General features: G+C 42.3%; 445 protein-coding genes, 9 tRNA genes, 1 other RNA gene, 5 pseudogenes and 1 riboswitch (1 of these 461 cut by a window edge). Of the genes and pseudogenes, 265 read left to right on the forward strand and 195 right to left on the reverse strand.

Annotation, left to right across the window (positions count from 1 at the left end; all coding sequences use genetic code 11):
- From ACOQOE_RS08260 to ACOQOE_RS08290, 7 genes are all read left to right on the forward strand, one after another.
- Positions 1-475 carry the 3' portion of a DUF58 domain-containing protein gene (locus ACOQOE_RS08260; RefSeq protein WP_420555411.1) on the forward strand. The gene continues 500 nt to the left of window position 1, outside the view, so only the last 475 of its 975 coding nucleotides appear in the window; the start codon falls outside the window, past its left edge; it ends in the stop codon at positions 473-475.
- On the forward strand, positions 472-1,638 hold the full coding sequence (locus ACOQOE_RS08265) for a DUF3488 domain-containing protein (RefSeq protein WP_420555412.1): 1,167 nt from the start codon (positions 472-474) through the stop codon (positions 1,636-1,638). The genes ACOQOE_RS08260 and ACOQOE_RS08265 overlap by 4 nt, the downstream gene beginning before the upstream one ends.
- 7 nt (positions 1,639-1,645) lie before the next feature.
- Complete coding sequence (locus ACOQOE_RS08270; RefSeq protein ID WP_420555468.1) at positions 1,646-2,470, forward strand: transglutaminase-like domain-containing protein; 825 nt, start codon at positions 1,646-1,648, stop codon at positions 2,468-2,470.
- Between the two features lie 54 nt (positions 2,471-2,524).
- Entirely contained in the window at positions 2,525-3,226 is a 702-nt protein-coding gene (locus tag ACOQOE_RS08275) for a M48 family metallopeptidase (RefSeq protein ID WP_420555413.1), read from the forward strand.
- A 170-nt stretch (positions 3,227-3,396) separates the two neighbouring features.
- A complete protein-coding gene (locus ACOQOE_RS08280) occupies positions 3,397-5,187 on the forward strand; it encodes a methyl-accepting chemotaxis protein (RefSeq protein WP_420555414.1) in 1,791 nt (596 codons plus the stop codon).
- A 90-nt stretch (positions 5,188-5,277) separates the two neighbouring features.
- Entirely contained in the window at positions 5,278-5,787 is a 510-nt protein-coding gene (locus tag ACOQOE_RS08285; RefSeq protein WP_420554209.1) for a helix-turn-helix domain-containing protein, read from the forward strand.
- Positions 5,787-6,629 carry an IS3 family transposase gene (locus ACOQOE_RS08290; protein ID WP_420555454.1) on the forward strand — a complete coding sequence of 281 codons (843 nt, stop codon included), beginning with the start codon at positions 5,787-5,789 and terminating at the stop codon, positions 6,627-6,629. The genes ACOQOE_RS08285 and ACOQOE_RS08290 overlap by 1 nt, the downstream gene beginning before the upstream one ends.
- A 70-nt stretch (positions 6,630-6,699) precedes the next feature.
- Here the strand turns inward: ACOQOE_RS08290 and ACOQOE_RS08295 are convergent, their stop codons facing one another.
- Positions 6,700-7,494: a response regulator gene (locus ACOQOE_RS08295; protein WP_067867080.1), complete on the reverse strand. Its 795-nt coding sequence runs from the start codon at positions 7,492-7,494 to the stop codon at positions 6,700-6,702.
- Positions 7,495-8,004: 510 nt separating this feature from the next.
- Here ACOQOE_RS08295 and ACOQOE_RS08300 point away from each other — a divergent pair.
- Entirely contained in the window at positions 8,005-8,640 is a 636-nt protein-coding gene (locus ACOQOE_RS08300) for a TetR/AcrR family transcriptional regulator (RefSeq protein ID WP_420555415.1), read from the forward strand.
- A gap of 99 nt (positions 8,641-8,739) precedes the next feature.
- Here the strand turns inward: ACOQOE_RS08300 and ACOQOE_RS08305 are convergent, their stop codons facing one another.
- Positions 8,740-9,780 carry an IS481 family transposase gene (locus ACOQOE_RS08305; RefSeq protein WP_420555416.1) on the reverse strand — a complete coding sequence of 347 codons (1,041 nt, stop codon included), beginning with the start codon at positions 9,778-9,780 and terminating at the stop codon, positions 8,740-8,742.
- Between the two features lie 153 nt (positions 9,781-9,933).
- Positions 9,934-10,395: a hypothetical protein gene (locus ACOQOE_RS08310; RefSeq protein ID WP_067867650.1), complete on the reverse strand. Its 462-nt coding sequence runs from the start codon at positions 10,393-10,395 to the stop codon at positions 9,934-9,936.
- Positions 10,396-10,575: 180 nt separating this feature from the next.
- Here ACOQOE_RS08310 and ACOQOE_RS08315 point away from each other — a divergent pair, with 180 nt between their 5' ends.
- The 3 genes from ACOQOE_RS08315 (at position 10,576) to ACOQOE_RS08325 (ending at position 18,837) form a co-directional block, all read left to right on the forward strand.
- On the forward strand, positions 10,576-15,462 hold the full coding sequence (locus ACOQOE_RS08315; RefSeq protein ID WP_420555417.1) for an alpha-2-macroglobulin family protein: 4,887 nt from the start codon (positions 10,576-10,578) through the stop codon (positions 15,460-15,462).
- Between the two features lie 6 nt (positions 15,463-15,468).
- Positions 15,469-17,796, forward strand: coding sequence for a penicillin-binding protein 1C (gene pbpC, locus ACOQOE_RS08320; RefSeq protein WP_067867643.1), 2,328 nt, complete (start codon positions 15,469-15,471; stop codon positions 17,794-17,796).
- Between the two features lie 78 nt (positions 17,797-17,874).
- A complete protein-coding gene (locus ACOQOE_RS08325; RefSeq protein WP_067867669.1) occupies positions 17,875-18,837 on the forward strand; it encodes an MBL fold metallo-hydrolase in 963 nt (320 codons plus the stop codon).
- Between the two features lie 120 nt (positions 18,838-18,957).
- On the opposite strand, the gene ACOQOE_RS08330 is transcribed toward ACOQOE_RS08325, so the two are convergent.
- On the reverse strand, positions 18,958-19,533 hold the full coding sequence (locus ACOQOE_RS08330) for a YceI family protein (protein WP_067867641.1): 576 nt from the start codon (positions 19,531-19,533) through the stop codon (positions 18,958-18,960).
- The gene (locus ACOQOE_RS08335) at positions 19,530-20,099 is read right to left on the reverse strand and encodes a cytochrome b (RefSeq protein WP_067867637.1); all 570 of its coding nucleotides are present in this window, start codon (positions 20,097-20,099) and stop codon (positions 19,530-19,532) included. Before ACOQOE_RS08335 ends, ACOQOE_RS08330 begins: the two co-directional genes overlap by 4 nt.
- 100 nt (positions 20,100-20,199) lie before the next feature.
- On the opposite strand from ACOQOE_RS08335, the gene ACOQOE_RS08340 reads away from it, so the two are divergent.
- Complete coding sequence (locus ACOQOE_RS08340) at positions 20,200-21,114, forward strand: LysR family transcriptional regulator (protein ID WP_067867634.1); 915 nt, start codon at positions 20,200-20,202, stop codon at positions 21,112-21,114.
- A 30-nt stretch (positions 21,115-21,144) separates the two neighbouring features.
- On the opposite strand, the gene ACOQOE_RS08345 is transcribed toward ACOQOE_RS08340, so the two are convergent.
- Positions 21,145-22,371, reverse strand: coding sequence for an EAL and HDOD domain-containing protein (locus ACOQOE_RS08345; protein ID WP_420555418.1), 1,227 nt, complete (start codon positions 22,369-22,371; stop codon positions 21,145-21,147).
- A 674-nt stretch (positions 22,372-23,045) separates the two neighbouring features.
- Between ACOQOE_RS08345 and ffs the strand changes: the two genes are divergently transcribed.
- From ffs to ACOQOE_RS08360, 3 genes are all read left to right on the forward strand, one after another.
- Positions 23,046-23,142: signal recognition particle sRNA small type (gene ffs, locus ACOQOE_RS08350), an RNA gene on the forward strand.
- 178 nt (positions 23,143-23,320) lie between these two features.
- The gene (locus ACOQOE_RS08355; protein WP_067867628.1) at positions 23,321-23,650 is read left to right on the forward strand and encodes a hypothetical protein; all 330 of its coding nucleotides are present in this window, start codon (positions 23,321-23,323) and stop codon (positions 23,648-23,650) included.
- Positions 23,651-23,758: 108 nt separating this feature from the next.
- Positions 23,759-24,097: a hypothetical protein gene (locus ACOQOE_RS08360; protein WP_067867625.1), complete on the forward strand. Its 339-nt coding sequence runs from the start codon at positions 23,759-23,761 to the stop codon at positions 24,095-24,097.
- A 105-nt stretch (positions 24,098-24,202) separates the two neighbouring features.
- Here the strand turns inward: ACOQOE_RS08360 and cynS are convergent, their stop codons facing one another.
- On the reverse strand, positions 24,203-24,643 hold the full coding sequence (gene cynS / locus ACOQOE_RS08365; protein ID WP_067867622.1) for a cyanase: 441 nt from the start codon (positions 24,641-24,643) through the stop codon (positions 24,203-24,205).
- A gap of 276 nt (positions 24,644-24,919) precedes the next feature.
- On the opposite strand from cynS, the gene ACOQOE_RS08370 reads away from it, so the two are divergent.
- Positions 24,920-25,546, forward strand: a complete 627-nt coding sequence (locus ACOQOE_RS08370; RefSeq protein ID WP_231867978.1) for a DUF2238 domain-containing protein — start codon at positions 24,920-24,922, stop codon at positions 25,544-25,546.
- A gap of 2 nt (positions 25,547-25,548) precedes the next feature.
- On the opposite strand, the gene ACOQOE_RS08375 is transcribed toward ACOQOE_RS08370, so the two are convergent.
- Entirely contained in the window at positions 25,549-26,421 is an 873-nt protein-coding gene (locus ACOQOE_RS08375) for a LysR substrate-binding domain-containing protein (RefSeq protein ID WP_420555419.1), read from the reverse strand.
- Between the two features lie 140 nt (positions 26,422-26,561).
- Here ACOQOE_RS08375 and ACOQOE_RS08380 point away from each other — a divergent pair, with 140 nt between their 5' ends.
- Together ACOQOE_RS08380 and fghA are read left to right on the forward strand one after the other, a co-directional pair.
- Positions 26,562-27,680, forward strand: a complete 1,119-nt coding sequence (locus ACOQOE_RS08380; protein ID WP_231867979.1) for an S-(hydroxymethyl)glutathione dehydrogenase/class III alcohol dehydrogenase — start codon at positions 26,562-26,564, stop codon at positions 27,678-27,680.
- A gap of 63 nt (positions 27,681-27,743) precedes the next feature.
- Positions 27,744-28,580, forward strand: a complete 837-nt coding sequence (gene fghA, locus ACOQOE_RS08385; RefSeq protein WP_420555420.1) for an S-formylglutathione hydrolase — start codon at positions 27,744-27,746, stop codon at positions 28,578-28,580.
- A gap of 68 nt (positions 28,581-28,648) precedes the next feature.
- Here fghA and ACOQOE_RS08390 read toward each other — a convergent pair whose 3' ends face one another.
- The 3 genes from ACOQOE_RS08390 to ACOQOE_RS08400 form a co-directional block, all read right to left on the reverse strand.
- Positions 28,649-29,263 (reverse strand): LysE family translocator, encoded by a 615-nt coding sequence (locus ACOQOE_RS08390; protein WP_067867609.1) that lies wholly within the window; start codon positions 29,261-29,263, stop codon positions 28,649-28,651.
- Positions 29,264-29,311: 48 nt separating this feature from the next.
- Positions 29,312-30,118, reverse strand: a complete 807-nt coding sequence (locus tag ACOQOE_RS08395) for a flagellin (RefSeq protein WP_067867605.1) — start codon at positions 30,116-30,118, stop codon at positions 29,312-29,314.
- A 276-nt stretch (positions 30,119-30,394) separates the two neighbouring features.
- Positions 30,395-31,783: an SLC13 family permease gene (locus tag ACOQOE_RS08400; RefSeq protein ID WP_231867977.1), complete on the reverse strand. Its 1,389-nt coding sequence runs from the start codon at positions 31,781-31,783 to the stop codon at positions 30,395-30,397.
- 101 nt (positions 31,784-31,884) lie between these two features.
- On the opposite strand from ACOQOE_RS08400, the gene ACOQOE_RS08405 reads away from it, so the two are divergent.
- The gene (locus ACOQOE_RS08405; RefSeq protein ID WP_067867602.1) at positions 31,885-32,694 is read left to right on the forward strand and encodes an AraC family transcriptional regulator; all 810 of its coding nucleotides are present in this window, start codon (positions 31,885-31,887) and stop codon (positions 32,692-32,694) included.
- A gap of 67 nt (positions 32,695-32,761) precedes the next feature.
- Here the strand turns inward: ACOQOE_RS08405 and hisC are convergent, their stop codons facing one another.
- Positions 32,762-33,832 carry a histidinol-phosphate transaminase gene (hisC, locus tag ACOQOE_RS08410; RefSeq protein WP_420555421.1) on the reverse strand — a complete coding sequence of 357 codons (1,071 nt, stop codon included), beginning with the start codon at positions 33,830-33,832 and terminating at the stop codon, positions 32,762-32,764.
- A 192-nt stretch (positions 33,833-34,024) separates the two neighbouring features.
- Between hisC and ACOQOE_RS08415 the strand changes: the two genes are divergently transcribed.
- Positions 34,025-34,420: a DUF2750 domain-containing protein gene (locus ACOQOE_RS08415; RefSeq protein ID WP_420555422.1), complete on the forward strand. Its 396-nt coding sequence runs from the start codon at positions 34,025-34,027 to the stop codon at positions 34,418-34,420.
- 428 nt (positions 34,421-34,848) lie between these two features.
- Here ACOQOE_RS08415 and ACOQOE_RS08420 read toward each other — a convergent pair whose 3' ends face one another.
- Positions 34,849-35,256: a bacteriohemerythrin gene (locus tag ACOQOE_RS08420; RefSeq protein ID WP_067867593.1), complete on the reverse strand. Its 408-nt coding sequence runs from the start codon at positions 35,254-35,256 to the stop codon at positions 34,849-34,851.
- Positions 35,257-35,616: 360 nt separating this feature from the next.
- Complete coding sequence (locus ACOQOE_RS08425) at positions 35,617-36,375, reverse strand: hypothetical protein (protein ID WP_067867590.1); 759 nt, start codon at positions 36,373-36,375, stop codon at positions 35,617-35,619.
- Positions 36,376-36,668: 293 nt separating this feature from the next.
- Here ACOQOE_RS08425 and ACOQOE_RS08430 point away from each other — a divergent pair, with 293 nt between their 5' ends.
- The 3 genes from ACOQOE_RS08430 to ACOQOE_RS08440 all read left to right on the forward strand — a co-directional run bounded on the left by ACOQOE_RS08430 (position 36,669) and on the right by ACOQOE_RS08440 (position 38,820).
- Positions 36,669-37,328 carry an NADPH-dependent FMN reductase gene (locus tag ACOQOE_RS08430; protein WP_420555423.1) on the forward strand — a complete coding sequence of 220 codons (660 nt, stop codon included), beginning with the start codon at positions 36,669-36,671 and terminating at the stop codon, positions 37,326-37,328.
- Between the two features lie 182 nt (positions 37,329-37,510).
- On the forward strand, positions 37,511-37,765 hold the full coding sequence (locus ACOQOE_RS08435; RefSeq protein WP_067867584.1) for a MetJ regulator of methionine regulon: 255 nt from the start codon (positions 37,511-37,513) through the stop codon (positions 37,763-37,765).
- Between the two features lie 260 nt (positions 37,766-38,025).
- Entirely contained in the window at positions 38,026-38,820 is a 795-nt protein-coding gene (locus ACOQOE_RS08440) for a transglutaminase domain-containing protein (RefSeq protein ID WP_067867581.1), read from the forward strand.
- Positions 38,821-38,895: 75 nt separating this feature from the next.
- Here the strand turns inward: ACOQOE_RS08440 and ACOQOE_RS08445 are convergent, their stop codons facing one another.
- The 3 genes from ACOQOE_RS08445 to ACOQOE_RS08455 all read right to left on the reverse strand — a co-directional run bounded on the left by ACOQOE_RS08445 (position 38,896) and on the right by ACOQOE_RS08455 (position 42,909).
- A complete protein-coding gene (locus ACOQOE_RS08445; protein ID WP_420555424.1) occupies positions 38,896-40,662 on the reverse strand; it encodes a DEAD/DEAH box helicase family protein in 1,767 nt (588 codons plus the stop codon).
- A 139-nt stretch (positions 40,663-40,801) separates the two neighbouring features.
- A complete protein-coding gene (locus ACOQOE_RS08450; RefSeq protein ID WP_156473708.1) occupies positions 40,802-41,956 on the reverse strand; it encodes a DUF5610 domain-containing protein in 1,155 nt (384 codons plus the stop codon).
- 395 nt (positions 41,957-42,351) lie between these two features.
- Positions 42,352-42,909, reverse strand: a complete 558-nt coding sequence (locus tag ACOQOE_RS08455; RefSeq protein ID WP_067867571.1) for a DUF2058 domain-containing protein — start codon at positions 42,907-42,909, stop codon at positions 42,352-42,354.
- 180 nt (positions 42,910-43,089) lie between these two features.
- On the opposite strand from ACOQOE_RS08455, the gene ACOQOE_RS08460 reads away from it, so the two are divergent.
- Entirely contained in the window at positions 43,090-44,097 is a 1,008-nt protein-coding gene (locus ACOQOE_RS08460) for a serine/threonine protein kinase (RefSeq protein ID WP_420555425.1), read from the forward strand.
- A 73-nt stretch (positions 44,098-44,170) separates the two neighbouring features.
- Positions 44,171-46,126 (forward strand): DNA topoisomerase III, encoded by a 1,956-nt coding sequence (locus ACOQOE_RS08465; protein ID WP_420555426.1) that lies wholly within the window; start codon positions 44,171-44,173, stop codon positions 46,124-46,126.
- 185 nt (positions 46,127-46,311) lie between these two features.
- Here the strand turns inward: ACOQOE_RS08465 and ACOQOE_RS08470 are convergent, their stop codons facing one another.
- Entirely contained in the window at positions 46,312-47,649 is a 1,338-nt protein-coding gene (locus ACOQOE_RS08470) for an SLC13 family permease (RefSeq protein WP_067867565.1), read from the reverse strand.
- 298 nt (positions 47,650-47,947) lie between these two features.
- Positions 47,948-49,120, reverse strand: coding sequence for a YbfB/YjiJ family MFS transporter (locus tag ACOQOE_RS08475; RefSeq protein ID WP_067867562.1), 1,173 nt, complete (start codon positions 49,118-49,120; stop codon positions 47,948-47,950).
- A gap of 110 nt (positions 49,121-49,230) precedes the next feature.
- On the opposite strand from ACOQOE_RS08475, the gene ACOQOE_RS08480 reads away from it, so the two are divergent.
- From ACOQOE_RS08480 to rimK, 3 genes and pseudogenes are all read left to right on the forward strand, one after another.
- Positions 49,231-50,094, forward strand: a complete 864-nt coding sequence (locus tag ACOQOE_RS08480; RefSeq protein ID WP_067867559.1) for a LysR family transcriptional regulator — start codon at positions 49,231-49,233, stop codon at positions 50,092-50,094.
- A gap of 81 nt (positions 50,095-50,175) precedes the next feature.
- Positions 50,176-50,520, forward strand: a pseudogene (locus ACOQOE_RS08485) (ATP-dependent zinc protease); the annotation flags it as partial.
- Between the two features lie 69 nt (positions 50,521-50,589).
- Positions 50,590-51,576 carry a 30S ribosomal protein S6--L-glutamate ligase gene (gene rimK / locus ACOQOE_RS08490; RefSeq protein WP_197468063.1) on the forward strand — a complete coding sequence of 329 codons (987 nt, stop codon included), beginning with the start codon at positions 50,590-50,592 and terminating at the stop codon, positions 51,574-51,576.
- A 4-nt stretch (positions 51,577-51,580) separates the two neighbouring features.
- Here the strand turns inward: rimK and ACOQOE_RS08495 are convergent, their stop codons facing one another.
- Positions 51,581-52,483, reverse strand: coding sequence for a LysR family transcriptional regulator (locus ACOQOE_RS08495; RefSeq protein WP_067867556.1), 903 nt, complete (start codon positions 52,481-52,483; stop codon positions 51,581-51,583).
- A 62-nt stretch (positions 52,484-52,545) separates the two neighbouring features.
- A complete protein-coding gene (locus tag ACOQOE_RS08500) occupies positions 52,546-52,947 on the reverse strand; it encodes a hypothetical protein (protein ID WP_420555427.1) in 402 nt (133 codons plus the stop codon).
- Positions 52,948-53,298: 351 nt separating this feature from the next.
- Here ACOQOE_RS08500 and ACOQOE_RS08505 point away from each other — a divergent pair, with 351 nt between their 5' ends.
- A complete protein-coding gene (locus ACOQOE_RS08505) occupies positions 53,299-53,565 on the forward strand; it encodes a hypothetical protein (RefSeq protein WP_067867550.1) in 267 nt (88 codons plus the stop codon).
- Positions 53,566-53,640: 75 nt separating this feature from the next.
- Here ACOQOE_RS08505 and ACOQOE_RS08510 read toward each other — a convergent pair whose 3' ends face one another.
- The 8 genes from ACOQOE_RS08510 to arsC all read right to left on the reverse strand — a co-directional run bounded on the left by ACOQOE_RS08510 (position 53,641) and on the right by arsC (position 60,309).
- Positions 53,641-55,230, reverse strand: a complete 1,590-nt coding sequence (locus tag ACOQOE_RS08510) for a GDYXXLXY domain-containing protein (RefSeq protein ID WP_420555428.1) — start codon at positions 55,228-55,230, stop codon at positions 53,641-53,643.
- The gene (locus ACOQOE_RS08515; protein WP_067867541.1) at positions 55,223-56,230 is read right to left on the reverse strand and encodes a DUF2157 domain-containing protein; all 1,008 of its coding nucleotides are present in this window, start codon (positions 56,228-56,230) and stop codon (positions 55,223-55,225) included. The genes ACOQOE_RS08510 and ACOQOE_RS08515 overlap by 8 nt, the downstream gene beginning before the upstream one ends.
- 108 nt (positions 56,231-56,338) lie before the next feature.
- On the reverse strand, positions 56,339-56,590 hold the full coding sequence (locus ACOQOE_RS08520) for a regulator (protein ID WP_067867537.1): 252 nt from the start codon (positions 56,588-56,590) through the stop codon (positions 56,339-56,341).
- 46 nt (positions 56,591-56,636) lie between these two features.
- Positions 56,637-57,107, reverse strand: coding sequence for a nucleoside triphosphate pyrophosphohydrolase family protein (locus tag ACOQOE_RS08525; RefSeq protein ID WP_067867534.1), 471 nt, complete (start codon positions 57,105-57,107; stop codon positions 56,637-56,639).
- A 52-nt stretch (positions 57,108-57,159) separates the two neighbouring features.
- Entirely contained in the window at positions 57,160-58,932 is a 1,773-nt protein-coding gene (locus tag ACOQOE_RS08530) for a SufS family cysteine desulfurase (protein ID WP_420555429.1), read from the reverse strand.
- On the reverse strand, positions 58,895-59,332 hold the full coding sequence (locus ACOQOE_RS08535; RefSeq protein ID WP_067867531.1) for a DUF2069 domain-containing protein: 438 nt from the start codon (positions 59,330-59,332) through the stop codon (positions 58,895-58,897). The genes ACOQOE_RS08530 and ACOQOE_RS08535 overlap by 38 nt, the downstream gene beginning before the upstream one ends.
- Before the next feature lie 25 nt (positions 59,333-59,357).
- Positions 59,358-59,957 (reverse strand): NAD(P)H:quinone oxidoreductase, encoded by a 600-nt coding sequence (gene wrbA / locus ACOQOE_RS08540; protein ID WP_067867525.1) that lies wholly within the window; start codon positions 59,955-59,957, stop codon positions 59,358-59,360.
- A gap of 1 nt (position 59,958) precedes the next feature.
- Complete coding sequence (gene arsC / locus ACOQOE_RS08545; protein ID WP_067867521.1) at positions 59,959-60,309, reverse strand: arsenate reductase (glutaredoxin); 351 nt, start codon at positions 60,307-60,309, stop codon at positions 59,959-59,961.
- Positions 60,310-60,484: 175 nt separating this feature from the next.
- On the opposite strand from arsC, the gene ACOQOE_RS08550 reads away from it, so the two are divergent.
- From ACOQOE_RS08550 to ACOQOE_RS08560, 3 genes are read left to right on the forward strand one after another with little or no spacing between them, the layout of a single operon-like run.
- Positions 60,485-61,699 (forward strand): YihY family inner membrane protein, encoded by a 1,215-nt coding sequence (locus tag ACOQOE_RS08550; RefSeq protein WP_420555430.1) that lies wholly within the window; start codon positions 60,485-60,487, stop codon positions 61,697-61,699.
- A gap of 52 nt (positions 61,700-61,751) precedes the next feature.
- A complete protein-coding gene (locus ACOQOE_RS08555) occupies positions 61,752-62,036 on the forward strand; it encodes an acylphosphatase (RefSeq protein ID WP_420555431.1) in 285 nt (94 codons plus the stop codon).
- 59 nt (positions 62,037-62,095) lie between these two features.
- Positions 62,096-63,166 carry an HDOD domain-containing protein gene (locus ACOQOE_RS08560; RefSeq protein WP_420555432.1) on the forward strand — a complete coding sequence of 357 codons (1,071 nt, stop codon included), beginning with the start codon at positions 62,096-62,098 and terminating at the stop codon, positions 63,164-63,166.
- A gap of 52 nt (positions 63,167-63,218) precedes the next feature.
- On the opposite strand, the gene ACOQOE_RS08565 is transcribed toward ACOQOE_RS08560, so the two are convergent.
- The 4 genes from ACOQOE_RS08565 to ACOQOE_RS08580 form a co-directional block, all read right to left on the reverse strand.
- Positions 63,219-64,943 carry a proline--tRNA ligase gene (locus tag ACOQOE_RS08565; protein ID WP_067867509.1) on the reverse strand — a complete coding sequence of 575 codons (1,725 nt, stop codon included), beginning with the start codon at positions 64,941-64,943 and terminating at the stop codon, positions 63,219-63,221.
- A gap of 83 nt (positions 64,944-65,026) precedes the next feature.
- Positions 65,027-65,866 carry a mechanosensitive ion channel family protein gene (locus ACOQOE_RS08570; RefSeq protein ID WP_067867507.1) on the reverse strand — a complete coding sequence of 280 codons (840 nt, stop codon included), beginning with the start codon at positions 65,864-65,866 and terminating at the stop codon, positions 65,027-65,029.
- A gap of 23 nt (positions 65,867-65,889) precedes the next feature.
- Positions 65,890-66,369 (reverse strand): DUF523 domain-containing protein, encoded by a 480-nt coding sequence (locus ACOQOE_RS08575; protein ID WP_067867504.1) that lies wholly within the window; start codon positions 66,367-66,369, stop codon positions 65,890-65,892.
- 240 nt (positions 66,370-66,609) lie between these two features.
- Entirely contained in the window at positions 66,610-67,041 is a 432-nt protein-coding gene (locus ACOQOE_RS08580) for a MaoC family dehydratase (protein WP_067867499.1), read from the reverse strand.
- A 257-nt stretch (positions 67,042-67,298) separates the two neighbouring features.
- On the opposite strand from ACOQOE_RS08580, the gene fabV reads away from it, so the two are divergent.
- The 21 genes and pseudogenes from fabV (at position 67,299) to ACOQOE_RS08685 (ending at position 91,114) form a co-directional block, all read left to right on the forward strand.
- Complete coding sequence (gene fabV / locus ACOQOE_RS08585; protein WP_420555433.1) at positions 67,299-68,492, forward strand: enoyl-ACP reductase FabV; 1,194 nt, start codon at positions 67,299-67,301, stop codon at positions 68,490-68,492.
- Between the two features lie 107 nt (positions 68,493-68,599).
- Positions 68,600-69,343 carry an META domain-containing protein gene (locus ACOQOE_RS08590; protein ID WP_420555434.1) on the forward strand — a complete coding sequence of 248 codons (744 nt, stop codon included), beginning with the start codon at positions 68,600-68,602 and terminating at the stop codon, positions 69,341-69,343.
- Between the two features lie 94 nt (positions 69,344-69,437).
- A pseudogene (locus tag ACOQOE_RS08595) lies at positions 69,438-71,042 on the forward strand (YgiQ family radical SAM protein); the annotation flags it as partial.
- A gap of 278 nt (positions 71,043-71,320) precedes the next feature.
- Positions 71,321-73,516 carry a YgiQ family radical SAM protein gene (locus ACOQOE_RS08600; RefSeq protein ID WP_420555435.1) on the forward strand — a complete coding sequence of 732 codons (2,196 nt, stop codon included), beginning with the start codon at positions 71,321-71,323 and terminating at the stop codon, positions 73,514-73,516.
- 285 nt (positions 73,517-73,801) lie between these two features.
- Complete coding sequence (locus tag ACOQOE_RS08605; RefSeq protein ID WP_420555436.1) at positions 73,802-74,767, forward strand: IS5 family transposase; 966 nt, start codon at positions 73,802-73,804, stop codon at positions 74,765-74,767.
- A 244-nt stretch (positions 74,768-75,011) separates the two neighbouring features.
- A complete protein-coding gene (locus ACOQOE_RS08610) occupies positions 75,012-75,377 on the forward strand; it encodes a hypothetical protein (protein WP_420555437.1) in 366 nt (121 codons plus the stop codon).
- Complete coding sequence (locus ACOQOE_RS08615; protein ID WP_420555438.1) at positions 75,374-76,789, forward strand: DEAD/DEAH box helicase; 1,416 nt, start codon at positions 75,374-75,376, stop codon at positions 76,787-76,789. The genes ACOQOE_RS08610 and ACOQOE_RS08615 overlap by 4 nt, the downstream gene beginning before the upstream one ends.
- Positions 76,790-77,378: 589 nt before the next feature.
- Complete coding sequence (locus ACOQOE_RS08620) at positions 77,379-77,672, forward strand: hypothetical protein (protein WP_156473732.1); 294 nt, start codon at positions 77,379-77,381, stop codon at positions 77,670-77,672.
- 79 nt (positions 77,673-77,751) lie between these two features.
- On the forward strand, positions 77,752-79,074 hold the full coding sequence (locus ACOQOE_RS08625; RefSeq protein WP_420555439.1) for a TolC family protein: 1,323 nt from the start codon (positions 77,752-77,754) through the stop codon (positions 79,072-79,074).
- Complete coding sequence (locus ACOQOE_RS08630) at positions 79,071-80,876, forward strand: efflux RND transporter periplasmic adaptor subunit (RefSeq protein WP_075107997.1); 1,806 nt, start codon at positions 79,071-79,073, stop codon at positions 80,874-80,876. The genes ACOQOE_RS08625 and ACOQOE_RS08630 overlap by 4 nt, the downstream gene beginning before the upstream one ends.
- A 9-nt stretch (positions 80,877-80,885) precedes the next feature.
- Positions 80,886-84,026, forward strand: coding sequence for an efflux RND transporter permease subunit (locus ACOQOE_RS08635; protein WP_420555440.1), 3,141 nt, complete (start codon positions 80,886-80,888; stop codon positions 84,024-84,026).
- A 12-nt stretch (positions 84,027-84,038) separates the two neighbouring features.
- Entirely contained in the window at positions 84,039-84,386 is a 348-nt protein-coding gene (locus tag ACOQOE_RS08640) for a copper resistance CopC family protein (RefSeq protein ID WP_067869710.1), read from the forward strand.
- A gap of 30 nt (positions 84,387-84,416) precedes the next feature.
- Complete coding sequence (locus tag ACOQOE_RS08645) at positions 84,417-85,319, forward strand: copper resistance D family protein (protein WP_067869713.1); 903 nt, start codon at positions 84,417-84,419, stop codon at positions 85,317-85,319.
- A 364-nt stretch (positions 85,320-85,683) separates the two neighbouring features.
- A complete protein-coding gene (locus tag ACOQOE_RS08650) occupies positions 85,684-87,930 on the forward strand; it encodes a heavy metal translocating P-type ATPase (protein WP_420555441.1) in 2,247 nt (748 codons plus the stop codon).
- A 15-nt stretch (positions 87,931-87,945) separates the two neighbouring features.
- Positions 87,946-88,314: a cupredoxin domain-containing protein gene (locus ACOQOE_RS08655; protein WP_420555442.1), complete on the forward strand. Its 369-nt coding sequence runs from the start codon at positions 87,946-87,948 to the stop codon at positions 88,312-88,314.
- On the forward strand, positions 88,307-88,663 hold the full coding sequence (locus ACOQOE_RS08660; protein WP_075107998.1) for a DUF2933 domain-containing protein: 357 nt from the start codon (positions 88,307-88,309) through the stop codon (positions 88,661-88,663). Before ACOQOE_RS08655 ends, ACOQOE_RS08660 begins: the two co-directional genes overlap by 8 nt.
- On the forward strand, positions 88,653-89,279 hold the full coding sequence (locus ACOQOE_RS08665; RefSeq protein WP_420555443.1) for a methyltransferase family protein: 627 nt from the start codon (positions 88,653-88,655) through the stop codon (positions 89,277-89,279). Before ACOQOE_RS08660 ends, ACOQOE_RS08665 begins: the two co-directional genes overlap by 11 nt.
- 5 nt (positions 89,280-89,284) lie before the next feature.
- Entirely contained in the window at positions 89,285-89,626 is a 342-nt protein-coding gene (locus ACOQOE_RS08670; protein WP_420555444.1) for a cation transporter, read from the forward strand.
- A 15-nt stretch (positions 89,627-89,641) separates the two neighbouring features.
- On the forward strand, positions 89,642-90,196 hold the full coding sequence (locus tag ACOQOE_RS08675; RefSeq protein ID WP_420555445.1) for a carboxymuconolactone decarboxylase family protein: 555 nt from the start codon (positions 89,642-89,644) through the stop codon (positions 90,194-90,196).
- A 155-nt stretch (positions 90,197-90,351) separates the two neighbouring features.
- On the forward strand, positions 90,352-90,495 hold the full coding sequence (locus ACOQOE_RS08680; RefSeq protein WP_420555446.1) for a hypothetical protein: 144 nt from the start codon (positions 90,352-90,354) through the stop codon (positions 90,493-90,495).
- A gap of 160 nt (positions 90,496-90,655) precedes the next feature.
- Positions 90,656-91,114, forward strand: coding sequence for an ATPase (locus tag ACOQOE_RS08685; protein ID WP_420555447.1), 459 nt, complete (start codon positions 90,656-90,658; stop codon positions 91,112-91,114).
- 134 nt (positions 91,115-91,248) lie between these two features.
- Here ACOQOE_RS08685 and ACOQOE_RS08690 read toward each other — a convergent pair whose 3' ends face one another.
- Positions 91,249-91,614 (reverse strand): cation:proton antiporter, encoded by a 366-nt coding sequence (locus ACOQOE_RS08690; RefSeq protein WP_420555448.1) that lies wholly within the window; start codon positions 91,612-91,614, stop codon positions 91,249-91,251.
- A gap of 479 nt (positions 91,615-92,093) precedes the next feature.
- Here ACOQOE_RS08690 and ACOQOE_RS08695 point away from each other — a divergent pair, with 479 nt between their 5' ends.
- Positions 92,094-92,507, forward strand: coding sequence for a hypothetical protein (locus ACOQOE_RS08695; protein ID WP_420555449.1), 414 nt, complete (start codon positions 92,094-92,096; stop codon positions 92,505-92,507).
- 65 nt (positions 92,508-92,572) lie between these two features.
- A complete protein-coding gene (locus ACOQOE_RS08700) occupies positions 92,573-92,920 on the forward strand; it encodes a P-II family nitrogen regulator (RefSeq protein ID WP_420555450.1) in 348 nt (115 codons plus the stop codon).
- 98 nt (positions 92,921-93,018) lie between these two features.
- Here ACOQOE_RS08700 and ACOQOE_RS08705 read toward each other — a convergent pair whose 3' ends face one another.
- A complete protein-coding gene (locus ACOQOE_RS08705; protein WP_420555451.1) occupies positions 93,019-93,873 on the reverse strand; it encodes a DUF3147 family protein in 855 nt (284 codons plus the stop codon).
- Between the two features lie 26 nt (positions 93,874-93,899).
- The gene (cadR, locus tag ACOQOE_RS08710) at positions 93,900-94,304 is read right to left on the reverse strand and encodes a Cd(II)/Pb(II)-responsive transcriptional regulator (RefSeq protein ID WP_420555452.1); all 405 of its coding nucleotides are present in this window, start codon (positions 94,302-94,304) and stop codon (positions 93,900-93,902) included.
- Positions 94,305-94,399: 95 nt separating this feature from the next.
- Between cadR and ACOQOE_RS08715 the strand changes: the two genes are divergently transcribed.
- The 8 genes and pseudogenes from ACOQOE_RS08715 to ACOQOE_RS08750 all read left to right on the forward strand — a co-directional run bounded on the left by ACOQOE_RS08715 (position 94,400) and on the right by ACOQOE_RS08750 (position 100,175).
- On the forward strand, positions 94,400-95,296 hold the full coding sequence (locus tag ACOQOE_RS08715; protein WP_342855117.1) for a cation transporter: 897 nt from the start codon (positions 94,400-94,402) through the stop codon (positions 95,294-95,296).
- Positions 95,297-95,299: 3 nt separating this feature from the next.
- Positions 95,300-95,808 (forward strand): annotated as a pseudogene (gene lspA, locus ACOQOE_RS08720) (signal peptidase II).
- 560 nt (positions 95,809-96,368) lie between these two features.
- Positions 96,369-96,623, forward strand: coding sequence for a hypothetical protein (locus tag ACOQOE_RS08725; protein WP_342855116.1), 255 nt, complete (start codon positions 96,369-96,371; stop codon positions 96,621-96,623).
- Between the two features lie 47 nt (positions 96,624-96,670).
- The gene (locus ACOQOE_RS08730) at positions 96,671-97,612 is read left to right on the forward strand and encodes a cation diffusion facilitator family transporter (RefSeq protein ID WP_342855115.1); all 942 of its coding nucleotides are present in this window, start codon (positions 96,671-96,673) and stop codon (positions 97,610-97,612) included.
- A gap of 69 nt (positions 97,613-97,681) precedes the next feature.
- On the forward strand, positions 97,682-98,122 hold the full coding sequence (locus tag ACOQOE_RS08735) for a disulfide bond formation protein B (RefSeq protein ID WP_342855114.1): 441 nt from the start codon (positions 97,682-97,684) through the stop codon (positions 98,120-98,122).
- Positions 98,119-98,775: a DsbA family protein gene (locus ACOQOE_RS08740; RefSeq protein ID WP_342855113.1), complete on the forward strand. Its 657-nt coding sequence runs from the start codon at positions 98,119-98,121 to the stop codon at positions 98,773-98,775. Before ACOQOE_RS08735 ends, ACOQOE_RS08740 begins: the two co-directional genes overlap by 4 nt.
- Before the next feature lie 256 nt (positions 98,776-99,031).
- Positions 99,032-99,762, forward strand: a pseudogene (locus tag ACOQOE_RS08745) (transposase); the annotation flags it as partial.
- Positions 99,763-99,770: 8 nt separating this feature from the next.
- Entirely contained in the window at positions 99,771-100,175 is a 405-nt protein-coding gene (locus ACOQOE_RS08750) for a hypothetical protein (RefSeq protein ID WP_420553785.1), read from the forward strand.
- A 243-nt stretch (positions 100,176-100,418) separates the two neighbouring features.
- On the opposite strand, the gene ACOQOE_RS08755 is transcribed toward ACOQOE_RS08750, so the two are convergent.
- The 11 genes from ACOQOE_RS08755 to ACOQOE_RS08805 form a co-directional block, all read right to left on the reverse strand.
- Positions 100,419-100,814, reverse strand: a complete 396-nt coding sequence (locus ACOQOE_RS08755; RefSeq protein WP_342855135.1) for a hypothetical protein — start codon at positions 100,812-100,814, stop codon at positions 100,419-100,421.
- A 110-nt stretch (positions 100,815-100,924) separates the two neighbouring features.
- Positions 100,925-102,229 (reverse strand): sensor histidine kinase, encoded by a 1,305-nt coding sequence (locus ACOQOE_RS08760; protein ID WP_342855136.1) that lies wholly within the window; start codon positions 102,227-102,229, stop codon positions 100,925-100,927.
- The gene (locus tag ACOQOE_RS08765; protein WP_342855137.1) at positions 102,226-102,894 is read right to left on the reverse strand and encodes a response regulator transcription factor; all 669 of its coding nucleotides are present in this window, start codon (positions 102,892-102,894) and stop codon (positions 102,226-102,228) included. Before ACOQOE_RS08765 ends, ACOQOE_RS08760 begins: the two co-directional genes overlap by 4 nt.
- Before the next feature lie 61 nt (positions 102,895-102,955).
- Positions 102,956-106,141, reverse strand: coding sequence for a CusA/CzcA family heavy metal efflux RND transporter (locus ACOQOE_RS08770; RefSeq protein ID WP_342855138.1), 3,186 nt, complete (start codon positions 106,139-106,141; stop codon positions 102,956-102,958).
- Between the two features lie 9 nt (positions 106,142-106,150).
- Positions 106,151-107,440, reverse strand: coding sequence for an efflux RND transporter periplasmic adaptor subunit (locus ACOQOE_RS08775; RefSeq protein ID WP_342855139.1), 1,290 nt, complete (start codon positions 107,438-107,440; stop codon positions 106,151-106,153).
- A 29-nt stretch (positions 107,441-107,469) separates the two neighbouring features.
- Complete coding sequence (locus ACOQOE_RS08780; RefSeq protein WP_342855140.1) at positions 107,470-108,687, reverse strand: TolC family protein; 1,218 nt, start codon at positions 108,685-108,687, stop codon at positions 107,470-107,472.
- Positions 108,688-108,705: 18 nt separating this feature from the next.
- Entirely contained in the window at positions 108,706-109,113 is a 408-nt protein-coding gene (locus tag ACOQOE_RS08785; protein ID WP_342855141.1) for a hypothetical protein, read from the reverse strand.
- A 311-nt stretch (positions 109,114-109,424) separates the two neighbouring features.
- Positions 109,425-110,132: a copper resistance protein B gene (locus ACOQOE_RS08790; protein ID WP_067867222.1), complete on the reverse strand. Its 708-nt coding sequence runs from the start codon at positions 110,130-110,132 to the stop codon at positions 109,425-109,427.
- A 13-nt stretch (positions 110,133-110,145) separates the two neighbouring features.
- Positions 110,146-112,059, reverse strand: a complete 1,914-nt coding sequence (locus tag ACOQOE_RS08795) for a copper resistance system multicopper oxidase (protein ID WP_067867220.1) — start codon at positions 112,057-112,059, stop codon at positions 110,146-110,148.
- A 10-nt stretch (positions 112,060-112,069) separates the two neighbouring features.
- On the reverse strand, positions 112,070-112,573 hold the full coding sequence (locus tag ACOQOE_RS08800; RefSeq protein WP_067867218.1) for a cupredoxin domain-containing protein: 504 nt from the start codon (positions 112,571-112,573) through the stop codon (positions 112,070-112,072).
- A 466-nt stretch (positions 112,574-113,039) separates the two neighbouring features.
- Positions 113,040-113,351: a hypothetical protein gene (locus tag ACOQOE_RS08805; protein WP_067867215.1), complete on the reverse strand. Its 312-nt coding sequence runs from the start codon at positions 113,349-113,351 to the stop codon at positions 113,040-113,042.
- A gap of 139 nt (positions 113,352-113,490) precedes the next feature.
- Here ACOQOE_RS08805 and ACOQOE_RS08810 point away from each other — a divergent pair, with 139 nt between their 5' ends.
- The 6 genes from ACOQOE_RS08810 to ACOQOE_RS08835 all read left to right on the forward strand — a co-directional run bounded on the left by ACOQOE_RS08810 (position 113,491) and on the right by ACOQOE_RS08835 (position 116,307).
- Complete coding sequence (locus ACOQOE_RS08810; RefSeq protein ID WP_067867213.1) at positions 113,491-113,823, forward strand: hypothetical protein; 333 nt, start codon at positions 113,491-113,493, stop codon at positions 113,821-113,823.
- An 88-nt stretch (positions 113,824-113,911) separates the two neighbouring features.
- Positions 113,912-114,322 carry a Cu(I)-responsive transcriptional regulator gene (gene cueR / locus ACOQOE_RS08815; RefSeq protein ID WP_067988494.1) on the forward strand — a complete coding sequence of 137 codons (411 nt, stop codon included), beginning with the start codon at positions 113,912-113,914 and terminating at the stop codon, positions 114,320-114,322.
- A complete protein-coding gene (locus ACOQOE_RS08820) occupies positions 114,322-114,813 on the forward strand; it encodes a DUF411 domain-containing protein (protein ID WP_231867971.1) in 492 nt (163 codons plus the stop codon). Before cueR ends, ACOQOE_RS08820 begins: the two co-directional genes overlap by 1 nt.
- Before the next feature lie 15 nt (positions 114,814-114,828).
- A complete protein-coding gene (locus tag ACOQOE_RS08825; protein ID WP_067867211.1) occupies positions 114,829-115,047 on the forward strand; it encodes an SHOCT domain-containing protein in 219 nt (72 codons plus the stop codon).
- Positions 115,044-115,469 (forward strand): c-type cytochrome, encoded by a 426-nt coding sequence (locus tag ACOQOE_RS08830; protein WP_420553786.1) that lies wholly within the window; start codon positions 115,044-115,046, stop codon positions 115,467-115,469. The genes ACOQOE_RS08825 and ACOQOE_RS08830 overlap by 4 nt, the downstream gene beginning before the upstream one ends.
- Positions 115,470-115,815: 346 nt before the next feature.
- Entirely contained in the window at positions 115,816-116,307 is a 492-nt protein-coding gene (locus ACOQOE_RS08835) for a S16 family serine protease (RefSeq protein WP_420553787.1), read from the forward strand.
- A 35-nt stretch (positions 116,308-116,342) separates the two neighbouring features.
- On the opposite strand, the gene ACOQOE_RS08840 is transcribed toward ACOQOE_RS08835, so the two are convergent.
- Positions 116,343-116,645, reverse strand: a complete 303-nt coding sequence (locus ACOQOE_RS08840; protein WP_420553788.1) for a helix-turn-helix domain-containing protein — start codon at positions 116,643-116,645, stop codon at positions 116,343-116,345.
- 58 nt (positions 116,646-116,703) lie between these two features.
- On the opposite strand from ACOQOE_RS08840, the gene ACOQOE_RS08845 reads away from it, so the two are divergent.
- The 4 genes and pseudogenes from ACOQOE_RS08845 to ACOQOE_RS08860 form a co-directional block, all read left to right on the forward strand.
- A complete protein-coding gene (locus tag ACOQOE_RS08845; RefSeq protein ID WP_420553789.1) occupies positions 116,704-117,225 on the forward strand; it encodes a hypothetical protein in 522 nt (173 codons plus the stop codon).
- Positions 117,226-117,229: 4 nt separating this feature from the next.
- Positions 117,230-118,627, forward strand: coding sequence for a DEAD/DEAH box helicase (locus tag ACOQOE_RS08850; RefSeq protein WP_420553790.1), 1,398 nt, complete (start codon positions 117,230-117,232; stop codon positions 118,625-118,627).
- A 271-nt stretch (positions 118,628-118,898) separates the two neighbouring features.
- The gene (locus ACOQOE_RS08855) at positions 118,899-119,414 is read left to right on the forward strand and encodes a tyrosine-type recombinase/integrase (RefSeq protein ID WP_420553791.1); all 516 of its coding nucleotides are present in this window, start codon (positions 118,899-118,901) and stop codon (positions 119,412-119,414) included.
- A gap of 320 nt (positions 119,415-119,734) precedes the next feature.
- Positions 119,735-119,940: pseudogene (locus tag ACOQOE_RS08860) on the forward strand (helix-turn-helix domain-containing protein); the annotation flags it as partial.
- A gap of 45 nt (positions 119,941-119,985) precedes the next feature.
- Here ACOQOE_RS08860 and ACOQOE_RS08865 read toward each other — a convergent pair.
- From ACOQOE_RS08865 to ACOQOE_RS08880, 4 genes are read right to left on the reverse strand one after another with little or no spacing between them, the layout of a single operon-like run.
- Positions 119,986-120,657, reverse strand: coding sequence for a hypothetical protein (locus ACOQOE_RS08865; RefSeq protein WP_420553792.1), 672 nt, complete (start codon positions 120,655-120,657; stop codon positions 119,986-119,988).
- Between the two features lies 1 nt (position 120,658).
- Positions 120,659-122,740 (reverse strand): hypothetical protein, encoded by a 2,082-nt coding sequence (locus ACOQOE_RS08870; RefSeq protein WP_420553793.1) that lies wholly within the window; start codon positions 122,738-122,740, stop codon positions 120,659-120,661.
- A gap of 12 nt (positions 122,741-122,752) precedes the next feature.
- Positions 122,753-125,122 carry a hypothetical protein gene (locus ACOQOE_RS08875; protein WP_420553794.1) on the reverse strand — a complete coding sequence of 790 codons (2,370 nt, stop codon included), beginning with the start codon at positions 125,120-125,122 and terminating at the stop codon, positions 122,753-122,755.
- Between the two features lies 1 nt (position 125,123).
- Positions 125,124-126,278: a tyrosine-type recombinase/integrase gene (locus ACOQOE_RS08880; protein WP_420553795.1), complete on the reverse strand. Its 1,155-nt coding sequence runs from the start codon at positions 126,276-126,278 to the stop codon at positions 125,124-125,126.
- A 176-nt stretch (positions 126,279-126,454) separates the two neighbouring features.
- On the opposite strand from ACOQOE_RS08880, the gene ACOQOE_RS08885 reads away from it, so the two are divergent.
- On the forward strand, positions 126,455-127,024 hold the full coding sequence (locus ACOQOE_RS08885; protein ID WP_420553796.1) for a DUF3362 domain-containing protein: 570 nt from the start codon (positions 126,455-126,457) through the stop codon (positions 127,022-127,024).
- Positions 127,025-127,142: 118 nt separating this feature from the next.
- Complete coding sequence (locus ACOQOE_RS08890; RefSeq protein WP_420553797.1) at positions 127,143-127,328, forward strand: hypothetical protein; 186 nt, start codon at positions 127,143-127,145, stop codon at positions 127,326-127,328.
- A gap of 58 nt (positions 127,329-127,386) precedes the next feature.
- Here ACOQOE_RS08890 and ACOQOE_RS08895 read toward each other — a convergent pair whose 3' ends face one another.
- The 3 genes from ACOQOE_RS08895 to ACOQOE_RS08905 all read right to left on the reverse strand — a co-directional run bounded on the left by ACOQOE_RS08895 (position 127,387) and on the right by ACOQOE_RS08905 (position 130,767).
- A complete protein-coding gene (locus tag ACOQOE_RS08895; RefSeq protein WP_420553798.1) occupies positions 127,387-128,427 on the reverse strand; it encodes an IS481 family transposase in 1,041 nt (346 codons plus the stop codon).
- Positions 128,428-128,601: 174 nt separating this feature from the next.
- Positions 128,602-129,204 (reverse strand): DUF5610 domain-containing protein, encoded by a 603-nt coding sequence (locus tag ACOQOE_RS08900; protein WP_420553799.1) that lies wholly within the window; start codon positions 129,202-129,204, stop codon positions 128,602-128,604.
- 234 nt (positions 129,205-129,438) lie between these two features.
- Complete coding sequence (locus tag ACOQOE_RS08905) at positions 129,439-130,767, reverse strand: diguanylate cyclase domain-containing protein (protein WP_303416955.1); 1,329 nt, start codon at positions 130,765-130,767, stop codon at positions 129,439-129,441.
- Between the two features lie 136 nt (positions 130,768-130,903).
- On the opposite strand from ACOQOE_RS08905, the gene ACOQOE_RS08910 reads away from it, so the two are divergent.
- Both ACOQOE_RS08910 and cysS read left to right on the forward strand, forming a co-directional pair.
- Entirely contained in the window at positions 130,904-131,812 is a 909-nt protein-coding gene (locus ACOQOE_RS08910) for a hypothetical protein (RefSeq protein ID WP_420553800.1), read from the forward strand.
- A gap of 80 nt (positions 131,813-131,892) precedes the next feature.
- On the forward strand, positions 131,893-133,278 hold the full coding sequence (cysS, locus tag ACOQOE_RS08915; protein WP_420553801.1) for a cysteine--tRNA ligase: 1,386 nt from the start codon (positions 131,893-131,895) through the stop codon (positions 133,276-133,278).
- Between the two features lie 65 nt (positions 133,279-133,343).
- Here cysS and ACOQOE_RS08920 read toward each other — a convergent pair whose 3' ends face one another.
- The 3 genes from ACOQOE_RS08920 to folD form a co-directional block, all read right to left on the reverse strand.
- The gene (locus ACOQOE_RS08920) at positions 133,344-134,210 is read right to left on the reverse strand and encodes an IS3 family transposase (RefSeq protein WP_420555455.1); all 867 of its coding nucleotides are present in this window, start codon (positions 134,208-134,210) and stop codon (positions 133,344-133,346) included.
- Entirely contained in the window at positions 134,186-134,695 is a 510-nt protein-coding gene (locus tag ACOQOE_RS08925) for a helix-turn-helix domain-containing protein (protein ID WP_420553802.1), read from the reverse strand. Before ACOQOE_RS08925 ends, ACOQOE_RS08920 begins: the two co-directional genes overlap by 25 nt.
- A 74-nt stretch (positions 134,696-134,769) precedes the next feature.
- On the reverse strand, positions 134,770-135,624 hold the full coding sequence (gene folD, locus ACOQOE_RS08930; protein ID WP_420553803.1) for a bifunctional methylenetetrahydrofolate dehydrogenase/methenyltetrahydrofolate cyclohydrolase FolD: 855 nt from the start codon (positions 135,622-135,624) through the stop codon (positions 134,770-134,772).
- Positions 135,625-135,985: 361 nt separating this feature from the next.
- Between folD and ACOQOE_RS08935 the strand changes: the two genes are divergently transcribed.
- The 10 genes from ACOQOE_RS08935 (at position 135,986) to ACOQOE_RS08980 (ending at position 141,763) form a co-directional block, all read left to right on the forward strand.
- Positions 135,986-136,062 (forward strand) — tRNA-Arg (locus ACOQOE_RS08935).
- A 23-nt stretch (positions 136,063-136,085) separates the two neighbouring features.
- Positions 136,086-136,161: transfer RNA gene (locus ACOQOE_RS08940), tRNA-His, on the forward strand.
- A 15-nt stretch (positions 136,162-136,176) separates the two neighbouring features.
- Positions 136,177-136,261: transfer RNA gene (locus tag ACOQOE_RS08945), tRNA-Leu, on the forward strand.
- A gap of 19 nt (positions 136,262-136,280) precedes the next feature.
- Positions 136,281-136,356: transfer RNA gene (locus ACOQOE_RS08950), tRNA-His, on the forward strand.
- Between the two features lie 45 nt (positions 136,357-136,401).
- Positions 136,402-136,486: transfer RNA gene (locus ACOQOE_RS08955), tRNA-Leu, on the forward strand.
- A gap of 65 nt (positions 136,487-136,551) precedes the next feature.
- Positions 136,552-136,636, forward strand: a tRNA-Leu gene (locus ACOQOE_RS08960).
- 278 nt (positions 136,637-136,914) lie between these two features.
- Positions 136,915-138,249 (forward strand): trigger factor, encoded by a 1,335-nt coding sequence (tig, locus tag ACOQOE_RS08965; protein ID WP_420553804.1) that lies wholly within the window; start codon positions 136,915-136,917, stop codon positions 138,247-138,249.
- 249 nt (positions 138,250-138,498) lie between these two features.
- Positions 138,499-139,125: an ATP-dependent Clp endopeptidase proteolytic subunit ClpP gene (gene clpP, locus ACOQOE_RS08970; RefSeq protein ID WP_067869545.1), complete on the forward strand. Its 627-nt coding sequence runs from the start codon at positions 138,499-138,501 to the stop codon at positions 139,123-139,125.
- Between the two features lie 126 nt (positions 139,126-139,251).
- Positions 139,252-140,541 carry an ATP-dependent protease ATP-binding subunit ClpX gene (gene clpX, locus ACOQOE_RS08975; RefSeq protein WP_420553805.1) on the forward strand — a complete coding sequence of 430 codons (1,290 nt, stop codon included), beginning with the start codon at positions 139,252-139,254 and terminating at the stop codon, positions 140,539-140,541.
- 82 nt (positions 140,542-140,623) lie between these two features.
- Positions 140,624-141,763 (forward strand): Hpt domain-containing protein, encoded by a 1,140-nt coding sequence (locus ACOQOE_RS08980; protein WP_420553806.1) that lies wholly within the window; start codon positions 140,624-140,626, stop codon positions 141,761-141,763.
- A 97-nt stretch (positions 141,764-141,860) separates the two neighbouring features.
- Here ACOQOE_RS08980 and ACOQOE_RS08985 read toward each other — a convergent pair whose 3' ends face one another.
- Positions 141,861-142,928: a 3-deoxy-7-phosphoheptulonate synthase gene (locus ACOQOE_RS08985; RefSeq protein ID WP_420553807.1), complete on the reverse strand. Its 1,068-nt coding sequence runs from the start codon at positions 142,926-142,928 to the stop codon at positions 141,861-141,863.
- Positions 142,929-143,254: 326 nt separating this feature from the next.
- On the opposite strand from ACOQOE_RS08985, the gene dsbD reads away from it, so the two are divergent.
- From dsbD to ACOQOE_RS09010, 5 genes are all read left to right on the forward strand, one after another.
- The gene (dsbD, locus tag ACOQOE_RS08990) at positions 143,255-145,120 is read left to right on the forward strand and encodes a protein-disulfide reductase DsbD (protein ID WP_420553808.1); all 1,866 of its coding nucleotides are present in this window, start codon (positions 143,255-143,257) and stop codon (positions 145,118-145,120) included.
- A 97-nt stretch (positions 145,121-145,217) separates the two neighbouring features.
- Positions 145,218-145,568, forward strand: coding sequence for a hypothetical protein (locus tag ACOQOE_RS08995; protein ID WP_067869558.1), 351 nt, complete (start codon positions 145,218-145,220; stop codon positions 145,566-145,568).
- Positions 145,569-146,191: 623 nt separating this feature from the next.
- Positions 146,192-147,256 carry a hypothetical protein gene (locus ACOQOE_RS09000; protein ID WP_420553809.1) on the forward strand — a complete coding sequence of 355 codons (1,065 nt, stop codon included), beginning with the start codon at positions 146,192-146,194 and terminating at the stop codon, positions 147,254-147,256.
- Positions 147,257-147,314: 58 nt separating this feature from the next.
- Positions 147,315-147,833 (forward strand): paraquat-inducible protein A, encoded by a 519-nt coding sequence (locus ACOQOE_RS09005; protein ID WP_420553810.1) that lies wholly within the window; start codon positions 147,315-147,317, stop codon positions 147,831-147,833.
- A complete protein-coding gene (locus tag ACOQOE_RS09010) occupies positions 147,820-148,437 on the forward strand; it encodes a uracil-DNA glycosylase family protein (protein ID WP_420553811.1) in 618 nt (205 codons plus the stop codon). Before ACOQOE_RS09005 ends, ACOQOE_RS09010 begins: the two co-directional genes overlap by 14 nt.
- Positions 148,438-148,540: 103 nt before the next feature.
- Here the strand turns inward: ACOQOE_RS09010 and ACOQOE_RS09015 are convergent, their stop codons facing one another.
- Entirely contained in the window at positions 148,541-149,191 is a 651-nt protein-coding gene (locus ACOQOE_RS09015) for a pseudouridine synthase (RefSeq protein WP_067869568.1), read from the reverse strand.
- Positions 149,192-149,656: 465 nt separating this feature from the next.
- Positions 149,657-149,869, reverse strand: coding sequence for a cold shock domain-containing protein CspD (gene cspD / locus ACOQOE_RS09020; protein ID WP_067869571.1), 213 nt, complete (start codon positions 149,867-149,869; stop codon positions 149,657-149,659).
- A gap of 265 nt (positions 149,870-150,134) precedes the next feature.
- Between cspD and clpS the strand changes: the two genes are divergently transcribed.
- Both clpS and clpA read left to right on the forward strand, forming a co-directional pair.
- Positions 150,135-150,479, forward strand: coding sequence for an ATP-dependent Clp protease adapter ClpS (gene clpS / locus ACOQOE_RS09025; protein ID WP_231868002.1), 345 nt, complete (start codon positions 150,135-150,137; stop codon positions 150,477-150,479).
- Between the two features lie 12 nt (positions 150,480-150,491).
- Entirely contained in the window at positions 150,492-152,747 is a 2,256-nt protein-coding gene (gene clpA / locus ACOQOE_RS09030) for an ATP-dependent Clp protease ATP-binding subunit ClpA (protein ID WP_067869577.1), read from the forward strand.
- Between the two features lie 117 nt (positions 152,748-152,864).
- Here the strand turns inward: clpA and infA are convergent, their stop codons facing one another.
- From infA to trxB, 4 genes are all read right to left on the reverse strand, one after another.
- Positions 152,865-153,083 carry a translation initiation factor IF-1 gene (gene infA / locus ACOQOE_RS09035; RefSeq protein WP_027853708.1) on the reverse strand — a complete coding sequence of 73 codons (219 nt, stop codon included), beginning with the start codon at positions 153,081-153,083 and terminating at the stop codon, positions 152,865-152,867.
- A gap of 130 nt (positions 153,084-153,213) precedes the next feature.
- The gene (locus ACOQOE_RS09040; protein WP_067869580.1) at positions 153,214-153,930 is read right to left on the reverse strand and encodes an arginyltransferase; all 717 of its coding nucleotides are present in this window, start codon (positions 153,928-153,930) and stop codon (positions 153,214-153,216) included.
- A gap of 3 nt (positions 153,931-153,933) precedes the next feature.
- On the reverse strand, positions 153,934-154,638 hold the full coding sequence (aat, locus tag ACOQOE_RS09045; protein ID WP_067869582.1) for a leucyl/phenylalanyl-tRNA--protein transferase: 705 nt from the start codon (positions 154,636-154,638) through the stop codon (positions 153,934-153,936).
- Between the two features lie 46 nt (positions 154,639-154,684).
- Positions 154,685-155,641: a thioredoxin-disulfide reductase gene (trxB, locus tag ACOQOE_RS09050; protein ID WP_067869585.1), complete on the reverse strand. Its 957-nt coding sequence runs from the start codon at positions 155,639-155,641 to the stop codon at positions 154,685-154,687.
- Positions 155,642-156,130: 489 nt separating this feature from the next.
- On the opposite strand from trxB, the gene ACOQOE_RS09055 reads away from it, so the two are divergent.
- From ACOQOE_RS09055 to serS, 5 genes are read left to right on the forward strand one after another with little or no spacing between them, the layout of a single operon-like run.
- Positions 156,131-158,710: a DNA translocase FtsK gene (locus ACOQOE_RS09055; protein ID WP_420553812.1), complete on the forward strand. Its 2,580-nt coding sequence runs from the start codon at positions 156,131-156,133 to the stop codon at positions 158,708-158,710.
- Positions 158,711-158,740: 30 nt separating this feature from the next.
- Positions 158,741-159,394 carry an outer membrane lipoprotein chaperone LolA gene (gene lolA / locus ACOQOE_RS09060; protein ID WP_420553813.1) on the forward strand — a complete coding sequence of 218 codons (654 nt, stop codon included), beginning with the start codon at positions 158,741-158,743 and terminating at the stop codon, positions 159,392-159,394.
- Position 159,395: 1 nt separating this feature from the next.
- Positions 159,396-160,745, forward strand: coding sequence for a replication-associated recombination protein A (locus ACOQOE_RS09065; protein WP_067869596.1), 1,350 nt, complete (start codon positions 159,396-159,398; stop codon positions 160,743-160,745).
- Positions 160,746-160,756: 11 nt separating this feature from the next.
- A complete protein-coding gene (gene crcB / locus ACOQOE_RS09070) occupies positions 160,757-161,128 on the forward strand; it encodes a fluoride efflux transporter CrcB (protein ID WP_067869599.1) in 372 nt (123 codons plus the stop codon).
- 28 nt (positions 161,129-161,156) lie between these two features.
- Positions 161,157-162,431 (forward strand): serine--tRNA ligase, encoded by a 1,275-nt coding sequence (gene serS, locus ACOQOE_RS09075; protein WP_420553814.1) that lies wholly within the window; start codon positions 161,157-161,159, stop codon positions 162,429-162,431.
- A gap of 61 nt (positions 162,432-162,492) precedes the next feature.
- On the opposite strand, the gene ACOQOE_RS09080 is transcribed toward serS, so the two are convergent.
- Complete coding sequence (locus ACOQOE_RS09080) at positions 162,493-163,635, reverse strand: IS4 family transposase (RefSeq protein WP_420553815.1); 1,143 nt, start codon at positions 163,633-163,635, stop codon at positions 162,493-162,495.
- Between the two features lie 489 nt (positions 163,636-164,124).
- Between ACOQOE_RS09080 and ACOQOE_RS09085 the strand changes: the two genes are divergently transcribed.
- The 11 genes from ACOQOE_RS09085 to ACOQOE_RS09135 all read left to right on the forward strand — a co-directional run bounded on the left by ACOQOE_RS09085 (position 164,125) and on the right by ACOQOE_RS09135 (position 172,098).
- On the forward strand, positions 164,125-164,337 hold the full coding sequence (locus tag ACOQOE_RS09085; RefSeq protein ID WP_420553816.1) for a hypothetical protein: 213 nt from the start codon (positions 164,125-164,127) through the stop codon (positions 164,335-164,337).
- Between the two features lie 14 nt (positions 164,338-164,351).
- A complete protein-coding gene (locus ACOQOE_RS09090; protein WP_420553817.1) occupies positions 164,352-164,975 on the forward strand; it encodes a toll/interleukin-1 receptor domain-containing protein in 624 nt (207 codons plus the stop codon).
- Positions 164,976-165,294: 319 nt separating this feature from the next.
- Complete coding sequence (locus ACOQOE_RS09095; RefSeq protein WP_303518467.1) at positions 165,295-166,506, forward strand: Fic family protein; 1,212 nt, start codon at positions 165,295-165,297, stop codon at positions 166,504-166,506.
- 409 nt (positions 166,507-166,915) lie between these two features.
- Positions 166,916-167,581 carry a hypothetical protein gene (locus ACOQOE_RS09100; protein WP_420553818.1) on the forward strand — a complete coding sequence of 222 codons (666 nt, stop codon included), beginning with the start codon at positions 166,916-166,918 and terminating at the stop codon, positions 167,579-167,581.
- A 90-nt stretch (positions 167,582-167,671) separates the two neighbouring features.
- Positions 167,672-167,887 (forward strand): hypothetical protein, encoded by a 216-nt coding sequence (locus ACOQOE_RS09105; RefSeq protein ID WP_420553819.1) that lies wholly within the window; start codon positions 167,672-167,674, stop codon positions 167,885-167,887.
- A 29-nt stretch (positions 167,888-167,916) separates the two neighbouring features.
- The gene (locus ACOQOE_RS09110; protein ID WP_420553820.1) at positions 167,917-168,297 is read left to right on the forward strand and encodes a hypothetical protein; all 381 of its coding nucleotides are present in this window, start codon (positions 167,917-167,919) and stop codon (positions 168,295-168,297) included.
- Between the two features lie 170 nt (positions 168,298-168,467).
- The gene (locus ACOQOE_RS09115; protein ID WP_156473736.1) at positions 168,468-168,899 is read left to right on the forward strand and encodes a hypothetical protein; all 432 of its coding nucleotides are present in this window, start codon (positions 168,468-168,470) and stop codon (positions 168,897-168,899) included.
- A 212-nt stretch (positions 168,900-169,111) separates the two neighbouring features.
- Complete coding sequence (locus ACOQOE_RS09120; RefSeq protein ID WP_420553821.1) at positions 169,112-169,774, forward strand: hypothetical protein; 663 nt, start codon at positions 169,112-169,114, stop codon at positions 169,772-169,774.
- Positions 169,775-170,086: 312 nt separating this feature from the next.
- Positions 170,087-171,010, forward strand: a complete 924-nt coding sequence (locus ACOQOE_RS09125) for a zinc dependent phospholipase C family protein (RefSeq protein ID WP_067869861.1) — start codon at positions 170,087-170,089, stop codon at positions 171,008-171,010.
- Positions 171,007-171,405, forward strand: a complete 399-nt coding sequence (locus tag ACOQOE_RS09130; RefSeq protein WP_420553822.1) for a hypothetical protein — start codon at positions 171,007-171,009, stop codon at positions 171,403-171,405. Before ACOQOE_RS09125 ends, ACOQOE_RS09130 begins: the two co-directional genes overlap by 4 nt.
- Before the next feature lie 357 nt (positions 171,406-171,762).
- The gene (locus tag ACOQOE_RS09135) at positions 171,763-172,098 is read left to right on the forward strand and encodes a hypothetical protein (protein WP_067869855.1); all 336 of its coding nucleotides are present in this window, start codon (positions 171,763-171,765) and stop codon (positions 172,096-172,098) included.
- A 120-nt stretch (positions 172,099-172,218) separates the two neighbouring features.
- Here ACOQOE_RS09135 and ACOQOE_RS09140 read toward each other — a convergent pair whose 3' ends face one another.
- Complete coding sequence (locus ACOQOE_RS09140) at positions 172,219-172,908, reverse strand: response regulator (protein ID WP_067869852.1); 690 nt, start codon at positions 172,906-172,908, stop codon at positions 172,219-172,221.
- Between the two features lie 17 nt (positions 172,909-172,925).
- Entirely contained in the window at positions 172,926-174,530 is a 1,605-nt protein-coding gene (locus tag ACOQOE_RS09145) for an ATP-binding protein (protein WP_420553823.1), read from the reverse strand.
- Positions 174,531-174,746: 216 nt separating this feature from the next.
- Between ACOQOE_RS09145 and ACOQOE_RS09150 the strand changes: the two genes are divergently transcribed.
- The 5 genes from ACOQOE_RS09150 (at position 174,747) to ACOQOE_RS09170 (ending at position 179,059) form a co-directional block, all read left to right on the forward strand.
- Positions 174,747-175,730: a tripartite tricarboxylate transporter substrate binding protein gene (locus ACOQOE_RS09150; protein ID WP_420555469.1), complete on the forward strand. Its 984-nt coding sequence runs from the start codon at positions 174,747-174,749 to the stop codon at positions 175,728-175,730.
- A gap of 179 nt (positions 175,731-175,909) precedes the next feature.
- Entirely contained in the window at positions 175,910-176,383 is a 474-nt protein-coding gene (locus ACOQOE_RS09155; RefSeq protein ID WP_067869846.1) for a tripartite tricarboxylate transporter TctB family protein, read from the forward strand.
- Positions 176,384-176,387: 4 nt separating this feature from the next.
- Positions 176,388-177,929 carry a tripartite tricarboxylate transporter permease gene (locus tag ACOQOE_RS09160; protein WP_420553824.1) on the forward strand — a complete coding sequence of 514 codons (1,542 nt, stop codon included), beginning with the start codon at positions 176,388-176,390 and terminating at the stop codon, positions 177,927-177,929.
- 266 nt (positions 177,930-178,195) lie between these two features.
- Positions 178,196-178,777 carry a uracil-DNA glycosylase family protein gene (locus ACOQOE_RS09165; protein ID WP_067869840.1) on the forward strand — a complete coding sequence of 194 codons (582 nt, stop codon included), beginning with the start codon at positions 178,196-178,198 and terminating at the stop codon, positions 178,775-178,777.
- Between the two features lie 54 nt (positions 178,778-178,831).
- Entirely contained in the window at positions 178,832-179,059 is a 228-nt protein-coding gene (locus tag ACOQOE_RS09170) for a cysteine-rich CWC family protein (RefSeq protein WP_075108000.1), read from the forward strand.
- 68 nt (positions 179,060-179,127) lie between these two features.
- Here ACOQOE_RS09170 and ACOQOE_RS09175 read toward each other — a convergent pair whose 3' ends face one another.
- Positions 179,128-179,364, reverse strand: a complete 237-nt coding sequence (locus ACOQOE_RS09175) for a diguanylate cyclase (protein ID WP_156473735.1) — start codon at positions 179,362-179,364, stop codon at positions 179,128-179,130.
- A gap of 248 nt (positions 179,365-179,612) precedes the next feature.
- On the opposite strand from ACOQOE_RS09175, the gene ACOQOE_RS09180 reads away from it, so the two are divergent.
- Both ACOQOE_RS09180 and ACOQOE_RS09185 read left to right on the forward strand, forming a co-directional pair.
- Complete coding sequence (locus ACOQOE_RS09180; RefSeq protein WP_420553825.1) at positions 179,613-179,876, forward strand: RNA recognition motif domain-containing protein; 264 nt, start codon at positions 179,613-179,615, stop codon at positions 179,874-179,876.
- A 68-nt stretch (positions 179,877-179,944) separates the two neighbouring features.
- Positions 179,945-181,396, forward strand: a complete 1,452-nt coding sequence (locus ACOQOE_RS09185; protein ID WP_420553826.1) for an FAD-dependent oxidoreductase — start codon at positions 179,945-179,947, stop codon at positions 181,394-181,396.
- 249 nt (positions 181,397-181,645) lie between these two features.
- Here the strand turns inward: ACOQOE_RS09185 and ACOQOE_RS09190 are convergent, their stop codons facing one another.
- On the reverse strand, positions 181,646-182,641 hold the full coding sequence (locus ACOQOE_RS09190) for an IS110 family transposase (protein WP_420553827.1): 996 nt from the start codon (positions 182,639-182,641) through the stop codon (positions 181,646-181,648).
- A gap of 508 nt (positions 182,642-183,149) precedes the next feature.
- A riboswitch (FMN riboswitch) is annotated at positions 183,150-183,298 on the forward strand.
- 110 nt (positions 183,299-183,408) lie between these two features.
- Between ACOQOE_RS09190 and ACOQOE_RS09195 the strand changes: the two genes are divergently transcribed.
- The 14 genes from ACOQOE_RS09195 (at position 183,409) to rho (ending at position 192,993) form a co-directional block, all read left to right on the forward strand.
- On the forward strand, positions 183,409-183,891 hold the full coding sequence (locus ACOQOE_RS09195) for a 6,7-dimethyl-8-ribityllumazine synthase (protein WP_067869829.1): 483 nt from the start codon (positions 183,409-183,411) through the stop codon (positions 183,889-183,891).
- 107 nt (positions 183,892-183,998) lie between these two features.
- A complete protein-coding gene (locus ACOQOE_RS09200) occupies positions 183,999-184,787 on the forward strand; it encodes a zinc-dependent peptidase (RefSeq protein WP_420553828.1) in 789 nt (262 codons plus the stop codon).
- 384 nt (positions 184,788-185,171) lie between these two features.
- Entirely contained in the window at positions 185,172-186,116 is a 945-nt protein-coding gene (locus ACOQOE_RS09205; RefSeq protein ID WP_420553829.1) for an RDD family protein, read from the forward strand.
- 108 nt (positions 186,117-186,224) lie between these two features.
- On the forward strand, positions 186,225-186,389 hold the full coding sequence (locus ACOQOE_RS09210; RefSeq protein ID WP_420553830.1) for a hypothetical protein: 165 nt from the start codon (positions 186,225-186,227) through the stop codon (positions 186,387-186,389).
- 54 nt (positions 186,390-186,443) lie between these two features.
- Positions 186,444-186,641, forward strand: a complete 198-nt coding sequence (locus tag ACOQOE_RS09215; RefSeq protein ID WP_420553831.1) for a hypothetical protein — start codon at positions 186,444-186,446, stop codon at positions 186,639-186,641.
- Positions 186,642-187,063: 422 nt separating this feature from the next.
- Positions 187,064-187,378: a transcriptional regulator gene (locus ACOQOE_RS09220; RefSeq protein WP_067865655.1), complete on the forward strand. Its 315-nt coding sequence runs from the start codon at positions 187,064-187,066 to the stop codon at positions 187,376-187,378.
- Positions 187,371-187,670 (forward strand): helix-turn-helix domain-containing protein, encoded by a 300-nt coding sequence (locus tag ACOQOE_RS09225; RefSeq protein WP_067865650.1) that lies wholly within the window; start codon positions 187,371-187,373, stop codon positions 187,668-187,670. The genes ACOQOE_RS09220 and ACOQOE_RS09225 overlap by 8 nt, the downstream gene beginning before the upstream one ends.
- 388 nt (positions 187,671-188,058) lie before the next feature.
- The gene (locus tag ACOQOE_RS09230; RefSeq protein ID WP_067865658.1) at positions 188,059-188,316 is read left to right on the forward strand and encodes a type II toxin-antitoxin system Phd/YefM family antitoxin; all 258 of its coding nucleotides are present in this window, start codon (positions 188,059-188,061) and stop codon (positions 188,314-188,316) included.
- Positions 188,304-188,615 carry a type II toxin-antitoxin system RelE/ParE family toxin gene (locus ACOQOE_RS09235; protein ID WP_420553832.1) on the forward strand — a complete coding sequence of 104 codons (312 nt, stop codon included), beginning with the start codon at positions 188,304-188,306 and terminating at the stop codon, positions 188,613-188,615. Before ACOQOE_RS09230 ends, ACOQOE_RS09235 begins: the two co-directional genes overlap by 13 nt.
- Before the next feature lie 466 nt (positions 188,616-189,081).
- Positions 189,082-190,026 carry a 2-hydroxyacid dehydrogenase gene (locus ACOQOE_RS09240; protein WP_420553833.1) on the forward strand — a complete coding sequence of 315 codons (945 nt, stop codon included), beginning with the start codon at positions 189,082-189,084 and terminating at the stop codon, positions 190,024-190,026.
- Between the two features lie 140 nt (positions 190,027-190,166).
- The gene (locus tag ACOQOE_RS09245) at positions 190,167-190,823 is read left to right on the forward strand and encodes a Bax inhibitor-1 family protein (protein WP_420553834.1); all 657 of its coding nucleotides are present in this window, start codon (positions 190,167-190,169) and stop codon (positions 190,821-190,823) included.
- A gap of 109 nt (positions 190,824-190,932) precedes the next feature.
- Positions 190,933-191,277, forward strand: a complete 345-nt coding sequence (locus tag ACOQOE_RS09250) for a DUF4144 family protein (protein ID WP_420553835.1) — start codon at positions 190,933-190,935, stop codon at positions 191,275-191,277.
- Positions 191,267-191,956 carry a pseudouridine synthase gene (locus ACOQOE_RS09255; protein WP_420553836.1) on the forward strand — a complete coding sequence of 230 codons (690 nt, stop codon included), beginning with the start codon at positions 191,267-191,269 and terminating at the stop codon, positions 191,954-191,956. The genes ACOQOE_RS09250 and ACOQOE_RS09255 overlap by 11 nt, the downstream gene beginning before the upstream one ends.
- Before the next feature lie 89 nt (positions 191,957-192,045).
- Positions 192,046-192,993: a transcription termination factor Rho gene (gene rho / locus ACOQOE_RS09260; protein ID WP_067865625.1), complete on the forward strand. Its 948-nt coding sequence runs from the start codon at positions 192,046-192,048 to the stop codon at positions 192,991-192,993.
- Positions 192,994-193,071: 78 nt separating this feature from the next.
- Here rho and ACOQOE_RS09265 read toward each other — a convergent pair whose 3' ends face one another.
- Positions 193,072-194,352: a DEAD/DEAH box helicase gene (locus tag ACOQOE_RS09265; RefSeq protein ID WP_420553837.1), complete on the reverse strand. Its 1,281-nt coding sequence runs from the start codon at positions 194,350-194,352 to the stop codon at positions 193,072-193,074.
- A gap of 315 nt (positions 194,353-194,667) precedes the next feature.
- Here ACOQOE_RS09265 and ACOQOE_RS09270 point away from each other — a divergent pair, with 315 nt between their 5' ends.
- Complete coding sequence (locus tag ACOQOE_RS09270; RefSeq protein ID WP_082792384.1) at positions 194,668-195,135, forward strand: DUF3465 domain-containing protein; 468 nt, start codon at positions 194,668-194,670, stop codon at positions 195,133-195,135.
- Between the two features lie 114 nt (positions 195,136-195,249).
- The gene (locus ACOQOE_RS09275; protein WP_067865619.1) at positions 195,250-195,528 is read left to right on the forward strand and encodes a hypothetical protein; all 279 of its coding nucleotides are present in this window, start codon (positions 195,250-195,252) and stop codon (positions 195,526-195,528) included.
- A 140-nt stretch (positions 195,529-195,668) separates the two neighbouring features.
- Here ACOQOE_RS09275 and ACOQOE_RS09280 read toward each other — a convergent pair whose 3' ends face one another.
- Positions 195,669-196,265, reverse strand: coding sequence for a winged helix-turn-helix transcriptional regulator (locus ACOQOE_RS09280; protein WP_231867961.1), 597 nt, complete (start codon positions 196,263-196,265; stop codon positions 195,669-195,671).
- 223 nt (positions 196,266-196,488) lie between these two features.
- Between ACOQOE_RS09280 and ACOQOE_RS09285 the strand changes: the two genes are divergently transcribed.
- From ACOQOE_RS09285 to ACOQOE_RS09295, 3 genes are all read left to right on the forward strand, one after another.
- A complete protein-coding gene (locus tag ACOQOE_RS09285) occupies positions 196,489-196,773 on the forward strand; it encodes a DUF4242 domain-containing protein (RefSeq protein WP_067865613.1) in 285 nt (94 codons plus the stop codon).
- Between the two features lie 314 nt (positions 196,774-197,087).
- Positions 197,088-199,064 carry a methyl-accepting chemotaxis protein gene (locus ACOQOE_RS09290; protein ID WP_420553838.1) on the forward strand — a complete coding sequence of 659 codons (1,977 nt, stop codon included), beginning with the start codon at positions 197,088-197,090 and terminating at the stop codon, positions 199,062-199,064.
- Positions 199,065-199,449: 385 nt separating this feature from the next.
- On the forward strand, positions 199,450-199,875 hold the full coding sequence (locus ACOQOE_RS09295) for a DUF1353 domain-containing protein (protein ID WP_067865694.1): 426 nt from the start codon (positions 199,450-199,452) through the stop codon (positions 199,873-199,875).
- A 105-nt stretch (positions 199,876-199,980) separates the two neighbouring features.
- Here ACOQOE_RS09295 and ACOQOE_RS09300 read toward each other — a convergent pair whose 3' ends face one another.
- Positions 199,981-200,454, reverse strand: coding sequence for an FKBP-type peptidyl-prolyl cis-trans isomerase (locus ACOQOE_RS09300; protein ID WP_067865607.1), 474 nt, complete (start codon positions 200,452-200,454; stop codon positions 199,981-199,983).
- Positions 200,455-200,612: 158 nt separating this feature from the next.
- Between ACOQOE_RS09300 and ACOQOE_RS09305 the strand changes: the two genes are divergently transcribed.
- Complete coding sequence (locus ACOQOE_RS09305) at positions 200,613-201,023, forward strand: acyl-CoA thioesterase (RefSeq protein WP_420553839.1); 411 nt, start codon at positions 200,613-200,615, stop codon at positions 201,021-201,023.
- A 74-nt stretch (positions 201,024-201,097) separates the two neighbouring features.
- Here the strand turns inward: ACOQOE_RS09305 and ACOQOE_RS09310 are convergent, their stop codons facing one another.
- The 3 genes from ACOQOE_RS09310 to ACOQOE_RS09320 form a co-directional block, all read right to left on the reverse strand.
- The gene (locus ACOQOE_RS09310) at positions 201,098-201,754 is read right to left on the reverse strand and encodes a hypothetical protein (protein WP_420553840.1); all 657 of its coding nucleotides are present in this window, start codon (positions 201,752-201,754) and stop codon (positions 201,098-201,100) included.
- Between the two features lie 147 nt (positions 201,755-201,901).
- Positions 201,902-203,155, reverse strand: coding sequence for an MFS transporter (locus ACOQOE_RS09315; RefSeq protein WP_420553841.1), 1,254 nt, complete (start codon positions 203,153-203,155; stop codon positions 201,902-201,904).
- 139 nt (positions 203,156-203,294) lie between these two features.
- Positions 203,295-204,893 (reverse strand): isocitrate lyase, encoded by a 1,599-nt coding sequence (locus ACOQOE_RS09320; protein ID WP_420553842.1) that lies wholly within the window; start codon positions 204,891-204,893, stop codon positions 203,295-203,297.
- An 853-nt stretch (positions 204,894-205,746) separates the two neighbouring features.
- Here ACOQOE_RS09320 and ACOQOE_RS09325 point away from each other — a divergent pair.
- Positions 205,747-205,995 carry a hypothetical protein gene (locus ACOQOE_RS09325; RefSeq protein WP_420553843.1) on the forward strand — a complete coding sequence of 83 codons (249 nt, stop codon included), beginning with the start codon at positions 205,747-205,749 and terminating at the stop codon, positions 205,993-205,995.
- Between the two features lie 154 nt (positions 205,996-206,149).
- Here the strand turns inward: ACOQOE_RS09325 and ACOQOE_RS09330 are convergent, their stop codons facing one another.
- Positions 206,150-206,713, reverse strand: coding sequence for a hypothetical protein (locus ACOQOE_RS09330; RefSeq protein WP_420553844.1), 564 nt, complete (start codon positions 206,711-206,713; stop codon positions 206,150-206,152).
- Positions 206,714-206,915: 202 nt separating this feature from the next.
- Complete coding sequence (locus tag ACOQOE_RS09335) at positions 206,916-208,514, reverse strand: isocitrate lyase (protein ID WP_420553845.1); 1,599 nt, start codon at positions 208,512-208,514, stop codon at positions 206,916-206,918.
- 175 nt (positions 208,515-208,689) lie between these two features.
- Between ACOQOE_RS09335 and ACOQOE_RS09340 the strand changes: the two genes are divergently transcribed.
- Together ACOQOE_RS09340 and ACOQOE_RS09345 are read left to right on the forward strand one after the other, a co-directional pair.
- Positions 208,690-209,634, forward strand: coding sequence for a LysR family transcriptional regulator (locus tag ACOQOE_RS09340; protein WP_067865576.1), 945 nt, complete (start codon positions 208,690-208,692; stop codon positions 209,632-209,634).
- Positions 209,635-209,906: 272 nt separating this feature from the next.
- Positions 209,907-210,779: a hypothetical protein gene (locus ACOQOE_RS09345; RefSeq protein WP_067865573.1), complete on the forward strand. Its 873-nt coding sequence runs from the start codon at positions 209,907-209,909 to the stop codon at positions 210,777-210,779.
- Positions 210,780-210,883: 104 nt separating this feature from the next.
- Here the strand turns inward: ACOQOE_RS09345 and ACOQOE_RS09350 are convergent, their stop codons facing one another.
- The 11 genes from ACOQOE_RS09350 to ACOQOE_RS09400 all read right to left on the reverse strand — a co-directional run bounded on the left by ACOQOE_RS09350 (position 210,884) and on the right by ACOQOE_RS09400 (position 219,937).
- On the reverse strand, positions 210,884-211,225 hold the full coding sequence (locus ACOQOE_RS09350) for a zinc ribbon domain-containing protein (protein ID WP_067865570.1): 342 nt from the start codon (positions 211,223-211,225) through the stop codon (positions 210,884-210,886).
- Positions 211,226-211,653: 428 nt separating this feature from the next.
- Entirely contained in the window at positions 211,654-212,049 is a 396-nt protein-coding gene (locus tag ACOQOE_RS09355) for a DUF2391 family protein (RefSeq protein ID WP_067865567.1), read from the reverse strand.
- 69 nt (positions 212,050-212,118) lie between these two features.
- Positions 212,119-212,532: a nucleoside diphosphate kinase regulator gene (gene rnk, locus ACOQOE_RS09360; RefSeq protein WP_067865564.1), complete on the reverse strand. Its 414-nt coding sequence runs from the start codon at positions 212,530-212,532 to the stop codon at positions 212,119-212,121.
- A 527-nt stretch (positions 212,533-213,059) separates the two neighbouring features.
- The gene (locus ACOQOE_RS09365; protein WP_067865561.1) at positions 213,060-214,211 is read right to left on the reverse strand and encodes a cupin domain-containing protein; all 1,152 of its coding nucleotides are present in this window, start codon (positions 214,209-214,211) and stop codon (positions 213,060-213,062) included.
- Positions 214,211-214,459 carry a hypothetical protein gene (locus tag ACOQOE_RS09370; RefSeq protein WP_067865560.1) on the reverse strand — a complete coding sequence of 83 codons (249 nt, stop codon included), beginning with the start codon at positions 214,457-214,459 and terminating at the stop codon, positions 214,211-214,213. Before ACOQOE_RS09370 ends, ACOQOE_RS09365 begins: the two co-directional genes overlap by 1 nt.
- Before the next feature lie 47 nt (positions 214,460-214,506).
- Positions 214,507-215,232: a tRNA (cytosine(32)/uridine(32)-2'-O)-methyltransferase TrmJ gene (trmJ, locus tag ACOQOE_RS09375; protein WP_067865556.1), complete on the reverse strand. Its 726-nt coding sequence runs from the start codon at positions 215,230-215,232 to the stop codon at positions 214,507-214,509.
- A gap of 11 nt (positions 215,233-215,243) precedes the next feature.
- Positions 215,244-216,080: an alpha/beta fold hydrolase gene (locus ACOQOE_RS09380; protein ID WP_067865553.1), complete on the reverse strand. Its 837-nt coding sequence runs from the start codon at positions 216,078-216,080 to the stop codon at positions 215,244-215,246.
- Between the two features lie 76 nt (positions 216,081-216,156).
- Positions 216,157-217,521, reverse strand: coding sequence for an adenylosuccinate lyase (gene purB, locus ACOQOE_RS09385; protein ID WP_067865550.1), 1,365 nt, complete (start codon positions 217,519-217,521; stop codon positions 216,157-216,159).
- A gap of 128 nt (positions 217,522-217,649) precedes the next feature.
- The gene (locus ACOQOE_RS09390) at positions 217,650-218,345 is read right to left on the reverse strand and encodes a lysogenization protein HflD (protein WP_067865547.1); all 696 of its coding nucleotides are present in this window, start codon (positions 218,343-218,345) and stop codon (positions 217,650-217,652) included.
- Positions 218,346-218,355: 10 nt separating this feature from the next.
- Positions 218,356-219,471, reverse strand: coding sequence for a tRNA 2-thiouridine(34) synthase MnmA (mnmA, locus tag ACOQOE_RS09395; RefSeq protein ID WP_420553846.1), 1,116 nt, complete (start codon positions 219,469-219,471; stop codon positions 218,356-218,358).
- 13 nt (positions 219,472-219,484) lie between these two features.
- Positions 219,485-219,937: an NUDIX hydrolase gene (locus ACOQOE_RS09400; RefSeq protein ID WP_331709317.1), complete on the reverse strand. Its 453-nt coding sequence runs from the start codon at positions 219,935-219,937 to the stop codon at positions 219,485-219,487.
- Between the two features lie 169 nt (positions 219,938-220,106).
- Between ACOQOE_RS09400 and moaE the strand changes: the two genes are divergently transcribed.
- Positions 220,107-220,565: a molybdopterin synthase catalytic subunit MoaE gene (moaE, locus tag ACOQOE_RS09405; RefSeq protein WP_420553847.1), complete on the forward strand. Its 459-nt coding sequence runs from the start codon at positions 220,107-220,109 to the stop codon at positions 220,563-220,565.
- A 45-nt stretch (positions 220,566-220,610) separates the two neighbouring features.
- On the opposite strand, the gene ACOQOE_RS09410 is transcribed toward moaE, so the two are convergent.
- The 3 genes from ACOQOE_RS09410 to ACOQOE_RS09420 form a co-directional block, all read right to left on the reverse strand.
- The gene (locus ACOQOE_RS09410; RefSeq protein ID WP_420553848.1) at positions 220,611-221,306 is read right to left on the reverse strand and encodes a response regulator transcription factor; all 696 of its coding nucleotides are present in this window, start codon (positions 221,304-221,306) and stop codon (positions 220,611-220,613) included.
- On the reverse strand, positions 221,303-223,108 hold the full coding sequence (locus tag ACOQOE_RS09415) for a sensor histidine kinase (protein ID WP_420553849.1): 1,806 nt from the start codon (positions 223,106-223,108) through the stop codon (positions 221,303-221,305). Before ACOQOE_RS09415 ends, ACOQOE_RS09410 begins: the two co-directional genes overlap by 4 nt.
- 82 nt (positions 223,109-223,190) lie before the next feature.
- The gene (locus tag ACOQOE_RS09420) at positions 223,191-224,528 is read right to left on the reverse strand and encodes a VWA domain-containing protein (protein WP_420553850.1); all 1,338 of its coding nucleotides are present in this window, start codon (positions 224,526-224,528) and stop codon (positions 223,191-223,193) included.
- A 260-nt stretch (positions 224,529-224,788) separates the two neighbouring features.
- Between ACOQOE_RS09420 and ACOQOE_RS09425 the strand changes: the two genes are divergently transcribed.
- Positions 224,789-225,154 carry a hemerythrin family protein gene (locus ACOQOE_RS09425; protein ID WP_420553851.1) on the forward strand — a complete coding sequence of 122 codons (366 nt, stop codon included), beginning with the start codon at positions 224,789-224,791 and terminating at the stop codon, positions 225,152-225,154.
- Positions 225,155-225,247: 93 nt separating this feature from the next.
- Positions 225,248-225,634: a hypothetical protein gene (locus ACOQOE_RS09430; RefSeq protein WP_420553852.1), complete on the forward strand. Its 387-nt coding sequence runs from the start codon at positions 225,248-225,250 to the stop codon at positions 225,632-225,634.
- Positions 225,635-225,692: 58 nt separating this feature from the next.
- Here ACOQOE_RS09430 and ACOQOE_RS09435 read toward each other — a convergent pair whose 3' ends face one another.
- From ACOQOE_RS09435 to gloB, 8 genes are all read right to left on the reverse strand, one after another.
- The gene (locus ACOQOE_RS09435; RefSeq protein WP_067865523.1) at positions 225,693-226,997 is read right to left on the reverse strand and encodes an NAD(P)/FAD-dependent oxidoreductase; all 1,305 of its coding nucleotides are present in this window, start codon (positions 226,995-226,997) and stop codon (positions 225,693-225,695) included.
- A 199-nt stretch (positions 226,998-227,196) separates the two neighbouring features.
- On the reverse strand, positions 227,197-228,840 hold the full coding sequence (locus ACOQOE_RS09440) for an ABC transporter ATP-binding protein (RefSeq protein ID WP_420555470.1): 1,644 nt from the start codon (positions 228,838-228,840) through the stop codon (positions 227,197-227,199).
- Entirely contained in the window at positions 228,840-229,862 is a 1,023-nt protein-coding gene (locus ACOQOE_RS09445; protein ID WP_331709318.1) for an ABC transporter permease, read from the reverse strand. The genes ACOQOE_RS09440 and ACOQOE_RS09445 overlap by 1 nt, the downstream gene beginning before the upstream one ends.
- Before the next feature lie 38 nt (positions 229,863-229,900).
- Positions 229,901-230,998, reverse strand: a complete 1,098-nt coding sequence (locus tag ACOQOE_RS09450) for a microcin C ABC transporter permease YejB (RefSeq protein ID WP_067865517.1) — start codon at positions 230,996-230,998, stop codon at positions 229,901-229,903.
- Positions 230,998-232,839 carry an extracellular solute-binding protein gene (locus tag ACOQOE_RS09455; RefSeq protein ID WP_420553853.1) on the reverse strand — a complete coding sequence of 614 codons (1,842 nt, stop codon included), beginning with the start codon at positions 232,837-232,839 and terminating at the stop codon, positions 230,998-231,000. The genes ACOQOE_RS09450 and ACOQOE_RS09455 overlap by 1 nt, the downstream gene beginning before the upstream one ends.
- A 126-nt stretch (positions 232,840-232,965) precedes the next feature.
- On the reverse strand, positions 232,966-233,217 hold the full coding sequence (locus ACOQOE_RS09460; RefSeq protein ID WP_067865513.1) for a hypothetical protein: 252 nt from the start codon (positions 233,215-233,217) through the stop codon (positions 232,966-232,968).
- A gap of 28 nt (positions 233,218-233,245) precedes the next feature.
- On the reverse strand, positions 233,246-234,850 hold the full coding sequence (locus tag ACOQOE_RS09465; RefSeq protein WP_067865510.1) for a lytic transglycosylase: 1,605 nt from the start codon (positions 234,848-234,850) through the stop codon (positions 233,246-233,248).
- A gap of 94 nt (positions 234,851-234,944) precedes the next feature.
- The gene (gloB, locus tag ACOQOE_RS09470) at positions 234,945-235,718 is read right to left on the reverse strand and encodes a hydroxyacylglutathione hydrolase (protein WP_067865506.1); all 774 of its coding nucleotides are present in this window, start codon (positions 235,716-235,718) and stop codon (positions 234,945-234,947) included.
- Positions 235,719-235,813: 95 nt separating this feature from the next.
- Here gloB and ACOQOE_RS09475 point away from each other — a divergent pair, with 95 nt between their 5' ends.
- Genes ACOQOE_RS09475 through dnaQ form a run of 3 tightly spaced genes read left to right on the forward strand, consistent with a single transcriptional unit; the run spans position 235,814 to position 237,733 of the window.
- The gene (locus ACOQOE_RS09475; RefSeq protein WP_067865503.1) at positions 235,814-236,596 is read left to right on the forward strand and encodes a class I SAM-dependent methyltransferase; all 783 of its coding nucleotides are present in this window, start codon (positions 235,814-235,816) and stop codon (positions 236,594-236,596) included.
- Positions 236,583-237,023: a ribonuclease HI gene (rnhA, locus tag ACOQOE_RS09480; RefSeq protein ID WP_067865500.1), complete on the forward strand. Its 441-nt coding sequence runs from the start codon at positions 236,583-236,585 to the stop codon at positions 237,021-237,023. The genes ACOQOE_RS09475 and rnhA overlap by 14 nt, the downstream gene beginning before the upstream one ends.
- Positions 237,020-237,733 carry a DNA polymerase III subunit epsilon gene (gene dnaQ / locus ACOQOE_RS09485; protein WP_067865497.1) on the forward strand — a complete coding sequence of 238 codons (714 nt, stop codon included), beginning with the start codon at positions 237,020-237,022 and terminating at the stop codon, positions 237,731-237,733. The genes rnhA and dnaQ overlap by 4 nt, the downstream gene beginning before the upstream one ends.
- 87 nt (positions 237,734-237,820) lie before the next feature.
- Here dnaQ and nhaB read toward each other — a convergent pair whose 3' ends face one another.
- Positions 237,821-239,326, reverse strand: a complete 1,506-nt coding sequence (nhaB, locus tag ACOQOE_RS09490) for a sodium/proton antiporter NhaB (RefSeq protein WP_067865494.1) — start codon at positions 239,324-239,326, stop codon at positions 237,821-237,823.
- A 230-nt stretch (positions 239,327-239,556) separates the two neighbouring features.
- Between nhaB and nudC the strand changes: the two genes are divergently transcribed.
- Positions 239,557-240,378: an NAD(+) diphosphatase gene (nudC, locus tag ACOQOE_RS09495; protein WP_067865491.1), complete on the forward strand. Its 822-nt coding sequence runs from the start codon at positions 239,557-239,559 to the stop codon at positions 240,376-240,378.
- Here the strand turns inward: nudC and ACOQOE_RS09500 are convergent.
- Positions 240,352-240,687 (reverse strand): SCP2 sterol-binding domain-containing protein, encoded by a 336-nt coding sequence (locus tag ACOQOE_RS09500; RefSeq protein WP_156473678.1) that lies wholly within the window; start codon positions 240,685-240,687, stop codon positions 240,352-240,354. The two genes, nudC and ACOQOE_RS09500, sit on opposite strands and share 27 nt — an antisense overlap.
- A 91-nt stretch (positions 240,688-240,778) precedes the next feature.
- Between ACOQOE_RS09500 and sohB the strand changes: the two genes are divergently transcribed.
- The 5 genes from sohB to ACOQOE_RS09525 all read left to right on the forward strand — a co-directional run bounded on the left by sohB (position 240,779) and on the right by ACOQOE_RS09525 (position 245,273).
- Positions 240,779-241,840 (forward strand): protease SohB, encoded by a 1,062-nt coding sequence (gene sohB / locus ACOQOE_RS09505; protein ID WP_197468031.1) that lies wholly within the window; start codon positions 240,779-240,781, stop codon positions 241,838-241,840.
- Positions 241,841-241,970: 130 nt separating this feature from the next.
- A complete protein-coding gene (locus ACOQOE_RS09510) occupies positions 241,971-242,630 on the forward strand; it encodes a TetR/AcrR family transcriptional regulator (protein ID WP_067865488.1) in 660 nt (219 codons plus the stop codon).
- Positions 242,631-242,634: 4 nt separating this feature from the next.
- Positions 242,635-243,114, forward strand: a complete 480-nt coding sequence (locus ACOQOE_RS09515) for a L,D-transpeptidase family protein (protein WP_420553854.1) — start codon at positions 242,635-242,637, stop codon at positions 243,112-243,114.
- 18 nt (positions 243,115-243,132) lie between these two features.
- On the forward strand, positions 243,133-244,140 hold the full coding sequence (nagZ, locus tag ACOQOE_RS09520; RefSeq protein WP_420553855.1) for a beta-N-acetylhexosaminidase: 1,008 nt from the start codon (positions 243,133-243,135) through the stop codon (positions 244,138-244,140).
- Entirely contained in the window at positions 244,137-245,273 is a 1,137-nt protein-coding gene (locus tag ACOQOE_RS09525; RefSeq protein ID WP_067865482.1) for a mechanosensitive ion channel family protein, read from the forward strand. Before nagZ ends, ACOQOE_RS09525 begins: the two co-directional genes overlap by 4 nt.
- 67 nt (positions 245,274-245,340) lie before the next feature.
- Here the strand turns inward: ACOQOE_RS09525 and ACOQOE_RS09530 are convergent, their stop codons facing one another.
- From ACOQOE_RS09530 to mfd, 3 genes are all read right to left on the reverse strand, one after another.
- Positions 245,341-245,898: a hypoxanthine-guanine phosphoribosyltransferase gene (locus ACOQOE_RS09530; RefSeq protein ID WP_067865479.1), complete on the reverse strand. Its 558-nt coding sequence runs from the start codon at positions 245,896-245,898 to the stop codon at positions 245,341-245,343.
- Positions 245,899-245,972: 74 nt separating this feature from the next.
- Entirely contained in the window at positions 245,973-246,677 is a 705-nt protein-coding gene (locus ACOQOE_RS09535; RefSeq protein ID WP_067865477.1) for a CsiV family protein, read from the reverse strand.
- The gene (mfd, locus tag ACOQOE_RS09540) at positions 246,674-250,120 is read right to left on the reverse strand and encodes a transcription-repair coupling factor (RefSeq protein WP_420553856.1); all 3,447 of its coding nucleotides are present in this window, start codon (positions 250,118-250,120) and stop codon (positions 246,674-246,676) included. The genes ACOQOE_RS09535 and mfd overlap by 4 nt, the downstream gene beginning before the upstream one ends.
- 267 nt (positions 250,121-250,387) lie before the next feature.
- Between mfd and ACOQOE_RS09545 the strand changes: the two genes are divergently transcribed.
- From ACOQOE_RS09545 to sthA, 10 genes are all read left to right on the forward strand, one after another.
- Positions 250,388-251,821: a glyceraldehyde-3-phosphate dehydrogenase gene (locus ACOQOE_RS09545; protein WP_067865467.1), complete on the forward strand. Its 1,434-nt coding sequence runs from the start codon at positions 250,388-250,390 to the stop codon at positions 251,819-251,821.
- 326 nt (positions 251,822-252,147) lie between these two features.
- A complete protein-coding gene (locus tag ACOQOE_RS09550; RefSeq protein WP_420553857.1) occupies positions 252,148-253,482 on the forward strand; it encodes a Na(+)-translocating NADH-quinone reductase subunit A in 1,335 nt (444 codons plus the stop codon).
- Positions 253,483-253,484: 2 nt separating this feature from the next.
- Entirely contained in the window at positions 253,485-254,693 is a 1,209-nt protein-coding gene (locus ACOQOE_RS09555; RefSeq protein ID WP_067865461.1) for an NADH:ubiquinone reductase (Na(+)-transporting) subunit B, read from the forward strand.
- Complete coding sequence (locus ACOQOE_RS09560; protein ID WP_067865458.1) at positions 254,683-255,465, forward strand: Na(+)-translocating NADH-quinone reductase subunit C; 783 nt, start codon at positions 254,683-254,685, stop codon at positions 255,463-255,465. The genes ACOQOE_RS09555 and ACOQOE_RS09560 overlap by 11 nt, the downstream gene beginning before the upstream one ends.
- A gap of 3 nt (positions 255,466-255,468) precedes the next feature.
- Positions 255,469-256,128: an NADH:ubiquinone reductase (Na(+)-transporting) subunit D gene (locus ACOQOE_RS09565; RefSeq protein WP_420553858.1), complete on the forward strand. Its 660-nt coding sequence runs from the start codon at positions 255,469-255,471 to the stop codon at positions 256,126-256,128.
- A complete protein-coding gene (nqrE, locus tag ACOQOE_RS09570) occupies positions 256,128-256,736 on the forward strand; it encodes an NADH:ubiquinone reductase (Na(+)-transporting) subunit E (protein WP_067865451.1) in 609 nt (202 codons plus the stop codon). The genes ACOQOE_RS09565 and nqrE overlap by 1 nt, the downstream gene beginning before the upstream one ends.
- Before the next feature lie 33 nt (positions 256,737-256,769).
- Positions 256,770-257,996, forward strand: coding sequence for an NADH:ubiquinone reductase (Na(+)-transporting) subunit F (nqrF, locus tag ACOQOE_RS09575; RefSeq protein ID WP_067865449.1), 1,227 nt, complete (start codon positions 256,770-256,772; stop codon positions 257,994-257,996).
- Positions 257,980-259,050, forward strand: coding sequence for an FAD:protein FMN transferase (locus ACOQOE_RS09580; RefSeq protein ID WP_420553859.1), 1,071 nt, complete (start codon positions 257,980-257,982; stop codon positions 259,048-259,050). Before nqrF ends, ACOQOE_RS09580 begins: the two co-directional genes overlap by 17 nt.
- A 10-nt stretch (positions 259,051-259,060) precedes the next feature.
- Positions 259,061-259,300, forward strand: a complete 240-nt coding sequence (gene nqrM, locus ACOQOE_RS09585) for a (Na+)-NQR maturation NqrM (protein ID WP_067865442.1) — start codon at positions 259,061-259,063, stop codon at positions 259,298-259,300.
- An 89-nt stretch (positions 259,301-259,389) separates the two neighbouring features.
- Positions 259,390-260,790, forward strand: coding sequence for a Si-specific NAD(P)(+) transhydrogenase (gene sthA / locus ACOQOE_RS09590; protein WP_067865440.1), 1,401 nt, complete (start codon positions 259,390-259,392; stop codon positions 260,788-260,790).
- A gap of 110 nt (positions 260,791-260,900) precedes the next feature.
- On the opposite strand, the gene ACOQOE_RS09595 is transcribed toward sthA, so the two are convergent.
- Positions 260,901-263,129 carry an NADP-dependent isocitrate dehydrogenase gene (locus tag ACOQOE_RS09595; RefSeq protein WP_067865438.1) on the reverse strand — a complete coding sequence of 743 codons (2,229 nt, stop codon included), beginning with the start codon at positions 263,127-263,129 and terminating at the stop codon, positions 260,901-260,903.
- Between the two features lie 404 nt (positions 263,130-263,533).
- Here ACOQOE_RS09595 and ACOQOE_RS09600 point away from each other — a divergent pair, with 404 nt between their 5' ends.
- Positions 263,534-263,704, forward strand: a complete 171-nt coding sequence (locus ACOQOE_RS09600; RefSeq protein WP_075107927.1) for an oxidoreductase-like domain-containing protein — start codon at positions 263,534-263,536, stop codon at positions 263,702-263,704.
- Positions 263,705-263,710: 6 nt separating this feature from the next.
- Entirely contained in the window at positions 263,711-263,869 is a 159-nt protein-coding gene (locus ACOQOE_RS09605; RefSeq protein ID WP_197468029.1) for a hypothetical protein, read from the forward strand.
- A 55-nt stretch (positions 263,870-263,924) separates the two neighbouring features.
- Here the strand turns inward: ACOQOE_RS09605 and ACOQOE_RS09610 are convergent, their stop codons facing one another.
- Positions 263,925-264,320 carry a Fur family transcriptional regulator gene (locus ACOQOE_RS09610; protein WP_197468028.1) on the reverse strand — a complete coding sequence of 132 codons (396 nt, stop codon included), beginning with the start codon at positions 264,318-264,320 and terminating at the stop codon, positions 263,925-263,927.
- Positions 264,321-264,516: 196 nt separating this feature from the next.
- Here ACOQOE_RS09610 and zigA point away from each other — a divergent pair, with 196 nt between their 5' ends.
- From zigA to ACOQOE_RS09630, 4 genes are all read left to right on the forward strand, one after another.
- Positions 264,517-265,692, forward strand: a complete 1,176-nt coding sequence (zigA, locus tag ACOQOE_RS09615) for a zinc metallochaperone GTPase ZigA (RefSeq protein WP_420553860.1) — start codon at positions 264,517-264,519, stop codon at positions 265,690-265,692.
- A gap of 172 nt (positions 265,693-265,864) precedes the next feature.
- The gene (locus ACOQOE_RS09620; RefSeq protein WP_067865432.1) at positions 265,865-266,425 is read left to right on the forward strand and encodes a carbonate dehydratase; all 561 of its coding nucleotides are present in this window, start codon (positions 265,865-265,867) and stop codon (positions 266,423-266,425) included.
- 31 nt (positions 266,426-266,456) lie between these two features.
- Positions 266,457-268,421 carry a threonine--tRNA ligase gene (thrS, locus tag ACOQOE_RS09625; RefSeq protein WP_420555471.1) on the forward strand — a complete coding sequence of 655 codons (1,965 nt, stop codon included), beginning with the start codon at positions 266,457-266,459 and terminating at the stop codon, positions 268,419-268,421.
- Positions 268,418-269,788 (forward strand): dihydroorotase, encoded by a 1,371-nt coding sequence (locus tag ACOQOE_RS09630; RefSeq protein ID WP_420553861.1) that lies wholly within the window; start codon positions 268,418-268,420, stop codon positions 269,786-269,788. Before thrS ends, ACOQOE_RS09630 begins: the two co-directional genes overlap by 4 nt.
- Before the next feature lie 82 nt (positions 269,789-269,870).
- Here ACOQOE_RS09630 and rne read toward each other — a convergent pair whose 3' ends face one another.
- Positions 269,871-272,726: a ribonuclease E gene (rne, locus tag ACOQOE_RS09635; protein ID WP_420553862.1), complete on the reverse strand. Its 2,856-nt coding sequence runs from the start codon at positions 272,724-272,726 to the stop codon at positions 269,871-269,873.
- Positions 272,727-273,242: 516 nt separating this feature from the next.
- Between rne and rluC the strand changes: the two genes are divergently transcribed.
- The 3 genes from rluC (at position 273,243) to cysB (ending at position 276,411) form a co-directional block, all read left to right on the forward strand.
- On the forward strand, positions 273,243-274,208 hold the full coding sequence (gene rluC / locus ACOQOE_RS09640; RefSeq protein WP_067865422.1) for a 23S rRNA pseudouridine(955/2504/2580) synthase RluC: 966 nt from the start codon (positions 273,243-273,245) through the stop codon (positions 274,206-274,208).
- Positions 274,209-274,224: 16 nt separating this feature from the next.
- A complete protein-coding gene (locus tag ACOQOE_RS09645) occupies positions 274,225-275,325 on the forward strand; it encodes a DNA-binding protein (RefSeq protein WP_420553863.1) in 1,101 nt (366 codons plus the stop codon).
- Between the two features lie 111 nt (positions 275,326-275,436).
- Positions 275,437-276,411, forward strand: a complete 975-nt coding sequence (gene cysB, locus ACOQOE_RS09650) for an HTH-type transcriptional regulator CysB (protein WP_067865416.1) — start codon at positions 275,437-275,439, stop codon at positions 276,409-276,411.
- A gap of 181 nt (positions 276,412-276,592) precedes the next feature.
- Here cysB and acnA read toward each other — a convergent pair whose 3' ends face one another.
- Positions 276,593-279,310 carry an aconitate hydratase AcnA gene (acnA, locus tag ACOQOE_RS09655; protein ID WP_420553864.1) on the reverse strand — a complete coding sequence of 906 codons (2,718 nt, stop codon included), beginning with the start codon at positions 279,308-279,310 and terminating at the stop codon, positions 276,593-276,595.
- Positions 279,311-280,233: 923 nt separating this feature from the next.
- On the opposite strand from acnA, the gene ACOQOE_RS09660 reads away from it, so the two are divergent.
- The 7 genes from ACOQOE_RS09660 (at position 280,234) to ACOQOE_RS09690 (ending at position 288,192) form a co-directional block, all read left to right on the forward strand.
- A complete protein-coding gene (locus ACOQOE_RS09660; protein ID WP_420553865.1) occupies positions 280,234-283,026 on the forward strand; it encodes a bifunctional aconitate hydratase 2/2-methylisocitrate dehydratase in 2,793 nt (930 codons plus the stop codon).
- A gap of 683 nt (positions 283,027-283,709) precedes the next feature.
- On the forward strand, positions 283,710-284,174 hold the full coding sequence (locus tag ACOQOE_RS09665) for a hypothetical protein (protein ID WP_067865407.1): 465 nt from the start codon (positions 283,710-283,712) through the stop codon (positions 284,172-284,174).
- A 22-nt stretch (positions 284,175-284,196) separates the two neighbouring features.
- Entirely contained in the window at positions 284,197-285,831 is a 1,635-nt protein-coding gene (locus ACOQOE_RS09670) for a hypothetical protein (protein WP_067865405.1), read from the forward strand.
- Between the two features lie 34 nt (positions 285,832-285,865).
- Positions 285,866-286,498, forward strand: a complete 633-nt coding sequence (locus ACOQOE_RS09675) for a hypothetical protein (RefSeq protein WP_067865403.1) — start codon at positions 285,866-285,868, stop codon at positions 286,496-286,498.
- 64 nt (positions 286,499-286,562) lie between these two features.
- Entirely contained in the window at positions 286,563-286,925 is a 363-nt protein-coding gene (locus ACOQOE_RS09680) for a roadblock/LC7 domain-containing protein (protein ID WP_067865400.1), read from the forward strand.
- A 34-nt stretch (positions 286,926-286,959) separates the two neighbouring features.
- Positions 286,960-287,430 (forward strand): PAS domain-containing protein, encoded by a 471-nt coding sequence (locus ACOQOE_RS09685; protein WP_067865397.1) that lies wholly within the window; start codon positions 286,960-286,962, stop codon positions 287,428-287,430.
- 12 nt (positions 287,431-287,442) lie between these two features.
- Positions 287,443-288,192, forward strand: coding sequence for a phosphate/phosphite/phosphonate ABC transporter substrate-binding protein (locus ACOQOE_RS09690; RefSeq protein ID WP_420553866.1), 750 nt, complete (start codon positions 287,443-287,445; stop codon positions 288,190-288,192).
- A gap of 65 nt (positions 288,193-288,257) precedes the next feature.
- Here ACOQOE_RS09690 and ACOQOE_RS09695 read toward each other — a convergent pair whose 3' ends face one another.
- From ACOQOE_RS09695 to trxC, 3 genes are all read right to left on the reverse strand, one after another.
- Positions 288,258-288,560: an antibiotic biosynthesis monooxygenase family protein gene (locus ACOQOE_RS09695; protein WP_067865393.1), complete on the reverse strand. Its 303-nt coding sequence runs from the start codon at positions 288,558-288,560 to the stop codon at positions 288,258-288,260.
- Between the two features lie 80 nt (positions 288,561-288,640).
- The gene (locus tag ACOQOE_RS09700; protein WP_420553867.1) at positions 288,641-290,782 is read right to left on the reverse strand and encodes a Tex family protein; all 2,142 of its coding nucleotides are present in this window, start codon (positions 290,780-290,782) and stop codon (positions 288,641-288,643) included.
- A gap of 7 nt (positions 290,783-290,789) precedes the next feature.
- Positions 290,790-291,308 carry a thioredoxin TrxC gene (trxC, locus tag ACOQOE_RS09705; protein ID WP_231867958.1) on the reverse strand — a complete coding sequence of 173 codons (519 nt, stop codon included), beginning with the start codon at positions 291,306-291,308 and terminating at the stop codon, positions 290,790-290,792.
- Between the two features lie 77 nt (positions 291,309-291,385).
- On the opposite strand from trxC, the gene ACOQOE_RS09710 reads away from it, so the two are divergent.
- The 5 genes from ACOQOE_RS09710 to ACOQOE_RS09730 all read left to right on the forward strand — a co-directional run bounded on the left by ACOQOE_RS09710 (position 291,386) and on the right by ACOQOE_RS09730 (position 298,436).
- Entirely contained in the window at positions 291,386-291,811 is a 426-nt protein-coding gene (locus tag ACOQOE_RS09710) for an acyl-CoA thioesterase (RefSeq protein ID WP_067865664.1), read from the forward strand.
- Positions 291,812-291,814: 3 nt separating this feature from the next.
- A complete protein-coding gene (locus ACOQOE_RS09715) occupies positions 291,815-292,258 on the forward strand; it encodes a hypothetical protein (RefSeq protein ID WP_420553868.1) in 444 nt (147 codons plus the stop codon).
- A 41-nt stretch (positions 292,259-292,299) separates the two neighbouring features.
- Positions 292,300-293,811 (forward strand): exonuclease subunit SbcD, encoded by a 1,512-nt coding sequence (sbcD, locus tag ACOQOE_RS09720; RefSeq protein ID WP_420553869.1) that lies wholly within the window; start codon positions 292,300-292,302, stop codon positions 293,809-293,811.
- On the forward strand, positions 293,808-297,500 hold the full coding sequence (locus ACOQOE_RS09725) for an SbcC/MukB-like Walker B domain-containing protein (RefSeq protein ID WP_420553870.1): 3,693 nt from the start codon (positions 293,808-293,810) through the stop codon (positions 297,498-297,500). The genes sbcD and ACOQOE_RS09725 overlap by 4 nt, the downstream gene beginning before the upstream one ends.
- Positions 297,501-297,893: 393 nt before the next feature.
- A complete protein-coding gene (locus tag ACOQOE_RS09730) occupies positions 297,894-298,436 on the forward strand; it encodes a GNAT family N-acetyltransferase (RefSeq protein WP_420553871.1) in 543 nt (180 codons plus the stop codon).
- Between the two features lie 46 nt (positions 298,437-298,482).
- Here ACOQOE_RS09730 and ACOQOE_RS09735 read toward each other — a convergent pair whose 3' ends face one another.
- The 3 genes from ACOQOE_RS09735 to ACOQOE_RS09745 all read right to left on the reverse strand — a co-directional run bounded on the left by ACOQOE_RS09735 (position 298,483) and on the right by ACOQOE_RS09745 (position 301,050).
- Entirely contained in the window at positions 298,483-299,190 is a 708-nt protein-coding gene (locus ACOQOE_RS09735) for a reverse transcriptase domain-containing protein (protein ID WP_420553872.1), read from the reverse strand.
- Between the two features lie 212 nt (positions 299,191-299,402).
- Positions 299,403-299,897: a hypothetical protein gene (locus ACOQOE_RS09740; protein WP_420553873.1), complete on the reverse strand. Its 495-nt coding sequence runs from the start codon at positions 299,895-299,897 to the stop codon at positions 299,403-299,405.
- A gap of 184 nt (positions 299,898-300,081) precedes the next feature.
- On the reverse strand, positions 300,082-301,050 hold the full coding sequence (locus ACOQOE_RS09745) for a transposase (protein ID WP_420553874.1): 969 nt from the start codon (positions 301,048-301,050) through the stop codon (positions 300,082-300,084).
- Between the two features lie 30 nt (positions 301,051-301,080).
- Between ACOQOE_RS09745 and ACOQOE_RS09750 the strand changes: the two genes are divergently transcribed.
- From ACOQOE_RS09750 to ACOQOE_RS09760, 3 genes are all read left to right on the forward strand, one after another.
- Positions 301,081-301,383: a hypothetical protein gene (locus ACOQOE_RS09750; protein ID WP_420553875.1), complete on the forward strand. Its 303-nt coding sequence runs from the start codon at positions 301,081-301,083 to the stop codon at positions 301,381-301,383.
- Positions 301,384-301,617: 234 nt separating this feature from the next.
- On the forward strand, positions 301,618-301,971 hold the full coding sequence (locus tag ACOQOE_RS09755; RefSeq protein WP_067864975.1) for a DOPA 4,5-dioxygenase family protein: 354 nt from the start codon (positions 301,618-301,620) through the stop codon (positions 301,969-301,971).
- 306 nt (positions 301,972-302,277) lie between these two features.
- Positions 302,278-302,670 carry a VOC family protein gene (locus ACOQOE_RS09760; protein ID WP_067864973.1) on the forward strand — a complete coding sequence of 131 codons (393 nt, stop codon included), beginning with the start codon at positions 302,278-302,280 and terminating at the stop codon, positions 302,668-302,670.
- Positions 302,671-302,815: 145 nt separating this feature from the next.
- Here ACOQOE_RS09760 and ACOQOE_RS09765 read toward each other — a convergent pair whose 3' ends face one another.
- Positions 302,816-304,678, reverse strand: a complete 1,863-nt coding sequence (locus ACOQOE_RS09765) for a methyl-accepting chemotaxis protein (protein ID WP_067864971.1) — start codon at positions 304,676-304,678, stop codon at positions 302,816-302,818.
- Between the two features lie 403 nt (positions 304,679-305,081).
- Between ACOQOE_RS09765 and ACOQOE_RS09770 the strand changes: the two genes are divergently transcribed.
- Positions 305,082-306,101, forward strand: a complete 1,020-nt coding sequence (locus ACOQOE_RS09770) for a methyltransferase (RefSeq protein WP_067864967.1) — start codon at positions 305,082-305,084, stop codon at positions 306,099-306,101.
- A 128-nt stretch (positions 306,102-306,229) separates the two neighbouring features.
- On the opposite strand, the gene ACOQOE_RS09775 is transcribed toward ACOQOE_RS09770, so the two are convergent.
- Entirely contained in the window at positions 306,230-307,171 is a 942-nt protein-coding gene (locus ACOQOE_RS09775; protein ID WP_420553876.1) for a LysR family transcriptional regulator, read from the reverse strand.
- 122 nt (positions 307,172-307,293) lie between these two features.
- On the opposite strand from ACOQOE_RS09775, the gene ACOQOE_RS09780 reads away from it, so the two are divergent.
- The 6 genes from ACOQOE_RS09780 to ACOQOE_RS09805 all read left to right on the forward strand — a co-directional run bounded on the left by ACOQOE_RS09780 (position 307,294) and on the right by ACOQOE_RS09805 (position 315,708).
- Positions 307,294-308,475 (forward strand): efflux RND transporter periplasmic adaptor subunit, encoded by a 1,182-nt coding sequence (locus ACOQOE_RS09780; protein ID WP_420553877.1) that lies wholly within the window; start codon positions 307,294-307,296, stop codon positions 308,473-308,475.
- A 13-nt stretch (positions 308,476-308,488) separates the two neighbouring features.
- Positions 308,489-311,653: an efflux RND transporter permease subunit gene (locus ACOQOE_RS09785; RefSeq protein ID WP_420553878.1), complete on the forward strand. Its 3,165-nt coding sequence runs from the start codon at positions 308,489-308,491 to the stop codon at positions 311,651-311,653.
- Positions 311,646-313,049, forward strand: a complete 1,404-nt coding sequence (locus tag ACOQOE_RS09790) for a TolC family protein (protein WP_067864950.1) — start codon at positions 311,646-311,648, stop codon at positions 313,047-313,049. The genes ACOQOE_RS09785 and ACOQOE_RS09790 overlap by 8 nt, the downstream gene beginning before the upstream one ends.
- A 38-nt stretch (positions 313,050-313,087) precedes the next feature.
- Complete coding sequence (locus ACOQOE_RS09795; RefSeq protein WP_197468018.1) at positions 313,088-314,095, forward strand: zinc-binding dehydrogenase; 1,008 nt, start codon at positions 313,088-313,090, stop codon at positions 314,093-314,095.
- 280 nt (positions 314,096-314,375) lie between these two features.
- Positions 314,376-314,663, forward strand: coding sequence for a putative quinol monooxygenase (locus ACOQOE_RS09800; protein WP_067864944.1), 288 nt, complete (start codon positions 314,376-314,378; stop codon positions 314,661-314,663).
- 133 nt (positions 314,664-314,796) lie between these two features.
- On the forward strand, positions 314,797-315,708 hold the full coding sequence (locus ACOQOE_RS09805; protein ID WP_067864941.1) for a sensor domain-containing diguanylate cyclase: 912 nt from the start codon (positions 314,797-314,799) through the stop codon (positions 315,706-315,708).
- Between the two features lie 109 nt (positions 315,709-315,817).
- Here the strand turns inward: ACOQOE_RS09805 and ACOQOE_RS09810 are convergent, their stop codons facing one another.
- The 3 genes from ACOQOE_RS09810 to ACOQOE_RS09820 are packed head-to-tail and all read right to left on the reverse strand — an operon-like array spanning position 315,818 to position 319,215.
- Positions 315,818-317,053, reverse strand: coding sequence for a class I SAM-dependent methyltransferase (locus ACOQOE_RS09810; protein ID WP_420553879.1), 1,236 nt, complete (start codon positions 317,051-317,053; stop codon positions 315,818-315,820).
- Positions 317,040-317,810, reverse strand: a complete 771-nt coding sequence (locus ACOQOE_RS09815) for a DUF1365 domain-containing protein (RefSeq protein WP_231867955.1) — start codon at positions 317,808-317,810, stop codon at positions 317,040-317,042. Before ACOQOE_RS09815 ends, ACOQOE_RS09810 begins: the two co-directional genes overlap by 14 nt.
- A 31-nt stretch (positions 317,811-317,841) precedes the next feature.
- The gene (locus ACOQOE_RS09820) at positions 317,842-319,215 is read right to left on the reverse strand and encodes an NAD(P)/FAD-dependent oxidoreductase (protein WP_420553880.1); all 1,374 of its coding nucleotides are present in this window, start codon (positions 319,213-319,215) and stop codon (positions 317,842-317,844) included.
- 135 nt (positions 319,216-319,350) lie between these two features.
- Here ACOQOE_RS09820 and ACOQOE_RS09825 point away from each other — a divergent pair, with 135 nt between their 5' ends.
- From ACOQOE_RS09825 to ACOQOE_RS09865, 9 genes are all read left to right on the forward strand, one after another.
- The gene (locus ACOQOE_RS09825; protein ID WP_420553881.1) at positions 319,351-319,962 is read left to right on the forward strand and encodes a sigma-70 family RNA polymerase sigma factor; all 612 of its coding nucleotides are present in this window, start codon (positions 319,351-319,353) and stop codon (positions 319,960-319,962) included.
- Positions 319,959-320,639 (forward strand): ChrR family anti-sigma-E factor, encoded by a 681-nt coding sequence (locus tag ACOQOE_RS09830; RefSeq protein WP_067864925.1) that lies wholly within the window; start codon positions 319,959-319,961, stop codon positions 320,637-320,639. Before ACOQOE_RS09825 ends, ACOQOE_RS09830 begins: the two co-directional genes overlap by 4 nt.
- A gap of 43 nt (positions 320,640-320,682) precedes the next feature.
- The gene (locus tag ACOQOE_RS09835) at positions 320,683-321,648 is read left to right on the forward strand and encodes a YbgA family protein (RefSeq protein WP_420553882.1); all 966 of its coding nucleotides are present in this window, start codon (positions 320,683-320,685) and stop codon (positions 321,646-321,648) included.
- A 61-nt stretch (positions 321,649-321,709) separates the two neighbouring features.
- Positions 321,710-323,146, forward strand: a complete 1,437-nt coding sequence (locus ACOQOE_RS09840) for a cryptochrome/photolyase family protein (protein WP_420553883.1) — start codon at positions 321,710-321,712, stop codon at positions 323,144-323,146.
- Between the two features lie 92 nt (positions 323,147-323,238).
- Entirely contained in the window at positions 323,239-323,457 is a 219-nt protein-coding gene (locus tag ACOQOE_RS09845) for a TIGR02450 family Trp-rich protein (RefSeq protein ID WP_067864923.1), read from the forward strand.
- Positions 323,458-323,653: 196 nt separating this feature from the next.
- Entirely contained in the window at positions 323,654-323,992 is a 339-nt protein-coding gene (gene maoP / locus ACOQOE_RS09850) for a DUF413 domain-containing protein (protein ID WP_420553884.1), read from the forward strand.
- 238 nt (positions 323,993-324,230) lie between these two features.
- Positions 324,231-324,641 carry a phenolic acid decarboxylase gene (locus ACOQOE_RS09855; protein WP_420553885.1) on the forward strand — a complete coding sequence of 137 codons (411 nt, stop codon included), beginning with the start codon at positions 324,231-324,233 and terminating at the stop codon, positions 324,639-324,641.
- Between the two features lie 276 nt (positions 324,642-324,917).
- Positions 324,918-326,354 carry a rhomboid family intramembrane serine protease gene (locus ACOQOE_RS09860; protein ID WP_420553886.1) on the forward strand — a complete coding sequence of 479 codons (1,437 nt, stop codon included), beginning with the start codon at positions 324,918-324,920 and terminating at the stop codon, positions 326,352-326,354.
- Positions 326,355-326,452: 98 nt separating this feature from the next.
- Positions 326,453-327,808 carry a B-box zinc finger protein gene (locus ACOQOE_RS09865; protein ID WP_067864910.1) on the forward strand — a complete coding sequence of 452 codons (1,356 nt, stop codon included), beginning with the start codon at positions 326,453-326,455 and terminating at the stop codon, positions 327,806-327,808.
- Here ACOQOE_RS09865 and ppsR read toward each other — a convergent pair.
- Positions 327,805-328,623, reverse strand: a complete 819-nt coding sequence (ppsR, locus tag ACOQOE_RS09870) for a pyruvate, water dikinase regulatory protein (protein ID WP_067864992.1) — start codon at positions 328,621-328,623, stop codon at positions 327,805-327,807. The two genes, ACOQOE_RS09865 and ppsR, sit on opposite strands and share 4 nt — an antisense overlap.
- Positions 328,624-328,963: 340 nt before the next feature.
- On the opposite strand from ppsR, the gene ppsA reads away from it, so the two are divergent.
- Positions 328,964-331,327: a phosphoenolpyruvate synthase gene (gene ppsA, locus ACOQOE_RS09875; protein ID WP_067864909.1), complete on the forward strand. Its 2,364-nt coding sequence runs from the start codon at positions 328,964-328,966 to the stop codon at positions 331,325-331,327.
- Between the two features lie 148 nt (positions 331,328-331,475).
- Here ppsA and rrtA read toward each other — a convergent pair whose 3' ends face one another.
- The 5 genes from rrtA to ACOQOE_RS09900 all read right to left on the reverse strand — a co-directional run bounded on the left by rrtA (position 331,476) and on the right by ACOQOE_RS09900 (position 337,322).
- On the reverse strand, positions 331,476-332,105 hold the full coding sequence (rrtA, locus tag ACOQOE_RS09880) for a rhombosortase (protein WP_420553887.1): 630 nt from the start codon (positions 332,103-332,105) through the stop codon (positions 331,476-331,478).
- An 18-nt stretch (positions 332,106-332,123) separates the two neighbouring features.
- A complete protein-coding gene (locus ACOQOE_RS09885) occupies positions 332,124-334,325 on the reverse strand; it encodes a VIT and vWA domain-containing protein (protein WP_420553888.1) in 2,202 nt (733 codons plus the stop codon).
- A 139-nt stretch (positions 334,326-334,464) separates the two neighbouring features.
- A complete protein-coding gene (locus ACOQOE_RS09890) occupies positions 334,465-335,193 on the reverse strand; it encodes an EAL domain-containing protein (protein ID WP_420553889.1) in 729 nt (242 codons plus the stop codon).
- Positions 335,082-336,323 carry a diguanylate cyclase domain-containing protein gene (locus tag ACOQOE_RS09895; protein ID WP_420553890.1) on the reverse strand — a complete coding sequence of 414 codons (1,242 nt, stop codon included), beginning with the start codon at positions 336,321-336,323 and terminating at the stop codon, positions 335,082-335,084. Before ACOQOE_RS09895 ends, ACOQOE_RS09890 begins: the two co-directional genes overlap by 112 nt.
- A 267-nt stretch (positions 336,324-336,590) precedes the next feature.
- On the reverse strand, positions 336,591-337,322 hold the full coding sequence (locus ACOQOE_RS09900; protein WP_420553891.1) for a helix-turn-helix domain-containing protein: 732 nt from the start codon (positions 337,320-337,322) through the stop codon (positions 336,591-336,593).
- Positions 337,323-337,490: 168 nt separating this feature from the next.
- On the opposite strand from ACOQOE_RS09900, the gene ACOQOE_RS09905 reads away from it, so the two are divergent.
- A complete protein-coding gene (locus tag ACOQOE_RS09905; RefSeq protein ID WP_067864888.1) occupies positions 337,491-338,345 on the forward strand; it encodes a PA4780 family RIO1-like protein kinase in 855 nt (284 codons plus the stop codon).
- 10 nt (positions 338,346-338,355) lie between these two features.
- Here ACOQOE_RS09905 and ACOQOE_RS09910 read toward each other — a convergent pair whose 3' ends face one another.
- On the reverse strand, positions 338,356-339,297 hold the full coding sequence (locus ACOQOE_RS09910) for a LysR family transcriptional regulator (protein WP_067864885.1): 942 nt from the start codon (positions 339,295-339,297) through the stop codon (positions 338,356-338,358).
- Positions 339,298-339,447: 150 nt separating this feature from the next.
- On the opposite strand from ACOQOE_RS09910, the gene ACOQOE_RS09915 reads away from it, so the two are divergent.
- Positions 339,448-342,519: an FAD-binding and (Fe-S)-binding domain-containing protein gene (locus ACOQOE_RS09915; RefSeq protein WP_420553892.1), complete on the forward strand. Its 3,072-nt coding sequence runs from the start codon at positions 339,448-339,450 to the stop codon at positions 342,517-342,519.
- Positions 342,520-342,589: 70 nt separating this feature from the next.
- Here the strand turns inward: ACOQOE_RS09915 and ACOQOE_RS09920 are convergent, their stop codons facing one another.
- On the reverse strand, positions 342,590-343,201 hold the full coding sequence (locus ACOQOE_RS09920; protein ID WP_420553893.1) for a hypothetical protein: 612 nt from the start codon (positions 343,199-343,201) through the stop codon (positions 342,590-342,592).
- A 132-nt stretch (positions 343,202-343,333) separates the two neighbouring features.
- On the opposite strand from ACOQOE_RS09920, the gene rraA reads away from it, so the two are divergent.
- Positions 343,334-343,825, forward strand: coding sequence for a ribonuclease E activity regulator RraA (gene rraA, locus ACOQOE_RS09925; RefSeq protein WP_420553894.1), 492 nt, complete (start codon positions 343,334-343,336; stop codon positions 343,823-343,825).
- A 123-nt stretch (positions 343,826-343,948) separates the two neighbouring features.
- Here rraA and ACOQOE_RS09930 read toward each other — a convergent pair whose 3' ends face one another.
- Positions 343,949-344,380 carry an RrF2 family transcriptional regulator gene (locus ACOQOE_RS09930; protein ID WP_067864866.1) on the reverse strand — a complete coding sequence of 144 codons (432 nt, stop codon included), beginning with the start codon at positions 344,378-344,380 and terminating at the stop codon, positions 343,949-343,951.
- Positions 344,381-344,536: 156 nt separating this feature from the next.
- Between ACOQOE_RS09930 and ACOQOE_RS09935 the strand changes: the two genes are divergently transcribed.
- Positions 344,537-345,196: an HAD-IA family hydrolase gene (locus ACOQOE_RS09935; RefSeq protein WP_075107918.1), complete on the forward strand. Its 660-nt coding sequence runs from the start codon at positions 344,537-344,539 to the stop codon at positions 345,194-345,196.
- 12 nt (positions 345,197-345,208) lie between these two features.
- Positions 345,209-346,288 (forward strand): signal peptide peptidase SppA, encoded by a 1,080-nt coding sequence (gene sppA, locus ACOQOE_RS09940; protein ID WP_407937491.1) that lies wholly within the window; start codon positions 345,209-345,211, stop codon positions 346,286-346,288.
- An 80-nt stretch (positions 346,289-346,368) separates the two neighbouring features.
- Here the strand turns inward: sppA and ACOQOE_RS09945 are convergent, their stop codons facing one another.
- Complete coding sequence (locus ACOQOE_RS09945) at positions 346,369-346,947, reverse strand: Maf family protein (protein WP_067864860.1); 579 nt, start codon at positions 346,945-346,947, stop codon at positions 346,369-346,371.
- A gap of 111 nt (positions 346,948-347,058) precedes the next feature.
- Between ACOQOE_RS09945 and ACOQOE_RS09950 the strand changes: the two genes are divergently transcribed.
- From ACOQOE_RS09950 to ACOQOE_RS10025, 16 genes are all read left to right on the forward strand, one after another.
- A complete protein-coding gene (locus ACOQOE_RS09950; protein WP_420553895.1) occupies positions 347,059-347,577 on the forward strand; it encodes a YceD family protein in 519 nt (172 codons plus the stop codon).
- 23 nt (positions 347,578-347,600) lie between these two features.
- A complete protein-coding gene (gene rpmF, locus ACOQOE_RS09955; RefSeq protein ID WP_067864854.1) occupies positions 347,601-347,780 on the forward strand; it encodes a 50S ribosomal protein L32 in 180 nt (59 codons plus the stop codon).
- A gap of 2 nt (positions 347,781-347,782) precedes the next feature.
- Positions 347,783-348,799, forward strand: coding sequence for a phosphate acyltransferase PlsX (gene plsX / locus ACOQOE_RS09960; RefSeq protein ID WP_420553896.1), 1,017 nt, complete (start codon positions 347,783-347,785; stop codon positions 348,797-348,799).
- 116 nt (positions 348,800-348,915) lie between these two features.
- Positions 348,916-349,848, forward strand: coding sequence for an ACP S-malonyltransferase (gene fabD, locus ACOQOE_RS09965; RefSeq protein WP_067864853.1), 933 nt, complete (start codon positions 348,916-348,918; stop codon positions 349,846-349,848).
- Between the two features lie 24 nt (positions 349,849-349,872).
- Positions 349,873-350,616 (forward strand): 3-oxoacyl-ACP reductase FabG, encoded by a 744-nt coding sequence (gene fabG, locus ACOQOE_RS09970; RefSeq protein ID WP_420553897.1) that lies wholly within the window; start codon positions 349,873-349,875, stop codon positions 350,614-350,616.
- A gap of 180 nt (positions 350,617-350,796) precedes the next feature.
- The gene (acpP, locus tag ACOQOE_RS09975) at positions 350,797-351,030 is read left to right on the forward strand and encodes an acyl carrier protein (RefSeq protein ID WP_067864849.1); all 234 of its coding nucleotides are present in this window, start codon (positions 350,797-350,799) and stop codon (positions 351,028-351,030) included.
- A gap of 109 nt (positions 351,031-351,139) precedes the next feature.
- Entirely contained in the window at positions 351,140-352,378 is a 1,239-nt protein-coding gene (gene fabF, locus ACOQOE_RS09980; protein ID WP_420553898.1) for a beta-ketoacyl-ACP synthase II, read from the forward strand.
- A 17-nt stretch (positions 352,379-352,395) separates the two neighbouring features.
- The gene (gene pabC, locus ACOQOE_RS09985) at positions 352,396-353,214 is read left to right on the forward strand and encodes an aminodeoxychorismate lyase (protein ID WP_420553899.1); all 819 of its coding nucleotides are present in this window, start codon (positions 352,396-352,398) and stop codon (positions 353,212-353,214) included.
- 42 nt (positions 353,215-353,256) lie between these two features.
- The gene (mltG, locus tag ACOQOE_RS09990) at positions 353,257-354,285 is read left to right on the forward strand and encodes an endolytic transglycosylase MltG (protein ID WP_420553900.1); all 1,029 of its coding nucleotides are present in this window, start codon (positions 353,257-353,259) and stop codon (positions 354,283-354,285) included.
- 17 nt (positions 354,286-354,302) lie between these two features.
- Entirely contained in the window at positions 354,303-354,938 is a 636-nt protein-coding gene (gene tmk / locus ACOQOE_RS09995; RefSeq protein ID WP_067864837.1) for a dTMP kinase, read from the forward strand.
- 4 nt (positions 354,939-354,942) lie between these two features.
- Entirely contained in the window at positions 354,943-355,938 is a 996-nt protein-coding gene (locus ACOQOE_RS10000; protein ID WP_067864834.1) for a DNA polymerase III subunit delta', read from the forward strand.
- Positions 355,939-355,952: 14 nt separating this feature from the next.
- Positions 355,953-356,303, forward strand: a complete 351-nt coding sequence (locus ACOQOE_RS10005; protein WP_067864829.1) for a PilZ domain-containing protein — start codon at positions 355,953-355,955, stop codon at positions 356,301-356,303.
- A gap of 12 nt (positions 356,304-356,315) precedes the next feature.
- Positions 356,316-357,095, forward strand: a complete 780-nt coding sequence (locus ACOQOE_RS10010) for a TatD family hydrolase (RefSeq protein WP_420553901.1) — start codon at positions 356,316-356,318, stop codon at positions 357,093-357,095.
- A gap of 1 nt (position 357,096) precedes the next feature.
- Positions 357,097-357,996, forward strand: a complete 900-nt coding sequence (locus ACOQOE_RS10015) for a radical SAM protein (protein WP_067864823.1) — start codon at positions 357,097-357,099, stop codon at positions 357,994-357,996.
- Between the two features lie 199 nt (positions 357,997-358,195).
- Positions 358,196-359,296 (forward strand): malate dehydrogenase, encoded by a 1,101-nt coding sequence (locus ACOQOE_RS10020; protein WP_420553902.1) that lies wholly within the window; start codon positions 358,196-358,198, stop codon positions 359,294-359,296.
- A gap of 70 nt (positions 359,297-359,366) precedes the next feature.
- Positions 359,367-359,774 carry a secondary thiamine-phosphate synthase enzyme YjbQ gene (locus tag ACOQOE_RS10025; protein ID WP_067864817.1) on the forward strand — a complete coding sequence of 136 codons (408 nt, stop codon included), beginning with the start codon at positions 359,367-359,369 and terminating at the stop codon, positions 359,772-359,774.
- A gap of 43 nt (positions 359,775-359,817) precedes the next feature.
- Here the strand turns inward: ACOQOE_RS10025 and ACOQOE_RS10030 are convergent, their stop codons facing one another.
- The 6 genes from ACOQOE_RS10030 to ACOQOE_RS10055 all read right to left on the reverse strand — a co-directional run bounded on the left by ACOQOE_RS10030 (position 359,818) and on the right by ACOQOE_RS10055 (position 362,770).
- The gene (locus ACOQOE_RS10030) at positions 359,818-360,381 is read right to left on the reverse strand and encodes a chemotaxis protein CheW (RefSeq protein ID WP_082792370.1); all 564 of its coding nucleotides are present in this window, start codon (positions 360,379-360,381) and stop codon (positions 359,818-359,820) included.
- A gap of 218 nt (positions 360,382-360,599) precedes the next feature.
- Positions 360,600-360,911, reverse strand: coding sequence for a TusE/DsrC/DsvC family sulfur relay protein (locus ACOQOE_RS10035; RefSeq protein ID WP_067864814.1), 312 nt, complete (start codon positions 360,909-360,911; stop codon positions 360,600-360,602).
- Between the two features lie 3 nt (positions 360,912-360,914).
- A complete protein-coding gene (gene tusB / locus ACOQOE_RS10040; protein WP_067864811.1) occupies positions 360,915-361,214 on the reverse strand; it encodes a sulfurtransferase complex subunit TusB in 300 nt (99 codons plus the stop codon).
- 2 nt (positions 361,215-361,216) lie between these two features.
- Positions 361,217-361,582, reverse strand: a complete 366-nt coding sequence (tusC, locus tag ACOQOE_RS10045) for a sulfurtransferase complex subunit TusC (RefSeq protein ID WP_067864808.1) — start codon at positions 361,580-361,582, stop codon at positions 361,217-361,219.
- A gap of 3 nt (positions 361,583-361,585) precedes the next feature.
- The gene (gene tusD / locus ACOQOE_RS10050; RefSeq protein WP_303417945.1) at positions 361,586-361,978 is read right to left on the reverse strand and encodes a sulfurtransferase complex subunit TusD; all 393 of its coding nucleotides are present in this window, start codon (positions 361,976-361,978) and stop codon (positions 361,586-361,588) included.
- Between the two features lie 111 nt (positions 361,979-362,089).
- A complete protein-coding gene (locus ACOQOE_RS10055; RefSeq protein ID WP_067864803.1) occupies positions 362,090-362,770 on the reverse strand; it encodes a Bax inhibitor-1/YccA family protein in 681 nt (226 codons plus the stop codon).
- Positions 362,771-362,899: 129 nt separating this feature from the next.
- On the opposite strand from ACOQOE_RS10055, the gene ACOQOE_RS10060 reads away from it, so the two are divergent.
- From ACOQOE_RS10060 to ACOQOE_RS10075, 4 genes are all read left to right on the forward strand, one after another.
- Positions 362,900-363,640, forward strand: a complete 741-nt coding sequence (locus tag ACOQOE_RS10060) for a pseudouridine synthase (RefSeq protein WP_067864800.1) — start codon at positions 362,900-362,902, stop codon at positions 363,638-363,640.
- Positions 363,641-363,689: 49 nt separating this feature from the next.
- Positions 363,690-364,712 (forward strand): thioredoxin fold domain-containing protein, encoded by a 1,023-nt coding sequence (locus ACOQOE_RS10065; RefSeq protein WP_420553903.1) that lies wholly within the window; start codon positions 363,690-363,692, stop codon positions 364,710-364,712.
- A gap of 98 nt (positions 364,713-364,810) precedes the next feature.
- The gene (gene mtnN, locus ACOQOE_RS10070; RefSeq protein WP_067864793.1) at positions 364,811-365,563 is read left to right on the forward strand and encodes a 5'-methylthioadenosine/S-adenosylhomocysteine nucleosidase; all 753 of its coding nucleotides are present in this window, start codon (positions 364,811-364,813) and stop codon (positions 365,561-365,563) included.
- Between the two features lie 57 nt (positions 365,564-365,620).
- On the forward strand, positions 365,621-366,802 hold the full coding sequence (locus ACOQOE_RS10075; RefSeq protein ID WP_420553904.1) for a pyridoxal-phosphate-dependent aminotransferase family protein: 1,182 nt from the start codon (positions 365,621-365,623) through the stop codon (positions 366,800-366,802).
- A 73-nt stretch (positions 366,803-366,875) separates the two neighbouring features.
- On the opposite strand, the gene ACOQOE_RS10080 is transcribed toward ACOQOE_RS10075, so the two are convergent.
- Positions 366,876-367,379 (reverse strand): TlpA disulfide reductase family protein, encoded by a 504-nt coding sequence (locus tag ACOQOE_RS10080; protein ID WP_067864787.1) that lies wholly within the window; start codon positions 367,377-367,379, stop codon positions 366,876-366,878.
- 251 nt (positions 367,380-367,630) lie between these two features.
- Here ACOQOE_RS10080 and ACOQOE_RS10085 point away from each other — a divergent pair, with 251 nt between their 5' ends.
- Together ACOQOE_RS10085 and ACOQOE_RS10090 are read left to right on the forward strand one after the other, a co-directional pair.
- Positions 367,631-368,500, forward strand: coding sequence for an NAD(P)-dependent oxidoreductase (locus ACOQOE_RS10085; RefSeq protein WP_420553905.1), 870 nt, complete (start codon positions 367,631-367,633; stop codon positions 368,498-368,500).
- 114 nt (positions 368,501-368,614) lie between these two features.
- Entirely contained in the window at positions 368,615-368,746 is a 132-nt protein-coding gene (locus ACOQOE_RS10090; protein WP_269454613.1) for a hypothetical protein, read from the forward strand.
- A gap of 70 nt (positions 368,747-368,816) precedes the next feature.
- On the opposite strand, the gene ACOQOE_RS10095 is transcribed toward ACOQOE_RS10090, so the two are convergent.
- Positions 368,817-369,626 carry a DUF1853 family protein gene (locus ACOQOE_RS10095; protein WP_420553906.1) on the reverse strand — a complete coding sequence of 270 codons (810 nt, stop codon included), beginning with the start codon at positions 369,624-369,626 and terminating at the stop codon, positions 368,817-368,819.
- Between the two features lie 78 nt (positions 369,627-369,704).
- On the opposite strand from ACOQOE_RS10095, the gene ACOQOE_RS10100 reads away from it, so the two are divergent.
- The 9 genes from ACOQOE_RS10100 (at position 369,705) to ACOQOE_RS10140 (ending at position 374,853) form a co-directional block, all read left to right on the forward strand.
- Positions 369,705-370,010, forward strand: a complete 306-nt coding sequence (locus ACOQOE_RS10100) for an excinuclease ABC subunit C (RefSeq protein ID WP_067864776.1) — start codon at positions 369,705-369,707, stop codon at positions 370,008-370,010.
- Positions 370,011-370,012: 2 nt separating this feature from the next.
- On the forward strand, positions 370,013-371,854 hold the full coding sequence (gene uvrC, locus ACOQOE_RS10105) for an excinuclease ABC subunit UvrC (RefSeq protein ID WP_420553907.1): 1,842 nt from the start codon (positions 370,013-370,015) through the stop codon (positions 371,852-371,854).
- A gap of 6 nt (positions 371,855-371,860) precedes the next feature.
- A complete protein-coding gene (pgsA, locus tag ACOQOE_RS10110) occupies positions 371,861-372,409 on the forward strand; it encodes a CDP-diacylglycerol--glycerol-3-phosphate 3-phosphatidyltransferase (RefSeq protein ID WP_067864770.1) in 549 nt (182 codons plus the stop codon).
- A gap of 90 nt (positions 372,410-372,499) precedes the next feature.
- Positions 372,500-372,574, forward strand: a tRNA-Gly gene (locus ACOQOE_RS10115).
- Between the two features lie 21 nt (positions 372,575-372,595).
- Positions 372,596-372,669, forward strand: a tRNA-Cys gene (locus tag ACOQOE_RS10120).
- A gap of 9 nt (positions 372,670-372,678) precedes the next feature.
- A tRNA-Leu gene (locus tag ACOQOE_RS10125) sits at positions 372,679-372,765 on the forward strand.
- 203 nt (positions 372,766-372,968) lie between these two features.
- A complete protein-coding gene (locus ACOQOE_RS10130) occupies positions 372,969-373,388 on the forward strand; it encodes a TA system antitoxin ParD family protein (RefSeq protein ID WP_420553908.1) in 420 nt (139 codons plus the stop codon).
- Complete coding sequence (locus ACOQOE_RS10135) at positions 373,381-373,959, forward strand: AAA family ATPase (protein ID WP_420553909.1); 579 nt, start codon at positions 373,381-373,383, stop codon at positions 373,957-373,959. The genes ACOQOE_RS10130 and ACOQOE_RS10135 overlap by 8 nt, the downstream gene beginning before the upstream one ends.
- Positions 373,960-374,370: 411 nt before the next feature.
- The gene (locus tag ACOQOE_RS10140; protein ID WP_420553910.1) at positions 374,371-374,853 is read left to right on the forward strand and encodes a hypothetical protein; all 483 of its coding nucleotides are present in this window, start codon (positions 374,371-374,373) and stop codon (positions 374,851-374,853) included.
- A 64-nt stretch (positions 374,854-374,917) separates the two neighbouring features.
- Here ACOQOE_RS10140 and gap read toward each other — a convergent pair whose 3' ends face one another.
- Positions 374,918-375,937 carry a type I glyceraldehyde-3-phosphate dehydrogenase gene (gene gap, locus ACOQOE_RS10145; RefSeq protein ID WP_067864757.1) on the reverse strand — a complete coding sequence of 340 codons (1,020 nt, stop codon included), beginning with the start codon at positions 375,935-375,937 and terminating at the stop codon, positions 374,918-374,920.
- A gap of 137 nt (positions 375,938-376,074) precedes the next feature.
- Here gap and ACOQOE_RS10150 point away from each other — a divergent pair, with 137 nt between their 5' ends.
- The 4 genes from ACOQOE_RS10150 to ACOQOE_RS10165 all read left to right on the forward strand — a co-directional run bounded on the left by ACOQOE_RS10150 (position 376,075) and on the right by ACOQOE_RS10165 (position 378,408).
- Complete coding sequence (locus tag ACOQOE_RS10150; protein WP_067864755.1) at positions 376,075-376,776, forward strand: DNA-binding protein; 702 nt, start codon at positions 376,075-376,077, stop codon at positions 376,774-376,776.
- Positions 376,777-376,866: 90 nt separating this feature from the next.
- Positions 376,867-377,316 carry a response regulator gene (locus tag ACOQOE_RS10155; RefSeq protein WP_067864751.1) on the forward strand — a complete coding sequence of 150 codons (450 nt, stop codon included), beginning with the start codon at positions 376,867-376,869 and terminating at the stop codon, positions 377,314-377,316.
- Between the two features lie 105 nt (positions 377,317-377,421).
- Positions 377,422-378,096 carry a response regulator gene (locus tag ACOQOE_RS10160; RefSeq protein ID WP_420553911.1) on the forward strand — a complete coding sequence of 225 codons (675 nt, stop codon included), beginning with the start codon at positions 377,422-377,424 and terminating at the stop codon, positions 378,094-378,096.
- Positions 378,097-378,126: 30 nt separating this feature from the next.
- Positions 378,127-378,408 (forward strand): hypothetical protein, encoded by a 282-nt coding sequence (locus tag ACOQOE_RS10165; protein WP_067864745.1) that lies wholly within the window; start codon positions 378,127-378,129, stop codon positions 378,406-378,408.
- Positions 378,409-379,059: 651 nt separating this feature from the next.
- Here ACOQOE_RS10165 and ACOQOE_RS10170 read toward each other — a convergent pair.
- From ACOQOE_RS10170 to ACOQOE_RS10205, 8 genes are all read right to left on the reverse strand, one after another.
- Complete coding sequence (locus tag ACOQOE_RS10170) at positions 379,060-379,317, reverse strand: winged helix-turn-helix domain-containing protein (RefSeq protein ID WP_420553912.1); 258 nt, start codon at positions 379,315-379,317, stop codon at positions 379,060-379,062.
- 135 nt (positions 379,318-379,452) lie between these two features.
- The gene (locus tag ACOQOE_RS10175; protein WP_420553913.1) at positions 379,453-379,611 is read right to left on the reverse strand and encodes a hypothetical protein; all 159 of its coding nucleotides are present in this window, start codon (positions 379,609-379,611) and stop codon (positions 379,453-379,455) included.
- A 187-nt stretch (positions 379,612-379,798) separates the two neighbouring features.
- Positions 379,799-380,575: a hypothetical protein gene (locus ACOQOE_RS10180; RefSeq protein WP_420553914.1), complete on the reverse strand. Its 777-nt coding sequence runs from the start codon at positions 380,573-380,575 to the stop codon at positions 379,799-379,801.
- Positions 380,576-380,652: 77 nt separating this feature from the next.
- On the reverse strand, positions 380,653-381,864 hold the full coding sequence (dgt, locus tag ACOQOE_RS10185; RefSeq protein WP_420553915.1) for a dGTP triphosphohydrolase: 1,212 nt from the start codon (positions 381,862-381,864) through the stop codon (positions 380,653-380,655).
- Between the two features lie 36 nt (positions 381,865-381,900).
- The gene (locus ACOQOE_RS10190) at positions 381,901-382,689 is read right to left on the reverse strand and encodes an SIR2 family NAD-dependent protein deacylase (protein WP_420555472.1); all 789 of its coding nucleotides are present in this window, start codon (positions 382,687-382,689) and stop codon (positions 381,901-381,903) included.
- Between the two features lie 83 nt (positions 382,690-382,772).
- A complete protein-coding gene (locus tag ACOQOE_RS10195) occupies positions 382,773-383,243 on the reverse strand; it encodes a non-canonical purine NTP pyrophosphatase (RefSeq protein ID WP_420553916.1) in 471 nt (156 codons plus the stop codon).
- 194 nt (positions 383,244-383,437) lie between these two features.
- Entirely contained in the window at positions 383,438-383,671 is a 234-nt protein-coding gene (locus tag ACOQOE_RS10200) for a hypothetical protein (protein WP_420553917.1), read from the reverse strand.
- 25 nt (positions 383,672-383,696) lie between these two features.
- Positions 383,697-386,981, reverse strand: a complete 3,285-nt coding sequence (locus ACOQOE_RS10205; RefSeq protein ID WP_420553918.1) for an SNF2-related protein — start codon at positions 386,979-386,981, stop codon at positions 383,697-383,699.
- A 180-nt stretch (positions 386,982-387,161) separates the two neighbouring features.
- On the opposite strand from ACOQOE_RS10205, the gene ACOQOE_RS10210 reads away from it, so the two are divergent.
- Positions 387,162-388,202: an IS481 family transposase gene (locus tag ACOQOE_RS10210; protein WP_420553919.1), complete on the forward strand. Its 1,041-nt coding sequence runs from the start codon at positions 387,162-387,164 to the stop codon at positions 388,200-388,202.
- A gap of 52 nt (positions 388,203-388,254) precedes the next feature.
- Here ACOQOE_RS10210 and ACOQOE_RS10215 read toward each other — a convergent pair whose 3' ends face one another.
- The 7 genes from ACOQOE_RS10215 to ACOQOE_RS10245 form a co-directional block, all read right to left on the reverse strand.
- On the reverse strand, positions 388,255-389,157 hold the full coding sequence (locus tag ACOQOE_RS10215) for a hypothetical protein (RefSeq protein WP_420553920.1): 903 nt from the start codon (positions 389,155-389,157) through the stop codon (positions 388,255-388,257).
- Between the two features lie 344 nt (positions 389,158-389,501).
- Entirely contained in the window at positions 389,502-390,044 is a 543-nt protein-coding gene (locus ACOQOE_RS10220) for a type I restriction enzyme endonuclease domain-containing protein (protein WP_420553921.1), read from the reverse strand.
- A 212-nt stretch (positions 390,045-390,256) separates the two neighbouring features.
- Entirely contained in the window at positions 390,257-391,321 is a 1,065-nt protein-coding gene (locus tag ACOQOE_RS10225; protein WP_420553922.1) for a serine hydrolase, read from the reverse strand.
- A gap of 362 nt (positions 391,322-391,683) precedes the next feature.
- Complete coding sequence (locus ACOQOE_RS10230; protein WP_420553923.1) at positions 391,684-392,115, reverse strand: TraR/DksA family transcriptional regulator; 432 nt, start codon at positions 392,113-392,115, stop codon at positions 391,684-391,686.
- A complete protein-coding gene (locus tag ACOQOE_RS10235; RefSeq protein ID WP_420553924.1) occupies positions 392,112-392,285 on the reverse strand; it encodes a hypothetical protein in 174 nt (57 codons plus the stop codon). Before ACOQOE_RS10235 ends, ACOQOE_RS10230 begins: the two co-directional genes overlap by 4 nt.
- A 761-nt stretch (positions 392,286-393,046) precedes the next feature.
- Positions 393,047-394,195, reverse strand: a complete 1,149-nt coding sequence (locus ACOQOE_RS10240; protein ID WP_420555473.1) for an MFS transporter — start codon at positions 394,193-394,195, stop codon at positions 393,047-393,049.
- 156 nt (positions 394,196-394,351) lie between these two features.
- Positions 394,352-394,825: a PaaI family thioesterase gene (locus tag ACOQOE_RS10245; RefSeq protein ID WP_420553925.1), complete on the reverse strand. Its 474-nt coding sequence runs from the start codon at positions 394,823-394,825 to the stop codon at positions 394,352-394,354.
- 97 nt (positions 394,826-394,922) lie between these two features.
- Between ACOQOE_RS10245 and ACOQOE_RS10250 the strand changes: the two genes are divergently transcribed.
- The 4 genes from ACOQOE_RS10250 (at position 394,923) to ACOQOE_RS10265 (ending at position 401,484) form a co-directional block, all read left to right on the forward strand.
- On the forward strand, positions 394,923-395,807 hold the full coding sequence (locus tag ACOQOE_RS10250) for a LysR family transcriptional regulator (RefSeq protein WP_420553926.1): 885 nt from the start codon (positions 394,923-394,925) through the stop codon (positions 395,805-395,807).
- Positions 395,808-396,279: 472 nt separating this feature from the next.
- Positions 396,280-398,490 carry an EAL domain-containing protein gene (locus ACOQOE_RS10255; protein WP_420553927.1) on the forward strand — a complete coding sequence of 737 codons (2,211 nt, stop codon included), beginning with the start codon at positions 396,280-396,282 and terminating at the stop codon, positions 398,488-398,490.
- Positions 398,487-400,436: a sensor histidine kinase gene (locus tag ACOQOE_RS10260; RefSeq protein ID WP_420553928.1), complete on the forward strand. Its 1,950-nt coding sequence runs from the start codon at positions 398,487-398,489 to the stop codon at positions 400,434-400,436. The genes ACOQOE_RS10255 and ACOQOE_RS10260 overlap by 4 nt, the downstream gene beginning before the upstream one ends.
- A gap of 337 nt (positions 400,437-400,773) precedes the next feature.
- Positions 400,774-401,484 (forward strand): mobilization protein MobD, encoded by a 711-nt coding sequence (locus ACOQOE_RS10265; RefSeq protein WP_067864694.1) that lies wholly within the window; start codon positions 400,774-400,776, stop codon positions 401,482-401,484.
- A 50-nt stretch (positions 401,485-401,534) separates the two neighbouring features.
- Here the strand turns inward: ACOQOE_RS10265 and ACOQOE_RS10270 are convergent, their stop codons facing one another.
- On the reverse strand, positions 401,535-401,798 hold the full coding sequence (locus ACOQOE_RS10270) for a hypothetical protein (protein ID WP_231867951.1): 264 nt from the start codon (positions 401,796-401,798) through the stop codon (positions 401,535-401,537).
- A 155-nt stretch (positions 401,799-401,953) separates the two neighbouring features.
- On the reverse strand, positions 401,954-402,277 hold the full coding sequence (locus tag ACOQOE_RS10275) for a hypothetical protein (protein ID WP_067864688.1): 324 nt from the start codon (positions 402,275-402,277) through the stop codon (positions 401,954-401,956).
- Between the two features lie 188 nt (positions 402,278-402,465).
- Here ACOQOE_RS10275 and ACOQOE_RS10280 point away from each other — a divergent pair, with 188 nt between their 5' ends.
- The gene (locus ACOQOE_RS10280; protein ID WP_420553929.1) at positions 402,466-403,737 is read left to right on the forward strand and encodes a DEAD/DEAH box helicase; all 1,272 of its coding nucleotides are present in this window, start codon (positions 402,466-402,468) and stop codon (positions 403,735-403,737) included.
- Between the two features lie 129 nt (positions 403,738-403,866).
- On the opposite strand, the gene ACOQOE_RS10285 is transcribed toward ACOQOE_RS10280, so the two are convergent.
- Together ACOQOE_RS10285 and ACOQOE_RS10290 are read right to left on the reverse strand one after the other, a co-directional pair.
- A complete protein-coding gene (locus ACOQOE_RS10285) occupies positions 403,867-404,061 on the reverse strand; it encodes a hypothetical protein (protein WP_067864682.1) in 195 nt (64 codons plus the stop codon).
- 286 nt (positions 404,062-404,347) lie between these two features.
- The gene (locus ACOQOE_RS10290) at positions 404,348-405,256 is read right to left on the reverse strand and encodes a hypothetical protein (RefSeq protein ID WP_420553930.1); all 909 of its coding nucleotides are present in this window, start codon (positions 405,254-405,256) and stop codon (positions 404,348-404,350) included.
- Between the two features lie 274 nt (positions 405,257-405,530).
- Between ACOQOE_RS10290 and rarD the strand changes: the two genes are divergently transcribed.
- Together rarD and ACOQOE_RS10300 are read left to right on the forward strand one after the other, a co-directional pair.
- Positions 405,531-406,442 carry an EamA family transporter RarD gene (gene rarD / locus ACOQOE_RS10295; RefSeq protein WP_420553931.1) on the forward strand — a complete coding sequence of 304 codons (912 nt, stop codon included), beginning with the start codon at positions 405,531-405,533 and terminating at the stop codon, positions 406,440-406,442.
- A 102-nt stretch (positions 406,443-406,544) separates the two neighbouring features.
- Entirely contained in the window at positions 406,545-407,348 is an 804-nt protein-coding gene (locus ACOQOE_RS10300) for an ion transporter (protein WP_067864673.1), read from the forward strand.
- A gap of 89 nt (positions 407,349-407,437) precedes the next feature.
- Here ACOQOE_RS10300 and ACOQOE_RS10305 read toward each other — a convergent pair whose 3' ends face one another.
- Entirely contained in the window at positions 407,438-408,088 is a 651-nt protein-coding gene (locus ACOQOE_RS10305) for a glutathione S-transferase (RefSeq protein ID WP_067864670.1), read from the reverse strand.
- 14 nt (positions 408,089-408,102) lie between these two features.
- Positions 408,103-408,492, reverse strand: a complete 390-nt coding sequence (locus ACOQOE_RS10310; RefSeq protein WP_067864667.1) for a YkgJ family cysteine cluster protein — start codon at positions 408,490-408,492, stop codon at positions 408,103-408,105.
- Positions 408,493-408,611: 119 nt separating this feature from the next.
- Between ACOQOE_RS10310 and ACOQOE_RS10315 the strand changes: the two genes are divergently transcribed.
- Positions 408,612-409,391, forward strand: a complete 780-nt coding sequence (locus ACOQOE_RS10315) for a lipoate--protein ligase family protein (RefSeq protein ID WP_067864664.1) — start codon at positions 408,612-408,614, stop codon at positions 409,389-409,391.
- A 189-nt stretch (positions 409,392-409,580) separates the two neighbouring features.
- Positions 409,581-410,981 carry an FAD-binding oxidoreductase gene (locus tag ACOQOE_RS10320; protein ID WP_067864660.1) on the forward strand — a complete coding sequence of 467 codons (1,401 nt, stop codon included), beginning with the start codon at positions 409,581-409,583 and terminating at the stop codon, positions 410,979-410,981.
- Positions 410,982-411,010: 29 nt separating this feature from the next.
- Here ACOQOE_RS10320 and ACOQOE_RS10325 read toward each other — a convergent pair whose 3' ends face one another.
- From ACOQOE_RS10325 to ACOQOE_RS10335, 3 genes are all read right to left on the reverse strand, one after another.
- Entirely contained in the window at positions 411,011-411,442 is a 432-nt protein-coding gene (locus ACOQOE_RS10325) for a hypothetical protein (protein ID WP_067864657.1), read from the reverse strand.
- A gap of 11 nt (positions 411,443-411,453) precedes the next feature.
- A complete protein-coding gene (locus tag ACOQOE_RS10330) occupies positions 411,454-411,750 on the reverse strand; it encodes a hypothetical protein (protein ID WP_067864655.1) in 297 nt (98 codons plus the stop codon).
- Positions 411,751-411,958: 208 nt separating this feature from the next.
- Positions 411,959-413,479, reverse strand: a complete 1,521-nt coding sequence (locus ACOQOE_RS10335) for an aldehyde dehydrogenase family protein (protein ID WP_067864652.1) — start codon at positions 413,477-413,479, stop codon at positions 411,959-411,961.
- Between the two features lie 377 nt (positions 413,480-413,856).
- Between ACOQOE_RS10335 and ACOQOE_RS10340 the strand changes: the two genes are divergently transcribed.
- Both ACOQOE_RS10340 and ACOQOE_RS10345 read left to right on the forward strand, forming a co-directional pair.
- Positions 413,857-414,657, forward strand: a complete 801-nt coding sequence (locus ACOQOE_RS10340) for an FRG domain-containing protein (RefSeq protein ID WP_067864649.1) — start codon at positions 413,857-413,859, stop codon at positions 414,655-414,657.
- 145 nt (positions 414,658-414,802) lie between these two features.
- Entirely contained in the window at positions 414,803-415,462 is a 660-nt protein-coding gene (locus tag ACOQOE_RS10345; protein ID WP_420553932.1) for a putative 2OG-Fe(II) oxygenase, read from the forward strand.
- A 354-nt stretch (positions 415,463-415,816) separates the two neighbouring features.
- On the opposite strand, the gene ACOQOE_RS10350 is transcribed toward ACOQOE_RS10345, so the two are convergent.
- From ACOQOE_RS10350 to pedF, 5 genes are all read right to left on the reverse strand, one after another.
- The gene (locus ACOQOE_RS10350; protein ID WP_420553933.1) at positions 415,817-417,565 is read right to left on the reverse strand and encodes a PQQ-dependent methanol/ethanol family dehydrogenase; all 1,749 of its coding nucleotides are present in this window, start codon (positions 417,563-417,565) and stop codon (positions 415,817-415,819) included.
- Between the two features lie 298 nt (positions 417,566-417,863).
- Complete coding sequence (locus ACOQOE_RS10355) at positions 417,864-418,787, reverse strand: quinoprotein relay system zinc metallohydrolase 1 (RefSeq protein ID WP_067864640.1); 924 nt, start codon at positions 418,785-418,787, stop codon at positions 417,864-417,866.
- 15 nt (positions 418,788-418,802) lie between these two features.
- The gene (locus tag ACOQOE_RS10360) at positions 418,803-419,552 is read right to left on the reverse strand and encodes a quinoprotein dehydrogenase-associated SoxYZ-like carrier (RefSeq protein ID WP_067864637.1); all 750 of its coding nucleotides are present in this window, start codon (positions 419,550-419,552) and stop codon (positions 418,803-418,805) included.
- 63 nt (positions 419,553-419,615) lie between these two features.
- The gene (locus ACOQOE_RS10365; RefSeq protein WP_420553934.1) at positions 419,616-420,533 is read right to left on the reverse strand and encodes a substrate-binding periplasmic protein; all 918 of its coding nucleotides are present in this window, start codon (positions 420,531-420,533) and stop codon (positions 419,616-419,618) included.
- On the reverse strand, positions 420,526-420,969 hold the full coding sequence (gene pedF, locus ACOQOE_RS10370) for a cytochrome c-550 PedF (RefSeq protein WP_420553935.1): 444 nt from the start codon (positions 420,967-420,969) through the stop codon (positions 420,526-420,528). Before pedF ends, ACOQOE_RS10365 begins: the two co-directional genes overlap by 8 nt.
- Before the next feature lie 758 nt (positions 420,970-421,727).
- Here pedF and ACOQOE_RS10375 point away from each other — a divergent pair.
- Together ACOQOE_RS10375 and ACOQOE_RS10380 are read left to right on the forward strand one after the other, a co-directional pair.
- Positions 421,728-423,554, forward strand: coding sequence for a PQQ-dependent methanol/ethanol family dehydrogenase (locus tag ACOQOE_RS10375; protein ID WP_420553936.1), 1,827 nt, complete (start codon positions 421,728-421,730; stop codon positions 423,552-423,554).
- A 93-nt stretch (positions 423,555-423,647) separates the two neighbouring features.
- A complete protein-coding gene (locus ACOQOE_RS10380) occupies positions 423,648-424,286 on the forward strand; it encodes a pentapeptide repeat-containing protein (protein ID WP_420553937.1) in 639 nt (212 codons plus the stop codon).
- Positions 424,287-424,353: 67 nt separating this feature from the next.
- Here ACOQOE_RS10380 and ACOQOE_RS10385 read toward each other — a convergent pair whose 3' ends face one another.
- From ACOQOE_RS10385 to ACOQOE_RS10400, 4 genes are all read right to left on the reverse strand, one after another.
- Positions 424,354-424,998, reverse strand: a complete 645-nt coding sequence (locus ACOQOE_RS10385) for a response regulator transcription factor (protein ID WP_067864624.1) — start codon at positions 424,996-424,998, stop codon at positions 424,354-424,356.
- Complete coding sequence (locus ACOQOE_RS10390) at positions 424,995-426,284, reverse strand: histidine kinase (protein WP_420553938.1); 1,290 nt, start codon at positions 426,282-426,284, stop codon at positions 424,995-424,997. The genes ACOQOE_RS10385 and ACOQOE_RS10390 overlap by 4 nt, the downstream gene beginning before the upstream one ends.
- Before the next feature lie 139 nt (positions 426,285-426,423).
- A complete protein-coding gene (locus ACOQOE_RS10395; protein ID WP_067864618.1) occupies positions 426,424-427,059 on the reverse strand; it encodes a response regulator transcription factor in 636 nt (211 codons plus the stop codon).
- A gap of 146 nt (positions 427,060-427,205) precedes the next feature.
- Positions 427,206-427,643, reverse strand: a complete 438-nt coding sequence (locus tag ACOQOE_RS10400; RefSeq protein ID WP_067864616.1) for a copper-binding protein — start codon at positions 427,641-427,643, stop codon at positions 427,206-427,208.
- A 247-nt stretch (positions 427,644-427,890) separates the two neighbouring features.
- On the opposite strand from ACOQOE_RS10400, the gene ACOQOE_RS10405 reads away from it, so the two are divergent.
- Genes ACOQOE_RS10405 through ACOQOE_RS10420 form a run of 4 tightly spaced genes read left to right on the forward strand, consistent with a single transcriptional unit; the run spans position 427,891 to position 431,590 of the window.
- Positions 427,891-429,030, forward strand: coding sequence for an ABC transporter substrate-binding protein (locus ACOQOE_RS10405; RefSeq protein ID WP_197468014.1), 1,140 nt, complete (start codon positions 427,891-427,893; stop codon positions 429,028-429,030).
- Positions 429,031-429,046: 16 nt separating this feature from the next.
- The gene (locus tag ACOQOE_RS10410; protein ID WP_067864610.1) at positions 429,047-430,018 is read left to right on the forward strand and encodes a YVTN family beta-propeller repeat protein; all 972 of its coding nucleotides are present in this window, start codon (positions 429,047-429,049) and stop codon (positions 430,016-430,018) included.
- A 49-nt stretch (positions 430,019-430,067) separates the two neighbouring features.
- Positions 430,068-430,808 carry an ABC transporter ATP-binding protein gene (locus ACOQOE_RS10415; RefSeq protein WP_420553939.1) on the forward strand — a complete coding sequence of 247 codons (741 nt, stop codon included), beginning with the start codon at positions 430,068-430,070 and terminating at the stop codon, positions 430,806-430,808.
- Positions 430,805-431,590 carry an ABC transporter permease gene (locus ACOQOE_RS10420; RefSeq protein ID WP_420553940.1) on the forward strand — a complete coding sequence of 262 codons (786 nt, stop codon included), beginning with the start codon at positions 430,805-430,807 and terminating at the stop codon, positions 431,588-431,590. The genes ACOQOE_RS10415 and ACOQOE_RS10420 overlap by 4 nt, the downstream gene beginning before the upstream one ends.
- 18 nt (positions 431,591-431,608) lie before the next feature.
- Here the strand turns inward: ACOQOE_RS10420 and ACOQOE_RS10425 are convergent, their stop codons facing one another.
- Genes ACOQOE_RS10425 through ACOQOE_RS10440 form a run of 4 tightly spaced genes read right to left on the reverse strand, consistent with a single transcriptional unit; the run spans position 431,609 to position 435,225 of the window.
- Entirely contained in the window at positions 431,609-432,787 is a 1,179-nt protein-coding gene (locus tag ACOQOE_RS10425; protein ID WP_067864604.1) for an MFS transporter, read from the reverse strand.
- Between the two features lie 41 nt (positions 432,788-432,828).
- Positions 432,829-433,506, reverse strand: a complete 678-nt coding sequence (locus ACOQOE_RS10430; RefSeq protein WP_067864602.1) for an ABC transporter ATP-binding protein — start codon at positions 433,504-433,506, stop codon at positions 432,829-432,831.
- On the reverse strand, positions 433,499-434,260 hold the full coding sequence (locus ACOQOE_RS10435; RefSeq protein WP_067864599.1) for an ABC transporter permease: 762 nt from the start codon (positions 434,258-434,260) through the stop codon (positions 433,499-433,501). The genes ACOQOE_RS10430 and ACOQOE_RS10435 overlap by 8 nt, the downstream gene beginning before the upstream one ends.
- Positions 434,260-435,225, reverse strand: coding sequence for an ABC transporter substrate-binding protein (locus ACOQOE_RS10440; protein WP_420553941.1), 966 nt, complete (start codon positions 435,223-435,225; stop codon positions 434,260-434,262). Before ACOQOE_RS10440 ends, ACOQOE_RS10435 begins: the two co-directional genes overlap by 1 nt.
- Before the next feature lie 212 nt (positions 435,226-435,437).
- Here ACOQOE_RS10440 and ACOQOE_RS10445 point away from each other — a divergent pair, with 212 nt between their 5' ends.
- Positions 435,438-435,986: a rhodanese-like domain-containing protein gene (locus tag ACOQOE_RS10445; protein ID WP_067864590.1), complete on the forward strand. Its 549-nt coding sequence runs from the start codon at positions 435,438-435,440 to the stop codon at positions 435,984-435,986.
- A gap of 159 nt (positions 435,987-436,145) precedes the next feature.
- The gene (locus ACOQOE_RS10450; RefSeq protein ID WP_067864586.1) at positions 436,146-436,814 is read left to right on the forward strand and encodes a response regulator; all 669 of its coding nucleotides are present in this window, start codon (positions 436,146-436,148) and stop codon (positions 436,812-436,814) included.
- Between the two features lie 77 nt (positions 436,815-436,891).
- Here the strand turns inward: ACOQOE_RS10450 and ACOQOE_RS10455 are convergent, their stop codons facing one another.
- The 4 genes from ACOQOE_RS10455 to ercA form a co-directional block, all read right to left on the reverse strand.
- Positions 436,892-439,468 (reverse strand): NahK/ErcS family hybrid sensor histidine kinase/response regulator, encoded by a 2,577-nt coding sequence (locus tag ACOQOE_RS10455; RefSeq protein ID WP_420553942.1) that lies wholly within the window; start codon positions 439,466-439,468, stop codon positions 436,892-436,894.
- Positions 439,461-440,609 (reverse strand): nitric oxide-sensing protein NosP, encoded by a 1,149-nt coding sequence (gene nosP, locus ACOQOE_RS10460; protein WP_067864580.1) that lies wholly within the window; start codon positions 440,607-440,609, stop codon positions 439,461-439,463. The genes ACOQOE_RS10455 and nosP overlap by 8 nt, the downstream gene beginning before the upstream one ends.
- A 163-nt stretch (positions 440,610-440,772) precedes the next feature.
- On the reverse strand, positions 440,773-442,509 hold the full coding sequence (locus ACOQOE_RS10465; RefSeq protein WP_420553943.1) for a PAS domain-containing hybrid sensor histidine kinase/response regulator: 1,737 nt from the start codon (positions 442,507-442,509) through the stop codon (positions 440,773-440,775).
- The gene (gene ercA, locus ACOQOE_RS10470; RefSeq protein ID WP_231867949.1) at positions 442,493-443,659 is read right to left on the reverse strand and encodes an alcohol dehydrogenase-like regulatory protein ErcA; all 1,167 of its coding nucleotides are present in this window, start codon (positions 443,657-443,659) and stop codon (positions 442,493-442,495) included. The genes ACOQOE_RS10465 and ercA overlap by 17 nt, the downstream gene beginning before the upstream one ends.
- 432 nt (positions 443,660-444,091) lie before the next feature.
- Here ercA and ACOQOE_RS10475 point away from each other — a divergent pair, with 432 nt between their 5' ends.
- Positions 444,092-445,156, forward strand: a complete 1,065-nt coding sequence (locus tag ACOQOE_RS10475) for a porin (protein WP_420553944.1) — start codon at positions 444,092-444,094, stop codon at positions 445,154-445,156.
- Between the two features lie 620 nt (positions 445,157-445,776).
- On the opposite strand, the gene ACOQOE_RS10480 is transcribed toward ACOQOE_RS10475, so the two are convergent.
- From ACOQOE_RS10480 to pqqA, 6 genes are all read right to left on the reverse strand, one after another.
- A complete protein-coding gene (locus ACOQOE_RS10480; RefSeq protein WP_420553945.1) occupies positions 445,777-447,654 on the reverse strand; it encodes a prolyl oligopeptidase family serine peptidase in 1,878 nt (625 codons plus the stop codon).
- Entirely contained in the window at positions 447,654-448,832 is a 1,179-nt protein-coding gene (gene pqqE, locus ACOQOE_RS10485; protein ID WP_067869979.1) for a pyrroloquinoline quinone biosynthesis protein PqqE, read from the reverse strand. Before pqqE ends, ACOQOE_RS10480 begins: the two co-directional genes overlap by 1 nt.
- The gene (pqqD, locus tag ACOQOE_RS10490; RefSeq protein WP_231868004.1) at positions 448,807-449,103 is read right to left on the reverse strand and encodes a pyrroloquinoline quinone biosynthesis peptide chaperone PqqD; all 297 of its coding nucleotides are present in this window, start codon (positions 449,101-449,103) and stop codon (positions 448,807-448,809) included. Before pqqD ends, pqqE begins: the two co-directional genes overlap by 26 nt.
- A complete protein-coding gene (gene pqqC, locus ACOQOE_RS10495) occupies positions 449,096-449,866 on the reverse strand; it encodes a pyrroloquinoline-quinone synthase PqqC (RefSeq protein WP_420553946.1) in 771 nt (256 codons plus the stop codon). The genes pqqD and pqqC overlap by 8 nt, the downstream gene beginning before the upstream one ends.
- Before the next feature lie 33 nt (positions 449,867-449,899).
- Positions 449,900-450,826 (reverse strand): pyrroloquinoline quinone biosynthesis protein PqqB, encoded by a 927-nt coding sequence (gene pqqB / locus ACOQOE_RS10500; RefSeq protein ID WP_067869985.1) that lies wholly within the window; start codon positions 450,824-450,826, stop codon positions 449,900-449,902.
- A gap of 168 nt (positions 450,827-450,994) precedes the next feature.
- Complete coding sequence (gene pqqA, locus ACOQOE_RS10505; RefSeq protein WP_003243383.1) at positions 450,995-451,066, reverse strand: pyrroloquinoline quinone precursor peptide PqqA; 72 nt, start codon at positions 451,064-451,066, stop codon at positions 450,995-450,997.
- A gap of 246 nt (positions 451,067-451,312) precedes the next feature.
- Here pqqA and ACOQOE_RS10510 point away from each other — a divergent pair, with 246 nt between their 5' ends.
- Positions 451,313-452,158 carry an SDR family oxidoreductase gene (locus ACOQOE_RS10510; protein WP_067867453.1) on the forward strand — a complete coding sequence of 282 codons (846 nt, stop codon included), beginning with the start codon at positions 451,313-451,315 and terminating at the stop codon, positions 452,156-452,158.
- A gap of 56 nt (positions 452,159-452,214) precedes the next feature.
- On the opposite strand, the gene ACOQOE_RS10515 is transcribed toward ACOQOE_RS10510, so the two are convergent.
- From ACOQOE_RS10515 to ACOQOE_RS10555, 9 genes are all read right to left on the reverse strand, one after another.
- Positions 452,215-454,107: a propionyl-CoA synthetase gene (locus ACOQOE_RS10515; RefSeq protein ID WP_420553947.1), complete on the reverse strand. Its 1,893-nt coding sequence runs from the start codon at positions 454,105-454,107 to the stop codon at positions 452,215-452,217.
- Between the two features lie 339 nt (positions 454,108-454,446).
- A complete protein-coding gene (gene murB, locus ACOQOE_RS10520; RefSeq protein ID WP_231867975.1) occupies positions 454,447-455,469 on the reverse strand; it encodes a UDP-N-acetylmuramate dehydrogenase in 1,023 nt (340 codons plus the stop codon).
- A gap of 2 nt (positions 455,470-455,471) precedes the next feature.
- A complete protein-coding gene (locus tag ACOQOE_RS10525) occupies positions 455,472-455,939 on the reverse strand; it encodes a low molecular weight protein-tyrosine-phosphatase (RefSeq protein ID WP_067867445.1) in 468 nt (155 codons plus the stop codon).
- A 3-nt stretch (positions 455,940-455,942) separates the two neighbouring features.
- Positions 455,943-456,713: a 3-deoxy-manno-octulosonate cytidylyltransferase gene (gene kdsB, locus ACOQOE_RS10530; protein WP_067867442.1), complete on the reverse strand. Its 771-nt coding sequence runs from the start codon at positions 456,711-456,713 to the stop codon at positions 455,943-455,945.
- Positions 456,714-456,722: 9 nt separating this feature from the next.
- Positions 456,723-456,908, reverse strand: coding sequence for a Trm112 family protein (locus ACOQOE_RS10535; protein ID WP_067867440.1), 186 nt, complete (start codon positions 456,906-456,908; stop codon positions 456,723-456,725).
- Positions 456,901-457,926: a tetraacyldisaccharide 4'-kinase gene (gene lpxK / locus ACOQOE_RS10540; RefSeq protein WP_067867437.1), complete on the reverse strand. Its 1,026-nt coding sequence runs from the start codon at positions 457,924-457,926 to the stop codon at positions 456,901-456,903. Before lpxK ends, ACOQOE_RS10535 begins: the two co-directional genes overlap by 8 nt.
- Complete coding sequence (locus tag ACOQOE_RS10545; RefSeq protein WP_420553948.1) at positions 457,923-458,342, reverse strand: ExbD/TolR family protein; 420 nt, start codon at positions 458,340-458,342, stop codon at positions 457,923-457,925. The genes lpxK and ACOQOE_RS10545 overlap by 4 nt, the downstream gene beginning before the upstream one ends.
- An 11-nt stretch (positions 458,343-458,353) precedes the next feature.
- Complete coding sequence (locus ACOQOE_RS10550; RefSeq protein ID WP_067867431.1) at positions 458,354-458,974, reverse strand: MotA/TolQ/ExbB proton channel family protein; 621 nt, start codon at positions 458,972-458,974, stop codon at positions 458,354-458,356.
- 47 nt (positions 458,975-459,021) lie between these two features.
- Entirely contained in the window at positions 459,022-461,331 is a 2,310-nt protein-coding gene (locus ACOQOE_RS10555) for a DNA internalization-related competence protein ComEC/Rec2 (protein ID WP_420553949.1), read from the reverse strand.
- Between the last annotated feature and the right edge of the window lie 42 nt (positions 461,332-461,373).

The raw sequence follows: 461,373 nt of genomic DNA on the forward strand, positions 1-461,373 counted from the left end.
TTTTCCGTTTGGCTTGTTACGGGCATGGAGTTGGGTTGAGCTGGATCTTACAGCAATAGTTTATCCTAAACCTGAAGAAGGCAGGTTACCGACGTCTTTTGACGATAGTATTGATGGTCGGCAAGGGAAAGAGAATGCAGGGGATGATTTCTCAGGGTTAGATGAATATCGACCTGGTTCATCCTTACGGCACATCGCTTGGAAACAATACGCCCAAGGGCGGGGCTTGTTAACTAAAAATTATGTTGGCCAAGAGTGTAAAGAGATCTGGTTGTCATGGCGGGAATGGCCTGAACTATCAACAGAAGATCGCTTATCTGTTATGACATATTGGGCGCTTGAGTGTGAACATCATTATCGTGAATATGGACTGCACCTTCCTAACTTATCAATTCAACCCGCTACGGGGCCTGAGCATTTAAATAATATATTAGGTGAACTGGCATTATTTAAAGCTGAGGGATCTCTGCAGTGAATGATCAGCAGCTAACGCGCACCGCTTTATTGTGGCAATTACTGAGTGTGGTTATTGTTACATTACCCCATATACCGCATCTGCCTTACTGGATTACTCTTGTTGTGATTTTATGCATTGTTTGGCGCCTGATGGTTTATTTAGGACGCTGGTCACTGCCACCTAAATGGTTGAAAACCTGCTTAGTCTTAGCCGCAGGTGTCGGTGTATTGGCGAGTTATAAAGAAGGGGGAGGGATTAGTGTAACGGTTGCATTGCTTGTTGTTGGTTTTGGTCTGAAGGTCATCGAACTCTATCATCGGAGAGATTCCTTAATAGTGCTCTATGTCGCTTACTTAGTTGCTTCAACCATCTTTCTTTTTAGTCAAAGTGTGGGAACAGCAATCTATGTGATCCTTGCCATCATTATCGTTACAAGTGCTTTGATGAGTACTAATTTATCGCGAGAGACCGGTTTTATATATCCGTTGAAACGCTCTGTTTTAATGCTTATCCCCGCTTTCCCTCTTATGGTTGTGTTATTTATGGGTATGCCTAGGTTAGGCCCTTTGTGGGAAGTCGGTTTAGATAAATCTGCGGCTAAAACTGGGTTAGCTGACACGATGATACCGGGTGATATAACCCGTTTAACACGTTCAGCAGAGGTTGCTTTCCGGGTGCGTTTTGATGGGGAGGCTCCAGATCAAACTAAGTTATACTGGCGCTCAATTGTACTGTCTGATTTTGATGGACGGGGCTGGTTAAAGGATGAAGAGAAGGTGCCTAAACTGCCACGAAATCGCGACATTAAGGATAATAGAGCCTTTCATTACGAAGTGATTTTAGAGTCGAATCAGAGAAACTATATTCCTGTATTGGACTACCTTTCCGCATGGCCAAGTGAGCTGAATGCTTATGCTGACATGACACTTGCTTCCAAAACTAAGATCGTAAATCGAGAGCAATATAAAATATCTTCGCGCTTAGATCGTGGTTTTGGTTTAGATAAAACCGCAGATGATTTTGCAAAGGAACTGCATATCCCTCTTGGGAACAATGAGGCGAAGCGCTTAGCTTCCAGCTGGTGGCAGGAGTCTGCGACGCCCCAAGCGTTTATAGATAAAATGAAGCAGTATTATCACCAAAATTTTAACTACTCGTTAACCCCCCCCTCCGTTAGGTGATGACAGCATTTCAGAGTTTTTATTTGAGACTAAGACCGGGTTTTGCGGTCACTTCGCGAGTGCAAGTGCATTTTTATTAAGATCGGTTGGTATTCCTGCACGTGTGGTCACAGGCTATCAGGGAGGTGAGTGGAATCCTTATGAAAACTACTTCTTAGTACGTCAATATGATGCTCATGCTTGGATTGAGGCCTGGTTCCCTGAGCAAGGCTGGGTACGTATGGATCCTACGGCTTGGGTTGCTCCTGATCGAGTTGAGAAGCCAGCAGATGATGTTTTGTCGAAAGACAATGCATTTTTACAAGATAATTTGTTAAGTGCATGGAGTATTTCAAATAATCAAATACTGATGCAGATACGGCATAGAATTGAGGCATTGAATTATGGCTGGCATCGCTGGGTACTCAATTATCACCACCAACAAAAGGGCTTGCTAGAACATTTATTAGGAGCATTGTCACCTCTGAAGCTTGCTCTGTTCCTGTTGGTTCCCTTTTCGCTTGTTATCTCACTGACCTTGTTGCTCTTGAATTACAAAAAGAAACGATCTGCAAATCCAGCAGATAATATGATTAATGCCCTATCAGCATACTTCGCAAGAGAAGATATGGCTCGGCGGACGGGGGAGACCGTTACCCATTATTGCGATCGCCTCGCACAATATAAGCCAGAGTATGCTGAATCTTTTATTCGAGTTTCAACCTTATATGAAGATATAGAATATGGACAAGTGTGTGATGCTCATAGATTAACGCAACTGAAGCAGGAGATAGGATATTGCCTTAACGTTAACAAGAACCTATTAGTCCGTTTACAGTGGTTTCTAACTTAGCAAACAGACTTTTTACATCGACTTTAATGACTATTTTTTGCAGTGATCTCTGTTATGAATGACCTTATAAACCCTGTTAGTTACCGGATAATACGCAGCAGAAAAAGAAAAACGGCGGCTATCCGAATTAGCGAGAAGGGCGTAGAGGTTAGAGTGCCGCATTGGGTGTCCGATCTATGGGTACGTAATTGGGTACAAAGCAAAGAGGTATGGATTCGCCAAAAAAGTGAAAAACTTAGCAGTGAATTAGCTGAAGGTTGTTTAAAGGTCGCTGACGGAGCAATGTTCCCCTACAAGGGGGAGTACTATGCAATTACTTGGGAAATTGGGCCCAAAAATAGAGCCAGTTTAGATGATCAAAAACTGAATATATTCATAACCAATCGCTCTAAAAAAGCAGTAGAGGAGCGAGTGAAATCCTGCTTGCAAGCCTGGTATAAAACGGAAGCTGAAAACTATTTTTCTGAGCGTATAGTGTATTGGCAAAATGTTATGGGGTTACAGTCTAACTCATTGATTATAAAAAACTATAAAAGACGATGGGGGAGCTGTACAAGTAAGGGGGATATCTCTTTGAATTGGCGATTAATCTTTGCTGAAAAATCGTTGATCGATTATGTCCTGATCCATGAACTCGCGCATTTAGTGCATTTAAATCACCGTCCTGAATTTTGGCAATTAGTTGAAAAATACTGCGAAAACTGGAAGGAATGCAGAGATAAACTACAAAAGTGTACAAGTTGGATACTTTGGTAGTGGGTGACTTTAATTTGATGGATGTTATGCTGAAACTTTAGTTTAATCTTGCAGTTGGCAAATGGATACGTTTATATTGATTCAGTTATAACTGAATGATAGAAAAGTTGTAACTCAATTATAAAAAAGTATAAAAATTATAAAAGCCTATAACAATAAAGAGTGCGTAAATGAGTTTGTATAAGAGTGTAGAGAAAACTTGTTTTAATTCGTTGACGAAGAAAATAACAGGCAATGTGGTATTTCTACTTTTACCTCATATAGCCTTGTTATTTATCGGGTACAACCACTTCAGTCAAATCGATGCCAGCTTAGCTGCTGGTGACGTTTCTGGAGAGGCAATTAGGCAGGAGTTAGATTCATTTTGGTTTTATGGGCTAGCGACGGTTTGTTTTGCCTTAGTGTCGGGTCTGTTAACTATCTTCTTCATGCGTCATCTATTTTTACGACCTATAAAAAAGATGACCGATGTCTTACAAGCAATTAAAGATAAAGATGGGGATATATCAGCGACATTACCTGAATATACCTATGATGAAATTTCAGATATGGCTGAGAGTTACAATACATTCTCGACAAGTTTGAAATCGATGATTGCTGAAAGTCGACGTCGAAGTGTTAGTGTTGCTTTAAGCTCAACTCGATTACAGAAAGTACTTATAGAAGCTCAAAGTTCGGCAACTAAGCAGGAAGAGCAGGCTCAAAAAGTCTTCCAGTCTAGTCAAGAAGCGACTCAAGCAATTGATAATATTGCAGGCAGTACTCTCCAAATATCTGAACGCAATTCGCAAAACTTGGATGAGATTAGAGCATCGAGTGTCGAGTTAGGGCGTGTGCAGCAGCAAGTGGAAGCCATTAGAACTCAAGTAACTGATTTTCAGGATACTGTGCATCAGTTAGAAATGAATTCAAAAAATATCACTGAAATACTAGGTATGGTTAAAGATTTTTCTGACCAAACCAATTTGCTTGCACTTAATGCTTCCATTGAAGCGGCGCGAGCAGGTGAAGCGGGGCGTGGTTTCTCTGTAGTTGCTGATGAGGTACGAAACTTATCTCAAAAAGTCAGTGTTGCTACGAGTGAAATTGATCAGAACATTAGCCAGATGTCCTCTTTAGTTGATAAAACGGGTTCTAGCTCAGTAACTATTCTTGAGTATGTTGGGTCTACTGAAGAATTTATTAAAAGCACTAATAACCAATTTCATGGCTTAGTGAGTGACTTTGAGGATCTGAATGGTCAATTAAGTAGTATCAGCGCAGCGATTGATGAGCTGGCTTATACAAATAAAGAATCCCATGGGCTTGTATCTGAAATTACCTCTTTATCAACCGAGATGCATGGTGAAATAGAGGAGTCGCGTCGTTATTCTGAAGAGCTAGAACACTCTACGGAAGAGACTCAAGAGCTTCTATCTCGCTTTATCATTGGTTATGGTGGTTTTGAAGGCATGATTCAAACGGGGCGTCAGTGGGGGCTGGAGATCCAAGCGGCACTGGAAGAGCTGGCTTCACGGGGTGCTAATCTGTTCGATACTAACTATAAACGTACCAACGATGGTCAACTGCCTGAAAAATATGATACGAGTTACGCTGACCAGTATGATGCGGTTATGCGTCCATTATTTGATGGATTTATTTCCCAGCGGCCAGAATTTATCTACGCTATAGCCGTAGATAAAAATGGATATGCCGCAGCTCACCACACTAAAGTTTCAGAGCGTATGACGGGTAATTTTGAGGTTGATAATCTTAAGAGCCGTAACCGTCGCATATTCGCAAGTAATCGTGCAGAAGTACGACGTGCATCGTCTACAGCACCATTCCTATTGCAGACATATATTCGTGATACGGGTGAAATTCTTAACGATTTATCAATTCCCTTATATGTGAATGGACAGCATTGGGGCGCGTTGATTATGGGCTTTATTCCTGATCATCTCTTGGATGATAAAGGTTAAAGCTGCCAGCTTCTCTGTAGTTGGTAATCAAAAAAACGCGGCTTAGTGAAGTGACCCCCAATAGTTGGACAACCAACTCTGGGGGTTTTTATGGCAAAGTACAGCAGAGCATTTAAAATTGCTGCAGCTAAACAATACCTTAACGGTACATCTTCCCTATCATTGGGAGCTGAACTAAACGTTCCCGCTTCTCTGATTCGTTACTGGACTCAGGTTTACCGGTTTCATGGTGAGACCGCTTTTCAACCTCCCATCTCCCCTTATTGCGCACAAGATAAACTTCGCATGCTTAATAAAATGTGGGCAGAACAATGGTCTTTAGGTTATACAAGCGCATACTACAATCTCGTATCCCCTGGTACTCTCTATGTTTGGCAGCGCCGCTATAGGTCTTCAGGCATAAAGGGATTAGAACCCAGTAAACGCGGAAAAACGTTTATGACACAACAGTCGTCACCCCCTCAGTCCTCAAAAATTAGTGAGATGACGCCCGAGGAAATGCAAAAAGAGCTTGAATACCTTAGAGCGGAGAACGCTGTTCTAAAAAAGTTAGATGCCTTGTACCTGAAAAAACAATCTCAAACCAAGAGAAAGCGTTAATCGTTCAGGAACTCAAGGCGACATTTAAGCTGACGCTTCTTTTGAAAGCGTGTGAGTTATCACGCAGTGTCTTTTACTATCAGTGTCAGGCGCTGCAGAAGCCTGATAATTACGCTCGAGAGAAAGTAGTGATTCGTCAAATTTTTGATGAACACAAGGGACGTTATGGCTACCGACGGATTCTATTGGCATTACGGGCTTTCGATATATGGTTAAATCATAAGACGGTACTGCGTCTGATGACGGCGCTGAAATTAAAGTCGATCGTTCGTCCTAAGCGCTATCAGTCCTATAAAGGCGATATAGGAAAAGGAGCACCACATGTACTGCAGCGTAATTTTGATGCGCAGAAGCCTAATGAGAAATGGGTAACGGATGTCACAGAATTTAATGTTAAAGGCCAAAAGATTTATCTGTCTCCAATCATTGATCTGTTTAATCGGGAAGTAGTGACGTATAGGACAGCAAAGTCTGCACGTTTACCGTTAGTTACAGATATGCTTGAGGAGGCCGTTGAGGGGCTTAAAGAGTGTGAGTGTCCGATATTTCACAGCGATCAGGGTTGGCAGTATCGAAATCCACTGACTCAGAAAATTCTTTCTGAGAGAGGTCTTACACAGAGTATGTCAAGAAAAGGGAACTGTTTGGATAATGCGGCCGCCGAAAGCTTTTTCGCCGTACTCAAAACAGAGATGTATCATCAACAAGAGTTTAAGAATGCAGACGACCTGATAAATCAGATCGACGAGTACATCGAGTATTACAATACAAAACGTATTAAAGTAAAACTAAAAGGCCTGACTCCGGTTGAATACCGCAAGCAGGCCTTATTAACAGCCTAATAAAAAAGTGTCCAACTTTATGGGGTCACTTCATTAGGCCGCGTTTTTATTGAGCTTGAAACTCAAAGAGTTAAAAATCAGTTACTAGCTGTTCAATCAGATGTTTAACTGTATTGTATGAAAGTGGTTTACTGCATAAGGCGGATACACCAGCACTCTGAATGGCTGCTAATCGACTTTCATTCTGCTCACTCGTCATCATAAGGATTGGCACTGTAGGCTGCTCGCTGGCCGTTCTAATATGCTCTGTTAACTCTTTGCCATCAATATTAGGCATGTTGTAATCGGTAATGATAAGGTCAAAGAGTTGGCCTTGATTGAGCAGTTCGAGTGCTTCTAATCCATCTTTAGCTGTTTGTATGGAGTGGATTGAGAGGGAGGTGAGTATTTGCTGAATATATTTACGTGATAAAGAGCTATCATCAACAATTAATACGTTAAGGGCTTCGTAGCTATCGTTGTCACTTTCTGACTCAAAATCAGTTATATAATCCAAGGTGCTTTTAAGTGCGAGCCCCATCTCTTCTTTGCTAAAGGGTTTTGGTAATATAGCGATCGCTCCAGCCTGACGAATGGGTTCGAGATAACGATAATGAGTTTCTGATGAAACCAGTAGAAAGGTTATATCCTGAAGGGCTTTTAAACCACGCATCTGGGTGACTAATTCGGTACCGGTAATATCAGGAAGGTGCATAGAGGAAAGGACAAGATCTGGCGGCGAGGAGAGCATATGGTTAAGTGCCGGTCGTGCTTCTTCAAACTCTTCTACCTGTTCAATGCCAAAACTATTTAAGTGTCCTGTAATTATTTGGCGTTGAACTTTTGAAGGTTCAATAACAGTGACATAAAGGCTGCTTAATTCCATATCTTAGGTCCATAATTGAGTATGCGATGTTATCTAACCATTCGTAATGACAGACATCTAATTCAGATAATGACAGAGAAGAGTTGACTGTAAAAGCACTAGTAATCGCTTATTGTGAGGAAATTTAGTTAATCTTAGTATTTTATTGCCTGTGAATGACGTTCGCTCAACCAATGTCTATTCTCTGTTCAGTTGTTTCCTGTTAAGTCAATATTCATGAGCTTGGTGTTTTAATGGCTATGAATCATTCCTACTCTTCGTGAATGTTTTGTCTTTATCTCTTCCAGCCAGGGTATTTTTTACCCTGGTTTTTTTATTTAAATACCTCAGGAATCCCCTTTTCATCTACTGCCAACCTGCTTTATCTCTCCGTATCATGCAGGTTTGATCTAAATCAGTAAATCTATATCTATCAATGTAACCCTCTTTATGTAAGGCGTAGCATAAGGGTGGAGGGACTAGATAAGTTTGTAAGTCCTGTGTAGTTCATTGTTACAGAAGGTCAGAGCTATGTGTGCTAATAGTAATTCCGATCTAACACGCCGCTCAATATTGCGGGCGGCTGTTGAAATAATCAGCCACAGTGGATTGGATGCCTTAACTGCTGGTCGGTTAATCGAACAGGCTTCCATAAGTAAGGGCGGTTTGTATCATCATTTCAGAACCATGGAAGCGGTAGAAACTGAAGTTTTAGAGTTGTTAACTCAGAGTTTGTTGATGGATATTAAAGCGTATCCATCTCCAGAGTCTAAAGATGACTTTTTTGAATTGATGGAAAGTCAGTTATTGAGATGTTTTGCTGTAGATAATTTATATGTCAGAGCGTTGTTTGGTTTTATCTCAGCGTCAGCTCACAATAAAACAAGACAGTGTACGATTCGTCGATTTATAGATGAGGTTTCATTAATCCGTTTAGAGCAATTGAAAAAGGTTTCGCCAAATGTTTCTCATATAGAGTTGCACGGTATTGTGCAGATGATCTCTTCTTTACAGATCGGCTTAGTTACTCGGCATTTTTTAGCTGAAGATCTTGTGAGTTTAAAAAACTATTGGGCTGATTATCGTAAGATCTTGGTTGAGCTATTGGAAAAGTGTGGAGCTCATTCTTTTGCTCAGACCCGTGAGAAAGTGCGTGAAATGAGCTAGGTAGGGGGTTCAATTCGTTGGTATTGTCCGAGGTTATTTAAGTGTAGTAGCTCAGACTTGATCTGACAGTTACCCGTTTTTTATCTGGTGTCTGTCAGTTTAGATCTGGGCTAAATTCTTCTCGGCCCAGACCCGTTTACCATCAAGCAACGTTTCCATTGGCGTTCTACCGCAACATACCTTGCCCTGATGAGTTCGTTCATTGTTGTAGTATTCCATCCAGCCGTCCAGATCTTTTTGTAGTTCCTCAAGTGATTCGTAGAGCTTTTTACGGAAAGTTACTTGATAGAACTCATTCAAGATCGTTTTATGAAAGCGTTCACATATACCATTTGTTTGTGGGGACATCGCTTTAGTTTTGGTGTGATCAATATCGTTTATAGCAAGATAAAGCTGGTAATCATGCTGATCGACCTGACCACAGTATTCAGTTCCTCGGTCTGTAAGAATACGCAGCATAGGAAGCTCCTGTTCTTCAAAGAACGGTAATACCTTATCGTTGAGTGTATCTGCAGCAGTAATCGGTGTTTTAGTGGTATAGAGCTTACAGAAAGCGATTTTGCTGTAAGTATCCACAAAGGTCTGTTGGTATATACGGCCAACGCCTTTCAGGTTACCTACGTAAAAGGTGTCCTGAGACCCCAGATAACCTGGGTGTATCGTCTCAATTTCACCGCATGCTTCATCATCAGATTTCTTTTTCTCAAGCGCTGCAACCTGAGCATCGCTCAGGATGATGCCGTCGTTAGCAACTTTATCTTCTAAAGCTTTCAGTCTCTTTTTAAAGTTCTCAAGATTATGTCGAACCCAAATTGAACGGACGCCACTACCTGATACAAAGACACCCGACTTACGTAGTTCATTACTGGTACGGTGCTGACCATGAGCGGGTTGTTCAATGGCATAAGCAACGACAGCTTGTTCTGTTGCTTCATCCACTCTGTTCTTGGGATTCGGTGCTCTACGGCTTTTGTTGATCAGGCTATCGATACCACCTTCTTCAACAAGTTCCTGATAACGATAAAACGTATCTCGTGATACGCCCATGACTTTGCATGCTTTGGACACATTCCCAAGCTCTTCTGCCAAATTCAGCAAGCCAGCTTTGTGTTTAATGATTGGATTGTTAGTATGGATCATGAGAGTTACCTTTTGTTTTGATTTAAGATTCGACACCTTTATCAAAACGGGTAACTCTCTCTTTTTCAAGATGATGTGTCAGATCTAGTCTGAGCTAATTCAATTTAAGGAAAGATATCCTCTGACTCAAGATTAACGGTGCTTCCTGTTAAGTTACTCTTGTTGTTCATTAACCGTTTTTATCGCAGTTTTGAGTTGTTGGATAAGCTGCTCAGTGTCTTTCATTCCTTTAAGTTGAACCTTCTTATCATCTTGTTTTAGATATAGGCTGATGATGTGCACAAAGTTTTCTTTGTGAGCCTCTACTTCATCTATCTCTCTAAACGTTATACGGGATTCTGTTTCTAGCTGAGGAAAGGAGATAAAGATCGATTTAGGTGAAAATGTCAAAGTGCATCCTTTCATTTCATCTTTAATGTTATCTAGGTTGTGTTTGTACCAACTAGATAGAATCAATCCCACGACTAAGGGCGCTAATAGATAGATTTTAGAAAGATCCATCATCATCAGCATTAACGCCGCGCCAATGAAACCCATTTGGAAATTACTGAATAGGGTAGATCTCTTCTCGAAAAACGCTTTATCCCAAGTGTAATCAGACTGCTCTGTATCCACGAAAAAACCTCTATACTATTGTCTATTTCTGATATATGCCGGAGCTGAGTCTCGCTTGCTACTCGATATTTTGCAAGCCAGATTTATAACGAAATAGTGGGATAAACCTATAAGGCCATTTTTATCTAAGTCTGTATAGATTAAGCTGTGCAGATATCAATTCGGTCAGGGAGTTTCTGAATGTTGAGTTACAAAGTATTGGGTTTTGGGGTGTTAATGGCGCTATTTTTGGCAGGCTGCTCTGAAGATCCAAATGATAGTAAAGGGGTAGCTGAAAGCGCTTCTGCTCCAGAATCCATTTCTGTCCAAAGTAATACTCAAACATTAACGGTGTTAGATATATCGGAACGAGAGTTTGGTGATGTAAATGCAATATCGCTTCTGTTTAATACACCGATAAAGCCGGATCAGGCCTTCACATCTTTTATCAAAACCGAGCCTGAATTAGGGAAGCCTGTGTTAAGTAAAGATGGAAGAACTCTCCACTTTACCGGTATCTCTCCCGTTACTGAATATGATATCCATGTTGCTTCTGGCTTAGTGGCTGAAAATGGAACCCAAATTAGCAAAGGATTATCAACAACAGTTAAAACCCGAGCACTTTCTAGTTTAGTTTCTTTTGAGACCGATGGGGTTGTTATGATCCCCGGCAAGGTTGATTCACTTGCCCTATTGGCGATCAATGTACCTGAAGCTGACGTCACTATTTATAAGGTTAAACCGGATCAATTGGTCTCTTTCTTTAATGAATATGCTTCACTGTCAACAGGGGACCGTTGGTATAATGATGAAACGCGTTTAGCTAATACTGTGGATCACCTGTATAGCACAAGAGTGAAAATTAGTGAGAAAAAGAATCAACGTAACCGTGCTAGTTTTCCGATTAATTTAGTACCCAATATTGATGATGGTGGTTTATACCTTGCGACGGTAAGAGCGCCAGGTGGTTTTGATTTCCAAGCAACTTGGTTTACGGTTTCATCTATAGGTATTCAAGCACGTGATTACGGTAAGCATACCCGTTTTATTACCCAAGATGCTAAGAGTGGTGCTTTACTCGAAGGTGTTGATTTAGAAATCTTAGATTACAATAATAAAGTTATTAGCTCAGGTACCAGTGATAAAGAGGGTGCTTGGGATCTTAGTAATGCTTGGCAAAAAAAATCCCCTCGCTTGATTATGGCAACCAAAGGTAATCAAGTTTCTGTATTAGCCTATCATACCCCTGACTTTGACCTTTCTAGTTTTGACCTATCTGGCCGAGCTGTAAGGGAGGTTGAGCATTTTGTGTACTCGCCTCGGGATATTTATCGTCCAGGTGAAGAACTGATTTTAAGCACATTGACTCGTGATATGGATGGCCAGTTAATCGGGGGCCCCATTTATATTGAGTTGATTAAGCCTGATGGCCAGAGTGCAGGAAAGTGGCGGGTAGGTGCCTCAACGCCTGGTTATTATGAATTTCGACATGCAATTTCCGATTCTGCACCGCTTGGCGAGTGGCAGGCACATGTATTTAGCTCAGCGCAGCCGAAACCTAAGGTACGTTTTAAGTTTAAAGTAGAAGAGTTTTTACCTGAACGCCTACGTCTTGTTTTTAATCAGCAAAAGCTTCTGAGCTTTAATCAAAATGATCTTATTTCTGTACCGGTTGTGGGTGAGTATCTATATGGCGCGCCAGCGGCAGGAAACCGTTTAGATACTCTAGCCATCATCAGCGGATGGGCATCCCCTTTCGATGAATTAAAAGATTTTAGATTTGGAGAGGTTGAGAGCGTTGCTCGTAATCAATTTAGTTTAGATTCGGTTGAGCTTAATAGTCAGGGCGAAACGATAACCGAGCTGAATAAAAATCAGTTTGATTGGAACCGTATCTCTACACCTACACGTCTACGTTTAAGTTATAGCCTATTTGAAAGTGGTGGTCGGGCAATTAACCGTACTCAATCAGTACTGCTTTGGCCTCGTAGTAGCTTCATTGGCGTCAAACCAAGGTTTAAAAATAATATATCTGAGACAGAGCAGGATGTTGAATTTGATCTTGTTCGAGCGGATGGGCAGGGTAATCTGCAGGCAAAAGGTGAAGCTAAAGCAACCCTCTATCGTATTGAAGAGAAATATTTTTGGAGCCATACCCCCGAGCGAGGTTGGCATTACCAGATAGAGAAGAATGAATACCCTGTCGCTAATGATGTGATCAATTTTGCGGATAATACTCGCCCGTCACTCAAGGTACCTGTTGAGTGGGGACGTTATCGATTAGAACTTGATGACTATGAGGGTAAAAGTAAGACTGTTTATAGATTCCAAGCAGGGGAAGGCTGGTACAACCGTTGGAATAGTGTATCGGAGCAAATTCGCCCAGATAAAGTTACAGTGGCGCTGGATAAGGCTGCTTATAAAGCGGGCGATAAAGTTAAAGTTCGATTGGCTTCACCAACTGAAGGTAGGGCTTTAGTTCTGCTTGAAACAGACCAAGTGCTAAGTACCGTTGAGGTGAAATTAGATAACCGCGAGGCGGAAGTTGAGATTCAACTGCCGCAACTTCTTGCTCGGCATGATGCTTATATTTCTGCTTTTGTTATTGCACCTACAGATCAGAAAGAGAAAGTGAGTAAGCGTAGCTTTGGTATAGCTCACCTTCCTTTAGATCGTTCAGGGCGCGAGCTGGATGTCAAAATTGATGTGGCTGACAAATTGCTGCCTGAAAGCCGTGCAGATATTAAAGTACAGGTTAATGATAAAAACGGTAACCCCGTTACAGGTGATGTTTATATCACGTTAAGTGCAGTCGATAGTGGTGTTTTGAGTGTAACCGGTTATAAACAGCCCGATCCGTTTCAGTTCTTCTACGGTCAACGTCGTTACAATGCATCGATTACCGATATGTATGATGACTTAGCTGAACCGGTCTTGAGTGATCAGGCGGAAGTACGTTGGGGTGGTGATGGCGAGCTAGAACGAGGAGGTGAGGCTCCACCCAGTGATGTGCAGATTGTTAGTTTATTTAGCTCTATCGTGAAAGTGGAGCAGGGTGAGGCTTCTATCCCGCTAGAGCTTCCTGCTTTTGATGGTGAGTTAACCTTAAATGCAGTCGCTATGGGTAGTGATCAGTTTGGCACTAAAATGGAGACAACTAAGGTTGCTTCACCGGTGGTGGCGCAACTCTCTATGCCAAGGTTTTTAGCTATAGGGGATGAAGCGGTTTTAGCGTTGGATCTAGCTAATGTAAGCGGCTTAACTCAAGACGTTGAGGTCTCTATTGATGTTCAAGGTTCGGTTGTGTTTGATGCTAAACAGCATCGTGTTCAGCTGGATGATGGGCAAAAGCAGATCATTCACCTACCTGTTAAAGCAAGTGCTATAGGCGAAGGTGATATCACTGCTGAAATTACACTAACGGATGACAAGGGTAAGGTTATTAAACTTTACCGTGAGTGGTCTATAGGTGTGCGTGCTGCTTATCCTGCAACTTACGGCCAGATCAGTGAGTACTTGAAGAAGGGCGAGAAAATTAGCTTCCCTGCGGATGCCTTGCAAACGCTCGCCGGTGATACGCTAAAAGCTCAGTTAAGAGTGGCAGATACACCCGATTTAGGTTCCGCTAATCACTTTAAAAGTTTGATGCGTTATCCCTATGCTTGCTTAGAGCAAACCACGAGTAAGTCCCAACCTATTGCGGTGCTTTTCGAACATGAGGAGCTACCCGAATTTGCTCAAGAAGTGAGTAATAGAGAGATTGAACAACGGATTAATAACGCGTTGGCTCGTTACACTGAATTACAAAAAGCGAATGGTTCATTTGGTTTGTGGGATAAGTTTTCACCAGAGGAACATTGGTTGACAGCGTATGCAACTGACTTTTTGTTGCAACTTAAACAGTCAGGCGTTTCGGTACCTGAGCCACTGTTAAATAATGCTCGAAATCGTTTAAACACTTATGTGCATAAACGTACCGCTCAGACTGTAAAAGTGTGGACAGACATTCCATCCCATTATGAGATCTCATACAGAGCTTATGCTGCTTACCTTTTAGCTCAAGAGGGGCGCGTCACATTAGGTCCTTTACGAGAGATGGCAGAAAAACAACTAGATGATGCACGGGGCGTGTTGCCAGGGGTTCATTTAGGATTAGCGATGATCGAAACAGGTAGTGTTGAAGAGGGTGAGAAATTAGTCTCTGATGCACTTTCTGTAAAAAGAGCAGAGGGATATTTAGGCGATTATGGTTCGGTTGTCCGTGATCAATCGATGGCGATGTATACTATTATCGCTGCTAAATCTGCATCTGAGGGATTGACTCTGCAGGCACTGCAACAGTTACCCGAGCTCCTTGTGGAGTTGAAACAGCAACGATGGCTGAGTACTCAGGAAAAAGCCGCTTTGTTACGTTTAGCGTCTGAACTATATCAGTTGGATAAAGATGGGAACTGGACCGGTGATCTGGTACAAGGCCAAATTGCTGAACTGGTTTCAGCATCAGGGGCGTTAGGTAAAAATATTGATAAGGAATCTCTACATGAGACACACTTTATCAATAAAGGAGATAAGCCTGTATTTGCTAGTTTTAGCTGGACAGGACTACCTATAGAGATGCCATCTTCATTGGATGAAGGGGTGCGTGTTCGAGTTGATCACTTCAAAGTGGTTAATGAAAAGGCTGTCGAACTTAAGAAAGATCAGGTGCTTAAAATAGGTGAAGTTGTATTAACACGGGTTCGTTTATACAGTGAGAAACCTGTACCTGATGGGCTACTTGTGAACTTAATTCCTGCCGGTGTGGAACTAGAAAATCAGAATCTACAGAATGCATTAAAACTAGATAGTATTCAGCTTTACGGTAAGGCTATTCAGCAGGAAGCAAACATTGTTTATCAGGCTTATAAAGATGATCGCTATGTGGCTGCTGTTAATCTTCCTGCTAAGCGAGAACAAACTTTGTATTTCTTATCAAGAGCGGTAACTCCAGGCTCTTATGCTGTGCCGCCTGCGATGGTTGAATCGATGTATAAACCATCGATACGAGGTATTAGCAATAGTATTAAGTCGATTTCGGTGATGCCATAACTTGTGATGGGTCGGTTTAAATATGCTTTAGGTTTGCTGGTGGTGGTTTGCTTTGTTTTAAGTGGACTACTGCTAGCAGATATTTTTTACCCCTTAAAGCAGCCGCAACATGATCAAAACTTTGCCAGTATCGTATTGGACAGGCAAGGGGAGCCTCTACGTTCATTTGCAGACAGTAAGGGGGTATGGCGCTACGAAGTCAGCTTAGCGGATGTATCCCCTTATTATCTTGAAGCGCTGATAGGTTATGAAGACCGGTATTTCTATTCCCATTGGGGCATAAACCCTTTCAGTTTGGTGCGGGCCGGTTGGCAGTATCTAAAAGAGGGTAAGATTATTTCGGGCGGCTCAACGCTTACAATGCAAGTGGCCCGTATCTTATATCCTCATCCGAGAACCTTTGCTGGGAAATGTCAGCAATTACTGCGGGCATTACAGCTAGAGTGGCACCTTAGTAAACAGGAGATACTGGAGCTTTATCTAAACTACGCCCCTTTTGGTGGAACTTTAGAGGGCGTGCAAGCCGCCAGTTTACAATATTTACATAAGCCTGCTTCTTCATTGAGATATTCTGAGGCCGCCTTGTTAGCGGTATTGCCTCAAGCGCCATCGCGCTTGAGACCTGATAGACATCCACAGCGAGCAGAGCGGGCGCGGAATAAAGTGCTGGAGCGTATGCTCAGTCAACGGCTTTGGAGAGACGCTGTTGTAACGTCGGCTAAACAAGAGCATGTAGCGGTGTGGCCATTAGCAACACCGGTTGATGCGCCTTTGTTAAGTCGTCGATTACATCGACAGTATGCCGCAGAGCGAGTGATTAGTAGTACAGTAGATCTAAGTTTACAGCAGCAGTTTGCAGATAGAGTCAAAAGTTACGTCTCACCCTTACAGGGGGAGCTATCCGCTGCGGCTCTGTTAGTGGATAACCGTTCACATCAAGTATTAGCCTATGTAGGTTCTGCTGATTTCTTTGATAATAAGCGAGCGGGTCATGTTGATATGACAACCGCTGTACGCTCACCAGGCTCAACACTTAAACCTTTTCTATTTGCCTTAGCTTTAGATGAAAACCTAATTCATAGTGAATCTTTGTTGGCGGATGTGCCTAGAGTGGCGAATAATTATCGGCCTGGAAATTTTAGTCAAGGGTTCTCGGGGCCGGTGTCGGCTTCTGAAGCATTGACCCGTTCCTTAAATCTCCCATTCGTACAGCTTATTGAAGCTTATGGAGCACAAAATTTTGTTAATAAATTACATCATGTAGGCACAGAGTTAACGATCCCAGATGATGATGCAAACCCCGCTATTATCTTAGGTGGCACTGGATTTACTTTGGAGAAATTAGTGACGATCTATAGTGCATTGGCTAATAAGGGGAGTGTTTATCCACTTAGGTATACGCCAGCTACGGCTGAGGAAAAGAGTCGTCAATTAATGACCCCCGAGGCGGCTTGGATTACATGGAAGGTTTTGAACGGAGTTAAGTTGCCACGCAATCTACGTTACGGTGTATCACGTCAGAATTTGCCAGCAATCGGTTGGAAAACGGGTACTAGCTGGAATTATCGTGATGTTTGGGCAGTCGGGGTGTCAAAGGAATATACCTTAGGGGTGTGGTTGGGTAGGCCTGATGGCAAACCTATGGAAAAGACTATGGGTAGCGTATTGGCAGGTCCTTTGCTATTTAGTTTGTTCAATCAATTAAATACCAGAGGAGAGGAGATTGAACAGCCCGCATCGGTTTCAGAGCAAAAAGTGTGCTGGCCTGATGGGAGGAAAGAGACGTTTGTTGATCCTGAAAACTGCCATATAAAACGTATGGCTTATGTCATTAATGATTCTACTCCACGGACTTTAGCATTTGGCTATCAGTGGGGAGAGAAGTCCCCTCAGTTTTTTACACCTGAATTGAATTATTTAGTTAATCACGACAGCTTACAGCGTGTTACACGTGAGTGTGATAACGATGCAATCGCGCAAACCGCTTATCTTTGGCCTAATGCGTTAGAGCCTTGGGTGAAACCCTCACAGAGAATGTTTTATCAACTGCCTCGGTTTGATTCTCGCTGCAACGTGATCCCGCAAGAGAGCGCTCCTCTACGTATTACTGGCATAAATCAGGGGCAAGTTTACTATGTTTTAGATCATCAGATGGTCACGCTTAGTGCTGAAGTGGAAGGTGCTGCAGGAGAGCTGTATTGGTATCTCAATGGCAAACTACAGGATTCCCGTAGTACAAAATTAACCCTCCAATTAAAAACACGCCAGCAATATAAGCTTTATGTTCAAGATAAAACGGGGTCGAATGGGCGAGTTGAGTTTGAAATTTTATAATCAACTTGCTGCTAAATAAGCAATAGCTTATATTTGTAAGGGACTATCAACAATACAAATAAAATAAAGATGGCGCTTATGAACTTTACTCATCGATTTAAAGGCTTGAGCCTTTCCTGTTTACTTCTATCTTCTTCTATTTATGCTGCGAGTCCTGCAGATAAATATCCAGAATCAATGCTTTATAGCCATCCTGTCAAAATTGCAGAGCATGTGTGGTCTGCTATTGGAGCCACTCAGTATTACAGTTATGAAAATGGTGGGCATAATAATAATTTATCTTTTGTGATTGGAGAGGAAGCGGTATTAGTTGTTAATGGTGGCGCTTCTTATCAACTTGCTAAAGCCTTACATGATGAGATTAAAAAACAGACAACGCTTCCAGTAAAGTACGTGGTTGATGAAAATGGTCAATCCCATGCAACACTCGGTAATAGTTATTGGAAGGAGCAGGGTGCGACGATAATTGCTCATGAGGATGCCCTAGAAGAGATTGAGGAAAAAGGCTTGGATGGTTTGGAAAGCCTTAAACTTATTCTTAAAGAGCGCTTTGAAAATACATCCTTAGTTGAGATTGATCAGACATTTAAAGAAACAATGTCACTTGATTTAGGTGGATTGCAGGTCGAATTAATCCATTTTGGCCCTGCTCACTCTGCGGGTGATATTTCTGTTTTTATTCCATCCAGTAATGTATTAATTGCGGGGGATATGGCTTTTCATCAACGCTTATTGCCCGTTTTTCCTGACACAGATACTGCCGAATGGTTAGCGACATGGCAGACTAAATTTGCACCTTATGCGGCGGATAAAATTATTATCCCAGGCCATGGTGAGGCGACTGATTTTAAAACAGTAGATCAATGGACGCGGGGTTATCTCGAATATATTCGCGGTAAAGTGGGTGAACTTATAGAAGAGGGGGGCATGCTTGAAGATGCCTATAAAATTGACCAAAGTCCTTATGCCCACTTAGAAACATTTGATGCCTTGGCCGCTAAAAACGCAGGTCGGATTTTTGAAGCAATGGAGTTTGAATAAAAGATATCCAATAGATGGAGCGTAAATTCCATTGAGCTCTTATTAGAGGCTAATATCAAACAGACGAATTAAGATTAATTCATCTGTTTGATTTATTCTGCTAGTTTTAGTCTATACAGCTTATTTACGGATACCTTCGATATTAAGATCCATATAAACGGTTTCTGCGGCTGGGCCTAGCTCATAGTTCATACCAAACTCTTTAGGTGTGAGCTCAAGAGTACCAGAAAAACCAACTCGGTAACCGCCCCAAGGGTCTTCACCTTCGCCAACTTTGTTCACATCAATAGAAACCTCTTTAGTGGTTCCGTAAAGCGTCAGCATGCCTTTCATTACACCACCGCCATCAGCATTCGGAGCAAAGGATGTACTTTTAAATGATGCGGTTGGGTGTTCTTCTACATTTAAATACTCGTCACCACGAATATGTTTATTACGTTCGGCGTGGTTTGAGTCGAATGAGGCAACATCGACCTCCACATTGATTGATGCGTCAGCAGGTGATTTTGCATCATAAGAAAAGTCGCCCTTAAAAGTACTAAAACGACCAGTTAGCCAACTAATGCCTAAATGACTAATGCGAAACCCAATAGATGCATGAGCGCCTTTTGTATCAATGACATAATCTGCTGCATACAAAGGTGTGGTTGATATCAGTGAGGCTAGTGTTAGCCCTTTAATAAGTTTTCCTTTCATTCTGTTTCCTCGCGTAGCGCAAGCATGCGCTTTAAAGTTGAATCTTTATCGATAAAGTGGTGTTTTAACGCTGCAGCGGCATGTAGCCCCGCTAGTAAAATAAGTGATGTTGCTACGATAAAATGAATCTTGCCGGCAATATCTTCTTGGTTTCCTATTCCAATTGGGAGTGCTGGAATACTAAACAGGTTAAAAAACTCAATTGCTCGGCCATCTGCAGTAGAGATTAAATAACCGGAGATAACAGTGAACAGTACTAATAAATACAATAAACCATGAGCCATTTTTGCAACGAATAAGAGAGGTGCCGGTTGCGGCAGCGCAGCAGGTGGTTTATTAAAAATACGCCAAACAATACGTAGAAGCAGAGTCATTGCGACAAGAATACCAATGCTTTTATGCCAGACAGGCACAGTCTTATAGGCTGGGTCGTAATAATCTAAGGTCTCTATATACCACCCGAGGGGGTAGAGCCCAATAATGGCAAATGCCATCAGCCAGTGCATGAAGACAGGTCCCCAGCCATAATTTTTTTCATCGTTAGTGAGTTTATGATTAAAAACCATTATCAACTTATCCCGTTGGCTACGATTAATTGCTTTTTGTAATATAAAGACCGATCATTAATGCGTCCAATGCATATTTTATATCATGGTTATGCCTTAAATGAATTTACGTTCAGTCGATCTTAATTTACTTGTGGTGCTTCAAGTGCTTCTCGATGAGCAGCATGTTTCTAAAGCAGCAAAAAAATTGCAAATGAGCCAGCCAGCAGTAAGCCGAGCTTTACAGCGCTTACGGCAGACACTCGATGATCCTATTTTAGTTAGAACGCTCAATGGTTACGATCTGAGCGCTCGTGCAGTTACTATTCGTCAGCAGCTTAAGCAGGTTTTGTTGGATGTAGAAGGCATTATGCAGCCAGAACATTTTGATCCAAGTAAAGCTGAAGGTGTATTGAAATTAACGGGTTTAGATTTAGAGCTTGTTTTGTTAATGCCTACAGTTGTCAAGATGTTACGTCTTAAGGCGCCTAATTTACGTGTTGAAATTGTGCCACAGCGGAGTGAACACTTTGATCTTTTAGAGCAAGGGGAGGTGCATTTTTTAGCAACAGGTTTACAGCCAAAAACCGTGCAGGATCAATATCGAAGGATGGAGGTAGTTAAGACGAACCATGTTTGTGTGATGGATAAAAATAACCCTTTAGCTAAAGGGATGACACTAGAGCAATATGTTGCCGCTTCCCATGGGCTCGTTTCTATTACTGGCAAAGGGCCGGGAGTCATGGATGAAGTATTAACGGAGATGGGCTATAAGCGAAAAATTATGCTTCGTTTAGCTAATTTTATGTCTGTTTCAGCTTTTTGTAGCGGCTCTGATCTTGTTTTTACATTGCCTGAGATTATGGGTAAACACTTAATGTTCAATGACGACTTAGTTATTCGACCACTGCCAAAAGAGGTTGATCTGCCGAATGTGACGTTTTATTTTTATTGGCATGAGCGTTTTCAACATGATCCTATGTGTTCTTGGGTACGCTCGGAATTAGAGCAATTATTAGAAAATAGCTCAGTCTAAGGTCAGTATTTTTTAAATAAGTTTTTCCTCTTATAGGTGACTTCCCTCCATCATCTGCATAGCTTCATTGCTCCAGCGTAGTGATTCAAAATAAGCTTCTGCATATAGCTTACGCAGTTCCTCAGGGAGAGTGAAACTAGATTGGCCAATTATATAGAGATTAACTGTTTGTAATAGTTTTCCTGCTTTACCTTCATAACCGGAAATAGCTCTCACAATATCTTCTGATACAGATAATTGGCCGAGAAGCGTACTTTGTTCTACTCCAAGTAGTGCGTCTAAGATGGATAGCACCCCTGTGATAAAAGCTAATTCAGGGTCAATTCCATCAGTTGCTTGGGCTATAAATTCACACATACGTGCGGTGATCAGTATCTGCCGTATCAGCTCACTTGGCTTATCATTATTGCTCGATAGTGCTAAAAGAGTGGCCCATTTGTTTATTTCATTTAAACCTAGAGCAATAATCGCCTGGGTTAAATTTTCTATTTGATTTGGTAAATTGTACTGTGCTGAGTTAACTATGCGTAAAAGCTTAAAAGTGAGCTGAGGGTCCCGACAGATAATGTCCGAGAGGGTCGCTGCGGTTACATCCTCATCTTGAAGGACCGCTAGTAGATGAATCACAATCGCTTGGTTAGAGGTTAATTTCTTTCCTTGGATTTTTGTGGGTTGCGATAAAAAGTTACCTTGGAATAGTCGAAACCCCAATTTATAGCAGGTTTCATACTCCTCGTAACTTCCAACATTTTCTGCCAAGGCTGTGACTTTAAAACGTTGAATCTGTTTTAAATGGGCCGATATATCAGACTGACTATGTTTGATGATATCAACCCTAACTACATGGGCAAGCTCAAGTAGGGGATTGTATTTTTCAGAATAGGTAAAGTCATCGATGACTAGACGGTATCCAGCTTCGACATAACCTTTAAGTGAATTAAGGAGCTTTGGTGTGATCTCCTGATCTATTTGGATCTCAATGACTAAATTATGGCGGGATAAGCTTGGTAAACTCTCTGTTTTGATAAAACTCTCAGTAACATTGAGAAAAGCGGGTAGTGATTTTAAAGTGCCTGAATCATAGATGCTGGTGAAGTTATTAATCAGCACATTGCAGGCTTCCTGATCGCCGTTTAAAAATTTTGCGACCTCATTGCCGTTTTCGGAATGATAGAGTAGTTCGTAAGCAACAACGTTAAGATTGCGATCGAAGATTGGCTGACGTGAAAGGCCTAATTGATTAAAGTGTTCATCCATGTTGCTTTACCTTTGATTATCCCAAGACGCATATACTTAAGTTAGTGTATGGGCCTATAAATATTGCCGCAATAATTGATCCATATAAAACAGAAAAAAATTAGATCAATATCAGTAAATTACGATCTTTCTCGTCTCAGTATAGCCCTATCTTTTGGGAATCTTCGTTCATATCCGGTTTTATTATTTAAAGTTAATTCTTTTTAGAAAAGCTATAAGTTTTAGTCATAGGACTTTAGTATATGTGTAAAGAAGATCTATGAGAGTTATCCCATTCAAAACTATCCGTTACCTAATAAGATTACCTAAGATGTGTATGCTTGACCGTCACTATGGTTGTGCATAATACCACGTTGAAAACGTTCCAAGCAGGACGTTAATTACAACGACGGTTTCAGCGGATATTCTTCGGGACCAGGTCTTAATGATGCTCAGTTGTTCTGTACCGATTATGGCAGGGGTTATATGGTGGTATGTCAGAAAGTTACTAAAGCACTACGGGGATGATTAAGCACTTCTGTTGAGCTATTTAGGTGGTTTTGAAACATAGAAAGACTAAAAAACAATAAGTTAAGCATATTGCATTTGCATCTTGTTTTTTCACTGGTATACTGCGCGCCTGTCTTACGGAAACGCCCTTAAGGCAAGGCTTACAGGCCACGCGATGGTGGCCCTGTTGGTCCTTCCGCAATGATAAATCGTGAACCTGGTCAGGCCCGGAAGGGAGCAGCCACAGCGATGGATTCATGTGCCGGAATGTGGCTGGCGGGGTCACCCCCAATCTCTATTTCTAGTACCATCTCTCCATTTTCTAATCCCTTATGTATGAAAAATTCTCATTCAGCTTTTCAATTTAGACGTCTACACTAAATTCACCGTTTCATTTTTTAATCCATAGTCGATACTTCGGTTGCTATGGAGCAGCATGTGCGCAAGGTGGCGATTTGCTATGCTGAAACTTGTTAAAGACTTTCATAATTACCAGTTTGTTTATTATTGGATCGATAACCAACGAAAAAAGGTTAGTCCAAGCCTTCCAACAAAACAGTATGCGACAGAATGGTTAATTCACTATCATTTTGAAACTTACTCAGGGCGAGAACGTCGTCGCCGGATGCTGGATCGACGTTCTGAATCTCAGAAGATAAATTTGCGGGGTGTACAGATTTTCTTCTCTAAACGAAAGGGATTAACGAAGGGGCGACGTCGCTCAGACCTTAACGTAGAAGTCGATTTTGATCTGTCTAAAAAGAAACTGAATAAACTGCGCAGCGCTTAATTTGTTGACTTATTGATCAGAAGCACTATATTTTATGGTAGCATTTAAAACGTTTGTTAGATTACTAGTGTTTAATTCAATATGGCATAAGCAGTATTGTCGTTTCTTATGGATAAGTTGGACGGTTCATTGAGATTGGTTAAAGATCTAAGTTCATCGGGCATTGTTTATTTTTGGATAGATAAAGACGAACAAAAGCTGAGTCCCGATATTCCTAGCCTACCGCTTGCAGAGGAGTGGTGGACAAATTACCTGTTCTCACTGTTTGATGGGCCAGAAAGACGTTACTCTCTGATTGATCGCCGACAAGATAAAAATCAACGTAAAGATATAGACCAGCAGCTGTTTTCTAACCGTTTAAACCCCGCAGGCAGGCGGGAATCGGATAAACCTATTCAGGTGGATTTAGATCGCGTTGCTGATAAGCTCAAAATTTATTACAGCTAACTCTTATCCCTTATCCCTTATCCCTTATCCCTTATCCCTAATTTTGCTTCTGTGGAGTGAGGTGCAGTTTTCTATGTTTAAAAACTGCACATTACTTAGCTATATTTACCAGCTTTTATAAGGTAGGAATTTACCATTTAGCGTGAGTAATACGCGGTCACCTTTAGGGTCTTCAATTTTATCGACCTCCATGGAGAAGTCGATTGCACTCATAATGCCATCCCCAAATTTTTCTTGGATCACTTCTTTCAGTGTTTCTCCATAGACTCCAACTACCTCATATAATCGGTAGATAAGTGGATCTGTTGGCACTTGCTGATCCCAAACTTTTGTTGGATAAGCTTCTAAAGCAGTTGTGACTTCTGGCCCTAGGCCTAAATAATTAGTGATTTTCTTAGCGGCCTCTGGGGAGGCGCTGTTCATGCCAAGGCAGGCAGATGTAAGCCATACAGGAGACATGCCGAGATCAGTCCCTATTTTTTCCCAGCTTAGTTTCTTCTCTATTTTGGCTGTGACTATCGCATCAGTCATTGCTAACTTGTCCATTCAAATCTCCTCACTATCGTAAATAACGGCGTACTGAGAATCTGGTGTATATAAGGGCGAACATCGAAGTGTTAGGTAGTAAATTGCACAATATTGGTGCTTGAGTTCTTCGATATCTAACTACAGCCAGTTATTTACATTGATTTATTTAGTTTCATATAGGTAAAAGCAAAGGAGGTGCCAAGTTATTTAATGGATCTATCTAAGCTTTTTAGGGCGCTTTTGGTTATATTGAGTAATCCTTTTAAGTACATGGCAACATTGAGGTTAGTGTCAGTGGAGACGGTATTAAAATATATCTGGATAGCTGTTTTCGTTACAGTACTGGTCTGGTCAGGTATTCATCCGAAAGAGCAGATGACGTGGTTTTTAGAGGTATTACCTGCGCTGCTTGGCGTTGGCTTATTAATAGTGACCTATAATCGCTTTAGATTAACGCCTCTCTTGTATCTGTTTATCTTAATACATTGCATTATTTTAATGGTGGGAGGTCACTATACCTACGCTGAGGTTCCTCTATTTGATTGGCTCAGAGATGGCTTAGGTGGTGAACGTAATAACTACGATAAAGTAGGGCATTTTGCTCAAGGTTTTGTGCCTGCTCTGTTAACTAGAGAGATATTGCTTAGAAAGGCAGTCGTCAACGGTGCTACGTGGCTGAATTTTTTTATTATCTCGATCTGCCTAGCGGTGAGTGCTTTTTATGAATTGCTGGAATGGTGGGTTGCTTTAGCTATAGGTCAAGATGCAGATGCGTTCTTAGGTACACAAGGTTATATCTGGGATACTCAGTCAGATATGGGCTGTGCACTATTGGGCGCGATCAGTTGTTTACTGCTTTTATCTAAATGGCATGACCAGCAGCTTTCTAAATACCCAAGCCGTTTACTGACAAAGGGATAGGTCTACATTGCCAAGTGGGTAGACATATAATCGATAAGCATCCGGACTTTAGGTGATACATATCTGTTCTGTGGATATAACGCCCAGATACCTTCATCGTCAGGTTGATAGTTCTTGAGCAAGGGGATTAATTGGTGGCTATCAAGGTGTTCCTGTACATAGTAATCAGGTAGTTGAACAAGGCCTAAGCCTTTAAGCGCCGCATCAACGAGGGCGGGGCCACTATTAAAATTTAAGCTCCCATGTATCTTAATATTATGTTCCTGTCCGTTTTCCTGAAATCGCCAAAACTGAAGTGTTCCTTGTAAACAGTTATGTTGTTCCAGCTCTGTAAGTAGGTGTGGCTCTCCATGGTTAGATAGATAGGTGGGAGAGGCACAGACAAACAACCGTCTTGAGGCTAGCCGTTTTGCCATCATACTTGAGTCGTCCAGCTTGCCGAGCCTAATGGCTAGATCAAAGCCGGAATCAACCAGATCTATTTTTTGATTGGTAAATAGGCATTCAATCTCTAATTCAGGGTAGAGGAGGGAGAAGTCATTTAGCATAGGCGCTATCTTACTCTCACCAAAGGATGTGGGAGCGGTTAAGCGCAGCCGTCCTTTTGGTGTGTTTTGTAATTGTGTAAGAACCCGCTCAGCTTCACCAAGCCCATCTAATAATTGGCGACAGTGTTGGTAATAGATACCACCGGCTTCAGTGATAGAGACCTTTCGGGTGGTTCTGTAGAACAGTTTGGTTGATAAGCGCTTTTCGAGTGCACTTATCTGGCGACTCACTTGAGCCGTGGATATGTTTAGCTGGCGTGAGGCCGCAGTAAAACTCTCGGTTTCTGCTACCGCAACAAATTCTGCAATACCCTCCCAACTGTACATTACCGCTCCCGTTTCCACTTTATTGTTACAATATAGTAAAAGACATTTATTAAAATTATGGATTATAACCTTGGAGTAATTAACTACAATAGTTCTATTGTAATTATTCAAGAACGCTAGAGGTGGGTATGAGTGAGAAGATGATCAAATCGAAAGCGGCCATTGCTTGGGGTCCAAATCAACCGCTATCTATTGAAGAAGTGGATGTGATGCCGCCGCAAAAGGGCGAGGTTTTAGTCCGTATTATCGCTTCCGGTGTTTGTCATACCGATGCTTTTACCTTATCGGGTGATGACCCTGAAGGTATATTTCCTGCGATTTTAGGCCATGAAGGGGGCGGTGTTGTTGAAGCTATTGGCGAAGGCGTAACAAGCGTTGCGGTAGGCGATCATGTTATTCCTCTTTACACACCCGAGTGCGGTGAGTGTAAATTTTGTACGTCCGGTAAAACAAACTTATGCCAGAAGATCCGTGAGACTCAAGGTAAAGGTTTAATGCCCGATGGAACTACACGTTTCTATAAAGATGGCCAGCCGATCTATCATTATATGGGTTGTTCAACTTTCTCTGAATTTACCGTTCTTCCTGAAATCTCTTTAGCTAAAGTCAATAAAGATGCGCCATTAGAGGAAGTCTGCTTACTTGGTTGTGGTGTAACTACAGGTATGGGCGCAGTAATGAACACCGCCAAAGTTGAAGAGGGTGCTACGGTTGCCATCTTTGGTATGGGCGGCATTGGTCTATCTGCGGTTATCGGTGCGACTATGGCTAAAGCGAGCCGTATTATCGCGATTGATATTAATGAAAGTAAGTTTGAATTGGCTAAGAAGCTTGGGGCGACGGATTGTATTAACCCTAAAGACTACGATAAGCCAATCCAAGAGGTCATTGTTGAACTAACGGATGGCGGCGTTGATTACTCATTTGAATGTATAGGTAATGTGGATATTATGCGTTCGGCTTTGGAGTGCTGTCATAAAGGTTGGGGCGAGTCGGTTATTATTGGTGTGGCTGGCGCAGGGCAGGAGATCTCCACCAGACCTTTCCAATTAGTAACTGGACGTGTATGGCGTGGTAGTGCGTTTGGCGGTGTAAAAGGCCGCTCAGAGCTGCCTGAGATCGTTGAACGTTATATGTCAGGTGAGTTTAAGCTTGATGACTTTATTACGCATACAATGGGTCTAGAGTCGATTAACGAGGCGTTTGATTTAATGCACGAAGGTAAGAGTATTCGTAGCGTTATTCATTTCGATAAATAAGGCTCCATCATCAAGAGGCTTTATTTCAAAGCCTCTTTTCGGTGTCTTCGTTAAGGAGTTCCTATGAGTATTGAAAACCTGAGTCAAAACAAATGTTTTGATGGTTGGTTAAAGCAATATAATCATCAATCATCTGTCTTAAATTGTACGATGCGATTTAGCATCTTTTTACCACCTCAAGTGAATGATGGGGCTAAAGTGCCTGTTATCTACTGGTTATCTGGTTTGACCTGTACTGATGAAAACTTCACTCAAAAAGCTGGTGCGCAAAGAGTTGCGGCTGAGCTTGGGGTTGCGATTGTTGCACCCGATACTAGCCCTCGGGGTGAAGGCGTTGCTGATGATGATAACTATGATTTAGGCCAAGGTGCGGGTTTCTATCTTAATGCTACAGAAGAACCTTGGAAGCAGCATTATCAGATGTATGATTACATCACTAAAGAGCTACCGGCACTGATCGAAGAGATGTTTCCGGTGACGGATAAACGTTCAATTTCCGGTCATTCAATGGGTGGACACGGTGCCTTAACTATTGCGCTAAAAAATATCGACAAGTATCAGTCAGTATCGGCGTTTAGCCCCATCACTAACCCAATGAAGTGTCCTTGGGGGCAAAAGGCGTTTACTGCTTATTTAGGTCGTAACACTGAAACATGGAAAGCATACGATAGTTGTGAGCTTATTAAACAAGCAACATCGACCCTACCTATGTTAGTTGATCAAGGAACATCGGATGATTTCTTGAAGGAGCAACTGAAGCCAGAAGCGCTTTCCCAAGTGGCTGTTGATATGGGCTTTCTGTTAGAGCTGCGTTATCACAATGGTTATGATCATAGCTATTATTTTATGGCTAGCTTTATTGAGGATCATCTTAGGTTTCATGCCAAGTATTTGAAATGAACCTTAGATAATCAAGAATTAAAAAGGGTATAGATCGCTGATTTATCCCCTTTTTTTATTCTCGAATATCAGTGTCGAGTAATCAGAAATAAGCCTGCTCCGGCCATAATGGAACCCGCACTTTTATTCAGACGGTTAACTGCTTTCTCTGATTTAAACCAGCGACGTGCTTTACTCGCAAAAAGTGCGATCAGCATTAAACCACTCATCAAGCTAACTAATGTTAGAAAAGAGGCGAGTGCTATATCCATATTATCGAGTGCAGTTAGATCCATAAATGTAGGTAAAAAAGCGATATAAAACAGAATCACTTTAGGGTTTGAGGCAGAGATGAGAAAGCCTTGAATAAATCCCATTATGCCTTCGGATTGTTTCTCACCATTAGCCTCCGTTAAATCTAACGGGGCATTCCACATTTTCCAGCCTAAGTAGATAAGGTAGCAAGCCCCTAAGATTCGAATAAAGGTAAATAGCTCACTCCAATGGGTGGCAATAACGGCCAAACCATAACAGGCAGCAACTAGGTATAAAATATCACTCATGGTCATCCCTAACGCTAGCATAAGACAAGCAGGTGCACCTTTAGTTAGAGCGCGGGCTAAAATGGCAAAGATACCTGGGCCGGGAGTAATACTAAAAATAAACACTGCCACAAAAAATGATAATGCGCTTTCTAAGGTCATAAATAACTCGAAAATAGGGACTGTAACTATCGTTGAAGAGGGAGGTATTTAGCTGGCCAATAAGTTAAGGACTAAACCTCGGTTAGCATTAGCTTGTGCTTGCATTGCAACTCCGACCTCTTGTTGAACCAGTGCCGCAGAGCGCTCGGAGAGTGTTTTCGCATAATCGGTGTCTCCAATCCTAGAGACAGCCTCCGCGCTATTTAGACTGGTCTCAGACAGTTGATTGATTGTGCTGTCGAGCCTATTTTGGTTAGCACCAATTTCGCTAGATACGGTTGTTAAAAAGTTTTGTGCGTTATCTAGCTGATCAAGCGCTGCACTCTCAGTAATATCAATTGAAAATAAACCTAATTCTTCTAAAGAGTCGGTTAGATTGTATGTCGTAATGTTTTGAGAGTTTTCAGAACCAGGCCCCGTCTGAAGTTTTAACTCGCCGTCTTGGGAAAGAAGGGATTGGCCATTAAATGAGGATTTAGAAATCGCGTCTTTAATACCTTCAAGTAAAGCGTCGGCTTGTTTCTGTAATGATGCTTTATCATTGCTATTGAGTGTTCCGTTTTGAGCTTGGACGGATAATTCTCTGATCTGTTGCAAGGAATCATTGACTTGGTTGACGCTACCCTCGGCAATTTGCAGGGCTGATATACCATCTAAGCTATTTTTAATGGCGGTATTATTACCTAATTCTTGCCCTTGTAGCTGAAGAAAAACTTGGAGACCAGCAGGATCAATCGCAGATTCATTAATACGTTTGCCAGAGGCAAGTTGTTGATCATATTGATTAACACGGGTTTGAATCTGATTAAATTGATTAAGTGAGCCAGCCGAAGCGCCTGTCACAGTAATAGCCATTAGAATATCTCCCTTACAATCCTCTCAATTATAGCTTATTTCAGTGAAACGATAGTGAGATTTGTTCACGCTATAGAAGGGGGTATTGTAGAAAAAAAAGGCGTACCTAAGTACGCCACAATATCTTGCAAAGGATAAGATTAGAATGCGTGAGCATTCAATGACTCAAGGTAAAAAGAAGAAAAGCTTGAGTGAACAACGATAGTAGTTTTTCTTGCGCTTAACTAACATCATCTCTTAGTTCTATTATAAAAAGTATGGTTATTATGGTAGGGTTTATAACCAGCCAAGTATTTTCCACCAGAGGTAATCTAAGGGAAATAGGACTAAAATTGTAATAGGGGTTAAGACAAAGCAAAGTTTAGCAGCATGTCTAATCGATACCCCAGCCAATTGCATTCCCACCATTAAGGGGGCTGATTGGAAAGGAAAAAGAATAGTAGAGAAGCCCAATACTTGAGTCATCAGAACGGCCTCCAATGTAAAACCACTTTTATCACTCATCTGCTCAGCGAAAGGGGTTAGTATGGCGGGCACACCGGGAAGTGTTGCAACCATACCGGTAGTAAAAGCAGTAAGGGAGAGAGAAAGATAGCTCAGTAACGGGTGTTCGCTTGAAAGTGGTAACCACGTATTAAGCTGCTCGCCAACTACATCACCTATACCGCTATAGTTAATTAAAGCACCAACACCTAGTACACCAACAACAAATACCAGCGAGCTAATATTAAATTTCTTCTGGAAACTTTGCTGGCTTACCACGCCAATCCTAGGCATTAACAGTATACAAACCGCTGCCAAACCTATCCAAGCTGCTGAGATATGATGGAGAGAATCGGTTAACCAGAAACCGAGAGTGACCATCATAATAACCATCAATTTATATTCCTGTTTGGATACAGGTTCTTTAGCTACCGATCGGTTAGAGCGCGTAGGTGTGTCGGGAAATAACCAGACAATGACAGCAATAATAAGTAAAGCTTTGATAAAACCTAAAACCGGGAAATGCAGTAGTAAGTATTCTGCATACATAGGTGTCCAGTTATGCATAGTTTCAGCGGCGCCGATCAGTACCATATTAGGTACGTTTGCGGGTAGCACTGCAAAGGTGGGTACATGACAACCAAAGGCTGCAGCAAGCGCAACACCAATTTGACCATTACTGCCCTCTTTAAAACCGCAACTTGTCCCCATCGCCATTGCAATAGGGATTAAAAGTACAGCCCTACCTATAGAGGAGGGCATAAGAAAACCAAGCAAAATAGAGAGTAAAACAATGCCGCTAATAAGATGGGTGTAGCTTTTATCTAATCGGCCAGTAAAAGTGTTGCCTATACGTTTTGCTAGCCCCGTTTCATTAACCGCGATACCAATAATTAAACCGGAAAAGATAAGCCAGCAAGCTGTTGAACTAAAACCAGAAAATACAACCTCGGCAGGTGCTATGGCTAGCAACATAGCGGCGGTCATAAAAATCAGCATACTGAGGTGTTCAGAGATTGCGCTGGTGGCTAAGAGTACTAGAGCCGATAAAATTAAACAGGCAGATAAAAGTTGTTTGTTATCGAGCGGCAAAGATAGAGGGCTCAAAAAGGCAACAAAAAATATACTAGGAATAAGTATCAGAGCGATTAATTGTGAACGGCTTAATTGAAGATTGATCATTGCAACACCATTATTAATTATCTCATGGGCTTATTGTGACAGGGAATTAAAAGTGATTTAGTCGATAATATGACAATAAATATCGCATAAGTGACAAAGCTATGGAAAATTCTACTTCTAAACGGCAACCTTCATCTATTGGTCAGAGAATCGATTCGCAGCGACCTATTGTTGGTTTACGGGGGCATTTAGCAGCTAACGTAGATATGGATCCACACCAGCATCCACGGGGCCAGCTTGCATATGCTAGCGAAGGGATTATCCGTGTATACACAGATGCAGGCAGTTGGGTTGTTCCTCCAACCCAAGCCGTTTGGATACCGGGAAATATAGTGCATAGAACGAATGCTGAGGTGTGTGCTGAATTGCGTCATCTGTTTGTCGATCCAGCGTATCTACATAGCTTATCTGATCAATGTAGTGTGGTCGAAGTTTCCCCTCTACTGCGGGAACTGATTATGAAAGTAGCGGATTTTGGTACAGAGTACTTGCCAAATAGTCCCGCGAGTCGGATATGTGCGGTTATTTTAGATGAGCTTCAAGCACTGAAACCCTCTTTACTTCATCTGCCAGGCGCAACAGATCGACGTTTGCAAAGGGTGATGAAAACAATGATTAAGTCACCCAATGCTGAAACAAGTCTAAATGAGTTGGCTGCCAAAGTTGGTGCCAGTGAGCGAACGGTTGCTCGGCTATTCAGCAAAGAGACAGGGATGACGTTTCAACAATGGCGCAAGCAGTTAGTGCTGCAAGAAGCGGTGGATAGGATAGGAAAAGGGGATGCGGTGATTGATGTGGCATTAGCTCTAGGTTATCGCAGCCCGAGTGCTTTTGTAGCGATGTTTAGAAAATCCCTAGGTAAACCGCCGGGTCAGTATTTTAGTGATACAGGTACAAGAATTGAGTTCTAATATAAAAAAACAGCCCTAATAAATTAGAGCTGTTGTATTGATTAATCTGTGTTTACTAAAGCTTTAGTTATAGCTTAAAAAGATCAGGGTGTTGTTCTAGTGTATCCACTAAAAGCTGCATCTCTTCTTGCGTACCGATACTAATACGCAGGTAGTTATCTATACCGGGTTTACTAAAATAGCGGACCAATATTTTTTTAGTACGAAGGTAGCCCATCAACTCGGCTGCTTCTAAGATGCGGTGGCGAGTAAAAAGGAAGTTGGTTTTTGAGGGTAGGCTAACAAAGCCTAATTCAGCTAAACGCTCAATTGTCCAAGTCCGAGTAGCAATAATTTTTTGAGTCGTCTCCTCAAAATAAGTTTGGTCTTTTATCGCTGCAGCGGATGCTTCGATTGCTAACATATCCAGTGGGTATGAGTTAAAACTATTTTTTACCCGCTCAAGACCGTCAATAAGGTCTTCATGCCCAATGGCAAAACCGACACGCATTCCTGCAAGAGAGCGTGACTTCGAGAAGGTTTGTATCACTAAAATGTTGTTGTAACTCTGGGTAAGCTCAACAGCCGAACTTGCACCAAAATCCACGTAAGCTTCATCGACAACAATAACGGATTCAGTGTTACGTTTTGCTAATGATTCTATCTCGCCTAGCTCAATCGCGCGGCTTGTGGGAGCATTTGGATTTGCAAAGATAATACCGCCATTAGGCTGATCAAAATCATCTACGTTAAGCACAAATTCGTCACGTAGAGGGATTTGCTTGTAGTCGATATCGTAAAGGTTACAGTACACCGGATAAAAACTATACGTGAACTCCGGCATTAACAGCGGTTTGTCTTGCTGAAAAAATGCTGCGAAGGTATGAGCAAGTACCTCGTCTGAACCGTTACCCACAAATACATGCTTACGTTCAACGGAAAAGTGATCGGCAATTGCATCTTTTAATAGTGTGCAATCTGGATCTGAATAGAGACGTAGACGATTTGTATCGAAATCCTTAATAACCGCTTCAGCAAGAGGTGAAGGTGGGTAAGGATTCTCGTTGGTATTGAGTTTAGTGATCCCTGATTCTTTAGGCTGTTCGCCGGGGACATAAGGGGTTAGACGCTTAATTGCATCACTCCAATATTTGCTCATTATATGATCCGTAGTGGCGCGCACGTTTGGAAATCGCTTATAGATCTGCCCGTGCGGATATAGATTGTTAACTGGCTTGAAGAATAGCAGAAAAGTGGTTTTTTCATAAGCCTGATAATCGAATGCTAATAGTTCAAGAATCTATCATCAAATTGCTTTATCCTATCCTTTTCTAAGTTCGGATACAGGTTTATGTCAGCTCAAGATAACAGCTATGATTTGGCTGCAATCGAAAAATTAAATGATGAGCAGCTCTATGCTCTTTTTGTTAGAGAAGCAGTCTCATCAGATGAAATTTGGATTCTAACCGATCAATATGGCAGCGTAATGCTCAATACAGAAGATGAAGACTGCGTGCCTGTTTGGCCATATAAAAAGTTGGCTGAAGCTTGGGCTACGGGCGAGTGGGAGGCCTGTAAAGCAGAGGCAATCTCTCTGTCTAAATGGCATAGTCGTTGGACACCCGGTTTGGAGGATGACGAGTTTGCTGTTGTTGTTTGTCCGACTGAGGGCCGAGATGGGTTAGTGGTATCGCCTTTGGAGCTAGATAAGGCTCTTAAAAAGCGTAAACAGAAACAGAGTACTTAAATCCGTTATTGTGGTTAATCGCTTTGATTGGGGCTCTTTTTTATTAGAGCTCTTATTCTCTATAGGTTAGCTTTAGATCTGACTAGGTACCGCGAGTATCTAAGCCTTTATATCCTTTTAGCTTTTTCCAACGTTTTAATTGATCTCAAACGTTAATGGATTGGGTGTCTATTTCCTCCTCGTTTTTATCACTCTCATATAGATAAGCATAATCTCTCCTTAAATGGGTTCTGCGCAAACATATTTTAAATATGGTTTTTTTATGCAAGTTTATACCGTTATCTTGGTGATTTTTTTATAGGGCCCTAAGCTAGAACGCACTATAAAAATAAGACTAAAACCAAGTAAACAGGGGGAGGTTTAGGCTTATACCTGAATGCATAAGCCTAGATGAGTCTGAGATCACTTTCTTTTAGAGTGAAGTGTTTTCAGTGGGCATGCTGGTTGATAAACATGGCTGTGACTGTATCCATTGTTTTAATATGGTTGATAAACCAGTTCCACAAAGTGCAGTTAAGGTAGTGCGCAATATACTCTCGGTCGTTTCTCTCTTTCCACTGCTCTATTGCTTCAGCTAATTCAAACAGAACGCGGTCATGCTCCCCTTTATGGCAAGAATAAGGGGGGAAATTAACGCGTCTCATCTGTTCCTCTTCACGGGAAAAGTGGACTTGGTTATGAGCGAAGAACGCTTCGAGCCGTGAGGTAACCTCGTCTACAGTACTGTTCTCTATAGCAGCGAGTATGGTATCTAGTATTTCGACTGCTTCCTCATGGTCATTATTCATAAACTCTACTGTGACCTGAGGAATCAACTTTGTATCAGCATGCGTCATTATCTTGTGCTCCAAAAGAACATGAGTGTCTATCTTATGTGGAGAACAAAAGTTTAAAATTGATATCCGTCAATAACATATATTTATAATACATTTATTTATGGGCTGTACTCGCCTCTTTCAAATAACCCTATATTTTGATTAGAAAAGAATTAGTTCTAGGGTTGTCTAAAATGATGGAAAAGTACCTTAGTCTATTCATGCTGTTTTTCAGCACCTTGCGCAGAGGTAAGCTAGTATCAAGCAGATGCTTTTTAAAAGAGCGCTGTTAAGTAAACATTTGAGAAGTTGCCAGATAGAGCGTTATATAAAGCTAAATCTAAAGGGCGCAATCAAGTGGTTTGGCTGCCTGAGTAATGATTAGCGCCAATGAATCCAATAACTGTATTCAACGCGATTAGAGTTGTTGATTGTAGTTTGAAATAGTTGGCTTGCTGATGATGAGCATTGAACTCCTTTAAATTCAGGTTCTGCCCAGCCAGTCATACCTCCCATATACTCACGTTTATAGCCCCAAGTACCACATGACAGCACTAAGTCGTAATGCTGATCCCGTTCACAAATTGCGCAGGTCTCAAAATCAACCTCTAGATCTTTCCCTTCCACACCATAAGAATCGGAGACGTAAGGCGTGTCATAGATAGATACGGACGCATCGCGGAAGAATCTTCCCTGCCAAGGCTTGTCAGCATCATCTTTAGGGGTTTTGTGCAGCCCGCGACCATGTTCAAGTGGGGCATTATCATAGAAAGGGTTTTCGGCTTCGTTAGGGATATCAATCTGTATACCTCGTTCGCCTTGGTGGAGTTTAGCATTAGTTTTTCGAATCTGTAATAAGCGATAACGATCACAGTCTGCTAAGTTCAGGCCATCCGTTTTACCATTAAAGTTGTTTTTCAGGTGGATCTCTAAACCTATTCCCGTAGCATTATCCCCAGGGATATACTTCGCATTAGAGCGACTGCTATGGTACCAAGGCTTAGAGAAAATAAGCCGTCCAATGGATTCCTTTTGATAAGTAACAGGGCATACCTTCCCCACCTTTAGCTCTCCGGCCCATAGTTTATGAGATAGGACGCTCAGTAAAATCAACGGTAAAACTTTGTAATAATTAACCATCAAATCACCTTAATTGTAATTTGTATATACAAAGTATAGTCTAAAATTTATAAGCCGATAGTTAAGATTTAGTGGGCGATAAGGAGCTAGCTCGGTACTGTTGAGTTTAAGGGAGTGATAAGTTACAACCTAAAGATAAAAGAGAGACCGATCTTTGGCATAGATGAATGAAGCAGTGAACGCTTTGTGCTTTTAGGTATAAGAAATCGCTCAAAAAGAGCAAAGGAGTTCCAGTCGCTCTCTATTTCATTAGTTTCCTCGCAGGCTTTTTCTAACTTATATCGAGTTTTAATATGAAGTTTTTAGTTTTTTTAGGCACTGTTCGTGATAGCACACCACCTAGCCCCGCTCGTCTTGGTTTGCGCGTTTCAAAAGCTTGCATTGAATGTTTATTGAGTCACTATACTGAGCATGAAGTGGAGCTGATTGATCCTTTAGATTACCCTTTGGGACCTGTTTTTAAACCACATTTTGCGTACTCTCAGCGCACGGTTCCCCCAGAACTGAATGAGCTGGCAGACAAGATAGAGTCAGCTGATGGCTATATTATGGTTAGCCCTGAATATAATCACTCGATGAGTCCTGCGTTGGCTGATATGTTAAACCATTTTGGTAGCTCTCTATTCTCTTACAAGCCGAGTGCCATTGTTACCTATTCTGCGGGGCAGTGGGGTGGTATGCGTGCAGCTGTAGGCATGCGGACGTTTCTTTCAGAGCTTGGTTGTTTACCTGTTTCTGCGATGATTCATGTACCTAAAGCACAAGAGGTCTTTGCCGAAGATGGGAGCGTGCAGGCAGGCCAGAATCAGGCGTCTTGGTTTGAATATTTTAGCCGTGCCTTCAATCAACTTATTTGGTGGGCTCAGGCTACCCGTGAGCATAAAGCGGTAGTCGATCCACACAAAATAGTGATGCCCTTAAAAATTGACCCCTCTCAGCGAAATGCGCCTTAATCAGCTTGGCACAGGATAGATTGGATCGGTTTTTGATAGCCATTAGTAAAGAGAGTGGGCGTACGATAAGCAACATGCTGGTGCTACTGACCTGAGGAGTAAGTGAAGTAAATAGATCCAGTTTGTTATCGCTATGATGACTATTGAGGGCAGAGTATGATTTTTTTGATACAGGATTAGCGATGGAAAACTTTCGAGTAATTATATTTATAGTGGGAAGTGCTTTACTGTTATTTAGTTACTTACGTTTTATAACGGATGAGCAAGGCCATGTGAATTTAAATAATTATCGCTTTACGGGCGGGATCGGACTTGTGATTATCGGTATAGTAAAAGGGACGGGTGATATAGTCTCAAGGGATCTCTCCCAAGATGGCGTTTCCGCACTCTCAATCTATATGGGAGCCTTACTTTTCTATATAGGTTTTACACTGTAAGAGCAGAATAAAGAGGGGAGTTTATTCTCGGCTTAAACTAACACTTGCTCATCCCTCTATAGTCAGCTGCTCTATTTGCTTATATATAATCTATTCTAAGCTTAATCATACTTCTAACTCATAGTGCTAGCGGCAGTGGAGGTGACGTGCTAGATTAACTGAGTACGTAAAGAACGAAGGACGATGCCTAATAGGGTTGTGCCGTTGTGAGTAGTTTAGAGTATAGAATTCCTTTGGCTTAAATTAATTAGGATGTTCTTATGTGGCTACATGCTTCTTGTGTTCTTGACTTCAATATCCCTGTAGCTACGCCATTTTTATTAATGCTTCGCCCTCGTAGTGGGCAGCAGCAGTGGGTAGCCCGTGAGCAGTATGAGTTTTCACCTAGCGTTATGGCGGTCGAGTTCACCGATCCATTTGGTAATTTATGTCAACGGGTGGTGGCACCTGCTGGACCTTTTTCAGTTTACACATCGGTTAATATCGAATGTGCAGATGCCTTTGATGTAGCGCCGGGGGCACCGTTTATTGAAGTGCAAAATTTACCTGAAGATACACTTCCATTTCTGTTACCGAGCCGTTTTTGTGAGTCTGATCGTTTCACTCAATTAGCACAATCACTCGTTGTTGGTGTCGCGCCTGGATATGATCAGTGCACAGCAATTATTGATTATATTCGCCAAACACTGCGCTACTCTCCTGGAAGTGGTCAGCAGATCATTAGTGCCTGTGAAGTTAATGAAAAATCAGAGGCGGTTTGCCGGGATATGGCCCATCTAGGTATAGCCTGTTGTCGTTCTCTGTCGATCCCTGCTCGAATGGTTGTTGGTTATCTTGAAGGGCTTGAACCTATGGATCTTCATGCTTGGTTTGAGGCTTATGTCGGAGGGCGCTGGTATGCATTCGATCCGACTCAGAATAGCCGATATGGTGGACGTGTTGCGATCGCCTACGGTCGAGATGCTGCTGATGTGGCGATATATAGCCAATTTGGTGATCCAGTGGATCTACTGCGTATGGATATCAGAGTCGAACGGATGCCTGCGCTGTTGTAATGATATTCAGTTCGATGTAAATGATTAATCTTGGAACGGTTGAAGTAGGAAAAATTTCGGAGGTGGGCCTTCTACTTAAAGTTGATTGGCTTTACGGTATTTACCTTCGTAATCGAAGATCCGTTCTTGAACGCGCCAGTAGTGTTTTTGCTTACGGGCGATGACGAAGTCTGGGGCCGTAAGAAGTGACTTGATGGCGAGTACTTCGGAAATGTTGTTCAGGGTTTTAGGGGCTTGCGCATTAGCGATGCGTTTGCCAAATAGATTGTTAAATACAGTTGTCTGGCTGTGTTTAGAAAAATCAAAAGATTCGCTCAGTTCTTCGCCATCCTCTCCATAGTAGGTGACTTTTAAGCGATCTTGTACGCTGCTGAGTTCCATGCCTGAACAGCGAATAACCATTGCATCTTTTAGTTTTAAGGCGTTTTTTAACTGGTCATCGGGATCGATAATCGCCATTTTGCATTTATGGCAGTTGCGTGCAGCGATGTCGTTTTCGGCGTTACAGTGAGGGCATTCCTTAAATCTAAAACGGTAATCACACTGTTGTGGTTGCTGTTTTAGCTCTTGCTTATCTGTAGGGTCGAAATCTAGTAAACCTTGACAGCGACGACCGTAATGTTCGATCACGTTCCCTTCATCATCCGTTTTCCCCCAGAATATATTGGCAAAGCCACAGCTAGGGCAAAAGACTTGTACTGGATCAGTATCAGGGTTGGGTTTCTTTTCCCCCACTTCAGGGTGATGCAGGTTAAAGTGGTTGCCGGCATAGTCAATGACCAGGCAGTCAGTTTTCCCCTCTGCAAGGCGAAGACCACGGCCAACAATTTGCTGATACAAACTTACCGATTGGGTTGGGCGTAGGATGGCAATAAAGTCTACGTGGGGCGCATCAAAACCTGTCGTAAGTACAGAGACATTAACCAGAAATTTCAGTTTTTTCTGCTTAAAGCTTTGTATGAGTTGATCGCGCTCTTTGTTGTCAGTCGCACCAGTAATTAAGGCGGTTTGATCTACTGGGAGGTAGCCGCAGATCTCTTGTGCATGTTTTACGGTAGCAGCGAATACCATGACACCTTGACGGGTTTGAGACAATGCTTTGACTTGTTCAATAATCGTTTGTGTTACGCGGGGATGTTTGCCTAGTAATTGGTTTACTTCTGCTTCTGCATATTCGCCAAAACGGTTTTGCTTTAATGCGGAGAAGTCATATTGGGTAATGCTGGCATCAATACATTTAGGCTCAGTTAGATAGCCGTTACGAACCATATAACTTAAGGGAAGTTCGTAAATACAGTATTTAAAGGGTTTTGGATCGCTACTACGAGCAAAACCACGGTGATGGTATTGATAGATCCATCCCATGCCTAGCCGGTAAGGTGTAGCGGTTAGCCCGAGTACTTTTAGCTGTGGGTTGAGTGAACGGAGTTGGCTGATAATCTTGCCGTATTGGCTGTCGTCATCATCATTTAGGCGGTGGCATTCATCAATAATCAGCAGTGAGTATTCTGCTGAGAAACGGTCAAGATTAGCTGATACGGACTGGATACTGGCAAAGGTAACTTGAAAATCATTTTGTTTGCGCTTTAAACCTGCGGAGAATATTCCGCCTTTGAGCCCGTAGCTTTCATACTTAGCGTGGTTTTGCTCAACTAGTTCTTTTACATGGGCTAAGACCAATATTTTTCGTTTTGCGAGTTTGGCCAGCTCTGCTATGACTAAGCTCTTTCCTGCGCCAGTGGGCAGCACAATGACGGCTGCATCCTCCGTTTTACGGAAGTGTTGTAGAGTGGCGTCTACAGCATCTTGTTGATAAGGGCGCAGTGTAAAGGGAGAGCTCATGGATACATGATCAAATGATGATGAATTATAGGGCTGATCATATCAGCCCTTGTCTTTATATGGGAGCGATTGAGCGGCATAAAAAAAACCGGCCATTAAAAGGCCGGTTTTACGTATATTGCAGCGATTAAGAAGGGGGTTAATCGTCTGCATTTTCCTGAGAAAACTGAGCCATAATGCTTTGCAATAAACCAACGTTATTATCTAGTTTACTCTGGGATTCTTCATCCGCATCTTTGTAACGTATATCTTCTTGGATCAAATTTTCTAATAAGCTGGCGCCAAATAAAGAGCTATCTTCTAAGAATCCAAGTGCTGGATTATTCATGAAGTTCTCCATGTTTTGCATCATGCCACCTAAGTGACGCCCGTTATCGCCGAGCGGATTATCATACTGCTGAACTTGCTCATAAGCGGCTACTGCAGAGTAACTCGTTGACTGAGTCATAGTTACATTCAAGTTCATTAATTGGGATTTGTCCATTTCTAATTCGGCCGCTTGATTAAAAGCATCCTGAACATCACCGCTGTAGAAATCTTCTGCAATCAGATTAATGTCTTGAATTAAGGAGGTGAGGGCGTCTAACTCTTCTTCATTAAGATCGCCTTCTACACTAAAGCTAAAGTTACTGCTGGCGTTACGGTCAATACCATAAGAGACGGCACTGGTTTCACCATCAGTATATGCACCAAGGGACGCTGTAATGCTGGCTTCACTATCAAAGTAGATTGAGACCTTGTCGCCTTCTTGGGTCATCACTTCCATAGAGAAGGATTCTGCTTTGGAATAACGCTCAGCGGCAGAGATAGATGTTTGGCTGCTTGTTGCTGCCACGTCTTCAGTGCTTGCTGTTGGTGCAATTGCGGCTAGTGCGTCAAAGGTGAGGTCTTTAGTTTGATCTATAGTGGCGGATGTATCTTCGGTGAGCATATTCAGCTTTTCTAGTATCTCCGTGGCTTCTTTAAAGCCTTTCTCAACACCCGATACAGCTGCTTGGTACATGCGATCGAGATCAGCGTCAGAAGCGCCGCGAGAACGAGCTTGCTCTAACCCTTGGGCAACAAAATCGGAAATCCGAGAAGCTACTTTTTCTGGAGAGTAATCATTTGCATCGAGACCTTTCATCTCAGATAAGCTCATTCCAGGAATATTTTCTGCTAGTTTGGCGACTAACTTATCTGCCGCAGATGCAGAACGACCACTGCTGTCTTTACCATCTGCAAACCCACCGGTTACCAATGTTTCTTGGCGAACCTGAGAATAGGCTGCTTGGCTGCTTAATAAAACTTGCACGGGTAATTCCTCCACAGACAAAAAAGGACCCTTATGATCCCGATTTTGTATTTCCATATTATAGCGATAAATGGGTTATCGACAGATATGCACTTTGCTTTAATGTAAACACTAATGTATGAAATTCTTTCATCAGATAAAAGGGTTCTTATTGGCTTTAGTCAATGGGATGGTTATACCCACTTTCAGCTATTGGCCAGATAATAAAACAGTTTTTACCTTATTCATTTAGTTGTTAGGCCGTATAAAATGATTTGATTACGGACAAGGTAAAGAATTTCTTTCATGTTCTGTTAGGGATTAAGCTTTGACCTGAGTTTAATCGCTATTCAGTAGGGCGCTACTTATATCTATAGCCAGCGCCCGTGCGAAAGGTCTTTCAATTCCTAGTTCGACTACCACATAAGATCATCAGGGATCTTATAATCGGCGTAAGGGTCATCTTCATCCGGTTCTTCTTCAGGTTGAACGCGAATAACGTAATCAGGTATACGTTGTTCAATCTTTTCTGCGAACTTATCGGGGATTAAGTAAAACTTTTCATCGAGTGTAGCAATGGCTACTTGGCCACGTATCAACTGTGTCTGTAAGTCGCTGGTAACGTACATTGTTTTAACTTTTTTATCGTAGACAAAGTTGTATGTGAGCTCAGCATTGTCTGGAATATTGATCTGCTGCTGCATGATCATTTGTCGGCATTGCGCTTCAATCTCTCGGTTCTGGCGCTCCTCATCGCGCTGTAGATTGAGTAGGCGGTCACGCTCTTGTTTCTCTTTACGCTGCTGCTCGAGTGCTTGTTGTTTAATCGCTTGTTCGTCGATGACTGCTTGGCCGGATTTCCGCGCTTTATTAGCCTGTTTTTTCTGTTTCTTCTTGTCTGAATCGGCTTTTTTCGCTTTCTTCTGATCAACGAGGCCGATGTTTAGTAATTGATCTTTCAGTGAACCTGCCATAACAATCTCTTAATACAAAATATAGATGTTGCGAAACTATATCAAAAACTGATCATAGCGCCTGCATTTAATCGTTTTTAATGTTGTAAATTGTATTAAAAAATAGCCCTTTAATGGCTTGCAGCGGCTAACGCTTAAACGTAATCTCCAGCCATACTGTAATTTATAGCTAGGAATAGAATGTCTGAAGATAAAATGCCTGAGCATGATAAGACCCATCCCTTTGAACGCTTAACACCCTCATTTTTGATGGATGCTGTTGAGACGCAAGGGTTTTGGTGTGATGGTCGGACCTTTCCATTAAATAGCTATGAAAATCGTGTTTATCAGGTAGGTATTGAAGATAAAGAGCCGCTGATTGCGAAGTTTTATCGGGCCAACCGTTGGAGCCGAGAGCAGATTTTGGAAGAGCACGAATTTTCGTTTGAATTGGCCGAACATGAACTCCCAATTGTTACCCCTTTAAAAAATGAGGAAGGTAATACACTGTTTGATTATCAAGGGTTTATGTTTTCACTTTTTCCTCGAAAGGGTGGACATGCGCCTGAACTTGATAATATGGATAACCTGTTTGTATTAGGTCGATTGCTGGGCCGAATGCACCGTGTTGGTGAGGTTAAACCTTTTACTCACCGCCCCGAAATTACTACGCAAAATTTTGGTTATGAGAGTGTAGCGTTTGTCTCAGAGCACTTTATTCCCTTGGATCTTAAAGCGGCTTATACATCGGTCTCTGCTGACCTGTTACAAGCGATTGATGAGATCACTCAACAGTGTGGCGAGATAAAGAAGATTCGTGTTCACGGCGACTGTCACTCTGGCAATATGTTGTGGCGAGATGATGCCCCTCATTTTGTTGATTTCGATGACGCGCGTATGGCTCCGGCCATGCAGGATATTTGGATGCTGTTATCAGGGGACCGCCATGAGCAAACGGCACAACTCTCCGAAATCGTTGATGGGTATAATGAATTTAATGATTTTAGAACTACAGAGCTTCGTTTAATTGAGGTCTTACGGAGTTTGAGAATTATGCACTATAGCGCTTGGTTAGCTAAGCGCTGGGAAGATCCCGCATTTCCACATAGCTTTAACTGGTTTAATACTAGCCGCTATTGGGGCGAGCATATTTTAGAGTTAAGAGAGCAGATGGCCATTCTTGATCAAGCGCCTTTAAAAATGATTTAGTGTTGGTTTTTTCTGGATTACAGGCTTAAATTCCTATACCGTTAAGTACTGTTTTTATATACAGTTTATTTCCATGATTTTATATATAGCCGAAAAACCCAGTTTAGGGCGAGCGATCGCTGATGCACTGCCAAAACCCCATAAAAAAGAGGAGGGGTGTATTCGGGCAGCCAATGGCGATACTGTCACTTGGTGTATAGGTCATCTGCTTGAGCAGGTTGAACCTGATGCATATGATGAAAAATATAAACGCTGGTCACTAGAAGATCTACCGATTATCCCTCAACAATGGCGACTGAAGCCCCGTAAATCCGCTGCAAAACAACTGTCTGTTATACGCAAGCTGCTGAAAGAGTTTGATTCTATAGTACATGCCGGTGACCCTGATCGTGAGGGGCAGTTATTAGTGGATGAAGTTATTGATTACTGCAAAGTCAGTAAAACTAAAAAAGAACGTATCCAACGATTATTAATCAATGATTTGAATCTACCCGCAGTGAAAACCGCTTTACATCAAATGCGAAGTAACAAAGAGTTTATTCCTCTATCGGTTTCAGCCTTAGCACGTTCAAGAGCTGATTGGTTGTATGGAATGAATATGTCTAGAGGCTATACACTACTTGGACAAAAAGCGGGTTATAAAGGGGTGTTGTCTGTTGGCCGTGTTCAGTCGCCTCTGGTGGGTTTGGTTGTGCGCCGTGATGAAGAAATAGAAAACTTTATCCCTAAAGATTTTTATACACTGGATGCCATTATCCCTTATCAGCAAAATCCTTTGCTGGAAATTTATGCACGTTGGCAGCCGAGTGAGGCTTGTCAGCCTTGGCAAGATGAAGAAGGAAGAGTTATAAACCGAAAGCTTGTGGAGAATGTTGCTTCACGTATTGTGGGTCAACCGGCGCAGGTTGTTACTTCAGAGCAAAAGCAAAGCAAACAAGCGCCGCCATTACCTTACTCTTTATCGGCACTGCAGATCGATGCATCAAAACGTTTTGGTATGAGTGCTCAACAGGTCTTAGATACTTGTCAGTCGCTGTATGAAAAACACAAGCTAATTACCTACCCTCGCTCTGATAGCCGTTATTTACCTAATGATCATTACAAACAGTCCGGCGCTGTTCTGGATGCCATAGCGGCTAATGAACAAACATTGAGTACCGCTATCAATAAGGCTGATCGACACCTTAAATCTAAGGCGTGGAATGACAAAAAAGTAGATGCCCATCATGCGATTATTCCGACACCTAAAAAACAATCGCTAAGTAGTTTATCAAGTTATGAGCGGAATATTTATCAGCAGATAGCACGACAATATATTATGCAGTTTTATCCCGCTGCGCTCTATGCGGATTCTAAGTTGGTATTTGATATAGCCGGTGGATGTTTTATTGCGAAAGGGCGTGTTCTTATTGATGCGGGCTGGAAAGCATTAATAGGTAAGGACAGTAAGGAGGAGGAAGGAAATATAGTTCCTGTGCTGGATAAAAATACGGAGTTAATTTGTCGTGAAGGTCAGATAAAAGATAAAAAAACCGAACCGCCTAAGCATTTTACCGAAGCCAGTTTACTACAAGCTATGACGGGGATCGCTCGATTTGTAGCGGATAAAGAGTTAAAGAAAATTTTAAAAGAAACCGATGGGCTAGGTACTGAAGCGACGCGAGCAGGCATTATGGAAACGCTGTTCAAAAGAAAACTATTGGTAAGAAACGGCAAGTCGATCCTTAGCACCGCTGCAGCACGAGGTTTGATACATGCTTTGCCCCGTGAATCTACATATCCCGATATGACTGCTCAATGGGAGCATCAGTTACAGGCGATGGCTGAAAAAAATCAAGCTTATCAGCCTTTTATGGATGAGTTAGAGCATAGAATTAAAACAATTGTGGCTCAGATAAAAACGGGGGGGGTACCTGAACCTTTACGTCATCTACCTCCCGTTGAAGCAACTAACTTTAAGCGTAAACGTAGAAGTACGGGTAAAAGTAAGCCAAGATCTAGAACGGCTAAAGCTAGGCCTAAGTCATAACTTTCCTTTGTTACCGATGTTTTACGTCAATTGATATTTTTATGCTTAACTTAGGTCGCTCTTTGAGTTTTAAGCCTGTTAAATGTTTAATGATATAAAACAAAAGCCCGCGGCAAGGTTTAAATATAAAACCAAGATGCGGGCTGTAAGATCAGCTGTTGTTGTTCGCTGAATAGTGGGTGTCTTTACCAGAAAATTCTAGCGTATAAAGTGATCACGGCGATACACCCTAGATTGATCCAAATGCCTATACGCATCATATCACTTTGTTTGATAAAACCAGAGCCAAATACAATTGCATTGGGCGGCGTCGCAACCGGCAGCATAAAGGCACAAGAGGCTGAAATAGCGATAACCGTTGATAGGATAATAGGTGACATTCCCAAGCTTTCTGCAATAGCAGCAAAGACGGGTATAAGTAAGGCTGCACTTGCCGTATTACTGGCGAATTCAGTTAATATTACGACAAAAGCAACAACGCTTAATAACGCGATTACTGCACTGGAAGATTGTAAAAAATCACCGATTGTATGCGCAAGAAATACACTTGTTCCTGTGGCTTTAAGTACGGCACTTAAACATAAGCCACCGCCAAACAATAGTAAGACACTCCAATCTGTTGTTTTTTCAATCTGCTTCCATTCGACCACACGACAAAAAGCCAACAAGATAATAGCGGATATAGCGATAAGGCTATCAAAACTAGATAGACCACCTAAAAAAGCATTAAGTGGTCCACTAAAGATCCAGCATAAGACAGTCAATAGGAATATACCCATCGTTATAATGCGGGAAGGTGTGAGTTCTAGAGGTTCATGCTTAACACTAAATTGGTGTTTAAGGTTAGGACGTAAAGCAAAGTACAAAATAACGATCGCTAAAGGCAGTAATATCACAGTCAAGGGAGCGGCGAGCTTCATCCAGCCTATAAAGTTGAGCCCTGTTTGTGCTGCTGCAATCGCATTGGGTGGACTACCGACTAGTGTTGCTATACCACCAATGCTGGCACAATAGGCAACACCGAGTAGCATAAATACATAAGTGTTACGTTCTTTAATGGGGTCTAATTGGCGAAGTATACCCAATACTAAAGGCAACATCATTGCGGTGGTTGCGGTATTACTGATCCACATAGATAACAGAGCGGTGACAATAAAAATAAGTAGAACTGCGACGCTTAAACGGCTGTTAGCAACGTGAAGTACCTTGCTGGCAATTGCTTTATCTAAGCCTTGTGAGTTAAGTGCTGCGGCCAGCGCAAAACCACCTAAAAACAAGAATATAATAGGGTTAGCAAAATTACTCAGGGCGTCTTTGGCGTTAAATATGTCAAGAGCTACCGCCAAAATAGGTACGAGTAAAGCGGTAATACTGACGTGCAGAGCTTCTGTAAGCCAAAGAATTGCAATAAATAACAAAATGCTTAGGCCTTTAACTATGGGCTCCTCAAAGGGAAGGTACGCCATCATTAGCGTAAATAATAAAATATTGCCCAGTACTATAAAGTGCTTATGGTTAATCATTGGGTGAGTATCTTCTTACAGTTATTAAGGATGAGTGTTTTATATAGCGTGTTAGAGCATATGGAGTGGATAATCGCGCCAGTATATAGTGCTAAATTGGGGTTGTTCAAGAAATACCACGTTTAATATGGATTAATAGGGGATCAAATCAATGAGCGGTATCTATGAGGGCAAAAAACGAAGATTTAGCACAAGGGAAGTATTATGGATCTTGGGCTGAGTCGAACCTAAAGGTACGATCCAGCTCCAAGCGATTAAACGTGACGGGTGATATTTCAACACTATCTAGACAACGGGTTTACAGGGCATCTCGCTCAGAGATCATCAAAATTGTTGAGATAACCGCCCCTAATAAAACCATACCGGCTGCTATCCATAAGCCTAAATTGTAGTCACCCAATCGTTCAGCAAGATTGCCTGTAATGGCGGGTGCGATGATTTGGGCGACACCATAGGTTAAGGTCATTTTACCCATGAGTTTGGCTGGTTTAGTCGGATAAAAGCGGCCAGCCATCGTTAATACTAAACTTACAATCCCGATAAATGTGCCGCCAAAAAGTACAGCGCTTATAATAACGGCTACGGCTGAATCGGTAAGGGCGGGAAGAATAATCCCTAATATTTGTATGATATAGGCGATTAAAAGAGCGGTTAACACACCTAACTGTCGAGCGATTAAATCCCAGATAATACAGGCCGGTGCTGCAGCTACCCCAACGATCAGAAAAACAATGGGGCCTAACCCTTGTAGAGCTTCCTGCCTATCAACAATAGCAACAATAAACGTGGCGCTGATAACGTAGCCGTACCCTGCGCAAAAGTAGGCGGATAGCATAAGGAAGAGAAAGCGCTTACTGGGTGGGTTGTCCACCATTTGAGCACCCGATATAGTCGTGCCTGAGGTGTCTGGACGTGGTAGCCAAGCCCATGCAGGGATTGCTAAGAGTACGCCTAGACCTGCGAATAACCACCAAAGCTCTTGCCAGTTGAGTTTTATATCCATCAATGCAACAACAGCTGAGCAGAAAATGATGCCTAATCCCAAGCCTGAAAAATGAATACCCAGTTCACTACGAAAGTTATGCCTAATCAGCCAGTTTAAGATTAACCCTGAACCGATTAATAGACCCGCGGCACTTGTCAGTCCTGCAAAAAAGCGCATAACTCCCCAGATGATGACATTATCAGTAACAGCCATACCTGCGGTTGTTAGAATGGCAACAATGAGTCCCCATCTATAAAGCTTATCTTTTAAGGTCAAGTCGCTGATTGAGGCGGCAACAAATGCCCCTGCCATATATCCCATATAATTAAATGTGGCTAGCCAGCCTCCGATAGCATCGCTCATGCCTGCTTGAGCCTGCATAAGAGGAAGCATCGGTGTGTAAGAAAATCGTGCAACGCCTAGCATGAGCATTAAGCTAAAAATACCGGCAATAAGGACTTTATACTTTTGTAATTGAGTCGTCATAATTTGGGTTCATAAATAACTGGTGTCAGAGAGGTTAACTCGCTTAAACTATCACTACAAATGAATAAATAAGAATCTTTTATTCTATATTAGAGAAGGGTGAAGCTAGAATGGAGTTGGTCTCATTAAATACATTTAAAACTGTCGCAGAACAGGGTGGAGTATTAGCAGCTTCACGTCTACTACATACTGTTCAATCGAATATTACAGCAAGAATCAAACGCCTTGAAGAAGAGCTTGGCTCTGAACTTTTTTATCGTAAAGGGCGAGGGTTAGAACTAACACCTGCAGGCCATACGCTACTTGAATATGCTAATAAATTACTTCACCTTGAGCAGCAAGCCTGCATGGCGGTAAAACAGGTGGGAGAATCGGTGGGTGAGATCCGTATTGGTTCAATGGAGTCTTTCGCTGCGACCAGAATGCCAGGGCTTCTTCAGGCGCTTCGCAAAGCTCATCCTAAGTTAATGCCTAGGGTTAAAACAGAAACCAGTAGCGAGCTTGTTCAAGATATTCTCAATTATCGCTTGGATTGTGCATTTGTGGGTGGTCCTATTGAGCATCAACACCTAACCTGTAAGCAAGTGTTGATTGAAGATTTAGTATTAGTGTCGGCGAAAAATGTAGATGTCTCCGATTCATTGATTCTTTTTCGTGAGGGCTGTGCTTACCGTGAAAAGGCAATAAGTTGGTTAAAAAAGCATGGCCGTCTAGACACTGAAGTTATGAGTATGGGGACGCAAGAGGGTATTTTAGGCTGCGTGGCCGTTGGTTTAGGTTTTACGTTAGTCCCGCGTAAAGTGGCTGAGGAATCTAGGTACGCTAATGATCTAAATATGGAAATTTTAGCACCTGAATATAGCCAAGTGCCGACGTTATTGGTGACACATAAAGATGCAGCGCAAATGGCGGGGATTCAAACATTGTTAGGTTTATTTAAAGATGATCTACCTGAATGGGAGTCAGCTGCCTAATATTGCATTTATTGCTTGCACCTTCAGCTTGTTCAAGCTTCAATGGCGCAAATTTTTTTATGGTACTTTTCGGGTATTGGTATGGGACTTAGTAAACTATTAGTTGGTGCTGAAGAGTGGTGTCGTTTTCCCGACTTGGCGTTGCCGGCAGTTAAGGCGCGTGTGGACTCTGGTGCGAAAACATCTTCATTACATGCATTTAACATTCAGCCGTTTAAACGGAGTGGAGTGCCTTGGGTTCGTTTTAATATCTGCCCGATACAAGATAATCGGAAAACCATGGTGTCCTGTGAGGCTCCCGTTCACGATCGTCGCAAAGTTAAAAGCTCAAGTGGTACATCAGAAACGCGCTATGTAATTAAGACAACTTTAGGTATTGCTGATTCTAGTTGGGAGGTTGAGGTCACTTTAACAAACCGCGATGCTATGGGTTATCGCATGCTGTTGGGGCGTGAAGCGATGTCAGGCCGAATTCTCGTGGATCCTGAAGGCTGTATGCTTTTAGGGGGAATATCGGATGCTGAGTTGAAAACGCTGTATCAAACTAAAAAACCTTCAGTGGGTGGACTCAAAATAGGTTTGCTCGCCAGTAATCCGAATTTGTACAGTAACCGTCGTATTATTGAGGCGGGCGAGCAGCTTGGTCATGAAATGGTGTTTTTAAATATTAAACACTGTTATATGAAGATGGATGCTGAAGAGCCAGAAGTGCACTATCGTGGTGGACGAGTACTTGATGATTTAGATGCAGTCATTCCACGTATCAGGCCGAGTATGACTTTTTATGGCTGTGCATTAACACGTCAATTCGCCTCTATGGGTGTTTACTGCTTGAATACAGCCGCGGCAATTACACAATCACGGGATAAGTTACATTCTTTGCAGCTGTTGTTTGAAAATAATATTGATATTCCTATTACGGGTTTTGCTAACTCGCCATTAGAAACAGATGATCTGATTAGCATGGTTGGTGGTGCTCCACTTATTGTGAAGTTATTAGAAGGTACGCAAGGTAAAGGTGTTGTCCTAGCTGAAACCAATAAAGCGGCTGACAGTGTTATTAATGCTTTTAAAAGCTTAAACGCTGATATATTAGTTCAAGAGTTTATTAAAGAAGCTCAAGGCAAAGATATCCGTTGTTTTGTTGTTGATGGTAAGGTTGTCTCGGCTATCCAGCGCGAGGCAGAACCTGGAGAGTTTAGAGCAAATATTCATCAAGGTGGCACTGCCAGTGTTATTCGTCCTACGACGGATGAAAAACGCATCGCTATTAAGGCTGCTAAGTGTATGAACTTAAGCGTAGCAGGTGTTGATATTATTCGCTCAGCTAAAGGGCCGCTGTTGCTTGAGGTTAATTCTTCCCCAGGATTAGAGGGAATCGAAGGTGCCACAGGTAAAGATATTGCGAAAATGATGGTTCGAGCTATAGAGAAAAAACTACAATGGCAGCAAGTAGACACGAGTGCTGCCGATCAATCGTAAAAAATTAGGGCTTATTTAGCCATGGGTGCTGGTGCTCTTCAAGGCTTTCGATCATGAAATCTATAAAGAGTCTTACTTTAGGGTTTAAATGTCTTCTACTTGGGTAGAGGGCATTTATGCTCACATCGGGGGCTTGGTAATCAGAGAGTACTTCTTTAATAAGCCCTGATTCAATATCATCCATACAGAACTGGATTGGCAGGCGTGCTATGCCTAAGTCCTTTCTTAGCATTTCACGGCAGAAGCTAATACTGTTTGCGCGAACTTTAAAGTTTGCGGGCACCGGTTTTCCATCGTTCCAGTTTTCAAATATCCAGCCAGGGTCAGATAAGGCCCCGCCTAGACACTGGTGATTAATTAGATCATCAGGTGTCTTAGGCTCACCATGTTTTTCTAAATAGTTAACCCCAGCATAAAGCTTGATATTTACATCAGCAATTTTTCTGCCTATAAGGCTGGAATCGGTTAATTCACCCACTCTTAATGCGAGATCAATGCCGTCCTCTACTAAGTCTACTAAACGGGGGCTAAGCTCAATATCAATTTGAATCAGGGGGTACATCTTCATGAAACCTGCAATCACATCGTTCATGATAAAGATGCCCATTTCTGGAGGCATGGTAATGCGTAAACGTCCCTTTGGAACCGCTTGCTTGGATACTACGCGATCTTCAACGGCTTCCATCTCATCGAGTAGAGGCTGGCAGCGTTGAAAAAGGTCTTGCCCTTCAGAGGTTAGGCTAAGTTTACGTGTTGTTCGTTGTAAAAGCCTCACACCTAGCTCATCTTCAAGCTGGGCAATTCGTCTACTGATTGTTGATTTTTGTATCCCTAGTTTATCGGCAGCCGCAGTAAAACTGTTATGCTCAATTACGCGTATAAATAGCCGTACATCATTTAGGTTCATAGTAATTTTTAAAATCAGTCAGAAAAGGGGAGGCAAGTAAAGCAACCAACTTTTTGATGGACCTAAGAGCAGCGACCTTTAGTTGTTAATGTAACTGAAGGTGTTGTTGTTTTAACTGCTTCGAATGTCATATCCGTTTTGTTGATCGTCAGAGTAGTTGTATCCATACCACCCATAATAGGATCTTTAGCTGTTCTACTTAGTTTGAGCATATTGCTATCTTGTTCAACATTAAACCCGCTGACACCATTAATAGTGCCCGATGAGCCATCAATTGTTATAGCGTATTTACAGTGTTCTTCTGGGCAATCACGTGTACCTGGGGTTTTCATAAAAGGGGCCGTGAATACCGCATGGGTATATGTACACTGGTAGTGGGTAGCTTCTGCTTGAACGGCTGTAGCTAATAATGAGAATACAGATAACCCTGCACTTGCGATAATCAAATTTAATCTACGGTTCATATTCCTTTCCCCTTAAATTTCCTTGTTAGAGTTTAGGGCAATTTATTGATTGCTTAAACCTTTTTTATTGTGTTTTGTTTTTATAGAACAGCCAAATTAGCTCTTATTGAAACAACTAAAGAGCTTAACATAATGCGTGGCTTGAAATTTGTTGTATGAAGTTTGTACATTTTATCTCGCATATTCAAGATTGAATGGTTAATATGCTGCCACTGAATAATTATCAGTAAAGCTGTCTGTTGATAGAAAAGTAGTATACCTGAGCTGGATTTACCGGCTGTAGTCAGGCCGTGTCGTTCAACCGTTCTGTTTGCGCTTTTAGCGCTTCTACTTATCAAGGAGTCATTCGTTATGAAAAAGCAATTGATTACAACAACGCTTGCAGCAATATTAGTTCTTTCTCCGGCGTTAGCCGTTCATGCTGGTGAAGCCTCGTCCGATCGTGTTCAGGTTAGAAAGCTTGTTTCAGTCCAAGAGCGTGCAGCCCACCGTACAGAGTTGAAAAATGCTGCGACTGCTGAAGAGCGTGAGACGATTCGTACAGAGTTCCGTACTTTAATTAAGCAGCGCGCCGATGAAAAAGGCATCACGCTACCTGAAAACTTTAAAGTAGAATAAGCGTACTCTGCCGGAGGAACCGTTTCTATTCTGTTCCCCCGGTTTTTCTTTTTCCGTTTTTACATTTACTTCCCATTAGGGTCTATTTGTACCTAATAAAACATATTGCTTGTCACGAAGTCCCACTAGAAGCATTTCCCCGTTACCGCTAACTTTAAATTCACCGTATTTAGCTTTTTCATAGATTTTGGCACTGCCTTCTTGGAAGAAGAACGCGTTAGTGGCAAATTTTAAGACACCATCACGGATCCGATAGTGCAGTTTGTGCTGTTGAGGCGATAGCTCAGCATCAGGATTGAGTGTAATAAACTGAGCGACACTGTGTTGATCGAGCTGCACAATGGCAAACCCATCTACGGATTCTTTGTCACCGATCGCGTACTGAATCGTTTGACTCATTCTATAGCGAAGTCGCATATAATCACCCTGCATCAGTGAACGTGGATCAACAGGCGCTAGTTCGAGTAATACGCTTTGCCCTTCGCGAATTAACGATTCCTTTTGATAAATATTTATATTGATAGCGGCTAATACGATTAAGATGGTGGCTAAGGAGATCCATTTTTTTCCATTCACTGGTGCGCTGTTAGCTGGGTCTAAGGTAGGTTGAGCCTTGCTGAAGTAATGCAGCGCTCCGACAATTGTAAGGCAGACAGCGCCGATGGAGAGTAAATAGATCGATTTAACCAGCAGTGTTTCCGATAGGCTGTAGTAGTACCAAGATATAAAGCTGATTAAGGCAAGGATGCCTAACGCCATTAAGATAAGGCGTTGTCTAAAGAAGCCGACCAACAGAATTAAGAGAGCACTGCTAACACCTGCAATATTAAACGATAGCCCGAGTAGCATGAGGGTTGCGATAACCGCGATAGAACCGGATGGCGAGGCCAGTTTGATGTTCTGTTCTGACAGAATGGCAAAGACAAGGTAGAGACATGTGCCCGCTAGGATCAGGCTACCAATCAAGGGGCTGTATTGTTGTAAAAAGCCCACCTCTGCTCTGAATAGGTAGTGTGAAAATTCATGTTGAAAGAGGAAATGCCCGCTAAATTGCAGAAGTGATATCGCGAGGCCAAAGCTGATAGGCAGTAGATGTGAACGGTATTTATACCAATGTTTCTCTCGGATCCAAATCAAGGTGAAAAGCGCTGCGGCGAGTGCGCTATCTAAGCCAAAAATACCCTGTTGGTTTAAGCCCCAAAAGAGCGCAACCATGGCGAACCAGCTACTGAAAACCCGATGTAAGAAATTCGGCATAATCAAAGCTAAAGCCCCTTGAAATAAGGCTAAGATCAAAAATGCGGAGGAATCTGAAATCGAAAAAACGGTAAAAATTCCCCAAGCCACCATAAACTGGCCGCACAAACTGATAGCTAAACCGAGCTGCTCTAAGAAAGGGGTCTTATCATTACGAAAGATAAAGTACGCGGCAGTACAACAGATAAAGCCGCAGAGGGCCAGTAGCACTTGGTTATCGTAGATAAATAAGCTACCAATAATGGTGCCGACAAAGGCAAGTAAAAACAGCGCGGCTATCCAACCGGCAAAGCCCTGCATTGTTTTTATATACCAAGGGCTTAAATCTAATTCGTTTTCCGGATAGTCAGTGCGGGTCAGGTTATTTCTCTGCAATTCAAGCCATAGCTCATTCCCAGAATTACGCATCCTGATGCTCCTTATCGCTCGTGATTGGCTGATCGGCTGCATGTTCTTTACTAAGTTTTTTTAACCAGATGCCCGCAGATGAAGATAGCCCGATAATAAATATTGCGATAATTAAGAAGGCGTCGCTCTCTAATGCATCATTAAATATATAAATTAATAAGCTACTCGCAATAACAATAGCGCTGGTTACACAGCCAGAAATAATGAAAAGATCGAAGAGGCGGTAGCGGTAGTAGAGATAAGTGCAGAGGATCCAAACTAAGTAACAAGGGAGCCCCCATTGTAGTTCGGCCTCATCAAATATGGCCCAAATCGCCAACCATGTTGCGGCTATGCCGGACGCTAATAAGCAGGTTTGAACGACCAAACGGTTATCTAAGCATCGTGTTTTACCCTGTTGAAGTACTTCAAAGGCGATGGCAAGTAAGGTATTGAATAGCAGGAAAAGGCCTACTAAATTGTCATAGTGCAGCAGGATGCCAAAGACACCGCGGAAATCATAATAGTAGAGGTAACAGGATAAATTGATTAAGAGAACCCACAGGAGCCACAACGTGCTTGCGCGGTTGGTGACGGCGATAGGGGTCATAAATAAGGCCCAAAAGGCAAACAGCTGCCAAGGGTCAGCTCCGGTTTGGTAAATCTGCCCACTTAACGCAAGCAGGGCGCCGATCAGCATTACCATAAGGAAAGCGATGGCGGTGCTTGGTAGGGTGAACGGTTTGAGCTTGGTATAGATCAGGGTACTGACCACCAGAGAGGTTTGCATTAAGGCGAATTTAACGAGGTTGCTCATCTCATCCCAGTTAAATGCAAAGAAGAATAAAGTCCCCGCCGCCAGAGAGATAACACCCAGCCATAGGAAGAGGTTTTTTATAAACTGAAACCATTGTTGATTATCTGGGTTTGCACGGGAGAGTGAGAGGGCGGTATCTACGTCATCTGGGCTGATGTAGCCTTGCTCTGCCCAATGGAGTATATGTTGGCGCTTTGAATTCATAAAACAGGCTTCCTGCCGATAGTCGTAGTGAAAACGCTATAGGCTTAAGTGTAATGAGCTGCCTACAACGATCCTGATTAATTGTAAGCAGATCGGATTGCATCGTTTTTAACTACAACCTCCACTCGGGCAGTCCTTTCCGCTCATGCAGGGCAAATCTTTAGCCTTTATTTTAGGGCTCGTTTTTACCATACCTGTAACCGCTAATAACTTAGTTACTAATGATTTCGCAGGTATACCTTGAGGATCAATATTTGCTAATAGGCAGAGCTCCTCCCAGTTTTTTGGAGTAAGCGCTACAGTATGTGTTACTTCGATGATATCACCGGTTTCTTCAATGCGGTAATCATATGTCGGCATCGGTTAATCCAAATATAGTAGGTTTAATATCTGCAAACGAGTGTTGTTAGTCTAGTACAGGTTCATGCCAGTTAGTGTTTTTTAAGAACTTGTGAGCTGGGTAGAACTTACCATCACTGCCGGTTTGGTCTTTTGTGGATTTTACATAGGCTTCTGGAAGTTCACCGCCGGCATAAACATCTAGGCCTTTTTCATTTCGGTAGAAGGCGAGCGTTTTGTCGATCTCTGCTTGGGTTTTACACAGCTTTGATAAGTTGCTTGCTTGAACCGCTGCCATATCTTTGTCGGCATCAATGCCCATAATATGTGCCATACCGTAAGTCACTACCAGAATATCGGCGACCGCATCACGTATTTCAGACATGTCTTTTTTTTCTATACCTTCAACAAGCTCTGCAAGTTCTTCTTGGATAAGGTGTAGCTGTTTGGCTGACTTTTCCCAATTAGGGTTTTGCATATCCCCTTTCTCGTTTCCGAAAACTGTATTTAGATAGGAAACATCAGTGAAATTGCTCATCTTTACTCCATTACTTGTTAAAAATAGTCAGAATATTTAAATATTAATTATCTTAAGAGCTATCTGTTTGCTTTGCGGCTAATTGATAAATTTTATCGACTACTGCGCGAATACCATTGCCGCGTGAGGGGCTTAAATGGCGTTCTAAGGATAGCTGATTAAAAATGGATTCTATATCAATATCTTGGATCTGTTGTGCTGTTTTATTCTGAAATAGATCTAATATTAAGGCTAATAGACCGCGAATAATACGGGCGTCTGAGTCTGCTCTCAATTGTATACGCTGATCTTGCCCTAGTTCATAAAGCAGCCAAGTGTTACTTTCACAGCCCTTTATTCTATTGGCATCTGTTTTGAGATGTTCAGCTAAGCTCTGCAGTTGTTTGCCTTGTAGCATGATTTCACGATAACGGGCATTCCAATCCTGTAAGCTGAGTAACTTATCGAACAACCCTTTTTTTGCTTCCTCTATCGTATGAGTAGACTGGGTGCCTTTAGAATTAGAGGTAACTAAAACTGACTCATCACGGCTAATCATATCTAATGCTGTGACGAAATTTTCTACCTCATTAAGCGTATTATAGAAAGCAAAAGATACCCGTGTAGTACCTGATAAACCAAGAGCTTGCATGAGGGGCATCGCACAGTGATGACCAGTGCGAACAGCAATGCTTTGTTGATCTAGCAGATAGCCAATATCTTGTTGATGTTGATGAGCTAAAGTGAAAGAGATGAGGCTTACAGACTTTTGGGGTGATGCGATCCGCTGCCATCCTTTAATTTGAGAACAACCATCAAGTGCAGCTTTATATAAGCTAGTTTCATGCTGTTCAAGTAGGTGCCTATCTTGGGCTTGTAGCCATTCAATAGCGGAGGCAAGTCCTATAGCGCCAGAGATGTTAGGTGTGCCTGCTTCAAATTTAAAAGGTAAATCATTAAAGGTGGTTTCGCTGAAACTCACTTGAGAGATCATCTCTCCACCCGCTTGCCATGGAGGCATGGCTTCTAATAATTGTTGTTTCCCATAAAGCACCCCTATGCCTGTTGGCGCGTATAATTTATGTGCTGAAAAAACATAAAAATCTACATCTAGGTCGTTTACATCGACTTGAAAATGAGGGAGCGCTTGTGCTCCATCAATTAAGGTTAAAGCGCCTGCATCGTGAGCTAAAGATATGATCTGCTTAACGGGATTAATCGTACCTATGGCATTAGATACATGAGTAATAGCAACAAGGCGAGTTTTATGGGTAAGTAAGGTTTTATAGGCCTGTATATCAAGATCGCCACTCGCTAACAGTGGAATAACTTTAATAATCGCGCCGCTTCTCTGTGCGAGCAATTGCCAAGGAACAATGTTGGCGTGATGCTCTAGAGGGCTGAGTATAATTTCGTCTTCAGGCTTTAAATAGCTTCCCCAGCTATTGGCAATTAGGTTGATTGCTTCAGTTGTGCCGCGGGTCCAGATGATCTCTTTACTGCTTTTAGCGTTTAAAAAATGGGCGACGGTGTCGCGAGCGGCTTCAAACTTACCGGTTGCCTCGGTGCTTAAAGCATGGCTTGCCCTATGCACATTGGCATTAAATGTGGCGTAGTAATTATTTACGCTCTCAATAACAACACTTGGCTTTTGCGTCGTCGCGGCGTTATCTAGATAGATAAGAGGGCTGCCATTAACCTGCTGTTCTAAAATAGGAAACTGGTTGCGTACCTGTTCTAGGGTTTGTTTCTTTGCTTGATCTGAGGCCGTCATGACTCTCTCTAGCGAATAAGTTGTTGAGCGACGTTTAGCTTTCTGGGTTTTTGCTGTTTGCTTTCTTTTCATTATCCCAATGGGCTAACTGTTTGTTGTAGCGGCTCTGCCAGCGTGCATACATCATTGAGCTGGTGAACAGCGTGCCGACTAACAGCGAGTAACCTAGCCCATAGATAAACGTATTGGGGTTGGTTGCAGCTAAAACTGACTGAATAAATGGCAGTAATAATACGAAGCATAGCCAAGCGTGGCCGCGAGGATTCCCTGTAATAATGACACGAATAAATGCGAGTAGTGGCAACATATGAAGTAAACTGATCACCCATGGATGACCGGTAGGTACTGGAATTAAAAACATATGCCATAAGATAAACCAGCCTAATAAAGCGGTGTAACTGGTAACTGTTACTCGTCTGCTAAAAAGGGCTTTAGCGGCGTAATTATGGTCGTCTGGTATGTATGCTTTCAAAAGAGAGTTCTCAATGTTGTTAGGTTTACAGTTTATGGCGGAGCTTATGTGCGAGTTCGCCAAGGCGTTTGCCTTGTGCGACACAGAGTGACAACTCATTGTCATCAAGTGGGCGGTTATCTTGGCCTGCAACATGGGTTGGGCCGTATGGCGTTCCGCCGGTTGTTGTCTTTAACAAAGTAGATTCGCTGTAAGGTAGGCCTGCGATCACCATACCCTGATGGAGCAGGGGGATCATCATCGAGAGTAGAGTCGTTTCCTGTCCGCCATGGAGGCTAGAGCTTGAACTAAATACGGCGGCGGGTTTATCGATTAGAGCGCCAGACAGCCATAGGGAACTTGTTCCATCAATAAAATACTTTAACGGCGCTGCCATATTGCCAAAGCGGGTTGGGCTACCGAGGGCAAGACCTGAACATTCAGCCAAATCCTGTTCGCTGCAATATAGCGCGCCCTCATCGGGTATATCGGATGCCGTTGCTTCACATATAGTTGAGATGGCAGGCACTGTTCGTAATCGAGCTTCCATGCCCGATTGTTCAATCCCGCGTGCAATATGCTGTGCCATAGATCGTGTTGCTCCATGGCGACTGTAGTAAAGAACTAACACGTAGGGCTGAGACATGTTACAAAATGTCCAAAACGGACTCAGGAGGACGTCCTATTCGTGCTTTATCACCTTTGATGACGATTGGACGCTCAATAAGTTTGGGAACCTCGGTCATTACTTTTATAATCTGCTCATCTGATAAAGCGGTGTCATCTAAACCTTGTTCTTTAAATTCAGGCTCTTTCGTGCGTAAAAGCTCGCGAGCTGAGATTCCTAGTTGTTTTAACACAAGTTTAAGCTCATCCGCAGAGGGGGCATCATCCAAATATTTACGGATATCAGGCTGAATACCGTTCTCTTCAAGCAACGCTAAGGTTTGGCGAGATTTGGAACAGCGAGGATTGTGGTAGATAATTACTTCATTCATTGTGCTATACCGTACTTATTAATTATTAATCAATCGAAGTAAAACGGATGATTGATTTAACATGTTAGGTTATTTTGCATCATTGTATACGGCTATAAGATAGATTTCATGAGTGAATCACCTTTTTAGGTACCTATTACTTAGTGTATTTTTGAACGCTGTTTAAAGGAGTGTTATGAGCAGATTGTTTAACCATCCCTATCTACTGTTTCTGAGGTACCTTTTTGCCCAGTTTCGTCATAACCAAGGGATTTTGAATTCAGCGGCATTAACTTATACCACGCTATTTGCGGTAGTGCCTTTAATGACAGTTTCCTACGCGATGTTGGCCGCGGTGCCATCTTTTCAAGGGGTTGGACAGGAGCTACAAGGTTGGGTATTCCAAAATTTTGTACCAACAACCGGTGCAGTGGTGCAGGATTATTTAACCGATTTTTCATCTCAGGCGCGTAAATTAACGGCGGTTGGTATCGCTGTATTAGCAGTAACGTCGATCATGATGATGAAGAATATTGAAGCGGCGTTTAATCGTATTTGGCGTGTATCAGAACCGCGCAAAGGGTTATCAAGCTTTCTACTCTACTGGGCTATTTTAAGTTTAGGTCCTATTCTAATTGGTTTAGGTCTGTTGCTGACCTCTTATATTGCATCTTTACCTTTTATTTCCTCTGCCACAGAACTTGTAGGTAGAGGTCGTTTGTTAAGTTTGTTACCTACTTTGTTTTCTGCTGCTGCATTTACGCTGATTTATGTTGCCGTTCCGAACTGCCGTGTTCCTTTGAAAAGTGCTTTGATTGGTGGTGTTGTCGTGGCTTTGCTGTTTGAAACCGCAAAACGTGGTTTTGCTGCCTTTGTGACTCAGTTTCCCTCTTATGAGTTGATATATGGTGCGTTTGCCGCAGTTCCTTTGTTTCTTCTTTGGATCTTTATCAGTTGGGTAATTATTCTGATGGGGGCAGAGTTAACCCGCTGTATTACGGTTTATCGGCCAGTAGATAAAGGTAAAACTATACCGCACCTGTATACCGTGGTTGCAGTTTTATACCGGCTTTGGAAAGCGCAAAATGAAGGTGCAGCGGTCACTGACCGGTGTTTGTTGCAGGAAGTGGATACATTAGATCAAGGGCGTTGGGATACATATATAACTCTGTTGATTGAGGAGGGAATTATTAAACGCAGTGATCAAGGGGAATACCTATTAAGTCGTAGTATGTCGAGTTTATCGCTTTATGAGCTTAATGATTTGTTGCCTTGGCCCACACCAGCACCTTTGCAGGCTAGCGCTGCGGCGGCTTGGGAGCGAGAATTGGAGAAACGTTTGCAAGATGTCCATCTTGCGGAGAAGGATATGTTTTCGATTTATATGGAGGAGTTGTTTGTTAGTGCTTAAACAATGCAAAGCGTCTTAGTTTTGGCGTTTAATATATTTTACGGAGATTAGAATGGTGGAAATTTGCCTCCATGCGATTGTGATAGGTCGAGTGCAAGGTGTCTGGTTTCGAAAATCAACTCAAGATCAAGCTGAGTCATTAGGCTTGAGCGGTTGGGTTAGAAATCTGCCTGATTCAAGTGTCGAGTTAATGGTGTCTGGCGATGAGCTGGCGGTAAGGCAGCTTGAGGCTTGGCTTAGCCAAGGTCCAGAGCTTGCGGTAGTGGCTGAAGTTAAAAGTAAGCAGAAAGCGTTGCAGGAACTACCCTATCCTTTTGTGATTGTTGATTTTGAGTAGATTGTAGGCTTTGCTATATATGTAGGGTTAATGAGAACCCGAGTGAGCAGGGTTATGGTATGTTTGAGCAGATAAAAGCTTTTTTTGGTCACAAAGCTCATCAAGAAAATACTCCGGTTGCTAAGTCGGAGCCACTAAATGCAACGACCGAAGCGCAAAAAGTACAACAGACGGATAGTGAATACCCCTCTTTGGAAAGTGAAAATTATGGAATTAAGCCTTTACGTAATGCGAGAGAGCTTAGTTTAACTTTTATCAGTAGCTTGTTAGGGGTTAGGGTATTAGATTCTGAAGCATCGAAAGCGCAAGAACGTTTGCTAAGAGCCTCGTTAGATGAGGAGTTGATCGGCTTAAGTGATGAATCTATACCTAAGCTGTCTAAAACAGCGTTAACGCTTATGGCCGACCTACTGAGTGCCGAAAGGGTGCAAAGTAAGATTATTACGGCGATTCAGGAAGATCCTGCTTTAGCGGGTAAAATAATCTCCATTGCTAATTCCCCGCTATTTGTAGCCTCTGACATGGAGGTTAAAGACCTCAGTCATGCGCTTAGCTTATTGGGAGAAGAGCGGCTTAAAAGTATAGTTATGTCGTCGTTGTTAGCCGATAAATTTGAAGTGAATAGCTATTATTTTGAGACCTTCGGCAAAGCGTTGTGGGAGCATTCTTCTGAGGTTGCGGAAAATGCCCGAAAAATTGCTCTAAAGATCAATGCTGATCCTAGTTTATCTTATTTCGTTGGTTTGATTCACGATATAGGTAAGTTGATGATCTTTAGGAAGTTAGTTGAGTTACACAGCGATGAAAATATAGAGCCTCACCCTCAAGTGTTTAGTCATCTATTAAATGATTATTCTGATGCGTTGACGCGTCAGGCCTGTGAGTTTTGGCGGCTGCCAGTGCGTTGGTATCAGCCTATATTAGACTGCCAGGGGGCGGAGCTAGGGGATTTGAAATTACCTGAATCTATAGCGTTATTTCTGGGCAATCGATTTGCTGAATTGCATAGCCTTCATCAGGGAGGGGAGATTACTGATTTTGAATTGGTGTGGCGGTTGACCGAAGTAGGATCAAGTATTGATGAATACCATGATTTGTATCCTAATAATAAAGGTAAATCCGAGATATAAAAAAACGGGCCTACTAGGCCCGTTTTATTCTACATAGTAGATCGTATCTGAATTACAGGTTGATGCGTTCCGCTAAAACAGACATGAGATCGTCGACTTTCACGTCTTGTTTTTCTGCATCACGACGGCCTTTATATTCCAATGTCCCTGTTTCTAAGCCTCGTGGGGAGATGACAACGCGGTGGGGAATACCCATCAGATCCATGTCCGCAAATTTCACGCCTGGGCTGGTCTTTTTATCGCGGTCATCCAGAATGACGTCATAACCGGCTTGTTGGAGGTCTCTATACATTTTATCGGTCAATGCTTTGACCTCATCAGATTTGTCATACTGAAGAGGAATGAGTGCAATATGGAAAGGCGCAATGCTTTCTGGCCAGATAATGCCGCTCTCGTCATGATTTTGCTCAATGGTTGCAGCAATAACACGTGATACACCTATGCCGTAACAGCCCATATCCATAACGACAGATTTACCGTTTTGGTCGAGGACTTTAGCTTCTAAAGCTTCAGAGTACTTTTGGCCAAGCTGGAAGATGTGACCGACTTCAATACCGCGCTTAATTTCAATGGAGCCTTCACCGCAAGGGCTTGGGTCACCTTCGACGACGTTACGAATATCAGCGACCTGTGGAAGATCTACATCGCGGTTCCAGTTGATACCGAAATAGTGTTTGCCGTCTGCATTAGCACCAGCGCTGAAGTCTGATGTTTTGGCTACTGTACGGTCGGCTATCACAGGAATCTCTAAACCTACTGGGCCAAGAGAGCCAGGGCCTGCACCAATTAAATTGCGAATTTGCTCTTCTTCCGCAAACTCTAGAGGCTCTGCAACTTCAGGTAATTTCTCTGCTTTGATCTCATTGAGTTCGTGATCACCACGAACTAAAAGAGCGACGAAATCGGCCTCACAGGCATCCGAAGCCACAACAAACAGTGTTTTGATTGTTTTTTCGATAGGCACATTAAACTGTGTCACTAGCTCATCAATGGTTTTAGCGTTAGGCGTATCAACTATTGTCATTTCAACGGTCGGAGCTGCGAGCTCGCCTGCAGGAGAGAGCGCTTCGGCTAATTCAATATTGGCCGCATAGTCACTAACGTTTGAAAAGGCGATATCATCTTCGCCTGATTCTGCTAAAACGTGAAACTCGTGGGAGGTTGCACCGCCGATAGAGCCCGTATCTGCTAATACTGGGCGGAAGTCTAAACCTAAACGGTTGAAGATCGCGCTATAGGTTTGATACATCAAATCGTAAGTTTGTTGTAGCGACTCAGTACCTACATGAAAGGAATAGGCATCCTTCATAATAAATTCCCGTGAGCGCATTACGCCGAAACGGGGGCGTATTTCATCGCGGAACTTCGTTTGAACCTGATAAAAGTTAGCTGGTAGTTGTTTATAACTTTTAATTTCGCGGCGGATAAGGTCTGTAATTACCTCTTCATGCGTAGGGCCTACGCAAAATTCGCGATTATGGCGATCTTTAACCCGCAACAGTTCTGGGCCGTACATCTCCCAACGACCGGATTCCTGCCAAAGCTCAGCCGGTTGGATCGCGGGCATTAAAACTTCTAGTGCACCTGATTTATCCATCTCTTCTCGCACGATCCTTTCTACTTTACGAAGGGCTCGTAGACCTAGTGGTAGCCAGCTGTATAAGCCTGAAGCAGCTTTGCGAATCATGCCTGCGCGTAACATTAGCTGATGGCTAACAACTTCTGCGTCAGATGGAGTTTCCTTAACCGTGGAAATGAGATATTGGCTTGTGCGCATATTATTACTCAATCGAAGAATTCATTAACAAAACGGGGCACATTGTAGGTGCCAGTGCTTGAACTGCCAAGTAAAAATGAAAGTTATGAAGCTGCTTGAGTTAAAGTGACTTCTCGTTGCGGGAATGGAATAACTATTTTGCTTTCTTGTAATGCATTGTATACGGCTAAGTTAACTTGGTATTGAACCTCAAAATAGCGTTCAGTAGGCACCCAATAACGATAACCAATATTGATAGATGAGTCGGCAAAAGCCTCGACGCCTACTTGAGGCGCTGGGGTTGTTGGAATCTCAACAAATTGCGAAAGGGCGTGATTAATTACGTTAATTGCTTCTTCAGGTTTGCACTGATAACTGATGCCAACGCTAGACTCGACAATTTTATATTGGAATGAATTAATGATAACTTCACCTACAATATGTTTGTTGGGGATAGTTATCATCTCTCCATCTTCTGTGTCAAGGATGGTGTAAGCTAAGCGTATCTCTTTAACTATGCCGGATATATTATTGATATTTATGGTATTTCCAACAACAAAAGGGCGGGTTATTATGATGGTAAAGCCTGCGCCATAGTTGGAGAAAACCCCTTGTAATGCTAAGCCTAAACTTAATGAAATAGCACCTATAGCGGCCACGAAAGGGGCAACACTAATACCAAATTTTCCTAAGCAAACAATAAGCACCATTGCGATAATAAAGAGCTTAACGCAGCTAGAAATAAAGAGGCTTAAAGTGACATCAACATTTTTCTTTTCACATAGTCTTAAGACAATTTTTGCTATCCAGCGGGCAACGATGAGGCCCAATAGGAAAATAATAATGGCGCCAATTACTTGGAAGCTATAGTTGACGAAAAATTCGATAACCATATTACTAAGCTTGGTAATTGTTTCTAACTCATTTTGAAGTTCTTGCTCCATTACTAGCCTCTGCGGAAAAATGATTAAGCGGTGATTCTTTCTGAATCTTCGATAAAAGCAAAGAGTTCTGCAAGTTGTTTTTCGTTAAAAACAGGAATGCCGTTTCTTAAGAGTTCAGCCGCTGCCACACCTGCACCATCAGTTAAAGTGTTTGTGAAGTTACCATCATAGATTTGATTATTGCCACAGGAGGGGCTTTTGGCCTTCATTAAGGCACAAACTACGCCTTCACGTCTGGCTATCTCGAGGGTTTTTTCCGCACCACTTAAATACTGCGGCGTAACATCTTTCCCCTCTTTTGTAGTGATAAGTATCGGGAATTTACACTGGGTTTCAGCAGGAGGGCGTGGTGTTGCTAATCCACCTGATATTTCGGGGCAGATAGGTACTAAACGTCCCTCTTCTTGCCAGCGCTGTAGATTCGGGTGATTAATTAGGTGATGGCCACCATCGAAGCGAACTTTTTCTCCGAGCATGCAGGCACTAATTAGTATTCGTTTCATATCCGTATTTCTTGTTGTTATTTTTTTTCGCACATTTTACGGAACAGTAAAAACTTATCAATGAACTAAAGTATGAATTACAGGTTTGATTTAGGTCAGTTAGCACTAAGAAATGAAACTGTCTTTAGGGAGTGTTTTTTGATGCGAAGAAAAGGGAAGTGAGGGAGCGCCTGTTTCAGAATAGAAAAAACGATAAGCACCATTTTATAAAGAAAGTGGTGCTTAATCGTATAGGTGAATTTAAGCTTCGCGTTTATCAACCATAAATGTGGCGCTACCGGTCGCAACTATTTTGTCGCCTACATAAACTTCTGTTTTGCATTTTACTCGTTTACGGCGCATATCAATTTCTTCAACGGTGAGGAGAGCATTAGCTGTATCACCAATGAAAACAGGTGCTTTAAATTTGATCTGTTGATCAATGTAAATGGCGCCAGGTCCTGGTAATTTTGTACCCGCTACAGTAGAGATAAGCGCTGCGCTAAACATACCGTGAACAATGCGTTTGCCAAACATGGTTGTTTTTGCGTATTCATCGTTTATATGTACTGGATTTGTATCGCCAGATATTCCTGCAAACAGACAAACATCGGCGTCGGTGATAGTTTTGGCAAATGAAGCGTTCATTCCTACTTCAAGGTCTTCTAAGTAATAACCATGTAAATCAGACATCGGGTAATTCCTTAAATAAGCGTCAATAATAGTGTGATGATAACGAATATTACGGATGAATGGCTAATAGAAAACAGCAGAGGTAACAATTCGATAGAATTGGCGTATCTGCTGACCGACTATGGTTATAAACATTAAATATTACAATCTAGGTGTTTTTGTTGGTTTTTGAGCCCTGATATGACGCTGTAAATTTTGCGCTATTTCATGTATCTTACGAATCAACTTTATTTACTGGATTTGAGACCCGTTTACGCATGATTATCAAACCAAAAATTCGCGGTTTTATTTGTACTACTACACACCCCGAGGGCTGTGCAGCCAATGTTCGTGAACAAATTGCCTATACCAAAAGTAAAGGTAAAATTGTTAACGGACCTAAACGTGTTCTCGTTATTGGTGCATCAAGTGGCTATGGCCTTTCATCACGTATCGCTGCGGCGTTTGGCTCAGATGCGGCGACAATAGGTGTTTTCTTTGAAAAGCCTGGCACAGAACGTAAGACGGGTACAGCGGGTTGGTATAACTCCGCGGCATTTGATGCAGAAGCGAAAGCGGCTGGTTTATATTCAAAAAGTTTGAATGGTGATGCTTTTTCCCATGAAGCAAAAGCCAAAACAATCGAATTGATTAAAGAGGAGATGAAGCAAGTTGACTTAGTTGTTTATTCTCTTGCTTCGCCAGTGCGAAAAATGCCTGATACAGGAGAGGTTGTTCGCTCCTGTTTGAAACCTATTGGTAAGCCTTATCAGTCCACGGCCATTGATACTAATAAAGATGCCATTATCAGTGCTGAAGTTGAACCTGCCACGCAGGAAGAGATCGACGCGACCGTTACTGTTATGGGTGGTGAAGATTGGGAATTGTGGATTAATGCACTTGAAGAAGCCGACGTCTTGGCTGAGGGCTGTAAGTCTGTTGCGTATTCCTATATCGGCTCCGATATTACATGGCCGATCTATTGGGATGGTGCTTTAGGTAAAGCTAAGCAAGATCTTGATCGGGCAGCGTCTGCAATTGATGCTAAGCTCAAAGTTAACGGCGGACAGGGGAATATTGGTGTTCTTAAATCGGTCGTTACTCAAGCGAGTTCAGCCATTCCTGTTATGCCGTTATATTTGGCTATGTGCTTCAAAGTGATGCGCGAGAAAGGTTTGCATGAAGGCTGTATGGAACAGGTTCAGCGTTTGTTTGCTACGGGCCTTTACGGTGAATCGGTTGTGATGGATGAGAGTAACCGTTTCCGCATGGATGATTGGGAGCTTAAGGATGAAGTTCAAAATGCCTGCCGCGAAATCTGGCCACAAGTTACCACAGAAAATCTGTTCGATTTGACTGATTATCAGCTTTATAAAGATGAATTTCTGAAATTATTTGGCTTTGGCATTGAAGGTATCAATTATGATCTTGATGTCTCTCCGCTTGTGGACTTTGATGTAAGCGATATATAGTTAACGGTTTATTTGCCAGATAGTAGCGGTATGCTACTATCTGGTGTATCTAGGGATTTTATATATCCTTTCTAATCCTGTTTTTTTACTTCAAACGGAATTGAAGAATGCGCTTTATACCTGTAACGCTACTGTCTGTAGTTTCCCTTTTTATTCTTTCTGGGTGTCTATCACATCCTTCTATGTATAAAGCTGATGGCGCGTTTCTCATCATCGATGCGCAGCCGTTATCGCACCTGCCAGAGTCTGCGAAAGTTGAGGTTGCATTAATTTACAATGATAACAGCGTTAAGTCTGAGGTAATTGAAGAGAACGGCTATTTACCTTATCACTATGAACTGCCGGTTGATGCGGGAAAACAGCCATCCGTCAAAACAATCAAGGTAGCGGTGAGTATTGGTGCGGAAAGAGTATTAGAGGGAGAAAAAATAGTCTCTAGTATAGATGACGCTCCTGTTGCCTTGCACGCCCTTAGTGAAGATGTTCTGGCGAATACTTATTGGCGAGCGGAGGATATTTCTGGGCGGGGTATTCCTCCATCGATCGACACTACTCTAATTTTTAATGGCAGTAACCGGTTGTCAGGCTATGCGGGCTGTAACTTATATCAAAGCGCCTATACTTCTTTGTCGGTGTTTCTTGAAATTGATAAAGCCCGCTTAACACGGCAGCGCTGCTCTAGCCCCATTATGTATCATGAAAATCGTTATTTAGCCCTACTGACTTCAGCGGAGTACTTCTCTATTGATGAACAAGGTAATCTAGCGATTTACTTGTCTGAGCGTGAAAAGCCACTTAAATTTACCCCATTAACTTATCAAGAAGCCCAACAATCTATGATTCTTCAATAAAGTTTTCATATGTGAGCGGTTTTCACTGGGAGTCGTCCCTTGTTTCTGAGAAAATAGCTTTTCTTAGTCACTTATTCTGGTCTGTGTCTCCTATATGAGCCAAATCCAAGCCCGAGATCTATTTTCGTATCCAAAGTATTGGGCCGAATGTTATGCCCCAGCCCCGTTTTTGCCAACAACTCGAGAGGAGATGGAGCTGCTTGGTTGGGATAGCTGTGATGTTATTATCATTTCAGGAGATGCTTATGTAGATCATCCTAGTTTTGGTATGGCTGTAATGGGGCGACTGTTGGAGGCTCAAGGTTTTAGGGTCGGCATTATTACACAGCCGGATTGGACCAGTGCTGAGGACTTTAAATCATTAGGTCAGCCTAACCTCTATTTTGGTATTACTGCCGGGAATATGGACTCCCTTATCAACCGTTATACGGCGGATAAGCGTATGCGTCATGATGATGCTTATACGGCTGGGGGAATGGGAGGTAAACGTCCTGATCGAGCAGTGATTGTCTATAGTCAGCGTTGTAAAGAGGCTTACCGAGAAACGCCTGTTGTTTTAGGGGGGATTGAAGCCAGTCTTCGCAGGATAGCTCAATACGATTATTGGAGTGATAAGGTTCGTCGCTCTGTATTGATGGATGCGACAGCGGATATTCTGCTTTATGGTAATGCCGAGAGAGCGATTGTGGAATTAACCCATCGTTTAGCTAATGGCGAAGCTATTGAGGCTATTAACGATCTACGTGGTACTACAATTCTTTCCTCAGCTATTCCAGCTGATTATATTGAGGTTGATTCTACACGTATCGATTGGCCTGGATATATTGAAGATCTACCAAACCCTTATGAATATAAAGATGTAGCAACCTGCGATAAAAAGGATGCTGCTGATAATACGGTTCAACCTTTACGTATTGTTCCTGCACCATTAAAAGGTAAAGAGCGATTACCTGACGAAGCTTATATTCGTTTACCTTCCTTTGAAAAGGTATCAAAAGATCCGGCGCTTTATGCCCATACTTCGCGGGTGTTACATCAAGAATCAAATCCCCATAACGCTCGAATCTTAGTGCAAAAGCACGGTAATCGTGAATTGTGGGTCAATCCTCCACCTATACCGTTGACTACCTCCGAAATGGACCAAGTGTTTGGGTTGCCATATCAGCGTATACCTCATCCCCGTTATGGTCAGGAAAAAATTCCTGCCTACGATATGATTAAATTCTCAATTAATATTATGAGGGGCTGTTTTGGTGGTTGTACTTTTTGCTCAATTACCGAACATGAAGGGCGGATTATCCAAAGCCGCTCCCATGAATCAGTAATTACTGAAATTGAGGAGATAAGAGATAAGGTTCCGGGCTTTACGGGTGCTATCTCTGATTTAGGGGGGCCTACCTCTAATATGTATCACCTTAACTGTAATGATCCGGAGATACAGTCTTCTTGTCGTAAGCTTTCTTGTGTATATCCCGTAATTTGTAAAAACTTAGATACTGATCATAGCCCAACGACTCAGCTTTATAGAAAAGCACGTAAAGTGAAGGGCGTACATACCGTATCTATCTCATCGGGTTTGCGATATGACTTAGCGGTAGAGGATCCGGAATATGTACGAGAGCTGGTGACATATCATGTTGGGGGATATCTCAAAATTGCCCCTGAGCATAGCGAAGAGGGCACGCTATCAATGATGATGGGGCTTTAATGTAAATAAAAATTCTTGTTTTTTTGAAAGTAAGCTGTACTTAGTACTTCAGCGCCATTTTATAATAAAACAAGTTTTTTTTCTTGTTTTTATGCGCACCTTTTAGCGGCACAAAGAAAATCAAAAAACTTGCAATAACATTAAATGAAATTATCTCCACCGCTTTAGGCTACCTCATATCCTTTCCACAGTCATGATCAAATGAACCCAGATTTTAAGGTACCCCTCGCTACTATATAATGCATTCAGTTAATCTAATAGGATGGTATATGCAGAAGTTATCTAATCGGATCCTAGTTGAATCCGATACCCCTAGTTCTCCCTTTTTGCCAATGAGCCGCAAAGAGATGGATAAACTTGGCTGGAAACAGTGCGATATTATTATCGTGACAGGAGATGCATATGTTGATCACCCATCATTTGGCATGGCTATTGTTGGCCGCCTTTTAGAGTCACAGGGCTTTCGAGTAGGGATCATTGCACAACCAGAATGGAAAAATGCTGATGCTTTTAAAGAGCTAGGACGTCCTAGACTATTTTTTGGTGTTGCTGCGGGTAATATGGATTCCATGATTAATCGGTATACAGCAGATAGAAAAATTCGTTCTGATGACGCCTATACTCCTGGGGGGAAAGGTGGCAGGAGACCTGATCGGGCTAGTATTGTATACAGTCAACGATGTAGAGAAGCGTATAAAAATGTTCCTATTATTTTAGGAGGGATAGAGGGATCCCTTCGAAGAATAGCTCATTATGATTATTGGCAAGATAAAGTTCGGCGGTCGATTGTCCTTGATTCACGTGCAGATATACTCATTTATGGTAATGCAGAGCGAGCAATAATTGATGTGGCTCATCAGTTAAACGCTGGAGAAGCAATTGAACAGATTACAGATGTACGCGGTACTGCGTTTATAAGGTCTGATACTCCATCTGGTTGGATGGAAATAGATTCTACTAGGATAGATCGGCCTGGAAAGATAGACCGTATTATTAATCCATATGTAAACACTAAAGATCTTAAGAGCTGTCATATTGAAGAAAACAGCACATCAGGTGATGTTGAAGAAGAGATAAAAGTTTTACATATCCAGACAAAAGTGAAGCTTGATCGCTCCAAGACAGTTATAAGATTGCCATCTTACGAAAAAGTTAATACTGATCCTGTGTTATATGCGCATGCAAGTCGAGTTCTTCATTTAGAGACAAATCCTGGTAATGCCCGAGCTCTAGTACAGAAGCATGCCGATCAAGAACTTTGGCTCAATCCTCCTCCGATCCCACTTTCAACTGAAGAAATGGATTTTATTTTTGGGCTAAGCTATGCGCGAGTTCCGCACCCTAAATATAAAGGAAAGGAAATTCCGGCTTATACCATGATTCGTTTCTCTGTAAATATCATGAGGGGGTGTTTTGGAGGATGTACTTTTTGTTCAATAACGGAGCATGAGGGACGTATTATCCAGAACAGATCTAAAGAATCGATTTTAAGTGAAATTGAGGATATTAGAGAAAAAGTGCCTGGCTTTACCGGTGTTATATCTGATCTCGGTGGACCTACTGCAAACATGTATCGTCTTGCATGTAAGTCGGAAGAAATTGAGAAAACATGTAGAAAGTTATCATGTGTATACCCTGATATCTGCTCTAACCTAAATACTGACCATTCTGCATTGACTGAGCTTTATAAAGATGCCCGTAAAGTGAAGGGAGTTAAAAAAATTCTTATTGCTTCTGGCTTGCGCTACGACCTTGCAGTTGAAGATCCTGAATATGTGAGGGAGTTAGTCACTAATCATGTTGGTGGATATCTAAAGATTGCACCAGAGCACACTGAAAGTGGCCCCTTAGAAAAAATGATGAAGCCGGGGATTGGCTCCTATAAAAAATTTGAGGAGATGTTTGAGCGCTTTTCAAAAGAAGCAGGGAAAAAACAATATTTGATTCCATATTTTATTGCCGCTCACCCTGGTACGACTGATGAAGACATGATGAATTTAGCATTGTGGTTAAAGAAAAACGGCTTTAAAGCCGATCAGGTTCAAGCGTTTTATCCTTCACCAATGGCTACTGCAACCGCAATGTATCATACGGGTAGAAACCCACTTAAAAGGCTTTCCTACAAGCGACGATCTGAACATGTGGAAACTATAAAAGGGGAGCGCCAGAGAAGGTTGCATAAGGCTTTCTTGCGTTGGCATGATCCTGGTAACTGGGATCTTTTACGTGCAGCTTTAACGGAAATGGGTAGGGCTGATTTAATCGGTGATCGAGTCGATCAGCTTATACCAGCGAAGGAAGTTGAATCAAATAGAAAGTCGACATCTAGGAGGAAGAATTCTAATCGCAATGTAACTACGGAAAGGGGAGAAAAGAAATTTCAAACAAAGTTCACCGGCTTTCCGAAGCGTGGTGACAGTGGGAGAAGGAGGAAGAAGAATTCAATTAAGTCTAAATCCCATTAATATTAACTGTAGTAATTCAGGCTGAATCTGACAGGGTAGGCCTGCTGTCACAAAGCAAACATTTAACGCTATTCATCAACGGTAATTTTGGCGATAGAACAAATTATCCGCTGCATGATTTTGTGTACGCCCAGCATGGGCATGAACTAATGGGGTGAAAGTCCCCTGTAGGAAGGTCACCATCCATAGCGATTTATATCGTCATTAGATGATAACTACTAGCAAACATGCGAATAAGTCCCTCAACATGAGATAATTGAGGTTCTGATGTGCTGAGGACTTTTCATGGATCACCAACTCTCTTTTGCTGATAGCGAATATCAAAACAAACGACGTAGAACTCGGAAGGAGATGTTCTTGGAGCGAATGGATACGCTAGTCCCTTGGAGCATGATGACTGACCTGATCGAGCCACATTATCCCAAAGCCGGAAACGGTCGTCGTCCTTATCCGCTAGAGACCATGTTACGCATTCATTGCATGCAACAGTGGTACAGTATGAGCGATCCAGCGATGGAAGATGCGCTGTATGATACGCCGCCGATGCGTTTGTTTGCGGGGTTGTCTTTAGATGGCGCTATACCGGATCACACGACCATCATGAACTTCCGTCACCTATTGGAAAGGCATGATTTGGCCCGACAGATTTTTGAGGGAGTCAGTAGCTGGCTAAGTGAGGCAGGCATCTTGCTTAAAGAAGGAACGCTTCTGGATGCAACGATTATTGAAGCACCCAGCTCGACCAAGAATAAAAGCGGCAAGCGAGATCCTGAAATGCACCAGACTCAAAAGGGCAATCAGTGGTACTTCGGGCTAAAATCTCATATCGGCGTCGATGCCAAGACAGGCCTGATACACAGTCTCACAACCACTGCTGCGCATGAGCACGACCTTAATCAGGCCGAGCAACTCTTACATGGAGAGGAAGAGTTTATTTTTGCCGATAGTGGCTATCGTGGTGCTGAGAAACGCGAAGAGCTGGAAGACGTAAAGGCTGATTGGCATATTGCTGCGATTCCGAGCAAGGTCAAAGCATTAAAGAAGCATCCACGGATCAATAAGGTTCGGTTAAAAGCGGAGTATCTTAAAGCCAGTATCCGAGCCAAGGTGGAACACCCGTTCCGGATCATTAAATGCCAATTTGGTTTTACCAAAGCCTGTTACCGAGGCCTAAGGAAAAATGACAGTAAACTGGCAATGCTATTTGCTTTGGCGAACATCGTTCGAGTAGATCAGATGTTGCGAACGTAGGATAAATCCGTCTGCTTGCTGGGAAATCAGCAGTCAGACGGTGATAAATGATCGAAAACAGGGCCATTACGCTATAAATTCGGTCTGGCCTGTATGAGGGCTATAAAAGCAGGACTTAATCGTAGGTTCCTTAGGCGTTTGTTGCGAACAGAAAAATAAAGACGTTCAGAAATGGATCTATCGTCAACTTGATAGGCTAGTTAAATATGAGTTGTTGAAGCGGCAAAAGGAAAAGAATCCGCGAATGACTGTCTACACGAAGGTCTCTAATTTTGTAGATATTAGTTTCGAATTTTGTGATGGCCCTTTCCTAAAAATGACGCCTGAAGTGGTATCTGGTTTCGAAGTAGCTAGTACGATGGTTAGGTCTGATGGTTCAACGCAATCCTCTATAAGTGAATTGAAGAATCGAGCAAAGCAATGTCATGTTGACCTTTTGTCCTCGGTTGGTGAGTCCGAAGAATATAAAACGCTTTTTAAGGTATACCCGTCTCTTCGTGAAGCCTTACAGCCGCGATACCAAAGAGCGCTTGAGTCCAGCTCAAAGCTATTAGGTCAGTTACGGGCCATTGAAGCTGCGCTTGAGCATTATCAAGCTACGACTTCATGAATCTCCGGAGGTGGCAGGACGAGTGTATAAAGCGGGCGCTCCAAAGCTTTTATGAACAAAATCATTTTCTTTGTCTTGCGACTCCTGGGGCAGGAAAAACGATCATGTCAGCAGTTTTATCTCAACGCCTTTTAGAGCAAGGACGAATAGATTTTGTTTTGTGTTTTTCTCCGTCAGTGGTAACTTCGAAAGGCGTTAAGGCTACCTTCTCTCGAGTTCTTGACCGTTCCTTTGATGGGAAGATAGGAGCTGTAGGTGGTTCGTATACTTATCAGAGTATGTTGTTCTTTCATGAAGACTTCTGGAGTATTTTAGAACGCCATCGTGTTTTGGTTATTTTTGATGAGATCCATCATTGTTCAGGTACTGATGTCGGGAATGCTAATGCATGGGGAGAAGAAATTTTACGACAGGTCCGTGAGAAAGCAGAATTTACTCTAGCTTTGACAGGAACGCCCTGGCGCTCAGATAGTGCTCCTCTGGTTTTATCTCGCTATTTAGAGGGTAATACACAAATTCATTGCGACTTTGTGTATGGGTTGAAAGATGCTGTTGCTGAAGGTGTCTGCCGAATTCCGAAGGTTGTTCTTGTTGACAATGATGGAGTGGCTGTTTCCGGCCAGGACAGCCAAACAACATCTTATAACTCTCTAGGGGACATGCTGGAGAATGAAAAATTATTGTCATACAAGCATATCCTTTCGGATGAAGATGCCATAGATGATGTGCTTTCGCGTGGATGCAAGCGTCTTAATGAGGTACGTAGACATAATCCTAGAGCAGGAGGGCTAGTTGTTGCTTCTTGCACTGAGCATGCAGCCTATATCCATCGACTTCTTGTGAGTAGATTTAAGCAAACTTCGGTTTTGGTGACTTATAAAGAAGTAAATGCTTCGCAAAGAATTGAGCAATACACAGGATCTGACACCGCCTGGATAGTAAGTGTGGGAATGGTCAGTGAAGGTACCGATATTCCGAGACTACAGGTCTGCTGTCACCTTAGTAGAGTGAGAACTGAGCTCTATTTTCGCCAAGTTTTGGGGCGGATATTAAGAGTTGATGGAGAATCAAGCCAAGAATCATGGTTATATACTTTTGCTGAACCTAAGCTAGTTGAATTTGCGAATCGTCTTGATCAGGAGCTGCCAGATCAGCGGGTCGTAGTTAGAGCTATTGCAGATATTCCATCGGAGAGTCGAATTTGCCAGCAGGCGCCGGATAGTAATGATGTTCAATCTTCGCCAGTGAGTATGGAGTGGTCTGTGTCAGACGAGCAAGACGAAAGCTACACACTCTCTCAATATCTTGCTCAGGATGGAATTGAAGAGCTTCAGACCTTCTGTTTTCTAGGGTTATTTCGAGAGAGTATTGTTGATGCATTTGATCATGAACCTCCTACTTCAGTATCTTAACGGTGGAAAGCTCTAATTATGCGTGTAGCTAATGCGCCTCTATAACAATAGAGGCGGCTAAGCATACAGATTTGTATAATGACATACTGCAAGCTTATGCAAATATTTTAGCGCCGATACAACCACAGGTGGCCATTCCAATTCAGGTATGAGTAGTGATTTTCTCAGGTTTGACGGTTTCAATCTTGCAATTTTAGGGGGCTCACAATCACCTTTTTGATACTGATTTCTTTAACTATAGGGATGTTAAAGCAAAATTATATTAGGGGGGAATAGTAAATATCTGAGTATCAGTTTAAACCAGAGATGGCTGGTACTCTGCAATTCTGTTTGTTTTTATCTTTGATGTTGACCTTCCGGTAACTGGAAGGTTTAGACTATAGGAATACTTATGGGGGGGCGGTTTATATCACAATGTGTAGTGATAAAATTAAACTCGGTCACCATGCAGCTGACTAACTCAGTTACGAAAATTTCTATGCGAACTGCTCATTTTTACAGATATCAGAATGCCCGTCGTGCCAGCTATAGGAGAGCTGGTATTGCTATTCTGATTTTATTTGCCATAAGTTGGTTGAGTAGTATCAATATGGTCCAGTTATCTATAACCGCTGTTGGTCAAGGTGAAAACTTAAGACCTGTGGTTATGTCTGCCTCTATGATGTCTGAGCATTGTAATCATGAAGGGAGTTCTGATTCGTGTGATAGTGTTGCTGCAGATATGGATTGTTCTGCAGCGCATTGTAGTATCAGTGGAGTTTTAACGTCTTCAATAGAGCCACAAATTCATCGTTTGGGGTATGAAGGCTTCAAATACTTCAATCGTTATTATTATCTTGCGAGTTCTCCCCCTTATACCCCACCTATAACTCTGCCCGTTTAGCTTCAAGTGTGTGGGGGCATCGTTGCCACGAGATATTGAATTACCCCTATTTGGGTAACTAAACGAGAGTTACTAGAGAATGAAAACCTCTGTTTGTATAGCGTTAGTTATGCTGCCTTTTTCCATGTCTGTAGTTGCAGTAACTAAAGAAAAGACAGATACACATCCTGTTACTTTGCCGCAAGCCATAGAGAGTGCCCTAGCTTTAGATCCTTGGTTGTTAGCAAATAGCTACCGACAAGAATCAGCTTTGGCCCGTAGTGTAGGAATAAAAAGTCTTCCAGATCCTAAGTTTAATGTTGGTATTAAGAATCTTCCCACAGATACCTTGGATTATGATCAGGAAGCAATGACCCAATTCAGTATTGGCGTAAGTCAAATGCTACCTAGAGGAGAAACACTGTCTCTTAAAGGTAAAAAATTAGAACAAAAAGCCGATCAACATCCACTCTTAAGGGAAGAGCGCAGGGCGGCAGTGATAAGAGATATTTCTATTCTTTGGCTGAGGGCTATCAAAGCTCAGAAGAGTATCGAACTTATTAACCAGAACTACCAAATATTTTTGCAATTGAATGATGTTGCTACCAGCAGTTATAGCGCTGCATTTGGACGCACCCGTCAGCAGGATTTAGTAAGAGCTGAATTAGAATTAGTGAACCTTGAAGATCGCCTGACCCAGCTTAAACAGCAACGAGATGTTGCTCTTCAGCAGTTAGAGCCTTGGCTTATTCCTGCGGGTGAAACAAGAACAGCAAGGTTAACAATTAAGGGTCAAATTCCGGAGCTTAAACTTAGGGCCATTATGGCCCCTTTAGATCCAAAGTTAATATCACATTTAAGTAAGCACCCTCGTTTAGCTCTATTCGATATAAGCATTGGAATGGCGAGTACGGATCTTCTATTGGCTGAGCAGAAATACAAACCTGAATGGATTATCAATGCGAGCTATGGAATTCGTGGAAAAACAGCAGTAGGTGATGAGCGCTCTGACCTGTTCTCAATGGGAGTGACGATAGATATTCCTGTTTTCTCTACATCTAGACAAGATTCTGAAGTTAAGGCTGCGATAACTGATCGCGAAGCATTAAAAACGGAACGACTATTGTTGTTACGAGAACTTTATTCCCGTTATGGAGCATTACATTCTGATCTTGAAAAATTAGACAAACGCCAACGGCTGTATGAACAACAGTTATTACCCGGATTTTCAGAATCTGCTGAAGCCGCAATCAATGCTTATACCGTAGATGATGGTTCGTTTGCTGAAGTAGTGCGTGCTCGTATTAGCGAATTAGATGCCAAATTAACTTCGCTGGGCATTCATGTTGAAAGGCTGAAAACAATTACAGTCATGAATTATCTATTAACCCAAGTGGGCGATGTTGAGGTAACAGAACAATGAAAGTCGTAAATAGCGTAGTTATGTTAGCCATGGGTGCGGCTCTGGGGGTTGGAGTTATGTATGGAGTGAATCAGGCCTCCATGACTGAGTTTAACAGTGAGTCAGGGAACGCTACCGGTGAGGCTAAACCGCTATATTGGGTTGCTCCTATGGATCCAAATTATCGGCGTAATGAACCAGGGAAGTCGCCTATGGGAATGGAATTGGTACCGGTATATGCCGAGGGAAATGATGCTAAGGGTGGCGGACCTGGTGCTATCTCTATTTCACCAGAGGTAGTAAATAATCTAGGCGTGAGAACCGCTAAAGTGAAGAGAGAGCAGCTTTCTCCTGATGTGAGAACCGTAGGGTATTTACAGTATAACAAAGAAAGTATTACCCATATTCATCCGCGTGTAGAAGGTTGGATAGAGAAAAGTTTTATTAATACCACAGGTGATCCTGTTGAAAAGGGTCAAGCTCTTTATGATTTGTACTCTCCGGAGCTGGTTAATGCTCAGGAAGAACTGTTGTTCGGGTTGAAAAGAAAAGACGTCAGGCTCGCACAAGCCGCTGAGTACCGTCTTAAATCGCTACAAGTATCGGATAATTTTATTAAGAAATTAAAAAAGAGCCGTCAGGTCTCTCAGACCGTCAGGTTTTTCGCACCTGTTTCAGGTGTGGCTGATAGCGTAAGTATTCAGGACGGATATTTCGTTAAGCCAGGAATGACATTGTTGAGCATTAACAATTTAGATCAGATTTGGGTTGAAGCCGAAGTATTTGAACGGCAGGCCAGTCTCATCAAGGAAGGCTTGCCAGTTGAGGTGAAAATGGATTTTCTTCCCGGAAGGCCTCTATTAGGAACAGTGGATTATGTTTATCCCACTTTAGACTCTAAAACTCGAACACTCAGAGTAAGGGTAAGGCTTGCAAATCTTGATCATAAGCTTAAGCCAAATATGTTTGCTGAACTGAAAATAGTTGCTGTGGATGATCAGCAGCGCTTGTTGATTCCAAATGAAGCACTCATACGTGGATCGGAGCAGGATCGGGTCGTCTTAGCGTTAGGTGAAGGTCGTTATAAATCGATAGAGGTAAAAAAAGGACTACGTGATTCAAAGCATACAGAGATACTCGAAGGTCTTTATGAAGGGGAAGAAGTTGTTACTTCTGCACAATTTTTAATTGATTCTGAGTCTAGTAAAGCCTCTGATTTTAAACGTATGCACCAAGTTGGGGAAACGGAAAATAAGCCAAATCAGGTTTGGGTCGAGGTTGTATTTAACAGTGTAGATGCTGATGAAATGCAAGTGAATGTTGATCATGCTGCTATTGAAGATTGGCAGTGGCCACAAATGACGATGGACTTTCAGCTTAGCCCCTATCTTGAAATGGATGGCATTAAGGCTGGTGTTTTAGCTCATGCTCAAATAACCCATGATAAGCAAAATCAATACATTATCACCGAGATCCATATTTCTGATCAGGAAAATGAGGAGGACGATTCAAACACACCTAAAACGGCTACCAACCGTCAGAAAAATTCAAGTATGGAAAACTCAAAGTCAGAATCTAAACCAACTTCGAGCGTTTGGGTTAAAGCGACTGTGAATAGTGTGGATGCAGAAGCGGTGAAGCTCAATGTGAAACATGATGCCATTCCTGAATGGCAGTGGCCTCAAATGGTGATGGATTTTCAGATTAGTGAATGGGTTGTTCTTGATGAACTGCCTACAGGGAGTCCTCTTCACCTTGAAGTAAGCCGTAATGAACAAGGCGGCTATGAAATCACTGATTTTTACTTACCGGAAAGTGAATAAGGAACTGTCATGATTAAAGCTATTATTCGCTGGTCGATTTGTAATCGTTTTATGGTGTTGTTGGCCGCGGTTATTCTGATTGGTTTGGGTTTGTATTCCCTGAAAAAAACACCGGTAGATGCTATTCCTGATCTGTCAGATGTACAGGTTATTATAAAAACTAGCTACCCTGGTCAAGCTCCGCAAGTGGTTGAAGACCAAGTAACCTACCCTTTAACCACTGCAATGCTATCTGTTCCTGGTGCTGAAACAGTTCGGGGATACTCGTTCTTTGGTGACTCCTATGTATACGTTATCTTTAATGAGGAAACGGATATGTATTGGGCCAGAAGCCGAGTTTTGGAATATCTGAGCCAAGTAGCACCATCACTGCCAGCGAATGCGCGTCCTCAATTAGGGCCGGATGCAACGGGTGTCGGATGGGTATACCTCTATGCATTGATAGACCGGACAGGCCAGAATGACCTTGGGCAATTACGTTCATTGCAGGACTGGTTTTTGAAATATGAGCTACAGACTGTACCAGGTGTTTCTGAAGTAGCTCCTATTGGAGGTATGGTTAAGCAGTATCAAGTCAGAGTTAATCCTGAAAAGCTTCGCGCCTTGAACATGCCTCTTAGCCATGTTCAGAATGCAATTCGTAGGGGGAATCAGGAAGTTGGTGCTTCTGTTGTTGAAATGGCAGAAGCGGAGTACATGGTACGTGCGTCTGGTTATATTCAGGGTATTGAGGATCTTGAGACAATTCCTCTGGGGGTAAATAAAAACGGTACTCCTCTATTACTTAAGGATGTCGCAAATATCGGTACCGGTCCTCAGATGCGCCGAGGTATCGCTGAGCTTAATGGTGAAGGTGAAGTTGTCGGCGGTGTAGTGGTAATGCGTTTTGGAGAAAATGCGCAAAAAACTATTAACGGTGTTAAAGATAAATTAGAAAGCTTGAAAAGCAGTTTGCCGGAAGGAGTCGAGGTAGTAACCGTATATGACCGTTCAGGCCTTATTGATCGGGCGGTAGAAAACCTTTGGTATAAATTAATGGAGGAATTCTTAGTAGTCGCGTTGGTCTGTGTTGCTTTTCTTTTTCATGTTCGATCATCACTTGTTGCCATTATCAGCTTACCTGTTGGGATTCTTACGGCTTTTATTATCATGCATTTGCAAGGTATTAACGCCAATATTATGTCATTAGGTGGTATCGCTATTGCTATTGGGGCGATGATTGATGGTGCCATTGTCATGATAGAAAACATGCATAAGCATATGGAACGAACGGAATTGACACCTGAAAATCGTTGGCAAGTGGTGGCTGACTCGGCCTCTGAAGTGGGACCAGCACTTTTTTTCAGTATGTTGATTATTACGGTGAGTTTTGTCCCCGTTTTTACCCTTGAAGCTCAAGAAGGCCGAATGTTTTCGCCATTAGCTTTTACGAAAACCTATGCAATGGCGGCATCTGCAGCTCTGGCAATTACTTTGGTTCCGGTATTAATGGGATATTTCATCCGAGGAAAAGTGTTATCTGAGGATAAAAACCCTCTTAATCGAGTATTGACTGCCAGTTATATGCCCGCACTGAAAGTGGTTTTATCTTTCCCTAAGGCTACGTTAATGGGAGCTGTGTTAGTACTGGCTGTAGGCTTATGGCCGCTTGATAAGCTAGGCAGTGAATTTATACCTGACCTTGATGAAGGCGATCTTATGTATATGCCTACTACTTATCCGGGTATATCCATTGGTAAAGCGCGCCAGTTGCTTCAGCAAACAGATAAGTTGATAGCTACCTTACCTGAGGTAGAGAGTGTATTTGGCAAGGTAGGGAGAGCTGATTCTGCTACTGATCCAGCACCGTTGACGATGATAGAAACCTTTATTCAGCTAAAACCCAAAAGCGAATGGCGAGAAGGGATGACGACAGAAAAGCTTAAAAAGGAGCTTGATCAACTTGTCAAAATTCCAGGGGTTACAAATGCCTGGGTGATGCCGATCAAAACCCGTATTGACATGCTAGCTACGGGAATTAAAACTCCTGTAGGTATCAAAATAGCGGGACCAGATCTTAATGTAATTCAGGATATTGGAGAGCAACTAGAAAGAATTCTTAAGGATGTTCCCGATACTGCTTCAGTCTACTCTGAACGTGTTGCAGGTGGACGATATATCAAAGTCGATATTCAGCGTGAGAAGGCAGCACGTTATGCCCTTAATATCGCAGATATTCAGCAGGTTATTTCTGCCGCTGTTGGCGGTATGAATGTGTCGAACACAATAGAAGGTTTAGAGCGATATCCTATTAATGTACGTTACCCGCAGGATTATCGAGATTCACCGGAGCAGTTGGCATTACTTCCTATAGTCACAGCAACTGGGCAACGTATTGCTTTAGGTGATGTAGCTAATATATATCTGGAAGATGGTCCGCCAGGACTGAAGAGTGAGAATGCCCGTTTAAATGGCTGGACCTTTGTTGATATTGCTGATGTAGATATAGGTAGTTATGTAAAAAATGCTCAGCAAGTGGTCTCTGAGAAGATAAATTTACCTGCCGGTTATTCTCTTAATTGGTCGGGGCAATATGAATATATGTTGAGGGCTAAAGAGAAGCTGACTTATGTGGTACCTCTGACTATTGTCATAATTATTGTGTTGTTATTTATAAATTTCCGAAATTTTGCAGAAGTTGCCATCATCATGGGGACTTTGCCCTTCGCTATGGTTGGAAGTATATGGCTGATGTATTGGCAAGGGTTTAATTTTTCAGTAGCGGTTGGTGTTGGCTTTATAGCATTGGCAGGGGTTGCTGTTGAAATTGGGGTCATTATGTTGGTTTATCTCAATCAATCTTGGCAGGAAACCATCGAACGCTGTAAGAGTAAGGGACTAGATCTTCGTGAAGAAACATTGCGTCATGCGGTTCTACATGGTGCTGGTTTACGTGTGCGTCCTGTGATGATGACTGCTGCTGCAATAATTCTCGGATTACTTCCAGTTCTATACGGTACGGGTACTGGTTCTGAAATAATGAGCAGGATTGCGGCGCCTATGGTTGGAGGAATGGTCAGTGCAGTAATTCTGACTCTTCTTGTGTTACCTGCTATCTATTTTTTATGGAAACGGCAATCGCTTCCTAAAACTAAATCATCTGAAATATAAAGGTAAATTAATATGAAAAATTTCAAAACGTTGCTAGCCATTGCTGCACTCACAGTATCTTCGTCGTTGTTTGCTCACGGTATGATGAACGGTAGCCATCCACAAGATGGAGCCATGATGATGGAGCCTACCGATAGAGTTGAAGTTAATTTTGCCAAACCAATGAAATTGGTCAGTCTCAAAGTTGTTGATTCTAGTGGCAAGCCAGTATCAATTGATTTTAAACGCTCTAAAGAAGCAGGAACTTCATTTAAAGCGATGATACCGAGTTTGAAACCAGATGCTTATAAAGTGCATTGGAAGGCCATGGGTGGTGACGGACATATGATGAAAGGATCGTTCGTTTTTATGCAGCATTAATCTCCAGTATCTGAAAATTAAGTTGAGGCTATGATGGAATTTACAGCATGGGAATTCTGGATTTTGATAACCCGTTGGATTATGTATCTAGGGATGGCTGCCGCTGTAGGTGGAGCCGCTAGCCTCCACTTGATGAGGATTCATGAGGAGCTTAAAAAACCGCTGGTACGCTATACACTGTTATTCTTATTGGTCGGAATAACAGCGGCTCTGGCTCATTTTTTCGTACGTGTAGGAGCATCTTTGGAGGAGGGTGTTACCGGTATGTTCGAACCGGATATGGTATCTATGATGTGGGAGTCCGCTGTTGGTGATGCCTTAATGACACGAATATTAGGTTTTTCACTGTTCATTGTGACGATTCTTATACATGTTTTCGTCAGACGATACCGGCCTGCTGAGGGCGCTAAGCTAAATGTGTTTGAAGTGTTAATGGCTTGTATCGCTATTGGATTAATTGCTTTTTCCTTTACTGAAGCGGGCCATGCTGTTGAACAACCATTTTTATTTCAGTTGGTGTTATCTGTTCATATTTTACTAACCGCTTGGTGGATGGGGTCATTGTATCCCTTGTGGTTGATCTGTCATCGATTGCAATATAACGATGCACATCAAGTGTTAGAACGATTTGGTCAACTAGCGGTTTTCGTAGTAGCTGTGCTCTTTAGTGGGGGGCTATTTTTAAGTTATGAATTAACTGGATGGAATAATTTATTCACAGATACTTATGGCAACCTACTGCTTACTAAATTAGCGTTTGTGGGTGCTATCTTAATGTTAGCTGCGTTTCACAAGTTATATTTAGTCCCTCAATTACTTCATTCTCGGGATGCGGCAGGGCTGAAAAAATCTATTTTTCTAGAAAAAATCATAGGTGCTGGAATTTTTGGCATAACGACAGTGATGACTACCTTGGTTGGACCTGTTCATTAAGTAGGGGTGATAAAGTCACTAGTGATGGGCTAATCAGATTAATTACCTATCCGATTAGATTGTTCAGTTTCTATCACATTTATAAATATGAGTTCTGGGTTGCTTGCAGGCACTTCTTGGTTTCTGCAATAACTGCCATCTGTAGCTTTTAATATTTCATATAGGGGCATGCGCGTGCCCCGCTGATCAACAACAATAGAGTTTTTTGGTTGGCTGGTCGATTCACCTTTCTTTCCACTATTCCTTGATAAATTTATGAGCCTACTCCTCTTGACCTTACATTAAGAGGAAGGTCTATCCTGATCACAGAAATGCTTTTTTATGCCTCTAACTAGGGGCTTACAGTGTGTTACAGGTGAATAGGATGAGTTCTAACAATCCAAATAAAGAGATAACCCTTTTGATTGAGGGTGCTGGCTGTGCCAGCTGTGTCGGGAAGATAGAAGGCGCGTTATCAGAGGTATCTGGAGTTAAGACGGCTTCAATGAATTTCGCGCAAAGAACTGTGCTTGTTACAGGAAATGCGAATGAAGATGAATTGCTAGGTGCCATTGGGAGTATTGGCTATCAAGCGAGCCTCGTTAAGCAAAATGATACCGAACTGTTAGATGAGAAAGAAAAATCAGAGGCTGCTTACTATAAACGCTTAATGAAAGAGATGACGATTGCACTGGCATTAGGTATTCCCTTAATGCTCTATGGGCTCTTCATTGGCGAAATGACAGTCTCAACCAATCCTGAACGAATCTCTTGGTTAGTCGTCGGTCTTTTGACCTTAGGCATCATGTATTTCTCCGGGCGACATTTTTATATAGGTGCCTGGAAGTCTTTTCTAAATCACAGCGCGAATATGGACACCCTCATCGCGTTGGGTACGGGTACCGCTTGGATTTATTCCATGGTAGTTGTATTTGCGCCTGACGCAGTTCCTCTGATGGCCAGGCATGTTTATTTTGAAGCTACCGCCATGATTATCGGTTTGATAGATCTTGGTTTAGCGCTTGAAATCAAAGCAAGGGGCCGAACTTCAGAGGCAATTAAGCGTTTAATTGGTTTACAACCAAAAAATGCCCGTGTACTTCGTGATGGCGAAGAGCTTGATATCCCAATAGAGGATGTTGTGCTTGAAGACCTTCTTAGAATTCGTCCAGGTGAAAAAATCCCTGTTGATGGTGTTGTGGTTGAAGGTAATACGTCAGTCGATGAATCCATGTTGACGGGTGAGCCCATGCCAGTGAAGAAAATAAGTGGGGATGAGGTTGTCGCAGGATCAATTAATAAATCAGGGTCAGTAATATTCAAAGCGACACGTGTTGGTAAGGATACAGCATTAGCTCAGATCATCGAGATGGTAAAGCGGGCGCAAAACTCGAAACCCTCTATAGGGCGTTTAGCGGATGTAATATCGGGCTACTTTGTCCCTGTTGTGATGATTATCGCAATTCTTAGTGCTTTGGCATGGTTGAACTTCGGTCCTGCACCAGCGCTAGCATTCGCTATCGTTTCTGCAACAACCGTTCTAATCATCGCATGTCCCTGTGCTCTTGGTTTGGCTACGCCAATGTCAGTGATGGTCGGTGTAGGTAAAGCGGCAGAGGCAGGCGTGTTGATACGTAACGGTGAAGCTTTGCAGACTGCTTCTAAGATCAGCGCAATGATTTTGGATAAAACAGGGACGATTACGGAAGGGAGCCCGAAAGTTACTGAGATTCAAGTGACAGGTGACTACAAGGAAGAAGAGATACTTTCTTTAGCTGCAAGCCTTGAATCTGGATCTGAACATCCTTTAGCTCTAGCAATCGTTGAGTCAGCTCAGGAGCGAGGGATTGTATTGTCTAAAGTTGCTAATTTTGAAGCTATTGCCGGACATGGTGTTGAAGGGAGTATTAATAGTAATTCGATTTTGTTTGGTAACGAAAAGCTGATGGATGAAAGATCAGTGTCAATTGAGCATTACATAGCGAGTGCACAGAGGGTTGCATCTGAAGCGAAAACTCCAATGTATTTGGCAATTAATGGAGAGCTTGCTGCAATTATTTCAGTATCTGATCCTATTAAAAATGACTCCGTTGAGGCGATAAAGCGTCTACAAGCCAATGGGATTCGAGTCGTTATGCTGACGGGGGATAATCGGGCCACAGCTCAAGCAGTAGCGGAGAAGGTTGGAATTAGTGAGTTCTTTGCAGAGGTCCTACCTGAAGATAAATCCATTAAAGTTGAAGAGTTACAAGCTCAAGGTGAAATAGTAGGTATGACAGGTGATGGTATTAATGATGCGCCTGCTTTAGCTCAAGCAAATGTCGGCTTTGCGATTGGTACAGGTACTGATGTTGCGATTGAAAGTGCAGATATCACGTTGATGCGTGGTTCCTTGCATGGATTGGCAGATGCCATAGCCATCAGTAAAGCTACGCTACGAAATATAAAACAAAACTTATTTGGTGCGTTTATCTACAACGTAGCAGGAGTCCCATTCGCAGCAGGTGTGTTGTACCCATTCTTTGGATTGCTTCTTAGTCCTGTTATCGCAGGTGCAGCCATGGCGTTCTCGTCATTAACGGTTGTGAGTAACGCAAATCGACTTCGCTTATTTAAAGCATCAGATCATTAATAGGAGGCTTATATCATGCTGGTAATCAATATGTTGGGCTTTGCTCTGATCTCTTTGATCGTTTGGTGGTTTTGGCTCTATAAGCCCAGAAACGGGATGGTCGTAAAAGGCACGGTACCCATTACTGTCAATAACGGAGTCTATACCCCTGCACAAGTTAGGGTCATGGCAGGAGAAAAGGTGACGCTCAGTTTTTTGAGGAAGGATAACTCACCATGCTCTTCAATTGTTCAATTTAATAATCTAGAAATCAGTGAAGAGTTGCCACTCAATAAAACCAAGGATATATCGCTTGAATCACTAGAACCTGGGACATATCCATTTTCATGCCAAATGCAGATGTACCGTGGCGAATTAATCGTAGAGGGTAAAGCTGATGAATAAGAAGTCTTCATTTTGGTGTTCAAAAAGTGGGGTTGCTGCATTATTAATGATTGCGGTGGCAGGTTACTTACTATTGGTGGAACATGGGGAGCATATCTTTCCCTATTTGCCTTTCATTATCTTACTAATGTGTCCACTAATGCATCTGTTTATGCATGGTAACCATAAGCATGGGGGGCACAAACATCATGAGAGTCCAATAGAGGAAATAAGTGTTTCTAAAGGGCTAGATTCTGAAAACTTTGCTGATCAAAGTAAGCAGAATGATGCATACCGTGAAGGTTATATTGAGGGGTTGAAAACAGCGAGAGAGGAAAACGCACAACAGGAGCAAAAGCATGAGCAATGATTATGGGTTATGGCCCCTTGTTATTATCAATTCAGCTGTGTTTATCTTTTTTGCGTTTAGCTTTATTAAACCTAAAAATAAAATGGACTGGCGTAGTTTAGGTGCATTTTCAGCCTTTATTATTGCGCTCTTTACAGAGATGTATGGCTTTCCTTTAAGTATTTATTTCCTTTCGGGATGGCTGAGTGAAATCTACCCTGAGGTAGACTTCTTGGCCCATGAAAATGGTCACTTGCTACATACATTGCTTGGTTTTGAAGGCGATCCTCATTTTGATCCTCTGCATTTGGCTAGCAATGCGCTAGTTGTAATTGGATTTTTTATTTTGGCATCAGCTTGGAATGTATTGTACAGCGCTCAGAAACATCATCGTCTAGCTAAAGATGGGTGGTATGCGCGATGCAGACACCCTCAGTATGTAGCGTTTATTTTGATTATGTTTGGTTTCTTACTGCAATGGCCAACAATTCCGACGTTAGTCATGTTTCCGGTTTTAGTCATCGTTTATGTGCGTTTAGCTCGCTATGAAGAAGGTGTTGCTCAAACGGAGTTTGGTGATGAGTACACGAAATACAAGCAAGTCACTCCAGGATTCATTCCAAATTTTTCGAGGTAATAGTCATGAGTAAAGAGCATCGTTTAGGGGTATCTGAAATTAACCTAGTTGAGAGGCACCTGAAAGTACAAAAGGCAACGGAGGAACAGGTTTGTGCCGCTGTTGAAGAGATTGACTCGCTTTATGGTATTGATGAGGTAAGTTTTGATCCAGAAAATCAGATGTTTCTCTTGGAGTATGATGCGAGTAGATTATGTATCGATAGTTTGGAGAAACTGATCTCTAAACATGATATAGAGATTAGTCAGGATTTTTGGTCAAAATTTAAAGAGGGTTACTACCGGTTTGTAGACCAAAATGTACATGATAATCATACCCATACACCTTGGAGCTGTCATAAAAAATAATTAATGGTGAGAGTGATGCGGATAAAAACTAAAGGTCTTCAAGATTACCCTTTCTATCTTCGACCATTTTTCTGGAATCAGCACCGTAAGTACGGAATGGTACTTAAGCCTGCGCTCCTTTGGGCTAGAGTACCTCGTTTGTTCACGACAGTAGCACTTCTCTTTGGTGCCTTAGACTCAAAAAAATCAGTGGTCACTCCCACCCTTAGATCAATGATAACGGTGAGAGTTTCTCAGATTAACTGGTGCGAATTTTGTGTTGATGTGAACTCATATATGTTTGCTAAGCGGGAAGGCGATATAACCAAGTTGAATGCTCTGTCTGAGTGGAGTGAAAGCACTTTATTTGATGAGCATGAACGAACGGTTCTTGAGTATGTCGATGCCATAACCTACAGCGATAGGCATGTGACAGACGTTTTGATGGATAAACTGCGCTTGTACTTCGATGATGATGGCATTGTTGAACTGACGGCTCTGATCGCGTTTCAAAATATGTCGAGCAAGTTTAATAGTGCGCTCGACGTACCCTCTCAAGGCTTTTGTAGGATGCCATCAAAAGAAAACTGATCTCCCTCTATATACAAGCTAAACCTTAGTTCCTATTGACCTTCCAGTAGCTGGAAGGTCTAAGTTTAAAGCCAAGGGTTACAGGCATAATTCGGATTAACATTAGTCGTGATTGTGAAAATTTGCGTTTAGAAAACGCAATCTAGAAACGTGTGATGAAACATTTAATGGTAGAAATACTGAGTGTTGCTTTAGTGGGGACAGGATTACGAGCTTACGCAAATCAAAAAGAGGCGGGTATGCAGAATGGAGAAACCTGTGACCGACCCCAAATGATGCGCCAGATGATGGAACATTAATCTCAGTAAGATATGCATATGCATCGTTAATGTTTGATATTTGAGTTGAAAATGACCTCATTTCTGTTTTTGAGTCGGCAGGGTTGTGAGATTGAAACGTTGCCCTTCATGACAGATTTAAAAAATCTAATAAAGAATTAAAATTCAAGGAGCTTACGCTATGCAGATAGAACAGATTAAAGATATCCTTGATTGGATCGTAGACTTCCATCAGCAAATGACCCAATGTTACGAGCATTGTGCTGAGCAGGCTGAGTCTCTTAGGCTAAAAATGTTACTGGAGTACCTTTCAGAACATGAAAAGCAGTTAACCCAAACAATATCTAGATACGAAGAAGAGGCTGATCCCAGAGACCTGAATACATGGTGCCTGGAATACATGGATAAGGCACCAGTCCTGACGCATACTCTATGCGAAGCTAATCTCAAAGAACTAGATACCGACCAAATTATTACCCGCACGGTCAATACTCATAATCAACTGATTGAGCTTTATCAATATCTGGCAGGTCGGGCAGTAAATGAGCGTAGCAAAGAGTTGTTTGATAACCTTATATCATTAGAAAAACACGAAACCATGTTAATGGTGCGAGTGTCTGCAAGCTTTGGAGATCTTTAAAGTCCAATATGTCCTGATGAAATGAGAGAAACTGTTATCCACATTTATCGATAGCACTGTGATGTAAACAGTTTAATACTGCTTATTGTTTGTCAACAAAACGATACCAAATAGCCACTACAACACTAGACAACTCAAGTAGATAGGTGATACTTGAACCCGCTACAAAAAAACAGTAGATGGTAACTGAAATAGCTCAAGTGACCGTATGACATAAAATACTGATGGACTGTTTTGGCCAACCACAATAAAACCAACGTAAATATAAAGAGTGCTAGGAAGCTGATAGATATGGATGGTAGCAACTGTTTAACATCAGACTTCTGCTCCAGTCCTACATGTAATGAAGATAGTAAATACAACGCAAGAATATCATCGACAACCGCTGCAGCCAGTATAATCCGGCCAATACGTTTGTTTAACAAGCCATACAGCTCCAGGACCTGAACACCGATCCCTACGTTTGTTGCAGCAAGTGCAACTCCGACATACCTAGCCACACTAGGGAGGTCATTTAAAAAGAAATACTGTGATACCTCTTAGTAGAGTACTCAGAACAATGCCACCGAGGCCAACACCTATTCCGAGCTAAATAGTTTGCCCGAAGGTGCGCCAACGTATTCCTAACCCAGAAGAAAATAATAGTAAAACGATGGACAGTGCTATCAAGCCCAGAACGGTGTCATCCGCTTTGATAAAGTTATTGTTGAACTGACGGCTCTGATCGCTTTTCAGAATATGTTGAGTAAATTTAGAAGTGCGTTGGACGTGCCTTCTCAAGGCTTTTGTCGCATTTATCAAAAGAAAACTGACCCTCCTCAAAAAAAACATTTTTATATGACTCTTAACTAGTCGTTTTTATTGACCTTCCAGTAACTGGAAGGTCTAGGTTTAAAAGCAAAGGTTATAGGCACAATACTGATCAACGTTAGGCAGGGTTGTGGAATAAATTATAGAAATGATAAGTAAGGAGCATGGCATGAAACGTTTAATCGTAGGAATACTTAGTGTTGCTTTAATGGGAGCAGGATTATCCGTTTACGCACACCAGCAAGATATGGGTATGCAGAACGGTACTAATGGTGATCGAACTCAAGTGATGAATATGCATGATCAAATGGGCAAAACAGAGAATCTAATGCAGGATATCCAGAGTGATAAAAAACCTGGAAAGCGTCAGGAAATGATGCATGAGCATATGAAACAGATGCGAATGGGTATGGATATGATGCATGGCGAGAATATGATGGAAGGAAAAAAAGGAGGAGGCGAGTCTGGAATGCATATTGACTCCCGTATGGAAATGATGGAACAGAGAATGGGCATGATGCAACGAATGATGCGCCAGATGATGGAGCATCAATCTCAGAAAGATATGCCGATGCATCGCTAAGGTCTGATATTCAAGCTGAAATGAGGGGCGAGCTCCCTCATTTTCATTTCTGCGGAGGTTAAGTTATGAGTCTGAAAAAAGTCAGTGCTATCTTCAATACCTTGGAGAAGGAAAAATTGCAGTCTGCATTTCTCCAAGCCGGCATCATTGGTTATACTATTCATGATGTACAGGGGCATGGTGTTTATAATCAACTGTATGGGCAGGCTGACCTTCAAGATCATTTGCAGGTTGATATTTATACCTCTGCTAAATGTGCACAGTTAATAGCTGAGCTGATAGTTGAAACGGTTTCAGTTAATGCTGATAGTGAAGGTTTGGTTGCGATTCTTCCTGTTGATGACCTTTATTGGATTCATACAAAGGAGAAAGTTTTGGACAATGAGTTCCAATTTCAGTCTAGAAAAGAATGAATTCAATTGAGATGTTAATAATGTAGCTGATATTTATTGAAGAGTTATTTGGAGTTTATCTAGCAGGGGGCCTGAGTCCCTGCTAGATATGTTGAATCTTAGTTAGATGGGTGCTTTTCTCCTTTCATCATGTGACCTTGAGGGCCATCGCCACTATCCATCATATAGTGTTTCCCTTTAGGCTTTTCATGTTTACCATCCCCGTATTTTTCAACATGCTCGGTAGATGCTCCAGCGGGGTGCTTTTTACCTTCCATCATATGTCCTTGTGGGCCATCACCGGAATGCCCCATGTAATGAACGTTACCAGATGTCGCTTTTTTTGTGATATTTTTAGGGGCAATTGGGTGGCTGTCATCCATGCCTGCTTTATGCTTTTCACCTTCCATCATATGACCTTGAGGGCCATCACCACTGTGAGACATATAATGTTTCTCATCGGCGACTGATACATTACTAAATACGATGGCGGAAGAAATAATTAATACGGAATATAGTTTATTCATGTTGAACACCTTTTTGTTAGTTGATGGAGATAGTTTAGATATTCCCCTAACTGGAAGGTCAATATGTTTTTTGAAATTATTTTTCATATGGAAAAGTATTTGATTGGAATCAGTGATTAGGTAACTTAGAGTCTTCCAAATAGCCAATGTGGCTACATAACTCATGATCATTACCAGAATCCCTATGGAAAGGCTGACATAAAACCCCATGCCTCGATCAAGTAAAATGGGTAACGCTATAAACAAAGTCAGCGAGGGAACAATCAGCCATAAAATATTGATTGTCACTTCTCGAATACGATTAATATCCTGCGTATCAATATAGAGCCAAATTAAGGCAAATACCGAAATTAACGGAACCGATGCGAGAATAGCGGCAAGCATTGAATTTCGCTTTCCAATCTCAGAAATGAGCACAGTCAGAATGCTGCTGATTAGCACTTTCACTGATTCTCTGGTTGGTGCTCCACCTACTACTGTTGTATGCTCCCTTCGTTAATTCTAGCAAGAACTCCACACGCCTTAACTTCTCGGTCATCGTTGCAATTCGCTCTAAGTGAAACTAGTTGTTTCTCCAGCGCATGCAGAGTGGTTATCTGTGACCGGACATGAGCAATGTGATCATCGAGCAAGGCGTTGACGGCGATACAAGATTGATGAGGGTCGTCTTGGTAACTCTGTAGTTCGTGAATCTCAGCTAGTGACAGGCCCAGAGTTCTGCAGCGACGGATGAAGGCTAGCCGCTCACCGTGCATCTTGGTATAGACACGATAACCGTTGTCCTGCCGATGCGTAGGTGGCAACAATCCCTGCTGTTCATAGAAGCGGATCGTTTGTGTTTCGACCCCTATCAATTGCGCCAACTGACCAATACGCATTAGCTTCCTCCCAACCGGATTCTTTGCTCTCTTGACCTTATAGTAGCTTTATGGTTTTAAATGGTAACACAACCTTGTTCAAGTGGAGTCGTATCATGAGCAAATTCTGTGGTGGCACCTGTGGCGGTGATGCAAGGTCATCATCGGATACCGATTTACAGGCCTCCTCCAAAGCATCGGGGCAATGGGTCAGCGTTTACGCCGTGCCGAAGATGGACTGTCCATCAGAAGAAAGAATGATTCGCCTAGCCCTAAACGGCTTTGAGGAAGTTCGGGCGCTATCCTTCGACTTGTCGATCCGACGGCTGAAGGTCGTGCATGACGGCGAAGTCGAGACCATTACTTCAAAACTAAAGACCTTGGGATTAGGCGCCTCGCATCAGGAAACGGTTGCTGCTGACTTGGAGACGCTCAAGGTCGCTGGGGACTCGGTAGCCTCTGCTGCGCAAGAGTCTAGCACCCTGCGTTGGTTATTAGGCATTAATGCACTCCTTTTTGTAGTAGAGATGACCGCGGGTCTAATCGCCCAGTCAGCCGGCCTCATTGCCGAGTCCTTGGACAACTTTGCTGATGCTGCAGTGTACGGGCTTGCCCTTTATGCGGTTGGGCATAGCGTTAAAATGCAAGTACGTGCCGCGCATCTTGCTGGTGTACTCCAGCTTATTTTGGCTGTGGGCGTACTCGTAGAGGTGGTGAGACGCTTTGCATTCGGTAGTGAACCTGAATCGTTGGTGATGATGGCTATCGCATTCGTTGCATTGATTGCCAATACCAGTTGTCTGCTGCTCATATACAAACACAGGGAGGGCGGGGCGCACATGAAGGCAAGCTGGATATTCTCGGCCAACGACGTGGTGGTCAATCTAGGTGTCATCACCGCCGGTGCTCTGGTCGCGTGGACCGGTTCTAATTATCCGGATCTAATTATCGGCACTATCGCGGGGGTCATTGTACTTAACGGTGCAAGGCGCATCTTAGCGTTGAAGGGTTAAATAATGCTCATTATTGGCAAAAAGCTCTCGCCGCATATCCTACTGTCCATATCGTGTTTGCTGGCAGCGTCTGATCAGGCTGTAAAGTGGCTGGTGCAGCAATCAATGGCCTATGGTGAGTCGGTTTCGGTGACCCCATTTTTTAACTGGGTGCACCTATGGAACACAGGTGCCGCATTTAGTATTTTGTCGAATGCTGGAGGCTGGCAGCGCTATTTTTCTATCGGGATCACTGTGGTGATCTCGATTTTTCTGATCAAACTGATCCGTGAAAACCGTCATAAGGAGAAGCCATTGCTTACAGTCTTGTCCTTGGCGGGGCCTTGGGTAACTTGATTGACCGGATCTTTCGCGGCTATGTTGTGGATTCCTTTGATTTCTATTGGAGAGATTGGCATTGGCCGGCCTTCAATCTGGCTGATATTGCAATTGTCATCGGTGCCTTCATTTTGGTTTCCGGTAGTTTGTTTGATAAAGAAAACACTAATTCTGAGCCTAATGGATCTGACTGACTCCGAGATTTATACAGCACTATGGCTGAACTTTCCGACACATCCGTCACCTGCCGTAATATCAAGTGCTGGGCTGCAATATAACCGTCGCTCAAATGAACTTCCAAGTGGACGCTTCCGATCATATCGCTATCGAATGATGTGGCGAGTAGGGTGAGCTAGGAAAGAGCGTTCCCCTCTGGGGGGCAATGCTACGCATTCCGGATTGAATTTTTTGTGATCAGTTTCAAATCATTTTGGCTGTTTAGACTGTAACTGAATATCGGGTAAGAAGAGGGAGTAGTGAAGGAATTATAGTCGGATTTTTATAGTGAATTTGTTCTGCTAAAGCATCGCCTGGAAGACAGTTTTCACTTTTCCTCTAAGTTTCTTGTTGTGATTTTTCCTCGCAGCAAGGGACACTCGCTTTGATGTTGAGGGGTATTGATGATGATCCAAAATTAGTTAATACGCCTTTTAGTTGTCATTGATGGACGTAAGTACACTAAAGCTTAGAGAAACTGCAGTAATAGGCTTAATTCTTTTTATTTTGGGTAGATATAAGGAAGTTTGGAGGGCGTATGGGAGCGATTATAAATCCATCAATCGTAAAAATAGTATATGTGAAAATTATGAAGCATGGGCAACCATCACAAAGCGGACGTTTTTTTAAAGGTGTTTATGCTGCCGGCAACGATTTACAAACAGCTGAGTTAAGTGACCGATTCTCTAAAATATTTATTACACATGGTGATTTTGTGGAAGGAGAGTTTAGTGACTCCACTCAGCGAATAAAGTTTTTAAATAAGCTGCGAAAGCTTTACCGCGATAGTTAAATTGAGAAAGCTCCCAGCAAGATTAAGCGACTAACTTGAGGTGTAATATGTCAGGACATCATCATTTAGATCCTAGCGCAGGAGATGCTCGTGTCGTTTGGGCTGTTGTTGCCAATTTAGGGCTTACTGTTGCCCAAATTATAGGTGGTATATTGTCGGGTAGTCTTGCCTTAATTGCAGACGCAATTCACAACCTGTCAGATGCTCTTGCTCTTGTCATCGCGTTTATGGCGCTAAAGATTGCTAGGCAGCCAGCTAATGAGAAAATGACTTTCGGCTATGGTCGCGCCGAAATAGTAGCTGCTCTGATCAATTACACGACTCTTATCGTGATTGGTCTCTATCTTGTTTATGAAGCAGTGCTTCGGTTTTTTAATCCCGAAGATGTGGATGGGTGGCTCGTCGTTATTATTGCAGTGATCGCTCTAGCTGTTGATTTGGTTACTGCTTTGCTGACTTATTCCTTATCTAAGCAAAGTGTGAATATACGTGCTGCATTTCTTCATAATGTTGCAGATGCCCTAGGCTCTATCGCTGTGATTATAGCGGGGTCACTTATCTTACTCTATGATTGGCGATTAGTTGATCCGCTTGTGACCTTGATGATAGCGGGATATATCCTTTGGCAATCTTTCAGTGAAATAGTTTTTGTTATACATATTTTAATGCTAGGAAGTCCGACCAATTTCAACACTAAAGATGTGTTTGACCGTATGCTTTCTATCAAAGGCGTTGCTGACGTTCATAACCTTCATTTATGGAAAATGCAGGAGCATGAGAACGCTCTCGATGCTCATGTCGTTATAGACACTGGTCAATGGAAAAATGCAGACGAAATCAAGAAAGAAGTAAAATCGATGTTGAGTAGCAGTTTTAAGATCAGGCAAACAACACTTGAAGTTGAATGTTCTTTTCACGCCTGTGAAGAGCCTAAAGCCATCGGTCATAATACAATAGTAAGGGACAACCACTATGATCACAGTCATTAAATGAAATGCTTGGACCTAAATGGTATTTGGAATTCAACAAACAATTAATGGTGTAGGACAGGAGACTATATGACGCTTGATCAGAAGAGCGATAAAGATCATCGTTGGTGGTTGCTTACAGTTGCTTGGGTCATAGCATTTATATCAACACTGAGCGCTTTATTCATTGGTGAAGTATTAGGTCAAACCCCCTGCACACTTTGCTGGTATCAGCGTATATGTATGTTTCCTCTTGCGATCATATTAGGTATTGCGTCTTATCAATCAGATATAAAAGTTGTTTGGTACGCATTACCACTTTCTGTTATTGGATTATGCATTGCTGCTTATCATTCACTAACATATTCGGGATATATAGCTGAACCTATCGTACCCTGCGGTCAAGACTCTTCTTGTACTGGTAGCAATATGACAATCCTAGGAGGAATATCGCTTCCCTATTTATCACTAGCGGCGTTCTTTCTCATTACGTTTTTACTTATTACTTTATTTCGGAAAATAAAAACATGACGCGCCCAAAAATAGTCATATCAATTACTGTGATAACTTTTGTTTTATTCGCAGTTTCTATATTTATTTGGAATCCTCAGCAGATTAGCAGCACAAGTGTCACCTCACATGAAAGCAGCCTTCTTGAGCGGCCATACTCACCAAGCCTCGGCCCGAAAGAAGCAAAAGTCACTATTGTCGAGTTTTTTGATCCTGCTTGTGAAGCTTGTAGAGCATTTTATCCTTTTGTTAAGAAGGTCATGAATGAGAATCCAGAGAATATTCGTCTTGTGCTGCGTTATACCGCATTTCACGAAGGCTCTGACGAAGTAATACGTCTTCTAGAAGCATCTCGCCTCCAAGGTCTTTTCAAACCGGTGCTGGAGACCATTCTGGCAAGACAATCTAGCTGGGCAGATCATGGAAATCCAAATTTGTCGTTTGCTTGGGCCGCTGCAAAGGATGCAGGCCTTGACGTTCAAAAGGCTAAGCAAGACATTCATAAAATAGAAATAACCAATGTACTTAAGCAAGATACTGCTGATGTCAAAGCATTAGGTATAAAGAAGACCCCAACTTTTTTTGTTAATGGCAAGGCTTTGGAAACGTTTGGTGCACAGCAATTGTATGATTTAGTAAACAGCGAGCTAAATAAATTGGGGTATCCAAAATAAGTGGTTGGTGCTCTGTTTAGCACAATACCCTCCTAACTCTAATTATCTGGTTGGAAAGGATGGTGGGTTATTGGCATTGATATACTAGAGTTTTATTGAATAGATGGGAGGAATGTTCATATATAGCATATGAACGGGTGACCATCGAGAGGTCTGCTAACGACACAGGCTGTGTGAAAACTAACAAAACCCTTCCCGGAGCTTACACAGGCTTAAGTGGTAAAATGGTCAGCGAATTCATCAAGGTTTCGCTGATATGTCATCCCACATTCAAGGCTTGGGCCGATCACAGGTCACGTAGTTTCCTGAAGTTCTCGACGACTTCGTTTCAAAAGATAATCCGATCAGAGTCATCAATGCCTTTGTAGATCATCTTGATCTTCACCGTCTTGGCTTTCAGCGAGTAAAAGCTAAATCTACGGGGCGTCCGGGGTATCACCCAGCTACACTCCTGAAGCTCTATATCTACGGCTATTTGAACCGGATTCAGTCATCAAGACGGTTGGAGAAAGAAGCCAACAGTAATGTCGAGTTAATGTGGTTGCTAGAACGGCTAACACCCGACTTTAAGACGATTGTTGGTTTCCGAAAAGATAATGGCAAAGGCATTAAAAATTCCTGCCGCTCCTTCATTGATCTGTGCCGAAAGATGAACATGTTCTCAGAGGCGGTTATCGCTATCGATGGCAGCAAATTCAAAGCGATAAACAGCAAGGAAAACAACTTCACGCCTCAGAAATTGAAGTTCCATATCGACCGGTTTGAAAAGCATATTGAAGCGTATTTAACGAAGCTAGATCAGGCTGACGAAGCCGATCCGAACAGTGAGGGCAAAATAACCATCGCCAAAAAACCACTTGGATGAAACAGCGCCTGGCTGAACTGAAATCAATGGAAGAGAAGGTCCAAAGCCACCCTGATAAACAGGTATCAACGATAGACCCGGACTTCCGTCTACTAAAAACCAAAGGAATGACACGAGCCATCTAAGTAGAGTGAGGACTGAACTTTACTTTCGCCAAGTTTTGGGGCGTATATTAAGAGTTGATGGTGGAGCAAATAAAGAATCATGGCTATATACTTTCGCTGAATCCAAATTAGTTGAATTTGCTAATCGCCTTGACAGGGAACTTCCGGATCAACAGACAGTAGTTAAAGCTATTGTAAATACTTCATCTAAGAAGCGAACTGCGGAGCGTATATTGAATACGAAGGATGTTCGACCTACGTTGGCTACCGTAGAATGGATTGCGCCAGACGAACAAGAGGAATACAGCGTTCTTAGCATGCGTTTCACTCAGGGTGAAATCGAAGAGCTTCAAACATTTCGTTTTCTAGGGGAGTTTCGAGAAAGTATTGTCGACGCATTTGATGTGCCACCCCCTACATCTGTACTTTAAAACCTGCAAATTTGGTATCAATTTGAAGAGGAAGTCGAGGAGAAAGCAGCTCTTCCAATATGCTGCTTTTAGATCATCGTAATGTTGTGCAGTGTGTGAGGATAAAGATTGTACTGGGTCATTTAACCCAGTACAGGAATGATAGAAGATGATTGCTAGTCCAAAGTGCCGAATAACCAACTAATTCTTCGAATAGTAGTGGCTACCGGCAGGAATTTCCTTTTACTACTATCAAGTATTAAATTATTTCTCCTGATGAGAAATTAAAATTGATTTTATGTCAGAAGAAGGTGTTTTTATTGCTAATTCAAATCCTGAAAAGCGAACGTTATCTTCTTTCGTGAAGTCTTCTATGTCATAGCGCTGATTCTCGATCACTTCGTCACTATCATTGATGATTTTCGCCAAGATATAACCGGGTTCGTCATTTATGTACATCCGCTTGTGTGTTAGGCGGCCTTTGATGACCACCATGTTTTCAATACTCTCCGTTGATACATCTCGAATCGTTAAAGCCCGACTGCTCGTACTGGTAATTAAAGACGGGTCTACTGGAGGTACAGAGCCTGCAGCAAAACTGGCTTCACTTAACAAAACGCCGGTTAAAATTAGAGCACTAAAAAGACTTTTAACTTCCATAAATCACCTCATGAAATGGTTTGTATGAAGAGTCAAAGTGATTTGAAGGTGAATTTAGGGCTTAAATATGATTTTTATATCAAACCTTACAATAAGGGACATGATAAATGTTATGAAAAGTCTAATGGGATTCTAATTTGCACTCTGCATCCATGTGGAACAGCATTATTGATTTGTAATTGTCCAATATATTGCTGCACAATATTGCTAACTATATTCAATCCCAATCCATGCCCTGGAGCTTGCTCATCTAAGCGCACTCCACGTTCAAGTATTGAGGGAATATCACTTTCATTGTAGCCGGGACCATCATCAACAACTTGAAGGTAAAACATGCCCGACTGAATGGAAATTTCAATAGTTACCTGATGTGCGCACCACTTGGCAGCGTTGTCCATAAGGTTGCCAAGTAGCTCAAGAAAGTCACTTTTATCACCAGGGAAATAAGCTTTTTCACTGATTTTAAGTATAAAATTAATCTTCTTGTCAGGGTAAATTAACGTCAATGTGGATGAGAGATTATTAACAGTATCAGACAGAGAAAAAGACTGCTTCTGACTACCCCGCCCAGAGATTCTGGCGCGTTTGAGTTCACCATTTATAATGAAATTGAGCTGATTTATCTGATCGGTAAGTCTTAGTCTGTTTTCTGTAGATAAGCCGCTATCATTCTGCTCAATGATTTGGCGGATCACGGCGACAGGTGTCTTCAACGCATGAGAAAGATTACCGATGGCATTTTTGCTTCGCTCATTGCGGCTTTCCAAGTAACCAAGAAGTTGGTTGATTGCTTTTGCAAGTGGGGATATTTCAGCAATATTTGGCACAATCAACTTTGCTTTTTCCCCACGTTGGATCGCCTCAATTTGTTGGTAAACAGGAGTGATTTTAGAAAATGTTTCTCTGATTACTTTACGTTGAAGGTACATTAGTAATGCGAAGCTCAGAATCACAACCAGAAGCATAGAAAGATGAGACTGTTCTAATTCAACCAAGGAGGCCGTTATGTCTTGCATTACAATAAGGTTGAAGCCATCCGTATGACGCTTACTTAAAATAAGAAAATTTTCACCACTATTTTTTTCATACTGATAGATACCTTCAGTATTCAGCCAAGTTTTTATAGGAAGATCTGATATCAGCTTAGGGGCCGAGCTCCAACTGCTCGCACTGCTCTCTATGTAATAAAGATGGCTGCTGTGTTGTGGAAGGTTTAGGCTGACTGTGGAAAGGTTATTAGGTTTTGTTTTCTGTAAGTGTTTTAGCAAAGCTTCGCTTTCATGTTCCAACTGTTGTGTCAGGACATTCAGGTAGATCCTTTCAGCCCACCAGTGATTTAGCACTCCAAGCGATACGGTAATAATAGTCACTACGATGATAAAACGTTTTAGTAGAAGCTTTTCAATTGAAATCATACTAGGCCTTTGAAGCAGTACCCCTGAAACCGTTTGTTCTCAATGACTTGTTTGCCCAATTTTTGGCGCAACTTACGAATATAACTTTCAACAATGTTACTTTCAGGTTCAGCATCAAATTGATATAGGCAATCTAGGAGTTGCTGTTTACTAAATAGACGGCCCGGATACCTAAGAAAATGTTTTAATAATCGAAACTCAGTATGGGTTAATGAAATTCGCTGATTCGTTGTTACTATAATGGCTTCTTGAGATAGTTCATCTAAACGTATTCCGCCTGCTTCCAATATTGGGCACTGGTGTGCTTTAGTTCTTCGCAACAATGCTTCTAAACGAACCAGTAATTCCTCTTGCCTAAATGGTTTGCAAACATAATCATCGGCACCGGCCTGAAACGTCTTAACTTTTTCCTCCCAATCATCACGGGCAGTAAGCACTAGAACAGGAATGTGTTGGTGCTGTTGGCGCCATTCTTGTAATAAGCTACGACCATTTCCATCAGGTAAACCCAAATCCATAATCGCTATGTCATATGTGATTTCGTTTGCCTTATATCGAGCATCACTAACACTATTACTAAGGTCAACGAGATAACCTGAAGACTCTAAGCTGTGCTGTAATTGATTGGCTAACTGTAGATCATCTTCTATAAGCAGTAGGCGCATTTATATACACTCCGAGTTTAAGAAAATACCTGCCAGCGATCTGGCAGGCATTTATACGGAATTACTCTTCTTTCTGATATTTATATTTTGAAAACGACTCATACAATGTAGGAATGATTAACATTGTTAACACTGTCGATGATAGTAGACCACCTACAACTACGGTGGCGAGGGGTTTCTGTATCTCAGAACCAATATCAGTCGACATTAAAATAGGAATCAATCCTAGCGCTGAGGTTAAAGCTGTCATTAAAACAGGTCTTAATCGAGAGCAAGCACCCTCATACACAGCTTCTGCCATACGTTGCCCGTCTTGAATTCGTAAGTTGATGCTTTCGACCATAACAACACCATTCAATACAGCTACACCAAACAGAGTGATAAAACCGATTGAACTTGGTACAGAGAGGTATTGACCTGAGATAAACAGCGCCGCTACTCCCCCAATCAGTGCTAATGGTAGATTAAGCAACACTAATGCGGCTTGCCCAAGGGAGCCGAAAGAGAAATACAATAACAGACCAATTAAAGCTATTGATAAAGGTACAACGAGCATTAGACGTGCTTGTGCTCGTTGCTGGTTCTCAAATTGACCGCCAATATCCACTGTATAGCCCGTAGGTAGTTCCACATCCTTTTCAATGGCAGTATAAATGTCATTGACTACGCTACCCATATCGCGGCCCTGTACGTTTGCCTGAATGACCACACGACGTTGTACATCATCTCTACGAATTTGAGGTGGTCCTTGTTCAATTGCTACCTGAGCAACATCACTTAGACGAACAATAGCACCGTTATTTGCTTTTAATCGTAATTGACGCAAACTAGTTGCTGATTCGCGCTGATCTTTTTGTAAGCGAATATATATGTCATATCGTTCGTTACCATTAATGACCTGTCCCGCACTGATACCGCCAATACCTGTTTCCACCAAACTCATGACATCAGATACTGATAAACCATAACGGAACAGCTGCTCACGGTTAGGGCGAATAACTAATTGGGCTTCGCCTTCGACTTGCTCCATAGCAACATCTGTTGCTCCAGAAACCTCTTTAACAACACTTTCTATTTCACGCGCTTTTTCCGCTAGAGTATTTAAGTCGCTTCCGAAAAGCTTGATCGCTAACTGGGCTTTTACACCAGAAAGTAGTTCATCAACACGTGTCGCGATAGGTTGTGAGAAAGTAAATAATAACCCTGGATGAATGTTTAAACGTTTTTGCATTAATGCCTGTAGCTCTTGCCTGTTTGTGGCGCTGGTCCATTCATTAACAGGTTTGAGACCTATATATATCTCAATATTTGATACAGGTTCTGGGTCACCACCAATTTCAGCACGCCCTATGCGGCTCAATGCATACGTCACTTCAGGAAATGACAGCAACTCCTTTTCTAATTTTGGAGCAACAGATAAAGCCGATTCCATATTAGCGGAAGGTGCGAGTGTCACCCTAAGATTAATAGTTCCTTCTTCTAATTCAGGAACAAATTCTGTTCCTAGTTGTGGAAGAAGGGATAATGTGGCGATTACAGTAATACCAACAATTGAAAGTAGTGATTTACGTCTTTTAAGTACGACACGTAACAATTTGCGATAACCGCGATCAATTGGTTTAAGAATTGGACTTTCTTTTTCTCGAATGCCCGACTTAAATATCAAGCTTGCTAATGCGGGTACCACAATTAGAGCAACAAGAAGTGCTGATAGCATGGCAATTATGATGGTAATAGCCATCGGTTGAAAAAGCTTTCCTTCTACGCCTTCCAAACTGAACAATGGTGCAAATACAACAATAATAATCATTACTGCAAAAAACACAGGACGAGCTACTTCCTTTGCAGCTATTTTGATACGTAATGACATACCATGAGTATCATGCTCAACATCAAATGGGTCGTCCACACCTGGTGCAGTATGGCCTTCGTGACGTTTATCCGGGTGGGTAATATGTTTGAATATATTTTCCATCATTACAACGGCACCATCGACCATCATGCCAATCGCAATAGCTAATCCACCAAGGGACATTAGGTTTGCTGACATGCCGTAATAAGACATAAAAGCTAAGGCTAAACCAACTGAAAGAGGAATGGAGAGTAAAACGAGCGTTGTCGCACGGACATTCAATAAAAATAAAGCAATTACAATAACAATAAATATGAAAGCTTGAGTTAACGCTGTAACTACCGTGTTGATTGCTTTTTTAACTAAATCCGATTGATCGTAGTATGGTTCAAAAATTACACCTTCAGGTAAAGCACGATTTATCAGCTCTATCCTGTTTTCGATTTCTTCGATTGTACTGTTGGTGTTACTCCCCATACGTTTAAGTACAATACCCGTTACAACCTCACCGTAATTTTCAATTTCGCCTTCAGCATTTTTGTGTGACATAGTGACGGCGCCTTGGCGTATTTCACTACCAAATTCAACATTTGCAACATCACCCACACGCACAAGTGTTCCATCAACTTCTTTTAAGGGAATATCTGCAATATCCTGTAAACCTTTACGGTCGCTGCGTAACCAACCAACACCCCTAACAACAAGTTGTTCCCCACCTCGGTCAAGATACCAACCACCTGCATTACGGTTGTTTGCTTCAATAGCATCAACAAGCTGCTCACTTCTGATGTCATAAGAGAGTAAGCTCTGTGAGTCTAGATTGACCTGATACTGACGTACCTCTCCACCAAAAGAGAGTACATCTGTAATACCATCAACAGGCATTAATAGTAGCTTTACAACCCAATCATTAAGGCTACGAAGCTTCATAACATCGTAATCGCTGCCGGGCTCTGCTTTTATAAGGTATTGATAAATTTGACCGAGACCAGATGTGTTTGGACCCATTTCAGGTACACCTACTCCTTCTGGGATCATCTCTTTTGCGACTTGAAGCTGTTCAAATACTTGCTGCCTAGCAAAATAAATATCGGTGCCTTCTTCGAAAACAACGGTTATTCCAGCTAAGCCTGTTTTAGAGATGGAGCGGACCTCTTCAACATCAGGCATTGAATACATTACGGACTCAATTGGAAAGGTAATCAGCTGCTCAACTTCTTCAGCCGCTAAGCCTGGCGCTTCTGCATTAACTGATACCTGAATGTTTGTTACATCAGGAAACGCGTCCAGATTGAGTTTGGGAATTAGAAAGGCACTTCCAATTAACGCGATGAGGACAGAGATGACCACTATAATACGGTTACCAACTGACCATTCTATAAGTCTATTTAGCATTGGTTTTTCCTAGTGGTTATGAATATCAAAGCCAGCTTTTGCTTGCTCGGAAGCTAAAAAGAAAGTTCCGGATGTTACAACCTTGGTTCCACGACCTAACCCGCTGACAATGCGTGAGCCGACCATTTCACCTAAAATTTCAACTTCTTCTAGTTTGTATTCACCCTCATCTACTTGAACAAAGACTCCCCAATCTCCATCTGGGGTTTTAGTGAAAGATGTCTCTGGCAGTACCATCTGTAATGAAAAGGTTTCTGTTGGCATGAAAACACGCGCAAACTGTCCGGGGTGAAGCCTGTGATCACGATTATCTACGCTAATTCTGACCATACGTGTACGGGTAACTTCGCTAAGATTATGAGCAATCTGCAATAGGGTGCCATGATAAGATTCATCCCCGACGGTGAGGGTGATTTCAGTCCCTTTTTCTATATCTAATTGTTGATCTGCAGGGAGTTGTGCTTCTACCCAGATATCCTGTTCATCAACCAATGTAAATAAAGACTCATTGCTAGTGACAGTTTGTCCGATGAGAAAGTTATCTTGTTGAATAATACCGCTGTGTGGAGCTTTCAGAATGAACTGACCTAATGGGTTTTTGTTAGGTTTATTAACTTGGGCTTCAATTTCATCTGTAGACAAACCAAAGGCAATTACCTTAGTTACGCTTTGTCGAAAATTAGCTTCTGCACGGCTATAACGTTGTTTTCCAGATAAACTTTTCCCCATGCTTTTAACCAGCTCCCACTCTTTTGCGTTATTGCGAAGCTCGGTAAAACGATCTGCTAATTCATCAGAGAAAAGGGTAACAAGTGGATCCCCTTTTTTTACGTGATCACCTAATACAGCATGTCGCCTAATAACTTTTACGTCAGACTGAGCTGAAATAATGCTTGTTTTGTAACGGTTATTAACAACTTCACCATAAATGTTTTGCGTGTTTGCAACGTATTCTTGCTTTAGTTCAGTAACTTCTAAATCGATCATAGACTGCTGTTCTGGGGTAAGGTGCAATACACCTTCTTCTTCCTTATGTTCTTCCTCCCCTTCATGTCCTGCATGATCTATATCTTCTATCTCATGCTCCTCATGCTCTTCCTCTCCTTCATGCTCTTGGTGATCATCTTCACCTTCGTGCTCTTCATGATCACCCTCATGGTCTTTATGTTCTGCCATTTCGCTTACAGAGTTCGTTACAGTGTTTATTTTTTCTTCATGATTTTCGCCAGCAAATGCAACGTTAGTCATGGATGAGACCATCATGCTGCTGATAACAAGAGGTAATATTTGTAGTTTCATCTTAAAATCTCAGAATATATTGGGTTGGTTCATTGTTGCTCTAACCAATGTATAAGTTGATTGCTACTGCTTAGCCATTCGATCAGGCTTAGGTTGGATTCTGCACTTAGGTTTACATCTGTCGCTAATGATGTATTGAGTCGCCGCAGGTTTTGCAGGTAATCAGAGGTGTTTAATTCCCCAATTTGCCAGAGCTTTTCTAATTTCTGGCTTAAGTGAGAGATACCTTTCTGCTGAGTCTTTTGCAAAAGGCTCTGTAAGCTTTTTTGCTGCTCAACAACATTCCAATTCTGTCTAAGTAAATTTTCTACTTCGATTAAATGTTGTGTAACTGCATAGTCTGAGGCTTTAGCATTAGATTCCGCTGCGCGTATTTCTGATTGATAATTATTACGTACATTTAAGGGGAAGGTGATTGAAAGAGCGAGAACATCATCATTCCCATCTTGCCCCATACCTAAGCCTAGAGTGGGCTCTGATTTACTCTCAGCTACGGACTGTCTAATTTGTAACTGGGCTAATTGAGCTTGTAAAGTGGATATTTTTACAAGATAGCTCTGTGTGCTTAGTGTGGAAAAATCTGGAGTAGTGGGAAGGTCATGCACTAATTTTTCAGGAAGTTTGAGAGACAAATCGCCTATTAAGCTTTGTTGTTGTGCTCTGCTTAACTGTAGATCTTTCTGTGCATTATTCTTTGCATTTATTGCATCAGACAATGCTACCTTCACAAACTCAAGGTCAAGCTGGTTAGCATCACCGGCCTGAATCTTTTGCTGAGTTAATTTAATTAAACGCTGGCTTATAACTAGTTCTTGTTCAGCCAGCTGTAATAACTCCTCAGCACGTCGTGTTTGTATAAGGCTGGTTAAGGAGTGTTTAGCTAATTCAGTTTTTGTTTGTTTATTTTGTAATGCGCTAATTTGTTCTTGAATAGCGGCAATCTGACTCCGGCTACTCCGCTTATCATATAAGTCTATCTTTTGGCTAAGTGTGACCTGATAGGCTCTATCAGTTTTATCGTCATAACTGATCTCCAATTCTGGATTATATATGGGCTGCATCGCAGCATCTTTTGCAGCTTTCGCCCTATCTAAATTTGCCTCTAACTGCTGCCATTGTGGTGACTGCCCTAGACTCAGCAGTAGGCTTTTAGCCCAGTTATTATCTTGGGTATCTGCCCAAGATGCCGCCGAGTAAGAGACTAGTACCGCTAAACCTAATTTTAATGTATGAGATTTAATTTTCATGATGAAATATCAGTATTGTTAGATTGAGTGATTACTTATTTCAGCTGGATGGAAATTTACTGAAACAGTCCAGTTTTCAGGCAGGGTATCTTTGAATTGATAGTGGAATTTTGAGGCAAAAAAGCGTCGCTTTGATAATTTCTGTGGTGAGTAAGTTAGTGGCATTGTTTTAAGAAGTTCAGAACTCTCATTCCGCACTTCCAAATCTACGTGCCCTTGACGCAGAGAGCGGGAAAGTTTTTTCTTTCTTATCTTGCCTTTTACTAAGCTGCCAATTTCATTGTTTGATAGGGTAACGGATTGAAAATGCGTAAACTTATTTGAGGTTTTAAATTTTAGTTCAGCTACTTCGGAATTTACTACTTGCCCTGCTTGCGCAGATAGCGAGCCTGTAATAAACGATAGTAGGATGATTATAGTGACCATTATAATTACCTATTAGATTGGTAGTCATTAACTGATTATTTTGAAACAGAGTAATTGATGAAAATGATTTCAAAATGAATGAGTTGATTGAATGTGAGTCTTTGTCATTCGTTTACAGGCTTTCGTAAAATATTCAAGCCTGAATGGTTGTTTGTAGTTTCTATTTAAAATCAATAAGTTATAGAATAGTCCACGTAATGTTCTTGGGGCGCTTTTTTAGACAAAAAAAGAAGCCTAAAAAGGCTTCTTTGTTGATCCTAAATATCTTGTGGTAAAGCTGTTCCTTTGAAGTTAAGGGCTACTTTAGATGATTAAAACCAGGCTCTCACCCCAATAACAAATTGAACGTCACTGGTATCCTCTCCTTCTTCACGGGCATAGTCTGCGGTATTGCCGAATTTTTTCTCCCAATGGATTCCTATATAGGGTGCAAATTCCCTTTTGACCTCATAACGAAGTCGAATACCTGCTTCTATGTTCGAGAGTCCAGAACCGACTTCTCGTGCTTCATCATTTTTTCCGTGAAAATTAATCTCAATTTCAGGGGAAAGAACCCATTGCTGAGTGAGCATCATTTCATATTCGGATTCTAATCTCAGCGCTGATTGACCGTCTTCACCTATGAAAAGGCTTGCATCGGTTTCAAAGTAGTAGGGGGCAACGCCTTGTACCGCGACAACAGCCCAGTCTTGCGTGGGTTTGGGATAGAAATCATGCCGTATACCAAATTGAACATCCCAATATGGGTCAATCGCCTTGCTATAGAGAAGTTGCAGTTCTGCTTTCTCAGTTTCCCCGGTTGTGCGTTCACCTTCTGTTTTGAATACGAACTTATCAAGATCATACCCAGCCCAGCCTTGAACTTCCCAAGCAAACGGTTTACCAGAACTTGCATCCCTTTTTTCTAGTTGATCTATGGTTACCATGGTCAGCAAAGGGTCGTCTTTTCCTCCTGCTTCAGCTTGAAAAGGAAGGGCCGACATGGCTAAAATCAACGTCTTTTTTAAAATATTATTCATCGTCTTCTCCCTTTTAGCTAACGTGAACTTCACGGAACATACCAAGCATGTGATAAATCAAGTGACAGTGATATGCCCACTTGCCCTTAGCATCAGCGGTGACTCGATAACTAATTTTTGCTCCCGGCTGTACTACGACCGTGTGTTTACGAGGGATATATTTATCATCCCCTGTTTCTAGATCACTCCACATGCCGTGTAGATGCATAGGGTGGTTCATCATGGTGTCATTAACAAAATTAATTCTGACTCGCTCCCCATATTTCATCTGTATTGGATCAGCATCACTGTATTTAACGCCGTTGATTGACCACATATAGCGGCTCATGTTGCCAGTGAGGTGGAGATCAATTTCACGAGTTGGATCGCGCGGGTCAGGCGTTGGATTGAGGTTTTTTAGGTCTGCATAAGTTAAAACACGCCTTCCATTGTTTCGTAATCCTACCCCAGGATCATCTAGTCGATATTGAGGATCGTCTGCGCGCATATCAACATGCGGGCCATATTCCGTGTCTGCATGCTTAATTCCAGGAGATTGCATAGCATTATTCATGCTACCTACGGCCCCCATAGAATGTTGAGAATGATCCATCTTTCCGGAGCTTTGCATATTATGTTGAGAATGATCCATCTTTCCGGAACTTTTCATATTATGCTGAGAGTGATCCATCTTCCCGGAGCTTTTCATATTATGTTGAGAATGATCCATCTTCGCAGAGCTTTGCATATTGTGTTGGGAATGATCCATTTGAGAGGTACCCCCCATATTATGCATGCTGTGGTCCATGCCCATACCCATATCGGTGTGAGTAAGTAGAGGCACAGGATCAAGCGCAGGTACTTCACCCGTTAAAGAATAATCAGGTGTGAGCGTTCCTCTAGCATATCCTGAACGATCAATAGCTTGAGCGAAAACTGTATAAGCCATGTCGTGTTCTGGCTCTACGATCACATCATAGGTTTCAGCAACACCAATTCTGAATTCATCAATTGATACTGGTTGAACATACTGACCATCAGCAGCGACAACTGTCATTTTTAGGCCAGGGATTCGAACGTCAAAAAAGGTCATTGCGGCACTGTTAATAAAGCGGAGTAATATTTTTTCGCCTTTTTTGAATAATCCTTTCCAGCCTTCTGCAGGTGTGACGCCGTTTATTAGGAAGCTATAGGTGTAGCCGGTTACGTCAGAGATATCTGTTTGGCTCATACGCATGACATTCCACATCTCTCGTTCGCGAAATGTAGCTTCAGCCCCTTTTTCTTTAATATCTTTCCAGGTGTCATTGAGTGTTCTTTCGTTGAAGTTGTAGTAGTGGCTCATCTTCTTCAACTTTGCGTATACATCATTTGGATCTTCGTCAGTCCAATCGGATAACATAACGACATAATCACGATCATAGGTATAGGGTGGTGGTTCTTTAGGCTCGATAACTATTGCGCCATATAGTCCTGTTTGCTCTTGGAAACCTGAATGGCTGTGATACCAGTAGGTGCCTGATTGAGTTACTTTAAATTGATAGTTATATGTTTCACCTGGTTTAATCCCCGCAAAGGATAAGCCAGGGACGCCGTCCATTTCTGGTGGCAATATTAACCCATGCCAATGAATAGAACTGTCTTCAGCTAAAGTATTGGTTACACGTAATGAAACTGTTTCTCCTTCCTTGAAGCGTAAGACAGGAGCTGGTAAAGAGCCATTTACCGTTGTTGCGTACCGAGGGGCTCCTGTGAAATTAACCGCTTGCTTCCCTATTGATAGGTCAAAATCGTTACCTCTCAATTCGGGTGTGCCCATTTGTGGAGCTGCGGCGAATAATGATTGGGACTTAAAACCGAACCCAGCTAATACCCCACCCATTGCCAATCCGGTAACGAAACGGCGTCTGCTTGGATTAATGCTTTTTGGAAATGACTGCTTTTTCATCTGAACCTCCTTACTGACTATTACCGACTTTTATTGTTGTAATCATTCCTGCCTCGTAGTGCCCTGGCAGTGTACATGCGGCCAAAAAATTTCCTACGGAAGTAAACTTCCATATTAGTGTTTTGGTTTCTCCTGATTTTAAAGATAGAGCATTGCTGTCAGAGTGCTTCATATTAGGCATTCCTTGCATTTCTTTGCGGTGCATTTCAATTTTGTCTCGCGTACCTAGTACAAATTCGTGATGTATCTGCCCTGTGTTTGTTACGGTGAAACTTACAATGTCTCCTTTTTTTAGGTCTAAGGTATCTATGCTGAATCTCATTTGATCATTAGCGGTCAAGTTCAATGCTTTAGTTACCTCGGTGCTTTTTCCTGGTATTCCTATGGAATCGTGTTGCCCCTTCATTTCATTGTGATGTTGTATTGAGTCAGCAATAGGGCTTGCTACTCCCGCAAAAGCAGAAGGGGAGATTAGTAACATTGTTAGTAGTGCTGCTGAGAAACTCTTTTTCATTTTGAACCTCACTTAAAAAAAGAACTGGTCGGCCGCTTAAAGCATTTGTGACAGTTGCGGGGGGTGAAACCCGACCAGTTCAGAACTCCAGTATTGGCTTACGCCGGTTTTTTTTGTTGATATGGGGTTAAGGGGGAGCCGAGGTGGTTTCTTGATCCGTTGGGAAAGGGTTAATTTATACTGATCGCCAATAATATTGTTTGGAGGTACGACCTTAAATTTCGGTTCAATATTTCGTGATGAAGATATTACGGTAATAGTAGAAGAGCAATGGTTGAAATTAGAACCGAATTTGCTGCTTTCTGGTGTATCAATGCACTCTGTTTTCACAGGTTGAATCACAAAGGTCGTGTTTGAGGTAGATGATGCAAAAGATAGATTGCTCCAAATAAATAGAGCTATTATCAAGGCATATCGTCGATTTTTTGAGATGTGGTTCTTCATCTTGTTACCATTGATTGCAGAGCTATTTTGGCGATTTGTTACAGCAGTGAGGTTTGTGGTTAAAGTTGTCTCTGATATTCTCATCTGAGTATTGGTACCAACTTCTTTTCCATTTACTTAGTAGGCTGGGCTTAACTTCAAATTGATTGTTAGTTATAGCTTGCTCAATACTTTTCCACTGTATTTTTGTCGCATCGTATGAGACCTCTAACCAATCTTCAGACATAAGTAACCCAATCACTCCATCGAGATTAGATAGCTCAGCTGTTAATCTTTCGCTATCCCCTTGTTGGGAGAAGTATATATTTCGCGTTTCTGTTGAATATTTAGTCATAGCTGCATTGCCCTTACAGTTTCAATCAGCTTAATCCTTCCAGTTAGAGTAAGGTCAAGGATATAAGCAAAAAAAGGTGAATCTTAATTAAAAGCTCTTGTCACAGTAGATATTGTGGGGCTATCATAAGAATATGAACATGAGACAGCTTTTTACCATTTTTGCACTTTTGATAACGTTGTTTGGGACAACGCAAATGAGTGTGGCTGCTGCTTTACCAATGGAACACATGTCCTCTGATATGCATTCTATGGTGGAGATGGATGGTGGTATGGAAAAAAGTGTAAATTGTGCTGACCAACCTGGGTGTGAGTTGCAAAGCTCTTGCGGTGGTCACTTGTGTTCCGTTATTTCTAGCGTTACTTCTATGAAAATAGCGTATATCCCCTTTAATATATCTATATTTAAAGCCTCTTTAACAACGATTTATCTCATTCAGAAAGACAGACCTCCTCAGCCTTTGATGAGCTAATCATCAGGGGCGTAATGCTTCCTGCTTAATAAAAAATACCCCTCCTTCGATGGTGTGGGTTGGTTCCACTTATGCAGGTAATTTCAAAATGAATATTTCACAAGCAGCTAAGTTCACTGGCTTAACCAGTAAAACAATCCGTTTTTATGAAGAGAAAGGGGTCATTCCGAAAGCTAGGCGGGCGGATAATGGCTATCGCTTTTACACAGAAGACCAGTTGGAAACTCTAGGGTTTATTAAGCGTGCTAGGGGATTAGGGTTCTCTCTGGATGAGTGTAAAAAACTTTTGGATCTACAGCATAATCCTGACCGTGCATCAGCGGAAGTTAAAGAAAAAGTACAAGAGAATTTAGCGCGTGTTCAGAGTCAGATTGAACACCTTGAAGATATTAAATCTTCACTGATGAAAATGTCCAAATCATGCCCAGGTAATAAGGGTCATGAGTGTCCCATTTTAGATGAACTATGCCATGGAGGTCATACAGAGGTTTTGCAGTAATGAATATGGTAATTACAAAGATGAAAAAGCTAGTGGTGTTTCTTTTAATGGTTTTATCTCTACCAGCATATTCAGGTGATCCATACTGGTTGGAAAATAGAGATGATTCTCAGTATGAAATCGATGTATATCGCAGCGCAAGCTGCGGTTGTTGTAAAACCTGGATAGCACACCTTAAGGAACATAATTTTGTTGTAAAAGATCATGTTCTTTCTGATGTGGCTCCTTTGAAAGAACAATTAGGTGTGCCTAAAAAGGGCGCTTCGTGCCATACAGCTAAGATCAATGGAAAAGTTATCGAGGGGCATGTACCAGCCCAGGACATCAAAAAAGTGTTAGCTAGAAAAGATATCAAGCTTCTTGCCGTACCCGGAATGGTTTCAGGAAGTCCCGGTATGGATATGGAGGAAGCCCCTAAGCATGCGTTTAAGGTTTACTCTATCGATACTAAAGGTCAGGTAGGAGTGTTTTCAGAATACTCTAACTATTAAATAAGGAGTCAGATTATGTGGCATGCAGGTGATATGTTTACATCAGGGTGGCATGGGTTTGGAATGTTTATTTGGCTGTTGATTATAGTTCTATTCATCCTTTTATTTGTGAAAGCTTTCGCCAAAAAGAGAGAGGCTTCTTCGACAGCTATGGATATTCTTGATGACCGCTATGCAAAAGGTGATATTTCAGAAGAAGAGTATTTAAAAAAGAAAGCGGAATTGGAAAAATGATTACCCGAATAGGTGTAGTTTTGATTCTTTCCCTTGGGTTAGTAGGGTGTTTTGAGACAGAGCCTAAAGTTGAGGGGCGTTGGTACACCCAATCCCAAGTTGATCTTGGGGAAACAGTCTTTTTAAATAATTGTGCAACCTGTCATGGTGCAGGAGCCCAAGGGACAAGGGAATGGAAAAAGCTTTTACCAAATGGAAAATATCCACCTCCCCCCCTTAATGGCTCTGCCCATGCGTGGCATCACCCATTAAAAGGTCTGAAGGCTACAGTTCAGGAGGGCGGTGCGAAATTTGGTGGCACTATGCCTGGATTTGGAAGTTCACTGAGTGATGATGAGCAAGAGGCTGCAATAGCTTTCTTTCAGAGTAAATGGTCTTCTGAGATCTATCAGATGTGGTTGGATAGGGGAGGACTTCGTTAAATATTTATAACAGATTTCTCTGAACTTGGGTGTGCTTTGCATTAGATACAGTAGTGGCGTTTATTGCATCACTATTTTGGGCTAGATGGGGAATTTCATGCTTATGCAATGTGAGTTATTATAGATTTAAATCTAGACACGCTCTTTTTAATTAAGTTAGACATTAATTTTTCACTTCTGTTGCTTTCAGCCCTACTGTGGCAAGGGGTTTGGAGTATTAGTCAGATAGTGACTAAAAAAGTGTTGTAAAATAAGTCGCGGTGCACTTATCCAGGAGGGATCTGGCAAGCCTGGCTTTATCCACACCATTGGCCTCAGCAACAAGGGGATGCCTGGACTTTACCGCTTGGAGCTTCAGGTAACCAAGGGTACTGGCAAGTTGGCCACTTCAGGCTTGTGGAACTCAAGTGCGACTAAGGAGCAGGTTAAGATCGCCTTTGATTTCTTCAAAGCCAACGCCTCGCGTATCAGTGCTTCGGTCAAGGTTATGGATCACGATTTCCACCTGCATGTGGTCGAGCTTCAAAACACGGGACCACTGAATCATCTGGCGCTATCCAGCCTTGTTGCCTTTGCATCTGGACTGTTAGGTAAACCGACGCAGGGGCAAATGGTGGTGCTGGGTGATATGAGTCTGGGGGGCAGTGTGACACCGGTAGAGAGTATTGCTGAGTGCCTTCAGGTCGCTTTCGATGCGGGCGGTAAGCGGGTTGCCCTGCCGATGAGTAGTGCTGCTGATATCCCATCCATTCCAGCAGAGCTGTTCACCAAGTTCCAGACGAGTTTTTATGCGGATCCAGTGGATGCAGTTTATAAGGCCTTAGGTGTCGGCTTGTGAGGTAAATACAAGATTAGCTTTCCCTAGTAAGGGGTCTAGGATTGCGAGTTATCGTTAGGTGTTGAATTAGCCGCTTGTTCTGACTTTAATACTTTAGTGCTAAAAGATTGTTCAAGAACATCAATCGCTTCGTGCGGGTCAGCACCGATGGCATGGCAATAGGCAACCAATTCTATGATATCAATACGGCGACGGTCCTGTTCTAACTTGCCGATGACTGAGTGATGTCGTTGCAAAATCTCTGCAACTGCTCGGATAGATAAACCGCGTTCTTCTCGCTTTGCTTTCAGCCAGAGTCGAAGTTCTTGGTATTGTTTTGAATAAGTTGATGGTTTCATTGTCTCGATAGTAGAGACAAGATAGAATGTCGCGAAATTCGAGACATGCGATAATCCAATGAAACCAATTCGAATAAAACCGGAACTCCTTGAACTACTGAACTCAATTGGTAGAAACAGTTTTACAGTATCTGGACTAGTAAAGGCATATCTCAAAAAGCCCAGCAGTTCTTCACTAAAAAGTAGGGCGGTTGCTCAATATGTTCGTAGAAATATTTCGAGATTAGAAAAGAAAGGGATGATTGCCAGTATTTCTGGAAATGGTGATTCGAAGGGTATTTATCAGCTTACACAAGAATTTAATGAAACAAATTATGTAGTAGGGGAACCGCACTGCCCGGAGAATAATATATCATCAGCAAAACAAGTTGATCTGACAAAGGAACTTAAAACTAAATTAAAACAATACAGAATTGAGCTGCTAACTACGATGGGGGAAGTAGAAGAATATGATTCCCTAAGTAAACAAGCGTTGGTACGACCAGCGCTGATTCAAGATTTATACAATGATGCAAGAGATCGTTGTTCGAAAACTCTTGGAAAAATAAGAGCCCTAGAATTACTACTGGCGAGGATCTGAGCTAATGAAACTTCGTCAGTGGCAGAAAAAATGCATTGATAGAGCCTTGGTTCACTACTCAAACAGCAATGCCCATTTCATGTGTTTGGCTACACCTGGAGCAGGCAAAACTACTATGGCTTCTGTATTGTCAAAAAAACTGTTCGAAAGTGAATTAATTGATTTAGTAATTTGTTTTAGTCCTTCAGCCATTGTTTCCCAAGATTTTCGTATTGAGTTGCAACACCAATGTCAGAAGCGTTTTGATGGTTCTTTAGGTTCTAGTGGTTGTTCGTTAACGTATCAGGGGATGCTGTGCTTGGATGATGAATTCTGGAAGCTTCTTCATGAATTTAGAGTATTCATAATCTTCGATGAAATTCATCATTGTGCAGGAGGGGAAATCTCACAGGCTAATGCTTGGGGAGAAAAAATAGCTAATCAAATACAAGGTAAGGCGGCTTACACGTTAGCATTAACCGGAACCCCATGGCGATCAAATCGTACCCCTATTGTGTTGTCGAACTATTGTGACAATAACAGAGTTCAGTGTAATTACAGTTATGGATTGGCTCAGGCAATAAATGATGGGGTATGTCGGGTTCCTCATATAACAATGGTAGACAACGAACAAATCACGCTAAAACAAGGTCGTGATGAAACTGAATTCAGCTCCTTTGGAGAAATGCTGAATAAGGAAAAGATAAGCTATCAAGATCTTGTAGAAAATGATGAGCTACTTGCCTACCTTCTGAAACAGGCAGATCAACGGCTAAACCATATCCGAAATGCATTTCCCAACGCAGGTGGGTTAATTGTTGCATCATCTGTCACTCATGCTAGGAAAATTCATAGGTTGTTATCTTCAAATTTGAATGAACAAGCTGATATCGCAACATACTTAGAAAAAGACGCAGCAACAGTTATTCAGAGATACAAAAACACTACCAGGAAATGGATCATATCAGTCGGAATGATTAGTGAAGGGACCAACATACCTCGGCTACAGGTATGTTGCCATCTTACACGCGTGAAAACTGAGCTATATTTCCGACAAATTCTAGGAAGAATTTTAAGGGCTAGTGGTAATACCAGAGAAATTGGATACCTCTACATCCCTGCGGAACCTTCATTAATGGAATACGCTTACAGGATTTCAGAGGACGTGCCCTCTGATATTGTTGTAGTACCTCATTCTCTTCCAGAAGTAGGTCATTGCAACAGTAATAAGTCATTTGTTGTATTCAGGGATAACCATCACTCGAGCCATGATTTGGAATTAATTGAAGGGGGCCGTAGCATTCTGTCCCAAAGTTTCATGGGCGGCTCTACCTTGTCAGCGGACTATGAAAACTCTTTCGGCGAATTTGGACGTTTCAAGAAAGAAATTTTTTCATTGCTAGAGCACAACTGCCTTGGCTGATTTTCGGTACAGCTTGCTCTCAATAATGTCATTGACTAATGGGTCTCAGGGTCTCAGGGCCTCAGGGCCTCATGCCTGTTTGTTTTATCACGCCTGTCACCGAAATAAATGCACTAATAATCAATTCTTCCTGGCTGGTGTATTGGAACGTACCTTCTAGATAAGTGAACCAAAAATCATAGTGCAGACGTGATTGTTTTTAATGAAATAGGTTTTTCTATGTTACATTATATGTTACATAAAAGGTATCGAATTCAATAGGGGTACCGTAATGGATATGAGTTTTAGTGATGAAGAAGTAACAGATATCTTACGTCTACTGAAGAAAGTCTCTGGTAGGACAGAGAATTCAATTTATGCAGATGTTTTCCTATTCGCTCTATCTACAGGCATGCGAGCAGGGGAAATATTAGAATTGAAATTTTCTGATGTTAAGTTTGAAGATGAGCAGGCTGTTTTTAATGTTACAAAAGCCAGGCAAGGTCTTTCTATGTATATCCATTTACCTGATCTTGCTTTCGATATAATTCAGAGAAGAAGGTCTCAGAATCCGAATGATACCTATGTATTTGAGTCAAATACCAACCGGAGCAAGGGAAATCCAATCAGTAGAATATCCGTACACCGAAAATTTAAAGAGGTGGGGGGAATGGTCCAAAAAAAAATCACTTTTAATAGCCTAAGGCATCATTACGTCACGTATGCCTTGAAGGAATTTCAAGATCCTGTTGGTCTAAGATTAGATACGACACCAAGTAAAAAAATGACTAAGCTGTATTCTCGTTGAACTTTGAGATAACGCGTTAACAAGCCAGCCTTATAGTTGAAACCGCATTACTTGTACTACAGCTAAAATAGTTTTTTCATTGGTTCTGTAGAAACGCTCCCTTTGTGCCTTGGCGGATTCTGACGAGCAGGCATCATCATGGTGGCTGCTGGCTATTAGCTGTTTGAGCGCAGTAACGGTTTTTAGAACAACTGTAAGATGAACTCTAAAGTAGGCAAGACCTCTTTTTATCAACTATAGGTATGCCCTCAGGTTACAGTGTCGAGATCAAATGTTGGATTGTGTGATTCATAGACATCCTTTCACTATTATGGGGTGCTATGAACAGAGAATTTCAACAACGATTACTGTGGATTCGCCTCTATGAGGAGCCTGGTGATGCGGGCTTTGTATGCCGTCGATGTGGTATCTCCAGACCTACTTTGAGGAAATGGTGGCGTAGATTCAGGCCGATGGTGAAGAGGGCTTACACGGTCTCAGTAAACGTCCTCACACGTCCCCGAACACCAAGATTACTGCTGAGATGTTAATCACACAACTGAAATTAGGTACAGTTTAATGCAAGCTATTCCTAACCTTTAATACTTGTTATTTTTAAAGATTTTTTACTTTTTAATGAGCCTATTTCTCGCTTTAATTCCTGGTGTTCAGTAAGAATATCTATTAACTCCACATCTCTTTGGGCCAATTGGTCTCTAAGATTGAGTACTTCTTCTTGTAACTGGCTATTTTCATTCCGTAAGTCTCTTACTAAGACAGCCGTTTCTCTCTTGTTCTGAATTAACCCGGATCCGTAGAGGTCGGAAACCTGAAGCTCGACCAACCTGTTTTCAAGCTCAGTTACTTTATTTCTCAAGTTCCGTGCCACTGTGAGAATTGACTCTCGATCCAAATTCCCCAGTTTTCTTTTATCGGTGTCTTTTTGCCGATTGGTTTCATTGGCCCTATCTGACAGGGCCTTCAAACGTGTATTTTCAGACTTTATGAGATAATAGAGATCTGGCTGGGTCTCTTTTCGAATCCATGTTTTTCCTTTCCCTCCCTGGAGGGAAATTTGTTCTGTTATGATTTTTCGTTCTTTGGTTTCAAGCGCTTTTCCAGATGCTATGAGTTCTTCTATTTGTTCTATTCTAAGAAGAACAGTTTTATACATTTTCTTTACAGGTTCAGTTCCGTTGGTCACCCAGTCCGGTTCACAATCTTCTGGAAGGTCTTTTTTGGGCGTTAAATCAAAGATACCCATATCAGTTACTTTCCTTATCAGTTATGCCATCAATTTCATTGATGGCAGCTTCCGCACGTTTAAGGCTTGAATAGTATGGAGCGACTATTGATGGGATTTTCAGCTCAGCTTCGAAGAAGTTGATAGTTTCTTGAATACTCATACCGATGCGCAAAATATCTTCTCGCTGACTGCCTAGTGTAAGCCTATGAACGCACCCCCCACATAGGTGCCATCTAGCCTCATCTGTTTCTGCAAGCCCTGTTTTTTTGTTGTAACATTTAGCTTGCACTTGGGTTTCATCGCGCAATACACAGAAACCATATTCGTGAGGCTCTATTTTGCCACTGAATTCTTCTGCAAAGGTCGCCAGTTCGTCGTTTGAAAGGAATTTAAATTCACTTAGCCGCTGTTTAATCCATTGTCCAATAGGTCCAAATAAGTCAATTTCCCCTTCGATGTAGCGTCCCATCAGTTCTACAAGGTATGAACGATTGATCAGGGTGCTTTCTTCTTCTGTAATCTTTCCTGAAAGGTACTCATCGGTCATGTAACTTCCATAATGGTGCCTGAAATGAGAGCGAATAGCTTCTTTTACACCATCCCCATCAAACCTTCTCAAAGCAAACTCTGCCCAAGTATGGCGGAACATATGAGGAGTGAGATGTTCGATCTCAAAGTCTTGCATGAACGCTTCCCCGTACTGGCTGGCAATATAATCAAGGAATAAGGATAAATGACTTAAACTATTTGTTTGAGTGGCAATGTTGATGGGGTTCCCAGTATGTCCATTTTTCTTAAGAGCAGTTACTTGAGAGTCTTTTCTTGAGCATGGGTGACTCATTTTAAATAGTGGAATATTATTAGATATCTTATTTTCTGTACTTAGTTCGATGAGTAATTGAGTGCATTCTGCAACGATACCAGCAAAATAACGTACTGTTGTAACGCCTAGATTGGTCTTATTAATATCAGATCTGAAACAATAATTGCCTTTCTGGTCTTTGAAAATATCGTTACTTCCAATTGGTTCAAGCTCATTGCGCCTGATCCCTGTGAGGCAAAGAAAAATTATTAAAGATGCATCGTAGATCAGGCGAGTATGCTCCTTCAATTCCTTTGGTTGATTGAATGGCCACACATCAATTACTTCCCGGCCTGCATCTTCAAACTCTGTTTTTACCAAAGGGGTAATTTCCCAATAGAGAGGGTGCTGAGGGGGTTTGGAATTGGTTTTTCCTCTTAAACTCCCGCTCACAGTGCTCTTGCACTTCTCTGTACTAGCGACATAAGCCTTTTGGGAATATCCGTAGGTTTTTTTCAGATCAGTAAGAACGTGATTAATATCGTGAGGGAAAGTATGTGAGTTGTTATTAATCCATTTGTAAAAAGCTTTAACGCAAAGTGTTTTATCAGATTGGATAATCTCAATAGCTTCTGAAAGCAATAGCATGGCTTGAGGTACACCAATCTTCGAGAAAGATCCTCCGCGAAGCCACTTTACATAATCCAGTCCGCTTTGGATCACAAATTCACGTGCTTCTTCAAATACTTCATCTAACGAAAGGGTAACGCTAGGGGCGTCGGTTAATTGCCCTTTAAGATATAGATCATGAAGTCTATTGATGGTGTATACATAGTCTTCAGCGGCACTTTTACTGAGGCAGGTATGATTTTTCTTCATAAAAGGTGTTTTTCGTGGAATCAGAATTCTTCTAACTGCTTGAATCCACTGAACTCTTGTTACAGCTTTGAGCTTTATCCATTCATAATGTTCTGCTACTTCAAGAAGCTTGATCACATCATCTATCAAGTGAGTGCAGGCCCCTTGTGTCCAATACATAAGCCCTTCCGAATCCGTTATCGGAGATAAAGCAAATATAGCCTGCTTTATAATTAAATGACTTTTAGTAGAAAGGTCTCCTAATCGGCCAATGTTAAAGTCCAGTTGAAAACTTTCTTGAGTGACCGGATCAAATATCTGCCATTCATCGTCACTCATTCGGTTAACACGTTTACCACCTCCATCACTGAATAACACCGTTCTGTCAGTAACATTACGATCTCGATAGGGATCAAAGGTCCTTTTTTCTACAAATGGCATTTAAAGACTCCTTTATAGGTTTAAACTTGGGAATGGAAATTGATAGTGACCGTATTGCTCATTGGCTTCCCGAATAAGTTTAGGGTCGAAGGCACTGTTTAATAACATTTGTAGAAACATTCGTTGAGCCAAGATTGACCTGCCAAGCGCTTCGTTACTACAAAATAAATCGTCCAAATTGTTATCTATATGTTCTATGTATGCCGTTATTAGTGCAGCCGCTATTGGGCTTTGGATAATGTATGTCTCGGCTTTATCTTGTATTAAACCTGTAACATCCACTAAAAAATCCTGAATTCCAGCTTGTTCTATTAACTCTTCAGCGCTAAGTTCAATGTGGTCAGGGACCATGATTCCACATATCTTTTTTGCTTCATCAAGGGTTATGACTGAAGTATGGTTATATTTATACTCCGCTATTGATGCTGCAGTTTTGAGCATTTCTTCACCAACAAGAGATGCGAAAATATATTCATTCTCAATTTTTACTTTATCGGTTGATCTATCTGAATAGATATTTAATCGAGTTCCAATCGAATGATGCTTTTCTTTGACTTTGAAAGCTCTATCTTTATCAAGTTCTTCTGCAAAATTTACTGACATGTTATCGCTAAGACGTACGTGTTCTTTAACGGATCCTAACTCTGCATAGACCGCGGATTGGGCTACATGCCCAATTGAAATGCTTTTTCGTTGCGCTCCTTTGGGGCGTGTGGCTTTAGTAGAGCCTCCAGATGCGCTAGCGTAAATTGAATTATGGTTATACCAGTAGCGTATGGCGTCAAGAATTGGGTGAGCATAGTTACCTTCAATGTTTTTTAGCATATTTGAAGACAATGAGTTCGTCACACTGAATGGAGCCAACAAAACACCTTTAGGTGCTCCCCTAAAAAATGGAACGTTCATCGTCTGAAAGTTTGGTAAAAGCTTAGAATCTAGGAAAGAATCAGAAGAAGATAGCCAGCCTTCTACATAAGCATTCACTGTATCTTCATAATAATTTTTAATAGTTTGGTATAGGGGGTGTGTTTTTTTATATGTTGCACCTTCCGTTTTTTTTGAGCGGCCCTTAAATGTCTCAACCCGAAGAAGCTTGTCTGTTATTTGAATAGAGCGAAGAGTTGCCTTGGTTAGGTTGCTCAGTTGATGCCTTTCGCTTGCGAGAATCCAGCCAAAAACCAGACGTTCGACAAAGGAAGAGGGGAAAATTAGTATTGAGATGGGAGGGAATGTCCCTAATACAAATGCTCTTTTTTTATATTTGTCCGATCCTGTATAAGGGTAACAAGCGGATGCTTTAACTTCTTTATCTCTACGAAAGTATCTCTCCAGAGTATTTATCATGAATTCTTTCGTACAGAGGGGGGTATAGGCATCTCTGGATTCGTTAAAGCAATCAGCAAAAGGGTTGAATGCATTTTCTGAATGATAATTATGTCCTTTGTTGTTCCTTACTACACTGCAAAAAAATACTAATTCTAGTAATTCATCAGAATCCAGTTTTAATGCCGCCGCCAAGTATATTTTTAAAAACCTCTTATATATCGATCTGTTGGTATCTGAGTTGCGGGCAGCGGAGGAGCCAGAAAAAGATTCTTCAAGTAACTTCCGTTGTTCAGGATCTTTGTATAGACGGAGAAGAAAGTTATATTCATTCGGCATTTTGTGCTTGAAGGAGGTACGTATCTCACGCCAAGTCTTCAGATAATGGATACCAAATCGGCGAATACTTTCTATGTATTGTTTGTTGCTGTAATCAAGATCAAATTCATCAGCGATACTGGGTTTAGGCTTTTTAGGCGGTTCAGTAAGGTAAGGCCAGTTGTGTTGGACTGCAGCCAGATCACGTTGTACGTCGATAGTTAAAGCTAACTCTTGCGGTACCCCTGGGCTGAGAATGTTGCTGAAAAGCGCATGGCCATACATGAACTTTGCGTATATGACTTTTTCAGATCTTTCTCTGCGCTTTAAAAGCGATAAGTAATCAAAGCCGAGCGTAGCAGTGGTGTTACGGTTCTGGGGAAGCAGTTCTTGAAAAAGATCTTTTAGGAATTCGTGTACTCGATGGTAGTACGTGTCGGAAGCTTTTCTGTTTTTGAAACTACTGCTATTTAAGTAATCTATTATCGATCTAATTACTTCGTTATTTTGGTACCTCGTGGGTACTTCTATGGTTAAGGTACGTAAATCACTTTGAGCCGTTGGCCGATTAGGTAGTGGTAAGATTACCCTATCGTAGCTAAAAGTTGCTGATTTAACATTGTCTTTTGTTAAGTCACTAATGGTAGGGCGAGCAGGTACCTTACTATTTGATTCGGTATCCACTTGTCCCTTTGTATTTTTAAGCTCACTCTGACTGTTATTTTTGTCGTCATCGCTCATCTTAGGTATCACTTTCTTTTAATTTGTAAGTGGAGTTATGAAGTTGTTCCGATACTTCAGTTTGGACTTCAACATCGCCGGTTAAAACAGCACTAAAATGTATATAAACCAATGTGGTTTCGTAATGAGAATGTCCCATTCTTTCTTGGAGAAGTCTTCTGGGTAGCTGGTTTGATTTTTCAATTAAGACTGCAAAGTTTGTAGCATATGTGTGGCGTAGGGAGTGGTAGCAGCGTTTTGAAGATTTAGTTGCCCAGTCATCTGCAAGTTCTGGATTAGCCGTTATTAAATTCTTTCTAGCAGAATCGAAGACTCTAGTGGCATAGTTTCGGTGGAGAGGCTTTCCTTGCCGTGAACAAAATAACAGATTCGAATTTACTGTTAGCTTATGCAATCCATTCAAAAACCTCAGTACCTGATCTTTTAAGCTAGGTGGGATATATATCTCGCGTTGTTTTCCTCCGTGCTTTCCTTTGCCTACTATGTTGAACAGGATACCTTTCATTCCCTTTTGTTCTGATTCTTCAATTGCTGATCTAATGCGCTCAATGGTGAAATTTATATTTGATACAGTTTCTGAAGCTCGGGTACCACACCAGTAAGCCATTTTGAGTACAAGATCATCTCTTGCTATTTCAAAGTCTCGACTAGCATCTTTATAGCTAAGAAGAAGGTCAAATTCCTGCTCGCTAATATATTGTTTATAGAGGTCAAATGGATCTGTACTCCCTTTTTTCCCTTTAATCGTAGCTATTGCTGCATCCATGTTTTCATTAACACTCCAAGTGAAATACCTAGGGTTATCAATAAATGAGAATTCGTAAGCCCAGGTATAGAAACTCTTTAGGTGTGTAATGTATTGGTGCAAAGTGCTTGCTTTGACATCAAATAGATTAAGAAAACCAGTCATTTGTGGATTGGTTATTTCTTGCCATGATTTGATGTGTTTATCTCTATGTATCTCATTCATAAGCCTACAAAGAGGATAGGCCCGGTTTTTAACTGAATCAGAACTTGCTCCATTCATCCTCATGTTCAATAGGTGTGAAGATGTCACTAGCTCAACCTCTAATGAGGAGTTATCAACTATAGCCACACAGTTTTTAGGATGGCTCGTGTCATGGTCAGTAACGTCCTTGACTGAATATTTTTTCATAGGAATACCTTCTATATAGGCTTAGACTGACTAAATCAATAAATACCAATAAGTTATACAATTATGGTTAAGGGATAAATCTTGTAAACCAGAATAAGGATTATGCAAGAAATTTAATAGAAATCTATCCCTTAACATTTAAACCAGGGATGGGGACCTATGATGCGTTTAAGAAGATGTTTGAGCGTTTTTCCCGTGAGGCGGGTAAAAAACAATACCTTATCCCGTATTTTATTGCCGCTCATCCTGGGTGTGAAGATGATGATATGGTCAACTTAGCTCAGTGGCTTAAACGTAATGAATTTAAAGTTGATCAGGTGCAAACGTTTTATCCCTCGCCGATGTCTTTAGCAACGGCGATGTATCACTCAGATAAAAACCCGCTGAAAAAAATAACCTATAAAAGTGAGAAGCTTTATACACCTAAGACTGATGATCAACGGAAAATACAAAAAGCATTGCTGCGTTACCATGATCCTGTGAATTGGCCATTACTGCGTCAGAAACTTCCAGAGATGGGGTTTGCTCATCTGGTGGGGGATGGTAAAAATAGCTTAGTGCCTGCTGAGGAGGAAAATACAAAAAAAGTACTTTCTCGGAGCAAAGGAGGGGCTAAACGGACGAAGAGAAACGCTTCGTCAGCAAGTAAGCGTTCAACGGATTTAGCCGTTAATGGTAAAAAAACTAAAAGCCAGAAATTTAATAAGCCAAAACGTAAGCAGCAGCGATCATTGAAGCCAAAATAGATAAGTTCAAGAAAGGTCTGTTCAAATAGGTGACTGTTGTTAGAATGTAAAAGCAGTCGATATTTGTTTTTATTAACGTATAAATATTTTATGTAGGATTAGCATAGGAGGGCTCGACATGGCAGCTACCGACAACGTACATCCTAAATTCACAGAGGCGATGGAGAAACTATCGGCGATGAGCGAAGAGGAAAGGCTTTCAGAAAAAAATAAAGATCTTTTTGAGCAAGCTATGAATTATGCCCCGCTTGATATACAGCCAAAATTGGTCGCTATCCGTAAAAAGTATGATGAATTGCATTAAGTGTAGTAGCTCAGACTTGATCTGACAGTTACCCGTTTTTTATCTGGTGTCTGTCAGTTTAGATCTGGGCTAAATTCTTCTCGGCCCAGACCCGTTTACCATCAAGCAACGTTTCCATTGGCGTTCTACCGCAACATACCTTGCCCTGATGAGTTCGTTCATTGTTGTAGTATTCCATCCAGCCGTCCAGATCTTTTTGTAGTTCCTCAAGTGATTCGTAGAGCTTTTTACGGAAAGTTACTTGATAGAACTCATTCAAGATCGTTTTATGAAAGCGTTCACATATACCATTTGTTTGTGGGGACATCGCTTTAGTTTTGGTGTGATCAATATCGTTTATAGCAAGATAAAGCTGGTAATCATGCTGATCGACCCGACCACAGTATTCAGTTCCTCGGTCTGTAAGAATACGCAGCATAGGAAGCTCCTGTTCTTCAAAGAACGGTAATACCTTATCGTTGAGTGTATCTGCAGCAGTAATCGGTGTTTTAGTGGTATAGAGCTTACAGAAAGCGATTTTGCTGTAAGTATCCACAAAGGTCTGTTGGTATATACGGCCAACGCCTTTCAGGTTACCTACGTAAAAGGTGTCCTGAGACCCCAGATAACCTGGGTGTATCGTCTCAATTTCACCGCATGCTTCATCATCAGATTTCTTTTTCTCAAGCGCTGCAACCTGAGCATCGCTCAGGATGATGCCGTCGTTAGCAACTTTATCTTCTAAAGCTTTCAGTCTCTTTTTAAAGTTCTCAAGATTATGTCGAACCCAAATTGAACGGACGCCACTACCTGATACAAAGACACCCGACTTACGTAGTTCATTACTGGTACGGTGCTGACCATGAGCGGGTTGTTCAATGGCATAAGCAACGACAGCTTGTTCTGTTGCTTCATCCACTCTGTTCTTGGGATTCGGTGCTCTACGGCTTTTGTTGATCAGGCTATCGATACCACCTTCTTCAACAAGTTCCTGATAACGATAAAACGTATCTCGTGATACGCCCATGACTTTGCATGCTTTGGACACATTCCCAAGCTCTTCTGCCAAATTCAGCAAGCCAGCTTTGTGTTTAATGATTGGATTGTTAGTATGGATCATGAGAGTTACCTTTTGTTTTGATTTAAGATTCGACACCTTTATCAAAACGGGTAACTCTCTCTTTTTCAAGATGATGTGTCAGATCTAGTCTGAGCTAATTCACATTAAGCCTTGATTTATATAGTGTCGCGTATATAGCGGCACTATATTTTTGCTAATCTCTTAAGTAGTCGTTTACATTCTTAGTTTATTCAATAGCTCATCATCCCATATATCATCATATTCGCCCATTAACTCTGATTCACTATCTAGATTGCTTTCATCATCGCAATAGTAACCAAAGCTCTGGCAGTATTTATTTAGTTCTTCGTAAAGTTGTTCTTCTATTTCCTCCACTTGCCAAGCAAGTTCCCCTTCGAGGAGCTGTTTGCTATCAAGAAGCTCTCTTGTCTCTATAATTCCATTACGAAAAGCTTCTTTAGTCATATTAATGAAGCAATCGAGAGCGGAAGATTCATTTAACTCCGTATGGTACTCAGTGAAGGGAATAAAAAGGTTTATTGCTGTTGAAAGTATATCTGTTGCAATGACTTCGGGGGTTGTTGCATCTTTCGCTTCATAATTTAAATCGAGCGGGGTATCGGACAGCTCTAGCGCAAAAACTTTATTGAAATGACTGAGTATCGAATGATAGAGCAGGGTTTGTAAATATGATTTCTGGGCCTGTTGCTTAGAGCTCGATCTTCGTTTGATGATACTTTTCTCAGGCCCATCGCCTGTAAAGGAGGGGCGGTGGCGTTTGGGCGTTGTTGTGGGTTGGGTGTTATTTACAGTCATCACTTCCTCCTAAGGCTGAATATTTCTGTTGATTAAGTATTGACCATTTTTTAGAGGGCTGACTGATTTTTATTCAATTGAAGTCATTGCTTCATGGAAATAATTCAGTTTTGACTTACTTGTTATTTCGGATGGCTTGATCTGTTAAGACGATCTGGACAACGTTAGATCTTAAGAGAGTGGGAAGTTCTCTGTTGTGTGTGAGGTATAGTTAAACCGAAAGTGGCTTGGGTTTTATTTGTATAAATAATAACCATTGCCGCCTAATGATTTTGCAGCGTACATTGCCTTATCAGAATTGCTGATTAGTTTGTCCGCATCATCGCCATGCTCTGGGTAAACTGAAATACCAGCGCTAGCACCGAGATTAACTTTAATATTGTCAATTACAAAGGTATGTCTTAGTGAGGTAATGATTTTCTGTGCAACAACGACAACGCTTTCAACGGAGCCAACCTCTTCGAGTAAAACGGCAAACTCGTCGCCGCCTTGGCGCGAGACCGTATCTACTTTTCGGACGGCTTCTTTAATTGTATTAGCTGCGTGGATTAGTACTTTATCTCCAAAAGGGTGACCGTATGTGTCATTTAAAGGTTTAAAGTCATTTAAATCTAAATAGATAACAGCGCATCGCGTGTTATTACGATTGGATTGCTGGATGCTTTGGCTGACACGATCAAGAAATAAAGCACGATTGGCAAGGCCTGTTAAGGCATCGTGGAATGCTAAAAATTCTAGTTTATCTTGGGTCTGTTTTTGTTCTGTATTGTCAGTGAATTGCCCCATATAGTGGGATATCTTTCCATCACTTGAACGAATAACCGATATTTTTATTTTTTCATTGTAGAGTTGGCCATCTTTTTTGCGATTCCAAGTCTCTCCTTCCCAATAGCCGTGGTAGTGGAGTTGGTGTTTAATGCTTTCCATAAATTCGGGGGCGAGCCAATTAGCATTGATGATAGAGGCGGGTGCGCCAATTATCTCATTGGCTGAAAAGCCAGTAATTCTTATAAATGCAGGGTTGACTAGTGTTATTTTGAAGCCCGTATCAGCAATAATGATCGCTTCGTTGCTGTGTTTAATCGCATGTGTTGCCAGCTCGCTATAGGTCGACCCGTTCACTTGTAGGGTTGGAGATAGCTTCATCAGGCCTATGATGCCTGTAACGTGACCACAGTTGTTTTTAAGAGGTGATTTGCTCAGCCAATAGGTATCTGTGGCTGTTGAGTGAAGATATATATTATCTAGCTCTATTGTCGCTTTGTTGTGGAAGACAAGAGCGTCGGAATCGATTAATTGGTCTTGAATGAATTTAGGGAATAATTGACGATCGGTACGTCCTTTGATCGCGTTAACGGGAATGCCAACAAGATCTGCATAAGCTTTATTTGCATAAAGGTATTCTGCACGTCTGTTTTTGATCCAAGCAGGATAGGGAAGTGCTTCCAAAATGGTAAGCTGCTGGGAGGGTATAGTTCTATTGTCAACGAGGGGCGATGGCGCATCTATTTTGGGGTAAAATGTGCTTTCTTCATCCATGTTGTTGTGTATATCGTTTCCCATTCCCTATAGAGCCCTGTTATTTTTACGTTTGCCGGTAGCGAATCCTTGCAGTTTTTAATACAAACGTCTAGTGCTTATGTCAATCGAATAGATGAAAATAAGTGATGATTAGTTATTCTTGATAGAGCGGTGCTGTATGAGCCTTTTCAGGTACGTTAAACCTTGTGTTGTTTTTTTTGTGGTCATCACGGTGGGCTGTGCTCCTTTGAAAACCGCTAATGTTTCTTCGTCAAGTGCAGGCGATATAGTGCGTGCCTCTTGGCCTGTTGAGGTGAGGGAGACTTCAGGAATTGCATTACATAACGAATTAAACTGGACGGTTAATGACAGTGGTGGCGAACCTGTTGTATATGCCCTTAATAATGATCATGACATTGAGAAAAAGGTTTATATCCGCGGAGCAAAAAATGTCGATTGGGAGTCATTAGCTCAAGACGATGAGTTTTTGTATATCGCAGATTGTGGAAATAATCGTGGCAACCGCTCTGTTGTTCAGATCTATAAAGTCCTGTGGCTTTCGCTAATAGAGGGAGTTACGGGTGAAAGTGTGGCAGCAGAGAAAATGAATATTCGTTACGCAGATTTCCCTGAAGAAAAACTGAGCAGGGAACACAACTTCGATTGTGAAGCACTTACTGTCGTTGATGATGAGTTGTGGCTTTTTACTAAAGGCTGGGGTAATGAAAAAACTAAACTCTATAGGTTGGATAAAAGCAAACCTAATCAGGCGGTAGCCGCTGAGCAGGAATATAATGTTGGTGGCTTAATTACAGGCGCTGATTTTGATCCATTGTCTAGACGTTTGGTATTGCTAGGCTACGATAAAAATTTAATTTTTGGGCAGTCGTTTATCTGGCTTGTGCCAGTCGATAGCTTGCCTATATGGGATAAAGCTCAGCGTATAAAATTGCATCCTTATGCGCAGTGGGAAGCCGTTGCATGGAATAAAGAGGAAGGGGAAAACGAGTTGCTTTTAACGAGTGAGAGAAGCCCGTTGCTAGACGAGAGTGTAGGGCGGTTGAAAATAGCTACTGACTCTTTATAAAGAATGACCACCTCGCAGATGAAAGCGATTTCATCTACAATACTGCTCCTTTTCAGCCGTTGAATAATAAGTTACGAATCATGCTGCAGATCTACAATACGTTAAGTAAAGAAAAAGCCCCTTTTATCCCTCTTCAGGAGGGGAAAATAAAAATGTATGTGTGCGGTATTACCGTATATGACTTTTGTCATATTGGTCATGCGCGTGTGATGGTGGCATTTGATGTAATTACTCGTTATCTGCGTTCCCAAGGTTGGGATGTAGATTATGTGCGCAATATTACCGATGTCGATGACAAAATTATCAAACGAGCAGCGGAGAATGGTGAAACACCAGAGCAGCTGACGCAGCGAATGATTGCAGCGATGCATGAGGATGAAGATAAGCTGTCAGTGCTGCGTCCAGATCAAGAGCCTCGCGCTACTGCGCATATTGGTGACATTGTTGACCTTGTCGCGACGCTCATTGAAAAAGGGTTTGCTTATCCGGCTTCTAATGGTGATGTGTATTACCGGGTTGAAAAGTTTGAAAGTTACGGAAAGTTAACTAACAAAAATGTTGATGAGTTACGTTCCGGCGCGCGAGTAGAAGTTGAAACCGCTAAAGAGAGCCCACTTGATTTTGTGTTATGGAAAGCAGCAAAAGAGGGTGAGGTGAGCTGGCCCTCTCCTTGGGGAAATGGTCGCCCAGGTTGGCATATAGAATGTTCAGCGATGTCAAAATGCTGTTTAGGTGATACCTTCGATATTCATGGTGGAGGTCCAGACCTTCCTTTCCCTCACCATGAAAATGAAATAGCGCAATCTGAAGCAGCCAATGGTTGTACTTATGTGAACACATGGATGCATGCAGGGCCTGTGCGGGTTAACTCAGAAAAGATGTCTAAGTCACTAGGCAACTTTTTTACCATTCGCGATGTACTGGAAAAGTACAATGCGGAAGTCGTGCGCTTCTTCCTAGCACGGGTCCATTACCGTACTTATATTGATTACAGCGAAGATAGCTTAAAAGAAGCACGAGTGATGCTTGAACGCTTCTATCAAGCGCTAAGAGGTGTTGAGCCTACAGATGAGGTTATTGAAAATGATTTTGATGCCCGTTTTATTGAGGCGATGGATGATGACTTTAATACACCTAAAGCTATATCTGTGCTTTTTGAATTAGTGAACGAGCTAAACAAAGCCTCCCGTGAGGGTGCTCCCGAAGCCGGTATGTTGGCTGCGCAGTTGAAGCGCCTAGGAGGCATTCTTGGTTTGCTTCAGCAAGATCCAGCTGGATTCTTGAAGGGTGAAGATAAAGAGGGTGAGTTGGGTAGCGATGAGATCGACGAGCTTATTCAGCAGCGGGCAGCAGCTAAGACAGCCAAGGACTTTGCGGAATCCGATCGAATCCGTGATGAGTTGGCTGCTCAAGGCGTGATTCTTAAAGATACTCGGGAAGGAACTACATGGTTTCGTGAAGCTTAGGCTTTCTTATACAACAAAAAAGGCAGCTTAAGTGAAGTGACCCCATAAAGTTGGACACTTTTTTATTAGGCTGTTAATAAGGCCTGCTTGCGGTATTCAACCGGAGTCAGGCCTTTTAGTTTTACTTTAATACGTTTTGTATTGTAATACTCGATGTACTCGTCGATCTGATTTATCAGGTCGTCTGCATTCTTAAACTCTTGTTGATGATACATCTCTGTTTTGAGTACGGCGAAAAAGCTTTCGGCGGCCGCATTATCCAAACAGTTCCCTTTTCTTGACATACTCTGTGTAAGACCTCTCTCAGAAAGAATTTTCTGAGTCAGTGGATTTCGATACTGCCAACCCTGATCGCTGTGAAATATCGGACACTCACACTCTTTAAGCCCCTCAACGGCCTCCTCAAGCATATCTGTAACTAACGGTAAACGTGCAGACTTTGCTGTCCTATACGTCACTACTTCCCGATTAAACAGATCAATGATTGGAGACAGATAAATCTTTTGGCCTTTAACATTAAATTCTGTGACATCCGTTACCCATTTCTCATTAGGCTTCTGCGCATCAAAATTACGCTGCAGTACATGTGGTGCTCCTTTTCCTATATCGCCTTTATAGGACTGATAGCGCTTAGGACGAACGATCGACTTTAATTTCAGCGCCGTCATCAGACGCAGTACCGTCTTATGATTTAACCATATATCGAAAGCCCGTAATGCCAATAGAATCCGTCGGTAGCCATAACGTCCCTTGTGTTCATCAAAAATTTGACGAATCACTACTTTCTCTCGAGCGTAATTATCAGGCTTCTGCAGCGCCTGACACTGATAGTAAAAGACACTGCGTGATAACTCACACGCTTTCAAAAGAAGCGTCAGCTTAAATGTCGCCTTGAGTTCCTGAACGATTAACGCTTTCTCTTGGTTTGAGATTGTTTTTTCAGGTACAAGGCATCTAACTTTTTTAGAACAGCGTTCTCCGCTCTAAGGTATTCAAGCTCTTTTTGCATTTCCTCGGGCGTCATCTCACTAATTTTTGAGGACTGAGGGGGTGACGACTGTTGTGTCATAAACGTTTTTCCGCGTTTACTGGGTTCTAATCTCTTTATGCCTGAAGACCTATAGCGGCGCTGCCAAACATAGAGAGTACCAGGGGATACGAGATTGTAGTATGCGCTTGTATAACCTAAAGACCATTGTTCTGCCCACATTTTATTAAGCATGCGAAGTTTATCTTGTGCGCAATAAGGGGAGATGGGAGGTTGAAAAGCGGTCTCACCATGAAACCGGTAAACCTGAGTCCAGTAACGAATCAGAGAAGCGGGAACGTTTAGTTCAGCTCCCAATGATAGGGAAGATGTACCGTTAAGGTATTGTTTAGCTGCAGCAATTTTAAATGCTCTGCTGTACTTTGCCATAAAAACCCCCAGAGTTGGTTGTCCAACTATTGGGGGTCACTTCATTAAGGCTGCCTTTTTTTGTGTTTATACGCTTAACTATCTTGTTTGTTAGCGGCTTCTAAAGTGTTTTCCATTAGTGTTGCTACGGTCATAGGGCCTACACCGCCTGGTACGGGTGTTATGAAGCCTGCACGTTTTTCCGCTTCTTCAAAGCCAACGTCACCCACTAAACGACCATCTTCTAAGCGATTGATGCCTACATCAATAACAGTCGCACCCTCTTTGATCCATTCGCCTTTTACTAGGTTAGGGATGCCAACGCCGACAATGACTAAGTCTGCACGGCGAACATGGGCTTCAAGGTCGCGTGTGAAACGATGTGTAGTGGTAACAGTGCAGCCTGCTAAAAGCAGTTCAAGCCCCATTGGGCGACCCACAATGTTGGATGCCCCTACGACCACCGCTTCCATACCGTGCAGATCTTGATGAGTGGACTCAAGCAGGGTCATAACACCTTTAGGTGTACATGGGCGTAAAACCGGCATGCGTTGGGCTAAGCGTCCTAAGTTAAAGGCATGGAAACCATCTACATCTTTTTCAGGGCGAATACGTTCAAGGATTTCGTTTGAGTCTAGATGCTCGGGTAAGGGGAGTTGAACCAAGATACCGTTGCATCCGGGATCTTCATTCAGCTCATCGACTAATTCAAGTAGCGCTTGCTGTGTCGTTTCAACAGGAAGGTCGTATGAACGAGATTCAAAACCGACCTCTTTACAGGCGTTTTTTTTATGTCGTACGTAAACTTGTGATGCAGGGTCCATACCTACAAGGATTACGGCTAAACAGGGCGCTTTTTTGCCCTTGTCTAAACGTTGTTGGACGCCGGCTGCTACTCGTTGACGTACTTCGGCGGCAATTTTCTTGCCATCAATAATCTGTGCGCTCATTAAAGGGAGGTTCCTTTAGAAAAAATATAACTGAGATAATTCTCTCATGGTTAGGATTTAGCTCCAAGCGCCTTTTGCTAATTAGATGGAGGAAAGTAAGGCTGTAAAAACCACATTTCTTCCTTATGAAATAAGCAGTTGATGAGTTCTTGTGAGAGGAGGGTGCTTTTTTGTATGGAAAATAACCGTATCTGCACATAAGTTGAGCAATCTAACTCATTTATTTTCTTGGATAAAAAAAGGGTTGACGCTGAAATTAGAGCTGTATATTATTCGCACCTCCTTAAGACGAGGTACTTAAAAACAGCTAACAAATACTGTTTTGAAAGTGCTAAATTATTAAGGACTGACGATGAGTCGGGCGCCTATAGCTCAACTGGATAGAGCAACGCCCTTCTAAGGCGTAGGTTCCAGGTTCGAGTCCTGGTGGGCGTACCATTGTCAGTATAGAGAATATTATGGTGGGCATAGCTCAGTTGGTAGAGCTCCGGATTGTGATTCCGGCGGTCGTGGGTTCGAGCCCCATTGTCCACCCCATTCTCTAAAAGGTAAGCGGACGTGGTGAAATTGGTAGACACGCCAGATTTAGGTTCTGGTGCCGCAAGGTGTGAGAGTTCGAGTCTCTCCGTCCGCACCATTTGTAAGATATTTTTGTGGTGGGCATAGCTCAGTTGGTAGAGCTCCGGATTGTGATTCCGGCGGTCGTGGGTTCGAGCCCCATTGTCCACCCCATTACATAGACAAGATAGAAAAGTTAATAGATAAAGTGCCGTAAATGCGGACGTGGTGGAATTGGTAGACACGCCAGATTTAGGTTCTGGTGCCGCAAGGTGTGAGAGTTCGAGTCTCTCCGTCCGCACCATTTACAATACTTTATGCATATTAGTTTTAGAGGAAATTTGCTGTATAAACAGTGATACACAGTGCGCGGACGTGGTGGAATTGGTAGACACGCCAGATTTAGGTTCTGGTGCCGCAAGGTGTGAGAGTTCGAGTCTCTCCGTCCGCACCATTTTTCTCAACCTTCCTGAAATACCCCTTTATTCTACGATTTACATCTGTTTCTGATTTAGGAATTCATCCTTTGTTTAGGGGGATGAATAAATGATTTCTACTTTCTTTAAATTATTTTGCTATCAAACTTGACTAATTCGCCTCGTTGCCGGAAAATTTCGCGCTTTGATTTCACTCGGAGTCGCCGAGTACTGTGCAGATTAAGCGGCGTTATGAATCATTCGTCGGTCTGTTGAAGATTATTGATACAAGCATTTTTTATTTGTGAGGCATTACATGCAAGTTTCCGTTGAAACGACTTCTGGCCTAGAGCGTCTGATGACGATTTCCGTCCCAGCAGAGCGCATCGATCAGGATGTTACTAAGCGCATCCAACAGACAGCACGTACAGTAAAAATCGATGGTTTCCGTCCAGGCAAAGTACCTGTCAAAGTTGTTAAACAGCGTTATGGTAAAGGTATTCGTGAAGAGGTTTTAGGTCAGGTGGTTCAAGAGAGCTTCTACCAGGCCCTTCAACAGGAAGAGATTAACCCAGCTGGCACTCCATCAATTGATTTCACAAAAGATGTTGAAGGTGAAAACTTAGAGTACACCGCTAAGTTTGAAGTTTATCCATCTATTGAACTAGCAGATTTTTCTTCAGTTGAAATTGAAAAGAAAAGCGCTGAAGTAAAAGATGCTGATCTAGATCAGATGATCGAAACTTTACGCAAACAGCAAGCTGATTGGGTAGAAGTTGAGCGTGAAGCTGCGATGGATGACCGTCTGCGTATCGACTTTGAAGGTTTCATTGATGGTGAAGCTTTTGATGGTGGTCAAGGCGAAGGCATGGATCTAGTACTAGGTTCTAACACAATGATTCCTGGATTCGAAACAGGTTTGGTTGGTGCAAAAGCGGGCGACGAAGTTGAAATTAAGGTTACGTTCCCTGAGTCTTACCAAGCAGAAAACTTGCAAGGTAAAGATGCTGTATTCAAGGTGAAGGTTGCAAGCGTATCTGAACAGGTGCTAGCTGAACTTAACGAAGAGTTCTTCTCAAAGTTTGGTCTTGAAGACAAAACTGAAGAAGCGTTCCGTGCTGAAGTTGGTAAAAACATGGCACGTGAACTTAAACAAGCGCTTAAGATGAAGCTGAAAGATCAAGTTTTCAGCAAATTACTAGAGATCAACGTAATTGACGTACCATCTGCGTTAGTTGATGGTGAAATTGATAATCTGCGTCGTCAGGCAGTTATGCAGTTTGCAGGCCCTGATTCAGATATGGATCCAAATGCTCTGCCTAAAGAGATGTTTACAGATCAAGCGGATCGCCGCGTTAAAATTGGTTTGTTGATGCAGGAAGTCATTAAAGTTAACGAACTTGAAGCGGAAGAAGCGCGTGTTCGTGAAACACTTGAAGAGATGGCTGAAACATATCAGGACCCTCAGCAAGTTATTGACTGGTACATGGGTAATGAAGAGATGCTAGGCCAGATTAAAGGGCTAGTTCTTGAAGAGCAGGTTGTTGATAAACTGCTTGCAACAGCTAAAGTGTCTGAAGTATCTGTAAGCTATGAAGATGCTATCAAGCCGGAACAGCCTGCTGCTCCAGAAGCTGAAGAGACTGAATAATCTCTATTTAAGCTAGATTGATTTTAAAACGACAGTTCGTTTGTGCGGCTGTCGTTTTTTTATTTATGCTGAACTAATTCCTCTAAGTGCTTTGATTTTTCGGTTTTATTTATTCGTTTGAACTTTAATCTGTTACCGCATATAGATAAAAGTAGTTAATTTCATTTATATGATCGGTTTCTTAGGCCGAATTAACGTAGTATTATCGAGTGCTTGGTTTTAAAAATGTTTCCGTTTAAGGAGTGATAGATGACGGATTTTGGAAAGGGTGGTACTGATATCCTAAGCAGTCTTGTTCCTATGGTTGTTGAACAATCTGCACGTGGTGAACGAGCCTATGATATCTATTCCCGTCTCTTAAAAGAGCGTGTGATCTTTTTGGTCGGTCCTGTAGAAGATCATATGGCAAATCTAGTAGTAGCTCAGTTGCTATTTCTAGAAGCGGAAAACCCAGATAAAGATATCCATCTGTATATTAATTCACCGGGCGGTTCCGTTACTGCGGGTATGTCTATTTACGACACTATGCAGTTCATCAAACCGGATGTAAGTACGATGTGTATGGGGCAGGCAGCAAGTATGGGTGCCTTTCTATTGACCGGTGGTGCTAAAGGCAAGCGTTTTGCTTTGCCAAACTCGCGTGTGATGATTCATCAGCCTTTAGGTGGATATCAAGGGCAAGCGACAGATATTGAGATTCATACAAAAGAAATTTTGAGTATTCGTAATAAGTTAAATACCTTGTTGGCTGAGCATTCAGGGCAAGATCTTGAGACAATCGCTCGTGATACTGACCGTGATAACTTTATGGATCCATACGCGGCTAAAGAATATGGTTTGATTGATGACGTGTTAGATCGTCGAAATACGGACTGATAAACAGGTATTAAATTTTTATTGTATTCCAGTCAGTAGTTAGATGCTTTTAAGATCAAAATTGAAAGTGTCTGCTTCTTGACTATAGTGAGTACAGGTCCGAACTAGAATAAACGAGGAAGTCGAATGACCGACGAAATCAAAGGTAAAGACGGTGATGATGAAGGCAAACTGCTGTACTGTTCATTTTGTGGCAAAAGCCAAGATGAAGTACGCAAGCTAATTGCTGGGCCTTCTGTTTTTATCTGTGACGAATGTGTAGATTTATGTAATGACATTATTCGTGAAGAGATTCAGGATGCGGAGCCGCAAGAAGAAAGCGATCATCTACCTACGCCAGCTGAATTAAGTGCTGCGTTGGACGAGTATGTTATTGGTCAAGATCGTGCTAAAAAAGTATTAGCTGTCGCGGTTTATAATCACTATAAGCGCCTGCGTTTCCAAAAGAGCAGCAAATCAGACGTTGAACTGAGTAAAAGTAATATACTTCTTATTGGTCCTACTGGGAGTGGTAAAACACTTCTGGCTCAAACATTAGCACGTCTTTTGAATGTGCCGTTCACTATGGCTGATGCAACAACCTTGACTGAAGCTGGTTATGTAGGTGAGGATGTTGAGAATATTATCCAGAAACTACTGCAGAAATGTGACTATGATGTTGAGAAAGCTCAGTTAGGCATCGTATATATTGATGAGATTGATAAGATTTCACGTAAATCTGATAATCCATCAATTACCCGTGATGTATCAGGTGAAGGTGTTCAGCAAGCGTTACTGAAGCTGATTGAAGGGACTGTTGCTTCTGTTCCTCCTCAAGGTGGACGTAAACACCCACAGCAAGAATTTTTGCAGGTTGATACTTCAAATATTCTATTTATCTGTGGTGGTGCATTCGCGGGCCTTGAAAACATTATCCGTGATCGTTCCGAGAAAGGTTCTATTGGCTTTAATGCTATTGTTAAAGGCAAGGATGAAGAGAAAACGGTTTCCGATAGCTTGCTTGAGCTTGAAGCTGAAGACTTAGTTAAATACGGTTTGATCCCTGAGTTTGTTGGTCGTCTACCGATGATTGCTACCTTGGCTGAGCTTGATGAGTCAGCGTTGATTCAAATTTTGACTGAACCGAAAAACAGTCTGACTAAGCAGTATGCTGCCTTGTTTGATATGGAAGGAGCGGAAGTTGATTTCCGTGAATCTGCACTTGATGCGATTGCTAAGAAAGCTTTAGAGCGTAAAACAGGTGCACGTGGCTTGCGGTCTATTATGGAAGCAACCTTGCTTGATATTATGTATCAGCTGCCTTCTATGGAAAATGTCAGCAAAGTTGTGATCGATGAGGGGGTTATTGATGGCGATAACGATCCTATCTTGATTTATGAAAACACAGATCAAGCTAAGGCGATGCCTGACGATTAATTTTGTTTTTATGTTTCTTTTAAAAGGATAGCTTTGCTATCCTTTTTTTATGCCTTTTTTTCGATAACTAGTTTGGTATCTAATGATTACGACAGATATTGATGGATTTAATAGTCTGGACTTAGAGCTTAAGCGAGAGTTCTACACAAGTTTTAGAGAAGCAATGGAAGAGCTTGAGCGTTGTTTTAATGCTTTGGATTACAAATATGACCAAGAAACGATTAATGAGATGTTTCGTGCCGTTCATTCGGTTAAAGGAAACTCACATATGGTTTTTTTGGATTCTGTTGCAGAGGTCTGTCATAAATTAGAAGATATAGCCGATCAAATTAGGCAGGGTGATTATTTGTATACACCGGCACAAGGTGAATTTATGACCTTTGTGTTTGCGCGTCTCGAACAGTTAATTGCTGAGGCGATCTCGCTAGGTTCTATTCCTGATATTCATGTGGAAATTCTCCTGAAAGGAGTGTCCCATGTTTATGATGCTTCTCTCTCTACACGTGATTCTGTTATTCAGACAACCTTGGAAAGCTTCTCTGGGATTTTAACGAACAGTGAAGACGAAAGTGAGCAGGTACTCAAGCGTTTAGCACAGCAAGGGGGTCGCGCTGTGCAGACGTCGGTTCCTGAGGTTAACCAAAGCTTTGATGGTTTAGCGTTTATGGCATCGGTTGCTCAGCGGGTGAGTAGTCAATCTATACAACAGCCGGGGGATCAAGAGAAGTTATTAAGTTTGTGCCTTTGGCTGAATGATAGATGGGGCTCAGTGGTTGATGAGGATCAGTTAAGAGCAGCCTTTTATTTTCAAACATTAGGTGCGCGTTTTGTCTCTTCTCCAGTATTTGATATAGCTTTACGGTCTGCCAGTTGGGAAAAGAATAAGGCATTGGAACAGTTGGAGTTATCAGCTGGTTTTTTAAAGTTATCGAACCAGTGGGATGAGGCTGCAGAGATCGTTTTACAGAGTTACGAACGTTATGATGGGCTAGGTCCTTTAGGGTTGAAAGGGGATGAAATTAATCAAGGCAGCATGATCATAGCGTTGATACGTTACTATCAGCAGTGTTATTTCAAGCTGAAAAAAGATCACAAAGTAAAAATTGCTGTGTCTAAATCCTTAAGCCGGATTAACAGTGAAGAGAGTTACCGATTCTCAACTGAGATTGTTCTATTATTTAATCAAATGGTGCATAGCGATGTGTTGGGTGTAAGTCTATAGAATTAGCCTCAGATTTTTTTGGGGGGGGCTGGCTAACAGCAAGACATAAAAAATGCGCATCAGTAAACTGTATGCGCATTTTTTTGCAGTGTGCCGCTTATCGGTTAGGTAAAACCTTAGTTAGCTTTTCATGCATACCTAATAAGCATTTTTCAGTGCTTTCCCAATCAATACAGCCATCAGTGACTGAAACACCGTAAACTAGATCATCTAAGTTTTCAGGAATGGATTGATTGCCCCAGCCAATATTACTTTCAATCATCAAGCCAACAATAGATTTGTTACCTTCAAGAATCTGGTTTGCAGCATTTTCAGCGACAAGAGGCTGAAGAGCCGGGTCTTTGCTGGAATTTTCGTGGCTACAGTCGATCATAATATTGTTGGCAAGACCTGCTTTCTCAAGTGCTTGCTCACAAACAGAGACATTGACTGAATCATAGTTAGGTTTGCCACCGCCACCACGCAGTACAACATGACCATATTGATTGCCTTTAGTATGGACAATTGATACTTGGCCTTCAGAGTTAATACCTAAGAAGCGGTGAGGAGCGCTCACTGATTTAAGAGCATTAGTTGCTACGCTTAAGCCACCGTCTGTGCCATTTTTGAAGCCTACCGCACAAGATAGGCCAGACGACATCTCACGGTGTGTCTGAGACTCTGTTGTACGAGCACCAATAGCAGACCAGGCGATAAGGTCTTGTATGTATTGTGGTGAAATAGGATCTAGGGCCTCAGTGGCTAAAGGCAGCCCCATTTCAGAAAGGTCGATAAGCAACTTACGCGCAATATGTAGACCTTCTTCGATCTCGAAAGAATCGTTTAGGTGAGGGTCATTAATTAGGCCTTTCCACCCTACGGTTGTACGAGGTTTCTCAAAATAAACGCGCATAACTAAATACAGAGAGTCTTTAACCTGTTCTTGAAGAGCAACTAATTTTTTGCCGTATTCAAGTGCCGCTTCGGTGTCATGTATTGAGCAAGGGCCCACTACGATAAATAGGCGAGGATCTTTACGATCAAGTATGTCACGAATTACAGAGCGGCCCGTTAAAACAGCAGAAGCCGCTTTCTCTGAAATAGGCATCTCTGCTTTTAAAACGTCCGGAGAGATTAGGACGGTATTTGATTGGATATTTAAATCGTCAACGCGTATATCAGTCATTATCACTTTTCCTGCTATAGAGAGCCTAATATCCATAATAAAGTGTCGGAATGGTTGGCTGTCTAAACTCTTTGTAAATGTGTCGCCTTTTTTACCATAAACACACTACGGTTATAAGTGTGCATAAGGTCAATTATGCATCTAAATGCATAACAATTGATTATTTAGGGGGAAACAGATGAATGTGTCGTTGCGATTAGCCGTGATACACTGCGCTTCTAATTTTTTACGCTATTTATTTATTCTTTAATGTCGTATTTTTAGAACTGAATTAAATAAAAGCGGTCAACACAGCTATAGAATTTTATCGGAATTGTAGGCATTAGATGGTTACCTCAGTATTTCACTTATTTAAACGCAGCGTTTTCAGTCCTCTTCTCTTTGTCTTGTTGTTTTTTTGTACTCAGCAAGCGAACGCTGGATTATTTGATAATAACCCTTTTGCAGAGAAGGGGCCTTTAGAGGTTGAAAAAGCGTTTGTCTTTGGACAGATTCAAGAGGGAAATCAGCTTAGTCTTTATTGGGATATACCTAATGACTATTACCTCTATCGTGATCGAATAGAATTAAAAAGCGGTGCAAACACCAAAATACTTAATCGTTTGAACAGTCCCGCAGAGCAGAAAGATGACCCGCTTTTTGGTCAAGTCTGGGTTTATCACAACAGGGCTGAGGTCACTATTGATTTAGCAAGTGCTAATGATCAAATAGTTGATGATAAACTTATAGTCACTTATCAAGGCTGTTGGGAGGGAGGAATCTGTTACCCACCAGTAACTAAAGAGATCTCCGTTATAAGTGTTAAGCCTGTTTCTGATAAAACGGCAATGGCCGCTGTAGGCGATGCAGAAAACATAGAAACGGATACAGCTACAGCAACGTCGGAAACGGCTGTAATGCTAAGTGAGCAAGATCAATTTGCTCAGATGCTTAATCAGGGAAATCTATTTGTTACTTTAGGTGCCTTTTTTATCGCCGGTTTAGCCTTGTCATTTACCCCTTGTGTGTTTCCTATGATCCCAATTCTATCCAGCATTATTGCCGGTCAGGGGAAGCAAGTTACAGCAGCTAAAGGCTTAACACTGTCTATTGTGTATGTATTGGCCGTATCGGTGACATATACTTTGGCGGGTATTTTTGCCGGTTTATTTGGTGAAAACCTTCAAGCATTATTTCAAAACCCATGGATTATAAGTGTCTTCAGTTTTATTTTTGTTCTGTTGTCTTTATCTATGTTTGGTTTTTATGAATTACAGCTACCTAATGGCATACAGAGTAAGTTGAGCCAAGCAAGTAATAGCCAAGAGGGTGGGACGATTGCAGGTGTCGCCATTATGGGCTTGTTGTCAGCGCTGATTGTTGGTCCTTGTATGGCAGCGCCTTTGGCAGGTGCTTTGATCTATATTGGACAGACGGGTGATCCCGTATTAGGTGGGAGCGCACTGTTTAGTATGAGTCTTGGGATGGGTGTACCTTTGATTCTTGTGGGTACTTCGGCGGGTAAGTTATTGCCCCATGCCGGACTTTGGATGGATAAGGTCAAGGCTGTATTCGGTGTTTTACTCTTATTGCTCGCTATTTGGATGCTGGATCGTATTGTGCCAACCGTTGTGACTATGTGGTTAACGGCTTTGGTTTTAATTGTATCCGCGGTTTATATGGGCGTGTTGTCCCATGCTAAAAAGGAGACCGCTAGGCTGCAACTGGCTAAAGGTTTAGGCATTGTTATTTTGCTTTACGCTATAGCGTTGATGGCTGGCGCATTAGCTGGCGGCAATAGCTTGATCTATCCTCTTAAGGCTTTTGCCGGATCGAATGCACAAACAACTAACAAACTAGCATTTATTAAAGTTTACACCCCTGAGCAGTTAGTTCTTGAGCTAGAGGATGCTAAAAAGAAACAGCAGCCCGTTATGTTAGATTTTTATGCTGATTGGTGTGTCGCTTGTGTTGAATTGGACGTGGTTACTTTTTCAGATCTATCTGTTCAGCAGGCTTTAACATCATTTAAGGTGATTAAGGTTGATGTCACTAAGAATGACCAGCCCGCAAAAGCATTAAACAAAGCCTACAATATTATAGGCCCTCCTGCTTTAGTGTTTTATGATCGATCAGGAGAGATTGTCCAGAATAAGACTTTAATAGGGGTTGTCGAACCTAATGAGTTTATAGATCATATCAGGGAGATCTAATTTAGTTCTCTCTTTCCTCTATGGACGGCGCTTTTGCTAAAGGGGGAGGGTATAGTTTACTCAAAACAATAATTACAAATGTGTAAAGGAGGTTTATATGTCGAACGAGTCGAAAAGAATACTCCCGCTCCCTGCCTTACTTGCAACTGTCGTTCTAGCTCTCTCTCCTAGTCTAGTGAGCGCTGGTGATGCCGCTAATGGTGAAGTGCTTTACCATGAGGTCGAAATCGAGAAAACAATCCATGGTGAGGCTCATACCGATGCTAATTGTGAAACCTGTCATGATTCGTCGCTCTATATGAGTGAGCAACGTAAAGTGACAACATTTGCAAAATTAGAAGCATTTGTTGAAGGCTGCAATACAAACTTAGATGTCGGCTGGTTTCCTGAAGATGTTGCGGACGTCGCGAGCTATCTAAATAAAGAATATTATAAGTTTGAAGAATAATTTCTTTATAGAAAACTTATAGATCTTTTTATCAAGCCGCTTTTAGCGGCTTTGTGTTTTTATCCCTTCTGTTTTTACCTTCACTCTAAATAACCTGAGTAAAGATCAATGATCCCTATCGCCTTTAAAAACGGCCCACTTTTTGCTGTACCTCATATTACTTATTTTTAATGATTCTCGTATCTGCTTTTTGAAATAAACAAAATGAACAGCCTTAGTGCGCTTTAACGTGTTTCTTTCCGGTTGGGCTATTGTTTTATAAAGCGAGCGTTTACGAGGGCTGTAGCCGTATGAGGTGTGCCTATTGTTGTGTTTTTACTGATCGTTTAGGTTGTTGACCTAATAATCACTTATGGAAATTTGCGCTTAGTTATTGGGCTAAGGGCTGTCGTTTTTTGCCGTAAGCCGCTCGGCGGTTCTATCTGCATTAGGCAATTATTTTCCGCTAAGTCAGTATCAAAAAATTAAATTTTTGCTGATGCAAGAATAGGTTTTTTGCGCCTTAAATAAAGGTATTTAGTCACTATCAATGATTAGTGTCTGAGGTTTTTTACGTCAAATAAAAGAGGAATGAACTATAGACAGGTCTTACTGGTTTTCTATTCAAACTTGTGGAGAGAATAATGATTATTCAGACGAGTACAGTGCACATGAGTGCAGAGCATGAGAAGACAGAATCTATTGAGTTAACAAAAACAATGGATTTCGATGCGCTATCTGCGGGCTTTTTCAGAGAATTTGAAAACGCTCAATCGTTGATTGGTGAGGAGAGTGAAACACAAACTAACTCAATACTTGTATTGACTGAACAAGGTATGCAGTTCAGAACAGCGAGTGATAAGAATGAAGTAGAACAGCGGCATGAACTCATACGTTCTAAGTTATTTGATAGCCTGATAAAAGCGATTAATCCAAAATATGGGGATGCAGATATAAGCAATAATATAGAACTGCCTGCGACATCGTCTTATAGCGAAGATGTGGGGAGTACAGATACTGCTATTCCTCAGCAGATGCAGCCTGTACGTTTGCAGATGTCCTTTAAGGTTTCAGAAACTATAGAGGAGTACGAATGCTCGAGTTTCTCCAGTTGTGGGAAAGTAACAACGGCTGATGGGAAAGAGATAGAATTTGATTTAAGCCTAGAGATGGAGCGAAGCTACTCTGTTAGCCGAGAATTTGAGGTGACAAAAAGCGTCGAATTTACTGACCCGCTTATTGTTAATTTTGAGGGCAACTATGCGGACTTATCGGACGAAAAGTTTGAGTTTGATTTAGACGCAGATGGGGATATGGAGTTAATCAGTTATCTATCAGGCAGTGGTGGTATGTTAGCCATCGATAATAACGAAGACGGTATTATTAATGATGGCACTGAGCTATTTGGTGCGTTAAGTGGTAATGGCTTTGCTGATTTAGCGCAATATGATGAAGACGGGAACAACTATATAGATGAAGCCGACTCTATTTATGATGATTTGATGCTTTGGACAAAAACTGAAGAAGTTGATTCCTTAGTATCCATTGCCGATCATGGTATTGGGGCGATTTATTTAGGTTCAACTGAAACGCCGTTTGATATCAAAGGGGAGAATAATCAACAAAATGGACGAGTGACCTCCAGCGGTTTTTATATTAATGAGACAGGAGAGGTCGGCACCATTCAACAGATCGACATGGCTGTCTAGGTAGATAATATAGATCAATCATAAGGGGGATGAGTCCCTTATGATTGATTAAGGTATAATGCCATTTTGTTTAGGCTCTGTGATCACTTTTATGCAACTCACTTCGCAGCGTGAAGTAAACCTATTACGCTTCTTGCTCTTGTTAACAGTCGTACTTCTATTAACGGGGCTTTTATCCCCCATGCTGACCATGAGTCAGTTTTACTTCTTTGAAAGCTCTTTTTCTGTCGTTGGCGGCCTAGTGAGTTTATTTGAAGAGGGGCAGTATTTTATTGCTATCGTTATTTTAATTTTTAGTGTGCTCGTACCTATAGCAAAAGTACTATTCCTTTTTCATATACTTAAGGAGGGCGTAGAGTGTTCGGTTAAGCAGAAACACTATCTTTCATTGATACATGATTATGGACGTTGGGCGATGCTTGATGTTTTTGTCGTGGCTGTTTTGATTATGACGGTCAAACTCGGGGCAATTGTATCGATTGAAATTCATTGGGGGCTGTACGTATTTGCCGGCGCGGTTATTTTGATTATGTACCTCACCCATAAAGTGGTTAAATTATTTCATGTCGATTCCTGAATCCTTTTATTCACATTTAGCGAAAAGAAAGAACAGCCTCAAAGTTTATAACCCTTATCGTGATCGTTATAAACTGGAAAATCTAAAACGGTATTTTGATGCGATGTTTGCATTGGCCGGGCCGCGGGTCATGTTAGTGGGCGAGGCGCCGGGCTATAAAGGGTGTCGCTTAACTGGGATCCCTTTTTCGAGCGGTAAGCTATTCGAGGAAGTAGAGCATCCCTTCTTGCAAAGTTTAGGGCCGCAATTAACCTTAGATCAGGATAGTCTCGTAGCTGAAAATTCAGCATCAGTGGTATGGCGCTATCTGATTGATCAACCTATAGTGCCCCTGTTTTGGAACTCATTTCCATTTCACCCTCACCCCTCACGTATTCAGAAAAAGAATAGGGCACCTTCAGCCGCAGAGATTAAAGAGGGAGCTTTCTACTTGAATGAGCTGGTTGAGGTTTTTCAGCCTGATATAGTGGCTGGATTAGGGAGGGCGGGAACATCTTGTGCTCAGGCGGTCTTATCGGAAAAAGATATCTGTTATATCCGTCATCCATCTTACGGCGGGAAACGAGACTTTATGACAGGGATGGATCAGATATTGAGTATATAATCAGATTTAAGTGTTCGGTTTATATTTAACTTATTAAAATACAATGAAATTTTAACAGGATGTAGTAAGTTCCATCTAGAGGGGTTAGATTATTTAGGCTTCGTTATCGCGAAGCCTTATGCTCAGGTTTCTTCGAGTAGCGTTTAGGGTTAGCTTTTTTATCTGTACGCTTATACCGGTTATGTTTATCTGTTCTGCTTCCAACTTTTATCTGAGTTTCTGTTTCGATAAATTCTCCCGGTTGTAGCTGGGCCAAAGTATGTGAACCAATGGCATAACGTATTAAACGTAATGTGGGAAAGCCTACCGCGGCTGTCATTCTTCTTACTTGACGATTTTTGCCTTCAGTTATCTTGAGTTCGACCCAGCTTGTCGGAATGTTTTTACGCTCTCTAATAGGAGGAACTCTATCCCATAGATGATTAGGTTCTGCAATTTTTTGCGCTATAGCGGGGCGGGTGCATCCATCTTTAAGTGTTACGCCGTTTGATAATTGCTTAATCGCCTCATCAGTAATATCGCCTTCAACTTGTGCCCAGTAGGTTTTTTCTAATTTGAATTTAGGGTTAGCAAGTTGGTGTTGCAGCTGCCCATTGTCGGTAAGTATAAGCAAGCCCTCTGAGTCATAATCCAATCGACCCGCCGCGTAAAAGCCCGGTTTATTGATATAAGCCGCTAAGGTTTCTTTACCGTCATCGCTCGTGAATTGGGTCAGAACTTGAAATGGTTTGTTAAATAAGAGGATCTTGGTCATTCAATAATCTATAAAGTTTAGAAGTTAGTTTGATCTACAGCGCAGTGCTAGTGCAGAAGAACAAGTTCTTCAATCGCTCGTCGGTGCTATTCTACAGAAGCAAAAAGATTGAAGGGTATTTTTTATGGCTTATCGACCTATTTTTTTGTCGGTTGGAGATGAAATCAGTAACGTATTGAATGATACGTTTAATGTTAAGGCTTGCCGGTTGCTCCTTTTTCCTTTTCCTTGGCGGATGGTATAGGCTGCAAGATATTTAGCTTTGATAAAAAAGGGATTGTTCTACAGCTAAAAGCGGTGACTTATCATGTTCGGCATGAGTGCAAGTGTTGCTTTATAGGAGCTGCGTTTGATACTTCTTTGTTTGGTAGGCTGTAAAAAATGAAACCATTTAGTCGGTATTAATAATAAAAACCAGCACAAGGCTGGTTTTTATTGATTAAAAGGTAATATACCTTTTGTTAACTACTGCGTTTCAAGCGGTTTAATTTGAACGGCATGCGTTCCTTTGGGCCCTGGTTGTGTGTCGAACTCAACTTTCTGTCCAGCTTTGAGGCTTTTATATCCATCTACTTCAATAGCAGAATAATGGGCAAAGAGATCCTCATTATGTTCGTCGGATAAAATAAATCCGTACCCCTTCGAATTATTGAACCACTTTACTTTCCCTGTCTGCATAACTAACTCCCGTATCCAATGCTACATTTGGATTGTTAACCTGAACGTACGACTTTATAGCTGCTAAAATACTCATCAAAGCTATAATAGTAGCTAAAGAGTGTTTCCTAATGCTTGCAGGTACAACGAGGATATGACCTAATCCTGCTATAGTGAAGTATAGCACCCCTCAGAGAATGTGTGACAGGTGTACGATCACTGTTCAGTAGTTAATTATAGTGGAAAATTAGAAGATATATAGATGCATACAAAAATTGAACAAAATATGCCACGAATGTCTAACGACGAGTATGGACCCGATCAGGATCATAGGGATGATTCAGGTTTAGCGACGCAAGAAGCTAAGCCTGAAGTTAAAAAACCATCTATGTATCGAGTCGTGCTAATGAATGATGACTATACGCCGATGGATTTTGTCGTAGCTGTTTTAATAATGTTTTTTAATATGGACCAAGAAAAAGCTACACAAGTAATGTTATCGGTGCATACTGAAGGTAAGGGTGTATGTGGTATCTTTACAAAAGATATAGCTGATACAAAAGCAGCTATAGTTAATCAGTATGCAAGAGACAATAGTCACCCACTACTTTGTGAAGTCGAGAAAGTCTGAAGAGGAACCGTTATGTTAAACCGAGAACTCGAAGACACGCTCAGTGCAGCTTTCCAGGCAGCAAAAGAGAAGCGACATGAATTTATTACGGTCGAGCATCTTTTATTAGCGTTGTTGGAAAATTATGAAGCCCACCAAGTACTAGCCGCTTGTGGTGCTAATTTCGATGGTATTCGTAAAAATCTTGCTGATTTTATCGAAGAAACGACGCCTTTATTATCAGATACGTTACCGGATCTGGATACTCAGCCGACATTGGGTTTTCAGCGAGTACTTCAGCGGGCTGTATTTCATGTTCAGTCTTCAGGTAAAAATGAAGTCACTGGTGCAAATGTTCTTGTTGCAATCTTTAGCGAACAGGAGAGCCAAGCGGTCTATATCCTTCAGCAGCATGGGATTGAGCGTATTGACACGGTTAATTACATTGCCCATGGCATATCCAAAATGTCTGAGCATGAGCATGATAATTCTGAAACACCACTCGAAGGGGACTCTACTGATAATAAAGAGGACAGCCCATTAAGAAAATATGCTGTCAATCTCAATGTAGAGGCAGAAAAAGGCTTAATTGATCCTTTAGTTGGCCGAGACTCTGAAGTTGAGCGTGTCGTCCAAATATTGTCACGTCGCCGTAAAAATAATCCATTGCTGGTGGGCGAGGCCGGTGTAGGTAAAACGGCAATAGCAGAAGGCTTAGCTAAGCTCATTGTCGAAAGTAAAGTACCTGATGTTATCAAAGAGTCGGTCGTTTATTCGTTGGATCTTGGTGCGCTATTGGCAGGTACCAAGTATCGCGGTGACTTTGAGAAGCGTTTAAAAGGTCTCTTGAACGAGATCAAAGAGCTGCCTAAAGCCATATTATTTATTGATGAAATCCATACGATTATTGGTGCTGGTGCTGCGTCAGGTGGTTCTATGGATGCATCTAACCTTTTGAAACCATTGTTGAGTTCCGGCCAGATACGCTGTATCGGCTCTACAACTTTCCAAGAGTTTCGAGGGATTTTTGAAAAAGATCGTGCATTAGCTCGACGTTTTCAAAAAGTGGATGTACTTGAACCAAGCATTGATGATACCTACGCAATATTACGTGGCTTAAAACAGCGTTTTGAAGAGCACCATGAGCTTACCTATAGCGATGAGGCTCTAAAGGCGGCTGCAGAACTGGCAGGGCGTTACATTAATGACAAACATATGCCAGACAAAGCGATTGATGTTATTGATGAGGCGGGTGCTTATCAGCGCCTTCTGCCCGAAGAGTTACGTAAAAAAGTTATCGACGTTGAAGATGTTGAAGCTATTGTCGCCAAAATCGCGCGCATCCCACCAAAAAGTGTTTCGGCTTCAGATAAAAGCCAACTGGCTAAACTGGATACGAACCTCAAAATGGTGGTACTGGGGCAGGATGAAGCGATTGATACACTGTCTTCTGCAATTAAACTATCCCGTGCTGGATTAAAAGAGCCGAATAAACCTGTAGGTTGTTTCCTTTTTGCTGGCCCAACAGGGGTTGGTAAAACAGAAGTGACTCAGCAACTTGCACGAGTTATGGGGATTGAGTTAGTTCGTTTCGATATGTCAGAGTATATGGAGCGACATACCGTATCACGCTTGATCGGTGCGCCTCCTGGATACGTGGGTTACGATCAAGGCGGGCTGCTTACTGAAGCGGTTACTAAGTCTCCTCACTGCGTATTGTTGCTTGATGAAATAGAGAAAGCACATCCCGAAGTGTTTAACTTACTGCTTCAAGTGATGGATAACGGCACATTAACTGATAATAATGGCCGTAAAGCCGACTTCCGTAATGTGATTTTAGTGATGACAACCAATGCCGGTGCTCAAGATATGAGTCGTGCTTCTATTGGTTTCACTAAGCAGAATCATGCAACGGATGGTATTGAAGCGATTAAGAAAATGTTTACTCCTGAATTCCGTAACCGTTTGGATGGGATTATTCAGTTTAAACCTCTGGATCCTAGCATTATCAAGGGTGTAGTAGACAAGTTCTTTGCTGAGCTTCAAGTTCAATTGGATGAGAAGCATGTAGTTCTTCATCTAACGGATGCTGCCCGCACATGGTTTGCCGAAAAAGGCTACGATGAGCAGATGGGTGCGCGGCCTATGAAGCGCTTGATTCAGGAAAAACTGAAAAAGCCATTGGCTGAAATGATCCTATTTGGTGAATTAGCTGAAGAGGGTGGAGAGGTTGAGATCGGTGTAGACGCTGAAGGTGAAATTAGCGTTGAAGTGACTAGTTGTGTTTAACTGTTGATATCCAATCCATAGAAATAAAAATGGCAGCCAATTGGCTGCCATTTTTTATGCTTACCTAGGCTAACTTATCCCATATGTTAGATAAGATTCGCCAGGAAGACGCAAAGATTAACGTGCGCGATAAACGATACGGCCTTTGCTTAGGTCGTAAGGTGTTAATTCTACTTTAACTTTATCGCCAGTCAGGATACGGATGTAGTTTTTACGCATTTTTCCTGAGATGTGTGCCGTTACAACGTGACCGTTTTCCAGCTCAACACGGAACATAGTGTTCGGTAGCGTGTCGACCACGGTGCCTTCCATTTCAATGCTATCTTCTTTAGCCATTAATTTTTTACCTTGTTGAGAGAGGCTCCAGATATCTGGACCTAATAATTGCGCGATATTGTGCCTGAAAATCACTTTTATATCAAAGGGAAATCGGAATATATGTTATTTAAACTAGACTTTGACCGCGTTAATCGGGCTGAACTAATACCCATTGGTCCTCTAAAAGGAGCTCAAAGGGTCTAAATGAGATTTTATAGCTCATTTTTCGGCAGTTTTTTACCCAATAGCCTAGGTAGAGGTAATTAAGGTTATTTTGTTGGCAAAATTGTAATTGCCATAAAATACAAAAGGTTCCTAAGCTACGTTTAGGTAAGGATGGATCAAAAAAAGTGTAGATCGCTGAGAGCCCCTTTTCGAGTGTATCAATAACGCTAACGGCAACTAGCGTATCTGTGGCGTCTCTGAACTCAATAAACTGAGTATGTTCCGCACCCTCAACAAGGAAGGAGGTAAACTGCTCTGAACTTGGCGGAAACATATCACCATCTTGATGGCGCTTATTAATATAGCGAGAATATAGGGAGTAATACTCCTCAGTAAAGGAGGGGGCGTGGGTGGTTGCGTATATATCTTTGTTTTTGGCAAGAATACGCTTCTGGCTTTTACTAAAGCTATAGACCGCAAGGGGGATTCTGACGGATATACAAGCCCTGCAATCATCACAGTGGGGGCGATAAACATGTTTACCACTTCGTCTAAAGCCGAGATCTGAAAGTTGGCTGTAGGTTGACTGATCAAGTTCTACTTGTGGATCGACAAAGAGAGTTTTAGCTATTTTATTCTCTAAATAGCTACAATCATGCTCAGGGGTCGCGTAAAAATGTAATGTCCTGAGATTGCTCAAGGTTTACTCCATTTGATCTGCTGGCAGGCCAAACTGCCAATGCGTTTGGCCAATCTCATCAAGATATTGATCAAGGTATAACTGAAATTCACGCCGGTTTATCTCAGTTGCACCTAATGAAAATAGATGATCATTGCTTACTTGGCAATCAACTAAAGCATAGCCCCATTTTTCTAGTTGTTCGACCATTTTAATAAAGGCGATCTTAGATGCGTCCTTTACTTTGCTAAACATGGATTCGCCAAAAAAGAGTTTACCTATAGCCAAGCCGTAAAGCCCACCGACGAGTTCATCGTCAATATAAACTTCAACCGAGTGGGCTAAACCCTTTTTGTGAAGGTTACAGTAAGCGTCTTTCATTTCGTTAGTGATCCATGTGCCATCTTCTCCCCGTCGAGGAGCTGAACAGGCATCGATAACCTGAGCGAAATTACGATTAAATACGACCGTATAATCCTTTTTCTTTAAACGCTTACGCATGCTTCTTGATATATGGATTTGATCGGGGATGAGTACGCAGCGGGGATCAGGGCTCCACCAGAGAATCGGTTCGCCAGGGCTGTACCAAGGAAAAATACCTGCACGATATGCGCTAATAAGTCGCTCGGGGCTTAAATCGCCCCCCGCAGCTAATAAACCATTAGGGTCATCAAGCGCCTGCTCTATGGGAGGAAAACTATCTGAAGGGTTTTGTAGCCATGGGATCATAGTATTCGTTACAAAAGGGCGGAGCTTGCACTCCGCCGTAGTCTACTTACTTGATTAGATCATCAAGATAACGTTCAGCATCTAATGCGGCCATACAGCCAAAACCTGCTGAGGTAATCGCTTGGCGATAGATATGGTCACAGACATCACCGGCTGCAAAAACACCCTCAACACTGGTTTGTGTTGCTTTACCTTCAAGCCCTGACTGTATCTTTAGGTAACCATCTTTCATCTCAAGCTGGCCTTCAAAAATATCAGTATTAGGTTTGTGGCCAATTGCTATAAATACGCCAGCAACATCGAGCTCTGTAGCTTTGTCGTTCTCGGTACTTTTAATACGCAGACCGGTCACGCCTGAATCATCACCGAGGACTTCCTCTAAGGTATGATTCCATATGATGTTGATATTTCCGTTTTCGGCACGTTCAAGCAGCTTATCTTGTAATATCTTCTCTGAGCGTAAGCTATCGCGACGGTGAATTAAGGTAACTTCCTCGGCGATATTCGAAAGATAAAGGGCTTCTTCTACCGCGGTATTACCGCCACCTATAACCGCTACTTTTTGGCCTTTATAGAAAAAGCCATCACAGGTTGCACAAGCGGATACGCCGCGTCCAGCAAAGGCTTCTTCAGAAGGAAGGCCCAAATATTGAGCCGAAGCGCCCGTACAGATTATAAGCGCGTCGCAAGTGTACTCGCCCATATCGCCTTTTAAGCGGAAAGGGCGGTTTTGCAGATCAGTCTCATTGATATGATCAAAAAGGATCTCTGTATCAAAGCGCTCGGCGTGCTGCTGCATACGTTGCATTAGCTCAGGTCCTTGAACGCCATCGACATCGCCGGGCCAGTTATCGACATCGGTCGTTGTAGTCAGCTGACCGCCTGCTTGCATGCCTGTTATGACAATAGGTTTAAGGTTAGCGCGTGCGGCATATACAGCGGCAGTGTAGCCTGCTGGGCCACTACCGAGAATGATTAGGTTGTGGTGTTGTACTTCGCTCATGGTAATAAGAAACAGATCCGTTAGTGAAATAGATTATAAAACAATGGGGGAGGTTGAATAGAAATTCAACCCGCACCCTTAAGTTTACGCCGGCCTGATCAAAAAGCTTAGGCCGAATCAGGTTAAACAAAATAGTAACATGAAATTTTCACCCCATGTGCGTTATGTGTCCGTTTTAAATGTTTTCATTGGCCCAGTGCAAGGAATTGTATTAATCGATCTTAGCAATGAATTACTAAATATTAGCCAATAATATGCCTATGCAGTGTAGGCGACAATATTCGTTGTACGGATACCTAATAGATGATCTTCATTTATGGATAAGGGAGATATGCCATTGTTGGGTGTGAAAGGCTTGTAGAAAAATCAATTGAGTAGGTGATTAGCTTAAAAGGAATCAAAAAAGTTACGCGTATCAAGCGTTAGTCATGCCCCAATTTATGTTATTGTTAGCCCTCGTTTTTCTACAGATATTATGGAGCTTTACCCTTGAGCGCGACCGACAACGGACAACGTTTAAGTTTTACTGCCTTGTTAGCAAGAATTAGCCGTGAATCCAGTCTGATTATTATTATTGCGATCAGCATCTTTTTACTGATCTCTTTGATTGGCTTTGACCCAAGAGATTCGGGGTGGTCACATCTTGGCTACCAGCCAGAAGTAAGAAACTTTACCGGACCTGCTGGGGCGTGGTTAGCCGACCTTTTTCTATCCGGCTTTGGTTTGAGTGCATTTTTTATTCCGGTGTTGATGATCTATTCCGCTGTACGGTTTATGTCACGTAAAGATCAAAACCTTATGGATACCGTACCATTTTTTATACTAAGAGCGACAGGTGCGGTTTTATTAGTCGCTTCGTTTAGTGCTTTATGCGCTACACATCTAGCGAATAATGGACTTGAATACCCATTTAGTTCCGGCGGTGTTTTAGGCGAAGCCTTATCAGATTGGTCCGTCTTCTGGTTAAGTGTTGTTGGTAGTTCTGTCGTTCTATTTACAATATTCCTATTTGGCCTAACGCTTCTATTGGAGATGGGCTGGGGCGCTATGCTTGAGTCGATCGGTCAGAAATTGGTTGATCGAGGGCATAAAGTCTTGCCCGAAAAAATCGCAGAAAGAATGGGCAGGTCCACGGAGGAACAGCCGAAAGACAAGAGTGCTTTCAGTCAGCGCTTTCGCCGTGAATCACCAGAATCGACTGATGCAGCGCCCCTTATCACCGAACGGGTTGAACCGACCTACGCTAGGTTTAATGGCTCAGACCTAGATCAACAGCAAGAATCGGTTGCACCAGCAATAGATGATATCCCGATTGTACGGCCCATTAGCGTGCCGGAGAAAGATGAGAAGATAGACAATTATATAGATAAAGCAGTGAACCCAGCCTTAGATTCGCAAAACAAAACGAGAGAGTTATCGCCGGAGCAGACAAATACTAGGCCTCAAACTTCTGCACCTGAGCCGATCAAGTCACACGTCAAGGTTGTGCCTCTGTCTGAAACCCATAAACCTATGCAAGATGATGAGTTAGGTTTAGAGCATGCGGTAGAATCTAAACGTAAGGCAAAGCGGAAAATACCGCCGCTAGAGCTACTTGATCCCCCTGAATTGAACACTAATACCGGTTATTCCCTAGATGAGATCGAGCAGATGTCTCGTATGCTAGAGAGTAAATTAAAGGATTTTGGGGTTATTGCCGAGGTGGTAGAAGTTAATCCCGGCCCAGTAATTACCCGTTTTGAAATTCAGCCAGCGCCTGGGGTAAAAGCCAGTAAGATTACCAACCTAGCGAAAGACCTAGCACGTTCAATGGCGGTTAGTAGTGTACGTGTAGTGGAAGTGATTCCCGGTAAATCTGTGGTGGGCATAGAGATTCCTAACGAATCCCGTTTAACTGTTCATTTGAGTGAGGTGTTAAGTTCTAAACCTTACTCATCGGCCTCATCAAAAGTTACGATTGGCTTAGGTAATGATATTGCCGGTAATCCTGTGGTGGCTAACCTCGCGAAAATGCCCCATCTATTAGTTGCAGGGACCACCGGCTCAGGTAAATCAGTGGGTGTAAACGCCATGATCCTCTCGTTGCTGTTTAAGGCAACGCCGGAGGAGGTTAGGTTGATTCTGGTCGACCCTAAAATGTTGGAGCTTTCTATTTATGAAGGTATCCCACACCTTTTAACACCGGTTATCACCGATATGAAAGATGCCGCATCAGGTTTACGTTGGTGTGTGGGCGAGATGGAACGCCGTTATCGGGTGATGGCCAAGATGGGCGTGCGTAATTTAGCTGGCTTTAACGATAAAATTGAAGAAGCGCGAAAGCAGGGCAAACCTTTACTGGACCCGCTATGGAATGCTGAAGAAAATGGCGAACCTTTTGGTACCCCTGCACCGGAGTTAGAAACACTTCCTTACATCGTTGTCGTGATCGACGAATTTGCTGACATGATGATGATTGTTGGTAAAAAAGTGGAAGAACTTATTGCACGTATCGCACAAAAAGCACGTGCGGCGGGTATTCACCTAATTTTGGCAACCCAGCGACCCTCAGTTGATGTTATTACCGGTTTAATTAAAGCGAACATCCCTACGCGAATCGCTTTCCAAGTATCCTCGCGTATAGATTCACGCACTATTCTCGATCAGTCGGGCGCAGAACATCTATTAGGCTGGGGTGATATGCTTTATCTTCCCGCCGGTACCAGTTTGCCTAACCGTGTGCATGGTGCTTTTGTGAGTGATGATGAAGTTCACCGCGTTGTAGAAGCATGGAAAAAGCTAGGCCAACCGGATTACATTACAGAAATAACCCAAGGTGATAGTACGTCAGACGGCGGAGGTTCAGGTTCATTATTCGATGATGAACAAGATCCGCTTTATGATGAGGCGGTCGCATTTGTATTAGAAACCCGTAAAGCTTCTATCTCTAGTGTGCAGCGGCGATTGAAAATTGGCTATAACCGCGCCGCACGTATGGTCGAAGCAATGGAAGCAGCAGGTGTTGTGAGTACAGCGGGTAGCAATGGTCAGCGCGAAGTGCTGGCACCATCACCTAATGGTGAGATGTAAAATCACCATTATTACTTATTAAGGTTGGTTATGGGTTTTAAAGCATTAACAAAAAGAATCTTAGTTAGCACAGTATTAAGTACCAGTTTATTGTGCTCATCGGTCGCTTCAGCTATTTCCGGATCAGAAAAGTTAACCAAGTTACTGACAGGCTATGAGAGCTTTTCTGCTCAGTTTCAGCAAGTGACTATCTCTGATAATGGTCGCGAAGCTCAGAAAACAGAGGGGAGTGTTCTGCTGTCTAAACCCAATCGGTTTCGTTGGGAAACGCTTCAGCCTTTTCCGCAAGAGATTGTCTCAGATGGGCAATATATCTGGATCTATGATCCTGATTTAGAACAGGTAACTCAACGCTCCGCAGATATACAGCAAGAAAGTGCCCCAGCCTTGATCCTTAATGGGCAAATTGGGCAGCTACAAAAAACTTATAAGATCCGTATGATGGAAGATACCGGTGCTGAGCAATTATTTGATCTAACGCCTGTTTCTGAGCAATATAGTTTTAGCCGAATTCGCTTAGCCTTTTCTGATAATTTGATTTCAGAAATCATGTTAGAAGATTCCTTAGGTCAGCGCACATCGGTTGTTTTCTCTAAACAGCAGATTAATCCTGAATTTGAAGCTGAAAGCTTCTTCTTTCGTATACCTAAAGACACTGATGTTATCGTAGATATAGAGGAATAGAGTGGATCTTTTTTCCCAAACACCTGCTTATGAACCGCTTGCCGCTAAAATTCGGCCAAAAACCTTAGCTGAATATTATGGCCAGAAACACTTGTTGGGGCAGGGTAAGCCTTTACGAACGGCGTTAGAGCAAGGGTCGGCCCATTCAATGATATTTTGGGGGCCACCGGGTGTAGGGAAAACAACTTTAGCTAAACTAATTGCCCATCATGTTGATGCTCATTTTATCACCCTCTCAGCCGTGCTATCCGGTGTTAAGGATATACGAGTTGCTGTTGAGCAAGCTAAACAGCATTCAGCGCAAACGGGGCGTAAAACAATCCTGTTTGTGGATGAGGTGCACCGTTTTAATAAATCCCAACAAGATGCGTTTCTTCCTTATATAGAAGATGGGACGATCATCTTTGTTGGCGCTACGACAGAAAACCCCTCGTTTGAACTAAATAATGCACTGCTATCCCGTGCCCGTGTTTATCTTCTGCGCTCCCTTGAAGAGAGTGACATTCTTGAAGTGATTCAGCGCGGAATAACGGATAAAGAGCAGGGCTTAGGTAAGCGTAATCTACAGATCTCTGAAGAGATGATCAATCGACTTGCTCAGGCCGCAGATGGTGATGCTCGACGTTCGCTAAATCTACTGGAAATTGCCGCTGATCTTGCGGTAAAACAAGACGACGGCACAGAATTAATTGATGAGCAGGTGTTAGAGGAGGTGCTTCGCTCTTCGGGTCGCCGCTATGATAAACAAGGCGATCTGTTTTACGACATGATCTCCGCTTTCCATAAGTCGGTACGCGGCTCCTCTCCCGATGGTGCGCTTTATTGGTATTGTCGTATGTTGGATGGTGGCTGTGACCCGCTGTATATCGCCCGTCGCTTAGTTGCCATTGCCTCAGAAGATATAGGCAATGCAGACCCAAGAGCGATGCAAGTTGCTTTATCGGCCTGGGACGCTTTTGAACGGGTAGGGCCTGCCGAAGGGGAAAGGGCGATCGCCCAAGCCGCTGTGTATTGCGCCTCGGCACCGAAAAGTAATGCGATCTACCAAGCATTTAATCAATGCTTGATGGATGTAAAATCACAACCTAGTTATGAAGTACCGGTTCATCTGCGTAATGCACCCACCAGTTTAATGAAAGATATGGGCTATGGGGCTGAATATCGTTATGCTCATAACGAGCCGGATGCTTATGCGGCGGGTGAAAATTACCTACCGCCAGAAATTGCCGGTCAACAATGGTACTATCCAGAAGCACGTGGTTTAGAAGTGAAAATTGGTGAAAAACTACGTCATCTGAAAAACCTAGATCAACAGAGCCCTCAGCAGCGATACGCTGAGGAGAGTAAGTAGGAGCGTTTCATATGCAGCATCTCTTCGCAATTGCGATAGGTGGGGCGGTGGGTGCCTTAGGGCGTTATTGGGTGAGTGGTATTCTTAATAATGCCGAGCATCGAATTCCCTATGGGACACTTACCTGTAATGTTGTGGGTTCATTTTTAATGGGTATCTTATTTGTACTCATATTGGAAAAAGCCAAACTTAGTGCCGAGCTTCGACCTCTGTTAATGGTCGGATTTATGGGTGCGTTTACGACTTTTTCTACTTTTTCACTGGAAACAGTCGCAATGCTGCAGGAAGGGCATGTTATCTCTGCGGTGATTTATATATTATTAAGCGTTCTATTGTGTCTGGTTGCTTTATATGGCGGCCTGTCCTTAACTCGCTTGTTTTAATCGTTCTTAAAAGGTGTTTTAGAAGCTCATGCTTGACGCAAAATATGTCCGTGCAAACCCCGAAGAAGTTGCACAGTTATTAAAGAAAAAGGGTTACGAATTCCCAGTAGATCAGTTTGTTGAACTGGAGAACCAGCGTAAGCAATTGCAGGTGGATACAGAAAACCTGCAAAACGAGCGAAATACCCGATCCAAAGGGATTGGTAAAGCCAAAGCCGCGGGCGAAGATATTCAGCCGCTATTAGCTGAAGTAGCCGATCTAGGGCAAAAGCTTGATGCCGCTAAAGCGGATCTAAACGAGGTTCAAGCGAAGTTAGATGATCTACTGTACGGCGTACCCAATATTCCTTGCGATAAAGTGCCAGAAGGTGCTGATGAAGATGATAACGTCGAGATTCGTCGTTGGGGCACACCGCGAGAGTTTGATTTTGAACCCCAAGATCATGTTGCTTTAGGTGAAAAAAGCGGCGAACTAGATTTTGAAGTTGCCGCTAAACTAACTGGCTCACGCTTTTCGGTTATGACTGGCAAGCTCGCACGTCTACATCGTGCACTGATCCAGTTTATGCTGGATACACAAACTGAAGATCACGGTTATACCGAAGCGTACGTTCCCTATATGGTTAATGCGGACAGCCTTCGCGGCACAGGCCAGCTACCAAAGTTTGGTGAAGACCTATTTAAAGTACCCTTCGGCGAGCGTGAATATTACCTTATTCCTACCGCCGAAGTACCTGTGACTAACCTTGTGCGTGATGAGATTGTTGAAGCGGACCAGCTTCCCCTTCGCTTTACCGCACATACACCATGCTTCCGTTCAGAAGCGGGCGCATCAGGTAAAGATACGCGCGGTTTGATCCGTCAGCATCAGTTTGAAAAAGTCGAAATGGTGCAAATTGTAGAGCCGTCTAAATCATGGGAAACCCTTGATCAGATGACCGGTCATGCGGAAGCGATTCTACAAAAACTTAACCTGCCATACCGTGTTGTAACCCTTTGTGGTGGTGATCTAGGCTTTAGCGCTGCGCAAACCAACGATATTGAAGTCTGGTTGCCAGGGCAGGGTAAATACCGTGAGATCTCATCCATCTCTAATATGACAGACTTCCAATCACGCCGACTACAGGCGCGCTGGAGAAACCCAGAAACAGGTAAACCAGAACTGGTTCATACCTTAAATGGTTCCGGTTTAGCGGTAGGGCGTACACTTTTAGCTGTGATGGAAAACTACCAAACAGCAGACGGCAATATCGCTATACCTGAGGCCCTACAGTCCTATATGGGCGGTAAAACAGAGATCTAATACTCTACTCAGGATAAATAAAAAACACGCCCAAGGGCACTGCTGTCCCACAATTTTTTAATCATAAAGGGATCCTCATCTGAGGGTCCCTTTTTTGTCGCTCTGGCGGTGACGGGTTTAGCAACTCTTTCAGAGCTTTTCGTTCAAATAAGCTTAGTTGAAGAATCCGCATTACTCTCTGTACGGTCCACCCCTTTTTCGCACAGTGCCGCGCATACGCTAACAAGAGATAGCTGATCATTGCGATCCAGATCTGCGTCATGACTGCATTTTGGGAACTACCTAAAAATGCTTTAATTTTCAGGTTTTGCTTAATCGCTTTGAAGAACAATTCCACCTGCCAACGGTCTTTATAAATAGCCGCAATTGTGCTGGCAGCTAATTTGAAGTTATTAGTTATAAAACGATACTGTCGCTTGGTTTCAGGGCAGGTAAATCCCACTAGGCGCAACTTGGGCGCGCCTTGTTTTTGGGCGTGCTGACTGGTTAGCCTAATACTCTGGTCATAATCAACACCTGCGCTTTGATGGTGTTCGATAACCTCATAGACCGCATTGGGTCTTAAGCGAGTCACGAAGCTAACTTCTTGTTTTGACAGTAATCCATACCAGCTGTAGTCGTTATACCCCTTATCAAATGCAACAATACTGCCTTTCGGAAAACGGAACTGACGGCCTTTGATTAGCTCGCTTTCCAGCCCGTGACTGAGGGCAGTAAACTCAGGAATGAGTGAGGCGTTATTCAACCCGACATGTAGTTTCATAGCCGCTTTAGTTTGGTGGCACTGTGCCCATGGAAAGAGCTTGAGAGACAGGTCGATCACGCTGGCATCTAATGAATAGAGAGGGTTTTTAAAGCGGAACTTATGGTTATTATCCCTTAATGAACAGCGCTGTAGTAGTTTATAAAATACAGCTTCATAAAGTTCAGCGGGTTGTTTTTCGTTCAGGCGAGCTAATGTTGTTCTGGCGATGGGTTTGGCGCCCAGATGATAAAGCTTGTGCTGCTGGCTGCGTAGACTGGATTCAATATCACGCAGGCTTTGACGGCCAGAAAGTTGTGACATGGACATCCCAATGAACTGATCCCAGCGAGATGCTGAACGTAATTTTTGCCCCTGATGATGTTGTTTTGCAAGCGCCTCAAATTCATGTCTCGGCAGAGGTTGCAGCAACTGATGAAAAGCGGTGTTATGATGTGACAAAGCCTGAGTCCTTTGGTTTAACTGGTGTGTGGTAACAACAGTTTACCAGTGGATCTCAGGCTTTTTCATTTACCATCCAAAACTATGGGACAGCAATGCGCCCAAGGGCGTGTTTTTTTGTTTAAGCGCTTTACGCTTAACCTATAGGCGCTTAGCCCGTGCGCGAAAGAGAGCTTATTTGAAGAGGTTTTATTTAAATACGGGTGTATTGAGGGTGCGCGCGTAGGAGGCCTCATGTATTGACGGTATAACGGGGAAGGCGAATGCTATTTTTATATAGGATATTCCATCCGTTTGGCCTTTATGCAAGGATAGTAAGACAACTCTGTAATTTTCTCCATGGATGAGAAATCCTCTAGCAAGGAAAGCTTATGAAATTCAATACGTCACAATACTTTTTTAATACCCTTTCTTGGAGATATATGACAACTTGTCGTGTTTAATCGAGATAATCGGTTATGTTTTAGCTATTAGAAATAAGGATTATCGATGAATGGTGATTGGGGACCTGTAATCGTTATTAAGGGCGATCATAAAGGTAAAATTGGGCATTACGATGACAATGACTCTCTGTTTTCTGATGAAGAAAATATTGACCCCGACTTCTGGGATAGTGACTCATGGAGAGACGTAGAGGGTGTCGAGGAAGAAAACTTAAAAGCATTAGATGTAGCTATCGTTACTTCGGCGACTTATTCATAGCTAAAGGGTACTACTTGCTGCCACATGATTATATTAGAGCGGTTACAACAGACGATCTAATGAAAAGGCGTGAAGAGCTTCACGATTTGTGTGGTCGGTTTGCAAGAATACGAGATCCAGATTTAGACGTTGAACCTGAAGAGGAGGATTCATTCTTAAGAGAATTACACTACGTGGATTCAACATTAGTTGATCGCATGATTGAGGCAAGGTATTCAAACGTGGAAAACGGGGCAAGCATTTTCATTTCACATTCATCTGAAGATAAGCCATTTGCAAGATGGGTTGCTACTGATCTTAAAGCTTCCGGGCACAAGCCTTGGCTTGATGAGTGGGAGATCAACGTAGGTGAATCAATTCCGGCGAAAATATCTCTGGGTGTCAAAGAAGCTGATTTCGTCATTGTGATTCTGTCAGAAAATTCGATTAACTCAAACTGGGTCGAAAGAGAGTGGCAAAATAAATACTGGGACGAAGTAAGTAGTGGAAATATACATGTTCTTCCAGTTCTATATAGAGATTGTGAAATACCAGAATTATTGAAAACAAAAAAATACGCTGACTTTCGTAATAGTTACAATGATGGTTTGGAAGATGTGTTATCAGCTATCAATCATCTTGTTCCGAGCGTTGAATAATTCTAACAGCGCATGTTGCCGGACTGGTTTTCCGCTCAAAACCAGCCGCAAATGCGAGCGTTACATTCCTTTAGAGCGTGTCTTACATATAATGTAATTCTATACTTATTTCTAGAAGTGATACTGTTTCCTGACAGAAGACCCACTCAATATCAATTAGTTCCCGCAGCCGATGTCATATAACTAGGTAAGACTATGATATTTTTATGGCATATAATTCACTTGAATGATATTGCTTTAAATCCTTGTATTTGTTGCCTTTGAAGAATTTTCATGTCATTTTTAATATTCTACTAATGTCACTTAATGGGAGTTATTTGTGAGTCTTGATATCAATTCCTTTAGTCTTTGGCCAATTTCTTACGATAGTCCAGTTGTTGATCTAGGCTTCGAGCTTGAGGAACTTAGGGCTTACAGGCCTCACGGGACTACACCAGACTGGCTTTTTTTCCAGCTCAAAGACATTCTCCATTCTGCAGAAAGTTTGATGTCCCTTCGGCTTGAGGGCAATACAACAGAGATAGTTGAGTACGCTCAAGCTAGGCAATGTGGTGATTTTGTAAAGGAGCCGATTAAAGAGATTTCCAATTACGAGAAGGCCTTAACGCATACTATGAGACATCTCGAGAACGAGGGTGACATAGACGGAGATCTTATATGTACACTTCACGAAATTGTTGTGGATGGACTGACACCTGTACAAGCTGGAGGTGATGGTGATATGCATCCAGGTCAATATTCATTTATCAAGGAGGAAGGGGTCAGACGTGTAGGGAGTGAAACAACAGGAAAATATCACTATCCGCCTATTTTTCCAGACAATGCAAAATACATGCAACGTTTATTTGAATTTATCGAAACAGATCATGGAAAGAAATATGATGCAATAAAGATAGGACAGGCACATCAACATTTTGCTTGGATTCATCCGTTCAACAATGGAAATGGTAGAGTTGGGCGATTACTTACTCATGCTATGTTGATCAAAGCTAATTTTAGTGTCGCAGGGTTACTTACCCCATCGTCTATCTTTTGTGGAGATAGATCTGAATACAACGCTCGCTTGTCTGCTTGTGATGACCTATCAAATAATATTTCCAAGGAGGAGTGGCTTATATATGTACTGGGTGGAATAGTTAAGGAGTTCAAAAAAGTTACTAATCTTATGGACTTTGACTTTGTTAAAAAGAAGATCCTACTCTCGGCAATCGATGGAGCCTATGAACACGGGAAAATTGAGCAGAATGATCATAAGATTTTGAAATGTGTATATCATTTGGAAAGTTTCAAGACTGGTGACACCGCAGACCTTGAGCTCGCCTCGGCATATAGATCAAGATTACTTGGCGGTATGCTCGAAAAAGGGCTGATTAAGAAAAAAGCAGAAAAAGGTCGTATCTATCAGGTTAATTATCTTCATCCGCAGCTTATGTATGGGGTGCTCAAAGCACTTGAGTATCAAAGGATGTTGCCTCCGCCTGACAAAATGCTTGCTAGAGCAATTAGTAAGGAGCGAACTAAATTCGAATGAAAGTGTTTTTTTGTTTAAGGGCTTAAAATAAGCTTTTAACTTATTGGCGCTTAGCCCTAAGCGAAAGAGGGCTTATTTAGAGAACCTTTCATTTCTCTACAGGTGTTCTGCGTTTAATAGCGAGTGGGTCAGGAATCTCATATTGACTGTATAATGAGGGAAGCGATAGCATGCTCTTATGCTATTTTTATATAGGATATTCCATCCGTTTGGCCTTTATGCAAGGATAGTAGGACAACTCTGTAATTTTCTCCACGGATGAGAAATCCTCAAGCAAGGAAAGCTAATGAAATTCAATCCAGCACAATACCTTTTTAATATCCTTTCTTGGAGATATATGACAATTTGTCGTGTTTAATCGCGACAATCTGTCATATATTTAGCTGTTATATGATAAACGAGGTTGGTATTGAAGTTATATAAATATATACCAGAGCAATTCGTTGATGGTTTTGTAAACAAAGGTCATATCCTCTTTAGGAATCTTACGTATTTTCGCCAATATGAGGATAATCGTAGGGGCGACCTGCTCGAAGGGTTTCACCGCGACAATCCAGATAATGATATAACGCTGTCTTGTCCAAATACTGGCCGAGTCTTAGCAAAGGGAGACTTTTCTTTTTTAAATTCAATAAACACGGATTTAATTTTTGTTTTCTGTTTATCTAGACTGCATAAAGAAGAACTATATGAAGAGTTTGAATCTAATATTTGCGTTGAAATAACTGATGGTGAAGAATTTGAAAGGCGTGCGAGACTTGCTGTAATGCGTTATATATCACTCCATAGATGTGGTTTGCTGTCTGGCAATGTTATGTACTACCAGCACACTGCTCCGGCAGGCTTCAATATAAAAGAACCAAAAAATTTAGCTTTTGCTAAAGGGGCACACTATGAACATCAGCAAGAGTTTAGGCTAGTATTTGGCACTACCAAAAGAGCATTTGAGTTAAAGCAACAGGTTGTAATAAACCAGAGGTATGACTTTTTTGACGAAGCACGGAAGGGGCAGTCAAAGGAAAAACTCCTAAAAGTTGGTAGTTTAAATGATATTGCGAAAGTTCATCGCATATAACAAGAAAATAAAACCTACCTACAAGCGGGAGCGGCTACCGCTACCGCCAGCCCCTGATTTAAGCGTCTATGTCCAAAGGAGCAAATAGCTATGCGCAAAAATCAACAGATCATTCTCACCGTGGTAGTAGCCCTATTGCTTGGTGGGTGTGTTACAACAAGAGAGGCACAAATAGAGACAGCTCTTAAGTTAGATAAAGAGCATTTCAAGAAAACTCTGAGCCTCAAAGATGACTCTCTTGATACAGTTGCGACGTTTTCTACCGTCAATGGGTTTAAGGAAAAGCACGGATTGCTTGGTATATAGTATGGGATGATAATTTTATTAGAGCATATGTGAACAAAAAAACAGGTGCTACGACATTTCAGGTCTACAACTCTATATATTACAAAGGCTCTGGCTGGAAATTCTATAATCGCGTCAATTATGAAACTCCAGATGGACCAAAATCAAAAAAATTAACCGTAATCGATAGAGATGTTGATTGTACCGGCTCTCGTTATGGCGGTTGTACCCATAATGAACATGTCGCATTTACTGTTGACGCAGCTCTTCTTGAAACTATTGCGAACAAATACAGACCTAGTATGCGCGCAGCATGGAAATATAAAGTAATTCCTAAAGCAGGTGACGACTATAATAACGGTTTATTACCAGCAGAAATAGTTGCGATAGTCGAGGTTGTAGCTGAATACAAGGAGGTTAATGGATTGTGAATTGGCACATAACAATTAAAGGGCTCTGCCCCTTTAAAGTCGAAGAATAGCAACTACCGCACAATGCAAGAGCTGACTCTTGGTTTAGCTATCAATAATCTAACAAGCAAAAGGTACGGGTGTGCTGCGCACCCGTGCTTTGAGCGTTGGTAAACAGGGAGTGTTAATAAGTGATGGAAGTTGTCCCTAAAATTGCAGATATAAAGACGTTAAGGGAATTGAGTAAGGTGTTGATAATACCGTTATTCGTTACTGCTTATTTATCTCAGTCAGGTTTTAGTATTTTTGGTCTTTCGGTACAGGAGGGAGAAAGTATTGGAATTCAACTCTTTCAGTTCATTGCTGTTTTTAGTGTATCAGTGGTCACTATAGGTTTTAGTGCTTGGGGAATACACGATCTCCTATTACTACTGCATATTTTCACACATGAAATGGCTCTCAAAATATTATCGTTATTCGCTCTTAGCTTTGGTTTGCTTGGCTTGTTTGGGCATGAAGTTCCGCTCATAAGTAATCTTAGTGTCTTATGGTTTTATACTTCTCTAGTCTGTGGCTTTTACTTTTTGGCCAGGGCGGCAGATATTGAGCAATTATTTACATAACAAGAAAAGGCATCCGACGTATGCTGAGCGGTTGCTTTAAGCGTTAGTATTTCTGAGGTCTTACAGGGAACATATCTTTTGTATAAGTGCAGGCCAATTAATCGTAAAAAAAAACAGATAAGGAAGAGGTCAGGTCTTGCAGCATGCATGTTGATTGCTGGAATTAAAGGAGTTAGCTAATATTCCTACAAACCGCACTGGAGGCATCGATAATGAAATTAAAAACAGTATCATGTGTACTTGGTCTGTTAGCTCTCAGCAGCGGGTCAGCGGTCGCAGAAGATTATGCCGAGCTATGCGGAAGCAATACTGAAGGCGTGAACCTAGCGATGCCGAAGGATGAGGTTCAGTTAGCTTTGGCAAGCGGTGGTTACGAAAAAGCCGCTGATAGTGACGATAGTAAGAAGAAAAAACAGAATCGGCCCGAATCCGTACAATCGTTGCTCTTTCAAACTGAAGACCGGCAACCCAATGCAGATTTCATCCGTTCTGTAAGTTGGAAGCGTACTCTTTCTACCGGACGTAATACAATCTATGCTACCTATGTTGCGCCAACCGATCCGGCTCGATTGGAAGCCTATGAAGCGTTCTGGCGTTCTAAGATAACCGATTATTGCATGCATGAGATCGACACATTACGTGCGACATCCTCAGCTCAGAGTGTTTCGAAAGTGTCGAGAATGAACCCGAATCCCATATCACCTATGCATGAGTTTTGCGAGAACGCCCTGCAGGGAGCGTTTCGTACTAACGGTATAGGCCATGCTCAGACACCTCCAGATGCATTGCATATCACCGATGCACAGGGCTGCAGAGTTTTTTATAGAAACGTTAACCTTCGGGGTTTTACTTCTGCTATTCATAATAGGTCTTGAGCACTCACAACAGGGTCAGGTCTTGCATCGTGTATATTGGTTACTAATACTTAGCTAGGTCCATATTTTTGTAAGTTGATTTATTGTTATTTTTGACAAACTTTCACAAGGCGTGTGAATTATGTCACGATCGCTAAGAAGTGACTTTTTAGGTGCGTTACATCGCTTAACTTCCATAGGTCATGAGCACTCTGCAAGACCTGACCCTTAAGTTCTTAAAATGATCATATGGGATTGGCCTCCACGGTATTGCTCCAGGTTAAGCCATTAACAGCAACGTAACGAATAGATGATTAATAATAAGGTCTAACTATGCCTGGTGCATTTGCACATATTACCGCGGTTAATTTCGCACTCAGTAATACAAACCTCAACAAACTAGATATGCCTAAGAGGGCAAAGTTAATCCTAAGTAGAAATCAAAAGTTTATTGAGTTGGGTTGTGTCAGCCCTGACTATCCCTATTTGATGTTAATAAGCTCAGCTCAAAGAGCGTGGGCAGATAAGATGCATTATGAAAAGGTAGGCTTTTTAATAAAAAAAGCAATTCTGCTTGTGAAAGTGCTACCTAGTAAAGAGCAAGAGAAAGCGTTTTCTTGGCTGTGTGGTTTTGTTGCCCATGTTATAACTGATATTACAATTCACCCTGTGATTGAGCTGAGAGTTGGGCCTTATAAGGAGAATGCAAAAGAGCACCGGATCTGTGAAATGAATCAAGATGCATATATCTGGCCAACGCTGAACTTAGGTAAGATCGGTTATGCCGATAGAGTTAGAGATAATATTGGTGCCTGTAATGATGCTCATCATCCATCGGATTTAGATAAAACCATCACGACGTTATGGGGAGACTGTTTAACGGAGCTCTTTCCTGAAAAAGCGAATGCTACACCGCCAGATATTAATGGTTGGCATAAAGGTTTTCAGTTCATAGTGGATAACGCCGACGAAGGTTATCGGCTTTTTCCTTTTGCTCGGCATGTTGCGGCGAAACAAGGGTTAGTTTATCCCAGTCAAGACGCCATCGATCTTTCTTATATTAAAGCTTTAAAAACACCTGATGGAGTCGCCGATTACGATTTTATTTTCGAACGTGCTGTTGAAAACGTTAGGGAATACATTTGCTGTTTGGCTAATGCTGTTTTTGATGAGGGGAGTGTGGATATGTTCTTAAACTGGAATTTAGATACCGGCCTCTGCGAAGACGGAAATTTAACTGCTTGGAATAACATATGAAACTGCTATTTTTTATCATTGTATCTGTGCTAATCCTTGGATGCTCCACATCTAACCCTTATAACGATGAAAAAATGTATGACTTAGCGTCACAATTTAAAGACCTGTCTCAAACGGTTGATGGTTCTATTAAATTTGGAGAGGTTGCGATTGAAAATGGTCATCAAGCCTTAGAACGTGTTTCGATTGAGCAACCGGATAAGGTTGCCCCTTTTGCCGAATATATCATCAAAGTTGAAGTGCAAGGTGACAATGCGGTGCTTCTATTGTGCGATGAGGATATTGCCCTTATAGAAGATGCCGGCTGTAATGCCGTACTTGATAAAGTCTATTGGCAAGCGCTTAATCCTAATAGTTGTGTGATCACATTAGATAGTCACCAGCTCTGCAAATAGAGAGTGGGGCGCTAGGGTGCGTCTTACCTAGTGCTTATCTGACTTTTTTCTTGTCGCTTGCACCTCGTGAGCGAAAGGTTCAGTGTAATGGTAGGAGCTTAGGTCGTAGCTTTATTGCAACAGCTGTTATGGCTGTTGTAGCGAAAGAGAAACAGACTCTGCATCATTTTTTTATGATGAAATAAAATGCTTTATAAGGACTGACTTGTAACTAACTGATTTCAATCGTTATACATGGTGATTAGGTGTAACGGTCTTTATTTTTATCTAATTGGCACTGTCTCTGCAATTTCATATCAGAACGCTTAATGCCCTATAAAAAGGGTAATGAATAATTAACTATAAGCAGGCTGTGTTATGAATTTAAAAATAGGAATAGGTTTTGTCTCGGCGATGGTTTTTTCTTTATCTGCTGTCGCAGGTTCTGAAGGTGTTTCTACTCAATATAAAGGTGGCTTTTATGATATGGCAGGTTATTTGAACAAGACGGCGGTTGTCGGTTCGGATCAGCCCAGAAAAGAGCCTATCAGCATCAAAGGTGGTCCATTCGATATGAATGGTTATCTAAACCTGGTGACTACTTCTACACCTTCAGCCTTGGCCCATAATAAACTCGCTCAGGTTGCTACAGTCAATATGCATGCGAATCCGAATCTGTTATTTGTGCCTAAGAGCTCAGGCCGTAACCTGTAAGAGTTGTTTATAGACACCGCCCCTCAATTCCCTTCAGTTAATCAAGTGCCTACCTTGTTTATGGGCGGGCATTTTTTATTTTATCTGAGGCAGCGGTGTTCTAAGGTCAAGGTATGGAGGTTAAGAGTGACATCTTTGATAGCGTCTCTCTGGACGTCCAACTGTGCCGTAGCTGACCTCTGCAGATAGTTCGGTACAACTAACCATATATTCCAAATAACGACGGGCGGTGGTACGGCTGGCCCCGATAATTTCACCGACCTCTTCGGCGTTTAGTGTACCGTCTCGTTCGGCAAAAACCTTATACACATTATCTAGAGTGATCGCATCAATTCCTTTAGGTAAGCGTATGCTTTCCTGTGTAGTGGAATCTTGAGTGTTGCTGCGAGGTAGTACTCGATCGACATCGCATTGGGCTAAGGTTTCTAGGGCGCGTAGCTTTTCTAGGTGTTGTTGGTAGTTGTGTAGCGTTTCTTGTAGCCGTTCGAAGACTAGCGGTTTAAGAATATAATCAAACACACCGCCATGGAGAGCTTCCCTAAGGGTATCGACCTCTTTTGCGGCGGTGATCATGATTACATCGATAGCATTGTTGCCTGCACGGATTTTGCGAAGAAGGTCAAATCCTGTGCCTGTTGGGAACTGGATATCCAGTAGTAAAAGGTCAGGTTGCATGATCTCGATGAGATCTTCCGCATCGGTTAGGCGATGGGCGATACCGATCAGTTCAAACCCCTCAATTCGTTCGAGAAAGCGCCGCTGAATTTCAGCAATTTGTGGATCATCTTCGGCAATGATTACTTTTATCATTAGTTATTCAATCCGTACTATTTTTTATTTTTAGGGATATAGACGGTAAAGCGGCTGCCACCATCAGAACTGCTCTCGATGGTGATTGTTCCATTAAGCTTATCAAGTAAGTTTTTCACCAAGTGTAGTCCATAACCGTGGCCATCGTTACTTTTGCTGCTGACGCCTTTTTCGAAAATTTTATCCTGCTGTTCTAGTGGGATACCTGGGCCTTGATCTTCAATTTCAAAAATCAGATCGTTCCCTAGATCGGTCATCGAGAGCTGTACTATACCTTCTCTAGCGTGATAGTTTAGAGTCGCTTCTAGAGCATTATCGATCAGGTTTCCGAGGATGCTGACTAATTGCTCTCGGGGGAGTTTATCGGGCAGACTGGTCATTTCACTTTCAGGGTCAATGACTAAGGATAGCCCCATCTCCCGTGCCCGATTATATTTGCCTAATAAGCATCCTGCTAATACTGGATCGGGTACCGCTTTCATCAGTAGTTTGATTAACGCTTGATGGCTTTGGGTTTCTTGCCCTATTAGCTGTAAAGCTTGATCGGTTGCGCCAATTTGAATAAGTCCGGCGATGGTGTGTAGTTTGTTGGAATACTCATGGGACTGACTGCGTAAAGTGTCCGCATATTGTTGAATCCTAGTCAGTTTTTGGCTGATCATATCCAGCTCATCTTTGCGTCGAAAACTGGATACCGCACCGATGATTGTATCGCCCTGTTTTAAGGGGAGACGGTTGGCAATAATACAGTGATCACCTCGCCAGACCTCGCTATCAAATTGAGGCTCACCGCTTTTTAGTACGCTCAGCATTGAACTGTCTGGCAGGATCTCATCGACTTTACGGCCGATCAGGTTGATGTCTTTAGGGAGTCCTAAGGTTTCAATAGCAGCCTGATTGATGGTGGTGATTTCACTGGCGTTGTTGATGGCAATAATACCTTCTCGGACAGATTCTAGTGTGGCGCGTTGTTCATCAAACAACCGGGCTATTTGTTCGGGTTCGAGTCCAAATATAGCGCTTTTAAAATGGCTAGCGAACCAGACGGCAATGACTGCGCTGAGCATAAAAGAGCAGAGAATGACTAAGATAAGTGTGAGCCGATAACGGTTGATAATCTGATTAACTCGGTCAAGATCGTAGCCAACAGAGATAATGCCTACAATATTGCCTTCTGGATTGATAATAGGGGTTTTTCCACGCATGGACCAACCGAGTGACCCCACCGCTTTAGCTATATATCCATGTCCTTGAATCAGAGCTTGGGAGCCACTATCCCCATCATCGTCAGACATGGAATAGCCAATCTTCTCTGGTATCGGGTGTGCTAGGCGTATGCCTTTATTATCACCGATGACAACAAAACGTGCTCCTGTTGTTTTGGCTAAAGACAGGCTAAGAGGCTGTAAATAGTTGCTGTTTTTCTGTTCGACCGCCTCAGCAACATGGGGCATTACCGCAATTGTTTTAGCTACATCTAAGGCGCGTTGAGCAATCTGTTCATCGAGCGAGCGCTCTAGATAGTGAAGGGCAAATAGACCAATAAAGCCGGTCTGTATGAGCGCCATAATCCCAAGTATCAGGATCATTCGCTGTTTCAATTTAAGTTGCGGAAGCTTCATGGTACGCACTCGTACTTAATAACTGTTGTCGGAGCTTTTCTTGTTTTCTCGTCCTTAGATAGTAATCAATCTGCTTTAGCTTGGCTCGTGAACATTATGAACAAAATATTTTTTATGTCTTAAAAAGCCTTTAAATCCATAAACTTTATTAAAAAGTAACAGGAAACTATTGTGGATCGCACTATAAAAATGAGCGTTAACGAGCGAGGAATCACAATGTTTGGTAAAACGGCGAATAAGAAAACCTTAATAGCGGCGGTGTTAACTACCTGTTTGACTGCAGGCGCATCCTTTCATGTAGCAGCTATGGAGTCGATCCACTTTTTGGTACCCGGTGGCGCAGGGGGTGGTTGGGATGGTACCGCGCGAGGCGTTGGTGAGGCGTTGAGTAAAGCGGGTTTAGTCGACAGCATCTCCTATGAAAATATGTCAGGTGGCGGTGGCGGTAAAGCGATTGCCCATCTTATTGAAACAGCTAAACAGAAGCATGACACACTTATGGTGAACTCGACTCCAATTGTGATTCGTTCACTGTCTAAGGTGTTTCCTCAATCATTCCGAGACTTAACACCAATTGCTGCAACCGTAGGCGATTTTGGTGCTTTTGTTGTCAGGAAGGATTCTAAATACAACAGTTTTAACGATGTAGTGGCTGAATTTAACGAGAAGCCTCGTTCCGTGAAAATTGGGGGTGGCTCAGCCCGTGGCAGCATGGATCATTTAGTTGCTGCTATGGCTTTTAAAGCATCTGGTGGTGATGCTCGCCAAGTACGTTATGTGGCTTATGATGCGGGTGGTAAGGCGATGGCCGGTCTGCTTTCTGGTGAAATATCTATTCTATCTACCGGTTTTAGTGAAGCGTTAACCTTAGCCGATTCGGGTGAAATTCGGATCTTGGTAATGACAGGTGAAGAGCGTAATGAAGCAGCTCCAGATGTGCCGACACTTAAAGAGCTAGGTTATGACGCTAGCTTTGTTAATTGGCGTGGTTTCTTTGCGGCGCCTGGTATCAGTGATACAGAAAAAACGGAGTTTGTGACGACTCTGAAAAAAATGTATGACACTGATGCTTGGGAAAATGTACGTGCCCGTAATGGTTGGGTTGAGCTTTTTAAACCTGATGATGAGTTCGTTACTTTTTTAGAGCAGCAAGAAAAAGAGGTGGGTGCTCTGATGCGCGAATTAGGTTTTCTTAAGTAAAACCTAAAAGCTTGGATCATATAAGCAGGCCAAGTGAGACCAGCGCTTGTGTCTGCTATAGGGAATATTTCTTAGCTCTTCTCCGGGTCAGGTAATCTCTACGGGTAGCAGATTATCATTGTTGAAAGCCCGGAGCTTTTTGTTTTATCCGACAGAGTGCCTCTGTCCGGGAGTCTTTTATGATGTTAACTAAAGATCATATTGGTGGTTTGGTATTTCTCTGCCTATCGGTCCTTTACGGCTATTATGCCGGCAGTATACATATGTTGCCGGGGGATGAGTTTGAACCCTTCACGGCGCGCACTGTACCTTATGCATTAGCGATCTTAGGCGCTGTATTATCAGTGGGATTGTTACTTACGGCAAAACGATCCGTCGAAAACCGTTTGAGCCTTAATGGCTATGACTTTGCTTTGGTAGCCAAATTGTTGCTGTTGATTGTTTGCTTTGGTCTTGCACTGGAGTGGACCGGTTTTATGTTGGCGACCATGCTGTTTTTGATAGCTGGCTTCTGGATGTTGGGTGAGCGGCGCATCAAAATGTTGTTGCTAGTGTCGGTCCCATTTGCGGTGAGTATTTGGTTTATCTTGGCCAAATTGCTGGATATCTATCTGGCACCCGGTCAGTTGTATATGCAAATTTTTGGAGGCTAAGGCGATGTTAGACGGAATTTTTACCGGGCTATCCACAGCGGTTATGCCTTTTAATCTAATGATGGTGGTTGTCGGCTGTTTTGCGGGCACCTTTATCGGTATGCTGCCAGGCTTAGGTCCTATCTCAGCTGTGGCTTTAATGATCCCGATTACCTATGGTTTGGATCCTTCTTCGGGCATTATCCTGATGGCGGGGGTCTACTATGGTGCGGTATTCGGTGGTTCTACCTCCTCTATACTTATTAACGCGCCGGGTTGTGCCAGTACGGTAGTGACTGCATTTGATGGTTACCCTTTAGCACAGAAAAATCAGGCAGGTAAAGCGTTGGCGTTGGCGGCGTATTCCTCTTTTTCCGGGGGGACTATCGGGGCGCTTGCGCTACTCTTTGCGGCACCGGCGTTAGCAAAAGTTTCCCTTAGTTTTCAATCGACCGACTATTTTGCCTTGATGATTTTAGGGCTTACTGCTGTCGCCGCTTTTTCAGGTAAAGGGCAGGTTATTAAAGCACTGATAATGACAGTGTTTGGTTTGATGATCGCGACTATAGGTACAGATACAACATCCGGCGCGACCCGTTTTACTTTTGGTAGTCTTGATCTAATTGATGGTATTAGCTTCTTATTGTTAGCGATGGCGACATTTGCGTTGACGGAAGTAATCATGACGGTCTTAAAAGGCGAACATCGGAAGGAAGAAGAGCAGGTTGATATGAGTAAGCTGGGCAGTATGAAGCTCAGTAAAGAGGAGATAAAAGAGGTTGCTCCCACAATTGCTCGTTCATCCGTATTTGGTTTTCTGGTCGGGGTTTTACCGGGTGCGGGTGCTACCATAGCGTCATTTTTAGCTTATGGCCTAGAGCGTAACTTAGCTTCGGTAAAAGAAAAATTAAAGTTTGGTAAGGGTGCTTTACGGGGCGTAGCAGCGCCAGAATCGGCTAATAATGCGGCTTCCACGGGCTCTTTTGTACCGTTGCTGACGTTAGGGATTCCTGGTTCAGGCACTACCGCAATTATGCTGGGGGCGTTGATCGCTTATGGTATTCAGCCGGGACCACGGTTGTTTTTGGATAACCCTGATGTTTTCTGGTCAGTCATTATCTCAATGTATTTCGGTAATTTGGTCTTGTTGGTTCTTAACCTGCCGCTGATTCCGTATATTTCTAAATTATTGATTATCCCTCGGCCAATTTTGATACCAATGATCCTGTTCTTCTCCATTACAGGGGTTTATCTGGTCAGCTTTAATACCTTCGATATTCATATGATGGTGGTTATTACGCTTATTGCGCTCTTCCTTAAATTACTAGAGTTTCCGATGGCTCCTATGCTATTAGGTTATATTCTAGGTGGGTTGATGGAAACGAATCTAAGCCGAGCATTAATGATCTCTGATGGTAGTTTGGCATTCCTATGGGAGCGGCCGCTTACACTGGCGATTATCTCTGTGGCGTTGATTGTACTGATTGTTCCACCTGTGTTTGATCTGTTCCGCAACCGTAAAAATGCTCGTGGTCCAGAAGCTGCTATCAATGAAGGGGAGGGATGAGTGCTTTTCTGAAGGTATTGCTAACGGCCAGTTTAGCGGTGGCTGCTGTTTAGAAAGGACTGGCTGACGTAATAGACATGTTTAAGTATGCGCTACTAGAAACGCTACTTAAAAAGCTAAAAGCCCGGCTAATATGTCGGGCTTTTTGTTTTCTAAATAGATAATATCTCACAGGTTTTTTTAAAGGTTTGCTTTCGCGCTGTTCCAACTGGGGTGAGTGCTAGACTGAGTGTAGTAAGGTATTATATTTGGGAGGGATGGGCTGTATGACTTTATTTACATCGTTGTTAGATGAGGTTTATGCCTGCACACGCTGCACAGAGAATCTGCCTTATGAGCCTAAGCCTATTTTGCAGATAGATCCTCAGGCGAAAATATTGATTGTAGGTCAAGCGCCAGGCAGAAAAGCCCATGAAGCAGGCATACCTTTTGACGATGCAAGTGGTGATCGGCTACGTGAGTGGATGGGGATATCTCGAGAGCAGTTTTATGATCCTAAATGCGTAGCTATTTTACCTATGGGGTTTTGTTTTCCAGGTACAGGAAAATCGGGTGACCTTCGACCTCGACCTGAATGCGCACCGGCTTGGCGTGATCAGCTGCTTAGCCATTTACAGGACATTGAGCTTACCTTAGTGATTGGTCAATATGCACAAAACTACCATTTGCATGATAAGCGATCTTCACTGACGGAAACGGTTCGCGCGTGGAAAACTTATTGGCCAAAGATTGTTCCGCTTCCCCATCCTAGCCCACGTAATAATATTTGGTTGAACCGAAATCCATGGTTTCAGGCTGAGTTACTTCCTAAACTTCGGCAACGCGTATCCGAAGTGCTTGATAGGTAGTATAGGTAAGTTAAGAAGTCGTTTTGTTGCGGAATAAAATAGGTACTATTTTTTATGCTTAGTTTGAATGAAGGGGCGAGCCATGATTCCGAAAACTGTCCATTATGTGGCCAGAGTAATCAGTGCGGCCATTTGTCTTTAAGGGATAATACCCCTTGTTGGTGTACCGAGAGTGGGGTTACTTTTCCGGAGAGTTTATTAAATAAAGTTTCCGCTACAGATGGGCACAAGGCATGTATATGTAAAGCCTGTGTTTTGAGTCATATTCAGGATAATCCTTAATATACTTTGCTCTTTGCTCTTTGCTCTTTGCTTTGGCAGGCAAAATAGACTTACTTGCGGGCCTTAGTTTATTCAGAAAATACAAGTGATTGATTGCGGCCATTATTTTTAGCTTTGTACAGCGTTTTATCTGCTTGATAAATCGTGTTTTGTAAATTGGGTTTATCAAGGTTTATTTCGGCAACACCCACGCTAATGGTAAAGTTAATTAATTGGTTCTTGTCGATTGTAATGGATGAGTTTTCTAGTGCTTTTCGAATAGGTACAACGACATTATAGCTCTCTTTTAGTGAAGTCCAGGGCATAAAAATCACAAAGTCTTCGCGCCATAACGAGCGCCAGCAACATGCCTACGAGTAGAGCAATAAACGAGGTCTACTCAATAAAAGTGTATACTCTACTTAATGGCATAAGAGTCAAGCTGAGTAGGGCTGCTGAGTATGTTATCTATTTTTGTGAGAGTTTGTTTAGCATTAGACATAGCTATAGCGTTCTGCTAGTGAAAAATCGAAAAAACCGCAGTCTTTAACGAACACCTTTGACCGGAAGATATATGAAATTATTAATACGTAACTTAGACCGTTTAACCACTGAAGATGAATTAAAAAGCTTGTTCCAAGAATTCGGTGCTGTCCAATCCTGTAATTTAGTTCTCGATAGCGATGGAGGCACATCTAAAGGTTTTGCTTTTGTGGAGATGCCAAAGCCGGGCGAAGCAAAAGCCGCAATGAGTAACTTGAACAACAAAACGGTTGGGCACAATAGAATACGTGTTAAAAAAGCAGAAGGTAAAAAGGCTGATGCAAAAAAGGGATAGTCAGTCATCCTCTTATCTTTGATAACCGAGCAGTCAACATCACATTCACTATATAAGACGTTTACACAGTGAAAAACCAAGAGAGTAGTTGGATTGTTTGTCAGGAATGTCAGGGGCGCGGTAGACGAAACCGACGCCTGCGCAAAAAAGTACGGCTAAGTTATCAAAGGGCGTTGGACGCGTTTGAAAAAACAAACGCTGAACCGTCTATGGCACCTGTTCGTCCTAAAGGCCACCTTGAAGACTGTGTAAACTGTGGTGGTTCAGGGCTTCTGCCTTCTGCTCATCCCCCCTCGGTTGATAGTGAAAACTATCCGCACCTTGCTATCATTGGTGGCGGCATCGGTGGTGTTGCTTTGGCTGTAGCATGCCTACACCGTGGAATTCCATTTACCCTTTATGAACGTGATAACTGCTTTGATGCTCGATCTCAGGGATATGGGCTTACCTTGCAACAAGCGAGTAAAGCGATTGAAGGGCTAGGGCTGTTTTCTTTAAACGAGGGTGTAGTTTCCACACGACACTTAGTTCATACGACCACAGGAAAAGTGGTAGGTGAATGGGGGATAAGAAAGTGGATGGAATTTACTACGCATAAATCGCCAAAACGGACCAATATTCATATTGCACGACAATCATTACGTTTAGCGTTGCTGGATCAGCTCGGTAGCCACGATGTGGTGCAGTGGGGGCATCAGCTAGCCGATATTCAAACATTGGAGGATGAAAAGGTTAACCTGAGTTTTAACGTCGGTGGATCGATGAAACAGGTTCAAGCTGACCTTGTCGTTGGTGCGGATGGTATTCGCAGTGCCGTACGCCAGTTAATCATGGATGAAGAGGTTACGCCTTTACGTTACCTTGGCTGTATTGTCATTTTAGGTATTTGCCCTTTAGCTGACTTAAACGGTCTTGAGTCTGAGCTACTTGATGGGGCTACAGTATTTCAAACGGCTAATGGTAATGAGCGAATCTACATGATGCCCTATGATTCAGAGTCAGTGATGTGGCAGCTTAGCTTCCCAATGCCTGAAGCGGAGGCTAAAGCGTTGAGTGAACAAGGTGCACAAGCGCTTAAAGATGAAGCATGTCGCAGAACACAGTGGCATAAACCTATACCTCAGATTTTAGCTGCGACCCAACCATCACTGGTTTCGGGCTATCCCGTGTATGACCGAGCACTGCTAACCCCCAAGCGGCTGGCGGAAGCGGGGCAGACAACACTGATTGGCGATGCCGCTCATCCGATGAGCCCATTTAAAGGTCAAGGTGCTAATCAAGCCTTATTGGATGCTTTGGCGTTGGCGCGAGGAATCGTAAAAGGCTGTAGACCTTTATCTCAATGGCGGGATCTAGGGCTGAGAGAAAGCGTGCTAACTGAGTTTGAAGCGGAAATGTTGGCGCGTAGTGGCATAAAAGTCCAAGGGTCTGCCGAGGCCGCAGAATTCCTGCATTCTGATGTTGTATTGCATGAAGGGGATGAGCCAAGAGGTCGTTGCTTAAAACGAGAAGATCCTTAACCACGCTTCACACAGGCTCTATTGAAGAGAAACGACGATGACCAATAAAGGGTTGTGCCCCGTGAGCGAAAGGGTCAGAGCGAGTTCTGCTTTTTTCGGCCAAAGGTTGGCCTCCTACAAAGGCGCGTTAATATGTTTTTTGTATGCGCTCACCCCGTGAGCGAAAGGGTCAGAGCGAGTTCTGCTTTATTCGGCCAAAGGTTGGCCTCCTACAAGGGCGCGTTAATATGTTTGTTTGTAGATACTCTGTTAATGCTCAAGCTTTTTTTCACTGAAATTGAATAATTTATCAGAATCAAAAGCTTCGCATTGACGGTAAACAGTCCATAATCCCGTTACGTACTTACGCATGATAGCTACAATTGCCTGCATCTTTGTTTTTCCCCGAGAAACTAGCTGCTCTCTAAATTCATGAACATTATCATCGTAACGAGACGCTGACAGTGCAGGCATATAGAGTGCCGATCTTAAGTATGCGTTCCCTGCTTTACTTATTCGTGCAGCACCTCGAACACTGGTTCCCGATTGATGAGTTCTTATATCCAGGCCGCAGTAACGGGTAACCTGCTTAGCTTTCATGTTTTTTGGCAGTACAACAAATTCTGCAAGAATGGCGATAGCGCTGCTTTGACCGACCCCTTTGGCCGCAATCATGCATTCAAAGACAAGAGCCAATTTCTCATCTTTTTGAATGATGTTGAGCGCCGCTATAGATAGGCGGTCAATGCGGCTCTCATAAAAAGAAACACTCTCTTCCAAGTCTTCAATCAGAATAGCGGGACTGTTTTTGGACTGAAGCGCATGCAGTCGATTCTTCGCTTTTACCTTATCTTTTGTTATACGGTTAATCTGGCGTCCAATATCTTTGAGCGCCATATACTCTGATTTTGGTGGGGCCCAAGGTTCTGGTTTCATAACCGCCGCATATTCTGCTAACAAGGCCGCATCAGCTGCGTCGGTTTTGGTTTGTGATAATTTCAACTCAGCAAAGCGCTTGCTACTCAGCGGATTAATCACAGCAACAGTGATACCTGCACTTACAAGATGGACAGCTAAATCTAAGTGATAGATTCCTGTTGCTTCCATCACAACAAGTATTACCTTGTTTTTCTTTAAAATTTTAGCAGCGCGCTCGAAGTCATCAGGGTGTTGCTTGAAAGCTTGTGCTTTACCAATAGAGTTTCCACTTTTAATGACTAGATCGAATGATCTTGCACTGATATCAATACCGGAAAACGTACTCACAAGCTGACTCCATAACGTTGAATTGCTAGAATGGCTTCTGGTTCCCCAACCTCGCACTTTATACTGGCTCAACCTTGTGATGCGAAGTCTAGTACTAGCTTCATGATACTCTTCGAACTAGTAAAGAGGTGGGGAGCCCCTCTACATACAAAGTCAGAATTAACCTGCTTCAAGGAGCGGGCGGCTTCCCCAGAAACGATTACCAATGATAAATAATCGTTGAGGTTAAACATACAAGGAGCTCACCCCGTGAGCGAAAGGTTCAGAGCGAGTTCTGTTTTATTCGGCCAAAGGTTGGCCTCCTACAAAGGCGCGTTAATATGTTTTTTGTATGCGCTCACCCCGTGAGCGAAAGGGTCAGAGCGAGTTCTGCTTTATTCGGCCAAAGGTTGGCCTCCTACAAGGGCGCGTTAATATGTTTGTTTGTAGGAGCTCACCCCGTGAGCGCATCTGATTTTGACAATGCACGGTAAAAGGCAGTATATTCGCCGCCGTCGAATAATTTCGATTTCGTTCTCGGGGCGGGGTGAAACTCCCCACCGGTGGTAAAGAAGTATTTCTAAGCCCGCGAGCGCCTTTAAGAGCTTTCTTTTAGGGTCAGCAGATCTGGTGTGATTCCAGAGCCGACGGTTATAGTCCGGATGATAGGGAACGTGTCAGACAAAATATTAAACTACGCCGCTTATCTTAGTGGTGTAGTGTCGCTCTATGTGGCGTATTTTCCTGTCCGTTCGCCCTGATTCACTTTCTATTTATAGGATTTTGTAATGAATCAGAGCTCAACGAATTTCACTCCTGCAACACAACGAATTGCGTTTCTACATGCGACTTGGCATGAAGAGATCGTTCTCAATTGTCTGGATGGATTTAAAAAAGAGTTAACTTCACGTGGGTATGATGTATCACTGATCGAGGTGATCGCTGTACCTGGTGCGTTTGAAATACCCTTGCAAGCAAAACTGCTGGCGAAAAGTGGCCAGTACGCAGCGATTGCCTGTAGCGGATTGGTGGTGGATGGCGGTATTTATCGCCATGACTTTGTTGCACAAGCGGTCTGTAGCGGGCTAATGCAAGTTCAATTAGAAACAGAAGTGCCTGTTTTAACCGCAGTACTCACGCCCCATCACTTTCATGAGCATGATGAGCATAACGACTATTTCTCTCGCCACTTTATAAAGAAGGGTGTTGAGTTAGCACATGCATGTGATCAGGCGGTGCAGCTCACTGCAAAAGCGAAGCTGGCACTATAAACCTAGCTACCTCTTCGTAATGCTTCGTTATACTATGGCGTTTATATCACTCGGTGTATTCGCCATTTATCGGACAATGACGATGCCCGCCCGTAAACGAGTTCACCATGTTTAAACGAATCCATAACTGGTTGGAAAACCGACGCGTTAAAAAAATGGGCTTTACCACGCAGGAGTGGGAGTCAGCCATCGCTGATTGGCCAGTGATGGAACGCTATCAAGGTGCTGAACGGGATGCGTTAAGGGATATGGCATTCCGCTTTTTAGTGCGTAAGGACTTTGTATCGGGTGGTGATTTCCAGTTTACTAATGAAATGTGTTTAAAAGTTGCCACAATGGCTTGCGTGCCTATACTGCACTTAGGCCTAGATTGGTACGATCACTGGTATACCCTTATCCTTTACGAGGGGGATTTTATCCCTAACCGTCCTTATCGTAGCGATGATGGGGTGGTTCATTCTAAAAGTCCGGGTTTAAGTGGCGAAGCTTGGTCCAAGGGGCCTGTGATTTTGTCATGGGCTTCTATTTGTGAAAGCGGTGCTTATGTGAATCATACTAAGGCAAGCAATGTAGTGATTCATGAGTTAGCTCATAAACTGGATATGCTGCGGGATGGTGCTAATGGCGCTCCACCCATGCATCCGAATATGCGAGCAGGAGAGTGGCATGACATTTTTACCGCTGCCTGGGATCGTTTACAGCATGATTATAAAAAACACCGTCCGCTCCCTCTAGACGATTATGCCTTAACAGACCCCGCTGAGTTTTTCGCTGTATGCAGCGAAACCTTCTTTGAAGATCCAACGAATATGAAGGAGCATATGCCTGAGGTATACAGGCTACTCTGCCAGTTCTACCGCCAGCAGCCTGTACCTGTTGCTATACCGGCCATGTAATCACTCAATAACATTCGTATAACGATGACCTATATGGTTACGGACTTTCGTAAGAAATGGATATGCTGTTTATACGGGTTTACCCTGTTTATTGTCTAAAAGTGTGCTTGTGTTGCCACCATTGTTAGGTTAAAAATAGTTATAAATCAGACAGGTGGATGTCTGGCATGGGTAGATATGCGGCACCTTTTAATCGGGCAGTGTATATCAATTGTTAATGCGCATGCTCGTTTTGTCACGGAAGAGTGCGCTTTAATTCTTTAATTTCTCCTTCCTTTTCAAATAATTACATCTGTTTTTAACTAATAGCGGTGTGGGTAGATACGCGAGCGCCTGTATATACAAATGTTAGATTACTTTAAATATTGTAGTAAGGATTAAATTTTGGAAGAAGTACAAGAAAAATGGATTTGCGGGTTCTGGAGAAGAATCGGGGCGCTGTTTATTGACACTCTTGTTTTAGGTGTTTTGGGATATATTGTAGGTTTATTCCTTGAAGATATCTTTGTTCAGCTTGGTGGATGGGGAAGGTTAATTGGTTTTGCCGTATCAATTACATATTTCGGAGTTATGAATAGCTCCTTATCAAATGGCCAAACTATTGGTAAGAGAATACTAAATATCAAGGTAGTAGATTCATCCAATTCAACTATTAGTCTACCTAAGTCATTTTTAAGGTATAGCTTCCTTGCAGTTCCATTTTCACTGAATGGAGCACAAATTACTAACGAAGCATTGCTTTCATACTTAATGTATCCGTTGTCATTTATTATATTTGGCGGCTTATTTTCAATTTTTTACTTATATATTTTTAATCGTGCAACTCGGCAGTCATTACATGACCTTGCTGTAGATACTTATGTTGTAAATACTGAGGCTAGCCCTGAAGAGTTACCTCCCGTGTGGAAACCGCACTTAGTTGTGGTTGCAGGTTTATTCATTACTGCAGCCCTTGTACCAGTATTTACTTCCGACTTAGCTAAATCAGAACCTTTCAAAGGCTTATTAGCTACCCAGGAAGCAATAAATAGTAACGAATCAGTAAAATATGCAGGTGTCACTGAAGGTTCAACTACTTTTACTTCGTCTGATTCCGGCACGGTAACGACTACTTATGTGAATACACAGGCTTTTCTCTATAAAAATAATGTTGACGATTCGGATATTGCTAAGCAATTAGCACAGGTGATAGTTAAAACTTATCCAGAGTCATTAAACAAAAACTTGATTCAAGTAACACTCACCTATGGTTATGATATTGGTATTGCATCAAAGTGGAATAGCTACAACCACCAGTTTAACCCTCAAGAGTTAAATAGTTCGGAGTAGTCGTAATCTAACAAGTTGCTGTTGTTCGCTGCTATCGCGGCTGGGACCGCTGTTACGCTGGCGCTACGCAACGGCCCCAAAGCAAGGCGTTGGTCACAAGGAGTGTTTGTGGAATTCTTTCTAATGCTGCTCATACCACTTGGCTTTATTGGAGTCTTTCTTGCTGCTCCCTTTTGGATATCTCAGGTAACGAAAGCCGAACATGACGAAGTACTTACCGAATCAAAAAAATATGAAGGAAAAGAGAGAGAAAAATTTATAGAAACAAAATGAGCAGAAAAACGCCTTAGCGAATACGTTAATAGCATTTCGGGAGGGGTTTTATTAATGTGCATAGCTGGACTATCCCTGATGTCTGGTGAGCTATCATTCCGCAGAGGTGAACCAATAGTTACTCAAGCTGATGGTGATGGTGATGATCGATTTTTTGCTTTTGTAGGTATTACTTTTGTGTTGGGGGTCTTGTTTACTGGATATGGATTAATAGGGAAGTTGAAGAATGGGACGTTTAACAAATGGCTGTAGTGGATCATTGAACTTCACTTGTTAAAATAACAAAAGCAAACCCCGGTTGTGACTTCCCGCAATAAAAAATCATATCCCCAAACCTTTCCGTCCTATTCCCTTTCTGTGTGCTATACATATTCGCAATATATCAATTAGCACAACGGGGTCAGGTCTTGCATCGTGCATATTGGTGACTAATACCTAACTAGGCCCATATTTTTTAAGTTGATTTATTGTTATTTTTGATAGCCTTTCACAAGGCGTGTGTATTCTGTCACGATCGCTAAGAATCGAATTTTTAGGTGCGTTATATCGCTTAACTTCCAGAGGTAATGCGCACAATGCAAGACCTGACCCTTAAGTTCCTTTGACTCTTAAGTTCCTTAATCCTTCAAGTCATCTCACTTGCAAAACTCCGTCAATGACGTATATTGGTTGTCATGTTTACTATCATCGAAACCCCTACATTCGAAGCGGATGCCAGAAAAATCTGGACCGAAGAAGAGCGAAGCGCCTTCTTCTCTTGGTTGGCAGCCAACCCAGAGATTGGCGACCCTATTCCTGGTAGCGGCGGGTGTCGAAAGGTTCGATGGTCGGTAGCGGGTTCAGGGAAGCGTGGTGGAGTGCGAGTCATCTACTTTACCAGGTTGGCTAATGGTGAGATCTGGTTATTGGTGATCTACAAAAAGGCCGTTAAGGAAAACATACCCGCGCATATCCTGAAGTCTATTCGTGAGGTACTGGAAAATGATTAACGAGACTCTGAGTGCAGAGGAACTTGGCAACAAGTTGCTCCAATCTGTTAAAGAAATGAAAGCCGGAAAAGCTGCACGAATTAGTCGTGTTGAGCCTAACGAGGTTGCAGAGGCCCGCGGCAAAACTGGCCTGACTCAGATAGAGTTTGCTGAGGTACTGCATATCTCTCCGCGTACTCTGCAGGAGTGGGAGCAAGGTCGACGTAAACCCTCTGGTCCAGCAAAAGCGCTGATCGAGATTGCCTTTCGCCATCCAGAGGTAATTCGGGAAGATCTTGAACTAAGAGGTTGACAAGCGGCTGTTGCCGGACGCGCCTACGCTGGCGCTTCGGCACACAGAAAAGCAACGAACGGGGTCAGGTCTTGCATCGTGCATATTGGTGACTAATACCTAACTAAGCCCATATTTTTTAAGTTGGTTTACTGTTGTTTTTGATAGACTTTCACAAGGCGTGTGCATTATGTCAGACCGCTAAGAATCGAATTTTTAGGTGCGTTATGTCGCTTAACTTCCAGAGGTAATACGGAGAATGCAAGACCTGACCCTTAAGTTCTGCTGCAACGCTGGGTTTGTGCTTTATGTAGCACAAAGTAACTACGTTACGGTAGCTAATTTGGGCGTTAGTTTTCTTTGAAACGGAGTGATACTATAGTGATACATTTTAATCTAAGGTGTTACTATGAGAACTGAAGTTGTCACGACGTTAAAGCGGCAAGCAACAAAGCTGCTCGCTGATCTGCATGAGTCAAAAGAACCTATTCTTATAACTGAGCATGGTCAGCCATCAGCCTATTTGCTTGACGTAGCTGATTACGAGTTAATGGTAGAACGGATGAAAATCCTGGAAGGTATCGCGAAAGGTGAGCAGGCTATCCGTGAAGGTCGAACAGTGGATATGTCACAAGCCAAAGAGAAGATGAGTAAATGGCTCAAATAATTTGGACTGAGCCGGCACTAGATGATCTAAACCATATAGCTGAGTATATTGCAGTGAGTCATCCGTTCGCTGCGAGGCAATTAGTAGAAAAAGTTTTCAATAAGGTGGAAAGGCTCGAACAATTTCCTGACTTAGGCCGAATTCCTGAAGAGATTTCGACTTTAAATTATCGAGAATTAGTCGTAAATCCTTGCCGCGTTTTCTACAAAGTTGATAAGGATTTAGTTTATATTCTTCACGTGTTAAGGCAAGAGCGAGATTTACGAAAGTTTTTACTATCTGGCGAAAATGAAAACTAACTAGCGTTCAACTGAACTTCACTTGTTAAAATAACAAAAGTAAAAGCCGGTAGCGACGAGCCGCAATAAAAGATTATATATCCCAAACCTTTCCGTCAGATTTCCTTTCTGTGTGCTTTACATATTAGCAATATATCAATTAGCGTTTGTCTAAATAGTCACTTATTAAGCTTGATAGTGAAACTTATGGATCGAATAGGGATCAACATTTTCATATAAAGCTCAAAGTGGTCAATAGTCTCTCTTTGTGAACTAAACCGTTAGATATTGTGCTTCCAACATCTTAAGCGTCGTGATTAGCGGCCCTTTTTAAGGTGTCTAGGTAGATAATGGCACCTGTATAGCTTTTATATCGAGCGATACGTTATTTTTAGACTTTAAATTTGGCACAATGCCTAGGCCGGTAAAATTAATAATAAGGTTATTGGCCATGGCGCTTTGATCTTTCTATTCGCACGGTATCTATATGCAGAAATGTATCGCATTTGTTGGCAATATTCCCAATCATGAAAAGCAGTCTTGGTTGGCTAAAATAGGTCCATTGTTAAAGAATACTCGTCTTATACCGTTTGAAGAGCTATCCGCAACGGAGTGCTTAACTATTGAGGTTGCTATTGTTGCTAACCCCAATCCAAAAGAACTTGCTGAGCTTCCTAACCTACGCTGGGTACAGAGTGTATGGGCGGGGGTAGAGCGACTTGTTGCTGAATTACCTAATGCTCATTTTGATATAGTGCGAATGATCGACCCTAACTTAGCTTCGACAATGGCAGAAGCTGTACTTGCGTGGACGCTTTATTTGCATCGTGATATGCCTAAATATCGGTGTCAGCAAGACCGGCAAGTGTGGATGCAGCATGATTTAGTGGAATTAAAAGATCGTAAGGTAGGCATATTAGGCTTAGGCCAATTAGGCAAAGCAGCGGCAGAAAAGTTGGTTTTAAATGGTTTTAATGTTGCCGGTTGGAGTCGGCGCTCAACTGAGCTTGAGGGTGTAAAGTGTTTTAGTGGTGCAGAGGGGGTTAACCAGCTGTTGGCGGAAACGGATATACTCATCTGCTTACTACCTTTAACTAAGGATACTCAGCAGTTATTAAATGATAAAAGCTTAGGTCTCTTACCTAAAGGTGCATCGATTATTAACTTTGCGCGCGGGCCAATAATAGATGAAGAGGCGCTGCTGTCACATTTAGAAAGCGGCCATATAGAACATGCTGTTTTAGATGTTTTTAAAACTGAGCCCCTACCTACCGATAGTGCTTTATGGACGGCACCCAATGTAACGGTTCTTCCCCATATCTCTGCCCCTACCAATATTCGAACAGCATCAAAAATTGTTGCGACTAATATAGCGAGATACTTTGAGAGCGGTGAGATCCCCGAGGCTGTGATACGTACCCGTGGGTATTGAATTTGAATGGCGGAGGATTTAATGTGCCGTAGGTGTTTGACTTGGACGTATTAATTATGTGAAAGCCGCTCTAATTTCTATTTTAGTTCAACGACTTAACAATTATCACATAACGGCAACTTTACATAGAGGGAATTATAATGGACGTAGGTGTCTTTAATCGTACGGAAACGAATGATCAGTTAATCAGTGCTTCAATGTACAATTTGGTTATCGGGTTAACCTTAATTTGGGGCTTTGCTATCAACTGGTGGATGGTGCAAAACGTCCCCGTTGAGTTGATAAACAGTATTAATCCAATCGTCTTTTTTATTGGTTATTTTGCCTCCTGCTTTTTTGGTATTTATCTTTTTAAAAAATCGGATAGCCCCTCAGTGAGCTTTATTGGCTATAACTTTGTTGTGGTTCCCTTTGGATTCATCATTAACATGGTTGTGAGTCAATATGATCCATCTATTGTATTAGAAGCGATTAGAGTTACGGGTATGGTAACCTTTGTCATGATGCTTTTAGGCTCGATGTATCCTGCCTTTTTTCAGAAAATAATAGGCGGACTTTCTATTGCACTGTTGTGTGTCATCGTGGTCGAGTTAATTGAGGTATTCATCTTTAATACCCATCACGATATTTTAGATTGGATCGTTGCTATTATCTTTTGCGGTTATATTGGTTACGACTGGGCGCGAGCTAATACTATCCCTAAAACTTATGATAATGCTGTAGATAGTGCAGCTGCCTTATATATGGATATTATCAACTTGTTTTTACGTATACTCCGAATTTTAGGTAGAAAATAGAGCAAAAAAGCAGGTGCTATCGCTCTATCAAGGCGAGTGATCTTATATCTGCTGATTTGCTATTGAGGGTAAAAGTTATTTATAGGGTTATAGCTTACGGGGATATTGAGTGATTATTTGGCCTGCGGTGATTAAATATGAGGGAGAAGGTGAGCTGGCTTTTGTTCCAAATGAATCTGAGTGGATATCGAATAGCGATTTGCATCTAGCACCTTATGTTGATGGGGATCTGTTAATTGATGCTATGGGAGCGATATATAGTTTACATGATAAAGCGAACACCCAGATCATGCCCAATTTTACAGGTCTATATTTTGATAAAGCAAAGGTGAATCAGATAGTTAAAGAGCATATGTCCTGTCTTGATCAATGCTGTGTCGCTAAGTTTTCTATCGACTCAATAGCCGAGGGCTGGATAGCGGTGGGGTTAACGGTTGTCGATAATGCGCCTTGATAAATTTATTTGTAAAAGCACTGAGTTAACAAAAGCTGAGGCGATCGCCCATATTCATTCAGGTGTTGTGCGTGTGAATGATACTATTACAACGCAGGAGGGGACTCAGGTTCATGCAAACAATCGGGTCACGTTAAATGGTCGTCGACTGAAGGCTCGGGATTTCCGCTATATATTGGTACATAAACCTGCAGGTACTATTTGCTCTAATATAGATGAACTCTATCCCTCTATTTTTAACTATCTTGATGTTGATAAAGTATCCGAGTTGCATATTGTGGGCCGTTTGGATGTAGATACCACAGGCTTAGTGTTGATGACGGATGATGGCCGCTGGTCATTTAATATTACGCGACCCGCTAAAGGGTGTTGCAAGGTTTATCGTGTACACTTGGCCAAAGAGATCTCTATTGAGGTCGTCTCTAAATTTAAAAGTGGCGTAAACTTACAAGGGGAGCAACAGCCAACCCTACCTGCGTTATTAGAGATCATTACACCTAAAGAGGTGCTTTTGACGATTACTGAAGGCCGATTTCATCAGGTAAAACGTATGTTTGCGGCGGTAGGTAATCGTGTACGTTCACTCCATCGAGAACAGATTGGCGATATTCGTCTTGATGTAGATGTAGGTCAGTGGCGTTACTTGTGCCATGAAGAGATTCAATCTTTTAGTAAATAACCCCATCTGTTGTTGTACAGTCACAATGGGCTAGCCTACCCACCAACAGATCAACTCACTTAATTGTCCAGAGTTATTAAAGCGATACCATGACGAGAAAAATATTAAGTTTGAAGGTAAAAAAGAATAAAGACGTTAAGCCTCAGGTTGAGGATCTTTTTCCTAATGATCCAGAAAAACGTTTTTTAAATGGTGTTGCTATTCATCCATCCCCACGTATCTGCTTAGAATCAGGCTCGCAGCAACTGTCTATGAGGGCGATGGATTTGATCACGCCTATAGGTATGGGGCAACGAGGATTAATTGTCGCACCACCGGGGTCGGGTAAAACGACTACGTTAAAACATATTTGTCAGGCGGTAGGTACCGCTTATCCAGAGATCAAACTGTATGCACTGTTGATCGATGAGCGGCCGGAAGAGGTTACTGACTTTAAGCGTAACGTAACCGCCGAGGTGCATGCGTCCTCTTCTGATGAGAGCTATGCTCAACATGTTCGTGTGGCCAATGAGTTGCTTGCTAAAGCACGTAAAGAAGCGGGCGAAGGGCATGATGTGATGATTGTTATTGATTCACTAACACGCTTGTCACGGGTTCATAATGCGGAGCAGAGGAGTAGTGGTCGTACCATGTCCGGTGGCGTTGATGCCCGAGCATTAGAGATCCCTCGCAAATTATTTGGTGCGGCTAGGAAGATCGAGAACGGCGGTTCGCTTACCATACTTGCGACTATATTGGTGGACACCGGAAGCCGGATGGATCAAGTGATCTTTGAGGAATTTAAAGGCACAGGGAATATGGAAATTGTTTTATCACGGGATGCCGCCAATTATCGAATTTTTCCTGCGTTGGATATTGCTAAAAGTAGTACCCGCCGTGAAGAGTTGCTGATCGATTCGAAAGATATTGCAAAGGTTAGGGCATTACGTCGTTCGCTTACTCAGCTTAAGCCCATAGAGGGTGCTAGGCGGCTGGTTGAACTATTAGAAAAATACCCTACTAATGCTGAATTATTACAGGCTTTTGCTGCTGAATAGTTTGGTTTAGTTAGGCTTGCTGGTAGGGTTGTTTTCTTTAATAAAAAAGAGCGCATTAGGCGCTCTTGTTTATATGTTTTAACCCCAAATATCTTTGTTTTTTCTATCTTCCGTTTTATGGCTTGTGTGTTTTTTCGTGCTTTTGTTTCTAGGTTTGGGCGCAGGCGCTTTGCTTTTGCGAACATAGTTTAAGATGGAAACCGGTACAACTTTTCTGACGGGAAAGCCTTCAATCTCTTTACGCTCGATTATATGGTCTAAACGGCTTTCAATCGCACAGAGATTTTTAAAGTCCCCCATTGCGACAAAAGATATAGCTTCACCGGTGGCTCCTGCACGGCCAGTTCGGCCAATACGGTGGATATATTCTTCTGGTTTGAAGGGGAGGTCGTAATTGACCACACGACTAAGTTCGCCAATATCTATACCACGGGCAGCAACGCCGGTAGCGACTAAGTATTTTAGTGCGCCTGACTTAAAATCCGCTAAGATCTTTTCACGCATGGCTTGGCTTCTATCGCCATGAATAGCTTCTGCTACAATCCCGCGTTTTGCTAATTGGTCGACCAACTTGGCTGCGCCGTGTTTCTTTTCAATAAAAATCAGTGCTTGATCCCATTGCTGATCCTTAATTAAATGGCTCAGGAGTGCCGATTTAGTGTCTTTATCAACAGTGATTCGCCACTGATTTATGGTTGTAGCCGTTTTGGTTTTTGGTGAAACCGAGATCTCAACGGCAGGTTTAGCTACTTTACTCGCAGAAAAATCATCTGCGATGGCGCGAACGCCATCGCTCATGGTGGCTGAGAATAGGAGGTTTTGACGGGCTTCAGGTAAACGCTCGATGATCTTGTGTATCTCATCGCCAAAGCCCATATCGACCATTCTATCAGCCTCATCTAGCACTAAGACTTCCAGCTCATCAAAATGTAATGCGCGCTGGTGGGCCAGATCTAATAATCGGCCGGGCGTTGCTACAAGAATATCTGCACCTTGAATTAAGCGCTTTTTTTGTGGCTCGCTATCTACGCCACCATAAACGGCCATTGAGCTTAGGTTTAGGTGTTTACTGTATTCTGCAACATTGCCCGCCACTTGCACGGCTAATTCTCGTGTTGGGGTGAGAATGAGTACCCGTATGCGCTTGCCTCGAAGAGTGCGTTCTTTGTTGAGCTTTTCGAGTATAGGTAGAACAAAAGCAGCGGTTTTACCTGTGCCTGTTTGGGCTGTCGCAATTAGATCTTTTCCCGCCAAAATAAGGGGAATAGCTTGTTTCTGAATTGGCGTTGGCGCGGTATAGCCCAGATCGTTAATTGCTTGTAAAAGAGGAGTAGATAAACCAAGGTTTGAGAATGGCATAAAGGCTCGGATAGATTGTCATAAGGAGAGTAGGACGAAGTATAGCGTAAAACTTACTAGGGTTGCCCGGAAGGTTTAAAAAACCTATAGGACAGCGTAGGTTGATCGCTGACTTGGGCTCTTGTTTTAGTCAATCTGAGAAGGGGAAGATCGAAGGCGTTTTGGCATAGATTCGGGTAAGATAAGTCCGTGTTCGCCAGCGGATGGTGCTAAGTATGAGAAGGATGCTCACACGTTATGTCAGTGTTTTTCTTTGGATTCATCAATTGCTTTGGATCATGGCGTATTGATCATCGTTAATCTCATGGGAAAATAATGAAGAAGTTAATATTAGTCTGTTTAATTGGGTTTGGTCTGTATTCATATGTTCAGGAAAACCCACAAGTTGCTCGGTATGTAAGTGAAGTCATTAATACTGAGGGGTCATCAAATCGTGCAGACTATTCATCCAGTGATAAGGCGTTACAAAGGGCATTTGATCATAGACAGAGCGATTTACAGGTTGGAGGCTCTGGCACCGTGATAAAAATATTAGCAGACGATTTGCAAGGTAGTCGTCATCAAAAATTCATCCTTAAATTGTCGACTGGGCAAACCTTATTGGTTGCCCATAATATTGATTTGGCGCCACGCATTAATGCATTAAGGGTAGGTGATCGAGTTAAGTTTTTTGGTGAATATGAATGGAATGCTAGAGGAGGGGTGGTTCACTGGACGCACCATGATCCACGAGGACGTCATGAAGGAGGGTGGCTGCTACACAATGGGAATATATATCAGTAGGGATGCTTTGGCTCTTAGCTGAGTATTATACTCAATAGGTGCGTCACGCGTATCCTCTGTACAAGTCGGGCGCATAAAATTACACTGTGCTCTTGTATTATCTGTGAGAGCCCTATGAAAAATACCTTAAGAAAACTTTTTGCGCCTATCTTAAATATTTTCGAATCCGGTGGAGGTGAATATAGCTATAAAGCGTCTCATCGTAAGATTTTGATGTATATGGGGCTCTTGTTTTTTGTGCTTTCAACGTTGTCAGGTATTACAGCCATCGCTTCCGACCAGTTAGGCGGTCTTATCCCTATTCTGGTCTTTTTCGTAATTGGTTTTGTGTGTTTGATTGTTGGTTTTTTAGGAAGTGATCGCGCGGTTTCTAAAATCTGGGGCAGTCGATAGTTAGCATTTAAGAGAGAAAACAGGATGGTTATAACTGGTAACTACCCTTACCCAATCTTCTTAGTGTCAATTTGCCCTATATTTTTTTCATCTATTCAAAACAGACTCGACTAATTAGTAGGGGCTTTGCTGCTACTAGGTTAGATCTCAGTGGCTGCAGGAATTTCTGCAAAAACGCTATTATCCATCCAACTATTGACATTATTCGTGAGTGCTCTCGGTCCTATGAGTTGTAGCTTTTGTGCACGAATCGCTGCCTTATAAGTAGTGTAGCCCATCCAAATCTCGATCATTGTACGCAGATCGGTGTTAAACCAGATATCAATCTCTTTGCCTGGATCAACGGTACAAATATCGACATTTTCATTAGTGACCACAATCCACCATTTGGCCATCTGGTTTTGATCAGTAAAATTAAACGAGATAATCGTACTTTCACCGGGTAAATTTTCTGGGTTAATGCTGCGTTCTAGGTAGAGCATAAGCAGCTCTATATCAAGTTCGGAGTCGGGAAGTTGACTTCGCGTCCAGCGCATTCCCCATTCACCTATCTGTTGAATAATAGGCGCTAACTCTTTACCCGATTCAGAAAGAAAGTATTCATATCCCCGTTGACCAGAAATTTTCTTACGGATCACAAGCCCATTTTCTGTGAGTTCATTTAAACGTTTGGTTAACATGGTTGGCGAGATAGCTGCCGTGCCCCGTTGAAAATCATTAAAGCGTTTCCCACCCATTAATAGCTCCCTAATAATTAGTAGGGTCCATTTTTCGCACAAGATTTCTGAGGCTTTGGCGAGAGGGCAGAATTGTAAATATTGCATAGTTTCACTCAATCAGGTTTTCTAACTACATAATCTGTAGTTTAGTGCTACAGTTTACATAGCATTTTTAAGGGGCAATTGATTTTAGTATCAGTGTACTAGATAACAACAAAAACATTATATGGAGTTCTTATACATGCCTAAGTTCATTATTGAGAGAGATATTCCGGATATAGGTTTGGCTGATGATGCAGCGTTAAGTGCCGCGGCCGAAAAATCAAATGAAGTGCTATCTGCTATGCAGTCAGAGCAAAAAGATATCAGTTGGGAAAACAGCTACGTTGTTGGAGATAAAACCTTCTGTATCTATAACAGCGCGGATGAAGCGTTAATTCATGAACATGCGGAGCGAAGTGGATTTCCGGCTAATACCATCTCAGAAATTAAAAGTGAGATAGACCCTACGACCGCAGACGCCTAACTAGGTATTTTGTTAAGTGTACGATAGGTTGTGGTTTTGTTGCCCTCCCATAGCTTATCGTGCGCTTAGCCCTATTCGAATACTTTCCCTCCTTATTCCTCTTAATTACAAATCAAGTCTGAGTAAGCTTTCCTAAGCTTAAGATTTTTAAGCGCTTATTTAATAGCGGCCTCCCTATTATCAGCAATAAATTGTTGCTGTTTGTCATATTTTTGTCATCTCTCGGTAGTCTAATAACACGCATTCGGAATTAATATTTCCGTAGGAAAAGGACGTTCATTTTTTAATCACATGTTGTAATGGCGTACAAATCTATGAAAATCTCTTTGCTAACTAAGCTCACCTCACTTGCTCTTTTCCTTATCCTTGCTGTGCTTACTATCTCTATAGTGTGGTCGCTTGATCGTCTAAACGATGCCTATCAGACCAGTACGAGCTATTACGAATATGAAGCGAGTACCCGTCACGCAATTGAAAAGCCTATAAACACCTACCTGCTGACAGGTGATGCAACGCTGCTTAGTAAAATTAGTAATGATATTAATGAACTGATTGGGGAAACACAGCAGAACCGATTATTGCCGTCAGACATTAAAACCCCTGCGGTGGAGCAGATGATATTGGTGCGAGATAATGCTTTGAGTACTTTACGAGAAGCGGGAAAATTATCTAATCCGGAGCTTTTGCTAGTAAATAGTGAGCGAGAAATGTTCGCCGAGATAACGGCAATAATGGAATATGTTGCTAAAGCGGAGAACGCTCCAAGCGATCTTAAGCAGAAGTACTTGAACTTGTCAGCTGAATTTATCAATTATCTAGTACCGACCATTTATGTGAGACAAAATAGCGCCTCAAAAGGCGATAGCTCAATATTAAAGAGCAGTGAAAGTTATTTAGTTGGCATGCAAGAGGCGGCCGAAAAACTCTATGCTTTACCTCGTTTAGGTGTTTATAAAGAGGCTGAGGTTGAGGAAGATGAACTGGCTAGTGTATTAGGTTGGGATACCGAGGAAAGTAATGGCCCGGCAGAAGATATTGGTGAAGCATCTTTGCAAATTATTAAAAATTTAGCAGGACGCTACCCTAAAGAGTTAGATAATATCGCTAAATTTACTGAGCAAAAACAGCAAGGTAGTTTGGCCGCAAAGGAGCAAGTGCTCAAGCTTGAACAGTCTCTCCAAGGTTTAGAAGGTACTCTGGAAGAACACTATCAGAACATTTTACAGGATGTATACCTGTTACTGGCGGTCTGTGTTGTTTTGATCATTATTACAGGCGCCTGTATGTCGATGATTAAATACCGTCTGGCTGCCATTCTTCATCGTGCAACTGATTATGTAAGTCGCTTATCTGAAGGTGATTTAAAAATGCAGATGGATATGCCTAGTAAAATCAGTGAAGTAGCAACGTTACGTATCTCTATCAATAGTTTAAAAGATTACTTCTCTGACCTGCTGACGAATATTAAGCGTGAAACTGGCGTACTTAAAGAGCTAGAGTCCAATATGAACACTAGTGCAAAAAACCTTAGTTCTATTGTGGCTGAGCAACAAGCTAGTACACGCAGTACTGCAGAGCAGATGGAGCAACTAAAGAGCTCATTCGTCGAAGTGGCTGACCATGCGGCTCATACACGTGAATACACAAATCAAGCTAATGACCTGACCCAGAAAGGTATTCGGTTGATGAGAGGTACTCATAACAATATCGCCGAGCTTTCGAGTGATGTTGCGGGGACTAATGATGCGCTTGTTTCCTTGAAAGGGGATACGGAGTCAATCCTACAGGCGTTGTTAATCATCGAGGAGTTTTCGGATCAAACCAATTTGTTAGCACTTAACGCGTCAATTGAGGCGGCGAGAGCTGGTGAGATGGGACGAGGTTTTGCGGTAGTTGCTGATGAGGTGAGAAATTTAGCAGGAAATACTTCGCGTGCTGCGAGTGATATTAAGAAATTGACCAATAAGCTTAATGCAACCACCAATGATGTAGTGGAGCGCACTCAGCTCTATATGCAAAAAACTGAAGAAACTATGCAGATTGCAAATGAAGCGGAACAAGCGATTGGTGAAATAGCAGAGGCTAATTTGAGCATCAGCCAGATGAGTTCACAAATAGCTTCAGCAACCGAGCAACAGTCTCAATTAACGATGGAGATTGTTAATGCTATGTCAAAAAATACTGATCTAGCGAATAACAGCTTAAACGAAGCGGAAAATAATCGATCTTATGCGGATAATCTTGTTGTTATTAGTGGCAAGCTTAATCAGATGATTGTTCAATTTGAATAACCATTTATATTGCCTCAGGTTTTAATAGACTGTTTTTATCGCGGGTTACATGGTTAGTCTGTTTACAGGTCACTAAGTACCTGATGGCAATGAAGTCTCTGAACATTATCATTTTGTTATGTTAGGAATATGATTAAGGCTCTGAAGGAGGGCTATATTACCCCGGTTGAAATTAAAGCTGAAAAACCAATGTAGTGACATGATTGATGTTGGTGGTAGCGATATTAAACCTCTTTGTTTAGAATATTTTACGTTTTTATATAAATGCAGGATTTATAGCGCTGTTGGTATTGAGCTGTTAAATGAATAGGTAGTTTGTGACTCCGCTTCTATACTCTGTACTATGCTGAAAGGTTTACGTTATTTTATTCGTGAGGAAAATGCCATGGAATGCATCGAATATAAGAAAGGGTATAAATACCAGATAGTTGATGATTATGTAACGTCCATCCCATTTTTGCCGAGTAGCGATATTCGTTCGCCTTCGGGCTATATTGAGCTAACAAAGGATGGACTGCTTAGCATTAAAAAGGGATATGCGTGGGACGGCCCTTCAGGCCCGACTATTGATACGCGAGATTTTATGCGTGGATCGTTAGTTCACGATGCTTTATATCAATTAATGCGTGAGAACTTGTTGGATAAAGATGAAGATCGCGATGCTGCAGACCGGCTCTTACAACAAATGTGTCAAGATGATGGTATGTGGGCATTAAGGGCATGGTGGGTCTATATTGGGTTGAAGTTTTTTGGTGATCCGGCGGCAGACCCTGCGAACAAGCGACCCGTGACTAAAGCACCTAACCTATAACAATTAGCTTAGGTATACAAAAAAGAGGCCCGCACATAGGTGCGGGTTAGGAAAGTAGCGCACAGACCTTACGCATTAGAGCAGGATAATATAGAGCTTCCATTTTTACTTAAAATCGATCAGCTCTACTTCAAAAATAAGCGTTGATCCTGGGGTAATTATACCTGCTGAGCCATTGCCGTAAGCAAGTTCGCTTGGAATATAAAAGCGTGTTTTTTCTCCCACAACCATCAACTGTACACCTTCCGTCCAGCCTTTAATGACTTGGTTTAATCCGAATTCTATAGGTTCACCACGCTCTACTGAACTATCAAAGACTGAGCCGTCAATTAAGGTGCCGTGGTAGTGTACTTTTACTTTTGATGTGGCTTTTGGATGCTCCTCTCCCGTACCTTTTGTTAACACTTCGTACTGTAAGCCAGAGTCTGTTTGTGTAACGTTTTCTTTGGTTAAATTAGACGCTAAAAAAGTTTCTCCTGCTTCTAGGTTATAGGCCAATTGCTGCTTTGAATTTTGATGGTTTTTATAGAGAAAAAACAAGATGGCAATAATTAGGATAGGAAGCAGGTAATTTAGCATTGTATAGCTCCGTAGTAGGTGAGTTTATTTGGGGCTCGTTGATTATCTAGATCCTGAACAGTATGACATAGTGTTACTGGTTTTGATTGAAGTTGTCATTCCTTCTTCGGCTAGATAGTTTACAGTGAGTTTTTTAATTATCTATATGTGAGGCTGGGATGGATCTGGAAAAAAGTAAGTTACTATATAGCTGTTCAATCCCTGTTCGGTGGGGTGATATGGATGCCTATGGGCATGTCAATAATGCGATGTACATGCGTTATCTTGAAGAAGCGCGGGTGCAGCTTTTAGATAATATGAATGTGGAGCTTGACCCTAATGGGCTGGCCCCTGTCGTAATTGATATAGGCTGTTCATTTATTCGACCGGTGGTCTATCCTGATCAATTACGTATTGATTGCTATATTAGCGATCCAGGGCGTTCGAGCTTTATGACTTACTATAAGGTTTTCAGTCAGCATGATGACAAAGCTATTGTGAGCCAAGGGCATGCAAAGGTGGTATGGATTGATCACAGGACTGAGAAATCAGTTCCATTGCCTGATGCTGTTCGTGCCTTATTTGATTAGAGGTTTTTTGGTCTATTTGTCGGGGATTAAATGCGTTTTTATAGTGTGAAAATTTTGGATTCAATGGATGAATTTTAGCTAACGATAGAGTAATTATTAGCTAGAAGAGTCGTGACTATATCTTCCTCTACTGGTACAGGATCGTTGTTGATTGTTTTTGGGGTCTCTGATTCTTCAGCAGAAATTTGTGCAAGGTTAAAATATAGATAGTCCTGCATCCATTGCTGATATTGCTGTAGCCAATCACACATTAACTCCTCTAAAGATGTTTCATCAATGGTGAAACCCGCTTTTAAGTCTGCTTTTGTATATAACGAGCCTTTCAGTAAATCTTCGTGTGTGGGGTGGTTTTTAGAGTAGTACTCAAGTGTGACATGGCCTGATAGGCGGTTCTCTAATATGAAGCTTATACGATCAAGGCTTAAAGGGGCATAGTTGATCGCTTCTATCAGTGACTCTACTTTTTGATCAAAGCATAAAATGGTTGAATCGGTATAAAAAGCAGCAACAAGAATTCCATTGACTCTAAACAGGGCTTGAATTTGTTTCTCTTGCTGGGCTAAGTAATGTTTTTTTTGTGTAACAGGAGAAAACTGCTCGAGCATTGTTAAATAAAATTGATCCATCTGTTGGATAGAAAGAGCGCTCTTCGTTGCAGGCAGATGCTTTTTCAAAGGCTCATCAATAGGGATATGCGCCTGAGCATTAAATGATGCCTGTGTACTATGCATAGAGCTGATCTCCATAAGTTTACTGTACATAATCTACAGCAAAGGAAATGCCAACTATTTAACTCTATGTTTTTTAAGAGAGAAGTTATGTGAAAGGCGGTTTATTATCGTTTTTAAGGCAAAGGATTGCCGTAGAAACGGCAATACTTAGCGAGAAGGTATTTTAGGCCTAAAGAGAGTTGTTAATATGATAGCCAACGTCGTTGCACAAGCACAAAGGAGGTAGCTTGATGTGAATGATTCGCTTTGTTCTGCTAAATACCCGGCTAATGTTGGTCCTGAAATTTGGCCTATAGCAAAGAAAAAGGTGACATAGCCAAAGGCTTTGCCCGCAGCGGATATAGGTAAAATATCACTGATCATTGCAGCGATAATTGCGGGAATACTAAAGGCTGATATTCCAAATAATGTCATGGATAAAAATAGGGTGAATGTTCCTATTTCTGATGCTGCTAAAGAGTATGCAAGTGTTTGCAATATAAACACTAATATTAGGCCAAACCTGCGCCCAAACCGATCAGATAGACTGCCAAAAATAGCACCTGAGAAAATACTCAGAATGCCCATTGTCATCCATAGTGATCCAGCGTCACTTTCTGTGAAATGATATTGCTCAACCAGAGTTGTTACGATAAAGGTTGCATAAATCACATAGGTAAAACCAAATAAGAAATAGATTGAGCCTATATGAAGGATCAATTTACTGATGGATTTAGATGCTTGTTTATCAGATTCTAAGCCTGCGGGTTTGGAGGTAGCTTGCAACGGATCGGTAGAGGATGAAGACTCATATCCATAAGGTTTTAAATTTAGTTTAGTTGGGTTGTTACGAAAGAGAAACGCCGTGATACATGCGGCCAGAATGATGATTAATCCAAATGCTCCCCAGCCGACTTTCCAGCCATCGTCGAGCCATGTGCTATTTAGCCAAGGAATTAATGCGCCACTAGCAACAATGCCTAAGCCGTTACCCATGATCATAAATCCCGCTGCACGGCCTCGATGCTGCACAGTAAACCAATGGGCGACTAAGCTCATAACCGCTATGTTAGCAGTACCACTACCTATACCCGTTATGAAATATAGAAGTGTGATAATCATAAAATGGCTGCTGAAGCTGATTAAAAACATGCTTATGCCAACTAAGATTAAACCTAAGAATATGGAGTAGCGCGCGCCAAACTTATGAATAAGGTGATGACAAAGTAATACAGCGAATAGATAGCCAATAAAATTACCCGTACTGATAAGTCCCATCTGTGTATAGCTTAGTTGAAGGCTGCTGCCCATAGAGGGTAGTAACATACCGAGTGCAAAACGGCCTAGTCCTAAGCAAGCGAAGAGAGAGATCGCGCCAGACAGAGCAATAGTCCAAGCATAGTGGAACTTATTAGTAAGCATCTATAGGGCCAATAAAAAATAGGAATTATTGATAATAACGAGTGTGTGAAATAAAGGTAAGAGGAGAGGATGTTATTCTAAATTATTGAAATAAAAAAGGACGCCGAAGCGTCCTTTTTTAGTCTGAAGTGCTTAACAATTAACCGAACTGGTTAGATGTGTTTTTCGCACCGCCAGCTTTAAGCGCGTTTTCACCCGCAAAGTATTCTTTGTGGTCATCACCGATGTCTGAACCAGACATGTTCTGATGTTTCACACAGGCGATACCTTGACGGATCTCTTCACGCTGAACATTCTTAACGTAACCCAACATGCCTTGCTCACCGAAGTACTCTTTCGCTAGGTTGTCTACAGACAACGCAGTTGTGTGGTAAGTCGGTAGAGTGATCAAGTGATGGAATACGTTTGCTTCACGTGATGTGTCAGCTTGGAATGTACGTGTACGTTCATCAGCTACGGCAGACAATTCAGAATCGTCATACTCTGCGCTCATTAGGTTAGCACGGTCGTATGCAGACACATCTTTACCTTCAGCGGCCCAAGTATCGTAAGTTTGCTGACGGAAGTTTAGTGTCCAGTTGAACGATGGAGAGTTGTTGTAAACCAATTTAGCATCTGGGTGAACTTTACGTACGTCATCCATCATGCCTTTGATTTCGTGTACGGTTGGTACAGCCGTTTCGATCCATAGAAGGTCTGCACCGGCATTGATCGCTTCAATACAGTCAAATACGCAACGCTCATGACCTGTACCTTGACGGAACTGGTATAGACCGGATGGTAGACGCTTAGGACGAACAAGCTTGCCGTCACGGTTGAAGCATACATCGCCTTCAGCCATATCAGCTACATCGATCTCTTCAACATCAAGGAAAGAGTTGTAAACATCGCCTTGATCGCCAGGTTCATTAACAACAGCGATCTCTTTAGTTAGGCCAGCACCTTCAGAGTCAGTACGTGCAACGATGATACCGTTGTCAATGCCTAGCTCAAGGAAAGCGTAACGTAGAGCACGTAGCTTAGCGTGGAAGTCAGCGTGAGGAACGGTTACTTTACCATCTTGGTGACCACACTGCTTCTCATCAGCAACTTGGTTTTCGATCTGCAGTGCGCAAGCACCGGCTTCGATCATCTGCTTAGCCATTAGGTAAGTTGCTTCAGCGTTACCGAAACCCGCATCGATATCTGCAACGATTGGCACAACGTGAGTCACGTGGTTGTCAATTTGGTCTTGGATCTTAGCTTCAGCAGCAGAATCGCCTGCTTCACGTGCAGCGTCTAGTTCACGGAATAGACCGCCTAGTTCACGTGCATCTGCTTGGCGTAGGAAGGTATAAAGCTCTTCTACTAAGCTAGCAACGGTTGTTTTCTCGTGCATAGATTGGTCAGGAAGAGGACCGAATTCAGAACGTAGTGCAGCTACCATCCAACCAGAAAGGTACAAGTAACGACGGTCAGTTTTGCCACCGAAATGTTTCTTAATGGAGATCATTTTTTGCTGACCAACAAAACCGTGCCAGCAACCTAAAGACTGCGTGTACAATGATTTGTCTTTATCAAATGCAGCCATGTCAGCACGCATAATGTCGGCAGTGTACTGAGCGATATCTAGGCCAGTTTTGAATTTATTCTGAGCGCGCATACGAGCTGCAGATTCTGGGTTAATAGCGTCCCAAGGGCTACCAGCAGCTGCTTTTGCAGCAGAGATAGTTTCAATGTCTTGGTTCAATGCGGACATGGTCAATCCTCTACAGAGTAATCTGTTCAATAAATTAAATTTTGGCGAGTCACAAGCCCAAGCCAGTATTTCCCTTAGCTCAACTTATATTTTTGATTATCGTTGAAACGATAATCTGACCAAGCAATGCTGTTGAGTGCACTGAGTGGTTATGTGAGTAAATAATGGGGGTATTTTAGAACTTCGTAAAGCTACTTTTTGTGCATGTGCAAAACTGTAGTATTGCTACATAACGCATATCTATAAAAAGGTAAATTAACTACAAGAAGAAAGGGCGGGAAATAGCATTAATCCCTATATATAGGAGTCTTTAGCGCTCATCACTAAGTAGTAGCGACTTTGGTATAACGCTTTGTTTTGCTAAATTACAAGTTTTTTAGTTATTTTAAATGTATTTAATATTCCAAATAATTCTAAATGTTTCTGACTACATAAATCATATGATTACTTGAATTTAAAGGCTTTTAAGCCATTTTCTGGATGTTCTATAGATTGTTTAACGTCAAAATAAATTGTAAAGCTATTTTGTTGTTGGATTTATTCATATTATGAGGTGAAGTTAGTCAGTAAATCGGCTTACAGTCATCATGTTATGGAAGAAAGTTTTTCAATATTACGCGGGCTTCTTTCAATTTTCTCTACGTTATTTTTATTTTATTCTTTTGGTTTTACGCATTTGCAGCATGATTTTTTCTTAGAATATCAGTCCTCTTTTTGGATAGGTTTTATGAGTATTTTTATATCACTTTAATTTTAGCTTGTTTTGTAAGAAATAGTTTTTTTAGATTGTGTTTTTTGCTTAAAAGGATAATCTCTGTAACCCGCTACTCGTTATGAAAAGAGAGACATTATTGTGTATTTAAAACGTAAATTTACAGTGCATTTAGATGCCTTGATTGTTATCAGCTTACTCTTTATCTGTTCTATAGGGTTTAACTTTGTTCAACTTCAGCAAGTAAAAGGCTTAAGTCGAGATGTGGTTAATTTAGAAGGTAAAGTCTTAGTGCATGAATTAAATCTTAGCTCGCAGAAAGCTTATATTAATCAGTTGAAGTCTAAGTATGACGGAGAAGAGGGTATTGCAAAGATTAAGGATGAGTAGGTGATTGCTATGGGGTAGATCTAGTTGAATATAGCGAGGTTATGTAAATACTAAATAGTTGGGTTTCAAACGGATTTATCTATACAGAAACAATAATTAAAAAGGACGCCGTAGCATCCTTTTTGTAAATTATGTAGAGCAAACTGGTGGGTAGTTAACCCGTGATGGTGTCTAGGTATGCGGCATCAATGTCGGTATTAATGTACGCCATACCTAATTTGTTTAGGTATTCCATACGGTCTGCTTTCATTAAATCAATTTCTGGCGCATCAAAGCCATTTTCTTGATAAATACCTGCAAGGTAGGCCATAAAGTGCTCGCCTTCTTTCACTAATAATAAGCTAGCTGCACCTACATCAGGTTTAATTTGTGCATTTAGTGCTTCCGGAAGGTTTACAGCAAGAACAGCGGCTTGCTCATCACCTTCGATTCGTACGCTGCGGTCTCGAACGGTTTGCTGGGCCCAGTAAAAAGCTAGCTCTTTGCTTTGTGTTAAAAAAACCGGTTCAACTGATTCTGTATAGGCATTGCCGATTGTTGCCATGGTTTTCTTTGCCGCATCTTTCAGCGCTTGATCACCTGAGCGTTTTAACCCTTGTTCTTTTATTGAGTCGACCAGCGCCGATGATGTCCCATGATACCAAGTATTACCTGTAGTAAATCCTTGCTCAGTTAACAAATCTTTAGCATCTTTAAGAAAATCAGGTGTATCAGTCATATTCGAAATCACTTAATCAGTTTGCAGTAGAAAACGGGCTAGAATTTTAACGTAAAAAGCCATTCGAGTCTTTCGACAGATCTTAGAAATCTTATCTATAAAAAAGGCGGCCCTTGCTACAGGTGCCGCCTTATGCTCCAGTATAGGAGTCTGCCCTAATTAACGCTGGAAAATTAATTAAGGCAGTTAACGCTAATTAAGCTTAGTTAAACTGGTTAGAGGTGTTTTTCGCACCGCCAGCTTTAAGCGCATTTTCACCCGCAAAGTATTCTTTGTGGTCATCACCGATGTCTGAACCAGACATGTTCTGATGTTTCACACAGGCGATACCTTGACGGATCTCTTCACGCTGAACATTCTTAACGTAACCCAACATGCCTTGCTCACCGAAGTACTCTTTCGCTAGGTTGTCTACAGACAACGCAGTTGTGTGGTAAGTCGGTAGAGTGATCAAGTGATGGAATACGTTTGCTTCACGTGATGTATCAGCTTGGAATGTACGTGTACGTTCATCAGCTACAGCAGACAATTCAGAATCGTCATACTCAGCGCTCATTAGGTTAGCGCGGTCGTATGCAGATACATCTTTACCTTCAGCAACCCAAGTATCGTAAGTTTGCTGACGGAAGTTTAATGTCCAGTTGAACGATGGAGAGTTGTTGTAAACCAATTTAGCATCTGGGTGAACTTTACGTACGTCATCCATCATGCCTTTGATTTCGTGTACAGTTGGTACAGCCGTTTCGATCCATAGAAGGTCTGCACCCGCATTGATCGCTTCAATACAGTCAAATACGCAACGCTCATGACCTGTACCTTGACGGAACTGGTATAGACCGGATGGTAGACGCTTAGGACGAACAAGCTTGCCGTCACGGTTGAAGCATACATCGCCTTCAGCCATATCAGCTACATCGATCTCTTCAACATCAAGGAAAGAGTTGTAAACATCGCCTTGATCGCCAGGTTCATTAACAACAGCGATCTCTTTAGTTAGGCCAGCACCTTCAGAGTCAGTACGTGCAACGATGATACCGTTGTCAATGCCTAGCTCAAGGAAAGCGTAACGTAGAGCACGTAGCTTAGCGTGGAAGTCAGCGTGAGGAACGGTTACTTTACCATCTTGGTGACCACACTGCTTCTCATCAGCAACTTGGTTTTCGATCTGCAGTGCGCAAGCACCGGCTTCGATCATCTGCTTAGCCATTAGGTAAGTTGCTTCAGCGTTACCGAAACCCGCATCGATATCTGCAATGATTGGCACAACGTGAGTCACGTGGTTGTCAATTTGGTCTTGGATCTTAGCTTCAGCAGCAGAATCGCCTGCTTCACGTGCAGCGTCTAGTTCACGGAATAGACCGCCTAGTTCACGTGCATCTGCTTGGCGTAGGAAGGTATAAAGCTCTTCTACTAAGCTAGCAACGGTTGTTTTCTCGTGCATAGATTGGTCAGGAAGAGGACCGAATTCAGAACGTAGTGCAGCTACCATCCAACCAGAAAGGTACAAGTAACGACGGTCAGTTTTGCCACCGAAATGTTTCTTAATGGAGATCATTTTTTGCTGACCAACAAAACCGTGCCAGCAACCTAAAGACTGCGTGTACAATGATTTGTCTTTATCAAATGCAGCCATGTCAGCACGCATAATGTCGGCAGTGTACTGAGCGATATCTAGGCCAGTTTTGAATTTATTCTGAGCGCGCATACGAGCTGCAGATTCTGGGTTAATAGCGTCCCAAGGGCTACCAGCAGCTGCTTTTGCAGCAGAGATAGTTTCAATGTCTTTGTTTAGTGTAGACATGCTCATTCCTTCCATATGTTCGACAACGTTTTATGTTGCCCTTTGTAATAGTTTCGATGTGGATTTTAGTGTGTGGCGACGCATAATTGAAATAAATGGCTCTTATTTGCAGTATTTATTGTGTGAATGTAGATGTGGTATTATGAAATTTCTTCAGTGTTTATGCGGCGTTGCTATGAATTTGGATAAGATCGACTTAAATTTATTGGTGTATTTAGATATTTTATTACGTGAACGTAATGTCACTCGCTCTGCCAGTTTATTAGGTATAACCCAGCCAGCGATGAGTAATGGCTTACGTCGTTTGCGCGAAACATTTGGCGATCCTCTGCTTGTAAGAACCAGTGAAGGGATGGCGCCGACTGAGCGGGCCCAAAGTCTCCAGCCGCTATTACGACAGGTATTAGCCTCGGTTGAGCAGGTAATTGAGCCCGCAGCAAATTTTGATGCAGCTTCTAGTGATCGTGTTTTCCGCATTATGACCAGTGATTACGGAGAGTCGACGTTAATGCCGCGACTCTTAAACCGTCTAAGGGAAGAGGCCCCTAACATTGTATTGGATATTCTTACGCCGAGTGATATGAGCTTTCAGGAGGTAGAACAGGGGCTTGTGGACATAGTGATTAATCGGTTTGATACGATGCCACAGTCATTTCATCAGAAGACATTATGGCGAGATAGTTTTTCCTGTCTCTTTTCTGTTGATAATCCTATAGCTGATGATTTCCGTTTAGAAACTTATTTGCTTGCACGCCATGTTTGGGTTAGTAAAACAGGTATGGGGGCTGGTATGGGGATTACGCCTAAAGATACTAAACGCTTAGGTTGGGTTGATGAGGCATTAGAACAGTTAAATGCAAAGCGTCATATCTCTGTCTTTACGCGGCACTATCAATCAGCAGCGTTGTTGGCTGAAGAAAAGGGATTGATAGCTACTATACCGACTAAGGCGGCTTCTCAGTCCCAATCGAATAACTCTCGTTTAGTGATGAAAACACCCCCTTTTGAGGTGCCTGAATTTGAACTAAAAATGGCTTGGAGTCCTCTTTTACAACATAACGTGGCCCATCAATGGATACGCCGTGTCATCACTGAAGTAGCACAAAACCATACTGAATGACTTCTGATTTTAAGCGGATTACTACCGTTTTATCATCGTATAGTAGTGTGAAACTATTCCAAGCCTCAGGTAGTGAAGCTGAGGGGGGTAAGTTTTTAGATAAACATTCAATTAAAGATGTGCGGATCTTGGTTAATCTGTTATAAGTATATTTATATCTTTGAGATGGTGATTTATGGAGTTGGTTAAGGCTTTATGTTTGTTCATAAGCGTCTATCCAATTTAAGACCAAGACAATCTGTTGAGTGATTTGATTATTTAGGGTGAATATTGTGAAAAAAGGATTACAAAAAACACTATCGGTTGCTATAGCATGCCTATCGCTGAGTGCTAACGTGGTTTTAGCGGCACCTGATAAGGCATGGAGTTTAGAGGGTTTTGATGAGCCTGAATCGGTTTTAGTGCATCCAACAAAACCACTGCTTTTTGTTTCCAATGTCAATGGCGACCCTGCTGCTTTAAACGGTAAAGGTTATATTAGTCTGTTATCGGATGAAGGTAAGGTTATTCGTCATGTTTGGGTTAATGGAATGGATGCACCTAAAGGGCTCGCAATGGATGAGCAATATCTCTATGTTGCTGATATGCAGCAAATGCACATTGTTGACCATGAAAAAGGTGAGCTGGTTCAATCAATCAAAGCTGAAGACAGTGTTATGCTGAACGATATAGCTATTGATGATAAAGGCGTTGTTTACTTGAGTGATATTCTTGGCGGTGGTGTTTATCGTTATGAAAATGACACGCTGACTAAATGGATTTCAACTGAGGCGCTGCCCCATCCAAATGGACTTCTTTTTAATCATGGACAGTTAACAGTTGCTACTTGGGGGACGGGTCTTCATAAGGATTTTACAACGGATATTCTAGGCGGGCTTTCTATTATTGATAGAGATACGAAAAAAATAACATCTTATAAAAATGCAGAAGCCTTTGGTAACCTTGATGGTATCGCTGAGATAGATGGCGCGCTGTTTATTAGTGACTGGATGAATGGCAATATCTTTAAATATAAAGACCATACGCTGGAATTGCTTTTTAATGAACCTAAGAAGTTTACCGGCGATCTTTCCTCGAAAGGGAATCTCTTATTTGTACCGTTAATGTTCTCACAGCGTATCGATGCTTATCAGATTGAACCTTAACTAAGCGTTATTTAATTTGCCTGTTAGGTTACGTATAGGCAGATGATGAATAAGATCTAGAGGCCTGCTTGCAGGTCTCTTTCTTTATGCAAACAACGTCGTTATTAATAATCGAAAGGGGATATGTCGCCTAAATAGTCCAGGCTTTCTCCGCACTTCTGACAGTAACTTGCGTTGGCTTTTTCTTGTGAGTGGCAGGCGGGACAGCGCACTGTAATTGCATCGCGTTTCGCTCGATCAGAGATGACCTTCGCCATCTCTCCTTTTAGGTCCGATCTAGGATCTAACCCACTATCCTCAAATAGATTCCAGAGTGATTCTGTAATGATCGATAGGGTTTCTAGTTTCAATTCAAGTGCGTTTATACGGGCTGAATTGATCTCAGATTCTAAAGAGGGGTTAGATTCGACTACTTTCTCTTGTCGGTTGTTTTTTTCTGAGGTCATCGGTTTTGGTGCCCTAGTTTTTGTGTGCATCGGTTTACAGGGTAAAGTGTACTGGATTTTTTGTTCATACATTTACTGTTGGGATGCCTTATAGCCAGATACTGGCAATAATAAGTGCTGAGATTATTATTGAAGAAGATGACAAGTAGAAACGCCAACCCTTGCAATTACCTAATACAACTAGATTTGCGATGTATGCACAACTAATAAGTAGTATAGGCAGTGCCATTTGAGCGGCCACATAGATAAAAGGATGGACGTCACTAAGTTGTTCGCTCGTGTAGTAGATCGAACAGGCAAGTAGGGGCACGAGGCAAATTACAGTGGCTTTAATCAGTATATTGGCTGATTTCATTTTATCCTTATTGCGTTAAGTTTGGCTTTTTAGACTAACTTCTTCATTTAGAAAGAATATTGTTAGGGTGAGATCACTCCTTATCAAAACTGTCGACGACAATAGCCCCCATTGAAGCTGGCATAGTGATTACAATAATACGTTTAAACGATGTTAGTGGATCTTCAAATAACGGAAGCTTGTTAAGACAAAACAGGACTAAGGCTACTACAAGCGCAGTCATAATATAGGCGATGGCGATTCGAGATATAAAGACAAGCTTTCTAGCCTTAACATCGGTTTGAAATACACTCTCATAGGTATAAAGGCCAAGAAAGGTGATGGATAGGGTAAACAGCATCAATAGGTTATAACCGGGTAGGGTTTCCCCTAAGCGCCAAGCTTCTTCAGAAAATGATATAGGTACGGCAAGCGCAAAAGCGCCTACAAATATCTGACTTGCGTCTTCAACGTTAAAGCTTAACTTCATGTGAGTTCCTATTGAATCGCTTAGCTACTGAGAGTGTGCACCTCTCAGCAGCTATTTATGGGCTATATGTTAACGATGGAGCTCGCCCGCTCGTTCTGGTTGGTATAATACCTCTGTTAACTTAACTTTCAGATCCCCACCACCAGGTTTTGGCCATTCGATTTCATCTCCTATAGATAGGCCTAAGAGGGCGCTACCAATGGGCGCTAATATAGAAATCTTTTGACCGTCTGCATCTACATCTTTGGGGTAAACAAGGGTTAGTTCAAATTCATCATTAGTTGATTCGATAACAAATTTAACGGTCGAGTTCATGGTAACGATTGTTGGCGGAACTTCGTCAGGCGCTACGACATTGGCCCGTTCAAGTTCAGCTTCTAGCTCCGTTTGGCCGGCAAAGCTGTTTTTTGGCAGGGACTCAATTAAATTATAGAGCCGATCTGCATCTAATGAAGTAATTGTTATTTCTGGCCTTGTGTTCATTTTTCTCTCTCAAAAATATTATTTTAAGCAACCTGTTATTAAATATTCACACAGATATATAAAAGCTTTTGTTCATCTTTTATGACCGCCCTCTATTCAATGTAATGACATACCATGACCTTGTATTAATAAGGTTAGGCAGTCCTATATCAGTTATCTATTTAGTCTCTTCTTTAGTATTAGTTTGATATCTGCTTTCTAAAAACAATTATGAAATAGCTATCAGGTTAATCTAAGAAACGGTAAGGCTAAGGATATGATATTTACATTATTAGTCAGATTTAACTCTATGTTTTTAATAAATTTTATTGTTAACTCTGTTTTCGATTCACAGAGGTTTTTGTGAATATAAGAGGATTGTTATTTTAATCTTACTCAACTCTAAGCTAGCTGATGTTGTGTTTAAAAGCTAGCTTAAAAGTGATGATTTGTTGAATATTTGAGTGGCCTTTTTAGAGCTCAGGGGAGGGAAGAGAACGAGAGACAAACAGTCTAGTAATGTTTGTCTCTAGCTAAGGTTGTACTCTCTATTCCTCTTCTAAGAAGTAGACCGAGCCTTGTAGAAGTAATGCCTTGAGTAGCTCAATATTTTCTTCGCTAGGCTCTATTTTTTCTTGGTATAAATTTGCACATAAACTTTCCGCTAATTGAATCTGACCTTGGCTACAGGCACAGCCTTTACCGTCGACGAAAAGAATAAAGTGATTATCTACTCTATTAAAAGCAAAACGAGAGCCTTCGCTTCGGCATAAAGGAGTCTCGTCATCTAGCAATTGCTTAATTTCAGCTTCATCTAGCTCGCAACTTTGATCTGCACCTTGTTCCTGGTTTTTGGGCTCTGTCATAAATTGACCAAACCAGTGGGAGAGGAGTTCAGGGCTGTCGATATATTCGTGCATAATCGCTTTTACGCGATCTAGCGCTTCGCAGGTGATTTCACCTGGATTATCTTGCTGTTTCAGATCAGCATCACTGTAGCGGTCTTCAGCGGTAGTTATATTGTCTAGATAGTCAGTGAAGTCTGCCATCATCTCTTGATGGGAGGGCGCTCTGAAGCCTACGGAGTAGGTCATACAGTCATCACCAATAGCGTAACCATTATGGCCAAGCCTCGGTGGTACGTAGAGCATATCACCGGGGTTTAAATCCCAGCTTTGTTCGGGGATCCATTCAGGGAGAATCATAACGGGGACATCGTTACGGCGGGGTGAGTCTTCGCCATAAGTGCCACCGACTTCCCAGCGTCGAGTCCCCGATGCTTGGATTAAGAATACATCGTAATTGTCGTAATGAGGGCCAACCCCGCCACCATCAGTAGCGTAACTTACCATAAGGTCATCAAGTCGCCAGTTCGGTACAAAGCGGAAATATTCTAATAACTCGTTAGCCTCGGGAATCCAATGATCGACCGATTGCACTAAGAGTGTCCAATGGCTATCCGGTAGATCTGTAAAAGTGCTTTCGCTCAGAGGGCCATGTTCAAGTTTCCAGTCTTTTCCATCTGGGGACTGGATAATTAAACGTGATTCTACTTCCTCTTCTAAGGCCATGCCTGCTAGCTCGTCAGGACTTACTGGGGCTTCAAAGTTAGGAAAAGCATTACGTATGAGCAATGGCTTTTTCTGCCAGTACTCGCGTAGGAAGGTTTCTACACTGATATCGCCAAATGGGGAGTTCACTACTTTATAAACTCCATTAACTCTTCAACGGCTTTCTCCATTTCGTCATAAACTTTACGTTTATCACGGTTAGCTAACGCTGCAATCTTGTTATTGCCTACTTTTTGGAGACACTTTTGGATAGTTTCGGCACTTTGGCGTATGCCTACGGCGTTGTAGCCCATCATTTTTGACTCATCTTGCATCTGTTTAATACCAGCACGTAGTTCATCCGCTTGTTTTAATAAAACGTCTAGTTGATCTTCCATCTTAGTTTGTCTCAATTTGTCAGTCGGTTATCTGGCTAGTATAGGAGTTATTTCTTTAGCCTTTCTACGGTCTCTTCAATCGAAGTTAATATACCTCGAAGCATATTAAGCTCTGTACGCTCTGGACGAGAGCGATTGAAAAAACGACGTAACTTATCTAGTACTTTACCCTCATGTTGAGGAATTATAAATTCCGTTGTGCGTAACACTTTTTCTAGATGGCTATAAAACAGAGTCATCTCTTTTTGGCGAGGGTATTCTTCTTCAATAGGGGTATAAGTTTTTTCTTCTGTTGCCACATAGACTTCATAGCAAAGCAGTTGGATCGCTTGGGATACATTGAGTACGGGATACTCAGGATTGGCAGGAATGTAAATATGAACATTGCATTGCTGTAGTTCATCGTTATGTAGTCCCATGGTTTCTCGGCCAAAAACCAGTGCTACATTGCCTTGTTCTGATTCTGCTACGATCCGCTCAGCGCCTTTTCTCGCATTGAGGAGAGGAAGGTCGAAGGTGCGTTTGGTTCGTGCGCTGGTACCTATCACTAACTGGCAGTCTGAAATAGCTTCTTCTAGTGAACTGACGATTACCGCATTGTCTAACAGATCTTTGGCACCCGCAGCTCGGGAATCCGCTTCAGGGCTTGGAAACTCTCTCGGCTCCACAAGGTATAAATTGTTTAGACCCATGTTTTTCATAGCGCGGGCTGCGGCGCCAATATTACCTGGGTGGAAGGTGTTGATTAGTACAACTCTAATGTTTGATAGCATTTCAGGAGATCTCACAAAGCATCAACAAAGCGGTTAAGGTCATAGATAAATTTATGTCTATGCCACAAATGGGGTGAGTGGTCCGCGCTAGGGTAGACAAGCAGTTCGGAATTTTCAATATGTTGATGAACCCAGTTTTGTAACTTTGCGCAATAAAATTGGCTTTCTTCACCATAAATTAGCAAGGTCGGTGTATTTATTGTAGGTAGAACATCACGATAATCCTGCTGTGTTATGTTTTCCCAACACGCGATAAGTAATGGCGCATTTTGCTTTTGTAAATAATCGCGCATTTTTTGAAAACTGTGGGAGTTTTGTTGGAAGTTTTGTAACGATTGATAGTGCATACCATAAGCAATGAGTTCTAAAACACTTTGAGTGAAGTCTTGTTTTAGTAGTTGGATAAAGGTTTCATTGTTTTTGCTGCTAAATTCACCATAAACACCATGATTCCATTCATCGTCGGTAAGTAGTTTCGGCGAGTGATCAACCATACATAATCCTGCAATACGGTCTTGGCCATATTTACGAATATATTCCCAAGTCGTTAAAGCGCCCAGAGAGTGGCCAATAATGACAGCTTCTTGAATATCTAAATAATTAAGTAGTGTATGAAGATCGTCAGCCATTTCGGGGAGTGTCATATTCGTGCCTTCGGAATAGGGGTGCCCTCCGTGTCCTCGTGCATCCCAACAGACGACTCGGTGCTGCTGGGCTAGCTCTGAGGCAAAGGGTAGCCATTCACGTACACAGGCGGTCCAGCCATGAAGGAATATTAAGGTTTTGTTTCCTTCACCAAGTGAGACGAAATGAATCTTAGTTAAGTCGGGGCGAGTAAGGTATTCCATAAGGCTTGATCCATAATAATAAAAACGGGGCCATAGCCCCGTTTTTAAAATCTAAATTGAGCCCAAAGCACCATTTTTAGATTTTCTTTGCCTGATCTACCGCACTACCAATATAAGTGTGTGGTGTTAATGCCTTAAGAGACTGTTTAGCTTCTTCTGGCATATCAAGCGTATCCACGAAGGCTAGAATGGTTTCTTTATTCATATCCTGACCGCGGGTTAGTGCTTTCAGCTTCTCGTAAGGTTCTTCGATAGCGTAACGGCGCATAACGGTCTGGATTGGTTCAGCAAGGACTTCCCAAGCATTTTCTAAGTCTTCATTTAGCTTAGCAGGGTTTAGCTCAAGTTTGCTGATCCCTTTTAAACTAGATTGATAAGCGATTAGGCTATAACCAAAGCCGACTCCCATATTACGTAGCACTGTAGAGTCTGTTAGGTCGCGCTGCCAGCGGGAAACGGGTAGTTTTTGTGCCAAGTGACCCATGATCGCATTTGCTATACCTAAGTTACCTTCGGAGTTCTCGAAGTCGATAGGGTTAACTTTATGCGGCATAGTAGATGACCCAACTTCGCCAGCAATTGTTTTTTGTTTGAAGTAACCCTGAGAGATGTAACCCCAGATATCACGATCGAAATCGATTAGGATAGTGTTGAAACGCGCAACAGTATCAAAGAGCTCAGCAATGTAGTCGTGAGGCTCGATTTGAGTTGTGTATGGGTTGAACGTTAAACCTAAGCTTTCAACAAAATTTTGCGCATTTTCAGCCCAATCAATATCGCTATACGCGGATAGGTGAGCGTTGTAGTTACCTACAGCACCGTTGATCTTACCTAAGATCTCTACAGCTTTTAGCTGTTTGATCTGACGTTGCATGCGGTAGGCAACGTTTGCAAACTCTTTACCTACTGTTGTAGGTGATGCTGTTTGACCGTGGGTACGGGATAGCATTGGTTGTTCTGCGAATTCGCGGCCAAGGGTTGCTATCTCATCAGTGACTTGTTGCATCTGTGGTAAAACAACATCTAAACCATGTTTAAGCATTAAACCATGAGATAGGTTGTTAATATCTTCAGAGGTGCAGGCAAAATGTACAAATTCATTAATTGCCATTAATTCGGCGTTATCTTTGAATTTATCTTTGATGAAGTATTCAACTGCTTTTACATCGTGATTTGTTGTACGTTCGATGTTTTTAACAGCTTCTGCATCCGCAGGGCCAAAATCAGTTACTATAGCGTTTAAAACAGAATTAGCTTCAGCGCTCAATGCTGGAACTTCACTAATCTGGGCGTGAGCCGCTAGTTTCTGTAACCAACGTACCTCTACTTCTACGCGAAAGCGTATTAGGCCATATTCACTAAATACATCACGTAGGTCAGCTGTTTTGCTGCCATAGCGCCCATCAATTGGCGAAACGGCCGTCAGTGCGGAAAGCTCCATGAAACGATCTCTATCTTGATTAAAAAGAAGGCGCGCATTATACCTGAGTAGACGTCACTTTCGTAGGGCTAGTGCCGACAAATCCAGACAATAAAGTAATGCAGGGGTAGAACCTTATCAGGAACAACTTAACCCATTATATTTTTTAATGAGGGGCGAAGGCGTGATTTAAAAAAGAGTAGGTGCCAACGTTTTCCGCCTTTTTGGCGCCATAACATCGCACTGCGGATACCCGCAAGGAGTAGGGCGCGAATCTTTGCCGCATTTTCACTGTTCTGCAGATGCCTTGGGTCGCCTGTTACTTGGATACGGAAGCTGAACGAGCTAATGGTGTCTTGATAAAGGCTTGCTAGATTTGCGACAACATTAGGGTGGCAGTATGTTGATGGTGTTAAAGCGAGTTCATGCTCTGGCGCTAAATTAGCTTCAGAGTATTGGTTTTCGGAATTAAAGTATTTTGCTTGTTCTGTGACTTGCTTCAAACGGTGGCCAATCGTTTGAAGCATTTCGGGATTTGAGCTTAACTTACGCTCTAAATGCACCATGCTAAGTACGTAGCGAATAACATCTTTATTATGTTCAGCACGTGGCTTATCAACAATATCTTTTAGGTTTTGCAACCCAAGGTGGAGGTTATAGGGTAAGTCTGCAGCGCCACCGTAAATATCTTCAGAGCAAGCGGGATCGAGTTGCATAATGCTGTAGATAGAGGTTTCAAGGCTGTTTTGGGCAACCATTCCGCGTGTAGCTATCTGCTCGACTAAGGCTGCTGCTTGGAAAATTCCGGCCAGGCCTAATGTTTGTTCATCATGTTGACGTGACACCTTAAACCTCTCAGCTATCTAACGATTCATTCTTGCCAGTGTTTTCTATTACGCCACCACCCAAGCATACATCATCACTATAAATAACAACGGATTGGCCGGGTGTGACTGCTCGTTGGGGTTCATTAAAACGGATGAGGTAACCGGAATCACCGTGGCGTTCAATAATACACTCTTGATCAGATTGACGATAACGTACTTTAGCTTTGCAACGATAAGGTAGTGGTGGCTCTTCGTCATTTATCCAAAAAATCTCATCGGCGGTTAACCAATCGGTAAACAGCAGATCGTGCTGCTTACCTTGTACGGCGATAAGTACATTGTGCTCTAGATCTTTGCCCGCGACAAACCAAGGTTCTTCTGGGTAATCTTTAAGCCCACCAATATGCAGGCCTTGGCGCTGCCCTATGGTGTAATACATTAAGCCCGCGTGTTCGCCTATCTGCTCGCCTGTCGGTGTTTTTATCTTACCGGGTTGAGCTGGTAGATACTGTTTCAGAAAATCACTAAAGCGACGTTCGCCAATAAAGCAGATGCCGGTGCTGTCTTTTTTATTATGCGTAACCAGATCATGAGCTTCTGCGAGCTTTCTGACCTCTGGTTTTTCCAATTCTCCTACGGGGAAAAGGGTTTTCTCTATCTCCGGTTGGCCTACTTGATGTAGGAAGTAACTTTGATCTTTGTTGTTATCAAGCCCTTTAAGTAAGCGGGTTTTCCCCTCCCGTAGACCTCGGCGAACGTAATGACCGGTAGCGATCATATCCGCGCCCAACTCTATAGCGTACTCAAGAAAGGCTTTAAATTTGATTTCACGATTGCATAGAATATCGGGATTCGGTGTACGGCCCGCTTTATATTCTTCTAGAAAATGTTCAAATACATTGTCCCAGTACTCCGCCGCAAAGTTGGCGGTATGTAATTTAATACCTAGCTTATCGCAGACGGCTTGCGCATCAGCTAAATCATCTTTAGCTGTACAGTATTCAGTACCATCATCCTCATCCCAGTTTTTCATAAACAGGCCTTCAACCTCATATCCTTGCTGTATAAGGAGTAGGGCTGATACGGATGAGTCAACGCCGCCGGACATGCCGACGATCACTTTAGTCTGGCTATGATCAGTCATGGGTTTTTTTCGATTAGTTACTGTATTCGTGAATGAGTTCTAACGGGTATTGTTTGCCTGCAATATAGTCATCAATGCACTGTAACACCATTGGACTACGGAGTTTGTGCATATTGCTTGCAACTTCATCGCGGGTCATCCAAACCGTCTGGATAATACCTTCATCTAAGGTTCTATCCGCATCGTGTTTAATGGCTTCAGCGTAAAAACAGGCGCGATGATAAGTTTTGTTGTTAATACTCGATTTATAAACATAAAAACCGATAAGGTAGCGGGGTTTTACATGCCAAGCGGATTCTTCAAGTGTTTCTCTACAAGCCGCTTGAACAAAGGTTTCCCCTTCCTCAATATGGCCAGCTGGTTGATTGAATACAATTTCACCGGAAGATTGTTCTTCTATGAGTAGAAATTTTCCGTTTTTTTCAACGATGACAGCAACAGTGGCATGAGGATACCAATCCATCATATTCCTCAGAAATTTGATCGTAATTATTCGAATTCATACGTACAAAATAAGCGCCACACAATAGCATCAAATGCTGTTGTTTGATAGATAAAAACACTCGTCTATGGTGACGCATCTCTATGCGCCTTAGTGCTATGATCTGTGTTATTAGTTTAAGAGGCAAAGTGATATGGCAACGACTCAGGTATATGTCCAAACGGATGACTTTGATATAGGGGATCTTTCTGAACGTGTGAGAGCAAATGATGCGACTAGCGGTGCCATTGTTACGTTCACTGGTATAGTACGTGAATTAGCAACTACAAATAATACATTAGATGCGCTGTTTTTAGAGCATTATCCAGGCATGACAGAGCGGGCTTTAGAGGAAATTGCTGAGCAAGCACGGGAGCGTTGGAATCTAGGTAATATAGTGATTAGTCATCGTGTAGGGCGGCTTAGTCTTAATGAAAATATCGTCTTTGTCGGGGTGGGTAGTGCGCATCGAATTGACGCTTTTGAAGCCGCTCAATTTATCATGGATTATCTAAAAAAGAGTGCGCCTTTTTGGAAGAAAGAGATCTCTTCTGGAGGGGAATGCTGGGTTGAGCAGAAACAGAGTGACTTAGATGCAGCAAAGAGATGGTAGCCGAGACAGCTATAAAGACTACGACTTAGCCTAAAAAGTTAGCGGCTAATGCTGAATAAATCGGTAACCTATACCGTGCACCGTTTGAATGACTTTAGGCGCTTTAGCATCGACTTCAATCACTTTGCGTAATTTAGAAATATGTTGATCTAGCGTACGACTGCTTGGTAAATAGTCTCTTCCCCAGCATTCGTTGAATAGCATGTCCCGATCAACAACTTTGCCCTGTTCGCGATGGAGGAGTTGGAGAATTTTAAGATCTCGCAAGCTTAATTCAAATGTGATCTCTTCACGCTGTGCTTGTAGTTGAGCCGGAAAAACGCGTAGATCATTCATCCAAAATGTTTCCGCTTCTTGTTGATCACTCGGCTGTTGAGTTTGTAAACAGCGGCGTGTGACTGCTTTTATACGTGCAACGACTTCTCGGGTGCCAAATGGTTTTTTGATATAGTCATCAGCACCGAGCTCGAGTCCTAGAACTTGGTCGATCTCTTCTGATTTTGCCGTAATAAAGATCACTGGAACGGTTTCGTTAAGCTGGCGAATTTTCCTACACAGGGTGTAACCATCCATTTTGGGCATCATAATATCGAGTAAGATCAGGTCGGGTTGATGTTCAATATATAAGTGAAGGGCGCTCTCGCCATCATCGGCTTCTATACAAGTGTAACCTTCATTATCAAGTAGATCGAAAAGTCCCATCCTAATATTAAGATCATCTTCTGCAATAAGAATTTTCATAAACTACCTTTAGCGGGTGAATGGCTTAGGCTTACGGGTGTGTAGAGGCTAAGTAGGAAACTGGCGCCTTGAGTCGTTGATTCTAAAATCAGATCACCGCCATGCTTGCGTGCCAGTTCGCGCGCAATGCTCAAACCTATGCCGGTACCGCTAATACCATCAGTAAGCTTGTTACTGGCGCGATAAAATTGTTCAAAAATAGATCTTGATGAGTACTCATCTATACCGGGGCCGTTGTCATGGATGCGAATAAAACTGTAGTCACCTTCCTGCCAGCACTCTATCTGTAGAACACCGCTATCAGCTGCGTATTTCTCAGCGTTACTGAATAAGTTATTTAAAATCTGTTCAGTACAGTGAGGATCTAATAAAACGTTTGTGTCGCAGTGGCTGGTAAGCTTAGGGTCTATTCCTCGCTGAGCAAAGGCGGGGGCAAATGCCTCTAGCGTGTTATTAATACATTCTTGCACAGTAGCCATCTGCAGGTTTAGGTCTAAGCCGTCACGTTCTAACTTTGAAAAGCTGAGTACGTTATCGATTAAGCGTGTGAGGCGCTTGCTTTCGTTATTAATAATATTTAAGTAACGCTTTTGTTTAACCTGTTCATCATCAAGTTGGTTTTCCAGCATCTCGGTATACATGCGTACATTGGTCAGTGGTGTTTTTAATTCATGGGAGACCTGATTAACAAAATTTACCCGTTGGAGAGCTAAACGTGACTCGCGGGTTTGCTCTCTGTATACGAGCCAACCAAGTGCCGATAAAGCACTTAAGGTTATTACTATAATGAGCAGTTTTTCTAACCAGTTTTGCTGAGGTTTGCTAAGGCTGGTAGTGGTGTATTCTAATCGCCAACTACCTAAAGGGTGGCTCAGGTTTAATGTCTTAATCGGTGTTAGGTGATCGGCGTTTTCCTTTGTGCTGCCCCATTCGTAACTGACTTCACCACGACTGTTTTTGAGGGTGATAATTGAGTTGTTCAGAGGGTGCTCTGCTGTTATCTCTGACTGATCTGGGAGTAAATTAATTAAATCAGAGAGTAAGCGGGCACGGCTAATGGCAAATCCCATAACACGATTATCGGCTGTTGTTTGCCAGTAGATATGCTGAAGTTGGGTGTTGTTGTACCAAGCGATCCAACCGGAATCTGTAGGCTCTACCTGTTCTACTTGCTTGTCGCTAATATTGGAAGAAGCTATAGGGCTATCAGCAGCTATTGATGATGTTGCTTGGGAGCGACGACTGATAAGGGGAGCTATTTCAGTCTCAGCATTAATGCTTTTTTCTGTTGAGCGTGTTAACCGTTGTGTTTGTGGCACTGATTTCAATTGTGCGCTGTAAGGCGCTTGGGCTAATAGCTCTGGTGCATTAGCTTTTTGGGTTGTGGTATTGCTTTCTTGCGTGTGGGTAAAGAGAGAAGGGGTTTCCAATAAAGTTTTTGTTTGCTGAAGAAATTGGATTTCCTGAGCAGTAGCATTCGTTGGGGTGGGGTAGATGAGTTTTCTTGTTGAATCAAGAATGAAAACTTGCTCAATATAAGGACTTGATTTACTGAGTTGTCTAAGTGCTTGAGATGACGCGTTTTGGTTGAGTTCCGCCGCTTCTGATTGTAAGACCGCCTCTAAACGTTGGAAATGGCCTTGAAATAAGCCATCAACAGATTTTAATTTAACTTCCACTAAGGCTTGGAATTGATGCTGAATCAGCTGCTGTTGGTTTTGTTCTAGACGCACAGATAACCAGCCAAGAATAAGGATAGGTATCAAAATCAATCCACAGAGTAACAAGGCTGTTTTTTTCAAATCATTCTCGCTTTGCTTATTCAGCCCCCAAGATCTGAGGGCTGATTTATCGGTGATTAAACCTTTATGTGGTCAAATTAGCTTAGTAGCTTTGCTGCTTAGAGCGTTTGAACTGACGTTCTTTTAGCTCTTTACGTTTTTTACTCCATTCTTGCTCATCATCAAGTTCGTCTGCATCTTTAAGCGCTTCCTCTTTCTGCTCGATCAATTTGGGTGAAGCTAATGCTTGGCCTAAATTATCTAAGTAATCAGCGCTTTTTTGCAAGATGCTTTGTGCTCCTTGAATATCACCTTGATCTCTTTTTTCTACCGCCTCACGATTGAACTCATTTGCGACTTGTTCTGCCGCTGCTTCATAAGTTTCAGTATCTACCGCCTCATCAATCTGCTCTTGAGAGCGACTAAACTGTGCAACTACGTTACTCGATAATTGTTCGTTACGTTGATTAAATAGATCATTATAGCGGATATCAACATCGACAAGTTCTAAGTTGGAGCGATCTTCTTGGGCGGGGACCTCTACCTCTAGGATGATAAACTTCTCCTGTTCACTATAAAGCTGGTTCATTCGCGTGCTAACCATATTCCCGCTGATATCAGCCTCACGTCCTAAAACACGTAATGGGCGTACGCCGTTTTTACATTTTATGCGGATTTCAACGCTTTGCGCGACAACAGAGAGTACATCACCAAACTCATACTGAAAAACCTTGGCTAGATCTTCTGCCTTCTCTACAAAGGCATGGTTACCATCACTGAAGCCTGCAAGCTGGGTCATTAAGTCCTCGTTATAACCTAAGCCAAGACCAATCGTTGTAACACTAATCCCTTCTTTAGCAAGGGATAAGCCTAGTTTTCCAAGTTCATTAGGGGCGCTAGGCCCTACATTAGCTAAGCCGTCGGATAGAAGAATGACTCGGTTGACTTTGTTCATATCTAAAAACTTTCGAAGTTCTTGCGATCCTTTGCTTACACCGGCAAAGAGGGCTGTATTTCCACTGGCGTTGATCTGCTGAATTGAGTGAGCGATCAGTTCGGTATCGCTCGCTTTTGTTGCAGGTACGACAACATTGACACGACTGTCGTAACTGACCACTGAAACAATATCGTTAAGGCTTAATCGATTGATGGCCATGATAGCTGCTTTCTTTGCATGGTAGAGCTTGTCCCCCTGCATTGAACCTGATTTGTCCAGAACGATAGCAATATTGGCGGGAATACGTTTTTGTGGTTGATCTTGTTTGAACGCTTCTAAGGAAATCTTAATAAAAGCATTGTGTGTACGCTCAGCTTCCATAACGGGGGTGGCAAGATTAACTTGGAGGTCAATCTGTTTAGCTTGACTGAGTGGCGCAAGCGCTGCGCTAAAGCATAGTGCTAGTAGTAGGTGTTTAATATTTGTTAAGCGGTATCTGTTCATGGGGGTGTCCTCTATTGATCCTTTTGTTACCGATAATTTAGGGCAATACCGCAAGTGAAAAGTCAGATAGATATATAAATGTTGTAAAATATTTGTAAAAACAGTTCAAGCCCTGATGCTGAAAGTCTTGCTTATAGGTGATGATGTGTAACTGAAAAAGGTTAATTATTCGACGTATAAGTTTTGTTACTGATTTATGTCAGTTACAAATTATGTGGCAAACAGGACTATGCTTAATTCTTCTGAAGAGGGATATGACTATGACTGTGACGAGCGAGTTAATTTGGCAGGATCAGCAACACCAAACTTTATTTCAGTTAATCGATGAAATTAAGGCTGAACAGGTTGATGTATCAACGTTCACTCGCCTGATTGATTACGCGGAACATCATTTTTATTTAGAAGAGTGTTATATGCAAACACTCAATTATCCTGATTATGATGCTCATCTACAGGCGCATAATAAGTTTCGCAACGAGCTGATGAAGATGCTTGATGGTCATCAAGAGTACACGCCGGAACTTAGAGAGATGTTAGCTAGTTTCTTATCGGAGTGGCTCAAGCGGCATATATTTGGCATTGATAAGCGCTTAGAGCTTTATATTCTTGAATCTGAACGTAAGTAATTTTCCGCTGTCTGCAATTTTTCTTAAATAGGATTGAGTTTATAGTGCAGTTGCTCTAAGTTTTCCTTATACCAAATTAGAGTGAGATTGTGGATGGCGCTTATCTGTATTAAATCATTGCCCTTTGAAGAGGATGTTGAGGTGCCGGCAATGATTAAAAGCATTACTGACGATTTATCAAGAGGGACGGATATTAGTATTGAACATATAACGGTTACTTGGGAATTTATACCTTCAAGACAGTATGCGGTGGCGGGTTTGATGCCGAGTTCCCAGCCCCAAAGCGGGAGTCATCCGGTGCTTGTTGACCTGCATGTACCGAGTTTTCACAATATTAGTAGTATTGAGGCGATTATGGAGTGTATAGCCTTTTCCATTTCAAAACGCAGTCGTGTCGCTTACAGTAATATCTTTATCAATTATCGTAAAATAAATTCCGGACATGTGTTTGATCATGGAAAGGTTTTGCGGTGGAAGTAGGTTTAGGTTGATGTTCTAAAAAAAAGAGGCGTTAAGCCTCTTTTTTAGTTAAAGCGAATCAATGCAGCTTCATTTTAGGCCGAACGACTTTACTAACTTTTTCGGCGATATAAACCAACATAGCTTTAAAGAAACCATGTATAGCTATCTGATGCATACGGTAAAGTGAGATATAGACAATACGTGCTATTTTACCTTCAATAAACATTGAGTCTTTAGTTAAGTTACCCATAAGGCTACCGACAGTACTGTAGCGACTGAGGTTGACCAGCGAGCCATGGTCTTTATAGGTAAATGATTTTAACGGTTTACCTTGTAGTTTCAGCTTAATATTCTCTTTGACAAGGGAAGCCATCTGGTGGGCAGACTGTGCTCTTGGTGGTACCCAGCTGTCATCTTCTTGTTTGCAGGCACAGCAATCGCCAATAACAAAAATATTATCGTGCAAGCTGCTTTGTAGCGTTGGCTTGACCAGAATTTGATTGGTTCGAGTGAGCTCAAACTTATAAAGATCAGCAATGAAATCAGGTGCTTTAACACCGGCCGCCCAGATCATCATGTCGGCCTCAATCAGATCGCCGTCTGCTGTCGTGAACCCTTCAGGAGTTGCGGATTTGATCATTGTATTTTCTGCGACCTGTACCCCTATATCTAAAAGCTCTTGGCGTGCTGAGCTTGATATACGTTCAGGTAAGGCGGGTAGTATGCGTGGACCCGCTTCAATCAAGGTGACTTTTAACTGCTGAGCGGTCATATTAGGTAAACCATAAGAGCGCAGCATATCAGTGACGTTATGTAATTCAGCTGACAGCTCTACCCCTGTGGCACCCCCACCAACAATAGCAATATTGAGTACACCATGATCTTGTTGATTGATGCGCATAAAGTTATTGATCAGGCTATTATGGAATCGTTCTGCTTGCTTTGCCGTATCTAAAAAATAGCAATGTTCAGCTACGCCAGGTGTTTTGAAATCGTTACTAACACTGCCGATACTTAAAATAAGTGTGTCATATTTTATATATCGCTCAGGTAAAATAACCCGCCCATTTTCGTCTACTTTTTCACTAAGCGTCACGGTTTGAGACTCGGTATCTAAGTCTGAAAAACTACCAAGCTGAAATTCGTAATGGTGCTTGACTGCATGGGCATGGTAAGTCACCGCATCAGTACTAGGATCAAGGGAGCCTGTGGCTACTTCATGGAGTAATGGTTTCCAAATATGGGAACGTTTTTGATCAACTAGGGTGACTGTGATATTTGGTTTTTTCCGGTAACGGTGGCCAAGTTGGGTAACAAGCTCTAATCCGCCGGCACCGCCGCCAATCACTAAGATTCGATGCGGTTCTGTAGATAGTGTCATGGGTTTAATCCTCAAAAAAATATGGGATTAACTACAGAGGAGATGTTTAATTCCTATAATTAATCCCATACTCATTTGTCTTAGTCTTTTTTCTCAGGGTAACTTTGGTACGAATTAACTAGAAAGTAAATCTATAAGACGTTTATTTAGCGCTAAAGAATGAAGCCGCCCGTTACAAGGTATGATACAGCTTTGCTACTTACAGGTTAAAGGCGGCTTTTAATAACGTACGTGTATATTCAGCTTGAGGGCTATTAAATATATCAGAAGCTTTGCCTTTTTCAACAATATTACCCTGGTGCATAACAATTAAGCTATGGCTTAAAGCTTTAACTACGGCTAGGTCATGGCTAATGAATAAATAGCTTAAGGCATATTTCTCTTGTAGGTCGCGGAGTAGTTCTACAATTTGCTTTTGCACCGTGCGATCAAGAGCAGAAGTGGGTTCATCCAAAATAATAAGTTCAGGCTTTAGCACAAGTGCACGCGCTATAGCGATACGCTGTCGTTGACCACCAGAAAATTCATGGGGGTAACGGTGACGGCTATCAGGATCTAAACCGACTTCGTTGAGTGCCTCTATTATTTGCGCTTCATGTTGATCTTTACTGTTAGGCTGGTGGATCTGTAATCCTTCTGCAATGATTTCAGAGATAGACATGCGTGGACTTAGGCTGCCAAAGGGGTCTTGGAAGACGATCTGGATACGACTGCGTAGCGGCTTCATTTGCTTTTGATCGAGCCGTTCGAGTTCCTGCCCCGCAAAGTTAATTCCGCCTATACTGCGAATGAGCTTAATGATCGCCAGTCCAAGCGTCGTTTTGCCTGAACCTGACTCGCCTACAATACCTAAGGTCTCACCCTTATTAAGAGTGAAACTTACATCGTTCACCGCTTTGATATGATCAACTGTGCGTTTTAGAAGCCCCTGTTTCACTGGGAACCATATTCTTAAATTATCAGTGCTGAGCAAGGGTTGATCTGTTAGTGACTGTTGCGAAGGCTGACCTGAAGGCTCTGCATCTAAGAGCATTTTGGTGTATGGGTGTTGTGGATTGGCGAACAATGAGTCAGTGTCTGAACTCTCGACCTGTTTGCCCTGATAAAGGACGCATACATGATGGGCGTAGCGCTTAACAATATTTAGATCATGGGTGATCAATAGTATTGCCATACCTAGTTTATTTTGCAGCTCTTGGAGTAACTGTAGAATCTGTTCTTGAATGGTAACGTCGAGTGCTGTCGTTGGTTCATCCGCAATCAGTAGCTCGGGATCATTGGCAAGCGCCATAGCAATCATTACACGCTGACGTTGACCACCGGATAGTTCATGGGGGTAGCTTTTTAGACGTTTTTCAGCATCTTTTATGCCGACTAGATCAAGCAGCTCTAATATACGTATTTGTGCTTGTTTACCGGTCATGCCCCTGTGGAGTAACAGGGTTTCACCAATCTGTTTTTCAATTGTATGTAGTGGGTTTAACGATGTCATTGGTTCTTGGAAGATGACACTGATTTTATCCCCACGCATTTTGCACATTTGGCGTTCGTTTAGTTGGAGAAGGTCTTCACCTTTATAGAGTATTTTACCTGAAGGATGATTCGCTTTAGGGTAGGGAAGTAGTTTCAGTATAGACATGGCTGAAACTGATTTTCCCGAACCTGACTCTCCCACAAGCGCAACAGTTTTTCCTTTAGGTATATCAAAATTAATCTGCTTTACTGCATCCAAAGCTTGCTGATTATCTTGTTCAAAACGAACGGATAGGTCTTGAACGCTTAGAAGTACCTCAGGCTGAGATAATTGCGTATCACCATTTTTCATGTCGGTATTTGCTTCCATCATGAAACTTTCCTTGGGTCGAAGGCATCGCGTACGGCTTCACCAATAAATATTAGAAGGGTCAGCATTATGGATAGTGTCATAAAAGCGGTGATACCTAGCCAGGGTGCGTGAAGATTAGTTTTACCTTGAGACACGAGTTCACCTAAAGAGGGGCTCCCAGGGGGTAAACCAAAACCTAAAAAGTCGAGTGCCGTTAAGGTAACAACGGAGCCGTTAAATACAAAAGGCATAAAAGTAAGCGTAGCCACCATCGCATTAGGAAGAATATGTCGGAACATAATCATTCGGTTGTTTAAACCCAGTGCTCTTGCGGCTCTAACATACTCAAGGTTACGCCCACGTAAAAACTCAGCTCGTACTACGTCAACAAGCTGCATCCAAGAAAATAGCAGCATAATGCCCAGTAACCACCAGAAGTTAGGCTCAACTATACTCGCTAGAATAATTAACAGAAAAAGTACGGGCAGACCTGACCATATTTCGATAAAACGTTGGAAAAATAGATCAACTTTACCACCGTAGTAGCCTTGGATTGCACCGGCGATCACACCGATAATTGAGCTAGCAATCGTGAGTATTAAGGCGAATAGAATCGAGATCCTAAAGCCATAGATAACACGGGCTAAAACATCGCGGGCTTGATCATCTGTGCCCAGTAGGTTTTCTAGGCTAGGAGGTGAGGGTGCAGGTACAGGTAGATCATAATTGATCGTATTGTAGCTGTAACGAATAGGAGGCCATAGGATCCAGCCACTGCCTTTTTCTTCAATTAAACTTTGAATGTAGGGATCTTTGAAATCAGCGGGGCTTTCAAAGTCACCACCAAAGGTGAGCTCTGTATACTCAGTTGCAACAGGAAAATAGAGACTACCTTGATAGGAGACGACTAAAGGGTCGTCATTGGCAATTAATTCAGCAAAGAGAGACAGTAAAAACAGCGCAATAAATAACCATAAGGACCAATAGCCTCGGCGGTTATGCTTGAAGTTCTCTATGCGCCGTTGATTCAATGGGCTCATCTTACTAAAGGAAAAAGGGTTTGATATTCGAGCCATGATTACAGCTCCCTGCTTTCGAAATCAATTCTAGGGTCAACTAATACATAAGTAATATCGCTGATCAATTTTAGAATAAGACCAAGAAGGGTGAAGATAAAAAGGGTGCCAAAGATAACAGGGTAATCTCGATTGATGACGGCTTCGTAACCGAGTAGACCTATGCCATCTAGTGAGAATATAACCTCTATCAGCATAGAGCCGGTAAAGAATATCGAGATCAGAGCCGCTGGCATACCCGCAATAATAATTAACATAGCATTACGGAACACATGGCCATAAAGCACTTGGTTTTCTTTCAGGCCTTTTGCCCGCGCGGTGAGTACATATTGTTTGTTGATCTCATCTAAAAACGAGTTTTTAGTTAGCATTGTCAATGTGGCAAAGCTACCAATCACTGATGCGATCACGGGTAAGGTGATATGCCAGAAGTAATCTTTTACCTGACCCCATAAGCTTAATTCATCGAAATTAGAGGAGGTTAATCCTCTCAAGGGGAACCAATCTAACCAAGTTCCGCCGGCAAAAATTACGATTAAAAGAATAGCGAATAAAAAGTTTGGTATAGCGTAACCGACAATAATTGCACTGCTGGTCCATATATCGAAAGGAGTGCCATCACGTACAGCTTTGCGAATGCCTAAAGGAATAGAAACCAAATAGGTGATTAAAGTTGCCCAAAGCCCTAATGATATTGATACCGGCAATTTTTCGATAATGAGATCGATAACTGATTTATCACTAAATAGGCTTTTACCAAAATCAAAAACGGCATAGCTTTTTAACATTAGCCAGAAACGCTCATGGGCTGGTTTATCAAAGCCGTATAGGGCTTCAATCTCTTTAACCAATTCCGGATCTAATCCACTGGCTCCACGGTAGGAGCTTTCACTGCTATTGGCTTTTGGCTGGTTAGTCGATAGGTCGCTTTGTGCGCCGCTGATTCTGGCCGTTGCGCCTATATTAATACCTTGTAACTCAGCAATTGTCTGTTCAACAGGGCCGCCTGGCGCCGCTTGAATAATTAAGAAGTTAATGGTCAATATGCCGAGTAAGGTTGGAATAATCAGCAGCAGGCGCCGCAAAATATAAGCGGCCATTATTTAACGTCCTTATCGGGCTTTATCCACCACGTATTGAAACCTAGCGCATATTTGGGACGTGTTTCTGGCATGGCAAATTTATCCCAATAAGCCACACGGTACTTATTGATATGGTATTGAGGAATAACATAATGATTCCACTGCAGTACACGATCCAAGGCTCTTGTTCTTAAAACTAGCTGTTCGCGGTCTGGTGATTGAATAAGTTGCTCTACCAAATAATCAATGGCCGGGTTTTGAATGCCTATGAGATTTCGGCTACCTTCTTTGTTGGCGCTAGATGAATGCCAGTAATCTCGTTGTTCATTACCCGGCGATGATGATTGTCCAAAACCGCTAACGACTATGTCAAAATCATAGCTTCGTAAGCGGGCTATATACTGGGATACATCGACTAAGCGAATATTAGCTTCTATGCCTAAACGTTCTAAATTACGTATAAAAGGTGAAACAACACGCTCAAATGCAGGCGAGTAAAGTAGCATCTCTACTTTTAGAGGTTTGCCTGATTCTGCATTGATCAACTTCCCTGATTTGAAGGCCCAGCCTGCTTCTTGTAATAACCGTTTTGCTTGGCGAAGTTGAGTGTAGATTTTACCATCGCCATTGGTTTCAGGTGCTTTATACACTTGAGTAAATACTTGTGGAGGCACTTGGTCACGTACAGGTTCAAGAATCTCAATCTCTTCTTTAGTTGGCAGTTTCGTTGCCGCCATTTCTGAGTTCGAGAAGAAGCTATGTGTACGTGTGTAAGCATTGAAGAATATATTCTTATTGGTCCACTCAAAATCGAACGCTAAAGCGAGTGCTTGTCTTACACGTGGATCAGAAAACTGTTCGCGGCGATTGTTGATGACAAAGGCTTGCATACCTGTAGGGTTTTGATGCTCTAGCTCTGCAATTTTAATTCGGCCATCGTCGAAAGATTGTCCGGTATAACTTGTCGCCCAGCGTTTCGAAGAGTTTTCTTGGCGGAAGTCATATTCACCCGCTTTGAATGCCTCCATCGCGACTGTACCATCTCGATAGTAGTCAAAAACTTGGATATCAAAGTTGTTATAGCCAACTTTCACTGGAAGATCTTTTGCCCAGTAGTTTGGATTACGCTTATAGGTAATGCTGCGACTCGCATCGTAAGAATCAATGATGTAGGGGCCTGATCCTATAGGAATATCTAAGGAGGGCTTTTGAAAATCTTTTCCCTGCCAATAATGTTTGGCAAGGATTGGGACTTCACCAACAATGAGTGCAAGCTCACGGTTAAGCGCATTTTTAAAGGTAAACTTAACGCGGTGTGGATTGAGCGCTTCAATCTTATCAATGTCGGCGTAGTAAGCTTTATAAAAGGGCGCACCTTCACTGCGGAGCTTCTCAAAACTAAAAACAACATCCTCAGCGGTTAGAGGATGGTTATCACTAAACGTTGCGGACTTACGTAGATTGAAAATAATCCAACTGCGATCCTTAGGTACTTCAATATTTTCTGCAATCAAACCATAGAGTGAGAAAGGCTCATCTAAGGCGCGACCTAGCAGCGTATCGTAAATTAGTCCTAGGCCATCTGCAGAGTTACCTTTAACGATAAATTGATTGAAACTATCAAATGTACCGATGGCGGATTGAGTTACTTTACCGCCTTTCGGTGCCTTGGGGTTGACGTAATCAAAGTGACTAAAGCCTTTAGGATACTTAAGGTCACCATGCATAGAGATGCCATGGCTTACTTGGACCGCATCGGCATGGGATAATACGGGGGCTGATAAAATGCCTATGGTAAACCCGACGGCTGTAATTAGTTTTGTACTAAAACGTAAAGTCGCAACAGGTAAGTTTAACAATAGGGTTTCCTTTTTAATATGCTACTTGGACTTGCTATGCTAATCCAGCTAGGTGGATTGCGTTCTTTAATTGTTTCTTATTTAAAACCTTGTTGATCTATAACCACACTAAACTGATAAGACTCGTTAAGTGTTTTTTTGTTCAAACTGTTCTGCAAAATTAGTTAGTTGCTGGTGGAAATGTTTGCGCTTTATCTTTTGTTTAAGCAACTCTGCATGTTTATCTGTGAGAAAAGCATATTTCTCTTTGTTATCACCGGCTAAGCCTTTAATGAGGTCTTGATCCATCCATTTTTGAATACGTTTAAACAGCACTAGCTTAAAAATAATAGCGAGTCCGGTACTAACAACAATGATGATATAGGCTGTTGTGTCCATGATCTATCCTGTTTTGAGCAATCAAAATCTAGTTGGAGCGTGTAACATCGACATACAAGGTTAAGCTTTGTCCCAGTTTTAGATATTTTGCTTTATCTAAATTATTCCAATGTAAAATATCGGCGATACGCACATTAAACTTTTCGGCAATCCTTGAAAGAGAATCACCACTGCGAACTTTATAGCCAACTTTACGGATGATTTGTCGATCTGCGTTGTTTAATACTGTTTGAGTTGGTTTACTCCAAATAACCAGTCGTTTACCTATAGGCAAAGCATCATTAGGTGCCATGCTATTCCAGCTAGCTAATTGGCGTACACCCACTTGGTTTTTTTGAGCAATACTCCAAAAGCTATCACCTGATTTGACAGTGTAGTAGGTATCTTTTCTGTCGGTGCTTCTTGAAATAGTTTTTTGCTTTTGAATATGGCGTTGATGCTGACTCAGTGCATATTCACTTGCTTGCTGCGCTGCTGTTGGAACAAGAATCGTTTTGCCTGCGCGAATATTGTTGCCTTTGATATTATTCGTTTTACGAATTAGGTTTGTGGTTGTTTCGAATTTTTTCGCAATGGCGATCAGGGAATCACCTGATTTTATTTTATATCTTGTCCACTTTACACGCTCAGAAGCAGGAAGTTGAGCTAAGGCTTGATTAAACTGTACAGCGTTTTCTACAGGGATCAATAGACGGTGAGGGCCTTCAGGGGCTGTTGCCCAGCGGTTAAAACCTGGATTTAGCAGATACAGTTCTTTTGTGGTGATGCCAGCCATCGATGCGGCTTGGGCTAAGTCGATTTGGCTTTGTGTATCAACGGCGGTGAAGTAGGGCTTATTACTGATGGGACGTAGTGTAAGATCGTATTCTTCAGAGTTTTTAATTAACTCGGCAATCGCTAAGAGTTTAGGAACATAAGCCATTGTTTCTTTTGGTAAGTTAAGAGACCAATAATCAGTTGGCTTCCCTTTACGTTTATTGCGTTTTATCGCAAGAGATACATTACCGCCACCTGCATTATAAGCGGCTAATGCGAGCAGCCAGTCACCATTAAATCGTTTGTTTAATTGCGCTAAGTAAGTGTAGGCGGCATCAGTTGAACTGATAATATCTCGACGACCGTCATACCACCAATTCTGCTCTAAGCCGAAATGCTTTCCTGTCGAAGGTATAAACTGCCATGCTCCCGCTGCACGCCCATGGGAGTATGCGAAAGGATCAAACGCACTCTCCACTATAGGTAATAAGGCTAATTCAGTGGGCAGACCTCGCTCTAAGGCTTGGGTCAGAATATGGTAGTAATAAGGTTCCGCACGTTTAACGACCCTGTCGATATATTTTGGGTGTTTGCTATACCATTTTACCTGCGACTGCACTCGCTGCTTATCGATGCTTAGGTCTAGCGCCATATTCTCTCGGGTAATTTGCCAAAGGTCCGACGGTTTAGTGGCATTCGCTTGTGGTGGTTTTGTCTCTTCAGCCGTCACCGTATTTGGATAGGTATGGTCGGACGCTTCAGTAAATTCAATATCATTACTGCTTAACGATACGGGCTTCTCTGTGACCGTTTGACAACCTGTAAGTACTATACTTGACAGGATAAAGGAGAAGACCGCTTTGTTGGATATGTGCATATTGCTCCGAGTACGCTGGAGATGAAAATTGACCCATTCTAACAGTGGCCAACGGGCGGTCAATAGGGCGATGATTTTTGTTGTTAAATGTTATTTAGAATTGATTCTTCCATTCTCGGATAGAGGCAAAGACTTCTACTTCTGAATGTAGACGTTTTGCACCAAAAGCGCTGGCCGCGTTGATAACAGCATCTTGGTCTGTACGCATAAATGGGTTGGTTTTTTTCTCTTGGCCGATGCTTGTTGGGAGGGTTGGTTTATTTTGCTCGCGAAGGAGGGTGCAGTCTTTTATAGCGAGTTGAATCTCCTTGTTATCGGGTTCTACCGCTGCGGCAAAACTCAAATTTGCTAATGAGTACTCGTGAGTGCAGTAGACCTCAGTATCATCTGCTAATTGGGCAAAATAATGCATCGCTTGTAGCATCTGCTTTGCTGTTCCTTCAAACAAACGGCCACATCCTGCTAGAAATAAAGTATCACCACAAAAAATCTGTGCAGGCTCGCTTTCTACTAAATAACTGATATGGTCGAGTGTATGTCCTGGAATCTCACGTACTTTAAAGGTACTGCCTAGCAGCTCTATCTCATCGCCGTTACGAAGTGCTGTTGTTATACCTTTGAAGGGAGAGTTCGCTGGGCCGTAAATAGAAATATCACGATGGGCCGTTAATTCAGCTACGCCGCCAGTATGATCATTATGGTGGTGTGTAATTAATATGGCGGATAAGGTTAAGTTGTTTCTTGTTAGATATTGCTCTACTGCTTGCGCATCTCCTGGATCAACAACAATGATTTTATCGTCCCCATTCATCGAGATGGCCCAGATGTAATTGTCAGAAAAGGCTGGAATAGGGGTTACGGTAAACATTTTAGTACCTCAAACAAAATTGTGATTTGCAGTAGCGTAAAAGAGATATAATACTGCTTATATTATGTTGAACCAGTATTTATTTGGGAAAACTCATGAGCTTTCGAAAACAACCATCTATTGATCTATTAGTGCCTCAATTGAAAGAATGGTTCGATTCTGAGCTTGGCGCCGAATTTTTAAATGCAGAGAGGGCTGTAGTGGATCGCATCACTTCAACCTTATTTGGCATGCATTTGGCGCAATTCTCTGTGGATTCGCGGGTTAAGCTATTTGAAGAAAGCCCCGTTTCCCATTGCTTTTCTGTGGTTCCGGCAACTGAGTTAGGTTTGTCTGACAATAATATAGTAGCAAAAAATGATGAAATCCCACTTGCCCATGAGAGTGTTGATGTCGTTATTCTACATCATGCGTTGGACTTTACTGATTCTCCCCATCAGGTATTACGTGAGGCATCTAGGGTATTAAGGCCTGGTGGGCACGTTGTTATTATAGGGTTTAATCCGAATAGTTATTGGGGGATTAAGCATCTGTTTGGGTGTGGTAAGCACACCGCGCCATGGTGCGGTCACTTTATCAGTCACGGAAGGTTATCTGATTGGCTACAACTGTTAGAATTGACTGAACTACAACACCTTTCGGGTTATCATCAGCTGCCATTTGAAATGTTAAAATGGCGTAAGCGTTTTAGCTTCTTTGGTGGGCTGGCGAATTGTTTCCCAGGTCATCATGGTGCTTTTTCGGTTTTATTAGCTCGGAAAGATATCGCAGGTATGACGCCTTTACGTTCTGGTTGGGGACTTCGTCGTTTGATTTCAATTCCTGTCGTAGAGCCATCTACTAGGGGAACATTAAGGGAAACTCGTGAACATCGTTGAAATATATACTGATGGTGCCTGTAAAGGTAATCCTGGCCCTGGAGGTTGGGGCGCTGTTATGCGCTATGCGGATGCTGAGAAGCAGTTGTTTGGTGGTGAGCCAGATACGACTAACAATCGTATGGAGTTGATGGCCGCCATTATGGCACTTGAAACCTTAAATCGGCCTTGTGAGGTTGTTCTTACAACCGACTCACAATACGTTAGACAAGGTATTACTGAGTGGTTGGCTGGTTGGAAACGAAAAAGCTGGAAAAATTCGCAAAATAAACCAGTAAAAAATGCTGACCTTTGGAAGCGTTTAGATCTTGCTACGCAGTCACATAAAATTGACTGGCGTTGGGTTAAAGGGCACAGCGGCCACCCAGAGAATGAACTGGCTGATCAGTTGGCAAATAAAGGTGTGGAGGCGCTAAACAAAGTATGAGACAGGTTGTTCTTGATACGGAAACTACAGGCTTAGAACCATCTGAAGGTCATAATATTATTGAGATTGGTTGTGTTGAGATGTTTAACCGTCGCTTGACTGGGCGTACTTATCATCAATATATAAAACCTGATCATGCGATTGATGCTGGCGCTATGCAGGTTCATGGTATTACCAATGAGTTTTTGGCCGATAAGCCCAAGTTTCATGAGATTATGGATGAATTTGTAGAGTTTATTCGAGGAGCTGAACTTATTATCCATAATGCAGCGTTTGATATTGGCTTTATCGACACTGAATTTGAGCGTAATAATTTCCCTGAAAGGGTTAAGCACTTTTGTCCCGTAACTGATTCCTTATTATTAGCTAGGAAAAGGCATCCAGGGCAAAAAAATAACCTGGATGCGTTATGTAATCGTTACGGTATTAATAATGCCCATCGTGAACTTCATGGCGCTTTACTCGACTCAGAAATACTTGCAGATGTTTATTTAGCGCTAACCGGTGGGCAAACTAATCTGTCTCTAGGAGCAGAGCTAGATGGAGGAGAAGAGGGAGGGATAACCCGAATCTCAGGGGCGGATGATCTGCCTGTGATTCATCTATCGGAACAAGAGTTAAAGCTTCATACTGATTTTCTGCAAATGTTAGAGAAGAAAACAGGCGGGGAGTGTCAATGGCTACATAGTGACGAAGTAGCTGATAGTTAAGGATTTTCCGATATTCTAAGTAAATAAAAAAGCTCCGTAGATACGGAGCTTTTTATTTGTCACTAACTTTCTAGTTGAACTTACAATTTAGTGTGAAATCATCAGCGCAGTGTAGGCGGTGATACTCATCACTATAGTATAAGGCAGTGCCATTAGTACCATGCGTCCATAGGATAGACGGATAAGCGGGGCAATGGCTGAGGTTAGTAAGAACAGGAATGCGGCTTGTCCATTTGGTGTTGCAACGCTTGGTATGTTAGTACCTGTATTGATTGCGATCGCTAAAACATCAAAATGCTCACGGCTAATATTGCCTGCGTTATAGGCATCAACCACTTCATTTATATAGACCGTTGCAACAAATACATTATCACTAATGGCGGATAAAACGCCGTTAGCAATAAAGAAAACACCGGGTTGAGAGTCTGGGTCCATATCTAAAACGGCTTGAATAATTGGTTGGAACAAATGCTGATCATGAATGACGGATACAATCGAGAAGAAAACGACCAGTAGAGCAGTAAAGGGGAGGGCTTCTTCAAAAGCTTTTCCTATTTGGTGCTCTTCCACAACCCCGTTAAATGCGGTTAGTAGAATAATAACCGTCAAGCCAATGATACCTACCGCAGCCAAATGCAATGCCAATGCAATTACAAGAAAAACAGCAACAACTGCTTGGATTAGCAGTGTGGCTTTATCACGCATAGTACGTTTAGCATCTTCTTCGCCAGCATAATCCAATAAAACGTTACGGACATTTTCAGGTAGCAATGTGCCATAACCTAGAATTTTGAACTTTTCGAGCAACGCACAAGTGATCAGCCCTGCTACAAGTACCGGCATCGTAATGGGAGCCATTAAAACAAAGAACTGGATAAAGTCCCAGCCCGCTTTTTCGGCGATAAGTAGGTTTTGAGGCTCACCCACAAGGGTACAGACACCACCCAGTGCAGTACCTACTGCGCCATGCATCAGCAAACTACGAAGAAACTCTCGGAATTGCTCAAGATCTTGTTTATGGTTTTGTTGTACAGTATGGTCATCGGCGTGATCATGATCAGGATGATGGTAAGTTTTACCCGATGCCACTTTATGGTAAACCGCGTAAAAACCAACCCCCACGCTAATAAGTACAGCGGTTACTGTAAGTGCATCAAGGAAGGCTGATAGCAAGGCTGCGGAAAAGGAGAATAAAAGAGAGATCGTAATTTTAGATCTAACCTTAAGTAAAATTCTAGTGAAGACCCAAAGCAGCATGCTCTTCATAAAATAGATGCCAGCCACCATAAACATCAGTAGCAGTATGACTTCTAAATTGGCTTCTACCTCATGAGATACTGATTCTGGGCTTGCAAGGCCGATAACTATAGCTTCAATGGCAAGTAAGCCGCCGGGCTGCAGTGGATAACACTTTAAAGCAAGTGCTAAAGTGAAGATGAATTCAAAGATAAGCAACCAACCTGTTATCACAGGCCCCATAGTGAATAGGATAATAGGGTTGAGTACGAGAAACCCTATAATTGCTTGTTTGTACCAGACGGGGGAGTTACCCAGAAAGTTTTTAACTAATGCTTGTGGTAGCGTATTTGTCATTGAATGTTCTTCCCTATGCCAGAACAGCCAGTATTTAATAGTTATAATAGTTGAAATTATCACTGCGTTTGTTTTTTATAATGTGGCTAAGATTAACAGTTGAGCCCTTAAAGCAGAAGTCTAATGTACTGTCTTAACGCATGTTTTTGGTTTTTTAGGGAATAATAAAGGCTTGATTTTAGTTCCAGATGCTTATTTTTTTGGCTCGTTAATTTAAGAAGGTGCGCTCGTTGTCTGATTCTCATTGTGTATATTTATTAGCAACTAATGAACAATTAATCGGTACTGCGTCAGGTGTCCTGACATTTAGTGAGTCTGATTTAGTGAATACTCCTCTAATTGCGAGTTACCCTTTAGGATTACTTGAAAATGCAGATTATCGCGTTGCTATAGTTGCCGAGGGTGAACTGCCTGCTAGTGTCGATCCTGAGGCTTTATGCGGTTTAAGGACCATGCTTGCTGCTGTTGAGGATGAGAGTACTTACACTTTGCTTTCGTCTGCAGCGCAGATTGTTACTTGGCATGAATCGTTTAAATACTGTCCCCGTTGTGCTGCTCCTTTGGAGGCGCATCAAAATGAACTAGCTAAAGTATGTGGTTCTTGTTTTCATCGACAATACCCTAGAATATCACCTTGTATTATTGTTTTAGTTCGAAAAGGCGATCAATGCTTATTAGCGCATGCGAGTAAGTTTGCTCCAGGGCGTTATAGCGCTTTAGCTGGTTTTATTGAGGCTGGAGAAAGTGCTGAGAATGCAGTGGTTAGGGAGGTGAAAGAGGAGGTGGGTATTCGTATAAAAAATCTTACATATTGTTTTAGTCAATCTTGGCCATTTCCACACTCTTTTATGCTGGGCTATATGGCTGAATATGACAGCGGCGAAATTACACCGGATGGAGAGGAGATACTTGATGCAGGCTGGTTCTCCGCGAGTGACTTGCCCGTACTCCCCCCCAAATTTACAATAGCACGCAGGCTTATTGACCGTTTCTTAATTGATATAGGTGAGAGCTTGCCTGAGGATTCAGCTTTGTTTTTCACGGCTGAATAGTTTACTCAGTTTTGTGGCAAGTAAGACGTTACCTTCCGCTCTTAACTTGCCTGACATAAAGGCACTCATACCATCTTTTTGGCCCGTAATAACTTCAACCATTGTTTCGGAGTCCATAATAAGAGTAACGTTTGGATCAGGGTGTTCTCCTAAATTTATGCTGCATTTCTCATCAGAGATGGTTATGTGGAAATCTTGATCATCATCAAGAGTAAATTGAAAGGTCGCGGAAAAATCTTGAGCATTTTCCTTAACGAAGCGACTTGGTAGCTTTTCAATAACGTTTACAACGGAGATATCCTGGCTCATGAAAGAGAAGTCTCAAACTGGGTGGGTAACGGATAGAAATATGATACATTAGCGCTCTTCAAACTTACTAGTTTATTTTGGAGTTTTCTCGGTGATTGAGTTTCTGAGTGATTACAGTCTTTTCCTTGCAAAATCAGTAACTATTGTCTTTGCCGTACTCGCTGTTGTGGCAGGTATTGCTGTAGTGTCAACACGCTCACGTAAAGATGCTAAACAGGGTGACATCGAGGTGATTCATTTTAATGATGAACTTACTGAGATGAAAGAAGCATTGGAAGGATCGATTCTTGATGAGTGTGAGCTAAAAGCTATGCTCAAAGAGGAGAAGAAAAAAGCGAAGGCGGATAAAAAAGCCCAGAAAAAAACACCGCCTGCAGATGATCAGCCGCGCCGCAAACGTATGTTTGTACTTGATTTTGATGGTGATGTTAAAGCCAGCGAAGTTGAGCCTTTACGCCAAGAAATTTCAGCTGTCTTATTGATGGCGGAGAAGCAAGATGAAGTACTAATTCGCCTTGAAAGCCCAGGTGGTATGGTGCATGAGTATGGTTTAGCTTCATCACAAATTGAGCGAATTAAACGTAAAGAGATTCCTTTAACAATCTGTGTGGATCGCGTTGCTGCCAGTGGTGGTTATATGATGGCATGCTTAGCTGATAAATTGCTGGCCGCACCTTTCGCTATCGTTGGATCTATTGGTGTTATTGCCCAGCTACCTAACTTCCATCGTTTGCTGAAAAAGAACGATATCGACTATGAAGTCTTAACGGCGGGAGAGTACAAGCGCACTTTGACTGTGTTTGGTGAAAATACAGATAAAGGTCGTGAGAAGTTTGTCGAAGAGCTAGAAGAAACTCACGAGCTGTTTAAGAACTTTGTTCATGAGTACCGCACTGAAGTTGATATAGATAAAGTTGCAACCGGCGAAATTTGGTTTGGTAAGCAGGCGCTGGATGTTCACTTAGTTGATGAATTGATGACTTCGGATCAATATATGATGGATGCTGCTGATAAGGCAGATATCTATATTGTTCGTTATGAGCAGAAAAAATCGTTACAGGAAAAAATCTCTGAATTAGCCGTTTCCTCAAGTGATAAAGTGTTGCTGAGATGGTGGGGACGTTTGACGCAATCAAAAATCTGGAGTCGCTAGGCCGACTGCTAGTGTTTGATTACAATTTTAGCTATGGCTGATGTTTTTTGTCAGTCATAGCTGAATAAGTGAATGGATTTTTTCCTTATAATTTGTCACTATCTGTTTTAAACGCTAGTTTGGAGCTTGGATGAATCATAAAGGAACATCTGCGAGTATTATTAAGGCAGCAGAAATTCTATTTGCGGAGCAGGGATTTGCTGAGACAACCGTGCGCCAAATTACTAGCAAGGCTGATGTCAATTTAGCGGCAATCAACTACCATTTTGGTTCTAAAAAGGGGTTGATTCAAGCGGTGGCAGAGAAGTTTTTGACTCCGCTGTGTACTGAATTGACCTCGATGTTAGAGCATCGTAATCTATCCACTGATGCCGGTCAGGTGACTTTGGATGAGTTGCTCGAAATTTTGATGCGTACACTCTTAGTCGTTAATCATGACAATGTGAATGCCTTGGCGGTATTTATGCGTTTGCTTGAACTCTCCTATATGCAAAACCAAGAAGAGCTACGTGGTTTTCTGATTAGTCGCTATCAAGATACCCTGCAGCCTTTTATTCAGTTACTTCGTGCCGATGCTGCGCCTATGGAGGATGATGAATTTTTCTGGCGGCTTCATTTCTGCTTAGGCTCTATCACTTTCACACTCTCTAATTTTCAAACGCTCCATGGCATAGAAAAACGTGAGTTTGATAGTGGTGCTGAGGTTGAGAGGATCTTACACCGTATGATTCCTGTACTTTCTGCAGGTTTGCAGGCTCGAACGGATAAAACCTATTTCTGTCGCGTTTAATCCTATGCTGCAGCTCGTTATCTCTATTGCTAACCAGCAACTATCATTAGTTGATGGGGAGCAGACGCTTGCGATTTATTCGATTTCTACCGCATTGAATGGGGTCGGTGAACTCAAAAATAGTGGATGTACCCCTCGAGGTAAGCATTATATTCGAGCAAAAATTGGCTCCGGTTTACCTATCAATGCTGTATTTGTTGGCCGTCGTTTTACGGGGGAGATTTACTCCTCTAACTTGGCAGCGAAGTTTCCTAAACGGGATTGGATACTGACCCGTATTTTATGGTTATCAGGGTGTGAACATGGCTTTAATCGCTTAGGGGATAGGGATAGTATGCAGCGGTATATTTATATTCATGGCACTCCCGATTCAGAGCCTATGGGTATTGCTCGCTCCCATGGTTGTATACGTATGCGCAATTCTGACATGCTTGAGCTGTTTGAAAGGGTTTCTTATGGCGCTCCGGTTTTTATTCAAGAATAAGTAATTAGGCTTATCTATATGCATGCTTCTCTGTTTCTCGATTTAGATGGTACTGAGCTAACTCAGGCGGAATCTGTTCTATTAAAACATCCGCTTATTGGGGGTGTTATTCTTTTTGGGCGAAACACAAAATCCGCCGACCAAGTTAAGACGTTAATCAAAGAGATTCGTGAGATACGTCCAGAGTTAATTATTAGTATTGATCAAGAGGGTGGACGGGTACAGCGCTTAAAGGAGGGCGTTACTCTGCTACCTCCGGTAAAAAGTGTTCATGCGTTATTCTGTTTGGACCATGCTCAGGGGTTGCAGGCAGCATCTCAGTTAGGTTATTTAATGGCGGCAGAAATGCGCTTATTGGATGTAGATCTTAGCTTTGCTCCCGTGTTAGATGTGGATTATGGGCGTAATTCGGTTATTGGAAACCGTGCATTTGCTACAGACCATAAGGCAGTTACTCAGTTATCTGAAGCGTATATATCTGGTATGGCTGATGCAGGTATGACAGCCACTGGAAAACACTTTCCAGGTCATGGCTGGGCTAATGCCGATACACACCATGCTGACGCAATTGATGATCGCCCTTTTGCCCAGCTCTGGGATACAGATATGCTGCCATTTCGGCGAGCAATTGAGAAGGGTATGCCGGCAATGATGTTTGCTCATGTACTCTATCCTGAGTGTGATTCAGCACCGGCGGGCTACTCTGCTTTTTGGATGCAAAAAATATTGCGAGAGCGGCTAGGCTTTAAGGGCATTATTTTTAGTGATGACCTTAGTATGAAAGCAGCCCATAGTGTAGGTGGCTATGGACAACGAGCAGAAAAAGCGCTGCTGGCAGGTTGTCAGGCGATACTTTGTTGTAATGATAGAGAGGGTACAATAGAGATATTGTCCTATTTGGACGCTGCAGGTTATAAAGCATTACCTGAGCTTCTTGAGCTGAAAGGCTCGGATTGGACTCTAGACGATGAAAGATTAAAATCTGCGCGCTTGTTAGCAAAAACATTGATGGATAACGGGAAATGATAGAATTACTAAATCAATTATTGACTGAATACCTCCCTGCGTATGATGCGTCTGCGTGGATGATTTTGTCGGTTGCTATTTGTGTAGCTGCGGTTGTGGCTGATATTGTAACGCGTGTTGTTCTTGGGCAATTAATGAGACAAGCTGAAAAAACTAAAATGCTCTGGGATGACGTTATTCTCAATGCTTTTAGTCGCCCGCTGCTGTTTCTTATTTGGCTGAGTGCAGGTTATTGGCTTGTACAGATTTTCCAGGCCCATCTATCAATCCAAGTATTAGATGATGATAGCCCACTGCCTCGTTCCGTGCTGATTGTAATTATTGCGTGGTCGTTTTTCCGTTTCCTTAATGGAATAGAAGAAGTCTTGGTGATGCCTGATCGAATGGTTAAGCCTATGGATCCAACAACAGTAGGTGCGCTTGGCCGTTTAGTTCGTTTGATTCTGTTAGTTATTATCATCATGATCGTGATGCAGAACTACGGTTACAGTATCTCTGGGATTCTTGCCTTTGGTGGTATTGGTGGTATTGCCGTTGGTTTTGCAGCTAAGGATATTTTAGCGAACTTCTTTGGTGGTTTGATGATCTATCTAGATCGCCCGTTCAAAGTGGGTGATTGGATCCGTTCACCAGATAAACAGATAGAAGGTACAGTAGAAGATATAGGTTGGCGTCAGACCCGTATTCGTACTTTTGATAAAAGACCGCTCTATGTGCCTAATGCAACTTTTGCGAATATCTCTGTAGAGAATCCATCACGTATGACCAATCGACGTATCTACGAATACGTGGGCGTTCGTTATGATGATGCAGCACAGCTCACTGATATAATTTCAACCGTTAAAACGATGCTTTTAGAGCATCCTGAGATTGATACAAGGCAAACATTGATTGTTAATTTTGATCGTTTTGGGCCTTCATCTTTAGACTTTTTTATCTATACCTTTACCAAGACAACCAACTGGATTCGCTTCCATGAAATTAAGCAGGATGTGATGGTTAAGGTTATGGATATTATTGAGCAGAGAGGAGCTTCAATTGCCTTCCCAACAACAACTGTTCACTTAGCAAGTCAGCCGCCTTTTGCTCTGGATGAGCCGGTTGTGACTGGAGAGTTTTCAGAGCCTCGTTAATATTTGATACACATAAGGCTCGAGTCCACGAGTCTTATGTGTATTTTTAGAATAGAGGATTTTATTTTTATTCCTTTACGGCAAAGATCCCGGGGGCATTTCGCCAATAGCCTTTGTAGTCCATGCCGTAGCCAAAAATATAGCGGTCTTCAATTTCTAGACCGACAAAGTCCGCTTTTAATTCAGGGTTAGGCTTACGGTCATGGTTTTTATGTACAAGTACCGCAACCTTTACCTCGCTAGCGCCTTCCGATCGACAATAACTAACAACCTCAGCTAGGGTATGTCCCTCATCTAAGATGTCATCGATAATAAGCACTGCGCGCCCTTTAAAATCAATCTGAGGTTTAACTATCCATTCGAGTTGATGGCCTGACGTCGTATTGCGATAACGAGTTGCATGCAAATAACCAGCCTCAAGAGGGAAGTTCAATTTAGTGAGCAGCTTGCCCCCAATGACTAAGCCGCCATTTAATACGGGGAATACCACAGGGGTCTTATTCATCATGTCTTTGGTGATTAGCGCGGCTAATTTGTTGATGGCATGCTCGACTTCAGCTTCTCCGTAGAGTAAGTCTGCTTGGATATAAACGCGCTTAATCTCTTCGTCATCTATTTTAGACATAAGGGTTTTCTACTCTTTGATCATATATAAAAAAGCCCAGTTATTCTGGGCTTAGTGGATAATTGGTTGAGTTGTTAATTTATAGGCCGGATTTCAACTAAGATACCCATTAATGGGTGGTCTATATAGTGTAACTCTTTTGATTTCATGCGCCGTGCTTGATTAAGGTTGGCCGTTAAGATATTGGGTATTGTAAATAATTCGTTGGCTAAAGAGCTGCTGGCGCTACTGGAGGCTTGCATTGTAAGCATTGCAGCAGCGTTTTCATCCGCGGCGTCGTTGGTTGCTGTAGGGTCGTCTTTAAGTAGCTTCGTTTCGTCAGCGCTTAATCTGCGGCTTAGGTAGATGTCAGGGCGAAAGTGTAGGTAAGTGCCTCTGCCTACGGCGATATACCCATCTAGTTCATGCATACCATTATCCAATATCTCGCCGCCTGTGATGTGAATTGGCCGTGGTGTTTGAGTGCGGTAAACCGGTTGCATCCATCCTGCATGAAAGAGGATTTTATAGGGGCCTGAGTTTCGTAGCCGGTTTTTTTCATCGTGAAGAGTTAAGGAACTTCCGGGTAGGCGTTTATAAGCACTTCCTTCAGCATTGGATGACTTTAAGTTAATCGCATTGCTGGGAGCAGGGATCTCTTTTATATCGGGCCAATACTCGTCAGCGATAGGAGCGCTGTCCTGATTTGCAAAAACAACAACTTCAACTTTATACCAGTCAGCGGCATTGGCTGTGAGGCTTAAAGCACTAAAAATTAAGGCGCTATACAATTTTTTCATGATGTTTTAACTGCCAAGTCGCTTAAAAGGCTTTCGATAGCGCAGAAGCGAACGTCGCTCTTCTCCATATTTAGGCTAAAACGTAATTTGTCTGCGCCTTCAAGTTTATACTTTTGTGGGTGCTTTTGAACCATTTTTACCAGTGTCAAAGGATCAACTTTAGCATCGGACGCAAATTCGATGCGTCCATTTGTTGTACCTGCATCGATTTTAACAATGTTCATAGCTTCTGCACGTAATTTTAGTTCTGTTACTTTAAATAGATTCTTCACTTGCTCGGGTAATAAGCCAAAGCGATCGATCATCTCTATTTGGAGCTCTTTCAGCTCTTTTGATGAGCTAGCGTTGGCAATGCGTTTGTACATGATTAAGCGGCTATGGACATCAGGAAGGTAATCATCAGGAATAAGCGCTGATAAGTGTAAATTGACTTCTGCGCCGTGCCTTAATGGTTGATCCATATTAGGCGTTTTGCCTTCTCTGATCGATTCAACGGCCTGTTCGAGCATCTCCATAAAGAGTGAGAAGCCTACGGTCTGCATTTGGCCGCTTTGTTCTTCGCCTAATAATTCACCGGCACCGCGGATCTCTAAATCATGGGTCGCAAGAGTAAAACCAGCGCCAAGGTCGTTGGTTGTTTCGATCGCTTCTAAGCGCTTAACGGCATCTTTGGTCATTGATTTTTTATGCGGGGTCAGTAGATACGCATAAGCTTGATGGTGCGAGCGGCCTACACGTCCCCTGAGCTGGTGTAGCTGGGCCAGGCCGAACTTATCTGCTCGGTCAATGATGATGGTATTGGCATTAGGAACATCAATACCCGTTTCAATAATGGTGGTGCACAGCAAAATATTAAAACGTTTATGGTAAAAGTCGGACATGACCTGTTCGAGTTCGCGCTCGCGCATCTGTCCATGACCGACGCCTATACGTGCTTCAGGTACAAGCTCACGTAGTTCTTCGGCGGTTTTCTCTATGCTTTTAACTTCGTTGTGTAGGTAGTAAATCTGTCCGCCACGAAGTAGTTCTCGGAGAATAGCTTCCTTAATAACCGTTGGGTCGCTATAGCGAACAAAGGTTTTAACGGATAATCGTTTGGCGGGTGGTGTAGCAATAATTGATAGATCGCGTATACCCGACATGGCCATGTTTAGCGTTCGAGGGATCGGCGTTGCGGTGAGCGTTAAAATATCTACTTCTGCGCGAAGTGATTTTAAACGCTCTTTTTGTTGAACACCAAAGCGATGTTCTTCATCAATAATGACTAAACCAAGGTCTTTAAAGTTAATGCCACCGCTAAGCAGTTTGTGGGTGCCTATTACTATATCGACACTGCCTGCTTCGAGTTTTTCTATTGCGCTATCTTGTTGTTTTCCTGAGCGAAAGCGAGAGATAAGTTCAATGTTAATCGGCCAGTCAGCAAATCTATCCTGAAAATTTTGGAAGTGCTGTGAAGCGAGTAGGGTGGTTGGGACTAAAATCACGACCTGCTTTCCGCTTTGCACTGCCACGAATGCTGCGCGCATGGCAACTTCTGTTTTACCAAAACCGACATCCCCGCAAACTAGGCGATCCATAGGTTGTGGGGCTGTCATATCACGTATTACATTGCCGATAGCGGCAGCTTGATCTGGGGTCTCTTCAAAAGGAAAAGACGCTGCAAATTGCAGATATTGCTCATCAGGGTCGTGAAATTTAAAGCCTTTTCGTGCCGCACGTCGTGCATAAATATCGAGGAGTTCTGCTGCTGCGTCATGGGCTTTTTCAGCGGCTTTCTGTTTTGCCTTACTCCATTGTTCCGTACCTAGGCGATGTAGAAGCGCATTTTCGTCCCCCGCACCGGTGTATCGGCTTATTAAGTGCAGAGATGAAACGGGTACATAGAGTTTTGCTTCTTCTGCATACTCAAGGGTGAGAAACTCATTAGCTTGTCCCTCAAGTTCTATAATCTGTAAGCCTAAATAGCGTCCTACGCCATGGTCTAAGTGAACAACGGGTGAGCCAGTGTTTAGCTCCGATAGGTTTTTTATAACCTGATCGTTTTGTTCCTGCTCACGGGAGCGCCGTCTGCGTTGGAATACTTGTCGGCCAAAGAGCTGAGTTTCGGTAATTAAATGAAACTCCCCAGGAACTGATAACCCTTGCTCTAAAGGGAACTCTGTTATGGCTAAATCTTCGGCTGAATCAACAAATGACGACCAGTCTTTAGTTTGCGTTGGTTTGATATTTATACGCGAAAGCAGTTCAAGTAGCGCTTCTCTTCGACCTGCTGATTCAGCACAAAATAGAACCGCGCCATCCCGTTGTATTAAAAATGACTGCAGTTCAGACAGGGGGTGTTTATTCTGTGACTGAACGGGGAGTTCCGGTGGTTGTATGCAGTCAAGGTTGGTTCTGCCCGCTTTGTCTTCGATAAGGTCAGTATGTAATGTGAGGCGGCCGTAGCTTTTTAGTTCAGAAAATAGCTCATCTGTTGAGAGGAAGAGAGAGTCCGGCGGGAGAACTGGATTGGTGATGTCGTGTCTACGTTGTTCGTAACGCTCATTAACTTCATCTGCAAATAGTTTGGCCGCTGCCTCTAACCCATCATTAACCAATATTTGAGTGTTTTCGGGTAATGAGGAGAATATGGAGCTGCACTCTTCAAAGAATAGAGGTAAGTAATATTCAATACCCGGAGATGCAAGCCCATCATTAATATTTGTGTAGATAGGGCACTGCTTGTAATCAACATCAAACTGCTCACGCCAGCGAGATTTGAATCCGCTTATGGCGCGTTTATCAAATGGGAATTCTTTGGCCGGTAGTAGATTGATTGAGTCTATTTGCTCAATAGAGATCTGCGTTTCTGTATTAAATGTACGTAGCGTCTCAATCTCATCATCAAATAATTCTATTCGAAAAGGGAGTTCGCTACCGGTAGGAAATAGGTCGATGATTGAACCGCGAATGGTAAACTCGCCGTGTTCCAGTACCGCATCTACAGCATGGTAGCCTGCGTCCGATAGTTGTTTGCGGAGACCTTCGACATTAATAGTGTCGCCCACTTTTAGGTCAAAGCAGTTGCCTGCTACAAACTCAGCTGGAGCAGTACGGTGCATTAGTGTACTGAGGGGAATGATTAAAATGCCTTGTTTGAGGCTTGGGAGACGATTGAGTGTAGATATTCGTTCTGAAATTATATCTTGGTGTGGTGAAAATGTGTCATAAGGCAGTGTCTCCCAATCTGGGAATGAGAGAATTTCCTGTTTGTTCTTTTTGAAAAAACAAACTTCATTATACAGGCGATTGGCTTGGTTGGTGTCATTGGTGATAACAAGCGTGACCCCTTCATAGCGCTCTGCCGCATCGGTGATAAGATAACCAGCGGCGGCTCCAAGAACTTGGCCGATATGTTTTCGGTCGCCGGGACCTGATGGTAAGGGGTATTTCAGCTGCAACACTGCGATGCTCCTGTTCGCATGAAGTTTATTCAGGCAGGGTAGTTTAGCGGCTAGAAACAGAATTGATAGACTTTAGGGGGCAATGAGCGGTTTTTATATCTGTGGTGTTGCTCGTATGGTTCGAAAGTATATCCAGATGAATTTGCTCAATGGACTGTAAAAGAGGATAATGCGCACCAAATTTTTAGCGGGTCTGCTAGTAAGACTTATATAGGGTCTTATTTTAGTAGTTGCCAACGAGTTGACACAGCTTTTTGGAGTCTCATAGTGAGCCAAGATCAAGTATTTACTGATTGGAAAGAACGCGAAGCGATAGCTGAAGCGATGGTGCCACTGATAGGTGGTTTGTACCGTGATCGGAATGTCGAATGTTCAGTGTTCGGTCGTCTGATTATTAAACGTTCTGTTGTTGATATTCTGAAAGCACATCGTTATGTGCGTCAGGTTGAAGAGCAAGAGTTGACTGTATCTGAAACGCTGCCTGTCCTTGAAGCAGTAAGCCGCCTTAATGTTCGCAATGCGCATGTTGATTTGGGCAAGTTGGCTGTTAAGTTTCGTAATGAGGCTAATGGCCAAGCGCTAGAGGCTTTTGTTAAATCTGAGCTAACTGAGGCTATCGACTCTGATGAGCGTGAACCTACAGATGTAGTACTTTATGGTTTTGGTCGCATTGGTCGTTTATTAGCACGTCTATTAATTGAACGTACGGGCGGTGGTCAAGCGCTACGTTTAAGAGCGATGGTTGTGCGTAAAGGTTCAGCGGCTAAAGATCTTGAAAAACGGGCAAGTTTATTGCGTCGTGATTCAGTACATGGTTCTTTCCGTGGCACTATTACTGTAGACGAAGAAAATAATACGATTACAGCCAACGGCAATGTAATTCAGGTTATTTTCGCTAACTCTCCTGAGGAAGTTGATTATACGGCTTACGGTATCAATAATGCGATGGTTATTGATAACACGGGTAAATGGCGTGATAAAGAAGGCCTGTCTCTTCACTTGCAATCTAAAGGCGCGTCTCGTGTCGTACTGACTGCACCAGGTAAAGGCGTTAAAAATATTGTAATGGGTGTTAATGATGGGGATATCTCACCTGAAGATGAGATCCTATCTGCAGCGTCTTGTACTACAAACGCAATCACGCCGGTTCTTAAGTCTATCTGTGATAAATATGGCATTGAAAATGGTCATGTTGAGACAGTTCATGCTTATACTAATGATCAGAACTTGATTGATAATTACCATAAAGGTGATCGTCGCGGCCGTGCTGCGGGTCTTAATATGGTTATTACTGAGACGGGTGCAGCCAAAGCGGTATCTAAAGCACTTCCAGAGATGGAAGGTAAGCTAACAGGTAATGCTATTCGTGTGCCTACGCCTAACGTATCGATGGCTATTCTTAACTTAAACCTTGAAGCTGAAGCGGATAAAGAGTCGCTTAACGCGTATCTTCGCGAAGCTGCGGTTCATGGCCCAATGCAGAAGCAGATCGATTACAGCAATTCTCCAGAAGCAGTCTCAACTGACTTTGTTGGTTCTCGTGCTGCGGGCGTTGTTGATGCGCTTGCAACCATTGCTGGCGGTAAGCGTTGCGTACTTTATGTTTGGTACGACAATGAATTTGGCTATAGCTGTCAGGTTATTCGCTTAATGCAGAAAATGGCTCAGTGTACGCTTCCAGCTTTTCCAAAGCAGAAGTAAGCATTTAGTTCATTACTATTGACTAAAAAGCCACCTAAGGGTGGCTTTTTGTATATTTATTGCTCTATATTCTAAAATGATATATCCATATAAACAACTGTTCTATGATTGGTTACCTACTTTAGTTTGTGTAACGTCATGATATAGGTGGGTGTTTGTAGAAAAATAGGGCATTGGTCAGGTATACTTAGTCGGATTTTTGGGTGGGGTAATTTAATTTTCGTAATAACTATATAAAGTTATTCTTTGCGCTCGGGGACAGGGTGCTGAGAATTAAAGAAACGAAAATTGAATCCTGAAGAGTTTAACGTAATTGGGTGAGGCGTATGATCAAGATCAAGCAAGGTCTGGATCTACCGATCACGGGCGCTCCTGAGCAATCTATTAAAGATGGCCCAGCAGTGAACTCCGTTGCTATTGTTGGCTTTGATTATGTAGGTATGAAACCTACCATGGCTGTCAAGGTAGGTGATCGAGTAAAACTCGGTCAAGTGATCTTTTCCGATAAGAAAACAGAAGGTGTTAACTTCACAGCGCCAGGTGCGGGTGTAGTTAAGGCAATCAATCGTGGGGACCGTCGTGTTCTTCAATCTGTAGAGATTGAGTTGGATGGCGATGATGCGGTTGAATTTAATAAATACAGTGCTAGCGAATTGACTGGTTTGACGCGAGAGCAGGTTGAAGAAAACCTAATCGCTTCTGGCTTATGGACTGCGTTACGCACGCGACCATTTAGCCGTGTACCACAACCAGGTTCAACGCCAAATTCTATCTTTGTAACAGCAATGGATACCAATCCTCTTGCTGCTGATCCTTCAGTTGTTATTGCAGAGCAGAAAGAGGCATTTTCACAAGGTCTTGAAGTACTGACTAACCTTGCTGCTACAGTCTACTTGTGTAAAGCGTCTGGTGCCGATATCCCTACAACCGACGGTGTTACTGTCGAAGAGTTTGAAGGGTGTCATCCAGCGGGTAACGCAGGGACTCATATTCATTTTCTAGATCCTGTGTCTCAAAAGAAAACGGTTTGGACTATTGGCTATCAGGATGTGATTGCTGTTGGTAAGTTGTTTACTGAAGGTAAGCTATTTACTGACCGTGTTGTTTCTGTTGCTGGTCCTCGTGCAGCTTCACCTAGTTTGTTGCGTACACGTCTTGGTGCTTCATTAGATACTTTGCTTGAAGGCGCTCAAGTCGGCACAAATAATCGAGTGATTAGTGGTTCTGTCTGGAGTGGTCGTACTACTCAAGGACCTACTGCATTTTTAAGTCGTTACGCGAATCAAGTGACTATTCTTGAAGAAGGCAATCAACGTGAATTTATGGGCTGGGTCGTGCCTGGTACGAATAAGTTCTCTGTGTTGAATCTATTTGCTTCTTGCTTGAACCGTTCTAAGAAATTTGATTTTACAACGACGACAAATGGCTCTGAGCGAGCAATGGTACCTGTTGGGCAGTTTGAAAAGCTGATGCCACTAGATATCTTGCCTACTCAACTTCTGCGTGCGCTTGTTACGGGTGATATTGTTCATGCGATGGAGCTTGGTTGTCTAGAACTAGATGAAGAAGACCTCGCACTGTGCACGTTTGCTTGTCCCGGCAAGTACGAGTACGGCCCTATTCTTCGCGATAACTTGACGCGTATCGAGAGAGAGGCCTAATCATGAGCTTAAGAAATATTCTTGATAAAATGGAGCCGCATTTCCATAAAGGCGGTAAGTATGAAAATTGGTATGCTCTTTATGAAGCAGCAGATACTATCTTTTATACACCAGGCCATGTAACTAAAACAGCAGCTCATGTACGTGACGCAGTCGATCTGAAGCGTATGATGATTTTGGTGTGGATGTGTACATTCCCCGCTGTTTTCTTTGGTATGTACAACGTCGGCCTACAAGCAAATACTGCAATGGCTCAGATGGGGCTTACTGAAGCTTCATCTTGGCAGGGTGCGATTGCTGGTGCATTAACTAGTTTCAATCCTGAAAGTATCTTTGACAATATTATTCACGGTGCCGCCTATTGGTTGCCTATCTATATTGTTACTTTCGTTGTGGGTGGTTTCTGGGAAGTTTTGTTCGCGATGAAACGTGGACATGAAGTCAATGAAGGTTTCTTCGTAACTTCTATCCTGTTTTCACTTATTCTTCCGCCGACTATCCCGCTTTGGGAAGTTGCACTAGGCATAAGCTTTGGTGTTGTGATCGGCAAGGAAGTTTTTGGTGGTACAGGTAAAAACTTCTTGAACCCTGCATTGACGGGTCGTGCATTCCTTTTCTTTGCTTATCCTGCTCAGATGTCAGGTGATGCAATTTGGACTGCAGTTGATGGGTTCTCCGGTGCTACACCATTGAGCCTTGCGGCTGCGGGTGGTGTTGATGCTATCTTAGCTCAGAATATTACTTGGTTTGATGCGTTTGTTGGTCAAGTTCAAGGTTCTGTAGGTGAGGTTTCTACGCTTGCCATTGCTGCCGGTGGTTTAGTCTTGCTCATTGCTAGGATTGCTGCGTGGCGTATCGTCGCGGGTGTTTTCTTAGGTATGGCTGCGACTGCGACCTTATTCAATCTTATTGGTTCTGATACTAACCCTATGTTTGCATTGCCATTTTACTGGCATCTCGTGTTGGGTGGTTTTGCTTTTGGTATGTTCTTTATGGCAACTGACCCTGTGTCAGCGTCTATGACGAACAAAGGCAAATGGTATTTTGGGGCGTTGATTGGTGTGATGGTTGTGTTGATCCGTGTGGTTAACCCAGCATTCCCTGAAGGGATGATGCTTGCCATTCTGTTTGCCAATCTGTTCGCACCATTGATCGACAATTTTGTTGTTCAGGCGAACATTAAACGGAGGATGGCGCGCGATGTCAGCTAATAACGACTCTATCGGTAAAACGATTACCGTTACCGTTCTTTTGTGTGTAGTTTGCTCGGTTATTGTATCTGCTGCGGCGGTACTACTTAAACCGCAACAAATTGCTAACAAAAATCTAGATCGCCAGACCAATATTTTGGCTGCGGCCGGTGTTGATTATCAGGGTAAGAGTATTCCTGAGCTGTTTGAAAGCACGATCACTAAGAAGTATGTTGATCTTGCAACAGGCAAATATACTGAAGTGGCTGATCCTGCACGTTACGATGCTAAAAAAGCCGCTAAAGACTCTGAGCTTGGTATCAAACTTGATAAAGCAAAAGATCTTGCTTCAATCAAGTATCAAGCTAAGGTCATGCCGGTTTATTTGGTTGAAGATAATGGCCAGATAGAGAAGGTTATCTTACCTATTCATGGTTACGGTCTTTGGTCTACGCTTTACGGCTTTATTGCACTTGAAGGCGATCTAAACACAGTTGTTGGTTTAGGTTTCTATTCTCATGCAGAAACACCGGGCTTAGGTGGTGAGGTTGATAACCCTAACTGGAAAGCGTTGTGGCCTGGTAAGAAAGTTTATCCTGAAGGTTCTATGGAGCCAGCGCTTGGCTTGATTAAAGGGTCGGTTGACTCTTCGTCAGCCAAGGCTAAGCACCAGATTGACGGCCTATCGGGTGCCACTCTGACAAGTAATGGTGTAACCAATCTAGTTCATTTTTGGATGGGTTCGAATGGTTATGCGCCATTCCTAGCTAACTTAAAAGCAGGGGGAGCATAAATCATGTCTGCAACTAAAGACGTTCTAGTTACTCCGCTATTTAAGAACAACCCGATTGGTCTACAGATCTTAGGTGTTTGTTCTGCGCTAGCTGTAACTTCAAACCTAAATACAGCGCTGGTTATGACGTTGGCTGTAACAGTCGTTACTGCTTTCTCTAACATGTTTGTATCTTTGATTCGTAATCAGATGCCAAGCAGTGTTCGAATCATCTGTCAGATGACCATCATTGCTTCATTGGTAATCGTAGTTGATCAGATTCTGAAAGCTTATGCTTATGATGTTTCTAAGCAGTTATCGGTCTTTGTCGGTTTGATTATCACTAACTGTATCGTAATGGGTCGTGCTGAAGCGTTCGCGATGAAGAATCCTCCGGGGATCTCTTTCTTGGACGGTATTGGTAACGGTCTAGGTTATGGTGTAGTGCTGATTTTCGTAGGCTTTCTGCGCGAGCTGTTTGGTGCGGGTAAACTATTTGGTATAGAAGTATTACCACTTGTGAATGATGGTGGTTGGTATTTAGCGAATGGCTTAATGTTACTTCCGCCAAGTGCATTCTTTATCATTGGTATATTCATCTGGATTGTACGTAGCTTTGACAAACAACAAGTTGAAGCACCAGAATTTGAGCTTGCTAAGAACTCTAAGAAGGAGGCTGTATAATGGAACAGTATATCAGCCTTGCCGTAAAGGCGATTTTCGTTGAAAACATGGCGTTAGCGTTCTTCCTAGGTATGTGTACTTTCTTGGCTATTTCTAAGAAAGTACAAACGGCTCTAGGTTTAGGTATCGCTGTAATCGTTGTATTAGCTATCACTACACCGGTTAATAACCTGATTTATAACTTACTATTGCGTGAAGGCGCATTAGCTTGGGCAGGTTATCCGGATGTTGATCTTAGTTTCTTGGGTTATATCTCTTATATTGGCGTAATCGCCGCGATCGTTCAGATCCTTGAGATGTTCCTAGATAAGTTCGTACCTGCTTTATATAACGCACTGGGTGTATTCCTACCGTTGATCACAGTTAACTGTGCGATCATGGGTGCTGCGTTATTTATGGTAGAACGTGATTACACATTTAGTGAATCAGTTGTTTATGGTGTCGGTGCAGGTGTAGGTTGGGCGTTAGCTATCACTGCACTAGCGGGTATCCGTGAGAAACTTAAATACAGCGACGTACCAGAAGGCTTACGTGGTCTAGGCATTACCTTCATTACCGTTGGTTTGATGTCTCTAGGCTTCATGTCTTTTTCTGGTGTGCAGCTTTAATGCCTACATGGTCAACAAAGGAAGGATTAGCCAATGAATGCTGAAATCGTTCTAGGTGTTGTCATGTTTACTGCGGTAGTGCTTGCACTTGTCGCAGTAATTCTGGCAGCTCGTTCTAAATTAGTAAGTTCCGGTGACGTTACGATTAATATCAATGACGATCCGGCTAAATCTATTACTGTACCTGCCGGCGGCAAATTGCTGCAGACGCTTGCAGATAAAGGGATCTTTATTCCTTCTGCTTGTGGTGGTGGCGGTACTTGTGCGCAGTGTAAGTGTCAGGTTCTTGAGGGTGGTGGTTCTATGCTGCCTACTGAGGAATCCCACTTCACTATGCGTGAAGGCAAGGAAGGCTGGCGCTTATCTTGTCAGGTGGCGGTTAAGCAGGACATGGAGCTTGAACTTGAAGAAGAGATCTTCGGGGTTCAAAAGTGGGAATGTACTGTTGAATCCAACCCTAACGTTGCGACCTTTATCAAGGAGTTAACGCTTCGCCTACCTGAAGGCGAAAATGTTGATTTCCGTGCCGGTGGTTATGTTCAGCTTGAATGTCCTCCTCACGTAGTTAACTACAAGGATTTTGACATTCAAGAAGAATATCGCGGTGATTGGGATCAGTTTAATATGTGGAAGTTTGTCTCTACAGTAACTGAACCTACTATCCGTGCATACTCTATGGCGAACTACCCAGAGGAGCGTGGTGTTGTTAAATTCAATATCCGTATCGCTTCTCCACCACCGGGAACTGATCACCCACCAGGTATCATGTCATCCTACGTCTTTAACCTTAAAGAAGGGGATAAGATTACGGTTTATGGACCATTTGGTGAGTTCTTTGCCAAAGATACTGATAATGAGATGGTCTTTATCGGTGGTGGTGCAGGTATGGCACCAATGCGGTCACATATTTTTGACCAGCTTAAACGCCTTCAGTCTAAGCGTAAGATCTCTTTCTGGTATGGTGCACGTTCTATGCGTGAAGCGTTCTATAACGAAGAGTACGATAAGCTTCAGGAAGAGAATGAGAACTTCCAGTGGCATTTAGCACTGTCAGACCCTCAGCCAGAAGATAACTGGGATGGTATGACTGGCTTTATCCATAACGTGTTATATGAAAACTATCTTAAGGATCACGAAGCGCCTGAAGATTGTGAGTATTACATGTGTGGGCCGCCAATGATGAACTCTGCTGTTATCCAGATGCTTGAAGATCTGGGTGTAGAGCGCGAAAACATCTTCCTTGATGATTTTGGTGGCTAATACGTCTATGTTTGTCATTATGCGACAAGCTAAAAAGTGGCCCGCAGCTTTGCTGCTGGCCACTTCTGTTTTTGTTTGTCTACTTCTGTCAGGTTGCGAGTCAGAGCAACCAAAAATCGTTAGCCATCAAGGCATGACGATGGGGACCACATTTACCGTTAAGTGGGTGTCCTCCCAATCGCCCCAATCTGATACTGAATTAAATAAATTGATTGATAATACGCTCGTTGATATCAATCAAAGTATGTCCACTTATATTCCCGATTCTGAATTATCGATTTTAAATCGAACCCCTGCTGGCGAATTCCTATCGGTATCTGAGCCGCTTGCTCACGTATTAGCGCTGTCTAAAAAAATTAGTGTGGAGACTGAGGGGGCATTTGATAATACGGTCGGTCCATTAGTGAATCTTTGGGGATTTGGTCCTGATGGTCGGGTTGTTAAGATGCCTCTGCAATCTGAACTTGATAGCGTTCGAGACCGTGTTGGCTATGACTATGTTAAAATCGAAGGGACTCAGGTCGTAAAGCAGCGTCAAAGTTACATTGACTTATCTGCCATTGCTAAAGGTTATGGTGTTGATGTGCTTGCCGAGCTTCTTGAGTCCCATGGTATAGAAAACTATTTAGTAGAAATTGGTGGTGAGTTGCGTGCGCGGGGTTTAAAGCCGGATGGTAATGAGTGGCGTATAGCCATCGAGTCGCCGACTAATGCAGCAGAGCGAACCATTCAACGAATTATAGCGGTCAAAAATGTGGGTATTGCTACCTCTGGTGACTACCGAAACTATTTTGAAGAGGAGGGCGTTAGGTTTTCCCATACTATCGACCCTGTTACCGGTAAGCCGATTAACCATAAATTGGTATCGGTTACTGTCTTAATGCCAACCTGTGCGGAAGCTGATGCGTTGGCAACGGCCATGATGGTTATGGGGCCAGATAAAGCATTTCAGTTTGCTCAAACACATAAACTAAATGTGTTTTTGATTGTCAAAACCGATACAGGTTTTGAAGAGAAAATGACGCCTGGATTCAATGAGTTCATGGTACAGTGAGGTTAAAATTATGGATACGATGATACTTACGTTTGTAGTGTTAATTTCCGTTGTGGTGGCGATGTCGGTGGGTGTGCTGATGGGGCGCAAGCCGATTGCCGGTTCATGTGGTGGTATGGCTAATTTAGGCATGGATACCGCATGCGATATATGTGGCGGTGATCCGAAAAAATGTGATGAAGAGCAAGAGCGATTAGAGAATGAAGGATCTCAGCTTAATCTTTCTTATGAAGTTAAATCTAAAGAATAATTGAGTTGTGCGTCACTAAGCGTAAGCTGTTATGGGTAATAAAAATACCAGCAAAACAAGAAGATAACGATAATAGATAGGGGAATGTGATGGCGGTTTATGACTATGATGTCATTGTGATTGGCTCGGGGCCTGCAGGTGAAGGTGCGGCAATGAATGCGTCTAAGAAGGGGCGTCGAGTTGCGGTTATCGAGGAGCAGGAGTCTGTGGGCGGAAACTGCACTCACAAAGGGACAATACCGTCAAAGGCGCTACGCCATTCTGTTAAGCAGATCATTGAGTTTAACACTAACCCAATGTTTCGAGATATCGGAGAGCCTCGCTGGTTTTCATTTCCTAAAGTACTGAAACGTGCTGAGAAAGTTATTTCAAGTCAGGTTGTTTTACGTACAAATTTCTATGCTCGCAATCGTATTGATGTATTTTTTGGTACGGCTGAATTTGAAGATAAGAATACGGTTCTTGTGCGGGGTACTGTCAAAGGTGATGAGACCTTAAGGGCAAAAAATATTGTTATCGCTACAGGTTCTCGACCTTATAAACCGGTAGATATCGATTTCAACCACCCACGTATTTACAATTCAGATACTGTTCTTAAATTAAGCCATACGCCTCGTACGTTAATTATTTACGGTGCCGGTGTTATTGGTTCTGAGTATGCATCTATATTCAGCGGTCTCGGTGTAAAAGTTGATCTAGTTGATAATCAAAGTCGTTTACTCTCATTTTTGGATGAAGAGATCTCAGATTCATTAAGCTATCACTTACGAAATAATGCTGTAAAAATTCGCCATAATGAAGTTTATGAGAGTGTTGAAGCTGACGATCGTGGTGTAGTGCTTGAGCTTAAATCCGGTAAGCGGATTCGAGCGGATGCTTTCTTATGGTGTAATGGTCGTAGTGGTAATACTGAAACCTTACATTTAGAGCGCATAGGTCTAGAGGCAAATAGTCGAGGACAGCTCGAAGTTGATGAACATTATAGAACGGCTTGTGAGGGAATCTACGCTGCAGGTGATGTTGTTGGCTGGCCAAGCTTGGCATCAGCTGCGTTAGACCAAGGGCGTGCTGCTGCTGCGGATATGCTATCAGCTGAAGATTTCCGTTATATCAATGAAGTACCAACAGGGATTTATACTATTCCTGAAATTAGCTCTGTTGGTAAAACGGAAGAGGAGTTGACAGAGGAGCGTGTACCTTACGAAGTCGGTCAGGCTTTCTTTAAAGATACCGCCCGCGCACAAATTTATGGGCAGCCTGTCGGTATGCTTAAGATCTTGTTTAATCGTGATACCTTCCAGATTTTAGGTATCCACTGTTTTGGCGAGCATGCCTCTGAGATCGTACATATAGGTCAAGCGATTATGGCGCAAGAGGGTGAAGCTAACACCCTTAAATATTTCATTAATACAACCTTTAACTACCCCACAATGGCAGAGGCTTATCGTGTGGCCGCAATTGCTGGCTTGAATCGAGTAGCGAACCTTTAGTAAGTCGTTTGGTAGAGATATAAAAAAACACGCATATGCGTGTTTTTTTGTATCTAAATGAAAGAAAAAAAGCTCGGACTTAAGCCGAGCTTTTTAGATTTACTTCTTCGTTATTTAGTTGCTAACGCTAATGCTTTATTCAATGTCTCACTAGGGCGCATTACCTTTTTCACAGCTTCACGGTCCGCATGGTAGTAACCATCTAGAGGCGCTGGAGAGCCTTGGCAAGCAGCTAGTTCGGCAATGATTTTATCTTCATTGTCAGAGAGTGTCTTAGCAAGATCTTTGAATTGTGCAGCAAGCTCAGGATCTTCAGTCTGATTAGCGACCTCTTGAGCCCAGTACAAGCCTAGGTAAAAGTGGCTACCGCGGTTATCTAGCTCACCAGTTTTACGTGAAGGAGATTTGTTCTCTTCAAGTAGTTTACCTGTGGCGGCATCTAGTGTTTTAGACAAGATCGTTGCACGCTGATTATTGTTTTTCATCCCCATATCTTCAAGGGAAACGGCAAGTGCTAGGAATTCACCTAGGGAATCCCAGCGAAGGTGGTTTTCCTCTTGTACTTGCTGTACGTGTTTAGGAGCTGAGCCGCCAGCGCCTGTTTCGTACATACCACCGCCTTTCAGCATAGGTACAATAGACAGCATCTTAGCGGATGTGCCTAGTTCCATAATTGGGAATAGGTCAGTTAGGTAATCACGTAGTACGTTACCTGTAACAGAAATGGTATCTTTACCGCGAATTAATCGATCCATTGTAAAACGGATTGCTTGGCTGTAAGACTTGATAGAGATATCTAAGCCTTCAGTGTCATAATCTTTGAGATATTCTTTAACTTTTTTAGTTAATTCAAGATCATGTGCGCGTTCTTGGTCTAGCCAGAAAATAGCAGGAGTATTTGATAGGCGAGCACGGTTTACAGCGAGTTTAACCCAGTCACGTACAGGCTCATCTTTAGTTTGGCAAGCACGCCAAATATCACCTTTTTCAACATCGTGCTGCATTAGAACTGTACCATCGGCGCTTACTACACGCATAACGCCTGTTTCAGTTTCGAATGTTTTATCGTGCGAGCCATACTCTTCTGCTTTTTTCGCCATTAAACCAACGTTTGGAACTGAACCCATTGTTGTAGGATCAAAGGCGCCATTAGTTTTACAGAAGTTGATCATATCTTGGTAGATACGTGCGTAAGTACTTTCAGGCATAACCGCTTTAGTATCTTTTGGCTTGCCATCAGGGCCCCACATTTTACCGCCATTACGAATCATTGCAGGCATTGAAGCATCTACAATTACGTCGGAAGGTACGTGAAGGTTAGTGATCCCTTTGACCGAGTCTACCATCGCCATTTCTGGACGATGTGCCAAACACTGATGGATATCTTCTTCAATAATTTCGCGCTGTGAGCGAGGTAGAGAAGCGATTTTATCGTAAACGCTGCTAATACCATTGTTTGGGTTAACGCCAAGCTCTTTGAATAGTTCGCCATGCTTGTCAAAAACTTCTTTGTAGAAAACAGTAACGGCGTGGCCGAATACGATAGGGTGGGATACCTTCATCATTGTTGCTTTAACGTGAAGTGACCACATAACGCCAGTTTCTTTAGCGTCATTCATCGTTTCTTCAAAGAATTCGCGAAGGGCTTTGCAGCTCATTCGCATGCCATCAAGGATTTCACCTTTTTCTAGGCTCAGCTCTTTTTTAAGTTCAACCTTGCCCGCTGGATCAACAAACTCAATACGCACATCGCCAGCGTCTTGCATGGTAATCGAATGTTCGCTTGAGAAGAAATCACCGTCTGTCATGTAATCGGCGTGTGTGCGAGATGCTTTGCTCCATTTGCCCATAGAGTGTGGGAATTTGCGAGCAAATGCTTTTACTGCACCTGGGGCACGACGGTCAGAGTTACCTTCACGGAGTACTGGGTTTACAGCACTACCTAGAATTTTAGAGTAGCGAGCAAGAATCTCTTTCTCTTCATCAGTTTGCGGATCTTCAGGGAAGTTAGGAATGTCATAGCCCTGTGCTTGTAGCTCGGCAATGCATGCTTTTAACTGTGGGATAGATGCACTGATATTTGGTAGTTTTATGATATTCGCATCTGGGTCTTGTGTTAATGCGCCTAAGAACTTAAGGCCATCTTCTTCGCGCTGTTCCTCTGTAAGCTTTTCGGGGAAGGTCGAGAGAACACGGCTTGCTAGAGAGATGTCTGTAATTTTAACATCGATGCCAGCAGTAGAAGTAAATGTACGAACAATAGGTAGAAGCGAGCATGTAGCTAATGATGGTGCTTCGTCGGTTAGAGTGTAATAGATGGTTTGGTTCGTTGTAGTCATTGTATTCCCCAAAGATTTTATGGCAATGCAGCCAAGGGTTTGAACAAAGGCGGCTTGTGGCTACCTTTCTCCACTATTTCAAACCCGATGGTTGTAATTTAGTAACAGAATTATACTGAATTAAGTGCAATAGTCATACGTCTGGCCTATGTACTTATGGCTAATGTTGTTGTGTTTTTACAACTTTTTTTTCTATATTCATGCTGCAGCGCAGCATAAATCCGTTTGTAGTTTTATAAATAGGGCTGATTATTTATTTAATCGAATAACTATTGCCAATTAATGACAGTTATCGGTTAAGACTTTAGTTAAGATTTAGTTTTGGAAAAATAGGGGGCTAGGTTTTGTACGAGAGGAAAGGCGTTTATATTTAATTTAATTGGAGATAGGGCTAGAATAAAACAATGGATAAAGAGGATGACATGGCTGAATTAATGGAGAAACCTACGCCTCCCGCAGCTTGTGAATGTTGTGAAAACGCTTGTTCGCCTTGTGTATGGGATACCTATTTTGAGGCTTTAGCAGTTTGGAATGCTCAGCAGGCTTTAATAAAAAAAGAAAATGACAGTGAGTGATTAGTCATGGGTGATGTTGTAGATATGCGTTCTTCTAGGGAGAAGGCAAAACATAAAAAGAAAGAAGAGAAGTTCGCCTTATTGCAAAAGCGATTTGAAAAGGCGTTACCTGCTGATGAGCAGGATCCCAAGCAGAAATTATTGGATTTATTTAAGAAAAAATAATTTTTATTAACGACCGTTTTTTATCGCCTACTAATGTTTCAACTGATTCATGCAGTTAAGACTCTTTCGATTTTTGTGCACTACATTCTTTACATTCGCCGTATAAAATAAGTTCATGATCTTCAACTGTGAACCCTTCAGGCATGAACTTCTCAAACCCCCCAGGACATAAATTTACCTCAAATACCTGTTCACAATATCGACATTGAAAATGATGATGGTGGATATGATTTTTTATCTCATACCTTGGATTTTGGCCGGGGAGTATAACGCTAGTAATAATGTTGTTTGCCTGAAGCCCTTTTAAATTTCGATAGACTGTTGCTAACGACATTGTAGGTACAATAGCGGAGGCTAAACTCAAAACCTCTTGGGCAAGTAGAGGGCGTTTTGCTTCTGTCAGTACTGTACGAATAGCCTCATACTGACGGGTTTTACGTTCTATCGTCATTTTTTCCTCAACATCTAGCTACTAATAATATTAATGGATTTAAACAGAGTGTGATTCTGACTGCACGAATAAATTCTTGTCAATTCTTTAATGATAATGCATTATCATTAGCAGCAAGAAAGGTGAGGAATAATAAGAGATGAGTTCTTAAAGTAGTCAAGCAAAGCGTCTTCCCGTTACGGTTATTTCCGGTTTTTTGGGGGCAGGAAAAACAACCCTGTTAAATCATATTCTTAATAATCGAGAGGGGCGACGTGTCGCTGTTATTGTTAATGATATGTCGGAGGTCAATATTGATGCCGCGCTTGTTAGGGAAGGGGGTGCAGAACTTTCTCGCACTGAAGAAAAGCTTGTAGAGATGAGCAATGGATGTATCTGCTGCACATTAAGAGAGGATCTGTTAGATGAAGTCAGCCGTTTAGCTAAGGAAGCTAGGTTTGATCATCTCGTGATTGAGTCTACTGGTATATCAGAACCTTTACCGGTTGCAGAGACATTTACCTTTGAAGATGAGGGAGGGCAGAGCCTTAATAGTGTAGCGCAGTTGGATACTATGGTGACTGTAGTCGATGCATTTAATTTTTTGCGTGATTACAGCTCACAAGACAGTTTACAGATGCGCGGTGAGTCCCTAGGTGATGAAGATCAGCGAACGGTAGTTGATCTATTGATCGAGCAGGTAGAGTTTTGTGATGTGATCGTGCTCAATAAAACTGATCTAATTTCAGCTGACGAGCGGGAGCAACTTGATGCCATTCTTCGTAGTTTGAATACGCGGGCTCGTATTGTGGTTGCTGAATATGGAAAAGTCTCGCTTGAGCATGTTTTAGGAACGGGGCTGTTTGATTTTGAGCAAGCTTCATTAGCGCGTGGCTGGCTGAAAGAGATGCGTGGTGAACATGTACCGGAAACTGAAGAGTACGGTATTAGCTCTTTTTTATATCAGGGAAGACGGCCCTTTCATCCTTTAAGGTTTAAAAAATGGGTGGAGAGTGAGTGGCAGGGAGTCGTGCGTTCTAAAGGCTATTTTTGGTTGGCTTCTAATCCGACGATGGCGGGCAGTTGGTCTCAAGCTGGGGCTGTTGCTCATCATGGTCCTGCGGGACATTGGTGGGTATCTGTACCAATTGAAAAGTGGCCAGATGATCCTCAAAGCGTTGTCTTTATACGTCAGAAATGGGATGCAGATGTAGGTGATGCTCGCCAAGAGATCGTGTTAATCGGCATGGATATGGATAAGGATGCGCTTTGTGCGGGGTTTGATGAATGCCTACTCACAGATGAAGAGATGGCATGTGGTCCTGGTATTTGGTCCACTTGGGAAAACCCTTTTATTAGTTGGCCGCAAGGTGAACAAAATACTTATTCCTAAGCACCTCCTTAAAATAGGGATTAGTTTATTAATTTTAGGTCATTTTAGTGGGTCGCTTTGATATGCGGCCTACTATTTCTATGACGTTTATTTTATTTCCTCTCTTTTTATATGGCGATAACAGCATCGTTGTTTCGTCATACTTAATTCGAACACTTTCCAGAGAAAAAATATGATTCGAAAAAAACCCCGCGGCGATGTGCCCCAGATTCATCCAGATGCTTTCATTGATCCCACAGCTATTATCTGTGGCTTAGTTATCGTTGAAGAAAACGTTTTTATTGGTCCTTATGCGGTTATTCGAGCTGATGAGGTTGATGCTGATAATCATATAGAACCGATCATAATCGGTGCGCATTCTAATATCCAAGATGGGGTAGTGATTCACTCTAAATCAGGGGCGAAAGTATCGATAGGGCAACGAACCTCTATTGCTCATCGAGCCATTGTTCATGGCCCCTGCACAGTGGGTAGTGGTGTGTTTATTGGTTTTAACAGCGTGCTATTTAACTGTACCGTCGAAACCGGATGTGTGGTTCGACACAACGCAGTGGTGGACGGTTGTCATCTTCCTGCTGGTTTCTATGTTCGCTCTACTGAACGAATAGGCTCAGAAACCGATCTTGCTTCTTTGCCGCAGGTTTCAGTAGCAGCGAGTGAATTTTCCGAAGATGTAGCACGGACCAATAATGAGTTGGTCATGGGTTATAAGCGAATTCAGAACGAGTTTTAATATATGCAGTCCGTTAATATCACACTGCCCGATGGGGGCAAGCAAATGTTTTGACAAGCCTGTTACCTCTTTGGATGTAGCCCTGTCGATTAGCAAAGGCCTTGCTGAGAATGTCATAGCGGCCAAGGTCAATAATAGGCTGGTGGATCTAAGTGATCTCATTGAGCGGGATGCAAGGGTACAGCTTATTACGGTACGAGATGATGAGGGGGTAGAAATTATTCGCCACTCCTGTGCACATCTAATAGGTCATGCGGTTAAGCAGCTTTACCCTTCAGCCCAAATGGTTATTGGGCCTGTGATTGATGATGGCTTTTACTATGATATAGCGTTTGAACGGCCTTTTACGCATGAAGACCTCAATGCCATTGAGCAACGTATGCAGGCATTAATCGCTAAACAGTATACGGTTGTTAAACGTGTATTACCTCGCGATGAAGTTATACAGAATTTTACCAAACGACAGGAAGCCTACAAGCTGCGTCTTATAGAGGATATGCCGGATGAGCATTCTTTTGGCCTCTATTTTCATGAAGAATATATAGATATGTGTCGTGGGCCGCATGTGCCTAATACACGCTTTTTAAAACACTTTAAGTTGACTAAGTTGTCAGGTGCTTATTGGCGTGGTGATGCTAACAACGAGCAGCTCCAGCGTATCTATGGTACGGCATGGGCCAATAAAAAAGCACTCTCTGCATATTTGCATCGTATCGAAGAAGCAGAAAAGCGTGACCATCGTAAATTGGGTCGTGAGTTGGATCTATTCCACTTTCAAGAAGAGGCGCCGGGGTCTGTGTTTTGGCACGCTAAAGGGTGGACGCTCTTTCAGCAGCTTATTGATTATATGCGTTACTGTCAGCAGCAAGCTGGTTACGTTGAGGTGAGTTCACCGGATGTGATGGATAGAGGTTTGTGGGAGCAGTCGGGCCATTGGCAGAACTATCGTGATCATATGTACACAACAGAAACTCAAGATGGAAAAGTACTCGCGCTTAAACCGATGAACTGCCCTGGTAGTATTCTGATGTATCGACACGGGTTTAAAAGCTATCGTGACCTACCAATCAGGATGGGAGAGTTTGGTAAAGTACATCGTTATGAACCTTCTGGTGCACTTCATGGTTTGTTGCGCGTTAGGCATTTTACACAGGATGATGCCCACATCTACTGCACACCTGAACAGGTTAAAGATGAGTGTCGATCTGTTGTGCGACTTGTGCTGGATATCTATAGTCATTTTGGTTTTAACGATGTGCGGATTAAATTGTCTACGCGTCCAGCAAACCGCATAGGCACAGATGAAACGTGGGACTTTCTTGAGGGGGCATTAACCCAGACCTTAGAAGCGATGGAACTTAGTTTTCAGGTAAACCAAGGGGAAGGAGCATTTTATGGTCCAAAACTAGAGTTTGTTCTCCGAGATGCTATTGGCCGCGATTGGCAGTGCGGTACCTTACAAGTGGATATGAATCTCCCCGAACGCTTTGCACTGGAATATGTTGATGAGGAGGGGCAACGTAAATCTCCTATCCTGCTGCACCGAGCTTTATTTGGTTCTTTAGAGCGTTTTACCGGTATTTTGTTAGAGCACCATGAAGGTAAATTACCTCATTGGTTGGCACCGATTCAGGTCGTAATTCTGTCGATTACTGATGCGCATGTAGGTTATGCACAAACCGTTGGACAGTGGTTATCCCTTGAAGGGGTGCGTACTGAAGTGGATAGCCGGAAAGAAAAAATAGGCTACAAAATACGAGAGAGGACGCTACAACGAGTCCCTTTCATGTTTATTGTTGGAGCGAAAGAGCGTGATACTTGTTCCGTTTCTATACGAAGCCGTGATGGCGAAGATCTAGGTACTTTCTCGTTTGCCGATGCGTTAAATTTTTTGCGCAGTGAATGTGCGCCGCCCTATAAAATATCGCAAGAGCAATTATTAACGTCACTGCAAGAAACGCTGCGAATTGACTCAGCTGATAAGGCATTGATATGAAAAAAATTACTGGGGAATTAGAACAATTTAATAGTCAGCATGCTGATCTATTGATTTTGGGCGGCACGGTTATCACGCCTAATGGTACTGAACATATAGATATAGCAAGTTCCGGCGGGATTATTGTTGCTTTAGGTGATTTAAAGGGGAGGTGGCAGGCCGACCAAGTGATAAATGCACAAGGTTTACATGTGTTGCCGGGTGTGATTGATAGTCAGGTGCATTTCCGTGAACCCGGACTCTCCCATAAAGAAGATATTGAGAGTGGCTCTCGTGGGGCTGTTTTGGGAGGCGTTACCGGTTTTTTTGAGATGCCAAATACTGATCCATTGACACTTTGGGATACTGATCTTCAGGAAAAGCTGGATGCTGCGGAAGCTAAAGCATGGTGCGATTACGCATTTTATATAGGTGGTTCCGCTGTTAATGCAAAGCAGTTAGATAGGCTAGAAAATCTGCCTGGATGTGCGGGTGTTAAAGTGTTTATGGGTAGCTCTTTTGGTGACCTACTAGCTGATGATGACGCGGTGTTACGTAACATATTGTCTCATGGCCATCGGCGTATGGCGGTTCACGCGGAAGATGAGGCCTTGTTAAAAGAACGTAAACAGATCGTGGAAGAAAGTGGCGATGTATGTCAGCACCACGAGTGGCGTAATGTGGAAAGCGCTTTTAAAGCGACTCAGCGTATCGTTGCTTTGGCGGCAGAAAGCGGGCGGCGATTACATGTTCTCCATGTATCAACTGCCGATGAAATGCGATTTCTAGCGCAGCATAAGCGTCGTGTTACAGTGGAAGTGACCCCGCATCACCTATCTATGTTTGCGCCTGATTGTTATGAAACGCTTGGGAGTTTGGCGCAAATGAATCCTCCTGTACGCGAATTAGAGCATCAAGAGGCATTATGGGAAGGTATTAAAAATGGCACAGTGGATGTTATTGGAAGTGATCATGCCCCTCATACATTAGAAGAGAAACTCAGGCCTTATCCTCAATCTCCAAGTGGGATGACAGGGGTGCAAACGTTATTACCTTTAATGTTAAATCATCTGCATGAAGGTCGATTAACACTTCAGCGATTAGTAGATTTAACCAGTGCTGGTCCTGCACATATTTTTGGTATTGAGGGGAAGGGACGTATAGCTTTAGGGTTTGATGCAGATCTAACCTTAGTGGATCTTAACGCTCAACGTATTATTGATAATGAGTGGATTGCGAGCCGCAGTGGTTGGACGCCTTATCATGGCAAAAAGATTACGGGTTGGCCTATTCATACTGTGGTTAGGGGATTAGTCGTCGTCAAAGATGAGATCTTGGTTGGGGAGCCGCAAGGGAAGGCGATGGCGTTTCTTGAGGTGGTAGATTAAACCGATAGTGAAAACGAAGTAATTCTACAGATAAAAAAGCGGGGCTTAAAAGCCCCGCTTTTTATTTGTGCTTTAAGCGGTTTTAGCTATCAGCATTACTTTCTTGGCGCTTACGTAGTTCGCGAGGGTCGTTAGGTGCACGGCGTGTTCTGCGTTTACGAACAGGAGGCGCTTCTTTGCTAGGCGCTTCAGTCGTTTCGCTAACGTCACTTGGCGTTTCGGTTGCTTCGCTAGGTGCTTCAGCGGTTTCGCTAACTTTACTTGATGCTTCAGTTGCTTCGCTAGGAGCTTCAGCAGTTTCGCTAACTTTACTTGGTGCTTCAGCGGTTTCGTTAACTTCGCTTGACGCTTCAGTTGCTTCGCTAGGAGCTTCAGCAGTTTCGCTAACTTTACTTGGTGCTTCAGCGGTTTCGTTAACTTCGCTTGACGCTTCAGTTACTTTGCTAGGTGCTTCAGCGGTTTCGTTAACTTCACTTGGCGCTTCAGTTACTTCGCTAGGTGCTTCAGCGGTTTCGTTAACTTCACTTGGCGCTTCGGTTACTTTGCTAGGTGCTTCGGTTACTTTGCTAGGTGCTTCAGCAGTTTCGTTAACTTCACTTGGCGCTTCGGTTACTTCGCTAGGTGCTTCAGCAGTTTTGTTAACTTCACTCGGTGTTTCTACTGTTGAGTTAAGTGATGTATTAGCTGTTTCCGTTGCCACCGATGCTTCAGTTACTTCAACAGGTGTTGTTTCTACTGTCTTCGGTGTTGTGTCTTCCGCTGTAGAAACCGTTGTTTCTTGTTGAACTGGATTAGAACGGTTTGCTGTACGTTCAGAAGGACGACGACGACGACCCCTACGGCGAGGGTTGCGAGGAAGTTCTTCATTATCAGAAGATGATGAGCTATTTGTATTAAGCTCTTCATTGTTGCGATTTTCAGTACGGTCTTGTTCCGATTTGCGTTTACGGCGTCTACGTTTAGGCTTTTCATCTGATGTAGATGCCGTTGGTAAAGGCTCATCGGGCTCCGGTTTTACTGTGATGATCTCATCATTCTGCTTTTTCGTGCCTCGAGACTTGCGATCATTATCACGGCGACGACGTTTGTTGCGGCTATTTTCACTACGGTCGTTGCGATCCTTGTTGTTGCGTTTGCTTTTTGGCTTGCTGCTTTCCTGTTTTTTAACAGGTGCTTCTTGCTTAGGCTGTTCGCTTGAGCCGAAGATCTCTTTAATAAACCCTATTAAGCGTTCCACAATACCTGTCTGAACCGGTGCTTTTTCAGCCTTGTTCGCGGGCTTTGCAGCTGGTTTATTTGAGCTTGCAGGAGTTGCTTCTGGTGCTGGAGTTGAGGGTGCGACGCTACGAACGGCAGCCTGTTCGCGAGCAACAACCGTTTGAGCGGTTGCTGATGCTTCGATAGGATCTTCGTTTGTGGGTTCTGGTTGCATTGTGTAGCTTGCATCGTTTGTCGTAGCTACAGTGTTGTCATCACGTAAGCGAACAACTTCATAATGCGGTGTTTCCATATTTGGATTTGGCACAATGACGACGCGAACACTTTGGCGTATTTCAATGTCATGAACCGCGTGGCGTTTCTCGTTCAGCAAGTAGGTTGCTACAGTGACAGGTAAGATAGCTCTAATTTGTGCAGTTCTATCTTTTCCAGACTCTTCTTCGATCAAACGCAGAATAGATAAGGCAAGGGACTCAGTATCGCGAATCGTGCCTTGTCCGCTACAGCGAGGACAAACAACACCACGTGTTTCGGCTAGAGATGGACGTAAACGCTGACGAGACATTTCGAGTAGACCGAAACGAGAGATGCGACCCATCTGTACGCGTGCTCTATCTAATTTAAGGGCATCGCGTAAACGGTTTTCCACTTCTCGTTGGTTTTTGATCGGTGTCATATCGATAAAGTCGATTACCACTAATCCACCAATATCTCGAAGGCGAAGTTGACGTGCAATTTCGTCTGCTGCTTCAAGATTGGTTTGTACTGCTGTTTCTTCAATATCACCGCCACGAGTTGCTCGTGCAGAGTTAATGTCGATTGAAACGAGTGCTTCGGTTGGGTCGATAACGATCGAGCCGCCTGAAGGTAAGGTTACTTCCCGCTGAAATGCGGTTTCAATTTGCGCTTCAATCTGGAAGCGGTTGAATAGAGGAGTTTGATCGTCATAAAGACGAATCTTACTCTCATAAGTAGGCATCACCTGTTTTACGAAGTTACGTGCATCTTCAAAAACTTGAGGGTCATCAATCAGTACTTCACCAATATCTGATCGTAGGTAATCACGTACTGCACGTATAACGACGTTACTTTCTTGATAGATCAAGAAGGGTGCAGGTTTCTCATCTGATGCTTGAGTGATCGCTGTCCAAAGAGTTTTTAAGTATTCAAAATCCCATTGAAGTTCTTCGCTGCTACGACCAACACCTGCTGTGCGAACAATGATACCCATCTGTTTAGGTACATTAACACCGGCAAGGGCTTCTTTAAGTTGGGTGCGCTCATCTCCTTCGATACGTCGGGAGATACCGCCAGCTCGAGGGTTATTTGGCATTAAAACTAAATAACGGCCGGCAAGGCTGATAAAGGTAGTAAGTGCAGCACCTTTGTTGCCACGCTCCTCCTTATCAACCTGAACAATAACCTCAGTGCCTTCTTTTAATACTTCTTTAATGCTTGGACGAGAACCGCGGCTTGGTGGCTGCGTGAAGTATTCTTTAGATATCTCTTTTAGTGGTAGGAAGCCGTGACGTTCCGAGCCGTAGTCAACAAATGCTGCTTCAAGGCTGGGTTCAATACGAGTGATTTTTCCTTTGTATATGTTGGCTTTTTTCTGTTCACGTGATCCAGATTCAATATCTAGATCATACAGGCGCTGTCCATCAACCAGCGCTACGCGCAACTCTTCAGGTTGAGTTGCGTTAATAAGCATTCTTTTCATAGCGTTCTCTTATAGAACGCTTCTCACGCAGCAGGGAGGTTCTGGAATCTCCAGAAGCCTGTCTTTTGGACGATTATATACATCAAAAATCCTAAGGGTATTTAAACCACTTCTGATTCAATAAGAGTTTCAGCTGCTCAAACAATATAATTGGAGCGGGAGTCGCATCTTACATTTAATGTGTTTTACGTTACTTCGCAAACGGCAAAGTAACTGTCCTCGGTAGAGGAAACATCAGCCTCATGTTCTTCTTTCTAATTGTTGCTGCTGTAAAAGCAGGTTCCTGGCTAATGCGCATCTCTACCTCCAACCGGTTTTTCCGACTGGGTGAAAAGCTATTCTTAATTTATATTCATGATAGTTGCCGCTTTTTTCAGCAGAATTTGTTTTTTTCCGCGATTTTCGGGTCTGTATTACAGCAATTGAAAAAAGATAAAGCCAACAGACCACGGCAGGGCTAGAATATAGCAGTTATCCACTACAGCATCAATTCGCTAATCGGTTTTCATTATAAATATGTCTCAAGAAAATAGTTCGCCAACCAATCAAGTACGCTTCGTTGAAATTACAGAAGGGAATGCAGGCCAAAGGGTCGATAATTTCTTGATCACTGCCTTAAAAGGTGCGCCGAAAAGTCTAATTTATCGGATTGTGCGTAAAGGCGAGGTGAGAGTTAATAAAAAACGAGTGAAACCAGAATATAAATTACAACTTAATGATTTGGTGCGTATCCCGCCCGTTCGCTTAGCGGATAAGCAAGCACCCGCAAAAATTGGTAATAAGCTGATAGATCAGCTTGAAGCCGCTGTCCTTTATGAGGATGATGATCTGATCGTCGTAAACAAACCATCTGGGATTGCAGTACACGGCGGTAGTGGTATTAGTTTAGGGCTGATTGAGAGTTTTCGGCAGATGCGACCTCAGGCTAAGTTTTTGGAATTAGTCCATCGATTGGATCGTGATACATCAGGTTGTATTCTTTTAGCTAAGAAGCGAAGCGCATTAAAGTTAATGCATGAATCTTTGCAGAAAAGTCGTATTACTAAGATCTATCATGCCATGGTGATGGGCTCATGGAGTGAAAGAAAAAGAAGAGTAGATGCGCCGCTGAGGAAAAATGAGCTTAAATCGGGAGAACGCGTAGTTAAAGTCTCTGCTGATGGTAAGGCATCATTGACTGAGTTTAAGGTGCTTGAGCGATTTGGTCGTCAGGCAACCTTGATTGAGGCGCGACCCATTACAGGTAGAACGCATCAGATTCGTGTTCATTGTCAGTTTTCAGGCCACCCCATTGTAGGTGATCAGAAGTATAATACGGATGAAATGAATGAGGTAATGCGTACTCATGGCTTTGATCGTTTATTCCTCCATGCTGCAGAATTGCGGTTCCCTCTACCTTCGGGTGGTCGTAAAGTAATAAAGGCTCCGCTTGAAATAAAGCTTCAAAAAGCGGTGAATAGTTTTAAGAGCAAGAATAGTTAATGGATTTTATTTTTATATGAGTGATTTGGCTTTAAAAGAGAGAATATATTCAACTGCAGATCGTTTGTTATTGGCTGGGTTTCAGCCGACAGCAATGCTTATATCTGAATCTTTAGGTTGCGATGAAGCAACAGTAGAAACTGATTTGCATGAGTGGTGGGCTTTAGTACCTGAACGTATTGTTTTGAATGTAGCTGATGTTAGCATTCCTGAGATTCCTGAATCGCTAACACAGTCATTTTCTAAACTTTGGCAGCAAGCGGTACAGGAGGCGAATGGTTTACTTAGTGTTGATAAGCATAGTCATGATGTTGGGCTTGAGGTGGCTCGTCGAGAAGCAGATGAGTCACTTAAAGAGTCGCGTGGCCGTTTAAGTGATATAGAGGAGAGGTTGAGAGCGGAAATAAATAAAAAAGAAGATGCAGATACTCAAATTAAAGGGCTTGAAGCTGAAATTGAAGTGCTGAAAGCTAACCTGACGGCGGAGACGTCACAGAAGAAGCAGGAAGAGCAAAACCGTTTAAATATTGAGCAGGAACTTAATCATTTACGAAAAACCTATGATGATAGTAAACGTACGTTTGATTTGCGTATAAAAGAGGAACAGCGACACACTCTCGAGGCGGTGAGTAAAGCAGACGCTGATGTGCGATATTATCGAGGCGCTCTTGAAAAGCTCAGAGATGAAGTGGGTAAAAAAGAATCAGCGCTGACTAAAAATATCCATGACTTACAAACTGAATTAGCTAGAAAAGATGTTAAAAATGACACACAGAAAACCCAGATAAAAAGTCTAGAAACTGAGCTTAAACAGATTAAGCAGGATACCTCTGGACAGACAAGAGAATTATCAAAAATCAATTCGTCACTACTTGCTGAATCTAATAAAAACAAAAGATTAGAAGATAAAGTTAAGGTTATGGATGAAGAAGTTAGGCGGGCAAGACAGAAGCAAGTTAGCTTGGCTTCTGAGCACTCTAGGCGCGAAGCAAGTTTGCGTTCACAGTTCAAAGATAAAGAAGATGAACTTGTACGGTCGTTGGCTAAAATCAATAGTCTTGAAAAGAAAATTATTGCTCAGGATGAGGAAATCAGGCGACTGAATGCGCGAGGATAGTTCTTATCGCTCTTGCTTTCTGATCTATTGAATTTATTCTAAACTGTTATAATAACGTTAAATTTCTTATGACACAGACATAAGCTGTGTTGTTGTTTTTGGGAGTGCTTAATGAAATTGCAGCAGCTGCGGTACATCTGGGAAGTTGCCCGTCATGACTTAAATGTCTCGGCGACAGCTCAGATTTTATATACCTCCCAGCCTGGTATTAGTAAGCAGATTCGTCTTCTTGAGGATGAATTGGGTGTTGAAGTATTTGCGCGCAGCGGTAAGCATTTGACTCGAGTTACCCCTGCGGGGCAGGCTATTTTATCTGTTGCGGGAGAGATTCTGCAGAAAGTTGAAAGTATTAAGCAGGTTGCGCAAGAGTTTAGTGATGAGCGTAAAGGTAGTTTGGATGTAGCGACTACACATACCCAAGCTCGCTATGCTTTACCTCCAACTATTACCAGTTTTATGAAAGAGTATCCTGATGTGTCTTTGCATATGCATCAAGGTACACCGATGCAGATTTCTGAAATGGCTGCGGATGGTACTGTAGATTTTGCTATAGCTACGGAAGCGATGTCGCATTTCAGTGATCTTGTTATGATGCCTTGTTATCGCTGGAATCGTTCTGTTGTTGTGCCTAAAGACCATCCGCTTACGCAGATTTCTAAGCTAACTTTAGCTGATTTAGCTGAACATCCTATAGTGACTTACGTGTTTGGCTTTACGGGACGCTCTAAATTGGATGAGGCATTTGTAAATGAAGGCTTAGATCCTAAAGTGGTGTTCACCGCGGTTGATTCGGACGTGATTAAAACTTATGTCCGGCTAGGTCTAGGTGTAGGTATTGTTGCGACAATGTCGTTTGATGAGAAGCAGGATAGTGATCTTGTGCGTTTGGATGCCAGTCACTTGTTTGAGCCAAGTATCACCAAAATTGGTTTTAGGAAAGGAACCTTCTTGAGAGGTTATATGTATGAGTTTATTCAGCGCTTCGCACCACATTTAACGCCGGACGTTATTCATAGGGTGTTAGAGTGCAGTAATCGAAATGAGATTGATGAGTTATTTGCGCATCAGGTCCTTCCTGATCTTTAACGTTGCGTTAATATCTACCGAAGGCTTGTTTGTTTAAACAGGCCTTTTTTGTGTCTGAGTTTTATCGCAATTAGTATCTGCATAGGAATAGCAGTAGAGGCGCGGAGTCCGTCTCTGGCTGTTTTTGAAAAAGGGCAACCATATCCGAACTGAACTCAGATATCGTTGCCCAATTATGTTGTTAAGAGTTCGAGGCGATAATATCGCGTAACACCATCGGTAAGATGCCTTTATGACGTATTTGATCCAGTTCTGATGAGGTGTCGACGCGCGACAGCAGTTCTATTTTTTGAGATGTCCCATCCGTTCTGTGAATAGTTAGCTCCACAGATCCCCTTGGTTTAAGTGTATTTATACCATTTAAATCAAAGGTTTCTGATCCATCCAAGTTGAGAGAAGCGCGTGTGACTCCTTGTGGTAATTGCAGGGGTAAAACACCCATCCCCACTAAATTAGATTTGTGAATACGTTCAAAGCTTTCAGCGATAATAGCCTTTACACCCAGCAAGGCAGGCCCTTTAGCAGCCCAATCCCGTGAGGATCCTGTGCCATAAAGTTTGCCGCCAAACACTAGGCTAGGCGTGTTTTCTTCACGGTAACGGGCGGCGGCATCGTAAATAGACATTTGAGTGGGTTTACCTTCAGGCGGGTGATAACGGGTTACCGCGCCAGTGGTGCCGGGTAGCATCAGGTTTCTGGCTTTGCCATTGCCGAAAATACTGCGCAGCATCACATGATGGTTGCCTCGGCGTGCCCCAAGCGATGTCAGGTCGTTCTCTGTCACGCCTTTTGATATTAGGTACTCACCAGGAGGGGAGTCTGGACGTATACGGCTGACCGGTGATATATGGTCGGTGGTTGTATTATCATCACACATCACCAGCATGCGTGCTCCTGAGATATTGTTTAGTGCGTCTTTAGGTGTTTCCAGTGAGAAGCCATCGAAGAAAGAGATTTCTTGTATATAGGTTGAGTCTGGATCCCAGTCATAAACAGGACCGGTAGGAGAGGTTAAGTTTTGCCAAGTATCAGGCCCATCGAGTGAATTCTCATAGGTTTCTCTAAAGGCTTTCGGATCCATGCATTCGTGCATGGTCTGAGTGATTTCTGCATTGCTCGGCCAGATATCTTTAAGGAAAACATTGTTTCCTTCTGCATCCTGACCAATGGGCTGAGTGTTCACATCAATATTCACATTGCCCGCAATGGCCATGGCAACCACTAGAGGAGGGGACATAAGGAAGTTAGTATCAACATCCGGATGTACGCGGCCTTCAAAGTTCCGGTTACCGGATAAAACAGACGCGGCGATAATATCGTGGTTTTGTAATGCGGCTTCAATGCTTGGCGCTAGAGGGCCAGAATTACCCACACAGGTTGTGCACCCGTAACCGGCAGTATTAAAGCCCAGTGCATCCAAATGTTGTTGTAGTCCTGCCTTCGTTAAAAAGTCGGTTGCAACCGGAGATCCCGGTGCCAGCGATGTTTTAACGCCGTTAGGTACTTGCATCCCAAGGTCATTGGCTTTTTTGGCAAGCAAGCCAGCTGCAATCAATAAGCTTGGGTTGGATGTATTGGTGCAGGACGTAATCGCTGCTATTAGGATATCGCCGTCTTTTAACTCTCTTTCAGGAAGGGGGGCGAAAATGCCTGTTTCATCTGCTTTCATTGGTGTCACGTTAATCACTTCAGGCGTACGATCGCCTTCAGTTGCCGCTTTTTTGAAAACGTTGCCAAGTTCAGTCAGTGGTAGTCTGTCTTGAGGTCTTTTAGGGCCAGCCACCGAAGGTTCAACAGTGGATAGATCTAACTGCAGAAGATCAGTGTAGCGAGGCAAGGATTGTCCCGGCGTCCACGTCATATTTTGTGCTTTATAAAAAGCAAGTGGTAGATCGCCATCTCTACCCGTTGCTCTTAGATACTCGGCAGAGATTTCGTCAAATGGAAAAAAGCCCATGGTTGCGCCATATTCTGGCGACATGTTGGCGATGGTGGCACGGTCAGGCAGGGAAAGGTTTGCACACCCTTCACCGATATATTCAACAAACTTTCCAACAACTCCTGCTGGATATTTTCTCAACATCTCAGTGATCGTCAGTACCAAATCTGTTGCAGTGACGCCTTCCCTTAATGCGCCAGTAAGCTCAACACCCACTACTTCGGGTGCTAGCATCTGCATAGGTTGGCCAAGCATGGAAGCTCCGGCTTCAATGCCGCCAACGCCCCAGCCAACAATACCTAAGGCGTTAGCCATTGGTGTATGGCTATCCATACCAATGAGTGTATCCGGAACCATCAGCCCATTAATGTCGAGATAACCTTGTGCTAAATACTCTAGGTTGACCTGATGAACAATCCCGGTTTGTGGGGGGATTATTCTGATGGTATCAAATGCCTGTGCGCCCCATTTCAAAAATGCATAACGCTCTTTATTTCTGGTAGCTTCTAGTTCTCCATTGATTCTAAGGGATGCTGGGCTGCCTGTATTGTCCATTGTAACCGTATGATCGATAACCAGATCTGCACGAACTAAAGGTTCAATGATGGCTGGATCCATGCCCATGCGCTGAACAGCTGAGCGCATAGCTGCAAAATCCACAATGGCAGGGGTGCCACTCAGGTCGTGCATAAGAACGCGACCTGCAGTGAAAGGAATTTCGATCGGTTTTTTGCCTTGGTCTTCTGCCCAACTTCCAAGTGCCTGAACCTGCTCTGCGGTTATGCCGTTTTGGCCAACGTTTCGGGCGATACCTTCCAATATAGGGCGGAGAGAAAACGGAAGTTCATTAAGGTTTATGCCAAATAATTCAGCGGTATCTGGAAGACTATGGTAGCTGAGTGTTGTTCCGGGGAGTGTTTTAATGGAACAGGATGGATCAAAATTGATTGGGCTTGTCATATTGTATACCTCACGCAGATCGGATGTTGCTGGCTCTACAACTTTTCTTGCACGAGACTCCGGTCAGTGTCGAAGTTGCTCGGTTTTCTTGTCAGTTGTTTAGTTGGCCGTCAAACGAACCCTTGTTACCTGCAACATAAATTATTGCTTTATTTGGATTGTCGACAATGTTAGACGATGAGTTGCTTAAAACAAGTGTTGTAGGCATCTTTTTGGCATAATTACATACAATCTACGACTATTTGCTAGTAAATGTAGAGGTTTTAAAAAATTTCCACGTGGTGTTAGGCGTATTTATATACTGTTGTGTGACTGTGATGCTATTTACTAGAGCGAAAAAGGGTTAAGGGGTAAACCGGCATAGATAAGCTGTATTTGTCTCTGTCTCTGTCTCTGTCTCTGTCTCTGTCTCTGTCTCTGTCTCTGTCTCTGTCTCTGTCTCTGTCTCTGTCTCTGTCTCTGTCTCTGTCTCTGTCTCTAAATTAAAGCCGATAATAAAAAGGCTTGCATGGCTGGTGGGCGAAAACCTATCTATGTTTAAGTGATCGGCAGCGTTCAGTTAGATTGCTTCGAGTATGATTAATGGAGCTTAAGTATTAGGTATTAACTATAGATACGAGAGCTAGTTAATCGATTCTATAACAGATATTGGTTGACTCACCTTGGGCGATCCTAAAAATCAAACACGCTTTAAATGATTGTTGTTCTCAATAAGGGGGTGGGGCGGCAATATCTGTAAAAAAACATATGTACCTACAACCAATGTATACCATCTTTAACTATCTGATTTTACTTGTATTTATTTTATTTATATCGACTATAAGCTTTATTTAAATTGTTTTCATTGAGCTGTTTGTCGCTTTTTCCTTATAATATGTGACTGATTCATAATTAGAATTAATTGAGACGAGACGCTTTACGCTATGAGTTATTATTCTGACTACCTAGAAGAAATAGAGGTTCGCAAAAAGGACCTTGGCCTGAATCCCAAACCGATTGATAGTGCTGAGCTACTTTCTGAAATCATTGCCCAGATTAAAGACGTTGGTAATGAGCATCGCGAAGCATCTTTGAACTTCTTCATCTACAACACGCTACCGGGTACGACTCCAGCGGCTGTCGTTAAAGCGGCTTTCCTGAAAGATATTGCTCTGGGCACAGAAACAGTTGCAGAGATCTCTCCTGAATTTGCGCTTGAACAATTATCTCATATGAAAGGCGGTCCTTCTGTTGAAGTATTGCTGGATATCGCATTGTCTGACGATGCTCAGGCGGCAGCTGCGGGTGAAGTTCTGAAGTCTCAGGTATTCCTGTATGACGCAGACTACGCTCGTCTGGCTGATGCTTTCAAAGCGGGTAATGCCATCGCTAAAGAGCTCTTGGAAAGTTACTCAAAAGCTGAATTCTTCACCAAGCTGGATGATATCCCAGAGAAGATTGACGTTGTTACTTATATTGCCGCTGAAGGTGATATATCTACTGACCTTCTTTCTCCTGGTAATCAGTCTCACTCGCGTGCAGACCGTGAGCTACACGGCAAGTGCATGATCTCCCCAGAAGCTCAGCAAGAAATCGTTGAACTGGGTAAGAAGCACCCTAATGCTAAAGTGATGCTGATCGCTGAAAAGGGCACAATGGGCGTAGGTTCTTCCCGTATGTCCGGTGTAAACAACGTGGCACTGTGGGCAGGTGAGCCAACTTCTCCATACATTCCATACATCAACAACCGTCCGGTCGTTGCTGGTACTAACGGTATCGCACCTATCTTCCTTACGACTGTTGGTGTAACTGGCGGTATTGGTCTGGATTTAAAGAACTGGGTTAAGAAAACTGACGCAAACGGCGAGATTGTTCGTGACGCAAATGGTGACCCTGTACTGGAAGAAGCATACTCTGTCGCTACAGGTACTGTTCTGACGATCGATACTAAAGCTAAGAAACTGTACAACGGCGACAAAGAACTGGCCGACATAGCGGATGCTTTCACTCCTCAAAAAGTAGAATTCATGAAGGCTGGCGGTTCTTACGCGGTAACTTTCGGTAAGAAACTGCAAACGTTCGCAGCTGAAACTTTAGGTGTAGAAGCGCCTGCTGTTTACGCGCAATCTAAAGAGATCTCTATCGAAGACCAAGGCCTAACGGCTGTTGAGAAGATCTTTAACCGCAACGCAGTAGGTGTAGCGTCTTCTACTCCTTTACACGCAGGTTCTGATGTTCGCGTTAAAGTGAACATTGTTGGTTCTCAGGACACTACGGGTCCTATGACCTGTCAGGAACTTGAAGCGATGGCCGCTTCTACGATATCTACAAGTGTGGATGGTGCCTTCCAGTCTGGTTGTCACACTGCCTCTGTATGGGATAACAAAGCGAAGGCAAATACGCCTAAGCTGATGGCGTTCATGAACGCGTTCGGCGTAATCACAGCCCGTGATCCGAAAAACGTTTATCACTCCATGACTGACGTGATTCACAAAGTACTAAACGACATTACAGTTGACGACCGTGCAATTATCATCGGTGGTGACTCTCATACTCGTATGTCTAAAGGTGTAGCGTTCGGTGCTGACTCAGGTACTGTTGCAATCGCACTGGCAACGGGTGAATCGGCTATGCCAATCCCAGAGTCTGTGAAAGTTACCTTCAAAGGCAAGATGCAGCCTCATATGGACTTCCGTGACATCGTACATGCGACTCAAGCACAAATGCTGAAGAAGTTTGCTGGTGAAAACGTATTCCAGGGTCGTGTGATTGAAGTACAGATTGGTACGCTGCTAGCTGACCAAGCCTTCACTTTCACTGACTGGACTGCAGAAATGAAAGCAAAAGCTTCTATCTGTATTTCTACTGACGACACGCTAATCCAGTCTTTGGAGTTGGCTAAGTCTCGCATTCAGATCATGATCGACAAAGGCATGGATAACGAAGCGCGTATGTTGCAAGGTCTTATCGACCTGGCTGATAAACGTATCGCTGAAGTAAAATCTGGTGAAGCGCCTGCTCTGGCTCCAGATGACAATGCTAAGTACTATGCTGAGCTTGTAGTTGATCTAGACGTAATCGAAGAGCCGATGATTGCTGACCCAGACGTCAACAATGATGATGTTTCTAAGCGTTACACTCATGATGTGATTCGTCCTGCTTCATACTACGATGGCCGTAAGGTTGATCTGGGCTTCGTTGGTTCTTGTATGGTTCACAAAGGCGATATGCAGATCATCGCTGCAATGTTGCGTAACCTAGAGAAGAAAGGTCCTGTTACCTTTAAAGCACCATTGGTTGTTGCGCCACCGACTTACAACATCGTTGACGAACTGAAAGCTGAAGGTGATTGGGAGCTGCTGGAGAAATTCGCTGGTTTCGAATTCTCTGACGCAAATCCAAAAGAAGCAGCACGTACCAAGTATGAAAACATTCTGTATCTGGAGCGTCCTGGATGTAACCTATGTATGGGTAACCAGGAAAAAGCAGAACCGGGTGATACTGTATTGGCTACTTCTACGCGTCTTTTCCAAGGTCGTGTTGTAGAAGATACTGCAGAGAAGAAAGGTGAGTCTCTACTGGGGTCTACCCCAATGGTTGTACTATCTTGTGTTCTAGGTCGTTTCCCGACGTTGGAAGAGTACAAAGAAGCGGTTGAGGGTATTGATTTGACTACCTTTACGCCACCGACTAATGACTTGAGTGTCGCGCATACTATCCCAGCTGCACGTATCTAATTATTGATAACGTGCTAACAGAAAAGCCCTGATCCTTCAGGGCTTTTTTATTTCTGTAGGTAAGCTTTACGTCCTGATTCAATTCGATTAACGTCCTATTAGCCGAACTTATCGCTTAATATCGAGTAATCCCCATTTTATTTGCCTGCGTTCCTAACAGCGCTTTTTACAGTCTTAATATTGATATTTCGGCAAACAGTAATTTAACTGAAGTTGGAGGGTAACGTTGATGTGCGCGCTTTTAGGTGTGCACTTTTCTGCATATTCAAGGTCATCTAAGAGTAGCTTAAGGTCCTTATCTTTATAGTTATGTGCCGTAATCGTCATAGGTATTCTGATGCTGTCCCGTAGAAGAATGCTAGGAAATATATTGATGTTTAGCAGGTTAAATTCCGTTTATTTTCAGTGTGAATTGTAAGACCGTCGATAACTTTCAGGCTAATGCTTTAGGATGAAGTCAAAGGGATACTATTAGTTAGATGAACGTAAGTGGTTTGAATTGTATGATATTTATCTGAAATAAGGTAATAGATGTCAATTTAGTCTAAATTAGAATTTAATTTGCTTAATATATGCGATTTATGGCCAATAGATTTGTAATCTGACGTTTGTCAGGATATAAACAAACAGTTGTTTACATCTTTCTCATCGTTAGAACGATAATTATAGGATAGGAGGGAGCCTTGAATTCTCCAATTTGGGATGCGTTAGCTGATTGGGAACTAAATTCGGACTTTGATAGCCCAAATACAGGCCGTATCCAAGCTGCATTTGATGCACAGCATCCTAGGTACCTCATTTATAAGGGGCATCAAGGAAAACGGATCTTGTACCATTTCACCCGTATGGTTGCTGCTGAGCCGGATAAGCTTCGTCTTCATACTAAGCGAATTTATCTGTCTATTGCCTGTTATGATAGTGAAGCTCTTGAGGGTGCGTTTGCTGACTTTTTATTAGTGCTTGGTAAAAAGGGAGCAACATTACGTAAAAGGCTTTTTGAGCAAGCTAAGTCAGTTATGACACCAGAAGTTCAAAAGGTCATAAAGCGTGCTATCGAAGAAGATAATCTGGAAGGTTTGTCTAAGCTTTCTACAAAGCATTCAGTATTGATCAATGGACGCTTTCAGCCTGCTAGTTTACATGGATGAAATGAAGGGTAGCTGAATTTAAATGAGTATAAGAAGAAGCAATCAGTTAGAAAATGTACGGAAGGTTGCGTTGGTTGGTTTTATTGGACCCAGTCAGGCAATGCTTGAATATTGTTTTTCTTCTGTTGTCGATTGTGAACTAGTGAACGCAAGTAGTGCGGCTATCATTATTGTCAATGGTGATCAAGCGAGTAAAGATGCTGATGTGCAGCAGCAGATCAATGAAAAATTTGCCGATACTTATAAAATCGTCATCAGCATTAGAGATCTAAGCTGGGATGGATTTGTTCTTCTTAAAAAACCACATAATTCTGATGATTTACTCAATATCGTAAGAGCATTTGATCTTGAATCAGAGAGTGCTGGCTCTATGAGTGGTGACAGTAAACCATCCGAGCAGCAAGTACGTCCCAGAGATGTAGATTTTTATCGTGGTGGTGAATATTCCAAAAAACGAAAAAGTGAAGCACTTAAACAGAAGCTGATGCGTGGTAATTTAGTTGTCAGCGCTTCAGACCGTTTAGTTCACCAGCTTGAAGAAGAGATTAAAGCACAGGAAGCAGAGTTAAGAGCCAAATTAGAGGCTGAGAAGCTTGAACAGACAAAAGTGCTTTTGGCGAAAAAGAAGGCGCTAAAGCTTAAAGAACTCAAACTTGAAAAGCTAAAACAAGAGCGTTTAGAGCAGGCACGTATAGAGCAAGAGCGTTTAGAGCAGGAACGTATAGAGCAAGAGCGTTTAGAGCAGGAACGTTTAAAGCAAGAGCGTTTAGAGCAGGAACGACTTGAACAAAAACGTGCAGAACAAGAACGTCTAAAAGCAGAGCGTATCGAGAGTAAACGCTTGGAAAAGGAGCGTATAGAGAAAGCACGGTTGACGCAGGAGCGTATTAATAAAGCTCGTTTGGAAAAGTTGCGCATAGAAAAAGCCCGCAAAGATAAAGAAAAGTTAAAAGAAACTCAATCCAACGAAGCGGCTGATAAGACCGAGCTTCAAGTCGATGATTTGGATATAGAAGCGCTAGATGCGGATAGACAGCGATTTGCCAAGCATGAGCTTACCCCCGAAGAGGTTGTTCAGCGTTGCGGTAATTCCGGTGATGTAGATCTTAGTAAAAGAGAAGAGAGGCGACGTATATTCTTTAGTGCCGAAGACTCTCTGCTCGCAAAAATTATAGAGGCTGTCGCTCTAGCAAAGAAAATGGAGCAATCTGTCGAAATCACTGGACTGCCAGGAGAGATGTACTACTTTCCCGAGGAACAGGTTTTTTATTCTACATTTACTGACGATTTTTTAAATCAGCTTGCTTTAACCCGTTTTGGTTATCAGGAACTTGATATAAAAGCGCAAAGTGAGTTTGAGTTAGAAGGTAAAAGCAAGCATCTCGCAGAAGATGCACAAACGTTGATCTGGAAGGTGGCTATCTGGACAGCGCGAGGACGGTTATTTAATGGGATGGATCCCGAAAAGAATATGCAATTATCTACACAGCCTGATTTTGTTCGCTTTCTGCCATTGCCAAGTGGTGAAGAGATCAGTGAAGTATGGGCTGGACATAGTTTGTCTGCGTTAGATGTTGTAAGGATATTAGATGTTCCTCAGCGTGTTGTATTTTCATTCATGTCAGGGGCATATTCACTTGGATGGTTTCAGGAATGAAACAGAGTTAGACGATAGGTTTCGGAGTTAATTTGTGACGAGTGCTACTATTCAGAATCAGTTTATTCAAATCTGTCCGGCGGGTGCCTTCTATGCAACTGTAGGATCAGAGCCTGATGATGCCAGAGCTCTACTATTGCAGCTTCTTAGTACAGATGTGTCGCTGCCTTTTAGTCACGAGCTGATCATGGAGTTGACTGACTTAGAAGAAACGGAAGCGAAAGAGCTTTTTGATAAGCTATTAGAGAAGAATTTTGTCCAGTTGAGTGACACACCCGTGCGTGTTGTTGATGATTCTATTGAAAAAATTCTTCCTAGCTTATTGGCAAACCTTTCCAGTACTTCTAAGGTTGCGTTAGCGGACGATCATGGTTTTTGCCTGGGTTCTACCGGCTATAATCCAGATCATGCTGAAGCACTATGTGCTTTAGCCGCTGATATTAGTTCACTGCATGAGAGGCATAGTCTTCTTCTTAATCGCGACCTTTCATTTATGGGAGAGTCATGGGGAATGCTTGATCCAGTTGGGTTAAGCCAAGTTGGTTTCTGGGTGATTCATTTAGGCCATCAGCGCTTTGTGCTGGTTATCGATCAGATGCCACGATTGAATCACAACAATTATGTTGATTTATTAAGTGCCTTAGCAAGGCGCTATCTCGATTATTGATGTTGATCAATAAACGATTTTTAAATTCCTGTATTTTAACGCCTTACATAAAAGGAGTATGTATATGCGCTCAGAAATGTTGACCTCTATACTGAGTGACTTGAACGGAACTTCGGCAGAAATCGAAGCGTCCGCTGTCATTTCAACAGATGGTCTAATGATCGCAGCTCTTCTTCCAGCGGGTCTGGATGAAGATAGAGTCGGTGCAATGAGTGCGGCAATGCTTTCACTAGGTGAACGTACTGCCACTGAGCTTGCACGTGGAGAACTAGAACAAGTACTCGTAAAAGGTGATAAAGGTTACATACTGATGACTCATGCAAATGATGAATCCGTATTGACTGTTGTTGCCAAACCGAATGCTCGTCTTGGCTTAATCTTTTTGGATGTAAAACGTGCAGCAGAGGCAATAGGGAAGATACTCTAAACCGTTTTCTCCAAGTAACAGAATAGGTTTTTTGATGCCTGAACATGATGTGAAAGATGTTCGTGATGTTCGTGATACAGTCATCAACTATCATGATGGAACTTCTCGTAAAGCAATCGTTCTTGATCGAGAGGTTCCTTATCCTGAGGGAAAACTGATCGTTTCCCGCACTGATACTCAAGGCGTTATTACTCATGCTAATCAAGCATTTGTGGAAATGTCGGGCTATACTGAAGATGAATTAATTGGTGCTAATCACTACATTCTTCGGCATCCCGACATGCCCTCAGTGGCTTTCGCTGGGCTTTGGGAAACAATAGAAGCAGGTAATAAGTGGCATGGATACGTAAAGAATTTACGTAAAGATGGTGCTTATTATTGGGTCAAAGCGACAGTTATTCCAAACATACGTAATGGTGTGGTTGTTGGATATACCTCAGTAAGGCGTAAACCTTCACGCAGTAAAGTTTCTGAAAGTGAAGCGCTATATAAAACACTTAGCTAGGTTACGTCTCAAATGACATTAAATTTAACGGTTAGTCCTGATTTTGCGCCCGACCATATTTCTGGCTGGTTTATTTTCAATACTTGGTTACAGAGACAGTTAGGAACTGGGGTTCACCTAGAGCTTTATGATTGTTTTGATACCCAACGTAAAGATATTAAATCCGGTAAGTTTGATCTGGTTTATGCGAACCCCTTTGATGCGTCTATGTTAGTGCGCGAACTTGGTTTTAAAGCGCTCGTACGGCCCATATCAAAGCCTGATGAAACTATTATCGCAACCCATAAAGATGCTGCCATCCAATCGGTAGAGGACTTAAAGCCTGGGGCGACCTTAGTTACAACCGATGACCCTGACGTTAACCGCATTGGTATGATCATGCTGGAACCAGCAGATCTGGATGCAAGTAATACAGAAACCTTAGCCGTTGATAGTTATGTGATCGTTGCTAAAAATGTATTAAATCAAGATGCGGATGTCGGTTTTTTTCTAAAGGATGCCTATGATGAGCTATCTGATCTCATTAAAAACCAGATGAAAGTTTTGGTGAGTAGTGAAATTAGTGTTGTGCATCACACCTTGTTATTAAGTCCTAAATTGCAAAAATATGCGTCTACCATTCAACAGCGGCTCATTAAAATGATGGATGATGAAAAAGGGCGTAGTGTGCTTGAAAGTATGAACCTTCTTGGCTGGGAGGCGATGACTGAAGAGGAAACCGAGTTTATGATCGACTTGATAGATACCTTGATCGACGAATAGTTATCTTAGTCTTCGGTTTTGTAGAGCAACCACATAAAGTGATTGCTCTGCTGATTCTTTTATTCTTATAGTACTGAGCTAAAGCCTTCAAATGAGGGCGGTCCTAAATAAATATCGGTGGCGGGCTTAGCATTAGCGTGCGCTTTACGGAAAGCTTCTGATTTAGTCCACCCCATAAATGCCTCTTCCGATTCCCAAACACTATGAGACGCGAACAGAGTACATTCCTCGTCGGTTTTGCCTTGTAGAAGGTTAAAGCTTTTAAATCCAGGGACTTCATCTAGAAAAGTTTCACGATTTTTCCAGATATTAATAAAGTCATCTTCCTTTCCGAGTGCGATTCTGAATCTATTCATTGCTACATACATTGATACAGTACCTACTGATTCTTTAAAAAATTAATATAACCGATTAAATGACAACAACCTATCTGTCATTACTACGTTTATTATTGATCCGCTTTCATACTAAGAGCGATACGTTTTCTTTTAATATCGACTTCAGTTACGCGTACGCTAACGATTTGACCGGGTTTAACAACAGTATGGGGATCTTTAACAAACTTATTCGCCAACTGAGATATATGCACAAGCCCATCTTGATGTACGCCTATATCAACAAAAGCGCCAAAGTTAGTGACGTTGGTCACCGTACCTTCTAGTTTCATGCCCTCATGTAGATCAGCGATGCTTTCAACACCCTCTAGTAATCTAGCAGTTTTGAACTCAGGGCGAGGGTCACGTCCGGGCTTTTCTAATTCAGCCATGACGTCAGCAATCGTATATTGTCCATATTTAGCACTGATAAAATCAGAGGGGTTTAGCTTAGCTAACGAATGCTTGTCACCGATTAGCTGTGCAATAGGGCAGTTACTGCGTTTGGCTATTTGCGTAACCAAATCATAAGATTCGGGATGTACCGCAGAATTATCAAGAGGTTGAGTGCCATTTCGTATTCTTAAAAACGCTGCGGATTGCTCGTAAGCTTTAGGGCCAAGTCTAGGAACCTTCAACAACTGCTGACGCGACTTAAAACGACCTATCTCGTTGCGGTACTGAACAATGTTGTTTGCCAACGTTTGATTTAGCCCAGAGACTCGGGTTAACAGCGCTTCGGAGGCACTATTCAGATCAACCCCCACCGCATTTACACAATCCTCTATAACGGTTTCTAACTGCTCAGAAAGGTGGTTTTGGTTCACGTCATGTTGATATTGTCCGACACCAATCGCTTTAGGCTCAATTTTAACCAACTCTGCAAGAGGGTCTTGCAAACGCCTTGCAATGGAAACGGCACCTCGAATCGTAACATCTAGATCGGGAAACTCTTTTGTGGCGAGTTCCGAGGCTGAATAAACTGACGCACCCGCTTCACTGGTAATCAGTTTTTGCGCATGGATATCAGTGTGTTCCTGTAATAGTTCAGTAACCAGCTTTTCCGTTTCTCTTGAACCTGTGCCATTACCAATGCTGATTAACTCGACTTGATAGCGGTGACAAAGTTCGTAGAGTTTGTCCTTAGAGGGCTGCCAATCGTTTTTAGGCGGGTGAGGATAGATAGTCGTGTAGTTGATCAGTTTTCCTGTTTCATCAACCACAACGGCTTTAACGCCGGTTCTAAGGCCAGGGTCCAATCCTAAGGTAACTTTAAGGCCAGCTGGAGCGCTGAGTAGCAGATCTCTAAGATTACGGCTAAAGACCAAAATAGCTTCGTTCTCTGCTTGCTCTTTGTAATGCTGTATCAACTCTTTTTGAAGCTTAGTGCGTAAGCGGGTTTTCCAGCAGTTTTTGAGTTGATCCTGCAACCATTCTGCGCCCTCACCATTACGAGGTAGTTGTAAGTATCGAGTAATCAGTTGTTGGCAATGCTCTTCGTCGGGAATGATAAGCTTTAGTTTTAATATGCCTTCATTAGTGCCACGTAACTGAGCTAGCATCCGATGGGAGGGGATTATTTTTAGCTTCTCAGTGTAATCAAAATAATCTCTAAATTTAGTGCCGGCGTATTCCTGTCCTTTAACGACTGAGGCGTGCAGTTGCGCCTGCTCAGTTAAGGTGGAACGTAAACGGTTTAACAGCTCAGCATGTTCACAGATGCGATCGCTCAGTATAGCGCTGGCACCTTCTAGTACCCCATCAATATCAACAAAGCCTTTGTCTGGATTTACAAAGCCGCTACTTAATTGAGAAGGGGTGGTGTGAGGCTTCGCGATAATCTTATCTAAGAGTTGATCAAGCAGTGCCTCACGGGCTATCTGTGCTTTAGTACGGCGCTTACTTTTATAAGGAAGATAAAGGTCTTCTAGTTGTGTTTTGTTATCCGTTGATAGAATCGCCTGTCTTAACTGAGGTGTAAGGCTGGACTGTTCTTCTATATTTTTAAGAATAACGTCTCGGCGGGCATCTAATTCTCTTAAATAGATAAGTCGTTGGGATAAAATGCGTAACTGTTGGTCGTCCAGTGCACCGGTTAACTCTTTACGGTAGCGGGCAATAAAAGGCACGGTATCGCCACCATCTAAAAGCTTTATTGCGGCGTCAATCTGAGGGAGCTTAACGCCCAGCTCATCAGCAATTTTTTTCGCTATCATCTGTAGATCAAGCCTTATTCAGAGTTTGCAAGATCCACTGTTTTAACTGGGCTTCTTGTAATGCACCTGATACGCGATCGATCTCATGACCATTTTGGAACATGATAATGGTTGGAATGCTTCTGATATGCACATTCGCACTAACTTTTTGAGCCTGTTCTGTATCTACTTTAGCAAACAGCAGTGTTTCAGATTCTGCCGCTGTTTTTTCAAAAATAGGTTTCATCATTTGACAAGGGCCACACCAGCTTGCCCAGAAATCGACAATTACGGGTAGTTCGCTTTGGCTGATATATTTCTCAAAATTAGCATCGGTTAATTCAGCGGGGCTATAAGTATGCAGTGCGCCTTTACACTTTCCACACTTTCCCTGCAGATGAGACTTGTCATCAGGTATGCGGTTGGAGGTCATGCAAGTAGGGCAGACAATGATCATAACGTTCTCTCTAAACTCTGTGTTTACAAATATAATAACGTGCATCACAACTGATATGGAGATAAAAATAGATCTATTCTTTAAAGTCATATTAATCGCCTTTTCCAAAGGCGCTGTAATCCTCTATGCTACGGCCATATTTTATTGAAGGTGATAGGTTTTCATTTATGAGTGATCAGAATAATAAACCCCAAACACGGGGCCGTTTAACAACAAGAACGATTGCGATGCCAGCCGATACTAACCCATCAGGTGATATCTTTGGGGGGTGGGTTTTATCGCAAATGGATATAGCGGCAGGTATCTGTGCTGGACAGCGAGCGCAGACACGTGTTGTGACAGCATCCCTAGATAGTATGAGCTTCATCCGGCCTGTAAAAGTAGGGGATATTCTGGGTGTTTACACGGATGTCACCCGCGTGGGGCGCAGTTCGATGGATATCCATGTAGAAGCTTGGGTGCGCCGAGGCCGTATAGGGCAACGTGAAAAAGTAACCGAAGCGACCTTTAAATTTGTTGCTATTGATGAGCAGGGCAATCCAACACCTGTACCAGCTGAAGCGGATCTCCCTGATTACGTAATGGAGCTATAAACCGTGACGCAATTTGTGCCTGTGGAAGCGCTTGTTCCACTTGAGGTTGAGTCAGGATGTAATTATGCCTATCTGGTCATGCAAGAGGATTCGGCAGATAAATTGTTTCTTGCTTATGCTGCTAAGCGTGACTTTCTTTCTGTTCCACTGACTTACAAGATAGTTTGCTTTAGCAGTTCATCTGTTTTGGAAGTTCATAAAATGGGCATGGATGAATATCTGGATGGGTTTGAGGAGGATGTTCTGATTCCTGAGCCTGGTTTCTACCAGTTTGAAACTCATGATGATGGTAGCGATTCCGCAGAGGAAGAGCTTGATATTATGCTCTTGGCTGATCCCGTTAGTGTGCTTGAAATTATGTATGAACGTATGGATAAACTACCTGAGGTTTACCATTGCGCTGATGCAAAAATCGCACTTATTACTGCCTTGTCCGCCCTAAGCTAGCGGAGTAGAACGGTACAAATGATAAGGAAGTTCAAAGCTCTATGATGCGTATTTTACACACCTCTGATTGGCATCTTGGTCAACACTTTATAGGTAAAAGCAGATTAGCTGAACATCAAAAATTTATTCAATGGATGCTTGATAAAGTTAAAGAAAAACAAATAGATGCAGTGGTTATTGCAGGTGATATATACGATACGGGATCGCCACCCAGTTACGCCCGTGAGCTATATAATCAGCTGGTAGTTTCTATCAATAAGCTAGGCTGTCAGCTTATAGTTTTAGGTGGAAATCATGATTCAGTTTCAACCTTAAATGAATCTAAAGGACTGCTTAAATACCTAAGCGCTGATGTTATTGCCAATGTGCAAGACAACCTAAATGATCAGGTGATTACACTTAACAATCGTCAGGGCGAACCTTCAGCCATTTTGTGTGCGATACCCTATATAAGACCCCGAGATGTACTGCAAAGTCATGCGAATGAATCGGCTAACGATAAAGCGCAAGCGCTAGGTAATGGGATTGCCGAGCATTATCAGAAGGTATATGAAGCAGCCGATCAAAAACGCAAAGCACTAGGATTAGAACTGCCGATTATTGCCACTGGCCACTTAACCGCTATGGGGGTTAAAAGCTCAGATTCGGTAAGAGATATCTATGTGGGTTCCTTAGAGGCCTTTCCGGCGAGTGCCTTTCCGCCTGCCGATTATATCGCGCTAGGTCATATACACCGTCCGCAGATCGTCGCTAAATCGGAACATATACGTTATTGCGGATCGCCCATCGCATTGAGTTTTGATGAACTGGGCAGTCAAAAACAGGTGCTAATGGTTGAGTTTGATGATACCGCTTTAGTGAGTGTAGAGCCGCTCTATGTCCCTCAATTTCAGCCTATGCAAGTGATTAAGGGAGATCTTAAAACTATTGAAGAGGCACTGCTTGAGATTGATCGCACTGAGCATGAGTTACCTGTATGGCTTTCTATTGAAGTTGAAACTCAAGATTACCTGAATGACCTGACACAACGTATAGAGAAACTAACTCAAGATATGCCGGTTGAGGTATTACTCCTACGTCGAGCGCGTAAGCAGCGCTCTAGCGAGATGATCCGTCAAGAGAAAGAGACACTGGATGAGCTGAATCCCTTTGAGGTCTTTGAACGGCGCTTAGAAAGTGAAGTATTTGAAGGTGACGAAGACAAACTTCGCCTGCAACGAATTAAAGAACGTTTTGCCCAGATTGTTAATCAAGTGGAAGAGGAGAGCGGTTTCGCCCCGAGTAAGCCGGTTTCTACAGCCATTGATGCCGCTAAGGTTGTTCCTGAAACGACAAGGCTAGCGCTTAATGAGGCTATGCCCATAGTGACAGATGTAGAACCTGTCGCGTCAACTCAAGTTGAAGCTGAAGCCTTGCCCTTGTTTGATGAGGAGCCACCGCTTTCAGCGACCTCAGCGGTACAGGTTACCTCCACCGTACCCGCAAAAAAATCTAAAAAAGAGAGTGACGCACCGATTGTGGATGATCTTTTTGCAACGGGAGATGATGTATGAAAATTCTATCCCTACGTTTTAAAAACATTAACTCCCTGAAAAACGAATGGAAAATTGATTTCACAAAATCGCCTTTTGTCGACAATGGCTTGTTTGCCATTATCGGGCCGACCGGTGCAGGCAAAACCACCATTCTTGATGCCATCTGTCTCGCCCTTTATCACCGCACACCTCGATTGGTTAATATTTCTAAGTCGACCAACGAGCTGATGACGCGAGGTGCAGCGGATGCGTTAGCGGAAGTTGAATTTGAAGTAAAAGGTAAACGCTATAGGGCATTTTGGAGTCAACGCCGTTCTCGTAACCAGGTAGATGGAAACCTGCAAGACGCTAAAGTTGAGCTGGCAGATATCACCGACTCACCGATAGGTACTATTCTGGCCAGTCAGATTAAAGTGAAGAGCCAGTTAATTGAGCAGATAAGCGGTTTGGATTTCGATCGTTTCACTAAATCGATGATGCTCTCCCAGGGACAGTTCGCAGCGTTTTTAAATGCCGATGCCAATGAGCGAGCAGAACTACTCGAAGAGTTAACCGGCACTGAGATCTATGGTCTTATCTCTGAAAAAGTCTTTCTCCGTTATAGTGAAAGCAAACAAGCCTTAGAGAAGCTACAAGCTAAAGCTGAAGGTGTGGAACTGCTTACGCAAGAGCGTTTAACTGAGCTTATGGAAAAACGTGACGCCCTAGGTCAGCAGTTTACGGAGAAAAATAGCCAGCTTGAGCAGTTACAAAAACAAGCCACCTTTTTGGCTGAAAAGAAAAAAGCGCTTAATACACTGGCTCAAACAGAGAGGGAACTGGTTACAGCAGAGGAACAGCTTGCGCGTGAAAAACAGAATTTTGAGCGTTTAGCGCAAAGCACATTGGCCGAAAAGCTAAGCCACGTTTATAACCCGTTAAAAGCGAACGAACCTAAGTTAGTAAAAATCGATGCTGAGTTAAGCGCGTTAGCCGAGTCGAAAGCGCAAAAGCGCACAGAGGTCGAGACGCTACAGACCCGCCAGAGCGTAGAGCAGGATGCCCTGCAAACCTTAAAGCAAAACAATACCGCGTTAGAAACACTGTTAAATGAAAAAGTGGTGCCACTCGATGCCGCTTATCAGCAGCAGGTTGATCAGTTAAAGGAAAAAGAGTCCCAGCTTCAACAGCTACAATCAGAGCAAGTGGAGTGCGAACAGACACTTAAGAATAATCAACAACGCAGTGATGAACTAAACCAGCGCCGTGGCGAGATCAGCAGTCTATTAACCAACCCGTCTATCAATAAAGCGTTAGTGGATAAACTCCCCCTTTGGCGCGCACAGTTTGGGCGAATGATAGAGCTGCAAGCGGTTGAGCAAGCTAAACAAGCTGAGTTAACAGAGCTACAGCAAACACGGGTTGAACAGCAACAGCAACTGAGCCAGGCGGATAAACAGCTAGATGAGGCAAGGTTAAACGTGGCCCATGCCCAGCAGCAGCTCGATAACCAAGCCGCATCACATCAACAGGATAGCCAAACCTTACAGACCTTTCTTGAGCAATCTTTACATAGGGTGATGGGGGAGCGTGGTGTTGTTGGACAGCTACCCGCTATCGCCTCAAGTTTTACAAAACTGTCGGCAGAGAAAACAGCGCTACAGGATAAAATAGCGCAAGCAAATCAAGATAAGCAGCACATTGATCAGCAGCTCAAGCAGTTTCGGGAAGCGTATAAAGATAAACGCGAGCAGCTTAGCGATATAGAACAGCGCTTAACATTAGAAAAACAGATCTCAGATCTGACGGCAGCGAGACAGCAACTTCAACCGGATCAGCCTTGTCCTTTGTGTGGCTCAAAAGAGCACCCGCTGGTGGATAGCTATCAAGAGATAGATCAGAGTGAAACGGAGTTACGTTATACTAAGCTTAAAAGCACGCTGGAAAATATCCAAAATCAGGGAATTGAGCTTAAAGCGGAACTGGGTAAGCAGGAGCAGTTGCTTCAAAGCGCTACTGAGCGTCTAGAGCAGATCGACACCGATATACAACAGGAGATGGATCGTTGGCAGGGGCTTGTATCGGGTCTGCCTTATGCTAATCCATCCCAATCACCCATTGATATAAACGATCAGGCCGCTTATGCCGCGTTAGCTCAGGCGCTTGAGCAACGAATGGCCTTTTTGCAAACACAGATTGAAGAAGCAAAACGCTACAACGCTCAAGTGCAAGCCGCCCAAACCCAATTACAGCAGGAGGAAGGGCAGCAAGCGTTAACGCAAAAAGCGTTAAATTATAGCGAGCAAACCATTAGCTCTTTGAGCCAAACGCTTAAAAAAGTAGTAGAAGAGAGCGAAACCCTCAAACAAAGCCTAGCCGAAAGCATCGGTGCACAACAGTTGCCGATGCCAGAGCTTGCAAATGCGACGCAGTGGCTAGAACAACTTAGTGCAACGGTAGAAAGCTACCTAAAAGCTGAAGAAGAAAAACAGCAGATAGAGATAGAGATCGCCGCACTCACTTCAGAGCGAGAGCAAACCCAGCGACAGGCAGAAAAAATCACACAGAGGCTGGGACAAGTTACGACAGAATTACAGGCCATTAAGGAGCGAGCTGAGAGCAATCGTCAGCAGCGCTACGCATTATTTGCCGATAAACAGGTGGATGAGGCGCGGCAACAGGCCCAAACTGCGCTACGGGACTCAGAGCAGAGCTATCAAACGACCCATGAGCAGCATCAGCTTATCAATCAGCAGCTACAGGATCTTAACGCAACAGAAAATGCGTTGCAGGAGCAGAGGGCGAGTTTACATACAGAGGGTGAACAACTCCGTAATGAGTGGGATGCGCAACTGGCTCAGAGTCCTTTTGGGAGTGAGGCCGAGTACCTAGCGGCGCTACTTAATGATGAGCAGCGTGCGCAACTGCAAGAACAGAAAGATCAACTAAGCACCGCATTGCAGCGATCTATCGCGTTAAAAGAGCAAGCAGAGCAACGGTTAGAAACATTACTTGCTGAGTATAGCGGGGGAGAAAGCGACCCTGAAGCACTGCCGAGTCTTGAGCAACGCATGAGTGAAGACAAAGAGGCGTTAAGAGAGATAACCCATGAACAAGGCCAAGTCAGTGCTCTGCTAGATGATGATAAAGCCCGCCGTGAGGGACAAACTCAGCTCTTTAAGCAAATTGAAGCCTCTAAACAGCAGTACGATGATTTAGCCTACCTACAAAGCTTAATTGGTTCGCAAAAGGGGGATAAGTTTAGACGCTTTGCCCAAGGCCTAACACTTGATCATCTAGTCCACCTTGCTAACGTTCAGCTAGAACGACTGCATGGCCGTTACTGCTTACAGCGCAAACAGGGCGCAGCCTTAGAGTTAGAAGTGCTGGATACTTGGCAGGCTGACACCTCAAGGGATACCAAAACCCTCTCCGGTGGCGAAAGCTTTTTGGTTAGTTTAGCGCTGGCCTTGGCTCTATCTGATCTAGTGAGCCAAAAAACCAGTATCGACTCACTCTTCCTAGATGAGGGCTTTGGCACCTTAGACAGTGAAACCTTAGACACCGCCCTCGATGCACTCGATAGCCTCAATGCCTCAGGCAAAATGATTGGAGTCATCAGCCATATCGAAGCCATGAAAGAACGAATCCCTGTACAGATTAAAGTGAATAAAATGAGTGGCCTAGGTACAAGCCGACTTGATGAACAGTTTTCTCGGGCGGGGTAATGGATAGACTTACTTTTGGCGAGCCTCTGAACCGTTCTTATGCTTATGTAAAACTAATCAGTAAATAGACGAGACTAGGCTCTTTATCGCTTTTTTATTATCAAATTTCGACTAACGATAGGCCTCCTACAAGGAACATCCTAATCTAGGCGCTCACCCCGTGAGCGAAGGCTTTATAGGAAATATTTTATCCTGCTTTATTTTATGTAAGGATAGTAGGACAATTTTGTATATTTTCTCCGGTAATAGGAAAAGTTAGCTAAGGAAAGCTTATGATAATCAAAGACCTAGGTTGTTTTTCTCAAGTTTTTTTCATGTAGATATATGACAAATTGTCGTGTTTAAACGCGACAATCTGTCATATATTTAGCTGTTAGGCACAGGGAGAGGTAGGTGCCACTGTTTGAAACAGAAAGGTTGATTGCAAGGAAGCTGTCCCATCAAGACGTTCCGGTGCTCACCGCAATGCTCAGTGATTCAGAAGTCATGAAGTTCTCCGTCCGTGGAGTTTGTGACGAAGAAGCTACCCGAAAATTCGTTGATTGGTGCCTTGAGTGTTACGCCACTCATGGGATAGGGCCATGGGCATTGTGTGAGAAAGAATCAGGGAATTTTATCGGCTTCTGCGGCGTTGGACCGGAGTTGGTTGGCGATGTTGAGGAGATCAACCTAGGTTATCGTCTGGCGCGTAGATTCTGGCATCAGGGGTATGCGACAGAAGCAGTAAAAGGTGTTCTCCGGTATGTTTTCGACCAAAAACACTGCGAGTCGGTAGTTGTTATTATCGAGCCGGAGCATACAGCTTCCGTCAGGGTTACGGAGAAGGTCGGGTTCGGAGATTATACGATTCGAGAGTTCCATGCCCGACCTGTGCGGGTGTATCGAATGTCGTGCGACGACTGGGCACTGCATAATCGGGTAGCCGAGGGTCTCTAACCCTCAGCCCCCACAACACCCTGCATGCGGATCCGCACAGGGCGTTTCACTGAGAATGGTGAAGCTTGATCCATCCATCGCGCAATTCATAAAGCCCCTGAGATTTTAAGTAAGCATTGGATAATGCCTGATTAATCCCCGGTGTTTTAGAGCTTCGCCATGGGCCTTTACTGGTAATGCCACACGCAACAGCCGCCTGTACGTGGACGCCTCGACTCATCAGGTTCCTTACCTTGGTGCGTGGCTTTCGCCACTGCCGCCAGTAAGCCATCCTTATTCTGCGCCGAATCCAATGATCTAGATCGACGCAGAGTTGGTAGCAATTGGCGATGCCAAAATAGTTAATCCAGCCACGTATAAATTGGCTGGTTTTGAAGAGCTGATATTTCATCGACACCCCCCAGTTACGATTCGTTAACATGCGTATCCGCTGCTTAAATTTCAGTAGCGTTTTCTCATGCCATTGAATACGACCAGCCTTGAAGGTAAACCCCAAGAACTTACTCTCACTGGTTTTAACGACGCGACTTTTATCGGTATTGACGACCAGCTTCAAGCGGTTTTGCAAGTACTGACTGATACTGCGTAGTACGCGTTCACCTGCTCGCTGACTCTTTACCACTATCGTAAAGTCGTCGGCATAGCGGGCAAACTTATGGCCACGTTTCTCAAGTTCTTTGTCCAGAGGATCGAGCATGATGTTCGCTAGTAGCGGCGATAGTGGCCCGCCTTGCGGTACACCTTCTCGGCTCACACCATAGAACTCAAATAAACAGGGACATGCACTTTTAAAAAAGGTCCCTTCATTTTTTCGTTATAGGTTTTGCAGTTAGGCTTTGTTTTTACTTCAAGTGGCTGATTGATGGTTTTGAGTGTTTATTGGGAGGTATTCGGTGTTTTTGATGTAGCGGTATCTCTCAGCGATTGAGCTGATATTTTATCGGTTGTAGATAAGAAAGGGTGAAGTTAGGCCGCTTGGTTATGCCTTCGTTTTCGTGCGAATTTTTTGTGATAAAGCCTTTCAAACTGAGTGGCGTTATTCAGCCATTCTTCTTGGTTTATTTCTAATCTTTCTAGTATGGGTGGTAGGTGTGCGGATATAGCTCCGCGTTTGTCATCGCGTAGGATTCGGCCTGTCATATCGACTAAGGTTAGATAATCCTCTAGGCTGAATAGAATACCCTGCTGTTCTTTGTTTCGGATATTTCCTTCAAATTGTGCCAGAGGTTTTACAGGGGATTGGAAATGTTGCAAAGCAAACAGTGCTTTTTGAGAGTCTATCGCGGATGTTGAATTGAATTCCGGATTTATGCGCTCTTTGATACTTGTATGCTTTGAGCCTTCCGGTGTTTTAGCCATATCAGCGCGTATAGGGTTTAGATCTACATAGGCCATGCAAGACAGTAATGCTTCTTCGGTTAGTAGGGCTTGCGATTTATAACGAAGAATAAACAGGGACATGCACTTTTAAAAAAGGTCCCTTCATTTTTTCGTTATAGGTTTTGCAGTTAGGCTTTGTTTTTACTTCAAGTGGCTGATTGATGGTTTTAAGTGTTTATTGGGAGATATTCGGTGTTTTTGAGTTAGCCGTATCTCTCAGCGATTGAGCTGATATTTTATCGGTTGTAGATAAGAAAGGGGGAAGTTAGACCGCTTGGTTATGCCTTCGTTTTCGTGCGAACTTTTTGTGATAAAGCCTTTCAAACTGAGTGGCGTTATTCAGCCATTCTTCTTGGTTTATTTCTAATCTTTCTAGTATGGGTGGTAGGTGTGCGGATATAGCTCCGCGTTTGTCATCGCGTAGGATTCGGCCTGTCATATCGACTAAGGTTAGATAATCCTCTAGGCTGAATAGAATACCCTGCTGTTCTTTGTTTCGGATATTTCCTTCAAATTGTGCCAGAGGTTTTACAGGGGATTGGAAATGTTGCAAAGCAAACAGTGCTTTTTGAGAGTCTATCGCGGATGTTGAATTGAATTCCGGATTTATGCGCTCTTTGATACTTGTATGCTTTGAGCCTTCCGGTGTTTTAGCCATATCAGCGCGTATAGGGTTTAGATCTACATAGGCCATGCAAGACAGTAATGCTTCTTCGGTTAGTAGGGCTTGCGATTTATAACGAGACTCCCAGAAGTGGCCAGTGCACTTGTCTTCTTGGTTAGCTTGGCGAGCAATGGGTTCATTTAGACATTTCATAAACCAACTAAGGTTAGCTAAGCGTTCCCGGTAGACTTCTATCATATCACTCACTGTATCGAGTTGAGCTTTGCTGAGAGGCTCACCTGATTGCCATTGCTGAATCAGTAAGGGACCTTTGAATAAACTTAACCAACGCGTTACAACTTCGGTATTTGACCAATTTTGTGCTTGAGTAGGGCAGAGTTTAATCACAATATGAAGATGGTTTGACATCACGGCATAGGCGCAGATATCAATGGAAAAGAGTGAAGATAGAATGCGTATTCGGTCTTCGATCCATTGACGACGGTGTTCGTAGTCTTTACCTGTTGAGTGATCCAAGCCACATAAAAACGAGCGGCGAACACAACGAGAAACAATATGGTAATAGGGGGTATCTTGAACGGATACGAGTTCCTTTCTTGGGCGAGTCATCGGTAAATCCTTTTATCGATGTAATGAATAATGCTGGCTTTGATCTTAGGATTGAGTAAGGGTATTGTCAATTTAAGGGTGCCTGTCCCCTCACTTCTGATCTTAGGATTGAGTAAGGGTATTGTCAATTTAAGGGTGCCTGTCCCCTCACTTTTCTCACTGAGAAATATTAGTGATTCGATTGTATTAAAATGTATTGTAGTCGGGCAACGTCTTGATCATGATGTGGGTGATTACCCAAAACTGAATAAGCGTATTTATCGGCATAAAAATATGCCGTGGAACCTCGTCGATATTGATAAAATTGATGAACCTAATGCAGGTAAAAAATAATAAGTGGGGAGCGACGCTTTTTTCTACACCACACTTGAAGCTTTGGCAAAGGCTGGCCTCCTACTAGGGAGGTTATCATTAGGAAGTCAGCCGAATACTTAATAAGTGCCAAAGCGAAAGGTTAATAGCCGATGAATGCGTCTAATGGGGGGTAAGCAATACCAACCACTTATAGTGTTAATTGTGCTCGGCTTTAATTAAAATTTAAATCTATCTATATAAAAAGGTCCGTTAATGGGTATAGAAAACGCTCCTGTGAATCATCATGATTACTATCATGCCCATGTGTATTTTGAACAGGAAACCTTAGCCTTTGCCACAAAGCTATGTGAACAAGCAGGTGAACGGTTTGGTTTATCGATTGGTAGGGTTCACCAAAAAAATGTGGGGCCTCATCCTAAATGGAGCTGTCAAATAAGCTTTTCATCCAGTGAGTTTGATTTATTTATTCCATGGTTAGAGAAAGAACGTCGTGGTTTAACCGTATTGATCCATGCACTAACCGGTAATAACCTAAAAGATCATACGGATTATGCTTATTGGTTAGGAAAGCCGGCAGAACTTAATTTATCTATATTTAAAAACTAACAAAAAAACATACGAAATAAATTGCGTCGTCTGATGCTTTTAGTTCCGTGGCCGACTTCCGGCCAAAGATTGGCCTTCTTCAAGGGAGACTCTTGCATCGTGCATATAGGTCACTGATACCTAATTAGGGCCATATTCTTTTAAGTTGATTATTGTGATTTTTGATAGACTTTCACAAGGCGTGTGAATTGTGTCACGACCGCTAATAATTGAGTTCTCAGGTGTGTTATATCGCTTAACTTCCAGAGGCAATCCGCACAATGTAAGATCTTACCCTTGAGTTCTTCACACATAAGGGAGTATGGAATGTTTAGTCATGTAATGGTTGGATCAGATGACATTGAAAGATCAAAGAATTTTTATAACTCAGTACTTGGAGTTCTGGGTGTAAAAGAGCCCGTTGTCAATGTTAATGACACAGGGCAGACACGGCTTTTATATATTCATAATGATTCGATTTTCTGCGTAACTGAGCCAATAAACGGTAAGCCAATGAGTGCAGCTAATGGTTCCACTATTGGTTTTACATGCGATTCGTCAGAGCAAGTAAAAGAGTTACATGACGTTGCCGTAGCAAATGGAGGAACTAGTATTGAAAGTCCTCCAGGTTTGCGAAATAACACAACGGGGAAAAAACATTTGTGTTATTTCTTAGACCCAGATGGTCATAAAATTTGTGGCATGTACCGTTGCGATTAGCTATGCCATACAAGTTGCGTAAACGGACAAAAAAACAGTTGGCTATAGCTCGATATACGAGCTGTTTTTAGGCTCAATGTATATCAAATGTCAGTTACTATTCTAAAGCTCTTAAGCTAAGTCTGGGGTTTGCTTTATGTTCCCCTTAAGGGATATGAATTCTTGATGCTTTTAAGGGTTTAGGGTCTAAATTGAATTTTTGACAGTGGGCCTCATAACGTGATTTCAGTTCAGGCTCTCCCAATAAATTGCCGGGCTCGTCACGATACGAGCCATTGCCATCGAGAACGCTACCTTGCCATTTTTGTTCAATCGCCGTGCGCTCTTTCTGTTGCTTAAACCAATGGATAAAACGATTGGCTTGGGCTAATAGGCGATAGCTAGAGGCGCTGCCATTAACCACCATGGTATAGAAAAAAGGACGGGGCGCTAAGTTGCCAGGTATTATTTCAATTTTATCGTACCAAGGGCTTGCTGGGTTTTTACATGCCCAATAGTAGATAGGTAGATCAATACCAAATGCATCGACAACACCGTCAGCAAGGCAGTGGTGGATACGAGATTGATCGGAGTATGCAATTAGGTTATTGAGAGCGATGTTGCCACCCGGTTTTTTTTCGTTACTACTCCAGCGGATGCCAAGGTCCTCTAAGATCATTAAGGCTGCTGGGTCGTTGACCACGCCGACAACTTTATTTTGTAGATCTTGGATGGTGTTGATTCGATGGTCTCCTTTGCGGCGAGCTAGTATCCAAGGCAGGTAGGTATACGCATCGGAATAGGCAACATTGTCATATTCGGCCGAGGGCGGTAAGGCGCTGATGACGATATCTGCGGGTGGTTGGCCAAACTTTTTACCTGATGTTAGCATTTCTGTACACATATCCCATGGCGCTTCGATAAATTCGCATGTAACCCCGAGATAGCGGGCAAATGCGAGTGCATAATCAACATCTAAGCCTTTCAGTGGTTCGCCTAATTTTTCACGGAATGATAAGCCAACAAAACTAGGTTCGATGGCAACACGTAGTTTGCCTCTACGGATTATGTCGTCTAATTGGTCATGCCCAGGATCAGCAACGAGGTATAATTTGTTGAGTGTTTGATTGATCGCTTTAGAGGCTAGATGGACATCTGTACTATTAATATCGACTTGATCTAACCCTTTCGACATAGCTTCGACAACATGGTTAATCAGCTGGTTTTTATTACTGATTCGCTGCATTGAGCCGTTGCTCATTTCTAGGGTTTCAAAGATGACCGTGGTATTCTCCATAACAGCACTAAGCTGTGTAGCAATCGAGTTAAATAGTTCGGTTAATTGCTCTGTGGCCGATTGGGTAACATGGACAAAATTATTCAATTTTTCGGTATTGGCTACGCTAATGTTGCTTAGCTCAGTATTTACTTGTGAAAAGTCGAGTTGTTCGGCTGCTTGATGGGCTTGCTCAGTGGTGATATTTGCAAGGCGTCTCACTTCATCAGCAACTACAGAAAACCCTCGGCCATGTTCACCCGCTCGAGCAGCTTCAATCGATGCATTAAGTGCTAAAAGATTAATCCCTTTACCTATTTTAAGAATACCATCAAGTACCTCGCTTACATTACTAGATTTATCAGCAAGGGAACTGCTTATCGCATCCAATGATTGAGTAATTGAGCTATTCACTTCATCTACTTCTGTTTTTATTTGTTGCTGAAGCGAGCTTACCTTAGTGTTTGAGCTGTTTAAGTAATCGTTGGCAACGTTTAATTCGTCATCTAGTTTTGCGGCACGTTGGTTAATCTCTGAGAGAAAGTTTTCCTGTGCTTCTAAAGCTCTGAAAATTTGGCGAGAGAGTTGTGCCGTTTGGCTGCTAATTAGTTGTAATGCGCGATAGAGGCGCTTTTCATCATCAGATAAGTGGGATGTGTTGATAGTGGGTGGAACGGGGGCGTGGATAATAGGCGCCATGGTATTTGACGTTGCATTTTTTGATCTACTAAAGAGTTTATTTAATAGTGTCATGACTCATTCCAATAGGGTGCCCAGTAAGCAATATTCATAAGCAAATCTTGTTCCACATGAATATAAAATTCATATCAGGAATAAAATTAACTTATTATCGCCATATTATGTCTATCTAGTGGGCGGTTATAACTCAAATAGGTGGCGTAATGGTATGAGAAGTCATATCAGATGACTTGTAGGTAAGTCTCTTTGCACTACTGTTGTGCTTATTTTTGGGTAGCGGTAAAACTAGGTGCAACAGACTGTCGCTAAATGTGGAGCATATAGGATTGTATGCAGCCAAACTCATTTGTAATTCCTTTTATAAACAATGCATTACGTCTATGGCATATAGTTTGCTTTTGAGCTTGGTTAACAATAATAAGTAAAGGAATACGCCGACGGTGGCGTAAAGTATTCTATGTCATTATCTGAAATCAATCCTATTCAGCGTATCAATGAGCTTTACTGGGGATTTGTTATCTCTAGAGCTATTCATGTGGCAGCCAAATTAGGTATTGCTGACCATGTAGATCAGCAGGGTGTGCATGTTAAAACGGTGGCTGAAAAACTCTCGATCAATGAAGACCGCCTTTATCGCTTGATGCGCCTACTTGCATCCTATGAAATCTTTCAAGAAACCGATAAGTTTGTTTTTACTACCACGGCCTTTTCCGACGCGATTAGCACTAGCACTGAAGGCAATTTCTCTGTACGTAATGCTGCGCATATGGTTACAAAATCCATGTGGGAGGCATACGGTCACTTAGAACATAGTGTGCGTACGGGCGAAGATAGTTATACCGATCTTTTTGGTAAAGGTGTGTTTGAGCATCTTGATGATGAAGCTGAAGAAAATGATCAATTTGCGCGAGCGATGCATAACTATGCCGAGTTAGAAAATCCGGTTATTGCAGAATGCTGCCCTGTGGGTCATCTGCACTCTGTGGTTGATGTGGGTGGTGGCCAAGGTGGCTTCTTGAAGGAAATTCTTGCACAACATACTCAGCTCAATGGGATGCTTTTTGATCAGCCTCTTATTATTGAACAGGCCACGCATATCGAGGAAAACTCGGTACTTAACTTACGCTTTGATAAAAGTGGCGGCAGTTTTTTTGAAAAGGTTCCGGCCGGCGCAGATGCTTATTTCCTAAAAAGAATCCTACATGACTGGAGTGATGAGGATTGCTGTAAAATACTGAAAACCGTTAAAGCTGCCATGATGCCTGAGAGTAAGCTCTATGTGATCGATGCGATTGTACCTGAGGGGAATGTCCCGCATTTCTCAAAAGAGATTGAAGCGTTTCTTATGACATGGGGTGGGCAAGAGCGAGATCTGGTTGAATTTGACAAGCTTTGTAAAAAAACGGGGCTCAAAATAACGTCAGTGATTGAAACACCCACGCCGTTGTCGGTATTAGAGATCCAAATCGCTAACTAAGCGGTTCATCCGCTAAAACTATATAGACAAAACCTGACCCTAATTGCAGCGGTAGGTTTTGTGCTTAACACGGATAAGCCGTTTGCAGACTCACATTTGTGGGGAAGGGGGTTAGGGATAGGTAAGTGTTATTGGTACATGTCATCAAAACCTGGAATGTTGTTTTCCCAAATGGGTTTGCCTTTTCCTATGAATTCTCGTACGGCATCAAAGAAAAGTTGTGTACGTACGGGGAGTTCTCGGTGTGGATAGGTGGCATAAAGGTGATTAAATTCAGGCAATTTAATATGGGTCAAAATTGGTGTTAATAAGCCTTTTTTTATTTCATCAGAGACCAGAAATGCAGGTGAAACAAAGTAGGTGCTTCCGGATAAGGCTTTTAAACGAATCGAATCCCCGTCATTGGACCTGAACGTACTGCGGATGGGTACAGCAACTTCTACACCTTGGTCATTGATGTAACTGACCTCATCTATACGTAAGGTCTTGCTGGCATAACTTGCCGCAGGTAATTTTGCGAGTTCTTCAAGTGTTGCGGGTTCTCCATACGTTTGTAGGAATTCCGGCGTGGCTAAAATGACTAGGCGGTTTCGAGCCAGTGGACGTGAAATTAAATTTGAGACTTTAGGTTGGCCAATGCGAAAAGCAAGATCATAACCTTCGCCAACTACATCGACCATACGATCGTCTAAGTTTAATTCGACTTCTACCTGCGGGAAGCGTTTTTGAAAATCGTTTATTACAGGGAGTAAATAGCGTCGCCCAATAATAGCGGAGCTGGTTATTTTTAAGAGGCCGCGGGGTTCGGTGTGATAGTTTTCGGCAATTTGTATGGTTTCACTTAGTAAAAAGCGCATTTCGGTGGCTTTTTTGACCATCTCAGCGCCAGCGGCTGTTAGGGATATCGTACGGGTCGAACGGTTGAGTAAGCGTACGCCTAACTCTTCCTCTAGTTTATTCATCTGTTTGGAAACAACTGAACGATCTATACGGTTAGATTCAGCAACTTTTGCGAAGTTACCAAGTTCAACAACATCTAAAAACATCAGTAAGCGGCTCGTTGTATCCATGAAACTACCCTGTTTAAAAAGCTATTGGTGCCATTTTTGCACTAATCAAATGATAAATTGATTCTATTTTAACACACTCATAACCTTTATGATGATTGCAATTAAATTTAGAGGGATAGACTATGTCATTCAGTAAACCTAAAAAAGTAGTGGCTATAAGTGTTTTACTTACTGCACTCGTCGCTTGTAGTGAGCCGGCGGAACAAGCAAAAGCCCCTGCACAAATGCCATTGACGCAGATTGATGTAGCGCAAGTTATTTATAAGCCAGTACAAACTTGGTTTACCTACACAACACGTTTAGAGGCACCTCAGCAGGTTGCTTTAAAACCACGTGTGTCTGGTGTTGTGAATACCATTGATTTTGTTGAAGGTCAGCAGGTAAAACAGGGGGATCTATTATTTAGTCTTGATCCACGTCCATTTGAAGCACAGGTTGCAAGCTTAAATGCTCAAGTAGTTAGCGCGGTAGCAGAATATCAACAAGCTAAAAGTGAAGCTGCAAGGGCTACACGCTTACGTAAACGTGATGCAATCTCTTCTGAAGAGGCAGAGTCTAGAGCTACTGCTGCTAAAAAAGCTCAAGCGCAAATTTCTGCTTTAAGAGCGCAGCTTCAAGCCGCTCAGCTTGATTTAGAGTTTTCGAAAATTACCGCACCTATTGATGGCATTATCTCTCGTGCTGAGATTACCCGTGGTAACACGGTGAATGCCAATCAAAGCACGCTAACAAGCATTGTGTCTGATCAGAAGATGTATGCGTATTTTGATATTGATGAGCGTACTTGGAATAGCCATTTCGAAGGAGCTAAAGCCAGTGACAATTTACCGGTTGTGATGCAGCTACTCGGTAGCGATAAATATGCATACAACGGCCATGTAGATTTTATTGATAATCAGATTAATACGTCGACAGGTACATTACGTGTACGTGCCACTTTTATTGATGAAGATAATAAGCTGCGTAGTGGTGCATTTGCTCGTATACGTCTAGCGAGCCAAGACGCAACACAACAAGTACTGATTCCTGAAAAAGCGATAGGCACAGACCTCAAAAATCGTTTTGTATTGATTGTTGATGACAAAAATACACTGCAATACCGTCCGATTAGTGTGGGTGACCGTTATGGTGAATTTCGTGCTATCACTTCCGGTTTAGAGGCTAAGGATATTATTGCGGTTAATGGGCCAGCTAAAGTGGGTCCAGGTATGCCAATTGAGCCACGTAAAACCCAATTAAATGCTGACACTGTTGGGTTAACGCTAATTGCACCACTAAACCAACCTTTATTAACTGCTAAGTAATAAGAAGCGGCCCATGAACTTTTCACACTTTTTTATAAAACGGCCAATATTTGCGGCTGTATTATCATTGGTTATTTTAATCGGTGGTGCTATATCACTGTTTCAATTACCGATCAGTGAATACCCAGAAGTGGTACCACCGACGGTTGTCGTTACGGCTAATTACCCTGGTGCTAACCCTAAAGTTATTGCAGAAACCGTTGCAACGCCATTAGAACAGGAGATTAACGGCGTAGAAAGCATGTTGTATATGTTTTCACAAGCAACTAGCGACGGTCGCATGACGCTAACAGTTACTTTTGCCTTAGGAACCGATCTGGATCGTGCTCAAGTACGTGTGCAAAATCGTGTTAACAGCGCGTTACCCCGGTTACCACAAGAAGTACAGCGTTTAGGTGTTGTTGCCAAGAAAGCCTCTCCGAATTTAACCATGGTTGTACACCTATATTCGAAGGAAAAAAGTCGCGAAACCGATTATTTATCGAACTACGCTGACTTGTACGTGAAGGATCAAATTGCACGTATTGGTGGTGTTGGTGAAGTGCGTGTATTCGGTGGTGGTAAATATTCAATGCGCGTTTGGTTAAATCCAGATGCCTTAGCTTCACGCCAGCTTACCGCAGGTGATGTTGTTAACTCATTAAGTGAGCAAAACCAACAGGTTGCTGCTGGTTCTTTGGGGGCTCAGCCTGCGCCTAATGATGCACAGTTCCAAGTGTTGTTAAATGTTAAAGGCCGCTTAACCAGTATCGAAGAATTTGAAGACATTATCATTAAGGTCGATGATGAGGGGGCTATTACTCGTCTGAAAGATATTGCCCGAGTCGAAGTTGGCCAAGACACTTATGCGCTGCGCTCTTTGTTAAATGGTCAGCCAGCAGTTGCGATGCCTATTTTCCAACGACCTGGCTCGAATGCGATTGAACTGTCGGATGAAGTACGTGAAACTATGAAAACGCTTGCAGAAGATTTTCCTGCAGGTATTGATTACGACATTGTATACGACCCAACAGTATTCGTTCGTGGATCTATCGAAGCGGTTATTACCACTTTATTAGAAGCCATTGCCTTGGTTGTAATTGTGGTTATCGTGTTTTTACAAACATGGCGCGCATCGATTATTCCGTTAATTGCTGTGCCTGTTTCACTTATCGGTACGTTCGCTGTTATGCAGTGGCTAGGTGTTAGTATCAACACCTTATCGCTCTTTGGTCTTGTGTTAGCCATTGGTATTGTAGTTGATGATGCGATTGTTGTAGTTGAGAACGTTGAACGTAATATAGAGAAAGGGTTATCGCCTGTTGAAGCGTCTCGCGTTGCAATGAGCGAAGTGACCGGGCCTATTATTGCGATTGCACTTGTATTACTGGCGGTATTTATCCCGACTGCGTTTATTACTGGCTTAACAGGGCAGTTCTATAAGCAGTTTGCCTTAACGATTACAATCTCGACCGTTATTTCAGCGTTTAACTCGTTAACATTATCCCCAGCATTGTCGGCGTTGCTATTAAAACCGCACGGTGCAAAACCGGATCTGTTAACGCGAATCCTAAACGCTATTTTTGGACGCTTTATATTCCGACCTTTCAACCGTCTATTCGAAAAAGGCTCATTGGCTTACCAAACGTCAATTAAAAAGCTTATTCGTTTTAGCGTTATTGTTGGCATCATCTATATTGCTTTATTAGGCTCTACTGTTGGTTTATTCAATACCGTACCGGGTGGCTTTATTCCGGCGCAAGATAAGCAGTACTTAGTCTCTATTGCCCAGCTACCGGATGCTTCAAGCTTAGATAGAACCGAAGCTGTAGTTAAAGAGATGTCGGCCATTGCACAAGAGGTTCCGGGTGTTGCAAACATTGTTGCTTTCCCTGGTTTGTCGGTTAATGGTTTTACTAACAGTCCTAATAGTGCTGTTGTATTTACACCCCTTAAGGACTTCTCTGAGCGTCAAGGGCCGGGATTGTCAGCTGCAGCGATAGCAGGGGAGTTGAATAAACGGTTCTCCGTGATTGATGAAGCGTTTGTAGCTGTGTTTCCGCCACCACCAATTTTGGGCTTAGGTACCACAGGCGGCTTTAAACTGCAGATTGAGGATCGTTCAAACCAAGGTTTTGAAGCTCTCTTCAACTCCTTACAAACGGTTATTAATGAAGCGCGACAGCGTCCTGAACTGATGGGTTTGTATTCAAGTTTCCGTATCCAAGTACCACAGATGGACATAGAAATAGACCGTGAACAAGCAATGTTGCAGGGTATCGCGTTAGAAGAAGTGTTTAACGCATTACAAATATACCTAGGTTCATTATATGTGAACGATTTCAATATGTTTGGCCGAACTTACCAAGTTAATGCTCAAGCCGATGCAGACTTTAGATTAGATGCTAAACAGATATTGAATTTAAAAGTCCGTAATAACCAAGGTGCGATGGTGCCTTTAGGCGCAGTACTGAGTGCGACACCAACAACCGGCCCGGATCGTGTAATGCACTATAACGGTTACCCAAGTGCAGAACTAAACGGTAGTCCAGCGATGGGATTCAGTTCAGATCAGGCTCAACAAGCGATCGAGGAAGTTCTAGCGCAGCATTTACCTGAAGGTATTGTTTATGAGTGGACGGAAGTTACTTATCAGCAAATTCTTGCGGGTAACACAATGGTATATATCTTCCCACTCGTAGTGTTATTAGTGTTCATGGTATTGGCTGCGCAGTATGAAAGCCTACGTTTACCATTAGCCATTATTTTGATTGTGCCGATGACTATATTCTCCGCTCTGTGTGGGGTCTGGTTAATTGGTGGTGATAACAATATTTTCACCCAAATCGCTTTAATCGTGCTCGTGGCCTTGGCCTGTAAAAATGCCATATTAATGGTTGAGTTTGCGAAGGAGGAGCAAGAAACTGGATTAACACGTTTAGAGGCTATTGTTCATGCTGGCCGTATGCGTTTACGTCCGATATTAATGACCTCCATAGCCTTTACCGCGGGTGTTGTTCCTCTGGTACTTGCTTCGGGTGCGGGTTCTGAGATGCGTCAGGCTATGGGTATTGCTGTATTCTCCGGCATGATCGGTGTGACGCTCTTTGGCTTGTTATTTACGCCTGTCTTTTATGCTTTAGTTGCTAAAAAGTCAGCGACTGAGATTAGTGACAAGAAGGAAGACGCGCATGTTTAAGTTGAACTTAACATCAACCGCTAAGCTTTCTACATTAGCGGTGGCTATCACCTTGGCGGGCTGCGCAAGCAGCTCTAACCTTGGAGAAAGTAATTTAGAAAAAGAGGCATTTTTTGCAGCTCAAAGTTATGCCGCTGAATTGAGTGAAAGTGGTGCGAATAATCAATGGTGGGAAACCTACCAAAGCCAGCAATTAGATGCTTTTGTTAAGCAAGCACTGCAATCCAATCGTAATTTACAAGCGGCTCAACAGCGCTTAAAAGCGTCCATGGAACAACTTGGTTACGAAGAAGCTCAATATTTACCGCAAGGTGATGTAACCGCATTAGCTAACCGTGAATCAACTGCGGGCGTAATTGAAAGTAACGCCAGTTTAGGTGCTAATTTTAGTTGGCAGCTTGATCTGTTTGGGCGAATCTCCGCCTTGATTAAAGGTGCTGAGGCAAAGAGTTATCAAGCACAAGAGCAAAAAACGCAGTTAGTGGCAGAGATCGTTAGTGGCGTGACCCGAAGCTTTTTTGAGTGGCAAGGTAATCAGCTAAAGTTACAGATTGTTAATCAGCAGATTGTTGCATTAACGGAAAGTATCGATGTATTGCAGGCTCGAGTTGATGAAGGTTTCGCTTCTAAATTAGATATTAATCGTACTTATGCTCAGTTAAATGAGCAAAAAACACTGTTGCCACAGATAGAAACTGCACTGTATCAAAATCAGGCAACATTAGCGGTTCTATTAGGACAAACGCCTGAACAAGTGCAGTTGAGTTTTGAAACAGATCTAATTAACAGTAATCTAATTCAGCCGGTAGCTTTAACTCAGCCAGAGAAGGCGGTGAGTCTACGTCCTGAGATTAGCATTGCCCGTTATCAATTGCTTCAGCAAAGTGCCCTGGCGGACGCAGCGCAAGCGGCATTGTACCCTGATGTTTCCATCTCGGGCTTTGTGGGGTTAATTAATCCTATTGGCGGTCAATTATCGAGTAATGACGATGCTTGGTCGCTGACGCCTAAGCTAAGCTGGTCAATCTTAAGCTGGCCCGCATTAAAGGCGCAGGCAAGAGCTCAAAGCTCACTAAGCCAAGCCGCATTTTCTGATTATGAAAATACGATAGTTAGTGTTATTGCTGAATCACAAACTGCGTTGGTTAGCATGAAGCAGTCAAAAAATCTGTATGAGTTTGCAGAAAAAAGACTACATCACGCTGAAATAGCGCATGAACAAGCTAAGGCAATGTATGAAGAGGGGCAGATGCCTTATCTAGATTTATTGTCAGCTCGTCAAGATGCCTTAGTTGCTGAACAAGCAGCGGTTGATGCAAAAATCGCCTTTATGCTCGCTAAAATCTCTACTTACAAAGCGTTTAGTGGTGGTTGGAGTAGAACACTAGTGTTGTAATTGGTGTTTATATTAAGAAAAAAGAAAAGGTAGTAATTGTGGTTAACATAGCCAGCACGATGGAAGCAATCACCTTGGGAGAAGTCGGGGATGACTTTTCTTTGGTAAAGCAGGAGATGCCCACACCGCAGCGGAAAGAAAGTGAACTGCTGATTCGTGTTGAATATGTTGGCCTTAATCCCATTGATGCAAAATTAGCAAAGTATGGTTTTCCTGATTGGGAATACCCGCACATATTAGGTTTAGATGCTGTAGGTACGGTGGTTGATGCCCCTGTAGGTGTTAGCCCTACGATTGGAGACCAAGTTATGTGGCATTCCAATATTAAGCGGCAGGGAATGTTAGCCTATTACGTTGCGGTACCTAATTTTGCAGTATCTAAATTACCTGAAGGCTTAGCGCCTCAAGTAGCTGCAGCTTTACCGTGCGCTGGTATGGCAGCACTTTTTGCATTGGATAAATTGCAAATTCAAGAAGGTGAAAATCTGCTCATTGATGCAGGTGCAGGTGCCGTTGGTCAATATGCCATTCAATTTGCAAAGCAGCGGGGCGCTACAGTCTATACAATATCGGCTAAGAATACGCACGCCTATTTAAAAAAAATAGGGGCCGACAAGTGTTTTGATTATAACGATAAAAAGTTATTGGATAAATTTAAGTTAGCCTTAGGGCATAGTCAATTTGACGCTGTTGTTGATACTGTGGGTGGCGCAAATACCATTCGTAATATAGAACTATTACGTTTTTGCGGAAGAATTGCCTGTTTAAATGGTTTACCTGAATTGCCCTCCTCATTGTTATTCTATAAAGCCCCGGTTATTAATATTGTTTCTTTAAGTGGCGCTTGGTTAACCGAAAGCTTATGTGCTCAACAAAAGATGAGCTTTATGGGTAATTTGTTAATGAATAGTGTTAACGATGGCAGTATTAAAGCGCCTAGCATTATTCCTGTTTCGTTTGAGGCTGAGGAAATTACTCAAGCTTTAAAACAGCAGCTAAAAGGTTGTGTTTTTGGCAAGCAGGTAGTGCAAGTTCCGACTCAGTAAAACCTTACTTGGTTTGCTTGCAGTGATTCTGCTTGATCCTCAACATTACCGTATTTTATCCTCTGTTACTAAGTGTCCATTTTTAAGTGGCAGGCAACTTGAAAGCGGGATTTTAGGTAAAGCTCTGCCTAGAAAATCTTATGCCTACACAGCATATATCTGCAAACATAAGCTTAAAAATCCTTTCTCCTGCTTGTTTATTTTCTGTGAATTTTGTTGCTTTAACGCTAATGATAGTCCAGTTTGTTAAGCTGATCTTGTCTGTTTTAGAGGGGACGTTTTGCCTAAAATCACACTGCAAGGGTTTATTCTTGTGCCTGACTCCGATCTTGAGAGAGTTAAACGTGAGCTGCCAGAGCATGAAAAACTGACCTTAGAAGAATCCGGTTGTTTAGTTTTTATGGTGACTCCTGATCTAGTCAATAGAAATAAATTTAATGTTTATGAAGAATTCGTGAGCCGCATGGCTTTTGATCATCACCAAGCCAGAGTTCGATCCTCTATATGGGGGGAAGTGACTCAAGGTGTTGAAAGGTATTACCAAATTAGTGAAGATGTTCCTGTGTAGCCTTGTCCGTCAGTAGGCATATAGGTTGTGTGAAGTATTAGTATGCTACATTAAGAGATGTTTTTAATAGCAACTCGGAACTAGTAATCAGCTATAGCGATCCTTATACATATTCTAGTGAGTAGGTGAATAAGTGGAAAATTCCCATGAAGCTTTAAGGCTGATTCTCGATTCAATAACTGAGCATATTGTTGTTATTGATGATATGGGAACGATTCAGTATGCCAATAAAAGTTGGTCAGATTTTGGCAGTAACAATGCTTGCTCTGTTGGTGGAAATTGGCGGGGTATTAATTACATTGATGAATGTGATAAAGCTGCGGCCATGGGGGATGACTTCGGAGAAAAGGCAAGAAATGGCATTTTAAGTGTTATTAACAAAGAGATGCCCGCGTTTTACTTTGAATACCCCTGTCATAGTCCGGATGAAAAACGTTGGTTTATGATGCGAGTGACTTCGCTGCAGATGTCGTGTCAGGATTACTTTGTTATTTCACACCAAAATATTACCGAGAGAAAATTGGCTGAAGAAGAGGTAAGAAATCTTGCTCGGCTTGATGGACTTACTGATATTCCCAATCGTCGAGCGTTTGATGAGTTTCTTTATAATGAGTGGCGGCGATGTTTAAGATTAAAACAACCTATCAGTTTAGCAATAGTCGATTTAGACCATTTTAAACTTCTCAATGATATCTATGGGCACCAATCGGGTGATGAGTGTTTAATCAAGATAGGTGCCTTATTGAAAGAGTTTACTAGTAGACCCGGCGATATTTGTGCGCGATACGGCGGTGAAGAGTTTGCTTTGGTATGGGGTGGGACCTCGCTTGAACAGGCTGAAACGCTTTCAAATAGATTGTTGGAGGAAATTCATGCTTTAAATATCAATAATAGTGATTCACCTATCAACAAGTACCTAACGGCCAGCGTGGGTTTAGCTGAGATGGTTCCCCACTTAGGTTGTAATGAGGGAGAGTTGATTAGCAAAGCCGACAGCATGCTATATAAAGCGAAAGATCAGGGTAGAAATAGAGTTGAATATTAGGCGATAAAAATATGATTCTTTGATCTTCTGAATCAATATGTAAGCATCGCCTCAAGGCTGCTAGGCAGCCCATATGGCATTATTCAGCTAAGATTATTCTCTTGTGGGCTTAAAGCTTTTCGTCCACGTGGGCTAATACATAAAGTCCTACATCAATAGAACCATGTTCAAAACCTCCCTCACAGTAAGCTAGATAGTAGCGCCATAAACGGTGAAAGGTTTCATCAAACCCTTGTGCTTTAATATCTCCCCAGGATTTTTCAAAATCGCTATACCATTCGCGTATGGTTCTGGCGTAGTCTTTACCGAATAGTTGATGTTTTTTAAGTACAAAGCCATGTTCGCTTAGTTTTTCTTTAAAGGCTGATACGCTAGGTAACATGCCGCCAGGGAATACATAGCGTTGGATAAAATCGGCTTGTTTACGGTAATGATGGAAGCGCTCATCCTCGATGGTTATCACTTGCAGTACCGCTTGGCCTCCAGGTTTTAATACGCGTTTTAAGGTTTCAAAATAAGTATCCCAATGGGCTTCACCGACCGCTTCAAACATCTCAATAGAAACCACCGCATCATATTGGGTATGGAGGTCACGGTAATCGGTTAAACTCAGATGGACTTTATCGGTGAGATTATCATCTTTAATACGTTGTTTAGCCCATTTCAGTTGTTCTTGGGATAAGGTTATGCCGTGAACTTTTAGATCATGCTCTTTGCTTGCTTGGGCTGCAAAACCTCCCCAGCCGCAGCCTATTTCGACCACATGTTCACCCGGTTGGGCATTGAGCAGTTCAAGAATACGCGCGTTTTTTCTTTGCTGAGCTGATAGAAGGGATTCGTCTGAGTGACTATATAACGCAGAAGAATAGGTCATAGAGCTATCAAGCCAGTGTTTGTAAAAATCATTCCCTAAGTCGTAGTGGGCTGCGATATTTTTCCGGCTTCCAGTCAGTGTGTTGTCACGCGTCCAGTGATAGATATTGTGGAGTGTACTTGTCACTATGCGTGCTTTAGATAGCTCCGCTAGGGAGCTTTCATAAGCGAGCGCCCATTTTACTAACTCTGTAAGATTTGAGCTTTCCCATTCTCCCGCTAGATAGCTTTCTGAACCACCATTGATACCGCCAAAAAATAGGCGATAGAGTGGTCGGAAATTGTTTAATTGGATATCGGCTTCTGGCTGATTATGACCAATCTTGCATGTAAAGCCACTTGGTAGCGTTAGGCGAAGCGTGCCTTGATGACCATTCAGTTTTTTATGGAATAGACTAAGGAGCTTTTTTTCAAACCAAGTGGCTTGAGAGTAGGGAGCTTTAAGGGTTGTTTGTTGCTCATAAGCTTTCATAATGGGTCACTCCGCTTTTGTCCTGCCAGCTAATACTGTGTTTTTGTCGTGTATCTCTAGGCTGTAAACTTAGTTTTTTACGCCATAACCTGAGTGCTTCCCAATGGATAGCTAGAATGACTTTTAAGGTCATTAGGGGGTATTTAAAAAACACTTTTAGTAAGGTTCTATCTGTTAATTCGCTTTGGGTTCCCGTAAATGTCGCTAGCAAAATAGGTTGCCTTGCTCCTAGCGTTGATTGCTCTGTTTGTCGAATGCAGACAGCGACCTTATCTGAAGGCGGGGATATACGAAAAGAGTAGGCGGTATCCATAGGTATAAAAGGGCTTACATACATCTCTTTATTGCAGGAATGCCGTATTTGATCGGCTTTATTATCAACCTCAAGCAGGTAAGTATGTCGCGAGCCGAATGTATTACTGACCTCGTAGAGGATCACATCTAATTGATCATCTTGGTTGTAACAGAAATACACGCTAAGTGGATTGAAAGCATAGCCTAGGATACGTGGATAACAGAGTAGGCGTATTCGATGTGTTGCCTGGTTATAACCCCGTTGAGTTAGTAACTGACGGATGTTTTCAGCTAAGTTGCCGTTACCGCTACCATGATCTTTTTCATTAAATGAAAAAAGATTGAAACGGTTAATAGAGAGCCATCTAAATCGGTCTAAACGGGGTAGCTCATCTATATCTAGGCAAAGTGAGAAAACCTTATAGATAAATCGGTGTTTTGCAGGGCGAAATCGATGATGCATAACGGCCCCTTGATAGAGGCAAGAGCTTAGTTTAACCATGGGCTTTAACCTGTTCAGCTGGGGCTGTTTCTCTACTTTGTGGTTTGCTAACAAAAATACGACTATTTTTGTCTTCGAGTGTCCAAGGTCTAGGTATACCGCCAAGCTGTTCAGCTACGGCGAGACCCGCTTGCAACCCGTCCTCATGGAAACCATAGCCAAAGTAAGCACCACAAAACCAAGTTCGCTTTTTGCCTTGTAGTTGCCATAACTCTTTTTGCATATTAAGAGCACCTTGAGAAAACTCAGGATGGTCATAAAAGAAGGTTCGAATGATACTTCCATCTTGAGGATCTTTTAGCGGGTTAAGTGAAAGAAACAGAGGCAGTTCAGTGTTAAGCGGTTGTAATTGGTTCATCCAATAAGTTACTGATACCTCTTGAGATTGATCCCGTTGTCCAGTGGCGATGTAGTTCCAGCTTGACCAAACCGCTTTACGTTTTGGCATTAAGGATGGATCTGTATGTAAATATGCTTTATTACGCTGATATGGGAAGTGGTTAAGTAAGCGTTTCTCATCATCCGTTGGCGCCTCTAATAAAGCGAGGGCTTGATCCGAATGACAGGCTAGCACTATATCATCGTAGTATTCCCGTTTACCGTGTAGATCTTCAATAATCACATGATCGTCACAACGAATAACTTTATGAATACGGCTATTTAAGCGGATTTTATTCTGTAGGGAATCAGCTATTTTATTAACATAGCAGTGACTTCCGCCGACTACTGTTTTCCATTGAGGGCGATCTTTAAGCTGAGTCAGTCCATGATTTTTACAGAAGCGGAGAAAACTGCTGGCCGGGTAGTTTAACATTTTTTCTACAGGCATTGACCAGATCGCGGCACCCATAGGTAGTAGGTGATTATAAATAAAAGTATCACCGTAGTTATGGTGGTGTAAAAGCTCTCCTAATGTCAGTTCATTGATATCTGACTGAGCTAACATTGTGTTTGCATCGTTATAAAATCTAAGCAACTCACGAACCATTTGCCAAAAGCCAGGCTTTATCATATTGCGCTTTTGCGCGAGCAAACCGGATAAACCGGTACCAGAATATTCCAGTGCACCTTGGTTTATAGATACAGCGAAAGACATGTCCGTTCCACAGGTATTGATTTTTAGTGTTTCAAAAAGCTTCACTAGGTTCGGGTAATTTGGAGGGTTAAAAACAATGAAACCTGTATCTACGTCAACCTGCGTACCTTGAATATCGCAAGTGACTGTATTTGAGTGCCCACCTAGTCTATCGTCCTTTTCGTACAGTGTTACATCGTGTGCTGTGTTTAACAGCCAAGCACAGCTTAGTCCTGAAATACCAGAACCGATCACTGCAATTCTTTTTGGACGAATAGAGACAATATTCATTTTATGATCCATATTTAATTATATATTCATCGCTTGTTACGCAGGGTGAAGAAAAAAAGATCATGTACTATGCATATATTTTCAGTTATACGGTTTGGTGTGATCCAATCTTTGTAAGGTATCGTAAGGGATAGTATGGAAAATAAACCACCAGGTGAAGATGTGGAAAATGTTGTAGCTATGCCATCGATGTCAAACCGCCTAAGCGGTGCAGATCCCGATTGGAACGAGATGTTATCTCGTTTAGCGGAGAGTAAAGATAAAACGCTGTATATAGCGTTGTTTCGGCATTTTGCGCCAAGAGTTAAATCTTACCTTATACGTTTAGGACTTGTGGATACAGTTGCAGAAGAGTTAATGCAGGAGACCATGCTCGCTGTTTGGCGTAAATCTCATCTTTACAATAGTAGTAAAGCAGCCGCGAGCACTTGGATATTCACCTTGGCTAGAAACAAAAGTATCGACTTAATGCGTAAGCAGAAATATCCAGAATATGATCTGGAAGAGTGGCAAGAAGAGCCAGACCATCAGGATAACCCATGTGAGCAAGGGGTTGTCTCTGAAAGGATGAATAGTGCGATTAACACTTTACCGGAAAATCAAGCACAGGTTATCTATATGTCTTTTTTTGAAGGGCGATCTCACGCAGATATCTCTGATCGTCTAGGCGTGCCTTTAGGTAGCGTCAAATCAAGAATTAGGTTGGCATCTGAAAAGTTAAAAACTATGTGGAGGGATGGTGTATGAATATTAAGCATCATGTTGATGAAGCAACATTAGTTAGCTATGCCGCGGGCTCAATGTCCCAAGCAATGGCTTTAGTGACCGCTTGTCATCTCTCTATGTGCCCCCAGTGTCGTGAACGATTAGCTCACTCTGAAGCAATGGGAGGTGCTTTATTAGATGCTTTACCACCAGCAAAGGTCGCTGAGGATTCACTACAGAAGCTATTAGCCAGTATTGATGAGGAATCTGATATAGAGGCGATGCTGTTGGATCGTCCTGATATAAATAGGCCTCATAAAGATTACAGTGATAAAGATATCCCAACAGCTTTAGGGGATTATATTGGTGGTTCATTGGCAAATGTTGAATGGAAACGAATAGTCCCAGGTGTGTATTTTCATGATCTTCCCTGTAAAAGCGAGCGGGGCGGTGTATCACGATTGCTACGGATTGCCCCAGGCAAAGCTATGTTACCTCACAGTCATGATGGTAATGAACTAACCTTAATATTGCAGGGGTCTTTTTCTGATGAAATTGGCCGCTTTACAGTAGGTGATATCGCCGATCTTGACAGTGAAGTGGAGCATCAGCCGCTGGTGGATAGTGATGTGGATTGTATCTGTTTAATTGCGACGGATGCGCCACTTAAATTTAGTACATTACTAGGAAAGATTGTTCAGCCGATGACCGGTTTTTAAATAGTCTTTGAGCCGAATAATTAAGTATTTAGAGGGTATTGGAATGGAAACTAGTGAGCTTAAACTCTCAATTCCTGTCGGTGTTAGTGCTTGTCTTCTTGGGCACAAAGTTCGCTATGACGGTGGTCATAAGCGCTCTAAGTATTGCTTAAATGTATTGAGTGAATGTTTCGATCTAAAACCTTTTTGTCCGGAAGTTGCCATAGGGTTGAGTACTCCCCGTGAACCTATACGTTTAGTCGGAAGTGCTGAGGCTCCACGTGTTGTTGGGGTTAAGGATCCTACACTTGATGTGACTGATCGGCTTACGGCTTATGCTGATCAAGTGAGCAGTACAGAGAAAGATCTTTGTGGTTATATATTAATGCAGGGCTCGCCTAGTTGTGGCATGGAGAGAGTCAAGGTTTACCATGAAAACGGGATGCCTAATGTATCCGGTAGCGGCGCTTATGCGGCAAGATTAATGAAGCATAATCCAGCCTTACCGGTGGAAGAGGATGGTCGTTTAAATGATGCAGTACTGCGTGAAAATTTTATTACGCGGGTCTTTGTTTACTCTAACTGGCAGCAGGAGGTTATGAGTGACCCTAGCTTGCATAAAATTATTCAGTTCCATAGCCGTCATAAGTATCAGTTAATGGCGCATAGTTATGAGGGCTATAAGCAGTTGGGTAAGTACTTAGCGGATGAGGCATGTAAACAACCTATAGATGTGGTTGTGCAAAAATATATTCTTGATTTGATGACCTATCTGACCAAAAAAGCGGATCGTAAAAGTCATACCAATGTGCTTATGCATATTATGGGCTACCTCAAAAAAGAGATTGATGCCGAAACCAAACAGGATCTATTGGAAGCGATTGAGCAATATAGAACCAATAAAGTACATTTAGTTGTTCCTTTGGCATTACTTAAACATTATTTAAAACGTCATGGCTCTGATTATATTAAATCCCAAGCTTATCTTGATCCTTATCCCCATGAACTTGGATTAAGAAATTATATCTAACAGGGTTCCTTCCTATGGAACTGGCTTAAGAGCTGCGTTTAAACTTTTTTATTGAGATGTCGTGAAAAATATAAAACTAGTTTGGTTCAGAAATGACCTTCGGACCCGTGACCATCGTGCTCTTTATAGTGCATGTGAACATGTTGCTCAGAGCGCAAATAGCGCTGAAATGGGTATTATTGCTGTTGCTGCGATTTCATCTAAACAGTGGATGCTGCAAGATGAATCTAAGAGTCGAGTTCAGTTTTGGTTAGCTAATCTCCATTCATTAAAAGATGAGTTGGCTGGGCTTAATATTCCGTTAAAGCTTATTCATGCAGAGACTAATCAAGAGATTCCACAGCAGCTACTTAGATTAGCTAAACAATATAATGTAGCAGCTCTCTATTTTAACGATGAAGCACCAGAATATGAGCAGCAACGAGATCAGCAGGTAGAGCAACTTTTTCACCAGCAAGGAATAGGTTGTCACCGTTATGAAGCGGATCTCGTGCTTCCAGCTGGATCTGTGCTTAATCAACAAGGCCTGCCTTATAAAGTCTTCACACCGTTCAGCAAGGCGTGGCGACAACAATTTATATTGAGTGAACAGGGGCCTTTACCTGCACCTCAGCCTTTGTTATCCACTGTTATTGAATCAGATAATATTCCAGAGGATATAGGTTATGGCCTAAGGCTTGGAGCTGATTGGAACAAACAGATCTGGCCAGCAGGTACAGAAAGTGCGCATCGGAAGCTACAGCAGTTTGTGTTAGATCAGTTCACCGATTATAGCCAGTTAAGGGACTTTCCTGCGCAAACGGGAACCTCCTCACTTTCACCTTATTTAAGTGTGGGTGTACTTTCCGCAAGGCAGTGTATTGCAGGTGTGCAAGCTTATTCAGATGATCCTGATTGGTTCTACAGCCAATGGGTTACTGAGCTTATTTGGCGAGAGTTCTATCGTCATCTTTTAATTCTTTTTCCTGAAATGAACCGTTGGAAACCCTTTAAACCTGATATAGAAAAGAAGATAGCTTGGCAGCATGATCAAGCTAAATTTGAGGCTTGGTGCAACGGGGAAACTGGCTTTGATATTGTCGACGCAGGGATGAAGCAGTTATTAGAAACAGGATGGATGCATAATCGTGTGAGAATGATAACGGCTTCTTTTTTAACAAAACTACTGCGTCAAGATTGGCGTTTAGGGGCGCGTTTTTTTATGCAGCATTTAATTGATGCTGATTTTGCTTCTAATTTAGGTGGTTGGCAGTGGAGTGCATCTGTTGGTGCTGATGCAGCGCCTTATTTTAGGATTTTTAATCCAATGCGACAAGCTGATCGTTTTGATGCAAAAGGCCTTTATACCAAGCAGTGGTTGGACTTGGATCATCCAGATGACAGCAATATGAATACTGATCTATTGGGTGATGCTTTGCCTTCTGATTTGGGCCAACGACCTCAACCTATAATTGATTATGCAGCTGAACGTAGGTGCAGTATTGAAGAGTACCAGTAAGTATTTAAACGTACCTTAATGCTGATCTAGGCTAGAGGATTGATAATATTTGTGGTTATAACCTTCGTTATTAATTGGGCAGAATTTATCAAATGAATCAATTTAATCCTAATAAACTACTGCTTTCTAAGTGGACAGCGGTTAAGCCGTTTGAGAAAAGGAAACACTTTATTATCACTGAGCTTGTTAAGGATGAGTTGGAACAGCAGGTTGTCGCTTGTGTTCTAGAAGCGGTGATCAATAAACAACAATTCTTTATGGATTTTAATGAGTTGAAAGACCAAACTCGATGGCTGCAAGGTTGGAAATAAAAACCTCAATATTTTGCTTCTTTAAATACTTCTATTTGTCATCTTTTAGGATTATTATCGCAAAAAACTGATCGGTGGTGTGTTAAAGCTTTTGAAAATAGGCTGTTAGCATCAAAATCTCTCCTCAAGATTAAAGATAACCACTCGATTTTTCTATTGTCAGCGATATTACTTTATAGATTTGGGGGGCATGTAGATGCAACTTGATGACGCTTTCAAGTCAGATAAACGCTTTAGAGATCCTAAAAACTTTCCTTACGGTTTTGCACGCAGTGGTGAGTTCACGCGTGAGCAAGCCCAGTTAATAGAGAATCACGGTTATGCTTATATTGAATTAGCATCAGGCGCACGTGCTCCTTTATGTGATCAAGAACAAGCGTTTATGGCATTCTGCCAAGGTGATAAAGACGCAGAATCTCTCCATGAGCGGACTTGGAAGCGTTACCAAGATAAAGTAAATCGTAAAATAAATTGCTATACCTTGGCGAGTATTCCTTCTATATCGGATGATGATGCCTCTGATGATGACGATTAAGGGTTTTAACCTTAAAAAAAACAGCACCTCTAAGCCTTTACAACGCTTAGAGGCGCTATTCATAGCGCCTTTTGATAAAGTACTCAAACAGTCAGCATTAACAAACTAGTACAACGATGCCGATGTATTGCTTTAGCTCGTCTAAACAGAATAATGCATCAGCTGTTGGCTAAGCGACCCGATCGTTGTTCTGTAATCTCAATCTGAGATCTAATCCAAGTCTAAAATGGTAACTATTATGAAAAAGGAAAACCGTTTCTATTCACTCGTTTTACCATTCTTTTGTTTACTGTTCGCGGTTGGAAATACTTATGGGGACGCTTCTGAAACGACTCGAATTCTTAATGGAACTCAAATCACGTATATGTACTCGAGTGGCCGTTCATATAATGTGAAGTTTGAAGAGAAGGGGGTTAGCTACCGCTATCTGACAGGCTCAAAACCGGATGTTTGGTGGGGACCTTTTCCATATCAAGCAATGGAGGTGGAAGATAATCTTTATTTTGCCTCCTGGTTTGAGAAAGGCTACGGTGATTACGTCACCTTGCTGATTAATTTTGATAAAAACGTTATACATGGCAGTGCCATTATAGGTGGAAACGAAGTGCACTTTCATAAAGCTGAGCTTGTGAAATTTGCTAAGCCTTGAGTCTTTATCTGTGGTTAGCAGGTTAAGATAATCGTTATAAATAAACCACTGCTTACAGGCTATATGCCCCATTGTTCGATGGGGTATCTTATCAGCGATATAGGCTTAACTTATGTCAGTTAGGATTTAATTAGTTTTGAGTAAATCTTCTAACTCTCTGTTTTTGATTAATTTTCATAGAAAGGCAGGCATAAGCTTTTAACCGTGCTAGTCTTTCCTAAAGGCTGATAATAAGATAAATGTTAACTGTAGATCAGAGGATGGATCTGTCGCGTTATGGTCATTATACCAACGGAAAAACGATTTGATTGGAAACGTCCTCCAATCATGCTGTTCATTTTGGTGCTCACCAATGTGATTATTTTCTTTGTCTATCAAGGCGAAGATGAAAAGGAGCTTCAAGGTGCTTTAGATCGTTATGACAGGTTGGAATACTTTGAAACAGAATGGCCTGTCTATCTTGATTATCTACAAAGTAATGATGTTCCTGAAGATATTATTACTGATTACCAAACGCTTTATAACCAAGGCCATCGCCAGCAGCTTAGTTTTTATATCCTTAGCGATTTTAAGTTTCTAGACTATTTAAATGCCCACTGGGTTAGTTTCCAAGAACCTAAAAAAGGGGACTATTGGACAGATAGACAGCAAATACATGATGAATTTGAATCAACAGCCCTTTATGGTTTCGGTTTAAAGCCTAAAGATCTTGGTCTTGCTGAGTTAGTTACCTATCAATTTTTGCATGGTAGTCCTATGCATTTATTTGGGAATATGTTTTTTCTCGTTATTTTTGGTTTTGCTGTTGAAGCCGCTATAGGACATTTTCGCTTTCTTCTTTTTTACCTTGTCTCTGGTATCGCTGGTGGCGTTCTATTTGTCATGGTTAATCAATACAGTCCAAATGCGCTGGTGGGTGCTTCCGGAGCTATTTCCGGAGTGATGGCTATGTATTTAGGTGTGTTTCGTTTTAGGAAAATAGAGTTTTTTTACTGGTTTTTTGTTTTTGTTGGCTTTATTCGAGCCCCAGCACTACTTGTACTCCCGCTTTATATAGCGAACGAACTCTATAACTATTTCACTTATACGGACTCCAATGTTGCCTTTATGGCTCATACAGGAGGCTTTGTTAGTGGGGCGATCTTGATATTGACAGTGTTGCTGGTCGATCCAAAAATGTTGGATGAGGAATATCTGGCAGAGGATGAGGTTGAGTCTTCAAAGCAGAGAGATTTAGACAAAATTTATAAAGCCTTAGGCCGTTTCTCTTTTGATACGGCTTTAAAAGCGTTAGATGAGTTTATTGATACTTATGGTGAAGATTTTGACCTCCTGAAATTGAAATACTCAATATTAAAAGGACGTGAAGATCCAGCGCAGGAAGCGGCACTTATCAGACTACTGAATATGGAAAAACTCAGTATTAACCAGTTGGAAAGGGTGGAGACACTTTGGTTAAATAATGAAAGCCTAAAACAGAGCATGTCTAATGATGAGGTTCTTCAGTTAGGCTGGCGTTTGTCTGCCTTACCTAGCCTAATGACCTCTGAGCAGATTTTTATTTATCTTTATTCTAACGGGATCAAAAATGAGACTTTGAGCCACTTTGCAAGAAAGCTTTCCATCGGCTTTGGCGAGCGAGAGCATGAAGCCAAAAAAGTAAAATATGAAAAAGCGGCTGTTGAGATCTATGAACGATGCCGTAGATATTAAATGTTATAGAGCTAGGATGACTCATTAAGTGATATGGGTGATTTAATACGCCGAGTTTTTTATCGGTTTAACAACCGCTTGTAGGAGTTAAATGCAATATGGAGTATTGCAAATACCATCCACTAACTGCAGCAACCTATCATTGTGAACATTGTCAGATCAGTTTATGCGATTACTGTATTGATGATGATCCTGAATACCCCGAGCCACGCTGTTTTGTCTGTGGGGGTGAGGTTGATAGTTTAGGTTCTGCCGACATCGCACCTTTCTGGCGGAGATTGGATAGTGCTTTTCAATATCCAATGAATAAGCAAACTATATTATTGATCATGATTGCATCGGTTCTAACCTCTATAGGTGCATTTATTGGCGGGATAATGGGTTTTTGTATATCGCTCGCAATTACAGCTATCACAACCAAATATAGCTTTTTGTGCTTACAAGGCACGACAATGGGGCAGCTTAGAGCACCTGATATGAATGAAGCATTTTCCGGGGGCTTTAAAATCATATGGCATATTATTGTGATATTGATTGTTATCAGTTTAATGATTTCAGGTGTTGAAAGAGTCTTTGGGGGCCTTGTTGCCGTCTTATTTTTGATCTTTTGGATAGTCTGTTTGCCTGCTGTTTTTATTAACTATGCGCGGTTTGAGGATATAGGCCCCGCGATTAACCCCATTGAGATCGGACGATTGGTTGTGACGCTAGGTAGTGCTTATGTGCTCTTACTATTATTTATTACGATCATGATGGCTTCGGTTGGTACCTTGCATGAGATATTAGACGAGCAATTCTATTTTTTCTCGGCGGTTTTACAGAGTATCGTCTCTTACTATTATCTGATAGTGATATTCCACTTAATGGGCTATCTCATTTTTCAGAAACAAAAATCATTAGGTTTTGCTAGCCGTTTAGATTCATCAACACCTTCAGACCTGCGTTCTGAGAAAAACAGAATTTTGTCTAAAGTTGATGTTCTTACGAAAGAGGGGGATTTTGAAGGGGGGCTGGCCACGTTTAAGCAAGGGACTAAAACAATCACCAATGATTATGATTTTTATAGCCGTTTCTTTGATTTTCTTTGTGGCATAAAGAGAATTAAGGAGATTGATAATCTTTTAGTCGATTATTTAACGATTTTAAAAAGCCATGGCCGGGATAATCTATTAACAACGGTTTATCAGCGTATTTTGCTGCTCGATAAGCAATATGTACCGGCATCACCTGAAGTGCGTTATCAACTCGCCTTAGGGTGCTTTGATTCGGGTAAATCCCTTTTTGTTGTGAAGTTACTGAATGGTTTACACCGGGATTTTCCTGATTATCAGGAGCTTGTACCTGCATATGAGCTGATGGCTAAAGCGCTCGATGATCTTCCAAATAAAGAGCATCAAGCCGAAAAGTTTCGAGGCTTAGTACGGCAGTTAAAAGGCGCTTCAACGCAGAACTAATTCATCCTGCGATTGAGCCCTACTTGCGCCATAATTCGGGTGGATATCTCTTCTATAGAGAAGTTAGTTGTATTGATACTGGGAATATTAAGTTTCTTAAATAGCTTCTCTACTTCACGTACTTCAAAATCACACTGATCTAGAGAAGCGTACTTACTGTTAGCGCGGCGCTCATGCCGTATTGCTGCTAACTGAAATGAGTCAATTGTTAAGCCGTAGAGTTTATGTTTATGTTTTTCAAGAACGTCTGGCAACTTATTGAATTCTAAGTCTTCTTCTGTGAGAGGGTAGTTGGCCGCTTTGATGCCAAACTGCATCGCCATATAAAGGCAAGTGGGGGTTTTACCGCACCGAGATACACCCACTAAAATAATATCTGCATTTGCATATTGGCGTGTTCTGGCACCATCGTCATTGTCTATTGCGAAGTTGACGGAATCAATTCTATCTTTGTAACGCGTCTGTTCAACAATACCGTGGGATTTACCGACAGAGTAATTTGAGCGGGCATTGAGTTCGCTTTCGAGAGGCTTTAAAAAGCTTGAGAAAACATCAATTTTGAATGCGACAGATTCAGAAATAATGGCGCGAATATCTTCATTGACTACTGTATCGAAAATAAGAGGTCTTGTACCATCTTTCGTAGCCGCATTATTGATACGGGACACGGCTTCTTGCGCTTTTTCGGGGGTATCTATGTAAGGGAGTGTTATCTGTTCAAACTCAATGCTATCGAATTGGGCTAAAAGACTGTGTCCTAAAGCTTCAGAGGTAATACCTGTGCCATCAGAGATAAAAAAAGCTGTTCGTTTCATCATTGGTTTATAAATATAGCGGACAATAGAGTGAGCACTATAACAGATTGGCTAAAATAGATGGGGTTGATCAGACTTAAATAGATCTGAAAAACGTCTTAAATAGAGTTTTAAGTCTGTCAATGCATTAGGACTCTGCTATTTTTGCCTGTTTTAAATCATTTAAACTTGGGTTGGTAAGGATTTTTTGTTTTCACTCAAGTAAGATCAACGTCAGATTAGCGCTCTTATCAACGTTTAATCACATTATAATAAGTAGAGCAAAGTCAGCAGAATTTAATGCTGATAGATCTGTATGAGTTTGATGAACAGTTACGACAGCCGAGTAGGAGATAGACCGTTGCAGAACTATGTACTGCGCCTTGATCAGGTAGGTATGGATGATGTAGAGAATGTGGGTGGTAAAAACGCTTCTCTGGGGGAGATGTTGCAAGAGCTGGCGGGAGCAAATGTTAAAGTCCCGAACGGCTTTGCAACCACCGCACTTGCCTATAAAGATTTTTTAACTTATGGCGGTTTAGAAGACCAAATTAAAGATAAACTAGAGCAGCTGGATACGAATAATATCCAAGATCTTAAAGAGGCAGGAAAAACAATTCGCGCCTTAATTATGGGTGCTGAGTTTCAACCGCAACTTAATAGCGCGATTGAAGCCGCTTGGGCCGAAATGTCTAATGGCGAAGATATTGCGGTCGCTGTTCGTTCCTCTGCAACGGCGGAAGATCTTCCCGATGCATCCTTTGCTGGCCAGCAGGAAACCTTTCTTAATGTTCGCGGACTTGAGGATATTAAAGCCTCGATAAAAGAGGTGTTTGCCTCGCTGTACAACGATCGGGCTATCTCTTATCGCGTTCATCACGGTTTTGAGCATAGCGAAGTGGCGCTATCAGCCGGTGTTCAGAGGATGGTTAGAAGTGAAACCGGTGCTTCAGGTGTTATGTTTACTTTAGATACTGAGTCAGGTTTTAACCATGTGGTCTTTATTACTGCTGCCTATGGATTAGGTGAAACGGTTGTGCAAGGTGCAGTAAACCCCGATGAATTCTATGTTTACAAACCTACGCTTAAAATGGGTGCGCCTGCGATTATTCGTCGAACTATAGGTTCTAAAGCGATCAAGATGGTTTATTCCGAACCCGGTTCTGAGAACCCCGTTTCTACTGTCCAGGTTAGTCCAGAAGAGCGCTGTAGTTTTTCTGTTGATGATGGAGATGTGGAAACGCTTGCTAAGATTGCTTTAGAAATAGAATCCCATTATGGGCGTCCTATGGATATTGAATGGGCGAAAGATGGAGATACAGGCGAAATATTTGTTGTACAAGCACGCCCTGAAACGGTGAAGAGCCGCAGTAATCAGGCTGTGATTGAACGCTACTTGCTGAAAGAAACAAGCCGAGTTTTAGTTGAGGGGCGCTCTATTGGCCACCGAATTGGCTCCGGCAAAGTCCGTATCGTTTATGACCTTAGCGAAATGGATAAGGTACAACCTGGTGAAGTACTTGTTACGGATATGACAGACCCTGACTGGGAACCTGTGATGAAACGCGCCGCTGCAATCATTACCAACCGTGGTGGACGTACTTGTCATGCGGCGATTATTGCCCGTGAACTAGGTATTCCTGCAATTGTTGGGTGTGGTGATGCAACAGAACAGTTCGTGAATGGTCAGCTTGTTACTGTATCTTGTGCAGAAGGTGATACGGGGCGAGTTTATGAAGGCAAGTTAGATTACGAGCATCAATCTAATAGTGTCGAATCTATGCCTGAGTTACCTTTTCAGATTATGATGAATGTTGGCAATCCAGATAGGGCGTTTGATTTTCAGGCGTTACCTAGTGCCGGAGTCGGCCTTGCTAGGTTGGAATTTATTATCAATCGCATGATTGGTATACACCCTAAAGCCTTGTTGAACTTTGATCAGCAAGCCCCTTCATTACAACAAACGATTAAACGTCGTATCTCTGGTTATAAAAGCCCCGTCGATTTTTATGTTGACCGTCTAGTTGAGGGTATATCTACCTTGGCAGCGGCTTTCTATCCTAAGAAAGTGATAGTGCGTATGTCGGACTTTAAGTCTAATGAATACGGACACCTAATTGGCGGTGATATGTATGAGCCAAACGAAGAAAACCCTATGTTAGGGTTTCGTGGGGCTACGCGCTATATATCAGAATCATTTCGTGATTGCTTTGAGCTAGAATGCCGGGCGCTTAAGCGTGTTCGTGATGAGATGCAGCTAACCAATGTGGAAGTGATGATCCCATTTGTGCGCACCCCAGGAGAGGCTAGGCAAGTGGTTGATCTTCTTGCAGCTAATGGCCTCAAACGAGGCGAAAATGGCTTACGTGTCATAATGATGTGCGAGATACCTTCCAATGCTTTGTTGGCTGACGAGTTTTTAGAGCATTTTGATGGTTTCTCTATAGGGTCAAATGATCTGACTCAATTAACATTAGGTCTCGATCGAGATTCTGGCGTTATTGCCCATCTTTTTGATGAACGAGATGAAGCGGTTAAAAAGCTGCTCTCTATGGCGATCTCTGCTTGTAAAAAGCAAGGTAAATACATCGGTATTTGCGGCCAAGGCCCATCAGATCATCCTGATCTTGCACGTTGGTTGATGGAACAGGGGATTGATACAATTTCCTTAAATCCAGATTCAGTGTTAGATACGTGGTTTTTCTTAGCCAATAACGAAAAGTAAAGATTGCCGCTTGGTTTAAGGAGGATTGCTCATCGAGTAACCTTCCGCCAAGCGGGCTTTCTAAAGTACATTATATTTAGACTTACCGACCTTTTTTTCTGAGCGTAAACGCTTCCCCTAAGTGAAATACTGTTCCTCTCTTTAGTCCTTATGCTGCGGATTTTTTTCGCCGATATATGCACCATAGTGTGATGCCAATTGCTGCGCCAATTAAATGAGCGGGTGGATAGAGACTCCAGCCCTCAGTGACAAATAGAGCGTTTTGCGCAGTGAGTTCTAATACGGTTTTAATTAGAATCATAAGCAAAGGAACAAGGCCCAGTAAGGAGGGTTCTTTTTTATACCAAAACAGAGCGGCGAGGGTGATCACTGTATATAGAACACCTGAGATTCCTGCATAGCTTTCAAGACTTGAAAGAGGTGAAAGTAGGTACAGATCTAACACAGTAACGGAGACAACTATTCCGTATATTAAAAGCTTAGGGCTTTGCTTTTCGAGATAAAATGCGGCAACAGTAAAGGTTGTTAAATCCCATAACAGGTGGTTCCACGAGCTGTGTATTAAATGGCCGGTTATCAGCCGCCAATACTGTTGTTGTTCGATAATGGCGCCGTAATCAAAACTTAATGAGTGAAGCCCAACTAAGCTGTTGGGTAGAACACCTAACATCAACATTATTGCGCAGGCTATAAGAGTTACATAGGGGATGGAGCCTTTATGAGGCGAAAGCCCCCCCCTTGGGGAGGCTGTGAATGTGTCGTTAAATAAGGAACGCATAATCATCATACCTTGCTATTAAACGTCTTTAGAGCGGTTTGAATGAGAGCGACTTAATTGAACTAATGCAATACTCGCGGCCATCAAGATAACCAACCAAGGGGATATGGCACCACCTCCGGATCCAGAGCGGCTAGGCGATACGGATGCACGCTGCTGACTTTGGTTGGGTTGAGCCGAGGAGGAGTCAATAAACATAGGCTGCTGTTGATCAACGCGGTTTTGCTGTGCTGTAACGGGTTGGTGTGCACGTAGCTCGCGGGCTTTCTGTTCTTTCTCCACCCGTTGCTGGTTATTACGTTGAATGTTTAATGCTTTAAATACCTCATCTCGTACAACAATCATTGAGGTGTAATCTGTTACTAAACCATACTCAATAGCCGTATCCGTTATCGCTTGTTTGGCGTCTTTATCTGTTCCTAAATAATCAATCTTTGCTTGTAGTTCCTCAATTGCTGCATAAGCCCATAAACGTTCGAGTTCTGGATGCAGAGTGGATTGTTCTGGAAGCATAAAACGTGTTTTATAGCTCTTCTCTTTGCCATTAACAGTACCTGTTAATGTGATTTCTGCTTCGCCTGGCTGATAATAGTGACCAAAGACAGTTAACTGCTGACCATGATAAAGGGTGTTCGCTAAACGAGGTTTTACGATCTCTTTACTACGTACGCCTGATACTTTTAGGCTGACATCACGCATAGCTGCATGAGACATTTTGCCCTTTGCCAGCATTAATTGGCCCATAATGTCGTCAGCATTAGAGATCGACATAGCGAAACCATTAGATACCCGTGTCATCTCCTCTAGTAGAGGGCGGTTGGCACTATTACCCATAATAAAGGTAAATAAGCGCGCATCACGTTTTTCTAGGAGATTAAGGAATTTTGATTTCTCAGTTTCACCAACGTTAGCAACACCGTCAGTAACAAGGATAATCGCAGTGCTACGGTCGGAATCTAGTTGATCAATGCCATTTTTTAATCCTGCATATAGGTTGGTGCCATTTCCGGGTTGTACATTATCAAGCTGGGTCATAACGCGCTTAATGCTCTGTTTATCTGCGGGTTGATAACCTTGAGTGAAATTCTGTGCCTGATTATTAAAGAGAACGACTTTAAAACGATCTTGAGGCGGTAGCTGTCCCAATCCCTGACGTACTCCTTCTACTAGACTTGAGAATTTACCTTGCATTGAACCCGATATGTCTAAGACGAAGACCCAGTCACGTCCTTGTGTAACAAGAGGCAGATCAGTGCCCGGTGTTAAAGTTAGCTTAAAAGTACCTTTACTATTATTAGCCTCTTTATAGCTAATCATGTCGACGCTGGCCGGAAGCCCCTCAGCTTGCCTCCAGTAGAGAAGAATATCTTTATTTAATTGGGTCAGTGTTGTTGGTTGGTTAAGTGCTTTTGTATCTGCTTCACCGTTAAGGTCTAAACTCGTAGGCGTATCTGTGTCCGGTGTTTCTAAATCCGGTGAGATATTTTGTACCTGTGTGGCGGTCTGGTTCATGAGCGCAGCTTGCCATTCATAAGGAGCGACTTGTTGTAGTTGGGCATTTGGATGTTGAGGCATACGCAGTCCATCAACTGGATAGCTTGTACGTAGTTTTACATTAAAGGTAAACGCTTCTTCAACGGTTTCATTGCGGCTCCAAAAGCTTTGTTTTTCTACATCTACACCGCCATCTTCAAGTGGATAAACATAACGACCTATACCCGTGTCGGTTTGAGTGTTTTGTAGATAGACCAGTTTTATTTTTACGTCTTGGTTTGCTTTAACTGGAAAAACGGATATATCAAAAGTTTTATACTTATCTTTTTCCACAAGAGCTGTTTCATTGCCTTGTGCTTTCTGTTGTTCATAAATCTGTCGCGCTTGTTGCTTTTCGACGACTTCGCCAGTGACCGGTTTACCATCTATCCAGTAGCTGAACTCGCCAACAGCCGCTTTTTCTGGCACAGGAAACGAATAGATTGCCTCTAAATCGTTTGCGTTGGGGTTATGAAAGGTTTGTTCAATAGTTGTCGTTGCATACATATCTTCGATAACAACATTAACGTGGTGTTCTTTGATCTGTAAGTCAGTGTAATTTGCATTGTTTGGTTTGAGTAAGCCCGCAGCTTCTATGGAAGGTGAATAGAATAGGGATGAGCTTAGAGCAAAGCTTAGACCTAACGCTGTTAAGAGTGCTGTTTTGTGTGTTGTTAAGTGAGTCATTATGTTTCCCTCGTGAATGAACGAGGGAAAGATTGATGGAATTTGTTTTTAGCTAATACCTTACTATGTAAAGTTACGAGATGTTGAACTTTAGGTATTATATTTCAATACCAGAACTTGTTTTTGGTTAGTAAGACGCTTATTGCATTGATGTGGTTTCAGCAATGGATTGAAAGGAGGCGCCAACTTGATTTGTGAGATCCATATAGTTTTGGGGTTTGCTAAATAAATAGCCTTGTAAATAGTGAACGCCAAGCGTTTTTAGTTTGTTTTTTTGCTCAACTGTTTCTACACCTTCAGCAACAACTTTATAGTTAAGTTCATTGGCCATTAGCATTACTGCTTTAATAATAGCCGCTCCATTTGAATCTAGTTTGTTGACGAAGGAGCGGTCAATCTTAACAATGTTTACCGCTAGATCTTGAATAACTGATAATGATGAATAGCCGGTTCCAAAGTCATCGACGGAGATAAAAAAACCTAAGGTTTGTAGCTGTTTTATAGCCTGTAAAAGCTTTGGCTTATCACTAGAGAACACTGATTCTGTAATCTCAATATGGAAGAGGTTAGTATCAACTTGGTACTTATCTATCATATTCCTAACGGTGTTTACAAACTCAGCATCTTCAAATTGAACGATAGAGACATTGATACAGATTTTTATATTTAAGCCATCTTGCATCATTAATTTTTGCTGTTGTATCGCTTTCTCAAGCACCCAATAGCCAATCTCTCGAATAGCGCCATGTTTTTCTGCTAAAGGGATAAACACATCAGGGGGAATCGCTTTTCCTTTATGTTCCCAGCGCAGCAAGGCCTCCACAGCGTGGCATTCACCATTTCTAGTATCAATGATAGGTTGATACACAAGGTTAAAGGCACTACTCTTCTGATAGCGGAAGAGAGTGCAAAGTCGCGTTGTACCTTCTCTGCTAGATCTTTGCTAAAAAGCACATAGTCCGTTTTTTGTGTATGTTTATTTTCATACATTGATACATCGGCGAAAGAGATCAATTCCTCGATAGATTGACTATGGTTGGGATAAATAGATACGCCAATAGATGCCTTTAAGTCAATTTTATACCCATCAAATATAAAGGTAGATTCAATCAGGGTATTGATTTTATTGGCAATAATCTCGACTTGTTTTTTGTTAGTTGTTTTAGAAAGGATGATAAATTCATCGCCACCCCAACGGCAGATTAAGGCATTAGTTCCAAAATTTTCTTTTAAACGTGAGGCCAATTGTTTAAGAAGAGTATCGCCTACATGATGTCCAAAATTATCATTCACTGGTTTAAAACTATCTAAATCAATAAAAAAAACAGATAGATGTTTGTTTTTAGCTGTGTGTTTTATTTGCTTACTTGCTGCTTCGATAAAGGCGGGTCGGTTTAAGAGCTTAGTGAGTGAGTCTAGCTGACTTAATTCAATTATTTTGTCCGTTCTTGATTCAACTTCACTTTGCATATTTTTTAGCAGTAGAGTGTGTTGGTACCTAAGCCTGATGGAGTCTAAAGTGAATCGAGCCGCTTTATGCGCAGTAAAGAATATAATGCCTGCGAAGATTAAGCCTAAAACTCCAAGCAGTTGGTGCTCAGATGTACCTGATAAAACTAATAGTAGTGAATAAGGGACGAGTAAAATTTGCGGGTAGAGGGTGGCAAGAAGAAGATCCCCGGACAAAACAGTGGATGCGCCTCCTGCTAGCGTTGCAACAATGACCATTGATATACAAAGTTGATAAAGGTCAGAATCAGAATAAAAATAAATACAATAAAAGGCCCAGAGTGAAGCGGTAAGTAATGCGCCTATGCGGAATCGTAAGAGATCGCTGGATGTCCCTAGTTCGCCTTGTTTTGACTTAACACACCACGTGTAACTGTAGAATAGTCGCCATAGCATCAATAACAATATAGCTACCCACCAGCCTAGTCTTACATATGCATGGCTTGTTGAATCAAACCAAAAAACTAAGCCTGAAGCAGCAGCTAGCATTATCAGAAAGCCTGCATAAGAACTCCGATAGAGAAGCTCTAATCGGTCATTGAGCTCAACTTTATGATTACAGGAACGCAATATCAAACTCCATTAACATAAAAAATACTTTCCATGTCGATATTAAAAACGGCCAGAGCCTACAATAAGTATAATTAACTTATACTTAACTGATTTTGTAAGTGTATTCCTAGATACACCTTTCTTCCAGTAGCGTTTTGTTGAACAAGGTTAGCGCTAACCGTTTTCTATTTTTATAAGGGATATTTACTTACTCATTTTCTTAAATAGAGAGTACTGCCACTGGCGAATGGCTAAAACCATAGTTGTGCCATTTTTTTGCTGGCTTGGTGCTGCATGATCCTCTTGCATCAGTTCATTAAACTCGGCGGCTAAGCGCTCCATTTTCTTTTGTAAGCGGGCATTAGAGCTATCGGTAAGGATCGCATTAGTGACGATCAATTTTTCGTTAGCTTTATCAAAACGAGAGCTGAAAAAGTCTTGTTCTACCTTCTCCTGAAAGAACTGCTGTATGGGTCCGTTTGGTAGCCAATGAAAATTAGGGGCGACTAGAAGTTTGACTCTATTGTTGGGTAGTAGATCTATAATTTTTAATCGATCAAGCTGTGCTAATTTCTGAATACATGTCGTTTCAGGGATATTATATGTATAGATAATATCGTCATAAGACATCCCGCTTATAACGCTTACCGTGATTAGCAGAAGGGTTAAATCGTTAGCGATCTCCTTTTCCTGGTCTCGGGTTAGTTGTATGAGTTGATGTTGCGCTTTACTCATTCTTTGTACTAATTCGGATAGCTCGATATTTAGCATATCGCAAATGTGTTCTAAGCGTTCTAAGGTAAAGTTTTTGTCCGCAAAGAGCCGTTTTACTGATGCTTCACTCAGTTCTAGAACCTTAGCAACATCCACATAGGTTTTTCCTTGTGCTTTTAACTCGCGCTTTAGGGTGTCAATCAGTGGGCCTGCTTGTGCCATAAATAAGCCTTTAAATAGAAAGGAGATCAGGTTGTATCTTATCTGAAACAATAATTGCGCGTCAGTAGGCGTTTAACGAATACTCTAGTTAAAAAGATCAGCAGATAAAATTGCTTCTTTTTATTTCATATAGTTTCATATGTACTCTAATCCATGTATAAGGGCACCATGAAAATCCCTAAAAGAATACAACCACTTGTTGATGATGGTCTAGTCGATGACGTTCTTAGACAATTAATGAGTGGAAAAGAGGCGGTAGTGTACGTGGTACGTTGTGGATCAGAGATCCGCTGCGCGAAAGTGTATAAAGAAGCGGCGAAACGAAGCTTTAAGCAAGCCGTGCAGTACCAAGAAGGCCGAAAAGTACGGAATAGTCGCCGTGCGCGCGCCATGGAGAAAGGTTCTAAGTTTGGTCGAGATCAGCAGGAAGCCCTTTGGCACAATGCTGAAGTCGATGCATTGTACCGCCTAGCTGCTGCTGGGGTAAGAGTGCCTGAGCCTTATGGCTGTTTCGATGGTGTGCTGCTGATGGAATTAGTAACGGACGATAATGGTGAAGTTGCGCCGCGTCTTAATGATGTGGCAATGTCGGCTGAACAAGCTATAGCCGATCATGCGGTTGTCATTCGCGATATTGTTAGAATGCTCTGTGCCGGATTGGTTCATGGCGACCTATCTGAATTTAATGTGTTGGTGGATTCCTATGGTCCTGTCATTATCGATCTACCTCAGGCGGTAGACGCTGCCGCAAATAATCATGCTCAATGGATGCTCGAGCGCGATGTTAATAATATGCGTAGCTATTACGGACAGTTCGCGCCTGAACTCTTAAATACACAGTATGCGAAAGAGATCTGGGCACTCTATGAAGAGGGCGATTTAGCCCCCGATACTGAGCTTACAGGGCTATTTGAAGAGAGTGGAGAAGCCGCTGATGTTGATTCGGTTCTGCTTGAGATCAAAGAGGCCTTTGCTGAAGAGCAAGAGCGCCTAGCGCGTATAAGAGACTCTGAAGAACCTTAATTGACTTAGGTTAAGAAAAAGCTTTAGTTACATGATGGGGGAGCTGAGTCGTTTTAAAATAATCCTGCAGCATAATCATCATTGTTTCTGCGGCTGGGCTTAGCGCGCGACCTTTACGGGTAATAATGTAAATTTTTCGTTCTAGTTCCGGTGATTGCAAAGGCACAAATATTAGCGTTGAAAAGGCGCTAGTGCTGGCCGCAAGTGCCGGAAGTATAGAAACACCTAGCCCCGTTTTTACCATATCTGCTAGTCCAGCCGGGGTTGAGACTTCAATTAATGGGCTTTGGGTATTTAATCCCAGATTGTTTTCCCTTTCTAATTTATATAACTGTGAACGGGTGCCGGTATCCGTGGTTAAATGGATTATTGGTAGTGAGCTCACTTGTGCCCAATTCAATTGTGCCGTTTGGCTTAAAGGGTGGTCTGAAGGGAGGACAATCCCGTACTGATCCATTAAAACCGGTTGATAATTTAATTCCGGTTGATTCGAATGATTACCTCCTAAGCCAAAATCCACATCATTTTCTAATACCCGTTGCTCGATGCCACTCGCATTATCATCGCGCAGGTAAATCCCTATATTGGCATAGGTTTGATGGTAGGATTTGATAATCTCAGGCAGCATTCGGCCAATCATTGAGGGCGAGGCTGCAATACCGATCTTACCTTTTTGTTGTGATGTGGTTGCTTTTAGGTCATTAAAAGCGGTATCAAAATCGGAGATTAGTTTTTCTGCTACTGGGAAAAAGTTTCCCCCTTCGCCGGTTAGGATAACGCGGCGGGTTGTGCGGTCAAACAGCTTCAACTCGACCTGCTCTTCAAGCTGCTTTATTGTGGCGGTGAGTGTTGATTGAGTCAGATGTAGGTTTTCGGCCGCCCGCGTAAAACTGCCACTTTTAGCAATTTCAGTGAAAGCACGTAGATGGCGTATAGATATATTATTCGACATAATCAATTAATTAATAGAATTTTATCGTTTGATTGATAAATAACAATTCTGCATCATAGCAGCCAATATCACAAATTTGAGCAATAACCGCGATATAAGCCTGATTTTTGAGCCGATCAGTGCTGCGGTTGCCTATAGAGGTCCTAAAAGATGATCCCTCGTCTTTCGCAAGTCGAAACCACTAACGCCCTGTATCTTGATTATATTGATGCACTTAAACAAAACGGTTTTTCCGGTGATCTAAACCCTGATTACGCGAACCGCATTGTGCTATCTACGGATAACAGTATCTACCAGATGTTACCGCAAGGGGTACTTTACCCTCGATCAGAGCAGGATTTGGTACTTATTGCTAAGTTGGCGGATGAAACGCGGTTTGCCGAGGTGAAATTAAGTGCCCGTGGCGGTGGTACAGGGACTAATGGTCAATCCTTAACAGACGGTTTGATCGTTGATGTTTCCAAGCATATGAATCAGGTATTAGAGATCAATGCAGAGGAGCACTGGGTACGCGTTCAAGGCGGTGTAGTAAAGGATCAGCTGAACCGCGCGTTAAAACCTTATGGTTTGTTTTTTGCACCCGAGCTATCCACCAGTAACCGTGCAACCATTGGTGGCATGATCAATACCGATGCCAGTGGTCAAGGCTCTGTTATGTACGGGAAAACCCGTGACCATGTGCTTGAGCTTAACTCAGTGTTTCTTGGTGGTGAGGTTTGGTCATCTAAGCCTATTACAGACGATGAACTGGCTAAGATTAAAAAGCGTGACGACAAAGTAGGCGAGGTGCATCGTCAAATTGATGCGATTTTCACTGAAAAGAAAGAACTAATTAATGCGAAATTCCCTAAGCTTAACCGCTGTCTTACCGGTTATGATCTTGCACATATCCGCGATGAAAACGGCCTTTTTAATCTAAATTCTGTATTGTGTGGTGGTGAAGGCTCGCTCACTTTTATTACGGAAGCGAAGCTTAATGTGCTACCTATCCCTAAATATGCAGCGCTGGTTAATATTAAATACGATAGTTTTGAAACCTCATTACGTGATGCTACAGACTTAATGAAGTTCAACCCAACATCAATAGAAACCATTGATTCTAAAGTACTTAACTTAGCAATGGGCGATATTATTTGGGATACAGTCAGTGCTTATTTTCCAACCGAAGCGGGCGAGCCTGACATAAAAGGGATCAACTTAGTTGAATACACCTCTGATGATGAGGCCGCATTAAAAGCCGATGTTGAAAAGTTAGAAGCCCATTTAAAGACCGTTGAAGGTAAAACGGGTAAGAGCTTTGGTTTCTCGGTTGTGTATGGTGCGGTAGAAATTAACAAAGTCTGGGCCATGCGTAAAAAATCGGTTGGCTTATTAGGCAACGCCAAAGGCCAAGAGCGCCCGATCCCTTTTGTTGAAGATACAGCGGTTCCACCAGAAAACCTTGCTGACTTTATTATGGAGTTCCGCAAGGTGCTAGATGATAGGGAGTTGGCATACGGCATGTTTGGCCATGTTGATGCTGGCGTGCTTCATGTGCGCCCCGCAATCGACATGAAAGATGAGCGGCAAGAATCGCTGATTCGTGAAGTTACCGATCAAGTGGTTGCGCTTACGGTTAAATATAAAGGGCTGCTTTGGGGCGAGCATGGTAAAGGGGTTCGTTCTGAATACTCGCCTGAATTTTTTGGTGAACTATACCCAGAGCTTCAAAAGATTAAAGCTACGTTTGACCCTCGAAATCAGATGAACCCTGGGAAAATTGCTACCCCTGCAATTGAGGGCGCTGAACTGCTTAAAATTGATCAAGTACCAACCCGTGGTCAGTTTGATCGTCAGATCAGCGCTGCTGTACGGGAAGAGTATGACTCAGCGATGTTTTGTAACGGCAATGGAGCTTGTTTTAACTACGATCCGAATGACGCGATGTGCCCTTCATGGAAAGGCACTCGGCAGCGTATTAATTCGCCTAAAGGCCGTTCGTCATTAATTAGAGAGTGGCTTCGTTTAGTGGAAAAAACAGGTACTGACTTACAAGCTGAATCAGCTAAAGTGAAAACACGTTCGTTTATCGCTTCACTGCCGAGTCGTATTAAAAATACATTGTCAAAAACAAAAGATAATGAATATGACTTCTCTCACGAAGTGCATGAATCCATGATGGCTTGCTTAGCCTGTAAATCTTGTGTTGGTCAGTGCCCCATTAAGGTTAATGTTCCCGATTTTAGAGCGCGCTTTTTAGAGGTGTACTACGGGCGTTACTTACGTCCAGCTAAAGACTATATGGTGGGCAGTTTAGAGTACATGATTCCATGGCTTGCGAAGTTTCCGGCACCTTACAACTGGGCTATGAAGAATAGGGCGCTTAAAGCTATTTTCCGTAAACATGTAGGTATGGTTGATAGCCCAGCTATCTGTACCAACAGCTTAATCTCTGGCATGAAAGCCCGTGGAGTTCAGTTTGCAACACCAGAACTGATAAAAGGCTTAAGTATTGAGGAGCGTGATAATGCGGTTATTATCGTACAGGATGCGTTCACCAGTTATTTTGAATCTCAACTTGTCTTGGATCTAGTTGATCTCTTAACGGGCCTAGGTTTTTATGTGTTGATGGCACCTTTTAAACCCAACGGTAAGCCACTGCATGTACATGGTTTTATGAAGGCATTTGAGAAGGCCGCTGAATCTAACGGTGCTATGCTTAAAGCCTTAGACGAAACAGGCGTACCGCTTATCGGCGTTGACCCTTCCATGACCTTAACTTACCGCCAAGAGTACGGTTATATCATACCTGAAAAAGAGCTACCTAACGTTCAGCTAATTCAGGAGTGGTTAGTCACACATACTGATCGTCTTAAAACGTACAACTCGCCGCATCTGCCTAGTGCCGAGTTTAAATTGCTCGCGCATTGTACCGAAAAAACCTCGGTGGCTCCCTCAATTCGCCTGTGGCAGGAGATTTATGAAGCTATGGGGCAAAAACTGAGTATTCAAACGGTCGGCTGTTGCGGTATGTCGGGGACTTATGGGCATGAAACTCAAAATGCAGAAACCTCTAGGGCTATCTACCAATTGAGTTGGTCTGATGTGGTAAATGCGCCTGAGAATAAGAATAAGCTAGTTGCAACAGGATATTCTTGTCGTAGCCAAGTTAAGCGTATAGATGAGCAAGTTATTCCTCATCCTATTCAAATGCTGCTAGCGCAACTACATACTCACCATTAATAAACTGTATCACTCTATCTAAAACACAGCCACTCGGCTGTGTTTTAAGTTCTCGGATAGCTATTAATATTTAGTCAGCCCATAACGCTTTTGCATTTGCAGGAAGCTTGCGTATAAAAAAGTCATCAATCCCATGCTGGGTTAGCCATGTATCCTGCGCTTTAGCCTCATCTATTGTCTTAAATTGACCATAAGCGATCCCACGAAGGTTAGTTTTTATCGAATAAGTAAATAGATCGCTTTTATCTTCAATGGTATTGATTAGCCGTTGCAGGTTACTGCTTTTTTGATAGGCGCCAAGCTGTAAAGTGTAAAAGGGCAAAAGGGGGACTGAACCTTTTTCGCGCTCAAATGAGCTTGGCGGTCGTGTTTGCTGGTATGGTTTTCTGAGTGTTTCTATAATCACGACCTTAGATGGTTTGCTCGCAGGTATTGAAGTTGAGCGGTTTGCTGTGTTGTGATGTATGCGCGCTGTCGCTCTTCTGCTTTGGGCGGTGATGGAATATTCAGGCGGATGAGCCCCTTGGTTAGGCTTTGCGGATGTTCGAGGGGGTGCTGGGGTGCATTGGTCGTAAGGATAAGTGCATGCAGGCGGTGCTTTCTGCGCACAGCCCGTTATGATAATACTGCTAGCCATTGTCAGGGTGATAACGGGGAATAAGGGTGTTCTTTTAATGCACATGTGGATTAATGTTTCCTAAATTCCTGCCTAAGTTGTAGTGCAATTGCACAATGAATCGGCGAATATACATGTTTTATTTTACGGTATATAGCACCAAGCTGTATGCCATAAATCCCAATTAAGGAGCTAACTGTGGAAGATCTTTTACCAGAACTATGTGATCAATTTCCAGACCTGGTACAGGTCGTAGAACCAATGTTTGGTAATTTTGGTGGTAAAGAGCGTTTTGGGGGTGAAATTGTCACGCTGAAAGCATTTGAAGATAACTCTTTAGTTCGTGAACAGGTTGCACTTCCAGGTAAAGGTAAAGTGCTTGTTGTTGACGGTGGTGGCTCGATGCGTAAAGCCATGCTGGGTGATATGCTAGCTGAAAAAGCAACGGTTAATGGCTGGGAAGGGATTATTATCTACGGTTGTATCCGTGATGTTAACGCGATTGCTGATCTTAATATTGGTGTTCAAGCACTAGGCGCACATCCAATGAAAACAGATAAAAAAGGGTTAGGTGAGCTTAATGTTAACTTGACGTTTGGTGGTGTGACTTTCCACCCAGGAGAATATGTCTATGCCGATAATAATGGTGTATTGATCTCACCTGAAAAGCTTGAAGTATCGGAAGATTAAGTTGTCAGCTATGTTTAAAAGCCCGTGTTTGAGATGTTTTTATTTCAAGTCTGGGCTTTTTTAGATGTATTTATATGACCTTAGCATTTTGTACGACTAATGTTTTACACGTTGATAGATTTGTTAACCAGTACTGCGAGCAATGAGAAGTGTGCGCATTTTAGGATTGGTTAACAGATCTTCGAGGGTATATTTTTCTAATACCTTTATAAATGCTTGCTGGGCCTCAACTAAGACCTCTTGTAGTGAGCATTGATTGCTCAGACAGCAGGCTTGTTCTGCACAGTTAATTAGCGGCTGTGAGCCTTCTGATTGATTGACAATGTCAGCAAGATTTATTTTTGCTGATGCTTGCGCTAATTTTATGCCACCTTTTTTTCCGCGAAATGTGGCTAAATGGCCCGACTTCGCTAAAGCGTGTACAACCTTTCTAAGATGCTCAATAGATATACCATAGTAATTAGCTATCTCTGAAAGTGTGACGAGACGGTCTTTATGAATGGCGGCATAGAAAAGCACGCGAAGCGTATAATCGGTAAATCGACTTAATTGCATTTTTAACTTTTTTTAAGGATAAGTTCCTGAAATATACGTTACGTCACTTAAGTAAAGCAAGATATAGGTCAATAATTAATAAGTTTGCTTGAAGTTTGCGCTCAGTCCTATATATAGATGTATTCTCATTAATTTAAGATGGCTCAAGGGAGTTTTGTGTATAAGTTATTGATTTTTGATTGGGATGGTACGGTTATTGATTCAACTGCACGTATCATTTCTAGCATGCAAGCGGCAGCGCTTGATTGTGAGTTTCCTGTGCCATCCAGTGCTTCTGTGATGAATATTATCGGCTTGGGTTTGCCTGAGGCGATCAGAATACTGATTCCAGATATAGATGATTCTGGTATTGAGCAGATGCGTGTTCAGTATGGGCATCATTTCTTAGGTGTTAATGAAACCCCAACCCCTTTGTTTCCGGGGGTGCAAAATACTTTAGAAAGTATGCATGCCAAGGGGATGCGTATGGCGGTTGCAACGGGCAAAAGTCGTCGTGGTTTAGATAGGGCTTTTGCTCAAACGGGTTTGGCTTACCTTTTTGAAATTTCGCGTTGTGCGGATGAAACTATATCTAAACCTAACCCGCTTATGTTGGAAGAAATATTAGCTGAAACAGGGGTTCTTGCCTCTGAAGCAATAATGATCGGCGATACGGAATATGATCTCGAAATGGGTAAGCGAGCAGGTATGGATGTGATTGCGGTAAGTTATGGTGCGCATCATATTGATCGTTTAAAAGGTTTTGATCCGGTTTTGGAGGTGGATAATTTTCCAGAACTGGAACATTGGTTAGATAGTAAAGGCGCTTTTGCCTAACAGGAGTGATTTGTGTCTGATAATCCATGGAATGAAAAAAAAGGCCAAGCGTCAGAAGACGAAGCTATTAATGATTCAGTAAGTGATACTCAATCTGATATAGATGCGAATAGTAAATTAGGTAAAGCGGTAGAGAATGCTAAACAAGACTCCTCAAGTAAAAAAGAGTGGAAGCTTATAGAGAAACTCTTAAATGGGATGTTTGTCGAACAGCGTAGAGCACGTCGCTGGGGGATCTTCTTTAAATTTCTGACTTTTGGGTACCTGTTTGCGTTGATGGGTCTTCTACTTTTTAATAATGATCTAGAAAAAAGCTCCTCACTTGAAGCACATACTGCAGTTATAGAAGTGAAAGGACCCATTAGTGCTGATGATGAGGCGAGTGCCGACGCGATTATCTGGTCACTCCGTGAAGCTTTTGAAGAAGACAATGCAAAAGCGGTTGTTTTGCGTATAAATAGTCCTGGCGGTAGTCCTGTTCAAGCGGGCTATATCTATGATGAGATTAAGCGCCTTCGCACGATGCACCCGGAGAAGCCTCTCTATTCTGTTATCGCGGATATTGGTGCGTCAGGAGCTTATTATATAGCGGCTGCATCGGATGCTATCTATGCAGATAAAGCAAGCTTAGTAGGCTCTATTGGTGTTGTGGCAGGCGGGTTTGGCTTTGTTGACCTAATGGATAAAGTCGGGGTCGAACGCCGCCTTTATACTGCAGGTGAGCATAAGGCTTTTCTTGACCCTTACTCTCCAAGTAATGAAGCCGAAAAAGAGTTTTGGCAAAGTGTACTTAACACCACGCACAAGCAGTTTATTGATCAAGTTAAGCAGGGGCGTGGTGATCGCTTAAAAGACGATCCTCGATTGTTTAGTGGCCTTGTATGGACGGGAGAGCAGGCCGTTGATTTAGGTCTTATTGATGGCTTGGGCAGCACGAGTTCAGTGGCGCGAGAAGTCGTTAAAGTCGAGAAGCTTGTTGACTACACACCAAAGCGCCAACCATGGAAGCAGATTGTGGATGAGCTTGGTGTTAGTTTTACCAAAGCGATAAGTGCACAGCTGGGCTTAAGTCAGGGTGCACAACTGCGCTAATTAGCGTGCTTATGAGAAAAATGGAGGGCTAAGCCCTCCATTTTTTTATCTAACACACCGTTAGCGGTAAACTCTAGCGGCTACAGGACATTGAGCCCCTCTTTTTCCAGCATACGCACCAAACGAATTAAAGGGAGGCCGATAAGGGTGTTTGGGTCTTCACCTTCTAAACGTTCAAACAATACGATGCCGAGTGCTTCTGATTTAAAACTGCCTGCGCAATTATAAGGCTGCTCTGCATGCAGGTAATGTTCAATCATCTCATCTGTTAATGTTCTAAAAACAACGTTAAATGGCACCGTTTCGCTTTGAACCTCACCACTTTTTGAATTGATCAGGGCTAGGCCTGTTAAAAAAGTAACGGTGTGTCCTGATAGTTTTTGTAGCTGTTTGACTGCATTTTCATGAGTATGGGGCTTACCTAAAATTTCATTGCCTAAAACAGCGACTTGGTCTGAGCCTATGATTAAGCTATCAGGCTCAGTGCCAGCTACTTTTTGTGCCTTTTCTATGGCTAATCGTGCAACGAGATCCTCGGGTGTTTCATTAGCTAGAGGTGATTCATCTATATCTGGAGAAATGCAGGCGTATTTAAGCTGTAATTTGTCTAGAATTTGACGACGAAACGGTGAACTAGATGCTAAAATCAGGTTTCTCATGTCTTTTTTTAACCGTTAATGTATGAAGGCTCGAATATTAGCGGTTTTATTACATAATTAAACCCCAAAGTCTTTGACAGATGGGTTTTCGAGCCCTAGAATTGCGCGCTTATGTCAAACGGTCCATTACCTAACAAAGTAGACCCGCGAAAACTTGCTGAGCGGGAAGTGCGGATAACAGGTGCAGTCGCCTTAGATAAGGTGCCTATACTTTGCCAATCATTGATTGGTACAGAAGGCTCTATTGATGTCGATCTCCAGTTTGCTGTTGATGAACAGCGTATTCGTACCATTACTGGCAGCGCTGAAGGTCATGTTTTCATGACGTGTCAACGTTGCTTAGATCCAGTAGAGGTTGCCGTAGAGGTAGATTTTAATCTTGGCCTTGCTGCCAGTGAGGATGCTGCAAAACAGCTTCCTCGCATTTATGATCCTCTGATAGTAGGGGATGAAGAGATTGAGTTGCTTTCTGTGGTTGAAGAAGAGTTGATTTTGAGTCTTCCCCATGATGCTTATCATGATGATTGCTCGATCAAAACTTCATACGGCGATGCCGGGGCAGTGGCAGAAAACAACGATAAACCGAATCCATTTAGTGTGTTGGCGCAATTAAAAGCCAATAACAAATAGAAAGAACCAGGAGCTATTTAGTCATGGCAGTTCAGAAAAGTAAGAAGTCACGTTCCCGTCGCGATATGCGTCGTTCACACGATGCGCTAGGAAACCCGACTCTATCTGTAGAAACTACTACAGGTGAAACGCATCTTCGTCACCATGTATCTGCTGACGGTTTCTACCGTGGTAAGCAAGTAATTAAGCAGGACGACGAGTAATATTGTCAGCCTACTACACCATTGCAGTTGATGTGATGGGCGGGGACTTCGGTCCCCGCATTACGATCCCCGCTACAATCGACGCATTAAAACGTTACCCGCATCTTTCGGTCAAACTTGTTGGCCATCAAGAAGCTATTACCCCTTTTTTGACCCAGCTAAACTCTGAAGTTGCTTGTCGTCTTGATGTTGTTCATGCGGCTGAGACTATCTCAATGTGCGCGAAACCTTCGCTAACGATTCGTAACGGTCAAGAGTCCTCAATGTTTAAAGCGCTTCAGTTGGTTGGTGATAAGCAGGCGCAGGCCTGTGTCAGTGCTGGAAATACTGGAGCGTTGATGGTTTTGGGGCGTTATATATTACGCACATTGCCTAATGTGGATCGACCCGCTATTACTTCAACTGTTCCGACTGCTGATGGGCATTGCCACATACTTGACCTTGGCGCTAATGTTGATTGCAGTGCTGAGCACCTTCTTCAGTTTGCTATAATGGGGTCTGTAATGGTGCAAGCGGTGGATGGTATAGCTGAGCCTAGAATCGGCTTGCTCAATATAGGCGCCGAGGAAGTTAAAGGTAATGAACAGGTTAAGCTTGCTTCTCGCTTAATTGAAGAGAAGGGTGGCCTTAATTATATCGGCTACATTGAAGGGGATGATATATACAAAGGCAAGGCCGATGTTGTTGTTTGTGATGGCTTTGTCGGTAATATAGCGCTTAAAAGCAGTGAAGGCTTGGCGCGGTTGATGAGCCATAAATTCCAATCGAGTTTTAAAAAAGGCTTGTATCGTAAAGTATTAGCCTTTCTTGCTAGTCCGATTTTGAGTGAAATAAAACAGCAGTTGGACCCATCTCGACGCAATGGTGCAAGCTTGTTAGGTTTGCAAGGAATTGTGATCAAGAGTCATGGGGCAGCTAATAAAACCTGTTTTGGTTATGCGCTAGATCAAGCTGTAGCCGAAGTAGAGCAAAACCTCCCAAGTAAGATATGCAATGAAATTGAGCATAAGCTTGCTTGATTCGCTTTATAGCGGTTTTAATTACCTCGTAATGTTGTAAACTACGCCCCTTTGGTCTGTATTCTTTTATTAATCCGCAGGCTTGCTATTAATTTTATTGTCGATTTGAGGAAATCATGTCGCAAAAACTCGCTTTTGTTTTTCCGGGACAAGGCTCCCAACAACAGGGAATGCTTGCTGAATTAGCAGAATCTCATCCTGTGATCACCGATACCTTTGCAGAAGCATCGGAGGTTCTAGGTTATGACCTATGGGAGCTTGTTCAGAACGGTCCTTCAGAAGATCTTGATCAGACAGATAAAACCCAGCCTGCGCTGTTAACGGCTGGTGTGGCTTTGTGGCGACTTTGGCAGGAGATGGGGGGTGAAATGCCTACTGTTCTTGCCGGTCATAGTTTAGGAGAGTACACCGCGCTGGTTTGTGCTGGTGCTATTAGTTTTGCAGATGGCGTGAAGCTTGTGAAACTGCGCGGTGAATTCATGCAAACGGCTGTTCCTGCGGGTGCGGGTGCTATGGCTGCCATTCTTGGTCTTGAAGATGCTGCTATTGTACGTGCTTGTATAGATGCAGAGCAGGGCGAAGTGGTTTCACCTGTAAATTACAACTGTCCAGGTCAGGTTGTTATTGCCGGCCACAAAGAGGCCGTTGCTCGTGCTATTGTGAATTGTAAAGAAGCGGGCGCAAAAAGAGCAATTCCTTTACCTGTGAGTGTTCCCTCTCATTGTGATTTAATGAGACCTGCCGCTGAGCAGATGGCAATTGAGCTATCAAATATTGAAGTTCGTATGCCCAAAATTCAGGTTTTACAAAACACGACAGCGAAAGTACCCTCATCAGTTGATGAGTTAAAAGAAAATCTGTTAAGTCAGCTATATAGCCCTGTACTTTGGACCAAAAGCGTTCAAAATATGGTCGCGCAAGGTATTGAAAACGCACTAGAATGTGGGCCAGGCAAAGTATTATCCGGCCTGAATAAAAAAATTCATAGACCTCTGATCGTAGCTGCGATTAATGATGCGGCGGGCCTTGAAAAAGCGCTTAATGCATAATCGTACGAGCAAGGAATAATAAGAATGAGTATTGAAGGTAAGGTAGCGCTTGTAAGCGGCGCAACACGCGGTATAGGTAAAGCAATTGCGCTCGAGCTTGGTAAGCAGGGAGTGATTGTTATTGGCACTGCAACAAGTGAAAATGGCGCTACTTCCATTAGCGATTATCTATCCGAATCTGGTATTAAAGGTACAGGCTTAGTTTTGGATGTTGCAAGTAGTGACTCCGTTGCCGATGTGCTTAAAACAGTACAAACAGATTTCGGTACAATCGAGATACTTGTTAATAATGCAGGTATTACTCGTGATAATATCTTGATGCGTATGAAAGATGATGAATGGGATTCAGTTTTAAATACTAATCTCAATTCCGTTTTTCGCTTGGTTAAAGGCTGCCTAAGAGGCATGACCAAAGCTCGCTGGGGACGTATTATAAGCGTCAGCTCAGTAGTTGCATCTATGGGTAATGCTGGACAAGCTAATTATGCGGCCGCTAAATCAGGCATGGAAGGCTTTACACGTGCATTAGCGCGTGAGGTGGGTTCCCGTAATATTACGGTAAACTGTGTTGCGCCTGGGTTTATCGATACCGATATGACCAGTGGGCTTGCTGATGAGCATAAAGAAGCGTTGAAATCACAAATTCCTCTGAATCGCCTTGGGCGACCCGAAGAAATTGCATCAGTTGTTGTTTTTTTAGCCAGCGAAAGTGGCGGATATGTGACTGGAGAGTCGATTCAGGTCAATGGTGGCATGTATATGGGCTAAAAGCGGCCTCAGGGAATTGTTTTTTTCCTCGAAATGTTGATAATGTGCCGTCAGGTAGAGAATGTTTTCATTTTAGCTGAATTAGGTTTAAGTTAACTTGGTTGGCTGAAGTGCTTTTAATAAAATTTCTTTCCGTATGCTAAATCGGTATATGGTGTTAATAAGAAGATAGGAAGAGATATGAGCAGCATTGAAGAGCGCGTAAAAAAGATCATCGCAGAGCAGTTGGGTGTTAAAGAAGAAGAAGTTACTCAAGAAGCTTCTTTCGTTGAAGATCTGGGCGCTGACTCCCTAGACACTGTTGAGCTAGTGATGGCTCTAGAAGAAGAATTCGAAACAGAGATCCCAGACGAAGAAGCTGAGAAAATCACTACAGTTCAGCTAGCAATCGATTACATCAACGCACACCAGTAATCGTTAATAGCACGAATCTCTGACAAGCCGCCTATCCTAGATAGCGCGGCTTTTCTTTTGTCTGTCAGTCTTATTTTATACATCTGTATTCCGTATATGGAGATATTCAATGGCACATAGGCGTGTAGTTGTCACTGGAATTGGCATGTTAACGCCAATAGGTAATACCGTTGCTGAAACTTGGTCCCAGTTATTATTGGGTAAAAGTGGTGCGGCACCTATTACTCACTTCGATGCATCCTCCTATGGGACGCGTTTTGCTTCCTCAGTTAAAAACTTCGATGTAACTCAATATGTGAGCCAAAAAGAAGCGCGTAAAATGGATCTTTTTATCCAGTACGGGTTGGCTGCAGGGATACAGGCAATTGAAGATGCTGGTTTCGAAGTTACGGAGAAAAATGCTGGACGCATAGGATGCGCAATAGGTTCAGGCATTGGTGGCTTACCAATGATTGAGAAGAATATCGATATACTTAGTCAGTCGGGTCCTCGTCGAGTTTCTCCTTTTTTTGTTCCCGGTAGTATTATTAATATGATTTCCGGTAACTTAGCGATTAAGTATGGTTTTAAAGGGCCTAATATTGCTATTACAACAGCCTGTACAACAGGAACGCACAATATTGGTCAGGCAATGCGTATGATTCAATATGGCGATGCTGATGTTATGTTGGCCGGCGGTGCTGAGATGGCAACAACGCCTCTAGGCATTGCTGGTTTTTCAGCGGCTAGAGCTTTATCGACCCGTAATGAAGACCCAGAAGCGGCTAGTCGTCCTTGGGATAAAGATCGTGATGGTTTTGTTCTTGGGGATGGAGCAGGCATACTTGTTCTTGAAGAGTATGAACATGCTAAAGCGAGAGGCGCAGAGATCTATTGCGAGTTAGCTGGCTTTGGTATGAGTGATGATGCTTATCATATGACCGCGCCGCCTGAATCGGGAGAAGGGGCTGCATTAGCGATGAGTAACTCAATTGCGGACGCTAAAATCACATTAGATAAAATTAATTATATTAATGCGCATGGCACTTCGACTCCCGCAGGGGATGTAGCTGAATCTAATGCAGCTAAACAGGTTTTAGGGAGTGCGGCTGATAATGTTCGGATGAGTTCAACAAAATCAATGATAGGGCATCTACTCGGAGCTGCGGGCGCTGTTGAAGCTATATTCTGTGTAAAAGCCTTGAAGCATCAAATCGCACCCGCAACTATTAATTTAGATCAACCATCTGAAGGCTGTGATCTGAATTATGTGCCTCATACGCCGCAAGCGTGTGTTATAGAGGCCGCTTTATCCAATTCCTTTGGCTTTGGTGGGACTAACGCATCACTACTCTTTAAGAAAATATAATTATTATTAGGTAAGTTATGCAGGCTGTTTGGGTAAATGGGATTCCTACTGATCAGATAAAGGTTACTGATCGAGGATTTTGTTACGGCGATGGGATATTTGAAACGATTGCTGTTGTAGATGGGCGCCCACAGCTTTTATCTCAGCATTTAAATCGTATGCGTTCTAGCTTAGAAAGGCTAGGGTTTCCCGAAGCAATAGAGTCTGTAATTGAATCAGATCTTGCTCTATTGTCGTTTCAGGGGGATCAAACACTTAAGCTGATCGTTACAAGAGGGAATGGGCTTCGCGGTTATATGCCGCCTCAAGAGGTTTCAGCGACCCGTGTGATGACGCTAACTGATCGCGTGATAAATTATGATAGGGCTAATCAGGGTGTTGTTACCCGATTATGTGACTATCGTTTGCCTCTTAATCCTGTGTTGGCGCAATTAAAGCACCTGAATCGTTTAGACCAGATAATGGCTCGTAATGAGTGGCATGATCCTAATATTGCAGAAGGGATTATGCTAGATGCTGAAGGTTTTCTGATTGAAGGTACAATGAGTAACCTTTTTTGGTTTAATTCCGCAGCAGGAGAGCTTCAGACGCCGCTTATTGACCGTTGTGGGGTTAAAGGTGTGATGCGGGATCATATTATCTCTCTATTGCAGAGAGAAGATATAAGGGTTGTGGAAGGGCGCTTTCCCCCATCCGTTTTAAGTGAAGCGAGTGAAGCATTTATTTGTAATAGTCTAATTGGTATCTGGCCAATCGTTGCTTTAGATCATAATCATTATAAGATCGGTTCCATAACTCGAAAACTGCAATCAATTCTTGGTCGAGAATTAGATTGAATTTGAGACATTTTTTGCCTTTTATTAGTTCAGGAAGTTAAGTTGTTGAGAAAAATATTATCTATTATTGCTTGCCTACTATTGATTGCCGTTGCAGCTGCATATTGGCTGTATAGTGATTTTAAGCTTTATATCGCTACGCCTTTAAATTTTTCTGATAATGAGGTTATTGTTATAGATAAAGGCTTACCCTTCAATGGTTTGGTTAATAAACTTAAATCCAAAAATGATAATATAAATATCTATTATCTTAAGTTTTATGCTCGTCAAACGGGACTTGGTAGAAAAATTAAAGCGGGCGAATATCACTTAACGTCTGATATGACGCCTGTCATGTTAATGAAGAAATTAACCTCAGGGCGCTCGATAAATTACAATTTCACAATTATAGAAGGTAGTAATTATAAGCAGCTATTGGCTGCGCTACAGTCAAATCAATATTTAAAGAACGATATTGAAGGGCTTTCACCAGAACAGCTACTCGAACAGTTAGATACCGAATATAAACATCTTGAAGGCCTCTTTCTCGCTGAAACTTATAGCTTTGAAAAAAACAGTTCAGCTTTTGCCTTGCTTAAACGGTCGCATAAGATGCTTGTTGACCGGTTAGAGCAACAATGGGCATCTCGATATGAAAAATTGCCTTATAAGTCTGCATATGAAGCCTTGATCATGGCGTCAATTGTTGAAAAAGAAACCGCACGCGCCGATGAAAGACCCATTATTGCCGGAGTGTTTGTACGCCGTTTAAATATAGGTATGCGTTTACAGACAGACCCTACGGTTATCTACGGTATGGGAGATAATTACAAAGGTAATATACGTCGTTCAGATCTACGCAAGCCGACACCTTATAATACCTACACAATTTCAGGGCTGCCGCCAACGCCTATCGCTATGGTTGGGCCTGATGCCATTACTGCGGCACTTCACCCTAAAGAGGGTAAGGCACTCTATTTTGTTGCAAAAGGTGATGGAAGCCATTACTTTTCTTCAACGCTTAGAGAACATAATAATGCGGTGAAAAAGTATCAGTTGTCGCGTCGTAAAGATTATCGTTCATCACCGTAAATAATAAACAGGAATATATGACTAGAGTTCAGCAAGGCCGCTTTATCACTGTTGAAGGTACGGAAGGGGTTGGTAAATCGACCAATATTGATTTCCTATGTAACCTTCTGAAAGCGCGTGGGATCGAGATTGTATTGACTCGAGAGCCAGGTGGAACACCACTCGCTGAGGAGTTGCGCGCACTTCTACTGAGTCCACGTGATGAGCGTGTAAGCGAAGATACTGAGCTTTTACTGATGTTTGCCGCTAGGGCTCAGCATATAGAAAACGTGATCCGCCCCGCATTAGATCGAGGTGCTTGGGTGATAAGCGATCGTTTTACTGATGCGACCTTTGCTTATCAAGGTGGTGGACGAGGTATTGATTACGAGCATATAAGCCTATTAGAAAAGCTGGTTCAGCATGGTCTTCATCCGGATTTAACCTTGTTATTGGATCTGGATGTTGAGGTCGGTTTGAAACGCGCTTCTGCGCGTAGTGAACCCGACCGATTTGAACAGGAAAAAATCGACTTTTTTAGCAAGGTTCGAGACGCTTACCTTCAGCGAGCTAAAAATGAGCCTCAGCGTTTCGCCATTATTGATGCCTCAGTTCCATTGTCTGAAGTTCAGCAGCAGATAGCATCAGCAGTCAGTTTGTATTTGGGTAATTAGATTTATGTCTGAGCTTGTATCAATTCATCCTTGGTTTAATGACCGCTTTCGACATCTTGCTCAGTTACATCAAGATAAACGCCTTCCCCATGCGCTTTTGCTGCATGGTATGTCGGGTATAGGTAAAGTCGATTTTGCTAAAGCCTTTGCTCACTATCTACTTTGTCAAAATCCAGAAAATGGTAAAGCTTGCGGACATTGCAAGCCTTGTGAGCTAAATATAGCAGGCAGTCACCCAGATCTGTATTTGTTAGAACCTGAAGAGCAAGGTAAACAACTAAAAGTTGATCAAGTTCGCACATTAAACGAATTTATTTACAGTACGGCACAGCAAGGCGGGTATAGAGTTGTTGTGCTTAACCCTGCGGATTCAATGAATATCGCATCTGCAAATGCTCTATTAAAAATGCTCGAAGAGCCAGGCAGAGATACGCTGATTTTGCTGATCACCTCAAAAATGGGGCAGTTATTACCAACCATTAAAAGCCGTTGCCAGCATGTGGAGTGTTATCCGCCCGCAGAGCCAGAAGCTATACGCTGGTTAATGAATGCTGCCGAGCTGGATGAAGAACGCGCTAAAAATATACTTCATATCAACTTGGGAGCGCCCATGGAGGCGTTAGCTTATATTGATAATGGTTTAAATGAGCAGAGGGCGCATCTTGTTAGAGGCTTAGCCGATATACTTAAACAGCGTCGTACCGCCCTTGAAGTCGCACAAAGCTGGAATAAATTAAACATTGAACTTATTTTAGGCTGGTTCTATAGCTTGCTGATTGACGCCGCGAGAGGGGCTGTATGTGAATCAAGTGAGTTTATTCGTCAAGATGATGCTCGTAATATGATCAATGCAGTTGCTAAAAAAACTAACCCCGTTAAAATCTTCAAGTTAGCAGATAAAGTTCATGAAGAGCGCAAAGCTATATTGTTAAGGCAAAATCCGAATAAACAATTATTGCTCGAATGCATCCTACTGGAGTGGGCTGCACTGCTTAATTAAGGAGAATAGATTTTATGGTCGCTGTACCACGTTTAAGCCATGGTATTTTATCGTTAACGATAAAAACCAAAGAAGAGCTGTATGAGGCTTATCTACCGTACATCCTTAACGGCGGTCTATTTATACCTACGTTACGTTCTTACCATCTTGGCGAAGAAGTTTTTATGCTGCTTGAGCTAATGGAAGAGGGCGATAAGATACCGGTAACGGGTAAAGTTATTTGGGTTACCCCTAAAGGCGCCCAAGGCGGCCGTACACCCGGTATAGGCATTCAACTATCAACGGATGACTCCACTTTAATTAACAAGATTGAAAACTACTTAGCCGGCTCTTTAAGTTCTGAGCGTAAGACTAACGCACTTTAAGTTACCCCTCCTATGTTTATTGATTCGCACTGCCATTTGGACAGGCTAGACCTGTCCCCATATAACAATGATTTTTCTCAAATGCTTCAGGCTGCACATGACCGTAAAGTAGAAAAGATGCTTTGCGTTTCCATCGATCTTGCCAATTTTGATGCTATGTATACCCTTATCGAAAAATATGAGCAGGTATATGCTTCGGTTGGTGTCCATCCGCTTAGTGCATCGGAAGAGGCGGTAGGTATTAGTGATCTTATCGAGCGAGCAGAGCGTGAAAAAATCATAGCTATTGGTGAAACGGGTTTAGATTATTTCTATCAGAAAGACACTCAAGAACCGCAACAAGAGAGCTTCAAGAATCATCTGCTTGCGGCAGGACAATTGAGGCTTCCCACTATCATCCATACTCGCGAAGCTCAACAAGACACAATCTCTTTGATTAAGGCTCATGGCAATTTAGATTCTGCTGGGGTGATGCATTGCTTTACCGAAAGCTTGGAGATGGCGAAAGCCTCGCTAGACTTAAATTATATGATCTCTTTTTCTGGCATTATCACGTTTAAAAATGCGGCAGATCTACGTGAAGTCGTTAAAGCGGTGCCTCTGGATCGCATCCTGATTGAAACAGACTCGCCTTATTTAGCACCAGTTCCTCACCGTGGTAAGAAAAATGAGCCCAAGTATGTTGTTGAGGTTGCTCAATGCGTAGCCGATTTGAAAGGCATTAGCGTAGAAGCGGTAGCCGAAGCCAGCAGCGAAAACTTTTATACCTTGTTTAACAAAGCCGCGCAGTAATATGCATATCTACCCACCCATTAACTATATTGAGCCTGTCTTTCGCCCTCCCAGTGAGGCCAATTCACTCATATTGCAGGTAACAAATGGGTGTAGTTGGAATAACTGTACTTTTTGTGAAATGTATACCCAACCGCAAAAGAAGTTTAAACCTAAATCACAACATGACATCGTCGAAGATCTGAAACGTTGTGCGCAACCTCTCGCCGCTGTAAGGCGTGTATTTTTAGCTGATGGCGATGCGATGGCGCTCTCTTTCGAACGCCTTAAAGGGATTCTGCTGGCGATAAAAGAGCATTTGCCGACTGTTAGCCGTGTCTCCTCTTATTGCCTGCCGCGCAATCTTAAAAAGAAAAGTGTTGAAGAGCTCGCTGAACTCAAAGCTTTAGGGTTAGAGCTTTTATATGTCGGGGCAGAGAGTGGCAATGACCTGATTCTTTCTAAAATCGATAAAGGTGAGACATTTCAATCGACAGTTGATGCTCTGCATAAAATTAAAGGGGCGGGCATCAAATCATCGGTAATGATCATCAATGGTATGGGGGGCGTTAATTACTCTGAGCAACATGCACTTGATGCCGCAAAACTGGTCAATGAAACACAGCCTGAGTACTTAGCAACATTAGTCCTGTTTTTTCGTCAAGGCGAAGCGAACTTTATCTCTGCATTTGGAGATGATTTTATAATGGCTTCTCAACGGCAGCTTATACAAGAGATGGAGTTATTTATATCCCATCTTGAGTTAGAGAAAACCATATTCCGCAGTGATCATGCCTCTAACTATTTAGTCCTTAAAGGCATTTTAAATAGAGATAAAGAGAAGCTTTTAGGGATGATAAAAATGGCTTTAGCTCAAGATGAGCGTACTTTTCTTCGCGCTGAAACCTCAAGAGGTTTATAGAAAGCTTGCCTAAAGCACGAACGCTGAATATTAGCACTGCCTGAATCTTATTAAATAAGTCTGAATAAATCATATATTCGCGATAGTATCTAAAAAGGTATCCCCAACTAGAGGTGGATTAATTACTTTTCGCTCTCAAGTTGTTATACTTTGGTATAATTTCTCTATAAATATAAGTATATTCTAAGAGGTTATAGGTATGAGACGTCCCGTTCGTATAGCGGTTACCGGTGCAGCTGGTGCAATCAGTTATAGCTTACTATTCAAAATAGCCGCTGGAGAGATGATGGGAAAAGATCAGCCCGTTATTCTTCAATTAGTTGAACTTCCCCATGCAATGGACTCATTGCGTGGCGTTGCGATGGAGTTGATGGATTGCGCATACCCATTGCTGCACACCATTACACTGCATGATAGCGTTGAAGCCGGTTTTAGAGGTGCCCATTACGCTCTATTAGTTGGCGCAAAACCACGTGGTCCAGGCATGGAACGACGTGACCTATTAGAAGAAAATGCGGCAATTTTTGCCCGTCAAGGTAAAGCATTAAACGATTTTGCTAACCGTGATGTAAAAGTATTAGTTACCGGTAACCCGGCAAATACTAATGCATTAATTGCTAGTCGTAATGCGCCAGACCTGAGCCCGTCTCAGTTTACTTGCCTTACTCGTTTAGACCACAACCGTGCAAAAGGTATTCTCGCTAATCACTGTGGGGCAACTACGCGTGATATAGGTGGCATTATGATCTGGGGTAACCATTCGCCAACCCAGTACCCTGATTTACATCAAGCAACGATCCTAGGCAAACCGGCAATGTCTCAGGTTGACACTGCATGGTATCGAGATGAATTTATTCCTAAAGTTCAACAGCGGGGCGGGGAAATCATTGAAGCGCGAGGCCTTTCAAGTGCCGCGTCTGCTGCACAAGCTATTGTTGATCAGATGCGCGACTGGGTTTTAGGAACTGATCCTGGTGAAATCATCAGTATGGGTATATTGAGTGATGGAAGTTATGGGATCGCTAAAGGTATTTTCTATTCATTCCCTGTGCGTTGTAACTACGGACGCTACCAGATTGTGCATGATATTGAAGTAGGGGACTTTAGTCGCCAACGCCTAACAGCGACTGAGCAAGAGCTGCTTGATGAGAAAGAGATCGTTGAGCATCTTCTACCTAAAGAAACAGAAGAATCACATCAGAATTTATCGATCTGTTTACGTTCAGGGGTTACCTTGTATGCGGATAATACAGGCCCTGATGTAGAAAGTAAGTTTATGACAACCAATCGGGTTATGTGATTGTAGATTCCTCACAGCCATAGACTCAATATTCTTGCTAAAATGCCCCTTTTAAAAAGGGGCATTTTTTATGGTCGACATACTTAGGGTTATTACGCGCCGCCAAGGTTTATATGAATTTACATCGGATTTAGAGCTATTAGTGGAGCGCTCAAAAGTAACTGATGGTATCTGTAATCTTTTAATTCAGCATACAAGTGCGAGTTTGGTTATTCAGGAAAATGCAGATCCTAGCGCTCAAGCGGATCTTGAAAAATGGCTTAATCGCTTAGTACCTGAAGGTGATAGTTTATATACTCATGTCTTTGAAGGCGCTGATGATATGCCCGCGCATATAAAGGCAGCTTTAACGGCAAGTTCTCTTTCTATACCGATTAAAAATGGGCGCTTGTGTTTGGGCGTGTGGCAAGGTGTGTTTTGTTGGGAGCACCGCCATGCGGGTAGTAGGAGGGAAATAGCTGTTCATATAGGTGAGTAATTAAAGGCTACCTTTGGCAGCCTTTAATATATTAAAAAGGCGTTTAGAAGGCCTCTTCATTTTCATCTAAAGGGGTAATGCTTTGTAGCATTTTGAATATATCTAACAAAATAATCAAAATATTATTGTAATAGCACACACCCATTACAAAGCGTTTTGTGGTTTCTTCGCCGGTTGCATTAGGGGCTCGATCAATATCATTTTGCGGCAGATTAATAACCTCATCGGCACTGTCGACCACTAAACCGACAACTTCCTGTTCGTTATATTCAACCACGATAATACGCGTATCATCACTTGGTTTGTGGGCGGCTATCCCAAATAGAAGTCGTGTATCAATAACCGTGACTACGTTACCGCGTAGATTGATAATACCTAGGACATAATCATCAGAGCCGGGAACGGGTGTTATTTCGCTGTAACGCAAAACTTCCTTTACTTGGACTACATCTATGCCATAAAGCTCATTATCAACCTTGAATGTTGCTAGTTGATGGTAGACCACTTCCTCTTGATTGCTTCGTCTGCTTTCAGTTGATTCTTTTTGCTGAAAAGCTTGATCTGCTTGTAAGCTCCGAAGGTGTTCAGCTGCTGATTCTAAACCCATGGTGTTCTACCCATCCAAATTCACTATACAAAAGGTCTCTTTAAAAAATGACTTCTTAAAAAGGCCCTATACTTTTATCCGAGTATCCCATAGCTTGGATACTATTGAAAAGCTTAGAAATATACTTTGTTAAAACATAGACTAATCAATTTAGACTGAAAACCTCAGATATGGAAAAAACCGCGTAGATTTGAGCTTATCAATAATTCGTAGGTTAATTAAATACAGTTATCAGGCTTAGGTAGGCCCGCAATCTTGGCAACGATTTTAGCTGGGCTTCCTGGGAATAGCTTCATCAAGTAGATACTCTTGCCTTTATCTTTTCCAAGTTTCAAGGAAACGGCTTTTACTAGCGGACGCATAGCGGGTGAAAGCTCATAAGTTTGATAAAATTCTCTTACAACAGTGATAATTTCTAAATGTGCGTCGGTTAAGCTAATGCCTTCTGCCGTGGCAATGTCTATTGCCATTTCAGGAGACCAGTCGCTTAAATCACGCAAATAACCTTCATCATCAAATTCTATCGGCATATTTTAGTACCAGCTGACAATTTTGTCGTGTTCACAGCTTAGTTTAACAAAGCCTTGGTCATTAACGCTGCTAAATCTAGGTGAGAGCTTATCTTCTAGACCGCGTGCTTGGATATCAGCTTCTAGTGCGCTTAGTTGAATATCATCAGGCGATAAAGCTTTAAAAAGGCTTTGATGAGCTTCTAAGGCGCTATAAACCGCATCTTCAATAAGTAGTATGGCATCGCCAGAGGATAGGCCATTCAACATATTGAGATATAGAGACTTATTCTGGGGCGTTTTGTTAATTACATGTAAAGTCATAATCAAAAAGTCAGTACAGAATCATTTTGTTGGATAAGTGATGCAATAGCATCTCTTTGGATAAGTGTTACCGGCATAGCTAAATCGTTTTCAGTTAAGCCTATGCTTTCTAAGTCTTCTTCGGTTATGTAGATCTTTTCAATATCATACATAGGTAGAGCACTGAGCATTGCTTCATGTTTTTTCATGTTCAAGGCGTCAGGGGATTGGTTGTTGATGAGTTGGTACAAGCCATCACCGATAAAAAGAAGGGATACCGGCATTTCAAAAATGGAGCAGGTTAGCGCAACATCAAGAGACTCTCTTGCCTTGCTTGATCCATAAGGCGCCGATTGGTTGATAATTAATATGCTTTTTTTATCAATCATCTCTTAATTCCCAAAAGTGATAACACGGTCTGAAACCGCAATGGCTTCAGCAAGCTGGCCTAGTCCAGATAGTTCAAACCCTAGAGCAAGATTAGCATTTTCTTTATCGTATCGTTGGGCTTCATTATCGTCTAAAACACCGCGTTTCACTGCAGCGGCAATACATACCACAAGATCTAAGTTATGTGTTTTAGCAAGCGACTGCCAGGAGCTTAAAAGGTTAGTTTCATCCTGAGGAGGCGCAATCTGTTGATTAGCCACGAGCACGCCATCACCATAATAAAAAATACGGAATATTTGATGCCCTTCCTCTAACAAGCACTTCGCATAGCGGTAAGCGGTTGAGGAAGTTTGCGCACTAAAGGGTGAGGCATGGACGATTAAAGAGAATTTCATAGTATCTGCTGGTTGGAAGTCTGAGTTAGGCGCTATTTTTCATCAGTTACAAAATAAAAAGCCCCGCTATCTTATCAAAGAAAGCGGGGCTTTTTTATACTATTACTTTAATTAGTCATCGCTAAGCACGCCTACAAGGCTAAGCAGATGAATGAATAGGTTGTAGATGTTTAGGTACAAACTAACGGTCGCCATAATGTAGTTTGTGTAAGTACCGTTTACGATATTGCTTGTGTCATAAAGGATAAAACCACACATCAGCAATACGACAAGAGCAGAAAATGCTAAATGTAGGGCACCTAGCTGTACACCGAAAAGTGGCAATACAAATAAGGCAACCATGGCAATAATCGCAACCATCATACCTGCTGCTAAAAAGCCTCCCATAAAGCTGAAGTCTTTTTTGCTTGTCAGTACATAAGCGGATAAACCAAAAAAGGTTAAGCCTGTCATGCCAAGCGCTGTCATTACAATCTGCCCACCATTTGCCATGGCAAGGTAGTTATTAATGACAGGGCCTAGTCCAAAGCCCATCATGCCGGTAAAAAGGAAGACAAGCGGAAGAGCAGCAGCACTGTTCTGCTTCTTATTCAAAATGAATAACATAACAAAACTAAGTATAAAGCTGCCTAAGTAAACGATCATTGGCATTTGTAGCAGCATTGAAATGCCTGCTGTAATTGCACTAACAACCATCGTCATAGCAAGTAGCATGTAGGTATTTCGAATTACTTTGTTCGTTTGTAAAACTGATTGTTCAGACTGAACATCATAAGTGTTTACGTTACGCATGTTACCCTCGAAGAAAATCCTTGTTTAATATACCTCTATATATAAGCATTTTACTGGGTTTTTCAAGGTCTCTTTACATAGTTTTACGCTCACGTAGAATCAGCCGTCCTCCAAACAGATGAAATCAGCATGAATAATTTAAATATACTCTTTGAAGATGATGACATTATTGCCCTAAATAAACCTTCAGGTTTATTAGTCCATCCTAGTTGGATAGCGCCGCGGGGCACGCCAAATCTAGCCTCTATGCTTAAAGAGTATTTTAATGGCGGGAGCCCTTATACAATTCACCGATTGGACCGGCCAACATCGGGGGTGATTTTGTTTGGTAAAAATAAAGAGATTGCTCAAAAAATGAATTTACTCTTTGCAGAGAGAAAAGTTGAAAAAACTTATCTCTGTATGGTGAGAGGCTATACTCCCGAAGCAGATCTTATCGATTACGCGCTGAAAGAGGAGCTGGATAAGATCGCGGATAAACACGCAAAGAAAGATAAAGAGGCGCAAGAGGCTGTTTCAGAATACCGACGTTTAGCAACAGTAGAGTTAGATATTCCAGTTGGTCGATATGAAAAATCACGCTATTCGCTGGTTGAGGTAAAGCCTAAAACCGGTAGAAAACATCAGATTCGCCGTCATATGAAACATATTTTCCATCCCATTATTGGTGATACAAATCATGGGGATAATAAACATAACAAATCGTTTCGTGAGAACTTCGATTTACAGCGTTTAATGTTAATGGCATCTAATATTAAGTTTGAACATCCTGTCACCCAGCAGATGATGGATATTGGTGCACCGGTTGATCAATATACAGATCAATTATTTAAAAAGTTTGCTTGGGATGGATTGTACCTCTCGGACTAAACACTCATTTAAAGACAATTATCCAGATTGGATAAGCGCAGGTGGTTAAATGCATAGATGGTTAATGTTTTTAGTTGTAATAAGCTTAGGTGTAACCAATGCTTATGCAGGTGAGCCTGAGGTGGGCACTCAGATCATTAACTATTCAGGTACTGTAATTGAGGAGCCTTATTGGTTCAAAAACAGCTTTTTAGACCTTGCCGATGATATTCAAGAAGCGGACGAGGAGGGGAAAAATCTATTACTTTATTTTCATCAGGCAGGTTGTCCTTATTGCTATAACTTAGTGCAGCAAACCTTTTTAGATCCTCAGTTAAGCGTCTTTATTCAGGAGCATTTTGATGTGATTGCCCTTAATTTATGGGGAGATCGAGAGATAACATTACCTAGCGGTGAAATATTTACAGAGAAAGAGCTTGCGGTTAAATGGAAAGTACAATTTACGCCAACGCTTATCTTTTTTACAGGGGACCTAGAACCTAGTCTACGAATTGATGGTTATCGTAGTAAAGCCATGCTCGCTAAAATTATGGACTATGTGATTAGCGGCTCACAAGAACCATTTTTAGCCCAACAGATTATCAGTAAAACTACAGGCGTTGAGCTTTATCCTACCTCGGTTTTTAATGAGCTAAAAAAATCATCTCAATTAAATGCAGATCAGCCTGTTGCCGTACTTTTTGAATACCCAGGTTGTGCGGATTGTGAACAGCTTCATAAAACAGTGTTATCACGTAAAGATACCCATCAACTGCTATTGCCATATAAAGCGTTAAGAGTTGATCTGTCTGATGAAAACACGCTACTTACGCTACCTGATCAAGCGCCTAAAACTGCAAAACAGTGGGCGGATGATCTAGGCTTAACCTACTTCCCTAGTCTCGTGTTATTTGATGAAAATAATCAAGAGCGTTTTAGAATTGATAGTTATGTAAGGTCATTTCATTTCCAAGCAGCTTTGGAATACGTCAGTCAAAAAATATATGAAAGAGAACCCGAATTTCAGCGCTATATCAATGAACGTGCAGATAATTTACGAGAGATGAAGAAAAAGGTCGTAATCGTCGAATAAGCAAGGCCTTAATGCTATTTTTTTGTTGACAGCTGTGATCTAATCCGCCACGGATTATCAACATACTTTATATAATAAAACGACGGTAACAGTCTCTAATGAGCACAGATCAAAATATGGCTGATCTGCTTAAGCAGAAAAGCGGTAATGTACGCATCGGAATCATCGGTGCAATGGACGAAGAAGTAAAACTGCTTAAGGCTTCTCTTGAATATAGAGAAGATCATACCGTTGCCGGTTATCATATATATACAGGTAAACTGCACGGCAAAGATATTGTGCTATTACAGTCAGGCATTGGTAAAGTGAATGCTGCGATTGGTACAACCATCTTGTTGCAAATGTTTAAGCCTGATTGCATCATAAATACAGGTTCCGCTGGTGGTTTTGATCCAGAGCTGAATGTAGGGGATGTCGTTATCTCCTCTGAAGTCCGTCACCATGATGTTGACTTAACAGTGTTTGGTTATGTTTATGGCCAAGTACCTCAGCAGCCCGCTTCATTCTTACCTGATGAAACCTTAGCGGCTGTCGCTGAACGTTGTATATCTCGCATGGATGGAGTCAAAACCGTACGAGGTTTGATCGCTACGGGTGATCAATTTATGAATGATTCAGCACGCGTTGAACGCAAACGCGCTCTTTTTCCGACCATGAAAGCGGTTGAGATGGAAGCAGCAGCTATAGCGCAAGCCTGCCATCAATTTTCTACTCCCTTTATTGTTATTCGTGCACTTTCTGATATTGCAGGTAAAGAGTCAGGGGTATCCTTCGATCAGTTTTTAACAACAGCGGCTAAACATTCTGCAGAAATGATCATCGCAATGATTGATGAGTTAGCCGTCAACTGATACAAATAGAGCCTTAAAAATTTACTAGCTTTAGCAAGCGTTAAATAAGGCTCTAAAATGACAACTTCTTTTCACCCTCCAGTACGCACATTAATGGGCCCTGGCCCCTCTGATGTAAGTCCCCGTGTGCTTGCCGCTATGGCGCGACCAACGATTGGGCATCTTGATCCTGAATTTATCCGTATGATGGATGAAGTAAAAGCGATGCTCAAAACCTGTTTTAAAACTAACAATGAGTTAACTATGCCTATTTCGGCCCCAGGCTCCGCTGGAATGGAAGCCTGCTTTGTTAACCTTATTGAGCCTGGTGACAAAGTTATTGTTTGCCAAAACGGTGTATTCGGCGGACGTATGAAGGAAAATGTCCTTCGTTTCGGTGGTGAGTGTATTCTTATCGAAGATGAGTGGGGAACTCCGGTTAGCGTAGAGAAAGTAAAAGCCGCGTTTGCGGAGCACACAAATATTAAAGCCTTGGCTTTTGTTCATGCAGAAACGTCCACGGGTGTTCGCTCGGATGCTAAGGCCCTTTGCGCCATCGCCCATGCTAATAATGCACTGTCTATTGTCGATGCAGTTACCTCATTAGGAGGTATTGAGCTTGACGTCGATGGTTGGGGGATTGATGCAATCTATTCCGGTACACAGAAGTGTTTGTCATGTCCTCCGGGTATCTCGCCGGTTAGCTTTAGTGATAAAGCAGTTGATGTGGTTAAAAACCGTAAAACACCCGTTCCAAGCTGGTTTTTAGATACAAATCTAGTAATGGGTTACTGGGGAGGTGGCGGTAAGCGCGCTTATCACCATACCGCACCGGTAAACTCTTTGTATGCGCTTCACGAATCGTTAGTTATGCTTGAGGAGGAGGGTTTAGAAAACGCTTGGGCTCGGCATGAAAAGCATCATCAAGCGCTGCGCGCGGGTTTGGAGGCTATGGGAATTGGCTTTTTAGTTGAGGAAGATAGTCGTTTACCGCAACTGAATTCAGTTTATATCCCTGAAGGTGTTGATGATGCAGCTGTACGTACCGCATTACTGCAAAACTATAATCTTGAGATCGGAGCCGGTCTCGGCGCCTTAGCTGGTAAAGTTTGGCGCATAGGTTTGATGGGCTCAGCGGCAACGCAACGTAATGTTATGCTTTGCTTAGATGCATTGGAAAACACTTTAGTTGATATGAAAGCACCTATTAATATAGGTGTTGCAGCGCAAGCGGCTGCGGCCGTATTTGCGGCTGAATAACGTGAGTTATCTAAAGATAAACCGGCTTTTGTAAGCCGGTTTTTTTATTAGGCGTTAATGATCTATTTATCTTTTAATGGAGAGCGTTGTTTATTAATTGGATGGAGTCATCACTATCCCAATCTCTACCGCCCAAGGTTCGTAAAATTAACTCGCCTTCTTTATCCAGAAGAAGAGTCATTGGCAAACCTCGAATACCAAATCGTTGATAAGATTCTCCCTCTTCATCAAGTAAGATAGGGAAGGTCAGTTCTGTCTCAAGCTCAAGTAAGAAGCTAGACACCGCTGTTGAGCTTTCACCAATATTGATCGCTATTATTTCAAAAGGTTGCTCAGAGAAATGCACTTTTAACCGCTGCATGGATGGCATCTCTTTTACGCAAGGCGGACACCATGTAGCCCAGAAATTAAGGAGTATGATTTTTCCTTTATAATCTGCAAGGTTCACCGTTTCATTATCTGCATCTTTTAAGCTGAGTTTAAAAAGTTCAGAGCCTGTTTCCCCATGTGCGCTAAGAGTCATGCTGAAGGTAATAAATAGCATCAGCAAAAGGCCAATAATTTTACGGAATTTCATTTGATTACCTACTAATGATTTTCAATCATTCTAACAAATTAGTGGGGGTTGTTTTACCTTATGCCGCTTATTGTTCCCTTGATATTATAGAGCTATTTTTAGCTAATGCTTGGCAGCCCAATGTTTACTTAAACTTTATAAACAAGTAGAAAAAAAGAGATGCTTTTGCTTAACTGTTGATTCTTTTAAGTCGTCATGTGGCTTTTCTTAGTACCAATTCGTTAGTTTAACCAGCAATTTATAGGATGATTATGAACGTAGCATTCATTGGCTTAGGCGTTATGGGATACCCAATGGCAGGGCATTTATCTAAAGCGGGTCATCAGGTTAAAGTCTATAACCGAACAACAAGTAAAGCTGAAAGCTGGGTGAAGGAACACAAAGGTAGCTACGGCATTACGCCAGCAGAGGCCGCAACGGACGCAGAGATCATATTTGTTTGTGTAGGTAACGACAATGATTTACGTGATGTAATTTGTGGTAAAGACGGCGTTCTCAAAGGTATTTCAGGGGGCGCGATACTCGTTGATCATACAACCGCTTCAGCAGAAGTGGCTAGAGAGATCTATGCAATCGCTCAAGGACAAAATGTTGGCTTTCTTGATGCGCCCGTTTCAGGTGGTCAGGCAGGTGCAGAAAATGGTGTATTAAGTGTCATGGTTGGTGGCGATGATGCGTCGTTCGCAAAAGCCTCGCCCGTTATTGAGGCTTACGCAAAATCTATACGTTTACTGGGAGAGGTAGGCTCAGGACAGCTAGCCAAAATGGTTAATCAGATCTGTATAGGTGGATTGGTGCAGGCCCTTTCTGAGGCGGTTCATTTTGCCAAATGTTCAGGCCTAGATGCTGAACAAGTATTCGATGTAATTCAGCATGGTGCTGCGGGCTCTTGGCAGATGGCTAATCGCCATCAAACGATGATTAATAATGAGTTTGAATTTGGTTTTGCTGTCGATTGGATGCGGAAAGATTTTGATATAGTACTTTCTGAAGCTCGTAAAAATGGCGCTCGTTTACCTGTTACCGCATTAGTGGATCAGTTTTATGCGGACGTGCAAGTGATGGGAGGTGGGCGTTTAGATACCTCAAGCTTGCTGAAGCGATTAGAAATAGACGAATAAAACCATTTTATTAGTATGGTTTTTGTGGCCTAGATGCGGATAGACATCATCATTTGAAACTATATAATAAAGTCGATCTCAAAATTATTATTAAAGAATACCAAGGACCGTTCTATGGATAAGTATAGTTTGATCTCTGTTGCACCAAGCTTAGTTATTGTTGCCGCAATGATTATTGGCACAGTGGTTGGCATCGCAACCCTTAAAAAAGTTATAGCTAAAGACGCTGCTTCTGCAGAAAAATAAGTTGTAATTTTGTCAGGCAGGCTAACAATGGTTAGTCTGCCTGAATTACTGTAGGGCAGTATACTTCCTCTTATTCGCACCATTGATTAGGTACGATAAACCCCCGATCGACTTCTCCTCCTGTTGTTTTATCAAACCTAACAACCAACAACGGTTTATCCGAGCCGTCTATAACTAGTTTAAATTGGTTTAGTGTTTTTAGACTGTTTACCTTAGGTGATAGCCAATAAGGTTTTTCGAGAATAGCATAATTAAATTGCTCGCTGAGCAGATGTTGTTCCTGTTGCTTTATCCACCAGCCTTTTTTGTGATCAGGGTTGATTTCAGGATGTAAGGTGCTTAAGTTGCACGGTTGTGACAAGTGGTAAAATAGATAGCCTTGTAACAACATAAGTTTTTTGGAAGGGTGTATATTTAACACCTCGCACTGAGCGCGACCCGCAGGGCTATCAGATAGGCGAAGTTGGTGGTTCAATAATCGTTGGTGTTTTCGATCTAATCGGTCCCGTTTATTAGGCCCGATGAAATGAGAAAGTTGGCTGCCGTCACCGACACAAAGATAGAATTTAACTGCACATTCTAGATGAAAATCGTACTGCTCTGTTCGGCCTAGGAAGTCATATTCTCCGAGAGTTTTCTTTTGCTCTATGACTTGTATATTTCTTTTTAATTCAATTGGTTGTATATGTTTATTGATAATCTGATTAACAAGCTGCTCATAGTAGTAACCTATACGATTATGGGTTGAAGCGACCTCTAGCGCCTCAAAAGCTAAAGGGGTTTCAACTTCATTAATCCAGTCGACGGCTGATGTGATCTCATCATTGGTCAGCTTTATTAAAGAGGGGCATTTTAATATCCAAAAAAGGTCGTCTATCATATGAACTATCTAGTTACACATAGGGCTTTAATCGCTTAAAGTATGCCTTAACCCGAATTTGGATTACAGAGAGAAATAATGAGCAGTACAAATAGCAATAAAAAGCCGTTAAATGAGCAAAACCGTGAAGTAATGCTCTCTGATTCTGATATTAACAGTATCATAGTTAATGGGGCTCAAATTTCACTTATGAAGTTACGTAGAGCACGCAGTACTGATGCACGGCTTTGCTATTACGCAGAAATTGGCGTTTATCTTGAAGTTTCTTTATCTAGAGGCGCAGGTATTACTGATGAAACCCTTGAAACCCTTGAAGAGATTCATCGTATTGCCACCCATGAATATATGGATACTCGGAAACTTGAGGCGATGGCAGATAATTAAGCGTGAAACCGGATAATACGACAGAGGGCTTTGATGCCAAAGGCTTCCTTAAACAGCTCACAACGCGCCCTGGCGTTTATCAGATGTATGATCAGGCTGATAAGTTGCTGTATATTGGTAAAGCTAAAAACTTAAAGAATCGCGTTAGTAGCTATTTTAGATCGACGGGACTGAGTATAAAAACAGCCGCATTGGTCGCTAAAATAGCCGATGTGCATGTAACGGTCACTAATAGCGAAACCGAAGCGCTGCTGCTAGAACAGAACCTAATAAAGCAATATAGACCGCCCTACAATATCCTTCTTAGGGATGATAAGTCCTACCCCTATATTTTCATTTCCGATAAGCACGCCTATCCGGCTGTCCAGTTTAGTCGTGGAGCTAAACGGAAAAGCGGGCGTTATTTCGGTCCATTTCCTAGCGGTGGGGCTGTTCGAGATAGTTTGAACTTACTGCAAAAAATCTTTCAAATACGTCAATGTGAAGAGAGCTTCTTCAAAAACCGTTCTAGGCCTTGTCTTCAGCATCAAATTAAACGTTGTACAGCCCCTTGTGTTGAAGCTATCTCAGAAGAGGCTTATCAAGAAGATATACGTCATGCGGCTATGTTTCTAGAAGGAAAAAATAGTGCGGTTATGGATGAGGTGGCGAGCCGAATGGAATCAGCCTCGAATGACTTGGATTTTGAGCAGGCAGCAACCTACCGTGATCAATTGATTAGCTTGCAGAAAGTACAGGAGCAGCAATATGTATCAGGTAAGCAGGGTGATGCAGATGTAATTGCCTGTGCGATAAAGCCCGGCGGCGTTTGTATCCATATGCTTTTTGTTCGTGGTGGTCGTATTATTGGTAGTAAATCATATCACCCCAAAGTAGCTATAGAGGAGAGTGAATCAGAGATACTCTCATCGTTTATTGCGCAGTGGTATCTTAGCGGCGTTCGAGATATTCCAGCTTATGTTATTGCTTCTCATGAGGTTACTGATAAGTCTTGTATAGAAGACGCGCTGGCAAAAGCAAAAAATAAAAAGGTCACCTTAGCCCATCAGGTCAGAGGCGAAAGAGCAGGGTGGCAAAAATTGGCATATACAAATGCCGAGCAACAGCTGAATAGCTTTCTAGCCAATAAAAAGAATATTTATAATCGTTATTTGGAACTTCAAGAGCTTCTTGGACTTGAAGAAGTGCCGCAGCGTTTAGAATGTTTTGATATTAGCCACAGTTCAGGTGAGGCAACGGTTGCCTCTTGTGTAGTGTTTGATCGTAACGGCCCGCTTAAAAGTGATTATCGGCATTTTAATATTGAAGGCATTACCGGCGGTGATGATTACGCCGCTATGCACCAAGCTTTACATCGGCGTTATACCCGTCTTAAAAAAGGTGAAGGGAAGTTACCTGATGTTTTGATTATTGATGGCGGTAAAGGTCAAGTCACGCAGGCAATGGAAGTTTTAGATGACCTGTCGATCAGTGATGTGCTTGTGATTGGCATCGCAAAAGGCCCAACGCGCAAAGCGGGCTTTGAAGTGTTAATATCAGGTGATACTGGCGAAGAGACGATACTTGAAAGCGATTCAGCGGCCTTGCACTTAATGCAGCATATTAGAGACGAGGCCCACCGTTTTGCTATTACTGGACATAGAGCGAGACGAGGGAAGGCGCGCAAAAAATCAGTTTTAGAAGATATTCCAGGCGTTGGCCCGAAAAGACGGCGCGAATTACTGCGTCATTTCGGTGGAATACAAGAAGTTGAGCGTGCGAGTATTGAAGAAATTGCAAAAGTCTCTACCATAAGCCAGACCATAGCCGAAGAGATCTACTCGGCACTTCATCCTGATGTATAAGAATTGATGAAAATACCAAATATACTGACAAGCTTACGCATTCTACTAATACCTGTATTCGTACTCGTTTATTATTTACCTTATGAGTGGGCACCTATAGCGACAGGTTGCGTGTTTGCTATCGCCGGCTTTACGGACTGGCTTGATGGCTATTTAGCTCGCAAATTGGATCAAGCGTCGCCTTTTGGGGCTTTCTTAGATCCTGTGGCTGACAAATTACTGGTAGCTATATCCCTTGCATTGCTAGTAGAAGGCTATGCAAATTGGTGGATCACAATTCCCGCCGTGGTTATTATCGGTAGAGAGATTGTTATCTCAGCCCTACGTGAATGGATGGCAGAGGTAGGAAAACGCTCAAATGTTGCGGTTTCTCACATTGGTAAGGTAAAAACAGCCTTGCAGATGCTAGCAATTATGCTGATGATTGTTACTGAGCCTTATACGACTATTTCTTGGGCTGGGATTACCGCTTTGTATATAGCGGCAATTCTAACTTTATGGTCTATGTATCAGTATCTTAGAGCTGCTTGGCCCGCTTTATCTGAAGAGATGTAAGTGGTTAATAATTAAGCATAATTTTTTTATCGTAACAGTGTTGACTTATAATAGGGGAACTCTATAATACGCACCACTTGTTACAGCAGAGCGGGAATAGCTCAGCGGTAGAGCACAACCTTGCCAAGGTTGGGGTCGCGAGTTCGAACCTCGTTTCCCGCTCCATATGCTAGATCAAGTTATAGAGGCGCGGTGGCAGAGTGGTCATGCAGCGGACTGCAACTCCGTGTACGCCGGTTCGATTCCGACCCGCGCCTCCATTAAAATTTGCCCGGGTGGTGAAATTGGTAGACACAGGAGACTTAAAATCTCCCGATCGTAAGATTGTACCGGTTCGAGTCCGGTCCCGGGCACCACTTTTCGTGGTGCACTTTAAACCCCGCAAGTTAACGCTTTCGGGGGTTTTTGTTGTCTTTTTTATGTACGCTCCTGTAATTTATAGCCCACTCGAGTGCAGAATGAGTGACCAGTCAAGTCTCGATTAGCTTAAGGCTATAGCTCTTTTTTGTAGCTATCTGCTACAATCAGTAAAGAGTTAATAAAATATAGAGCGTACGATATGGCAAAAGCACATTCCCCGTTGCGTTTAGATGCAAACCTAGTAGAGCAAGCCAAACTATCAGGAAAGCATCTTCACCGTTCGACAGCAGAGCAGATCGAGTATTGGGCGGACATTGGGCGCAGTGTATCTAAAGTAATTACGCCAGAGACTTTGCTGCAGCTCTATGCAGGATTGGTAAAAGTTAAAGTAGAGCCAGTAGATGGTCCAACTGTAGATCCTGATAGACTCTTTGATATATTGGAAGATGATCGGGTAGCGGGTTGTCTCCAAGATAATATTACTTCTAGTTCATTAAAGTATCAGGCTTCAGCTCAATATCCTGGAATGCTAGAGCAGATTGCTTTAGATGACACTGTTATTGTAGGTCAGTTCGAAAATGGTAAATTTACCCCATCCGCTGGCGTGATTTGTGAGTAATTCCAAGCAGTTATGGATGCTTGTTGGTGGAAATGGTGCAGGCAAAAGCACCTTCTACCGTAAATACCTTGAACCAAAGGGTGTGCCATTTATTAATGCCGATGTGCTCGCAAAGCAAGTCTTTCCTGATGATCCAGAAGGCAATAGTTACGAGGCTGCTCAGTTAGCTACGCAAATGCGTGAGCAGCTACTGATCGATGGTGCTAATTTTTGCTTTGAAACCGTTTTTTCTCATCCCTCCAAAATCGACTTTGTCGCTAAGGCTAAAGCGTTGGGTTATCAGGTTGTTTTAGTGTTTATTCATGTTGATAGCCTTTCATTGAATAAAGCTCGAATATCTCAACGAGTAGAGGAAGGTGGGCACTTTGTGCCGGATGATAAGGTAGAGACCCGTATCTCGAGAACGCTAGCAAATGTCCGAAGCGTACTTCCTCTATGTGATCATGTAAGAATTTTAGATAATTCCAGTTGCGGCAGTCCGTATGAGCAAGTAGCTACTATTCGGAATCAAGCGATCACTGGGCATAAGAAACCATTACCTGTCTGGGCGTCAGATTTGTTATACGCATAACAGGCGGCGTCATAAGTTCAATTATCCATATTATTTCGTATTCCGATTCAGACTTGGGCTCGAGTCCCGCTTTTTTAGGTTTTTAAGCCCCGCAAGTGAGCGCTGCCTGTTTTATTTTGTTGTCTATTTTTACAGCTTAGTTGGTGTGGGATTTAGCGGCCTTTCACTTTTCTGTCTCTGTGCATCTTGGGGTGGTGTGTCGTTATTGGGATTATAGCTTAATGTATCTATGCACTTGTACCTCAGTACAATAATTCCATTAAAGTTGCCAAATTATAATCCTATCAATTAGATATAAGTTTGGTTTGATAATTAATTAGGGCTCAGCAGTAGCTGGCTGAGCCGTTATGTGCTGCTATAATGGAATGAGTGGTTATCGCCTAGCGTGTTAAAGACCTAAAGGAGAAAGGTATGGGTGGTCTATCTAAAGGGGTATTAATTTTATTGGCCGTAGGTGTTGTCGGTGGCCAAATTTTTAGTGCGCTTGATACTCGACCATCAGCTAAGATTACGTCTAATAAATCAGCATCAAGTGAAGCTACCTTTCTAGAGTCTATGGATAATGGCATCGATCCGACCGATATTCTTGAGCCTACTGCGGCAGGAAAAACGCTAAACTCAGCATGTGAAACTGGTTATATTGTGGGTGACTTAAATGATAATCGCTTCTCAGAAATCAGCTACGCATCTATTGATAGCGAAGGTATCACCTATATACAGGTTTCAAGATACAGTCCGTCCTATTTAATTCAAGAGCAAGATCAAATTGTTACAGCAACTGAAGTCGATGAAATACCAGATAGTATAAGACAGCAGTTGCAGCGAGACATTATCGAGCCGGATAGATGTAACAATTTGGACCTCTACCTTTCTAAAATAAAAACTGCAGAATAGTTGCGCAGGCCGTAGGAGCATTGCTTTTCGTCAACGACCTGTGAATTTAGTTCTACCTGTTTGTCTAGTCATAAAAACCTCCAATTTTGGCTATCTCTTTTGCTGTATCCAGCATGCGATTTGAAAACCCCCATTCGTTATCGTACCAAGCGAAGACTTTAGCTTGCTCCTGGGTACAGATGGTTTGGGTGGAGTCAAAGATGCAAGAAGCTTGCTGGTGATTAAAATCAACAGATACTAATGGCTTGTCGCTGTAGGTGATCACGCTATTATTTGAGCCTTTTGAGGCCTCTCTCATAATGTTATTGATAGCCTCGGCGGTTGTTGGTGTGTTGGGTGTAAAGGTTAAATCAACAAGTGATACATTGGCTGTTGGAACACGTACGGCCATGCCAGCAAGCTTTCCCGCAAGCTCGGGGAGAACAATTCCTACAGCATCTGCTGCGCCTGTTTTTGTTGGGATCATCGATGTTGCCGCGGCACGCGCTCTATATAAGTCACCACTAAATGCGTCTGTTAGGTGCTGATCGTTAGTGTAAGCATGAATGGTTGTCATGAGGCCTGAGCTGATACCTATAGCGTTATTGAGTGCTTGAGCCATAGGTGCCAAGCAGTTAGTGGTACATGAGGCGTTAGAGATAACTAAATGGTTTTTAGTTAGGATGTTGTGATTTACGCCATATACTATTGTGGCATCAGCATTTTTGGCAGGGGCGGATACTAGTACGCGTTTAGCACCACTCTTTATGTGCTCCATTGCTGCGTCCTTGTTTGCAAAAAGCCCTGTGCACTCAAATACTATGTCTATCTCTAGGCGCTCCCAGGGAAGGGCGCTTATGGACTTTTCTTTAAGGATTTCTATCCGATCCCCGTTTATTTCTAAACAATGATCTTTGGTTGCGACCTTGTACATAAAACGTCCGTGAACGCTATCGTATTCAGTTAGGTGGGCATTTACTTTTGGATCGCATAAATCGTTGATCGCGATAATTTGTATGTGTTCTTGTTGGTTCGATTCGTAAATTGCACGAAGGATGTTTCTTCCAATACGGCCATAGCCATTGATCGCTATACGCATGCTCATATGAAAACTCCTTTATCGTCTTATTTTTCAGCCTAGTACAGAACAGCGAGTGGCGCTAAAAGATATTTATTAAAGCTGCTGAGGGCGGTGAAGTTAGCTATAATATGTATCAAATAGTACATATTGGATATTGCAAGATGGCAAAAAAGAGCGATACACAGGAGTTTGCTAAAAAGACCGCAGACATTCTTCTACAGGAAGGTATTCGCCCGACGCAGCAAAATGTGAGAGAGCGAATGGGTTGCGGCTCTATTACAACCATCAATAAAGCGTTAAATGCTTGGTGGCAGGAGCTAGGTGAGCGACTAAAGGTAAATACGAGCCATCCTATGCTGCCAGACCCTGTGGCGGAAAGTGCGAGTAAGCTATGGCTTCAGGCGCTTGCTTATGCAGAAAAGGAGTTGGAGGTGCGCCGCGATAATCTTGAGCGCGAATATAGAGAAAAAATCAATCAAGCCGCAAATTCATCGAAAGCAGATAATAGCGAATTAAAAGAACTACGCTCTCAGTGCCTTAGACTGCTTCAGGAAAATGAAAAATGTTCTGATCAAAAACTCGCCCTTCAGGGTAAGCTGTTTGAGCAAGAGAATACACTTATCGCGCTTCAGGCAAAAAGCGAAGCTTTAGAGCGAGAGTTAAAGCAGAAGCAGATTATGAGCAAAGGCACGCAAGATATTGATGAATATATTGAAATTCAGGTTAATAACCGAACTCTCAAAGAAGAAAATAAGCGCCTAAACAAACAGATTGAGTTGCTGATTAGTGATAAATCATCTCTTCAAATGGAAAATATACAGTTAAATGCAGAGGTTAGCGCGTTGAAGCAGGGGATAAGCTAGTGCAAAACCCAGAGGAATGTTAATCTATATGCTTGTATTTGATCTATGTAACTTAACCTCCATTCTGGCTTTCTTAGGTATCTAATTAATATGGATATAGTTTTAAATCTTGAAGCTGAAGATGTAGTGATATTGGATGCGCTGCATGAATGCGGTTCTGAGGATGCTGTCTGTTGTCAGGATACAGGGACATTTGAGCGTTCAAAGAAGCTCTTAATCAAAGAGAAACTCAAGAATGTTACCGTTCAGCTTCTGGATGAGGGCGGTTACGCTATAAGACAGGTAACCAGTAAGCCTAAGAATAAAGCACTGAGCTCCGGCTTGCTTAATAGTCGGCAGATTACCGTTATCAAGGCCTTAGAAAAGGTTTTGAAACATTGTAAAAACGAAGGCATACAGCTTATCGGGTATAGTGATGAACTGGTTGCTTTGCCTGCAAGTGTTTCAGACGAAGAGATCTCAAGTGCAGGCGCGTTAGATATCAATTGCCATGATGTCTATAAAGGGGCAGATGCAATTCTACCCGACGAGGATGTATAGCCTTGCAAGAACAAGCTTAATATTTATCATCTAACTTGTTGTTTCTAAATAAACAATCTCAAAAAACAACAAGAGCATATAATAAAGCAAATTACAGGAAAATAGATGACTGATCCAATTAAGATTCTCCTTGTTGATGACCATCCTTTGGTAAGGGCGGGATTTCAACGTTTGCTAATATCTGATGATAGCATTGAGATAGTGGGCGAAGCGGATAACGGCCAGTCTGCATGTGATATGTATGCTACTCACGCGCCTGATGTTGTTGTTATGGACTTAAATATGCCTAACGACTCGTCTGCTAGCGATGAGGCTTGTCATAATCTAAATGGCGGATTGGAAGCAATCCGAAGAATAATCTCCCATGATACTAAAGCTAAAGTACTTGTGTTAACTGCAATGGAGATTGATCCGTTTCCTGCTCATGTAGTTAATGCGGGCGCTAAAGGGTTTCTTACTAAGCGCTGCGCACCTGATGAACTATTAGCCGCTGTTAAAGCAATACATAATGGTGAAGAGTATATCACTGAGGAGATGCGTACCCGAATTAGTGGTGACGGTTCTACTGAGGCCGCGTCTATTAGCAGTTTGACTAAACGTGAGCTTCAAGTCTTTGCTTTGCTTGCAGAGGGTAGGACGGTTTCGCAGGTTGCTGAAGAGATATTCCTAAGCCCTAAAACTGTACACGCACACCGCACTAATATTTTTAGAAAACTGACTATCAGTAATAACTCAGAGCTAGTTCACCTCGCAATTCGTCACGGTATCGTCCAAGCTTAAAAATATAACAACTCATAAGGTGGATACACCATGAGCGATTTAGATTTTACTGAGCTGCATATGGAAACCGAGTTTCTTTGGAATGAGATCTCCATTGGGGATAGCGTTATGTTAGATGCCGATCTATATGAATCCAATACATTTAAATTACACAAATACCAAGCTTATGAGGTTGTCGCCAAGCTTCGTGCAGTAGCAGCAGAACCCTCGATGCTTGTTGTTGAATCGGATATAACTGGCGAATTTATAAACCTCCATCCAGCGTTACTGTGCAGCTATCAAGCACCAGATACGCCAGTGTCTCACGCCTAGAATTTAAACCCAGGCAGCGCAAGCAGTCCCCATTTTTACTTTTTTACATCATAGATTCCAAGACAAAAACCTAATAATAGTAAGTATTAGCTAATCTGTAGCTCCCTATATAGCCATAATAATATATTCGCATAATATATATTATGTTAAATACGATAATTATTTGGCTATAGGTTGGTTTGCCCTTGTGTTGTTTTCAGATTCAAATGACTCTTTGTCCAGTTTAGTGAATCTGTGATGCTTAAAGGTTGATACTGTCTGCAATCCAATCCACATCCAAACTAAGTTTGGAAAAGTTTGTACTTGTGAAAATGCCCACAGGCCCCGGCCCCGCCATTTGTGGATTTGATTGCAGTACTAAAGCGTCAGTACAAAAACACCGTCGAATCTTTTCCGCATTTAGGCTTATTCAGGGTTAAATTAGATCGTGCGGCAAGTCCTTCAAACTCTAATGGCGTTTTACTGAGTACGGTATCGATGATCTGATCATATCTAGACTGACGGATGCTCTCATGCGCTGCATTCAGCAACTCTTGCGGTGTTTGATTGCTTGTAGGCAGCAGTTCACAACTCCCTGCTCCGCTTTCTGCTCAGCCGCTCTCAGTGCCATTTGATCTTTTACAAACTGCTGAATCTCCTCAGAACTTTTATTCAGAAACCGTTGAGCTTTATCGGTATTTTGTAGACGCCTCTGCGTAGTCTTTCTGCCAGTCCGCTATTGGTCAAATAACTAAGCGCCCAACTGATTCTGTTCAAAAATACAGTGCCATTACCTGAGTCATATTCCTGAGCTACTTCCTCGTCAGACAGTTCAAACTCTCGAGCTAAAGTCTGCTCCAGGCTTCTGAATTTTTGCTCTCCATGATTATCAAGGTAACGCATAATGTCGTTGTATTTAGGGATAGACATAACTTGTCCGTAAGTTTTATTCGCATGAAATAGCATTTAAAAGTACTTGTAACATATTGATATAAAATGAAATAAAAAGCCCTGAATATGTATTAATATCAACAAGGCTATAAATAATTAAATACCTTTAATGCTCTATTTTCCAACCGCTAAAGCCTCAATTCCTTTAATTCGATTTCTCAGGTCCATCACCACACCATCATCAAACAGACCAAATACACCTTCAAAATGAATATCTGAGAACGGCGGTTTGGCCAACATCGCTGGGCTCATCATTCGTATTTTACTCAACATCTTTTAAATTCAGTGCTAATGTGCGTCTATGAATTTAGAACAATTAATCATTACCAAGAAGCTTAAAGTTGGCAGGGATAGAAGTGCAACCAAAGCTTTTACAGCCGACAGTATACTCAGCGTTTTTGATGGCAGATCAAATATTAGCTGAACTAATGACTGGGTTGGGTGAGGTCAATTTATTAAGCTATTGTTTACAAGATGGGATCGACGATGTGATTTTGTTATCGATCTGACGTATGAAGTTATAAATTGCTACGTATGCATTGGAGACAAGCTCGTAGTTTACTTCGATAATTTCACCGTCAATGGTTTTACCATTCCTGTGTACTAAGTCGTGCCTAATTGAGCAGGCCTGTTTTATGTCGGTGATGTCTATTTCAAATTTCTGATTTATCATTCCCTCAAATATTTTCACTGACTTCCAAATGTTGTGATATAGAACATTCGAGAGAGAATTGATTACAGTGGATAAGACAAAATCTGGGTCTTTTAAAATTTCATGTAATGGGTATTTTTCAAAAGACAGGGCTTTGCTTATATCTTTGTCAGACACAAAATTGTTCAAACAAGTAGGATGTGTTCTTACGAGATGAACGGCAAGTTCATATAGATAGGCTTCTAGAATAGTTATTCCATATGAATACAGCATTTTGAACTGCCAAGGCTGCTCCTCTGAAACTTGGAAAGATTCAAGTACCTTATAAGATTCATTCAAATCGTTAACTGTATTGTTGAAGAGAACAAGCGGTTCATTTTTTATAGACCATTGAGCTTCTGCAAAGTCTTCATCTGCAGCCCTACGGCGTTCACGGTCTTCGTAGAAATCGTTGGATAAAGCTTCCCATTTAGGATGGGATTCATCAGCCTCTTCATCATTCAAAATAGAACGAATATAGACTTCTTTTTCCTGCTCAATCTGTTCTTCCGCCAATTCCATATAATACTGTTTGACTGAACCCATAAGCTTCCTTTATATCTCTCCCATCAGGCCATTGTCCTAACTATAAACTGGTTAAACAGGCTCCTAAGAGTGAATAGTTAACTTTTGAAATACAACTTCTCTAGGCTATTGATACCAAAATATTTTTCATATTCCTGGGCGGCATAGGAGTCCATCATTCCTGAAATGTAGTCAGTAACAAGCCGCGTTTTACAGTCTTTCAAAGACCTCAGTTCAGGAGGTAGAAGTATGTTGTTATGGTTGTATTTTTCATCACTATATACTTCAAAAAGGCCTCTGATTATCTGCTCTCCTCGCCTTTCATACAGTTGTATATCTTTCTTTCTTAGAATCGCCTTGAATAGCAGCTTTTTTAACCCTTCAGCTAACTTCGCATAACGCTTATAACCGAGCTGATCATCAACCATACCAATATCTGAACATAGAATATTAACAATATTGGATGTTAGCTCTTTCTTAAGGACAATCGCGTATTCCTCAGAAGTTTGTCCACGGCTTGCCTTCATAGCTTCTGCTTGTACTTTCTGAGTCAACTCCTGCATGTCGGGGAATGCGACACTAAACTTATCGCTGATCTTAAACTCATGAACAATTTCACCTAAGCTAATCATTCCGAAGCTAAGAGCATCTTCGAGATCATGTGCGGCATATGCAATTTCATCTGCTAGATCCATGATCTCAGCATCTATACTTTTCTTAATCTTAAGGCCATGCTTATCTTGCTCTGCAGACAGAAAGTCATAATCATCGTCATACAAAAACTTTTTGCTGTTCTCGCTTTTATTGAAAAAATATTTTGTAACTGCCATCAACGTACGAATATTTAAATTCAATCCGTCGTATGCATGGTGTTTCTTTTCTAATGTTTTCAGGATTCTGAATGCCTGAGCATTGCCCTCATAGCCACCACAACCAGTACTGAGCTCGTTTAGAATGATCTCACCGTAATGACCAAATGGCGGGTTACCAATATCATGGGCAAGGGAAGCTGTCTCGCTAACAACTGAGCTTTCCAGGCCCAAATCCATAGCAATAGACCTAGCGATCTGAGCAACTTCCAAGCTATGAGTTAAACGGTTCCTATTGAACTTGTTGGCATCAATACCAAGTAACTGCATTTTTCCTTGAAGTCTGCGAAACGAAGAGGAATACAGTACCCTTGCATAGTCCCTCATAAGTTCTTGCCGACCTTCAGAACGCTCATCACTTGAGTCATGCACTCGATATTCTAATTTTTTGAGCTGTGCTTCTTGTTCCTTCGCATATTCCGTTGTTTCGCTGTCGTACATAATTGTGCTCCTTTATTCCTTGGAGGGAGATCAAAGCTATCTGAAAGAGCCCAGAAAATTGTTAAGTGCAACTTCAGGATGGTCCTCTGTAGAGGTAATCATAGTTATCCCCCACTGGTCTAAGATTGCTTCTTGAATTGGATTTGGGCGATTCGTAAACACATAGGATCTAGGTTGACCGCTTGCTATACCATTTGATCGCCATAATTTTGCAAGTTTGTAGAAAAGAAAACGTAAATTCACATCAGTAAGGCTATAACCGATAAAAAGTACAGATTTACCCAATACATCTGACCGAAGTTTTATATCGAGAGGGGTTTCAAACTCAAGGCGTTCATAGTAACTAGACTCATCTAATACGATGGACTCGTCATTATCAAAGTCACCATGAAACTTAATTATCTGCGTGAGACCTTCCTTGATATTTGGAATGTCCGAAACAGCAGCAATCTTGGTATATTCCTGATCATACAGTTCGAATGACTTTTCGATCCAGCGGTCATAGTTAGTCGTATAGATGATTGGGAAATTTGAGGTGGCTATTAACCTATGAATGTTTGAGTCTTCTAGTTTGATAGACTTGTCATGCCAGTTGGTATCCATCCAGCTTCTAAGCGGACCAATGTTCCCTTTTTTTACTTTGTAGTACTCAGCTAAGGCAAGGTTATCACCAAAAGTATTGAAAATTTCTGGTTCATATCCAAGCTCCTTTGCTATATGCGCAGTGAGTTCAGACCAAGAAGGTAGACCTAAGTTTTTAGATACACCTGCACCAACAAAAAGTATGACATTTCCATTTCTGTATGACTCGTGCAGATCATCCATCACAGAGCCTCCTCAAGCAGAAAATTCCTGAACCGATCAAATGCTATTTTCCTCATTGAAATATCATTTTTGATATCACCCAATTAAGCATACGTTTGATCATAGCCTTTTGGAATGAAAACGCAGTCCCACTGAAAATCTCTATTACCTCTTGGCTCTGGAGCGATATTACCTTCTACTACACCTTCAAAAATATGTAGTTTTTTTGAATCGCAATAAGCAATCACCGTCTTTGCCTTAAGGTCTGTGTTGTCTAGCTGGCCTAATAGCTTTGAAAAATTGTCGGCTTCCAACTTATCCCAAAAAACTTGTGTTAACCCACCTGGAAACCCTTTGAGGCTATCGATGTATAGACCCGTGTGCTCCACGAAAACAGGTCTACTTATTTGCTTAAAGGCTTTAAGGATTTTGTCACGGGCAATATCGTAGATATCCTCAGTTTGTATTTCGTGAATTTCCAAAGGGGTAGGAATGATTGAGTCTCCAAGACCGCTAAGAATAGTCTCAACTTCTTGGGCTTTATGAGGATTTTTTGTAACGAAGCGAATATCCATTATCGATAGCAATCCATGAGTAATGCACTTTCATCCTATCCCCTCATTAAAATCACAAGCTTGAAATGATAGAGATAGGCTGCTAACTTATTTTAATATAATGTATACCATAATTAACTGATAATTAAGATATATCCATTTATTTGGCGAAAGTTTGGATTTTCCCAAAATGTGGTCTTAAGCTGGATTCGCAGTTAAAAGTAGTTTGTACTCTTACCTCGACAGCCCCCTAAATTCCTTAAGCACCAGTTTGGAAAAAGTTTGGATTGTTTTTTCTGTTTAAGGCTTAGGAAAGCTGCAGCAAGTGAACTCTTACCAAACCCATTTGGAGCAACTAATAAGCTTGGCTTATTGGGAATGATATTGAGCTCAAAACTTTGGCTAGAGAACCCCTTAATATTTTCAATTATTAGCTTTTTAATAGTCATCTAATTCTGGTTCCGTCCAATAATTTCACTCTTTAATTCCAATTATGCAGGCCGCAATCCTCTCACTAGCATGCGTTGTTGGATCAGGCATCACTACGAAATGCTCATAAACTCTTTCAAATGGAAGTGGTGAGCTGATTAATACATCTCTAAGGTCAGACAACAATATAGCCTTACGCCCACGTGCTGAATTTAGCTTCTCGTACCAAACAGGCCTTATAAGCTCAAGCCACCTATCGGCTAGTAGTGACCAGTTAACAGTTCTCTGTGTTTCTATTTTTTGTGAAAGAATGCCAATCAGCTTTCTGTAGAACTCAGCTTGTTCTTCGTCTGCATGCTGCGCCCACTTTCCTAAGATCAACTCCATCTCTGATAGGGCTACCTGCTTTCTCCTAGGTAGAAGGTTTCGTTCGATCTCAGGAAGTCTGCAAAGGTAACTTTTAACATCTGCAAAACACCTATCAGAATGAAGATCGACCTCTTCTGTATCGTCGTTCAACTGAGCTGCAAGGAATGTAGAGATATGAGAGAGATCGGTAATGGGTTCTTTCTGTTTACTGGACAGGAGAACCCACTTAGGAGAGCCAAATTCAGTACCAGAAATACAGAAGAACCCCCAATCATGATCTGAGGCCACAGCACTAATTCTTGTGCAGGTTTCCTCTATAGCAGCCATTTCTTGGTAGTGCTCGGTCGACACCAAACCTGTACCGTCACCAATTAGAGATCTGACAGGATCAAATGCGTCTTGTATCCCATCCCATGACACGCTTTCTTTCTCTGCTTGCTCGATGATCTCGTCATAATTCACACAATGATCAGACATACCTTCAGGCAAATAGAAGTTTGAACCTAATAGCAACTCGTTGGCTTCGAATCGCTCAATCAATAGGTCATCCGCCCTGAGCGCAAAGGCTTCATGGTCTCTAGGCCAATAAACTTGGATTTCATCGTGGATGCTATCCATTCGGTCGACACGGCCTATACGCTGTTCTACAAGGCGAACTACAGAAGGCATATCCAGATGCACGACCGCAGAAGCATTCTGCAAGTTATACCCTTCTGACATGGCGTCTGAACATAGTGCTAGCACATTCTCAGTTAGTGGGTTCTGGTTATTTAAATACCGATCAACCTCTTTACGCTCTGTCTTGGTTGAATCACCTGATGCACGTAGAAGAATTACGTCATCAAGTATTTGGTGCTTCTCGGATAAGTGGCGCAGATAGATCAACGTTAATGGATGACGATCAAACGCAATAACACCGAGTTGATCTTGGTTTGTGAACAGTTCCCTAATGAGCATCAATTTGGCTAGTTCACGTGAGTCATCAAGCGTTTCAAGTTCAGAGAGAATATCCTGATAAATACTGATTTCCTTATCTCGTGCTCTCTCAAAAGCTACCTGATCATTAAGCCAGTCAGGTATTTCAATCAGCCCTATTAATTGTTCAGGTAAAACGACGCCGGGTGCTTCTTCAAGCTCAGATAACTTAGGAATCATTCCCTTATGACCAGTACTGTCCTTTGCACCAAACTTAAAGAAGGCTAGAGTTTGCTGTAATCCCGCGATATGCGCATAAGCTGAGGCACGAGAAGATCTAAGATGAGAGATGACCTGATAAGCTGCGCTACGTTTAGCCATACCCAAACGGCGCTTGAATACTGACTCAGGAACTGATGACTCACCATCGTGGGTTGTAAATGCGCTTTCATCAATAGTGCGTGTAATGAAAGCCACACCTTTCAATTTATTGGTTAATTCACGGATCTTATGCGCAATAGATATAGATGTATCAGATTCGCCGGTATCGTATGGGATAGCATTATGTTTGGGATATCTACATAGTTGCTGATGTTTGTTTAGATAGGAATCAGGGTCTTTATCTACAAGATTATTAAGTTCTCTCTTCGTTCGGCGAACTGTAAATTTCGCGATCTCACTCTTTAGAGCTTCCAGTTGATCTTCTCTCGCCTCACGCATTTTTTTGACATCAAGACGCAGCCAGTTATTAAACTGTTGAATGACTTTCGGGTTGAAGTTATCTGCACCTAAAATATTCACCAAACAAAGTAAGTCAGAAGCACTTCTGTTAATTGGCGTGGCGGTGAATAGCATCACATGATCTGCAAGGTTTCTTAGTAATACTTGAGCACGTTTAGAACCGGCATTGAGGTAATTGTGAGCTTCATCAACAGTCAAAATCTGACCCTGCTTGATACATTGCTCAACGAAACTGTTTATTGCTCTTTCTTTATCGACAAAACTGAGAGCGGCTTGGGATAACGGTTGATGGCTTAAACCGTAGCTTAAAAGCTCTTTCTGCCAGCCTGACACTACGCCGGGAGGGCTGATAAGAGACATACCCCCACCACGAATATTTCCGGTTCTTATTAATCGATCAAAGACAGCACGTTGAAGAGCGGTGCCCATTCGCGTTTTACCGCTACCGGTAGCATCTGCCACCAAAACACTACCAAGGTTTTCTATGATCCAAAGAGCCTGTGCAATACCTTGTTGCTGTGATGGCCATAGGGACAAATCAGGATTGCTCAAGCTTGTATAAGAGGTGTATTTTTTTGCCCAATGGCCTTCCAGTAGTTCCGAGCAAGCACGTGCGATACAGTCTTTCCAGTTTGATGCCTGTAGCAGTGATTCAAGCAGAGCTTTGAGGTGCCCTCGATAGTCATCAGCAAGACTGAAAAGCGCTTCAGCGTATTCGGAGATTTCAGTATAGCGTTGCTCTTCTTCATCTTTTTTGAAGCGCGCATTGGCTTCAATGTTGCGAGTGAGTCCTGAATTCGAAAAGTTAGAAGAACCGAGCATGGCGACTTCACTGGTTATTACCATCTTCGCATGCATCATTCTTCCGGGAATATCTAGATAGGCCGCATCAACTTGACCTAAACGCATCTTTTCTAGTGCGACAAAGACATCGGGATACTGAAGAAGAGATATTCGCTTGTTAAGCCAGTATTTTAGAACCTCTTCGGGGAATGTTACAAGGGCAAGAGACATGGGAGCATTGGTGATCGGAAACGGCTCGTTTCCGATTAGAAGACGTAAATCCTGATCCTCCTTTAAACCAGCAATAAGTCTTACCACTCGAAGCAGCGATGTATAGCCCGTAACAATAAAAGGTTCTTTTTCGTGTTGAAGGTCGATTTGCAAAATAGAATCGACAGTATTTCGGCCATAGTTATGGGGGATACGAGAAATCTCTGGAAAAGATCCTTCGGGGGGATTATTGCGATTCTCAGTATCAGGTGAGAATTCGTCTTTAAAATAAAGAGGGATCTGATCTGCCATACCACCATCCATGGGTTCTATGTAACAAACTTGTTAGCAAGGTACTTGCTATTATTTATGATATGACAAATGCTCATTTGAATTAGCTCAGACTAGATCTGACACATCATCTTGAAAAAGAGAGAGTTACCCGTTTTGATAAAGGTGTCGAATCTTAAATCAAAACAAAAGGTAACTCTCATGATCCATACTAACAATCCAATCATTAAACACAAAGCTGGCTTGCTGAATTTGGCAGAAGAGCTTGGGAATGTGTCCAAAGCATGCAAAGTCATGGGCGTATCACGAGATACGTTTTATCGTTATCAGGAACTTGTTGAAGAAGGTGGTATCGATAGCCTGATCAACAAAAGCCGTAGAGCACCGAATCCCAAGAACAGAGTGGATGAAGCAACAGAACAAGCTGTCGTTGCTTATGCCATTGAACAACCCGCTCATGGTCAGCACCGTACCAGTAATGAACTACGTAAGTCGGGTGTCTTTGTATCAGGTAGTGGCGTCCGTTCAATTTGGGTTCGACATAATCTTGAGAACTTTAAAAAGAGACTGAAAGCTTTAGAAGATAAAGTTGCTAACGACGGCATCATCCTGAGCGATGCTCAGGTTGCAGCGCTTGAGAAAAAGAAATCTGATGATGAAGCATGCGGTGAAATTGAGACGATACACCCAGGTTATCTGGGGTCTCAGGACACCTTTTACGTAGGTAACCTGAAAGGCGTTGGCCGTATATACCAACAGACCTTTGTGGATACTTACAGCAAAATCGCTTTCTGTAAGCTCTATACCACTAAAACACCGATTACTGCTGCAGATACACTCAACGATAAGGTATTACCGTTCTTTGAAGAACACGAGCTTCCTATGCTGCGTATTCTTACAGACCGAGGAACTGAATACTGTGGTCGGGTCGATCAGCATGATTACCAGCTTTATCTTGCTATAAACGATATTGATCACACCAAAACTAAAGCGATGTCCCCACAAACAAATGGTATATGTGAACGCTTTCATAAAACGATCTTGAATGAGTTCTATCAAGTAACTTTCCGTAAAAAGCTCTACGAATCACTTGAGGAACTACAAAAAGATCTGGACGGCTGGATGGAATACTACAACAATGAACGAACTCATCAGGGCAAGGTATGTTGCGGTAGAACGCCAATGGAAACGTTGCTTGATGGTAAACGGGTCTGGGCCGAGAAGAATTTAGCCCAGATCTAAACTGACAGACACCAGATAAAAAACGGGTAACTGTCAGATCAAGTCTGAGCTACTACAGCTCATTTGTCATTAGGTCAAGCAATTGCAGCCTGTCTTTTACGTTTTCTATTTCTTCATATTCACACTCAACCTCTCCTTTTACAAGGTGGAGGTGAACATCATTCAGTAATGCTTTAATGTGAGTCGGTGTCTCATCAGAATCAAGATTCAATGCCGCAATTGAACGAAGAAAGTCTATATGATCTCCTGAAATATCCTTGGATATTAGATGCAAAATCAACTCTTTCTTTACTATCTCTTCTTCTAGAAAGTCCAATCTATCGCCAAGAGAATAGAATACCTTTATCGCCTTTGAGTCTGATCGGAGTTCATAGGTATAAAGGTTTAAAGAACGGGCGCGCTTTCCTATGATACGAAAAAGGTTTTTACTAATTTTTCCGACAATTTTTCCGATGAATTTCTTTATTTGAGTGGTGTTATGTATATATGAAAAGTGTCCTTTGTCGCTAATATTGATACCTAGATGCTTATGAAGGTACGATAAAAAAAGGTCTTTCTCTTCAGTTATATTGGGCACAGAAGACAGAGAAAATCTCACATATCTATGTGACTTATAAAACTTAGACAGTAGAGCAAGAAACTCTTTATGTACTGCGGATAGGCCAATGCCCTGATTTTTCTGTAAGCGGTTGGCAAGTTCCGTGGTGTTGTGTGTGATCAAGCTTTCTTCGAATTCCTCAATAGAAATACTATCGTCATGCTCGATCAGAATAATGGCTACTTTGAGTAGCCTCTCAATCCCCACGGAAAGACTGTATAGAATCTCGAAAATATCAACAGAGTGATTTAGACCCTCTAGAGAGTCTAGGGATTTTATTCCGTTGTATATGAATGTTCCAGAGGCATCAAGTTCCATGCCTAAACCAAAATTCTTCCACCACTCATCTGGTTTCACCCAACTTCCTCCATAAAGACTAGAATTCCATACCTATCTTGCTTAAACCCTGACGAACAAGACTATCTCTTAGAATAGATTATGTCGAATGGTAAGCCTTGAACACGATTGTCAGAATTGACAAAGCAGGCTATTATCAATATAAATTCAAATTAATTATTTAAAAACAAATAGATAGCTTTATCTTTGTCTGGAGAAAATGCGCTAAACTTCAACTTATACCGGATTCTTTCAAAACGTTAATCTGGAGGATATTCCTACGTCCCGCATAAACTGGAAGGCTGAAGCTTCAAATTCCGCTGGAAGCTACACTAGCGCACGCTGCTTCTTCGACTTATTGGATATTAATGTACGTAAACGCTCTGACCCTGACCAGGGTATTTCTCATAAACGTGCATAAAGACTTCTGAGCATGCCTTAGGCCATAGGTCATCATCGTAAGCTTCTGGAAGCTCATCTAAGACCTCTTCGATCAGGTTTTTGATCTTGGCTTTGGTTCGCTGTTTTTTACGCCAATCGATAACCAGAGCGTCCTGCATATTACTGATAAGCATCTTTGCGATGGCTTTTACTTTAGTTCGTTCTTTATCAGATAGCGTAACGTCTTCTAATAGCAGATCAAAGATCGCAAGTTCTTCCTCTGTAAGGCCTTCCTTAACAGTTCGTTTATCTTCTACATTCAGCTCATGGATAAACTCTTCAAGCCGTCTGAACAGTTCCTCAGCGTTATAGGCACCGAGATTGTATTCCTCGACCATATCCATAAACTTCTGCTGCAAGTCCTGACGTGTGCGGTTACGCATAATCATTGGCTGAAGCTTTCGTTCAATGATGTTTTTCAGGCGTTCTGCATCAGACTGTTTCGGGGTGGTTATCCGCGAAACCATCTCTGCCAGTGCATCAAAGTCGATACCCGCGATATTAATAGGTTCAGGTAAGTTGCTGTTTATATTAATTGTTTCAGCTGCCGATAAAATAATCGCCCCATTCTTCTCTTAACCCCAAATGACGAAGTACAGATTCAAGCACAGGATATCTAGCCACGGTCCCTGCTTTCAACCTGAAGCGGCATGATCAACGCGACTTTAGCAGAGTTTAATCAAAGCACATTAGTGAAATTATGCTTCTGGGCAATGCCTTGATAAACGATGTTGGATACGTCCCGTATCACTTCGGCTCGATCGCGTATCCAGGTGGTATAGTTACGCGCTTTTTCTTGCTTTTCGATAATGCCAATAAGGATATAGGGGTAGCATTTCCCATCAGGCCCCTTCACGTTCAAGATTCCCATGTCGGCGCATAATCGAGCAGTACTTCCGGTCTTGTTGAATACCTGAGTACCCACCGGTACTGATTCGGCACCGGTGTAGATTCGGTCTGTACCAGGTAAAGACATAAGACGCTTTATCTCTCGGGCACCCGCGATATTATCGTTCCATAGAGCATACAGAAAGCGACTATAGTCATGAACTGAGGCCTTGTTGCGGTAGGTCTTTCCACCTGCAGGAATGTATTCGACGATACTGGTGGCGCGGAATATACCGGGATAATTTTGTTTGAGTATTCGTTGTACCGCCTTCAGACCACCCACTTGCTTAATAACCCAGTTGGTAGAAGCGTTGTTGGAACGGTGGATCATCCGCTCCATATGGCGTCGACTTTTTGGCCCGTAGATTAGATCTTTTTGTTTAACTTGATGAAAGAAAGCTGCAGTAATAAAGGGTTTGATCAGGCTAGCGGATTGAAATTGAAGCTCCTCGTTGATGGTGACCAGTTTTTCTCCGTTAGTGAAGTCGTATACTGACCAGCCTGTGCGTTCGTCCTTGCTTATTCGCCCTCTTTGCCGAAGGTCTTTGATATAGGTTTCCACAGCAACCTCTAGGTCGTGGATTGCTTGGGACTTTTTAGTCGAAGAACTGGTTGGTTTGGCAACGGTGTTTGATCGTTCAGAGTTTTTTGCGAATACAGTTTGTTTTTTGGTTTTCGTTAAGTTGCGATCGGTAGCTGCTAAGACCCAATCCTTCGACAGTACCGGAGCGGCTGCCTCTAATCCTTTTCTGTTGAGTAATTGACTATGCACACGGGCTACCCGTACCGCACCTGCACTGTTTCCATGACGTAGATAAATGACCCCATGCAAACCATTATCGACTACAACGCGCAAGTGTCTAGCTACCGCAGGTCCGAGAATTCGCGCTACATTGTCATGATACTTCTGCACAGCGGCAGAATCTTTGCTCCAAACGTAAGAGACATCATAAAACGCACCAGTAGTCGAACTTGGCTCGGCAAGTACAGGGGTACTCAGAACAACAAACAGGGCAATAAATAGTCTGGCGAGTCGACAAAGCATTGGTAAATCCTTATTGGGCAAAACTCTTGAACCTTTACCCGTTTTCGGAGCTCTAACAATAGTATCTTGAGTCCAATAAATATTATGAATAACCGTTACTAATGTGGCCTGATAAGTTACATCGCTTTTGGTTTTGGTTTTCTTAAATTCCACTAAGCCTATTATTGCAGAATCTAATCTCGGTAAACACGTTCCTTTAATTCCCTATCGGCTTTGATGTCTGCGCAGTATTCAGCAGTCGGTCTTGCTAAAAGGCGTGGAATGCCTATAGGTTCATCCGACTCCAGACAGTAGCCATAGGTACCTAGGCGTATGCGCTCCAATGATTGGATGATTTTAGGCAGCAGCTTTTGTTCTCGATCCAAAATCCGCAATGAAGTACTACACTCTTCCTCCCAAGATGCCCGATCACTATCATCGTTAAGTTCAGGGGGACTAGCCATTTTGTTCTTAGCCTCTTGGATTCTTCCACTGATAGATTCATAAAGCTGCATTAACCGACTTCTAAAATATTCGAGTTGTTCTGTGTTCATATAGTCGGATTCCGGGGCCTTTAAGATCTGTTCTTCCGTTAAGGCGCATTGATCTTTCTGCGAAGTGTTCATGAATGTTCCATCCAATGAGGTAAGGGCGTGCTTAATGTTGGCCAAGAATCGTTACCTTTGAGAGCCGCGTCGTCCGTCAAAAGATCGTTGTCGAGGGCGCAGGTTATAGCTCGATCTAAATCCTGTCCAAGGAAAACAAACGCTTGGCGCATCATAGGTACTCGACTCATTACAGTAAAAACTCTGGCCAATAGAATTAAAAGAAAGGGCTAATTTGTCAATGATGTTATTACATAACATTTTTAATGCAAGTTTAATTTGTTTTGAAAACAAGTAACGGCAATCCTGTTAATATCGCTTAGGATACGAAAGCATAGATCTTCGACGACCCGAAGGGTGAGTGTAGCGAATAATATCCTCCAAACGCGCTACTTTCCCCTATCCTTCTGGTCATTACCAGCATCCATTGGCGAACGACCGAAAATCCTCGGTCGTTGCTGTTTCGTCCAATTCCCCTGAGTCAAACACGTTTTTAACCTGATAGCTGTTGTTATCTGCACTGGTGCCATTTGCGACTGAGATAACCACTAGTTTTCATGTTGGAAGTAATCGTTTTGATAAACGGAAAGATCTTCTCTTTGCCTAAATCGGACATCACTTCTGGATCTAAGTTCTAAACTTGCTCTAGCGATAACTGTCCTGATCTGAGGTAACAATTGGATTATCGAAAGAGCATCCAATAGCCGCGCTTGCTTCTCACGGTAGATATGAAAAATAGATCATCTAATAGGCGATTTTTTTACTGGGTCGCTTGCCGCTGCGAGCAGAGAGTATCTTTTCGCGGGTATAAAGTAACCCATCGTTATTATTTCTGTGACTGTCACTAAATATTTGCGATAATACACACTTTCTCGTTTTAACATTGACCTTGCAACTCCGTCAGTTGCGACATTACAAGGTCTATTACGTTGGCTTACTTTCAATACCTAACCTAACAAGCATTGATTTGACGACTTTTCCACGGGCGTTCGTTGACGGGTAAGTGAATAAGAGCAGAGAACGCACCTACTCCAATACCAACCCACCATACAAGCGTATAACTTCCGTATAGGTCATACATTGAGCCGCCCAACCACACACCTAAGAAACCGCCTAGTTGATGTGAGAAAAAAACTAAACCATATAAAGTGCCCATATAACGCAGGCCATAAATCTGCCCTATTAACCCAGAGGTTAAGGGAACGGTAGCTAACCACAATGCCCCCATAAGAATAGAGAAAATGACTACGGACTCTGGCGTAATCGGGTTAATAGTAAAGGCTCCGGCAACAAGGGTTCGCATTAAATAGATACCCGCAAGGAGATACTTTCGGGAATACCTATTACCTAACCACCCCGCTAGGATAGTGCCCCCAATATTGGAAATGCCGATAAGAGCAATAGCTGCTGCACCCAGTGTTGATGTTGACGATATACCTAAAGATTGAATGATACTGCCCGGTGCTACAGCGCTGCACATTTCGGTAATGAAGGCTGGGAAGTGTGCAGTAATAAATGCCAACTGATAACCACAGGAGAAAAAGCCAACAAAAATAAACGTAAAAGTTGGGTCTTTTATTGCTTTATAAATAACCTGGCCTAGGCCTTCTTCTATTTTTTCTACCTTTTCTGGGGGTGGTACTCGCATAAAAAAGAGTGCGACGAGTGATAATAAAACAAGCACAGCAAAGATTATAAAAACTGATTGCCATTGAAAATCGCGTAGTAGGAACTGTGCCAAAGGTGGCCCGACAATTTGGCCGGCAGAACCTGCAGCAGTAGCAATACCTAAGGCTAGAGATCGATACTTATCCGATGCTGCACGACCGACCACTGCAAGTATTACCCCAAATCCGGTACCTGCAATACCAAACCCAACCAGCATTTCAAGAAGCTGATGTTGGCCTGGGGTAATGGCATATGAAGACAGGACTAATCCTGTCGCATAGGTTATTGCCCCCACAATAATTGCTTTTCTATCACCATATTTTTCAGCCAACGCTCCAAATAAGGGCTGCCCAATTCCCCAGAAAAGGTTCTGGATAGCGATAGCAAACGAAAAGTCAGCTCTGAGCCAGTTAAACTCCTCAGCAATAGGAATTTAAAATATGCCGAAGGATGACCTAACCGCAAAACTGATTAATATAATAAGGCACCCTGCGATTAGAACGGGCGTGAACAAGCGATCTGTTTTATTCATAATACAAACACTTTAAAAACTTAAATTTTCATTCCCATTTTAAGAAGCGCCCTAAAGCTAACGACCCCGCGCTGAATCCCCACGCAAGGTCATTACGGTACCCGACGCAAGCGCAACCATGTCACCGTTCTCACGGGCAATCTCACACTGATAATGGCTTATCGTTTGCCCTCGCTGAACAGGACTGGCTGTAGCGGTAAGGGTCGATTGCCACACAGGGCGAAAAAACTTGATTTGGAGATCGAGACTGGTAAATGATTCACCCTTTTGTATGGCGGTTGAATGAGCGGTTCCAATAGCAGCATCAGCCAACTCGCTCAGTAAACCGCCATGCACGGTCCCCTGTTGATTGCCATGAACACTTGGGTCTGTACATATACTCAATGTCGCGTGGCCTTTAGCAATAGCGATGATACGAAAATCAAGCAGTTTTGATATGGCTGTCGGGTAGCGCATTTCAGTTGTGGCATTCATAGGCAGATTGTTTTCTATATGCCTTTGTAGAAATTCTAAAGTAGAAAGCGTCGTCATTATAAGTACTCCTAGAATTGCTAGATAGCCACAAATTAACAATATTTTTATTATAATTATATTCAATTTTTTTTATTTTATGTTATTGGATATTTCTATGATAAAAATTCAGCACCTACGCTTTCTTGTCGCTGTTGTTGATTATGGTAGTGCGATTAATGCGGCTGAACGTTTGCATATTTCCCAGCCGTCAATCTCCGCAGGTCTTAAGGCCTTAGAAGACGAATTGGGAGGAGCTTTATTTGACCGAAGCGGGCCTGCTAACCGGCCATTACGCTTAACCCCTAAGGGACAGGGCTTCTATCGTCGAGCGATTGATATCCTTGGTCAATGCGAATTAGCTCAAGCTGAGTTTTTAGGTGATTCTAGTCACGAAAAAAAATTGGTTTTGGGGGTACTCGATACATTACCACAAGACTTTATTATTAACCTGTTAGAGGCATTCCAGCTTAATGACTCCAACACTCGGTTAGATTTATGGGAAGGTTCAAATAACAGGATAGAAAGCTGGTTCAGCCAGAAACGACTAAATATTATTCTGAGTAATGTGGGTAGCTTAACCCCTAATACTCAATTGCTCTGGCGAGAGCCATTGGTTGCGGTAGTCGCGCCTGATCACCCTTATGCTGGAACAACTAACTTCATGTCTATTCGGGATTTATCCAAATACCCTTTCATACACCGCTCAAGTTGTGAGCTAGATTCGCTGGGTAGAGCTAGGCTTAAAGCAGAGGGCGTAAAACTTAATTTGCAAATGAGAACTGAAAGTGAAAGCTTAGCTTTTGAATTAGTAAGAAGAAGTCACAACATCACTTTAGCGCCGAAAAGCCTTGTCCCCTCTGATCTGAGCATTATTAATGTTTCGGGCCTAGAAATTGAGCGAAGTATCGGCTTGAAATGGCAAGAAAATACACCTTTACAAGTCATTTCGGCCTTATCGGCAGCAATTAAACAGAATAATAGCATTTGCCAAACTGGTTAAGAGGTATCAATAAGGTCTATTAAAATCCCTTCCATCCAGTTCGGCCGTGGATCTTTTTGGAGAGTAACGCCTTTGGAGCGAACCGTTGCAACCGGCTGGAATGGTTCGGTGTAACTGGAATTATCCGGTAAACGAACCTGATCACATAAAGGTATAGCGTTGCGAATATTGTTAAGGGTTTGCGGAATACGGGATTCTACTTTTTCATCGGGGATGCTGTGCCCTCACTATTCTACCCATTGTGATCTACGTGTTTTATTAAGGTCGGTGTTTTGCAAATGAAAAACAACCATCACCACCTGATAAGCAAACGCTTTCGCTTTACCGATAATGTCTATTTTTGAAGGGCGAGAAAATATACCTTAAAAACAGAAGGTTAGAAAATGAAGCTCTTTCTTGTTATTAACATTCATTGCAAAATCATAGTATTAAGCTAAGCTTCGAAGCAGTTGACTAGAACAAAGGATTATTCATGTCAGAGTTAGAATTATTCCATTTTTCTGAAAATTCTACTGTTAAAAAAACCACTGTAACGCCATGGAAAGTGCTAAGTGTTGAGGATGACCTGACTTATCAGGCATCACTGATTTATAGCCTACAAGATTTAGTTGTTTATGAACGTCCCGTCGAAATATTAACTGCAAATTCAGTGAGTGAAGCGGCTGATATTATCTCCCGCAATAGTGACATCAGTGTTATTTTACTGGATGTCGTTATGGAAGAAGATGATGCCGGTTTGAGGCTTGCGAGCACGATTCGCGAGGTTTTAGGTAATTCAGCGGTGCGTATTATCTTGGTCACGGGCCAACCAGGCGTGGCTCCCCGCCATGAAGTAATGGCTAAGTATGATATAGATGAATATTGGAATAAATCAGACTTAGCTCGGGATACCCTGCATACGGTTGTGAGTAGCCATATTCGCACTTGGCGCTATCTCTCCGAGCTTATTCAAGCTAAGCAAGGACTACAGATGGTTGTTGATGCCGCACGAAGCATCAGCAGCAAGCAAAACCTAGTAAGCTTTACCGAAACTGTGCTCAATGAGATTGAGCGTATTATTGGTATCAAACAAGGTGGTATTGTTTGCTTTACTTACCAAGGTAAACAGTTTTCCTCTAATGCTCGAGTGCTAGCCGCGAGCGGCGCTTATAGCGGCTCCACCCATAAAGCATTATCCGAGCTTAATTTAGATGAGTATTACCCTGGCTTTGTTTGCGCAGCAGAAAAGCGTGGTCACCTATTTGGCACGGATTCCTCTATTCTCTATTTCGATACGCCTAATATTGATCAAAAACACTATATTGTCTTGGTTCACTCCAGAGAGCGGTTAACCGATGGCCATATCAATCTACTGCAAGTATTTAGCGAGAATATTAGCAGTGGTTTTACCGCCGTTGCGCTGGTTAGCCGACTAACCAACCTTGCTTATAAAGATCAAGTACTTAAATCTTATAACCGAAATTGGCTGTTACGTGAGCTATCAGCAATGACTAAGGAGGAGAAACTTGAAAGTCGGTTGATGATTGTTGTCGTCAATGACTTTACCGGCATGATGGTCACTTTTGGTGAGCATTATTGCGAAGACCTATTGACCGCCTTGTTGCTTAATATCCATGGGGTTTACCCTAAAGACTTAATCGCCCGTACTGGCGACTGCACTTTCGCTATCTTATTCAATAAAAAAAGCATACTAACAGAAGAAAAGCTGTCACATATGATTGATCAGCGGCTCACACTCAACAACACTATTCACAGACTCCGGCTTACGGTAGCAAGGATCGATTTAAGTTTACTGACTGAGGTTAAAGCCGAACAGATATTGCAGTTATCAGAATCAACCGCAAATATGGCACATATTAAAGGTCAGCGGATTATCGATTATGAACCCGAAATCATGAGGTCGATCACCGCCAGCCATCATCTACTGATGGACCTTCATGCTGCGATTGATAATCATGAGTTTTTTATCGTTTTACAGCCGAAAGTTAATATGAGAAGTGGTAAAGCCACAGGTTTTGAAGCACTCTTACGTTGGCAAAAACCGGATGGTCAAGTTATTCCACCGGACCGTTTTATTCCTTTAGCCGAAACCGCAGGCTTAATTAGCCATTTAGATATAGAAGCCGCAAAGCAAACGATTGAAGCGGCAATCTTACTTCAGAAAGCTGGCTTTGATCTCCCTATTTCATTTAACGCCAGCTGCTCAAATCTGCATCATAAAGATTATGTTAGAACTGTATTAGATATGATTGGGCGCAGTGGTCTTGATGGCCACCTGTTAGATATTGAGGTCACTGAATCCCAAGCCATGTTGAGTTACGAGCAGATAAACCCAACCTTAAAACAGTTTTCTGATCTGGGGCTCGGGGTGAGTATTGACGATTTTGGCACAGGTTACTCTTCCCTTGCTCATGTGGCTTATCTAGAAGCGACGACATTAAAGATCGATAAAAGCTTTATCGACCATCTGGGTGAAAATGACGCTGGAAACCATGTGGTTGAAATGATACTTCATCTTGGTGAACAGTTTGGTTTTGCTGTTGTAGCCGAAGGTGTAGAAACTGAACTTCAACGCCAGTATTTATTGAACCGAGGGTGCTACGTAGCACAGGGCTATTTATTCGCACGTCCTATGTCGGTAAGTAAAGTTATTGACTGGCTAAACACGCAGCAAACGACATGAACTCGTCTAAACCTCTCAGGGGGAGCACATATTTAGATGAGGTTCATATATGGTTTAATAAATTTAACCACAAACGCCTTCTTTTTGTTTCGGCGCTAACGGTCTTTGCCCTACTCAGTAGTGTGATGCTCTACACTAAGATCAAAGATGAGCAAATTGACCAACTAAGGGCGTTGCATGAGGAGCAGATTACACTCGCAGTGATCGATATAAATAGAGAACTGGGTGATATTCGTAACACCTTACGATTACTATCAACCGATAGCGATCTTTTAAGTAGCTTGTCTCTGTTTAATACGCTGAATCAGCGAAGATTAAAAAACGTTTTTAATCAGTTTGGTAATGCCGTTGATCACCTTTTACAGGTACGCTGGCTGGATGCTAAGGGACATGAAAAAGTTCGAATTAACATTAATAATGGCGCTACCCAAATAGTACCCGATAATGCTTTACAAGATAAAAGTCACCGTTACTATTTTAAAAATGCAATGGAGGTTTTTCCACCAGAAATCTATATATCACCTATAGATTTAAATATTGAAAATGGCCAGATTATTAAACCTTTCCAGCCGGTATTTCGCATTGGTTTTCAAACCACAGAACGATATGGGATGCGACACGGCTTATTGATGATCAACTACGATCTCACAACCCTTATTGAGAAGATCCGAGCACTGAGCACTCCTGAATCTGAGGTCATGCTAGTTGATGCCTGGGGAAACTGGTTGTTACATCCCAATCAAGAAAAAGAGTGGGGCTCTGCCTTACAGCAGCCAGATAATAATCTAAAACATAAAGCCCCCCTGCTTTGGGAATATATTAACAAGGAAAAAAACAGCATTCTTGAGCCTTATGACGGCGAGCTAATCAGCGCGCGTCTAATCAGTCTCTCCAGCGAGAGCTCCCCAGCGGTTGCGGAAAGTATTTATATGATTATCCGTACACCAACCGATAAAGTGACTCAAATTGAATGGAGTGCGGCTAAGCCGGCTTTAGTGGTTATGATATGCATCATGCTGATTGGTGGGAAAATATTGTTCCGCGATTTCGCTATGCAAAAAAACCTAAAAACATTAACCCAAACACTGGCACGAGAAAAACATGAATTGAAACAGCTTAACCATGAGCTCGATAGTGCCTTATCCCAACAGCAGTTATTACAAAATGAATTAGTTGAAACTCGGAAGCTATCCTCTTTAGGAATGATGGTGGCTGGGGTTGCCCATGAACTTAATACCCCCGTTGGCGGTGCCTTAATTTCCACATCAAGTCTACAAAGTTTCCAACGTTCGCTTAAGCAATCTATAGATGATGGCTTAACGAGGCAGGCACTTGATGACTATGTTGAACACACAGAAGAGGGGTTGGCTCTCGTTGAAAACAATCTTAAAAGAGCCGCGGCTTTAATTAAGAGCTTTAAGCGGTTGGCGTTAGATCGTGCGAATGAGGAAGTTATTCAGTTCAACCTTGATCAAGTGGTTAGTGATTTGCTCTGCACCCTAACGCCTAAGTTAAGAAATTCGGGTACCCATGTTGTTAATAAAGCGAATAGAGACTTAGTACTCACAGGCTATCCAGGTGTCGTATCACAGATATTACAAAACTTAATTATCAATGCGATCACTTACGGAACCGAAGGAATGCAGCAAGGAGAAATAACGTTACAGACAGAACTTAGTGAAGAATGGGTTGTGTTATCGGTAAGCGATAATGGTAAGGGAGTTTCCCCTGAGCTAAGAGAGTGTTTGTTTGATCCTTTTGTGACAAGTGGTCGAGGTATAGGTCATACAGGATTAGGCTTGCATCTTGTTCATCAGTGGGTGACTCAACTAATGCATGGTCAGATTAAAATGGAGTCTCCGCCTGAAGGAGGTACTCGTTTTGTGATTCATCTTCCAATAAAAATTGCGGCGTCGAAGGGTTTAAACACAGGAAACAATGGCTGAAAATTATGTTTCCATATGATTTTATATCTTATTAGTTTTCTGCAACCTTATGAAAAACATGTGTTTTTATATTTAGTTATGATGTTCTACTTATTGACTGGAAATTTTCATAAAATCCAAATAATGACAGAGTAATATGATCTTTTGAGTGCGGTAGGTTTTGAGCTATTTAGGTGCGATATTTTTTATCCGCTGCACTATCAAAAAGCATGTAGACTGCCTAAGTAACCTAAACTGGAAGTTAAACCACTATAAGCGCGTTTTTTTGCTTGGCCTAATGATTGCTAATATTTACTCTAAATAATGACGTTAAAGTCCCTTTTAAGGAATAGCTAGAATGAGCATGATTCATTTTGTAGGTGGTGAAAAAGGCGGCGTAGGTAAATCCGTTCTTTCCCGTACCTTATCGCAATATTTTCTTGATAATGATATTGCTTATGTAGGTTTAGATGCAGATCAATCCCATCCCACGTTAACCCGTTATTACGACGGTTACACACGCCCTATCAATCTTGACCTATTTGAAAGTATTGACACGATCATGGAGATCGCTATGGAGCAGGATGTCCATCTGTTGATCGATCTACCTGCTCAAAGTCAGCGTTTTCTAGAAAGCTGGATAGAAGAGAATGATGTATTATCACTGTGTTCTGAAATGGGCATTGAGTTAGTTTACTGGTACACCGTAGATGGTGGACCGGACTCTATTAATTTATTAGATCGGTTCCTTGCTAAATACAACGCATTAATGAACTGTATCGTCGTTAAGAATTATGGCTGCGGTAATGATTTTAGCGGTATTGAAGCATTACCTCATTTTAATAGCGATCCTCTTAAAGCTCCTGTTCTACGTCAAATGTCCCTACCCGCGCTCCATGAATCAACGATCAATAAAATTGATATGTTAGGCTTAAGCTTCTGGGGTGCTATTAACGTTAAAGACAGTGAGTCTAAGCACCTTAGCCTAATGGAGCGACAGCGCAGTAAGGTTTGGCTTAAAAAGAGCTATGCTGCGATTACGGCTGCTTTAAAAGGCATTACGAGCTAAGGGTTTACCAAACCGGTAGTGATGTCACTTTGAATCGGACAATGAGAAGTCTAAAGCACATAGCCTTTGATTTGCCCGATTCTTCTCCAAGCCAATTCATGGAATGGTTGAAAACGTTTAGTGGTCAGTACTCGTAGGCAGTCTGATTCAGACCATTCTGATGCGGATATATCCATAATCCGTGCGTCCTGTTCCCTCCTCTGCTTTGCCTTGCGTTCTGATGCGGACATTGATTCAGAGAATAGCGGTTTACGTCCTCGTCTTGCTTGGCCTGTTATCGCTGAGGAGGATTGATGCGATTTGGGGTTGCTCATGTAAATCATCTACTCCATTGCTTATATTTGTGACTGTCACGAATATAGAGATAGTAGCATGATCTAGTATCAAGTATAGGCAAGGCTGAGCCTCAATAAGGCTCGTAAGGTTACAGATAGATCTGACTTATAGAGAATTTAGCGGGTAAAAGCGCTTAGCGACTAAAATATTGATCAATAATTATGGGGAGTTGTTCGAAGACGGCAGCTTCAAAATCCTCAATATGTTGATCGAATATCGTAAAGTATCGGGCCGCTTGTGCACGACTAAGCATTTTTCCATTGATAGCATAGTCAATTTCAGGAAGTGTTTTATCGCTTCGTGGGGTCAAGTTCCAATCAATAAAATCTGAATGCAGGGCTTTTAACCTTTTATGGGCCAACAGACAGAACTGATCTATATGGGAAACACCCTCTGGACCTAAGCAGCCAGCTTCTATACGAAAGTTAACCGTGAGCTGTGTCTGGGTTATTGTCATTTATTTACTCTTATTATCTAAAAAATATCCCACAACCGTCATTACTATAGATTATTAAACGGTTATTTACCTATTGTGACTTTAGCTATAGTTGATCTGGTTAAGTTAGCTATAACTTAATCGTTTAAATTACTTTATAATTTCCGCTTTTAGCGACTCGCGCCTAATGCGCATATTGAGAGAGATATATGAAGTTTACCGCCTTAGATCTTGCACCTGCTATCCAGCAAGCATTGGATGATTGTGGTTATGAAGAGATGACCCCTATTCAGCAGCAAGCTATTATCCCTGCGCGTCGCGGAAAGGATCTCTTAGCTAATGCTCAAACAGGTACAGGTAAAACTGCTGCATTTGCACTCCCTATTTTACAAAAACTGCATGATCAACCTAAAGAGCTTAATGCAACGCAAGCCCGGACTGTAATCTTAACCCCAACACGCGAACTTGCCCAGCAACTTTTTGAAACAATCTCTCGTTATAATAAGTATTTAGATTTACGTATCATCTCGGTTTACGGCGGCACAACCCTTGATACCCAGAAAAAGAAATTGCGTAACGGCACAGATATCCTAATCGCCACACCCGGTCGTTTGTTAGAACATATCACCGCCTGTAATGTTTCTCTGGCTCAAACAGAGTTTGTCGTCTTAGATGAGGCTGACCGCATGCTGGATATGGGCTTTGTCAGTGATGTGTTGACCATTTTGGAAAAAAGCGCCAAGAAACGTCAGACCATGCTTTTCTCGGCAACCTTATCTAGTGCAGTGCATACTCTATCCCGTAAAATTCTGACCAGTCATGAGACCATTAGCGCAGCCAAAGCCAATATTACTGCCGATACCGTGGATCATGTTGTCTATCCGGTAGAAGAGAAACGTAAAGCGGATCTATTTGCTAAATTAATTAAAAAGCATAACTGGTTTCAAGTATTGGTTTTTACCAGTACTAAAGGTCAGGCCGATGAGCTAATGAAAGACCTGAAGTTTGACGGTATTGATGCGGTCATTTGCCATGGAGATAAAAGCCAAGGGGCTCGCCGCCGTGCGGTTGCTGATTTTAAGGCCGGTAAAGTACAAGTGCTTGTAGCAACTGAAGTAGCCGCCAGAGGACTTGATATTAAAGGCTTAGAGCATGTGGTCAACTACAACCTTCCCTACTTAGCGGAAGATTATGTTCACCGTATTGGCCGTACAGGTCGTGCAGGCGCTAAAGGCCAAGCGATCTCTTTTGTCAGCCGCGAAGAAGAAAGCGCTTTAGATAATATTGAGCGCTTTATTGGTGCGAGCATCCGTCGTGTTTACGTGCCGGGCTTTGAAGTAGGTAGCCGTGAGGGGTTGCGTAAACGAATCAGTAAAAAAGGCCCTAAGAAACGTGTTAACAAAGCATCACGAACAAAAATTATCGGTCAAAAATCAGCGAAGAAAAACAATGCGATAGGGAGTGCTAAAAAGAAACGTTGATTTAGAGTGCTCAGCTGACTCTCTGGCCTTGCTGTAACTGAATCAGAATACCGGAATTGGAAAAGAGCGATACGATATGAGCCGATCGCTCTTTTTTATAAACAGGTTTTTGCGTACAGGGTATCTTGTTTAATGAAGTTCTGAATTATCCATTGTCCCACGCTTCATACTGCGTTCGACAAAATAGTTATCCGAATCCTGTTTTTTGCGTTTGCTCTTTCCTGCCCTCTTCCTTGAATTCAATCCAGTGTTTGGCTTTTTAAAACCATGATCAAAATCATCATCGTCAAACGCTATCTCGCCTAATCTTAATTTGCTGCTCATTACCTTATCCTGATTTTTTTGTTTTCCAATGCTTGCTGTTGTTTACAGACAACCCTATGGAAACGTTTTTTTATGAACAAATTATTAAAAAAGATTAAAAAATAAGTTTAATCATTTGCCAGTATAGAGTATCTCTACGATTAGACGAATATCTTTCATCAAAAGATTTTAATAAAAATAGGGGCTAAATTAAGATCTAGACAAGGCCTTACCTGTCAATGTTTTATTTATGTAAAGCCGAGCCCTGAGGCTAGTATTTATAGGGCCTCAGGACTATTTTTTTACATTACAGGTCAGCCATAATCGAGCGTACTTTTTCAAGGTAGACGGTCTCAGGTAGTGCGCCTGTATCATATAGAGCTTGAAGCTTACGTAAGCGCCCTTCAATGACACTCTCGCCAGCAATCGGCGCATTCGTCTTACCAGCCCTTTCCTGCTCTAGCTTGATAATACGTGCTTCGAGTGCATCACTTGATTGAGCCTGCTGAGCTTCTGTTAGGTACTTTTCATCCGCTCGCTCTTTGTTTTGCTTAATAACCGCATAGGGGTACTCTCGTTGCATATCGACCGATAACCAGTCTGTCCGGTTATTGACTAGCTCTGCGCCACTAAAGCTTACCAGCTGCCACTCGTGGGCAGTTTCGCCTTGAATCTCGCCATTACTTAAATCATTTTTAAGACGACCATAAGTGCCGGTGATACCAGTACGTAGTTTTTCTGCTAATAAGTCTGCATGCATCGCTCCGATAAGCAGGTTCAAGTGGTTATCTTTGATAAAGACTGTGCCGCTAATAGATAATCTTTTCCGGCCTATATAGGCGGAGCGAAAGTCTGAGACTGAAAAGGTAATAACTTCATTCGATTTTACCTGCTTAAAAGCCTGATTGAGCTTATGACCTAATAAATCTATTTCACGGTCAGTAAAAACTCGGACGAGTACCTCATCGCTATCATCCCATATAGAATCACTCGGATTATAAGTGCTATTTTTGACTTGAACATGGCTCAGTAGTCTTGCGATAGTCTCAACCGAAATATCCTTTGGGTGGTTATTATTATTTGCTCCACTTAGTGTACTAATGGCAATATAGTCGGCCTGTTTTTTCCAGACAATCTCTGGTGTCGCTTGAGCAGGAATTGCAATTAGTAGCAGTAAAGACAATAAAATGAATGGTTGGTATGTTTTATTAATCACGGCGTCTCCCCTTTATTTTTGTCGTTGTAGGGGAATAAAAAAGCAAAAATCATGCCTCTACCTACTCGCGATTTTTCGGCCTTTTTGGTGACTTAATTGGCCAGACTCTCATAAGTGCAACACTCTGTATCATTAAAAATGACCCATAACGTGCCAATACTAATTAAACTGTGCCCCCGTAACAGCTTATGCACTTTAAGCGTAGTAACCACATAGAATTTATCGTTACATGCCAGAGCTGTTGCACTGACTATCTTTTAGGAATACATATTTGATGGACATACAGTCTAGATCTGAACAACTTCAAGGGATTTATTTTGCCAGTGCAGCCTTCGTTATGTGGGGGTTTGTTCCTGTTTATTTTAAATTGGTAAGCCAAATTTCACCGCTTGAGGTGTTAGCACACAGGGTACTTTGGTCTGTCGTTTTTTTGATACTGTTTATTATTGTTACTCAGCGTACGCGTGAGATTTTTCAGTTATTTAAACGGCCACGAATCATATCCGGTTTGGCGCTATCTGCAGTGGTCATTGCCATTAATTGGTTAATCTTTATTTGGGCCGTAGGTCAAGGAAAGATCGTAGAGACTACATTGGGTTATTTTATTAACCCTTTGATAAATATACTGTTTGGAATGATATTTTTTAACGAGAGACTTAGAGCGGTTCAATGGGTCTCTATTGGTTTAGCAACTTGCGCTGTTGCTTATCAAGTGTTTCTACTTGGCGAATTACCTTGGATCGCATTAACTTTAGCCTGCTGCTTTTCTACTTATAGCGTGCTTCGTAAGCAGATTCCGGTCGACTCGGTAAGCGGTTTGTTAATTGAAACATTGTGGTTGCTACCTATCTCATTAGTGTACATGGGATGGCTTTTTAGTCAGGATCAATTCCAGATTCTGAGTGCTGATACTCATATGGTGTGGTTACTACTGTTCGCGGGCCTCGTAACAAGCTTACCTTTGCTCGCTTTTGCATCAGGAGCGCGCCGCCTTAGCCTGACACTGATTGGTTTATTACAGTACATAGGTCCTAGTATTGCATTCCTGATTGCGGTTTTTTATTACCATGAGCCTATGAATGGACAACGCTTAGTGCCTTTTGTACTTATTTGGATCGGTTTGGCTATTTTTAGTGCTGAAGGAATCCTTTTTCAGCACCGTAAGCATAAACAGGTAGTTTTGTAGCGAATAGTTCTTAAAAGCTGTTTAAAATAGAGCAGTTTTACGACTACCTTTTGTTTCAAATTCACAGTACAGTGCTGCAAAATTTATCAGTTATGTGAAATTATGATGAATATTGAAACTCTACAATCCCGTTTTTTTGAAATTAGAAGCAACAAGGCCTTTGAGCTTTTCGTTGTCGCCGTCATACTTTTTTCCGCCTTAGTTATTGGCGCAAAAACCTATGATATACCTACACATATACTTTCAATCATTGTCTGGTTAGATCGTGCAATTACAGCTTTCTTTTTTATTGAGCTGACAATACGGTTTATAGGTGAACCTCATAAGAAAACTTTCTTCAAAAATCCATGGAATGTTTTTGACACCCTGATTGTTGTGGTCAGTATTATTCCTATTCAAGACAGTGAAATGGCATTGATTGGGCGCTTAATTCGTATTTTCCGAGTTTTACGTATGGTGTCGATTGTCCCTGAATTACGCTTGCTACTTAATTCTTTAATTAAAGCACTGCCACAATTGGGCTACGTCATCTTATTGATGTTTATTATTTTTTACATCTACGCTGCGATTGGCTCATCATTCTTTGTCGATATAAATCCGGTTTTATGGGGCGATATATCTATTTCAATGCTGACGCTCTTTAGAGTGATGACCTTCGAAGATTGGACCGACGTTATGTATGAAACGATGGAGGTCTATCCTTTTAGTTGGTTCTTTTACCTAACCTTTATCTTCTTAACCACCTTTGCTTTTTTGAATATGGTGATCGGTATTGTGGTCAACGTAATGGAGAATGAGCACGCTGAAGAAGCTAAAGAAAAAGCCATCGCCGATGGGGATCTTACAATAGAGGATCTGTCTCGCCAGATAGCCGAGCTTAAACAGCTGATAGAACAGCGTAAATAAGCGACCCTATCACCAGCCTATAGCGAATAAACAAGCCCGCTAGAGATAACTCTAGCGGGCTTTTTTGTTTTATCTATCACGGGGACCCCTTATGGAAATAAGGTGACGGGATCACCTAACGCCCAAAGGGGGTATTTGCGCATAATATCGACAAATAGCTCAGAGGCTTTGAAGTCCGTTAACCAGCGTTGCAAATGGGGATATGGGGTGGATTCAAACCAGGTTAGATCCACATGGGCACATTGTCTTATAAATGGCACTAATGCCATATCAGCTAAAGTGATCTGATCTGTTACTAAGTATCCCTTGTTGGCTTCCAATAGGGACTCTAATGTTTTGAACCAAGCTTCACATTGGTTCCGATAGAAGGTTTCCGGTTGTTCTGGGTATCGATCTGCATACTTGTAACGATCAAGCCAAGGCTTAAACGATTCATCATTTTGTGTAATCAATGACTCAATCGCTGGGATATAAGGTTCAGAGTACCAGTCATTAGGATCATGTTGAGCTAATGCCCAGCGCATAATATCAATACTTTCATCAATCACTTCGCCACTCGGTAGCTGTAAAACGGGGACCGTGCCTTTAGGAGAGATCGCTAGCATCTCTTCTGGCTTCTCACGGAGTACAATTTCACGTAGCTCTAGCTTCGCACCACTGTAGGCTATAGCGAGCCGAGCTCGCATTGCATAAGGGCAGCGACGAAATGAGTATAAAATAGGCAGCTTAGTCTCTGTCATTATCTTTGCTTAGTCTATTTAGGCTGGTATGCGCAATAGTTTGGTTTAGGGCCAACCATTGGGTGTTTACGACAGGTATCCGGTCTATTTTCGTAGATGATACACAGACGTGTTTTTTGTTCTAAATAGATGCAATCATCATTGGCATAACGTGATAGCGTATACACTTCGGTCTTGTTATTAAAATGACCAACGATCCCCTCTTTCATCAACCGCTTGGCTAAACGTTTAGGTTGTTCATGGGCGTCAAACTCATCAAGTACCCCCATTCGAACAAGATCAGCAAAGCGAACTTCTACCGGCAGGCTACAGCATGTTCCGCGGCAGGATTGACACATTTTGCTTTTGTACTTTACCCATGTCTGTAAATCATCGACATTAGCGGCTGGAATTGGTCTTGTCATCTTGATTACTTAATCGTTCTACTGGAGTTTAAGGCGCGATCATAGCATTATCTAATCACTGAACAAGTCTTATAGCACCGCTATTCTATATATCACTTTGTAAGGAGATTAGATCACCTATGGGTTTAGATAAGGATTTTCTCGATATTTATCGCAAACAGTCCCGTTGGCGTCTTATTGATGAACCTATTGCTGATAGTCCTCAGGCGGCCTTAAAAAGAGATAGCGAACTGCTTAAAGAGGTGGCTTGTGGTAAGCGAGGGGCAACAGCTCGTCTCTGGGAGGTTCCTCAGTGTTTAGTTGTAACAAGGAAGGAAACACGCTTTCCTACGTTTAATCAGGCTTGTGAGGCACTACAGAAGCAAGGATGGCCTGTGATTGTCCGTGATAGTGGTGGTACGTCGGTACCTTTGCACCCAGGTATTATTAATTTCTCAATTATCTTTCCTAAAACAGGCGATGATGATTTTGATCTTGATGATATATATATGGCCTTGTGTGAGCCGATTAAAAGAGCCTTGCTGCAGTTAGGCCTTTCTGCAGACTATGGAGAGACTCCAGGCTCTTATTGCGATGGACGCTATAACCTGAATGTAAATGGATTAAAAATCACAGGGACCGCACAAAGGATCATGGTTTCCCCTGCTAATACAAAAGCGATTAAACAAGCAGTTTTAGCGCAAGCGATGCTGATGGTTGAGGCGGATGCTATTGCGGGCACCCACCAAGTGAATAAATTTTATACTTTGGCGGGGAATGCGCGTCAGTTTGATCCTTTAGTTGCCACCAGCATCCAGGATCTATTAGCTAAAGCGCAAACAACCAGATCTTTAGTCTCACTGACCACCACAATGCGAGCACTGATCTCGGAAGAGTTTAATTTACTTCTCTGCAATTAAATCATCATATTTTTGTCATATAGAGCCCATATAATTTACCCATGTTCAAGGATAAGTAACGACGGACGGGCAACGGACTGCCATCCCACTTAACGTCACTCTTCTAAGTGTTTTTCCTCCCCTACTTTAATCATTTTAAGCTTCCTGATTTAATAGCAGAACATTAACTTAGATATAGAAGCGACACCTATGCGTGCAATCAAGCCTTATTCTCAAGCTGACCTTAAAAAAGTTATTAATGAGCTGGCGACTACTTTCGGTGATCGTATTCACTTATCACAGATCGTACGAGAGCAGCATGGAGGTGGTGATGACAGCTATGGCAATCTTCCCCCTGATGCGGTGATTTACCCCTTTAGCACAGAAGAGGTCGCTCAGATCGTTACACTTTGCAATAGATATAAGATTCCGGTTATCCCTTTTGGCGCAGGCTCTTCCGTTGAAGGACATTTACTTGCGGTCAAAGGCGGAATATCGATCGATCTATCTGAGATGAATCAGGTTATAGAAATTAATGCGGCCGATATGGATTGTCGTGTTCAAGCAGGTGTAACCCGAGAGCAACTAAATACAGCGCTGCGTTATGATGGGTTGTTTTTCCCCATAGATCCCGGTGCTAATGCATCCATTGGGGGAATGGCATCCACTCAAGCCTCAGGCACTAATGCGGTTAAGTATGGAACAATGAAAGATGCGGTTATTGGCTTAACCGCCGTTGTAGCTTCCGGTGAGATTATTAAAACCGGTTCGCGAGCAAGGAAGAGTTCTGCCGGCTATGATCTTACACAGCTACTGGTAGGCTCTGAAGGCACCTTAGCGGTAATTACGGAGGTACAGTTACGTTTACATCCCGTTCCCGAAATAATAAAGGCTGCAGTTTGTAGTTTTGATACTGTGGCAGCGGCAGTCGATACTGTGATTAACGCTAGGCAGACGGCTATCCCTATGGCCAGAATTGAATTACTTAATAGTCTGCAAATGCAGGCCTGTATCCAATATTCAAAATTAGAAGGGTTTGAAGCAAAACCGACTCTTTTTATCGAATTTAATGGCACAGAAAAGAGTGTGGCTGAGCAAATTAATTTATTTAAAGATATAAGCGGTGAATTTGGAGGCAGTAAGTTTAAATGGGCAGAAACAACAGAGCAGCGCAATCTACTTTGGAGCGCCCGTCATCACGCTTATCATGCGACTCAGCAGTTACAAGCCAAGAGTAAAGTACTTACAACCGATGTTTGTGTGCCTATATCTAAATTGGCAAAAAGCATATTGCAGGCAGAGCAAGATGCTGAGGCAAGCGGACTGCAGTGTACTATTGTTGGCCATGTTGGGGATGGTAACTACCATCTATTGATAGTGATGGACCCAACTAGCCGTGATCAAGTTGAGCAGGCTAAACAGTTATCATCTCAGGTAGTTAATACCGCACTTAACTTAGGTGGAACTTGTACAGGTGAGCATGGTATTGGCTTAGGTAAAAAGGAGTTTCTAAAGTTGGAACATGCAAGATCAATAGAGATTATGAAAACGATAAAAATGGCCTTAGATCCCAAAAATATTATGAACCCAGGTAAAATATTCGACCTATAGGCTTATTCATACACTCTTATCATCGTTATCTAGGCTGGTGGGGGCTCTAACCACACTCGCCATGTTGTTGAACCGTTAACCTGTAAATAATAGCGTCCGGGCTGCTCTAAAATATAACTATCCTCTCCGCCTCCGCCGATATGAAGGTTTTCAACAACATCGCCCTCTTCGTTATAAATAGCCATAACAAAGATAGAACCATCGCTTTGAAAGCGAATTTGAGTGGGTTCAGTGAGAGTAAATAGCTCAGTTTTGAGTGTATGCTTACCTGAGAACTGGGGCTCATTGTTACCCATTAAATCCTCAATAACTAAACTGTCATAGCAATTAAGCCGCTGATACTGATCCTCGATAATTTTACATTTATTAAAGGCTTTAGTAATAGGGTCTGCATAGAGGTGCGCACTTAAAGAGCTCGTTAAAACGAATCCTATTATTGGCGTTTGCCACTTGCTTTTCACAGGCAATCTCCTCACTCAGCGCTTTGTAATAATTTAAGGCTGTTAAACTGTTTAGCTTCTGTTTTGATCTTACAGCTTCGCTCATCTTCGGCGTTACTACAGGTAACTTGTAGACCATCGGGGTAATGGCTTAGGTTTTTACAGGAGATAAAAAACTCAATACTTCCATCAGACCGTTCAGTGCGAAGAAGGTCGTTTTTTATACAATCAGATTTCATCGCGACAAGGCGAATTACTTGATAATCCTGTACCGCAGCATGCCCCTCAATAACATAAAACGCAATCAGGATAGATAATAATTTACGCACGATTATTGGCTCCCTCAAATAATATGAAAAGAGCTTAACATTAAAGGTCTATTTTCTTGATTTTCGGGAAAAGAAAAGCACCAAAGTAGGAGTCGTTTGAACAAAACGTCAGGCATAAAAAAAGCGGCCCTTATAGGGCCGCAATAATGCAAGAAGCTAAATGAATAGCAATGGACGATAGATAACCTATCGTCCGAAAGCTTCCTATTTAGAAGAAGCCTAGAGGATTAGCGCTGTAGCTTACCAACATGTTTTTAGTCTGCTGATAATGCTCAAGCATCATCTTATGGTTTTCACGGCCTACACCTGACTTCTTGTAACCACCGAACGCAGCATGTGCTGGGTACAAGTGGTAGCAGTTCATCCAAACACGACCAGCCTGAATGCCGCGACCCATGCGGTATGCAAGATTAGTATCACGTGTCCATACACCAGCACCTAAACCAAATTCAGTATCGTTAGCAATTTCTAACGCTTCTGCTTCATCTTTAAAGGTAGTGATGGCAACAACAGGACCAAAGATCTCTTCCTGGAAGACGCGCATTTCGTTTGTGCCTTTGATTAGTGTTGGCTGGATGTAATAACCAGAACCAAATTCACCTTCCAGCTTCTCAATACCGCCACCCATAAGGATTTCAGCACCTTCTTCACGACCGATATCCATATAACCTAGGATCTTGTCGAACTGTTCTTGAGAGGCTTGTGCACCAACCATTGTTTCAGTATCAAGTGGGTTACCACGTTTAATCTGACCAGCACGTTCAATAACTTTAGCGATGAACTCATCAGCGATGTCTTCTTGTACAAGAATACGTGATGGGCAAGTACATACTTCACCTTGGTTAAAGTAAGCAAGTACCGCACCTTCGATTGCTTTGCTAACGAACTCATCTTCTTGAGCTAGCACGTCTTTGAAGAATACGTTTGGTGATTTACCACCCAACTCAGTCGTAGAAGGAATAATGTTTTCAGCTGCACACTTCATGATGTGTGAACCTACTGGCGTAGAACCAGTGAAGGCAATTTTAGCAATACGCGTACTTGTTGCTAGCGCTTGGCCTGCTTCAGCACCAAAACCGTTAACAATGTTTAGCGTACCAGCAGGAAGAAGATCACCAATGCACTCCATCAAAATAAGGATAGAAACAGGCGTTTGCTCAGCAGGCTTAAGAACAATCGTGTTACCTGCAGCTAGCGCTGGAGCGATTTTCCAAGCAGCCATTAGCAATGGGAAGTTCCAAGGAATAATCTGACCAACAACACCTAGTGGCTCATGGAAGTGGTATGCAACGGTTGTTTCATCAATTTCACCAATTGAACCTTCTTGAGCACGGATGCAACCTGCAAAATAACGGAAATGATCAGCCATTAGAGGCACGTCAGCTGCCAAGGTTTCACGTACGGCTTTACCGTTATCCCATGTTTCAGCAACAGCAAGGCGTTCTAGATTTTCTTCAATACGGTCAGCAATTTTAAGTAGAACATTTGAACGATCAGTTGTAGATGCTTTACCCCAAGCATCTTTCGCTGCTTCTGCAGAGTCAATAGCAGCATTGATATCTTCTTCAGTTGAGCGTGGAATTTCGCATATAGCTTCGCCCGTTACTGGTGAGTGGTTTGTAAAATATTGTCCATTAATGGGCGCAACCCACTGACCATTAATAAAGTTTCCATAACGTTCTTTGAAAGAAACTACAGCGCCGTCTGTACCTGGCTTTGCGTAAATCATCTTCGAAATGCCTCTTGTTTTTATCTACTGTCAGGAGTGTTGGACAGTATGGTTATTTTTACATACCCATATTAACGACCCACCAAGAAGCACAGGTATCATTCCTTGGCATCAAAAAAATACTTATTTGGTACTACTTATCGAGGCCCCTGCTTAACATATATTGACATTTAAAATAGAAATCCCATACAAAACAAAACTGTAACATACTGATAAACATGAAGTTTATTTTTTCAAACTCCATCTATATTGTACTGCAAATAATAATATCCTAATTTATGCTTTTTAGTGCTGACTTGCCGAATGTGTGTACATTAATCGTACTCAGGGCTATAAACGCTAAATTAATCCTCTTTTTTACGGCCGGAGCCAATACAGTGACGAAGGTATATACAGTAAAAAGCTGGCAAGAATTTTTGACGCTAGTCGAATCGGAAGAGCTTCGAGGCTGGGCCTTTCGTGGTCAATGCGATGCAACTTGGGATTTAGAAAGTTCACTTACTCGACGCCTAAAACAATTCGTACCTCAAGCCCGCTGGGCTGAACAAGAGGGCCGTGCTATTCGTGTCTTTAAACGTAAAGCCCATTACTTTTTACATGATACCTCTGCACTTAATGATGACTTTCGCTGTTTAGCACTTATGCAGCATCACGGCGCCCCTACACGATTACTAGATTTTACCAAATCTCCTTATGTTGCTAGTTACTTCGCTCTCCACTCCAGCACAACGACGGCTGCAGTCTATGCAGTAAACACGCCCGCACTTTGGCATGAAGCGACCCCACCAGGCTTCCCTGAGCAAACAAGGGATGCCATAGACCCTCGCAAGCATGACCTGCTGCACAAGTATTACCTGTCTAACCAATACCCCGTGGTGTGGCCTGGAGAGCCCTGGTCTATGGATCGTCGCATTGTTGCTCAAGCAGGGACTTTTATGATCCCTGGAAAGATCGATGTATCGGTTGCTGAGCTATTAACTAATTACGATTATAACGATATTATTCTTGCCAAAATCATCATACCTAATGAGATAAGGTCAGAAGCGATGGAAGCGCTCTATCGAATGAATATTAGCCATGCAACACTCTTCCCTGATTTGGATGGTTTAGCACGCTCTATATCCTATGAACTGGAAGCGAGCTGGGTTGGTTCATCAGCCAACACTCATTCAAATTAAGCGCGCAATAAACGATTAAATAAGTGAATTCAAAAAGGCTTATCGTAAAGTGTTCTTCAATTTTTTACCCTGCAGACCTATCGCAATAGATAAATGAGACGACTCTCATTACAATGCGATTACTTATATGTATTAGGTCATCACAATGTATACTCAAACGCCAGAGATAGAATCTATTAACGCATGGTCATCCCCTCTGTTCGTAACTACAAATCCGGACCACGAATTTATTAAAGAGGATTTGCTTGCGTATATCTATGAGTATCAACAGCATCAATCCCATGCAATTGATAGCCAGGTAGCAGTAACCGCTAAACATCAATTGTTTGAAAGTAAGTTAAATTTTCTTGAGACTGAGTTGCCAACTATCATTGAAGCCCGCCGGATGCTCGAAGAGCTGCTGTCTGCCGTAGTTGCCGAAGTAAATAGTGGTTGCTGGCCAGAAGGCGTTGAAGGTGAAGCAACAATAATAGAGTCATGGTTTCATGTTACAAAAGATGGTGGATATCACGACATCCACTCCCACCCAAACTGTTCATGGTGTGGCATTTATTATCTAGAATCTGGTGAGTGCGCGTTGGACGCTCGCAATGGTGTTAATCGCTTTTATGACCCAAGAATTAATGCGGATCATTATGCCGATGCTGGTACTGCTTATTTAGGCGAACAAGGCTTTTGGGACTTTGAACCCGTTGAGGGACAAATTGTTATCTTCCCCTCTTATCTTAAACACTCAGCACTGCCCTACTTTGGAAAAAAAGACAGGGTCGTTATTGCCTTTAACAGCATTATCGATTTAGTTTAACCAGAAAATAGATCTTAAGTTACCTAAACACCGGCAGGCATACCTAGTCGGTTTTTGTATCTTGATTAAGCTTCCCTCTCTAAGCATATAACAGCAATCGCTTGTATCCACAGGAAAGAAATTAGTGTTATTTATTTTCTAGTTTAGAAGCTATCCTCTGTCTTTGCTAAACTATATTCCTAATTAATATCTGTCACTTAGAGCCCAAACTTAATAAGCCTTATAAGTAAAGCTGACGACCTCATAGATTAAACAATACTTTAAAACCAAAAAAGCCAACTATATCAGTTGGCTTTTTATGCTGGGACAGGCTAAGCGCTGAAATCAACGCTTAGTCGTAATTCCGAAGAATTACTAAGGTAGTTTGAATGTCCAAACTGTGCCACCTTGGTTAAGGTGTTTAACACGTTTAGCCACTTCACCACCCCATAGAGGTACTGCACCACCCCAACCAGAAACGACAGATAGGTACTGTGAACCATCCTGTTCCCAAGTGATTGGAGAGCCTACGATGCCTGAACCTGTGTTAAATTTGTATTTAACTTCACCGTTCTTAGCGTCTAGACCAAGCAAGTAACCTTCAGGTGTACCGAAGAATACTAAGTTACCTTTAGTAGATAGCACACCACCCCATAGAGGAGAGTAGTTTTTGTAGCGCCATACTTCTTTACCCGTTTTTGGATCCATCGCACGCATAACACCAATGTAATCTTCGTTCATTGGTTTAATGGTGAAACCTGCACCTAGGTAAGCAGCGCCTTTCTTATACGCTGTTGGCTCATTCCAGATATCCATCGCCCATTCGTTTGATGGTACATAGAACAGACCTGTATCTTGGCTGTAAGAGATAGGCATCCAGTTTTTACCACCCAAGAAACCTGGGACAGCGTGTACAGAGCTACCTTTTTTGCCATCTTTAGACTCAGCAGGGTTACCTGGACGGAATGCATCATCATATATTGGACGACCGGTCTTAGGATCTAGACCTTTAGCCCAAGTAATTTCGTCTACAAATGGGAAACCACGGATGAAATCACCGTTTTCACGATTCAATACATACATAAAACCGTTACGGTCAGCTGTTGCAGCCGCTTTAACCGTTTTGCCACCTTCTTTATAGTCAAAAGAAACCAGCTCGTTTACACCATCGTAATCCCAGCCATCATGTGGAGTAGTCTGGAAATGCCATACGATTTTACCTGTATCAGGGTCAATTGCTAGACGAGAAGATGAGAACAAGTTATCACCTGGACGTAGGTGAGAGTTCCATGGTGCAGGGTTACCTGTACCGAAGAACAGTAGATCAACGTCAGCGTCGTATGTGCCGCCTAACCATGTAGCAGCACCACCGCTTTTCCATAGATCACCAGGCCATGTTTTACCTGCTTGGCCACCGGAAATGCCGTTCTCAACTTTCTTACCATCTTTCCAGATGTAGCCCATGTGGCCTTCAACGGTAGGACGAGTCCAAGCAAGTTTGCCTGTTTTAGCATCGTAAGCTTCAACTTTACCAACGATACCAAACTCACCACCAGATACACCAGTGATTACCTTGCCTTTTACAATGATTGGTGCAGCGGTAATAGAGTAACCCGCTTTGTAATCTTCAACAGTTTTCTTCCAAACAACCTTACCCGTCTTGTTGTTTAGGGCAACAAGCTTAGCGTCAAGCGTACCGAAGATAACTAGGTCATCATAAAGTGCAACACCACGGTTGATAACGTCACAGCAAGGCATGATGCCGTCAGGTAGACGTGCGTTATATTCCCATAGCTCTTCACCTGTTTTAGTGTCAACAGCGAATACACGAGAGTAAGAAGCAGTAACGTACATTACGCCATCTTTAACCATCGGCTGTGATTCTTGACCGCGCTGTTTTTCACCACCAAAAGAAAACGCCCAAACCGGACGCATATCTTTAACTGTTTCTGTATTGATTTTGTCCATTGGACTATAGCGCTGACCACGAAGGCCCATGCCGTAAGTCAACACATCACCTGTTGTCATCTGGTCGTTAAGGATATCTTTATCAGTAACACCAGCTTGAGCCGTGCCTGCAATAGCCATTGCTGCAACTAAGGCTGACAGAGTGAATTTCTTCATTGTACGCTCCTCTACGGATATTTATTATTAGCGTTCAGAGAGAGTCGGGAAAAATTCCCAATCCATGCGCTCATTGTTTTTCTTTACCGCTTTTTCAACAATTAAACAGCGGAAGTAGTTTCTTCATCCCTTAGTAGTAATACCAGAAAGACATAAAATACGAGACAATACCTAACGAAACGATTATTCTTTTTAATTCAATAAGTTAGCAGCCTTTTATGGCTGCTATATAAAGAGAACATCTTACAGAATAAATTCTAGTCGAATTTTAGGAAAGGAACAGGAGAAAGGGAAAATATCAAAAATACAGCTCTTCATACTTGGGATAAAGATGGGCAACAGTCTTAACAAACTCTGTTCGAGTCAGTTGAATCGAATCAAACTCAGCACTAATCGGCAGCCTAATTACTTCCGTCATGCTCAGCCCAGCTTTTGCTGCATCTGTTAATGTTTTATCCAACCACTGCAAATAAGACTTCATCTGCGCTAAAGGACGATGATCCATCGTAACAGGACCATGACCCGGTACAATATGCGTATATTTAAAGCTTTCAAGTCGGTCGATGTCATCCATCCAAGTCGCTAACCCTGGTGTATGCGGCGTTGTGAGTGCACGCTGATAAAATACGATATCCGACGCAAATAATACGCCTGTTTTTTCATCATAGATGACAAGATCAGCACCACTATGCCCTGAAAAAGCACTCAATTGAAAACGGTGACTGCCTAAGGTTAAATGATCAGATTCAATTACCGTGGTCGGCAGCTGAACTTCAGTGGAGCGCATCCAGTCGCCGACTAAGCGGTACATATTTTCAGCAAAGCTATCACCATCCTGTTTTATCTGCTGCTTAGTTTTAGGCAGGGACAATATTTCAATATCCTTAAAGGCCTGATTACCTAAAAAGTGATCCGGATGTTGGTGGGTATTAAAAACATATTTGATCGGTTTGTCCGTTACAGAGGCGATAACCGCCCGCATCTCTTTACCGTATTTTAATGAAGGGCCGGTATCAATAACGACAACACCATCCTCAGTAACCACGAAGCTGGTATTAACAATATTTCCTCCATTTCTATTGGAAAAATCTTCAAGCTTACCCTGCAAAACCCATGTATTGTCAGCAATTTTTTGTGGTTTCAAATCATAACTGAGAGGAGCTGCCATAAGCGGCCCTGCGACAACGAGTAAACTAGCTATAACAATCTTTTTGCTAATCATTGCGATCCCCAAAGTTTAAAGCTCTTGCTCAAATTCGTTACCACCATTATCCCTTAGCCAGATTCTGTGTTTTTTAGACGCATCTCGAACATCAAAGGTAATAACAGGATTCTCGCTCACAGGTGGTGAGAGCTCCATACGTGCTAACGGCTCACCACCCTCAGAACGAACAGAAATGGTCTCGATATAAAATTCAGGGATTGCGTCAACAAGTCCTGTATCCATCGGATGGATAACTTTGAATTTATAGCGCCCACCCTCCTCTCTTGGGAATAAGCGGCTCTTCATCTCACCTAAATGGCTTTCCCAGTATGGATCAGCGTTTGCCATGCTCGGTGTTGAGCACCCTCCGCCTGCAGCCTCCAAGTAACGCCCACCTATATGCCAAACACCATCTTTCGTCAGAACTGCCGCTCTAACTGCAGTGCTTTGCTGAACTTTTATTCTTAACGACATGCGAGGAATGATGTCGGGATGGGGGTGGTAGGTAAAGATGTGTTGAATTGGATTGAGATCTGCCCAAGAGATAATACGCTGGATATCTCCACTCAATGCGCTTGCATCAACCGTGATGGGTACTTGCGTTGGGTCTTCAGCAAACTCGGGGAGTTCGACCTTAACCTGATCATCAAACACATAAGGCTCATTACCTATGAATGTTTTACGCATGTAATCCCAAAGCGGTGACTCTAAAGGATCTGTAACCGCATAAGCAGGAAGCGATATTACAGCACTCAAAGCGAGTGCTGATATTTTCTGTTTCATCGTTTAACCTCTTAATTATTTTTATAGATGTTAAACCGCTATAAAAAAGACACTACATCATGATTAGTTAACGTCCAAATACAGCGATGGCTTTTCATAGGTTAAACCATAAGATTGGTAGATTTTAGCCATATCACCGTTGCGGACCATTTTATCAACAACCTCTTCGATAGCATAACCTAATTGGCGATAGCTAGTTTTAACCGCCATACCAATATCCCATTTCTGTTTACCCATAGAAGGATAACTGTTTGTGGCAAATTTAAAGTTAGGATCGCCAGCTTTATTAACTAACCAGTCGATCTCTGCCCGCATTGCCATAACCGCATGCACTTCACCGTTCTGCATACCCTTAAAGGCTTCTCGTGCATTTGTATAGTGGTGAGTTTTTTCGCGCATACGTCCGCCAAAAGCAGACGTTAAGTAAAAATCGGGCAGACTATCGATCTCAACACCAATCGGATGGTATTGAAAAACAGCAACCGTAGAGACGTTATCAATCTTACGACTATCGTACGTAACCTTCCAACTTTCTCGTTGGTATGGACCAAACATGACCACCATGTCGTTAATAACGGCACCGGTAGAATCTTGCATATAGGCAAATTCACGGTCATAGGGAACGCGCATCATCACATCCGCAACTTTTTTAAGCGCGAGAGCTCCTTGTTCCTCGTCCTTATCTAAATAATGTCCTTTCCAAACATTATTTCGCAAATCATCTTCGAGGTTTTCATCCGGAGTAATCCAATGGGTCTTAAAGTTAACGCCCAAGCCTTTAGCTATACGCTTACCCACTTCAACATCAACGCCCACCGCCTTTCCATCTTCAATATAAGAGTAAGGCGGAAAATCTCGATAAAAACCAACGGTCAAATAGCCACTATCTATTACGTCGTCGTAATAACGAGCTTGCGCCAGGCTGCTGAGCAGGCTGGCGCAAGTGAAAACAGTAGCACAAAATAGGCTATGTTTATTCATCAGTAGCACGAGTCTCTAAGTATGCGCGGATTGCCCATAAGGCTTCTTGACTAAGAGTATCAGCCATTTTAGGCATATAAACACGACCATCTCGTACAGCACCGTTAATTACACGGTATTTATACCATTCATCGCCTTCAATACCTGGTTCTAAATAGCGTAGGTCAGGTGCAATACCGCCAGAAATAGCATCAAGGCCGTGACAACGAGCGCAATTTTGAGTGTAAGCAGATGTACCTATCTGTACTGCAAGCTTATGGTTTTCATAGTCTGGTGTATATGGGTTGGTCTCCAACCACTCATCCCCAAGCATTTTAAGACCTGTTACATCAACGCTTTGAGGTACTACATCCCCATGCGCCATTGCTTGGCCAGACAAAACAGCCGCTAACATTCCAGCTGTAGTTAATCCCAGTATCTTTTTATTTATTGACATCTCTATTCACCACTTATTAGTTTTTATACGGTCCGCCTTGCCTGGTATTACACTGTGTCAAAAAAGACCAGGCTCTACTCTTTGCAATCATCCTAATCGCAGCTGGCGAGAATACTTATTATTAGCCAGAGTCACCCACTCCAGCCGTTATCCCTATATGATATTGCTTGTGCAAAATCAGCAAGAATTGTACTTTGGGTTTCAAAAACTAGTCCCTTGGTACCAGATCATCACACAGTAGTACTTAAGTACTATTATTATGCCTAAGCAAATAGAACCAAAGTTCTAAGACTTTAAGCCTAAATGAGAATGATTCTTCTTTGCATGAGTTATCCTTTATACCTCCTATTCAAACTAAAAATATTGAAGCTCTATTATAGGAAAAGCTCTTTTCTACAAAGCTGGCAAATCTATATTTACAGCCTCTATAACCTTTTTAACTGTAATCATCCAGCTCAGCCTTATATTTCACGCTCTTTCAGCCTACCACCCAGTAACTGAATACAAGATAAATAAAACATATAAATTTACGAGGGTGTTTCTTTATCAATAACTTATACCTTTTCGCGAAGTATTAGTTTTTCGTTTTTTATCGCGAAAATATCCCAGCATCGAAAGGCATATCTCCCTTAAGGAAGGGCTAATATCCCATATTACTTGGGCTTGATTCCGTAGCCGCGTGTCTGTCGGCAAAACTAGAATCTCAATGCTCGATTTACAAAAAAATAAAACGCTATTCGTTTACAGGGTTTATGAAAATGACAAAAATAATAGGAACGGGAATCAAGCCTCTATGTGTTGCGATCACTTTGTCGCTCGCAGCTACTACAGCAATTGCTAAACCTGTCACTTGGAATGACATTAAGAATGATGCCAACACTCCAGAAGATGTTCTTGGCTATGGTATAGGACCAAAAGCTCAGCGCTGGAGTGATTTAACTAAAATCAACGATAAAAATATAGATGCCCTTGTTCCTGCATGGTCATTCTCTTTTGGCGATGAGAAACAGCGCGGTCAAGAATCACAAGCACTTGTGCATGATGGCATTATCTATATTACAGGTTCTTATTCACGTATATTTGCCGTAGATGCTAAAACAGGTAAAAAAATCTGGTCTTACTCTTACCGCCTACCGGATGACATTCGTCCTTGTTGTGACGTAGTTAACCGTGGTGCTGCAATTTTTGGTGATCTTGTATACTTCGGTACGCTAGACGCTGCTATCGTAGCGCTTGATAAGAAAACCGGTAAAGTGAAGTGGAAGAAAAAATTCGGTGACCATACCGCAGGTTACACAATGACCGGTGCTCCTACAATCATTAAAGATCAAAAGACAGGCAAAGTTCTTTTGATTCATGGATCTTCTGGTGATGAGTTTGGTGTTGTAGGTAAATTGTTTGCACGCGACCCAATGACAGGTGAAGAGATCTGGATGCGTCCTTTCGTAGAGGGTCACTACGGCCGTCTAAATGGCAAGAAAGGCACACCTACCGGCGATCCCAAAGCACCATCTTGGCCTGATGATCCAAATTCACCAACGGGTAAAGTTGAAGCATGGAGCCATGGTGGTGGTGCCCCTTGGCAGTCAGCTAGTTTCGATATAGAAACCAATACAATTATCATTGGTGCGGGCAACCCTGCTCCTTGGAATGGTTGGGCGAGAACATCACCAGGTGGAAACCCAGCTGATTACGATAGCTTATACACATCTGGCCAGGTTGCTGTTGATCCATCTACAGGCGAAGTTAAGTGGTTCTATCAACATACACCTAACGATGCTTGGGATTTCTCCGGTAATAACGAATTAGTACTTTTTGAGTACAAAGACAACGGTAAAACAATTAAAGCAACAGGTCATGCTGACCGTAACGGTTTCTTCTATGTAGTTAACCGTGAGAATGGCGACTTCATCCGAGGTTTCCCATTTGTTGACAATATCACTTGGGCAACACATATCGATCCTAAAACGGGTCGTCCAGTAGAAGTTGAAGGTCAACGCCCTGCTCTTCCTGAAAAAGGCAAGAAAAAAGGTAAGTCTATAGAAGTATCACCTCCATTCTTGGGCGGTAAAAACTGGAACCCTATGGCTTATAGCCAAGATACTGGCCTTTTCTATCTAGGTGCTAACCACTGGAAAGAAGATTACTGGACTGAAGAAGTTCACTATAAAAAAGGTGCAGCATACTTAGGGCAAGGTTTCCGTATCCGTAAGATGTATGACGACCATGTTGGTGTGCTTCGTGCAGTTGATCCTAAAACAGGCAAAATTGCATGGACTCACAAAGAAAAATTACCATTATGGGCAGGGGTTCTTGCCACTAAGGGTAACCTTATCTTTACAGGTACAGGCGAAGGCTTCCTAAAAGCATTTGATGCTAAAACAGGTAAAGAGCTATGGAAATTCCAGACAGGTTCTGGGATTGTATCCTCGCCTGTAACTTGGACTCAGGATGGTGAGCAGTATATCGGTATCGCAAGTGGTTACGGCGGTGCTGTACCTCTATGGGGTGGCGATATGGCTGACTTAACTAAGCCTGTTTCTCAAGGTGGTTCATTCTGGGCGTTTAAACTAAAGACTAAATAAAAATTAGTTTTACGCTTTATTTAAATAGATTCTAATCTATCTATGTAGCCCTCTTTCATCACTATGATAAGAGGGCTTTTTTTTGGAGCACACATGAAATTTATTATCCCTATTGGGCTCTTATTTTGCGCATCGAATCTTTTTGCAGATGAGATGATTATCAATGGTTGTAAAATAGAACCTAAAGCACAATGTGCAAACATGGATCTATCTGGTGCTAATTTAAGGCTTGTCGACCTTCGCAACGCAGATCTAAGTGGTGCGAACCTATCGGGAGCCGACTTACGTCATGCGATCTTAAAAAATGCAAATCTAAGCAAAGCAAACTTATCAAAGGCAAATCTAGCCCGCGCAGACATGAGACATACTTCAGTTAAAGGAGCTAATCTGTCATCTGCCAACCTTGAAGCAATTAATGGTTGGACGCTTTTTGGCCAAGGTGCAAACTTTAACGACGCCAATTTATATGGCGCAAACCTAGAATTTTCTAGATTAAGTAATGCTAAATTTGAGAGAGCAGTATTACGGGCGGCTAACTTAGAAATGGCATGGATGACCAAAACTATTCTAACAGGCGCTACGTTAGAAAATGCCAACCTACAAGAAACCAAACTGAATGGCGCATCACTAGAGAATGCAATATTCACAGGCGTACAGAAACGCTATGCGTCATTCCAAGCAACATATATGGAAGGATGTGTAGATTGCCCGTTTGATTGGGCAAGGGATTAAACAATTATGGACAATGCACCGGTGCATAGAACCGGTGCACTCTGCCTTAACTGTAGTCGCTCAGACTTTAACTGACGTCTACACCAACTTTAACTACACCGGTTTCTATCGCCAAATGAACTAATTCAGCAGTAGAGCTGATCTGTAATTTACTTTTCAATATAGAGGTGTAGTTGGATACTGTTTTATTGCTGATAAATAGTTGTTCAGATATCTGCTGAACGCTACAGCCTTGAGCCAACATAACAAAAATTTCGAACTCCCTTTGTGTCATATCTTTAAGGCGCTGATCTTTCTGTTCTGGGCGAGTAACCGCTAAGCGCATAGCTAATTCATGTTCAACATATAACTGGCCTGCAGCCACTTTTTTAACCGCATCAATTAATATTTCAGGGGTGCAGCTTTTTGTAATATAGCCTTTTGCCCCAGCCTCCATTGCTTGCGCCACCACTGGTGATTCATCGTACATACTAAAAAACAAAACATTGATATTTGAATCACGCTGTAAAATACGTCGCGTAGCTTCAACTCCACTAATTCCCTGCATATTAACATCCATAATTACAATATCAGGCTTATCTGTTTGGCAAAGGTTAAATGCTTGATCACCATTACTGGCTTCTAATACATCACAAGGCGCAAGCATCGTTGATAACAAGCTTGAGTAGCCCTGACGAACTACAGCATGGTCGTCCGCGATAATTATTTTCATACTTCCTCCACCTCAATAACAGGGATCTCCATAGAAACCATACTGCCACCTTCGGCTAACTGTTTGAAATTTAAAGTACCTTGCATACAGCGCGCTCGTTCCTGCATGGATCTTAACCCTAATCCTGAACCTTTAGAGCAGTCTGCCCCGATACCATTATCACTCACGATTAACTTAAGCGAATCACTCTCCTCTTTAAGAGTTAGATCGACCAAGCTTGCTTGGGCGTGTCGCGCGATATTATTAAGCGCTTCTTGAATGATTCTATATATATGCGTGTTGTTTTCATCTGATAATGAAATAAGCGATTCTGGAAAGTGGAGGTCAACCTTTATATGGTGAGATTGGCTCCAGGTTTCAACCAGCGTCCGTATTGCATCAAGCAACCCTAATTGCTCTAAAATGACGGGATGTAGTTTACGAATTAATTGCTTAAAGCTTACATGCATCGCATCGCAATTAACCGTTATCTGTTCGCCTACAGCTGAAACCATGTCTGGATTATTTGCTGATGCTTTTATTAAATAGGCTTGAGCCCTGATACCTGTTAAATATTGCCCTAGGTCATCATGTAGCTCCCGTGCTAAGTGAGCCCGTTCCTTTTCCTGTAAACGCATCAGCTCATGAGTTAAGCGTGCATTATCTTGTTCCGCGTTCTCAAGAGCGAGAGCCATTGCGTTAAAGTGTTCAGATAAATCATTGATTTCTCTGATTGAATAGTGATCAAGCCGAGCCGTAAATCGACCCTTTTCTATATCTTTTAGCGCATTCAAAAAATCGGTTACCGGTTTAACGCCGTGCCTGACTCCAATATAGATTGCAAGATTTGATAATAGCGCACTTAATGTAAATAACACTAAAACACTTTGGACGGATTCCCACACCTCTTCAACTTCATCAGAGGTATCCGCTTGCAAACGTAACGCTCTACCATCAGATAGATACCTGAAGTATTGCTTTTCCTCTATGTGATCAAGCCCTGGTATCATGTTAAAAAACCATTCGGGCACTTCATCAGAATGATGGGGAGGCTGGTCGTTACTTGAAAGCTGTGTATTATCAACAATAGATAGATGGACATGGCGCGTTTCGCCATCAAGTAGATTTTTTAATAACTCTTCGTCTGTAACAGCGGCACTTAAAAGTTGATGGGTAAAGCTTACGCCCGCGGAAACTTCTCGAGTGATATCTTTAGTTGCTTGCTGAAGCATGCCATATACCGTCACCAAAAGGGCAAACAAAAATACGAGTGCAACAACCAAATTTAAACGCAAAACAGCTTTCATCTACATACCTAATCTAGAATATGACGAAGTTAAAGTTCCGCCAACAGCTAGTATGCAAACGTCAGTGGGTCGGGCAGTATTCCTCTATAGCAGTATTCAAACTAGCACTTAGGTACTGAATTGCACCCGCCTTTTCAGTTTAGTGGGCTATTTTGATAACACCAGCCTCGATTGCCAAGTGAACTAATTCCGCAGTGGAGCTGATTTTCAATTTACTTTTTATGGTGGTTACATAGTTTGAAATAGTCTTAATATTTAGCGATAGAGTGTCAGAAATAACTTGATTACTTTGACCTCGCGCTAACATAACAAAGACTTCAAATTCCCGCTGCGTCAACTCTCGCAAACGTTCATCGGAAATATTTTGTGAATTTAGCGCTAATTTCATAATTAACTCATATTCAATGAATATTTCACCTTTAGATATTTTTGTTACTGCTTCAACGAGGGTTTTAGGGGAGCCTGATTTAGTGATATATCCCATAGCACCAGTATCTAACGCTTGCTTAACGATAGGTGCTTCATCATACATACTAAAGAATAGCACTTTTGCATCATTATCTACTTGCAGAATACGGGTGGCCGCTTCAATGCCACTAATACCTGGCAAGTTAATATCCATAATTACAATGTCTGGCAGCTCCTTCTGATAGAGTTCGCAGGCCTCTTCTCCACACGCCGCTTCAACGATTTCGCAATCCTTAATAACCGTCGGAAGAACACTTGCGTATCCTTGTCGCACAACCGAGTGGTCATCAGTAATTAGGATTTTCATGAAGTCTCCAGATAGGAAAAATAATATCCCCCATCCTACCATGAAAAACAGGCTATTTTACCTATCTGTGAAGGGTAAACTAAGATAAAAATACTCGCCTGAATCTTTAGGCGAGTATTTTGCTATAAACAACAACTAAGGCGTTATTATTTAACGTTAAATACGCCTTCCATTCCTTTCTCTTCTAGGCCTTCAGCGTAAAATTCGAAGCTGCCTGGTTTTACAGGAACGAAGTAAATTTCCGCCTCTGCTTCCTGTTCAAATTCAAGCTCAGTAACACTCATAGTTTTTATTTCCATATCTCCAGCTTCAAGTTTACGCAGGAAAATAGAAGCAAAAAAATCTGGCGCCTGCAGGGCGTATTCTGTTTGGCCACTAGAAACTATTTTTAGTTTGTAAGCTTTGCCCGTTTCAAGCTGATACTCTTTTTGTGATAGCTCATAACGGTTGTCTTCAGTTCCTAAAACAAGATCTGGCAGTTTCGTTGGCCTAGTTGTTAAATCACCTTTTGCCATTGCAGACATACTTGAAAGAGTTAAAGCCGCAGCCAACGTTCCCATAGTAAATGTTTTTATAAAATTCATTTTGTACCTCAAGCATTAAGAGTGTTTAATTATTGTGTTTAATTATTGTGTTTAATTATTATGTTTTACTATGCTAAAGATCACTCTGGGCAAAAGAATGCTACTTCGGTACTAATTGTTTTCTACTTTATTCATATTCCGAGTTCACAGATTCCCGCCTATGCTGGGATAAATACACTAACGGTAAGCTTGTATAACTATTATGTTTTCTAATTATATAAAAAGAAAAAACGCATTAGCGATAACAATGGCAGCTCTATTAGGTAGCAGCAATGCTTATTCTGAGATAGAGGTTAATATTAGTTATTTACAACAGGAGATTGATCAAGGTCCCGTTTTATCTAATATCCTGCCCGAACCTGAAGATGCGGGCTTACAAGGTGCAAAACTGGCAATTCAGGATAGCAATACAACAGGCCGCTTCCTAAAACATAAATACCAGTTACAAGATGCTATCAGTGATGACCCTCAAGTCTTGCTTGATAAGGCAAAGGCACAATATGAAGAAGGAATTAGATATTTTGTTATCAATGCCGATGAGCAAACCGTTAGGAAATTCACAGACTCACTCGGGAAAGATGCACTTATTTTTAATGCGGGATCAAGTTCAAATACCCTAAGGCGACAGGTTTGCCAGCCGAATCTTTTTCATACGATGCCTAGTAGAGCAATGCTAACTGACGCCTTAGCGCAGTGGCTTAAAGCAAAACGATTACAAAAAATCTTTATGATTACCGGTTCAACTACCGATGATAAAGCCTATAGCAACTCATTTAAACGCTCAGCAAAACGTTTTGGCTTATCAATTGTAGAAGAGAAAAATTGGAGTTTTGATACAGATTTGCGCCGAACAGCGCAATCGGAGATGCCTTTATTTACTCAGCATCGTGATTATGATGTTGTTTTTGTAGCTGATGAGCGTGGTGATTTTGGGGAGTATGTACTTTACAACACATGGCTACCTAGACCCGTAGTGGGCACTCAGGGGCTGACCCCTGTCGCTTGGCACCGAGTAGTAGAGCAATATGGCGCCGCACAATTACAAAGCCGCTTTCAAAAAAGCGCCAATCGCTGGATGAATAGCAAAGATTATTCCGCATGGGCGGCGGTCCGTACAGTGGCCGAGGCGGTAACACGGACGCAAACAAATGATGCAACTACGAATCACGGATATATCACTTCTGATAATTTCCAGTTAGCTGGATTTAAAGGCCGTAAGCTTGACTTTCGCAGCTGGAATGGACAACTTAGACAGACTATTCCATTAGTTCACCCTCGTTCGCTGGTATCTTCCTCGCCTCAAGAAGGCTTTTTACACCCCACGAATGAGCTCGATACATTAGGGTTTGATCAAAAAGAAACTGACTGCACTGAAACACGCAAATAAAAAAATTGGAATAATTATGAATTTTAAAAGAACACTTACTGCATTAGCTGTTGGTAGCTTGCTAGCCTCTTCCGCACTTTATGCAGAAACGGCTTATGTCTCCAATGAGAAAGATGACACTATCTCAATCATTGATTTAGATACGATGACTGTCACTGACACAATCGATGTTGGTGAGCGCCCTCGCGGAATAATACTTTCTAAAGATAATTCTAAACTTTATATCTGTGCATCTGATTCAGACACTGTGCAAGTGATGGACCTTGCCACCAATCAGATTATAAAAGAGTTACCTTCAGGTGAAGATCCTGAACAGTTTGCTCTTCACCCAAACAATCGTCATCTATATATTTCAAACGAAGATGACGCCCTAGTTACTATAGTTGACACTGAAACAAGTGAAGTGCTTGCACAGATTGATGTAGGTGTTGAACCTGAAGGTATGGCTGTCAGCCCTGATGGAACAATGGCGGTTAACACAAGTGAAACCACTAATATGGTTCACTGGATTGATACAGTAAAACACGAATTAATAGACAATACTTTGGTTGATCAACGCCCACGTCATGTTGAATTCAGTAAAGACAGCAAAGTCTTATGGGCAAGTGCCGAAATAGGTGCCACAGTTTCCGTTATTGATACCACTTCGCGTAAAATAATTAAAAAAATCACTTTTGAGATTAAAGGTGTTCATAGAGACAAAGTGCAGCCCGTTGGTGTTAAGCTTTCAGACGATGGACGTTATGCTTTCGTTGCTTTAGGACCTGCCAACCATGTGGCCGTTGTTAACGCTAAAACCTATGAGGTTGAGGACTATATCTTAGTTGGCCGTCGAGTATGGCATATGGAGTTTAACCAAGATCAAAGCCTTCTGCTTGCGACAAACGGTATCAGCGGTGACGTATCAGTCATTGATGTTAGTAAAATGAAAGCGATTAAGAGCATTAAGGTGGGACGGTACCCCTGGGGTGTTGCAATTAAACCATAATTTTTAAATGAGGCCTCCAATTGGAGGCCTCAACTTATTTAGGAATAGTATGACAATTTCAGTCGAGTCGCTTAGCTTCAGTTATGGCCCAAAACAAGCACTACAAGATGTTGACTTCCTGCTTGATAAGGGTGTATTTCATGCTCTAATTGGGCCTAACGGGGCCGGAAAATCCACTTTATTCGCCCTATTGACTCGTCTCTACGAGTTACAAGGAGGTAATATTTATATCGATGGGCAAAGTATCAAAGAGCAGCCTGCTAGTGCTATGAAACGGATTGGCGTCGTCTTTCAGCAAAGCACCCTCGATTTAGACCTCACTGTAACTCAAAACCTGCTGTACCATGCATCACTACACGGGATTCCTTCCAAAGAAGCACAAAAACAGATTGATAATGAGCTTGATCGCATGGAAATGAAAACACGGGCTAACGAAAAAGTTAGAGGGCTTAACGGAGGGCACCGTAGACGTGTTGAGATTGCAAGAGCTTTACTTCATAAACCCGACATTTTGCTATTAGACGAACCAACCGTTGGTTTAGATCCTCAAACACGAAGAGGACTTAATCGACATGTTCGTAAACTATGTGATGATGAAAATATTACAGTTTTATGGGCCACACATCTAATGGAGGAGATAGACCTTAATGATCCTATCATTCTCTTGCATAAAGGCAGTATCTTGTTAGATTCAGTCGCGAGTACAATGATTGAAAAATCGGGCGAGCAAAACCTAACCGATGCCTTCCATAAATTAACAGACAGTGAGTCCTTTGGAGGTGCCCAATGAACATTTCTGCATCATGGTACTGCTTCAAAGGAATATTAATACGTGAATTTTTGCGTTTTGTGCAACAACGCTCCCGCTTTTTAAGCGCATTAATTAGACCTCTGCTTTGGCTTATCGTATTTGCGGCAGGCTTTAGAGCGGCATTAGGTATCGCTATTATCGATCCTTATGAGACCTACATCACCTATGAAACCTACATAGCACCAGGCTTATGTTGCATGATCTTACTGTTTAACGGCATGCAAAGCAGTCTGTCGATGGTGTATGACAGAGAGATGGGGAGTATGCGAGTGCTACTGATGAGCCCTCTTCCTAGACCTTACTTATTGCTATGTAAAATGGTTTCAACAGCCCTTATATCTCTAACACAGGTTTATGCTTTTCTCTTGATCGCATTGCTTGTTGATGTAGAGCCCCCATTGCTAGGTTACTTAACAGTATTGCCAGCCCTTTTACTGGTCGCCCTTTTACTAAGTTCATTAGGTCTATTTCTTTCGACTAGAATTAGACAACTTGAAAACTTTGCTGGCGTGATGAATTTTGTAATCTTTCCAATGTTTTTCCTATCCTCAGCACTTTATCCCTTATGGAAAATGCAGGAAGCGAGCGAATGGTTATATTGGATCTGTGCGGTTAACCCCTTTACTCATGCAGTAGAACTAGTTAGATACGCGTTATATCTAAAACTGAATACTGATGCGATGTTTATTACTGCAGGATGTACTTTGTTTTTTGCAGTACTGGCGGTAACTGGATTTAACCCTCAGAAATCTGGTAAGTAAGCGTTAAATAAAGCCTGATTAAATATCAGGCTTTATTTTTTTAAGTCGTCTTAAACTGAGCAGCCCCAATAAAGGACCCGGTGCAAGTAACAACATAACCCACTCAATAGGAAAACTATCCAATAACATGGCTGTTATTTGTGTCGCTATAATCGTGATGGTAAAGCCTATTGCGTTAATCATAGTTAACGCACTACCAACAACCGCATTAGGTGCTGTTCGAGCGGATAAAGCGGAAAATTGAGGCGAATCAGCCACAACGGTCACCCCCCAGATAGTCCAAAATATGACCACCGCAACAAATGGAAGCTCAAAAATAAATGGCGAAAGCAAACAGCAAACGCCTGAACAAAACAGCATAAACCTAGCAACATGCCAGCTTCCTAGTTTTAGCGAAATATGCCCGCCTAACATGCATCCTAAACCACCGACACCAATCACATAGAAAGACCAAAATGGGATATTAAGATCAACCTCGTTCTGTCCTGCCCAAGCAATAAACCAATACGGAGCCAAAGCTAACACCGCATAAAGCTCCCACATATGGCCAAAGTAGCCCCCGGCTGCCGCTTGCAAAGGTTTATCTTTCATAGCGACCCACAGATGTCTAAACCTTAGAGCACCGCCTTTATGTAAAGCTGGGCCGTCAGGAACAAACAACAATACCAATAAACCGCCAATAACAGAGCAAGCACTGGTCAAGTAGATAACCGACTGCCAGTCATTAAACTCAAAAGAGGCAAAGAGGTGACCCGAGGATGTACCTAACGCTAAAGCACCAACGAGGTAGCCCAATGCTAAGCCTAAACCTTCAGGGTACCAACCTGTAGCGATCTTCATACCAACAGGATAGACCCCTGCTAACATCATCCCGCCAAAAAAACGCAATAACAAAACCTGATTAAGGCTATCAGCCCAAAAAGCTATTTGAAGGTTAAAGAAAGCCGTGCCTACAGCACAGATAAAAAACAGAACGCGGGGCGATATACGATCAGCCAATGCGAGGAAAGCAAAAAGGAGTGCCCCGACAATAAAGCCAAGCTGAACGGAGTTTGTTAGCTCAGCCACCGCACTATTGGGGAGTGACCATTCAGCTTGTAATACAGGTAAAATTGCATTGCCCGCAAACCATGTTGATGTCCCCAAAAGCTGGGCAATAACAATGGCGAGAAGTATATGACGAGGTCTATCATTCATTATGTTTTTATTCTTATATATCATCAAGTTGCCCGCACAACTTAATGTTTCAATAACATCTCAAGTTCTTGACGGGATACTGCATCAATCCTACTGTTATAAATCACTTGAGCCGGCGAATTACCTAAGACAGAAACACTATCACTAAGTTCAAGCGCTTCCTCTAAATCATGCGTAACATAAAGCATACTACGAGTTGGATGATCACAAACCAAGCGTTTTATCAGGACACGCATTTCACGTGCGGTAGGAAGGTCAAGTGAGGTCAGAGGTTCATCCATCAACACCAACTCAGGCTCGAGTAATAAGCACCTAACCAGAGCGACCCTACGCGCCATACCTAAAGAAATTTTAGACGGATAATAATCCACATAGTCTTGAAGTTTGACCTCCTCTAATAGCTTGAGAACGATCTCTTCGTTGGGCTCAACCAACAGTAAGTTCTGCATAATCGTTCGCCAAGGCAAAAGGCGGGGTTGCTGAAATAGATAGCCTATTTCAGGTTTATGAGGCAACCAGTAATTAGCCCGCCGCGTTTCACCACCTATGGCTTCAACATTCTCTTGCTCTAAACCTGCCATTAAATTAAGTAAGGTCGTTTTACCACTACCTGATGGCCCTAAAAGGCAATGCGTTTCCCCTGAATTTACCTTGATATTTAAAGCAGACAAGATCTGCCTTTGGGACAAGGTTAGCCCCTCTACATGAAACTCAAACATGGCTACTACCCTTCTGCCAACGGGACGCCTTTCTATCTAAAGGCTGTAAAATAAACCATTCAATTAACTGAACAACAGAGATAAAAGCTAAGCTATAAGCCAATATAGTAGCAACATCAAATGACTGAAAAGCTAAATGTAATTGAAAGCCTACTCCATTAGAACGCCCTAGCAGCTCGACTACCAAGACAATCTTCCAGATAAGGGCAAGACCGCTTCGTGTTGCTATCATGATGTATGGGAACAGCTGAGGCCACCAGATATGGACTAGCTTTTGCTGGACGCTAAATTTATACATAACTGACATCTCTTCCAACTCGTGGTCAAACATGCGCCCTCCTTCTCGGAGAGTAACTGCAACATTAGGTAACTTGTTAATAATCACGGCTGCAACTGCGGCAACCTCAACAAGACCAAACCAGATATAAAGCAAAATAATGACAACAAGTGCTGGAATGTTTAACAGAATAATTAAAATAGGATCGAGAATACGGTTAACAAAACGAAAGCGGCCCATTAAAACACCAACAATGCCACCCAGTAGCATCGCGAAGACAAAGCTAATTACGACGCGTTGCAAAGTCACTAATAAGCTTTCAACTAAACGCTGCTCTCTAAACTCTTTACTTAATGCTTCAAATACCTCTAAAGGTGCAGGTAAAAGAGGGCTAGATACAAATGAGGCGACTAGCCACCACCCCGCCAACAAACAAGTAAGGGCAATGACCTGGTCGCTTAATCGACTGCTTTTCATTACAACCCCTTATAAAAAAGTTCAGGATTGAGCTGGGTGCCTGAGGGATATGGTTTAAGCTCATCAATCATCTGATAAAAGTTCACAGCATCCTCAATCTGTTCTTGCGTAATATCGCTAGGGATACCGGCTCGATAACCTGCAACAAGTCCCTGATAGATAGCATCATTCTCTACTTTCATTAAAGGTCGAAGCGCTGTCCATGCTTCATCATCCATAGCCAGTTGCGCTTTTGCCTGCTTAACTGCCCGATAAAAACCCGCAACCAATGTCGGGTGCTGATCTTCAAAAGATTGATTAAAGAGGTAACCCAGCATAGGAATATCACTGGTTAATCCTAACCCTTTCATAACGTCCTTAAGGCTATATAACTTACTATACCCCTCCGCTTCCAATCGAGCGCCATAATGCCAAAATGTTGCAAGCATATCTAACTGACCACTTCTCAGTGCCTGATTTAGCAGTGGGGGCGCTCCGAACTGTATTTTTACATCATTCTGAAGGTCGATCCCCTCTTTCTTTGCCGCCGCACGTAGTAGTACCCAGCCTTTATTCAATGGCCCTCCTGCAATGCCAACCCGCTTACCTTTTAAATCTGAAAAATTGAGAATTTTGCTGTCTTTTGCAGCGATAATGCTACCTATTTGTTGAGAAAATGGGATAAACCTCAGATTAGCTCCTTTCATATTTCGCTCAGTAACCCACAACCAATCAGAAACGATAAAGTCTGCATTACCTGAAGTGATTGCGATTCTCGCAGCTGATAAGCTGGCAACAGGATCAATAACGAGATTGAAGCCATTGCTATGATCAAGTTGCATATTTTTGAGATGTTGTAATTCCCAATTAACAGTACCGGAAGAGATGACAGTGACGTGAACCGTCGGTAACGGCTCCTTTGCTGCTAGATGTGTTGTAAAAATAATTAAAATACTAGAGAGGATTAGCTGGAAAGAAATTCGCATGAAATGCCTGTGATTCTGAATAAAGTAGATGCTAAAAAGCCCTTAACCAACATATGCTGCTAGGCTGTGTGTAAAAATAGTACTTTCGTACCTGTTTTTTTGCTCGATGGTAGGATTTTGACCAAGACTTTCGCAGGTTGTAATAGAGGCATAGAAAGAATGACAGGTAATTGACTATTTTATTACTCCGATTGTGCTTAGTAACTCTATTTATGTTGGGATCAACGATCGCTGTCGCTGCGACAAATTTTGATGCCTATGTGGAAGAGAGTGATGATGACTTTGGACTATTTAATGTAGATGGTTATCGGCTGTTTCGATATCGAAGCCCAACTCCCAAAAGCAGTGAACATGCAGAGACCTTAACGCTATCAACATTATTAGCCTTACTTGAGAAAGACAAAAATGTTGTTTTATTGGATGTTCAACCTCTCTTATGGAACCGCGTCTTTATCCAAAAAGAGCCTAGACTACATATTCCCGGTAGCCTCTGGCTGCCAAACGTAGGACGTGGAGAGTTAGAACCTGAGTGGGAAGAATATTTCCGCTCGAACCTAACGAAAATTACAGCAGGAAACAAGCAGCGCCCTATCGTCATATACTGCAGAGCTGATTGTTGGATGTCATGGAATGCCCTAAAACGCGCATCCTCATGGGGTTATAGCAGGTTATATTGGTATAGAAACGGATCTGATGGTTGGATTGAAAATAATATGGAAACCGCAGTTGCTCAACCGATTCCGCTACAAGATGACCATTAACACCAGTTATTGAATAATAAATTGAAACTATACAACAAAGTTGTAACATAACTTGAAAATTACCCTTACAGTGTTGGTATGCAAGAACAGAAAGCCCAAGATGACCTATAACACTGATTTCGGTGTGTATAATAAATATAATGAGATTGGAGAAGCATTGTGTACAAGATCCTAATCGCAGACGACCACCCGCTATTTCGTGAAGCTATCATTAATGTAATAGCAAATAGCTTTGACGACTGCAAAACACTCGAAACAGAAGATCTTGAGAGCGCGTTGGAGATTGCACAAGGAGAAGAAGATCTCGACTTAATTTTACTAGACCTCAATATGCCGGGCATGAATGGCTTGAATGGTTTAATAACATTAAGAAATGATCTGCCTACTGTTCCAGTCGTTATTGTTTCGGCAGAAGAAGATAAGCAGATCGTACTTCAAGCGATTACTTATGGTGCAGTTGGATTTATCACTAAATCATCGCCTCGTGAGCAGATGACAGATGCTTTACGACAGATTCTTGCCGGCAATGTATACCTCCCATCTGATATTATTCGAGCAAGTCAGCCTGATAATAAAAGGATGCACCGCAAAGATGACAACCAGATCCCTCCAGAACTGCTCTCATCTTTAACCCGTCGTCAGCTTTTAGTTCTTGAACGCATGTCAAAAGGCGAATCAAATAAACAGATTGCTTACAATTTGAATATTGCTGAAACAACCGTAAAAGCACATGTCTCCGCTATTTTGCGTAAACTCGGTGTTCATAACCGCATCCAAGCAGTGCTATCTGCTGGTAATATTGATTTTAACGAGTATTTAAAACGTTAATCCTAAACAAATTTTCCTGTTGATATAAAAAAAACCGCAAATGCGGTTTTTTTGTTTTATAGGACAACGTTTTAAAACTATGAACCAAGCATATGAATCAGCGTTGTTTTTAGTTTAAGTGGTTTAACCGGCTTGTTGACCAACATATAGTCAAGATCGCGTATCTCCTGATTTAACTCTTTACTGTAATTGGCGGTTATCATCAAAACGGGAAGGTTATGCGGTACTTCACTCGTGACTATTTTTGCCGCATTAAGTCCATTTTCGCCATTGTCTAAATGGTAGTCGGCAATCAAAATATCAACTGAATCATTATGGAAATTTACTTGCGACCTTAAATCATCTAAAGATAGCGCTGTGACAATATTACACCCCCAACCTGTTAGCAGGGTCTCCATTGCCTCACAAATAGCCGCATCATTATCTATAAGCCATACATCAGCATCCACTAAACGTTCAGTAATCATTGGTATTTGTGGGCCGGTCGCCACATTAGGAAGTATCTGTTGCGCTTTAGGTACCTCCACCGCAAATACAGAACCTTTTCCTTCAATTGAGGACACTCTAATTTTATGGCCTAGCACCCTCGATATTTTATCAACTATAGCAAGCCCTAAACCTAAGCCTTTCTCTTGCCCAGGTTGATCCTCCTGTAGTCGTTTAAACTCTTGGAAGATCTCAACCAGCTTTTCTTTCGGGATACCAGAGCCTGTGTCCCATACCTCTATCCATAACGTCTCAGCCGTATGTCGGCACCCTAATAATAAGCGCCCTTGTTTAGTGTAACGAATAGCATTAGTCAGGAAATTACGCAGTATACGTGCCAGCAATTGAGAATCTGAACGAATAACCGCATCACTATGAACACATTTAAAACCTAAGCCTTCAGCCCCTGCTAACTGTGAAAACTCCGCGGCTAAAGTATCAAAAAGCCCTTGTATACTAAAATTAACAACATCAGCTTTAACTACACCCGCATCGAGCTTAGATATATCAACTAATGTCCGTAATAAGGATTCCACATCATCTAATGAATTGGATACCGATTGGACGAGATTATAGTTTCTTGGATCTTTAATCTGCTCCGATAATGCACCAGAAAATAAACGGGCGGCATTTAATGGCTGTAAAAGGTCATGACTAACAGCCGCAAGGAACTTTGTTTTAGATAGATTCGCTTGGTCAGCTTCCTTTTTAGCTTCTCTGAGCCGTGCTTCGACCCCCGCTCTTTCTGTAATCTCGGAACGCAGCTGATTGTTAAGCGCTGTAAGCGCCGAGGTTCTCTCTTCAACACGCTGCTCTAGCAGCTGATGGGACAGTTCTAAAGCTTCAGCTGAGCGCCTACGTTCGGTAATATCGCGAATCATAACAAAGAAGCCATCCGGCTGACCGTCCTTATCAATATTCGCCACATAAGATTTGAGCATATAGCGTTGCTCGCCCCTAGCGTTTGTCTGCCAAACCTCAAAAGTTACACTTTCACCTGATAAAGCCCTCTCAACATAAGGCTCTACCTCTGCATACTGATCATCAGTATAAACCTCATGAATGCTTTCTCCATTGAGCATACCGTGAGGTTTACCAAACCATTCGTTATAAACTTTGTTGGTAAATAGATAATGTAAATTCTTATCTAGGTAAGCGATCAAGGCTGGAACGTTATCTGTAATTAGGCGTATCCATTGCTCACTTTGTCGCAAAGATTCTGCATAACGATGGCGCTCGGTAATATCTGTGTAGGTATTAACAAATCCTCCCTGAGGCATAGGGTGGGTTCGCACTTCAATAACTTGACCTAACCGCCCCGTTTGTTCAGAGGCTAAAACTTCACCCTGCTGTGCAGCCGTGAGTGCATGTTGAAGGATGGCATGATTATCCAACATAAGTGCAGCAAATGGAGGATATGACTCAACCTGCTCGGCATCTACACCCATTAGATCAAGAAAGCGATCATTCCATAGCTCAACCCTTCCCTCAGGCGTTACTAATACAACCCCTTGAGAAAGGTTATCAACTGTACGCTGCAGTAGTTTAGTTTTTTGAGCTAGCGCTTGTTCTCTATCAGCGGTTTCTCGTTCTTTTATCGCTGTAATATCAGTATAGAGAATAACTAAACCACCATCTTGGGTTGGCCGTTCTGACATCTGCACCCAACGACCATCACTCAAACGATAAACTTTGCTGCCACTATTGGTTGCAGGGTACTCTTCATCAATTAAACCGCTCATTCTTGCGAGACGAGTAATATCTTGAATAGTCGTACCTGTTTTTACATCAAGGCCTGTTGATTCCCAAACATTGCTAAACTTGCTATTAAAGAGAACAATTTTCCTCTCTTGATCAAATAAAACAAAGGCATCAGAAATACTTTCGATTGCATCAACCACACGTTGGTTAGCTAAAGCGGCTTGATCGTTAGCTTCTTTTAGATCTCGATGGCTTGCCTTTAATTCAGATAAAACACTGTGTAGCGCATCGGTCCGTTCCCTAACTTGCTCAGCCAGTACAACGGAATGCTCAAATGCTGAGTAGGGATTCGCCCCTTGGCTACCACCAGCCTCTACTCGCTCAATAAGCACATTGTTGATTTTACGAAGCTTGCGATTCTCTTCTTCTAAACGCTGAATTTGAGATTCAAGGCTTTCATCACTCATTGCGATTTCTCCCTATCGCTACGGCAGTGAAAGTCTGATTTATGTGTAGCCCTTCCATCTGCTCTCCGTAGGTGTTGAAGCCAATAACATTGTGCTTTTTTAACAGTTCTGAAACTTCATCAGAATAACCCTTAATTTCACATTCCATACGCCTTAGAAAGCAATCACAACCAATAATCAATTGCGGCTTACCTATTTTTTCTTCAATGGAGTCCAGTGTTTGAATAAGATCTACAACAAGATCTTTGGCATCCATAATTGTTAGCACTATGCCGTTTTCTACTGCACAGTAAAATTTCAGGCTTAAATCATCATTAACTTGCTGTATAGAACGAACATAGTATTCATCACCCAACTTTACAGCGATTGGGTTTAATGCGAATACTTGATGATTTAACTCCTCAACGGATAAGCCTATAGCGTCTGCGTATACGGAGGCTGCAGGTTCCGCATTTAACTCATATACACACCGGGCATCTACATCAGCGGCGGTAACAACTAATTTAATATCTTTATGTTGCATATGGTGAGTACTAAACACTTCAAACTCATAAGCCGTGTTCACCATCATGATCACTGCTGCATCGGTGTGGAATTCACCATTGTAAAAAACATGGGTTTTATAGTGATGAATATCATCAGCAGCTGAACCACCAAAATTTGGGATACTACCTAAGGCTGAATTTAACGTAACAAGAACATTTTCTTCTTGAATGGATAGCCCATCTAAGAGCGTGAGTGCGAAGGTATTTCCTTTGATAGGTGCTACATCTGATTGCCTGCAACCTGCTATTAATTGGTCAACCAATGTTTGAGCATCGGTAAGGCTAAAATTATCTAAGCATTCTATCGATTGTGCATGAATAGAGAAATCAGTCGAACTAAAACCTATAGCGGTTATACACCCTTGGCCGTAACCTAAAGGTGTGATCTCCCCTGCTGTAGTGCACCCAGAGACATCAACACCGTGAAACACCTGATTAATAGATTGAGCTAACAAAGGAAGGTCATACTCAGCGGAGCAAAAAAATATAACCGTTTTCAGATCTATTCCTGAAAGCTGTTGCCCCAGATCTTCAGCTGCCTCTTTGGGGTCTGCACTAAATGATGCAGCAGTTATAAAAGCAGATCTGTTAGTCACAATGCTAATCCTCAGGAAGTAGTTTTTCTTTCCATTCTAGGACCTGCGACTCAATACCAATATACTACTTGAGTCCCCTTTTAATTAAATTTAAAAAAGAGCTAAGCATTTGATAATAGCGTCAAATGTTGTTGGTAATTAACATTATCAGGACAGGCCTTACCTACTGACATAAATGTGTCAAAAGCGCACGAAGTTTACTTGGTTTTACCGGCTTATTAATAACAGGCAATCCCATCTCCTTAAACATCTGACCCGATTCACTGCTTCTATCAGCAGTCAAAATAAGGGCCGGAATTAATGAAGAGTAGTTGTCCCTAATTAATGCTATTCCATCAGTACCCAGTAAACCATTATCTAGATGGTAGTCCGCAAGAATTACATCAGGCGTAAACTCTTCATCTTGACAAAGTATGAGGGCTTCTTCTGCGCTAGATGCTGTAACAATACTGCACCCCCATTGACTGAGTAACGCATCCATACTAACAAGAATATTCTCTTCGTTATCAATGACCAGAATAGATAGATCATTGAGCATATTGATTTGTGGGGAATGGAATGGCGTGAGCTCAGGACTATCCGGAAAGTACTCGACAAAAGGCACATCCACAGAAAAAATCGAACCTTTTCCTTCTATAGATCTAACAGATAAGTCATGTCCCAATATAGTGGCGATACGTTCCACAATAGCTAAACCAAGCCCAACCCCTTGCCTATCTTTAGCATTAGGTCTATCGAGTTGATTAAATTCTTTGAAAATAGCGCCTAGTTTGTTGTCAGGAATACCTATACCTGTATCGAGTACCTGAATGCGGATAACACCTTTCTTTCGCCGACAGCCGACAAGAACCTTACCTGCCGACGTATAGCGGATCGCATTACTAATCAGGTTGCGAATAATACGAAGCAGTAATCTTGAGTCTGATTTCACAACAACACTGCTTGGCTGTAATTTCAACTCTATCCCTTTATCTTCTGCTACCGGCTGAAATTCACTAACCATGGAATTAAGCAGATGATCTAATCTAAAGCAGCTAACATCCAATGTGACCGCATTTTGATCTAGCTTCGAAATATCGAGGAGATCTGTTAAAAGATCTTCGGCATTTTCTAATGCCATATGTACGCGCTCAACTAAATGAGCATCCTGTTGAGGCAAACTACGCTCACGTAATGCTGATATAAGTAACCTTGCGGCGTTCATTGGTTGAAGCAGGTCATGACTGGCTGCTGCTAAATATTTATCTTTACCTCGATTCGCCTCTTCTGCAGCCTCTTTAGCAATTTGAAGTTCTTTCTGTGCGCTCTCTCTATCACTAATCTCCTGCCAAAGCTTATTGTTCAGGGAAACAAGCTCTTGTGTTCGACTTGTAACGCGTAGCTCCAACTCTTCATTCAATTGCTTTAGCTGCTCCTCTGCCTTCTTTCTTTCCGTTATATCTTTAATAAAAGCTTCAATAGTGGGATGCTCACCTTGATTGTCTTTCAATAAAGCATTAATCGAAACGTGGATGCACTGACCATCCGCACGTAGAAAGATAGTCTCAAACCCAGAAACTTTACCAGACTGTACGAGGTTGTATCTGAAATCTTCATATGCATCTACGCAACAAAACAATAAGGATTCAAGATCGGTAACGGTATCACAGAATTCTTTAGATGATGTATAGCCACAAATATGGACTATAGCCGGATTGGCATTGAGTATTCCACCATCCAGCTGTGCTTGGAATATCCCATGCTGGGCATTCTCGAATAGCCATTTGTAACGGTTTTTCTCTTGTTCTAATTCATCAAGCTTATTAACGAGTTCAGAATAATAGTTTTTCCGGACGGAATGATTACCCAAACCCATCAAGTTAGTTAGGGTGTCATTAGCGGTGTTAGAGTGCTTCTTCATATACTGCAGCTACATCTCGCTTGTTAGACTTTCTAGGGTTGGTAAGTATACAAGGGTCAAGCAAGGCATGATCAGAAAGCATGGGGATATCGCTAATATGCACTCCAGTTTCTGCCATCTTTTGTGTGAGACCAACATTTTTTTTCAACGTAATAACAGTATTCATCAGACGAGCCTGAACCTGTTGTGTATTCAATCCTCGGGTATCAATTCCCAATGTTTCAGCGACGACCTTAAAGCGCTCATGTGCTTCTTTATAATTAAAGTCAATAACATGTTCTAACAGCATGGCATTACATAAACCGTGCGGAAGATCCAGATACCCACCCAAGCTATGGGACATAGCATGTACAGCACCCAAAATAGCGTTAGAAAATGCCAACCCGGCTTTCATCGACCCAAGCATAATTTGCTCTCGGGTTTTAATGTCAAAAGGATTGGCAACTAGGGTTACAATATTTTCATTAATAAGCCGCATGGCATCAAGTGCATGCATATCCGTTAGCGGCCCTGATCCTGTAGAAACAAACGCTTCAATTGCGTGCACAAGCGCATCAATACCGGTGCAAGCACTTAAGAATGGATCCATTGTTATGGTTGTTTCAGGATCAATAAGTGACACATCAGGCACAACCGCTTTACTGACAATGGATATTTTAATCTTTTCAATAGGATCTGAAATAATAGCGAATTGGGATACGTCTGCGGATGTGCCCGCCGTCGTAGGAATAAAGATCAAGGGAGGTATCGGCAAGTGAATTGTATCGATCCCTTCGTAATCTAGGATATGCTTACCGTTAGCACTTACAATGCCAATCCCTTTTGCACAATCCATAGGGCTTCCGCCACCAATAGCCACAATGACATTGCATTGAGCTTCTTGATACACCTGCGCTCCACTCATCACTTCATTGACACGAGGATTAGGCGATACATCCGTAAAGGTTGCATATTCGATATCTGCTTCAGATAAGAGATTACAGATCTCATCTAACCACCCAGCGGCAACAACGCCTGGGTCAGACACCACTAATACTTTTCGCGCCCCGAATGTTCGCGCATAATTTGCAACAGATTTACGCGCACCCACGCCAAAAATAATTTCAGGGGAAATGAACTTTCTAAGATTAGAGATATCACTACTCATCATGACTACCATACCCTAGCCGTCAAAAACGGCTAGGTCTGCATTATTGTTATGACCGCATTTAAAGCTATGTTAGATTACAACAAAAAAATTTTAGAAGAATAAGCACTTAATTTTATTATTAGTTTTTGGGTGCGCTTTAACCTTTTACTCATACTGATCAATAGTCATTATTAAGTCATATTTTGACGTTACTATAAGCCTGCACCCAAATGATGCAGGCGCACAATAAATACAACCTTTAGTACTAATCAGGTCTATAACCCCTTCGCCCCAATACTGCGCATCTTCAGAATCATACCCGAAATCACTAAAGGTACAAGCACACTAAGGTTTACCTATACCTGTGCTTCTGTCCGATACAAGTTAAACATCAAGTTCATGATAATCGCTGCAACGTTTAACAAAAAATAAATCCGTATTTTCGGGGGCGACATGAAAAATAATAAAGCTAAACTGTTAGCAGTAGCAGTAGCAATGGGAATCAGCACTCAGGCCAGTGCTGCAATTGAACTGTATAACCAGGATGGCACTACTTTCTCTGCAGATGGTCATTTTAACGCATTCTACGTTCAGACTGATTCTGATACAGCTGGAGACGAGTCTCGTGTTCGCATGGGTTTCCTACCAAACTGGATCGGCTTCAATGTAAGCAAACAGATTGATGACTTAAAAGTGGGCGGTCGTTCTTCTTTCTGGGTTAGCATTAACGATGGTTCATCTAACGTAACTGATACAGCTGTTGATATTCGTCAATTCTACGGCACTGTTGACGGCGACTTCGGTCAGGTTCTTTTCGGTAAAGATTTTGGTCTATATGCTCGTAGCAACATTTTCTCTGATGAACTATTGCTTGGTACCGGTCTACCACAGATCAATTCTGGCGGCGTAACATTTGGTAACATCTCCGTAGGTTACCCATTTGCTACACCTAAAGCTCAAATCAGTTACCGCACACCAGTCAGCAATGGCTTCCAGCTTGCAGTTGGTGTACTAGATAGCTCGGAAGACTCCACTACTAGCGCTAGCGCGGCTTCTGACTCAGCTCGTTTCGAAGGCGAGTTAACTTACGCGACTGATTTCGATGGCGGCAAGTTTAATGCTTGGGTTGGCGCAGCTAGCGGTGAATCTACTAATGATGGTGGCAGCGTAGAAGGTATTGCTTACGGTGCTCGTATTGCCATGTCCGGGTTCCAATTTACAGTTTCTGGTTTTGATCAGGAAGGTATTAGCTCTATTTTGGCTGACAGCACAGTTGCAAGCAATGTTGAATCTGATGGTTACCTTGTTCAAGCATCTTATGGCGCTAACGGTCACCGTATTGTACTTTCTCACGGCGAGACAGATACTAATGCCGCAAGCGAGAATGAAATGGACTCTATTGCATACTTCTACGATGTTAACAGCAGCCTAAAACTGATTGCTGAATACGATATCGCTGACAACACTGCTGGTAACGAAACTAAGCAGTTCGCAATTGGTGCTGCTCTAAGCTGGTAAGCCCTGCTTAAAAGTTAGAACCATTGGCCGCCGCTCTGTCCCCCCTTCTCCAGAGCCGCGGCCTTCTTTATTTTTAATACCAGCAAACCTTCGCCGACAAGCCGAACCAATCCTCCCGCTTATTACACAGACACCTACACGAAACCCTTCGCATTAACCTCGCCAACCATTAACGCTTAAGCTCATGTGCTACAAAGCCTCGACATACTCAACACAGCCGTATCAGCTCAGATTACAGATATATACTATAAAAATACTTCGCTAGATAAATCGAACACGCAAAAGATAAACCATCTAAGGCAAAGTAAAATTAGGCGGGGTGATCTCAGGCAAAAAAAAGCCTGCTAAAAAGCAGGCGAAGTACGACGGTTAGAGCTTTAGATAGAAAACTCAGAAACCAGAGAGTGGATGCAAAGAGCTAGGTAAGCTCTTTAGTGGGTCTATTATCAGGCTTAATGGCAATAATTTATGCTCTGCAACAGAACGATTTTATCTAATACTTTAGTTTCCATCCGTAAGATACGACTTGTTGTTCTATACAACGACATAGACAAAATCAGGGGAAGCGAAAACAAAAAACGGATGTTTGAGACTAATAATAGAGAGAAGTGTTACTGAGTTTAGGGCAGGTACTTTCTATAAAAACGAAGCTCCTCCGCCAGCACATGCACTACATTCTCTTTCTGACGAAAGCCATGCCCCTCATCACTAAAGTAATGAGCTTCAACATCAACGCCTTTACCCTTCAGCTCAGCGACCATAGCGCGAGTCTGCTCAGGGAGTACAACTTTATCTTTTTCGCCCTGAAAAAAGATAACAGGGGATCCTATATCGGCAGCATGATAAATAGGCGACAAGGATCTGTATCGCTCAGCATCAACTATAGGATCGCCAATCAACCAGCCAAGGTAATGAGACTCAAATTTATGGGTGCAATCATTCAGCACCGCCGGATCAGTAACACCATAGAGGCTTGCTCCAGCAGTGAACAGGTCAAGCTGACATAAGGCATTTAGCGCACTATATCCTCCCGAGCTATTCCCTCGAATAAACACAGCACTAGGATCTGCAACACCTTCATTAATCAAAGAGGTAACCGCTAAGCTAATATCATTAACTTCAATGTCACCCCAAGCATGCTCAAGCGCTAATCTATAGCTTCGGCCATAATTACTACTACCTCTATAATTGAGGTCAAGCACCGAGAACCCTCGTTGCGTCCAATACTGAATTTTTAAATTCAATACTGGATAGCTAGCCGCTGTAGGCCCCCCATGCAGAAAAACAACAAGCGGCGCACTCTCTTCACTTTCAGTATAACGGTGGTTTTTTGCTGAGTATAAATACCCATAGCAACGATCCTTTCCTGAACCAAACACACGCGCTTTTGGCTCAGAACAGTCCGTTTTATCTAAAGGAGCGCCTCCTCCAGTTAAACGCCTAAATTGAAGTGACTCATTGACCTCAATGACTGCATCTAAACGATCTAGAGAGCTAGCTATTGCATATAATTTCCCATTTGAGACCTGCAATGAGTGAAAATAACTCATCGTGTCTTTTTTAACACGACAACCCTGATGGTAAAGCTCACTTCCTTCATGTGCGATTAATAGGTGCGATATGCCGGAATCTGTACAGGCATAATGTCTTAAACCAGACTGCCATGGTGCAGAGATCATATCCTGAGGAGAGGACAGATGCGGCTCTAAAGCGCCATTAAGAGCGTCATAACGATAGATATTCCACCACCCATCACGATCACTAACCACATATAACTGCCCATCAGGACAGTAAAGCGGCTGCGATAGAGCTTCCTCGCGCACCTGCCCTGCCATTACGCTGACAGTAAGGTCTTCAAGTTGAAGAGAAACCAGCTCCGTGGATATCCAAGGTTGAAATGGATGATTCCATGCAATAAATGCTAACTCGTTTTTCTGTGGATTAAGTGCAGGGTAGCTATAAAAACTATAGCCTTCATGAAGCAACCTTACTTTGCCTGTAGTCAAAGAGATCGCAACTAAGCGATTGATAACATTGTCAGAGTTATGCTGCTCTTCTACCGCTATAACTTGACGATTATGCTGGTCCCACACAGGCTCTATAAAGCGAGAATTAATTTCTGCTGTGATCTGCTGGCAAGAAGACAATGAATCCGATAAGTTTTTTTGCAGGTAAAGTTGCTGATCATGCTCATTGGTGAAAATAATCCCGTCATCAACAAAGCACCAGCTTTGCCCACCATACTCATGTACTTTGCTACGAACACTATATTGTGTAGGCGTAATATCAACGATCACCCCCTCTTTTTCATAACATAAAACACAGCGAGAGCGATCGTCAGGCCTAAGCTCTACCCAATAAGGCACTCCCTCAAATGAACATCGCAGCTGGCTATATTCAACATTAGCACTAACAACTCGTTGCTCATTTAGCTCTGTAGACCAGAAACCCGAGCGTGTTTTTGCATTTAACTTAGGAACCGAACCTACTTTCAACATTAACCCTTAGCAAATACTTTAGAGTTACGCTCATTTCGGAAGGTAAACTCATCAGGATTATTAACCACCGCTTCCGCACGTTCCCGCGCTTCTTCGATCAGGTGATGATGCTCTGACTTGGCACAGACCGGATCCGCGTTGTACATATCCCCTGTCAGCATAAAGGCCTGACAGTGACAACCACCAAAGTCTTTATCTTTCTCATCACAGCTACGACACGGCTCTTTCATCCAGGCATTACCACGGAAGTGATTAAACCCAGGACTCGTATCCCAGATCTCCTGTAAGCTCATCTCGGTAACATTCGGGAACTCGATCGGCAACATTCGTGCACTATGACACGGGAGCGCTTTACCATCCGGCGTAACCGTCAGGAACACTTGCCCCCAACCATTCATGCAGCCTTTAGGCCGTTCTTCGTAGTAATCAGGTGTCACGAAGATCAGCTTGATCGGATTACCTTCAGCCGCTAGTTTGGCACGGTACTCATTGGTAATACGTTCAGCACGCTCAAGTTGCGCACGGGTTGGGAGTAGCTGTTCTACGTTTTCATAAGCCCAGCCGTAGTATTGGCAGGTGGCTAACTCAACATAGTCGGCATCAAGCTCCACACACAGTTCTATAATACGGTCGATGCGATCAATATTATGACGATGGGTGACGAAGTTGAGCACCATAGGATAACCTTGGGCTTTAACCTCTTTAGCCATTTTCAGCTTTTGTTCAAAGGCTTTTTTAGAGCCCGACAGCATACTATTAACCGATTCGTCACTGGCCTGAAAGCTGACTTGGATATGATCTAAGCCAGCCTGCTGAAACTCAGCCATTTTATGCTCATTCAGCCCGACCCCTGAGGTGATTAGGTTGGTGTAGTACCCCATCTCATGGGCGCCACCAATCAGTTCAATCAGGTCTTTACGAACAAGAGGCTCACCGCCTGAAAAACCCAACTGAACCGCCCCCAGATCTCGCCCTTGTTGGAAAACATCCAACCATTGCTGGGTGGTAAGTTCGCCACCAAAGTCAGAAAAATCAAGCGGGTTGGAGCAGTATGGGCATTGCAGTGGGCATTTGTAGGTCAGCTCTGCGAGCAGCCAAAGTGGCTGCCCGTGAGATTTGTCATCGCTAATTATCGGCGGTGTCGGTTGTGCGTTACAAGGTGATCCAGTGTTGGCCATGTGCTTCTCCTAGAAACTCGATAATATCGCCACTCAGATCACCCGAGTCAGGGAACTTGGCTTCCAGCTCTGATGTAATGGCGGCGACGGAACGCTCGCCATCCACTAAGCCTAGAATCTCGCCCGCGGGACCGTTGAGTTGAATCATTCCTTCAGGGTAAAGCAACACAAAACAGTTTTGTGCTTTTTCCCATTGAAAGCGAAACATCTTATTTAACACCGGCACTGAGGCCGCTGTTATCTCAATATCACTCATTAACCTATCACTCATTAAATAACCCTTTGTGATAAACCCGTTGATCCGTCACTGTATGGTACGGTGGACGTTTCAGCTCATAGGCCATGGTCATCGCATCTAGCATGCTCCAAAGGACATCCAGCTTAAACTGCAGAATCTCAAGCATACGGTATTGTTGCTCACGGGTGGTGTAGTGATCAAGGGTAATACCTAATCCATGTTCCACATCACGACGGGCTTCCGACAGACGGTTTTTAAAGTACTGATAACCATCATCTTTAATCCAAGGATAGTGCTGTGGCCACGTATCTAAACGGTTTTGGTGAATCGTTGGCGCAAACATCTCCGTGAGCGAGGAGCTAGCGGCTTCTTGCCACGAAGCACGACGGGCAAAGTTGATGTAAGCATCCACTGCAAAACGCACACCCGGTAATACATGCTCACAGGAGAGTATCTCTTCTCGATTCAGGCCTACGGCCTCACCAAGACACAACCAGGCTTCGATCCCACCCACTGCGCCGTTGTAGCCATCATGATCCAACACACGTTGCACCCAATGTCTGCGCACATCACGATCAGGGCAGTTAGCCATAATCGCGGCATCTTTTACGGGAATGCTAATTTGGTAATAGAAACGGTTAGCCACCCAACCTCGAATCTGTTCGGGGGTGCATTTACCGTCATACATGGCGATATGATAAGGGTGTTGCGTATGATAAAAATCGCCTTTCGCACGTAGCGCCGCTTCAAACTCATCGCGGCTCATCGGCTGTTTATCGCTTGCTTTGCTTGTCATAATTTCTATGGCCTCTACACATCACTGGTAGGCTTAAAGCTCTATGGACATTCCGTCGTAAGAGATCTCTATACCATGGGAAAGAACTTCTGCATGCTCGGCAGAGTCTTCATCCAGTATCGGGTTGGTGTTGTTTATATGAATCAGTACTTTGCGCGGTTTTTCCAACGTATCTAAGTACTCGATCATGCCACCCTTCCCTGACTGCGGTAGATGCCCCATTGCTACGCCCAGCTTGTCACCGACACCGGTAACGATAAGCTCGTCTTCCTGCCAAATCGTGCCATCAACAAGCAACACATCGGCGGATTCCATATACGCGCGTAGATGGGGTTCAATCTGACCTAAGCCAGGTGCATAGAACAATTTTTTACCGGTGCGGGTATCTTCGATTTGTATACCGATATTATCACCCGGATGCGGATCATCACGGTGAGGCGAGTACGGCGGCGCACTGCTCAACAACGGAACCGCGGTCAACGTTAACTCTGGCACTTGAGGAACAACAAACTCATTCGCCTCATCGCCATCATTAATTGGAATGCGGTTAATATTATTCCCCCCATTCCAATGTTTAAGCATATTAAAAACAGGGAAACCTGAGGTCAGGTCCTGCTCAACCATCTCAGTGCACCAGATATTGTGGGGACACCCTTCACGCAGCATCAATAAGCCGGTGGTGTGGTCGATCTGACTATCCATATAAACGATCGCAGCAATCCCAGTATCGCGGATTGCACGATTCGGTTGCATAGGGCCAAAGTTGGCAAGTTGTTCACGGATGTCGGGCGAGGTATTAAAGAGAATCCAGTTCTCGCCATCAACACTGACAGTAATGGAGGATTGTGTTCGGGTTTTTGCATTGATAGTGCCGGCACGCACGCCTGCACAGTTACGACAGTTACAGTTCCACTGAGGAAAACCGCCGCCAGCGGCTGAGCCTAATACTTGTACTTTCATTATTTTTCTTCTTTATGACTGTCATATTCCTGTGTTTAACAAGATGCAACGTAACAGGAAAGTGAGCGGATAGCATTTAAGAGATCGCGAACGCGATTAGGGTCCTTCCAAGATAAATTACCCCGACAAAGGCCGGGGTAATTATAGAATCAAAAATAGAATTTTCTATTAACGATTTGCGAAGTACATAGTTACTTCAAAACCGATACGAAGGTCTGTGTAAGCTGGCTTAGTCCACATAATGCTTATCCTCTGTTTTTGTTATTTAAAAGGTGTATACCATAAACATAATAAGAAGGCTGACCTATATCATATATGATACTTTGGAATTAAAAAACACCTCATTTCGTTTGAATGAGAGTCCTGCCATCCGTTCTATTAGTTCACTATAGCGCTGAACATGAATTATATCAATATGCTAAAGTTTGCAACAATAATCAGCGGCATTGACCGCCCCGTTAAATTCAACAACAAGGTCTATTAATAATGCCTACTATTCTTATTACTGGCTGCTCTTCAGGTATAGGTTATTATTGTGCCAAGGCGTTGCAAGCCGATGGCTATCAAGTCTTTGCCACTGCCCGCCAGCAGGTCGATGTGGATCGCCTATTAAGAGAAGGCTTTCAAAGCATAAAACTAGACCTCCAAGATAGCGAATCTATTAGCTACGCCTTAGATTGGGTTCTTCAGCAAACTAACCAACTCGATGCCCTCTTCAATAATGGGGCCTATGGTCAGCCAGGTGCAGTAGAAGACTTATCACGCGACACATTACGCCAACAGTTCGAGACCAACCTATTCGGCACGCATGAACTTACCTGCAAAGCTATCAAACAGATGAGAAAACAAGGGCATGGACGAATCATTCAAAACAGCTCGGTTTTAGGTCTTATTACCATGAAATATCGCGGTGCGTATAACGCCTCTAAATTTGCACTAGAGGGATTAACAGATACGTTGAGGCAGGAGCTTTCTGATACCAATATAAAAGTGAGCCTAATTGAACCGGGCCCTATAGAGAGCAGTTTTAGAAAAAATGCCCATATTGCTTTCAATAACAATATTGATGTAGAAACAAGCGCACATAAAGATATATATACGGCAGTACAAAGACGATTAGCGAAAGAAAAGTCTACCCAGAAAAAAGATGCTTTTACCTTAGGCCCTGACGCCGTTTATCTGGCGTTAAAGCATGCTTTAGAAAGCAATCGACCAAAATCCCGCTATTACGTTACTTTTCCTACTAAGTTATTCGCCATACTGCGGAGAGCTCTTTCTACAAGATGCTTAGACTGGGTGCTTAACAAAATATCTAATAGCGAGAATAAATAAAAAAGGCGATCCGAAGATCGCCTGCACAGAGCTAAGGGTAATACACTGTTAAAACTTTACGAAGTTATTAAACCATTTTCAGACATAACGTCTTCAATGACCGATAAACTAACAGGATCATCGATAGTAGAAGGGACAGTGTAATCTTGACCATCTGCTATCTGTCGCATCAATTTACGTAAGATTTTTCCTGAGCGCGTTTTTGGCAAGCGATCAACAATAACTGCGCGCTTAAAACAAGCAACAGCACCGATCTCTTTACGCACTAATGCAACAAGTTCTGATTCGAGTTGCTGACCATCAATATCAACGCCATTCTTCAGCAAAACAAACCCTATAGGCTGCTGCCCTTTCAATGGATCATTAATACCAATAACAGCACATTCAGCTACAGCAGGATGATCTGCAACAATCTCTTCCATTTCACCTGTAGATAAACGATGACCCGCTACGTTAATAACATCATCGGTACGCCCCATAATGAAAACATAGCCATCTTCATCTTTATAACCGCCATCGCCGGAACAGTAGTAGCCTGGGTAGTCAGTCAAATAACCCGTACGGAAACGCTCATAATCACCCCACACTGTTGGTAAACAGCTAGGAGGTAGCGGTAATTTCAAAGCTATTGCGCCTTGCTCACCCGCTGGAAGCTCATTCCCATCAGGATCAAGAATCTGAACATTGAAACCAGAGATAGGCACAGTCGCAGATCCTGCTTTTGGTGGAAGCGTTTCAATACCGGTCATATTGCCACAGATCGCCCAACCTGTTTCGGTCTGCCACCAGTGATCAATAACAGGCTTGCCTGTTACTTCCATAGTCCAATGATAAGTTGGTGGATCTAAACGCTCGCCAGCCATAAAGACTGTGTGGAGATTAGATAGATCGTAATTTGCGATTAGCTTACCTTCAGGGTCTTCCTTCTTAATCGCACGGAAAGCTGTTGGCGCAGAAAAGAGCACTTTAACTTTATACTCTTCACAAACACGCCAAAACGCACCTGCATCAGGTGTCCGTACCGGCTTACCTTCATAAACAATTGTCGTACAACCAGCCAAGAGAGGGCCGTAAACAATATAAGAGTGACCTACAACCCAACCTACATCGGAAGCAGCCCAGAAAACATCACCCGCTTCAACGTTATAAATTGATTTCATAGAATATTTCATGGCAACCGCATGGCCACCGTTATCACGTACAACACCTTTAGGCTTACCTGTAGTACCTGATGTATACAAAATATAAAGTGGGTCGGTACCTTTAACTGGCACACAATCCGCTGGCTCTGCATTTGCTACTGCTTCTTTCCAATCGATATCTCGACCTTCAATCATTGTAGCTTTAGCTTCTGGGCGCTGTAATATCACACAGGCAGAAGGCTTGTAGGCAGACTTTTCAATCGCCTCATCCAGCATGGGCTTATATTCAATAACTTTTGAAATCTCAATGCCACATGAAGCAGAAACAATCACTTTCGGCTCAGCATCATCAATTCGTACCGCTAATTCATGGGGGGCAAAACCACCAAAGACGACAGAGTGAATAGCACCCAAGCGAGCAACAGCAAGCATCGCTACCAAGGCTTCAGGCACCATTGGCATATAAATAACAACACGATCGCCTTTCTCTACACCTTGAGCTTTAAGCACGCCAGCAAACTTAGCGACTTCATCACGCAGTTCTAAAAATGAAATTTTACGCTTCTGCCCAGACACCGGTGAATCATAAATAATCGCCGTATTATCGGCACGACCATTCTCAACATGGTAATCAAGAGCAAGATATGCGGTGTTAAGCTCGCCATCGGCAAACCAGCGATCTATTCCATTCTCATCCTTGGAAAGAATTTTCTCTGGTTGCTTATACCATGCTAGATCCTGAGCTTTTTCACCCCAGAACGCTTCGGGTGTATTTATAGATTTTGAATATTCTGCCTGATAGGACATGTGCTAAGGCCCTTTATAATAAAGTTAACGATCGGTTGTTTTTAGCAAGCTTATAATTATTGTAGACACTTACTTTGATTTATACGCACACTTTATCTGACTTTATTGTAGATTAATCTACTACAAAAGGTTTATTTGCTACTGCAGCAAGGAGTAATTATAAACTGCTAATGGTTATCAAAGCCCCATTTCACAGGAGCAGAAATACAGATTGTCGACAATATACGAAAACCACTACTATACGAAAGAATGATAAAACGATTAACTTTCGCGGCCGCAAACAAAAAAGCGCCACTCTAAGGAGCAGCGCTTTAAAAAATAGATCAATATATCTGAAGTTTATTCAGGATAGATTCTAGGCTCTATTTTCAGCTTCACATCAAACTGATTTTTAACCGAAAGGGAAATATCTTCAGCTAGTTTAAGCAGATCGGTAGCAAGCCCTTGCCCATAGTTTACTAACACTAAGGCCTGCTTGTCGTATACACCAACCTCGCCCACTCGACAGCCTTTCCAGCCAGCTCGATCAATTAACCATCCTGCAGCTAACTTAAAATGACCGGCTTTATCGGGATAAGCAACAATATCTGGAAACTGAGCTTTTAAGCGCTGATACGTCGATTCAGTGACAATCGGATTTTCAAAAAAGCTGCCAGCATTGCCTAATTCAGTTGGGAGTGGCAGTTTGCCCATGCGGATATCACATACCGCTTGATAAACTTGATAGGCACTAGGCTCAACAATGCCTAAAGCATCTAAATGATCTGAAATCCCTTTGTATCCAATCTTAGGGGTGAAAACCGTGCTTAAAGAAAAGCGAACGGTCCAAATAATATACCGACCTTTAGCGTCTGATTTAAAAAGACTATCCCTATAGCCAAATTGGCATTCATCTTTGCCTAACTGCACCAGCTCTTTGTTAATTCGATCGTACGCCGTCAAGCTATGAAAACAATCAGCGATCTCGACACCATACGCACCTATATTCTGCACGGGAGCCGCACCAACACTCCCTGGAATCAAGGCTAAGTTTTCAAGACCGTGCAGTCCTTTTTGCAATAATTGGGTAATAAATCCATGCCAGTTCTCACCGGCGCCTACTTCAATAATGGCTGTATGTTCATTATCAGCAAGAATATTTAAACCTTGTGTTGCAACAGAAAGAACCGCGCCAGGAATCTTTTCCCTCAAAACCAAATTACTTCCACCCCCTAAAATAAGAAGTGGCCAGCCATTTTTTTCAACAGAGTCTAATACCGATTCTAAATCTTCAATTTGATCCACTTCTGCAAAATGATCCGCTATAGCAGGAAAACCAAAGCTATTTTTATGGGTCAGATCAATATCTTTTTGCCACTGCACTCTCATAGCTCCTTTTGAATATGCTGTAACAAACCAGCCGATGCAGATTCAACAAGGTCGAGTACATGCTCAAAGCCACCCTCACCGCCATAATAAGGGTCAGGCACTTCATCTACAGGCAGCGCAGTAAAGTCCAGAAACAAGCCCACATAAGCCTTGGCGCTTTCAGGACATATAGACTTCAGATTAGAGAGGTTTTCATTATCCATCGCCAGCACATAATCAAACTCTTCAAAATCAGCACTTATCACCTGACGTGCACGCAGAGATGACAAATCGTAACCACGCTGCTTTGCTGCCGCGATGGATCTGGAGTCCGGCGGATTACCTATGTGATATGCAGCAGTACCTGCTGAATCTACATAAATTTTATTATGAAGTCTCTGCGTGCTAACCAACTTCTTAAACACGCCATCCGCTGTAGGTGAGCGACAAATATTACCAAGACAAACAAATAGAACCTTCTTCATCTATTACAGGCCTTGCTCAAGTAAACGTCTAAGACGCTCCAGATCTTCAGGAGTATCAACACCTGCCGGTGGTTGCTCATCTGCTTCAGCGACATGTATTCGTGCGCCGTTCCACATAGCCCTTAACTGCTCAAGGCATTCAGTTTCTTCGACCGCTGCGGGTGACCATTTAACAAAGTCATTCAGCAGCTTAACGCGATAAGCATAAATACCTATATGACGTTGCCATGGAAAATTGAGCGGCATAGATGATCTTGATGGATCGTCAGCAAACTCATTACGTGGCCAAGGGATTGGAGCTCGACTGAAATAGAGAGCTATACCTCTTATGTCAGACACCACTTTGACCACATTAGGATTAAGTAAACTTTCAATATCAGTAATAGGTTCACTCAAGGTCGCAATACTTGCCTCAGGCTCTGCTTTTAAGTTGTGTGCAACCTGATTGATAATTCGAGCTGGGACAAGAGGCTCATCACCCTGAACATTCACAACAATATCATCCGCGTAAAACCCTAAATCAGATACTACTTGTTGTAAGCGGTCAGTTCCTGAGGGGTGATCTGCTGATGTCATACAGACTTCAGCACCAAACCCACGTGCCACATCAGCAATCTGTTGATTATCTGTAGCAATGAGTACTCGACTGGCTTCACTTTCACAGGCTCGTTCATAAACATGTTGAACCATTGGTTTACCTTGCAGATCAGCAAGGGGTTTACCGGGAAAGCGCGTTGACGCAAAGCGCGCAGGTATGATGACAGCAAAACTCATGTAATTACCTTACTTACTTTCACGTTCTTCTAAAGTTAACTCTCGCGCTTCTGTTTCAAGCAATACAGGAATATCATCACGGACCGGATATGCCAAACCACTCGCTTTTGAAATAAGCTCTTTTGTTTCTTCATTGTATTCCAAAGGCGTTTTCGCGACAGGGCATACCAAAATATCTAACAATTTTTTATCCATTACGTTTATTACCCTTCTTATTCGCAATATGTTTAAGTTGCTCGATTAATACTGACATAAAACTATCTGGTAGCTGAGCTGAAACCTCAAGATACCATGCATTCTTTAAATTTAGTGTGGATACCTTCACAGCATCCTTTTCCGTCATAACGGTTACACCATCAGCGAAATTAAAATCACTCTCGCTAAATGAATAATGATCTGGTTTTGGGTAGCCTAAGACCTCTGCACCCACTATTGATTTTAACGTATTAAAAAAACGCTGAGGATGACCAATGCCCGCCACCGCATTAATTTTTTTATATGGAAACTCATTGAACGGATAAGAACGACTCGACGCACTATTCCAGCCACATGGATGAAAAAAGCAAGGCATCAACTGCATATCATACGCAACAACCCCTTTAGGTAAAGCTGCACACTCTCCGCCATTGCTAACCACATAATTTACGCTCTTTAAGCGTAAAGGCTCTTCACGCAACGGACCGGCAGGCAAGCAATGACCATTGCCTAACCCCCTCTCACTATCAACTACAGCAATCTCAATATCTCGCGCCAAGCGATAATGTTGCAAACCATCATCGCTAATGATCAGATCACAGTCATAATGAGAGAGCAGATACTCCGCTGCAGATCGCCTATCAGCATCAATAACAACCGGACACTGACAACGGCGCTGCAGCATATAAGGCTCATCGCCTGACTCATCTGAAGAGACGGCAAGAGAAACATCAAATGGATATTGAGGCGCTTTACTTTTATAGCCCCGACTAATAATGCCAGGCTTATAACCTTGCGCCTTTAACTGGTCCACTAAATAAACGGTTAAAGGGGTTTTCCCTGTCCCACCCACGCTAATATTGCCGACAACAATAACAGGCACTGGAGCGTCCCATTGAGAGATCAGATCTCGCTTTTTTTTATGACCTGCTAGACACTTGAACAAAGCCTCTAAAGGTCTTAAAAAAATAGGCGCCGGTGCTAAACTATTATACCAGCGCGTTTCAAGCCAACTCATTCGCTGCCCGGATCCCTAGTCGTAATACTTAGCTTACTAAAACCAAGTTGCCCAGAAACATCCATAGCAGTAACAACTGATTGATGTGGTGTCTTTGCATCAGCTGTAATCACAAGAGGCATATCTCGTTTCTCACCTGACAGCTCTTTTAATGCCCGTCGTAACGTTGTTGCTTGAGTATTGACTAGAGGCTTACCATTAACACTGTAATTTCCCTCATCCGTGATTAATATCTCTAAGATTTGCTCTTCTACAACACTTTTATCTCCCGATGCCTGTGGAAGATCCACTTCTAAATGAGTTTCTTTTGTAAACGTTGTTGAAACCATAAAGAAGATCAGTAGCAGAAAAACCACATCAATCAGTGGAGTCAGGTTTACATTAACCTCTTCCCGTTTTTGTCTAGGAAATCTCACACTATTATCCCTTACTCAACATCAATATCACGTTCACCGTGCATGACTTCTATGAGCTTTACGGTTTCCTGCTCCATCGTAATAACTAAGGAATCAATTCTTCGCTGAAAGTAACGATGGAATATTAAAGCTGGAATTGCGATCGTTAAGCCAGCCGCCGTAGTAATCAAGGCTTCGGAGATGCCGCCGGCAAGAACATTGGCATTACCAGTGCCTTGAATCATTATTTCGGTAAACACCTTAATCATACCGATAACCGTACCTAGCAGCCCCAAAAGCGGAGTAATTGCCGCAACAGTACCTAAGGGATTAAGAAAACGTTCAAGATCATGGACAACCTGCCCTGCCGCCTCTTGAATACTTTCTTTCATTATCTCACGACCATGAGAAGCATTATTCAGCCCGGCAACGAGAATCACACCTAGAGGACTACTATTCTTAATATCTCTTAACCGCTCAGCAGTGATATTACGTTGTTTGATTAACGCCCATACCTCAGCCAACAGTCCGGCTGGGGCAACTTTACTGGGACGCAATGTCCACAGGCGCTCTAAACAGATAGCTAAGGCAATAATAGAACATGCTACGATTGGTATCATCAACCAACCACCTGATTTTAAAATTTCAAACACAGTAATTTCTCCTTTAACTGCGCCGTACTCTACCACATTGAATTAATCTATCTCCAGAAGCGTTTTTCATCTTTGCGCATTGTTGTTGTACTACAGGCTTGCCCCGCTTCCGATTTCAATAATACAGCCCCATCTATAGCCGTTGTATAGGTATGCGCTGCATAGCTTTTTGCGCGCCTAACAACCTCCGGATGTGGATGATTAAATGCATTTCCATAACCCGCGCTAAAAATAACATGCTTAGGTAAGATTACGGTTAGAAATGTATCAGAGCTGGACGTCCGACTGCCATGATGGGAAGCAACTAACCAAGTTAATGGTTGATCTATTTTAAGCCGCTTATGCTTTAAAACCATTTTAGATTCTACAGCCTTACTAATATCCCCTGGTAGTAATAGAGAACAATCCCCGTTAGAGATAAGTAATACGCAAGAACGATCATTATCATTACGACCTTTAGACCCTGCTAGAAACTCGAAGTCCACACCGTTAATTTTCCATCTCACCCCCTCTTGACAGGTTTTTATTTTTTGATTGGTTGGATGAAATGAAGAAAAAATGGTTTTGATATCAACCCATTGCTTAATCTTAGCGAAACCACCTACATGATCATTATCATTGTGACTCAAGATCATGTAATCAAGCTGTTTGATTTTCTTTTGCTTAAAATAAGGCAAAGCAGCTCGTTCAAATGCAGATAAACCAGAAGGATAAGAAGCGCCTGTATCATATAAAACTCGATACTCTCCTACCTCTATTAAAACACTAAGCCCTTGGCCAATATCAAAAACAATAGCTGAGAAGTTCTTATCATCAACTGCTTTCTTGTCAACTGCATAATCTATAAACGGTTCGTGACTGACCAAAGGTAAAAAACAAAAAAGAGCTAAGTATTTAGGCACTAAACCCGATGGCATAATTAAAATAATCACTCCGATTGCCGCAAAAACAATGGCCTCGAGACTAGGATAATCGATTACTAAGTAGGCCCAAGCCTGATTAGCAGACATATCAACAAGCGTCCAAAAGAGATCAACTAAAGCAGATTCACACTGACTTAAAAGAGGTATAGAAAAACCTGAAAAAACCAAATTAACGGCAATAATAACAATTAGAAACGAGAGTAAAGGAATAGCAATGATATTCACTAGAGGGGCAATTAAAGACACCCCAGAAAAGAAATACAGGTAAAAAGGCAACATGCCAATCAGCAGTAAAAATTGAATCTTTATGATGCTATACCAACGTACAGGTTGTTGGCCAAACCAGATAAGCAGTGCCACAGCAGAGAAAGATAACCAAAACCCCATCTCGAGAACCGCTAAAGGCGAAAATATAAGCACACAAACTAAAGCTAACCACCAACGCTGCCAAATATCGATATACCACTTCAATAACCCTGACAGCGTAAAGACGAGAACCATAATAAAAGCGCGCTGGGTCGGAACCTCCCCGCCTGCAATTTGCATATATAAACCCGCTAAAACAACGGACAAAAGGTAAGGTAAATAATAAAGACGTGGAGTAAACGCTGACAGTATACGACCCAGCCACCAACCAACAAGGGCAATAAAACCAATATGTAATCCACTTATAACGGCAAGATGTACCGTTCCGCTTTCTCGCAGCTTTTCCCAATCATCTTGCGATAGATTATCTTTATACCCAGTGACTAAGGCTTGAACTAAAGCCCGATCACTTGGTTCTTCATACCTACTCTCTATCAACTTATTTATAGCGTAGCGTAAACTCGTGACTCCCTGATCCATATAATCTTCTGAACCAAGAAATTCTCGAACATAACCCGTGGCATCTATTTTATGCGTTAACAACCAGCGCTCATAATCAAACCCAGATGGATTAACTAAACTATGGGGAGGCTTTAGCCTAACGATTAGTTTAATATACTGCCCAGGTATGAGATCTTTAGTAGGCTTATACCAAGCCAGCTTTAATAAACGGACATTAAGATCTGTATCTGTTATAGCATTTGCTTTTTGAATACTTATTTGTGAACTTGCCGATAAGCGGAGTAACTCCATCGACTTAACATCTAAGTTAAACCTAATGACTCCCTCCTCAACATTAGGAAGGCCTACTAGCTTGCCCGAAACAACCCAGTCAGAGCGCAGTAATTGATCGGGTAATTTATGAGAAAGCTGCCAATGACCCCAGCAGGATGCATAAAGAAAGGCAGCACAACAGCAGATAAAAAATGGCTTATAAGAAGATCTACCATAAAAAGCGTAGACCAATGTTAAAAGTGCAATACAAATGCAACCAGTAATAGGTATAACTTGAGGCTGCCATGCGGCGCATAAAAAACCGACAGCAATTGCGATCATCCTTGATCTCATGCTTAACTTTCCTTGGCTTAGTTAAGAGCAGCGGGCATAATG

It is taken from the genome of Neptuniibacter marinus (assembly GCF_965223595.1).
Classification (GTDB): Bacteria; Pseudomonadota; Gammaproteobacteria; order Pseudomonadales; family Balneatricaceae; genus Neptuniibacter; species Neptuniibacter marinus.

Bases quoted from the DNA above. Each gene is read 5' to 3' on its own strand.
- ACOQOE_RS08275 (WP_420555413.1), top strand. From the start codon at position 2,525: ATGAATGACCTTATAAACCCTGTTAGTTACCGGATAATACGCAGCAGA.
- ACOQOE_RS08280 (WP_420555414.1), top strand. From the start codon at position 3,397: ATGAGTTTGTATAAGAGTGTAGAGAAAACTTGTTTTAATTCGTTGACG.
- ACOQOE_RS08285 (WP_420554209.1), top strand. From the start codon at position 5,278: ATGGCAAAGTACAGCAGAGCATTTAAAATTGCTGCAGCTAAACAATAC.
- ACOQOE_RS08295 (WP_067867080.1), bottom strand. From the start codon at position 7,494: ATGGAATTAAGCAGCCTTTATGTCACTGTTATTGAACCTTCAAAAGTT.
- ACOQOE_RS08300 (WP_420555415.1), top strand. From the start codon at position 8,005: ATGTGTGCTAATAGTAATTCCGATCTAACACGCCGCTCAATATTGCGG.
- ACOQOE_RS08305 (WP_420555416.1), bottom strand. From the start codon at position 9,780: ATGATCCATACTAACAATCCAATCATTAAACACAAAGCTGGCTTGCTG.
- ACOQOE_RS08315 (WP_420555417.1), top strand. From the start codon at position 10,576: ATGTTGAGTTACAAAGTATTGGGTTTTGGGGTGTTAATGGCGCTATTT.
- pbpC (WP_067867643.1), top strand. From the start codon at position 15,469: ATGGGTCGGTTTAAATATGCTTTAGGTTTGCTGGTGGTGGTTTGCTTT.
- ACOQOE_RS08325 (WP_067867669.1), top strand. From the start codon at position 17,875: ATGAACTTTACTCATCGATTTAAAGGCTTGAGCCTTTCCTGTTTACTT.
- ACOQOE_RS08330 (WP_067867641.1), bottom strand. From the start codon at position 19,533: ATGAAAGGAAAACTTATTAAAGGGCTAACACTAGCCTCACTGATATCA.
- ACOQOE_RS08335 (WP_067867637.1), bottom strand. From the start codon at position 20,099: ATGGTTTTTAATCATAAACTCACTAACGATGAAAAAAATTATGGCTGG.
- ACOQOE_RS08340 (WP_067867634.1), top strand. From the start codon at position 20,200: ATGAATTTACGTTCAGTCGATCTTAATTTACTTGTGGTGCTTCAAGTG.
- ACOQOE_RS08345 (WP_420555418.1), bottom strand. From the start codon at position 22,371: ATGGATGAACACTTTAATCAATTAGGCCTTTCACGTCAGCCAATCTTC.
- ACOQOE_RS08355 (WP_067867628.1), top strand. From the start codon at position 23,321: ATGCTGAAACTTGTTAAAGACTTTCATAATTACCAGTTTGTTTATTAT.
- ACOQOE_RS08360 (WP_067867625.1), top strand. From the start codon at position 23,759: ATGGATAAGTTGGACGGTTCATTGAGATTGGTTAAAGATCTAAGTTCA.
- cynS (WP_067867622.1), bottom strand. From the start codon at position 24,643: ATGGACAAGTTAGCAATGACTGATGCGATAGTCACAGCCAAAATAGAG.
- ACOQOE_RS08375 (WP_420555419.1), bottom strand. From the start codon at position 26,421: ATGTACAGTTGGGAGGGTATTGCAGAATTTGTTGCGGTAGCAGAAACC.
- ACOQOE_RS08380 (WP_231867979.1), top strand. From the start codon at position 26,562: ATGATCAAATCGAAAGCGGCCATTGCTTGGGGTCCAAATCAACCGCTA.
- fghA (WP_420555420.1), top strand. From the start codon at position 27,744: ATGAGTATTGAAAACCTGAGTCAAAACAAATGTTTTGATGGTTGGTTA.
- ACOQOE_RS08390 (WP_067867609.1), bottom strand. From the start codon at position 29,263: ATGACCTTAGAAAGCGCATTATCATTTTTTGTGGCAGTGTTTATTTTT.
- ACOQOE_RS08395 (WP_067867605.1), bottom strand. From the start codon at position 30,118: ATGGCTATTACTGTGACAGGCGCTTCGGCTGGCTCACTTAATCAATTT.
- ACOQOE_RS08400 (WP_231867977.1), bottom strand. From the start codon at position 31,783: ATGATCAATCTTCAATTAAGCCGTTCACAATTAATCGCTCTGATACTT.
- ACOQOE_RS08405 (WP_067867602.1), top strand. From the start codon at position 31,885: ATGGAAAATTCTACTTCTAAACGGCAACCTTCATCTATTGGTCAGAGA.
- hisC (WP_420555421.1), bottom strand. From the start codon at position 33,832: ATGAGCAAATATTGGAGTGATGCAATTAAGCGTCTAACCCCTTATGTC.
- ACOQOE_RS08415 (WP_420555422.1), top strand. From the start codon at position 34,025: ATGTCAGCTCAAGATAACAGCTATGATTTGGCTGCAATCGAAAAATTA.
- ACOQOE_RS08420 (WP_067867593.1), bottom strand. From the start codon at position 35,256: ATGACGCATGCTGATACAAAGTTGATTCCTCAGGTCACAGTAGAGTTT.
- ACOQOE_RS08425 (WP_067867590.1), bottom strand. From the start codon at position 36,375: ATGGTTAATTATTACAAAGTTTTACCGTTGATTTTACTGAGCGTCCTA.
- ACOQOE_RS08430 (WP_420555423.1), top strand. From the start codon at position 36,669: ATGAAGTTTTTAGTTTTTTTAGGCACTGTTCGTGATAGCACACCACCT.
- ACOQOE_RS08435 (WP_067867584.1), top strand. From the start codon at position 37,511: ATGGAAAACTTTCGAGTAATTATATTTATAGTGGGAAGTGCTTTACTG.
- ACOQOE_RS08440 (WP_067867581.1), top strand. From the start codon at position 38,026: ATGTGGCTACATGCTTCTTGTGTTCTTGACTTCAATATCCCTGTAGCT.
- ACOQOE_RS08445 (WP_420555424.1), bottom strand. From the start codon at position 40,662: ATGAGCTCTCCCTTTACACTGCGCCCTTATCAACAAGATGCTGTAGAC.
- ACOQOE_RS08455 (WP_067867571.1), bottom strand. From the start codon at position 42,909: ATGGCAGGTTCACTGAAAGATCAATTACTAAACATCGGCCTCGTTGAT.
- ACOQOE_RS08460 (WP_420555425.1), top strand. From the start codon at position 43,090: ATGTCTGAAGATAAAATGCCTGAGCATGATAAGACCCATCCCTTTGAA.
- ACOQOE_RS08465 (WP_420555426.1), top strand. From the start codon at position 44,171: ATGATTTTATATATAGCCGAAAAACCCAGTTTAGGGCGAGCGATCGCT.
- ACOQOE_RS08470 (WP_067867565.1), bottom strand. From the start codon at position 47,649: ATGATTAACCATAAGCACTTTATAGTACTGGGCAATATTTTATTATTT.
- ACOQOE_RS08475 (WP_067867562.1), bottom strand. From the start codon at position 49,120: ATGACGACTCAATTACAAAAGTATAAAGTCCTTATTGCCGGTATTTTT.
- ACOQOE_RS08480 (WP_067867559.1), top strand. From the start codon at position 49,231: ATGGAGTTGGTCTCATTAAATACATTTAAAACTGTCGCAGAACAGGGT.
- rimK (WP_197468063.1), top strand. From the start codon at position 50,590: ATGCTTTTAGGGGGAATATCGGATGCTGAGTTGAAAACGCTGTATCAA.
- ACOQOE_RS08495 (WP_067867556.1), bottom strand. From the start codon at position 52,483: ATGAACCTAAATGATGTACGGCTATTTATACGCGTAATTGAGCATAAC.
- ACOQOE_RS08500 (WP_420555427.1), bottom strand. From the start codon at position 52,947: ATGAACCGTAGATTAAATTTGATTATCGCAAGTGCAGGGTTATCTGTA.
- ACOQOE_RS08505 (WP_067867550.1), top strand. From the start codon at position 53,299: ATGAAAAAGCAATTGATTACAACAACGCTTGCAGCAATATTAGTTCTT.
- ACOQOE_RS08510 (WP_420555428.1), bottom strand. From the start codon at position 55,230: ATGCGTAATTCTGGGAATGAGCTATGGCTTGAATTGCAGAGAAATAAC.
- ACOQOE_RS08515 (WP_067867541.1), bottom strand. From the start codon at position 56,230: ATGAATTCAAAGCGCCAACATATACTCCATTGGGCAGAGCAAGGCTAC.
- ACOQOE_RS08520 (WP_067867537.1), bottom strand. From the start codon at position 56,590: ATGCCGACATATGATTACCGCATTGAAGAAACCGGTGATATCATCGAA.
- ACOQOE_RS08525 (WP_067867534.1), bottom strand. From the start codon at position 57,107: ATGAGCAATTTCACTGATGTTTCCTATCTAAATACAGTTTTCGGAAAC.
- ACOQOE_RS08530 (WP_420555429.1), bottom strand. From the start codon at position 58,932: ATGAAAAGAAAGCAAACAGCAAAAACCCAGAAAGCTAAACGTCGCTCA.
- wrbA (WP_067867525.1), bottom strand. From the start codon at position 59,957: ATGTCTCAGCCCTACGTGTTAGTTCTTTACTACAGTCGCCATGGAGCA.
- arsC (WP_067867521.1), bottom strand. From the start codon at position 60,309: ATGAATGAAGTAATTATCTACCACAATCCTCGCTGTTCCAAATCTCGC.
- ACOQOE_RS08550 (WP_420555430.1), top strand. From the start codon at position 60,485: ATGAGCAGATTGTTTAACCATCCCTATCTACTGTTTCTGAGGTACCTT.
- ACOQOE_RS08555 (WP_420555431.1), top strand. From the start codon at position 61,752: ATGGTGGAAATTTGCCTCCATGCGATTGTGATAGGTCGAGTGCAAGGT.
- ACOQOE_RS08560 (WP_420555432.1), top strand. From the start codon at position 62,096: ATGTTTGAGCAGATAAAAGCTTTTTTTGGTCACAAAGCTCATCAAGAA.
- ACOQOE_RS08565 (WP_067867509.1), bottom strand. From the start codon at position 64,943: ATGCGCACAAGCCAATATCTCATTTCCACGGTTAAGGAAACTCCATCT.
- ACOQOE_RS08570 (WP_067867507.1), bottom strand. From the start codon at position 65,866: ATGGAGCAAGAACTTCAAAATGAGTTAGAAACAATTACCAAGCTTAGT.
- ACOQOE_RS08575 (WP_067867504.1), bottom strand. From the start codon at position 66,369: ATGAAACGAATACTAATTAGTGCCTGCATGCTCGGAGAAAAAGTTCGC.
- ACOQOE_RS08580 (WP_067867499.1), bottom strand. From the start codon at position 67,041: ATGTCTGATTTACATGGTTATTACTTAGAAGACCTTGAAGTAGGAATG.
- fabV (WP_420555433.1), top strand. From the start codon at position 67,299: ATGATTATCAAACCAAAAATTCGCGGTTTTATTTGTACTACTACACAC.
- ACOQOE_RS08590 (WP_420555434.1), top strand. From the start codon at position 68,600: ATGCGCTTTATACCTGTAACGCTACTGTCTGTAGTTTCCCTTTTTATT.
- ACOQOE_RS08600 (WP_420555435.1), top strand. From the start codon at position 71,321: ATGCAGAAGTTATCTAATCGGATCCTAGTTGAATCCGATACCCCTAGT.
- ACOQOE_RS08605 (WP_420555436.1), top strand. From the start codon at position 73,802: ATGGATCACCAACTCTCTTTTGCTGATAGCGAATATCAAAACAAACGA.
- ACOQOE_RS08610 (WP_420555437.1), top strand. From the start codon at position 75,012: ATGACTGTCTACACGAAGGTCTCTAATTTTGTAGATATTAGTTTCGAA.
- ACOQOE_RS08615 (WP_420555438.1), top strand. From the start codon at position 75,374: ATGAATCTCCGGAGGTGGCAGGACGAGTGTATAAAGCGGGCGCTCCAA.
- ACOQOE_RS08620 (WP_156473732.1), top strand. From the start codon at position 77,379: ATGGTCCAGTTATCTATAACCGCTGTTGGTCAAGGTGAAAACTTAAGA.
- ACOQOE_RS08625 (WP_420555439.1), top strand. From the start codon at position 77,752: ATGAAAACCTCTGTTTGTATAGCGTTAGTTATGCTGCCTTTTTCCATG.
- ACOQOE_RS08630 (WP_075107997.1), top strand. From the start codon at position 79,071: ATGAAAGTCGTAAATAGCGTAGTTATGTTAGCCATGGGTGCGGCTCTG.
- ACOQOE_RS08635 (WP_420555440.1), top strand. From the start codon at position 80,886: ATGATTAAAGCTATTATTCGCTGGTCGATTTGTAATCGTTTTATGGTG.
- ACOQOE_RS08640 (WP_067869710.1), top strand. From the start codon at position 84,039: ATGAAAAATTTCAAAACGTTGCTAGCCATTGCTGCACTCACAGTATCT.
- ACOQOE_RS08645 (WP_067869713.1), top strand. From the start codon at position 84,417: ATGATGGAATTTACAGCATGGGAATTCTGGATTTTGATAACCCGTTGG.
- ACOQOE_RS08650 (WP_420555441.1), top strand. From the start codon at position 85,684: ATGAGTTCTAACAATCCAAATAAAGAGATAACCCTTTTGATTGAGGGT.
- ACOQOE_RS08655 (WP_420555442.1), top strand. From the start codon at position 87,946: ATGCTGGTAATCAATATGTTGGGCTTTGCTCTGATCTCTTTGATCGTT.
- ACOQOE_RS08660 (WP_075107998.1), top strand. From the start codon at position 88,307: ATGAATAAGAAGTCTTCATTTTGGTGTTCAAAAAGTGGGGTTGCTGCA.
- ACOQOE_RS08665 (WP_420555443.1), top strand. From the start codon at position 88,653: ATGAGCAATGATTATGGGTTATGGCCCCTTGTTATTATCAATTCAGCT.
- ACOQOE_RS08670 (WP_420555444.1), top strand. From the start codon at position 89,285: ATGAGTAAAGAGCATCGTTTAGGGGTATCTGAAATTAACCTAGTTGAG.
- ACOQOE_RS08675 (WP_420555445.1), top strand. From the start codon at position 89,642: ATGCGGATAAAAACTAAAGGTCTTCAAGATTACCCTTTCTATCTTCGA.
- ACOQOE_RS08680 (WP_420555446.1), top strand. From the start codon at position 90,352: ATGAAACATTTAATGGTAGAAATACTGAGTGTTGCTTTAGTGGGGACA.
- ACOQOE_RS08685 (WP_420555447.1), top strand. From the start codon at position 90,656: ATGCAGATAGAACAGATTAAAGATATCCTTGATTGGATCGTAGACTTC.
- ACOQOE_RS08695 (WP_420555449.1), top strand. From the start codon at position 92,094: ATGAAACGTTTAATCGTAGGAATACTTAGTGTTGCTTTAATGGGAGCA.
- ACOQOE_RS08700 (WP_420555450.1), top strand. From the start codon at position 92,573: ATGAGTCTGAAAAAAGTCAGTGCTATCTTCAATACCTTGGAGAAGGAA.
- cadR (WP_420555452.1), bottom strand. From the start codon at position 94,304: ATGCGTATTGGTCAGTTGGCGCAATTGATAGGGGTCGAAACACAAACG.
- ACOQOE_RS08715 (WP_342855117.1), top strand. From the start codon at position 94,400: ATGAGCAAATTCTGTGGTGGCACCTGTGGCGGTGATGCAAGGTCATCA.
- ACOQOE_RS08725 (WP_342855116.1), top strand. From the start codon at position 96,369: ATGGGAGCGATTATAAATCCATCAATCGTAAAAATAGTATATGTGAAA.
- ACOQOE_RS08730 (WP_342855115.1), top strand. From the start codon at position 96,671: ATGTCAGGACATCATCATTTAGATCCTAGCGCAGGAGATGCTCGTGTC.
- ACOQOE_RS08735 (WP_342855114.1), top strand. From the start codon at position 97,682: ATGACGCTTGATCAGAAGAGCGATAAAGATCATCGTTGGTGGTTGCTT.
- ACOQOE_RS08740 (WP_342855113.1), top strand. From the start codon at position 98,119: ATGACGCGCCCAAAAATAGTCATATCAATTACTGTGATAACTTTTGTT.
- ACOQOE_RS08755 (WP_342855135.1), bottom strand. From the start codon at position 100,814: ATGGAAGTTAAAAGTCTTTTTAGTGCTCTAATTTTAACCGGCGTTTTG.
- ACOQOE_RS08760 (WP_342855136.1), bottom strand. From the start codon at position 102,229: ATGATTTCAATTGAAAAGCTTCTACTAAAACGTTTTATCATCGTAGTG.
- ACOQOE_RS08765 (WP_342855137.1), bottom strand. From the start codon at position 102,894: ATGCGCCTACTGCTTATAGAAGATGATCTACAGTTAGCCAATCAATTA.
- ACOQOE_RS08770 (WP_342855138.1), bottom strand. From the start codon at position 106,141: ATGCTAAATAGACTTATAGAATGGTCAGTTGGTAACCGTATTATAGTG.
- ACOQOE_RS08775 (WP_342855139.1), bottom strand. From the start codon at position 107,440: ATGAAACTACAAATATTACCTCTTGTTATCAGCAGCATGATGGTCTCA.
- ACOQOE_RS08780 (WP_342855140.1), bottom strand. From the start codon at position 108,687: ATGAAAATTAAATCTCATACATTAAAATTAGGTTTAGCGGTACTAGTC.
- ACOQOE_RS08785 (WP_342855141.1), bottom strand. From the start codon at position 109,113: ATGGTCACTATAATCATCCTACTATCGTTTATTACAGGCTCGCTATCT.
- ACOQOE_RS08790 (WP_067867222.1), bottom strand. From the start codon at position 110,132: ATGAATAATATTTTAAAAAAGACGTTGATTTTAGCCATGTCGGCCCTT.
- ACOQOE_RS08795 (WP_067867220.1), bottom strand. From the start codon at position 112,059: ATGAAAAAGCAGTCATTTCCAAAAAGCATTAATCCAAGCAGACGCCGT.
- ACOQOE_RS08800 (WP_067867218.1), bottom strand. From the start codon at position 112,573: ATGAAAAAGAGTTTCTCAGCAGCACTACTAACAATGTTACTAATCTCC.
- ACOQOE_RS08805 (WP_067867215.1), bottom strand. From the start codon at position 113,351: ATGACTAAATATTCAACAGAAACGCGAAATATATACTTCTCCCAACAA.
- ACOQOE_RS08810 (WP_067867213.1), top strand. From the start codon at position 113,491: ATGAGACAGCTTTTTACCATTTTTGCACTTTTGATAACGTTGTTTGGG.
- cueR (WP_067988494.1), top strand. From the start codon at position 113,912: ATGAATATTTCACAAGCAGCTAAGTTCACTGGCTTAACCAGTAAAACA.
- ACOQOE_RS08820 (WP_231867971.1), top strand. From the start codon at position 114,322: ATGAATATGGTAATTACAAAGATGAAAAAGCTAGTGGTGTTTCTTTTA.
- ACOQOE_RS08825 (WP_067867211.1), top strand. From the start codon at position 114,829: ATGTGGCATGCAGGTGATATGTTTACATCAGGGTGGCATGGGTTTGGA.
- ACOQOE_RS08830 (WP_420553786.1), top strand. From the start codon at position 115,044: ATGATTACCCGAATAGGTGTAGTTTTGATTCTTTCCCTTGGGTTAGTA.
- ACOQOE_RS08840 (WP_420553788.1), bottom strand. From the start codon at position 116,645: ATGAAACCATCAACTTATTCAAAACAATACCAAGAACTTCGACTCTGG.
- ACOQOE_RS08845 (WP_420553789.1), top strand. From the start codon at position 116,704: ATGAAACCAATTCGAATAAAACCGGAACTCCTTGAACTACTGAACTCA.
- ACOQOE_RS08850 (WP_420553790.1), top strand. From the start codon at position 117,230: ATGAAACTTCGTCAGTGGCAGAAAAAATGCATTGATAGAGCCTTGGTT.
- ACOQOE_RS08855 (WP_420553791.1), top strand. From the start codon at position 118,899: ATGGATATGAGTTTTAGTGATGAAGAAGTAACAGATATCTTACGTCTA.
- ACOQOE_RS08865 (WP_420553792.1), bottom strand. From the start codon at position 120,657: ATGGGTATCTTTGATTTAACGCCCAAAAAAGACCTTCCAGAAGATTGT.
- ACOQOE_RS08870 (WP_420553793.1), bottom strand. From the start codon at position 122,740: ATGCCATTTGTAGAAAAAAGGACCTTTGATCCCTATCGAGATCGTAAT.
- ACOQOE_RS08875 (WP_420553794.1), bottom strand. From the start codon at position 125,122: ATGAGCGATGACGACAAAAATAACAGTCAGAGTGAGCTTAAAAATACA.
- ACOQOE_RS08880 (WP_420553795.1), bottom strand. From the start codon at position 126,278: ATGAAAAAATATTCAGTCAAGGACGTTACTGACCATGACACGAGCCAT.
- ACOQOE_RS08885 (WP_420553796.1), top strand. From the start codon at position 126,455: ATGTTTGAGCGTTTTTCCCGTGAGGCGGGTAAAAAACAATACCTTATC.
- ACOQOE_RS08890 (WP_420553797.1), top strand. From the start codon at position 127,143: ATGGCAGCTACCGACAACGTACATCCTAAATTCACAGAGGCGATGGAG.
- ACOQOE_RS08895 (WP_420553798.1), bottom strand. From the start codon at position 128,427: ATGATCCATACTAACAATCCAATCATTAAACACAAAGCTGGCTTGCTG.
- ACOQOE_RS08900 (WP_420553799.1), bottom strand. From the start codon at position 129,204: ATGACTGTAAATAACACCCAACCCACAACAACGCCCAAACGCCACCGC.
- ACOQOE_RS08905 (WP_303416955.1), bottom strand. From the start codon at position 130,767: ATGGGAAACGATATACACAACAACATGGATGAAGAAAGCACATTTTAC.
- ACOQOE_RS08910 (WP_420553800.1), top strand. From the start codon at position 130,904: ATGAGCCTTTTCAGGTACGTTAAACCTTGTGTTGTTTTTTTTGTGGTC.
- cysS (WP_420553801.1), top strand. From the start codon at position 131,893: ATGCTGCAGATCTACAATACGTTAAGTAAAGAAAAAGCCCCTTTTATC.
- ACOQOE_RS08925 (WP_420553802.1), bottom strand. From the start codon at position 134,695: ATGGCAAAGTACAGCAGAGCATTTAAAATTGCTGCAGCTAAACAATAC.
- folD (WP_420553803.1), bottom strand. From the start codon at position 135,624: ATGAGCGCACAGATTATTGATGGCAAGAAAATTGCCGCCGAAGTACGT.
- tig (WP_420553804.1), top strand. From the start codon at position 136,915: ATGCAAGTTTCCGTTGAAACGACTTCTGGCCTAGAGCGTCTGATGACG.
- clpP (WP_067869545.1), top strand. From the start codon at position 138,499: ATGACGGATTTTGGAAAGGGTGGTACTGATATCCTAAGCAGTCTTGTT.
- clpX (WP_420553805.1), top strand. From the start codon at position 139,252: ATGACCGACGAAATCAAAGGTAAAGACGGTGATGATGAAGGCAAACTG.
- ACOQOE_RS08980 (WP_420553806.1), top strand. From the start codon at position 140,624: ATGATTACGACAGATATTGATGGATTTAATAGTCTGGACTTAGAGCTT.
- ACOQOE_RS08985 (WP_420553807.1), bottom strand. From the start codon at position 142,928: ATGACTGATATACGCGTTGACGATTTAAATATCCAATCAAATACCGTC.
- dsbD (WP_420553808.1), top strand. From the start codon at position 143,255: ATGGTTACCTCAGTATTTCACTTATTTAAACGCAGCGTTTTCAGTCCT.
- ACOQOE_RS08995 (WP_067869558.1), top strand. From the start codon at position 145,218: ATGTCGAACGAGTCGAAAAGAATACTCCCGCTCCCTGCCTTACTTGCA.
- ACOQOE_RS09000 (WP_420553809.1), top strand. From the start codon at position 146,192: ATGATTATTCAGACGAGTACAGTGCACATGAGTGCAGAGCATGAGAAG.
- ACOQOE_RS09005 (WP_420553810.1), top strand. From the start codon at position 147,315: ATGCCATTTTGTTTAGGCTCTGTGATCACTTTTATGCAACTCACTTCG.
- ACOQOE_RS09010 (WP_420553811.1), top strand. From the start codon at position 147,820: ATGTCGATTCCTGAATCCTTTTATTCACATTTAGCGAAAAGAAAGAAC.
- ACOQOE_RS09015 (WP_067869568.1), bottom strand. From the start codon at position 149,191: ATGACCAAGATCCTCTTATTTAACAAACCATTTCAAGTTCTGACCCAA.
- cspD (WP_067869571.1), bottom strand. From the start codon at position 149,869: ATGCAGACAGGGAAAGTAAAGTGGTTCAATAATTCGAAGGGGTACGGA.
- clpS (WP_231868002.1), top strand. From the start codon at position 150,135: ATGCCACGAATGTCTAACGACGAGTATGGACCCGATCAGGATCATAGG.
- clpA (WP_067869577.1), top strand. From the start codon at position 150,492: ATGTTAAACCGAGAACTCGAAGACACGCTCAGTGCAGCTTTCCAGGCA.
- infA (WP_027853708.1), bottom strand. From the start codon at position 153,083: ATGGCTAAAGAAGATAGCATTGAAATGGAAGGCACCGTGGTCGACACG.
- aat (WP_067869582.1), bottom strand. From the start codon at position 154,638: ATGATCCCATGGCTACAAAACCCTTCAGATAGTTTTCCTCCCATAGAG.
- trxB (WP_067869585.1), bottom strand. From the start codon at position 155,641: ATGAGCGAAGTACAACACCACAACCTAATCATTCTCGGTAGTGGCCCA.
- lolA (WP_420553813.1), top strand. From the start codon at position 158,741: ATGGGTTTTAAAGCATTAACAAAAAGAATCTTAGTTAGCACAGTATTA.
- crcB (WP_067869599.1), top strand. From the start codon at position 160,757: ATGCAGCATCTCTTCGCAATTGCGATAGGTGGGGCGGTGGGTGCCTTA.
- serS (WP_420553814.1), top strand. From the start codon at position 161,157: ATGCTTGACGCAAAATATGTCCGTGCAAACCCCGAAGAAGTTGCACAG.
- ACOQOE_RS09085 (WP_420553816.1), top strand. From the start codon at position 164,125: ATGAATGGTGATTGGGGACCTGTAATCGTTATTAAGGGCGATCATAAA.
- ACOQOE_RS09105 (WP_420553819.1), top strand. From the start codon at position 167,672: ATGCGCAAAAATCAACAGATCATTCTCACCGTGGTAGTAGCCCTATTG.
- ACOQOE_RS09120 (WP_420553821.1), top strand. From the start codon at position 169,112: ATGAAATTAAAAACAGTATCATGTGTACTTGGTCTGTTAGCTCTCAGC.
- ACOQOE_RS09125 (WP_067869861.1), top strand. From the start codon at position 170,087: ATGCCTGGTGCATTTGCACATATTACCGCGGTTAATTTCGCACTCAGT.
- ACOQOE_RS09130 (WP_420553822.1), top strand. From the start codon at position 171,007: ATGAAACTGCTATTTTTTATCATTGTATCTGTGCTAATCCTTGGATGC.
- ACOQOE_RS09135 (WP_067869855.1), top strand. From the start codon at position 171,763: ATGAATTTAAAAATAGGAATAGGTTTTGTCTCGGCGATGGTTTTTTCT.
- ACOQOE_RS09140 (WP_067869852.1), bottom strand. From the start codon at position 172,908: ATGATAAAAGTAATCATTGCCGAAGATGATCCACAAATTGCTGAAATT.
- ACOQOE_RS09145 (WP_420553823.1), bottom strand. From the start codon at position 174,530: ATGAAGCTTCCGCAACTTAAATTGAAACAGCGAATGATCCTGATACTT.
- ACOQOE_RS09150 (WP_420555469.1), top strand. From the start codon at position 174,747: ATGTTTGGTAAAACGGCGAATAAGAAAACCTTAATAGCGGCGGTGTTA.
- ACOQOE_RS09155 (WP_067869846.1), top strand. From the start codon at position 175,910: ATGATGTTAACTAAAGATCATATTGGTGGTTTGGTATTTCTCTGCCTA.
- ACOQOE_RS09160 (WP_420553824.1), top strand. From the start codon at position 176,388: ATGTTAGACGGAATTTTTACCGGGCTATCCACAGCGGTTATGCCTTTT.
- ACOQOE_RS09165 (WP_067869840.1), top strand. From the start codon at position 178,196: ATGACTTTATTTACATCGTTGTTAGATGAGGTTTATGCCTGCACACGC.
- ACOQOE_RS09170 (WP_075108000.1), top strand. From the start codon at position 178,832: ATGCTTAGTTTGAATGAAGGGGCGAGCCATGATTCCGAAAACTGTCCA.
- ACOQOE_RS09175 (WP_156473735.1), bottom strand. From the start codon at position 179,364: ATGCCCTGGACTTCACTAAAAGAGAGCTATAATGTCGTTGTACCTATT.
- ACOQOE_RS09180 (WP_420553825.1), top strand. From the start codon at position 179,613: ATGAAATTATTAATACGTAACTTAGACCGTTTAACCACTGAAGATGAA.
- ACOQOE_RS09195 (WP_067869829.1), top strand. From the start codon at position 183,409: ATGAATCAGAGCTCAACGAATTTCACTCCTGCAACACAACGAATTGCG.
- ACOQOE_RS09200 (WP_420553828.1), top strand. From the start codon at position 183,999: ATGTTTAAACGAATCCATAACTGGTTGGAAAACCGACGCGTTAAAAAA.
- ACOQOE_RS09215 (WP_420553831.1), top strand. From the start codon at position 186,444: ATGTGCATAGCTGGACTATCCCTGATGTCTGGTGAGCTATCATTCCGC.
- ACOQOE_RS09220 (WP_067865655.1), top strand. From the start codon at position 187,064: ATGTTTACTATCATCGAAACCCCTACATTCGAAGCGGATGCCAGAAAA.
- ACOQOE_RS09225 (WP_067865650.1), top strand. From the start codon at position 187,371: ATGATTAACGAGACTCTGAGTGCAGAGGAACTTGGCAACAAGTTGCTC.
- ACOQOE_RS09230 (WP_067865658.1), top strand. From the start codon at position 188,059: ATGAGAACTGAAGTTGTCACGACGTTAAAGCGGCAAGCAACAAAGCTG.
- ACOQOE_RS09235 (WP_420553832.1), top strand. From the start codon at position 188,304: ATGGCTCAAATAATTTGGACTGAGCCGGCACTAGATGATCTAAACCAT.
- ACOQOE_RS09240 (WP_420553833.1), top strand. From the start codon at position 189,082: ATGCAGAAATGTATCGCATTTGTTGGCAATATTCCCAATCATGAAAAG.
- ACOQOE_RS09245 (WP_420553834.1), top strand. From the start codon at position 190,167: ATGGACGTAGGTGTCTTTAATCGTACGGAAACGAATGATCAGTTAATC.
- ACOQOE_RS09255 (WP_420553836.1), top strand. From the start codon at position 191,267: ATGCGCCTTGATAAATTTATTTGTAAAAGCACTGAGTTAACAAAAGCT.
- rho (WP_067865625.1), top strand. From the start codon at position 192,046: ATGACGAGAAAAATATTAAGTTTGAAGGTAAAAAAGAATAAAGACGTT.
- ACOQOE_RS09265 (WP_420553837.1), bottom strand. From the start codon at position 194,352: ATGCCATTCTCAAACCTTGGTTTATCTACTCCTCTTTTACAAGCAATT.
- ACOQOE_RS09270 (WP_082792384.1), top strand. From the start codon at position 194,668: ATGAAGAAGTTAATATTAGTCTGTTTAATTGGGTTTGGTCTGTATTCA.
- ACOQOE_RS09275 (WP_067865619.1), top strand. From the start codon at position 195,250: ATGAAAAATACCTTAAGAAAACTTTTTGCGCCTATCTTAAATATTTTC.
- ACOQOE_RS09280 (WP_231867961.1), bottom strand. From the start codon at position 196,265: ATGGGTGGGAAACGCTTTAATGATTTTCAACGGGGCACGGCAGCTATC.
- ACOQOE_RS09285 (WP_067865613.1), top strand. From the start codon at position 196,489: ATGCCTAAGTTCATTATTGAGAGAGATATTCCGGATATAGGTTTGGCT.
- ACOQOE_RS09290 (WP_420553838.1), top strand. From the start codon at position 197,088: ATGAAAATCTCTTTGCTAACTAAGCTCACCTCACTTGCTCTTTTCCTT.
- ACOQOE_RS09295 (WP_067865694.1), top strand. From the start codon at position 199,450: ATGGAATGCATCGAATATAAGAAAGGGTATAAATACCAGATAGTTGAT.
- ACOQOE_RS09300 (WP_067865607.1), bottom strand. From the start codon at position 200,454: ATGCTAAATTACCTGCTTCCTATCCTAATTATTGCCATCTTGTTTTTT.
- ACOQOE_RS09305 (WP_420553839.1), top strand. From the start codon at position 200,613: ATGGATCTGGAAAAAAGTAAGTTACTATATAGCTGTTCAATCCCTGTT.
- ACOQOE_RS09310 (WP_420553840.1), bottom strand. From the start codon at position 201,754: ATGCATAGTACACAGGCATCATTTAATGCTCAGGCGCATATCCCTATT.
- ACOQOE_RS09315 (WP_420553841.1), bottom strand. From the start codon at position 203,155: ATGCTTACTAATAAGTTCCACTATGCTTGGACTATTGCTCTGTCTGGC.
- ACOQOE_RS09320 (WP_420553842.1), bottom strand. From the start codon at position 204,893: ATGTCCGCATTGAACCAAGACATTGAAACTATCTCTGCTGCAAAAGCA.
- ACOQOE_RS09330 (WP_420553844.1), bottom strand. From the start codon at position 206,713: ATGACTGATACACCTGATTTTCTTAAAGATGCTAAAGATTTGTTAACT.
- ACOQOE_RS09335 (WP_420553845.1), bottom strand. From the start codon at position 208,514: ATGTCTACACTAAACAAAGACATTGAAACTATCTCTGCTGCAAAAGCA.
- ACOQOE_RS09340 (WP_067865576.1), top strand. From the start codon at position 208,690: ATGAATTTGGATAAGATCGACTTAAATTTATTGGTGTATTTAGATATT.
- ACOQOE_RS09350 (WP_067865570.1), bottom strand. From the start codon at position 211,225: ATGACCTCAGAAAAAAACAACCGACAAGAGAAAGTAGTCGAATCTAAC.
- ACOQOE_RS09355 (WP_067865567.1), bottom strand. From the start codon at position 212,049: ATGAAGTTAAGCTTTAACGTTGAAGACGCAAGTCAGATATTTGTAGGC.
- rnk (WP_067865564.1), bottom strand. From the start codon at position 212,532: ATGAACACAAGGCCAGAAATAACAATTACTTCATTAGATGCAGATCGG.
- ACOQOE_RS09370 (WP_067865560.1), bottom strand. From the start codon at position 214,459: ATGGAAGATCAACTAGACGTTTTATTAAAACAAGCGGATGAACTACGT.
- trmJ (WP_067865556.1), bottom strand. From the start codon at position 215,232: ATGCTATCAAACATTAGAGTTGTACTAATCAACACCTTCCACCCAGGT.
- ACOQOE_RS09380 (WP_067865553.1), bottom strand. From the start codon at position 216,080: ATGGAATACCTTACTCGCCCCGACTTAACTAAGATTCATTTCGTCTCA.
- purB (WP_067865550.1), bottom strand. From the start codon at position 217,521: ATGGAGCTTTCCGCACTGACGGCCGTTTCGCCAATTGATGGGCGCTAT.
- mnmA (WP_420553846.1), bottom strand. From the start codon at position 219,471: ATGACTGATCATAGCCAGACTAAAGTGATCGTCGGCATGTCCGGCGGC.
- ACOQOE_RS09400 (WP_331709317.1), bottom strand. From the start codon at position 219,937: ATGATGGATTGGTATCCTCATGCCACTGTTGCTGTCATCGTTGAAAAA.
- moaE (WP_420553847.1), top strand. From the start codon at position 220,107: ATGGCAACGACTCAGGTATATGTCCAAACGGATGACTTTGATATAGGG.
- ACOQOE_RS09410 (WP_420553848.1), bottom strand. From the start codon at position 221,306: ATGAAAATTCTTATTGCAGAAGATGATCTTAATATTAGGATGGGACTT.
- ACOQOE_RS09420 (WP_420553850.1), bottom strand. From the start codon at position 224,528: ATGAACAGATACCGCTTAACAAATATTAAACACCTACTACTAGCACTA.
- ACOQOE_RS09425 (WP_420553851.1), top strand. From the start codon at position 224,789: ATGACTGTGACGAGCGAGTTAATTTGGCAGGATCAGCAACACCAAACT.
- ACOQOE_RS09430 (WP_420553852.1), top strand. From the start codon at position 225,248: ATGGCGCTTATCTGTATTAAATCATTGCCCTTTGAAGAGGATGTTGAG.
- ACOQOE_RS09435 (WP_067865523.1), bottom strand. From the start codon at position 226,997: ATGACACTATCTACAGAACCGCATCGAATCTTAGTGATTGGCGGCGGT.
- ACOQOE_RS09440 (WP_420555470.1), bottom strand. From the start codon at position 228,840: ATGGAAGCAAATACCGACATGAAAAATGGTGATACGCAATTATCTCAG.
- ACOQOE_RS09445 (WP_331709318.1), bottom strand. From the start codon at position 229,862: ATGAGCCCATTGAATCAACGGCGCATAGAGAACTTCAAGCATAACCGC.
- ACOQOE_RS09450 (WP_067865517.1), bottom strand. From the start codon at position 230,998: ATGGCCGCTTATATTTTGCGGCGCCTGCTGCTGATTATTCCAACCTTA.
- ACOQOE_RS09460 (WP_067865513.1), bottom strand. From the start codon at position 233,217: ATGGACACAACAGCCTATATCATCATTGTTGTTAGTACCGGACTCGCT.
- ACOQOE_RS09465 (WP_067865510.1), bottom strand. From the start codon at position 234,850: ATGCACATATCCAACAAAGCGGTCTTCTCCTTTATCCTGTCAAGTATA.
- gloB (WP_067865506.1), bottom strand. From the start codon at position 235,718: ATGTTTACCGTAACCCCTATTCCAGCCTTTTCTGACAATTACATCTGG.
- ACOQOE_RS09475 (WP_067865503.1), top strand. From the start codon at position 235,814: ATGAGCTTTCGAAAACAACCATCTATTGATCTATTAGTGCCTCAATTG.
- dnaQ (WP_067865497.1), top strand. From the start codon at position 237,020: ATGAGACAGGTTGTTCTTGATACGGAAACTACAGGCTTAGAACCATCT.
- nhaB (WP_067865494.1), bottom strand. From the start codon at position 239,326: ATGACAAATACGCTACCACAAGCATTAGTTAAAAACTTTCTGGGTAAC.
- ACOQOE_RS09500 (WP_156473678.1), bottom strand. From the start codon at position 240,687: ATGAGCCAGGATATCTCCGTTGTAAACGTTATTGAAAAGCTACCAAGT.
- ACOQOE_RS09510 (WP_067865488.1), top strand. From the start codon at position 241,971: ATGAATCATAAAGGAACATCTGCGAGTATTATTAAGGCAGCAGAAATT.
- ACOQOE_RS09515 (WP_420553854.1), top strand. From the start codon at position 242,635: ATGCTGCAGCTCGTTATCTCTATTGCTAACCAGCAACTATCATTAGTT.
- nagZ (WP_420553855.1), top strand. From the start codon at position 243,133: ATGCATGCTTCTCTGTTTCTCGATTTAGATGGTACTGAGCTAACTCAG.
- ACOQOE_RS09525 (WP_067865482.1), top strand. From the start codon at position 244,137: ATGATAGAATTACTAAATCAATTATTGACTGAATACCTCCCTGCGTAT.
- ACOQOE_RS09530 (WP_067865479.1), bottom strand. From the start codon at position 245,898: ATGTCTAAAATAGATGACGAAGAGATTAAGCGCGTTTATATCCAAGCA.
- ACOQOE_RS09535 (WP_067865477.1), bottom strand. From the start codon at position 246,677: ATGAAAAAATTGTATAGCGCCTTAATTTTTAGTGCTTTAAGCCTCACA.
- ACOQOE_RS09550 (WP_420553857.1), top strand. From the start codon at position 252,148: ATGATCAAGATCAAGCAAGGTCTGGATCTACCGATCACGGGCGCTCCT.
- ACOQOE_RS09555 (WP_067865461.1), top strand. From the start codon at position 253,485: ATGAGCTTAAGAAATATTCTTGATAAAATGGAGCCGCATTTCCATAAA.
- ACOQOE_RS09560 (WP_067865458.1), top strand. From the start codon at position 254,683: ATGTCAGCTAATAACGACTCTATCGGTAAAACGATTACCGTTACCGTT.
- ACOQOE_RS09565 (WP_420553858.1), top strand. From the start codon at position 255,469: ATGTCTGCAACTAAAGACGTTCTAGTTACTCCGCTATTTAAGAACAAC.
- nqrE (WP_067865451.1), top strand. From the start codon at position 256,128: ATGGAACAGTATATCAGCCTTGCCGTAAAGGCGATTTTCGTTGAAAAC.
- nqrF (WP_067865449.1), top strand. From the start codon at position 256,770: ATGAATGCTGAAATCGTTCTAGGTGTTGTCATGTTTACTGCGGTAGTG.
- ACOQOE_RS09580 (WP_420553859.1), top strand. From the start codon at position 257,980: ATGATTTTGGTGGCTAATACGTCTATGTTTGTCATTATGCGACAAGCT.
- nqrM (WP_067865442.1), top strand. From the start codon at position 259,061: ATGGATACGATGATACTTACGTTTGTAGTGTTAATTTCCGTTGTGGTG.
- sthA (WP_067865440.1), top strand. From the start codon at position 259,390: ATGGCGGTTTATGACTATGATGTCATTGTGATTGGCTCGGGGCCTGCA.
- ACOQOE_RS09595 (WP_067865438.1), bottom strand. From the start codon at position 263,129: ATGACTACAACGAACCAAACCATCTATTACACTCTAACCGACGAAGCA.
- ACOQOE_RS09600 (WP_075107927.1), top strand. From the start codon at position 263,534: ATGGATAAAGAGGATGACATGGCTGAATTAATGGAGAAACCTACGCCT.
- ACOQOE_RS09605 (WP_197468029.1), top strand. From the start codon at position 263,711: ATGGGTGATGTTGTAGATATGCGTTCTTCTAGGGAGAAGGCAAAACAT.
- ACOQOE_RS09610 (WP_197468028.1), bottom strand. From the start codon at position 264,320: ATGACGATAGAACGTAAAACCCGTCAGTATGAGGCTATTCGTACAGTA.
- ACOQOE_RS09620 (WP_067865432.1), top strand. From the start codon at position 265,865: ATGATTCGAAAAAAACCCCGCGGCGATGTGCCCCAGATTCATCCAGAT.
- thrS (WP_420555471.1), top strand. From the start codon at position 266,457: ATGGGGGCAAGCAAATGTTTTGACAAGCCTGTTACCTCTTTGGATGTA.
- ACOQOE_RS09630 (WP_420553861.1), top strand. From the start codon at position 268,418: ATGAAAAAAATTACTGGGGAATTAGAACAATTTAATAGTCAGCATGCT.
- rne (WP_420553862.1), bottom strand. From the start codon at position 272,726: ATGAAAAGAATGCTTATTAACGCAACTCAACCTGAAGAGTTGCGCGTA.
- rluC (WP_067865422.1), top strand. From the start codon at position 273,243: ATGTCTCAAGAAAATAGTTCGCCAACCAATCAAGTACGCTTCGTTGAA.
- ACOQOE_RS09645 (WP_420553863.1), top strand. From the start codon at position 274,225: ATGAGTGATTTGGCTTTAAAAGAGAGAATATATTCAACTGCAGATCGT.
- cysB (WP_067865416.1), top strand. From the start codon at position 275,437: ATGAAATTGCAGCAGCTGCGGTACATCTGGGAAGTTGCCCGTCATGAC.
- acnA (WP_420553864.1), bottom strand. From the start codon at position 279,310: ATGACAAGCCCAATCAATTTTGATCCATCCTGTTCCATTAAAACACTC.
- ACOQOE_RS09660 (WP_420553865.1), top strand. From the start codon at position 280,234: ATGAGTTATTATTCTGACTACCTAGAAGAAATAGAGGTTCGCAAAAAG.
- ACOQOE_RS09670 (WP_067865405.1), top strand. From the start codon at position 284,197: ATGAGTATAAGAAGAAGCAATCAGTTAGAAAATGTACGGAAGGTTGCG.
- ACOQOE_RS09680 (WP_067865400.1), top strand. From the start codon at position 286,563: ATGCGCTCAGAAATGTTGACCTCTATACTGAGTGACTTGAACGGAACT.
- ACOQOE_RS09685 (WP_067865397.1), top strand. From the start codon at position 286,960: ATGCCTGAACATGATGTGAAAGATGTTCGTGATGTTCGTGATACAGTC.
- ACOQOE_RS09690 (WP_420553866.1), top strand. From the start codon at position 287,443: ATGACATTAAATTTAACGGTTAGTCCTGATTTTGCGCCCGACCATATT.
- ACOQOE_RS09695 (WP_067865393.1), bottom strand. From the start codon at position 288,560: ATGTATGTAGCAATGAATAGATTCAGAATCGCACTCGGAAAGGAAGAT.
- ACOQOE_RS09700 (WP_420553867.1), bottom strand. From the start codon at position 290,782: ATGATAGCGAAAAAAATTGCTGATGAGCTGGGCGTTAAGCTCCCTCAG.
- trxC (WP_231867958.1), bottom strand. From the start codon at position 291,308: ATGACTTTAAAGAATAGATCTATTTTTATCTCCATATCAGTTGTGATG.
- ACOQOE_RS09710 (WP_067865664.1), top strand. From the start codon at position 291,386: ATGAGTGATCAGAATAATAAACCCCAAACACGGGGCCGTTTAACAACA.
- sbcD (WP_420553869.1), top strand. From the start codon at position 292,300: ATGATGCGTATTTTACACACCTCTGATTGGCATCTTGGTCAACACTTT.
- ACOQOE_RS09725 (WP_420553870.1), top strand. From the start codon at position 293,808: ATGAAAATTCTATCCCTACGTTTTAAAAACATTAACTCCCTGAAAAAC.
- ACOQOE_RS09740 (WP_420553873.1), bottom strand. From the start codon at position 299,897: ATGTCCCTGTTTATTCTTCGTTATAAATCGCAAGCCCTACTAACCGAA.
- ACOQOE_RS09745 (WP_420553874.1), bottom strand. From the start codon at position 301,050: ATGACTCGCCCAAGAAAGGAACTCGTATCCGTTCAAGATACCCCCTAT.
- ACOQOE_RS09750 (WP_420553875.1), top strand. From the start codon at position 301,081: ATGCTGGCTTTGATCTTAGGATTGAGTAAGGGTATTGTCAATTTAAGG.
- ACOQOE_RS09755 (WP_067864975.1), top strand. From the start codon at position 301,618: ATGGGTATAGAAAACGCTCCTGTGAATCATCATGATTACTATCATGCC.
- ACOQOE_RS09760 (WP_067864973.1), top strand. From the start codon at position 302,278: ATGTTTAGTCATGTAATGGTTGGATCAGATGACATTGAAAGATCAAAG.
- ACOQOE_RS09765 (WP_067864971.1), bottom strand. From the start codon at position 304,678: ATGACACTATTAAATAAACTCTTTAGTAGATCAAAAAATGCAACGTCA.
- ACOQOE_RS09770 (WP_067864967.1), top strand. From the start codon at position 305,082: ATGTCATTATCTGAAATCAATCCTATTCAGCGTATCAATGAGCTTTAC.
- ACOQOE_RS09775 (WP_420553876.1), bottom strand. From the start codon at position 307,171: ATGGATACAACGAGCCGCTTACTGATGTTTTTAGATGTTGTTGAACTT.
- ACOQOE_RS09780 (WP_420553877.1), top strand. From the start codon at position 307,294: ATGTCATTCAGTAAACCTAAAAAAGTAGTGGCTATAAGTGTTTTACTT.
- ACOQOE_RS09785 (WP_420553878.1), top strand. From the start codon at position 308,489: ATGAACTTTTCACACTTTTTTATAAAACGGCCAATATTTGCGGCTGTA.
- ACOQOE_RS09790 (WP_067864950.1), top strand. From the start codon at position 311,646: ATGTTTAAGTTGAACTTAACATCAACCGCTAAGCTTTCTACATTAGCG.
- ACOQOE_RS09810 (WP_420553879.1), bottom strand. From the start codon at position 317,053: ATGAAAGCTTATGAGCAACAAACAACCCTTAAAGCTCCCTACTCTCAA.
- ACOQOE_RS09815 (WP_231867955.1), bottom strand. From the start codon at position 317,810: ATGCATCATCGATTTCGCCCTGCAAAACACCGATTTATCTATAAGGTT.
- ACOQOE_RS09820 (WP_420553880.1), bottom strand. From the start codon at position 319,215: ATGAATATTGTCTCTATTCGTCCAAAAAGAATTGCAGTGATCGGTTCT.
- ACOQOE_RS09825 (WP_420553881.1), top strand. From the start codon at position 319,351: ATGGAAAATAAACCACCAGGTGAAGATGTGGAAAATGTTGTAGCTATG.
- ACOQOE_RS09830 (WP_067864925.1), top strand. From the start codon at position 319,959: ATGAATATTAAGCATCATGTTGATGAAGCAACATTAGTTAGCTATGCC.
- ACOQOE_RS09835 (WP_420553882.1), top strand. From the start codon at position 320,683: ATGGAAACTAGTGAGCTTAAACTCTCAATTCCTGTCGGTGTTAGTGCT.
- ACOQOE_RS09845 (WP_067864923.1), top strand. From the start codon at position 323,239: ATGAATCAATTTAATCCTAATAAACTACTGCTTTCTAAGTGGACAGCG.
- maoP (WP_420553884.1), top strand. From the start codon at position 323,654: ATGCAACTTGATGACGCTTTCAAGTCAGATAAACGCTTTAGAGATCCT.
- ACOQOE_RS09855 (WP_420553885.1), top strand. From the start codon at position 324,231: ATGAAAAAGGAAAACCGTTTCTATTCACTCGTTTTACCATTCTTTTGT.
- ACOQOE_RS09860 (WP_420553886.1), top strand. From the start codon at position 324,918: ATGGTCATTATACCAACGGAAAAACGATTTGATTGGAAACGTCCTCCA.
- ACOQOE_RS09865 (WP_067864910.1), top strand. From the start codon at position 326,453: ATGGAGTATTGCAAATACCATCCACTAACTGCAGCAACCTATCATTGT.
- ppsR (WP_067864992.1), bottom strand. From the start codon at position 328,623: ATGAAACGAACAGCTTTTTTTATCTCTGATGGCACAGGTATTACCTCT.
- rrtA (WP_420553887.1), bottom strand. From the start codon at position 332,105: ATGCGTTCCTTATTTAACGACACATTCACAGCCTCCCCAAGGGGGGGG.
- ACOQOE_RS09885 (WP_420553888.1), bottom strand. From the start codon at position 334,325: ATGACTCACTTAACAACACACAAAACAGCACTCTTAACAGCGTTAGGT.
- ACOQOE_RS09895 (WP_420553890.1), bottom strand. From the start codon at position 336,323: ATGCTAGCTGCTGCTTCAGGCTTAGTTTTTTGGTTTGATTCAACAAGC.
- ACOQOE_RS09900 (WP_420553891.1), bottom strand. From the start codon at position 337,322: ATGGCACAAGCAGGCCCACTGATTGACACCCTAAAGCGCGAGTTAAAA.
- ACOQOE_RS09905 (WP_067864888.1), top strand. From the start codon at position 337,491: ATGAAAATCCCTAAAAGAATACAACCACTTGTTGATGATGGTCTAGTC.
- ACOQOE_RS09910 (WP_067864885.1), bottom strand. From the start codon at position 339,297: ATGTCGAATAATATATCTATACGCCATCTACGTGCTTTCACTGAAATT.
- ACOQOE_RS09915 (WP_420553892.1), top strand. From the start codon at position 339,448: ATGATCCCTCGTCTTTCGCAAGTCGAAACCACTAACGCCCTGTATCTT.
- ACOQOE_RS09920 (WP_420553893.1), bottom strand. From the start codon at position 343,201: ATGTGCATTAAAAGAACACCCTTATTCCCCGTTATCACCCTGACAATG.
- ACOQOE_RS09930 (WP_067864866.1), bottom strand. From the start codon at position 344,380: ATGCAATTAAGTCGATTTACCGATTATACGCTTCGCGTGCTTTTCTAT.
- ACOQOE_RS09945 (WP_067864860.1), bottom strand. From the start codon at position 346,947: ATGAGAAACCTGATTTTAGCATCTAGTTCACCGTTTCGTCGTCAAATT.
- ACOQOE_RS09950 (WP_420553895.1), top strand. From the start codon at position 347,059: ATGTCAAACGGTCCATTACCTAACAAAGTAGACCCGCGAAAACTTGCT.
- rpmF (WP_067864854.1), top strand. From the start codon at position 347,601: ATGGCAGTTCAGAAAAGTAAGAAGTCACGTTCCCGTCGCGATATGCGT.
- fabD (WP_067864853.1), top strand. From the start codon at position 348,916: ATGTCGCAAAAACTCGCTTTTGTTTTTCCGGGACAAGGCTCCCAACAA.
- fabG (WP_420553897.1), top strand. From the start codon at position 349,873: ATGAGTATTGAAGGTAAGGTAGCGCTTGTAAGCGGCGCAACACGCGGT.
- acpP (WP_067864849.1), top strand. From the start codon at position 350,797: ATGAGCAGCATTGAAGAGCGCGTAAAAAAGATCATCGCAGAGCAGTTG.
- fabF (WP_420553898.1), top strand. From the start codon at position 351,140: ATGGCACATAGGCGTGTAGTTGTCACTGGAATTGGCATGTTAACGCCA.
- pabC (WP_420553899.1), top strand. From the start codon at position 352,396: ATGCAGGCTGTTTGGGTAAATGGGATTCCTACTGATCAGATAAAGGTT.
- tmk (WP_067864837.1), top strand. From the start codon at position 354,303: ATGACTAGAGTTCAGCAAGGCCGCTTTATCACTGTTGAAGGTACGGAA.
- ACOQOE_RS10000 (WP_067864834.1), top strand. From the start codon at position 354,943: ATGTCTGAGCTTGTATCAATTCATCCTTGGTTTAATGACCGCTTTCGA.
- ACOQOE_RS10005 (WP_067864829.1), top strand. From the start codon at position 355,953: ATGGTCGCTGTACCACGTTTAAGCCATGGTATTTTATCGTTAACGATA.
- ACOQOE_RS10010 (WP_420553901.1), top strand. From the start codon at position 356,316: ATGTTTATTGATTCGCACTGCCATTTGGACAGGCTAGACCTGTCCCCA.
- ACOQOE_RS10015 (WP_067864823.1), top strand. From the start codon at position 357,097: ATGCATATCTACCCACCCATTAACTATATTGAGCCTGTCTTTCGCCCT.
- ACOQOE_RS10020 (WP_420553902.1), top strand. From the start codon at position 358,196: ATGAGACGTCCCGTTCGTATAGCGGTTACCGGTGCAGCTGGTGCAATC.
- ACOQOE_RS10025 (WP_067864817.1), top strand. From the start codon at position 359,367: ATGGTCGACATACTTAGGGTTATTACGCGCCGCCAAGGTTTATATGAA.
- ACOQOE_RS10030 (WP_082792370.1), bottom strand. From the start codon at position 360,381: ATGGGTTTAGAATCAGCAGCTGAACACCTTCGGAGCTTACAAGCAGAT.
- ACOQOE_RS10035 (WP_067864814.1), bottom strand. From the start codon at position 360,911: ATGCCGATAGAATTTGATGATGAAGGTTATTTGCGTGATTTAAGCGAC.
- tusB (WP_067864811.1), bottom strand. From the start codon at position 361,214: ATGACTTTACATGTAATTAACAAAACGCCCCAGAATAAGTCTCTATAT.
- tusC (WP_067864808.1), bottom strand. From the start codon at position 361,582: ATGATTGATAAAAAAAGCATATTAATTATCAACCAATCGGCGCCTTAT.
- tusD (WP_303417945.1), bottom strand. From the start codon at position 361,978: ATGAAATTCTCTTTAATCGTCCATGCCTCACCCTTTAGTGCGCAAACT.
- ACOQOE_RS10055 (WP_067864803.1), bottom strand. From the start codon at position 362,770: ATGCGTAACGTAAACACTTATGATGTTCAGTCTGAACAATCAGTTTTA.
- ACOQOE_RS10060 (WP_067864800.1), top strand. From the start codon at position 362,900: ATGAATAATTTAAATATACTCTTTGAAGATGATGACATTATTGCCCTA.
- ACOQOE_RS10065 (WP_420553903.1), top strand. From the start codon at position 363,690: ATGCATAGATGGTTAATGTTTTTAGTTGTAATAAGCTTAGGTGTAACC.
- mtnN (WP_067864793.1), top strand. From the start codon at position 364,811: ATGAGCACAGATCAAAATATGGCTGATCTGCTTAAGCAGAAAAGCGGT.
- ACOQOE_RS10075 (WP_420553904.1), top strand. From the start codon at position 365,621: ATGACAACTTCTTTTCACCCTCCAGTACGCACATTAATGGGCCCTGGC.
- ACOQOE_RS10080 (WP_067864787.1), bottom strand. From the start codon at position 367,379: ATGAAATTCCGTAAAATTATTGGCCTTTTGCTGATGCTATTTATTACC.
- ACOQOE_RS10085 (WP_420553905.1), top strand. From the start codon at position 367,631: ATGAACGTAGCATTCATTGGCTTAGGCGTTATGGGATACCCAATGGCA.
- ACOQOE_RS10090 (WP_269454613.1), top strand. From the start codon at position 368,615: ATGGATAAGTATAGTTTGATCTCTGTTGCACCAAGCTTAGTTATTGTT.
- ACOQOE_RS10095 (WP_420553906.1), bottom strand. From the start codon at position 369,626: ATGATAGACGACCTTTTTTGGATATTAAAATGCCCCTCTTTAATAAAG.
- ACOQOE_RS10100 (WP_067864776.1), top strand. From the start codon at position 369,705: ATGAGCAGTACAAATAGCAATAAAAAGCCGTTAAATGAGCAAAACCGT.
- pgsA (WP_067864770.1), top strand. From the start codon at position 371,861: ATGAAAATACCAAATATACTGACAAGCTTACGCATTCTACTAATACCT.
- ACOQOE_RS10130 (WP_420553908.1), top strand. From the start codon at position 372,969: ATGGCAAAAGCACATTCCCCGTTGCGTTTAGATGCAAACCTAGTAGAG.
- ACOQOE_RS10140 (WP_420553910.1), top strand. From the start codon at position 374,371: ATGGGTGGTCTATCTAAAGGGGTATTAATTTTATTGGCCGTAGGTGTT.
- gap (WP_067864757.1), bottom strand. From the start codon at position 375,937: ATGAGCATGCGTATAGCGATCAATGGCTATGGCCGTATTGGAAGAAAC.
- ACOQOE_RS10150 (WP_067864755.1), top strand. From the start codon at position 376,075: ATGGCAAAAAAGAGCGATACACAGGAGTTTGCTAAAAAGACCGCAGAC.
- ACOQOE_RS10155 (WP_067864751.1), top strand. From the start codon at position 376,867: ATGGATATAGTTTTAAATCTTGAAGCTGAAGATGTAGTGATATTGGAT.
- ACOQOE_RS10160 (WP_420553911.1), top strand. From the start codon at position 377,422: ATGACTGATCCAATTAAGATTCTCCTTGTTGATGACCATCCTTTGGTA.
- ACOQOE_RS10165 (WP_067864745.1), top strand. From the start codon at position 378,127: ATGAGCGATTTAGATTTTACTGAGCTGCATATGGAAACCGAGTTTCTT.
- ACOQOE_RS10170 (WP_420553912.1), bottom strand. From the start codon at position 379,317: ATGTCTATCCCTAAATACAACGACATTATGCGTTACCTTGATAATCAT.
- ACOQOE_RS10175 (WP_420553913.1), bottom strand. From the start codon at position 379,611: ATGTTGAGTAAAATACGAATGATGAGCCCAGCGATGTTGGCCAAACCG.
- ACOQOE_RS10180 (WP_420553914.1), bottom strand. From the start codon at position 380,575: ATGGGTTCAGTCAAACAGTATTATATGGAATTGGCGGAAGAACAGATT.
- dgt (WP_420553915.1), bottom strand. From the start codon at position 381,864: ATGTACGACAGCGAAACAACGGAATATGCGAAGGAACAAGAAGCACAG.
- ACOQOE_RS10190 (WP_420555472.1), bottom strand. From the start codon at position 382,689: ATGGATGATCTGCACGAGTCATACAGAAATGGAAATGTCATACTTTTT.
- ACOQOE_RS10195 (WP_420553916.1), bottom strand. From the start codon at position 383,243: ATGGATATTCGCTTCGTTACAAAAAATCCTCATAAAGCCCAAGAAGTT.
- ACOQOE_RS10200 (WP_420553917.1), bottom strand. From the start codon at position 383,671: ATGACTATTAAAAAGCTAATAATTGAAAATATTAAGGGGTTCTCTAGC.
- ACOQOE_RS10205 (WP_420553918.1), bottom strand. From the start codon at position 386,981: ATGGCAGATCAGATCCCTCTTTATTTTAAAGACGAATTCTCACCTGAT.
- ACOQOE_RS10210 (WP_420553919.1), top strand. From the start codon at position 387,162: ATGATCCATACTAACAATCCAATCATTAAACACAAAGCTGGCTTGCTG.
- ACOQOE_RS10220 (WP_420553921.1), bottom strand. From the start codon at position 390,044: ATGGTTTCGCGGATAACCACCCCGAAACAGTCTGATGCAGAACGCCTG.
- ACOQOE_RS10230 (WP_420553923.1), bottom strand. From the start codon at position 392,115: ATGAACACTTCGCAGAAAGATCAATGCGCCTTAACGGAAGAACAGATC.
- ACOQOE_RS10235 (WP_420553924.1), bottom strand. From the start codon at position 392,285: ATGAGTCGAGTACCTATGATGCGCCAAGCGTTTGTTTTCCTTGGACAG.
- ACOQOE_RS10245 (WP_420553925.1), bottom strand. From the start codon at position 394,825: ATGACGACGCTTTCTACTTTAGAATTTCTACAAAGGCATATAGAAAAC.
- ACOQOE_RS10250 (WP_420553926.1), top strand. From the start codon at position 394,923: ATGATAAAAATTCAGCACCTACGCTTTCTTGTCGCTGTTGTTGATTAT.
- ACOQOE_RS10255 (WP_420553927.1), top strand. From the start codon at position 396,280: ATGTCAGAGTTAGAATTATTCCATTTTTCTGAAAATTCTACTGTTAAA.
- ACOQOE_RS10260 (WP_420553928.1), top strand. From the start codon at position 398,487: ATGAACTCGTCTAAACCTCTCAGGGGGAGCACATATTTAGATGAGGTT.
- ACOQOE_RS10265 (WP_067864694.1), top strand. From the start codon at position 400,774: ATGAGCATGATTCATTTTGTAGGTGGTGAAAAAGGCGGCGTAGGTAAA.
- ACOQOE_RS10270 (WP_231867951.1), bottom strand. From the start codon at position 401,798: ATGAGCAACCCCAAATCGCATCAATCCTCCTCAGCGATAACAGGCCAA.
- ACOQOE_RS10275 (WP_067864688.1), bottom strand. From the start codon at position 402,277: ATGACAATAACCCAGACACAGCTCACGGTTAACTTTCGTATAGAAGCT.
- ACOQOE_RS10280 (WP_420553929.1), top strand. From the start codon at position 402,466: ATGAAGTTTACCGCCTTAGATCTTGCACCTGCTATCCAGCAAGCATTG.
- ACOQOE_RS10285 (WP_067864682.1), bottom strand. From the start codon at position 404,061: ATGAGCAGCAAATTAAGATTAGGCGAGATAGCGTTTGACGATGATGAT.
- rarD (WP_420553931.1), top strand. From the start codon at position 405,531: ATGGACATACAGTCTAGATCTGAACAACTTCAAGGGATTTATTTTGCC.
- ACOQOE_RS10300 (WP_067864673.1), top strand. From the start codon at position 406,545: ATGATGAATATTGAAACTCTACAATCCCGTTTTTTTGAAATTAGAAGC.
- ACOQOE_RS10305 (WP_067864670.1), bottom strand. From the start codon at position 408,088: ATGACAGAGACTAAGCTGCCTATTTTATACTCATTTCGTCGCTGCCCT.
- ACOQOE_RS10310 (WP_067864667.1), bottom strand. From the start codon at position 408,492: ATGACAAGACCAATTCCAGCCGCTAATGTCGATGATTTACAGACATGG.
- ACOQOE_RS10315 (WP_067864664.1), top strand. From the start codon at position 408,612: ATGGGTTTAGATAAGGATTTTCTCGATATTTATCGCAAACAGTCCCGT.
- ACOQOE_RS10320 (WP_067864660.1), top strand. From the start codon at position 409,581: ATGCGTGCAATCAAGCCTTATTCTCAAGCTGACCTTAAAAAAGTTATT.
- ACOQOE_RS10335 (WP_067864652.1), bottom strand. From the start codon at position 413,479: ATGATTTACGCAAAGCCAGGTACAGACGGCGCTGTAGTTTCTTTCAAA.
- ACOQOE_RS10345 (WP_420553932.1), top strand. From the start codon at position 414,803: ATGTATACTCAAACGCCAGAGATAGAATCTATTAACGCATGGTCATCC.
- ACOQOE_RS10350 (WP_420553933.1), bottom strand. From the start codon at position 417,565: ATGAAGAAATTCACTCTGTCAGCCTTAGTTGCAGCAATGGCTATTGCA.
- ACOQOE_RS10355 (WP_067864640.1), bottom strand. From the start codon at position 418,787: ATGATTAGCAAAAAGATTGTTATAGCTAGTTTACTCGTTGTCGCAGGG.
- ACOQOE_RS10360 (WP_067864637.1), bottom strand. From the start codon at position 419,552: ATGAAACAGAAAATATCAGCACTCGCTTTGAGTGCTGTAATATCGCTT.
- ACOQOE_RS10365 (WP_420553934.1), bottom strand. From the start codon at position 420,533: ATGAATAAACATAGCCTATTTTGTGCTACTGTTTTCACTTGCGCCAGC.
- pedF (WP_420553935.1), bottom strand. From the start codon at position 420,969: ATGTCAATAAATAAAAAGATACTGGGATTAACTACAGCTGGAATGTTA.
- ACOQOE_RS10375 (WP_420553936.1), top strand. From the start codon at position 421,728: ATGACAAAAATAATAGGAACGGGAATCAAGCCTCTATGTGTTGCGATC.
- ACOQOE_RS10380 (WP_420553937.1), top strand. From the start codon at position 423,648: ATGAAATTTATTATCCCTATTGGGCTCTTATTTTGCGCATCGAATCTT.
- ACOQOE_RS10385 (WP_067864624.1), bottom strand. From the start codon at position 424,998: ATGAAAATAATTATCGCGGACGACCATGCTGTAGTTCGTCAGGGCTAC.
- ACOQOE_RS10390 (WP_420553938.1), bottom strand. From the start codon at position 426,284: ATGAAAGCTGTTTTGCGTTTAAATTTGGTTGTTGCACTCGTATTTTTG.
- ACOQOE_RS10395 (WP_067864618.1), bottom strand. From the start codon at position 427,059: ATGAAAATCCTAATTACTGATGACCACTCGGTTGTGCGACAAGGATAC.
- ACOQOE_RS10400 (WP_067864616.1), bottom strand. From the start codon at position 427,643: ATGAATTTTATAAAAACATTTACTATGGGAACGTTGGCTGCGGCTTTA.
- ACOQOE_RS10405 (WP_197468014.1), top strand. From the start codon at position 427,891: ATGGCAGCTCTATTAGGTAGCAGCAATGCTTATTCTGAGATAGAGGTT.
- ACOQOE_RS10410 (WP_067864610.1), top strand. From the start codon at position 429,047: ATGAATTTTAAAAGAACACTTACTGCATTAGCTGTTGGTAGCTTGCTA.
- ACOQOE_RS10415 (WP_420553939.1), top strand. From the start codon at position 430,068: ATGACAATTTCAGTCGAGTCGCTTAGCTTCAGTTATGGCCCAAAACAA.
- ACOQOE_RS10420 (WP_420553940.1), top strand. From the start codon at position 430,805: ATGAACATTTCTGCATCATGGTACTGCTTCAAAGGAATATTAATACGT.
- ACOQOE_RS10425 (WP_067864604.1), bottom strand. From the start codon at position 432,787: ATGAATGATAGACCTCGTCATATACTTCTCGCCATTGTTATTGCCCAG.
- ACOQOE_RS10430 (WP_067864602.1), bottom strand. From the start codon at position 433,506: ATGTTTGAGTTTCATGTAGAGGGGCTAACCTTGTCCCAAAGGCAGATC.
- ACOQOE_RS10435 (WP_067864599.1), bottom strand. From the start codon at position 434,260: ATGAAAAGCAGTCGATTAAGCGACCAGGTCATTGCCCTTACTTGTTTG.
- ACOQOE_RS10440 (WP_420553941.1), bottom strand. From the start codon at position 435,225: ATGCGAATTTCTTTCCAGCTAATCCTCTCTAGTATTTTAATTATTTTT.
- ACOQOE_RS10445 (WP_067864590.1), top strand. From the start codon at position 435,438: ATGTTGGGATCAACGATCGCTGTCGCTGCGACAAATTTTGATGCCTAT.
- ACOQOE_RS10455 (WP_420553942.1), bottom strand. From the start codon at position 439,468: ATGAGTGATGAAAGCCTTGAATCTCAAATTCAGCGTTTAGAAGAAGAG.
- ACOQOE_RS10465 (WP_420553943.1), bottom strand. From the start codon at position 442,509: ATGAAGAAGCACTCTAACACCGCTAATGACACCCTAACTAACTTGATG.
- ercA (WP_231867949.1), bottom strand. From the start codon at position 443,659: ATGATGAGTAGTGATATCTCTAATCTTAGAAAGTTCATTTCCCCTGAA.
- ACOQOE_RS10475 (WP_420553944.1), top strand. From the start codon at position 444,092: ATGAAAAATAATAAAGCTAAACTGTTAGCAGTAGCAGTAGCAATGGGA.
- ACOQOE_RS10480 (WP_420553945.1), bottom strand. From the start codon at position 447,654: ATGTTGAAAGTAGGTTCGGTTCCTAAGTTAAATGCAAAAACACGCTCG.
- pqqE (WP_067869979.1), bottom strand. From the start codon at position 448,832: ATGGCCAACACTGGATCACCTTGTAACGCACAACCGACACCGCCGATA.
- pqqD (WP_231868004.1), bottom strand. From the start codon at position 449,103: ATGAGTGATAGGTTAATGAGTGATATTGAGATAACAGCGGCCTCAGTG.
- pqqC (WP_420553946.1), bottom strand. From the start codon at position 449,866: ATGACAAGCAAAGCAAGCGATAAACAGCCGATGAGCCGCGATGAGTTT.
- pqqB (WP_067869985.1), bottom strand. From the start codon at position 450,826: ATGAAAGTACAAGTATTAGGCTCAGCCGCTGGCGGCGGTTTTCCTCAG.
- ACOQOE_RS10510 (WP_067867453.1), top strand. From the start codon at position 451,313: ATGCCTACTATTCTTATTACTGGCTGCTCTTCAGGTATAGGTTATTAT.
- ACOQOE_RS10515 (WP_420553947.1), bottom strand. From the start codon at position 454,107: ATGTCCTATCAGGCAGAATATTCAAAATCTATAAATACACCCGAAGCG.
- ACOQOE_RS10525 (WP_067867445.1), bottom strand. From the start codon at position 455,939: ATGAAGAAGGTTCTATTTGTTTGTCTTGGTAATATTTGTCGCTCACCT.
- kdsB (WP_067867442.1), bottom strand. From the start codon at position 456,713: ATGAGTTTTGCTGTCATCATACCTGCGCGCTTTGCGTCAACGCGCTTT.
- ACOQOE_RS10535 (WP_067867440.1), bottom strand. From the start codon at position 456,908: ATGGATAAAAAATTGTTAGATATTTTGGTATGCCCTGTCGCGAAAACG.
- lpxK (WP_067867437.1), bottom strand. From the start codon at position 457,926: ATGAGTTGGCTTGAAACGCGCTGGTATAATAGTTTAGCACCGGCGCCT.
- ACOQOE_RS10555 (WP_420553949.1), bottom strand. From the start codon at position 461,331: ATGAGATCAAGGATGATCGCAATTGCTGTCGGTTTTTTATGCGCCGCA.